Source organism: Streptomyces sp. NPDC033180, from assembly GCF_055577645.1.
The window spans coordinates 1-452,540 of sequence record NZ_JBVIPU010000004.1 but is presented as its reverse complement, the minus strand read 5'-3'; the positions used below and the strand labels follow the sequence as shown (position 1 = coordinate 452,540).

The following is a 452,540-nucleotide window of genomic DNA, read 5'->3' as shown; positions in this document are numbered from 1 at the left end:
TGGTCGAGCACGCGTGGCTCCTTCATCGCTGCCGGTCAGGGCGGCGGGACCGGCGGCAGCTCCCACGCATGGATGGGGACCGCCGAGCAGGCGGTCCCCGCCACACCACGTACAGCGGATGACTCTATGAGGCGCGCTTCACGTACGTAATGCAGCAACCTTGCGCAGCCCCGCATGATCGTTGCGTACTTCCCTTTCCTGCGGGTCTTTGTTGCGCGGTCCGTTTCGTCCGTTGCGTGCGGGGGCGCCGGGGTAGTGATTGACACTTCGTCAGATCTGCCTCATCGTGCATCCCGGTCGAGCCGGTCGTGCCCGCCGGTCGAGAGATCGCGCACCCCGGCCGAGAGGGAGGCAGCAGGCCATGGACCTCGATGTGCTGTACGAGATCGACGTACCGAAGCCCTGGAACGGACCCCATCCGCACGGCCAGCGCACGGCCGAGCAGCGCGCCTACCGCGAGGCGGTGGAACAGATCCGGCTCGCGGACCGCGTCGGCTTCCGCACGGTGTGGGCGGTGGAGCACCACTTCCGCGAGGGCCGCTCGCACTGTCCGGCGCCGGAGGTGCTCCTCGGGCATCTCGCGGCGCTGACCGAGCGGATACGCCTCGGCTTCGGCGTCACCCTCACCCCCTTCGGCTTCACACCCCCGCAGCGGATCGCGGAGAAGGTGGCGGCGGTGGACGTGCTCTCGGACGGGCGCGTGGAGTGGGGCACGGGACGCTCGACTCCCATGGAACAGACGGCGTTCGGCGTCGATCGCGAGCAGTCGCGGTCCGACTGGCGCGAGGCGATAGAGATCGTGACGGGCATGTGGCGCGAGGAGTACTTCGCGTATGAGTCCGAGCGCTTCTCCTTCCCCCGGCGGATGGTCACGCCGAAGCCCGTACAGGACCCGCATCCCCCGTGCTGGATGGCGGCGACGTCCCCCGGTTCGGCGGAGGTCGCGGGCGCCGCGGGCCTCGGCCTGCTCTCCTTCTCGATCATGCAGCCGCTGGAGGCGATGGCCCGTCAGGTCGCCGCCTACCGCGCGGCCGCGCGCACGCCGTCCCCCATCACGGACGTCACCACGGACCGCGTCAGCGCGTACACGCTGGTGCACGTGGCGGACCGGCCTTCGCGGCGGGTCTGGGACTCGGTGGCCTGGTGGTACCGCAACCTGGCCCAGTTCACGCTCGACTGGGAACTGCCGCACCTGACCCCCGAGGAGCGCGAGCGGACGTTCCCCTTCCTCACCCCGATCATCGAAGGGAACGTCCCCGTCGAGGAGTTCAACGACGGCGACATGATCCTCATCGGTGACGCGGAGACCATCGTCCGCAAGGCCAAGCGCTACGCCGACCTCGGCATCGACCAGCTCATCTGCTACGTCCAGTGGGGCTGTCTGGAGCACCGGGAGATCCTGCGCACGATCGAGATCCTGGGCAAGGAAGTCATCCCGGAACTGGCGTCGTACCGGCCCCGGCGGTCGGCGCCATGAGCGAGGAGCCCCTCGACACATCCCCCGTCCCCGACTACGCCGCCCTCCACCGCCTGGACGACCGCGCCTTCGTCCTGCTCGGCGCGGGCAACGGCATCGGCCGCCAGAGCGCGCACGCGCTCACGGCCGCGGGCGCCCGGGTCCTGTGCGTGGATCACGACAAAGGTCGCGCCGACGCGGTCGCGGCCGAGACCGGCGGAATCGCGTACGTCGCGAACGTGACGCGCCGCGAAGAGATGCGGGAACTCTTCGCCTACGCACGCCGGGCGTTGGGCAAGGTGGACGGGGTCATCGACATCGTGGGCATGGCCCGCTACACCCCTCTGGGCGAGCTGGACGACGCAACCTGGGACTGGCACTTCTCCCTCGTCCTGCGGCACGCCTGGCTGGCGGTCCAGTACGGCGGCGAGGCGCTCGCCGAGACGGGCGGCGGTCCTCTCGTCTTCGTCGCGTCGGTGTCGGGCCTGACGGCGGCGCCCCTGCACGCGGCGTACGGCGCCGCGAAGGCGGGCCTGATCTCCCTGGTCCGCTCGGCGGCGGTGGAGTACGGCCCGCGCGGGGTGCGGGTGAACGCGGTGGCGCCGGGCGTCGTCTGGACGCCGCGGGTGGCGGCCCTGCTCGGCGAGGAGGGGCGCGAACGCAACGCGCGCAACGCCCCGCTCGACCGGGTGGCCGAGACCTCGGACATCGCATCGACCCTGCTCTTCTTCGCCTCACCGCTCTCCTCGTACGTCACCGGCCAGACGCTCGTCGTGGACGGCGGGGTCGGAGTGAAGTTCCCGTATCCGACCATCGGGGGTGCGCGGTGAGGGAGTTCGTGCGGGGTGCGGCGTGGTGGGCCGAGGGCGGCCGGGTGGTGCGGGCGGACCCTGCCGACCGGGAGCGGCTGCCCGGCGACACCTGGGAGCGGGCGGGCCTCCCGGCCGGGGTACGCCTTGAGTTCACCGCGCGAGGCGTGAGCGCGGTGGAGGTCGCGTACACCGCGTCGCCGCCCTCGCGGACGGACTCGTACCGTGACACGCCCGCGGTGTTCACGCTGCTGGCGGGCGAGGAGGTCATCGATGTACCCGCCTCCCCGGGCAAGCACCGAGCGCAGATCCAACTCCCCCACCTGGAGGGCGAGTTCACCCTCCACCTACCGGAGGCACTCCGCCCCGCCCTGCACGACCTACGCCCGCTGACCGGGACCCTCACGCCCGCCGCGCCCCGCCCACGCTGGCTCGTCTACGGCGACTCGATCGCGGAGGGCTGGTCGGTGTCACGTCCGCATCTGGCGTGGCCCGCGCGCGCGGGACGCGCACTCGGCGTGGAGACGGTGAACCTCGGCTACGCGGGCGCGGCACGTGGAGAGCTGGCGAGCGCCGAGCAACTCGCATCCCTGCGGACCGACTTGATCACCGTGGCCTTCGGCACGAACTGCTGGTCGCGTACGCCGCATGCGGCGGGGCTGCTGTACGAGACGACGCGGGCCTTCCTGGGCCTGGTGCGCCGGGGCCACCCGGACATCCCCCTCCTGGTGGTCTCCCCCGTGATCCGCCCGGACGCCGAGACGGTGCCGAATGCGCTGGGCGCCACGCTCAGAGACCTGCGAGCCGCCGTGGAACGGGCGGCCCTGGACGCGGGCGCCGACCTGCTGCCGGGCGGCGAACTGCTGGACGCCGGACACTTGGTGGACGGCGTACACCCGGGCGACGAGGGCCACGCGGTCCTCGCGGAGGCAGTGGCGGCAGCTCAGGCCCCGTAAGGGGCGCGGGGAACTGCGCGCCCGGCCACGGCGTACCCGCAGCCGACAAGCACAGCTCCCCGCAGGGCGACTAGCTCCAGCTGGCGTGCAGCGGCTTGCCCTCCGCGTAGCCCGCGGCGCTCTGCACACCCACGGTGGCCCGCTCGGCGAACTCCGCCAGCGAGCCCGCGCCGGCGTACGTGCAGGAGGAGCGGACGCCCGCGATGATCGAGTCGATCAGGTCCTCGACGCCGGGACGCTCCGGGTCCAGGAACATCCGCGAGGTCGAGATGCCCTCCTCGAACAGCGCCTTGCGGGCACGGTCGTACGCCGACTCCTCGCTGGTGCGGTTCTTGACCGCCCGCGCCGACGCCATGCCGAACGACTCCTTGTAGAGGCGGCCGTTGGCGTCCTGCTGCAGGTCGCCCGGGGACTCGTACGTCCCGGCGAACCACGAGCCGATCATGACGTTCGACGCACCGGCGGCCAGCGCCATGGCGACGTCGCGGGGGTGGCGGACACCGCCGTCGGCCCACACGTGCTTGCCGAACTTCGCGGCCTCGGCGGCGCATTCGAGCACCGCGGAGAACTGCGGGCGGCCGACGCCGGTCATCATGCGCGTGGTGCACATGGCGCCGGGGCCCACACCGACCTTGATGATGTCGGCACCGGCCTCGATCAGGTCACGTACGCCCTCGGCGGCGACGATGTTGCCCGCGACGATCGGCACCTGCGGGTCGAGCGCGCGCACAGCCCTGACCGCGGCGATCATCGACTCCTGGTGGCCGTGCGCGGTGTCCACGACGAGCGTGTCGGCGCCCGCGTCGAGCAGCTGCTTGGCCTTGGCCGCGACGTCGCCGTTGATGCCGACGGCGGCGGCGATGCGCAGCTTGCCGTTGGCGTCGAGGGCGGGCGAGTAGAGCGTCGCGCGCAGGGCGCCCGTGCGGGTCAGGATGCCGGCGAGGCGGCCGTCCCTGCCCACGGCGGGGGCGTAGCGGCGGTTGGCGTGGTCCAGCTTGTTGAACGCTTCGATCGGGTCGATGTCCGCGTCGAGGAGCACGAGGTCCTTGGACATGACCTCGGAGAGCTGGGTGAAGCGGTCGACGCCGTTCAGGTCCGTGTCGGTGACGACGCCGACCGGCTTCTGGTCGGCGTCCACGACGACGCCGGCGTTGTGAGCGCGCTTGGACAGCAGGGCCAGCGCGTCGGCGACGGTCTGCGTGGGGGCCAGGACGATCGGGGTGTCCAGGACGTGGTGGCGCGTCTTGACCCAGGAGATGACCTCGGTGACGACCTCGATCGGAATGTCCTGCGGGATCACGACGAGGCCACCGCGGCGGGCGACGGTCTCAGCCATGCGGCGTCCGGCGATCGCGGTCATGTTCGCGACGACCAGCGGGATCGTGGTGCCGGTGCCGTCCGGCGACGAGAGGTCCACGCCCTGACGCGATCCGACGGCGGAGCGCCTCGGCACCATGAAGACGTCGTCGTACGTCAGGTCGTACGCAGGCTGGTTGTCATTGAGGAAGCGCACGTGCTGCTCATCCCAGTCGTTCAGAGGTGGCCCCCGGACAGTTAGGCCGAGGGAAAAGCACGTACTTCAGTGTCCCATGCCCGGGGTGGTGCGCCGCCTGGGATGATCACCCAGCCGGGTCGCGGCACCCCTGGTCGGATCCTCCAAGCGCGGGCCCGGACGCTCACCCTCCGCTCAGGCGCGGGTGCCGAGCGCGAGAACGATCTCCAGGCCGGTCCCGCGCTCCCGGGCGTACTCCACGGCATCCGTGAACACCTCTTGGGCGACGATCCACTCCTGGGGGGCGGCCTCGGCGTACTCCTGCCAGCCGGTGACGACGAGGAGCCGTCCGGGTGCGGCGGACGCGGCTCCCAGGTCGGTGAGGCAGTCGGCGAGCGCGTCCCAGTTGCGCCCGAACCAGTCGGGCAGTTCGAGCGCACGGGCGCAGCGCTCCATGAAGGCGGCCTTGTCGCTGGCGCCGCTCAGGTCGAGCGAGACGGTGCGCAGTCCCGCGGCGCGCACGGCGTCCAGGACGGGCCCCAGGGGTCCTGGTGCCTGCGGGTCGGGCGTCATCTCAGTACCGCCTTGAAGGACGCGTAGTGGTCGTCCGTGTAGTAGGTCTCGCCGCCGCTTCCGGTGACGATCCGCCGCGCGCCCCGGTCGCGTTCGCCGGGGGTGGGGACGGTGTACTCGCGGTAGTGGCCGCGCCGCTGCCTCGGCAGCTCGCCCTCGAAGTTGCCGAAGACTGAGCCGTCCTTGGCGTACGGGAAGGGCCCGCCGTCATCGATGAGCCGCAACGTCCGCCGCGCCTCGGCGGGCAGCCGGTCGGCCTGGACGGCGGGCATGCCGCGGGCCCAGGCGGGACTGGAGGCGGAGGCCTCCCCCGCCCCGCCGCTGCCCGAGGAACACCCGGTGACGAGAGCAGCGAGGCAGACCAGCAACGCACCCAACACGCGAGGTACAAACCGGAGCACCATGGGCCAGATGCTCCCATGGCCATCCCCGAACTGCAGCGCCCCAAGGGGGCGCGGCGAACTGCGCGCTCAGCCCCCACGACCCGCAGAAGATCAGCTACCGTCCGGATCCGCCCGGTCCAACGCAGGATGCGGAGTGTGCCCCATGACCATCAGCTGATCGGCAGCAGCCGTGTCCGTGACCAAGCTGGTGACAAGCCCCGACCGCAGCACCGCGTCAATCGCGGCAGCCTTGCGCTGCCCGCCCGCGATGGCGACCACTTCAGGAATCCGTCGGAGCCGGTCGGCTTCGACCGTGATGCACCGCTCCCCCAGGTCACGCCCGACCCTGCGCCCTTCGGCATCGAAGAGGTGCGCGGACATCTCGGCGGCGACGCCCAGCGAGGCGTAGTGCGCTCGCTCCTCGTCGCTGAGCATGTCGTGGACGGTGGAGATACCGGGCTCCCAGGAGCCGATGGACACCGCGGCCACGGTCACCTTGTCGAAGTACTCGAAAGCCCGGGCGATGCCCGTCTGGTTGCGCAGCGCGGCAGCCGTGGCCGGATCCGGCAGGAGCATCGGCGCGTAGATGGGGTGGGCCTCGCCGCCGGAGACCTGCGCGGCACGCCGCACGGCCTCGACCGAACCGCGTTCGGCGGTCCCCGCGTCGTACACACCCGTCAGCTGCACCACCGTGCACGGCGGGAGCTGGTCGAGGGCGGCGGCCATGTGGATGGTCGAGCGCCCCCACGCGAGGCCGAGGACATCGCCCTCGGTGACCAGCTCGCCGAGCAGATCGGCCGCGACCTCGCCGAGGTTCTCGGGGTCGGGCGACTCGTCGATCTCGTCGGCCGATGCCGGCGACTCGACGACGACCGCGTGCCGCAGGCCGTAGCGGGCACGCAGCGCGTCCGAGCGCTCCGCGTCCAGCTCGGCGGGCACACGGATCTCGATCCGTACGAGATCACGCTCAAGAGCCGTCTCCAGGACCCTGGCCACCTTGAAGCGGCTCACGCCGAACTCCTCGGCGATCTGGATCTTGGACTTGCCCTCGAGATAGAAGCGGCGGGCCATGGCCGCCGCCTGCACCAGCTCCGCGGGTCCCATCCGCATGGCTGACCGGCCGCCCGTCGACACGACGATCTCCTCACTGTCATTTCACGACTGTCATTTCAAGCATCTGTCGTTCACGCGTTCACGCGTTCACACACATCGGTGTGGGCTTCGCGCGCATGGCCACGGCTTCTCGCGCATTGCCGCAGCGCAACCAGGGTTCGCCGTTCATCCTTGCAGATCTGACGTACTTGATCAGCCCCGAAGGACTGCGTTCACGTATCCGTGGCTCAGTGGCCGCATGCCCATGCCGCCGTGGACGTCGCCCCGGCCGCCTGGGTGCGCAGTGCACGTACCGCCGCCGCCGGGTCGTTCGCGCCGTACACCGCGGAGCCCGCCACGAAGACGTCGGCGCCGGCCTCGGCGCAGCGCTCGATGGTCGCGGCCGAGACCCCGCCGTCGACCTGGAGCCAGAGTTCGAGGCCGTGCTTGCTGATCAACTCGCGGGTCCGGCGGATCTTCGGGAGCATGATGTCGAGGAACGCCTGGCCGCCGAACCCCGGCTCGACGGTCATGATCAGCAACATGTCGAGCTCGGCGAGCAGATCCTCGTACGGCTCGATGGGCGTCGCGGGCTTCAGCGCCATGGAGGCGCGGGCGCCCTGGGCGCGGATCTCACGGGCCAGGCGGACGGGTGCGGCGGCCGCCTCCACGTGGAAGGTGACCGATCCGGCGCCCGCTTCGACGTACTGCGGAGCCCAGCGATCGACGTCCTCGATCATCAGATGGCAGTCCAGCGGCGTGTCCGTCGCTCGGGCGAGAGACTCTACGACCGGCACCCCGAGGGTGAGGTTGGGGACGAAGTGGTTGTCCATGACGTCTACATGGAGCCAGTCGGCACCTTCGACCGCCGTTGCCTCCTCGGCAAGACGGGCGAAATCCGCGGACAGGATGCTGGGGTTGATCTGCACGGCCATGCCCCAAGACTGCCATGCCCCGCGCTCGTTGCCCTCCACGGTCCGTAGCGTGAGCCGACCGGCTCCTTTGACCATGGACCGCGTGCCATGCTGGGCGGCCCACCGGGACGACCTGGGGCAGCGGGGGTAGCCATGCCGGACGAACGGTCGGACGTGCGGTCGGACGGTCAGCGCCGGACGGGCCGAGGCGTGGCCCGGCTGGTGTGCGGGCGGCGCACCAAGTGGCTCGTGGTGCTGTTCTGGCTTGTGGTGATCGTGGCCGCGGCCCCGCTCGCCCAGAAGCTCACGGACGCCCAGGACAACCAGGCGTCGTCCTGGCTGCCGGGCTCCGCGGAATCCACCCAAGTCCTGGACATCTCAGAGGAGTTCAGGCCCGAACAGATTCCAGCGATCATCGTGTACGCCCATGACGGCGGTCTGACCGGCCAGGACCGGGCGCGGATCACCGAGGACGTGGGTGATCTCAAGGAGCTGCGCGCCCACGGTGTCCGCGGCGAGGAGACCCGCGGCCCCGTCTTCGACTCGAAGGATCCGGGCTCGGCCAAGGCGGCGCAGGTCTTCGTGCCCATCGCGATGGACGAGAAGGGCTGGGAGCGGATCGGTCCTGCCGTCGACTCGATCCGCGAGCGGGCGGGCGACGGCACGGGCGGGCTCGCGGTGCACGTCACCGGGCCCGGCGGCACGTCGGCGGACTTCTCCGAGGCGTTCGAGGGCATCGACTCGACACTGCTCCTCGCCGCGGGCGGCGTGGTCATCGTGATCCTCCTGATCACCTACCGCAGCCCGGTCCTCCTGTTCGTCCCGCTGCTCGCGGCGGTCGTCTCCCTGTTCACCGCGCAGGCGCTGATCTATCTCCTGGCGGAGCACGCGGGCCTGACGGTCAACGGCCAGAGCGCGGGCATCCTGACGGTCCTCGTCTTCGGTGCGGGGACGGACTATGCCCTGCTCCTGGTCGCTCGCTACCGCGAGGAGCTGCGCCGCCACGAGGACCGGCACGAGGCGATGCAGCTCGCCCTGCACCGGGCGGGCCCCGCGGTCATCGCGTCCGGCGCCACGGTCGTGGTCAGCATGCTCGTGCTGCTCACCGCCGACATGAACTCCACGCGAGGCCTTGGCCCCGTGGCCGCCATCGGGGTCGCGGTCGCCCTGCTCGCGATGCTGTCGCTGTTCCCCGCGCTCCTGGTGGTCTGCGGCCGGTGGCTCTTCTGGCCGCTGATCCCGCACAACGGTTCACCGGAGCCCACCGAGCGCGGCGTCTGGGCCCGCATGGGCCGCCGCATCGCCCACCGACCGCGCCTGACCTGGGGCATCACTGCGGTGGCGCTCGCGGCCCTGGCGCTCGGCCTGACACAACTGCGTGCCGAGGGGCTCAGCAACGCCGACTCGTTCACGGACAAGCCGGACTCGATCGTGGGCCAGGAAGTGCAGGGGAAGTACTTCCCCGCGGGCAGCGGCGACCCGCTGGTGATCGTGGCGAACGCGGACCGCGGCGACGAGGTCCGCGGTGCGCTCGCGCGGACGCGGGGCGTGGACCCGGCGAGCGTCGGCGTACCGCCGGGGACGAAGGCGGAGTCCGGTGGCCGGGTCCTGTTCGAGGCGACACCGACCGACCCCTCCGACAGCGAGGCGGCCAAGCAGACCGTGGAGCGGGTGCGCGACGCGGTGCACGCCGTCCCCGACGCGGACGCGAAGGTGGGCGGCGGCACGGCGGCCCTCCTGGACATGGACCGCGCGACGGCCCACGACAACAAGCTGGTGATCCCGCTCGTCCTCGTGGTCGTCCTGCTGATCCTGGCCGTGCTGCTGCGCGCCCTCATCGCGCCGCTGCTCCTGATCGCGACGGTGGTGCTCTCCTTCTCCGCCGCGCTCGGCATCAGCGCGCTCGCCTTCCGCCACCTCTTCGACTACGCGGGCGAGTCCACGGACTTCCCGCTCTTCGTCTTCGTTTTCCTGGTGGCGCTCGGCATCGACTACAACATCTTCCTGTCGACCCGCATCCGTGAGGAGGCGGGCCGGCAGGGCACTCGTGCGGGCGTGGTGACGGGCCTCGCCGCGACCGGCGCGGTGATCACCTCGGCGGGCCTGGTCCTCGCGGGCACGTTCGCCGCGCTCGGCACGCTCCCGATGGTGGCGTTCGCCGAGATCGGCTTCGCGGTCGCACTCGGCGTCCTGCTGGACACCTTCGTCGTACGGTCCGTCCTGGTCACCGCGTTGTTCCTGGACGCGGGCCCGAAGGTGTGGTGGCCGCACACTCTGAGCAAGGACCCGGCGGCCCCTCGCACACCGGCTCCCGCGAAGGCTGCCTCAGGCGGTCCGCCGGATAAGCGCTAGGTACATCGCGTCCGTGCCGTGCAGATGCGGCCACAGCTGGACGTCCGGTCCGTCACCGAGCGCCGGAACGCCCTGCATCAGCGGTCGCGCGTCGATCAGTTCGGCGCCCTGGTGCTGCTTGAGCACGTCATCGACGACGGCACGCGTCTCCGCGAGGTGCGGTGAACAGGTGGCGTAACCGACGACGCCCCCGACGCGCACGGACTCCAACGCGGTACGCAGCAGCCCCCGTTGGAGCGGCGCGAAGCCGTCCAGGTCCTCCGGGCGGCGGCGCCAGCGGGCCTCGGGGCGGCGGCGCAGAGCGCCGAGTCCCGTGCAGGGCACGTCCATCAGGACGCGGTCGAAGGTGCCCGGCTGCCACGGCGGCCGGGTGCCGTCGGCTGCGATGACCTCGTACGGACCCGGGTTGCCCCGCAGCGCCTGCGCGACGAGGCGGGCCCGGTGCGGCTGCTTCTCGGCTGCCAGGAGGGCGGCGCCCCGCTGGGACGCGAGGCCCGCGAGCATGGCGGCCTTGCCGCCGGGGCCCGCGCAGCCGTCGAGCCACTTCTCGTCGCGCCCCTCGACCGGAGCGTTCGCGAGTGCGATCGCGACGAGCTGGCTGCCCTCGTCCTGGACCCCGGCACGGCCGTCGCGCACGGCCTCGATCGACCCGGGCTCGCCGCCTTCGCTGAGCCGCACGGCGTACGGCGACCAGCGCCCCGGCAGGGCGGACTCCTCACCCACGGTGTCGAGGAGTTCATCGGCGGTGGAGCGGCCGGGGCGGGCCACGAGGGTCACCTCGGGCCGCTCGTTGTCGGCTTCGAGAAGGTCCTCGATGCCCGCACGGCCGCCGCCGAGTGCGTCCCAGAGCGCGGAGACGACCCAGCGGGGATGCGAGTGGACGACGGCGAGATGGTCCTCGGCGTCCTCGTCATAAGGAGGCGCGACCTTCTCCACCCAGCCGTCGAGATCGTCGGCGGCGACCTTGCGCAGCACCGCGTTCACGAACTTGGCCCGCCCGTCACCGAGCACCACGCGCGCCAGCTCCACGGAGGCGGAGACGGCGGCGTGCGTCGGGATGCGCGTCCCGAGCAGCTGGTGCACACCCATGTTCAGCACATCGAGGACCGGCGGGTCGACCTCGCGCAGCGGCCGGTCGATGCAGGCGGCCACGATCGCGTCGTACGTTCCCTGCCTGCGCAGCGTCCCGTAGACGAGCTCGGTGGCGAGCGCGGCGTCACGCGCGTCGAAGTCGCCCTTGTCACGGGCCTTGCGCAGCAGCGGCGGCAGGACGAGGTTCGCGTAGGCGTCGCGCTCGTCCACGGCCCGCAACGCCTCGAAGGCGAGGAACCGGACGGGATCCTTCTTGGGACGGCGATGAGGCTTACCCGGCTTACCGGGCTTGACGGCGGGCTTACCGGAGTTGCCCTGCTTCTGGGGACGCCGGTTGGGCTGGTCGTTCAAAGGTGCTCCGCTAATGGGTGGGGGCCGAACCTGTTCAGCCTACGTCGGTCGCACCGAGCAGCTCACCCGGGGCGATCCGCACCCCGCGCGCCCAGTCGGCACCGCGCATCGGCTTCTTGCCCTGCGGCTGGACCCAGAGCAGCTCCACGGCGTGCGAGCCGGTGCCGACGTACACGTTGTTCTTGGCGGCGGCGAGCTCGCCGGGCGCGAGGTCCGTGCGGTCCGCGACGAGCGCGGCCTGGATGATCTTCAGCCGTTCCCCGCGGAACACGGACCAGGCACCGGGCGCCGGGGTGCAGCCACGCACGACGCGGTCCACGCGGAGGGCCGGGGTCGCCCAGTCCACCTGGGCGTCCTCGACGGTGATCTTCGGGGCGAGGGTGACACCGTCGGCGGGCTGCGGTACGGCCTTCAGGGAGCCGTCCTCGATGCCGTCCATGGTGGCGGCGAGCAGGCCTGAGCCCGCGAAGGCGAGGCGGGTGAGCAGGTCGCCGCTGGTGTCGGTGGCCCGGACGACCTCGGTGACGGTCCCGTACACCGGCCCGGAGTCGAGCCCCTGCTCGATCAGGAAGGTGGAGGCCCCGGTGATTTCATCGCCCGCCATCACGGCGTGCTGGACGGGCGCGGCTCCACGCCAGGCGGGCAGCAGCGAGAAGTGCAGATTGACCCAGCCGCGGGCCGGGACGTCCAGGGCGACCTTGGGCAGCAGAGCCCCATAGGCGACGACCGGGCAGCAGTCGGGCCCGATCTCGCGCAGCCGCGCCAGGAACTCCTCGTCACGCGGCTTCGCGGGCTTGAGCACCTCGATACCGGCCTCCTCCGCGCGCTGGGCGACGGGGCTCGCGACGAGTCTGCGGCCGCGGCCCGCGGGGGCGTCGGGCCGGGTGACGACGGCGGCCACCTCGTGCCGGTCGGAGGCGATCAGGGCGTCCAGGGCGGGGACGGCGACCTCGGGGGTGCCTGCGAAGACGAGCTTCATCGTTGCCTTTCGGCCTCTCGGGACGGGAACGTACGGGAAGCGCACCAGTCTATGAGCCACGCCACCACCCCGCCCCCCGCGGGGCCACCGGCCTCGCGGCTGCCGCCCTGCCCGCCCCGGCGGCCCCCGCACCTGGGGGCGTACGCGCGGCCGCGCGCCCTGTGCATATACACACACGCCCCCGCACCGTGACCCCACACGAACTAGCGCGTTGGTCAAGAAAGAGTTGACCACAACGGGCCGCGCATGCGGCCCGATCCTTTTCAACGCCGGTTCGAGAGGCTTGTTCATGGCCGACCACGCAACCCACGACGCCCAGGCACGGGCCAGCCTGCACCTCCTGGTGCGGGACATCGAGCGGGTCCGCCGGCAGGTGGACGCACTGCGTACGCTCACCGCCCAGCTCGGCAACGTCTACCGCCCGCGCCGCTCCAGCCCCTCAGCGGGCTTCGTCGTGTACGGGCGTGCCCCCGCCCCGACCGTCCGCCTCGCCCAGGAACTGCGCGACAGCGTCGAGACGCTGGTGACCGCCGCGGTGGACTTCGACCGCTCGCTGGGATTTTCGTGGGACGCGGTGGGTTCGGCCCTCGGGGTCACCAAGCAGGCGGTGCACCGCCGTTACGGAGCCCGCCGGGCCACGACCCAGGCGGCGGCGGAAGCCGAGCGCGCCACGGAGACGATCCCCGCCCCCACGGCCGCCCGGCCCCCGGTTCCGGTCGGCGCCCCGCTCCCCTCGGTGCCCGCGGCCCGCGCGATGCCGACCCAGCCCACGGCAGGCAGCCCCGTCCTCCGTGAGGACCCCCGCCCCAGCGCTTTCCCGGGCCCGCGCAACGGCTGACCACGACAACTCGGCGGCTGCCCTACCGGGTTCCCGGTGCGGGCAGCCGCCGTCGTGGTGAGCAGGGGCTCCGCACGACCGGCCGCCGGAGCCCCGGCAGCGGAGCACAGCACGCCACCTCCCTAGCCGATATCCAGCGGGTCCACCCGAATCCGCACGGGTTCCGCCGCCCCCCGGGCCATCCGCGCGGCCTGCGCCACCTTCAGCGAAGCGGCGAGCGCGGCGCCGCTGCCCGGCGGCACCCTGATCAGCACCCGCTCCCACCGCTCCCCGGCCGGCGGCGCCCCGGCCCGCCGGGCTGGTCCAGGAGCCGCGTCCGGCACGGGAACGGGGCCCAACACCGCCGCGTCCCCCGGAAGTTCGGCCGCGGCGAGAAATCCGGAAAGCGCCTCCGCTGTCCCCGCCACGGAGGCCATCCGCGAGACGGGCGGAAACCCCAACTCGGCCCGCTCGGAAAGCTCCCGCACCGCATGCCCCACGGGATCCCACCGCACCAGGGCCTGCACGGGCCGCAGGGTCGGCTCGGCGACGACCACCACGGTCCCGCCCGCCCCTTGGGGCCGCACCAGCGAAGACGCCCCGATCCACCGCCGCAACGCCTCCTCCCCGGCCCGCAGATCGGGACGCCCCAACATGGCCCACCCGTCGAGCAACAGGGCGGCGGCATAACCGCCCTCGGCGACAGGCTCCGCCCCCGGCGTGCTCACCACCAACGCGGGCGCCGCCGTCACGGTGTCGAGGACCTGCTCACGCCCCGACGTCCGCACCGGCACCGCGGGAAACGCCCGCCCCAACTCCTCGGCCGTACGCCGCGCTCCCACGATCTGCGCCCGCAGCCGGAACCCCCCGCACTCCCCGCAGTGCCAGGCACCTTCCTCCACCCCGCACCAGCAGCACCACAGCCCGCCGCCGTCCCGCGCCTCCAACGGTCCCGCACAGTGCCGGCACCGCGCGGGCTCCCTGCACCTCTCGCACGCGAGGCGGGGCACGTACCCCCGCCGAGGCACCTGCACCAGGACAGGACCGTGCTTCAGCCCCTCCCGCGCGACGTTCCAGGCCAGCGTCGGAAGCCGCGCGGCCCGAGCCGCCTCGTCCCGGGCAAGGTCGCCGTCCCCCACGGTCCGTACGAGCGGCGCGGCCCCCCGCACCTGCTCGCGATCGGCCACGAGCGGCGCCGCCCACCCGCTCTCCACCAGCTGCGCGGCCTCGACGGTGCAGCTCCAACTCCCCAGCAGGAAGCCGCACTTGTCCCGCGAGGCCCGCAGCTCGAGCACCTCACGCACATGCGGGAAGGGAGCGTTGTCGTCGCTGTGGCTGGCATCGCCGTCGTCCCAGATCACGACAAGACCGAGGTTCCGCACGGGGGCAAACATCGCGGCCCGGGTGCCCACCACGGCCCGCACGGCACCGCGCCGTACGGAGAGCCACTCCCGATACCGCTTCTCCTGCCCCACGTCAGCGGTGAGCAGAGCATGCTGCCCCGCCCCCATCAACTGGGTCAGCGCAGCGTCGACCCGCCCCGCAGGCCGCCCCGCAGGCACGACCACCAGGGCGCCCCGCCCCGAAGCAAGAGTCGCCTGCACAGCCCGGGCGATCTCCTCGGCCCACTCCGGCCCGGGAAGGGCGGTCCACACGGCCCGAGGCGCACCCCCGGAGGCCAGCGCCCCCAGGAACTCGGCCCCGTGCCCGTACCGCCGCCAGGACCCTGCCTCAGGCGCGACCGGCGGCACCGGAGCCTCCCCCGTCTTGCGCGCCTCGGCCCGCGCATGCCGCGGCGGAACGGCCAGCTGCAGCACATCGGCGAGGCTCCCCGCGTACCGATCGGCCACCGCGCGCGCCAGCCCGAGCAACTCACCGCCCAGCACAGGCTCGGGCGAAACGACCTGCGCCAGCGCGGCCAGCGGCCCGGAGTAGTCGGTCTCGGCAACCCGCTCGACGAGAAAGCCGTCGATCAAACCCCCGCCCTCACGCCGCCCACTGCGCACATTGCGCGCCCCGGCCCCGAACCGCACCCGCACCCGCACCCCGGGCTGAGCCTGCTCGTCAAGCTCCTCGGGCACCGCGTAGTCGAAGTACCGGTCAAGATGCAGCACACCTTTGTCGACGAGGACCCGAGCCACCGGCAGACTCTTCGCCAACGCCGCCCCCCGCCACGTCCGTGGCTTGGCCCGCGGCACCTCGGCCTTGCGCACGGCATCCCGGATGAGCGCAAGCTGCTCCGGAGGCTCGACCCCGCCGGCCCCCTCGGATTCCTGGTTCTCGCTGCTCACAGCAGCATTCCTACCAGACCCCACTGACACGCCCACCCGCCCGATATCCCCTGCGGCACGACGAAGCCCGGCGCCCCCACCAGGGGCACCGGGCTTCCTCAGAACTCGCTGAGCGAGGCGGTATTACAGCCCCGCAGCCTTCCGCAACGCCTCCACCCGGTCCGTCCGCTCCCACGTGAAGTCGGGGATCGCCCGGCCGAAGTGGCCGTACGCGGCGGTCTGGGCGTAGATCGGACGCAGCAGGTCCAGGTCGCGGATGATCGCGGCCGGGCGCAGGTCGAAGACCTCGGAGATGGCGGCCTCGATCTTGTCGGTGTCGACCGTGGCCGTGCCGAACGTCTCCACGAACAGGCCCACCGGCTCGGCCTTGCCGATCGCGTACGCGACCTGGACCTCGCAGCGGGCGGCGAGGCCCGCGGCGACGACGTTCTTGGCGACCCAGCGCATCGCGTAGGCGGCGCTGCGGTCGACCTTGGACGGGTCCTTGCCGGAGAAGGCACCGCCGCCGTGGCGGGCCATGCCGCCGTACGTGTCGATGATGATCTTGCGGCCGGTCAGGCCGGCGTCGCCCATCGGGCCGCCGATCTCGAAGCGCCCGGTCGGGTTCACCAGGAGGCGGTAGCCGTCGGTGTCCAGCTTGATGCCGTCGTCGAGGAGCGCCTTCAGCTCGGCCTCGACCACGAACTCCCGGATGTCGGGAGCCAGGAGCGAGTCCAGGTCGATGTCCGAGGCGTGCTGCGAGGAGACCACGACGGTGTCGAGGCGGACGGCCTTGTCGCCGTCGTACTCGATGGTGACCTGGGTCTTGCCGTCGGGGCGCAGGTACGGGATGGTCCCGTTCTTGCGGACCTCGGACAGGCGGCGCGAGAGACGGTGCGCGAGGTGGATCGGGAGCGGCATCAGCTCCGGCGTCTCGTCGCAGGCGTAGCCGAACATCAGGCCCTGGTCGCCGGCGCCCTGCTTGTCGAGCTCGTCCTCATCGCCCTCGACGCGCTTCTCGTACGCCGTGTCGACGCCCTGCGCGATGTCGGGGGACTGCGAGCCGATGGACACCGAGACGCCACAGGAGGCGCCGTCGAAGCCCTTCTTCGAGGAGTCGTAACCGATCTCGAGGATCTTGTCGCGCACCAGCTGCGCGATCGGCGCGTACGCCTTGGTCGTCACCTCACCGGCCACGTGCACCAGGCCAGTGGTGATCAACGTCTCCACGGCGACCCGGGATTTCGGGTCCTCCCGCAAAAGCGCGTCGAGAATGGTGTCGCTGATCTGGTCAGCGATCTTGTCGGGGTGACCCTCGGTCACAGACTCCGAGGTGAAGAGACGGCGGGACACATCGCTCCCTGTGGTTGCAGCGGCTGCTGGCTGATCATTGGTGGACGGCCGGGAGCTGCGCCCGGCGTCGTCCGAGACCAGTTTATCGGTCGCACTCGGCCGCCGGACCACGTGTCTCGCCACTTGGGAGCGCTGTGACCTGCGGCACTGCATTGTGCGGTACGACGATCGGTCTCCACCAGAGGGCCTCGCGCCCGAATTTCCCGGGTTTGAGGCGCCCAGTGGTGCGATTGTGACATCCGCGCCCCGGTTTTCGCCCCTGTTCCGGTGGGGTTTCGGCTGGGATTCGTCCGGGGAGCGCCGCAATTTTTTCAGGAATTCTTCGGCATGCGTTCAGCCACGAGATCCCAGACCGTGTCCGCGAGCGCTTCCTTGGGTCCGTACGGCACGGGGGTCACGCTGCCGTCGGCGCCGAGCACGACCGCCTCGTTCTCCTCGGAGCCGAACGTCTTGCGCTCGCCCACCTCGTTGACGACGAGCAGGTCGCAGCCCTTGCGCTCCAGCTTGGCGCGGCCGTTGTCGAGCACGTCGTCCGTCTCGGCGGCGAAACCGACGACGATCTGGCCGGGGCGCGGCCGGTCGGCAGCGATCTCGGCGAGGATGTCGGGGTTGCGGACGAGGGCGATCGGGGGCTGCTCCTGGCCGTCCCTCTTCTTGATCTTCCCGGTCGCGTACGTCTCGGGGCGGAAATCGGCCACCGCCGCGGCCATCACCACGGCGTCGGCGTCCGCCGAAGCCTTCAGGACCGCCTCGCGGAGCTGGACGGCCGTGCCGACGGGCACGACGTCGACGCCCGCGGGTTCCGGCAGCGCCGGGTTCGCCGACACGAGCGTCACGCGGGCCCCGCGCGCCGCCGCGCTGCGAGCCAGCGCGTACCCCTGCTTGCCGGAGGAACGGTTGCCGAGGAAGCGCACCGGGTCGAGCGGCTCGCGCGTCCCGCCCGCGCTGACGACCACGTGCCGCCCCGCGAGGTCGCGGGCCAGATCGCCGCGCGCCAGGACACGGCGTACGACCTCGAAGAGCTCCACCGGGTCGGGGAAGCGGCCCTTGCCCGTGTCCACGCCCGTGAGACGGCCCACGGCGGGCTCGATGACGAGCGCGCCGCGCCGGCGCAGCGTGGCGACGTTCTCCTGCGTGGCCGGGTGCTCCCACATCTCCGTGTGCATGGCGGGCGCGAAGATCACCGGGCAGCGGGCGGTGAGGAGCGTGTTCGTCAGGAGGTCGTCGGCGAGACCATGGGCCGCCTTGGCCATCATGTCGGCCGTCGCGGGGGCGACGATCACGACGTCGGCGGACTGGCCGATCCGTACGTGCGGCACCTCGTGGACGGAGTCCCACACCTCGGTCGAGACCGGGTTCCCGGACAGCGCCGACCAGGTCGCCTCGCCCACGAAGTGCAGCGCCGACGCGGTCGGTACGACGCGTACGTCATGGCCCGACTCGGTCAGCCGCCGCAGCAGCTCACAGGCCTTGTACGCGGCGATTCCGCCGCTGACCCCCAGAACGACCTTGGGCTTGCCCACCGTGCCTCCCCGCACTTGTGATCCCCGCACCGGGGAACGTACGACTCCATGACACACCACAGGCCCGGCAGTCGCGCTGCCGGGCCTGTGGTGAAGAACTGAGAACTACAAGAAAGAACTGCGGCTACTTACTGAGCCGGGCCCTCGATGGCCTCGGACGTCAGGAGACCCGCGTTGATCTCGCGGAGCGCGATCGAGAGCGGCTTCTCGTGGACGTGCGTGTCCACCAGCGGGCCGACGTACTCCAGCAGGCCCTCACCGAGCTGCGAGTAGTACGCGTTGATCTGGCGCGCGCGCTTGGCGGCGTAGATCACGAGGCTGTACTTCGAGTCGGTCGCTTCGAGGAGCTCATCAATCGGCGGGTTGATGATGCCCTCGGGCGCAGTGATGGAAGAGGACACTCTCTGCCTTCCGATGGGGTTCGACCTTCGAATGGAAATTGAAGATCAAGCCGGGTTACTGAGGATGAAGAAGATCAAACAACTTTCATCAAGGCTAGCAGCTCACGCGCTACATCCTCGACGGAGGTATTGACCAGGGTCGTATCGAACTCGGCCTCGGCGGCGAGTTCGATCTTCGCCGCACCGAGCCTGCGCTCGATCACCTCGGGCGCCTCGGTCCCCCGGCCGGTGAGCCGGCGGACCAGCTCCTCCCAGCTCGGCGGGGCGAGGAAGACCAGCTGCGCCTCGGACATCGAGTCGCGGACCAGGCGCGCACCCTGCAGGTCGATCTCCAGAAGGACGGGCTCGCCCGCCTCCAGGCGCTCGAGGACGGCGCCCCGCGGCGTGCCGTAGCGGTTGCCCGCGAACTCGGCCCACTCCAGGAGCTCGCCGTTGGCGATCAGCTTGTCCATCTCTTCGTCGGAGACGAAGAAGTAGTGGACTCCGTCCTTCTCGCCGGGGCGCGGCTTCCGGGTCGTGGCCGAGACCGAGAGCCAGACCTCGGGGTGTTCTTTGCGCATATGAGCGACGACCGTGCTCTTGCCGACCCCGGAGGGGCCGGAGAGCACGGTCAGCCGCGGACGTACGTCCGGGGGCACGGGGGTCGTCCCCCGGGATGTTGCAGCCATGCAGCGATTATCCAGGTTCTCAGGAGTGCCTGAGAACGTCAGGCAGCGCCACCGCCGAACTCACGCTCCAAGGAGGCGATCTGGTTGGAGCCGAGACCGCGCACACGGCGGCTCTCGGAGATGCCAAGACGCTCCATGATCTGCTTGGCGCGGACCTTGCCCACGCCCGGCAGGGACTCCAGGAGGGCGGAGACCTTCATCTTGCCGATGACATCGTTCTCCTGACCCTGCTTGATGACCTCATGAAGCGAGGCGCCGGAGTGCTTGAGTCGATTCTTGACCTCGGCCCGCTCCCGGCGAGCCGCGGCGGCCTTTTCGAGCGCGGCTGCGCGCTGTTCAGGGGTAAGGGGCGGAAGAGCCACGCCTACGTCACCTCGGATGTCGAACTGTCGGATACGGACCGGTGAGGAACCTAGTCGCCCCACACCTGGTGAGCAACGTGCAACGCACTTGCCCGTTCGCTCTCGTCGGAGACTAGCGGGCATGGCCGCCGGAGTCAGCGAGAACAGACGAAAAGTCCTGGTCAGCCTCTGCCGAGGTGTACATTCCGGGCATTTCACCCCGGATTTGGTCCGGTGAGCCATCAACGAAACGTAAGGATGTGGCCTGACACGTCGTTCGAAGACGGAAAAACACCCTCAGGGACCCTCAGGGACCCCTCACGCCGAGGCGACGGCCTCACGGATCTCGTCCGCGAAGCGGCTCGCCGCGACGCGAAGGCCCACCACGTCGGGACCGTGACGCAGGACACCCCGGCTCACGCTCGGCACGACATTGCGCACGGCGTCCCCGAAGACCCCCGGCAGATCCGCCGGAGTGGCGCCCTGCGCCCCGATGCCGGGAGCGAGCAGCGGACCGTTGACGGCGAGGTCGTACGAGGACAGGTCGCCCAGCGTGGCCCCGACGACGGCCCCGAAGGACCCCAGGGGCTCCGCGCCCGCGTTCTCGGCCGCCAGGTGCCCGAGCATCGTCGCGCCGATCGTGCGGCCGTCCTCGCGCACCGCGTGCTGCACCTCGGCGCCCTCGGGGTTCGAGGTGAGGGCGAGCACGAAGAGCCCGGTGCCGTTCTCGCGCGCGAGGTCGACGGCCGGCTTCAGCGAGCCGTAACCGAGGTAGGGCGAGACCGTGAGGGCGTCGGAGAACAGCGGTGAGTCCTTGTGCAGGAAGGACTCGGCGTACGCGGCCATGGTCGAGCCGATGTCGCCGCGCTTGGCGTCCATGACCACCAGAGCCCCGGCCGCGCGCAGCTCCTGGACCGCCTTCTCCAGTACGGCGATACCGCGCGAGCCGAAGCGCTCGAAGAACGCGCTCTGCGGCTTGAACACCGCGACGGTTCCGGCGAGCGCCTCGACGACGGTCCGGGTGAACCGCTCCAGGCCGGCGATGTCGTCGTTCAAGCCCCAGGCCGACAGCAGGGAGGCGTGCGGGTCGATGCCGACGCAGAGCGGCCCGCGCTCGTCCATGGCGTGACGCAGACGCGTACCGAAGGGTTCGAGAGCGCTCATGCGGACTTCCTAACGTCGGCGCCGACGGCCTCGGCGAGAGTGGCGTACGAGCTCGTCCGAAGCCGGGCGGCGAGCCCCTTGTGGATGGCGCGGCCCCAGAAGGGCCCTTCGTAGATGAACGCGCTGTAGCCCTGCACCAGGGTGGCGCCCGCGAGGATCCGCTGCCAGGCGTCCTCGGCGTTCTCGATGCCACCGACGCCCACGAGCGTGATGCGACCGCCCACGCGCGCGTAGAGGCGGCGCAGGACCTCCAGGGAGCGCTCCTTGAGCGGAGCCCCGGACAGACCGCCGGTCTCTCCGTAGAGCGAAGGTTCGGATTGCAAACCGAGTCCATCGCGCGCGATGGTCGTGTTCGTGGCGATGATGCCGTCCAGGCCGAGCTCGACGGCCAGGTCGGCGACCGCGTCGACGTCCTCGTCCGCCAGGTCGGGGGCGATCTTCACGAGGAGCGGCACGCGCCGCCCGGTGACGCTGCGGTCGGCCGCCTCGCGCACGGCGGTCAGGAGCGGCCGCAGGGACTCCGTGGCCTGGAGGTTGCGCAGGCCGGGGGTGTTCGGGGACGACACGTTCACCACGAGGTAGTCGGCGTGGGCGGCGAGCCGCTCGGTTGATTTCACGTAGTCGGCGGCGGCCTCCTCCTCGGGGACGACCTTGGTCTTGCCGATGTTCACGCCCACGACCGTCTTGAAGACAGCCTTGCGGGCACCCAGACGCTCGGCCACGGCCGCCGAGCCCTCGTTGTTGAAACCCATGCGGTTGATCAGCGCGCGGTCCTGCACGAGGCGGAACAGCCGCTTCTTGGGGTTGCCGGGCTGCGGCTCCCCCGTGACCGTGCCGATCTCGATGTGGTCGAAGCCCAGCATCGACATGCCGTCGATCGCGACGGCGTTCTTGTCGAAGCCCGCGGCGAGACCGAAGGGGCCGTGCATCCGCAGCCCGAAGGCCTCGGTGCGCAGCTCCTTGTGGCGCGGCGCGAGCACGGCCGCGACGAACGTGCGAAGGACGGGGATACGGGCCGCGAGCCGGATCCAGCGGAAGGCCATGTAGTGGGCCTGCTCCGGGTCCATGCGCTTGAAGACGAGGTTGAAGAAGAACTTGTACATGTGGGTGTCCTCAGAGGTCCTCAGGTGTTCTCTCACCAGAAGGGGGACACCGGATCGGTGTCCCCCTCATGGGCTGCTAGTCGCGGGCCGCGGTCAGATGCTCCGCGTGTTCCTGGAGTGAACGGACGCCCACGTCCCCGTGGTTGAGCGCGTCGATGCCCTGGACGGCGGCGGCGAGCGCCTGGACCGTCGTCAGGCACGGCACGGAGCGGGAGACCGCCGCCGTACGGATGTCGTAGCCGTCGAGGCGGCCACCGGTGCCGTACGGGGTGTTGACGATGAGGTCGACCGCGCCGTCGTGGATCAGCTGGACGATCGTCTTCTCGCCGTTCGGGCCCTCGCCCTCGCTCTGCTTGCGCACGATCGTGGCGTTGATGCCGTTGCGCTTGAGCACCTCGGCGGTGCCGGACGTGGCGAGCAACTCGAAGCCGTGCGCGACCAGTTCGCGGGCCGGGAAGATCATCGAGCGCTTGTCGCGGTTGGCCACCGAGATGAAGGCACGGCCCTTGGTCGGCAGCGGGCCGTAGGCACCCGCCTGCGACTTGGCGTACGCGGTGCCGAACACCGAGTCGATGCCCATGACTTCACCGGTGGAGCGCATCTCCGGGCCGAGGACGGTGTCGACGCCACGGCCGTGGATGTCGCGGAAGCGCGACCACGGCATGACGGCCTCCTTCACCGAGATCGGCGCGTCCATCGGCAGCGTGCCGCCGTCGCCCGTCGCCGGGAGCATGCCCTCGGCGCGCAGCTCGGCGACGGTCGCGCCGAGCGAGATGCGCGCGGCGGCCTTGGCCAGCGGCACCGCGGTCGCCTTCGAGGTGAAGGGGACGGTGCGCGAGGCACGCGGGTTGGCTTCGAGGACGTAGAGGATGTCCCCGGCCATCGCGAACTGGATGTTGATGAGCCCGCGGACGCCGACGCCCTTGGCGATGCCCTCCGTGGAGGCGCGAAGGCGCTTGATGTCGTAGCCGCCGAGGGTGATCGGGGGCAGCGCGCACGCGGAGTCGCCGGAGTGGATGCCGGCTTCCTCGATGTGCTCCATGACGCCGCCGAGGTAGAGCTCGTGGCCGTCGTAGAGCGCGTCCACGTCGATCTCGATCGCGTCGTCGAGGAAGCGGTCGACGAGGACAGGACGCGAGGGGCTGATCTCCGTCGACTCCTCGATGTACGCGGAGAGGCGGGTCTCGTCGTACACGATCTCCATGCCACGACCGCCGAGCACGTACGACGGGCGTACGAGGACGGGGTAGCCGATCTCGTCGGCGATGGCCTTGGCCTCTCCGAAGGTCGTCGCCGTGCCGTGCTTGGGCGCCGGGAGACCGGCCTCCGCGAGCACGCGGCCGAAGGCGCCGCGGTCCTCGGCGGCGTGGATGGCCTCGGGCGAGGTACCCACGACCGGCACGCCGTTGTCCTTGAGCGCCTGCGCGAGGCCCAGCGGGGTCTGGCCGCCGAGCTGGACGATGACGCCCGCGATCGGCCCTGCCTGCGCCTCGGCGTTGACGATCTCAAGCACGTCTTCGAGCGTGAGCGGCTCGAAGTAGAGGCGGTCGGAGGTGTCGTAGTCCGTCGAGACCGTCTCGGGGTTGCAGTTGACCATCACGGTCTCGTAGCCCGCGTCGCTCAGCGCGAAGGAGGCGTGGACGCAGGAGTAGTCGAACTCGATGCCCTGGCCGATGCGGTTGGGACCCGAGCCCAGGATGATCACCGCGGGCTTCTCGCGCGTGGCGACCTCGCTCTCCTCGTCGTACGAGGAGTAGAAGTACGGCGTCTTCGCTGCGAACTCGGCGGCGCAGGTGTCGACCGTCTTGTAGACCGGACGCACTCCGAGGGCGTGGCGCACCTCGCGGACGACGTCCTCGCGCAGGCCGCGGATCTCGGCGATCTGGGCGTCGGAGAAGCCGTGCCGCTTGGCCTCGGCGAGCAGGTCGGCGTCCAGTCGCTCGGCGGCTGCCAGCTCGTCCGCGATCTCCTTGATCAGGAAGAGCTGGTCGACGAACCACGGGTCGATCTTCGTGGACTCGAAGACCTCCTCCGCGGTGGCGCCCGCGCGGATGGCCTGCATGACGGTGTTGATGCGTCCGTCGGTCGGCCGGACCGCCTCCGCCAGGAGCTGCGCCTTGTCGCCGGGCTCGCCGACGAAGGTGAACTGCGAGCCCTTCTTCTCCAGGGACCGCAGCGCCTTCTGCAGCGCCTCGGTGAAGTTGCGGCCGATCGCCATGGCCTCGCCGACCGACTTCATGGTGGTCGTCAGGGTCGAGTCCGCCGAGGGGAACTTCTCGAAGGCGAAACGCGGGGCCTTGACCACTACGTAGTCGAGGGTCGGCTCGAAGGATGCCGGGGTCTTCTCGGTGATGTCGTTCGGGATCTCGTCCAGCGTGTAGCCGACGGCAAGCTTCGCGGCGATCTTCGCGATCGGGAATCCGGTGGCCTTCGACGCGAGCGCGGAGGACCGCGAGACACGCGGGTTCATCTCGATGACGATGACCCGGCCGTCCGTCGGGTCGATGGCGAACTGGATGTTGCAGCCGCCGGTGTCGACGCCGACCTCGCGGATGATCGCGATGCCGACGTCACGCAGGGTCTGGTACTCGCGGTCGGTCAGCGTCATCGCGGGCGCGACGGTGATCGAGTCGCCGGTGTGCACGCCCATCGGGTCGAAGTTCTCGATGGAGCAGACGACCACGACGTTGTCGTTCTTGTCGCGCATCAGCTCCAGCTCGTACTCCTTCCAGCCGAGGATGGACTCCTCCAGGAGCACCTCGGTGGTCGGCGAGAGCGTGAGGCCCTGTCCTGCGATGCGGCGCAGCTCCTCCTCGTCGTGGGCGAAGCCGGAACCGGCGCCGCCCATGGTGAAGGAGGGGCGGACGACCACGGGGTAGCCGCCGAGCTCGTCGACGCCCTTGAGGACGTCGTCCATGGAGTGGCAGATGTACGAGCGGGCGGACTCGCCGTGGCCGATCTTCTTGTTGACCTCTTCGACGACGCCCTTGAAGAGGTCGCGGTCCTCGCCCTTGTTGATCGCCTCGACGTTGGCGCCGATGAGCTCGACGCCGTACTTCTCGAGGACGCCCTGCTCGTGCATGGAGATCGCGGTGTTGAGCGCGGTCTGGCCACCGAGGGTGGGCAGGAGCGCGTCGGGGCGCTCCTTGGCGATGATCTTCTCGACGAACTCGGGGGTGATCGGCTCGACGTAGGTCGCGTCGGCGATCTCCGGGTCGGTCATGATCGTCGCCGGGTTCGAGTTCACCAGGATGACGCGCAGGCCCTCGGCCTTGAGGACGCGGCAGGCCTGGGTGCCCGAGTAGTCGAACTCCGCTGCCTGGCCGATGACGATCGGACCGGAGCCGATGACCAGGACGGACTGGATATCGGTGCGCTTAGGCACGCTGGCCCTCCATGAGCGAGACGAAGCGGTCGAACAGGTACGCGGCGTCGTGCGGACCCGCGGCTGCCTCGGGGTGGTACTGGACACTGAACGCGGGCTGGTCGAGGAGCTGGAGTCCCTCCACCACCTGGTCGTTCAGGCACACGTGGGAGACCTCCGCGCGCCCGTAGGGCGTGTCGGAGACCTTGTCGAGCGGCGCGTCGACGGCGAAGCCGTGGTTGTGCGCGGTGACCTCGACCTTGCCGGTGGTGCGATCCTGCACGGGCTGGTTGATGCCGCGGTGGCCGTACTTCAGCTTGAACGTGCCGAAGCCGAGTGCGCGGCCGAGGATCTGGTTGCCGAAGCAGATGCCGAAGAGCGGGGTACTGCGCTCCAGGACGGCTCGCATGAGGGCGACCGGGCCGTCAGCGGTCGCCGGGTCGCCGGGACCGTTGGAGAAGAACACGCCGTCGGGCTGGACCGCGTAGATGTCCTCGACGGTCGCGGTCGCGGGCAGGACGTGCACCTCGATTCCGCGCTCGGCCATGCGGCGCGGGGTCATGCCCTTGATGCCGAGGTCGACGGCGGCCACGGTGAAACGCTTCTCGCCGATCGCGGGGACGACGTACGTCTCCTTGGTGGCGACCTCCGCGGCGAGGTTCGAGCCCTTCATCTCGGGCTGCTGGCGGACCTCGGCGAGCATGACGCCCTCGTCGGGCAGCGCGTTGCCGGAGAAGATCCCGACCCGCATCGCGCCGCGCTCGCGCAGGTGGCGGGTGAGCGCCCGGGTGTCGATGCCGCTGATGCCCACCACGCCCTGGTTGACGAGTTCCTCGTCGAGCGTGCGCTGGGAGCGCCAGTTGGAGGGCACGCGCGCGGGGTCGCGCACGACGTAACCGGCGACCCAGATCCGCTGCGACTCGGGGTCCTCGTCGTTCACGCCCGTGTTGCCGACGTGCGGGGCCGTCATGACGACGACCTGGCGGTGGTACGAGGGGTCGGTGAGAGTCTCCTGGTAGCCGGACATGCCGGTGGAGAACACCGCTTCGCCGAAGGTCTCCCCCACGGCCCCGTAGGCGCGGCCGCGGAAGATGCGGCCGTCCTCCAGGACGAGAACGGCGGGAGACGCCTTCTGCCTAACGGCGGATCCCCTTGTGGAGGTCGTCATCGTGCGGTGCCTTCCGTAGTGCTGGTCTTGATCATGTTGTTGATGGCCTCGACCCACTCGGCCTGCTCGGCCGCGTGGTCCGAGCGGAAGCCGGAGTCGAGTCGCTTCTCGCCGTGCTCCCAGGTGACGATCAGCAGACCGCCCTCCGCGAGGACCTTGCCGGCGATGCCCTTGTCGAGGCGGGCCTCGCGCAGCGAGGCGGCCGGGATGAAGAAGTCGGCCGCCCCGGGGCGTACGACGTCCAGGCCCGCGTCCGTGAGCGTCAGCTCCACGCGGCTGCGGGTACCGAGGCCGTGCGCCACGATGCGGTCGAGCCACTGCCCTGCCGTGGTCGAGCCGTGGTAGCGGCCGCTGAGCTCAAGTCTCGCCGGGCCCGGCTCGGTCGGCGCGCTGGGCAGCTCGGGCAGGTCGCCCTGGAGCGTGCCGCGCCACTTCCAGCCCTCGCGCATCAGCCAGTAGACGAGCGCGATGAAGAGCAGCAGGCCGACGACCCAGCCCGCGCGGGCGGCCCAGTCCGTCACGTCGGCCGACTGCTTCTCGGCGGCGATGGTGGCTGCACTTCCTGCGGCGGAGATCAGAGATGTCACGCGAGCTTCCCGTCGACGAGCGTGGCGCGGCCCCTCAGCCACGTGTGCGTCACGCGACCGGGCAGCTCACGGCCCTCGTAGGGGGTGTTGCCGCTGCGGGAGGCGAAGCCCGCGGGGTCCACGACACCACGGTAAGCGGGATCGAGAAGCGTGAGGTTCGCGGGCTCACCTGGCGAGACGGGGCGCCCGTGGCCCTTGGCCTGCCCGATCTCGGCGGGCTTGACGGACATCCGGTCGGCGACCGCGGCCCAGGTGAGCAGGCCCGTCTCGACCATCGTCTGCTGGACGACGGAGAGCGCGGTCTCCAGGCCCACCATGCCCATGGCCGCCGCGGCCCACTCGCAGTCCTTGTCCTCGTGCGGGTGCGGGGCGTGGTCGGTGGCGACGATGTCGATCGTGCCGTCGGCCAGGGCCTCGCGCAGCGCCATGACGTCGCGCTCGGTGCGCAGCGGCGGGTTGACCTTGTAGACGGGGTTGTACGAGCGGACCATCTCGTCGGTCAGGAGCAGGTGGTGCGGGGTGACCTCGGCGGTCACGTCGATGCCGCGCGACTTCGCCCAGCGCACGATCTCGACCGAACCGGCGGTCGACAGGTGGCAGATGTGCACCCGCGAGCCCACGTGCTCGGCGAGGAGCACGTCACGCGCGATGATCGACTCCTCGGCGACGGCGGGCCAGCCGCCGAGGCCCAGCTCGGCGGAGACGATGCCCTCGTTCATCTGGGCGCCCTCGGTCAGGCGCGGCTCCTGCGCGTGCTGGGCGACGACACCGCCGAAGGCCTTCACGTACTCCAGGGCGCGGCGCATGATCACGGCGTCGTCGACGCACTTGCCGTCGTCGGAGAAGACCGTGACGCCTGCGGCGGACTCGTGCATGGCGCCGAGCTCGGCGAGCTTCTTGCCCTCCAGGCCGACGGTGACAGCGCCGATCGGCTGGACGTCCGCGTACCCGCCCTCCTGGCCGAGGCGGTAGACCTGCTCGACGACACCGGCGGTGTCGGCGACGGGGAAGGTGTTGGCCATGGCGAACACGGCGGTGTAGCCGCCGGAGGCGGCGGCCCGCGTACCGGTCAGGACGGTCTCGGAGTCCTCGCGGCCGGGCTCGCGCAGGTGGGTGTGCAGGTCTACGAGGCCGGGCAGCAGGATCTTGCCCTCGGCCTCGACGACGGTCGCGTCGCCCGCGTCGATGCCGGTCCCCACCTCGAGGATCGTCCCGCCGTCGATCAGTACGTCCTGCGGCTCGCCGCCGAGCACCTTCGCACCACGGATCAGGGTCTTGCTCATGTCTTACTTCTCCTCGGAACCGGTGGGGCGGGTGTGGGTGACGGCGGGTTCGTTGCCGCCCAGAAGCAGGTAGAGGACGGCCATCCGGGTGTGGACGCCGTTGGCGACCTGCTCGATGACCGTGCAGCGGTCGGAGTCGGCGACCTCCGCGGTGATCTCCATGCCGCGGACCATCGGCCCGGGGTGCATGACGATGGCGTGCTCGGGCATCTTCGCCATGCGCTCGCCGTCCAGGCCGTAGCGACGCGAGTACTCGCGCTCGGTCGGGAAGAACGCGGCGTTCATGCGCTCGCGCTGCACGCGCAGCATCATCACGGCGTCGGACTTCGGGAGCACCCGGTCCAGGTCGTAACTCACGTCGCAGGGCCAGCTGTCGACGCCGACCGGCACGAGCGTGGGCGGGGCGACCAGGGTGACCTCGGCGCCCAGGGTGTGCAGGAGGTCGACGTTAGAGCGCGCGACCCGGCTGTGCAGGACGTCGCCGACGAGCGTGATGCTCTTGCCGCTCAGGTCCTTGCCGAGGCCCGCGTCACGCCCGACGAGGCGGCGCCGCATGGTGAAGGCGTCGAGCAGTGCCTGGGTGGGGTGCTGGTGGGTGCCGTCGCCCGCGTTGATCACCGGGGCGTCGATCCAGCCGGACGTGGCGAGCCGGTAGGGGGCGCCGGACGCGCCGTGCCGGATGACGACGGCGTCGACGCCCATCGCCTCCAGGGTCTGGGCGGTGTCCTTGAGCGACTCGCCCTTGGAGACGCTGGAGCCCTTGGCGGCGAAGTTGATGACATCGGCGGAGAGGCGCTTCTCGGCGGCCTCGAAGGAGATCCGGGTCCGCGTGGAGTCCTCGAAGAACAGATTGCAGATCGTGCGGCCGCGCAGTGCGGGAAGCTTCTTGATCGGCCGGTCGGCGACCCGGGCCATCTCCTCGGCGGTGTCGAGGATGAGAACGGCGTCGTCGCGGGTGAGGTCGGCGGCCGAGATGAGGTGTCGCATCATCTGGGTTTACTCCGTGATGTGGAGGTGTGCGGGCATGCGGGCGCGCAGGGGTGTGCCCCCGGGTTCCGCAGGAGAGCCGGTCCTACGCGGAAGCGTGCTTGGCACCGAGCAGCACGGCGTCGCGGCCGTCCTCCTCGGCGAGCTGGACCTTGACCGTCTCCCGCAGCGACGTGGGGAGGTTCTTGCCGACGTAATCGGCGCGGATCGGGAGTTCGCGGTGGCCGCGGTCGACGAGGACGGCGAGCTGCACCGCGCGCGGGCGCCCGATGTCGTTCAGTCCGTCGAGGGCGGCGCGGATGGTGCGACCGGAGAAGAGCACGTCGTCGACGAGGACGACGAGGCGGCCGTCGATGCCGTCACCGGGGATCTCGGTGCGGGCCAGTGCGCGCGGCGGATGCATGCGCAGATCGTCGCGGTACATCGTGATGTCGAGTGAGCCAACCGGGATCGTGCGTCCGGTGATTTCTTCGAGCTTCTCGGCGAGGCGCCGGGCGAGGAAGACGCCGCGGGTGGGAATGCCGAGCAGCACCACGTCGTCGGCGCCTTTGGCGCGCTCGACGATCTCGTGCGCGATACGGGTCAACACCCGTGCGATGTCCGGGCCTTCGAGCACAGGCCGGGCGACATCGGATTCGTTCGTGTCGTTCGAGTCCATATGAAACGGACCTCCTTCTCCGCCTCACGGGACGGACCTTAAAGGACGTCGGAATTGCGCCATCCACGGTACCAGCACGGGCAACGCCGCCGGTCACGACCCCCCTGAGAAGTGCCGGTACGGACCATTCGGCTTGACGCATCCAAGTAACGCTGCGTAACCTCACAGTGAGTTACCGTTCTTCGTCCGGGGAGCTATATGTCCAGCGAATACGCCAAACAGCTCGGGGCCAAGCTCCGCGCCATCCGTACCCAGCAGGGCCTTTCCCTCCACGGTGTCGAGGAGAAGTCCCAGGGCCGCTGGAAGGCGGTCGTGGTCGGTTCGTACGAACGCGGCGACCGCGCCGTGACCGTACAGCGCCTTGCCGAGCTGGCGGACTTCTATGGCGTCCCGGTCCAGGAGCTGCTGCCCGGCACCGCTCCCGGCGGTGCGGCCGAGCCGCCGCCGAAGCTCGTGCTCGACCTTGAGCGCCTCGCGCACGTCCCGCAGGAGAAGGCAGGCCCGCTGCAGCGGTATGCCGCCACGATCCAGTCGCAGCGCGGTGACTACAACGGCAAGGTGCTCTCGATCCGCCAGGACGACCTGCGCACCCTCGCCGTGATCTATGACCAGTCGCCCTCGGTCCTCACCGAGCAGCTGATCAGCTGGGGCGTCCTGGACGCGGACGCGCGCCGCGCCGTCGCCCACGACGACGTCTGATCCCTCAAGGGGCACTTGAGCAGAAACGTAACGCCGGGGTGGCCGGAACCGTTCGGGTTCCGGCCACCCCGGCGTTTTACGTACGCACGTGAGCCCTCAGGAGGCCACAGAGGCCCCAGGAGCACCATGGACGCCAGAGGGCCCGCAGCGAGTGCTGCGGGCCCTCTGAGCGGCGTAGGAGGCTTACGCCTCGTCGCGGCGCAGACTCGGCTTCAGATCCTTGAAGCGACCGAGCAGGCCGTTCACGAAGGACGGCGAATCGTCCGTGGAGAACTCCTTGGCGAGCTGGACGGACTCGTCGATCACCACGGCGTCCGGAGTCGCGTCGACCCAGATCAGCTCGTGGGCACCGAGCCGCAGGATGTTGCGGTCCACGACCGGCATCCTGTCGAGGGTCCACCCGACGGCGTACTGGGAGATCAGCTCATCGATGTGGCGCGCGTGCTCCGCGTACCCCTCGACCAGCTCCATCGTGAACTCGCTCACCGGCGGCTGCCGGGTATCGGCCCGCGAGTGGCGCACCCAGTCCGCGAGGACCGTCACTACATCTGCGCCACGCTGGTCGGCCTCGAAGAGAATCTGGAAGGCGCGTTTGCGGGCCGTATTACGAGCAGCCACGGTTAGCTGTTCACCCGGCCGAGGTAGCCGCTGTCACGGGTGTCGACCTTGATCTTCTCGCCGGTGGTGATGAAGAGCGGCACCTGGATCTGGTGGCCGGTCTCCAGCGTCGCGGGCTTGGTGCCGCCGGTGGAGCGGTCTCCCTGGACGCCGGGCTCGGTCTCCTGGATGACCAGCTCGACGGCGGCCGGCAGCTCGACGAAGAGGACTTCGCCCTCGTGCTGCGCGACGGAGGCCGTGAAGCCCTCGATCAGGAAGTTGGCGGCGTCACCGACGGACTTGCGGTCGACGTGCAGCTGGTCGTACGTCTCCATGTCCATGAAGACGAAGTAGTCGCCGTCCATGTAGGAGAACTGCATGTCGCGCTTGTCGATCGTCGCCGTGTCGACCTTGACGCCGGCGTTGAACGTCTTGTCGACGACCTTGCCGGACATCACGTTCTTGAGCTTGGTGCGCACAAAGGCAGGGCCCTTGCCGGGCTTGACGTGCTGGAACTCGACGACGGACCAGAGCTGGCCCCCGTCGAGCTTGAGCACCAGGCCGTTCTTGAGGTCGTTCGTGGAAGCCACGGTTGCGGAATCTCCTGGACTGACGTGGACGACCCCGGCGCACGCGCACAGCTCGAAAAGCTAGAGCGCGAGCAGCTCCTTGGTCGTGATGGTGAGTAGCTCGGGTCCGCCGTCCGCCTCGGGGCGCACGACGAGCGTGTCATCGATCCGGACACCACCCCGGCCCGGGATGTGAACCCCCGGTTCGACGGTGACCGGCACGCAAGCGTCCAGTTTACCCATGGCCGCGGGCGCCAACTGCGGGTCCTCGTCGATTTCGAGCCCCAGCCCATGTCCCATCAGCGGAGCGAGGCCATCCGCATACCCCGCGGAATCCAGTACGAGGCGTGCCGCGCGGTCGATGTCGCGGTAGGCCGCGCCCGGCGCGAGAGCCTCCCTGCCCGCCCGCTGAGCGGCGAAGACGAGGTCGTACAGCTCGATCTGCCAGTCCGCGGGAGACGTACCGATGACGAACGTACGCCCGATCTCACAACGGTAACCGCGGTATTCGGCCCCCAGGCACACCGAGAGGAAATCCCCTTCCTCCACCCGCCGGTCCGACGGCCGGTGGCCACTGCGGCCGGAGTTCGGTCCGGTGGCGACAGAGGTCGGGAAGGCGGGGCCGTCCGCGCCGTGATCGACGAGGCGGCGCTCGAGCTCAAGGGCGAGGTGGCGTTCCGTACGCCCGACAAGGATGGATTCGAGTAGTTCGCCGAGCGCCTGGTCGGCGATCTCCGAGCCGATCCTCAGGCAGGAGATCTCCTCCTCGTCCTTGACGAGCCGCAGTTGCTCGACCGCTCCCCCGAGATCCGTGAGCCGCAGCCGCGGCGCGACCGATCCCAGCGCGCGATGCCGGGCGACCGTGAGGTCGTGCTCCTCCACGGCGAGCGAATCGATGCCCTGCGCGGCCGCGAGGTCGGCCCCGGCGACGGCGGGGTCCCCACCGGCCGCGTCGAGCAGCTGCACCCGCACCCCCTCGTCGGGCCGCCCCTCTCCCTGCTCGTCCCCGGGCGGCCTTGAGCACAGCAACAGATCCTCGCCGCCGCCCAGCAGGAGCACGGCACCCTGCGGCGCCGCCCCCGCCAGATACCGCACGTTGGCGGGACGGGACACCAACGCCGACGCGCTGCCGCCCGCGGCACAACGCTCCCTCAACCGCTCACGGCGGGCCGCGTACACCTCAGACATGGAACGAGCCTATGAGCGGCGGCGCGGGACGGCCCGTTCAGCGCACCCGACCGAGCGGGACCGCGGCGTGGCCGGGGCATCAGGCGGCGCGGCGCCCTACCACTGCGGCGGGCTCGCGATGGAGCGGGCGAGGACGTCGTCCAGGACCCTGGCCGTGGCGGGCACGTCCAGCTGGGAGTTGTCGATGATGGGCAGGCCCGAGCCGTACCACCCGGCCATGCGGCCGTGGATGCGGGCCACTTCCTCGTCCGTGAGGCGGCGGTTGCCGCTGCGCTCGGCGTTGCGCTCCAGGACGATCTCCAGGCCGGGCAGCAGGACCACCGGCAAAAGGCCGGGGCCCACGTGGCGCTTCCAGCCGCCGAGGCCGACGACCGGGCGGTCGGGGAACACCGCGTCGTCGAGGACGCAGGAGATGCCGTTGGCCAGGAAGTTCCGTGCGGCGAAACCGCAGGTGCGGCGGGCCAGGCGGTACTGCGCCTCCGAGTGGTCGTTCCAGCCGGACTGGGGGTCCGCGAAGCCCGAGCGCACCCATTCCCGTACGTCGTCGAGGCTGATGTGGGCGGTCGGCACCCTGCGGTGCTCCGCCCAGAACTTGGCGACGCTCGTCTTGCCCGCGCCCGCGGGACCGATCAACAGGACGGCCAGCGTGGTGGCGCCGGTGTCCGCCTGGGCCGTGCCGGGCGGAGGACTCGGCACGGCGACGGGGCCGCCGGGCGGGAGCTGGATGTGGCCCGTCGTGTCCCGGCTCGGGGGCACAGGGGCGCCCGGGGCGTGGTTGTGCTGGGGGGCTCCCGGCGCCACATGCTGGGGCGCCGGCGCGTGCGGGGCCGGGCCCTGCGGATGGGGGGCCGTGCCCGGGGGGTGCGGTGCGCCGGCGAAACCCGGCGCGGGAGGCGGTGGGCCGCCCGGCGCTGCACCCGGCGGCGGACCGCTCGGGTGATGTGCGGCCGGGGACCAGCCGGTGGCCGGTCCGTGCCCCGGCTGATGGGGCGGCGGCAGCGGAGACCCCACTGCGTGCTGCATCCGGTGCCACTCCGTCTCGTGCGACTGACGCTGGTCGGGCGGCGGCCGGGGCCACCCGTTACCGAACGGTACCGCCCCCGGCCGACGTTGTGTGAACGGCCGGGGAGGCCGCTGGGTGCCCGTGGCTTGTTCCGGCGGGCCGATTCAGCGCTTCTACAGCGCTAGTTCGCCACTTCGCCGTACGCGGCCAGGAGCACCGCGGGGTCGGGTCCCTCCAGGACGGCCGGCTTGCCGAGGCCGTCAAGGACGATGAAGCGCAGCAGGTCACCGCGGGACTTCTTGTCGACCTTCATGGTCTCCAGGAGCTTGGGCCACTGGTCGTAGCGGTAGCTCAGGGGAAGCCCGACCGACTCCAGAACGGCGCGGTGCCGGTCGGCGGTCGCGTCGTCCAAGCGTCCGGCGAGGCGGCCGAGTTCGGCCGCGAAGGCCATGCCCACGGAGACTGCGGCGCCGTGGCGCCACTTGTACCGCTCGTTCTTCTCGATGGCGTGCGCGAGGGTGTGGCCGTAGTTGAGGATCTCGCGCAGGCCCGACTCCTTGAGGTCGCCGGAGACGACCTCGGCCTTGACCTTGATGGAGCGCTCGATCAGCTCGGCGGTGTGCGGTCCCTGCGGGCTGCGGGCCGCCTCGGGGTCCTCCTCGATGAGTTCGAGGATCACCGGATCGGCGATGAAACCGGCCTTGATGATCTCCGCGAGGCCCGACACGAAGTCGTTGACCGGCAGCGAGTCCAGCGCGGCCAGGTCGCACAGCACGCCCGTGGGCGGGTGGAAGGAACCGACGAGGTTCTTGCCCTCGGCGGTGTTGATGCCGGTCTTGCCGCCGACCGCGGCGTCCACCATGCCGAGCACGGTGGTCGGCACGGCGATCCAGCGGACCCCGCGCAGCCAGGTCGCGGCCACGAACCCGGCCAGGTCCGTGGTGGCTCCGCCACCGACACCGATGATGATGTCGCTGCGGGTGAAGCCGGACTGGCCAAGGGCCTTCCAGCAGTACGCGGCGACCTCAGCGGTCTTGGCCTCCTCGGCGTTCGGCACCTGGATGGCGACGACCTCGAAGCCCTGGCCCGCCAGGTCATCGCGCAGCGCGTCGCCCGTCTCGGCGAGCGCCTCGGGGTGGATGATCGCGACACGCTTGGTGCGCTCGCCGATCAGGCCGGGCAGCTCTCCGAGGAGCTGCCGTCCGACGAGCACCTCGTACGGATCGGTGCCCGCGGTGCCACCGACCTGGATACGGGTGGGCGTCTGCCCCGACGTCTCGGCCATCTCCGTCATGCTTCCTTCAACTCCAGTGCGTCGAGGACCGCTTGGGCTACCTCTTCGGGGGTGCGGTCGTCGGTGGCGACGACGGCGCGGGCGACTTCGGCGTAGAACTGGCGGCGGGCGTCCATCAGTTCGCGCCACTGCTTGCGCGGATTGACCGCGAGCAGCGGGCGCGCGACGTTCAGGCCGGTGCGCTTGACCGCCTCCTCGACGTCCATCGAGAGATAGACGACGGGGTGCGGAGCCAGGAGCGCGCGGGTCGACTCGTCGAGGATCGCGCCCCCGCCGAGCGCGAGGATGCCCTCGTGCTCGGCGAGCGCCGCACGCACGGCCTGTCGCTCCAGGTCGCGGAAGTGCGGCTCGCCCTCGTCCACGAAGATCTCCGCGATCTCCCGGCCCTGTGCGGCCACGATGTCGGCGTCGGTGTCCCGGAAGACGGTGCCGAGGCGCTCGGCGAGCAGCGAGCCCACCGTCGACTTGCCCACGCCCATCGGTCCGACCAGGACGATCTGCGGGCCGGTCACCGGATCTGGAGGTTGTCGAGGTACGACGCCACGTTCCGCCGGGTCTCGGGCACGCTGTCGCCACCGAACTTCTCGGCGACGGCGTCGGCCAGGGTCAGCGCGACCATCGCCTCGGCGACGATGCCCGCGGCCGGAACCGCGCACACGTCGGAGCGCTGGTGGTGCGCCTTGGTGGCCTCGCCGGTGGCGACGTCGACGGTGGCGAGCGCGCGCGGCACGGTCGCGATGGGCTTCATCGCGGCACGCACGCGCAGCAGTTCACCGGTGGTCAGGCCGCCCTCGGTGCCGCCGGAGCGTCCTGAGGTGCGCTTGATGCCGTCGTCGGTGGAGACGATCTCGTCGTGCGCCTTGGAACCCGGCACCCGCGCGAGGTCGAAGCCGTCGCCGACCTCGACGCCCTTGATGGCCTGGATGCCCATGAGCGCGGCGGCCAGGCGTGCGTCGAGCCGCCGGTCCCAGTGCACGTGCGAGCCGAGGCCGACGGGCACGCCGTACGCGAGGACCTCGACGACGCCGCCCAGGGTGTCGCCGTCCTTGTGGGCCTGGTCGATCTCGGCGACCATCGCCTTGCTCGCGTCCGCGTCGAGGCAGCGCACCGGGTCGGCGTCGAGCTTCTCGACGTCGGCGGGGGTCGGGTAGACGCCGTAGGGCGCCTTGGCCGCCGCCAGCTCCGTGACGTGGCTGACGATCTCGATGCCGGCCGTCTCCTTCAGGTACGAGCGGGCGACCGCGCCGAGCGCGACGCGTGCCGCTGTCTCGCGGGCGGAGGCACGCTCCAGGATCGGGCGGGCCTCGTCGAAGCCGTACTTCTGCATGCCCGCGAGGTCGGCGTGGCCGGGCCTGGGCCGGGTCAGCGGGGCGTTGCGGGCCAGGTCGGCGAGGATCTCCGGGTCGACCGGGTCGGCCGCCATGACCTGCTCCCACTTGGGCCACTCGGTGTTGCCCACCATGATCGCGATCGGCGAGCCCATGGTCAGGCCGTGCCGGACGCCGCCCAGGAAGGTGACCTCGTCGCGCTCGAACTTCATGCGCGCACCGCGCCCATAGCCGAGACGCCGCCGGGCCAGGTGGTCCGCCACCATCTCCGTGGTGATCGGCACGCCGGCGGGAAGACCCTCCAGCGTCGCGACAAGTGCGGGTCCGTGGGACTCTCCCGCGGTCAGCCAACGCAACCTGCTCAACGGTGCTCCTCATGCTCGCGCCTGGAACTGCGTGGCGCGACCGGGTGCGCGGCCCTGGCCCGCCACCCCCGATCCTCCCACGTCGGCGGGCTGGACCTGGCCTCCGGTCCAGAAAGCGGACTCCTTCGGAGAGACGGCACCGGAAAGCGAACGTCCTAGCGCGCGGCCAGCGCGTGCTCCCCCGCCTTGCGCATCGCGGCCAGCGGCGCGGGCGTACGCCCGGTCATCTGCTCGACCTGCAGCACCGCCTGGTGCACGAGAAGGTCGAGCCCGCTGACCACGGCCCCGCCGTACATCGACCAGCGGGCCGCCAGAGCGGTGGGCCACGGGTCGTACAGGACGTCGAAGAGGGTCGCGGGCCGCTCCGGCACAGCGGCCGACAACACATCGGTGGCACCGGCCGGAGTCGTGGCGATCACCAGCGGGGCGCTCAGCGCCCGCTCGGCGTCCGCCCAGTCCTCCGTCCGCACCTCCACCCCGAGCCGCTCGCCCCACTCCCGCATCTCGGCGGCACGCGCCTGACTGCGTACGTACGCGACGACCTCGCCCGTGCAGATCCGCGCGAGCGCGGCGAGGGCGGACGAAGCGGTGGCGCCCGCGCCGAGGATCGCGGCCGACTCGACCTGCTCGATGCCGCGCTCCCGCAGGGCGGCGACCATGCCGGGGATGTCGGTGTTGTCGCCGATGCGGCGGCCGTCGTCCGTGAAGACCACGGTGTTGACCGCCTCGACGGAGGCGGCGGTCTCGCTGATCTCGTCGAGCAGCGGGATCACCGCGCGCTTGAGTGGCATCGTCAGCGAGAGCCCGGCCCACTCGGGGCCGAGGCCCTTCAGGAACCCGGGCAGAGCCGCCTCGTCGACATCGAACAGGTCATACGTCCAGTCGACAAGACCCAGCTCCCCGTATGCGGCGCGGTGCAGCACCGGGGAGAGGGAATGGGCGATCGGGGAACCGAGTACCGCAGCTCGGCGCTTCTGGGCGCTCATTGACCGTTCTGTTCCTTCAGGTTCTCTTCGTACTTCTCGCGGTTCCGGTTCTGTTCTTCGTTCGTCTTCGCGAAGAGCGTCTTGTCCTCGCTGACGGAGACGAAGTAGTACCAGTCGCCCTTGGCCGGACTCAGCGCGGACTTCAGTGCCACATCGCCCGGGTTGCCGATCGGGCCGGGAGGCAGGCCCTTGATCTTGTAGGTGTTGTACGGGTCGTTGATCTTGCGGAGTTCATCGACCGAACCTGTCGCCAACTCCGACTTGCCGCGCAGGTAGTTGACCGTCGAGTCGAAGTCCAGGAGGCCGTACGTCTCCGTGTTGCCCGGCTTGAGACGGTTGTAGACGACCGTCGCGACCTTCTCGAAGTCGTGCTTGTACTTGCCCTCGGCCTGGACGAGGCTCGCGACCGTCAGAACCTGGAGCGGGTCCTTCAGATTCAGCGCGGCGGCCTTCGACTTGAGGTCGATCGCCTCGTACCGCTCATTGGCGTGGGCGACCATCTTCTTGAGGACGTCCTCGGGCTTCTGGCCCTTGGCCACGGGATATGCGGAGGGATAGAGGAATCCTTCCAGCGGGTCCTTGATGTCCTTGTTCGTATTCGCCCAGGAAGGAAGTCCGAGATCCTTCCATTTCTTCTCGGCGACGTCCTCGGTGGTCCCCTTCTTGAGGTCAAGACGGGAATCGATCTGCGCATAGACCCACGCGTTCCGCCTGCCCTCGGGAATGATGAGGTTGTTGCGGCTCTTCGGGCTCAGCATGAGGTCGACGGCGCTCTTGGCGGACATTTCCTTTTTGAGGGTGTAAACACCCGCCTGGATCGTGTCGCCCTTGTCGTTCTGCGCCTGCGCCGAGACGAAGGCGTCGACGCTCTTGACGACCCCGGCCTCCTTCAGCTTCTGGCCGATCACATAGCCGCCGGATCCCTTGGGAATGTCGACGATCGTGACGCCCGAGCCCTCGCCCGCGTAGTCCGGCGACGTACCGAAGCGGTCCTGATAGAACTGATAGCCGAAATAGCCGATTCCGCCGAGCCCGCCGGCGAAGACCACCGTCACGACCAGGCAGGCGCAGCCACTGCGACGCTTCTTCGGCTTCTTGCCGCCGCGGCCGCCACGGCGGTCCCCGCGGCGCCCCGGCGGAGTGTCGTCGTCCTCGTCATCGTCGTCGGCGCCCGAGAAGAAGGCGTGCTCGCCCTGGTCCGGGCCCGGATCCCAGTCCTGCTGCGGCTCGGGTTCGGGGCGGCGGCGGGACGGCGGCTCCGGCGGTGGGTACGCGTCGGGAGTGCCGTAGTAGTCCGGGCTCTCCGCGCCGTAGCCGCCCGTCTGGTGGCCGTAGGGGTCCGACGGGTCGGCGGTGTACGGCACCTGGCCCTGCTGCCCGGTGTCCCAGCCACCGTTGTACTGCTGCTCGGGGCCGCCGTTGTACTGCTGCTCGGGGCCACCGTTGTACTGCTGCTGGCCGACGGGCCCGCCGTACTGCTGCTGGCCGTAGGCCTGCTGCTGACCCGTGCTCCAGTCGTCGTACTGCGACTGCTGCTGAGGGTGCTGCGGCTGCTGAGGGTTGTACTGCCCCTGGCCGCCGTAGGTGGACTGGCCGCCCGAAGGCTGCTGTCCTCCCCATCCGCCGTCCCCGTACAACGGGTCCTCGGGATGCCACGGTTCGGAGCCTGGACCCCGGCCATACTCAGTCATCGATCCCCTACAAGCCGCGAGGCGGGGCCGCCGTCTGAGTGGGAGGGCAACCGTTCCGCCTCTTGATGCTGTGCGGCAGCTGTTCGAACACCGCCGCATCGCGCGGAACGTTACCGTATCGCGATCAGATGACCACTTCGACGCCCTCGCCCGGAGCTTTACCTGACGCCCGTTCGGACTCCAGTGCCTGCTGAAGGATGATGACGGCCGCCGCCTGATCGATGACAGACCTGCCCTTTTTGGACTTCACGCCCGAGGCACGCAGCCCCTGACTGGCCGTCACTGTGGTCATCCTCTCGTCCACGAGCCTCACCGAAATGGGGGCGACCAAGCGGGCGAGGTCCTGGACGAACGCGCGGATCTTGGCGGCCGCCGGGCCCTCGCCCCCGTTGAGGGAGCGAGGGAGACCGACGACGATCTCGATCGGTTCGTACTCGTCGACGAGCTGCTTCAACCGGCGCTGTGCTGCCGGAACATCGCGTCCCGGCACCGTCTCCACCGGAGTGGCGAGGATCCCGTCGGGGTCGCACGACGCGACCCCGATCCGGGCGTCACCGACGTCGATGGCCAGACGCCGACCCCTGCGCATGCCCACTGCAGAGTCGTCCATCAGGCCGTCTCTGCCACGAGGCGCTCGACGGCGGCCATGGCGTCACCGATGGCCGCGGCGTTCTGGCCGCCGCCCTGGGCGACGTCCGGCTTGCCGCCGCCACCGCCACCGAGGGTCTTGGCGGCCGTACGGACGAGGTCGCCGGCCTTGAGGCCGCGCTCGCGGGCGGCTTCGTTCGTGGCGATGACCGTCAGCGGGCGGCCATTGGCCGTGGTGAACAGGGCCACGACGGCCGGGCGGTCGCCCGGGATGCGGTGGCGTACGTCGAGGACCAGCTTGCGCAGGTCGTCGGCGCCCGTGCCGTCCGGCACCTGGCCGGTGGCCAGCGCGACACCTCGTACGTCCTTGGCGGACTCGACGAGACCGGCGGCGGCCGCGAGGACCTTCTCCGCGCGGAACTTCTCGATCTCCTTCTCGGCGTCCTTCAGCTTGCCGAGCATGGCGGAGACCTTCTCGGGCAGCTCCTCGGAGCGGCCCTTGACCAGCTCCTGGAGCTGGGCGACGACCGTGTGCTCCTTGGCGAGGAAGTTGTACGCGTCGACGCCGACGAGGGCTTCGATGCGGCGCACGCCCGAACCGATGGACGACTCGCCGAGCAGCTTGACCAGGCCGAGCTGGGCGGTGTTGTGGACGTGCGTGCCGCCGCACAGCTCCTTGGAGAAGTCGCCGATGGTGACGACGCGGACCCGCTCGCCGTACTTCTCACCGAACTCGGCGATCGCGCCCTGCTTCTTGGCGTCGTCGATCGACATGACCTCGGCCTGGACGTCGAGTTCGTGCGCGAGGACTTCGTTGATCTTCTGCTCGACGTCCGTCATGACGGCCGTGGGCACGGCGGACGGGGAGCCGAAGTCGAAGCGGAAGCGACCGGGCTGGTTCTCGGAACCGGCCTGGGCAGCCGTCGGGCCGAGCGCGTCGCGCAGCGCCTGGTGCGTGAGGTGCGTGGCGGAGTGGGCGCGGGCGATGGCACGGCGGCGGTGCACGTCGATCGAGGCCCAGACCTGGTCGCCGACGGTGATCTCGCCGACCTGGACGACACCCTTGTGGACGTGCACGCCGGGGACCGGCTTCTGCACGTCACGGATCTCGACGACCGCCCCGTTGTCGAGGCGGATCCGGCCGGAGTCGGCGATCTGGCCGCCGCCCTCGGCGTAGAAGGGGGTGCGGTCGAGGACGACCTCGACCTCGTCGCCCTCGCGGGCGGCGGGGGACGAGGCGCCGTTGACCAGGAGGCCGACGATCACGGCCTCGTTCTCGGTGAGGGTGTAGCCGGTGAAGTCCGTGGCGCCGGAGTTGTCGGCGATCTCGCGGTAGGCGTGCAGATCGGCGTGACCGGTCTTCTTGGCCTGGGCATCGGCCTTGGCCCGCTCCCGCTGCTCCTTCATCAGGCGCCGGAAGCCGTCCTCGTCCACGGTCAGGCCCTGTTCGGCGGCCATCTCCAGGGTGAGGTCGATCGGGAAGCCCCACGTGTCGTGCAGCAGGAACGCCTTGTCGCCGGCCAGGACCTTGCCGCCGGCGGCCTTGGTCTCGGTGACGGCGGTGTCGAGGATGTTCGTGCCGCCCTTGAGGGCCTTGAGGAAGGCGGCCTCTTCGGCGAGGGCGACGGTCTCGATGCGCTTGCGGTCGGTCTCGAGCTCGGGGTACTGCTCACCCATCGACTTGATGACCGTGTCGACGAGTTCCAGGGCGACCGGGCCGGTGGCACCCATCAGACGCATGTTGCGGATGGCGCGGCGCATGATGCGGCGCAGCACATAGCCCCGGCCTTCGTTGCCGGGCGTGACGCCGTCGCCGATGAGCATCACGGACGTGCGCATGTGGTCGGCGACCACGCGCAGGGAGACGTCCGAACCCTGCTCGGCGCCGTAGCGGACGCCGGTGAGCTCGGTGGCCTTGTCCATGACGACGCGCAGGGTGTCGGTCTCGTACATGTTCTGTACGCCCTGCAGGATCATGGCGAGGCGCTCGAGACCGAGGCCGGTGTCGATGTTCTTGCTGGGCAGCTCGCCGAGGATCTCGAAGTCCTCCTTCGAGGTGCCCTCGCCGCGCTCGTACTGCATGAAGACCAGGTTCCAGATCTCCACGTACCGCTCGTCGTTGACGGCCGGGCCGCCCTCGACGCCGAACTCGGGGCCGCGGTCGTAGTTGATCTCGGAGCAGGGGCCGCAGGGTCCGGGGACGCCCATGGACCAGTAGTTGTCCTTCTTGCCCAGGCGCTGGATGCGCTCGGCGGGGACGCCCACCTTCTCGCGCCAGATGGTCTCGGCCTCGTCGTCGTCGAGGTAGACCGTCACCCACAGGCGCTCGGGGTCGAGGCCGTAGCCCCCGTCCGCCACGGAGCTGGTGAGCAGCTCCCAGGCGTACTTGATGGCGCCTTCCTTGAAGTAGTCACCGAAGGAGAAGTTGCCGCACATCTGGAAGAACGTGCCGTGCCGCGTGGTCTTGCCGACCTCTTCGATGTCCGGCGTACGCACGCACTTCTGCACGCTCGTGGCGCGCGAGAACTGCGGCTTGACCTCACCCAGGAAGTAGGGCTTGAAGGGCACCATGCCCGCGGGGACGAGGAGCAGAGTCGGGTCGTCCGCGATGAGCGACGCCGAAGGGACGACGGTGTGCCCGCGCTCCTCGAAGAAGCTCAGCCAGCGGCGGCGAATCTCGGCCGACTCCATCAGTGGTCCTCATTCCGGTTGTACGAGTACTTCGTGTTCGAGAGGTACTTGCCCTGCTTGTTCTTGTCGGTCCTGCTTGACTTGCTGGTCTTGCTGTCCTCGATGGCCACGACCACGCGGCGCTGTCCGGGCAGTTCCGGGTCGACCGGGGCCTCCAGGCCCAGGGCCTCACCCAGTTCGGCCTCGCGCTGTGCCATGCCGTCGCGGACGTCGAGAGCGAAGTCCTTGAGTTTGTGACCTGCCTCGACCGCCTTGTTCGCGGCCTGCGCCGCGAGGCTCTCGGGGGTCAGCTGCTTGATCTTGCGGTTGACTTTGGTGGTGGCCCACACACCGGCAGCGGCGCCCGCGGTGAACCAGAACGTACGGCGGAACATCGCTGCGTCAGTCCTTCTTCCGCTTGCCCCGCCGCCGCGCTGAGGGGACGGTGCGCCCCACGATCACGGTACGTCGGGCGGTCGCCGGGGGCACATTGGTTGATTCGGGTCCTGCCTTGCGGCCCAGGGCCCTGCGCACCCCGTAACCGAACGCCGCGACCTTGACGAGGGGCCCGCCGAAGGTGGAGGCCACCGTCGTGGAGAGCGCCGACGCGTTCGACGTGACTTCCTGGACGTCCGACGCGATGGCGTCGACCCGCTCGATCTGCGTCTGCGCGGAGCGCACCGCGGTGGAGGCGTCCGCGAGGAGCGGGACGGCCTGCTCGGTCACTTCCGCGACGAGCTTGGTGGTCGCCCTGAGCGTCTGCGCCAACCTCACCAGCACCACGGCCAGGAAGGAGACCAGGATCGCCCAGAAGACGGCCACCAGGATCCCGGCCACCTCTCCACCGGACACTGTGCACCGCTCCCTGATCATCGGTCCCGAACATCGAAAAGTCGTCCCCCGACCCTATCGCGCCGGGGCGAAGGCTCCGCACCGCATTACCGTGCAGGGGCAGGGGAGTTACCTGAAGTGATTGTACGGACTGCTTACGGATGGGTACGCTCCGTATCTCATGCGACGCGATCAGGGCACCGGTAACCGTCGGGACGGCTCCCCAGCCCGCCCGCCGAGACCCGGCAACCTCCCTCTGGAGCTCAACGCCTTCGTCGGACGCACCGGCGAACTCGCCTCGCTCACCGCCGCGTTGAAGGCCGCACGCCTGGTCACGGTGACCGGGGTCGGCGGTGTCGGGAAGTCGCGCCTCGCCGTCCGGGCCGCCTGCCGTGCCGCGCCGCGGGGCGGGGCCTGGCTGGCGGAGCTCGCCGCGGTCAGGGACCCGGATCTGGTGGAGCACGCGGTCGCCGACGCGCTGCGTCTTACGGATCACACCCACCGCACGCCGCGCGATGTGCTGCTCGACCATCTCGCGGAGCGGGAAGTCCTCCTCGTCGTCGACGGGTTCGAGCACCTGGTGGAGGCGTGCGCGTCGCTGGTGGGGGATCTGCTGCACCACTCCCCCGGGCTCCGCGTGCTCGCGGTGGGGCGCCGGCCCCTCGACACCGGGGGCGAGCGGATCTTCCCGCTCGCACCGCTGCCCACCCCGGACGCGGCCGTCCTCTTCGCCGACCGTGCGGCGGCGGGGCTCCCCGGGTTCGCCCTGGACGAGGAGAACGAAGCCGATGTGGCGGAGCTCTGCCGCCGCCTCGACGGGATCCCGCTGGCCGTCGAGCTGGCGGCGGGGCGGCTGCGGGCGCTCTCGCCCGCTCAGCTCCTCGCCCGGCTCGACAACCGCTTCGCGCTGCTCACCGGGACGCGGCGCGACGCGCCGCCACGGCATCAGACCCTGCGGACCGCCATCGGCTGGAGCCACGAGCTGTGCACGGCGGGCGAGCGCCTGCTGTGGTCGCGGCTCTCGGTGTTCTGCGGTCCTTTCGACCTGGAGGCGGCGGAGTACATCTGCAGCGGCGACGGCCTGCACGCCGACGACGTCCTGGACGTGCTCGGCGAGCTGCTCGCGCAGTCCGTCGTGACCCGCGAGGAAGGGCCGACCGGCGTCCGCTACCGCATGCTCGACACGGTCCGGGCGTACGGCGCCGACTGGCTGGAGGCATCCGGCGACGCCGCGCGGATGCGGCGCAGGCACCGGGACTGGTACATGGGGCTCGCCACCTGGTGCGAGCTGGACTGGTTCTCGCCGCGCCAGGCGCGGGTAGCCGAGCTCGTCGACTGCGAACTGCCCAATCTGCGGGGCGCGTTGGAGCACTGCCTGACCGAGCCGGACGAGACGCATCTGGGCCAGTATCTGGCGGGCAGCCTGTGGTTCTACTGGGTGGGCTGCGGGCGGCTCGCTGAGGGGCGGCACTGGTTGGACCGCGCCCTGGAGCTGGACGGCGGCCACGACGAATCGCGCCTCAAGGCGCTGTGGGTGCTCGGTTACGTCGCGGTCCTGCAGGGCGACACCGTCGCCGCGCTCGCGGCTCTGCAGGAGTGCAAGGACGAGGCGGAACGTACCGGCAGCGCCATCGCGGCCGCGTACGCGGTGCACCGCATCGGCTGCCTCGCGCTCCTCAACGACGACATGGAGCGCGCGGAAACCTTGCTGCGCTCGGCCCTCGAGCAGTACCGCGAGATCGGCGAGCTCAACAGCAACGTCCTGATGGGCCAGGTCGAGCTGGCGATGGCGCTCGCCTTCCGCGGGGAGCTGGCCGACGCGGTGGAGCTCTGCGAGGACGTACGCCAGGTCTGCGAGGACCACGGCGAGCGCTGGACTCTCGCGTACGCACTGTATGTACTCGGCTTCGCGGCCTGGACGCGCGGCGAGGCCGCGACCGCACGTGATCTGGTCATGCGGTGCCTGGCCCTCGACCACGCCTTCAACGACCTGCTCGGTACGGTGCTCGCGATCGAGCTGCTCGCGCTGTTCACCGTGGTGGAGGGCGATGCGGCCGAGGCGGCGGTGCTGCAGGGCGCCGCGTCCCGCATCTGGCCTTCGGTGGGCCTTCCGCTGTTCGGCTCCGGGAACTTCGGCGGGCCGCACGCGCTGTGCGAGTCGCAGGCCCGAGAGCAGCTGGGCGACGCCCGCTACGAGGAGTGCGTGGCCGTCGGGGCCCGTCTCGCCCCGGACGCGGCGGTGACCCGCGCTCTGCGCACGGGCCCCAGCGATAACGCGAAAACCCGCCGCCTGCCCCACCACGAAGGGAGGGCGGGCGACGGGCTGAAGCAGGGAGAGCTACGTCCGGGTCAGCGGGCGTAGTACTCGACGACGAGCTGCTCGTCGCAGATCACGGGGATCTCCTTGCGGTTCGGGTCACGGTCCAGACGGAAGGCCAGGGCCTTCAGGTTCACCTGGAGGTAACGCGGGATCTCGCCGTCGGGGGCGAAGCCGCCCTCGCGGGAGACCTGGAACAGCGGCTTCTCGCGGCTGCGCTCGCGGACCATCACGACGTCGTCGGGACGGACACGGAACGACGGCTTGTCGACCTTGCCGCCGTTGACCTCGATGTGGCCGTGGCTGACCATCTGACGGGCCTGGTAGATCGTGCGGGCGATGCCCGAACGCAGGATCAGGGCGTCGAGACGGCGCTCGAGCTCGATGACCAGGGCCTCGCCGGTCTTGCCTTCGGCCTTCTTGGCGCGGTCGTAGGCACGGGCCATCTGCTTCTCGCTGATGTCGTACTGCGCGCGCAGACGCTGCTTCTCGAGCAGACGGACCTTGTAGTCCGAGTTCTGCTTGCGCCCACGGCCGTGCTCGCCCGGCGGGTAGGGGCGGGCCTCGAAGTACTTGACGGCCTTCGGGGTCAGCGCGATGCCGAGGGCACGCGACTTCTTGACCTTGGGGCGGGACTGGTTCGGCATGAACCAACCTCTCTGTTCATTGTGAAATCGGCTTCACCAGGGTTAGGGGAGGTCGCAATCCGCAGCCTGGGAAACCCATCGGATCCGGTGTTGCTGGATCCGGCGGGCAGCCGCTCCCTGGTCTGGGCACTATGTGCAGCACGCGAGTGGCCCACCGACCGCTTCCCGGAGTACGAGATGGTGGTGGGCTGCCCGCGACACCTTCGACGGTGCGCGACGCTCCTGGAGATCCCTGGACGGTGAGGTCCGGGGCTCCGGCTGGATGTCCCGTTCTGGTGGCGCCGGTACGAGACCGGACACGGGACGCAGCACTTCGGGCAAGTGTACCGGGTGGCGGGGGGTGCCTCAGCCGCAGGCCGCGATGGGCCGCGATGCGGTGCGCTACTCGCCCTTGAGGCGCTCCCGAACCCGCTCCACCACGTCGGCGTACCGCGCCTCGGCGCCGTAGCGCGTGGGTTGGTAGTAGCGCTTGGCTGCCACGGCGTCCGGTGCGTACTGCTGGGCCGCGATCGCGCCCGGCACGTCGTGCGGATACACATAGCCCTGGGCGTGGCCGAGCTTGGCCGCTCCCTTGTAGTGCCCGTCGCGCAGGTGGGGCGGGACGGGGCCCGCGAGGCCCGCGCGGACGTCCGCCTGGGCGGACTGGATGGCGATCGTCGCGGCGTTCGACTTCGGGGCAAGGGCGAGGGCGATCGTCGCGTGGCTGAGGGTGAGCGCTGCCTCCGGGAAGCCGATCATCGCGACGGCCTGGGCGGCGGCGACCGCGGTGGGCAGTGCCGTGGGGTCGGCGAGGCCGATGTCCTCGCTGGCGGAGATCATCAGGCGCCGTGCGATGAAGCGGGGGTCCTCGCCGGCCTCGATCATCCGGGCCAGATAGTGCAGGGCCGCGTCCACGTCCGATCCCCGGATGGACTTGATCAGGGCGCTCGCGACGTCGTAGTGCTGGTCGCCGTCACGGTCGTACTTCACGGCCGCGCGGTCGACCGACTCCTCCAGGGTCTGGAGGGTGATCTCCTTCTCCCCCTTGGCGAGGGCCGAGCCGGCGCCGGCCTCCAGGGCGGTGAGCGCGCGCCGGGCGTCGCCGCCGGAGATCCGCAGGAGATGCTCCTCGGTGTCCTGGGGCAGCTCCACCGCGCCGCCGAGGCCCCGCTCCTCGACGAGTGCCCGGCGCAGCAGACCGCGCAGGTCGTCGTCCGTGAGGGGTTCGAGCGTGAGGAGCAGGGAGCGGGACAGGAGCGGGGAGATGATCGAGAAGTACGGGTTCTCCGTCGTCGCCGCGATCAGCGTCACCCAGCGGTTCTCGACGGCGGGCAGCAGGGAGTCCTGCTGGGCCTTGCTGAAGCGATGGATCTCGTCCAGGAAGAGGACGGTCTCCTTGCCGTGGCCGCCCATCGCGCGCCGGGCGCCCTCGATGACCGCGCGGACTTCCTTCACACCGGCGGTGATCGCGGAGAGCTCCACGAAGCGCTTGTTCGTGGCCTTGGAGACCACGTAGGCGAGGGTCGTCTTGCCGATGCCCGGCGGCCCCCACAAGAACACCGACGACGGTCCCGCCGGTCCTCCGCCGCCCTCGCCGACCAGCCTCCGCAGGGGCGAGCCCTGCTTCAGCAGATGCTGCTGGCCGACGACTTCTTCCAGGGTGCGCGGGCGCATCCGGACGGCCAGGGGACTCGTCGAAGGGTCCTTCTCCTGGCGGTCCTCGGCGGCTGCGGTGAACAGGTCGGGCTCCACGGTTCGAACCCTACGTCAGCCCACTGACAATGCCCTCGGCGCTGTCAGCTGGTCCAGAAGTCCCACCAGCGCGTGAGGATCAGCATGCCGATGATGCCGACGTGCAGCACCGGAAGCACCCAGGTGAACTCGCCGAGGAACGTACGCAGCCAGGTGGGCGCGGGCAGGAAGCCGTTACGGACGTTGAACGAGGTCACGTACCAGAACATGGTGATCGTGGCGACCCAGGCCAGGCAGCACCACAGGCACAGCGAGTTGATCTCGTACAGCGACTGGTACTGCAGCCAGGTGCAGAAGCCGACCCCGAAGAGCGTGCCCGCGTTCAGCGTCAGCCAGTACCAGCGCGGGAAACGCGCACGGCCCAGCAGACTCATGCCGACACAGATCACGGCGGCGTACGCGGCAAGGCCCAGCATCGGGTTCGGGAAGCCGAACACCGACGCCTGCTCGCTCGTCATGATGTTGCCGCAGGAGACCACCGGATTGAGGCTGCAGCCCGGCGTGAAGTCCGGGTCCTCCAGGAGCTTGAACTTGTCCAGCGTGATGACCCACGCCGCGAGCAGCCCCGCCGCCCCCGTGATCACCAGAAGCAGCGCGAACGCACGACTCCCACCAGCACTGCGTGGCGCGTCCGCGTCCCTTCCCCCGTGATCGTGCTCGGAGGGGAGGCTGTCGCTTGCCGGGGTCGTCTTGCTCATCACGCCGTTCCGTCGCTAGGGGGCCTGGGGGCAGGGACATTGTGCCGCACGCACGCGGGCGTCCACCGTTCGATGAACATAAGGAGTTACGTGCGAAGGGCCCCGAGCGTTCGTTCGCCGGGACCCTCCGCCTGCGCGCGAGGCTAGGCCAGCTTCCCCTTGAGGACGGCCACGATGTCGTCCACCGCGACAGCACTCTGCTCGCCGGACTCCATGTCCTTCAGCTGTACGACGCCCTCGGCGAGATCCCGCTCGCCCGCGACGAGCGTGAAGCGCGCACCGCTGCGGTTGGCGTTCTTCATGGCTCCCTTGAGCCCCTTGCCGCCGTACGAGAAGTCCGCCGCGACGCCCGCCCTGCGCAGCTCCGTCACCTTGGAGAACAGGACCCGCCTGGCCTCCTCGCCGAGCGGTACGGCGAACACGCTGGTCGCCGAGGGCAGTTCGAGCTCCACGCCCTCCGCCTCCAGGGCCAGGACCGTGCGGTCCACGCCGAGTGCCCAGCCGACCGAGGGCAGCGAGGGGCCGCCGATCATCTCGGACAGGCCGTCGTAGCGACCGCCGCCGCCCACCGCGGACTGCGAGCCGAGGCCGTCGTGGACGAACTCGAAGGTGGTGCGGGTGTAGTAGTCAAGGCCGCGGACCAGCTTCGGGTCGTCCTCGTACGCGACGCCGTGCGAGGTCAGTAGCTCACGCACCTGCTCGTGGTACGTCTTGCACGCGTCGCACAGGTAGTCGCGCAGCATCGGGGCCCCGACCAGCTGCTTCTGGACGTCGTCGCGCTTGTCGTCGAGGACCCGCAGCGGGTTGATGTCGATACGTCGACGTGTCTCCTCGTCCAGGTCGAGCGCGCGCAGGAAGTCCTGCAGCGCGGCGCGGTAGACGGGGCGGCACTCCTTGTCGCCCAGCGAGTTCAGCAGGATGCGGAACTGCCGCAGACCGAGCGCGCGGTACGCCTGGTCCGCCAGGATGATCAACTCGGCGTCCAGGGCCGGGTCCTCCGCGCCGATCGCTTCCGCGCCGACCTGCGAGAAGTGGCGGTAGCGGCCCTTCTGCGGGCGCTCGTAGCGGTAGTACGAGCCGGAGTACCAGAGCTTGACCGGGAGGTTGCCCGCCTTGTGCAGGTTGGCCTCCAGGGCGGCGCGCAGCACGGATGCGGTGCCCTCGGGGCGCAGGGCGAGCTGGTCGCCGCCCTTGGTCTCGAAGGCGTACATCTCCTTGGAGACGATGTCGGTGGACTCGCCGACACCGCGCGAGAACAGCTCGACGTTCTCGAAGCCGGGCGTCTCCACGTATCCGTAACCGGAGTTCTTCAGCGGCGCGGAGATGGCCTCGCGCACCGCCAGGTACTTCGCCGAGTCCGGGGGCAGCAGGTCGTAAGTGCCCTTGGGGGCCTTGAAGGTGCTCACGGGTTTTCTCTCGTCACATTCCTCGTCGGGGAGCGTCGGCTCCCAGGCCGGCGGCCACCTGGCGCAGATACGGGTTGGTGGCGCGCTCACGGCCGATGGTCGTGTGCTCGTTGTGACCGGGCAGGACCACGGTCGAGTCGTCGAGCGGCAGGCACACCCGCGCCAGCGACTCGAACATGTCGCTCTGCGATCCGCCCGGCATGTCGGTGCGTCCGATGGAGCCGGCGAAGAGCAGGTCGCCCGAGAAGAACACCGAGGGGACCTCGGCGGACTCGGGGAGCTGGAACGTCACCGACCCCTTCGTATGCCCCGGCGCGTGCGCGACGGAGAAGTCGAGTCCCGCGAGCTTCAGCCGCGCTCCGTCGGCCAGCTCCTTGACGTCGGAGGGCTCCCCGACGGTCAGTTCGCCGAGCAGCTGCGCGCCGAGGGAACGGCCGATGGCCTTCTCCGGGTCGCTCATCATGTACCGGTCGTCGGGGTGGATCCACGCGGGCACGTCGTGCGCGCCGCAGACCGGGACGACCGAGGCGACATGGTCGATGTGGCCATGGGTGAGGACGACCGCGACGGGCTTGAGCCGATGCTTCTTGAGTGCTTCCTCGACTCCCTCGGCGGCCTGGTGGCCCGGGTCGATGATCACGCACTCCTCGCCTGCGGCGGGGGCGACCAAGTAGCAGTTGGTGCCCCAGGCCCCGGCGGGAAACCCGGCAATGAGCACGATCGTCCTTCGTTCGTCGTCCGGCGGAGGTGACCGCGCGGGATCGCGGCAGATCAGAGCCTACCGGCGCTCCCGATTCCACAGCTAACCCATATACGGTACGGGGCTAACAGAAGCGGTCATCCACGCAGAGGAGAGATCACCCGGTGGTCAGCAACGATCAGCGGCGGCGTCAGCTCGCCCGGGAGAAGTTCTTGCGGCAGCAGCAGCGCCGGGAGGCCGCGCGACGCAGGGCGCGGATGCGCAACGCGGTGATCGCCTCGGCGCTCGCGGTGGTGGTGGCCGGTGGCGCGGTGTCGTACGCGGCAGGCGCCTTCGACGACGACAGCAAGTCGGAGAACACGGCGAACGCGAACCCCACCACCAAGGCGGATCCCTGCGAGAAGCCCGCGGGCGGCAAGGTGAAGCCGCTCAGCTTCAAGAAGGAACCGAAGCTCACGATCGACAAGTCCGCCGACTACACGATGAAGCTCGCCACCACCTGCGGCGACATCGACCTGGACCTCTCGGCGGCCAAGGCTCCGCGCACGGTCAACTCCTTCAACTTCCTCCTGGACAAGGGCTATCTCGACCACACGAAGTGCCACCGGCTCGTCTCGGGCGGCATCTACGTCCTGCAGTGCGGCGACCCGAAGGGCACCGGCGAGGGCGGCCCCGGCTACTCGATCCCGGACGAGAACCTCAAGGACAAGAGCCTGAAGGGGAACGTGTATCCGGCGGGTACGGTCGCGATGGCCAACCAGTACAACGCCCAGGAGAAGAAGGGCCGTGACTCCGGTGGCAGTCAGTTCTTCCTGGTCTACCAGGACAGTCAGCTGCCGCCCGACTACACACCGTTCGGGACCATTTCCGATTCCGGGATGAAGGTGCTCAAGAAGATTGCCGACGCCGGTGAGAGCACCGGGCAGGGCGAGGGCGCCCCGAACGCGACGGTCGTCATCAACAAGGCGACCATGTCGAAATCCTGACCGCCCGCGGGCAAACTTCGGACGCGCGGGATGCGGACAGCCGCCCCGCCGGTCGCCTATCTTGGCGGTGACGAAACTGTGGACGATGCCGGGGGCCCGAGGCCCTGCGCAGGCATCATGTGGAGGAGGCGCTGTGAGCAGCGACCCGTGGGGCCGCGTCGACGAGACGGGGACCGTGTACGTGCGCAAGGCCGACGGCAGCGAGCGCGAGGTCGGTTCGTGGAAAGCGGGGTCTCCTGACGAGGCCCTCGCCTACTTCGAGCGCAAGTACGACGGTCTGGTCGTCGAGATCGGACTTCTCGAGCGCCGGGTGAAGACGACCGACCTGTCGGCCAAGGACGCCATGACCGCCATCGACCACCTGCGCCAGCAGGTGGACGAGGCACACGCGGTCGGCGATCTGGACGCCCTGAGCACGCGCCTGGACAAGCTCGTCGAGACCGTCGACGCACGCCGTGAAGAGCGCAAGGTCCAAAAGGCCAAGCAGTCGGACGAGGCGAGGCACGCCAAGGAGGCGCTGGTCGTCGAGGCCGAGGAGCTCGCCCAGAGCGAGCAGTGGCGGGCGGCCGGTGAGCGGCTTCGCGCCCTGGTGGACACCTGGAAGGGGCTGCCGCGCCTGGACCGCAAGTCGGACGACGAGCTGTGGCACCGCTTCTCGCACGCCCGCTCGGCCTTCTCCAAGCGGCGCAAGGCCCACTTCGCCTCGCTGGACGCCCAGCGCGAGGAGGCCCGCAAGACCAAGGAGAAGCTGGTCGGCGAGGCCGAGGCCCTCTCCGGGTCGACCGACTGGGGTCCGACGGCCGCGCGCTACCGCGACCTGATGACCGAGTGGAAGGCCGCGGGCCGCGCGCAGCGCGAGCACGAGGACGACCTGTGGAACCGCTTCCGCGGCGCACAGGACGTGTTCTTCGCGGCGCGCAGCTCGGTCTTCGCGGAGCGGGACGCCGAGCAGACGGAGAACCTGAAGCTGAAGGAGGAGCTGGCCGAGGAGGCCGAGAAGCTCGTCCCGGTGAAGGACCTCAAGTCGGCGCGCGCCGCCTTCCGTACGCTCAACGAGCGCTGGGAGGCCATCGGCCACGTCCCGCGTGACGCGCGGCCGAAGGTCGAGGGCCGGATGCACGCGGTGGAGCGTGCCCTGCAGGAGACCGAGGAGGCCGAGTGGCGCCGGACGAACCCTGAGGCGCGGGCTCGGGCCGCGGGCCTGACGGGGCAGCTGCAGGCGGCGGTCGACAAACTGGTCGACCAGATCGAGAAGGCGCGTGCGGCGGGCAACAACGCCAAGGCCGACAAGCTCCAGAGGGAGCTCGACGGTCGCCAGGCGCTGCTCGACCAGGCCCTCAAGGGTCTGCACGAGTTCGGCGGCTGAGTCGGCTGAGTTTTCGCTGACTACGTAGAGGGGCTCCCGTACGTGACGTACGGGAGCCCCTCTACGTAGTGGACCGGCTTACGGCCTGCGTGCCGACGTCACCCGGTACACGTCATAGACACCCTCGACTCCCCTGACCGCCTTGAGCACATGGCCCAGGTGCTTGGGGTCGCCCATCTCGAAGGTGAAGCGCGAGGTGGCGACCCGGTCGCGGGAGGTCTGGACGGCCGCGGACAGGATGTTCACGTGCTGGTCCGAGAGGATGCGCGTGACGTCCGAGAGCAGCCGCGACCGATCCAGCGCCTCGACCTGGATGGCGACCAGGAAGACCGAGGACTGGGTGGGCGCCCACTCGACCTCGAGGATGCGCTCGGGCTCGCGGGAGAGCGAGTCGACGTTCACGCAGTCGCTGCGGTGAACCGATACGCCGCTGCCGCGCGTGACGAAGCCGATGATCCCGTCGCCGGGAACCGGCGTACAGCAGCGGGCCAGCTTGACCCACACGTCCTCGACGCCCTTGACGACGACACCGGGGTCGGCGTTGGCCCGGCGCTTGCTGCGGCTGCGCGAGGGCGGCGTGCTCTCGGCGATGTCCTCGTTGGCTGCCTCCTCGCCGCCGAGCGCCTGGACGAGCTTCTGCACGACCGACTGCGCGGTGACATGGCCTTCGCCGATCGCCGCGTAGAGGGACGAGATGTCGGGGTAGCGCATCTCGTGCGCCAGCGTCACGAGCGAGTCGCCCGTCAGGATCCGCTGGATCGGCAGGTTCTGCTTGCGCATGGCGCGCGCGATGGCGTCCTTGCCCTGCTCGATGGCCTCGTCGCGGCGCTCCTTGGAGAACCAGCCGCGGATCTTGTTGCGCGCCCGCGGTGACTTGACGAAGCCGAGCCAGTCGCGGGACGGGCCCGCGCCGGCCGCCTTGGAGGTGAAGACCTCCACCAAGTCGCCGTTGTCCAGGGTCGATTCGAGCGGCACGAGCCGTCCGTTGACCCGGGCCCCTATGGTGCGGTGGCCGACCTCGGTGTGGACCGCGTACGAGAAGTCGACCGGGGTCGCGCCCGCCGGGAGCGCTATGACGTCGCCCTTCGGCGTGAAGACGAAGACTTCGTTGCGCGACAGGTCGAAGCGCAGCGACTCCAGGAACTCGCTCGGGTCCTCGGTCTCCTTCTGCCAGTCCAGGAGCTGGCGCAGCCACGCCATGTCGTTGAGGTGGTCGTCCTTGCCGCCGGCCTTCTTCGGCACGTCCGTGCGCACCTTGGAGGCGCCCGCGACGGCCTCCTGCTTGTACTTCCAGTGCGCGGCGATGCCGTACTCGGCGCGGCGGTGCATGTCGAACGTGCGGATCTGGAGCTCGACGGGCTTGCCGTTGGGGCCGATGACCGTCGTGTGCAGCGACTGGTACATGTTGAACTTCGGCATCGCGATGTAGTCCTTGAACCGGCCGGGGACCGGGTTCCATCGCGCGTGAACGGTGCCGAGTGCGGCGTAGCAGTCGCGGACCGTGTCGACGAGGACGCGGATGCCCACCAGGTCGTAGATCTCCGCGAAGTCACGGCCGCGGACGATCATCTTCTGGTAGACGCTGTAGTAGTGCTTCGGGCGCCCGGTGACCGTGGCCTTGATGCGGGCGGCGCGCAGGTCGGCCTGGACCTCGTCGGTCACTATGGCGAGGTACTCGTCGCGCTTGGGTGCGCGCTCGGCGACCAGGCGCACGATCTCGTCGTACATCTTGGGGTAGAGGATCGCGAAGGCGAGGTCCTCCAGCTCCCACTTGATGGTGTTCATGCCCAGGCGGTGGGCCAGGGGCGCGTAGATCTCCAGCGTCTCGCGGGCCTTCTTCTCCTGCTTCTCGCGCTTGAGATACCGCATCGTGCGCATGTTGTGCAGGCGGTCGGCGAGCTTGATGACCAGGACGCGGGGGTCCTTGGCCATGGCGACGACCATCTTGCGCACGGTCTCGGCCTGCGCCGCCTCGCCGAACTTGACCTTGTCGAGCTTGGTGACGCCGTCGACGAGGAGGGCGACCTGGTCGCCGAAGTCGCGCTTGAGGGTGTCGAGGCCGTACTCGGTGTCCTCGACCGTGTCGTGCAGGAGGCCCGCCATCAGGGTGGCCGGGTCCATGCCCAGCTCGGCAAGGATCGTCGTCACGGCGAGGGGGTGCGTGATGTACGGGTCGCCGCTCTTGCGCTTCTGGCCGCGGTGCCAGCGCTCGGCGACCTGGTACGCCTTCTCGATCTGCCGCAGCGTGGCCGTCTCGATCTTGGGGTCGTTGCTGCGCACTATCCGCAGCAGCGGCTCCAGGACCGGGTTGTACGGGTTGGAGCGCTGGACGCCGAGGCGGGCCAGACGGGCGCGTACGCGGTTGGAGGAGCCGGAGCGCTCGTTCCTGGCCGCGGTGGGGCGTGGCGTGGGCGTCGTGCTGCCTGCCCGGGCCTCGGTGGGGGGCTTGGGGCGGGCTTCGGCGGCCGGCTTGTCACGCTGGGCGCTGTCGCCAGGTGTACTCGGTGCGGACTTGCCGCCGGGGGCGCTGGGGGGCGTGCTCTCCTGCTGCCTCGCGGGTGTCGCGTTCTTCGCGGGCGTGGCAGCGTGCGCCGCCGCGCGCTTGGCCTCTTCGGCCTTGGCGGCGGTGGGTGCCTTGGAATCGTCTGGCAAGAGGCGCTCCCTGTGCGCGATCCGGGTCCCCCGGTCAGGCCCCGAAGAGCCCATGGTATCGATCCTCGACCTTTGGCTCTCCCTCAGCTCGTGAGACGCCCTTCTACGAGAGAAACGCCTGAGGCGGGCGCCGGATTCCTCCGGGCCCGCCTCAGGGCGTGCGTGGTGGCCGCTCAGCCGCCTCAGACGGTGAGGAGGGCCTCCAGCGGGGCGCCCTCCAAGGCCGTCTCCAGTTTGGCGCGGCCCCCGAGGAAACCGAGCTCCATCAGGACGGCCACACCGGCGACCTGAGCGCCCGCACGGCGGATGAGCCGCAGGGACGCCTCGGCGGTGCCGCCGGTCGCCAGGACGTCGTCGATGACCATGACGCGGTCGTCGGCGGCGAGGTCCTCGGCGTGCACCTCGATCTCGGCGCTGCCGTACTCCAGGTCGTAACGCTGGCTGAGCGTCGCTCCGGGGAGCTTGCCCGCCTTCCGTACGGGGATGAAGCCGAGCCCCGCGCGCAGGGCGACCGGGGCGCCCAGGATGAAGCCGCGGGCCTCCAGGCCGACGATCTTCGTGGCGCCGTGCCGCACCGCGAGGCCCGCGAGGGCCTCGGTCAGTGCGGCGAAGGCCTCCGGGTCCGCGAGAAGCGGCGTGATGTCCTTGAACATCACCCCGGGCTCGGGGTAATCGGGAACGTCCCGGATGCGGCTGAGCAGCAGCTCCGGCGTTCCGGCGAGCTCGGTCATCGGCGCTTCCCGGAGGGACGGCCGCGGCCTCGGCCACGCGAGGCAGGCTGCGTGCGCGGGCCGACGACGCCCGCGGGGGCGGCGTCCTCCGGCAGGTCGTCCTGCGGCTCGTCACCCTCGTCCCGAGCGGAGTTCTCCACCTCCACGGACTCGCCCTTGGCCGCCGCGGCGGCTCGCTTGGCGAGGATGCGCTTCTTGAGCGCCTTCATCTGCGGCTCGGTCTCCTTGAGATCGGCGACGAGCGGCGTGGCGATGAAGATCGAGGAGTACGCACCGGCCGCGAGGCCGACGAACAGCGACAGCGAGATGTCGTTCAGCATGCCCGCGCCGAGGAAGCCGCCGCCGATGAAGAGCAGTCCGGCGACCGGCAGGAGCGCGACGACCGTGGTGTTGATCGAGCGCACCAGGGTGCTGTTGATGCTGCGGTTGGCGACCTCGCTGTAGGTCCACCGGGTCTGCTTGGTGAGGTCCTTCGACTGCTCCTTCAAGCTGTCGAAGACCACCACCGTGTCGTACAGCGAATAGCCGAGGATCGTCAGCAGGCCGATGATCGTGCCCTGGGTGACCTCGAAGCCCACCAGGGCGTACACACCGACGGTGATCGTGATGTCGTGGATCAGGGCGATCAGCGCGGCGAGGGCCATGCGCCACTCGAAGGCGATCGCCAGGTAGATCACCACGAGGACCATGAAGATGATCAGGCCCGTCCAGGCCTTCTTGCTGATCTGCTCACCCCAACTGGGGCCCACGAGATCGGCGTTGATGGTGTCGGTCTTCAGGTCCATGTCCTTGGCCAGATCCGCCTTGATCTGGTCGGACTTGGCGGTGTCCACGCCGGCGACCTGGATGCGCAGACCGCCCGAGCCGAGCTCCTGGACGACGGCGTCGTGGCCGGAGGCCTCTTCCGCGTACCTTTCGGCCTGCGCGACCGAGACGCTGGTCTTCGGGGTGGTGAAGACGGCACCGCCCTCGAACTCGATGCCCATGTTCAGGCCGCGCACCGCGAGGCCGACGATGGCCGTGATGGTGATCAGGATCGAGAGGCCGTACCAGATCTTGCGCTTGCCGACGAAGTCGTAGCCGACCTCACCGCGGTAGAGCCTGGCGCCGAGATTGCCGAGCTTCGACATCTCACGCCTCCTTCGGGTCGACAGGGCCAGCGGAAGAACCAGTGGCGCGGCGGGTGCGGCGCAGCGGCGGCTTGGCGCCGAGGCGCTTCGGGTCGAGACCGGACCACTTGTGGCCGTTCGCGAAGAACGGCTTGCGCGCCATGAGGGTCATCAGCGGCTTGGTGAAGAAGAACACCACGACGACGTCGAGCAGCGTGGTCAGGCCGAGCGTGAACGCGAAGCCCTGGACCTTGCCGACCGTCACGATGAAGAGCACCGCGGCCGCGAGGAACGACACGAAGTCGGAGACCAGGATGGTGCGCCGGGCACGCGGCCAGGCACGCTCCACGGCGGGCCGCAGCGTGCGTCCCTCTCTGACCTCGTCCCTGACGCGTTCGAAGAACACGATGAACGAGTCCGCGGTGATACCGATCGCAACGATCGCACCACACACCGCGGGCAGGTTCAGGGTGAAGGAGATGGCCGGGCCGAGCAGCGTCATCAGGGTGTACGTCAGGGCTGCCGAGACCAGGAGGCTCGCGATGGCGATCAGCGAGAGGCCGCGGTAGTAGACCACCAGGTAGATGATGACGAGCGCGAGACCGATGGCGCCGGCGATCAGACCGGCGTGCAGCTGCTCGCCGCCGAGTGCCGGGCTCACCGTGGTGACGCTCTGCTCGTGGAAGGTCAGCGGCAGCGCGCCGTACGACAGGATGTTGGCGAGGTCCTGGGCCGACTCCTGGGTGAAGCTGCCGGAGATCTCCGCGTTCGAGTTCAGCGTCGTGTTGACGCTGGGGGCCGAGGCCACCTCGCCGTCGAGGACGATGGCGAACTGGTTCATCGGGGGCTGCTGCTGCGAGAGCTTGCTGGTGGTCTTGGAGAACTTCTTCGAGCCGCCGCCCGTGAACTCCATGTTGACGACCCAGGCGCCGCTCTGCTGGTTGATGGTGGCCTTGGCGTCGTCGACGTCCTTGCCGTTCAGCTCGGCCGGGCCGAGAACGTACTTCTCCCACTGCCCCGCGTTGTTCTTGCCACAGGCCACGGTCTGCTCGGACGCCTTGACGCCGTCGCCGACCTTGCCGCGCTGAGCCTTGTCCGTGCAGTCGAGCGCGGTGAACTTCTTCTGCAGCGCCGCGGTGGCCGGGTCGGCGGACGGGGTGGGGGTCGGCGCCCCCTTGTCCTTGCCGCTGCCCTTGTCCGAGTCCTTCGGGGTCGGCGTCGGGTCGGCCTTCAGGCCGTCGGTGACGGCGCGGCCCTGAGGGCTGGGCGAGCCGGTGGCGGTCGGCGTCGAGGACGCCTTGTCGTCGCCCTTGTCCGTCGCCTTGGGCGTGTCCTTGCCCTTGTCCTTGTCCTTGCCGGACGAGCTGGCGGACGGCTCGGGGGTGGGCTCACCGGCGGCCACCGTCAGGACGGGACGGAAGTAGAGCTGAGCGGTCGTACCGACCTGCTCGCGTGCCTGCTTCTCGTTCGTGCCCTTGGGGATGTTGACGATGATGTTGTCTTCGCCCTGGGTCTGCACCTCGGCCTCGGACACACCCAGACCATTGACGCGGTTGTTGATGATGCTGACCGCGGTGTTCATGTTGGTCGGGTTGATCGCGTTCTTCTGGCCGGGCTCGTTCTTCGCCTGGAGCGTGATGCTCGTACCGCCGGCGAGGTCGATGCCGAGGCGGGGCGTGGTGTTCCCGGAGAGGAACATTCCCCCGGTGAGCGCCACGAGGGCGATCAGGATGAAGACCAAAGAGCGTCCCGGCTTGCCCGGGGCGCTCTGCCTTCGGCCCTTCTTAGGTGCTGCCACCTTCTCGTTCTCCCTGTCCAACCGCCCCGGCGTCCGGTGATCTGCCCCGCACGGAGCGGGGAGTTCCCAGGTCGGGCGGCCATGAAATGGTGTCGAGACCCGTCACGAAACCCACGCACTGCGAGGGCCGTGGCAGCGCGAGCGGCGCGCTCCACGGGCCCCGGTGGTGGCTACTTCGCGTCGGACTCGCCGTCGGTCTTCTTCGGCTCGGCGTCGTCGGCCTTGGGGGCGCTGTCCGCGTCCTTCTTGCCGAGGTCGATGGGCGAGTCGTCGGAAGCGTCGGCGGCGGGCTCGTCGGTCTCGGTCAGGGAGGAGGCGTCGTCCGGAACGACGGGGTCGTCCGACTTCACGGCACTCGTGCCGTGGATGATGCGGTTGTACTCGTCATCCTCGAGGACGGCGCCCACGGAGTTCTTCGCGTAGAACGCGTGCACGCCAGGAGCCACCTCAAGGAGGACGGCGTCGTCGTGAACCTCCTTGACGGTGGCGTACATGCCGCCGATCGTGCGGATGCCGGTGCCGGGCTGCATCTCATTGCGCATCTGCGCGGCCGCCTGCTGCTTCTTCTTGGCGGAGCGCGTCATCAGGAACATGGCCCCGATGAGCACGATGAAGGGGAGGAGGGTCACGATATTCACGGGACGGAGTTTCCTTCGCATGACCGCGCAGGTAAGCGGCCTGATGGGCGGGGGTGGGCACGCCGCCCACAAGGGCGGCATCGGCGGAGTCTAAGCGAGTCCGCGCCTAACGAACAACGCTCAGCATGGCACCGCAGTTCCTGACCGTGCGAGTACGCGCGCCGTCACGCCCCGAACAGGTCCCCTTGTCCGATTCCGCCCGCCTGCCGCGGCGGAACAAGGCCGAGATGCGCCCATGCCGCGGGCGTCCCGACCCGGCCGCGAGGGGTGCGCGCGAGCAGTCCCTCCCGTACCAGGAAGGGCTCGGCGACCTCCTCGACCGTCTCGCGCTCCTCCCCCACGGCGACCGCGAGCGTCGACAGGCCGACGGGCCCGCCGCCGAAGAGCTTGAGCAGGGCCTCCAGGACGGCTCGGTCCAGGCGGTCGAGGCCCCGGTCGTCGACTTCATAGACCTTGAGGGCGGCGCCCGCGATGTCCCTGTTGATCACGCCGTCGGCCTTGACCTGCGCGTAGTCCCGCACGCGGCGCAGCAGACGGTTGGCGATACGGGGCGTGCCGCGCGAGCGTCCCGCGATCTCGGCGGCGCCCGCGGGGTCGATCTCCACGTCCAGGAGGTGCGCGGAGCGGTGGATCACGCGCTCCAGCTCGGACGGTTCGTAGAACTCCATGTGCGCGGTGAAGCCGAAGCGGTCGCGCAGCGGCGGCGGCAGCAGGCCCGCCCTGGTGGTGGCGCCGACCAGGGTGAACGGCGGCAGCTCCAGCGGGATGGCGGTGGCGCCGGGGCCCTTGCCGACGATGACGTCGACGCGGAAGTCCTCCATCGCCATGTAGAGCATTTCCTCGGCGGGCCGGGACATCCGGTGGATCTCGTCGAGGAAGAGCACCTCTCCCTCCTGGAGGGAGGAGAGGATCGCGGCCAGATCGCCCGCGTGCTGGATCGCGGGGCCGCTGGTGATGCGGATCGGGGCGCCCATCTCGGCCGCGATGATCATCGAGAGGGTGGTCTTGCCGAGGCCGGGGGCGCCGGAGAGCAGGACGTGGTCGGCGGTGGCGCCCCGCGCGCGGGCCGCGCGCAGGACGAGGTCGAGCTGCTCGCGGACCTTCTCCTGACCGATGAACTCACCCAGGTCCTTGGGGCGGAGGGCGGCCTCGACCGCCTGGTCCTCGCCGTCGGCGGACGCACCGACGAGCCGCTCGGCCGCGCCGGCGGGGGCGGTCGTGTCGTCGGTCGTCTCGTCCCAGTTCATGAGCTCGCCTCGCGATGTGGTTCTGGTGATCAGCGGTGTTTTCCGGTGGTCAGGAGCTAGCGGGTGCGCTTCGGCTAACGGGTGCGGTTCAGCGTCTGCAGCGCGGCCTTGAGGAGCTGGCCCACCTGCGGCTTCTCGGACGCCTCGGCCTGCGGGGTGACGGCGGCGACGGCTTCGTCGGCCTCCCGCGTCGCGTACCCGAGCCCGATGAGCGCCGCGTGCAGCTGATCGCTCCAGCCGGAGGTGACGGGGGTGCCGATCGCGGGGCCGCCCGTGCCGAGGGGCTCGCCGAGACGGTCCTTGTACTCCAGGAGCAACTTCTGGGCGCCCTTCTTGCCGATGCCAGGCACCGCGGTGAGCGCCTTCTCGTCGCCGGTGGCGACCGCGCGGCGCAGGGCGTCCGGGCTGTGCACGGCGAGCATGGCCTGCGCGAGGCGCGGTCCGACGCCGCTCGCGGTCTGCAGGAGCTCGAACGTCTGGCGCTCGTCGTCGTCCGCGAAGCCGTACAGGGTCAGGGAGTCCTCGCGGACGACAAGGGAGGTGGCGAGCTTGGTCTGCTGGCCGATCCGCAGGGTGGAGAGCGTGTTCGGCGTGCACTGGATGGCCATGCCGACACCGCCGACCTCGACCACCGCGGCATCGGGGGCGAGCGCGGCGACGGGGCCGCTGACGAAGGCGATCATGCGGTACGGCCTTTCTGTGCTGCCCGGGCTGTACGGGCTGTCGGGGTCTTGGATGCGTGCAGGGCGGCTGCCTGCTGGAGGCGGTTCTGGGCCACGGCCTGCTGGAGTCGGCTCTGGGCGGGGGCACGCCAGATGTGGCAGATGGCGAGGGCGAGAGCGTCCGCGGCGTCGGCGGGCTTGGGCGGTGCGTCGAGCCGCAGGAGCCGGGTGACCATCGTCCCGACCTGCGCCTTGTCCGCGCGGCCGTTGCCGGTGACGGCGGCCTTGACCTCGCTGGGCGTGTGCAGGGCGACGGGGATGCCGCGACGCGACGCGCAGAGCATGGCGACGGCGCTTGCCTGGGCGGTGCCCATCACCGTCCGTACGTTGTGCTGGCTGAACACCCGCTCCACGGCGAGGACTTCGGGGTCGTGTTCGTCGAGCCACTGCTCGATGCCCTGCTCGATGGCGACCAGGCGGTGGCCGAGCTCGGCGTCGGCGGGCGTGCGCACGACGCCGACTCCGCGCATGGTCAGCGGGCGTCCGGCCACTCCGTCGACGACCCCCACACCGCACCGGGTCAGGCCGGGGTCCACCCCCAGTACGCGCATGCGCGCCCCTCCCCTCGTCGCGGCGACGATCTTTGACTTCGAGCCAGGCTATCCGCTGCCACCGACAACAGCGGCGGGCCGGTGGACGTGTGTCCCATCCGGCCCGCCGAAACCGCTCAGCTCGCGGCAGCGCTACGCGTCGACCTTCTCCATGACCTCGTCGCTCACGTCGAAGTTGGCGAAGACGTTCTGGACGTCGTCGCTGTCCTCGAGCGCGTCGATCAGCTTGAAGATCTTCCGCGCGCCGTCCTCGTCCAGCTCGACCTGCATGGTCGGGACGAAGTTGGCGTCGGCCGAGTCGTACTCGATGCCGGCCTCCTGGAGCGCGCTGCGGACCGCAACCATGTCGGTGGCCTCGGAGAGGACCTCGAAGGACTCGCCCAGGTCGTTGACCTCTTCGGCGCCCGCGTCCAGGACGGCGCCCAGGACGTCGTCCTCGGCGAGCTCACCCTTGGGGACGATCACGACGCCCTTGCGGTTGAAGAGGTACGAGACGGAGCCCGGGTCGGCCATCGAGCCGCCGTTGCGGGTCATCGCGACGCGTACGTCCGATGCCGCGCGGTTGCGGTTGTCGGTGAGGCACTCGATGAGCACCGCGACGCCGTTCGGGCCGTAGCCCTCGTACATGATCGTCTCGTAGTCGGCGCCACCGGCTTCGAGACCGGCGCCGCGCTTGACCGCGGAGTCGATGTTCTTGTTCGGGACCGAGCTCTTCTTCGCCTTCTGGATGGCGTCGAAGAGGGTCGGGTTACCGGACACATCGGCGCCGCCCGTGCGGGCCGCGACCTCGATGTTCTTGATCATCTTCGCGAAGAGCTTGCCGCGCTTGGCGTCAATCACGGCCTTCTTGTGCTTCGTCGTAGCCCATTTAGAGTGGCCGGACATCTGCCTGTCTCCTTCGCGTTACCCAACTGTACGAACGCAGAGATCCTACTAGGATCCCGCCGCCGCGTGCCCCCGCACCATCCCGACGAACAGCTCGTGCACGCGATGGTCGCCCGTCAGCTCCGGATGGAACGACGTGGCGAGCGCGTTGCCCTGACGCACGGCGACGATGTGCCCCTCGTGCTCGGCGAGCACCTCGACGCGCGCGCCGACCGACTCGACCCAGGGGGCGCGGATGAAGACGCCCTCCACGGGGTCGCCGTCGATGCCGGCGATGTCGACGGCCGCCTCGAAGGACTCGTTCTGCCGACCGAAGGCGTTGCGGCGCACGATCATGTCGATGCCGCCGAAGGTCTCCTGCTCGGAGCGCGGATCGAGGATCTTGTCGGCGAGCATGATCATGCCCGCGCAGCTGCCGTAGACCGGCATGCCTTCACTCACGCGCGCGCGAAGGGGCTCCATCAGGCCGAAGAGGGCGGCCAGTTTGGAGATGGTGGTGGACTCACCGCCGGGGATGACCAGGCCGTCCACCTCGGCGAGCTCTTCGGGGCGCCTGACCGGCCTGGCCACGGCGTCCGCCGAGGCCAGGGCGATCAAGTGCTCCCGTACGTCGCCCTGGAGAGCCAGGACGCCGACTACAGGGGTGTCAGTCATCTACGTAGTGCCTTACCAGCCACGGTTCGCGTAGCGCTCGGCCTCGGGGAGGGTGTCGCAGTTGATGCCGACCATGGCCTCGCCGAGGTTGCGCGACGCGTCCGCGATGATCTTGGGGTCGTCGTAGAAGGTGGTGGCCTTCACGATGGCGGCGGCGCGCGCGGCCGGGTCGCCCGATTTGAAGATGCCGGAACCGACGAAGACGCCCTCGGCGCCGAGCTGACGCATCAGGGCGGCGTCGGCGGGGGTGGCGACGCCACCGGCCGAGAAGAGGACCACCGGCAGCTTGCCCAGCTCGGAGACCTCCTTGACCAGCTCGTACGGGGCGCGCAGGTCCTTGGCGGCGGCGTACAGCTCGTTGTTGTCGAAGCCGCGCAGCCTGGCGATCTCGTTCTTGATCTGGCGCAGGTGACGCACGGCCTCGACGACGTTGCCGGTGCCGGCCTCGCCCTTGGAGCGGATCATGGCCGCGCCCTCGGCGATGCGGCGCAGGGCCTCGCCCAGGTTGGTGGCGCCACAGACGAACGGGGTCGTGAAGGCGAACTTGTCGCTGTGGTTGACCTCGTCGGCCGGGGTCAGGACCTCGGACTCGTCGATGTAGTCGACGCCGAGGGACTGCAGGACCTGGGCCTCGACGAAGTGGCCGATGCGGGACTTGGCCATGACCGGGATGGAGACGGCCTCGATGATCTCTTCGATCATGTTCGGGTCGGACATCCGGGCGACGCCGCCGTCCTTGCGGATGTCGGCGGGGACCCGCTCCAGCGCCATGACGGCGACCGCGCCCGCGTCCTCGGCTATCTTCGCCTGCTCGGCGTTGACGACGTCCATGATGACGCCGCCCTTGAGCTGCTCGGCCATGCCGCGCTTGACGCGCGCGGTGCCGGTCTCGGGCGACTGGTTGCTGCTGGGGAGGGTGCTGGACACGGAGTTGACCTCGCTCGCTGAAGACGGGTTACTGCGTCTACGAGGAAACTCCCGGCCACCAGTCCACAGCAAGGGCCAATGGATGACCGGTGGCTCGTTTTTCCCGGACGCTCCTGGTCAGGGACGTGTCAGGGGTCTACGAAGTCGCGCGGTCGGCCAGCGCGACCGGCGGCTCGTCGTCCATCTCGAAGGCCATCGGGAACGGCGCGTACCCCGCGAGGCGGAACCAGCGGACCGTGCGGTGCCTGCGCAGGGCGCGAGCCGCGCGTACCGCGTCATTGTGGAAGCGCCGGGCCATCGGCACCCGGCGCACGGCCGCCGCGAGCTCGGTCGCCGCCTCGTCACCGCCGGGAGCCTCGCGCACCGCCTCCACCTGCTGTGCCTCGCCGAAGATCGCGCGCAGCGCCTGGCTGAGCTCGCTCTCGGCGACCTCCCGGTGCTCCTCCTCGGCCTGCCGGGCCGCGTGCGCCGCTTCGTAGAGCACGATGGAGGCCGCCGGGTCGAGCACCCCCGATGTGGCCAACTCCTGGGCGACCGAGGCGCGGCGGAGCAGCTGTGCGTCGAGGGCGGCGCGGGCCGCGTCGATGCGGGCGTGCAGCCGGTCGAGCCGGCCCGCGGTCCAGCTCAGGTAGAGGCCGATCGCGAGGAGGGCTACCGCGATCCAGATCAGTGTCGAGGTCACCGGTCCGAGGCTAGTCGAGCCGCCGCGCCCGCATGACCGCCGGGCTCCCGGGGCCTGCGGCGGTCAGTCCCTCAGCCCCGGTCAGTCCCGTGCGAGCCCGAACCGCGCCCGGAGACCTGAACGTTCATCGGCGGCCACGGCGGCCGCTCCGTCCGCCACCGTCTCGTACACCGAGAGGATGTCGGCGCCCACCGTCGACCAGTCGAAGCGGCGCACGTGCTTGCTGCCGCGCTCGCGCAGCTCGTCGCGGCGCTCGGGGTCGCCGAGGAGCCGCAGGGCGGCGGCGGCCAGCGAGTCCGCGTCCTCGTTGGTGAACAGGTCGCCCGCGGCGCCCTGGTCGAGGACCTGCGCGAAGGCGTCCAGATCGCTGGCGAGTACGGGTGCGCCCGCCGACAGCGCCTCGACGAGGATGATCCCGAAGCTCTCGCCCCCGGTGTTGGGAGCGACGTACACGTCGACGCTGGCCAGCAGCCGTGCCTTGTCCTCGTCGCTGACCATGCCGAGGAACTCCACGCGCTCGCGCATCTCGACGGGCAGCGAGGAGACGGCCTCGTGTTCGTCGCCGCGGCCCGCGACGAGCAGCCGGGTGTCGGGGCGCTCGGCGAGGATCTTCGGCAGCGCCTTCATCAGCACCGGAAGGCCCTTGCGCGGCTCGTCGATGCGGCCGATGAAACCGAGCGTCCCGCCCTGCCATTCCACCTTCGGCTCGACCTTGGCGAAGAAGTCGACGTCCACGCCGTTCGGGATGACGACCGCGTCGCCGCCCAGGTGCTCGACGAGCGTGCGGCGCGCGTACTCGCTCACCGCGATGCGCGCGCTGATCTTCTCCAGGGCGGGCTGCAGGATCGGATACGCCGCGATCATGGCCCGCGAGCGCGGGTTGGACGTGTGGAACGTCGCGACGATCGGGCCCTGTGCCGCCCAGCACGTGAGCAGTCCGAGTGAGGGCGATGTCGGCTCGTGGATGTGGATGACGTCGAACGTGCCGTCGTGCAGCCAGCGGCGCACCCGGGCGGCCGAGAGGAACCCGAAGTTGAGCCGGGCCACCGAGCCGTTGTACGGCACGGGAACGGCGCGGCCCGCCGACACGACGTACGGCGGAAGGGGGGTCTCGTCGTCCGCCGGGGCCAGGACGGACACCTCGTGCCCGAGGCGGATCAGGTGCTCCGCGAGGTCGCGGATGTGGAACTGGACGCCGCCCGGCACGTCCCACGAGTAGGGGCAGACGATGCCGATCCTCACGGGGCGGTCCCCTCGGCGAGGTGCCCGGAGCCGTCGGCGGGCCCCTTCGCGGGGTCGAGATCAGCGAGCCACAAGCGCTGCAGCATGTGCCAGTCCTCCGGATGGTCGGCGATACCCGTGGCGAAGGCGTCTGCCAGCGCCTGCGTCATGACAGACGTCTTCTCCGCGCGGGTACCTGTCTCGGGGACATCGACGGGGGCGTGAACACGCCCCTTCATGACGGGCGTCTCGTCAAACCAGAGGGTGACGGGCAGCAACAGCGCCCCCGTCTGCTGCGCGAGCATCGCGGGCCCCGCGGGCATCCGCGCGGTGTCCCCGAAGAACTTCACCTCGACGCCGGACGCGGAGAGGTCCCGGTCCGCGACGAGGCAGATCAGACCGCCCGCGCGCAGCCGCCGCGCCAGGGTGCCGAACGCGGAGCCGCCCTCGTGCGGCAGGACCTCCATGCCCAGGCCCTCGCGGTAGGCGACGAAACGGTCGTACAGCGTCTCGGGCTTGAGTCGCTCGGCGACCGTCGTGAACGGCGTGTCCAGCTTCGTGGTGACCCACGCGCCCGCCAGGTCCCAATTGCCCAGGTGGGGAAGGGCGATGATGACGCCCTTGCCGGAGGCGAGGCCGTCCGTCAGGTAGTGGAGGTCCTTGATCTCGACGCCTGCCTTGATGCGCTCCCGGCTCCACGACGGCAGCCGGAACGACTCCATCCAGTAACGCAGGTACGAGCGCATGCCCGCCTTGGACAGCTCGGCGAGGCGCTGCGGGCTCGCGTCGGGCACCACGCGCGCGTAGTTGGCCTCAAGACGCAGGACGCCCTTGCCGCGGCGCTTCCACACGGCGTCGGCGATGGTCCGGCCAAGGCGCACGGCCGCCGGCTCGGGGAGCTTCTTGACCGAGCTCCAGGCCGCTCCGTAGAGCGCGTCGGTCAGCCGGTCCTTCACGACGTGGCCTCACTGCCCTGCGCCGGAGCTGCCGGGGCCGCCGTGGCGGCGTCCGCCTCCGCGGACTCCCTGCGCACGGTCACGACGCGCTGCACGAGCGTGACGAGGCTGCCGACAGCGACGATCCACAGGGCGATGGGCAGCAGGATGTCGATGCCGGGCACCCCGAACTTGTGGAGTCCCGCGAGGCCCGCGGCGACCAGCGAGATCACCAGGCGCTCGGCGCGCTCCACCAGGCCGTTGACCGCGACGGGCAGGCCGATCGCCTCGCCGCGTGCCTTCGTGTACGAGACCACCTGGCCGCTGGCCAGGCAGAAGATGGAGACGGCGCACAGGACGTTGTTGTCGCCGGAGCCCGCGTACCAGAGCGCGAGGCCACCGAAGATCGCGCTGTCGGCGACCCGGTCGAGCGTGGAGTCCAGGAAGGCACCCCAGCGGCTGGAGCGTCCCAGCTGCCGCGCCATGTTCCCGTCGACGAGGTCGGAGAACACGAAGAGCGTGATGACGATCGTGCCCCAGAAGAACTCTCCGCGGGGGAAGAAGACCAGCGCGCCCGCCATCACACCGGCCGTGCCGATGAACGTGACCGCGTCGGGGCTCACGCCGCGACGGATGAGAAACGCGGCGAACGGTGTGAGAACACGCGTGAAGAATGCACGCGCGTACTTGTTCAGCATGGCCTTCCCGAGGGGTCGGTGAGCCGCGCGGCCCTGTTGGCCACCGGCTGGCCCATCGTAGTCACGCCCTTGACGGACCGGCTCGCCCCCTCACGATCGCGTACGACGTATGGACGCACAGTGACCCGAGTGGAAAGCTCGAAAGCACCGCGGGCGTCGCCGGACCGACCCGCACGCGGCCCCCGCGTGTCCGCGAGCAGCCAGCATCCCCGAGGGGGCTGTGCCTCCTCACCGTGCACGTGACCGGGAGGCCAAGGCATGGGCGACAAGGCGAACGCACACCCCGGAGCCGCCGGCAGGGCTACAGCGGCCGACCACCCCGCGTCCGTACGGAATGTGGTGCTGGTCGGCCACAGCGGATCGGGCAAGACGACTCTGGTGGAGGCCCTCGCGCTGACCGCGGGGGCTCTCAACCGGGCGGGCCGCGTGGAGGACGGCACCGCCGTCTCCGACTACGACGACATCGAACACCGGCAACAGCGCTCCGTACAGCTGTCCCTCGTCCCCGTCGAATGGGGCGGCTACAAGATCAATCTCCTGGACACCCCCGGGTACGCCGATTTCGTCGGGGAGCTGAGGGCCGGTCTGCGCGCGGCGGACGCGGCCCTTTTCGTCGTTTCGGCGGCCGAGGGCGTCGAAGGCATCACCGGTGCGACCCGGATGGTGTGGGAGGAGTGCGCGGCGGTCGGCATGCCGCGGGCCATCGTGGTCACGCACCTGGAGTCGGCCCGCGCGGACTTCGCCGCGATGACCCGCACCTGCGTCGAGGCGTTCGGCGCGGACGACCCCGACGCCGTACTGCCGCTGTATCTCCCGCTGCACGGCGCCGAGGGCCCGGACGGGCACGCACCGGTGACCGGCCTGATCGGGCTGCTCTCGCAGCGGATCTTCGACTACGCGTCCGGCGAACGGAAGGAGTCCGAACCGGGCGATGACCAGCTCCCGCTCATCGAGGACGCACGCGACAAACTGATCGAGGGGATCATCGCCGAGAGCGAGGACGAGTCCCTGATGGACCGCTATCTCAGCGGCGAGGAGCTCGACTTCAAGACCCTGGTGGAGGATCTGGAGCGGGCCGTGGCGCGCGGCATCTTCCACCCCGTGCTCGCTGCCGCCCCCGCGGCCGATGGCGCCCGCCAGGGCATCGGCACGGTGGAGCTCCTGGAGCTGATCACGGGCGGCTTCCCCACCCCCCTGGAGCACCCGGCGCCCGCCGTCACCACCCCCGGCGGCAAGGCGCGGCCGGCGCTCACCTGCGACCCGGCGGGACCGCTGGTAGCCGAGGTCGTGAAGACCGCGTCCGATCCCTACGTGGGTCGCGTCTCGCTCGTACGCGTCTTCTCCGGCACCCTGCGTCCCGACGAGACGGTGCATGTCTCGGGCCACGGCCTGGCCGACCGCGGCCACGAGGATCACGACGTCGACGAGCGTGTCGGCGCACTCTCCTCTCCCTTCGGCAAGCACCAGCGTCCGCTCAGCAGTTGCATCGCGGGCGATCTGGCCTGCGTCGCCAAGCTGAACCGCGCCGAGACGGGCGATACCCTCTCGGCCAAGGACGACCCGCTCCTGATGGAGCCCTGGGACATGCCCGACCCGCTCCTGCCGCTCGCCATCCAGGCGCACAGCAAGGCGGACGAGGACAAGCTCTCCCAGGGTCTTTCCCGTCTGGTCGCCGAGGACCCGACGATGCGCCTGGAACAGAACCAGGACACCCACCAGGTGGTGCTGTGGTGCCTGGGCGAGGCCCATGCCGGCGTCGCCCTGGAGCGGCTGCGCAGCCGCTACGGCGTCCAGGTCGACGTCGTGGCCCACAAGGTCTCCCTCCGGGAGACGTTCGCCGCCAAGGCGGCGGGCCGCGGCCGTCATGTGAAGCAGTCCGGCGGCCACGGCCAGTACGCGATCTGCGAGATCGAGGTCGAACCGCTGCCGGGAGGCAGCGGCATCGAGTTCGTCGACAAGGTCGTGGGCGGCGCCGTGCCCCGGCAGTTCATCCCGTCCGTCGAGAAGGGCGTGCGCGCGCAGGCTGCGAAGGGGGTGGCCGCCGGCTACCCCCTCATCGACATACGCATCACGCTGCTCGACGGCAAGGCGCACTCGGTGGACTCCTCGGACGCCGCGTTCCAGACGGCGGGCGCGCTCGCCCTGCGCGAGGCCGCGGCCGACGCCCGGATCCACCTCCTGGAGCCGGTGGCCGAGGTGCGGGTCCTGGTCGGCGACGACCATGTGGGCTCGGTGATGAGCGACTTCTCGGGGCGCCGCGGCCGGGTGGTCGGCACTGAGCAGGCGCCCGGCGGGCGCACGCTCGTGCGGGCCGAGGTGCCGGAGATCGAGATCGGGCGTTACGCCGTGGACCTGAGGTCCCTCTCGCAGGGCACCGCGCGCTTCAGCCGCAGCTACGCACGCCACGAACCCATGCCGCCCCAGCTCTCCGAGAGGATTCGTGAACAGGCCCAGGACGTCTCCTAGTTGAGGGTGTCCGGCAGGGCGCACGGATGCGCCCTGCCGGATGTCGGTGCGCACCGATACGCTGATGACCTGATCAACAGGTGTGCCAGGCACGGAAGTCGGGAAAAGCCGCAGCAGCGAAGATATTGCGGCGATGGGGGCGGCAGTGGCGGACGACGTATTCGACTTCAGGCCCGGGGCCCAGGTCCCGCTGTCCGGGGCCGCAGGACAGACGGCGGCGACGCACGCCCTCGCGTCGGCCGCGTACCGCGATGACAAGGCGACGAAGATCCTCGACGCCAACAACGAGTGGCACAAGTCCGAGGTGAAGGAAGGCCTGTTCTCGCTGTTCGCGCCGAATCTGGGCGAGGCGTTCGCGCGGGCCGTGCAGGTGCGGATGCTGGGCGGTGCCCGCAAGCCGCTCATCCAGTCCTTCGGCATGGAGCCGCAGTCGATCGTCGAGCACTGCCTCGCGGCGAACAACATCCGCAAGGACCGCGACCGCTGGCTCACCGTCGTGATGGTGCTGTGCGGGCTGCTTTTCCTGCCCGGACTGCTCGTCTGGCTGCTGCTGTTCTCGATCAAGCAGGCCGTCGTGAAGCGGGACAACAAGCGCGCGAGCGCGATCGCGACGGCCGTCCTGGTCGCCGTGGGTGTCCTCGCCGTGATCTTTCTCATCAAGCTGCCGATCGGCGGTCTCCTCGGCTGGTACATCCGCGCGGCGATCGTCGTCCCCGTGGCGGGCTGGTTCTGGGCCAAGCTGATCGCCGAGCGCACTGCCAGGGATCTGCGCGACCGCTGGGCGAGCCTGCTCGCCGGCGGCGGCATCGGCGCCAAGATCCCCGAGGCGGTGCCGGGCAGCCCGGGCGAGACGGCCGCCGAGCAGCTCCGACAGGGCCTTGCCCGCCTCTCGGCCGAGCAGCAGAGCAACTCGGTCTTCTACGCGGGGCCCAAGGGAATACTGGGCATGGGCACGCGCTGGGGCAGCTGGCAGCTCGCCGAGGAGCTGGTCTCCGCCAAGGAGGGCACGGAGATCCACCCGTTCCGCAGCTGGGACGTCATACGGTCCGTGCACGACCAGCTGCGCCTCCTCGAACGCGGCCCGCTGCACACCGGCGGCTTCCCCACCCCGTCGATAAAGCACTGGATCGTCTCCCCCATCGGAGAGAACGCGAAGGCGGTCTCCCGCCCCGGCGGCACAGAGGTCGAGGCCTTCCAGGTCCGGGGCCACGAGATACAGCGGATCTGCAACGAGCAGCAGTTCGGCGGCGGCGACCGGCACTACCTCGGATGCCAGTTCACGCTCTGGGACGGCCAGTTGGTCATCACGATGCTGATCACGGTGACCGTCCTGCACGAGACCCTGCGCATCGAGGTCACCGGCCACGCGCTCGGCCCGGTCCACTCGCTGTTCACCAGCAAGCCCGACCCCAAGGTCAAGAAGGTCGCCAAGCCGATCAAGTTCTGGGAGACCACGGAGCGCAAGCTGCCGCTGGTCGACGCCGACGAGGTCGTACGCCTCGCCCTGCGCGCCCCCTTCATCTGGTATCCGCCGATTTTGGACTACCTCGGCGGCAAGCTGGTCCTGCCCGAGCCCTTCGGCCTGCGGCACGCCTGGGCGGACAAGCCGTGGCGGCACCGCTTCATGGCCGACGACGCGCTGCGCGCGGCCACCCCGGTGCTCCGCGTGGTGCACTCGGCGGCCATCAAGGTCCTCCAGGAGAACGGCGTCGACACGGAGAAGTTCGGTACGCGCTCCGGCTTCCTCAGCGGCGCGGTCCAGGACCCGATGCCGAGGAAGGCGGACGTGTACGACGCGTGAGGCGCGTCAGAGGGCGGCGGGCCAGGCGTCGGCCAGCATCTCGCGGGTGTCCGCGAGCAGCTGGGGGAGGATCTTCGTGTGGCCGACGACCGGCATGAAGTTCGTGTCCCCGCCCCAGCGGGGCACGATGTGCTGGTGCAGATGCGCGGCGATGCCGGCGCCCGCGACCGTGCCCTGGTTCATGCCGATGTTGAAGCCGTGCGCGCCGGACGCGGTCCGCAGCGCCGTCATGGCCTGCTTGGTGAGCTCGCCGAGCTCGGCCGTCTCCGGGGCGGTCAGTTCCGTGTAGTCGGCGACGTGGCGGTAGGGCACGACCATCAAGTGCCCGCCGTTGTACGGGTAGAGGTTCAGCACCGCGTACACCTGCTCGCCGCGCGCGATGATCAGACCGTCCTCGTCGGATTTGGCCGGGATGGAGCAGAAGGGACAGCCGTCGTCGGCGCCCGGACCGCTCGGCTTGTTCTCGCCCTGGATGTACGCCATCCGGTGGGGCGTCCACAGGCGCTGGAACGCGTCCTGCGTCCCCACTCCGATCTGCTGCTCCGGCTCACTCGTCATGCAGTGCAGCATATGACTTGACCCCTTCGCGGCGTGTCGGCGGGGCGCCCGCCGACCGCGGCCCGGCGAAGCTTGGCCGATGACCGATGACAGCCGTCAGACACGCTGGGAGAACCGCACGGAGGCACCGCTCGCAGCGGCCTCACTGCTCTACCTGACCTCGTACGCGGTACTGGTCCTTGCCCCCGGGCCGCCGGGGGCATGGCGCGACGTCTGCCTGGCGCTCCTCTTCGCCGCCTGGGCCGCGTTCGCCGTGGACTACGCGGTGCGATGGCGGCTGAGCGGGCGGGGTTCGCGCTTCGTACGCACCCACTGGCTGGACACCCTCGTCCTCGTCCTGCCCCTGCTGCGGCCGCTGCGCGTCGTGCACGTCTACGAGGCCGTCCAGCGCAGGCACGGCCACCCGCGCCTGGCGCTGCACGCGCGCGTGGTCACGTACGCCGGCCTCTCGGCGCTGCTCATCGGCTTCACCGGGGCGCTGGCCGTCTACCAGCACGAGCACACGGCTCCGGGCGCGACGATCCGTACGTTCGGGGACGCGGTGTGGTGGACATCGGCCACGCTCGCGACGGTGGGCTACGGCGACGTGACGCCCGTGACGCCGCTGGGGCGCCTGATCGCGGTGGGCCTGATGCTCTGCGGTCTCGCGCTGCTCGGGGCAGTGACGGGGTCGTTCTCGTCGTGGCTGCTTCAGGTGTTCGCGCGGGAGGACGAGGAGAGGCCCCAGGGACGCTGAACGTCCCGGGGGCCTCCCACCACACGTCACACCTGTACGCGGCTCTCCACCACGTCGAGGAGCTTGGCGAGCGCCTGGTCGCGCGGAATGCCGTTCTCCTGCGAGCCGTCGCGGTAGCGGAAGGAGATCGTGCCCGCGTTCATGTCGTCGTCACCGACGATGATCATGAAGGGGACCTTCAGCTTCTGCTGCGTCCTGATCTTCTTCTGCATGCGGTCGGAGGAGGCGTCCACCTCGACCCGCAGGCCCTTCTTCTTGGCCTCGGCCGCGAACTCCTGGAGGTAGGGGATGTGCGCGTCCCCGACGGGGATGCCCACCGCCTGCACCGGGGCGAGCCACGGCGGCATCGCACCCGCGTAGTGCTCAAGGAGCACCGCGAAGAACCGCTCGATCGACCCGAAGAGCGCGCGGTGGATCATCACGGGACGCTGCTTGGAGCCGTCCGGCGAGGTGTACTCCAGGTTGAAGCGCTCCGGCAGGTTGAAGTCCAGCTGCACGGTCGACATCTGCCAGGTGCGGCCGATGGCGTCCTTGCACTGCACGGAGATCTTCGGGCCGTAGAAGGCGGCGCCGCCCGGGTCGGGGACCAGCGGGAGGCCCTGCTTCTCGGCGACCTGCTGCAGCGTCGCGGTGGCCTCTTCCCAGATCTCGTCCGAGCCGACGAACTTCTCCGGGTCCTTGGTGGACAGCTCCAGGTAGAAGTCGGTCAGGCCGTAGTCGCGCAGCAGGTTCAGGACGAAGGTGAGCGTCTTGTCGAGCTCGTCCGCCATCTGCTCCTTGGTGCAGTAGATGTGCGCGTCGTCCTGGGTGAAGCCGCGGGCACGGGTCAGACCGTGCACGACGCCGGACTTCTCGTACCGGTACACCGTGCCGAACTCGAAGAGACGCAGCGGCAGTTCACGGTAGGAACGCCCGCGCGCATCGAAGATCAGGTTGTGCATCGGGCAGTTCATGGGCTTGAGGTAGTAGTCCACGCCCTCGTCGAGCTGCATGGGCGGGTACATGCCGTCGGCGTACCAGTCCAGGTGGCCCGAGGTCTCGAAGAGCTTCCCCTTCGTGGCGTGCGGGGTGTATACGAACTCGTACCCCTCCTCCTCGTGCCTGCGGCGCGAGTAGTCCTCCATGACCCGGCGGATGATGCCGCCCTTGGGGTGGAAGACCGCGAGGCCCGAGCCGATCTGCTCCGGGATGGAGAAGAGGTCCAGCTCACTGCCGAGCTTGCGGTGGTCGCGCTTCTCGGCCTCGGCGAGGAACTCCAGGTGGGCCTTGAGCTCGTCCTTGGTGGGCCAGGCGGTGCCGTAGATGCGCTGGAGCATCGGGTTCTTCTCGCTGCCGCGCCAGTACGCAGCAGCGTTGCGCATCAGCTTGAACGCCGGGATGTTGCGGGTGGTGGGCAGGTGGGGACCGCGGCAGAGGTCCTTCCAGCACAGGTCGCCGGTCTTCGCGTCGATGTTGTCGTAGATGGTCAGCTCGCCGCCGCCCACCTCGACGTCCGCGCCGTCGTCGCTGGAGGCGGAACCCTTGATGCCGATGAGCTCCAGCTTGTACGGCTCGTCGGCGAGCTCCTCGCGGGCGGCCTCGTCGGTGACGACGCGGCGCGAGAAGCGCTGGCCGCGCTTCTGGATCTCCTGCATCTTCTTCTCGATGGCCTTGAGGTCCTCGGGTGTGAACGGCTTCTCGACGTCGAAGTCGTAGTAGAAGCCGTTCCGGACCGGCGGGCCGATGCCCAGCTTGGCCTCGGGGAAGAGCTCCTGCACGGCCTGCGCCATGACGTGCGCGGTGGAGTGGCGCAGGATGTTCAGGCCGTCCTCGGAGGAGATCTCGACCGGCTCGACCTCCTCGCCCTCCTGGACGGCGTACGCGAGGTCCTTCAGCTCGCCGGCCACGCGGGCGGCGACGATGGTGCGCTCCCCGGCGAAGAGTTCGGCGGCCGTAGTGCCCGTCGTCACCACGCGCTCTTCCCGCTCGGAATCGCGTTGGATGATCACACGGACGTCTGACACCGGTCTTCTCCTACCTGAAGGGGGTCGCGGCAGATCTGCTCCTGCGCGCGATACGAATCGTACCGAGCCCGGGGCGCCCATCGCGAAACGGTTATCCCCGAGGCCGCAGCCGCGCCCCGCCTCAGACACCCCTAGTCCCCGCTGCACGCCTCCTCGAAGAAGTCGAGATTCTCCTGCAACGACTTCATCAGGCGGTCCTTCTCCCCCTCGTCCACCTGCACCGGCGCCACCCCGGACGCCCCGGTGAGCCGCCGGAACCCGCCCCGGCTCTCCAGACGCCCGTGCACCCGGATCGGCAGCCCGACCAGGTGGGCATGGCCCGCGATGCGGTACGACTCCTCGTCGAGCGTCATGCGTACGTGGGGAACGTCCGCGCCCGCGAGCACCCGGACCCGCACCGTGCCCTCACCCCGCGGCCCCGACCGCCGCATCCGCACCACGGCCCCCGTGACCCGCACCGGCATCGCCGGCTCGTCCCGCAGATAGCGGGCACTCGCTTCCCTGAGCACCGTCAGATCACCGGGCGAGAACTCGACGGGCTCGGCGTCGACGGCGCACCCCTCGGGCACCCCGGCTGCCGGCGCCCACTCCACGGCGACCCGCGCCCCTTCCGTGCCCCGCACCAGGGCCACGACGGCCTCCGTCAGCTCATGGCTGACGCCCGCCTCGACGGCGCCGTCGAAGGCGTCCATGCCACCGGTGGCGCGCTGGTAGTCGACGGCCTCCCGGACCGCGTAGAGCGCCTGGTGCAACCGCACGGCGAGGACCCGCCCGGTCAGGACGGGCACGAACGCGGTGAGCTGCCGCCCGCCAGGAGCGGGCCCGACCAGGACGCTCTCCAGTGACGCGGCAGCGGGCCCACGGTGCCGCGCCCCGTAATACCCGGCACGGTCGCGCGCGGCCAGGGCGCCCGCGAGCAGCATCTGCCGTGCCGCCGCCCGCAGTTGTTCCTCCGCCGTCCAGGTCGCGGTGCCCGCGGGTCCTGGCGGGACATCGCGCCACCAGCGGATCTCGTCGCTGGGCACGGTGAGCCCGACGAGCACGTCGCGCGCGGACGGCGACGCGCTGCGCGACAGGGCGATGAGCGCCTCACCGAGCAGGTCCTCGCAGTCGGGGAAGGCCCTGTTCTCCGGGACGAGCAGACTCGTGCCGCCCCCGCCGGGCCCCGGCGGGGTCCAGCGTGCGTAGCGCCCCGCTGCTCCCCCGCGCCGGTGCCAGCCGTGCCGGTCGAGCAGCGCGCCGAGCACGGCGGGATCGACCTTCGAAGGCTCGGGGGCTCCCGGCGGGGCCAGCGAGTCGGCCCAACTGCCGGTGGATTCCACGGGGTGCGGACGAACGGGGCGTAGTGGCTCTTCGATCGGGCGGTGCATCAGGGTCTCCCTCCCGTCCCGACCCGCGTCATGATCTCGCAGAGGGCCCTGTCGTCGAAGATCCACGAGGTCGGGACGCGCACGGTGGTCCTGCGCCGGCCGGTCACCTGGTGTCCGGCGAGGTTGGTCCAGTAACAGCAGTGCCGCAGGTCGAGCCGGTCATGGCTCGCGCGCAGCCAGTCGTCCTGCGACCGGGGCACGAGCATCACGACCAGGATCTTGTGCACGGAGACCGGCGTGCGGGCGAGCTTCTCCAGGTGCGGGTTGTCGAGCGTGAAGGAGAAGGCGGGGCCCGGGGGGTTCGGCGGTATCTGGTACGTGCACTTGAGCTGCACCTTGATGGTGACCTCGTCGTCGACCGTGTGCCCGGGGGCGCTGTGGCTGACGTGCCAGTCGATGCCGTTGTCCGGAAAGGGCTGGGAGAGCGAGCACCCCGCCGCGGCGGCGACGGCGTGCAGATAGCCCACCTGAAGGGTCTCCATACAGGCGGTGGTGGCGAGTGTGCCGCGCGGCGGTGCGATCCGCTCGGGCAGCAGCCCACCCTGTTCGGGCTGCGCGAGCGCCATGTCCAACGTGCCTTCCGAACCAGTGAATCCCCGCTTCGGGCCGGTCAACTTCCAAGCCCTGTACCTCTGTTGTCTCCGGGCCGCGTACAGGGCAAACGGCCCGGGTATCACCGGTGTGGGCAGGGGAGGAAAGCCATCTGCCGGACATGATCGAGGAGTTGCGTCACTATGACGTGCTGGTACGAGGGGCCCTTGGCCGCATTCGACACGGAGACCACGGGCGTCGACGTCGAGACCGACCGCATTGTGTCGGCCGCCGTCGTCGTCCAGCAAGGTGCGGGCACCCGCCCGCGGATCACTCGCTGGCTGGTGAACCCGGGCGTTCCGGTGCCCGAGTCCGCCACCGCGGTGCACGGCCTGACGGAGGAACACCTGCAGCACAACGGTCGCTGGCCCGCGCCGGTGATGGAGGAGATAGCCAGGGAGCTGGCGGAACAGGGCGCGGCGGGCCGCCCCATCGTCGTCATGAACGCCCCCTTCGACCTGACCATCCTGGACCGGGAGTTGCGCAGGCACCGCGCCTCGTCGCTCGGCCGCTACATGGCGGGCTCGTCGCTGTGCGTCCTCGACCCGCGCGTCCTGGACAAGCAGCTCGACCGGTACCGCAAGGGACGCCGCACACTGACCGATCTGTGCGCGCACTACGCGGTGGAGCTCGACGAGGCGCACGACGCGGCGGCCGACGCGCAGGCCGCACTGGATGTCGTACGGGCCGTGGGGCAGCGTTTCGCCTCGCGGCTCGAACGGCTCTCGGCGGCCGAGCTGCACGCACTTCAGGCGGTGTGGCACGCGGCGCAGGCGCGCGGCCTGCAGGCCTGGTTCGCGCGCAGCGGTACGCCGGAAGCGGTGGATCCCGCGTGGCCGCTGCGTCCCGAACTGCCCGCGGCAGCCTGACATTCACGGGCCGGAACTGGCCCGAGGACATGAAGCTGTGTTGCATGAAAAAAGCCGGTCCGTCGATGACGGACCGGCATTCTCCGGGTGGGCGATACTGGGTTCGAACCAGTGACCTCTTCGGTGTGAACGAAGCGCTCTCCCACTGAGCTAATCGCCCGGGAACGGACTGAACAATACAGGTCTTCGCGGGTTTCCTTCAAACCGCTTCCGCGAAAGCCCTCACTCCCCTCCAAGGTGCGCCTTCAGGCCTCGCTCACCCGCGCGCATCATCAACGCGTGGTTGAGGAGGAAGACGGGTCTCCCGGGTACGGCGAGGCGTCGCATCAGCGGTTTGCGCACCACTACTTCCTGCTCGTAGAGCGCCCGCGTCCCGCCCGGCGCCGCCGTGACGGTCCAGCGCGCCCAGCCTTCCAGATCCCCGGTCATCGCGATCTCCAGGACCCCGGCCGCCGGGTCGTGGCACCGCTCCTCTCCGGTGATGAACAGGTCGTACGGCAGCAGGGAGCGGAAGCGCGCTGTGCCGCTGCGTTCGTCAAGGGGCGTCACCTCCCGCACCTGGGGCCACCACGCCGGATAGTCCTCGGCGCCCGCGAGGGCGGCGTACACGTCGGCGGGCGGCGCGGGCACGTTCCAGATACTGCGGAAACGGAAGTGGCTCCAGTCCATGGTCCGAGTCTGCCGGTAGGGAGGCGATCTGAGTACGCGCTGAGTACCCGCACCCATGCCCGCCGCTGTGTTCTGGACCACACTCCACGGACATGACGAACATTCCGCCTCCGGCCGAGGAGCTCCGCGTCCTCGACCTGGAGCTGCGCCGACTCGACGCGCGCAGGACGCAGTTGCTGCAACGCCGCGCCTGGCTTGTCGGTGTCCTTTGGGCGGCGGCCGCGCCGACGCCCACGCCTCCGCGGCCGGTCAGGGCCTCCGAGGCCACACCGCCGAACGTGCAGAACGCGCTGCTGACGCTCGGCGGCATCCTCCTGACCATCGCGGCGATCGCCTTCACGCTGGTGAGCTGGGGGCACCTGGGCATCGGCGGGCGCAGCACCGTCCTCGCGGCCGTGACGCTGGCGGCGCTCGCCCTGCCCGCCCTGCTGCTGCGCCGAAAGCTGCGTTCGACGGCGGAGACGGTGGCCGCGCTCGGCCTCGCCCTGACCGTCCTCGACGCGTACGCCCTCCATGCCGTCGCCCTGCCACACGCCGACGCCCTCGGCTACTCGGCGGCCGCGAGCGCCGTGCTCGCCGCGCTGTGGACGGCGTACGGTCTTTCGTTCCGCGAGCTGCGGCTGCCCTTGCCGCCGGCCGTCGCGATCGCTCAACTCCCCCTGTTCCTCTGGGCGCGCGCCGCGGACGCGGGCGACCAGGGGACGGCGGCTGCGCTCCTGGTGACGGCGGCGCTCGATGTCGCCGTCGCGCTGCGGGTGAGCGACCCGGGCGTCCGCGTCGTCGCGAGCGTCGGCGCCTGCGCCGCGGGCCTGTGGGGCGCGGTGGCCGCCGGCTACCTGTCCTGGTCGGCCACGGGTGTGCCGGACGCGGCACGGGCTGGGGGGCTGTTGATCCTTGCCGCGTCGATCGCGCTGGTGGCGGCGTGGCTGATCACGGAGCCCTCGCACGCGACGGGAGCGGCGTTCGCGGGCGGCCTGCTCGTGGCGGCCGCGGCCGGGGGCGTGCTGCGCGAGGCGCTGCCCTCCGCCTGGACGGTTCCCGGCTATCTGGCGTGTGCCGTCGCGCTGTTGGCGGTCGTGCGCACCGCGTTGCCTGGCCCGGTTCTGCGGGGGATCGCGGGCGCGGCACTCCTGGTGCACGCCCTGGCCGCGCTGTGGGCGGTGCCTGCCTTCGTCAGCGCCCTGCTGGGGCCGTCGAGCTGGGCCGGCAAGGCGTGGTCGGGTGCGCCGCAGCACATGGGGGACGCATACGCCGTGCCCGAACTGCCCGTGCAGCATCCCGTCATGGCCGCACTCGTACTCGCAGCCGTCGCCGGGGTCCTGTCCGCGGCATCCCGGCTTCAGCGCGCGGCCACCGAGCGACCGGAGACGCTGCCCCGCAGCCGGCCGACTACCGCCCCGTCCGCACCTCCTGCCTCGGCTCCGGGCGCGGCACCGCCGACGGCGACGGGACCGGAGCCGGACACGGACCCCACGGCAAGGGCCGCCGCAGGTCCCGCGGCGCATGCCGGCACGGGTCCTGCGGCGGAGCCCGGCACAGGTCCCGCCGCGGGCCCCGCACCGAAGCCCAGCACAGGCCCAGCGACTGAACACGGCTCGCGGCAGCGCGCCGAACCGCTCCTGTTCCCCGTCGCGGCGCCGTCCGGGGCACCTCACCTCGACGCCCCCGGCATCGCCCGTTCCGGCGCCCTCGCCCTCGCCTGGGCCGCCCTCGTCGTCCTGCCGTCGGCACTCCAACTCCCCTACGCAGCCGGGGTGTCAGCGCACATCGCCCTGACCGCCACCCTGCTCGCCGTCGCGTCTCGCGCCGGGTCGATGGCGATGGCCCTCACCTCGCTGTGCCTTGCGGTCGCCTCCTCGGTGGGCGTCGCGTTCGCGGCCCTTGCCGCCACCGAGGCGACACTCGGGACCCTCTGCGCGCTGACGGTGCTGTTCCTGGCGGCCACGGTGCTCGCCGCCCGGCACCGGGCGCCCGTCCCCGGGATCGCGTCCGCCGCCGTCTGCGCGGGCGTCACGTACGCCACCGCGCTCGCCTGCGCCTCTGGGGCCGCCGCGAACCTGCGCACGGACCACATCGGGCTGCTCGTGCTCGCCGTGCCGGCGTTCGGTGCCCTCGCCGCGGCCCGGCTCGGGCGCCACCCCCTGGCCCCGCCGGTAGAGATCGCCGGGGCGGTCGCCGGCGGGCTCGCGATCGTCCTCACCGCGGGGCACGCGGCGACCCTCGCCCTTTCCCTCGCGCTCGGCGGTGTCATCGCCGCGGGCACCGCGCTCCGCACGGACCGCCGCCCGGTCGGATACGCGGCCGGGGTGTTGCTCCTCCTGGCGAGCTGGGTACGTCTGGCCGCCTGGGACGTCGAGACCCCCGAGGCCTACACCCTGCCGGTCACCGTCCCGGCACTCCTGATCGGCGCCCTGCGGCGCCACCGCACCCCCGAGACGACCTCCTGGACGGCCTACGGCCCCGGCCTCGCGGCGACCCTCCTGCCCAGCCTCATCGCCGCCTGGGGCGACGCGAACTGGCAGCGCCCTCTGCTGCTCGGCATCGCCGCCCTGGTGATCACGCTGGCGGGCGCCCGGCACCGGCTGCAGGCACCTCTGGTACTCGGCGGCACGGTCCTCGCGCTGGACGCGCTGCACGAACTGGCGCCCTACATCGTCCAAGTGGCGGACGCCCTGCCGCGCTGGCTGCCGCCCGCGCTCGCCGGACTCCTGCTCCTCGCCATCGGCGCGACGTACGAACAGCGGCTGCGCGAGGCACGCCGGGTCCGTGACGTTCTCGGCAGAATGCACTGACTCCGCTTTTCCCCAAGGGCAGCCGACGGAGTATCAATTTCCTTGCACGGCACGGGAATTCGAGCGAATACGACTGCGGCCCGGAGGCTGAAAGCCTCCGGGCCGCAGTTCCGGGGTGGGCGATACTGGGTTCGAACCAGTGACCTCTTCGGTGTGAACGAAGCGCTCTCCCACTGAGCTAATCGCCCCGGGCGCACGGAGAACATTACCGCATGTCAGCGGGTGCCTCCGACCGCCGTCGAGTCACCCGGAGGTCACTCCTTGATCTTCCACGGCATCTCGAGGCCGAACTTCCAGACGTAGACCGCGACGAGCACGGCGATGATCACCAGGCCGACGGTCGTCAGGATGATGTTCCTGCGGCGCACCTTGGGGTCGAGCGCACGCTGCGCCGCCTCGGTGACCTTCCGCTTCGTCCAGCGAAGCACCAGCTGGGCCCAGACGAACTCGGTCGCCCAGATCGCCATTCCGCCGAAGATCACCAGCCAGCCCGGTCCGGGCAGCGGCAGCATGACGATGCCCGCGGCAACCACCGCGAGGCCGACGATGAACACGCCCACCTGCCAGCTGAGGTGCAGCGCCTTGCGGGCCTGGATGAAGTCCGGCGCGCGCGATCCGAGCGGCTGTTCGTCCTTCGTGCCGGTGATTGTTTCAGCAACCCCCGGCTCGTTACTCCCCGTATTCATACGGCCAAACCCTACCCGACGGAAACCCGTCACTGGAATGGCTGTACCCGTCGAACGAACAACCCGCCGTACGAGCTACCTAAAGACACCCAAAACCCTCAGAGGGGTTTACAACGGCACCGTAGGTGGCATGTCGATTTCGCCGACGTGCGAATCCCCGAGCGCACACTGAGCGAAAGGCCCTGGCGCTTATGAACACCACGGTCAGCTGCGAGCTGCACCTGCGCCTCGTTGTGTCGAGCGAGTCCTCACTGCCTGTACCCGCAGGACTGCGGTATGACACGGCCGATCCCTATGCCGTGCACGCCACCTTCCACACCGGAGCCGAGGAAACCGTCGAGTGGGTGTTCGCCCGCGACCTCCTCGCCGAGGGCCTGCACCGGCCCACCGGTACCGGCGACGTCCGAGTCTGGCCGTCCCGGAGCCACGGTCAGGGTGTTGTCTGCATCGCCCTGAGTTCCCCCGAGGGTGAGGCTCTGCTCGAGGCCCCGGCGCGGGCTCTGGAGTCGTTCCTGAAGCGAACCGACGCGGCCGTGCCGCCCGGCACGGAACACCGCCACTTCGATCTGGATACGGAGCTCTCGCACATCCTGGCCGAAAGTTAGCTTCAGGCTGCGCGAGAGCGCCCGGCGCCGTCCGACTCGGGGCGACGGCTCGGGCATGACAACCGCACAGAGCAGACACACCGGCGCCGTCGCCGCGGACTCCCGCGGGGACGGCGCCGGTGCGCCGTGTCGTGAAGCCGCTAGCATCGGCCAGCATCGGCGGGCACCTCTCCCCAAGCTCTCCATGAGCCGGGGGGACCCCACCACCCCCAGGCCAGGGAGCAAATCGTGCTGATCACCCACGACACCCGGTGCGCACTCGACGCCGTGGTCGATCTGGTGAACACCGCGCCGGACACCGAGAGCGCGGCGGGCACCGGGACGGAGGGGCTCCCGGACGTGGCAGCCCTGGGCGAGTTCGTACGAAGCCACGACATAAGTGACGTCGGAGTGCTCTCGGAGCGTGACCTGGCCGGCGTCCGGCACATCCGGGGCCGCTTCCAGGAAGTCTTCGCGGCGCCCGAACCGCAGGCCGCGGCGGCGGTGATCAACGAACTGATCGCGGCGGCGGGCACCACGCCCCGCCTCACCGACCACGACGGCTACGACTGGCACGTGCACTACTTCGCGCCCGGCGCCTCCATCGCCGACCACCTCGCGGCGGACTGCGGGATGGCGCTCGCGTTCTTCGTGGTCGCCGGTGAGCAGGAGCGGCTGCGGCGCTGCGAGGCCCCGGACTGCCGGCACGCCTTCGTCGATCTGTCCCGCAACCGATCGCGCCGCTACTGCGACAGCCGCACCTGCGGCAACCGGCTGCACGTCGCCGCCTACCGCGCCCGGCGCAAGGAAGCGGCGGGCTGAGCCCACGGCCGCGCTGGGCCCATGGCCGCGGCGCCCCTAGAGCCGCAGCAGATCGTGCAACGTCCCGATCAGGATCAGGACGCCGATCACCGCCAGGAAGATCATCAGGGGTGGCTGGGAGAGCGCGAACAGGCAGCCCTTGGGCTCTTCCGTCGCGGCTCGCTCATCGGTCGGCGGGGCGGCATCGCCCGGTGCGGTGTCCAGCATCTCGCGGCGATGATGACGCAGTCCCGGCGGTACCGATGACCAACACGCCCGGCAAGCGCGGGAGTTCGCCGCATTCCGTGACCTGCGAAAGTGCGGCGTCCGGCGTGCCCCGGCCACGGCTCACCAGCGACGCACCTCGTCGGACTCGACGGTAGCGCCGTCCACACGAACGAGGGATCCACTCATCCGGGTCGAGCGCAGACGGTTGTTGACGACCGGGCTCGGCAGGGGCCGGAAAGTCCTCAGATGCCGTGCTTCTTCAGGATGGCCTCGATGTCGCTGAAGTCCTCCTTGGGCGCGGCCGCCTTCGGCTGGGCCGTCGGCTGGGCGGCCGGGCGGGCGCTCTGCCCCAGGGAGGGGGCGGACGCGGCGGGAGCCACCGCCTCGCGCTGGGCCGCCTTCGCGGCCTTGCGTTCCTTGCGAGTGCCTCCGGAGCGGCGCTCCACGGCGCGAGTGATCATGAAAAGCAGCCAGGCGACTCCGAGGACCCCGAAGCCCGCCCACGCCTTCATGCTGAACGCGGTGTCCGCCAGCCATCCGACGACGCCGGTCATCACCAGGCCGACCGGGACCAGTGAATAGGCGGCGAGGCGCGTCGCCGCGAGGAAACGCTTGCGATAGGCCGTGATCGCGGCGATGCCGAGGCCGGCCGCGGATACGGCGGAACAGACGGTCTCGGCAATCATCCGGTCCTCCAGGCGTGCGGGCTAGACGGTGGCGGTGTCCGGCACTGTCCTCCCCTCCATCCTGCACCGAGTGGGCCCCCACAGGCCACGCCCCGAGCGGACTTCAGGGACATATCAGGGTCACGCCTCCTCCGCAGGTTCCGGTCGCCGCCCCGCCCCGGTGGGGAGGCGGACGCGGGGCTGGGAGACTGTGACCCATGAGCGACTCTGCCCCCGCGGCCCCCGCCGGCCCCCTCGTCATCGACATCTGGTGCGAGCTGCAGTGCCCGGACTGCCGGACCGCCCTCGACGACGTACGCGCGCTCCGCGCCCGTTACGGCGACCGCGTCGACCTGCGGCTGCGGCACTTCCCCCTCGAGAAGCACAAGCACGCCTTCGCCGCCGCCCAGGCCGCCGAGGAGGCCTTCGAGCAGGGGCGGGGCTGGCCGTACGTCGAGGCCGTGCTCGGCAAGGTCGAGGAGCTGGCCCGCGAGGGCGAACCCTTCCTGGTCGGGGCCGCGCGGGAACTGGGGCTCGACGCCGAGGAGTTCGACACCGCGCTCGTCGACGGCCGGCACATCCTGATCGTCGACGCCGACCAGGCCGAGGGCAAGGCGATCGGCGTCACCGGCACACCGACGTACGTCATCGGGGGCGAGCGCCTCGACGGCGGCAAGAGCCAGGAGGGGCTGCGCGAGCGCGTCGAGGAGATCACGGACCGCCTCCTCGCGCCCTGAGGGCAGGACGCCTAGAGCAGCTGCTTGTAGACGTAGTACATGACCGGTTCGTAGCCGAGCGACTCGTACAGGCGCAGGGCCGGGATGTTGCCCGCGAAGACGTTGAGGCCCAGGCGGCCGAGGCCCGCCTCGCGTGCCTGGGTCTCCGCAAGGAGCATCAGGGACCGGCCGTGGCCCCGGCCGCGGTGCTCCTCGTCGACCTCGACGTCGAAGACGAACGCGTCGCCGTCGCGCTGCGCCAGCCACAGAGTGCCGACCACCGTGCCCTCCTGCGTGAGCACGCTGAGACGGGTGCCGGGGGTCGCGACGCCCTGCGGCAGGTGGTCGGCGTGGTCGGCCTCGGACTTGGCACGCGCCTGCGCCTCGGGGACGCCACGCTCGATCCAGGTCTGCGCGTACTCCTCCTTCTCGCGGGCCAGCCAGACCTCGTACTCGTCCTCGGTCATCGGCCGCCCCTCGATGCCCGCCGGCAACGCGGGCGGCTCGGCGGTCAGGGGCTTGACCATGTGGCGGTTGCGCTCCACGTAGCCGAGGGAGACGGCTAGACGGTGGGCCGCCGCGGCCTCGGCGGGCACGGCCACCTCGATCCGCTCGCAGCCCCAGCCGCGCGCCACCTCCTCGGCGGCGAGCACGGCGACGGTGGCGCGGCCGCGCCTGCGGTCGGGCTCCTTGATGCTCAGATCCCGCATCTCGGCGACACCGGGCCCGAACACGGGGTGCGTGGCGAGTTCTATCCCGCCCACAGGACGGCTGTTCACACGCACTTCGTACATGCGTGACTTCGCGCCGTCAGCGCTCTGCTGAAGCGGCCCGGTCGGCCGCAGGGTCGTGGTCATCAGTGGTGTTCTACCCGCCCTGCGGCTCATGCGTCATCAGGATTGCGTGCACTTGGGGCGTCCTGCCCGACCGGTCACGGGTCGAGGTCGTCAGCCGCCCGCTCGTCGAAGATCCGCATCGCCTTGGCGGTCACCGCTCCCGGCGCCCCCGGCAGTTCGCGCCCGTCGATCCGGTGCACAACCTGGACGTCACGGAGCGTCGAGGTCAGGAACACCTCGTCGGCGCGGTCCAGGACATCGAGCGGCAGATCGGTCTCGCGCGCGCCCGTCCAGTCGACGGCCAACGCGCGCGTGATGCCCGCCAGGCACCCGGAGGCGACCGGCGGCGTGTGGATCTCGCCGTCGAGCACGACGAAGACGTTCGATCCCGTGCCTTCGCACAGCTGCCCCACCGTGTTGGCGAACAGCGCCTCCGAAGCGCCCTGTTCGTGGGCGCGCGCGAGGGCGACGACGTTCTCCGCGTACGAGGTGGTCTTCAGGCCGGTCAGGGCGCCACGTTCGTTGCGGGTCCACGGGACCGTGATCACGGCGGTCGTGTCGGGGCGCCTGGTCGCCTCCCCGAGGGCGACGACCAGCGTCTGCCCCTGGTCGCCACGGTCCGAGCCGAGCGGCGAGAGGCCCCCGGTGTACGTGATGCGCAGCCGCCCCAGCGGCATCGGGTTGGCGTCGATGACGGCGGCGCAGGCCGCGCGCACCTCGTCCAGGTCCGGCTCCGGCAGGCCGAGGCCGCGCGCCGAACGGGCGAGCCGGTCCAGGTGCCGGGTCAGCGCGAAGGGCCGCCCCTCGACCGTCTTCACCGTCTCGAAGATGCCGTCCCCCACCGTCAGTCCGTGGTCGAGCACGGAGACGCGGGCGGTATCGAGGTCCTGCAGGCCGCCATTGAGCCAGATCTTCACTGAGGGGTCCCTCCACTCACTTCGTACGCTCCTGACGCTACCGCCAGCAGCCGTTCCGCCTTCAGCTCGGTCTCCCGCCACTCCCCCTCGGGGTCCGAGCCCCAGGTGATCCCGGCGCCGGTGCCGAACCGCAGGGCGCCCTCCGCGCGGTCGATCCAGAAGGTGCGGATGCCGACGGCCAGTTCACCGGCGCCCCGGTCGGCGTCGACCCAGCCGATGCCGCCGCAGTACGGACCGCGGGGCGAGGTCTCCAGGGCGTCGATGATGCGCAGGGCGCTGGACTTGGGGGCGCCGGTGACGGAACCGGGCGGGAAAGCGGCGGCGAAGATCTCGGGCCAGCCTGCGTCGGGGCTCAGCTCGCCCCGGACGGTGGAGACGAGGTGGACGAGCCCCGGATGCTTCTCGACCACGCACAGGTCGGGGACGGTCACGGAGCCGGTCACGCATATCCGCCCGAGGTCGTTGCGGACGAGGTCCACGATCATGACGTTCTCGGCGTAGTCCTTCTCCAGGAGATCCGCCTCGGTCCGGCCCGTGCCCTTGATCGGCCCCGATTCGACGACGCGTCCATCGCGACGCAGGAACAGCTCGGGCGAGGCCGTCGCTATCTCGACGCCGTGTCCGGGCAGGCGGATCGTTCCGGCGTACGGAGCGGGGTTCCCGCGCGCGAGAAGCGCGGTCAGGGCGTCGATGTCTCCGCCGGCCCCACCGTCCCCGCCGTCCGCGAGCGGCGCGGACAGCACCCGGCAGAGGTTCGCCTGATAGACGTCCCCGGCCGCGATGTGTTCCCGCACGCGACGCACGCCGTCCACATACGCGGCGCGGTCGAGCGACGACGTCCAGTCACCGGCGGCGGGCCCCCGCCACGCCCCCGGCACCGGCGCGGGCACCGGCTTGGCGCGTACGTCGTCGAAGCGGGCACAGACCAGTTCGCCCTCGAAGTTCGCGCAGACCGCCCAGAAGCCGCGGGAGTCAAGGGCCGAGGGATCGCTGGTCACGTCCCTGAGACCGGTCGCGAGGAGGCCGCCGAAGCGCGCCATGGGCAGGGAAGCCCCGGAGGGCGGCCGGGAGGACATCTGAGGGGGGCTGTGCACGTCTGCGAGTCTATGACCGGCGTCCTGGTCGCGCCCGGGCCGGTGACAGCGCAGCACGCTGCGCAAACGCGTTTTTGTACTGGCCCAGGAATCCGCTAGAGTTCAACACGTCGCCGGGACGCGCAAGCGGACCGGGAAAGACAAGCGGACGTAGCTCAGTTGGTAGAGCGCAACCTTGCCAAGGTTGAGGTCGCCAGTTCGAACCTGGTCGTCCGCTCGCAGGAAACGGGGGATCTTCCCGACCCCCCGCACTCCTGGTGGAGTGGCCGAGAGGCGAGGCAACGGCCTGCAAAGCCGTCTACACGGGTTCAAATCCCGTCTCCACCTCCAAGCGCGATTAGCTCAGCGGGAGAGCGCTTCCCTGACACGGAAGAGGTCACTGGTTCAATCCCAGTATCGCGCACGCAGAACACACGCAGAACAACTGAAGGTCCGGTCCGCAAGGATCCCCGCGCGATTAGCTCAGCGGGAGAGCGCTTCCCTGACACGGAAGAGGTCACTGGTTCAATCCCAGTATCGCGCACGCAGTACGCAGCACACGCAGGTTGACCCGCGCGATTAGCTCAGCGGGAGAGCGCTTCCCTGACACGGAAGAGGTCACTGGTTCAATCCCAGTATCGCGCACGCAGTACGAAGCCCCCGGCCGTTCCCACGGCCGGGGGCTTCGTTGTTCCTCCGGTCAGGAGGAGAAGAGCATGTGCCCGAAGCTCTTGTGGCGCTTGTTGTGGCCGTAGTGCCCGCCGTGACCGCCGTGGTGGCCGCCGTGCTGGGGAGCGCCCCACTGCGGGGCGGGAGCGGCCGGGTACGCCTGGGGTGCGGGAGCCGCCGGGTACGCCTGCGGGGCGGGCGGCGGGGGCGGGGCCTGCTGACCGCCCCACTGGTTCTCGAGCCGGCTCAGGGATTCGAGCTCTCCATAGTCGAGGAATATCCCGCGGCAACCGCTGCACTGCTCGATCTGGACGCCATTGCGGTTGTACGTGTGCATCGGTGCATGGCACTTGGGACACTGCATGGTCGGCTCAACTCCTCGCCGGTCGTGACTGCTTCGCCGGATCTCTGCCCGGCTTCGGTGCGTTGCACCCTACTTCGTGGGGGTGGGAGCCAACTCCGGCGGGACGGCGGCCATTCGATCACAGGCGTCGACCACTGCCTGCTCGATCTCGTCCAGGGGTCGGTTCTCCTTGACGGACTTGGCCACGGCCAGGGCGCCGGTCTGCGCGGTGAGGGCGCGGGCCGCTACGTCGAGGGCGGGCCAGGGGTCCGCGCCCTCGGCCGGAACCGCCGGTCCGCGTGCCGCGCGGTAGGCCGTGAGGAAGCGGGTCCACTCGTCCGGGGCGAGGAGGCCGCACGCGTACCAGGCGGCGGGGCGGGCCAGGTCCCAGGCCGGGTCACCGAGGCCGAGGTCGTCGACGTCGATGAGCAGCCAGCGTCCTTCGGTCGTGCGGACCAGCTGGCCCAGGTGCAGGTCACCGTGGCACAGGAGCTTGGGGAGAGGCGCGGGAGCCTCGGCGCGGGCCCAGGCGGGGAGCGTGGCCCAGGCTCGCTCGACCGGGGCGGCGGCGGGGTGCGGTCCCGCGGCCCGCATCCGCGTCATCGCACGGGCGGCCTTCGTGGGGCCGCGCATGTCGGGGAGCGGGTGCGGGAGTTCGGCCGGGGGTGTGGCGTGCAGCCGGGCGAGGAGCGTGGCGGCGGCTTCCCAGGGGGCGGCGTCGGGGTCCTCGCGGTCCACCGGGGTGCCGGCCTCCCAGAAGGTGACGAGGCGGCCGTGGAGCGGGATCGCCGTCTCGCCGAGGGGAGGCAGGAGAGTGCCGCGGAGGGCGGCGGCGACCTTCAGGCGGGCCGTGAGCTCGCCGGGGTCCGTGCCGGGGGCGTGCGCCTTGGCGACGGTGTCCCCGTGCCGGACGACGGTGGCGTCGTCCCGCTCCGCGAGGACGGCTTCGGGGGCGCAGGCGCAGGTCCGCGGGGTGCGGTGGGCCGTGGCGCGGACCTTGGCGGTCAGCGCGGGCAGCAGGGCGGTCACGGGTCCCCCGGGGTGCGACGATCGGTGCTCCCCGTGAGCGTACGCGGGCTGGATATCGAGCCCGTCCGGCGTTTGAGGAAGAGCTCGGCGCAGCCGGTGATTGACGGCGCCCAGGAGATCCCCGCAGAGCCCCCCCCCCCCCGCGCAAAAGAAGTGCCCGCGCAGCTCCCCAGCTGCGCGGGCATTTCTCGTGCCGTCCGCCGCACCCCCGTCCCCACGGGGTTTCCTGGCCGGATGTCCCCGCCCGGACCGCTCATCCGGGCCTGGAACGCCGCTCAGCGCCCCAGCATCACGCCCACGGACGACGCCTGTGTGACCACTGCTTCCCAGCCGCCGAAGACGACCACCAGCAGGGCCGCCAGGGGGAGAACCATGGCCGTCGCCACCAGGGGGTGGCGCGTACCGGACGGGCGGACGCCGAACGTGGCGAAGGCCTTACGTCCCTGCGTGCGGATCATTGCCCGCGGTGCCGTGTCCGCCATGGTTCCTCTCCTGACCGAGTCTGTATGAACTTGAGAGCGGCGGGTGTCTGACCTCGGGGGACGAGTGCTGCACCCGCCGCTTGACCTCAAATCTAGGTGTGTCGGAGGCCTGGGTCGTCATGCCCTCGTACCGATTGCCGGGCCTCCCGGAGGATGACCGATCGTCGGTCATGTACTCCCATGGGTGGAGACGGGGTCCTAGGTCTCAGGGTCTTCCCGGAGGGGGCGGGCTGCCTGCTCCGATGTGTCCTCCCTGGGGGCGGGCCGCTCGACCAGAGCCAGGACGCGGGTCGCCTTGAACCGCCCGGTCCGCACGACGGACCCTCCCCCACTGCCTGAAGGGCGCGGAGGGGGCCCCAGGGTGACTTCGCTCACTTCGACCACCCCCCTGCGGACCGCTGTCTCCACCCGGCGGCCCGCCCGGCTCGCCACCACCTCGTACGTCCGTCTCGTGTCCCCGGCGTCCACGACCAGCTCCACGCGATCACCCTTCACGGGATCAATCCCCCTTCAGCGATGGATGGTTGGGGTCGAGCCCCCGCACAACGGCCGCCCGCCCCCGTACCCCTGACCACTCCTCAGGTTTCCCACCCGGCACTGACAATCGGTCGGGCCGCGAGGGCGCGGCCTCTGCACCTGCCCGGCCGCGGAAACGTAAGCTGTGGCACGACAACGGACCGGGCAGCGGGGATGGACATGGCGATGATGCGGCTCCGGCGCGAGGACCCGCGTGTCGTCGGCTCGTTCAGACTGCACAGGCGGCTGGGCGCCGGCGGCATGGGTGTCGTCTACCTGGGGTCGGACCGGCGGGGGCAGCGCGTAGCCCTGAAGGTGATCCGGCCCGATCTGGCGGAGGACGAGGAGTTCCGCTCGCGCTTCGCGCGCGAGGTCTCGGCGGCCCGGCGCATCCGCGGCGGCTGCACCGCGCGGCTCGTCGCGGCCGATCTGGACGCCGACCGGCCGTGGTTCGCCACGCAGTACGTTCCCGGGCCCTCCCTGCACGACAAGGTCGCCGCCGAGGGGCCGCTCTCCGCGGCCGATGTGGCGGTGGTCGGTTCGGCGCTCGCCGAAGGGCTCGTAGCCGTGCACGAAGCGGGTGTCGTGCACCGGGACCTGAAGCCGTCGAACATTCTGCTGTCCCCGAAGGGACCGCGGATCATCGACTTCGGTATCGCCTGGGCCACCGGCGCCTCGACACTGACCCACGTGGGCACCGCCGTCGGGTCACCCGGATTCCTCGCGCCCGAGCAGGTGCGCGGCGCCGCCGTCACACCCGCCACGGACGTGTTCGCCCTCGGCGCCACACTGGCGTACGCGGGGATGGCGGACTCGCCCTTCGGGCACGGCAGTTCAGAGGTCATGCTCTACCGCGTCGTCCACGAGGAGGCGCAGCTCGGCGGGGTCCCCGACGCGCTCGCCCCGCTCATCCGGGCCTGCCTCGCCAAGGACCCTGAGGAACGTCCCAGCACGCTCCAACTGTCGCTCAGGCTCAAGGAGATCGCGGCCCGTGAGGCACAGGGCCTGACCGAGCCGCGGCCGCCCGCGCCCCGGCAGGACCAGGACCGCCCGACGGGGCGGATGGCCGAGGAGTACGCGGATCAGCGCACCCAGCGGCGCCAGTCGCAGGGCACTCCCCCGCCGCGGACCGGATCGTCACGGCCGGGTTCCTCGCGGACCGGTTCCGCGCGCTCCGGGCCCTCACGCACGGGTTCCTCACGGCCTGATCCGTCGCGAGGCGGGTCCAGTTCCTCGCGGTCCGGCTCACGTCCCGCGCAGTCCCGGAACACGACGCGCTCCGGCGGCGCGCGGCGGCCCGCCAATCCACGGCTGCTGCGCCAGCGGCTGTTCGTGTTCGTGGTCGTGACGCTGCTCGTGGCTCTGGGGATCGCGGCGGCCCAGGGGTGCCAGGGGCCCGCACGCGGGCTCGGCGGCAGCGGCGTGCACGATGTGCGCGACGTACAGCAGAGCCAGCGGCAGGATCCGGGGCCGGGCTCTCAGAGCTGAGGGCGGCCCGTCGCCACGGCGTAGAACGCGACGGCGGCCGCCGCTCCCACGTTCAGGGAGTCGACGCCGTGGGCCATCGGGATGCGCACCCACTCGTCGGCTGCCATCAGCGCCTTCGTGGTGAGGCCCTCGCCCTCCGCCCCGAGCATCAGCGCTACCCGGTCCATACGGTGCGGGGCCGCCTCGTCCAGGGTCTTCGCCTTCTCGTCCGGGGTGAGCGCGAGGAGGTTGAAGCCCGCTTCCCGCACACCCTCAAGGCCCTTGGGCCAGGATTCGAGGCGGGCGTAGGGGACGGAGAAGACCGCGCCCATGGAGACCTTCACCGAGCGGCGGTAGAGCGGGTCGGCGCAGTCCGGTGAGAGCAGGACCGCGTCCATGCCGAGGGCCGCGGCGCTGCGGAAGATCGCCCCGATGTTGGTGTGGTCGTTCACCGACTCCATGACGACGACGCGGCGCGCCCTGGTCAGGAGTTCGTCCGACGTCGGCAGCGGCTTGCGCTGCATCGAGGCGAGGGCACCGCGGTGCACGTGGTAGCCGGTGACCTGCTCGGCCAGGTCGGGGTTGACCGCGTACACGGGGGCCGGGACCTCGTCGATGACGTCCCGCATGACGTCGACCCACTTGGCGGAGAGCAGCATCGACCGCATCTCGTAACCCGCCTGCTTGGCACGCCTGATCACCTTCTCGCCTTCGGCGATGAAGAGGCCCTCGGCGGGCTCGCGCTTGCGGCGCAGTTCGACGTCGGTCAGGCCCGTGTAGTCGCGCAGGCGCGGGTCGGCGGGGTCGTCAATGGAGATGAGATCAGCCACAGGGTGATACTGCCTTGTCCTGGGTGTGGTGCCAACGCCTCGGGGCGGGTTGGGTTACCGATGGTTACGCGGGGGTTCCGAGAGGTTACGCGGGGGTTCGAAGGGGTTACGCGTGGCGGTCGGGGCCCACGTTCACCACGTCGCCGATGACGATGACGGCCGGCGGCTTCACCTCGTGGGCGGCGACCTCGGCTGCGACGGTCGCCAGCGTGGCGTCCACGCGTCGCTGGGCCGCTGTGGTGCCCTCCTGGATCAGGGCGACGGGCGTCTCGGGCGACCGGCCGTGCGCGGTGAGCGTCTCGGCGATCCTGCCGATCTTGTCCACGCCCATCAGGACGACGAGCGTGCCGCGCAGCTTGGCCAGGGACGCCCAGTCGACCAGGGAGCGCTCGTCGTCCGGCGCCACGTGGCCGCTGACCACCGTGAACTCGTGGGCGACGCCGCGGTGCGTGACGGGGATGCCGGCGGCACCGGGCACCGAGATCGAGCTGGAGATGCCGGGCACCACGGTGCAGGAGATGCCCGCTTCGGCCAGCGCCTGGGCCTCTTCCATGCCGCGCCCGAAGACGAAGGGGTCACCGCCCTTGAGACGGACAACCGACTTGCCCTGCTTCGCGTGCTCGATGAGGGCGTTGTTGATGGCCTCCTGGGCCATGAAACGGCCGTACGGGATCTTCGCGGCGTCGATCACCTCGACGTGTGGCGGCAGTTCGTCGAGCAGGTCGCGGGGGCCGAGCCGGTCGGCGATGACCACGTCCGCCTCGGCGAGGAGGCGACGGCCGCGGACCGTGATGAGGTCCGGGTCGCCGGGGCCGCCGCCGACCAGGGCGACGCCGGGGGTGCGGGTGCGGTGGTGGGGCGCCACGAGCGTGCCGTCGCGCAGGCCTTCGACGACCGCGTCGCGGATGGCCGCGGTGCGGCGGGGATCGCGGCCGTGGATGTCGGTGGTGAGGACGGCGACCGTGACGCCTTCGGAGCGGCCGGTCGCGGGGGTCAGGGCGGTGGCCGCGTCGGCGTCGTCCGAGCGGACACACCAGACGCGGTGGGCCTCGGCTTCCGCGGAGGCCGCCGTGTTGGCCTCGGTGTCGCTGGTGGCGATGAGGGCGTACCAGGCGTCCTTGAGGTCGCCGGTCTCGTAGCGGCGGCGCTCCCAGGTGATCTCGCCCGCGTCCGCCATCGCCTCCACGGAGGGCGTCGCCGTCGGCGATACGAGGAGGATGTCGGCGCCCGCGGCGATCAGGGCGGGGAGGCGGCGCTGAGCCACCTGGCCGCCGCCGAGCACGACCGTGCGTCGGGCGGTGAGGCGGAGGCCTACGGGGTAGGCGGGGCTTTCTGCCATGGCGGGAGGCTCCTCGTGCGGGGCGCGGGGCTTTGCGGGTGCCGCTACGACGGTGGGGCGGCTGCGCTACTGCTTTGACGTGCGGGTTCAGTATGGCTGGGGCGGGGCGGGGTCTCTCCCCCAGCCCCGCCCCTTCCCTGCTGTATCAAGGTGCGGCTCCGCCTCGTGGGGGCTCGGCCCCCCGGAGCCTCGTCTGCGGCTACTTCTCCGTCACCCCGGCCGAGTCGAACGTGGCCACCTCGTGCATCGCGCGGGCCGCGCTCTGCACCACCGGGAGGGCGAGGAGGGCGCCTGTGCCCTCGCCGAGGCGCAGGTCGAGGTCGACCAACGGGCGCAGGCCCAGCTTGTTGAGCGCGGCCACGTGGCCCGGCTCCGCGCTGCGGTGGCCCGCGATGCAGGCCGCGAGGACCTCGGGGGCGATGGCGCGGGCGACCAGGGCCGCCGCACCGGCGCTCACTCCGTCCAGGATCACGGGCGTACGGAGAGAGGCGCCGCCGAGCAGCAGTCCCACCATCGCCGCGTGCTCCAGACCGCCGATCGCCGCGAGGACGCCGATCGGGTCGGCGGGGTCGGTCTTGTGCAGTTCGAGGGCGCGGCGCACGACATCGACCTTGCGGCTGTGCATCTCGTCGTTGATGCCGGTGCCACGGCCGGTCACCTCGCCCGGGTCCGTGTCCGTGTAGACGGAGATGAGGGCCGCGGACGCCGTGGTGTTCGCGATGCCCATCTCGCCGGTGAGCAGGGCCTTGTTGCCCGCCGCCACCAGGTCGCGGGCGGTCTCGATGCCCACCTCGACGGCCGCCTTGACCTCCTCGCGGCTCAGGGCAGGACCAGTCGTCATGTCGGCCGTGCCCGCGCGGATCTTGCGGGGCAACAGGCCGGGGGTGGCCGGGAGTTCACTCGCCACGCCCACGTCGATGACGCAGACCTCGGCGCCCACCTGGTTGGCGAAGGCGTTGCAGACCGCGCCGCCGCCGAGGAAGTTGGCGACCATCTGCGCGGTCACCTCCTGGGGCCAGGCGGTGACGCCCTGAGCGTGCACACCGTGGTCGCCCGCGAAGATCGCGACGGCCGCGGGCTCCGGGATCGGCGGCGGGCACTGCCGGGAAAGCCCGGACAGCTGCGCGGAGATGATCTCCAGCATGCCGAGCGCGCCCGGCGGCTTCGTCATGCGCTTCTGCCGCTCCCACGCCTCACCGAGCGCCTTCGCGTCCAGCGGGCGGATGTTGGAGACAGTCTCCGCGAGGAGGTCGCTCGGGTCCTCGCCGGGCAGGGCGCGGCGGCCGTACGTCTCCTCGTGGACCACCCAGGAGAGCGGGCGGCGCTTGGACCAGCCTGCCTGCATCAGCTCGGGCTCCTCAGGGAACTCGTCGACGTATCCGACACAGAGATAGGCCACCACTTCGAGGTGCTCGGGCAGGCCGAGGGTTCTGACCATCTCGCGTTCGTCGAAGAAGCTGACCCAGCCGACGCCGAGGCCCTCGGCGCGCGCCGCGAGCCAGAGGTTCTCGACGGCGAGGGCCGAGGAGTACGGAGCCATCTGCGGCTGTGTGTGACGGCCGAGGGTGTGGCGGCCGCCGCGGGTCGGGTCGGCGGTGACGACGATGTTCACCGGGGTGTCGAGGATCGCCTCGATCTTCAGTTCCTTGAACTGTTTCGCGCGGCCCTTGGGCAGCGACTTGGCGTACGCGTCCTTCTGGCGCATGGCCAGCTCGTGCATCGTGCGCCGGGTCTCCGCCGAGCGGATGACGACGAAGTCCCAGGGCTGGGAGTGGCCCACGGAAGGTGCCGTGTGGGCCGCTTCCAGGACGCGGAGCAGTACCTCGTGCGGGATGGCGTCGCTGCGGAAGCCGTTGCGGATGTCGCGGCGTTCGCGCATGACACGCAGCACGGCCTCGCGCTCGGCGTCGTCGTAGGCGGGGGCGGCGGGCGCCTCCGACTGCTGGGCCGGCTCCGGCTGCTTGACGGCCTCCGGCTGTTGGACCGGCTCAGAGGGCACGGCCTCGTCCGCTGCTCCCGCCGGGTCGGCGGCCTCGGCCACCCCGGTGGGCCCGGCTTCGACGACGGCCACGGGCTCGGGGGCCTCGGGCGCCGGCGCCGGCGCTGTCTCCGCTTCGGCGGGTGCGTCGGCCACTTCGAGAGGGGCGGCTTCGGCTGCCACCTCCGTCGGTTCCGGCGCCGCGGCCACGGGCTCCTCTGCCGTCCCCGGTGCCGTCCCCGGTGCTGTGTCCGGTGCCGGCTCCGGGACGGGAGTTGCCGCCGCGGGCTCTCCGCCGTCACGCGGCGCGGGCACGGTGACCGCGGGCTGCGGGGAAGCGGGCTCGGCGGCTTCGAGAAGGGTCGAGGGCTCCTGGGCCACCGGGGGCTCGGGGACCTCGGCGGCTTCCGGGGTGACCGGAGTCTGCGGGAGGTCGGCTGCCGGAGGGGCGGCCTCGGCCTCGGTGGGCTCCGGCTGCGCCTCGGGGGTCCCCGGCTGCGAGGCCTCGACGTACTCCGGAGGTACGGACATGACGTGCGGCGGCGTCGGTGCCAGGTGAGGCGTGGTCGGCACCGAGCCCTCCACCGGCACGAACTGGCCGAGGGGCGCGGGCGACTGGGGTGCCGCGAAGGGCTGGTGCGGGTCGCCCGGAGGCACCTCGCCCTGAGGCATCCGGGCCACGGGCGCCTCAACGTACTGCGGAGCCTGCGGGATGTGCGGGCCCTGGGCCGTGTGCCCCGTGCCCGCGAGCGGCGCGTCCGACCAGGGCTGCGCCCCGGCCATGGCGAACTGCGGCTGACCGGAGCTCTGCGCGGGCTCCTGGCTCGCTTCCGGTGCGGGCGCGGACGGGTCCACGGCAGACGGATCCACGGCAGACGGCTGCTCGGCGCCCTCGACGAACGCGGGCCGGCCTGCTTCGGCGACGGCGTGGGCGAACTGTTCGTCGGCCTCGGCGCCTTGCTCGATCGCGGCGTCGGCGGCATCCGCGGCCTGCGGGAAGGCGGCAGCGGGCGTCTCGGCGGCGGGCTGCGGAGCCTCGGGTACCACCGCGTGCTGCGAGTCGTGCGCCTCCTGCGCGTCGGATGCGCCCGACGTGTCCTCTGTGACAGAAGTGGCGGGAGCAACGGGAGTGTCGTCCGGGACGACCGTTTCTGCTGGTGCGGCGGACTGCGCGGACTGCGCGGTCTGCACGGCCTCCGCGGCATGCGGGGTCTGGGAGCTCTGCGACGGCTGGGAGTTCATCGACGGCTGCGACGGCTGGGAGTGCTGTGGCTGCGACGTCCACGGCGTCGCGCCCTGCGGCACGTTCTCACCGAGCTGCTGCCCCGGCAGCATCCCTTCCTCGTCACGCGGGATGTCGAGGTACTCGGGCCCCACCGTGGGCGGCCCCGCGTGTCGCGCGGGCGCGGCGTGCTGCGGCGCCCCGGCCGGGCCGCGGTCGGCGAGGGACCGTACGGGGCTCCCCGAGCCGTCGGGCACGGCGGGACCTGAAGGGCCCCGGTGGAGCGGGCGGCGTGCGGGGCCGGGGTGCGACGCGGGCGCCGGGGTGGACGCACCCGGCAGATGGACGCCGTTCAGGTCGACCGAGCCGCTGTCGCGGCCGCCCGTCTCGTGCGGGCCCGGCTGGTGCGTGGCCTGCGGCTGCCCGACCGACTGCGGGGCGACCGACTCCGGGGCGAACGACTGCGGGGCCGCGGCGTGCTGGCCGACCAGGGGCTGACCGCCCGCCTGACCGCCCACCGACTGATCATCCGGCGCCTGCCCTGCCGCGTGCTGACCGCCGACAGACTGGCCGGCGGACTGGCCACCGACGGGCTGATCGGCCAAGGGCTGGTCCACCACGGACTGTTCCGTCACGGACTGGTCCGCCATAGCGGGGGCGACCACAGGCTGACCGGCCACGGGCTGTCCGGCGGCGTACTGGATCGCCACAGACGGGTCCCCCACAGCCTGACCCAAGCCCTGCTGACCCAAGCCCTGCTGACCCAAGCCCTGCTGTCCGACACTCTGCTGACCGACACCCTGCGCCACACCCGCATGCTGAGCGGCCCCTGGCTGGACCCCCGGCTGCGGCTGGGCCGACTGCGGCTCGCTCCAGGCGCCCTGGGCACCCGGCATCAGCAACAGGTCGTCATCGTCTGCGGGGGCGACGCTCACGGCGGGATTCTCGGAGGGGTCGAGGTAGGTGTACGCACCCGGGGCGGGGACGCCCGGCTGCTCCACCATGCCTGCGTTCTCCGGCAGTCCCTCGCCCGGGACCTGGCCGGTGTCGGTCATGCGTAACCCCTCGCCCATCGGTTAGTGCTTCTTCGACCGCCCCTCAGCCTTCGGCCGGGGAAGCCCCATTGCCCGGAGCGGCGCACCAACCGCCCGTCATCCTCAACGAGCGTGCGCGCCGCGCGGCACGAACCGCGTACGGACAACAGGCATTGTCCCGGTCGGCCTGCCGCCACGGCGGCTTGATCCGCAACGGTCCGCTGTGGGCTGCGCCACGTTGCGCGCCCTCCGGTCGTGCCGTACCACACACCCCCCAAAACGGGCGAGCTTTCCGGACATTGACCAACTATTTGCCGGACACTCGGATGCGGTACAACAATCCGCCAGCCTACCCCGCACCGTGCGGCAGCAGGGTCACGGGGCGCGATCGGGCAACTGTCCGGAGAGCAGGAAGACCACGGTCCGCTCCCGCTCCGTCCACGCGCGCGTGTCGAGTTCGACGGATTGGAGCAGCGCGCATTCGACCGCGTATCCGTGCTCCGTCAGACCCCTGCCGATGAGTTCGGCCGCGTCACGGGTCGACGCGTGCGTCACGATGCGCGCCGGGCGCCGGTCGGCGACGGCGGAGACCACCTCGGCGCCCCCGCCCCCGATCCGTACGACGTCGGGCTCGGGAAGGTCTTCGAGGATGTGCGGCGCCGTGCCGTGCAGGATCTGCGGCTGGACGCCGAAATGGCGGGCCACGGCCGTGGTGCGGGCGCAGGCGTCGGGGTCGGCGTCGACGGCGATGACGGCGGCGCCGAAGCGTGCCGCCTCCGCGGTGAAGGCGCCGCTGCCGCAGCCGATGTCCCAGACCAGGTCACCCACGCGCGGGCCGGTGCGGGCGAGTTGGGCGGCCCGCAGGCGGTCGCTCTCGCCCTCGCCGAGCCCGGCCTCGCCGCCGTAGGCGGGGGCGGGCAGCGCCCAGCCGCGCGGGGTGCCCGGGTCGCGACCCGCGATCCAGCCGGTGTCGGACGCGGCGACCGGGCCGCCGATGACGATGACGACGTTCGGGTCGCGCCAGGTGTGGTCGGCGGCCTTGTCCGAGGTGAGGACGGTGACCTGTTCGCGCTCGGTGCCGAGCTCCTCGCAGATCACGAAGGTGCGGTGCACGTCCTGGAGGAGCAGGCCGAGCTCGGCCGGGCCCGCGCCGGGCGAGGTGAGGACGGCGACCTTGGGGTGCGCGCGGCAGACGTTCACAGCACGGCGCAGCGTGCGGGGGTGGGCGACCACGACCTGGGCGTCGTCCCAGGGCATCCCGGCGCGGGCGAAGGCCTGGGCGACGGACGAGACGGCGGGCACGACTTCGACCTCCAGGCCGAATTCGGGGGCGCGCAGCGTGCGGACGACGCCGAAGAAGCCGGGGTCGCCGTCGGCCAGGACCACGGCGGTGCCGCGGTGGGCGGCGATGCGGCGGGCGGCCAGGCTCACGCTGCCCAGGCGGATCCGTTCCGCGGTCGGTGGCACTTCGGCGAGCGTCAGGTGGTGGGCGGCGCCTGCGACGAGGGTGGCGGCGCCGAGCGCCGAGCGCGCGGCGGCGGTCAGCGGCGAACCGTCCCAGCCGATCACCGTGACGCGGTCGGCCATCTTCGTCTGTCTCCTGGGTCTCGCGGGTCGTATGAGGGGGCCGGGCGTCCTGTGCAGGGGGCAACCGCGTGCCGCCAGGGGCGAGCGTACCTGGTGAACCTCTGTGCCGCTCCGGCGGTCAGTTCCAGTCGGAGAAGGCGCTGAACCCGCTGTCCGCGAGCTGCTCGCCGACTCCTTCCAGATCCTCGGGGAGCAGGCTCCACACGATGAGGTCGGTCCGGACGTCGATCCAGCCGCCGAAGGGATCCCCGCCGTTCCTCGTACGCGCTATCCAGGCGCCCCGCAGGACTCCCTCGCTGATGCAGCCGATCTTCTGCGCGACCTGCTGGGCGGCTGTGTTGTCGGCGGCGGTGCGCAGCTCGATGCGTTCGAAGCGCTGGTCGTTGAAGAGCCACTGGGCGGTGGCGAGCGCCGCCTCCGACGCGTAGCCCTCACCGCGGGCCCAGGGGGCGACGACGTAGTTGAGTTCGCTGGAGCGCACGCGCCAGTCCGTGTCACGCAGTTGCACGATGCCGACCAGGCGCTGGGTGAGGAACTCCGTGACGGCCAGGGCGATTCCGCGGCCCTCGGTGCGCTCGGCGGGCGCGACGCGGGTGATCCAGTCGCGGGCGTCGTCCTCGGTGTAGGGCTGGGGCGCTGAGGTCCAGGCGGTGACCATCTCGTCGTTCATCATCTCCGCGTACGCGGAGACGTCGGCGTCCTCGAACGGGCGCAGCACCAACCGCTCCGTGCTGATGGAGATATCAGGGAAGGTGGTAGTCATGCGCTGCTCCGTAACCTGGAACCCTCGGCCTGCTGAAGAGCCCAGCATGCAGCATGTCGGCGCGCAAACGCACCACGGGGTCCGCTCCTTCGTCAGGAGAGGACCCCGTGGTGAGGGCGGAAACGGACTGTGCGTCAGCTCGTTTCGACGGGCAGGACGGAGCCCTTGTACTTGTCCTTGATGAACTGCTTCACCTCGGGTGAAGTCAGCAGTTCGGCCAGCTTCTTGACCCTCGGGTCGTCCTCGGCGCCCTTCTTGACGGCGAGCACGTTGTTGTACGGATTGCCCTTGGGCGACTCGAGAAGGATGGCGTCCTTCTTGGGGCTGAGTCCGGCGTCGAGCGCGTAGTTGTTGTTGATGACCGCGGCTTCGACGTCTTCCAGGGAGCGCGGCAGCTGGGCCGGTTCCAGCGGCTTGACGGTGAGCTTCTTCGGGTTGGACGTGATGTCCTCGGGGGTCGCGTTCGCGCCGGCCCCCTTCTTGAGCCCGATGACGCCCTTGGAGGCGAGGAGTTCGAGCGCCCTGCCTTCGTTGGTGGTGTCGTTCGGAACGGCGACGGTCGCACCGGCGGGCAGCTCGGTGACGTCCTTCGCCTTCTTCGCGTACACCCCCATCGGCGGCAGATAGACCTCGGTCACCGGCGTGAGCTCCGTCTTCTTGGACTTGTTGAAGTCCTCCAAGTACGGGGCGTGCTGGTAGAGGTTGGCGTCGAGGGACCCTTCCTGGAGCGCGGTGTTCGGCGTGACGTAGTCCGTGAACTCCGTGATCTGGAGGTCGAGTCCCTTCTTCTTCGCGAGGTTCTGCTTGATGTACGTGAGGACTTCACCGGCCGGGGTCGGGGTGGCGCCGACGGTGAGCGTGTCGCCGTCGCCTCCCGAACCGGATCCGGAGCCGCACGCGGTCAGGCCGAGCGTGAGAGCGAGTGCTCCCGCGGCCGCGATGACGGGCGTACGCATGATCAGAACGCCGCGACGACGGCGCCGTCGTACTTGTCGTCGATGAACTTCTTGACCTCGGGCGAGGTGAGGAGCTTGGCGAGCTTCTTCACGCGCGGGTCGTTCTCGTCGCCCTTCTTCACGGCGAGGAAGTTGCCGTAGGGGTTGCCCTTGGCGGGCTCGGCGACGATGGCGTCCTTGGCCGGGCTGAGCTTGGCCTCCAGGGCGTAGTTGCCGTTGATCACCGCGGCGTCGACGTCACCGAGGGAACGGGGCACCTGGGCGGCCTCGATCTCCTTGAACTTGAGGTTCTTCGGGTTCTTCGAGACGTCCTTGGGGGTCGCCTCGTAACCGACGCCCTTCTTGAGCTCGATCAGGCCGTTGTCGGCCAGGAGCTTGAGTGCGCGGGCCTCGTTCGTGGTGTCGTTCGGGAGCGCGACCGTGGCGCCCTTCTTGAGGTCGTCGAGCTTCTTGACGCTCTTGGAGTAGACGCCGAGCGGCTCCAGGTGCACCGTCGCCTTCGGGACCGGCACGATGTCCGTGCCGTTCTTCTTGTTGAAGTCGTCCAGGTACGGCTTGTGCTGGAAGTAGTTGGCGAAGACCTCGCCCTGCTCCACGGCGGTGTTCGGCGTGACGTAGTCGGTGAACTCTCGCACGTCGAGGTCGAGACCGGCCTTCTTCGCCAGGTTCTTCTTGACGTAGTCGAGGATCTCGCCCTGCGGCGTGGGAGTGGCGGCGACGATGAGCGGGCCGTCCTTGTCCCCCGCGGCGGAGCCCTTGTCGGAGCCGCAGGCGGAGAGACCGAGGGTGAGGGCTCCGGCGGCGAGGACAGCGGTGGTGATCTTGGCGGTGTTACGCACGAAAAGTGCCTTTCTCCATGGGTGGTACGCCCCGCGATGGGATGTGCGGGGTGAGTTTCGGGAAGCCTTCGGTGGTCAGGAAGCCTTCGACGGCGCGAGCTTGAGGAAGCGCAGGCGCGGTGCGGCGCCCGAGTGGCCGCCGCGCCGGTGCAGCCTGCGGGCCGCGTAGTCGCCCGCGAACTGGATGATCGAGATGACCACGGCGAGGACGCCGACGGTGATCCACATCAGTTCGGTCTCGAAGCGCTGGTAGCCGTAGCGGATGGCGATGTCGCCGAGGCCGCCCGCGCCGACGGCGCCGGTGATGGCCGAGTAGCCGAGGATCGTGACGATCGTCGTGGTCGTGCTGGAGATCAGCGACGGCAGCGACTCCGGCACGAGGACCTTGCGTACGACGGTCCAGGTGTTGCCGCCCATCGACTGCACGGCCTCGACGAGACCGCCGTCGACCTCGCGCACCGAGGTCTCCACGAGGCGCGCGAAGAACGGGATGGCACCGATCGCGAGCGGCACGATGGCGGCCTCGCGGCCGATCGTGGTGCCCGTGATCCAGCGCGTGAGGCCCATCAGCGCGACCATGAGGATGATGAAGGGCATCGAGCGCGCGATGTTCACGACCTGCCCGATGAGCTTGTTCAGGACCGTGTTCTGCAGCAGCCCGCCGCGGTCGGTGAGGACCAGCAGAATGCCGAGCGGCAGACCGGCGACGACGGCTATCAGCGTCGACCAGCCGACCATGTAGAGGGTGTCCCAACAGGCCTGCTCCAGCAGGGGCTGCATCTCCGACCAGGTCACTTGGCACCTTCCTTGACCAGCAGCGTGGCGTCCTTCGGCGTGGTCACGGGGTCCTGGCCCGCGATGTCGACCTGCAGCCCCTGCTCACGCAGGAAGCCGATCGGAACGACGTTCTCCTCGAAGCGTCCCGGCAGCTCGATGCGCATGCGGCCGACCTGCCTGCCCGCGACGGTGTCCATCGCGGCGCCGAGGATCGAGATGTCGATGTTGTACGTGCGCGAGAGCTGGGAGATGACCGGCTGGGTCGCGGCTTCGCCGTGGAAGGTCACGTCGACGACGGTGCGGTCGAGGCCCGATGCCTCGCCGCTGACCGGGAAGAGCGCGGCGGCCAGCTCGGAGCCGGGCGTCGCGAGCAGCTCGGTGACGGTGCCGGACTCGACGATCCGCCCGTTCTCCATGAGGGCCGCGGAGTCGCAGACGCTCTTGACGACGTCCATCTCGTGCGTGATCAGCAGGACGGTCAGGCCGAGCTGCTGGTTGAGGTCGCGCAGGAGCTTGAGGATGGAGCGGGTGGTCTCCGGGTCGAGGGCGCTGGTCGCCTCGTCGGAGAGCAGCACCTTCGGGTCGCCGGCGAGCGCGCGGGCGATGCCGACGCGCTGCTTCTGGCCGCCGGAGAGCTGCGCCGGGTAGGACTTCGCCTTGTCGGCGAGGCCGACCAGGTCGAGGAGTTCCAGGGCCTTGCGGGAGCGCTCGGCGCCGCTGAGGCCGAGGATCTCCAGGGGCAGCTCGATGTTGTCCTTGACGGTGCGCGACGACAGCAGGTTGAAGTGCTGGAAGACCATGCCGATGCGGCTGCGCGCCCGGCGCAGGTCCTTGCTCGCGCGGCTGCCGCGCCCGGCGATGGCGGTGAGGTCCTGGCCGGCGACGGACACGGTGCCGGAGGTGGGGCGCTCCAGGAGGTTCACGCAGCGGATCAGCGAGGATTTGCCGGCGCCGGACTGGCCGATGACGCCGTACACCTCGCCTTCGCGGACATGCAGATCGACGCCGTCGAGGGCAGTTACTTCACGACCGCGTGAGCGGTAGACCTTGGTCAGGCCGGAAGTGGTGATCACAGGGGTTTCCGTCACTGTCGAGTGCGCGGCGCGGTTCTCGCCGGGCACGGGGCATTCGTGGGGAACGCGGCACGGTTTCTCGCGGTGGCGAAAAGAACCGGAGGAGGTGTGCGCGGGGCAGGCTCGCGTCCTACGTCATGTCCGCCGGTAAGGCGTACGTGGCACAGGGGCGCGGCACAGCGGCTTCGCTTCGGGGCGCGATGCTCAGGAGTGGTGCGGGGGCCCTCAGAAGGCGCACATTCGACACATACAACGAGCACCGGGCGTCGTGATCGCCTCGGTCGCAGGGATGCGGCTGCTCGTCGTGGTCATGTGGACCAGTAAAACACGCGTGCGTCCGCGCCCCGCTCCGGTTGTCCGCTATACGGACAACCGGTGGACGGGCACGGACGCGGACGGGCGACGGCTCAGCCCTCGGTGGTGATCTCCACGCCACCCTCGGTGGCCTGCGCGGACACGGCCGAGAGGTCCTTCACGACGACGTCGGCGGACAGCTCGCCGGCGGTGTGTGTTGTGGCCAACGCCACGGTGGTCATGCCGGCCGCGCGTCCCGCGGTGAGACCGGCCGGCGCGTCCTCGAAGACGACGCAGCGCGCCGGGTCGACGCCCAGTTTCGCGGCCGCGAGCAGGAAGGGCTCCGGGTCGGGCTTGCCGCGCGTGATGTCGGCGGCGGCGATGAGCATCTTCGCGTCGATGCCGACCTCGGCGAGGCGTGCCTCGGCCAGGCGCCGCCCCGCGGAGGTGACGACGGCCCAGCGCTCGGGCGGCAGGGATTCGAGCAGCTCACGGGTGCCGGGAAGGAGTACGACGCCGCCGGCGACGTCCGAGACCTCGAGCTCCTCGATGCGGGCGACGGCCTCGGCCACGCGCTCGGTGGGCAGCATGTCGGCGATGATCTCGGCGGCGGGGCGGCCGTGCAGCTCGACCCGCGCGAACTCCTCGGCGGTGATCCCGTACTCCTGCGCCAAGCGCCTCCAGCAGCGGTACACCGACTCCATGGAGGAGATGAGGGTGCCGTCGTTGTCGAACAGGAGCGCTTCAGCGTGGATCTTCATGGTGTCCGAGCGTACGGGGCACCCCCGGGGTGCGCGCATCGGGCCTTAGGGGTGCGCGCATCGGGTCATAGGAGTGCGCGCATCGGGTCATAGGGGTGCGCGCATCGGGTCATAGGGCCCGTAATAAAGTCACCGCATGCTTGTTGCCCTGACGATCGCGACCGCCGTGGCCGCGCTCGCCCTCGCCGCGTGGTGCGGTTTCGCCGCCTACCGGGACCAGCCGACCAAGGACTGGCACTTCATCGGCATGGGCGTGGTGACGTTCCTGGCCACCGTCCAGCTGATCGTCGGCATCGTCCAGCTGGCGCGGGGCGAGAAGCCGGAGCAGGGCACGACGATCTTCGTTGCGTATCTGGTCGGCTCCTTCGCCTGCGTACCGGCCGCGGGCTTCATGTCCCTCGCGGAGCGCACCCGTTGGGGCTCCATCACGGTCGCCGCGGGTGGCGTGGTCCTTGCCGTGCTCCAGGTGCGGCTCTACGACATCTGGGGAGGCTGAGGTGACGGTGACCGAGGACGGCAAGAGCCAGGGCACCCGGCAGAGGCTGATCAGCGGCCCCGGCATCCTGCTGGTGTGGCTGTACGGGGTGATGGTGGTCGGCGCGGTGTCGCGCTCCGCCGTGCAGATCTCGACCGACTTCCACAAGGCGCCGCTCGCGTACACGCTGTCCGCGCTCGCGGGTCTCGTCTACGGCTTCATCACGTACTCGCTCGTGCGCGGCGGCGAGAAGGCCCGCAGGGCGGCGCTGGTGTGCTGCGCCGCCGAGCTGGTGGGCGTCCTGGCGGTGGGGACGTGGACGCTCGTCGAGCCGTCCGCCTTCCCCGACGCCACGGTGTGGTCGGACTTCGGGATGGGCTATCTGTTCATTCCGGTGATCCTGCCCGCCACGGCGATCTTCTGGCTGAACAAGGCGCGCAGGGCGGGGCGCTAGACCCTGGCCGCGTACGCCCCCGCGATCGCCTCCTTGGAGAGCGTGAGCAGCGTGAGCCGGTCGTTCACGTGCTGGGTCTTCACCGCCGTATAGCCATGCTTGCGGTACAGCTGGAGATTCTGTTCGCTGCGGTGGCCGGTGAAGAGCTGGAAGCACTTGGCGGTGCCGCCCGCGCCGAGGCGTCCCTCTATCGCGTCCAGGAGCCTGCCTCCCAGGCCGTGGCGCTGCATCCTGGGGTGGACGATGAGTTTGTTGATCCGCGCCGTGCCGTCGGGGTCGACCGTGCCGCGCACGGATGCGACCACCTCGTCCCCGAGGCGGGCCACCAGCACGCTGCCGGCGGTCAGTTCGGCCTTGATGGAGTCGAGGGACTGGGTGAGCGGCTCGATGGAGTAGTCGCCGTACAGCTCGGCCTCGCTCTGGTAGCACAGGTACTGCAGTTTGAGGATCTTCTCGGCGTCCTGTCCGCCCGCCTCCGAGATGGTCACGCTCATGCCCATGTGTGCATGCCTCCCGCTCACCTGCTCCGCCGGTTGTCTATCGCTCCTTTCCCCACGGTTCAGGAGCTGCAACCTCCGCCGCGAGCATTCTGCGCAGGCATCCCAGGCAACGGGAACGTTCCGGCCCCAGGCTGCCCTGTGACATTCCCAACTCACCTGCGATCTCCCGGTAGGTGAGGTCCTTGGGGGACAGCAGTGCCGCCATGAGGCCGGGGCAGCGCCCGGGCAGTCTGCGCACCGCCGCGTGCAGGGTGCGGTCGCGGTCGGCCCGCAGGGCGCGCTGCTCGGGCCCGCGCTCGGTGTCGTCGGCGGGCTCGGTCGCGTACGCCACTTCGCGCTCAGCCGTACGCCGGGTGCGGCGTGCCTCGGCGGCCACGGCGGCCCGCAGCCAGGTGGCCGGGTCGGCGGGCGGGTCGGCGGTCTCCATGCGTTCCAACAGGCGCAGCCAGACGGCCTGTTCGAGGTCGCCGGGGTCTGCGCCGGAGCCGTACGCCGCGGCGGAGGCCTCGGCGGCGAGGAGCGGACGCAGCGCGGGGATGAGCGAGTGGGTCATGCAGGGCGGGACGCGGCCGCTCCGGCAGGAGGTTGCCGGGGCGGCCGTCTGTCACCCCAACCGGGGCCGGACGATCAGCTGTTGACGAAGTCCTCGCGGGCGAGCAGCGCGGTGTCGCAGTTGTCGGAGAAGATCCCGTCGATGCCCGTCTCGAAGTAGGCCCTGAAGGCGCCGAATGCGTCGCCGTAGGCGTTCGGGTCGGTGCCCTTCCTGAAGTTCGCGGGCAGGAAGGTGTTCTCGTTGCGCATCGTGTACGGGTGCAGGATCAGGCCCTCCTTGTGCGCGTCCTTGACCAGGGTGGTCGGGGTGCCGAGGCTTCCGTCGGGCTTCTTGGGGATGATCAGGTCGAGCGTGGGGCCGATGCCCTGCGCGAACGACGCCATCCACCTCAGGCCCTCGGGCTTGATGAGGTCGGCGACGGTGCGCGGGTCGCCCGCCTCGACGAAGTCCCACGGGCGGGAGCTCGCGCCGGACAGGAGCACCACGAGCGGCGGGCCGACCAGCTTGTTCAGGCGCTGGATGCTGCTGGGCTCGAAGGACTGCAGGAAGTTGGGCGAGCTCTTCTTGTGCCGCCCGTACTTGCGCAGGAGCTTGGCGAGCGGCTCCTCCAGGCCGAGGCCCAGCTTGCGGAAGTACGTGGGGTGCTTGGTCTCGATGTGCAGCCAGACCCGCTTGCCGCGCTCCCGGCCCTGCCGGTCGGCCCACCGGAAGACCTCCTCCAGGGTGGGCACGTCCCAGCGGCCGTCGTAGAGGGTGTTGCGCTGGCGGGTGCCGGGGATGCGCTCCTTGGCGCGCAGCGTCTTCAGCTCGGCGAGCGTGAAGTCCTCGGTGAACCAGCCGGTGAGCGAGACCCCGTCCACGGACTTGGTGGTCCTGCGGGACGCGAACTCGGGGTGCGCGGCGACGTCCGTCGTCGCGGTGATGTCGTTCTCGTGACGGCATACGAGATGGCCGTCCTTGGTGGGCACGATGTCCTGCTCGATGACGTGCGCGCCCATGTCGAGGGCGAGCTGGTACGAGCCGAGCGTGTGCTCGGGCCGGTAGCCGCTCGCGCCGCGGTGCGCGACGACAGTGGGCACCGGCAGGTCGTGGTGACCGTGCCCGCGCCCGGCGTCGGCTCTCGCCACGCCGGGCAGTCCTGCGACGGCTGTGCCCGCCCCGAGGACCGCCGCTCCCAGTACCGCGCGCCGACCCGGCCGCCGCTCCCCCGACCCCGACCCCGACCGACCCGATTTCTGCGTAGCCATTGAGCGCTCCTCCCGTTGCACTGCCTTGCACCTGACAAAGCGGCTCGATCGTAGGTGGCCCCGTGTGACGGACGGGAGACCCTGGACCGAACGGAAGGGTGACGCCGGATGGCGACTGGTGTGCGGCAGGGGGTCCTTTCGGTGGGCACCGGTCCGGTGCGGACGGCCCGCGAACTCCGTGGCAGCGCGTGACCGCGGTGCGTGACAAGGGCCACTCGAACGCGCCACATGCCGCACACAGGGATAACGTCGTCACAGGGAGGGCGGCCCGAGGGCTGCACCACGCACCCGCGTGTCAACTCTGCGTGTCGAGGGCGTGAACCCGATGTGCGGTGAGCGGGGACCCGCGAGTATCGTCCTCACCTGCACATACTCGTCACTGACCCGTTGACACCGGAGGGCCCGTTGTCCCGTCTCGCGCTCATCAAGGCTGTGCTCGGACCGATCTTGCGTCTGATGTTCCGCCCCCGGGTGGAAGGCGCAGAGAACATTCCGGGCACCGGTCCGGTCATCATGGCCGGTAACCACCTCACGTTCATCGACTCGATGATCATGCCTCTCGTCTGCCCGCGTCCGGTGTTCTTCATCGGCAAGGACGAGTACGTCACGGGCAAGGGGCTCAAGGGCCGCCTGATGGCCTGGTTCTTCACGGGCTCCGGGATGATCCCCGTGGACCGCGACGGCGGCCACGGCGGTGTGGCTGCCCTGATGACCGGGCGGCGCGTCCTGGAGGAGGGCAAGCTCTTCGGCATCTACCCCGAAGGCACCCGCTCCCCCGACGGCCGGCTGTACCGCGGCCGTACGGGCATCGCCCGCCTGACCCTGATGACCGGCGCCCCCGTCGTCCCCTTCGCCATGATCGGCACCGACAAGCTCCAGCCGGGCGGCAAGGGCCTTCCGCGCCCGGGCCGCGTGACGGTGCGCTTCGGTGAGCCGATGGAGTTCTCGCGCTACGAGGGCATGGACCGCGACCGCTACGTGCTCCGCGCCGTGACGGACTCCGTGATGACGGAGGTCATGCAGCTGTCCGGCCAGGAGTACGTGGACATGTACGCGACCAAGGCGAAGGCGGCGTAGCCCGGGGCCCGGTCTTCGGCAGTGCGCCCGCCGCGGCGCCGGGGTCATCCCCCGGCACCGGGGCGGGCGTTCCGCTTTCCCCCTTCGTTCGTCGCCTGCGGGCCGCCAGGGGCTGGTCGCGCAGTTCCCCGCGCCCCTTCGGGACGCGTCAATGGCTCGCCCCGTGCGCTGAGGATCTCCCCCCCGGCACCGGGGCGGGCGTCCGCTTTCCCGTCGTTCGTCGCCTGCGGGCCGCCTGGGGCTGGTCGCGCAGTTCCCCGCGCCCCTTCGGGGCACGTCAATGGCTCGCCCCGTGCGCTGAGGATCTCCCCCCGGCACCGGGGCGGGCGTCCGCTTTCCCGTCGTTCGTCGGCTGCGGGCCGCCAGGGGCTGAGCGCGCAGTTCCCCGCGCCCCTTCGGGACGCGTCAATGGCTCGCCCCGGCACCGGGGATCTCACCCGGCACCGGGGCGGGCGTCCGCTTTCCCGTCGTTCGTCGCCTGCGGGCCGCCTGGGGCTGGTCGCGCAGTTCCCCACGCCCCTTCGGGGCGCGTCAGTGGCGGGCGTTCCGCTTTCCCGTCGTTCGTCGCCTGCGGGCCGTCCGTGGCTGAGCGCGCAGTTCCCCGCGCGGCGGAGCCGCATTACGGGGCGCTGTCCTCCAGCTTTGAGCCCTTCAGGAGGAACCACGCCGCCACGGCCGTGGCGATGAGGACTGCCGCGCCCACACCCGCCGCCAGGCGCAGGCCGTCGACGAAGGCGTCCTGGGCCGAGTGCAGCAGGGCCTGGGCCTCGTGGGCCGGGAGGGCCCCGGAGGATTCCACCGCGCCGCCCAGCGACTCGTGCGCGGCCGACGCCACCTCGGGCGGGGTGCTCGCCGGGGCGGTGAAGTCGCGGTAGACGCCGGTGACGATGGAGCCGAGCAGGGCGATGCCGAGTGCCGCACCCAGTTCGTACGCCGTCTCGGAGACCGCGGACGCGGCGCCCGCCTGTTCCTTGGGCACGCTGGAGAGGATGACGTCGGCGGTCACCGTGAACGAGAAGCCCGCGCCGATGCCGACGACCAGGAGCGAGGCTCCGAGCAGCGGATAGCCGGTGCTCTGCTCCAGCGTCGTGAGCGCCGCCAGCGCGAGCCCCACGGCCGCGAGCCCACCGGCGACCACCGCTCGCACGGAGAACCGCCGCGCGACCATGCCCGCGATCAGACCGGCAGCCACCGCGCCCACCGCGGCGGGCAGTTCGGCGAGGCCCGCCTCGAACGGCCGCCGCCCCTGCACCAGTTGCAGGAACTGGGAGAGGAAGAAGACCAGGCCGGAGAGCCCGAGCACCGTGAGGAGGTCGGCCAGGACCGCCCCGGAGAACCCCCGGTTGCGGAACAGACGCATGTCCAGGAGCGGCGCCGTCAGGGTGAGCTGGCGCCGTACGAACCAGGTGAGCGCCGCCACGCCGAGCACCGCCGCCACCGCGACGTCCCAGCGGAAGCCGTGCGCCGCCGCCTCCTTGATCGCGTACACGACGGCGATCATGCCGATGAGCGAGAGCACGACGCTGATCATGTCCCACGGACCCGGCGCCGGGTTCTTCGACTCGGGCAGGAACTTGATGCCGACGAGGACCAGGACCGCCATCACCGGCAGGTTGATCAGGAAGACCGAGCCCCACCAGAAGTGCTCGAGCAGGAAGCCGCCGACGACAGGTCCGACTGCCGCGCCCGCCGACGCCATCGCGCCCCAGATACCGACCGCGAGGCTGCGCTCGCGCGGGTCGTGGAAGATGTTGCGGATCAGCGCGAGCGTGGACGGCATCAGCGTCGCGCCCGCGACACCGAGCAGCGCCCGGGCCAGCATGAGGAGTTCGGGAGTGGTCGCGTACGCGTTGAGCACCGAGACCGCGCCGAAGGCGACGGCACCGATCAGCAGGAGCTTCTTGCGGCCGATGCGGTCACCGAGGCTGCCCATGGAGACGAGCAGACCGGCGATGACGAACGAGTACACGTCGCCGATCCACAGCAGCTGCGTGCCGGTCGGCTTGAGGTCCTCGCTGATGTAGGGCGTGGCCAGGCCGAGCACCGTAGCGTCCACCGCGACGAGCAGCACGGCCAGGACCAGCACGGCGAGCGCGAGCCAGCGGCCGGGGCTGCGCTCGACCTCCGCCGACGCGGTCCGCTGTTCGATGCTGGTCATGGTTCCACTCTCCGTTGTGCGCCGCCGATCAGCAGCTCGGCGATCATGTGTGTGAAGTCCTTGGCGGCCACGCGGCCGTCCAGTACGGCCCAGGCGCCGGCGCCGATGAGGCCGTACAGCGCCTCCGTGAGCCAGACGGGGCTCAGGTCGATGCGGAACTCTCCGCCCTCCTGGCCGCGCCGGAAGAGCGCGCCGATACTGTCGTCGAGCCGGGACCAGCCCTCGTGCTGCGCGTCGTCCTCGAAGAGCTGGTTCTCGGTGACGAGGAACGCGAGCAGGCCGGCGGCCGACTGGATCTCCTTCACCAGACGGCGCAGCGCCTCCTGGGCGCCGTCCTCGCCGAGCCTGGCCGCTTCGAGAGCGGCCTCGCACTCCTGGATGCCGAGCTCTTCCAGGGCGCGTACGAGGGCGTCGCGCCCGGCGAAGTGACGGTGCAGGGTGGCCCGGCTGATCCCCGCCGCCCGCGCCACCTCGTCCATCGTGGACGAGCCTTTGCGGGTGAGGAGCGCCGCCGCACTGCGCAGCACCTGGTCGCGATCGACTGACATGAGACAACCATAGACCACATGAGACATTTTTGTCTCACGAGATATGCGCGCCTCTCAGCGGAGAGGTGGCCGACGGGGTTTCTCAGTTCCAGGGCAGCTGCCCGCGCCGCTCCCAGTACGCGGCGGGCTCCTCCACCAGGCCCGCGAGCCGTTCCAACTGCTCGGCGTCGAGGTCGACGGCTGCCGCGTGCAGGTTCGACACGAGCTGGACCGAGGTGGCGGCACCGGAGAGCACCACACCCGCCCACGGCTGCCGGAGCACCAGGGCCAGGGCCACCGCGTCACAGCCGAGCCCGGTGGCCCCGGCGATCTCGCGCAGGGCCGCGGGCGCCTGCGCGTCGGCGAGGCGGCCGTTGGCCATGGCCTCCTTGACGAGCACGGTGAGCCCCGCGTCGTGGGCCTCGGCGAGCGCGGGGCCCGCCGACGTCTCCAGGGCGTTGTACGTGGCCTGCACGGTACGGAAGAGCGACTCGCCGTCGACGGTCACTTCGAGCGCGGCGCGGATCGCGGCCGCCTGCTCCGGGCCGCTGACGGAGAGCCCGACCGTCACACCAGCGGCTGCCAACTCGGCCAGTTTCGCGTGCAGTTCCTTGTCGGTGAGAGCGGGGCTCTGCGGCGTCACGGAGTGGATCTGGTAGAGGTCGAGCCGCTCGCCGAGCAGCTGGGCGCTCTCCTCGCGCTGCCTGACGTACGCGGCGACGCTGTGGTCCTTGACCTCGTGCGGGCCCGCGGCGTCGGCGTTCCAGGCGGCCGTGTACGTGTAGCCCCACTTGCTGCCGATCACGACGTCACGGATGTCGGGCCTTGCGTGCAGCCAGTCGGCGAGGAACTCCTCGGAGCGGCCGTAGGAGCGCGCCACGTCGATGTACCGCACGCCCAGCGCGTAGGCGGCGTCGAGGAGTTCGAGGGTGCGCTCGCGCAGGGCCTCGACACTGCGCGAGGGCGGCAGGTCGGCGTCGCGGCCGAGCGTGATGTAGCCGGGCCTGCCGACGGCGGCCAGGCCGAAGCCGATGTGTGCGGTGGGGGTGGTCGCTGCGGCCAGACGTGCGAAAGGCATCGCGGGCTCCGTTCGGTCGACTCCTTCGGCTCCTTGCGAAGACGACCAACGTAACCCGCGATGCCCACGTCAACGCGGCACGCACTGCCCCCGCGACACTTACGCGCCGCGACGCTGTTCCCGCGTCACTTGCGCGCCGCGGCCCACTCCTGCTGGACCGTCAGGTCGGCCTTGACCTCGGCGAGCTGGGCGGCGACGGCCGAAGGGGCGGTGCCGCCGCGGCCGTTGCGGGACGCCAGGGCGCCGGGGACGTTCAGGACGGTCCTGACCTCGGGCGTGAGGTGCTCGGAGATCTTGGCGAACTGCTCGTCCGTGAGCTGGTCGAGCTCGATGCCGTGCGCCTCGCACTCCTTGACGCATTCACCGGCGACCTCGTGCGCGACACGGAACGGCACACCCTGCTTGACCAGCCACTCGGCGATGTCCGTGGCGAGCGAGAAGCCGGCCGGGGCCAGCTCCTCCATGCGCTCGCGGTGCACGGTGAGCGTCGCCATCATGCCGGTGAAGGCGGGGAGCAGGACCTCCAGCTGGTCGCAGGAGTCGAAGACCGGCTCCTTGTCCTCCTGGAGGTCGCGGTTGTAAGCGAGCGGGAGCGCCTTGAGCGTCGCCATCAAGCCGGTCAGGTTGCCGATGAGGCGGCCCGACTTGCCGCGTGCCAGCTCGGCGATGTCCGGGTTCTTCTTCTGCGGCATGATCGACGAGCCGGTCGAGAAGGCGTCGTGGAGCGTGACGAAGGAGAACTCCTTCGTGTTCCAGAGGATGATCTCCTCGGCGATCCGGGAGAGGTTCACGCCGATCATCGCGGTGATGAAGGCGAACTCCGCCGCGAAGTCGCGGGCGGCCGTCCCGTCGATGGAGTTGGCCGCCGAGCCGTGCTCGAAGCCGAGGTCCGCGGCGACGGCCTCGGGGTCCAGGCCCAGAGAGGATCCCGCGAGCGCGCCCGAGCCGTACGGCGAAACGGCCGTCCGCTCGTCCCACTGCCGCAGGCGTTCCGCGTCCCGGGAGAGCGACTGGACGTGCGCGAGGACGTGGTGCGCGAAGAGCACGGGCTGGGCGTGCTGGAGGTGCGTACGGCCCGGCATGGCGACGTCCGGGTGCGCCTCGGCGAGGCCGACGAGCGCACCCTGGAGGTCGGCGATCAGGCCGCCGATGACGCGGGCGTGGTCCCGCAGGTACATCCGGAAGAGGGTTGCCACCTGGTCGTTGCGCGACCGGCCCGCGCGGAGCTTGCCGCCGAGGTCCGGGCCGAGCCGCTCCAGGAGCCCCCGCTCCAATGCGGTGTGGACGTCCTCGTCGGCGATGGTGCCGACGAAGGAGCCGTCGGCCACGTCGGCTTCGAGCTGGTCGAGGCCGCCCAGCATGCGGGTCAGCTCGTCCTCGGTGAGCAGCCCCGCCTTGTGGAGCACGCGCGCGTGGGCGCGGGAACCGGCGATGTCGTACGGCGCGAGGCGCCAGTCGAAGTGGACCGATGCCGACAGCTTGGCCAGGGCCTCTGCCGGGCCGTCCGCGAACCGGCCGCCCCAGAGCCGGACGTCACCGCCGTTGTTGCTGCTCACTTCACGTGCTCCTTAACCTGCATTCACCGTCATGCATGAGTATGCAGTGCATCGTATGTTTCGTCAATCCAGCCCCACGCGGCGCCATGCGACACCGCACCACACCGCGCGAAGTCATTAGACAGGCGAACTAACTTTGTGAATAATCCTTAGGCATGGGAAAGACTTACGAACGCATAGACGGCAGACTCCGCTCGTTCATCGAGGCTCAGCCTCTCTTCTTCACCGCGACCGCGCCCCTCTCCGGCGACGGCACGGTCAATCTCTCCCCCAAGGGCATCACGGGTTCCTTCGCCGTCATCGACGAACACACCGTGGCCTACCTGGACTTCGCCGGCAGCACCGCGGAGACCGTCGCGCACCTGCGCGAGAACGGCCGCGTCACGCTGATGTGGTGTGCCTTCCAGGGTCCGCCGAACATCGTTCGGGTGCACGGCCGCGGAGAACCCGTCTTCCGTGACGACCCGCGCTGGGCCGAGCTGCTCGGCCACTTTCCCGACGTCGACGCCACTCAGCACGGCCTGCGCGCGATCATCGTCGTGACGGCCGAAGTCGTCCGCGACTCCTGCGGATACGCGGTGCCCTTCATGTCGTACGACGAGGACCGCGACCTGCACGCCAGGCGGTTCGCACGGGAGGACGACGCCTCGCTGAGCGCGTACTTCGCCAAGAAAGAGCACATCGCGCAGAGCATGGACGGCCTGCCGGGGCTGCCACTGCCCTTGCCCCCTACTACGGTCTGAGCCATGCGCCCCCGTGCCGTCGCCCTCGCGTCCGCAGCAGCCGTCCTCCTGGCCGTCGTCGGCACGCTCGGAGCCGCGCCCGGCACGGATCCACCGCTGCCGGACCGCATGGCCGACACGGGCGGCGGCACCCAGCTCATCACCGCCGAGGCCGCGCGCACCGCTTCCACCACCGGCACCGTCGCATGGTGGGACCGGCGCGGCGGGCGGTGGGTGAAGTCCGGGTCCACGGCGGGGCGCTTCGGCGCGAACGGCCTGACGGAGGGCGGTTCCCGCAAGCAGGGGACGAACACGACGCCCACCGGGCTCTTCCGGCTCCCGTACGCCTTCGGGATCGAGCCCGCGCCGTCCGGCACGGATTACTCCTACCGCCGCGTCACCAAGGACTCCTGGTGGTGTCAGGACAACGACTCCCGCTCCTACAACCGCTGGACCCAGCCACGCCCGGCCGACTGCCGCGCCGCCGAGTCCGAGCACCTCATCACCTACGACCCGCAGTACACGCACGCCCTGGTGATCGGCTTCAACTACGACCGCCCGGTGCGCGGGCGCGGCGCCGGCATCTTCCTGCACGTCAACGGGCGGGGGGCAACGGCGGGTTGTGTGTCCGTGCCCGAGGACGCGATGCGGCGGATCCTCTCGTGGGCCGATGAAAAGCGGCGGCCGCACATGGCGATCGGGACGGCGTCGGGACCCACCGCCCTCACACGCTACTGAGCAGCCCCGGAACTGACGCCCCCCCGGACAGCTCGGTGTAGCGACCACATATCGAGACGGGGTTGCGTCCGCTCGGCGCGGCGGCGTTGCATCGCCGGGTGCAAACCGAACAGACGATCCCCAGTTCAACGGAGAGCGGCGACAAGGCGGCCCGCCTCGCCGTCACGGTCTTCCCCGTCCTCGTGCTCGCCGCGGGCGCGCTCGGCCTGATGGCGCCGGACGCCTTCAAGGGCTGGGGCAGAGACGTCCCGTACCTCCTGGGTCTCGTGATGTTCTGCATGGGGCTCACCATGACCCCGCTCGACTTCCAGGGCGTCGTCAAGCGGCCCTGGGCCGTCGCGCTCGGCCTGGTCGCGCACTACGTGATCATGCCGGGGCTCGGCTGGCTGATCGCCCACGCGCTCGGGCTCTCGCCCCAACTGGCGGCCGGCGTCATCCTCGTCGGCTGCGCGCCGAGCGGGACCGCGTCCAATGTCGTCACCTATCTGGCGCGCGGCGACGTGGCCCTCTCCGTCTCGGTGGCCACCGTGTCGACCGTGCTCGCGCCGCTCATCACGCCGCCGCTGACGCTGCTCCTCGCGGGCGAGTACCTGCCCGTGGACGCGGGATCGATGGTCACGGACATCCTCAAGACCGTGCTGCTCCCGGTCATCGCCGGTCTCGTCGTACGGCTGCTGTTCGGCCGCTGCATCGGGCGCGTGCTCAGCGCTCTTCCGTGGCTGTCCGCGCTGACCATCGCCGTCATCGTGGCGATCGTGGTCGCGGGCAGCGCGGCGGCCATCAAGTCGGCCGCCCTGCTCGTGTTCCTCGCCGTCGTCCTGCACAACGGCCTCGGCCTCGCGCTCGGCTACGGCGCGGGCAAGCTGGCCCGCCTTGGCCCGCCGGCCTCGCGTGCCATGGCCTTCGAGGTCGGCATGCAGAACTCGGGGCTCGCGGCGTCGCTCGCCACCGCCCACTTCAGTCCGCTCGCCGCGCTGCCCGCCGCCGTGTTCTCCGTGTGGCACAACGTCTCCGGGGCCCTGGTCGCCGCGTGGATGTCCTACCGGGCGCGGCGCACGGAAGAGCTGGGCGGGCCCGCCCAGCAGGCCTGACGGGCACGTACCCGCAAAGAATCTTCCGGCAGCCGTAGACGGGAGGGATCAGCTCCGCTTACCTTCTAGACATGCCTGGACAGGTTCATAAACATCATCGTGTCGCGCACGTGCTCGCCGACGAGATCCGCGCCGGAGTCCACGCCGACGGCAGCCGCCTCCCCGGCGAGCACGCCCTGCGGGAGCGGTTCGGCGTCAGCCGCACCACCGTGCGCCAGGCGCTCAGCGCACTCGGCGAGCAGGGGCTGATCGAGACGCACGCCGGGATCGGTTCGCTCGTCACGTTCGACGGCACCCCGCTCGACCAGCAGCTCGGCTGGACCCGGGCGCTCGCCGACCAGGGCACCGAGCTCTCCACCGACACCCTCCGCTTCGAGCGGATCGCCGACCCGGAGCTGGCCGCCGAACTCGGCCTGACGGACCCGCACTTCATCGCCCTCGACCGTGTCAGGCGACTGCCCGACGGCGCAGGTGTCTCCCTCGAGCGCAGCCGCGTCCCCGCCGTGCCCGCCCTCGCCGACCTGCCCGAGCGCGGTCTCGACGGCGGCTCCCTCAACCGGACCCTGCTGGCCGCGGGGCGCATCGCCGCGTCGAGCGATGCCCGCATAGCGGTGTCCGGCCTCGACGACCAGGACGCGGGTCTCCTGCACCGCGCCCTGGGCGAACCGTTCATCCGGCTCGCCCAGGTCTTTCGCGACGCGGACGGCGAGGTCGTGGAGCAGGTGACGAGCCTGCTCGACCCGTCCCGGTTCCAACTGCACGTACGCACCGGCCGAGGAGGCCACTGATGACCACCGCACCGCCCGACCTTCTCGACCGCGCGCTCGGCGCCTTCCACGGACTCGCTCTCGGCGACGCCCTGGGCATGCCGACCCAGATCATGTCCCGCGAGGAGGTCGTACGCGTCTACGGCACCGTCAGCGGATTCGAGGCCTCCAGGTCCGACAACCCCGTGAGCGCGGGCATGCCCGCCGGGTCCGTCACCGACGACACCGACCAGGCGGTCATCGTGGCGCGGCTGCTCGTCGAGGGCGGCGGACACGTCGATCCACTGCGGTTCGCCGGCGAACTCCTTTCCTGGGAACGGGAAATGAAGGCCAAGGGCTCCTTCGATCTGCTGGGCCCTTCCACCAAGGCAGCCCTGGACGCCGTCGCGGGCGGCACCGACCCCAAGGAGGCGGGCAGGTACGGCACCACCAACGGCGCCGCGATGCGCGTCACCCCGGTCGGCATCGCCTTCGCCGCCGATCCGCTTCCCGACTTCCTCGACCGGGTCGTGGAGTCCTGCCAGGTCACCCACGACACGAACATCGGCATCGCGGGCGCGGCGGCCGTCGCCGCGGCCGTGAGCACCGGCGTCGCGGGCGGCACCCTCGACGAGGCCTTCGACGCGGCGATCACCGCCGCGGAGGCCGGTGCCCGGCGCGGCAACTGGATCGCCGGCGCCGACATCTCCGCCCGCATCGCCTGGGCCCGCACACTGGTGGACGGCCTGGACGAGGCCACGGCCCTTGACCGCATCGTCGCCCTCATCGGCACCAGCGTCGCCAGCCAGGAGTCGGTGCCCGCCGCCTTCGCGGTGCTCGCGCTGACCGGCGGCGACCCCTGGCGCAGCACGCTCCTCGCCGCGAACCTCGGCGGCGACAGCGACACGATCGGCGCGATCGCGGGCGCGATCGCCGGATCGGTGCGCGGCCTCTCGGGCCTCCCCGCCGACGCCGTCCGCACCCTCCGTACGGTCAACAGCCTCGAACTCGAGCCGCTGACAGCCCAGTTGCTCACCCACCGCTGAGACCCCTCACCCGCCCCGTTCCCCCACGTATCGCGCAAGGAGGTTCCGTCATGGCCGCTTCGACGAAGAACGATCAGGTCGGCACCGTGGAGACCCGAGGGATCGAGCCGGTCCCCGACAGTGAGCGTCACGGCCACGCGGGCCAGATGTTCTGGACCTGGTTCGCCGCCAACATCTCGATCCTGGGGCTGCCGCTCGGCGCGACGCTCGTCGCCTTCCGCGGCCTCAACATCTGGCAGGCCGCGCTCGTCGCGATCCTCGGCTCGTTCGGATCGTTCGCGCTGGTGGGTGCGTTGAGCCTGGCCGGCAAGAAGGGCGGGGCGCCCGCTCTGACACTCTCCCGCGCGGTCTTCGGGCAGCGCGGCAACGCGGGCCCGACCCTGGTCAGCTGGCTGAGCCGGGTCGGCTGGGAGACGATCACGACGACCACGGCGGCGTACGCGCTGCTCGCTCTCCTCGGCGTGGCCTTCGACGTCCGCCGGAACTCCTTCCTGACCGTGCTCTGCCTGCTGGTCTTCATCGCCTGCACGCTCCTGATCAGCGGCCTCGGGCATGCCACGATCATGTGGATCAACAAGTGGGCGACGGTCCTGTTCGGCGTCCTGAACCTGATCGTGATGGGCTTCCTGGTCGCGACCGTCGACTGGTCGAAGGTCCTCGAAGCCCCGGCCGGGCCTACCAGTGGCGTCGTCGCGGGCATCGGCTTCATCGCCGCGGGCACGGGCATCGGCTGGGCCAACGCCGGCGCGGACTACGCCCGTTACCTCCCCCGTACGATTCCGGGGCGCCGCCTGGTCACCGCGTCTGCCTTCGGTGCGGGGATCCCGCTCGTGCTGCTCATCTCGCTGGGCTCCCTCCTGACGGCGGGCGACCCATCGCTCGCCACGTCCTCCGACCCGGTCTCCGCGATCAACGCGATGCTGCCGTCCTGGATGGCGATCCCGTATCTGATCGCGGCCTTCGGCGGCCTGCTGATGTCCAACCACCTGTCGACGTACTCCGCGGGGCTCACCATGATCACGCTGGGTCTGCGGGTGCCGCGGGCCTGGGCCGTGGTCATCGACATCGTGCTGATGTTCCTCGGCGGCATCTACTTCATGCTGATCGCCGACGACTTCTACGGGCCCTTCTCCACCTTCCTCACCCTCCTCGCCGTGCCGATCTCCGCCTGGATCGGAGTGATCGCGGTCGACATGGTGCGGGGCCGCGACTACGACCCCGACGGCCTGATGGACACCTCACGGACCAGCCGCTACTGGTACACCGGCGGCTTCCGGCTGCCCGCCGTGCTCGCCTGGGTGGCGGCGATCGTGTCGGGGCTCCTGTTCACCACCGCCGGTACCGGCGCGGCCGACGTGTGGTTCTCCGGGCCGCTGGCCGACACGTGGTTCGGGGTCAACGGCCTCGGCTGGGCGGTGTCCATCGTGATGGGCGCGGCGGTGTACGCGGCCTTCGGCGGACGCGGCCCCCTTTCCACAACGCCTGCCCCCTCCCCCGCAGTTGAGGAGCCCGTCCGATGAGCAGCACCACCGCAACTTCCCCGCGCCTCGTCCTTGCGGGGAACGTCATCGCCGACCTCGTCATCGAGGTCCCCGCACTGCCCGAACGGGGCGGCGACGTGATCGGCTCCCGTACGGAGCTGTACGCGGGCGGCGGCTTCAACGCCCTGACGGCGGCGCGGCGGCTGGGGGCAGACGCGGTGTACGCGGGGCTGCACGGGACCGGGCCCTACGGGGATCTCGTACGCCGCGCCCTCGCCGAGGAGGACATCGCGACCCTGCATCCGGTGCGTACGGACGGGGACACGGGGTTCTGTGTGGCGCTGGTGGACGCCGGGGGCGAGCGGACGTTCGTGACCAGTTTCGGAGTGGACGCGCGGATGACGGCCGCGGAGACGGGCGTTGCCGCGGGGGCGCTGCGGGCGGGCGACACCGTGCAGTTGTCCGGGTACAGCCTCGTGATGGAGGTCAATGGTCCGCTGTTGTCCGCGTTCGCGGCGGGGTTGCCGGGTGATGTGCGGGTCTGTTTCGATCCCGGTCCGTTGGTGGCCGACATTCCCGTGTCGGTGCTTGAGCCGGTCCTTGGGCGGACTGACTGGCTGAGCTGCAATGCGCGTGAGGCCCGCCTGATGAGCGGCCACTCCGAGCCGCGGGCCGCCGCTGCCGCCCTGCTCGGGCGGCTCGCGCCGGGGGCGGGGGTGTTGGTGCGGGCCGACAAGGACGGCTGCTGGGTGGCTGCGCCGGGCTCGGGCGGGGTGGTGCACGTGCCCGGGTTCCCCGTGGACGCCGTGGACAGCAATGGTGCCGGGGACGCCCATGTCGGGGCGTTCCTCGCCCTGTTGGGGCGTGGACTTGATCCCCTCACGGCTGCGCGTGGCGCGAACGCTGCGGCGGCTTGTGCGGTGACCCGGCGGGGGCCGGCTACTGCGCCGGGGCTTGCGGAGCTGGTGGCGTTTCTGGGGGATGATCCGCTGGGTGGGTTGCTGGGGTGAGGGCGGGCCCTGCGGGGCTTTCCCCCTGGCCCCCCGTACAAGATGTCCTCAAACGCCGGACGGGCTGAATGAATTCAGCCCGTCCGGCGTTTGAGGACGAACTCGGCGGTGCCGGTGATCAACGGCACCCGAGGCCCAGGGGCCAGCTAGTGCTCGTTCGATGCCAGCCGCAGCAAGTGATCCGCCAGCGCCTGGCCCCCCGTGGCCTCCCTGCTGATCAGCATCAAGGTGTCGTCCCCCGCGATCGTCCCCAAGATGTCGTGCAGCTCCGCCTGGTCGATCGCCGAGGCGAGGAACTGGGCGGCGCCCGGCGGCGTCCGCAGGACGACGAGGTTGGCCGAGGCCTCGGCGGAGATGAGCAGCTCCGCCGAGAGGCGGCGCATCCGCTCCTCCTTGGCGGACTCCCCCAGCGGCGCACGCGGCGTGCGGAAGCCGCCCTCGCTCGGCACCGCGTAGATGAGATCGCCCTCGGCGTTGCGGATCTTCACGGCGTTCAGCTCGTCCAGATCCCGCGAGAGCGTCGCCTGGGTGACCGTCAGGCCGTCGTCGGCGAGCAGCTTCGCCAGCTGGCTCTGGGAGCGCACAGGCTGCCGGTTGAGGATGTCCACGATCCGGCGGTGGCGTGCGGTGCGGGTCTGCGGCACGGCGGGCCCGGCGTGATCCGGGTGTTCCGCGTGCTCGTTGCCTTGCGCCTGGCTCATCGTCGTCTCATTCTCCGGATCGTCCGTCCCCGCCCGCCGCGGTGGCCTGGTCAAGCATGCCGGGCAGGGCCCGCAGAAGCGCGTCCACCTCGTCGTCGCGCACGTTCAGCGGCGGCATCAGCCGTACGACATCGGGGGCGGGCGCGTTCACGAGGAAGCCGGCGTCCTGAGCCGCCTGCTGCACCTGGGGCGCGAGCGGCTCGGTGAGCACGATACCCAGCAGGAGGCCCGCACCCCGGACATGGCCCACCAGGGGGTGTCCGAGCGACTCGATTCCGTCGCGCAGCTTCTCGCTCGCCCGCTTCACGTTGTCCAGGAGTCCGTCGGCCTCGATCGTGTCGAGTACCGCCAGGCCCGCGGCGCATGCCACCGGGTTTCCGCCGAACGTCGTTCCGTGCTGACCGGGCTTGAGGAGCTGGGCCGCCGCGCCGAACGCGACCGTCGCGCCGAGCGGCAGACCACCGCCGAGACCCTTCGCGAGCGTGACGACGTCGGGCTCCACGCCCTCGTGCGCGAGGTACTCGAACCAGTGGCCGGTGCGGCCGATTCCGGTCTGCACCTCGTCGAGTACGAGCAGGGTGCCGGTGGCCGTCGTGATGTCGCGGGCCGCCTTGAGGTAGCCCGCGGGCGGCACGACCACGCCGTTCTCGCCCTGGATGGGCTCGATGACGACGAGGGCCGTCTCTTCGGTTACCGCTGCCCGCAGGGCCTCCACATCGCCGTACGGGACGTGCGTGACGTCGCCGGGCAGCGGCAGGAACGGCTCCTGCTTTCCGGGCTGGCCGGTGAGCGCGAGCGCCCCCATGGTCCGGCCGTGGAAGCCGCCGTCCGTGGCGACCATGTGCGAACGCCCGGTCAGGCGGCCGATCTTGAAGGCGCCTTCGTTGGCCTCGGCGCCGGAATTGCAGAAGTACACCCGGCCCGGGCGCCCGAAGAGCTGGAGCAGCCGCTCCGCGAGTGCGACCGGCGGCTCGGCGACGAAGAGGTTCGAGACATGGCCGAGGGACGCGATCTGGGTGCTGACCGCCTCGACGACCGCCGGGTGGGCGTGGCCGAGCGCGTTGACCGCGATGCCGCCGACGAAGTCGACGTACTCCTTGCCGTCGGCGTCCCACAGCTTGCTGCCCGCGCCGCGGACGAGGGGCAGCCTGGGCGTGCCGTAGTTGTCCATCAGCGCGTCCTGCCAGCGCTGGGTCAGCTCCTCGTTGCCGGTCATGCCGCTTCCCCCTCTGTCGCGTTGCCGGGTACGTCGGGCGCGTCCGGCACGACCATCGTGCCGATGCCCTCGTCGGTGAAGATCTCGAGCAGGATCGAGTGCTGGACCCGTCCGTCGATCACACGGGCGGTCTCGACGCCGTTGCGCACGGCGTGCAGGCAGCCCTCCATCTTGGGGACCATGCCGCTGGCCAGCTCGGGAAGGAGTTTCTCCAGCTCCTTCGCGGTCAGGCGGCTGATCACCTCGTCGCTGTGGGGCCAGTCCTCGTAAAGGCCCTCGACGTCCGTGAGGACCATGAGGGTCTCCGCGTCCAGCGCAGCCGCAAGTGCCGCAGCCGCCGTATCAGCATTGACGTTGTAGACATGTCCGTCGTCCTGGGAGCGGGCGATCGAGGAGACCACCGGGATACGGCCGTCCGCGAGCAGGGCCTCGATGGCGCCGGTGTCGATCTCGGTGATCTCGCCGACCCGGCCGATGTCGACCAACTCGCCCTCGATGCGGGGCTGGTGCTTGGTGGCGGTGATGGTGTGCGCGTCCTCGCCGGTGAGGCCGACGGCGAGCGGCCCGTGCTGGTTGAGCAGGCCGACCAGCTCGCGCTGGACCTGTCCCGCGAGCACCATCCGTACGACGTCCATGGCGTCCTCGGTGGTGACGCGCAGGCCCGCCTTGAACTCGCTGACGATGCCGTGCCGGTCGAGGGCCTTGCTGATCTGCGGTCCGCCGCCGTGCACGACGACGGGCCTGAGGCCCGCGTGGTGCAGGAAGACGACGTCCTGCGCGAAGGCGGCCTTCAGCTCCTCGTCGATCATGGCGTTGCCACCGAACTTGATGACGACGGTCTTGCCGCGGTGCCTGGTCAGCCAGGGCAGCGCCTCGATGAGGATCTGCGCCTTGGGGAGCGCGGTGTGCTTCCGCGCGGTCGGGTTGCCGCTCGTGGCGCTGCTCGTACTGCCGCTCGTGTCGCCGCTCATGAGGAGTACGCGCTGTTCTCGTGGACGTAGTCGGCGGTGAGGTCGTTGGCCCAGATCACGACCGGCTCGGCGGTGCCTTCCGCCAGGTCCGCGGTGATCCTGACCTCGCGGTAGCGCATGTCGACGAGGTCGCGGTCCTCGCCCACGCTGCCGTTCTTGCAGACCCATACGCCGTTGATGGCGACGTTCAGCCGGTCGGGCTCGAAGGCGGCCTTCGTCGTGCCGATGGCGGAGAGCACCCGGCCCCAGTTGGGGTCCTCGCCGTGGATGGCGCACTTGAGGAGGTTGTTGCGGGCGATGGAGCGGCCCACCTCGACGGCGTCGTCCTCGGAGGCCGCGCCCACCACCTCGATCCGGATGTCCTTGCTGGCGCCCTCGGCGTCGCCGATGAGCTGGCGCGCGAGGTCGTCGCAGACGGTGCGGACGGCCTCGGCGAACGCGGTGTATTCCGGGGTGACCTGAGAAGCACCAGAGGCGAGAAGCAGCACCGTGTCGTTCGTCGACATGCAGCCGTCGGAGTCGACGCGGTCGAAGGTGACCTTCGTGGCGTCGCGCAGCGCCTTGTCCAGGACGTCGGCGTCGAGGTCGGCGTCCGTCGTGAGGACGACGAGCATCGTGGCGAGGCCGGGGGCGAGCATGCCCGCACCCTTGGCCATGCCGCCGACCGTCCAGCCGTCCTGGGTGGCCACGGCCGTCTTGTGCACGCTGTCGGTGGTCTTGATGGCGATGGCGGCCTTCTCGCCGCCATGCGCGGAGAGTTCGCCCGCCGCGCTCTCGACGCCCGGCAGGAGCTTGTCCATGGGGAGGGTGACGCCGATGAGCCCCGTCGAGGCGACGGCGACCTCGCCCGCGTTCAGGTCAAGGGTCTCGGCGACCTTCTCGGCGGTGGCGTGGGTGTCCTGGAAGCCCCGCGGGCCCGTACAGGCGTTGGCGCCACCGGAGTTGAGGACGACGGCCGAGACGAGACCGCCCTTGACGACCTGCTCCGACCAGAGGACGGGGGCGGCCTTGACGCGGTTGGAGGTGAAGACGCCCGCGGCGGCCAGGCGGGGCCCGGTGTTGACCACGAGGGCCAGGTCCGGGTTGCCGTTCTCCTTGATTCCGGCGGCGATGCCCGCCGCCGTGAATCCCTGCGCTGCCGTGACGCTCACGGTGCCACTCCGATCGTGGAAAGACCGAGCTCCTCAGGGAGCCCGAGTGCGATGTTCATGCTCTGCACCGCGCCACCCGCGGTGCCCTTGGTCAGGTTGTCGATGGCGCTGATCACGATGACGCGCCCCGCCGCCTCGTCGTACGCGACCTGGATCTGCACGGCGTTCGAGCCGTACACGGCGGCGGTCGCGGGCCACTGCCCCTCGGGGAGCAGGCGCACGAACGGCTCGTCCGCGTAGGCCTTCTCGTACGCGGTCCGCACGGACTCGGCGGTGACACCCTCCTTCGCCTTCGCGCTGCACGTGGCGAGGATGCCGCGGGGCATCGGGGCCAGGGTCGGCGTGAAGGAGACGGTGACGGGGGTGCCCGCGGCGGCGGAGAGGTTCTGGATCATCTCCGGGGTGTGCCGGTGGACGCCGCCCACGCCGTACGGCGACATGGAGCCCATCACCTCGGAGCCCAGCAGGTGCGGCTTGGCCGCCTTGCCCGCGCCCGAGGTCCCGGAAGCCGCGACGATCACCGCTTCGGTCTCGGCCAGCCCGGCGGCGTACGCGGGAAAGAGCGCGAGCGAGACGGCCGTGGGATAGCAGCCGGGCACCGCGATGCGCCGGGAGCCCTCCAGGGCCGCTCGGGCGCCCGGCAGTTCCGGCAGGCCGTAGGGCCAGGTCCCGGCGTGCTCGCTGCCGTAGAACTTCTCCCAGTCCCCCGCGTCCTTCAACCGGAAGTCGGCGCCCATGTCGACGACGAGGACGTCCGGGCCGAGCTGCTCGGCGACGGCGGCGGACTGGCCGTGGGGCAGGGCCAGGAAGACGACATCGTGACCGGCGAGGACCTCGGCGGTGGTCGGCTCCAGGACACGGTCGGCGAGCGGCATCAGGTGCGGCTGCAGAGCACCCAGGCGCTGACCCGCGTTCGAGTTGCCCGTCAGGGCGCCGATCTCCACCTCGGGGTGGACGATCAGCAGACGCAGCAATTCACCGCCCGCGTACCCACTCGCCCCTGCCACTGCTGCGCGTACCGCCATGGAACCCTCCTCCTAGATGGCATGACTATACGTCCAGCCGCAGTTTTATGCAACGAGAATCGGAGCGCCCACCTGCGATGAGTTCACGCAAGGGCGAGGGTCACTACAGACAGACAGACGCCCGCACCCACACGCCCGACGACAGGAGAGAGTCATGCCCCGCATCACGCCCACCCTCTGGTTCGACACACAGGGCGAGGACGCCGCCACGTTCTACGTCTCCGTCTTCCCGAACTCGAAGATCACGAACGTCTCCCACTACGGCGACGCGGGGCCGCGACCCGCCGGGACCGTGATGACCGTCGAGTTCGAGCTCGACGGCCAGCCGTACCTGGCACTCAACGGCGGCCCCGAGTTCACCTTCAACGAGGCGCTCTCCCTGACGATCGACTGCGCCGACCAGGAAGAGGTCGACCACTACTGGACGAAGCTCTCCGAAGGCGGCGAGGAAGGCCCCTGCGGCTGGCTCAAGGACAAGTTCGGTCTCTCCTGGCAGGTCGTCCCCGCCGCCCTGGACGAGCTCATCTCTGACCCCGACCAGGGACGGGCGCAGCGCGCCATGGCAGCCATGCTCGGCATGAGGAAGCTCGACGTGGCGGCGCTGTACGCGGCGGCGGATCAGAAGTGAACGCCTCAACGCCCGCCGAAATGGTTTGACTTGGAGTCGACTCCAGCTCCTAGGGTCGGAACCGTCCGCCCGCATCAGGGCACACTGCTCCACCTGGAGGTACCGGCATGACCAGCGTTCCCACCCGCCGTCTCGGCGCACTGACCGTCTCGGCGCAAGGGCTCGGCTGCATGGGGATGAGTCACGCGTACGGCGCCTCGGACGACACCCAGTCCATCGCGACGCTCCACCGCGCTCTCGACCTCGGCGTCACCCTGCTCGACACTTCCGACTTCTACGGCGCGGGACACAACGAAGAGCTGATCGGCCGCGCGCTGGCCGGCCGGCGCGAACAGGCCGTCCTCGCCACGAAGTTCGGCTTCGCCAACCGCCTCGACGAGCCGACAGAGATCAGGGGCGACGCGGCCTACGTACGGCAGGCGTGCGACGCGTCGCTGCGGCGGCTCGGGGTCGACCACATCGACCTGTACTACCTGCACCGCGTCGACCGGAACGTACCCATCGAGGAGACCGTCGGCGCGATGGCCGAGCTCGTCGAGGCCGGGAAGGTGCGGCACCTCGGGCTCTCCGAGGCGAGCGCGGGGACGATCCGCCGGGCGCACGCGGTGCATCCGATCGCCGCGCTGCAGAGCGAGTGGTCGCTGTGGACGCGGGACCTGGAGGCGGAGATCGCGCCGGTCTGCCGCGAGCTCGGTATCGGCATCGTGCCGTTCTCGCCGCTCGGGCGCGGCTTCCTGACCGGGCGCTACACCTCGGCCGCCGGCCTCCAGGAGGGCGACATGCGGCGTAGCCAGCCGCGGTTCGCCGACGGGAACCTGGAGCGGAACCTGCCCATCGTGACCGCCCTCAACGCGCTCGCCGAAGACAAGGGCGTCACCGCGGGGCAGCTCGCCCTGGCCTGGGTGCAGCACCGCGGCGACGACGTGGTGCCGATCCCTGGCACGCGCCGGGAGAAGTACCTCACCGAGAACCTGGGCGCGCTCGCCGTCGAGCTCTCCGCGGAGGAGCTCGCGGCGATCGACGCGGCGGCCCCGGCGGATGCGGTCGCCGGCACCCGGTACGACGAGAACAGTCTCGGGTTCGTCGACAAGTAGAGACATCCGGGGCGAACGCCAAGGCAGGGGGCCGCGTAGCCTGCGGGGCATGCCCTTTGCGGATGAAGCAGCCGAAGTGGGGTGCGCGATGAGCGAGGCCCCGCACCGCGTGCCGGACGTACTGGGCGTGCCGGACGTACTGGCGTACCTCGCCGGGACGTGGCAGGTGGAGCGGACGGCACGGGATGTGGCGGGCAACACGGAGGGGCACTTCTCGGGCACGACGGTGTTCACGCCGGGCGACGGCGGCGGCCTCCTGCACCACGAGTCCGGCACCTTCACGTGGCGCGGCACTCCCCGCCCCGCCGAACGCACCCTGCGCTTCATGCCGGGCGACGACCCGGCCACCGCACACGTCCTGTTCGCCGACGGCCGCCCCTTCCACGACCTGGACCTGCGCACCGGCAGGCACACCGCCGACCATCCGTGCGCCCTCGACCTCTACCGGGGCGAGTTCGAGGTGTACGACGAGCGGCGCTGGCGGACGCGGTGGCGGGTCGCGGGCCCCGCCAAGGACCTGATCCTCACGACGGCATACACCCGATGCGACCCCACAGCGCCGCGCACAGCCCCGCTACGTCCTCCGTCGCCGGAAAGTCCGGGCCGGTAGCGATCCGAACGGCTTCCGGGGCGATCGCCGCGTTGCCCCGCACGGTCGGGTGTTCGGCGCCGCGCAGCTGCACGATGCCGCGCAGGAACAGGACGTGGGCACACGTCTCCCAGGCGGAATCCCCCAGGGCCTCCGCCGACGACGACGGTTGCCCGGTGGCCAGCGCCCACGGGTCCCGCGCGACGTACCGCACCGTCCCGACCCCCGTGAAGTCGGCCGCCGCCGCGCACATCGCGCACGGCTCGTGGCTGCTCCACAGGACGTGACCACCCAGTTCCCGCTCCGTGTGCACGCCCGCCAGCGCGTTCATCTCCGCGTGCGCGAGGGGCGTCCCCTGGAGGACGTCGTCCCCGCCCGGAGGGTCGTACGCCCGGTTGCGCCCCTCGGTGACGATCACCCCCGCCCCGTCGGTGAGCACGGCGCCGACCGCGAGCCCGCCGCCACGCAGGGAGCGGTGGGCGAGTTCGAGGCAGCGCCGGGCCGCCGGGTCGAGCCGCTGCCAGGCAGCGCCGAACTCCTCGGGCACGGCCTCCTCCGGCGACGCCGGCCTCACGGCCGGCCCCCACCAGTCGTGCGGCCCTCGGCCGCCGAGACGCGAACAGACATGCGGTGATCGTGGAGGGCGCGGCTGCGCGGGTCAAGGCTTCACCGCGAGTACGTACGCGGTGCTGGCGCCCGGCGGGCGCCGCGGCAGGCGGTCTCAGCGGGAGGACCCCCACACCTCCTCGCACGCCCCGCGCAGCCTCCGTACCCCCTCGGCGATCTCCCCGACTCCCGCGACCGCCGCGAAGCTCATCCTCAGGTACGCCGCCGGGGGTTCGGCCGCGAAGTACGGGCGGCCGGGGGCCACCGCGACGCCCGCACGCTGCGCCGCGCTCGCCAGGGCCGTCTCGTCCGTGCCGTCGGGCAGGCGCAGCCACAGGAGGTAGCCGCCCGCGGGGATGTGCGGCAGGGCCAGTTCGGGCAGGTGCAGGCGCAGGGCCGCCGCCATCGCGTCCCTGCGGTCCTTCAACTGGCCCGCCACGTGCCGCAGATGGCGCGGCCAGGCCGGGGATCCGACCAGTTCGAGCGCCGCCTCCTGGAGCGGCCTCGGCACGAAGAAGTGGTCGACGACCTGGATCGCGCGCAGCCGCTCCAGTACGGGCCCGCGGGCGACCAGCGCGCTCACCCGGAAGCTCGGGGACGTGGCCTTGGTGAGCGAGCAGACGTGCACGACGACTCCGTCGGGGTCGTCGGACTGCAGGGGCCTGGGCAGCGGCCCCGCGTCCTCGTGGACGAGACGGCGCACGAAGTCGTCCTCGATGACGAAGGCCCCGGCCTCTCGCGCGATGCGCAGCACCTCCGGGCGCCGCTCGGCCGAGAGCACCGCCCCCGTCGGGTTCTGGAACAGCGGCTGGCAGACGAACACCCGCGCCCCCGTGGCCTTGAACGCCGCGGCGAGCAGCTCGGGGCGTACGCCGTCCACGTCCACCGGCACCGGGACCGGCCGCAGCCCCGCCGCGCGGGCGATGGCCAGCATGCCGGGATACGTCGGCGACTCGACCAGGACGGGCGCACCCGGCGGGGCCAACGCGCGCAGCGCCGTGGTGAGCCCACTCTGGCCGCCCGCGGTGATCAGGACCTCGGCGGCCGTGATCGCGCCGCCGACGCCCCGCGCGAACCACTCTCGCAGCTCGGGGAGCCCGTCGATCGGGGGCCTTCCCCACGCGCCGGGCCGCCGCCCGGCACGTGCGAGGGCCGCCGCCATCGCGCGCTCGGGCTGCAGCGAGGGATGCAGATAGCCGCCGTTGAACTCGATGACCCCGTGCGAGGGCGCCGCGAGCGTGACCAGGACCCCGGAGGCGTCCACCGCCCGCGGCACCAGCTCCGTCGCCGCGTCGGCGCTCAGTGACACCTCCTGCCACGAGGTGTCCCCCGCCGGTGAGGCGGCGGCCTGCGGCTCGGCTCGGAAGACACCGGCGCCGGGCCGCGTGACGACCAGGCCCTCGGCGGCCAGCTGCCCCAGGGCCCGCGACACGGTCACCGGGCTCACCCTGAACCGGTCGACCAGCGCCCGGCTCGACGGCAGCTTTCCACCTGGCGAGTAGCGGTCCACCTCGGCCCGCAACTGTTTTGCCAACTCAGCCACACTGCTACTCTCATGCATGACAGCACAGGATAGCGCTACTCGCCCGAGCCCGATAGCAGTCACCGCCACCGCGGAAGCCGTCACCCCGGAAGCCGTCACCGCGGAAGCCGTCACCCCGGGCACGCACAACTCCCGCCGCGCAGGCACCGTCATGGCCGCGCTCGGCGTCACTGCCTTCTCCCTCACCTTCCCGTCGACCGCCTGGGGCCTCGAAGGCATCGGCCCCTGGTCGTTCGTGGCCCTGCGCGTCGTGCTGAGCGCGTTCATCGCGGGAGGCGCCCTGCTCGCCCTGCGCGTTCCGCTGCCCGCCCGCCGCCACTGGGCCGGGCTCGCGGTCGTCGCCGCCGGAGTCGTCGTCGGCTTCCCGCTGCTGACCACGCTCGCCCTGCAGACCTCCACCACCGCCCACGCGGCCGTGGTCGTCGGTCTGCTCCCGCTGACGACCGCCGTGTTCTCGGCGCTGCGCACCGGGGCGCGGCCCTCGCGGACGTTCTGGGCCGCGGCCCTCGCGGGCGCCGCGGCGGTGATCGCGTTCACGGTCCAGCAGAGTGGCGGCGCCCTGTCGACCGCCGATCTCTACCTCTTCGCCTCGCTCCTCATCTGCGCCGCCGGCTACACCGAGGGCGGCCGTCTCGCCCGCGAGATGCCGGGCTGGCAGGTCATCGGCTGGGCGCTGGTCCTGTGCCTGCCGCTCGCCGTGGTGGGGGCGGCCTTCGCCCTCCAGCACGAGCCCTTCCAGCTCACCGGGCACAGCACCGCGGGACTGCTCTACGCGGCCATCGGCTCGCAGTTCCTCGGCCTGGTCGTCTGGTACCGCGGCATGGCCGTGATCGGCGTGCCCAAGGCGAGCCAGCTGCAGCTCGCGCAGCCGCTGCTCACGCTGGTCTGGTCGGTGTTCCTGCTCGGCGAGCACCTCACGATCGCCGCACCGCTGACCGCCGCCGCCGTCCTCGTGTGCATCGCGGTCACCCAACGGGCACGCGGCTAGCAGCCGACGGCCGGGCCCAAGGTCCGGCCACCGGACGTAGACTGACGGCCACGGAAAGCAACCGCAGGGTGGGACAAGGAGGTCGCTCCAGATGCGTGCAACCGTAGGCGACAAGCTGGTGGTCCACGGCAGGGTCGTCGGCCAGCACGACCGGATCGCGGAAGTCGTCGAGGTGCTCGGCACGGACGGCGGCCCGCCGTACCGCGTGCGCCTCGAGGACGGCCACGAGACGCTGATGTCACCGGGCCCCGACACCGTCGTACGGCATCAGGACCCGGCCTCGTAACTCCGGCCGCGAGTACCTGTCAGCGGGGCGGCTTGGCCGGCTTCCCGTAGTGGTCGGCGACCACGCGCGCCATCGCGCCGATCTTGTCCACGCCCACCTCCTTCGCCGAGAAGTACACATGCCCGCGCGACTGCGGGAACTTCTTGGCGTACGTGAGGTGGCGGGACAGCTCGGCGGGGTCCTGCCAGGGGGCGGCCTGCGCGGGGTCGCCCGCCTTGTAGAGGGCCTCCCCCACGTACAGGCGCACGCCCGTGTCCTTGACGACATCGGCCCACCAGGGCAGCAGCTTGCCGTAGTCCGCGGCGGCGAAGCCGATGTTCCAGTAGAGCTGCGGGCAGATGTAGTCGAGCCAGCCCTTCTTGACCCAGCCGCGGGTGTCGGCGTGCAGATCGTCGTAGGTCTGCACGCCGGCCCGGGTGTCCGAACCGAGCGGATCGGTCGAGGCGTTGCGCCAGACCCCGAACGGGCTGACCCCGAACTGCACGTGCTTGCGCGCCTTCTTGATCCGCGTCCCCATCTCGCGCACCAGACGGTCGATGTTGTCGCGCCGCCAGGCGGCGCGGTCCGGGAAGCCGCCGCCGTGGCGCGCGAAGGCCTCGTCGTCGTCGAAGACCTGCCCGGCGACCGGATACGGGTAGAAGTAGTCGTCCCAGTGCACCGCGTCGATGGCGTAATGGCGCACGGCGTCGAGCATCGCGTCCTGGACGAAGCGCCGTACCTCGGGCAGACCGGGGTTGTAGTAGAGCTTCCCGCCGTAGGGCACGACCCAGTCGGGGTGCAGCCGCGCCGGGTGCGTCGGGACGAGGCGCGAGGGATCCGTGTGGTTGGCGATGCGGAAGGGGTTGAACCACGCGTGGAGTTCGAGGCCCCTGCTGTGCGCCTCGGCCACGGCCGTGCCCAGCGGGTCCCAGCCGGGGTGCTTGCCCTGCACGCCGGTCAGGCACTCCGCCCACGGCTCGTACGGCGATGGCCACAACGCGTCGGCGGTGGGGCGCACTTGGAAGATCACGGCGTTCAGCCGCCGCCGTACGGCCGTGTCGAGATGGCCGATCAGTTCGGCGCGCTGCTCGGCCGCCGGCAGTCCGGGCTTCGAGGGCCAGTCGCGGTTGACGACGGTCGCCAGCCACATGCCCCGCAGCTCGCGGCGCGAGGGGGCCTTCCCGGGCACGGCCGCCGCGTCCCCCGCGGCTGTGAGACCCGCCACCATCGCGGCTGCCGCAATCGTGAAACCTCGGCGTGACATACGCCTCATCCGCTCGCCCCCTGGCCTGTATATCCGCCGGAACCGCTGCTTGTACGGGACAGCATGCCCGACCCGGCACGTCATGCACCTGAGGTTCGGCGGTAACGTTCACCGCTGGGGCAGACACCGCATCCGAACGGGGGACTGCCCGCCCGTTGATCAGCGAAAGGCACGAGGTGACCGACTCTATGCCCGACATCGCACGCGTCGGAGTAGTGGGCTGCGGCCAGATGGGCGCCGGGATCGCGGAGGTCTGCGCCCGCTCCGGACTCGATGTGAAGGTCGCGGAGACCACAGGCGAGGCCCTGGAGATCGGCCGCACCCGGCTCTACAACTCCCTCTCCAAGGCCGCCGAACGCGGCAAGATCTCGGAGGAGGAGCGGGACGAGACGCTCGCCCGCCTCAGCTTCACGACCGACCTCGGGGAGTTCTCCGACCGCGACCTCGTGATCGAGGCCGTCGTCGAGAACGAGGCGGTCAAGACCGAGATCTTCCAGGTACTCGACCAGGTGGTGACCCGGCAGGACGCGATCCTCGCCTCCAACACCTCGTCCATCCCGCTGGTGAAGCTGGCCGTCGCGACGTCCCGCCCCGACGCGGTCATCGGCATCCACTTCTTCAACCCGGCCCCGGTGCAGCAGCTCGTCGAGCTGATCCCCGCGCTCACGACGTCCGAGGGGACGATCAGCCGCGCGCAGTCCATGGTCGAGAAGGTGCTCGGCAAGCACGCGATCCGTGCCCAGGACCGCTCGGGCTTCGTGGTCAACGCGCTGCTCATCCCGTATCTGCTCTCCGCGATCCGGATGTTCGAGTCGGGCATCGCGAGCCGCGAGGACATCGACAACGGCATGGAGATGGGCTGCGCCCACCCGATGGGTCCGCTCAAGCTCGCCGACCTGATCGGCCTCGACACCGTCGCCTCAGTCGCGGACAGCATGTACGCCGAGTACAAGGAGCCGCTGTACGCCGCTCCCCCGCTGCTCCAACGGATGGTGGACGCAGGGAGGCTCGGCCGCAAGTCCGGCTCGGGCTTCTACCCGTACGGCTGACACGGCTCACACTGGCACCCGGAACTTCGCACCGCACGCGGGCCCGGCACTCGATCGAGTGCCGGGCCCGCGGCGTTCACACACCGTGTGCGCGGTGGGCTCGCATATGCCCTTCGCACACTCTCCCGCCCTGGCCACCAGGAGAGTTGACTTTCCGTGCGCATCAGGGGGATGGACAGCTACAGAGAGGAACGGACTTGTGACCGCCGACCCTGAACTTCGCGTGGTCCCCGAAGAACTCGCCGAGTTACGCCGCAGCTTGGACGTGGGTCTCGCCCGCGTCGACGGACAGCTCGCGTTGCTCACCCAACACGACGAACAGAGCGTCAAGAACCAGGACGAGTTGACCGTAAGGATCACCGCACTCGAGCACACTCGCTGGCCGCTGCCCGCACTTCTCGCCCTTGCGGCGGTCGGTGCGCTCGCCGTGGCAGTTTGGCAGGCCATCGGTCGTTAGTGCGCGTCCTGGCCAAGACGCAGGTGGTGCAGGAGAAGTAGCGCAGCCGCCATGTTGGCGGCCGGTACTTCTCCGCGGGCCACCATGTCAGGGACGAGTTTGAGTGGGACCCATTCACGGCGGTCGGACTCGAAGTCGTCTTCGGGATGACCGATGTAGGTGCACTCATCCGACCAGTAGATGTGGTGCTTTGCGTCGGTGAGCCCATTGGACGGCTCGACACTCATCAGGTGTCGTAACGGGCCCGGCCGCCAGCCGGTCTCTTCCTCCATTTCCCGGGCTGCCGCGTACGCGAGGTCCTCGCCGTCCTCGACGACGCCCGCGGCGAGTTCCCAGCCCCAGCTGTCGGTGATGAAGCGGTGCCGCCAGAGCAGCAGCACCTCGTTGGCCTCATTGACCGCGGTGGCCACGGCGACGGGCCGCAGCCGTATCAGGAAGTGGTCGAGGTGCCGGCCGTCGGGCAGCTCCACGTCTGCCAGATTGACCGTGAACCACCTGTTTCCATACACAGTTTGTTCGCTTTGTTTCGTCCACTGCACGGTTCTGCCACCTTCCGCCGAGTAGATGGCAATATCGCAGCAGGAGGGTGTTCAGAGCAGTGGTACGCGCCTCACCTCACAGGGGTACGCGCAGCGCCCCGGCGATGAGTTCGGCCGCCTCGGCCGTGCCCGCGCAGTCGCTGCGTACCAGATGTTCCCGCACGGCCCGCAGCCGGTCGCGCAGCCGTTGGGACTCCATCCCCCGTGCCTGCTCTGCCATTTCCACCGCCGTGGCCACCGCCTCGTCGGTGTTTCCCTGGCGCAGTTCGATCTGGCTGAGCATGGCGAGCCGATGGACCCGGCCCCGGTCGTGAGCCGGCGTGTCCACCGCCGCCGCCGCATGTTCGTATGCTCCCGCGAGGTCGCCGAGGCTGAGCAGGGCCTCCGCCACTTGTACGTTGACGAGTCCGGGCTGGACATAGCCGGTCTCGTCCGGCTCGCGCCCAGGCCGGATGCGGTCGGCAGCGCCTTCCGCACGCCGAATGCAGGACAGCGCGCTGCTGCCGTCGCCCAGGTGCGCGTACGACTTGGCCTGCATGGCATAGAGATCGGAGGCGAGGGCCGGGGTCAGCTCGCGCCCCGCGGCGCGCAGGGCGGCCTCCGCGAAGGCCACCGCCTGGCGGTACTCGCGCATGAACAGGGACTGGTTGACGAGCAGCGCGATGACATAGGCACCAAGTCCCCTGTCCCCGCTGGCCTTTGCCAGGCGCAGCGCCTGGTGGAAGTAGCGCTGGGCCAGGCCGTGCGCGTCCGAGTCATAGGCGCAGATGCCGGCGATGGCCACCAACCCGCCGGTGGATCTGTGCAGTTGGCGCCCCGTCTCGTCCGTGTAGCTGCCGCGCAGCAGGGGCGCGGCCTCGGCGTTGAGGAAGCCGACGATGCGGGTGCGGGTCGCGATGCCGCCCGTCTTGCGGTACATCTGCTCGTAGTGGGCGCGGGCCGCGCGCATCATGTCGATGTCGGCCGTGCTCACCTGGTGCCTGCCGCCGCGCGAGACGTCCACGTCCTCGGGCGGGTTCTCCCACTCCCACACAGGCATCACCGCGGGTGTTCCCGTGACCGCGGGTGCGCCGAGGAGGTGGGGCCGCTGCTGTTCGTCCGAACGCCACAGGGCCGTGGCTCTCTCCACGAAGCCGGACAGCGTCGAGGCCATGGAGTGGTGCCCGACGGCCGGCAGGCCCGGCACGCCGAGGCCGATGTCGTCGAGGGTGACGGTGCGCTGGAGCCGACCCGCGAGGACCTCGCAGATCAGGTCGGGCACCTGACCGCGCGGGCGCTGGCCCTTCAGCCACCGGGAGACGGCGGTGTGTTCGTACCGCAGGGCGAGGCCTCGCCTCTTCCCCGCCTGATTGACGTGGGCAGCCAGGCCCGCGTGGGAGATTCCCGCCTCGTCGAGGATCGCGTCGAGCAGGGTATTGGGCTGCATGGAGGCCCTCCGGTGGCTCGGTGTGGCCAGCGTAGTAGAGGTGACTTCACACGGGGTGTGAACGGAACGTCCGAATCCGGGGGGTGTGCGCTCTGCCGTCGCCACTCCTGTCACGCTTGACTGAGATTCCTCACAAGGAGGCCGGCCGGGCCGCCGGCTCCCCCTCGAAAAGCACGGCGGCCCTCACGGCGCCGCCCGATCCCCGTCGTCTGCCCGACACCTACAGGCGGGGTCGGGCGGCGCATGGCCGGCGGAGGTTGACGGTGCGTCACGTCATGGTGTTCTGCCGGCGCACCGTCTCCTCCTGTCGCACCGGCACCCTCCTGCGGTCGTTGCGCAGTACCAGCAGCGCGGCGTCGTCGGTGGGCAACCGGCCCGCGTGGCGCATGAGTTGGTCGTACACCGCGCGGATCACTGCCTGGGGCGCGACCGGCGGGATGCTCACCGCTTCGGTGAGCGCCACCTGGAGCGGGAAGAACCGTCCGGCCGCGTCCCGTGCGTCCTCCATGCCGTCCGTGTGCAGGACGAGCGCCTCCCCCGGAAGGAGCGATCCGCAGTGCAGCGGGGGCAGTTCGGTGGGCAGCGGGAAGGGGCCGAGCGGCGGCAGCGGGTCCCCTCCCGCAAGCGGCTCGGCATACCCGCTCAGGCGGTACGGCCAGGGGTGACCGCAGTTGAGCGCGGTCATCTCACCGTCCGGGCCGATCTCCATCAGGAGTACGGTGACGAACTCCTCGGCCGACGGACTGTCCGGTGCCGGAGCGCCGTTCGCCGGGTGCTCGGCCCGCGCACGCTCCCGCAGATGCCGCCCCAGAGCGCGCTCCAACTTCCTGAGCACCTGCGGCAGTTCGGGCTCCTCGTGCGCCGCCTCGCGGAAGCTGCCGAGCACCGCGGCGGCCGTGCTGATGGCGGTCAGGCCATGCCCGCGCACGTCGCCCATGACGACGCGGACGCCGTGGTCGGTGGCCACCACCTCGTACAGATCCCCGCCGACGGAGGCGCCGCGTGACGCGGAGAGCCGCCCGGCCGCGACCGTGAGGCCCTCGACACGGGGCGGCAGCGGGCGCAGCAGGACGTTCTGGGCGACGCCCGCGATCTCACGGAGCTGGCGCAACTCCCGCAGCAGCGAGGCGCGGACGTGCAATATCAGACCGGCGCCGACCGCGAAGAAGACCGCGCTGGTGACGATCCGTGCCTCGATGCCGTCCCGCTGGGCGAGCGGGCAGACGAGTTTGTACGTGATGGCGGCCGCGCCCCACACCGCGGGAAGGCCGAGCGTGAGAACGCGCCGGATCCGCGTCGGGTCCACACGGAACACCCTCGGCCCGGCCCTCGCCCGGAGCCCGGCGCGGCCCCTTGCCCGGCTCCTGGCCCTGTTCCTTGCCCGGAGCAGCACCCGTCGGGGAGCCCCAGCCCTGATACGGATCATGCCGATGCCCCCCCTCTAGGCCCTGATCAGCGTGCAGTCCGCGCAGTCCGTACAGATCACGCCCCTTGCGGCCGGACTGATTCTGTCGACCGCCTGAGCCGATCAGGCCAGAGAGGGCTCACTTGTCACTCAAACGAGTGAAGGGCGTACCCGGAGGCCCGGATACGCCCTTCTATGCGCCTCTTGTACGCCTGGCGGCGACTACTGGCGGTGACTACGCTCCGCGCAGCACCGCGCCGGTCCGCTCGGCCGCCAGCGCGACAGCGGCGTCACGGGCCGCGGAGGCCTCGTCGACGGTCAGCGTGCGGTCGGCCGCGCGGAAGCGCAGCGCGTACGCCAGGGACTTCTTGCCCGCGCCGATCTGCTCGCCGGTGAAGACATCGAACAGGCGGATGGACTCCAGGAGTTCACCCGCGCCCTCGCGCAGCACCTTCTCGACGTCGGAAGAGGGAACATCCCCGTCGACGACGAGCGCGACATCCTGCGTGGCGACGGGGAAGGTGGAGATCTTCGGGCCCTGCGGGACACCGGTTCCGGCGTCCTCCAGACGGTCCAGGTCGAGCTCCATCGCGCAGGTGCGCGCGGGCAGACCGAGCGTCTTGACGACGCGCGGGTGCAGCTCGCCCGCGTACCCGATGACCTGCTCCGCTCCGTCGATCACGACGGCGAGCTCGGCGCACCGGCCCGGGTGCCACGGGCCGTACTGGCCCTGGCGCACGAGCAGTTCGGTGCCCGACTCGGCGGCCAGGGCGCGTGCGGCCTGGACCGCGTCGGACCACTCGGACGGGCGGCCCTTGCCCCACCAGCCGGCCTGCTCGCGGGCGCCCGCGAGGACGACGGCGGCGTGCCGCGGCTGCACGGGGAGCGCCTCGGTCAGGGAGGCGATCTCCTCGTCCGTGGGACGACGGTCGACGGGCAGCCGCACCGCGACCCGGGCTTCCTCGCGCGGCTTGAAGACCAGACCGGTCTCGAAGAGCGCCAGGTCGTGGCTGCCGCGGCCTTCGTTGCGCCGCAGCGCGCCGAGCAGCCCCGGAAGCAGCGTCGTACGAAGAGCGGGTTCCTCGTCGGAGAGCGGGTTGACCAGCTTCACGACCCGGCGCTTGGGGTCGCCGGGCTCCAGGCCCAGCTGGTCGAAGACCTGCTCGCCGATGAAGGGGTAGTTCGGCGCCTCGACGAATCCGCTGCCGGCAAGGGCGCGGCCGATGCGGCGGTGCAGCCGCTGCCGGTCGGTCAGGCCGCGGCCCGCGGGGGGCTTGGGCAGCGTCGAGGGGAGGTTCTCGTACCCCTCGAGCCGGATGACCTCTTCGGCGAGGTCGTTCGGCTCGGCGAGGTCGGGACGCCAGGACGGCACGGTGACGGTCAGGGCGTCCTGGCCGTAGACGTCGCAGCCGACCTCCTGGAGACGGCGCACTACGGTCTCGCGGCCGTACTCCATGCCGGCGACCTTGTCCGGGTGATCGGCGGGCATGGCGATCGTGTGCGGCGCGGAAGGCGCGATGACCTCGGTGACGCCGGACTCGGCGGTGCCGCCCGCGAGCAGCACGAGGAGATCCACCGTGCGCTGCGCGGCGGCGGACGCGGCCTGCGGGTCGACGCCGCGCTCGAAGCGCTTGGCCGCTTCGGAGGGCAGCTTGTGGCGCCGGGCCGTGCGGGCGATGGAGATCGCGTCGAAGTGCGCGGCCTCGATGACGACGTCGGTCGTACCGGCGGCCTCTTCGTGGTCCGCGATCTCGGTGTTGGCGCCGCCCATGACGCCCGCGAGGCCGATCAGGCCGCGGTCGTCGGTGATGACCAGGTCCTCGGCGTCGAGGACGCGCTTGGCGCCGTCGAGCGTCGTGAACTTCTCGCCCTGCTCGGCACGGCGCACGCCGATCGTGCCCTCGATGCGGGAGCGGTCGTAGGCGTGCAGGGGCTGGCCGAGCTCCAGCATCACGTAGTTCGTGACGTCGACGGCGAGCGAGATCGGGCGCATGCCCGCCTTCTGGAGGCGGCGCTGCAGCCAGATCGGCGAGCGGGCCTCCGGCTTCAGGCCCGTGACCGTCCGCGCGGTGAAGCGGTCGCAGCCCATCGGGTCGGAGATCTTGACCGGGTAGCCGGAGGCGTTCGGCGCGGGCACGTCCAGGAGCGCCGGGTCGCGCAGCGGCAGGCCGTACGCGATGGCGGCCTCGCGGGCGACGCCGCGCATCGACAGGGCGTAGCCGCGGTCCGGCGTGACGGCGATGTCCAGGACCTCGTCGACCAGTTCGAGGAGCTTGATGGCGTCGATGCCGGCCTCGTGCTCGGGCGGAAGGACGATGATGCCGCCGCTTCCGTCGTCGCCCATGCCCAGCTCGTCGCCGGAGCAGATCATGCCGTGCGACGTCCTGCCGTACGTCTTGCGCGCGGCGATCTTGAAGTCGCCGGGCAGGACGGCGCCCGGAAGCACGACGACGACCTTGTCGCCGACGGCGAAGTTGCGCGCGCCGCAGACGATCTCCTGCGGCTCGCCCGTGCCGTTGGCGGAGCCGACATCGACCGTGCAGAAGCGGATGGGCTTCTTGAAGCCCTCCAGCTCCTCGATGGTGAGGACCTTGCCGACGACCAGGGGGCCGGTGAGACCGGCGCCGGTCTGCTCGACGGTCTCGACCTCGAGGCCGACCTCGATCAGCTTGGCCTGTACGTCACGGCCGGTCTCGGTGGCGGGGAGATCGACGTACTCCCGCAGCCAGGAAAGCGGGACCCGCATCAGATCTCCATCCCGAAGGGCCGGGTGAACCGGACGTCACCCTCGACCATGTCTCGCATGTCTTCGACGTTGTGGCGGAACATCAGCATCCGTTCGATGCCGAACCCGAAGGCGAACCCGCTGTACTTCTGGGGGTCGACGCCGCAGGCGGTGAGCACCTTCGGGTTGACCATGCCGCAGCCGCCCAGCTCGATCCAGCCCTCGCTGCCACAGGTGCGGCAGGGGCGGTCGGGGTTGCCCACGGACTCGCCACGGCAGACGTAGCAGACCATGTCCATCTCGGCGGACGGCTCGGTGAACGGGAAGTAGTTCGGGCGCAGGCGCGTCTTCATGTCCGCACCGAAGAGCGACTGGACCATGTGGTCCAGAGTGCCCTTGAGGTCGGCCATGGTCAGGCCCTCGTCCACGGCGAGCAGCTCGATCTGGTGGAAGACCGGGGTGTGCGTCGCGTCCAGCTCGTCCGTGCGGTACACACGGCCGGGGCAGACGATGTAGACGGGCGGCTCACGGCGTTCGAGGAGCGCGCGGGCCTGCACGGGCGAGGTGTGCGTGCGCAGCACGACACCGGACTCGTCGCCTGCTGTGTCCTTGGCGCCCTTCGGGCCCTGGACGAAGAACGTGTCCTGCATCTGCCGGGCCGGGTGGTCCGGGGTGAAGTTCAGGGCGTCGAAGTTGAACCACTCCGCCTCGACCTCGGGGCCCTCCGCGATCTCGTAGCCCATGGCGACGAAGACGTCCGCGACGCGCTCCATGAACGTGGTCAGCGGGTGCCTGGCACCGGCCGGGACGCGGTCGTACGGCAGCGTGACGTCCACTGCCTCCTCGACGAGCACCCGGGCGTCGCGCTCGGCCTCGAGCTCGCTCTGGCGGGCGGCGAGCGCCTTGCTGACCGCGCCGCGCGCCATGCCGACGCGCTTGCCGGCCTCGGCCTTGGCCTGCGGGGGCAGCGCGCCGATCTCGCGGTTGGCGAGGGACAGCGGCGACGTGCCGCCGGTGTGCGCGACCTTGGCCTCCTGGAGCTGTTCGAGGTCGCCGGCGGCGGCGAAGGCGGCGAGCGCCTCGTCCCGCATGCGCTCGATCTCTTCAGGTTTCAGTGCCTCGACCTCAACAGGGTCGTACGACTTGTTCGGTGCCGACATCTCTTCCCGTGCTTCCGGTTGGCTGGTGATGGTCCCCGTCTACGACTCGGAGACGAATCGTCCACATAGGGGGACGCAAACGTGCCAAGGATCGAGTCTAACGGGGGTGGCGCAGGTGAATGAGCCCGCGGGCCGTGCTCAGGCGGATCAGCAGTGACCAGTGGCGGCCCGAGAGGAGCGGACCGCAGAGAGTCACAGGAGATACGCCGGAGTGCCCACGGGCAACGTAAATCGGAACTGGGCGCCGCCACCGGGCGCGCGGCCGACGGTGATCGTCCCGCCGTGCGCTTCCACGATGCCCTTCACGATGTACAAGCCAAGTCCCGTCCCGCCGCGCTTGCTGCCCCGCCAGAAACGGGTGAAGACGCGGCCCATCGATTCCTCCGGAATGCCGGTCCCCTCGTCGCTCACGGTCACGGCCGTCTCGGCCCCGCCCCGCTCACGCGGGGACGACGAAGGTGCCACGTCGATGGTGACGGTTCCCTCTCCGTGCCGCACCGCATTTTCCAGGAGATTGCTGAGCACCTGGTCGATCTTGTCGGGGTCCGCCCAGAGATCGGGCATCGGCTGCGCCATCCGCACGAGGAAGCGGGCGGCGTCCTGGCCGGATGCGACATGGGCCTGGATGTGGCGGCCGACGGCGGCGCCGATGTCGACGGGCTGCCGGCGCAGTTCGAGCCGCCCGGAGTCGATGCGGGAGATGTCGAGGAGCTCGGCGATGAGCCGCGTGACGCGGTTGGCGTCGGCGTCCACCGTCTCCAGCATCAGCTTCTTCTGGTCGTCGGTGAACCGCTCCCACTTGGCGAGCAGCGTCGCCGTGAACCCCTTCACGGAGGTGAGGGGCGAGCGGAGCTCGTGGGCGACGGTGGCGATCAGCTCCGCGTGGCTGCGCTCGGTGCGGCGACGGGCCTCGGTGTCGCGGAGGGAGACGACGACGCGGCGGACGGGGCCGGTGGGCGCGGAGCGCACGTAACGCGCGGAGACGAGGACCTCACGTCCGCCGGGGAGCAGGAGATTGCGTTCGGGCTGGGCGAAGCGGGTGGCCAGGCCGCCGTACGGATCGGTCAGCTGCCACCAGCGGCGGCCTTCGAGGTCCTCCAACGGCAGGGCGCGCTCCAGCGGCGCTCCCAGGGCGTCGTCGGCGCGCACCGCGGTGATGCGTACGGCCGCGGCGTTGAAGCAGATGACGCGGCCCGACTCGTCCGCGACGACGAGGCCGTCCGGCAGGTCGTCCGGGTCGAGGCCGAGCCCGCCGAGGTCACCGAGGGCGCCATGGTCCGCGCGAGTGGACAGGATGTCCTGTACCCCCGGTGATCTGCTCGTGCCGATGCTCATTCCCCGTACCCCACCTCTCGGACCGGCGCAGGAGGCCTCCGAGCCCGTCACCCTACTAGCTGGGAGTGACGGAACGGCACCCTCCGGCCGCACGCTGTGCACGGGCGGACGCATAGAGGCACACGGCCGCCGCCGTCGCGAGATTGAGGCTTTCGGCTCTGCCGTGGATCGGAACGCGCACCACGGCGTCGGCGAGTGCGCGGGTCTCCTCCGGGAGCCCCCAGGCCTCGTTGCCGAAGACCCAGGCGGAGGGGGTGCCCATGGTGCCCTTGTCGAGCTCGTCGTCCAGGTCGTCCTGGCCCGCTCCGTCGGCGGCGAGGATGCGTACGCCCGCGTCCTTCAGCCCCTGGACGGCCCGCTCGACGGGTACGCCGACGGCGACGGGCAGGTGGAACAGCGAACCGACCGACGCGCGCACGCACTTGGGGTTGTAGAGGTCCACGGAGGCATCCGTGAGGACGACGGCGTCGGCACCCGCCGCGTCGGCACACCGCAGCACGGTGCCGGCATTGCCGGGGTCACGGACGTGCGCGAGGACGGCGACCAGCTTGGGGCGGGCGGCGAGGATGCTCTCGAAGGGGGTGTCGAGGAACCGGCAGACACCGACGAGCCCCTGGGGCGTCACGGTCGTGGAGATGTCGGCGATGACGTCCTCGTCGGCGAGGTGCACCCGGGCCCCCGCGGCACGGGCTTCCCCCACGATGTCGGCGTACCGCTCGGCGGCCTCGACGGTCACGAACAGCTCGACGAGCGTGTCCGCGTACGCGGCGCCCTCCCGCACGGCCTGCGGCCCCTCGGCCAGAAACAGCCGCTCCTTACCCCGAAAGTTCCGCTTCCCGAGCCGCCGGGCGGCGCTGACGCGGGGGGATTTGGGGGAGATCAACTCGGGGGCGGCGGTCATGAACTCACCTTCGGGTGGAGCCCCGTCAGGGGCGCGGGGAACTGCGCGACCGGCCAGAGACGACCCGCGGACGGCAGAGGGCAGAGGGGGGCAGAGATCCCGAACGCATTCGGACCCGCAGACCAGGAGGCCTGCGGGTCCGAGTGACGGTCACCAACGCGCAGCCTAGGCGGCAGCCTTGGGAGCGTTGACGTCCGAAGGCAGAGCCTTCTGCGCAACCTCGACGAGCGCCGCGAAGGCGTTCGCGTCGTTGACGGCGAGCTCCGCGAGGATCTTGCGGTCCACCTCGATGTTGGCGGCCTTCAGACCCTGGATGAGGCGGTTGTACGTCATGCCGTTCTGGCGGGCAGCGGCGTTGATGCGCTGGATCCACAGCTGACGGAAGTCGCCCTTGCGCTTCTTGCGGTCGTTGTAGTTGTAGACCAGGGAGTGGGTGACCTGCTCCTTGGCCTTGCGGTACAGGCGCGAGCGCTGGCCGCGGTAGCCGCTGGCCGCTTCGAGAATCGCCCGACGCTTCTTGTGGGCGTTGACTGCCCGCTTGACGCGTGCCACTTGTTAACTCCTTGTAGCGGGGCCGTGGTTGGACTCACACGACCCGGTATCGATTGGGTCCCGGTCGGAAGTTCAGGCGCGAGATGCGCCCGGACTCACTTGCCGAGAAGCTTCTTGATCTTCTTGGCGTCGCCCGGGGCCATCTCGGCGTTGCCGCTGAGGCGACGCGTCAGACGGGACGACTTGTGCTCGAGCAGGTGGCGCTTGCCGGCGCGCTCACGGAGCACCTTGCCGGAGCCGGTGATCTTGAAGCGCTTGCTGGCACCGCTGTGCGTCTTGTTCTTCGGCATAGCGCCGTTCTCTCCTCGTCAGTGGCACTCGGATGCCCGGTCGTGAAACCGGGCATCCGGGAACCGTATGTGTCAGTTGGCGATCCCCGGACTCACGTCCTGAGATCAGGCCTCGGCGCGGGCCTCGGCAGGAGCCTCGGCGGGTGCTTCGGCAGGAGCCTCCGCGGGTGCTTCGGCGGCAGCCTCGGCAGGAGCCTCGTCGGGCTCCTCCTCCAAGGCGGAGTTCTGCGATCGGCCCGGGTTGGCCTTCGCGTCCGCCTTGCGGACCGCCTGGGCCTCGCGGGCCTCGGCCATGGCTTCGGTCTTCTTCTTGTGCGGACCGAGGACCATGATCATGTTTCGGCCGTCCTGCTTCGGGTTCGACTCGATGAACCCAAGCTCTTCGACGTCGTTCGCGAGGCGCTGCAGCAGTCGGTAGCCGAGTTCCGGCCGGGACTGCTCGCGACCACGGAACATGATCGTGATCTTGACCTTGTCGCCCTGCTTGAGGAACCGGACGACGTGACCCTTCTTGGTGTCATAGTCGTGCGGGTCGATCTTCGGCCGGAGCTTCATCTCCTTGATGACCGTGTGCGCCTGGTTCTTGCGCGCCTCACGGGCCTTCATGGCCGACTCGTACTTGAACTTCCCGTAGTCCATGAGCTTGCACACGGGCGGACGGGCGGTCGCCGCCACCTCGACCAGGTCGAGGTCATACTCCTGTGCGAGCTCCAGGGCCTTGGCAAGCGGAACAATCCCGACCTGCTCGCCGCTGGGACCGACAAGTCGCACCTCGGGAACGCGAATCCGGTCGTTGATGCGGGGCTCGGCGCTGATGGATCCTCCTCGGTAGCACCACGCGGCGGTCTGGCGGACAGCCGCGTTACGTCTGTTATCTCGACCAACCGAGTGAGTACATAAAAAATGCCCCAACCGATCACAGGAAGGGGCTCCATTACTACCGGAGCACCTCCGCGGTGATCGCGGGGCGCATCTCGGGCCTGCCATAGTCTCGGGGACTGCGGCCGCCTGACCGGTGACCCGCTGCTCCGGGGAGCAGCCAGGTGGGAAGCGGAGCCTCCACTTGTGGGCCGGGTCTCTGCGTGGCACGCGAGTATCCGGCCGGTCGTTACACAAGGTTAGCAGGTCCGCGGGGGTCGGGCTAACCGACGGTGCCGAACGGTCCTCGCGGACTCCCGCGGCTCACTCCCGGTGGGGCTCCGCATATCGTATGGGACATGAGCGACGCGACCCCCACCCCCGAGTCCGCCAACGGTGACTCCCCCGACTTCGACACCCTGACCCGTGACATCGCGGACGTCCCCGCGGTCGAGGTGATCACCACGGTCGCCGTCCACCTGATGAGCGCCGCGGCCGTGAACCTCGGCCTCGCCGAGGGCGGCGAGGGCCACAAGGACCTCGACGAGGCCCGCAAGCTGATCCACTCGCTCGCCGGTCTGATGGACGCGAGCGCCACGGAGATCTCCTCGTTCCACGCGGCACCGCTGCGCGACGGCCTGAAGTCGCTGCAGCTGGCCTTCCGCGAGGCGTCCGAGGTTCCGGACGAGCCGGGCCAGGGTCCGGGCGAGAAGTACACGGGCCCGGTCTTCGGCTGAGGGTGCACGTCGGTACGTGATTCAGGGACGTACGTAGAAGGGCTCGCCCGGTGGCGTCGCCTCGGCAGGCAGCAGTGCCAGGTCGAGGCCGCTCACCAGGCGGGCCCTCAGTGTTTCGTCGGCCGCGATGTGCCGGGCGACGCGCTGGGCCGCCACGGCGGGGTCGGCCGAGGGGTCGATGACGAGCGCGAGGGTGCCGTCCGCGGTGCCCGCGCCGAGGTAGGCCCGCAGGACGGCGGGCTCGGCGGCGACGGACGTGCGCACGGCGGCCGTGACGGCGGGGTCGGCGAGCGGGTCCCTGCTGTGGCGGCCTTCGGAGAGGGCGATGAGGGCGGGGCGGTTGATCTCGTAGGGGACGGGCCCAGCGAGGTCGAGGACGATCGTGTCGGCCTGCTCGTGCGCCGCGGCCTGGAGCGCCTGGTGCAGAGGGACGGCGACGGGCCGGGCCTGCGGGTCCCACAGGGCGAGGGCCTGAGTCGAGGTGAAAGCGGGCAGCGCCTTGCGGTCGCCCGCCTTCAGGGTGGGGACGGCCATGTCGCTGGACTTCTCGCGGCGCAGTCCGTTCTCGTCCTCCTCGACCTCGCCGAGCACGGCGACCACGGGGACGAGCAGCCGGGCGCCGGTGAGCGCCTCCAGGACGGGGCCGTGGTCCGTGCGGTCCGTTGCCCACGCGGTCAGGGCCGCGGTGAGCCGGGGGTCGGCGGACCCGTCGTCGTCGGAGAAGCCGGGGTCCGGGATGTTCTTGTTCGCCACGGCACGACCCTACAGAGGTCTGTCCGTGGGCCTTTGCGGCGGGACGCGGCGGCCCCACCCGGCGTAGAGCGCCGCCGGCAGGAGGCGCCGCAGGAAGCGCCCGTCCCGGCCGAGACAGATGCCTGCCGCGAGGAGTGCCACCCCGATGCCGCCCGCGACCGGCCCCACCCAGCCGGCCGGACCGTCCTCGCCCCGCTCCGCGTCCGGACCCGGGCCGAAGTACTTCTCTCCGTACGCCGCCGACTTCAGCCCGTCCGGCTTCTTCTTGCCGCCCTCGGCGATCGCGGCCGCCGGGTCGATGAAGCCGAAGCCGTGCGAGTCGTCGCGGCCGCCGCTCGGCACGTCCCGGGCGGTGTCCTCCAGGAGCTGCTTGATCTGGGGCGGGGTCAGGCCGGGGTGGGCGGCGCGGATGAGGGCGACGGCGCCCGAGACGAACGCCGACGCGGCGCTGGTGCCCCAGCCCTCGTAGTACTCCCGGTCGGGATCGGCGATGACGATGTCCTTGCCGGGGGCGCTGACCGTGGCGTACCAGCGGCGGGTGGAGAAGGAGGCGCGGTCGCCGCTCTCGTCGACGGCGGTGGCGGCGATGACGCCGGGGTAGGCCGCGGGGTACGAGATGTGGTCGCCGCGTTCGCCGCCGTTGCCCGCCGACGCCACGACGACGGCACCCTTCTTCAGGGCGTACTGAACGGCGGCGTCCTCGGCGGGTTCCGGGTGGGCGGACTTGGAGTCGTCGCCGAGGGAGAGGTTGATGACGTCGGCGCCGTGGTCGGTGGCCCAGCGGATGCCGTCGGCCAGGGCGTTGCCCCGGGTGTTGCGGGCCTTCGAGCGGTCCGGGTCCCCGTCCTCCAGGATCACGCGGATCGGCAGGATCTTCGCCTCGGGCGCGACGCCCAGGACGCCGTCGCCGCGGCCCGCGCCATGACCGTGGCCCGCGATGATGCCCGCCATGGCGGTGCCGTGCCGGGCCCAGGGGCGGTCGCCCTGCTTCGCCCCGAAGCCGACCATGTCCTTTCCTTCGAGGACACTGCCGGCCAGGTCGGGGTGGCCGCCGTCTATGCCGGTGTCCAGGACCGCGACGGTGATGCCCTTGCCCTTGGTGGTCTGCCAGGCCTGGCTGGTGTGCATGGCGTCGAGGGCCCACTGCTGGGCGCGTATGCCGTCGTCGGCGTGAGCGGTGGCGGGCAGGAGTGCGAGCGACGCGGCGAGGGCGGCGACGCCCAGTCGGCGGATTCTCATGAGGGCTTCTCCGTGGCCGCGATGGTCTTGCGCAGACGCCGCTCGACGCGGTCGGCGATGCCCTTCGCCTCGTGTCCGAGGCCCGCCTGGGCGGGGGGGGAGGTGGTGGACGTCTCCATGGCCTCTTCGGCGGGCTCCGGTTCGGTGACCGTGCGGCCGTCGGCGAACCCGGAGACGGAGAAGGCGACGACGGGGGCGTCCGGGAGCACGGACACGGTCCAGGAGGCGCGCTGTGCGTCGCCGAAGTCCGCGGCCGGGGTGCCCTTTGCCGCGTACGGCCGTGGCATCAGGTCGGGGCGCCGGTCGAGGCCTTCCTCCGTGAAGCGGGTGCGCAGCGAACGCATGGCGTCGGCGTCGGCCTTGGTGAACAGCAGGCCCACGGTGGTGACATGACTGCGGGTCGCATCCGTGTACGTGGCGCGCAGCAGCCTCAGACAGCCCGCGGGGGCGAGTGCCTTGCGCAGGAGCGGGTCGAAGGCGCTCTTGCAGGGGGAGTCGGGGGCGACCGCCACCCGGGTCCAGGTGCGGTCGGCGCCGCCGGGGCCCGCGCCCTCTCCCTTGATGGTGGCGGGGAAGAGCTGGTCGACGGGCACGCTGTGCCAGAGCTCGCCCGCCACGGCGTACGCGTTCCGCGTGGTGCCCGTCCCTTCGGAGCCGCCGGTCAGCCAACTTCCGGTGGCCGCGCCCCCGATGAGCCCGAGGCCGAGCACGACGCAGGCAGCGGCGGCGGTCACGCGGGGCTGTACCCAGGTGCGGACGGGACGCAGCCGCGTGGTGCTGTCGTCGTACAGCGCGGGCCGTGCGAACGACACGAAGGGCCGCCCTGCTCCGGGGCCGGGCGTCAGATCGACGGCGCCAACCGGGCGGCGGGCGGCGGGCGTTCGGGGGGTGGGGGCGGGCGGGGGTGTGGATATGGGCCTGGGTGTGCGGGCGTGCGCGTGGGCGGGCGGGGCCTCGGGCGTGGAGAGCCTTCTCTCGCCACCGGGCAGGGAGGCAGTGGGCGGAGGAACGGCCGGTGCGGGCTCCGGCCGTGCGTCAGGCGCGTCCCACGCCTCAGCCGCCTCCGGGGGTGCAAGGGGTACGGAGTCGGGCGCGGGGGCGGGGGCGGGTTCCGCAGCGGGTCGTGCGGGCCTGAGGCGCGTGCCGGGCGCGTCCCAGGGCTCGGCCTCCCGCGACGGCGCGGCCGCGGGGCCGGGCTCCTGCCCGGCCGCGGTCCGGGGCGAAGGAGTGGTCGAGGAGTCGGGCACGGGTATGTCCGCCGTCGCCGGATTCGAGAGCGGCACAGGGCCGGACAGCGGCGCCGGGCCCGACGGCGGCACCGGAGGCATCGGGGGACGGAGGCGGTACTCCGCGGCGCGCTCTTCGTCCTCCGCGTCCGGAGCGCCCACCTGCGGCGGGGCAGGAGGCAGCGGCGGGGGCGGGCCGGGGGCCGGGGCGGGCTCGGTGCTGCGCGCGCGCGTCCGCGTCATCGCTGAGGGCGGCGTATCGGGGAAGCGTGCCGACGCGGGCGGCGGGGGCGCGGACTGCTGCGCCTGGGCTCCGGCGTCGTCTCGCGGCGTCGCGGGACCCGGCATCCGCAACCGGTCGAAGGGCGCGAGCAAGTCCCCGAGGACGGAGTCCTGATCGGCGTCGGAGTCGGCGAGCACGGGGTCGTCCGGCAGCGGATCGGCCGCAGGCGGACGCAGGTCCGGGAAGCGCGCGGACGGCGCGGGGGGCGGCGCGGAGGCCGGGGGGCCCGGCGGCGGAGGCGGGGTGGTGGGACGTGGCGGTACAGGGGCCCGTCGCGCTTCCGTGCTCATGCACCCCCCCCGTTTCCTCGCTCTTCTGCGCGTAACTCTAAGGGCAGATTCCGGTCGTGCGGGAACCGGTCCGCGGCCCCGGGCGATCTGCCCGGATCATCCCCCTACCCTCGGGTAATCGCGTCTGGCAGGCTTCGGCCATGACCTCCCGTGCAGCAGACCGGGCCCGTTACGACCGGGCCACCGCACACCTCGACGCCCCCGTCGCGATCGTCGATCTGGAGGCATTCGACGCCAATGCCGACGACCTCGTGCGCCGGGCCGGCGGTAAGCCGATCCGTGTCGCGAGCAAGTCCGTGCGCTGCCGGGCCCTGCTCGAACGCGTCCTGGCCCGCGACGGCTTCGCCGGGCTCATGTCCTACACGCTCGCCGAGTCCCTGTGGCTCGCCCGGTCCGGTTTCGACGACGTCCTGCTCGCCTATCCGTCGGCCGACCGCGCCGCCTTCGCGGAGCTGACCGCCGACCCGAAGCTCGCGTCCTCGGTGACCGTGATGGTCGACGACCCGGCGCAGCTGCGGCTCATCGACGAGGCCAGGGACGGCGGGCGCGAAGAGGTGCGGGTCTGCCTGGAGTTGGACACCTCCTTCAAGGTCCTCGGGGGGAAGGTGCGGATCGGGGCGCTGCGCTCGCCCCTGCACTCCCCCGTCCAAGTCGCCGCGCTCGCCCGCGCCGTGGCCCGTCGGCCGGGCTTCAGGCTCGTGGGCGTGATGGCGTACGAGGGGCATGTGGCGGGGGTCGGTGACGCGGTCGCGGGTCATCCGGCGCGCTCGCGGGCGATCCGGCTGATGCAGGCCGCCGCCCGCAAGGAGCTCGGGGCGCGGCGGGCCGAGACCATCCGCGCGGTGCGGGCGGTCGCGCCGGACCTGGAGTTCGTCAACGGCGGCGGCACCGGCAGTGTGCAGCACACCGCGGCCGAGCGGGCGGTGACCGAGATCGCCGCGGGGTCGGGCCTGTACGTACCGCGCCTCTTCGACAACTACACGTCGTTCAGCGGGCGTCCGGCCGCGCTCTACGCCCAGCCCGTGGTGCGCCGCCCGGGCGTGGGCTCCGTGACCGTGCTCGGCGGCGGCTACCCCGCGTCGGGTGCCGCGGGCCCCGACCGCTCCCCGGTGCCGTACCTCCCGGAAGGTCTGCGCTACGACCCGCAGGAGGGCGCGGGCGAGGTGCAGACCCCGCTGCTCGGGGCCCCCGCCGACGACCTGCTGATCGGCGACAAGGTGTGGTTCCGGCACGCCAAGGCCGGGGAGATGTGCGAGCGGTTCGACGCGCTGCACCTCGTCGAGGGAGACCGGGTGACGGCCACCGTCCCGACGTACCGGGGCGAAGGCCGCACGTTCCTCTGAGGGCGCCCGAGGCCGTCAGGGCGTCGCGCCCACGCTGTTGCCCACGCCGCCGCTGGTCTCGCCGCCGCCGACCGGGCGGATGCCCTTGGTGATCTCGTCCATGTCGGAGAGCGGCGGCGCCTCGCCTCCGGCGTCGATGGCGAAGCGGACGATGACCAGCGCCTCGGATCCGACGCTGGAGGGGAAGGCCAGCGACTGGACGTACCCGCCGGGGCCCTTCTCGGTGCGGACCCGCCATCGCACGAGGTATCCGGAGCGGCCCGCGACCGCGACGGTCCCCTCCTTGACCTTCTCGTGGCTCGCGATGCCGCCGAAGGGGCTCATGCCGACCTTGTCCTCCTCGTACGCCCCGTCCGCCGCGTCCTTGATGTCCCCGAGCGCCAGTGCCTTGGGCGAGCGCTCGTCGGTCGCCGTCGACGTGCGCGAGTAGACCGTGCCGTGCCGGCAGAGGCTGCCCTCGCCCGGGCAGTCGTAGACGTCCGGGGTGCGGACGGTCGGGTCGCCGCCGACCGTGCTGTCGGCCTTCTCCCAACCGTCGGGGACGGGGATCGTGATGCCGTTGAGCTGGTCGACGAGGGTGGAGGGATCGGGGTCCGGCGCCGAGGTGGTCGGTTCCGGCGAGGTCGGCGAAGGCGGGTCCACCGGCTCGGACGGGCCCGACAAGGGGCCCTCGACCTGCGGTTCGTCGTCCTCGCCCAGGAGCACCACGCCGGTGGCGATCGACGCGACCAGGACGAGCCCGGCGGTGGCGAGCGCCACCGCCTTGGCCCGGCCGCCTCCTGCGGAACCCACCGGCCGCACCGGCTGCGACGGGCCGAACACCGGCTGACCCTGGCCCATTGCCGTGTGGGGTGCTTCGGGCGCCCGCCGGTGCTCGGTCCACGCGGACCCGTCCCACCAGCGCTCGACGTGCTGTGCGGACGGGGGCGACGGATCCGTGTACCAGCCGGGAGGGGGCGACATGCTCATCCCGGCACTCTAGGACGTGCCGTGAAGATCAGAACAGTCAGAGCAGTCAGAACACCGCGTCCTCCTGATCGGGTACCACCGAGCCGTCATCACGCAGGACCGGGGTCTTGCTTCCGTCCGGTGCGTTGTACGCGGCCGTCGAGCACGGGTAGAGGTCCGGCTTCTGCTTCATGGGCTCGATGAACATGGGGTTCACGACCCAGCGGCCGTCGGCGTTGTCGTAGGCACGGCACATGAACTCGTTCTTCTCGCGGTTCAGAACGAGATGGGCGCCCGTGGCATCGCCGACGAACGTCACGTCCGTGTCCGCGTCGCCGCCGCCGAGCGCGATGCGGTGGGCCCGGTCCTGTTTGTCCCAGGCCGACTTGCCCTTGACGCCGAAGATCTCCTGGTTGATCCAGCAGCGCTTGCCGTCGATGTACGGGATGGCCTCGCCCTTGTTCACGGGGACGTTGCCGCAGCCCTGGTTCCAGGGGGTGATCCGGCCCTCGCGGTCGAGGACCGAGCGGATGGCGATGGTGTGCTCGCGGTCGATACCCACACTCTTCGACCACACCTCGGTCACCGGCTCCGAACCCGCCGAGACGATGTAGACGTCGAAACCGGCTTTCTTCAGCGTGCGGATGAGGTCGCGCTGCTGCTCGTAGTAGCGGGCGTATCCGGGGATGGTGTGCGTGCCGACGGTCTGCGTGGCGCCGACGGGAGCGGCGAGCGCCTGCTTGCGGGCCTTCGCGGCGTACGACTCCAGTTCGGGGACGGTGTGCCCGGCGAAGAGCTGGGGCACCCAGGCGTACTGCGGGACGGTGTGCCGGTGGTCCCACTCCCCCGCGAAGGCGGCGGCGCCGCTCATCGTCTTCCCGTCCTCGCGGACCTCGAAGATCTCGTCGGCGCAGTCGGTGTCGGTGGAGGTGGGCAGCGGCCTGCCGACCGGCACGTTCGTGCCGCAGGCCCGGGTGAGCGCCTTGTCGGCCTCGTCCGTCATCCACTTGCTGGTGGACTTCCAGCTCGCGGGACGCAGGATCTTGTCGTGGCGCAGGGACCAGGCGATCGTCGCGTCGGTGATGTCGTTCTTGACGACGGTGTTGTCCCAGTCGAAGGCGGCGACGGGACGCTTGTGGCCGTGCCCCTTGTGGGAGCCGCAGCGTCCGCGCTCGTCGATCATCTGCTGGAGCCGGGCACGGTTGTCGCCGAACCAGGTCAGCTGCTGGGAGAGCTGCGGGCAACGGGCCTTCGCAGCGGCGGAGTTCGGGGAGTTCGCGGGCGTGGCGGCGGCCGCGGGGAGCGTCGCCGGCACGGCTGCCAGAGTGGCGGCCGTGGCCAGCGTCAACGCCAAGGCATGTCTGTTGCGCATGCGCATGGACCGTACATCAATCTTCCGCGCCAGGTCAGGCCCCGTGCACCGTGTCCTTCTGGTCGGGGATGACGGACCCGTCGGCGCGGCGCACGGGGCCTTCTCCGCCGTCCCGTTCGGTGTATCCGGTGCTCGCGCACGGATACGGCTTCCCGAGCTTCCCCTTGGGCTCGATGAACATGGGGTTCACCAGCCAGCGGCCGTCGCCGTTGTCGTAGGCGCGGCACATCACCTCGTTCTTGTTGCGGTTCAGGACCAGGCGCAGGGCCGTGGCGTCGCGCAGGAAGGAGATGTCGGTGTCGGAGTCGCCGGCCGCGAACACCTGGCGCCTGGCCGCCGGTTGGACCTTCTCGGCGGCGGCGCCCCTGACCCCGTGGATCTCCTGATTGATCCAGCAGCGCTTGCCGTCGATGTACGTGATCATCGAGTCGTCCCCATCCTTGACGGTGCCGCACCCTTTCAGATGGGCCGTCAGTTTTCCGTGCGTGGCGACGTTGCGGATGCCGATGGTGTGCCGGGCGTCGACGCCGACGCTCCGCGCCCACACCTCGGCGACCGGCTCGGGCGACGCGGAGACCACGTACACGTCGAACCCGGCCTTCTTGAGGGTGCGGATCAGCTCGCGCTGCTGGTCGTAGTAGCGGACCCAGCCGGTGAACTTCCCGGTGCCGACGCGCTGTTCGGTACCGACGGGTGCGGCGAGGTTCTCCTTGCGGGCCGCGGCGGCGAAGCCCTTGACCTGGCGGGTGGACCAGCCGCGGGTGAGCTGGGCGAGCCAGGCGTACTGGGGCTCCATGCGGCGGTGGTCGAAGCCTGCGAAGGCCGCGTCCTCGCCGGTGGTGGTGCCCTCGCTGTAGACGGCGGCGATCTCGTCGGCGCAGTCCGTGTCGCGGCGCGTGGGGAGCGTGGCGCCGTCGGCGGGACAGGCCTTGGCGAGAGCGGTGGCCGCGGCGTCGGTGAGATAGCGGCTCGTGGTGTGCCAGTCGGCGTTCTTCGGCGTACGTATCCTGCTGTTGCGCAGGAGCCAGAACATGGTGGCGTCGCCGACGTCGTTCTTGATGACCGTGTTGTCCCAGTCGAAGGTGGCGACGGGCTTCGCGGTGCCCTTGTCCCTGCCGTCGCCGCAGCGGCCGTACGAGTCGATCAGCTTCTGGAGCCTGGCTCTGTTCTCGCCGTACCAGCCCTTGGAGACGGTGAGCGAGGGGCAGTCCTTCGGCTGGGACCGCACCGGCTGGGTGGCTTCCGCGGTGGCCTGGACGGTGAGGAGACCGGCTCCGGCGACGGCGGTCACTGCTGCTGCCGCGACGGCGCGGCGCTTGAAGTTCACAAACACACTCCCGTGTTTACGCAGGTCAGCCGGGCGTCGTGCGACGCCCGGCTGACGGGGTGGTTGCCGGAGGATGAACTACGTTGCCGGAGGATGTACTACACGGGCGTGACGTACGCGCCCGAGATGCCGCCGTCGACCAGGAAGTCGGTGGCGTTGACGAACGAGGAGTCGTCGCTCGCGAGGAACGCGACGGCGGCGGCGAGCTCGTCCGCCTCGGCGAAGCGGCCCACGGGGATGTGGACGAGGCGGCGCGCGGCCCGCTCGGGGTCCTTGGCGAAGAGCTCCTGGAGGAGCGGGGTGTTGACCGGCCCCGGGCACAGCGCGTTCACGCGGATGCCCTCGCGGGCGAACTGCACGCCCAGTTCACGGGACATGGCGAGGACCCCGCCCTTGGACGCGGTGTACGAGATCTGGGACGTCGCGGCTCCCATCCTTGCCACGAACGAAGCGGTGTTGATGATCGAGCCCTTGCCCTGGCGCCGCATGTAGGGGATGGCGGCCTTGCAGCACAGGTAGACGGAGGTGAGGTTGACCTCCTGGACGCGCTTCCAGGCTTCGAGGCCCGTGTCCAGGATGGAGTCGTCGTCGGGCGGTGAGATGCCCGCGTTGTTGAAGGCGATGTCGACCGAGCCATAGGTGTCGTACGCGGTCTTGAAGAGCGCCTCGACCTCCTCGGCGTCGGTGACGTCGACCTTGACGAAGGTCCCGCCGACCTCGTCGGCCGCGGCCTTGCCCGCGGTCTCGTCGATGTCGCCGCAGACGACGTGTGCGCCCTCGGAAGCCAGGCGGCGCGCGGTGGCGAGGCCGATGCCGCTGCCGGCGCCGGTGATGACGGCGGTGCGGCCGACGAGGCGGCGGCAGATGTTTTCGTCGGTCATGGTGCGTCAGGCCTCCGTGCTTTCCGTGCTGATGAAGACGTTCTTGGTTTCCGTGAAGGCGGCGAGCGCGTCCGGGCCGAGCTCACGGCCGAGTCCGGACTGCTTGTAACCCCCGAACGGGGTCCAATAGCGCACGCTGGAGTGCGAGTTGACGGACAGGTTCCCGGCCTGGACGGCTCCCGAGACCCGCAGGGCCCGGCCCACGTCCCGCGTCCAGATGGACCCGGACAGGCCGTACTCGGTCGCGTTGGCGAGGCGGATCGCGTCGGCCTCGTCGTCGAAGGGCAGGACGACGGCGACCGGGCCGAAGACCTCCTCGGTCGCCACCGGTGACGCGGCGTCGACGTCGGTGAGGAGCGTCGGCGGGAACCAGAAGCCGGGCCCATCGGGGGCCGTGCCGTGGATTCCGGTGCCGGAGGGGACGTACGAACGCACGCGCTCCAGTTGGGACCTGGAGATCAGCGGACCCATCTGGGTCTTCTCGTCGGACGGGTCGCCGACGACGACCGACTCGACCGCGGGCCGCACGATCTCCAGGAAGCGGTCGTACACCGATCGCTGGACGAGGATGCGGGTGCGGGCGCAGCAGTCCTGGCCGGAGTTGTCGAGGTACGACATCGGCGTGGCGAGGGCCGCGGCCTCCACGTCGGCGTCGGCGAAGACGATGTTCGGACTCTTGCCGCCGAGTTCGAGGGTCAAGCGCTTCACGCGGTCGGCGCACTTGGTCATGATCTGCTTGCCGACGCGGGTGGAGCCGGTGAACACGATCTTGGCGACGCCGGGGTGCTCGACCAGGGCGTTGCCCGCGACGTCACCTGCGCCGGGCAGGACCTGGAAGAGTCCTTCGGGGAGGCCTGCGTCCAGGGCGAGTTCGGCGAGCCGGAGCGCGGTCAGCGGGGTCGTCTCGGCAGGCTTCAGGATGACCGCGTTGCCGGCCGCGAGGGCCGGTGCGGTGCCCCAGGCGGCGATCGGCATCGGGAAGTTCCAGGGCGCGATGACGCCGACAACCCCGAGAGGTTCGAGGATCGTGACGTTCAGGCCGCCCGGTACGGGGATCTGACGGCCGCTCAGCCGCTCCACTCCCCCGGCCGCGAAGTCCAGGAGATCGCGGACGTTGCCCGCCTCCCAGCGCGCGTTGCCGATGACGTGACCGGCCTCGCGCACCTCCAACTGAGCCAGTTCTCCCAGGTGTTCATCCACGGCCACCGCGAAACGCCGCAGCAGGCGGGCGCGGTCGGCGGGGGCGGTGGCGGCCCACTTCGCCTGGGCCGAGGCCGCTCGCGCGACGGCGGCGTCGACGTCCTGCGGGGTGGCGGCGGGGACGGTCGCGATGACCTCTTCGGTCGCCGGATTCAGTACTTCGAGGTTCTGTGCGTCGAGCAAGGGTGCCTCACATGCGTTCGAAGGAGCGGCGGAGCTCCCAGTCGGTCACCGCGGAGTCGAAGGCGTCCAGCTCGACCCGGGCCATGTTGCTGTAGTGCGCGACCACCTCGTCGCCGAACGCGGCCTTGGCGATGGGGCTGTTCTCCCAGAGCTCGGCGGCCTCGCGCAGGGTGGTGGGGACGTGTGCGTAGTCGCCGATGTAGGCGTTGCCCGTGCACTCCTCGGGCAGTTCCAGCTTCTGCTCTATGCCGTGCAGACCGGCGGCCACGAGTCCGGCGACCGCGAGGTGCGGGTTCACGTCGCCGCCCGGCAGCCGGTTCTCGAAGCGCATCGAGCGGCCGTGGCCGACGACGCGCAGGGCACAGGTGCGGTTGTCGTAGCCCCAGGCGGCCGCGGTCGGCGCGAACGAGCCGGGGCGGAACCGCTTGTACGAGTTGATGTTGGGCGCGTAGAGCAGCGAGAACTCCCTGAGCGCCGCGAGCTGCCCGGCCAGGAAGTGCCGCATGACGGGCGACATGCCGCCGGGTCCGTCACCGGCCATGGCGTTGGTGCCGTCGGCGTCCACGAGCGAGAGGTGGATGTGACAGGAGTTGCCCTCGCGCTCGTTGTACTTGGCCATGAAGGTGAGCGAGACACCTTCCTGGGACGCGATCTCCTTGGCGCCGGTCTTGTAGATGGCGTGCTGGTCGCAGGTGACGAGGGCGTCGTCATAGCGGAAGACGATCTCGTGCTGGCCCGGATTGCACTCACCCTTGGCCGACTCGACGACGAGCCCGGCGGCCGCCATGTCGTTGCGGATGCGGCGCAGGAGCGGCTCGATGCGTCCCGTGCCGAGCACCGAGTAGTCGATGTTGTACTGGTTGGCCGGGGTCAGGGCCTTGTAGCCCGCGTCCCAGGCCTGCTCGTAGGTGTCCTTGAAGACGATGAACTCGAGCTCCGTGCCGACGCCCGCGGTGTAGCCGAGCTCGGCCAGCCGCTCCAGCTGGCGGCGCAGGATCTGGCGGGGCGCGGCCACGACGGGCGAGGAGTCGTTCCAGGCGAGGTCCGCGATGAGCATCGCGGTGCCTTCGTTCCAGGGGACGCGGCGCAGGGTGGTCAGGTCGGGGCGCATGGCGAAGTCGCCGTAGCCGCGGTCCCAGGAGGACATCGCGTAGCCCTCGACGGTGTTCATCTCCGCGTCGACGGCCAGGAGGTAGTTGCAGCCCTCCGTGCCGTGCTCCAGGACGTCGTCGAGGAAGAACTGGGCGGCGAACCGCTTGCCCTGGAGCCGCCCTTGCATATCGGGGAAGGCCAGGACGACAGTGTCGATCTCGCCGCTCGCGACGAGAGCACGCAGCTCCTCGATCCCGAGCGGGGGTGTGCGGTCTGCCACGGGAAAATCCTCCTTGGGTCAGCCGAGAGCCATAAGGTATTGCGGAGAACCATTGATTGGGAAGGGGGTACGGCCAGATGTCGCACACGGATGCCGACTCCGGCACCGGGACGGATGCCGACTCCGGCACCGGGACGGATGCCGCGACCGCCGACGACCGGCTCACACCGGTCCTTCGCCCCGTACGGGCGGGCAACGGCTTCGAGGAGGCCCTCGAACAGATCCTCCAGGTCGTACGCCTCGGCCTGGTGCCCGGCGGCGAACGGCTGCCGTCGGAGCGGGAGTTGGCCGAACGACTCGGCATCAGCAGGGTCACGCTGCGCGAGGTGCTCAAGGTGCTCCAGGACCAGGGCCTGGTCGAGTCGCGGCGGGGCAGGTACGGCGGCACGTTCGTCCGCCCGCGCCCCGAGGCGGCCGGCGAGGACGAGCTGCGGCGGCGCGTGGCGGACGTCGACGTCGAGGACGCGTTGCGCTTCCGCGAGGTCCTTGAGGTGGGGGCGGCCGGGCTCTGCGCGGCGCACGGCCTGACCGACGAGCAGCGCGACCGGCTGCGCGCTGCGCTCGCGCAGACCCACGAGGCGCCGCTCTCCGAGTACCGACGCCTGGACACCCTCCTGCACCTGACCCTGGCCGAGCTGTGCGGCTCCCCCTCGCTCACCGCGCAGTACGCGGCGGTCCGGGCGACCGTCAACGACCTCCTGGACTGCATCCCCCTCCTGGTACGGAACCTGGAGCATTCGCAGCGCCAGCACACCGCCCTTGTCGAGGCGGTGCTCGACGGGGACGCGGACGGGGCGCGGGAGATGATGCGCGAGCACTGCGCCGGCACGGCCGCCTTGCTGCGGGGCTTCCTGACATAAGGGGCGCAGTGAGAGGTGATTAACGGCGGTGTAACGCAGGGGGCTTGATTTCTCGCGGGTCGCACAGCAAAGGTATGGATCCGTTCCATTGAGTCGCCAACCCGCCTACCGCAGTGCCGCCGCCGCGCAGTCGCATAGGAGCCGTGCCATGACCGTGGAGTCCCCCAAGACGAGTACCGCCGAGCCGGCGGACGACTATCTGGAGCGCAGAACGCTGCGCCGGGGCAGCGCGGGCTGGCTGCTGCTCACCGGCCTCGGCGTGGCGTACGTGGTCTCCGGCGACTTCTCGGGCTGGAACTTCGGCCTGGCGGAGGGCGGATTCGGCGGCCTCGGGATCGCCATGGCGCTGATGGGCGTCATGTACGCGTGCATGGTGTTCTCGCTGGCGGAACTGTCGTCGGTCCTGCCGACGGCGGGCGGCGGCTACGGCTTCGCGCGCCGGGCGCTCGGCCCGTGGGGCGGCTTCCTCACCGGCACGGCGATCCTCATCGAGTACATCCTGGCCCCCGCCGCGATCTCCATCTTCATCGGCGACTACGTCGAGTCCCTCGGCCTCTTCGGCCTGACCTCCGGCTGGCCGGTCTATCTGGCCTGCTTCGTCGTCTTCATCGGCATCCACCTGTGGGGCGTCGGCGAGGCGCTGCGCTTCAGCTTCGTCGTCACGGGCATAGCGGTGGCGGCGCTGCTCGTCTTCGCGGTCGGGGCGTTCATGGACTTCGACGCGTCGAAGCTGAACGACATCGCGGTGGACACCGACGCCTTCGGCTCCAACTCCTGGCTGCCGATGGGCCTGTTGGGCATCTGGGCGGCGTTCCCGTTCGGCATGTGGTTCTTCCTGGGCGTGGAGGGGGTGCCGCTGGCGGCCGAGGAGACGAAGGACCCGGCACGCACGCTGCCGCGCGCGATCCGCTGGTCGATGGCCATCCTCATCGTCCTCGCGCTTCTCACGTTCTTCGCGTCGGCGGGGGCACGCGGCTCGGACGCGATCCAGGACGCGGGCAATCCGCTGGTGGAGGCGCTGCAGCCGGGCGGTGAGGCGACGGCGCTCAGCCGCATCGTCAACTACGCGGGCCTGGCGGGCCTGGTGGCATCGTTCTTCTCCCTCATCTACGCGGGCTCGCGCCAGCTCTTCGCCCTGTCCAGGGCGGGCTACCTGCCGAGGTTCCTGTCGCTGACGAGCAGCCGCAAGGCGCCCTATCTGGGCCTCCTGGTGCCCGGCGCGATCGGTTTCGGCCTGGCGGCGGCGACCGGGGACGGCGCGCGGATGCTGAACGTGGCGGTGTTCGGGGCGACCATCTCGTACGCGCTGATGTCGCTGTCGCACATCGTGCTGCGCCGCAGGGAGCCGGGCCTTGAGCGCCCGTACCGCACGCCGGGCGGCATGCTGACCTCGTCGGTGGCGTTGGCTCTCGCCTGCTCGGCGCTGGTCGCGACGTTCCTGGTGGACGTGACGGCAGCGTTGATCGCGCTCGCGGTATACGTGGTGGCGATCGCGTACTTCGGCTTCTACAGCAGGAAGCGGCTCGTGGCGCGAGCGCCCGAGGAGGAGTTCGCGGCGCTGGCCGCCGCGGAGGCGGAACTGGAACGCGACTGAGCATGAGGGACATGAAGGAGACGAGGGTGAGCGTGACCACGGGCCAGCCACTGATCGGCGTCAGCACGTACCTGGAGTCGAAGGCGAGCTGGGGCGTGTGGGAGCTGCCCGCGGCGCTGCTCCCCGCCGGCTACCCACGGCTGGTGCGGGCGGCGGGCGGCCTCACCGCGATGCTTCCGCCGGATGATCCTTCGTACGCCGATACTGTCGTCGCCAGGCTGGACGGTGTGGTCATCGCGGGTGGCCCCGATGTCGATCCTTCCCGTTACGGCTCGGAGCGTGAGGAACGTACAGGCCCTCCGGCGCGGGAGCGGGACGCGTGGGAACTGGCGCTGATCGAGGCGGCGTTGGCGTCGGGGACGCCGTTGCTCGGGATCTGCCGGGGCATGCAGCTGCTCAATGTGGCTCTGGGCGGGACGCTGGTGCAGCACCTGGAGGGGCATGTGGAGGCGGTGGGTGTCTTCGGGACGCATGAGGTGAAGCCGGTGCCGGGCACTCTCTACGGGTCCATCGTGCCGACTGCGTCCGCCGTGCCCACGTACCACCACCAGGCGGTGGACCGCCTGGGCCGGGGCCTGATCGTGTCGGCCCACGCGGAGGACGGGACGGTGGAGGCGGTGGAGCTGCCGTCCCCGCAGTGGGCCCTTGGCGTGCAGTGGCACCCGGAGATGGGTGAGGATCTCCGGGTCATGTCGGCGTTGGTCTCGGCGGCGGGGGCTTCGGGGGGAGCTGCCTGAACCCCCGGTGACTCGCGCCGCGGCGGTTCGCCCTCCGGCCGGGGGTGCCCGTCCCGTCGCCGCCTGTTCGCACCCCGGGGTATCCCCTCCGGCAGGGGGAATCCATCCCGCCACCGCCTCCTCGCACCCCGGGGTATGCCCTCCGGCAGGGGGAATCCATCCCGCCACCGCCTCCTCGCACCCCGGGGCATCCCCTCCGGCAGGGGGAATCCATCCCGCCACCGCCTCCTCGCACCCCGGGGCATCCCCTCCGGCAGGGGGAATCCATCCCGCCACCGCCTGTTCGCACCCCGGGGTACCCCCTCCGGCAGGACCTCTCCCACCCACCCGCCCGATCACCCGGCGGGCCACACCACCCCCGCCCCGACCCGCACGGCTACGGGGACCACCGGCGGGTGCACCTCAGCCCCGCCGAACCGGCAACGCCACGTGCGCCCTCGGCGGGGGGCCAACCGCCCCGGCCAAACCTGCACCGCCAAGCCCGCCTCCGGCAGGGCTTTCCCACCCACCCACCCGATTCCCCGGGGTAACGGGCGGGCGGGCGGGAAAACCCCGCCGGAGGCGGAAAGACCCCCGCGGCAGACGAAAACCGCCCGAGGCCCGGAGGCTCGAACACACGAGGGACGGTAATCGGGTGGGTGGCTGACTGGGTGGGAAAGCGTTCGCCGGAGGCGAGTCAGGCATTCACCCCCCGGGGGACGGGGACCCCGCCCGAGTGAGCGAAAGCAGGTCCCGCGCAGGCCCGGTGGGGCGGTGCCCCGTCGGCCACACAGCCCGCAGGGCCCTGCGCAACCGAACCCCCTCCAGAGGGATCGCCACCAACCGCCGAGCCGACAACTCCTCGCCCACGGCGAGTTCACTCAGCACCGCGGGCCCCGCCCCGCTCACGGCCGACGCCTTCACCGCCGTGGTGGACGACAGCTCGATCAGCGGGCGGGCAAGGCCGCCCAGAGCCGCGTCAAGCACCTGCCGCGTCCCCGAACCCTCCTCCCGGAGAATCAGCGGCGTGGTCGCCAACTCCCCTGCCCCCAGTGGCTTTCGGCGCCGCGCCCAGGCGTGACCCGGTGCCGTGACGACGACCAGGCTGTCGTGGGCGATGACCGCCGAGTCCAGGCCGGTCGGCACCGCGAGCCCCTCGACGAAGCCCAGGTCCGCCTCCCCCGCGAGCAGCCGCTCCGCGACCGCGGTGGAGTTGCCCGCCGTCAGCGACACAGCCGTGTCCGGCCGCTGCGTGCGCAGCGCGATCAGCCAGCCCGGCAGCAGATACTCGGCGATCGTCATGCTCGCCGCGACCCGCAGCCGCGAGTCCCGCCGGTCCCGCAACGCCTGCGCCCCCGCGTCGAACGCCTCCGCCGCCTCCACGATCCGCCGCGCCCAGTCCGTGACGAGCGCCCCCGCGTCCGTGAGCCGCGATCCGCGCGGCGACCGGTCGACCAGTGCGACCCCGAGCTGCCGCTCCATCGACCGGATGCGACTGCTCGCGGCGGGCTGGGTGATGCCGAGCTCCTTCGCGGCCCGGCCCAGACTGCCGAGCCGCGCCACGGCGAGCAGCAGCTCGAGCGCCCCGAGATCCGGCACCCGATGCGCGAGCGGCGTCGCACCCGCAGACGTATACGCATCGGACACACCGGACGCACCGGACGCACCGGACGCACCGGACGCACCGGCGGAGCCAGAAGACTTACCCATAAACCCAGCTTATGCCCTCATACGAAGGTGCCTCCTGGTGGGGGGCCCGCCCTGCGGCGACCGTGGACTCATGGTCACCGTCGCCCACCCGCAGGCACCCTCGCAGGCAGCCCCGCACACAGCCGCCGCCAACCGCCCCCGCATCACCCCGGCCACCCGCCACCTCGGCCCGAACTGGTACGCCTCCGTCATGGGCACGGCGATCATCGCCTCGGCGGGCGCGACCCTGCCGGTCCGCATCCCCGGCCTGCGGACCGCCTGCACGGCGGTCTGGGCGTTCTCCCTGCTCATGCTGGCCGTGCTCCTCGCCGCCCGGACCCTGCACTGGATCCACCACCGCGACCGGGCCCGCGCCCACCTCCTCGACCCGGCGGTAGCCCCCTTCTACTGCTGTCTCGCCATGGCTCTGCTCGCGGTCGGCGGCGGCGCGCTCCTCGTGGGCGAGGACTGGATCGGCACCGGCGCGGCGGTCGCGCTCGACGCCGTGCTCTTCACCGCCGGTACGGTCGTCGGTCTCGCGGCGGCCGTCGCGATCCCGTACCTGATGGTGGTGAAGCACCGCCTAGAGCCGGGTCAGGCGTCGCCCGTCTGGCTGCTGCCCGTGGTGGCGCCCATGGTCTCCGCCGCCCTCGGCCCGCTGCTCGTACCGCACCTTCCCGACGGACAGGCTCAGGAGACGCTCCTCTTCGCCTGCTTCGCGATGTTCGGCCTGAGCCTGCTCGCCACCCTGGTGATGCTGCCGATGATCTTCGCCAGGCTACTGACCGGCGGCCCGTTCCCCCTCGCGCTCACCCCCACGCTGTTCCTCGTGCTCGGCCCGCTGGGCCAGTCGACGACCGCCGTGAACAAGTTCGCCGACACCGCGGCCACAGGCGTCGTCCCGGCCCCGTACGACCAGGGCTTCGCCGTCTTCGCCGTGCTCTACGGCGTCCCGGTGATGGGCTTCGCCCTGCTGTGGCTGGCACTCGCGGGCGCGATGGTGATGCGGGCCCGGCGCCGGGGCATGGGCTTCGCGATGACCTGGTGGGCGTTCACCTTCCCCGTCGGCACCTGCGTCACGGGCGCCGAGGGCCTGGGCAGGCACACCGGGCTCGCGGTCTACGATTGGCTGGCGGTCGCCCTCTACGCCTTGCTGGTGAGCGCCTGGACCGTGGCTCTCGCGCAGACCCTGCGGGGCGTGGTCAACGGCAAGTTGCTGGCGGCACCCGAGAGTTGAGTTCACAGCTCCTCGGCGCCGCACAAGCGCATCACCGACGACCGGAACTGCCGGGCCGCGCCTCCCGCGTCCATGCGGCCGACCCGGATCCGGTGGTCGGCCGCGTGGCCGAGTGCGATCACCGCGGCGACCAGCCAGCCGGTCTCCAGGTCCGATGTGAACTCTCCGCTGTCGCGCCCACGGCGGATCAGCGCCTCCAGACGCTGCTCGACCGGCACGTGGCGCGTCGCGTCGGCCTCCGCGTCGCTGTCCGGCTGCCCGAGCGCCGACTGCTCGGCCAGCAGCGTTCCGGCCGCGGTGAGGAATCGGCCGAGGGCCTCGGTGGCCGTGCCCGCGTCGAGGTCAGCGGCGTCCAGCACGGCGAACGCCCGGCGGCTCAACTCGTCGCGCACCGACGCGAGGAGCGCCTCACGGGACCCGAAGTGCGCGTAGGCGGTCTGCCGTGTGACACCGGCGACGGAAGCGATCTCCGCCATGCTCGCCTCGGGGCGCTCGGAGAGCACCCGGACCGCTGCCGACACCAGGGCCGCACGGTTGCGCCCGACTTCCACCCGCTGCCGGCGACGCCTTATCTCTGACACGATTGACAACTATAGGGCACGCCTCAAAACTGACGTGCATGTCAGAGACAACCGCTTCGGCGGCACGCCGCCTCCTGGTCGACTACACCCGCGACATGGCCCTCTCCGACGAGGACCCGGCACGGATCATGGATCGCACCCTGACCGACGACGCGGTCTGGGTCACCGACGGCACGGAGCTCACCCGCGCCCAACTGCTCGCGCACGCGGCCCCCGTCCGCAAGAACGTGACGGCCGGCCACATGCGGATCGACGAACTCCTCGTCGACGGCCACCGGTTCGCGGCACGCTGTCGCCTCAGCGCTGAGCACCGCAAGCTCGGCCACGTGGTGAGCGAGTGGCTCGTGATCGGCGAGGTCGCCGACGACGGACGAGTACGCCGCATCCACCAGCTCGGCCGTACGCCCGGCGCCGCACCGGAGTCGGGAGAGCGGGAGGGAGCGTGAGCCGCCCGCGCGTGCGGCTCGTCCGAGGCATCGCCCTGATGTCCACCGGCGCCCTCGCCGGCGCGTTCGGCTACGGAGCGGCGAACCTCGTCCCCACCTTCAACGCCGTACCGCTCGACATGAGGCTGTCCTTCCACACCCAGTTGATGCAGACGAACGGCATCACCATGCAGGGCGCCATGGGCATCTCGGCGCTCAGCGCGCTCGCACTCGCCGTGCTGACGCGTGGCCTCTCACGCAGACTCGCCGCGGCTGCCGGGGCCCTCGTCCTCGCGTCCTTCTTGATCACCCGTTTCGGCAACGTCCCCATCCACGGCCGCATCGAACAGTGGCCGCCAGCTCGGCGCCCGCCGATCACGCCGAGATTCTGGCGCGCTGGGAAGCCTTCAACCACGCACGCACGGGCGCCGCGTTCGCTGCCTTCGGGCTGCTGATCCTTCTCTCCCCGTTCAGGGACGAGCCGCTCGCAGCGCCGCCCCGAGAACAGCCGGCGCCGTTGCGAGCGAGGGTCCGTACCAGGTGAGGTGGCGGCCGCTGACGAGCGCCGCCGGGGCGGTGAACTCCTCGGGGCCGTCCTCGCGGGTGAAGCGGTAGGGCTCGTCGGGCAGGATCACCACGTCCGCGCCCGCGGCCCGCAGCTCCTGGACCGGGACCCGCGGATAGCGCTCGGCGTGCGTCGCATACGCGTTGTCGACGCCGAGACGCCGCAGCAGATCCCCGGCGAACGTGTCGCGCCCCAGGACCATCCAGGGGCGCCGCCAGATGGGGATCACCGCCTTCAACCGGGCTTCGGGAGACGGCAGTTGCCCCCACGCCGACTCGGCCTCGGCCAGCCACCCGGGCCGCCCCGCCCCGCAGGCGGCAAGCACCCGGGTCAGCTCGCGGAAGGCGCCCGGCAGATCGCGTACCTCCGTCACGAGCACCTGGATGCCCGCCGCCCGCAGCGCCGCGAGGTCGGGCACGCGGTTCTCCTCTTCGTTGGCGATCACCAGGTCCGGTGCCAGGCCGATGATCCGGCGCACGTCAGGGTTCTTCGTGCCGCCGACGCGGACGACGTCCAGGTCCTCCGGATGGCTGCACCACTCCGTGGCCCCCACCAGCGCTCCCCGCACGCTCACCGCGACCGCCTCGGTCAGCGAGGGCACCAGCGAGACGACCCGTACTCCGGCCACCCGTACTCCGGCCACCGTGCGATCCCCTCAGCGCCGCGAGCCGTCCAGGGCTTCGATGTGGTCGGCCACGGCCACGACGAGCACCTGGCTGTCCGGCACGGTCGCCCGCCACCGGTGGCGCACCCCGCCGGTCAGATACAGGCTGTCGCCGCGCCCGAGGCGGTATGCCCTGCCCTCCGCCTCGACCTCGACGGAGCCGCCCACCACGTACATCAACTCGTCGTTCCGGTGCTGGAACTCGCGCCGCTCGTCGTGGTCGCCGGTGAACTCGATGGCGTGCAGCTGGTGGTGACCACGCACCAGGTTGCGTACGCGGGCGTCGTCGTCCGGTGCCGGCCCCTCGCCGTCGCCCTCCTCGGCGCGCACCAGATCGACCGTGCACGCGGGGTCCGCGGCGGCGAGCAGCTCGACATCGGTCGTCATGAGGGCGTCGGCGACCCGCTGCAGGGAGCGCCTGCTGGGCCGCGCCCGCTCGTTCTCGACCTGGCTCAGGAAGGGCACGGAGAGACCGCTGCGCTCGGCCACCACGGCGAGGGTGAGCTCCAGCTGCCGGCGGCGGCGCCGCACGGCCGAGCCCACCCGGAGGGTTTCCTTCTGCTCGTCCATCGCCTCGGCTCCCTTCTGCGCGTCGGTCCACTCTCAACCCTGTGGGGTTTTCTGCACCCTACGCATGTTCGCCAAACGGTTTTGCCCCGTTGCCAGGACCGCCACCTACAGCTTCTGCCAGTAGACGAGCTGCCCCGCCTCGCCCGGAGCCGCTCCCTGCGCCGGTATGAACAGGCTGACCAGCAGCGCGGGCCTGCCCTGTGGGTCCGTGAGGAGGGTCGCCGACGGATTGGCGAAGGCACGGCTTCTGCCGTGGGTGGAGATGGCGAGCCGGTCGGCCCGGCCGCTCGCGGGGTCGTACGCGTAGGTCCGCCAGCTCCCGAAGTCGCCCCGCCACCGCTGTCCCTCCACGAGAAGCATCCGCCGCCCGTCGAGTTCGAGGGGCGCCCGGTCCCCGAGGTTTCCGCCGTTGCCCCAGGTCTGCAGGGCGCGGTCGAGCCGACGGTCGGGCGTCGCGTGCCAGTCGCGGAACCCGGTGAGGGTGGCGCGCAGCTGGCGGTCGGTGTCGCAGTCGGCGCGGTAGTGCCCGGTCAGCTCGACGGTGTTCCCGCGTACGGCGGTGATGCTGGGCGTGCCCTCGGCGCACCGCGAGAGGGTGCGCGGCGCGTCGAAGGCCCGTGACGCGCGCCCGCCGAGCAGCGCGGCCCCGTCGGCGTAGGCGCGCACGGCGATGTGGTTCTTCGGGTCCTTCTCGTACGCGAGGACGTAGCCGCCGCGCCCGTCGTCGGCGAGCGACGCCTGATGAGTGCCGGGCCCGAAGTCGTGGCGGCGGTGCCAGTGCCGCAGATCGGTGGAGGTGGCGACGGCGGCATGGAAGCGGCCGTCGTCCAAAAGGGTGTGGTAGACGGCCAGATAGGTGCCGTCGGGGGTCTGCGCGATCTGCGCGGCGTCCATGGTGCGGCCGGTGTGGTCCCGGGCGTCGTAGCGGTGACCGTCGGCTGCGGTCACGTCGCCGGCGAGCGCGGCGAGACGCGCGGTGCCCGCGGAGGCCGGTGCGGAACTCGCGTTCGCCAGGTGCGCCAGAAGCAGGGCGGCGGCGAGGGCCAGGGCCACGGCGAGGCCGAGGACGGTACGGGAGACACGGGCGTTCACAGAGGGCACGGAGGGGCACTTACGTTCGAGCGGCGGGGAGGCTGCCCAGCCTAGGCAGCGGGCATGCCCCCGGGAACGCCCCGAGGGGTGGGCTTCGCCACAAGGACGAGGCCCACCCCTCGGGGGTGATGCGGTGCTGCGGTGATGCAGCGGTGCTGCGGTGCTGCGGTGCTGCGGAAGAACTAGGACTGCGGAGTCATCTTCTGCTCGAAGCCCGGGTTCTTCTTCAGCCAGGTGTCGACGGCCTCGGGCTCGTTGCCCTTGCCCGCCTTGTTGATCTCGTTCTCCAGGCTGGCCAGTTCCTTCTCGCTCATCTTGAAGTCCTTGAGCCACTTCGTGAGCTGCGGGTACTGCTTCGGGAACTCCTTGCTGGAGATCGTCCGAATCGTGTCGCCCTTGCCGAAGCCGAGCTTGGGGTCCTTCAGCTTGGTGAGCTTGTACTCGTTGTACGCCCAGTGCGGCGACCAGAGCAGGACCGCGACCGGCTCCTTCTTGGCGTACGCCGACTTCAGCTCGGAGAGCATCGCGGGCGTCGAACCGGAGACGATCTTGTACTCCTTGTCCAGGCCGTAGCCCGGCAGGACCTTGTCCTTGAGCGCCGTCATCACGCCCGTGCCGGGCTCGATGCCGATGATCTTGCCGTTGAACTTGTCGCCCTTGCCCTTGAGGTCCTCGAGCGACTTCACGCCCTTGACGTAGGACGGGACGGCGATCTCCAGGGACGTCGGGCTGTACCAGGAGCCCAGGTCCTTGAGGTTCGCCTTGTTCTTCTCCCAGTACTGCTTCTGGGCCGTGGGCAGCCACGCGTCCAGGTCCAGGTCGAGGTCGCCCTGTGCGAGGGCGGTGTAGACCGGGCCGACGTCGGACGGCGTCAGCTTCATCTTGTAGCCGCGCTTCTCCAGGACACGCTTCCAGAGATTGGTGACGGCGATGTTCTCGTCCCACGCGAAGTACGCGGCGTTCAGCGGACGCTTCGCCTCGGCAGGGGTGGTGTTCTTCGGCAGCGGGGCCAGCTTGTCGACCACACCCGGGTTCTTCTTCAGCCAGGCGCGGACGGCTTCCTGCTGCTTGCCCTTGCCCGCCTTGTTGATCTCGGCCTCAAGGCTCGTGAGCTGCTTCTCGCTCATCTTGAAGTCCTTGAGCCACTTGGCGACCTGCGGGTTCTCCTTCGAGAAGCCCTTGCGCGCGAGCGAGTGCACGCCGTCGCCCTTGCCCCAGGAACCCTTCGGGTCCTTGAGCTTCTTCAGGTCGAAGTCGCTGTAGGCCCAGTGCGGCGACCAGAGCGTGGTGACGATCGGTTCCTTCTTGGCGTACGCGCGCTTCAGCTCGGCCAGCATCGCCGGCGTGGAGCCGTCGACGACCTTGTACTCCTTGTCGAGGCCGTACTCCTTGAGGACCTTGTCCTTGAGCAGCCCCATCATTCCGGCGCTCGGCTCGATGCCGACGATCTTGCCCTTGAACGTGCCGCTCTTGCCCTTGAGGTCCTCGAGCGAGTCGACGCCCTTCACGTACGAGGGCACGGAGAGCTCGAGCGAGGTCGGGCCGAACCACGAGCCCATGTCCTCGAGCTTGTCGCCGTACTTCTTCCAGTACGAGGCGTGCGTCGTCGGCAGCCACGAGTCGGTCTGGAAGTCGATGCTGCCCTGCGAGAGCGAGGTGTAGAGCGGGCCGGCCTCGAGCTGCTTGGTCTGCGGCTTGAAGCCGCGCTGCTCCAGGATCTCCTTCCAGAGGAAGGTGGAGGCCACGCCCTCGTCCCAGGGGATGTAGCCGATGTTGATTTCCTTGCCCTGGCCGACGTTCTTCCCGTCGATCGCGACGTCATCGGACTTCGAGCCGCCGAAGGCGCCCATGCCGCCCGCGACGAGCGCGAGGACGACCACACCGACGACCGCGACGGCGGCCTGCGGACGGTAGTTCCAGATGTTCAGGCCCTGCGCGGCACGCACCTTCGCCATGGCGCGACGGCCCAGCGGGGAGACCTGGGTGCCAAGGGAGCTGGTCATCCGGTCCAGGTAGATCGCCAGGATGACGATCGCGACGCCCGCCTCGGAGCCGAGGCCGACGTTCAGCTGGCCGATGGCCTCGTTGACGTCGGCGCCCAGGCCCTCCGTGCCGACCATGCCCGCGATGGCGGCCATGGACAGGCCCAGCATGATGACCTGGTTGACACCGGCCATGATCGTGGGGAGTGCGAGGGGCAGCTGGACGCGCAGCAGGATGTTGCGCGGCGTGGTGCCGAACGCGTCAGCGGCCTCGACCAGTTCCTTGTCGACCTGGCGGATGCCCAGCTCCGTCATGCGGACGCCGGGGGCCAGGGCGAAGATCAGGGTGGCGACGATGCCCGCGGGTGCGCCCATCCCGAAGAAGAGGATGGCGGGGATGAGGTAGATCATCGCCGGCAGCGTCTGCATGAAGTCGAGCACCGGGCGGACGATGCCGCTGACCGTGCTCGACCGCGCCGCCCAGATGCCCACGGGCACGGAGATGACAAGCGCGATGATCGTCGACACGAGCACCAGGGCCAGCGTCATCATCGCGTGGTCCCACAGTTCGAGGGAGACGATGAACGCGAAGCCCGCGAAGGTGAGCACACCGGCGACCACGCCGCGCAGCCAGAAGGCGATGACGGCGAAGATGCCCGCGAGGAGCAGCGGCTCGGGCGCCTGGAGCACGTCGGCTATGCCGTCGTAGGCGCCCTGGAAGACGGTCTTGAAGAAGTCGAACAGCCAGGCCATGTGGCTGAGCAGCCAGTCGACGCTGTCGTTGACCCACTCGCCGAAGGGAATCCTAGGCACCGCTGACCACCTTGCCCACGGCCTGCTCGCCGTCGTCCTGCGTCTTCTGGAGCGGGACGGCAGCGTCCTGCGGCTCGTTCTCGGGGTTCATCGGCTCGCCGAGCACCGCGAGCAGCCGCGCCCGCGGCACGACGCCGATGAGCGCGCCCTCGTCGTCGGTCACGGCGACAGCCGCGCCACTGGTGGAGCACGGTGTGAACAGCTCGATGATCGGGGTGTCCGACCTGACCGTGGCGGGGGCCGCGGACAGCACGTCCTGTGCGGTCTTCAGCTCCTTGCCCTCGGGGGTCTTCGTGCCGAGGACGGTCTCGGGCTCGGCCATGATCGCGCCCGCCGTGAGGACACGGGAGCGGTCGACGTCCTGCGTGAACGCGGCGACGTAGTCGTTGGCCGGAGTGACGAGGATGTCCTCGGCGTTGCCGATCTGGACGATCTCGCCGTCGCGCATGACGGCGATCTGGTCGCCCAGGCGCATGGCCTCGTTCAGGTCGTGGGTGATGAAGACGATGGTCTTCTTCAGCCGCTTCTGGAGCTCCAGGAGCTGGTCCTGCATGTCGCGGCGGATCAGCGGGTCGAGCGCGCTGAACGACTCGTCCATGAGGAGCAGGTCCGCGTCGGTCGCCAGCGCGCGGGCCAGGCCCACGCGCTGCTGCATACCGCCGGAGAGCTCGTCGGGCCAGGACTTCTCCCAGCCCTTGAGGCCCGCCAGTTCGAGCGCCACCGTGGCGCGCTCCTCGCGCTCGGCGCGCGGCACGCCCTGCACCTCGAGGCCGTAACCGGCGTTCTCGAGGACGCTGCGGTGCGGGAAGAGCGCGAAGTGCTGGAAGACCATGCTGATCTTCTTGGAACGCACCTCGCGCAGCTCACGGGCGCTCAGACCGGTCAGATCCTGACCGTCGAAGAGCACCTGTCCGGCCGTCGGTTCCGACAGACCGTTGAGCATGCGCAGCAACGTGGACTTGCCGGATCCTGAGAGACCCATGACGACGAAGATCTGGCCCGGCTCGACCGTGAAGGAAGCATCGATCACCGCGGCAGTGGTGCCCTCGGCGCGCAGTTCCTCTCGGTCGGTTCCGTGGCGGAGTTTCTCCACCGCGTCAGCGGGTCGTCTGCCGAATACCTTGTACAGGTGTTCGGCTTGCAGCCTGGACACATACACCTCTCGGGTTGAACCAAGACGGCCCGCCTCCCCCGCCGGCGGGCCGTGGAGCGACGCGAGTTCTGCCCGCTACTTGCCCGGCGAAATAGTTGAATCCTCGACCGGAGGCGCTCCGGCTCGGCGCCTGCCCTCACTTACACAGATCAAACGCAAGAGTGTCCCAGTTCACATTCCATTCACTTCTGCCGGCTGGAATGCGCTGCGATCAAGCCCCTGCCCACCGGGGCGGAAACAACGCCTTGACGGGGCCGGAGCCGGTCCGCTGTCAGTGCCGTGCGGCATGATGCGAAGGTGACTCAGCGAACGCGACGGCTCATGCTGCTCGACACGGCGTCCCTGTACTACCGGGCTTATTTCGGGGTCCCCGATTCCATGAAGGCCCCGGACGGCACATCGGTGAACGCGGTGCGCGGCCTGCTCGACTTCATCGCCCGGCTCGTCCAGGACCACCGCCCCGACGACCTGGTCGCCTGCATGGACGCGGACTGGCGCCCGCACTGGCGGGTCGAGCTGATCCCTTCGTACAAAGCGCATCGCGTCGCCGAGGAGATCGAGCGGGGCCCGGACGTCGAGGAGACCCCGGACACCCTCTCCCCGCAGGTCCCGATCATCGAGGACGTCCTCGACGCGCTCGGCATCGCCCGCGTGGGCGTGCCGTCGTACGAGGCGGACGACGTGATCGGCACGTACGCCGGCCGCGCCCCGGGACCGGTGGACATCGTCACCGGCGACCGCGATCTCTACCAGCTGGTCGACGACGACCGGGGCATCCGCGTCCTCTACCCCCTCAAGGGCGTCGGCTCCCTCCAGGTCACCGACGAGGCCTGGCTCCGCGAGAAATACGGAGTGGACGGCCCCGGCTATGTCGACCTGGCCCTGCTGCGCGGCGACCCGAGCGACGGCCTGCCCGGCGTGCCCGGCATTGGCGAGAAGACAGCGGCCAAGCTCCTCGACGCGTACGGGGATCTGGCCGGAATCATGGCCGCGGTGGACGACCGGAAGAGCAAGCTGACGCCTTCCCAGCGCAAGCGGCTCGACGAATCTCGCCCGTATGTGGCCGTCGCGCCGACAGTGGTCCGCGTCGCGGGCGACGTACCGCTGCCGGACGTGGACCTCGCGCTGCCGAGCGAACCCCGCGATCCCGCGGCTCTGGACGAGCTGGCCACGCGGTGGAACCTAGGCGGAGCGCTGAAGCGGTTGCTCACGACTCTTCAGGGGTGAGGTGTTAGCTTAGGTAAGCCTAAGCAACATTTGATCAGGGGAGGCCGCCGCCATGGCAGAACGTCCGGCACGCAAGGCACCGAAGACCCACGTCGCCCACGTGGTGCGCACCGAGCGCCTCACTCCGCACATGCAGCGCGTGGTCCTGGGCGGCGAGGGCCTCGCCCAGTTCACGGCGGGCGACTCCACCGATCTCTACGTGAAGCTGCTCTTCGGCGCGGAGGGCGTGACCTATCCCGAGCCGTTCGACATCCAGCGGATCCGCGAGGAGTTCCCCCGCGACCAGTGGCCCGTGACGCGGACGTACACCGTGCGCTCCTGGGACCCGCAGAGCCTGGAGCTCACCGTCGACTTCGTCATCCACGGCGACGAGGGCCTGGCGGGCCCGTGGGCCCAGCGCGTCCAGCCGGGCGCCACGGTCCGCTTCCTCGGCCCGGGCGGAGGGTACGCCCCGGACGCCGAGGCCGACTGGCATCTGCTGGCCGGCGACGAGAGCGCGCTGCCCGCGATCGCCGCGGCCCTTGAGGCCCTGCCCGACGGCGCCAAGGCGTACGCCTTCGTGGAGGTCGCCGACGCGGACGAGGAGCAGAAGATCAGCTCCGTCGCGGAGATCACCTGGCTGCACCGCGGACAGCGCCCCGTGGGCCAGGCCCTCGTCGAGGCCGTACGCTCCCTGGACTTCCCGGCAGGCGACGTCCAGGCCTTCGTGCACGGCGAGGCCGGTTTCGTGAAGGAGCTGCGCCGCTACCTCCGCATGGAGCGCGAAGTGCCGCGCGAGCGCCTCTCGATCTCCGGTTACTGGCGCCTTGGCCACAACGAGGACGGCTGGCAGGCGTCCAAGCGGGACTGGAACGCGCAGGTGGAGGCGGAGCAGGAAGCGTTGCACTCGGCTTGAGCGGAACGGGGCGGCCCAGGGGGTGAGCCTGGACGCCCCCGGCGCGGGACCATTTTCGTCCGCCGGCCGGTGGGGGCCGGTCGCGCAGTTCCCCGCGCCCCTTACGGGGCCCGCCAGCGCGCCCGGATAAATCAATGCCCCTCAACGTCCGCCCCTGGCAGCATGCCCCCATGCCCTTCAAGATCTCGGACGTCGTCGCCGCGGGCGCTCTCGCCCACCAGGAGCAGCCCGTCATCCCCGTCCCGGGAGGGCTGATCCTGCGCCCTTGGTCGCCCGATGACGCGCCCGCCGTGTACGAGGCGTTCCAGGACCCGGTGCTCCAGCGCTGGCACCCGCGCGAGGCCGAAACCGTCGACGAGGCCCGGGGCTGGATCGACGGCTGGCGCAAGGCCTGGTCCGATGAGCGCGACGCGCACTGGGCCATCGCCGACGCCACGACGGACGCGGTGGTGGGCCGGATCTCCCTGCGTCTGATCGTGCTCGGCGACGGGCAGGCCGAAGTCGCCTACTGGACCATGCCGGCGGCCCGCGGCCGGGGCGTCGCCTCGCGCGCCCTGACGACGCTTTCCGACTGGGCCTTCGACGAAATAGGCCTGCACCGCCTCGAACTCACCCACGCCACCGCCAACGAAGCCTCCTGCCGCGTCGCGCTCAAGACCGGCTTCGCGGCAGAGGGCACCAAGCGCAGCGCGGTACTGCACGCGGACGGCTGGCACGACATGCATCTGCACGCCCGGATCCAAGACGACCGAACGGACCCGCCGACAAGCCCCTGACCTGGACCACACGACCAGGCGCCACCGCCACCGAAGCCTCCCGCCGCGTCGCGCTCAAGACCGGCTTCGCGACGGAAGGCAGCTAACGCAGCGCGGTACTACACGTCGCCCGCCGACAAGCCCCTGACCTGTGCCACACGGCAGGGCGCCACCGCCAGGCCCCGTACTCTTGCCGGTTGTGACCCGTAAGCCCCGCATCCCGCCCTCTCCCCTGCCCCAGCGGCAGGGCATCGACCCCATGCGGGTCAAGCTGCCCGCCGACGGAGCGTGGGCGACCGTACGGGATCACCTCGTCGAGCGGCTCAGGGCCGGGCCCGAAGTGATCGACGGGATGCTGCGGGAGGGGCTGATCGTCGGTGTGGACGGGCTCCCCGTGGCGCCGGACGCCCCTTATGTGCCGGGCACCTTCGTGTGGTTCCACCGGGATCTGCCGGACGAGGTTCCGGTCCCGTACAGCATCGACGTGGTGTACCGCGACGAGCACATCGTCGTCGCCGACAAGCCCCACTTCCTGGCGACCATGCCGCGCGGCAGCCATGTCACCGAGACCGCGCTCGCCCGGCTCCGCAGGGAACTCGACATCCCTTCGCTCGGCGCCGCGCACCGCCTCGACCGGCTCACCGCGGGGCTGATCCTCTTCACGGTGCGGCCGGAGGAACGCGGCGCGTACCAGACGCTGTTCGGCGCACGGCGGGTGCGCAAGGAGTACGAGGCCGTGGCCGCCCACGATCCCGGACTCGAACTCCCCCGCACCGTGCGCAGCCACATCGTCAAGGAGCGCGGCATCATCGCCGCGTACGAGGTCCCCGGCGCCGAGCCCAACAGCGAGAGCCGCGTCGAACTCGTGGAGCGCAAAGGTGGGTTGGCGCGCTACCGGCTCACCCCGCAGACCGGCCGCACCCACCAGCTGCGTGTGCACATGAACGCCCTGGGTCTGCCGATCCTCGGCGATCCGGTCTATCCGCTGGTGACGGGCCCGGTGCCGCCGGACGACTTCCGGCGACCCCTGCAACTCCTCTCCCGTGTCCTGGAGTTCACGGACCCCGTCACGGGGGCCGACCATCGCTTCGTCAGTACACGCGAGTTGGCGGCATGGACCTCGTACGCCGACTGGGATCAGTAGCCCCGCCACCACGTGACGAGCCTGCGCCACGCCCCCTGCCGCGGTACGGACGCCGCCGCCGGTACGGACTCCGGCGCGGGCGGCGGCTCAGCGGGCTGCGGCGCCGGGGTCCTGGGCGCCGCAGGGGCCGGGTACGCGGGCCGCGGCGCCGGGGACGACACATGCCAGTCGTTGCGCGCGCCCGGCACCCGCGCCATGGGCCGCGCCATCACGTCCTGCGGAGGCCGCGGCGCGAACTGCACCGGAAGCGCCACCAGGTGCCGGGAGAGGATCGACGAGTTCCACCTCAACTCGTGCTCCTCGACATCGAGTTCCACGTCCGGGAAGCGCATGAGCAGCGCGTCCACGCCCGTGTCGGCGATGGCACGGCCGAGGTCCTGCCCCGGGCACTCGTGCGGACCGCCGCTGAACGCCAGATGGGAGCGGTTGCCCTGCATGCTGGCGGCCAGATCGGGCCGTACGACGGGATCCACGTTGCCCGGCGCGATACCGAGGATCAGACCGTCGCCTGCCTTGATCTCCTGGCCGCCGAGCTGGGTGTCCTGCTTGGCGAAGTAGCCGATCATGGCGCTGAACGGCGGCTCGTCCCACAGGGACTGCTCGACCGCCTCCGGCACCGTCATCTGGCCGCCGCTGAGCTGGGCGCGGAAGCGCGGGTCGGTGAGGACCATGCGCAGGGCGTTGGCGATGAGGTTGGCGGTGGCCTCGTACGAGGCGATGAGCACGAGCCGCAGGTGCGCTGCGACCTCGTCGTCGGTGAGCTGCGCGGGCTGCGCGATGAGGTTGCTGGTGAAGTCCTCCTCGGCCTGCGCCCTGCGCCGCGCCACCAGGCGCATCAGGGCTTCCATGATGTACGCGTTGCTGGCGATGGCGGTCTCGGTGCCGCGGATCATGTCGCGGGCGGCCTGCACCATCCGCTCGTTGTACTCCTCGGGCATGCCGATGACATGGCACATCACCATCATCGGCAGATGCTCGGCGAATCCGCTCACGAGGTCGGCCCGGCCGTCCTGGCAGATGTCGTTCAGCAGGAGGTTGCTGTAGCGGTTGATGTAGCGGCGGATGCCCCGGTGGTCGAGGCCCGCCATGGCGCCGGTGACCGCGCCGCGCAGCCGCTGGTGCTCGTCGCCCTCCACGAAGCTGGCCATGGGCTGCCAGGTGACGACGGGGGCGAGCGGGTTGTCGGCGGCCATGGAGCCGTCCTGGACGGCCCGCCACTGGCGCGAGTCGCGGGTGTACTGCGAGGGGGTGCGGACCATGTGGAGGTTCTCGCTGTGTCCGAGGACCGCCCAGATGGGTACGTCGTTGTGCAGCAGGGCCGGGGCCACCGCGCCGTGTTCGGCGCGCAGCTTCTCGTACAGGCCCGCGAGGTCGGTCTCCGCCTCGGGCCCGTAGAGACGGCGCAGGCCGCCGGGGCCGAGCCCGTGCGCGGGGCAGCCGGGCGGCGGCATGGCCGGGTCGCCCGTGCCGGGGTGGGAGTGGGAAGGAGTCGTCACGTTCGTCGCTCCGGGGTCGCGGAAAGGGTTCCGGGGTTGCGGAAGAGGTTCCGGGGTTGCGGATGAGATGAGGTGTCAGACGGGGGACACGGTCAGGGTGTGCAGGTACCGCATGAGGGTCAGCAGGGTGTCCCGGCTGGAGGCACGCTGCCGGGCGTCGCACTTCAGCATCGGCACCTGCTCGTCCAGGTCGAGGGCGCGGCGCAGCGTCTCCATCGAGTGATGGGGCGCGTCGGGGAAGTCGTTGACGGCGACGACGAAGGGCACGCCGCGCTCCTCCAGGCGGCCGATCACGTCGAAGCTGACTTCGAGGCGCCGGGTGTCGAGGAGGACGACCGCGCCGAGCGCTCCTTCGAAGAGGCCGTTCCACAGGAACCAGAAGCGCTCCTGGCCGGGGGTGCCGAACAGATAGAGCACCAGCTCTTCGGAGATGCTGATCCGGCCGAAGTCCATGGCCACGGTGGTGGCCGTCTTGGTCTCGGAGCCGTAGTTGTCGTCGACACCGATGCCGGCCTGGGTCATGGTCTCTTCGGTGGTCAGCGGACGGATCTCGCTGACCGAGCCGACCATCGTCGTCTTGCCGACCCCGAACCCGCCCACGATCACGACCTTCACGGCGGCCGAGGCCGTGTGCGGCAGGACGTCTTCGCTGCTGGGCCCGGTGATCGTGTCAGAGCTTTTGAAGTCCATGCATCACCGCTTCGAGAAGGGAACGATCGGGGAGCGTGGAGCGGACGATCGGCGCCCGCGCCTGTACCAGGTCGGCCCCGAGCATCTTCGTCAGCAGCACGGTCACCACACTGAACGGCAGCGCGAGATAGGCGGAGAGCTCGGCGACCGACAGCGGCGTCCCGCACAGCCGCAGGACGGCGGAGTGCTCCGGCTCGGCCATCGGCGGTGCCTCGCCGTGCGCGACGATCAGCGTGACGAGGTCGAGCGGCGCCCGCTCGGTGTCCTCGCCGGTCAGGATGTAGAGCCGCTCGGGGTTCTCCGGACTGCGCCGTTCCCGTTGGGGAGGGTCGTCTCGGTGGGAGGGGTGCTCGCCTTGCGGAGGATTCATACGGCCTGCCCGTCTCGCCGGGGCGGGCTCGTCAGATGGGCGCCGATCCGGACGACCAGGTCCCGCATGCGGTTGCCGATGAGGCCCGCGTCGACGGTCTCGTCGGCGAGCACGGCGAGGTACGCCCCGGCTCCGGCGGCCATCAGATAGAAGTAGCCGCCGTCGACCTCGATGATGACCATGCGCATCCCGCCGTCGCTGTGCGGGATCTCGGTGGCCACCGCGGCGGCCAGGGACTGGAGTCCCGCGCAGGCGGCGGCGATCCGGTCGGCGGCGTCGGGGTCGCCGCCGTAGCGCGCGATGCGCAGGCCGTCGGCGGAGAGCACCACGATCTGCCGGGTCTGCGGCACGCCGTCGGCGAGCTCCTTGAGCATCCAGTCGAAATTGGCCCGTTGCTGGATCACTTCCAGCCCCCCTCGTCGGCGTTGTCGGCACTGTCGGCGGTGCCGTGGTCGTTCTCGCTGTGGCCCTTGGGGTACAACGGGTCATCGGCTGCGGACTCGTCGCCGTTGACGCCCTTCATGAAGGCCTCGATCCACAGGCCGGGCTCCTTCTCCTCCTTCTTCGCCTGTTCCGGTACGACCGGTGCGGCCGCCTGCGGGGAGTACTGGGCGCGCTGCGCCGCGTACCGCTCGTCCGCGGCTTCCTGGGCCAGACGCTCGTGCAGCGGGGTGCGGACCCTGCTGCGGCGCTGCGGCAGGCCGTTCGCCGTCCACTCGGTGACCTCGGGGATGTCGTCCTCCATGGCCGCGCCGAGCGACTTGGAGAGCGGGGGTCCTGCCGTCATCACGCGGGGCTTCTTGCGCCGGATGCCCACGGCCTCCTCGATGGGCACGCCGTCGGCGTTCACCCGGGGCACCGCGGAAGCGCCGATGCCGTGTGCGAGGCCGGGGGCGGGCCCGGTGGTGATCATCTCGCGCGGGACGATGAGCACCGCGCGGACGCCGCCGTAGGCGGACTGGCGCAGCGAGACCTGGAGGTTGTACATCTGCGAGAGCCGCCCCACGACGGCCATGCCGAGGCGCGGGCTCTCGCCGAGGTCGTTCAGGTCGAAGCCGGCCTGGGCCTGCGCGAGCATGCGCTCGGCCCGGGCCCGCGCCTCCTCGCTGAGGCTGACGCCGCCGTCCTCGATCTCGACGGCGATGCCGGTCTGCACCTCGACGGCGGTGACGTGCACGCGGGTCTGCGGCGGCGAGTAGCGCGTGGCGTTGTCGAGCAGCTCGGCGCAGGCGTGGATGAGTGGCTCCACGGACGTGCCGCGGATGGCGACCTTGGCGATCGAGTGCAGGTCGACGCGCTGGTACTCCAGGATCCGGGACATGGCGCCGCGCAGCACGCTGAACAGCGGTACGGGCTTGGGCCATTGGCGTCCCGGACGGGCGCCGCCGAGCACGGTGATCGAGTCGGCGAGGCGGCCGATCAGCGCGGTGCCGTGGTCGATGCGCAGCAGGTCGTCGAAGACCTCGGGGTTGCGGCCGTGGAACTCCTCCATCTCGCGCAGTTCCGCGGACTGCTGGTGGACGATGGCCTGGACGCGCCGGGCGATGTTGACGAAGGCGCGCTGCGAGGACTCGCGCATCGCCTCTCCGGCGTCCAGGGTCTCCAGGACGTGCCGGAGCATCTGCCGCTGGGACTGCGGGAGTTCGGAGAAGGACTCGTCGGCGTCGACGAGGTTGCGGATGACTTCCGACGGCGCTTCGCCCTGCCGGAGCCGGAAGACGGCATCGGGGATGATCTCCCTGCCCAGGCGGACGGTCTCGTCGTCATGGGACGCGATGCGCCGCTCAAGGAAAGCGAGCCGCTGCGCGTACTGGGTGTGCAACTCCCGGATGGACCGGCCACGGCGCACGGCTTCGACGCCGACCGCGACCACCACGAGGGTCGCGATCGCGCCGCACCAGCCCACCGCGATGCGGGCGGGTTCCGTTACCGCGGCGACGGCGGCTCCGGTGGCCGCGGCCATCAGCATGGCGGGCAGCAACAGCACGCGTGCGTAAGGGACTTCTCGGCCACCGGGAGGCGATTGAACACTCACCATGTATGCCCTCTGAACACTTGTCTTGGGGGAGGAATGGGGGGTGGTGCTGGGAAATGTGGGGAGATTACGGGGAGTTGGAAGCGGTAGACGTATGGGAACAATCGAAAGATCTGGGAACAAGCGCGCGAATCTATCGCAACTCGTTTCAACTCGCCGCGCTCCGGGCGAGCTTAGTCCGCCGGAATCATCGCCGAGTCATATTCAGCAACCCCCTGCAGCGCGCTCACCGACGGGCATACACTCGGCTCCATTTGCACGCGTGGCGATCAATCGAACACGCGGAGTGATGACGTCGAACAGGCGGACCTGGATACGAAAAGGGGCGGGCCCGGGGAGGAAATCCCCGGGCCCGCCCGGCCGAAGTCAGTCGGCGTCGGCCTGTGTCAGTCGGCCTCAGCCGACAGAGCTGTACGCCACCACACCCCGCAACAGCTGATCCACGGCCTTCCGGGCGTTCTTCGCCACGGTCGAACCCTCGCGGGGAGCGGCCGCTGAGATCTGCCCGAGGACGTCGATCACCTGCTTGCACCACCGCACGAAGTCCCCGGCAGGCATCTCGATCTCCCGGAGGACCTCGTCGAGCCCCTTGTCGGACGCCCACATGTACGCCGCCCAGGCGAACCCGAGGTCCGGCTCCCGCTGCCCGACCCCCTCCGCCTGGTTGATCTTGAACTCTTCCTCGATGGCATCGAGCCGCCCCCAGATCCGCACCATCTCGCCGAGACAGGCCTTCACCTTCCCGGAGGGCAGCTTGGGGGCGAGCGCGTCGTCCGCCATCCGGGCCTCGAACACCAACGCCGATACGCATGCTGCGAGTTCGGCCGGGCTGAGCCCCTCCCACACGCCTTCCCGCAGGCATTCGCTCGCCAGGAGATCCAGCTCTCCATAGAGCCGGGCGAGCCGCTTGCCGTGCTCGGTGACCTCGTCACCCCGGAGGTAGTCCATCTCGGTCAGCAGCGCCACGATCCGGTCGAAGGTCCGCGCGATCGTGTTCGTGCGTCCCTCGATGCGCCGCTCCAGCTGCACGGTGTCCCGCTGCAGGCGGTAGTAGCGCTCGGCCCACCGCGCATGGTCCTCACGCTCGTCGCAGCCATGGCAGGGGTGCGCCCGCAGTTCCGTACGGAGCCGGGCGATCTCGCGGTCGTCGGCGGCGGCAGCGCGCCCCTTGCGGTGCCGCTCCGGCACGATGTGCCCGGCCTTCGTGCGCAGGGCGGACGCCAGGTCCCGGCGCGACTGCGGCGAGCGCGCGTTGAACGACTTCGGGATGCGCATCCGCTCCAGGGCCTCGACCGGCACCGGGAAGTCCATCGCCGCGAGCCGCTTGACCTGCCGCTCGGCGGTGAGCACCAGGGGCCTGGGACCGTCCTGGTGCTCGAAGCCGCGGTGGCCGTTGACCCGCCCCGCCGGAATCCCCGGATCCAGGACGAGCGCCAGGCCCGCGTACTTCCCGGTCGGCACGTGGATGACGTCACCGGGCTTGAGCTTCTCCAGGGCGGCGGCTGCCGCCGCCCTGCGCTGGTTGGCGCCCTGCTTGGCGAGCTCGGTCTCCCGGTCCTTCAGCTCGCGGCGCAGGCGCGCGTACTCGTCGAAGTCGCCCAGGTGGCAGGTCATCGAGGCTTTGTAGCCTTCGAGGCCTTCCTCGTTCTTCTGGACCTGCCGCGAGATCCCGACGACCGACTTGTCGGCCTGGAACTGTGCGAACGACGTCTCCAGAAGCTCGCGCGAACGGTGCCGCCCGAACTGCTCGACCAGGTTCACCGCCATGTTGTACGACGGCTTGAAGCTGGACCGCAGCGGGTACGTGCGCGTACCGGCGAGACCCGCGAGGTGCTCCGGGCTCATGGCGCGCTGCCACAGGACCACCGCATGGCCCTCGACATCGATGCCACGCCGGCCTGCGCGGCCGGTCAACTGCGTGTACTCACCGGGGGTGATGTCGGCGTGCTGCTCGCCGTTCCACTTGACGAGCTTCTCCAACACCACACTGCGTGCGGGCATGTTGATGCCGAGGGCGAGGGTCTCGGTGGCGAAGACGGCGCGCACGAGCCCGCGGACGAAGAGCTCCTCGACGACTTCCTTGAAGGTCGGCAGCATGCCGGCGTGGTGCGCGGCGATGCCGCGCTCCAGGCCTTCCAGCCATTCGTAGTAGCCAAGGACGTGCAGGTCCTCGTCCGGGATGGAGGCCGTGCGCTCCTCGACGATCTCGCGGACCTGGGCCCGCGCGTCCTCGTTGTTCAGCCTCAGCCCCGCGTACAGACACTGCTGCACCGCGGCTTCGCAGGCCGCGCGGCTGAAGATGAAGGTGATCGCGGGCAGGAGACCTTCGGAGTCGAGCCGGTCGATGACCTCGGGCCTGCCCGGCGTCCAGATCCGCGAGCGCTGTCGGCGCTCGCGCTCGCGGTCGGCCTCGCGGACCATCTTGCCCTTGCGGCGGTCACGCGGATTGTACGAACGACTGGCCTCCATCCGCGCCATGCGCGTGAGGTCGGGGTTGACGGTCTTGCGACGGCCCTCGCCCTCCTCGAAGAGGTCGTACATCCGGCGCCCGGCGAGGACGTGCTGGAACAGCGGCACGGGCCGGTGCTCCGAGACGATCACCTGGGTGTCACCGCGCACGGTGTCCAGCCAGTCGCCGAACTCCTCGGCGTTCGAGACGGTCGCCGACAGGGAGACCAGCGTCACCGACTCCTGGAGGTGGATGATCACCTCCTCCCAGACGGCGCCACGGAAGCGGTCGGAGAGGTAGTGCACCTCGTCCATCACCACATAGCCGAGGTTCAGCAGCGACTGCGAGCCTGAATACAGCATGTTCCGCAGGACTTCGGTGGTCATCACGACCACCGGAGCATCGGAGTTGACGCTGTTGTCGCCGGTCAGCAGACCGACCTTGTCCGCGCCGTACCTCCTAGAGAGGTCGGCGTACTTCTGGTTGGAGAGCGCCTTGATGGGCGTGGTGTAGAAGCATTTCCTGCCCTGCAGCAGGGCCAGGTGCACGGCGAACTCGCCGACGATCGTCTTGCCCGATCCCGTGGGGGCGGCCACGAGCACGCCCTTGCCCGCCTCGAGCGCCCGACAGGCGTCGATCTGGAAGGGGTCGAGGCCGAATTCGTACATCTCGCGGAAGCCAGCGAGTGCGGTGGCCTGCTCGACAGCGCGCTCGCGCGCCGCCGCATACCGCTCGGCCGGTGAGAGGTCCTCTGTCATCGTGCTTTCGAGACTACCGGCCACCACTGACAACGGACGATCATTATCTGCCTTACGGTTCCTCCGGCCCCGCAGGGCCAAGCACCCGCACGGCCCCCGGCACGCACTCCGCCGTCAGCGGCAGCCCGCCGAGCTGCTCGCCGTCCGCGTACCCGGTGACTCCCGGGGCGGCGAGCTCCACCTTCGAGGCCCGGAACACGGTGACCTTGGGGTGGTCCAGGTGCGTGCCCTTGTAGACCCGCGGGAAGACCTTCAAGAGCGTCGTACGGCTGCAGTCGCCGACGACCGTGACATCGAAGAGGCCATCGCCCATGTCGGCCCGCGCGCAGATCCTCATGCCGCCGCCGTACGAGGAGCCGTTCCCGACGGCGACGAGCGTCGCGTCGATCTCGTGGACCTGTGCGTCGTCAAGGGTGAGCCGGAACGGGATGGGCCGGAAGGCCGCGAGCTCCACGGCCATCGCCAGGTCGTACTTGAAGCGTCCGGTGGGCCAGCGCATCCGGTTGCCCCGGTCGTTGACCCGCGAGTCGAAGCCGGAGGCGAGCACCGTGCCGAACCACGTCTTGCCCACCCGCCCGAGGTCGACATCGCGTGTGCGGCCCGCGTCGAGTGCTTCGGCGATCACCGCCCCCGCGGCGGCCGGATCACGCACCGGCAGTCCGAGGGCTCGCGCGAAGTCGTTGCCGGTGCCCACGGCGATCACCCCCAGGGGCGTCGAGGTCCGCGCGACGGCCTGCAGCGCGAGGCTCGCCATGCCGTCACCGCCGACGGCTATCAGCGCGCGCGTACCGGCATCGACGGCATCACGTGCCCGGCGCAGCGCGTCGGCGGAGTCCTCGCCGATGACCGTGCGCACGGAGTAGCCCGCGGCCCGCAACGCGGAAGCGGCCGGCTGCGCCGCGTGGGCGCCCCGGCCGCGGCCCGCGGTGGGATTGACGAAGAGCGTGATGTCGCTGGTCACTGGGGGTCCCCCCGGACGGAGTTTGGGGGAGGACTTTACAAGATCACGTCACGTCGTCGAAACCGTTTACCCGGTCTCGGTTCGCTCCGTCGCCGCTCGCCTGCTCGGGCAGCGCCCTGTTGGCGGACACGGGCTCGATCTCGCCGACGTCCTCGGGCGTGAGGTCCAGGTCGGACGCCTCGTCGTCATCGGGCTTCGCCGCTTCGATCCTGGCCTTGCGCCGGTCGTTCATGAGCGAGAACGCGGTGGCCGCGAAGTAGAGCACCCAGATCGGTCCGGCGAGGGCCATCATGGTCAGCGGGTCCGTGCTGGGCGTGGCCACGGCCGCGAAGACCGTGATGCCCATGATCATGCCGCGCCACCAGCCGAGCATGCGCTTGCCGGTGATGACTCCGGTGAGGTTGAGCATCACCAGGAGCAACGGCAGCTCGAAGGAGAGGCCGAAGACGACCACCATGCGGGTGACCAGGTCGATCAACTCGTCGAGCGGCAGCTGGTTGTCGACGCCGCCGGGTGAGAACTCCAGCAGCACGCGGGCCATCGTCGGCAGCGTCTTGTACGCGAAGAACGCGCCGCCCATGAACAGCGGGAAGCCCGCGCCCACGAACGCGTACGCGTACTTCTTCTCGCTCCTGTGCAGACCGGGCGCGATGAAGGCCCACAGCTGGTAGAGCCAGATCGGCGACGCGAGCACCACACCGGCCATCAGTGAGATCTTCAGGGCGAGCGTGAACGGCGTGATCAGACCGTTCAGCACGATGCGCGCGCAGGTCTCCTCGCCGCCCTTGTTCGCCAGCTCGGCGAAGCTCGACTCGCACCCTACGGAGCTCAGGATCGGGTTCGTGAAGAACTCGATGATGTCCTTGTAGAAGAAGGCAGCGACGATCGCGACGACGATGATGGCCAGCACGGCCTTCGCGAGCCGGTTGCGCAGCTCGCGCAGGTGCTCCGCAAGCGGCATCCGCCCCTCGGGATCCTGTTCCTTCTTGCGGGCAGACTTGAGCAACCCACGTCCTCATCTCGTGCGGCAGGCCGGCCGTCGCCGGCCTTGGATCAGCGCTGTGTGGTGCTGTCGGTGGGCTCGGTGACCGGGCGGGAGCTGGACACGTCGCCGGGCGCGGCCTGGATGGTGCGCGGCTGAGCGGCGGACGGGTCGCCGGGCGGGTCGGCCGGGGCGGCTTCGTCCTTCTTGCCGTCCGACTTCATCGCCTTGGCCTCGCTCTTGAGGATGCGCGCGGACTTGCCGAGCGATCGGGCCATGTCGGGAAGCTTCTTCGCGCCGAACAGCAGAATGACCACGACGAGAATGAGAATGATCTCGGGGGCGCCGATCTTTCCGGAAAACATACGTCTTTACCTTCTCACCGAGGCGGCAGGGGCGGGGCTGCCGGACAGGTCGGACTTGCTGTCCGGCCACCGTGCTGACAGCGATCGTAACGCTCAGGGGTGAACGCAGGGCAATCCCTGTGCGTACCCCCAGTTGCGGCCCGCGCCTCGCACTCCGGGCTACGTCAGCAGCGTACCTGCCGGACAAGGGAAGTTGACAGGCCGCGGTGTCGATGCGCGTCTCAGGGGCATCGACCGGACACACCGGATCTACCGGACATCCCGGCTCGCGTGGGCCACGCCCGTCGCCGCCGCCTCGAGATCCTCCGCCGCGCGGTTGATCCGCTGCGTGGTCCGCGTCACTTGAGCACTGAGGCGTTGCGCCTCGATGAAGACCCGAATCGCCAGTACGCCGAGCACGGCGAGGCCACAGAACCCCGCGGCAATCGCCAGCATCGCCCAGAACATGCGCCGAGCCTAGACGGTCGAGTGCAGACGCAGTGTCCGCACCCCGCCGCCGGTGAGCAGTTCGACGATGCGCTCGCCCGCGGGTTTGCGCACGGCGTTGCCGCACTCGGGGCAGGTGAACGAGTAGAAGGTGGTGCGGGCCGAGGCGCCGATGGCCAACCGCAGGGCACCGGCGGAGAGTTCGAAGCGGGCGCGGCAGTCGGGGCAGGCGGCTTTGAAGAGCACCGGGGCGATTCTCGACATTCCGGGAATCTCGGACATGAGGCTGGTGTTCAACGCCCTTGCTCCTGCCTGTCGTACGACCCGTCAGGGTGCGGGTCCGCCCCGTCCGGGTGCCGGTCGTAGGCCGCGAGGGCCTCGCGCGCCGCCTGCCGCGCACTGTCCGCGAGCTCCACCGGGGAGACGATGTGCCCGTCCCCGCCGAGCCGCAGCGCGAGCCTGCGCAGCGAGGTGGGTTCCGGGGTGCGCAGCGTGATCCGCAGGCCGCCGTCGGGCAGTTCCTCGGCGCTGTCGTGGGGGTAGTACTCGGCGACCCAGCGACCACCGGGACCGACCTCGATGACTACCTCGGGGTCCTCGGCGGCGGGCTGCACGAGCCCCTCGGAGAGATCACGCAGCTCGACCTCGGGCGGCGCGGACGGCTCGTCCAGGATTCTGATCTCGGCCACCCGGTCGAGGCGGAAGGTGCGGCGTGCCTCGGAGAGGTAGCACCACGCCTCCATGTAGGTGTGCCCGACGGCGAAGAGCCGGATCGGGTCGACCTCGCGCTCGGTGAGCTCGTCGCGCGCCGGTGAGTAGTAGCGCAGCCAGAGCCGGCGCCGCTCGGAGATGGCCCGGTCGACGTCGGCGAAGACACCGCCCTCGGACTCGAAGGTCACCGAGAGCCGCGCGCTGGCGCCCGCGTTCTCGCCGGCCGCCGTCTCCAGCTTCGCGGTGGCGCGCACCAGCGCCTGCCGGTCGCTCTCGCGCAGCCCCGGAAGCGTGGAGACCGCGCGGGCGGCCACCAGGAGCGCGGTGGCCTCGTCGGCGGCGAGCCGCAGGGGGGCCGCCACGTCATCCGGGTTGTGCCACCAGATGCGGTCGCCGTCGGTGTCGATGTCCAGGAGGTCGCCGCCGCGGAAACTGGTCCCGCACAGCGGCAGCACGTCCAGGTCGGAGATCAGCTCGTCCTCGGTGATCCCGAAGGCACGGGCGACGTCCTGTACGTGGGCGCCGGGGCGCTCGCGCAGATAGGTCACCAGGGAGAGCATCCGCCGGGTCTGGTCGATGGCGTTCGAGGCCATGGTCTGTACGTCCCCTCAGCCCTTGGCCACGGCGCGCAGCCGGTCCACTACGTCGGCCCGCAGCTCGGCGGGCCCAAGGACCACCACGTCGGGCCCGAACTCCACCAGCCAGGCATCGAGCCCGTGCCCGTACGGAATCTCCAACTCGTCCCACCCCTCGCCCAGTTCACGTATATGGGCGGCCTTGGCGCGCAGCGGATAGCCCGCGCCCGTACGCAGCCGGATCAGGGCGGAGCGGTCGGCGCTCTCCCCCGCCCAGCTCGCGACGGTCTCGCGCACCGTGACCACATCGGGGATGTCGGCGGTGAACTTGCCGGCGCGGGCACGGACCTTCCCGGTGATGCGGGAGAGCCTGAAGACGCGCTCGGCGCCGCGGTCACGGTCCCAGCCCGCGAGGTACCAGTGGCCGCGCCAGCATTCGAGCGCCCACGGCTCGACGTGGCGCTGCTCGGGGCGGGCCGCGGTGGCCTTGCGGTAGTCGAAGACGACGGGGCGGCGGTCGCGGCAGGCGAGCATCAGCGGCTCGAAGGACGCCTCGTGCACGGGGATGCGCGGTTCGAGCGCGCTGTGCGTCCCGTACGGGTCGACGTCCTCGGGGAGTCCGGCGGCGCGCAGCTTCTGCAGGGCGCCGCTGGCGGCTCCGGCGAGCCGTGCCTGCTGCCAGACCTTGGCCGCGAGGCCGAGTGCGGCGGCTTCCTCGGCGTCGATGGTGATGGGCGGCAGACGGTTGCTGTCGCGGCGCGCGAGATAGCCCACCTCGCCGTCGAGGTTCTCCACCGTCTCGATGACCAGGCCGAGTTCGCGCAGATCGTCCTTGTCGCGCTCGAACATCCGGTTGAAGGAGTCGTCGGACCCCGCCTCCAGATAGGCCTCGATGGACTCGCGCAGCTCGCGCTTGCTGAGCGGCCGCCGTGTCCCGAGCAGACACAGCGCAAGGTTCATCAGCCGCTCGGCCTTGGCAATGGCCATCGACGCCCTTTCTCAACAGTGCTTCCGACCGCCGACCGTACCGCCCCGGGGTGTCGTGGGAAAAGCCGAGGCCCATGCCGGAACCGGCATGGGCCTCGACGGACAGGTCTGATCAGACCTGTCCTCAGTCGTCGCTCGGTCGTCGCTCGGTCGTCTCTCAGACGGCGACGAGGTCGCAGACGAAGATCAGCGTCTCGCCGGGCGCGATGCGGCCGCCACCGGCGCCGCGCTCGCCGTACGCCAGGTGCGACGGGATGGTCAGCTTGCGGCGGCCGCCGACCTTCATGCCCTGGACGCCCTGGTCCCAGCCGGCGATGACCTGACCGGCACCCAGCTGGAACGCGAGCGGGTTGCCGCGGTTCCAGGAGGCGTCGAACTCCTCACCGCTGGAGAAGGAAACGCCCACGTAGTGGACCTGGACGGTGTCGCCGGCCTTGGCCTGAGGGCCGTCGCCCTCCCAGATGTCCACGATCTCGAGGTCGGTGGGGACCGGACCGTCGGGGAAGTCGATCTCGGGCTTCTCGATGCTCACGTTTAGTGCTCCTGCTTGATACGAATGCCGGCGGGGACAGTCTTACATCTTCGCGAGGATGTCCACGGAGAAGACGAGCGTGGAGTCCTTCTTGATGGTGCTGCCCTGCGGCGGCTGGTCACCGTACCCGAGCTTCGGGGGGATGACGATCAGGACGCGGCTGCCGACCTTCTTGCCGGTCAGGCCCTGCGCCCAGCCCTTGACGACCTGCGCAAGCTGGAACGAGGCGAGCTGGCCGCTCTTGTACGAGGAGTCGAACTCCTTGCCATCGGCCCACAGCACGCCCTTGTACTGGCACAGGAGGCTGTCGGTCTCCTTGACCTCCTCGCCGTCGCCCTCGAGGACGTAGGTCGCGACGAGCTTCTTCGGGGCGTCCTTCTTCGGGACGTCGATGGAGGGCGCCTTGCCGTCCGTGTTCGTGCCGACCTTGGGGAGGTCGATGTTGGACTGCGCGACCTCCTTGCCCTTGGCCGAGCTCTTGTTGCTGAAGGTGCCCACCAGGTCGACGACGAAGACCAGCGTGTCGTCGCCCTTGATGCCCGCCTGCTTGTTGCCCTCGGTGCCGTAACCCATCTTCGGCGGGATCGCGAGCTCCACACGGCTGTCGAGCTTCTTGCCGACCAGGGCCTGGTCCCAGCCGGGGATGACCTGACCGGTGCCGATCGGGAAGACCGTGGGGTTGCCCCGGTCGTACGAGTTGTCGAATACCTTGGCCGTGGCCCAGATCTGGCCGAGGTAGTTGGCCTGGAGGTAGTCGCCCTTCTTGACCTCGGCGCCCTTGCCCTGGATCAGGGTCTTGACCGCGAGGTCGGATGACGGCTTCCCGGAACCCTTGGCGACGGTCGGCTTCTGGCCGAACTTGTTCCCCTTCGTGATCTCGGGCACCGGCCCGTCCACGATCTTCGCCGTCGGCGCGGCCGAGGTCGAGTTGGAAGGCGACGGGCTGTCGCTGGGCTTGGCCTTGTCGGCCTTCTTGTCGTCACCACACCCGGCCAGTGTCAGCAGGCCGGCCGGAACAGCAAGGAGAAGTGAGCGTCGGCGCACGGTGGGGGCCTCGTATCGGTCGATCTTGTCGGTTGGCGTGCGCGCAACTCTACGCATGGAGAAGGGCGCCGTACGTGGAACGTACGGCGCCCCGCGTTGCGTTCCCGCAACGCACCTCCTGTATCAGGGATTACATACCGGCGATCAGTTTCTCCACCCGGTCGTCCACCGACCGGAAGGGGTCCTTGCACAACACGGTGCGCTGTGCCTGGTCGTTGAGCTTCAGGTGCACCCAGTCGACCGTGAAGTCGCGGCGCTGCTCCTGGGCCCTGCGGATGAAGTCGCCGCGCAGCCGCGCGCGGGTGGTCTGCGGCGGCACCGACTTGCCTTCGAAGATCTTCAAGTCGTTGCAGATACGGGCGGCTTGCCCCTTCTTCTCCAGGAGGTAGTACAGCCCGCGACGGCGGTGGATGTCGTGATACGCGAGGTCTATCTGCGCGACCCGCGGATGCGACATGGTCATGTTGTTCTTCGCTCGGTACCGCTCGATGAGCTTGTACTTCATGACCCAGTCGATCTCGGTGCCGATGCGGTCGAGGTCCTCGGCCTCGATCGCGTCGAGCGTGCGGCCCCACAGCTCGAGGACCTGCTCGACCGTGCCCGTGCGGATGCCGCGGCGCTCCACGAAGTCCACGGCCTTCTCGTAGTACTCGCGCTGCACTTCGAGGGCGGAGGCCTCGCGGCCGCTGGCCAGACGCACCTTGCGGCGGCCCGTGATGTCGTGGCTGACCTCGCGGATCGCCCGGATCGGGTTCTCCAGGGTCAGGTCCCGCATCACCGTGCCCGCTTCGATCATGCGCAGGACGAGGTCGGTGGCGCCGACCTTCAGGAGCATGGTCGTCTCGGACATGTTCGAGTCACCGACGATGACGTGCAGCCGGCGGTACCGCTCGGCGTCCGCGTGCGGTTCGTCGCGGGTGTTGATGATCGGCCGGGAGCGGGTGGTCGCGGAGGAGACCCCTTCCCAGATGTGCTCGGCACGCTGACTGACGCAGTACACGGCGCCGCGTGGAGTCTGCAGCACCTTGCCCGCGCCGCAGAGCAGCTGTCGCGTGACGAGGAAGGGAATGAGGATGTCCGCGAGCCGCGAGAACTCCCCGTGCCGGGCCACCAGATAGTTCTCGTGGCAGCCGTAGGAGTTTCCCGCCGAGTCGGTGTTGTTCTTGAAGAGATAGACGTCGCCCGCGATTCCCTCCTCGTGCAGGCGGCGTTCGGCGTCGACGAGCAGGCCTTCCAGAATGCGCTCGCCCGCCTTGTCGTGCGTGACCAGCTCGGTCACGTTGTCACATTCCGGTGTCGCATATTCCGGATGTGACCCGACGTCAAGATAGAGGCGGGCGCCGTTCCGCAGAAAGACGTTGCTGCTGCGGCCCCATGAGACAACACGGCGGAAGAGGTAGCGCGCCACCTCGTCAGGCGACAGACGGCGCTGTCCCCTAAACGTGCACGTGACGCCGTACTCATTCTCCAGCCCGAAAATGCGGCGGTCCATGACTGAACATTACGCCTGATGCCCTGCCCTGAAACCGGGTTCGACGGCACCGTTTCGATCATTTTCCGATGAACCCGCAACAACCGCCGAATCAGCGGGGAGTACGAGCACCCCAGCCGTGGCCAGCAGAACGAGCAGCGCGGCGATCCCCGCGCCCCCCGGGACGGCGAAGCCCCACACGGTCCCGCCCCACTCGACGACAGGACCCGCGGCGGCCGTACCGAGCGACGCGCCGACCGTGAACGTGGTCACGAGCCAGGAGAACGCCTCCGTGACGGTGCCCCGCGGCGCGTGCCGGTCCACGATGATGAACGCGCACGCGAGCGCCGGCGCGAGGAAGACCCCGGCGACCACCATGAGCGCCGTCATCGCGACAGCGCCGGGCACCAGCGTCAACGGCCAATAGCAGAGGGCCAGCAGGGCCACCAGGAGGGTCAGCCGCTTCTCCGGCACACCGGCCCACTGCCGCGCCCCGTACACGGAGCCGCCCACGAGGGCGCCGAGCCCGATCGCGGCCATCATCCAGCCGTACACCGCGTCGCCACCGTGCTCATCGGCGTACGACACACCGGCCACGGTGATGGAGCCGAGCGCCATGCCGATGAAGAGGAACGCACCGAGCAGCGCGATCAGCCCGGGTGAGCGCAGCGCGCCGAGCCAGTGCGCCTCACGGGGCGCCGAGCGCCACGCGCGCGAGGGCTTGGACATCACCACGGAGAGGGCGCCGAGCACGCCGATGAGGTTCACGACGAGCAGCGCGGCCTGCTCCGACCAGAGCGCCACACAGCCGGTGATCAGCAACGGCCCCACGGTGAACATGATTTCCTGGGCGATGGCGTCCATGGCGTACGCCGTGTGCACCTGCTCCTCCTTGCCGAGGACGCTCGGCCACAGCGCGCGCAGCCCGCCCTCCAGGGGCGGTGTGAACAGACCCGCCACGCCCACGGCGACGTACGCGAGGCCGAGCGAATCGGGCCCGGTGAAGGCGAACGCCCCCATGCCGAGCGCGGAGAGCACCGCCGAGGGGAGCTGGATCCGCGGCTGCCCGTAGAGGTCCACCAGGCGGCCGAGCAGCGGCTGCCCCACCGCGTTGGCCACGCCGTACACCGCGGCGAGACCACCGGCCAGGCTGTACGTCCCGCCCTCGGCACGGATGAACAGCACGATCGCGATCGCGGCGGTCGCGTTCGGCAACCGGCCCACCAGCGTGCCCGCGAGCAGCCGACCGGCGTGCTTCGTGCGCAGGATCTCCGCGTATCCGGCAGCCATGCTTTCCCGCCCCTCCGCCCGGCGCCGACGCGCCGAGGTTTTACGTATAACGTCGAGCGTCATACGTACCATGAGCGCTCACCGCGGGTCCATCCCGATCTCCCGCGGGACCGACCCGGGAGGTATCAGAAGTGGCCGGGCCACAGCAGGAGGCCGCAGGGCCGCGCCCCACGAGCCGCGACGTCGCACGCGCCGCCGGGGTGTCCCAGGCCACCGTCTCCCTCGTGTTCGGCGAGAAGTGGCGCGGACGCGTCGCCGAGCGGACCGCCGAGCGCGTCCGGGCCACCGCCCGCCAGCTCGGCTACCGCCCGAACCTCGCCGCCCGCAACCTCCGCCTCGGCCGCACCAGGACGGCGCTCCTGGTCGTCCCCGCCCTCACGAACGAGTTCTTCGCCCGCGTCTACACCGGAGCCGCCCGCGTCGCCACCGAGAACGGCTTCGGCGTCGTCCTCTACCCCTCCCCCGACGGCCTGGGCCCCGCCCGCGACCCCTTCGACTCCAGCCGCGCCGCCCTCGACGGCATCCTCGCCTCCTCCATCGCCTCCGACGCCCTCGCCACCATCCAGGGCGACGAGCTCCCCCTCGTCATGCTCGACAGCGACCCCGCGGGCAGCCTCGGCGCGGCCACCGTCAACCTCGACATCGGCGACGGCATGCGCCAGGCCACCGAGCATCTCCTCGCCCTGGGCCACCGCGACTTCCTGCACCTCGCCGCGGGCGTCGACTCCTGGACCTTCGACGTACGCTCCGATGCCCTCGCGGCGACGCTGAGGGGCACCGACGCGTCCGTACGCACCATCCGGGCACTCCTCACCGTCGAGGACGCCCGCACGGCCACCGAAGCCGCCCTCTCCGCGCCCGGCCCCCGCCCCACCGCACTCGTCTGCGACGACGACATCCTCGCCGCCGGCGCCTGCAAGGCGGCCCGCCGCCTCGGCCTGCGCCTGCCCGATGACCTCTCCGTGACCGGCTTCGACGACCTCACCCTGGCCACCGCCGTGGAACCCGAACTCACCACCGTGCGACTGCCGGCGGAGCAGTTCGGCGAACGCGGCATGACGTCCCTGCTAGCCGTCCTCGACGGCCGCACGCCCCGGGCCGACACCCTCCCCGTCGAGCTGGTGATCCGCGGCTCGACCGCCCCCGCGGCCCGCTAGCCCTCCCCCACACACACGCGGACGCCCCGCACCCCGGCCGCAGGGCCGGGACACGGGGCGTACGACGAGCCGAACTACTCCTCGGAGGACCCGGAGCCGGAGTCCGTCTCCTCCTCGTTGTCGGACTCGGCGTCCGTGGGCGCCGAAGCACCGCCCTCGAGCAGCCGCGCGAGCTGCCGCCCGACGATCCGCTTGAACTTCCGCTGCTGCGGGCGCGTACGGTCGAGCACCGCCACCTCGAGCCGTTCCGCGGGGATCTCCCGCTCACTGCCGTTGGTGTCGCGGGACAGCGACTGCACCGCCAGCTTCAGCGCCTCGGCGAGCGTCATCCCGTCACGATGGCGCTGATCGAGATACGCGCTGATCTGTTCGGCATTGCCGCCGACCGCGACCGAGCCGTGCTCGTCCACGATCGAACCGTCGTGCGGCAGCCGGTAGATCTGGTCGGCATCGGCCGTGGCGCCCACCTCGGCGACGACCAACTCCACCTCGTACGGCTTCTCCGCCTGGCTCGAGAAGATCGTGCCCAGCGTCTGGGCATAGACGTTCGCGAGCCCACGGGCCGTCACATCGTCACGGTCGTACGTGTACCCACGAAGGTCGGCGTACCGCACACCACCGATCCGCAGGTTCTCGTACTCGTTGTACTTGCCGGCGGCCGCGAAGCCGATCCGGTCATAGATCTCGCTGAACTTGTGCAGCGCACGGGACGGGTTCTCGCCGACGAACACGATGCCATCGGCGAACTGCAGCACAACAAGGCTGCGACCACGGGCGATGCCCTTGCGGGCGTATTCCGCCCGGTCGGCCATGGCCTGCTGGGGTGAGACATAGAACGGCGTCGACACCGGCTATCCGTCCCTTTCTGTCAGTGACTGAAACTGAAGTCAGTGGCGAATACGTATCGATCAGAGCAGCGAGGCCCGCGGGCCGTCGGGCTGCTCCAGACGCCGCTCCAGGATCGAGCGGGCGATCTCGGAGGACTCCTCATCTCCCAGCCGCCGGAAACCCTCTTCGGAGATCACAGTGACGATCGGATAGATCCGACGGGCGACGTCCGGGCCACCCGTCGCCGAGTCGTCGTCCGCCGCGTCGTACAACGCCTGCACGACGAGCGTCGTCGCCTCCTGCTCCGTCAGGTCCTTGCGGTAGAGCTTCTTCATCGCACCACGCGCGAAGACCGAACCGGAGCCGGTGGCCGCGAAGCCGTGCTCCTCGGAGCGGCCGCCCGTGACGTCGTAACTGAAGATGCGCCCCTTCTCACGGTCCACGTCATACCCCGCGAAGAGCGGGACAACGGCCAGGCCCTGCATGGCCATTCCCAGGTTCGACCGAATCATCGTCGACAGCCGATTCGCCTTGCCCTCCAGGGAGAGCGTGGCGCCCTCGACCTTCTCGAAGTGCTCGAGCTCCAACTGGAAGAGCTTGACCATCTCCACGGCGAGACCGGCGGTGCCGGCGATGCCGACCGCGGAGTACTCGTCGGCCGGGAAGACCTTCTCGATGTCGCGCTGCGCGATCACATTGCCCATGGTCGCCCGCCGGTCACCGGCGAGCACCACGCCGCCGGGGAACGTCGTCGCCACGATCGTCGTGCCGTGCGGCGCCTCGATCACACCCTGCGTGGGCGGCAACTGCCGGTTGCCCGGCAGGATGTCGGGCTGATGCTCGGACAGAAAGTCCATGAAGGACGAAGAACCAGGCGTCAGGAAGGCAGCCGGTAGACGCCCGGTGCTACGAGTGTTGGCTTCCACGCGTTTCCTTCCAGGTAAGTGACGGCCGGGCGCTGAGCGCCGGGAGCGTGTCCCAACTCGCCGGTGGCCGTATTGCAGTTGAAGCGCAGTACGTCTGAAGGGCAGTACGTCACGGACCCTACCCGCCTCGCGGCGGTGATCCACATGTGCGGTTTCAGGGCGTTGAGGTGCGTGGCCCGGTACCGCGCCACGCACTCCCCGCACCGTGTCCGGCGCGCGCCCTACTGTCCGCCCTTTTGTACGAACGAACGTACGAAGTCCTCGGCATTCTCCTCGAGTACGTCGTCGATCTCGTCCAGGACGGAGTCCACGTCGTCGCTCAGCTTCTCCTGGCGCTCCTTGAGGTCCTCCGAGCCCTGCGCTTCCTCTGTCTGCTCCTCGACCTCCTCGGTGGAACGCGTTGCCTTCTGCTGTCCGCCGCCGGTGTCCTTGGTCGCCATCTACCTCACCCCGCTCGTTAGGTGCGATGTACTTGATCAGACCCTATAAGCCAGGCCTGACATCGGCCCCGTAGTTACTGCAACGTCTGGGGACCACCTCGATGATTCCCACACGCCGGGTCTTTCAGCCTCCGGAGAGCACCCGTACCAGATCCTCTGCCGTGCGGCAGCGGTCAAGGAGCTCCTTGACGTGGTTCCGCGTGCCCCGCAGCGGCTCCAGTGTGGGCACACGCTGGAGGGAGTCGCGGCCCGGGAGGTCGAAGATGACCGAATCCCACGAGGCCGCGGCCACGTCGTCCGCGTACTGCTCCAGGCACCGGCCGCGGAAGTACGCGCGTGTGTCCTCCGGCGGCTTGGTCTGGGCACGCTCGACCTGTGGCTCCTGAAGGAGGCGCTTCATCTTGCCGCGGGCCGCCAGACGGTTGTACAGGCCCTTGTCGGGCCGTACGTCCGCGTACTGAAGGTCGACGAGGTGCAGTCGTGCCGCGTCCCAGTCGAGGCTGTCACGGCGGCGGTAGCCCTCCATGAGTTCTCGCTTGGCGACCCAGTCGAGCTCTCCGGAGAGGCTCATCGGATCGCTCTCCAGGCGGCCCAGGACGTCTTCCCAGCGGGCGAGGACGTCCTTGGTCTGCTCGTCGGCGTCGGAGCCGTACCGCTCCTCCACGTATTTGCGGGCCAGCTCGAAGTACTCCATCTGGAGCTGTACTGCGGTGAGTGTCCGCCCGCTACGGAGCGTGATCAGCCGCTTAAGTGTCGGGTCGTGGGAGACGTGGTGGAGGGTGCGCACGGGCTGGTCGACGGCGAGATCCACCGCGATGAAGCCGTCCTCGATCATGGCGAGGACCAGGGATGTCGTGCCCAGCTTGAGATACGTCGAGATCTCGGAGAGGTTCGCGTCGCCGATGATGACGTGCAGGCGGCGGTACTTCTCGGCGTCGGAGTGCGGCTCGTCCCTGGTGTTGATGATGGGCCGCTTGAGGGTCGTCTCCAGGCCCACCTCGACCTCGAAGTAGTCGGAGCGCTGGCTGAGCTGGAAGCCGTGCTCGTGGCCGTCCTGGCCGATGCCGACGCGTCCCGCGCCGGTGACGACCTGGCGGGAGACGAAGAACGGCGTCAGGTGGCGCACGATGTCCGAGAAGGGGGTTTCCCGCTTCATCAGGTAGTTCTCGTGCGTGCCGTAGGAGGCGCCCTTGTTGTCGGTGTTGTTCTTGTAGAGGTGGATCGGCTGGGCCCCGGGCAGCTGTGCGGCCCGCTCGGCCGCCTCCGCCATGATGCGCTCGCCGGCCTTGTCCCACAGGACGGCGTCCCAGGGGTTGGTGACTTCGGGTGAGCTGTACTCGGGGTGCGCGTGGTCCACGTAGAGGCGTGCCCCGTTGGTGAGGATCACGTTGGCGAGGCCGATGTCCTCGTCGGTGAGCTGACTGGAATCGGCGGTCTCACGGGCGAGGTCGAAGCCCCGCGCGTCCCGCAGGGGATTCTCCTCCTCGAAGTCCCAGCGGGCGCGTCGCGCCCGGTGCATCGCCGCGGCGTAGGCGTTGACGATCTGGGACGAGGTGAGCATGGCATTGGCGTTCGGGTGGCCGGGGACGGAGATGCCGTACTCCGTCTCGATGCCCATTACTCGCCGTACGGTCATGCGGCCCTCCTTGCCCGGCGGCGCTCCCCTTCGGGAACGGCGCTCAAGTACCGCTGGTTCTCCGGTGCGTGTGCGGTGCCCGTCCCCGCACTGCGCGCTCGGCGGTACCGAAGAGCCTAGAGCGCCTTTGCGCTGGTGGGGAGATCATTGCCTTCATTGAAAAACAGACAGCTGCGGGTACCCACGAAGGACACCCGCAGCCGCCCTGCCTTCTACAGGTACTGACCGGTGTTGGCCACCGTGTCGATGGAGCGTCCGGTGTCCGCGCCCTGCTTTCCGGTGACGAGCGTACGGATGTACACGATCCGTTCGCCCTTCTTGCCGGAGATGCGGGCCCAGTCGTCCGGGTTGGTGGTGTTGGGCAGGTCCTCGTTCTCCTTGAACTCGTCGATGCAAGCCTGGAGGAGGTGAGAGACCCTGATGCCCTTCTGGTCGGCGTCGAGGAAGGCCTTGATGGCCATCTTCTTGGCGCGTCCGACGATGTTCTCGATCATGGCGCCGGAGTTGAAGTCCTTGAAGTACAGGACTTCCTTGTCGCCGTTGGCGTACGTCACCTCGAGGAAGCGGTTCTCCTCGGACTCCGCGTACATCTGCTCCACGACGGACTGGATCATGCCGTCCACGGTGGTGCGCCGGTCGGCGCTGTGTTCGGCGAGGTCGTCCGCGTGCAGCGGGAGCCGCTCGGTGAGGTACTTGGCGAAGATGTCCTTCGCCGCCTGGGCGTCCGGGCGCTCGATCTTGATCTTCACGTCGAGTCGTCCCGGCCGCAGGATCGCGGGGTCGATCATGTCCTCACGGTTCGAGGCACCGATGACGATGACGTTCTCCAGGCCTTCCACGCCGTCGATCTCGGCGAGCAGCTGGGGGACGATGGTGTTCTCCACGTCCGAGCTGACTCCGGATCCGCGGGTGCGGAAGAGGGATTCCATCTCGTCGAAGAAGACGATGACGGGGGTGCCCTCGCTCGCCTTCTCCCTCGCACGCTGGAAGACCAGGCGGATGTGACGCTCGGTCTCGCCGACGTACTTGTTGAGGAGTTCGGGTCCCTTGATGTTGAGGAAGAAGCTCTTCCCCGCGGCCGCTCCGGTCACCTCGGCGACCTTCTTGGCAAGGGAGTTGGCGACGGCCTTCGCGATCAGCGTCTTGCCGCAGCCGGGGGGCCCGTACAGCAGGACGCCCTTGGGCGGCCGCAGTTCGTGCTCCCTGAAGAGGTCCGGGTAGAGGTAGGGCAGTTCGACCGCGTCGCGGATCAGCTCGATCTGGTTGCCCAGGCCGCCGATCTGCTCGTAGCCGATGTCCGGTACCTCTTCGAGGACGAGCTCTTCGACCTCGCTCTTGGGGACCACTTCGTAGACGTAGCCGGAGCGGGGTTCGAGCAGGAGTGCGTCTCCGGGGCGGATGGTGACGTCGAGGAGTGGTTCGGCGAGCCGGACCACCCGCTCCTCGTCGGTGTGCCCGACCACCAGGGCGCGCTCGCCGTCCTCGAGGATCTCCTTGAGGGTGACGATGTCTCCCACGCTCTCGTACTCCATGGCCTCGACCACGTTGAGCGCTTCGTTGAGCATGACTTCCTGGCCACGCCTGAGCTCTTCGAGCTCCACGCTGGGGCTGACGTTCACCCGGAGCTTGCGGCCCCCGGTGAAGATGTCAGCGGTGCCGTCCTCGTTCGCCACGAGGAAGACTCCGAAGCCGGCCGGCGGCTGCGCGAGCCGGTCGACTTCCTCCTTGAGGGCCACGATCTGGTCGCGGGCCTCACGGAGCGTGTTGGCGAGCCGCTCGTTCTGTGCGGATACGCCGGCCAGGTTGGTCTGCAGCTCGACGATCCGCTCTTCGAGAATCCTCGTATGCCGCGGAGAGTCGGCGAGCTTGCGTCGCAGGACGGCGATTTCCTGCTCGAGATAGGCAACCTGACCGGCGGGGTCCTCAGACCCTCGCCCCGGCCGGATGCCGCGGTTGATGTCGTCGTCGTGGGCTGCCACGGTCCTCACCTCCTCCAAGGGGAGCTGGACGCTTCCAGACCCTACCTGGGTGGGTGTCGATTGAAACCCCTAGATCACAAAGACGGTAGAGGTGTGTCCGATCTTCACCCTTGCGCTCTCCCTCACGTCAGGTCATTACCCACCCAACAACATCGGAAAGCGGGCGGTTGTATCGTCGAAGCGTTCAACACCCGTCAGGGCTGGCCCGACTTGCTGTCAAGCGGGCTCACTCGGCGTGACGATCGGCAGGAGAGATGACCGTGGGAGACGAGGCCGGTACCGGCTCCGAGAGCCGTGATCCGCTGGAGGTCTGGATCGACCAGGACCTCTGCACTGGCGACGGCATCTGCGCGCAGTACGCGCCTGAGGTCTTCGAGCTGGATATCGACGGCCTGGCCTATGTGAAGAGCGGCGAGGACGAGCTGTTGCAGGCTCCGGGCGCCACAACGCCCGTTCCGTTGCCGCTTCTGCGTGACGTGGTCGACTCGGCGAAGGAGTGTCCGGGCGACTGCATTCATGTGCGCCGCGTTTCGGACAGGGTCGAGGTCTACGGGCCCGACGCGGCCTGAGGCCGCGAACTGACGCATGCACAAGGGCCTGTGCCCGCCGCTGTACGGCGGGCACAGGCCCTTTTTCGTGCCTCTGCGGTCACACGCTGTGTGCCCCGGCCGGGGCGGAGCGCGCGAACGTGCCGTCTTTCCATTGCCACTTGGCCTCGTCCTGGAGGTCGGGGCAGCAGCTGGGCACGTTCGGCGACGAGTACCCGAGGAGCGTGGCGGTGATCACACCGTCACGTACGGCGAAGTCGCTGACGTTCTGGCGGTCCTTCGGGTCGACGAGGGTGGCGACGACGCGGGGCTTGCCCTCCGTGGGGCGCGTGACGACGTAGACGCCGTCGGGGGGCGTGCCCGATCCGGCGGCGCAGTGCACCACGGCGACGGTCTCCGGTCTGCCGTCCCCGTCGAGGTCCCCGGAAGCCTTCTTCTTGACCACGGGTTTCACGTTGCCGCAGGTGAGGGGGTAGGTGACGGTGGCCGGGTCCGGGGCGAGCGCGGGCGCGGGCGCGGCCGCGGCCTTGCCGGCGGGCTTGGAGCTCGGCTGGGCCGCGTTCGCGGGGTCCGGCTGCAGGAAGGACGAGCCGGCGATGACGGCTGCGAGCGCGGCCGCGGTGGCCAGCCAGTGGATGGGGCGGGTGGTGTTGTGTGCCAGTTCCGGGACGGCGGGGTGCTGCACTAGGAGTGTCTCCTGTGAGGGCTGTGCCGGTGGGGGAGGTGGCCAGCATCGTGCCATACCTCACAGTGGGGCGGAACACCGGGGTCGACGGCAGCCATGAACGGAAAGGCGCCGCCGCCGAGTTCCCCGGTCTTGGGGGGAACTCGGCGGCGGCGCCTGTGCGTTCAGCGGTTGTACGGGGTGCCGGCGGTGCCGGGGCGGTCAGCGCTCCGCGCGGGGTGTGCCGCCGTCGGCGTTCGGGCCGGTGTAGTCGTCGCCGTAGGCGCCCTTGGAGGGGCGGCGGCGGCGCATGGGCGGCTCGACGCCGTCCGCGAGGCGGCGGGCGGTGAGCAGGAAGCCGGTGTGGCCGATCATGCGGTGGTCGGGGCGGACGGCCAGGCCCTCGACGTGCCAGTTGCGGATCATCGATTCCCAGGCGGTCGGTTCGTTGAAACCGCCGATCTCGCGGATGGACTCGACGGTCCTCGCGAGCTGGGTGGTGGTCGCGACGTAGCAGCAGAGGATGCCGCCGGGGACGAGCGCCTTGGAGACGACGTCCAGGCACTCCCAGGGGGCGAGCATGTCCAGGATCACGCGGTCGACGTCGGTGTCGCTCAGGTTGTCCTGGAGGTCACCGACGGTGAGCTGCCAGGCCGGGTGCGGGGCGCCGAAGTAGCGCTCCACGTTCTGCTGGGCGATCTCGGCGAAGTCCTCGCGGCGCTCGTAGGAGTGCAGCATTCCGTCGTCGCCGATGGCGCGCAGGAGGAAGCTGCTGAGCGAGCCGGAGCCCACACCCGCCTCGACGACGCGCGCGCCGGGGAAGATGTCCGCGAAGGCCAGGATCTGCCCCGCGTCCTTGGGGTAGACCACGGCGGCGCCGCGGGGCATGGACAGGACGTAGTCGGGGAGCAGGGGGCGCAGCGCGAGGTAGGCGACGTTTCCCGTGGTGCGGACAACGCTGCCCTCGGGAGCACCGATCAGCTCGTCGTGGGGGAAGGAACCCTTGTGGGTGTGGAAGTTCTTCCCGGCCTCGAGCGTGAACGTGTAGTGGCGGCCCTTGGGGTCGGTCAGCTGAACCTGGTCCCCGACCTTGAAGGGCCCGCGTCGGCGGGCGGCACCGGTCGGTTCGGACATGTGAACAGCCTACCGGCCCGTTCGGAGGCCAAGGACCAGGGTGGCGGCGTCAGCTGGGGCGGGCCATCGCCTTGACGAAGGCACGCTCCACGTCGGCGGCGGACAGCACTCCGTAGATCTCGCCGGATGCCTCGACCACGAGGTACTCGGTGGCGGGCGTCGCCCGGAGGGTGTCGAGGAGTTCCTCACCGGCGAGCTCGGCGGAGATCCGCATGCCTTCGGTGATGTCCTGGGCGAGGCCGCTGACGGTCACCCAGGGGCGGCGGTGCTCGGGCACGCCGACGATGGCCGCTTCGCGGACCACCGACATCGGGTCACCGTCGGCGTCGACGACGACGAGGGCGCGGGCCCCGGCGTCGTTCGCGCGGCGCAGTGCTTCGGAGAGCGGGGTGCCTGACTCGACAGGCACGGCACGCCGGGTCAGGGCGCGGGCGCGGAGCTCGGGCAGGTGTTCGCGCAGGCGGGCCATGCGGAGGCTGTTTCCGGCGCCGGTCCAGATGATGGCGGCGAGGATCGCGGCAAGGAGGGCATCCATGACGGTGTCCATGCCGCCGATGTCCTGGGACTCGCCGCCGAGCGCGCCGGACTGGTTGAGGAGGGGCAGACCGATCAGGACGGAGATGGCGAGCGCGCGGCCGACCCAGGCGGCGGCGATGGTGCCGCTCATGGGCTTGCCGGTGATCTTCCAGACGACGGCGCGGAGCATGCGGCCGCCGTCCAGGGGCAGGCCCGGCAGGAGGTTGAAGGCGGCGACGATGAGGTTGGAGATCATCAGTCCCGCGAGCAGGACGCCGGGCACGGTGCCGGGCTCGACGAGGCGCATGGCCCCGTAGAAGACGCCGGAGAGGACCAGGGAGAGCAGCGGGCCCACGAAGGCGAGGACGAACTCGCGTCCGGGGGTCTCGGACTCCTTCTCGATCTCCGAGACACCGCCGAAGAACTGCAGCTGGATCCGGCGCACCGGCAGCTTGTAGCGCAGGGCGACGACGGTGTGCGCCAGTTCGTGGACGAGCACGGAGGCGTAGAAGGCGACGGCGAAGAAGAGCGAGACGAGGTAGCGGGCGGCGCCCAGTTCGGGCAGGACGCGGTCGAGCTGGCCGCCGAAGACCCAGGTGATGAGGGCGGCGACGAGGAACCAGCTGGGTGCCACGTATACGGGCACGCCGAAGGGGCGTCCCATCAGGAGACCTCCCCCGGGGCTCTTCTTGTCCTGGGGGGGCGTGGCCTTCGGGCCGGGGCCGTGGGTGGCGTGTGCGAAGTCGGGGTGGGTGTCGCGCGGGGCCTTCGGTGTCTTCCCGGGCGTGTCGTGCGGCGTCTTGGTGAAGCGGTCGGCGGGTCGCGGGGGTTCGGCCGCGGGGGGCGGTTCTTCCTCGGGGGCCTGCCGGGGTTCCTCTTCGCGTGCCTGGGGCCGGGCGGTGTCGTCAGTGCTCTGCGTGCCCTCGGAGCCTTCTTCGGCACCCGGTCGCCGACCGTCCGTGCCGTCGGATAGCGGCCTGCCGCTCCCGCCGCTCTCGTCCACGATGTCCCCTCGTTCGATCAGCGTCCCTCGCCCCTGTCCGGCGCGGTACACGCTCGATCATGCAGGGCGAGAGGGTCTGTCGTCGATGGTATGCGGCCGTTGTCAGTGGCGGGCCGTAGGGTCTGTCCTCATGGAAACCAGCACCGACGGTGTCGTGACGGCCGTGCGTCCGGCGTCCCTGTCGCCCTCGCGCGCCAGTGACTTCATGCAGTGTCCGCTGCTCTACCGGTTCCGGGTGATCGACAAGCTGCCGGAGAAGCCGAGTGAGGCGGCGACCCGCGGCACGCTGGTGCACGCCGTCCTGGAGCGGCTTTTCGACGCGCCCGCCGGTGAGAGGACGGCGACGAGCGCCAAGTCGCTGATCCCGGGGCAGTGGGACCGACTGCGCGAGGCCAAGCCCGAGCTGACGGAGCTGTTCGCCGGCGATGAGCGGGGTGAGCGGCTCGCGCGCTGGCTGGCGGACGCGGAGAAGCTCGTCGAGCGGTGGTTCACTCTTGAGGACCCCACTCGCCTGGAGCCGGCCGAGCGCGAGCTGTTCGTGCAGGCGGAGCTGGACTCGGGCCTGAAGCTGCGCGGCATCATCGACCGCGTGGACGTGGCGCCCACCGGCGAGGTCCGGATCGTCGACTACAAGACGGGCAAGGCCCCGCGTCCCGAGTATTCCGAGGGCGCGCTCTTCCAGATGAAGTTCTACGCCCTGGTGGTGTGGCGCCTGAAGGGTGTGGTTCCGCGCCGCCTCCAGCTCGTCTATCTGGGCAGCGGCGACGTCATCACGTACGACCCCAGGATCGAGGATCTGGAGCAGGTCGAGCGGAAGCTGCACGCGTTGTGGGAGGCGATCACGCTCGCCACCGAGTCGGGTGACTGGCGGCCGAGGCCGACGAAGCTCTGCGGCTGGTGCGACCACCAGGCCGTATGTCCGGAATTCGGCGGGACTCCCCCGCCCTACCCCCTTGCGGTGAGGGTGCCCGAGTCCGAAGAGGACGCGCAGGGCAGAATGGCCCCGGGCTAGCGAAGGAGAGTTACGTGGCGATCCGTGTCCTACTGGTCGACGACCAGCCGCTGCTGCGCACCGGGTTCCGGATGATTCTGGAGGCCGAGCAGGACGTCGCGGTCGTCGGCGAGGCCGGAGACGGCCTGCAGGCTCTCGACCAGGTGCGGGCGCTGCAGCCCGATGTGGTCCTGATGGACATCCGCATGCCGCGGATGGACGGTGTCGAGGCGACCCGGCAGATCACCGGTCCTGGCCGGGACGGACCGGCGAAGGTCCTGGTCCTGACCACCTTCGACCTGGATGAGTACGTGGTGGAGGCGCTGCGCGCGGGTGCCAGCGGCTTCCTGCTCAAGGACGCCCCGGCGAACGAGCTGGTGCAGGCGATCCGCGTGGTCGCGTCGGGCGAGGCGATGCTCGCGCCGAGCATCACCCGCAGGCTTCTGGACAAGTACGCCGGTCATCTCCCGTCGGGCGACGAGCCGGTGCCGGACACCTTGCACACGCTCACCGAGCGGGAGGTCGAGGTCCTCAAGCTGGTGGCGCGCGGCCTGTCGAACGCGGAGATCGCGGCGGACCTGTTCGTGAGCGAGACGACGGTCAAGACGCATGTGGGTCATGTGCTCACGAAGCTCGGGCTCCGCGACCGTGTGCAGGCCGCGGTGTACGCGTACGAGAGCGGTCTGGTGCGCCCCGGCGCCCAGTGACAGCGGCACTACCGGACGCATGAAGGCGGCCGCCCCCAGGAGGGGCGGCCGCCTTCATGCGTCCGTGGGATCAGGCCTTGCTGAGTTCCCAGAAGCGGAACACCGTGGACGCGTCGAGGCACGACTCGACGCCGTACACGTCGTCGGAGATGACGGCGTACTGCTTGGCCTGCCAGACCGGCAGGATCGGCAGCTCGTTCGCGACGGTGTCCTGGAGCTCGGAGTAGTCCTCGTCGGTCTTCGTGCGGTCCGTCTCGGCGGCGGTGCCGGGGATGATCTTCCCGGTGATGTCGCTGTTGCGGTAGTTGTTGTCCAGGACGTTGCCCTTGCCGAAGAACGGCTGCGTGAAGTTGTCCGGGTCCGGGTAGTCCGGCACCCAGCCCTTGACGTACACGCCGTACTTGCCGGACTTGATGTCCCGCTCGTACTGGCTGAATTCGATCGACTTCACGTCGGCGTCGAAGAGACCGCTCGCGTTGAGCTGCTTGGCGATCGCCTTGAGCTCCTGGTCGGTCGCGGGGCCGTAGCGCGAGGGCGTGGACCAGAGCGTGAGCTTGACCTTGCCGCTCAGGCCCTCCGCGCGCAGGGCGGCCGCGGCCTTGGAGCGCTGCGGGCGCGCGCCGTAGGTGTCGAAGAAGGCGGTGTTGTGGCCGCCGATCCCGGCCGGGACGATCGAGTACAGGGGCGTCGCCGTGTCCCGGTAGACGTCCTTGACCAGGGCGTCACGATCGAGCAGGTACGCCATGGCCTTGCGGACGCCCAGCTTGCCGGCGACCGGGTCCTTCATGTTGAAGACCAGGTGCTGCACCTCGGCGCTTGTGCCCTCGACGACGTCGATGTTCTGGCTCGCCTCGGAGGTGTCCGCCTCGATGTCCGCGATGTCGTTGGCGGCGAGGCCTCGGTACGCGATGTCGATCCTGTCGTCCAGGAGCGCCTTCTTCAGGCCCTTCTGGTCGTCGTGGAAGAACTTGAGCGTGACGCCCTTGTTCTTCACCTTGGCGGTGCCCTTGTAGTCGGGGTTGACCGAGAAGACCGCCTGCTCCTTGTCGAAGGAGTCGAGCTTGTACGGTCCCGACCCCGTGGCCTCGCCGCCACCGCGCAGGGCGTTCATCTCGTACGACGCGTGGTCGACGATGGAACCGGCGCCGGACGCGATCTTGCTGGGGAACGTCGCGTCGGCGTACTTGAGCTTGAAGACGACCTTCTTGGCGTTCGGCGTCTCGACGCGGTCGAGCATCGGGAACATGATCGCCGGACCGGCCTCGTCGTTGATCTTCATCATGCGGTCGAAGGAGTACTTGACGTCCTTCGAGGTCAGCGCGTTGCCGTTGCTGAACTTCAGGCCGTCCCGCAGCGTGCACTCAAAGACCTTGGTCTCCGTGTCCGTGAAGCCGCACTCCTTGGCGGCCTCGGGCTCCGGCTCGGTCCCCCCGTTCGGGAAGCTCATCAGGGACTGGAAGACGTTGTTGAACAGGAGCCATGAGCCCGGGTCGTAGCCCGATGCCGGGTCGGTGGCCAGGACGTCGTCCGACATCCCCATCACCACCGAGTCACCGTCCTCCCCCGCTCCGCCCGAGTCCGATCCGCAGCCGGTCAGCAGGGCGGCGGCCAGTCCTCCCGCGAGAGGGAGGGCCAGCCACTGGTTACGCAATTTCACGTACGTGCCTTGTCGTTGATGTCCATCGGTGGAGCGAAGCCCGGCGGTGTGTGCCGGTGTGGGCGGAGGTCAGCCGCTCACACCGCGGCCGAGCTCCCACAGCTGCAGGTTCGAGGAGGAGTTGAGGGCCCACTCGACGCCCGTGATGTCGTCGCGGGCGGCGATGTACTGCCGGCCCTGCCAGAGGGGAAGCACCGGCACGTCCTCGGCGACGATGTCCTGGATCCTCTGGATGCTCTTGGAGGCGGTGAGCCGGTCGGCCTCGCGGCGCGAGTGCGGGATCAGCTCCTCGTTGATGGTCCTGTTCACATACGGCGAGCCGAGGAAGTTGTCCTTGTCGAGGAACGGCGCGAGGAAGTTGTCGGCGTCGGGGAAGTCGGGGAACCAGCCCATCCCGTAGACGTCGTAGGCGCCCTTCTGCTCGGCGGGGCGGAAGGTGCTCCACGCCGTGCCCTTGATCGACACGTCGAAGAGGCCGCTGGCGTTGAGCTGCTTCTTCAGGAGCTCGAACTCCTTCCTGGTGCCCGGGCCGTAGTGGTCGGTCGTGTAGTTGAGGGTGAGCTTCACCGGGGTGCTGATGTCGGCCTTCTGCAGCAGGCTCCGCGCCTTGGCCGGGCTCGGGTCGCCGTACTTGTTGAAGAACGAGTTGGTGTGACCCGTGATCGTGGTCGGCACCAGGGAGTAGAGCGGCTCGGCCGCGTCGCCGTAGACGCCGCTCGCCAAGGCGCCGCGGTCGACGACCTGCGCCATGGCCTGGCGGACGGCCTTGGCCTTGACGGTGGTGGCGTCCGTGTTGAAGCCGAGGTAGCGGATCTCCAGGCCGGGCGTCTCGACGAACTCGATGTTCTTGCCCGGGTCCTCGCCGAGCTGCTTGATCTGCTCGGGCGACATGGTGCGGGTCATCATGTCGATGTCGCCGCCCTTGAGGGCCTCGCCCATGGCGTCGGTGGACGCGTAGTTGCGCAGCTCGATCTTGTCGCTCTTGGGCTTCATCGCGCCCTTGTAGTTCGGGTTCCTGGAGAACGTCGTCTTGACGAGCTCGTTGCCCTTGACCTCTTGCTCGGCCGTGTAGGGGCCTGAGCCGTCCACCGCGAAGCCGTCGCGCAGCTTGTTCTTGGTGTAGTGCTCCGAGCTGATGATGCCCGCGGTGGGCGTGGCCAGCTTGTACGGGAACGTCGCGTCGGGGCTCTTGAGGTGGAAGACGATGCCCCGCTCGCCCTGGGTCTCGATCGCGTCGACGTTGGCCACCAGGCCGTCGGAGCCGCTCGGGTCCTTGACCTTGATGTCCCGCACCCGCTCGATGGAGAACTTCACGTCGGTGGCGGTCAGCGGTTTGCCGTCGGCGAACTTCAGGCCCTTGCGCAGCGTGCACTCGTAGCGCTCGTTGCCGGTGTCGGTGAACCCGCACCGCTGAGCGGCCTCGGGCTCCGGGTCGCCGTCGCCGCGCGGCATGGCCATCAGCGTCTGGACCGTCTGGCGCAGGATGTTCCAGGAGCCGGCGTCGTAGGCGTACGCCGGGTCGAAGGGAGCGGGGACCTCGGGCGAGGTGGCGAACCGGTCCGTGGTGCCGACGGCGATCGCGTCGTCGCCCCCGCCGTCGCCCGCCCCGCCGCACGCCGCGAGCGCGGGGGCGAGCAGACCTACGACGGCCGGCAGCACCAAAGTCTTACGGTTCATGCTCGACGTTCTCCAGAGCTGTTGGTCCCGTCAGGACCGGCAACGAGGGGTGGGGTCAGTCGGTCCGTGGGGGCGTGGCGATGTTCTCGCGACGACATTAGTCCGCACCACCAGGAGGGCTGGAAGGGACCGGAGTTGACCCTCAATCACGCAGCGAAACCGGGCGTGGACGCACCGATAACCCGACACGGGAAGGTTTCGTGAGGTTCCCCTCAATCAGGACACAACGTCACGCCACAACTCGCCCAAATCGGAGGCCCGGCACAGCCGTGACCGGCTGTCGACCCCCCGATGAGTGGGAAAGGTCACATCTTCAACTGCTCAGTGCTTTCCGGCCATCAGTCCTTGCAGGAAAGGCAGATCGACGTGTTCGAGGGACGGGACGACGGTCCTGCCGAAGGCCGCTGCGATGGGTGCCACGGACGGTACGGCCACCACTCGGCAGCCGGCGGCCTCGGCCGCGGCGACGCCGGTCGCGGTGTCCTCGATGACGGCACATCTGGCCGGTTCCGCGCCAACCCCCGCCGCCGCGAGGAGGTACGGGTCCGGGTGCGGCTTGGTCCGTGTCACCTCGTCGCCCGCCACGGTCAGCGTGAAGTGGTGGGACCCGATCGAGTCGAGCACCCGGTCGATGATGCGCCGGTGCGACGCGGAGACCAGGGCCATCGGCACCTCGTGCGCGGCGAGCTCGGCCAGGAGTCTGGCGGCGCCCGGCATCAGCGGCAGGGCGCGGCCGATGCGGTTCTCGAAGCCGTCGTTGAGCAGCACGGTCAGCTCGGGAACCGTGATGTCGGCTCCGGTGGACGCGATGAGGAATCCGGCACTGCGCGTCATGGGGCCGCCGACGACCACGTCACGCCAGGCCTCGTCGAGCGTGTGTCCGAGTGCGGCGAAGACCTCGACCTCCGCGTCCCACCAGAACCCCTCGGTGTCGACGAGTGTTCCGTCCATGTCGAGGAGCACCGCCTGCAGGGCGGAGCCTTCGGCCGTTCGGGTACCGAGCGCGGGAACCGTACTGGTCATCCGGGCACACCTCCATGAGGGACGAGAAGGCCGGTCGCCCCCTTGTGACGGGTGGGCGACCGGCCTGCACTGGACCGATAAGTGTACGACTTGTCCGCTCAGCGCGCGTTGAAGTATTTCGCCTCGGGGTGGTGGATGACGATGGCGTCCGTGGACTGCTCCGGGTGGAGCTGGAACTCCTCGGAGAGCTGCACGCCGATCCGCTCCGGTTCCAGTAGCTCGGCGATCTTGGCGCGGTCCTCCAGGTCGGGACAGGCGCCGTAGCCGAGCGAGAAGCGCGCGCCGCGGTACTTCAGGTCGAACATGTCCTCGACGTTGGCGGGGTCCTCGCCGCCGAAGCCGAGCTCGGCGCGCACACGCGCGTGCCAGTACTCGGCGAGTGCCTCGGCCAACTGCACGGACAGGCCGTGCAGTTCGAGGTAGTCGCGGTAGGAGTCGGCGGCGAACAGCTCGGCGGTGGCCTCGCCGATCTTCGACCCGACGGTGACGACCTGGAGCCCGACCACGTCGGTCTCGCCGGACTCCTCCGGACGGAAGAAGTCCGCGAGGCACAGGCGCCGGCCGCGGCGCTGGCGCGGGAAGGAGAAGCGGGTGCGCTCGTTGCCCTGGTCGTCCAGGATGATCAGGTCGTCGCCCTTGGAGACACAGGGGAAGTAGCCGTAGACGACGGCCGCCTCCAGCATGTTCTTGGTGTGCAGCTCATCGAGCCAGCCGCGCAGGTGGGGCCGTCCCTCGGTCTCGACGAGCTCCTCGTAGGTGGGCCCGTCGCCCTTGCGGGCCTGCTTGAGGCCCCACTGGCCCTTGAAGAGGGCGCCCTCGTCCAGCCAGGAGGCGTACTCCTTGAGCTGGATGCCCTTGACGACGCGGGTGCCCCAGAACGGCGGTGTCGGGACGGGGTTGTCGGTGGAAGTGTCCGAGCGGGCGGGCCCCTCGTCCTCCGTGACCTCCAGGACGGGAGTGTCCCGCTTGGCGACGCGGCGCTGCTTCAGCTCGGGCAGGGTGGCGCCGGGGACGCCCCGCTTGACCGCGATGAGGGCGTCCATCAGGCGCAGCCCCTCGAAGGCGTCGCGGGCGTAGCGAACCTCGCCCTCGTAGATCTCGTGCAGGTCCTGCTCGACGTATGCCCGGGTGAGCGCCGCACCGCCGAGGATCACCGGGAAGTCGGCGGCCATCTTGCGCTGGTTGAGCTCCTCCAGGTTCTCCTTCATGATCACGGTCGACTTCACCAGGAGACCCGACATGCCGATCACGTCCGCGCGGTGCTCGGCCGCGGCGTCCAGGATCGCGGCCACCGGCTGCTTGATGCCGAGGTTGACCACGTTGTAGCCGTTGTTGGACAGGATGATGTCGACGAGGTTCTTGCCGATGTCGTGGACGTCGCCGCGGACGGTGGCCAGGACGATGGTGCCCTTGCCCTCGGAGTCCGACTTCTCCATGTGCGGCTCCAGGTGCGCGACCGCGGTCTTCATGACCTCCGCGGACTGCAGCACGAAGGGCAGCTGCATCTGGCCGGAGCCGAAGAGCTCGCCGACGACCTTCATGCCCTCCAGGAGGGTGTCGTTGACGATGTCGAGCGCCGGGCGGGTCTGCAGGGCCTCGTCGAGGTCGGCCTCCAGGCCCTTCTTCTCGCCGTCGATGATGCGGCGCTGGAGGCGCTCGTCCAGCGGGAGGGCGAGGAGCTCCTCGGCCTTGCCCTCCTTCATCGACTTCATGTTGACGCCCTCGAAAAGCTCCATGAGCTTCTGCAAGGGGTCGTAGCCCTCTTCGCGACGGTCGTAGATCAGGTCGTGGGCCGCCTTCACCTGCTCGTCGTCGAGGCGCGCGATCGGCAGGATCTTCGAGGCGTGCACGATCGCCGAGTCCAGGCCCGCCTTGACGCACTCGTCCAGGAAGACGGAGTTCAGGACGACGCGGGCGGCCGGGTTGAGGCCGAAGGAGATGTTCGACAGACCCAGGGTGGTCTGCACGTCCGGGTGGCGGCGCTTGAGCTCGCGGATCGCCTCGATGGTGGCGATGCCGTCCCCCCGGGACTCCTCCTGGCCCGTGCAGATGGTGAAGGTCAGGGTGTCGATGAGGATGTCCGACTCGTGGATGCCCCAGTTGCCGGTCAGGTCGTCGATGAGGCGCTCGGCGATGGCGACCTTGTGCTCGGGGGTGCGGGCCTGGCCCTCCTCGTCGATGGTCAGCGCGATCAGCGCGGCGCCGTGCTCCTTGGCGAGCGCGGTGACCTTCGCGAAGCGGGACTCGGGGCCGTCACCGTCCTCGTAGTTGACGGAGTTGATGACGGCGCGGCCGCCCAGTTTCTCCAACCCGGCCTGGATCACGGGCAGTTCGGTGGAGTCCAGGACGATGGGCAGGGTGGAGGCGGTGGCGAAGCGGCCGGCGAGCTCGGCCATGTCCGTGACGCCGTCGCGGCCCACGTAGTCGACGCAGAGGTCGAGCATGTGGGCGCCTTCGCGGATCTGGTCGCGGGCCATCTCCACGCAGTCGTCCCAGCGGCCCTCCAGCATGGCCTCGCGGAACTTCTTCGAACCGTTGGCGTTCGTGCGCTCACCGATCGCCATGTACGCGGTGTCCTGGCGGAAGGGCACGGTCTGGTAGAGGGAGGCGGCGCCCGGCTCGGGGCGCGGCTCGCGGCGGACCGTCTCCACGCCGCGGACGCGTTCGACGACCTGGCGCAGGTGCTCGGGGGTCGTGCCGCAGCAGCCACCGACCAGGGAGAGGCCGTACTCACGTACGAAGTTCTCCTGGGCGTCGGCGAGCTCCGGTGCCGTCAGGGGGTAGTGCGCGCCGTCCTTGCCCAGGACCGGCAGGCCCGCGTTGGGCATGCAGGAGATCGGGACGCGCGAGTGCCGGGCGAGATAGCGCAGGTGCTCGCTCATCTCGGCCGGGCCCGTGGCGCAGTTCAGGCCGATCATGTCGATGCCGAGCGGCTCCAGGGCGGTCAGCGCGGCGCCGATCTCCGAGCCGAGCAGCATCGTGCCGGTGGTCTCGACGGTGACCGAGCAGATCAGCGGGAGGTTCGCGCCGGTGGCCTCCAGGGCGCGGCGGGCGCCGAGGATCGCGGACTTGGTCTGGAGCAGGTCCTGGGTGGTCTCCACCAGGAGCGCGTCGGCGCCGCCCGCGATCATGCCTTCGGCGTTGGTCTGGTAGGCGTCGCGCAGCACGGTGTAGGGGGCGTGGCCAAGGGTCGGCAGCTTGGTGCCGGGGCCCATCGAGCCGAGGACCCAGCGCTGCTGCCCGGTGGACGCGGTGAACTCGTCGGCGACCTCGCGGGCGATGCGGGCGCCCGCCTCGGAGAGCTCGAAGTTCCGCTCGGGGATGTCGTACTCGCTCAGGGCCGCGAAGTTCGTGCCGAACGTGTTCGTCTCGACGCAGTCGACGCCGACCGCGAAGTACTCCTCGTGGACCGAGCGGACGATGTCCGGGCGGGTCACGTTCAGGATCTCGTTACAGCCCTCGAGCTGCTGGAAGTCCTCGAGGGTCGGGTCCTGCGCCTGGAGCATCGTGCCCATCGCGCCGTCGGCCACCACCACGCGGGTGGCGAGGGCTTCGCGGAGGGCATCGGCTCGCGTTCCGTTCGAGGAACCGGACGAGGGGGTCGGCAACGAGGCCATGAAAGAGCTCCCTGAGGTGCGACGGCTGTCGGCTTTGCGCTTCGGAGGAAGGCGCACTCGGTCAGGGTAACGGGACGAAGGTCCACAGCGTGCGAGTGTTCACGGGCCGGACGGCCCGCGCCGTCCGGCCCGTCCAGGACCGGACGGAAACACAGCCTGCCGCTCTGTCGCGGGAGGTCGACAACGACCGATAGTGTTCAGCATTGTCGAACGTTGGAGTCAGAGGGGACGGAGGAGGGGGCTGCGATGGCACGGAACATCCAGTCGCTCGAGCGGGCGGCCGCGATGCTGCGGCTGCTCGCGGGCGGAGAGCGGCGGCTCGGCCTCTCGGAGATCGCGTCCGCCCTTGGCCTTGCCAAGGGCACGGCCCACGGCATCCTGCGCACCCTGCAGGCGGAGGGCTTCGTCGAGCAGGAGTCCGCGTCGGGCCGCTATCAGCTCGGCGCCGAGCTCCTGCGCCTGGGCAACAGCTATCTGGACGTGCACGAGCTGCGGGCCCGCGCCCTGGTGTGGACCGACGACCTGGCCCGGTCCAGTGGCGAGAGCGTCTATCTCGGCGTCCTGCACCAGCAGGGCGTCCTGATCGTGCACCACGTCTTCCGGCCCGACGACAGCCGCCAGGTCCTGGAGGTCGGCGCGATGCAGCCGCTGCACTCCACGGCCCTGGGAAAGGTGCTCGCCGCCTACGACCCGGTGGCGCACAGCGAGGCCGCCGAGGCCGACTGGCCGGCCCTGACCGCACGCACCGTCGTGGACCCCGACGACTTCGAGGGCGTTCTCGACCTGACCCGCGCGCGCGGGTACGCCGCCGACGTCGAGGAGACGTGGGAGGGCATCGCCTCGGTGGCCGCCCCCATTCACGACCGGCGCCGCATGCCGGTCGGCGCGGTCGGCATCACCGGCGCGGTGGAACGGGTCCAGAGGGACGGGGAGCTGCGCCCCGACCTGATCGCGGCCGTACGGGACTGTGCGCGCGCCGTGTCGCGGGACCTGGGCGCCGGGCGTTTCTAGCTCCCCGACTCCCCCGCGCCCCGGGCCCCGGGCCCTGCCACCTCCTCCATCTGCCCCCTGCTCAACATGCAGGGGGCATCCTTCTGCGCGACCATCGGTGCACGTGTTTCACCCCGTGGCGACCCCCACCACGACCGATAACCCGTAACGATCAATAACGATCGTGTTTTCAATAACAGAACTCTTGACGGGCAAGTAACCCCGGGGTGAGACTCGCGTCCATCGGTCGGCATTGTCGAACACCTACCGGCATTACGCGCTAGAGTGTGACAAGGCCAAGGGCCGGCAACGACCTCACCTGAGGTCGCGGACCACCGGAGGGACCCGGGGTTCGCCTTCCCCTGGACGAAGGACAAAGGAGTCGCGGGTGTCCAGCTCCGACATCTTCATCGGCGAGACCATCGGTACCGCCATACTCATCCTGCTCGGCGGTGGCGTCTGCGCCGCCGTCACGCTCAAGGCCTCCAAGGCCAAGGACGCCGGCTGGCTCGCGATCACCTTCGGGTGGGGCTTCGCGGTGCTCACCGGCGCCTACCTGGCGGGTGGCGTGTCAGGCGCCCACCTCAACCCGGCGGTCACCGTCGGTCTCGCCATCGAGGGCGGCACCAAGTGGAGCGACGTTCCGCTCTACCTCGGCTCGCAGCTGCTCGGCGCGATCATCGGCGCGATCCTGGTCTGGCTCACGTACATGGGTCAGTTCAAGGCGCACCTCACCGACCCCGAGCTCCTTGCCACGCTGCCGCCGGATGAGGGCATGGTCGACCTGAAGACCGCGCCCAAGGCCGGTCCGGTGCTCGGCATCTTCTCCACCGGTCCCGAGATCCGGAACTACGCGCAGAACGTCCTCACCGAGGTCATCGCGACCACCGTGCTGGTCCTCGCGATCCTCACCCAGGGCCTGAACGACGACGGCAACGGCCTCGGCACGCTCGGCGCACTGATCACCGCGCTCGTCGTGGTGAGCATCGGTCTCTCGCTCGGTGGGCCCACCGGTTACGCGATCAACCCGGTCCGTGACCTGGGTCCGCGCATCGTGCACTCCCTGCTCCCGCTGCCCAACAAGGGCGGCTCGGACTGGACGTACGCATGGGTGCCGATCGTCGGCCCGCTGATCGGCGGCGCCATCGCGGGCGGTATCTACAACCTCGCGTTCAAGTAGGAACGCGACAGATACCGATGACCGCCTGAGACAGACCGCCGAGCAAGAAATCAGGAGCACACCGTGACCACCGACGCACACACCGCAGGCCCCTTCATCGCGGCGATCGACCAGGGCACCACCTCGAGCCGCTGCATCGTCTTCGACAAGGACGGCCGGATCGTCTCGGTCGACCAGAAGGAGCACGAGCAGATCTTCCCGAAGCCGGGCTGGGTCGAGCACGACGCGACCGAGATCTGGACCAACGTCCAGGAAGTCGTCGCGAGCGCCATCTCCAAGGCGGGCATCACCCACGAGGACATCAAGGCGATCGGCATCACCAACCAGCGTGAGACCACGCTGCTGTGGGACAAGAACACCGGCGAGCCGGTGCACAACGCCATCGTCTGGCAGGACACCCGCACCGACGCCCTGTGCAAGGAGCTCGGCCGCAACGTCGGCCAGGACCGCTTCCGCCGTCAGACGGGCCTGCCGCTCGCCAGCTACTTCGCAGGACCCAAGGCCCGCTGGCTGCTCGACAACGTCGAGGGCCTGCGCGAGCGCGCCGAGGCGGGCGACATCCTCTTCGGCACCATGGACTCCTGGGTCATCTGGAACCTGACGGGCGGCGTCAACGGCGGCAAGCACGTCACCGACGTCACCAACGCCTCGCGCACCATGCTGATGAACCTGCACACCATGCAGTGGGACGAGTCGATCGCCGAGTCCATCGGCGTGCCGGTGGCGATGCTCCCCGAGATCCGCTCCTCCGCCGAGGTCTACGGCGAGGTCACCGGCGGCAAGCTCGGCGACGTCCTGCCCGGCATCCCCGTCGCCTCCGCGCTCGGCGACCAGCAGGCGGCCCTCTTCGGGCAGACCTGTTTCGCCAAGGGCGAGGCCAAGTCCACGTACGGCACCGGCACCTTCATGCTGATGAACACCGGTGAGTCGGCCATCAACTCCTACTCGGGCCTGCTGACCACCGTCGGCTACCAGATCGGCGACCAGAAGCCGGTCTACGCCCTTGAGGGTTCCATCGCCGTCACCGGTTCGCTGGTGCAGTGGATGCGCGACCAGATGGGCCTGATCAACTCCGCCGCCGAGATCGAGACACTCGCGTCCTCGGTCGAGGACAACGGCGGCGCCTACTTCGTACCGGCCTTCTCCGGCCTCTTCGCCCCGTACTGGCGTTCCGACGCCCGCGGTGTGATCGCCGGTCTCACCCGGTACGTCACCAAGGCGCACATCGCGCGCGCCGTCCTGGAGGCCACGGCCTGGCAGACCCGTGAGATCACCGACGCCATGACGAAGGACTCCGGCGTCGAGCTCACGGCCCTCAAGGTCGACGGCGGCATGACCTCCAACAACCTGCTGATGCAGACGCTCTCGAACTTCCTCGACGCACCGGTGGTGCGCCCGATGGTGGCCGAGACGACCTGCCTCGGCGCCGCCTACGCCGCCGGTCTCGCCGTCGGCTTCTGGTCCGGCACCGACGAGCTGCGCGCCAACTGGCGCCGCGCGGCGGAGTGGACCCCCCGCATGGACGCGGACACCCGCGCCCGTGAGTACAAGAGCTGGCTCAAGGCCGTGGAACGTTCCATGGGCTGGCTCGACGAAAGTGGCGAGGAGTAATCACAATGACCACCCTGCAGAGCGTCCCTGCCCTCGGGACGCATCCGGCTGCCGGTTCCCACCCGAGCCGCGCCGAGACCCGGGAGCAGCTTTCCAAGGCGACGTACGACCTCCTGGTGATCGGCGGCGGGATCCTGGGCATCTCCACCGCCTGGCATGCCGCGCAATCCGGACTGCGGGTGGCCCTGGTGGACGCCGGTGACTTCGCCGGCGCCACCTCCTCCGCCTCCTCCAAGCTCCTCCACGGCGGTCTGCGCTACCTGCAGACCGGCGCGGTGAAGCTGGTCGCGGAGAACCACTTCGAGCGTCGCGCGGTGTCCCGCCAGGTGGCCCCCCACCTGGCGAACCCGCTCACCTTCTACCTGCCCGTCTACAAGGGCGGCCCGCACGGCGCCGCCAAGCTGGGCGCGGGCGTGTTCGCGTACAGCGCGCTGTCCGCCTTCGGCGACGGCGTCGGCCACCTGCTCTCGCCCTCGAAGGCCGCGCAGGACGTGCCGGAGCTGCGCACGGACAACCTCAAGGCCGTCGCCGTCTACGGCGACGACCAGATGAACGACTCCCGCATGGCTCTGATGACGGTCCGCGCGGCCGTCGAGGCCGGCGCCGCCGTCCTCAACCACGCCGAGGTCACGGGCCTGCGCTTCACCGGCGGCCGCGTCACGGGCGCGGAGCTCAAGGACCGCATGGACGGCGCCGAGTTCGGCGTCAACGCGCGGCTCGTGCTCAACGCGACCGGACCGTGGGTCGACCACCTGCGCAAGATGGAGAACCCCGACGCGGCCCCCTCCATCCGCCTCTCCAAGGGCGCGCACCTGGTCCTCAAGCGCACCGCACCCTGGAAGGCCGCGCTGGCCACGCCGATCGACAAGTACCGCATCACCTTCGCCCTGCCGTGGGAGGACATGCTGCTCCTCGGCACGACCGACGAGGAGTTCGAGGGCGACCCGGCCGACGTGAGCGTCACGGAGGCCGACACCGCGCAGATCCTGGACGAGGCCGCGTTCTCCATCCGAGACCAGCAGCTGTCCCGCGATCTGATCACGTACTCGTTCGCGGGTCTGCGCGTCCTGCCCGGCGGCCCCGGCGACACCTCCAAGGCCAAGCGCGAGACGGTCGTCACCGAGGGCGCTCGCGGCATGCTCTCCGTCGCGGGCGGCAAGTGGACGACCTTCCGCCACATCGGCCGTACGGTGATGAAGAAGCTGGAGTCGCTGCCCGGCCACCCGCTCGGCGACGACTACGAGCCGATCTCGCAGCTGCAGAAGCGCCTTCCGCTGCCCGGCATCGCCAACCCGCGCGCGGTCGCGCACCGCCTGCTGGTCGACGGTCCGGCCCCGGGCCCGCGCATGGCCGCCGACACCGCCAAGCACCTGGCGACGCACTACGGCTCGCTCTCCTTCGACATCGCACGCCTGGCGAACGAGAACCCGGAGCTCGCCGAGCGCGTGTCGCCCGACGCCCCGGAGATCTGGGCGCAGGTCGTCTACGCCCGTGACAACGAGTGGGCCGAGACGGCGGACGACGTCCTGCGCCGCCGTACGACGCTGACGATCCGCGGCCTGGCCACGGACGAGGTCCGCGCCAAGGTCCAGGACGTGCTCGACGGCAAGTAGTCGCCTCCGGCCGAGTCTGGTCAAGAGCTGTTGGACGAAGGGCGGTTCCCCGCGGGGGACCGCCCTTCGTCGTGCCCGCCGTCCACGCTGTGGGACGGCTCGTAAGCGCTGCTGACGTCTGCTGACCTGGGAGTTACGATCCCCCGTACCCACCTTGTCCCCTTCTGGAGCGAGCCATGACCCTCCTGACGACCTGGCCGGAGTCCGGCCCCGAGACCGTCGTACGCCGCACCGCGGACCCGGTCGAGATCGCCGCCGCGCTCGCCCCCGTCGGCGTGCGTTACGAGCAGTGGCCGGTGCGCGAGGGCGTGCCCGCCGACGCGGACAGCGACACCGTCTTCGCCGCGTACCGCGCGGAGATCGACCTGCTGAACGCCGAGGAGGGCTTCCAGACGGTCGACGTGGTCGCGCTGCACCCCAGCGACGATCCGCAGTGGCCCGGCAAGGCGAAGGCGGCCCGGCAGAAGTTCCTCGCCGAGCACACGCACGACGACGATGACGAGGTGCGGTTCTTCGTCGCGGGCTCCGGCATCTTCTATCTGCACGTGGGCGGTGAAGTGCACGCGGTCTACTGCGAGAAGGGCGATCTGCTCGGGGTGCCGCGCGGCACGACGCACTGGTTCGACATGGGTACGTCGCCCTCGTTCACGGCGATCCGCTTCTTCCACGAGGAGGACGGCTGGATCGGTACGTTCACGGGCTCCCCGATCGCGGACCGCTTCCCGGACTTCGACACGATCCACGCGGGGTACGCCGCGTGACGGTTCGGTTCGACGAGGGTTCCGTGGACGCCGTGGTGCTCGACATCGAGGGCACCACGAGCGCCACGGGGTTCGTGGTGGATGTGCTGTATCCCTACGCGCGCGAGCGCTTCGGGGCGCTGCTCGCCTCGCGGGGCGACGAGCCGGAGGTGGCCAGGGCCGTCGCGCAGGTGCGCGAACTGGCCGGTGAGCCGGGCGCGGACGCGGGGCGGGTGGAGAAGATCCTGGGCGAATGGGTCGACTCCGATCGCAAGGCGACTCCCCTCAAAACGCTCCAGGGCATCCTCTGGGCGGAGGGCTTCGCGCGGGGCGAGCTGGTCTCGCACTTCTACCCCGAGGTGATCGGTGTGCTGCGGGGCTGGGCGGCCGACGGTGGCGGCGAGGGGAGCGGGCTGCGGTTGTACGTGTACTCGTCCGGGTCCGTCGCCGCGCAGCGCGCGTGGTTCACGTACTCGCCCGAGGGGTCCCTGATGGACCTCGTGAGCGGCTTCTACGACACCGAGAACGCGGGCCCCAAGCAGGATCCGGACTCCTACCGCGCCATCTCGGCCGCGATCGGAGTCGCCGCCGACCGCGCCCTCTTCCTCTCCGACCGGCTCGGCGAGCTGGACGCGGCGCGGGACGCCGGGTGGCGGACTGTGGGGGTACGGCGGGCCGGGGAGCCCTACTTCGCCGTGGGGGTCGGCGGGCATCCGCAGGCCGCGGCCTTCGACGAGATCAGTCTGGTGTCAGGAAGCAGGAGCGTTTGATGAGTGCGACGAGTTCGACGAGTGCGACCACTGCCGTGCTCGACCTGGAGGAGGCGGGCGCCGTCCTCGCCGCCGAAGCCGCTCGCTTCGCGTCGTTCGGGTGGATGCGGGGTACCTCCGGGAACCTGTCCGTGGTCCTCTCGCGTACGCCGCTTCGGCTGGCCGTGACGGCGAGCGGGCGGGACAAGGGTGAACTCACCTCCGCGGACGTGGTGTTGACGGACGCGTCAGGTGCGGCGCTGGGCGCGGGACGTCCCTCCGCGGAGGCGGCGCTGCATGCTCGGGTGGCCGCGCTGACCGGTGCGGGGGCCGTGGTGCATGTGCACACCGTGGCGTCGGTGGCCATGGGCCATCGGAAGCCGGGGGGTGTGGCGTTCCAGGACCTGGAGATGCTGAAGGGGCTCGGGCATGCGACGCACGAGGTTTCTGTGACACTGCCGGTGATCGAGAACAGCCAGGACATGGGGGTGCTGGGGGATCGGCTCGAGGCGGCGCTGCAGCCCGGGATGCCGGCGGTGGTTGTCGCCGGGCACGGGCTTTATGTGTGGGGGGCGGATCCTCGGGAGGCTCGGCATCGTACTGAGGTGGTGGAGTGGTTGCTGGAGCTGGAGCTGACGCGGGGTTGACCCTGCGGGGCTCTCCCCAACCCACCCCTTCCCGAACTGGGGCTCCGCCCCAGACCTCGCTCCTCAAACGCCGGAGGGGCTGATTCTCAGCCCCTCTCTCAGCTCAGCCCAGACCCCGGCAACTCCCCCGCCCCCACCTCCAGCACACCCCGCTCCGTCACCAGCGCCGTCACGAGCGACCCCGGTGTCACGTCGAAGGCCGGGTTGTGGCCCCGTGAGGCCGCCGGAGCCGTGCGCACACCGCCCCACTCCAACACCTCTTCCTCGCCCCGCAGTTCGATGTGGATGCCGGAACCCGTCGCCGTGGCGAGGTCCACCGTCGTGGTGGGGGCGGCCACCATGAACGGGATGCCCGCGTACGCGCACGCAAGGGCGATTCCCACCGTGCCGACCTTGTTCGCCGTGTCGCCGTTCGCGGCGATCCGGTCCGCGCCGACGATCGCCGCGTCCACCTCGCCCCGCAGGATCGTGCCGGCGGCCGCCCCGTCCGCCTGGACGAAGTGCGCTATCCCCTCCTGCACCAGCTCCCACGCGGTGAGCCGCGCGCCCTGGAGCAGGGGGCGGGTCTCGTCGGCGTACACGGTCTCCAGGAGTCCACGGCCGTGGAGTTCACGGATGACGCCGAGCGCCGTGCCCCAGCCCGCTGTGGCGAGCGCGCCCGTGTTGCAGTGGGTGAGGATCCGCAGCGGACGGTCCGCGGACACCGGCAACCGCTTGAGGAGCCAGTCCGCTCCGAACGCGCCCATGGCGCGGTTCGCCGCCAGGTCCTCGCTCACGATCGCGTCCGCCTCCGCGAGCACCACCGAAAGACCCGCGTCGATGAGCGGGGCGACCCTGTCCACGCACACCATCAGGTTCACGGCCGTGGGACGTGCGGCGCGCACCCGTGCGACCTCCGCGTCCAGGCGCGCGCGGTCCCAGCCCTCGCGCTCGCCCTGCGCCATGGCGAGCGCGACGCCGTAGCCACCGGCGGCGCCGATCGCGGGAGCGCCGCGGACCACGAGCCGCACGATCGCGTCGATCAGCTGGTCGACGGTGGTGACGTCGAAGCGCTCAAGGGTGTGCGGGAGCGCCGTCTGGTCGATGAGGGAGAGGGACGGCGTGCCGCCCTCCGCGGCCTCCGTCCACGTGACAGCGCGCAGGTCCTGGCTGCTCATGTGCTCAACTCCGGGAGAATAGGGGCGTTTGCGGCCATGCGGGGAGGGGTGCCGTCACCGTACCCGACGTCCTCGAACCATATTTCGAGACGTTCGTGCGGCTGTCCGAAATCCGGTGTTACCCTCACCGCCACCCAGGACGGATCGACCCACGGTGCGAGGAGGACGGCCATGAAAGCCCAGCGGACCGCCGGCTCCATGCGCTGCCCCGCCGTGACCGACACCATGACCGACGCCGTGCCCGACGGCCGCCGAATGTGCCGCTGTCGCCGCGGTTGTCGCTGTTGTCGCTGAGCGACGCCGCTTCGCACGTCCGCCCCTCCCCGCCACCGCCTGGGCTCCCAGGCTCCTTCGAGAAGGCGCTCCCTATGTCCCCGCGTATGTCCCCACGCAGCTCCCTGCGTATGCCCCTTCGGCTGTCCTCGCTCGCTGTCGCCGCCGCCCTGCTCGCCACCGGCTGCAACGCCGCCGCGAAGAAGGGTGGTTCGGCAGGTGGCGGTGGCGCGGGAGCCAAGGCGTTCACGCTGGTCACGCCCGACCCTGTGGCGCAGAACGAGTTCCTCAGGCTGGCTGTCAGCGGCGTGAAGTCGGCGGCGAAGGCGCAGGGCGCCGGGGCGCCGAAGGTCTTCCAGAGCAGCGACACCTCATCGCAGCAGCAGAACGTGCAGTCGGCCGTGGACTCCGCGCCCGATGTCATCGCACTCGTCGGATTCGAGTTCGCCGACATCGCCGCCCAGCAGGCCGAGGCCCACCCGAAGCAGCAGTTCCTGCTCGTCGACGCGTGCACGAAGAAGACGTACGAGAACGTCACTTGTGCGGTCTTCCGCGAGCACGAGGCGGTGTACCTCGCGGGCGCCGAGGCCGGTCTGCTCACCAAGAGCAGGAAGGTGGGAGCCGTCGACGTCCTCGACACCCCGCAGTTCCGCCGCTACAGCGAGCCGTTCGCGGCCGGCGCGAAGAAGGTGGAGGCGGGGGTCAGGTCCCGCACGCTCTTCGTCGGTGGGCAGTCGCCCTTCAATGACTCGGCGCGCGCCAAGGACCAGGCGGCGACGCTCGGTTCGGGCGGGGTCGACCAGGTGATGGCGGCTGCCGCGGGCGGCAACACCGGTGTCTTCCAGGCCGCGAAGGCCAAGGGCTTCGCGGCGTACGGCGTCGACGCGAACCAGTGCGTCGGCAGCCCGGGGGTCGTCGTCGACAACGTACTGAAGAAGACCGATGTCGCCGTCGAGAAGGGCATCGCGCAGATCCTCAAGGGCAAGGGCGGCACCACGGTGTCGTACGGCCTCAAGGAGGGCGGCATGTCGCTGACCGGCCTTGAGCCCGGCGTCGCGGACTCCAAGTGCCTGATCGCCGACCACAAGGATGTGCTGAAGCGCGTCGAGTCGCTGCGGGACGAGATCGTCGCGGGGAAGCTGAAGGTCGATGACCCCGCGGCCTGAGCCCACTGTCGCCACCCCCGCCGTCGAACTCCGCGGCATCACCAAGGAGTACCCGGGCACCGTCGCCAACGACCGGGTGGACCTGACCGTCGCGCGCGGTGAGATCCACGCCCTGATGGGCGAGAACGGCGCGGGCAAGTCGACTCTGATGTCCGTGCTCTACGGACTGCAGCGGCCGGACGCCGGGCGGATCCTGCTCGACGGGCGCGAGGTGGCGTTCGCGAGCCCGAGCGAGGCGATCGCGGCGGGCCTCGGCATGGTGCACCAGAGCTTCAAGCTCTTCCCGTCCTTCACGGTCGCCGAGAACGTCGTGTACGCCGCCGAGCCGCGCCGTTTCGGTCTGACGGACCGGGCCGAGGCGCTGCGGAGGGTGGGCGCGCTCGCCGATGAGCACGGGCTCGCGGTGGATCCGGCGGCGAAGGTCGGGGACCTGCCGGTGGGGGTCCGCCAGCGCGTGGAGATCCTCAAGCTCCTTTACCGCGGCGCTCGTACGCTGATCCTCGACGAGCCGACGGCGGTCCTGACACCGGCGGAGGCCGACGGCCTGTTCGGTGTCCTGCGCTCCCTCGCGGACGACGGACGCACGGTCCTGCTCGTCACCCACAAGCTGCGTGAGGTGATGGAGGGCAGCGACGCGGTGACGGTTCTGCGGGACGGCCGGGTCGCGGCCCGGATGCGGACCGCGGACACCAGCCCGGACGCGATCGCCGCGGCGATGACCGGACGCGCGGTGGAGTTGGACCGCGTGCATCCGGCGGGTACGCCGGGCGGTGAGGTCCTCTCGGTCGAGTCCCTGTCGACGGACGCGGTGCGCGAGGTCTCGCTCTCCGTTCGTGCGGGCGAGATCGTGGGCATCGCGGGAGTGGCGGGCAACGGCCAGAGTGAACTGGTCGAGGCGATCGCCGGGTTGCGGCCGCTCACCTCCGGGCGGGTGGCGCTCCGCGGCCGGGACATCACGGACGCGTCGGCGGCGGGGCGCCGCGCGGCGGGTCTCGCGTACGTCCCCGAGGACCGCGTGGCCGTCGGCACGGCGCCGGCCGCGACGATCGCGGAGAACCTGGCGATGGGCCATCACCGGGGGCACGGCCTCCTGCGTCCGTCCTGGCTCCGCGAGCACGCGCGGCTCCTGATCGACCGCTTCGGCATCAAGGCCGCATCGTCCCGGCACACGGCGGGCTCACTGTCGGGCGGCAACCTTCAGAAGCTGGTGATCGGCCGCGAACTCGCCCACGCTTCACCGCTGTTGATCGTCGAGCAGCCCACGCGTGGCGTTGACATCGGCGCCATCCAGACGATCCACGACCAGCTGATCGCCCACCGCGACGCCGGCCACGCGATCCTCCTGGTCTCCGCTGAACTGAGCGAGATCCGCGGCCTTTCGGACCGAGTCCTGGTGATGTACGAGGGCCGAGTGGCCGCGGAGTACGCCCGCGAGGACGCGAACGAGCAGACCCTCGGCCTCGCCATGGCGGGCGGGGCCGGTGCGGGCGCGGCCGACGCGGTGGAGGCGGGTACGGGCGAGGCCAGTGCGGTGGAGGCGGGTGCGAGCAAGGCAGGTGCCGCGGACGAGCAGACCCTCGGCCTCGCCATGGCGGGCGAAGCCGGTGCGGGCGAGGCCGACGCGGTCGACGCGGGTACGGGCAAGGCCGACGCGGTGGAGGCGGGTGCGGGCGAGACCGGTGCAAGCGAGGCCGACATGGGCAACGCCGGTGCGGGCGAAGCCGGAGCGGGCAACGTCAGTGCGGGCGAAGCCGGAGCGAGCAACGTCAGTGCGGGCGAAGCCGGAGCCTGCAAGGCCGGAGCGGGCAACGCCAGTGCGGGCGGAGCCGGAGCGAGCAACGCCAGTGCGGGCGGAGCCGGAGCGGGCAACGTCAGTGCGGGCGAAGCCGGAGCGGGCCGCACTGCCTCCGGAACTCCGGTGGCGGGATCGCGCATCGCCCCGGGCGCTGCCTCCGCTGCCGAGTTGTCCGCCGCTTCTGCTGCCACCGGCTCACCGGTCGTCGTGCCCCGGGCCTCGCCCGGCCCTGCCCGCGGCCCCGAGCCCGCCTCTGACAAACCGTCAGCCCGCGGGAGCAAACGGCCCGCCCCGTCGAAGGAGGCTCCCTGATATGGGTGCCACGATCCGTTCCCTCGGCGGCCGGAGCCTTCGCGCGCCCGCCCTGCACTCCGTCGTCGCCGCGGTCATCGTCGGCGCGCTCTTCCTCGTCGGGACCGGGGCCGACCCCGTCGGGGCGTACGGCTCCGTGGTCAGCGGGTCCCTCGGGCCCGACGGCATCGGGTCCACGCTCACCACCGGGACGAGCATCATCGGGCTCGCCGTCGCGCTCGCGATCCCCATGCGCGCGGGGCTGCTCAACCTCGGCGGGGACGGGCAGTTGGTGCTCGGCGGGATCACCGCCGCCGCGACCGGGCTCTACTCGCCGCTGCCCGCGCCCCTCACGGTCGTCGCAGCCCTGCTCGCGGGGATGGCAGCCGGCGCCGCCTACGCCGCGCTCGCCGCCGTATGCCAGAACCGGTTCGGCGTGCCGCTCCTCGTCAGCAGTCTGCTGCTCGGGTATCCGGCGATGTCCTTCGCCTCCTACCTCGCACGCTTTCCGCTGAAGGAGGAAGGGTCGAGCCTTCCGCAGACGCGGCGCCTGCCCGACGGGGTGGAGCTGCCTGCCTTCGGGTCGTCGACCGTCACCGTCGGGCTGCTCCTCGTGGCCGTAGCGGCCGCCGTCCTCGTGTTCGCCGACGCCCGCACAGCCACCGGCTACGAGATCCGCATGACGGGGCTCAACCCGCGGTTCGCCGCGTACGCGGGGGTCGACAGGCCGCGGCTCACGCTGCGGCTCATGGCGCTCTCCGGCTCCGTCGCCGGCCTGGTCGGCGCGATTGGCGTACTGAGCTTCCCCTATCGCTTCATCGACGGATCGCTCACCGCCGCCGGGCACACCTGGACCGGCCTCACGGCCGCGCTGCTCGCCGCCGCCGCACCCATCGGGACGGCCCTCGCCGCCCTGTTCTTCGCGGCGCTCGAAGTGGGCGGGCTCGCCATGGAGCGGACCACCGAAGTGCCGCGCGAGCTGACGCAGGTGCTCCAGGCGGTCGTCATCGTCTTCCTCGCGGCCCGGCTCAACCTGACGTGGCGGCGGGCGAGGAAGAAGCCCACCGAAGAGATCGAAGCGAAGGAAGCGAAGGAAGTGAGCGTGCGATGAGCGTCGACTCCGCGCTGTTCCACTCGGCGCTCCTCGCCCTCACCCCGATCCTCCTCGCCGCACTCGGCGGCGCGATCTGCGAGCGCGCGGGCGTCTTCAACATCGGCCTCGAAGGCATGATGCTGATCGGCTGCTTCAGCGGCGTCGCGGGCAGCTGGTTCACCGGGAGCGCCTGGCTCGGCGTCGTCTTCGCCGCCCTCGCGTCGGCGGCGTACTCGATGATCCTGGCCGTCGGGACGGTCTCGCTGCGCGGGGACGCCGTCGTGCTCGGCGTCGCGCTCAACCTCCTCGCGGTCGGCCTGACCGGGTTCCTGCTGCGTACGGTCTTCGGCGTGCAGGGCACCTTCTCCGACCCGGAGTTGGCCGGTCTGGGCGGCATCGACATTCCGTTCGCGGGGGCAGTCCTGTCCGGGCACTCCGCGCTCGTGTACCTCTCATGGGCCGCCGTCGCCGTGGCCGCGGTGTTCCTGGCCCGCCACCCGTGGGGGCTGCGCCTTCGCGGCGTCGGTGAGGCTCCCGACGCGGCGGCGACGCTGGGCGTCAGCCCGGCGAAGTACCAGTACGCCGCCGTCCTCGCCTCCGGCGTCCTGTGCGGCCTCGCGGGAGCCCAACTCGCCCTCGGCAACGTCACGTTGTTCTCCGAGAACATGACCGCCGGGCGTGGTTGGATCGCCGTGGTGGCCGTGATGCTGGGCCGCGCCCTGCCGCTCGGCGTCCTGCTGGCCGGGCTGCTCTTCGGCATCGCGGAGGCCGTCGGTTTCCGTCTGCAGGGGCTCGGCATGCCGCAGCAGGCGACCGACGCGGCCCCGTACGTGGTGACCCTGGCCGCCCTCTTCCTGTCCACGGCGCGCAGGCGCCGCCGCAAGCAGCCCCTGGTAGGAGCACCCTCATGACGACCGACGCCCGTACGCTCAGCGAAGCCGTCACGCACACCGACGCGCTGCCCATCACCCGTGTGCCCCGCACCGGCCTGCCGGACCGGGCGATCGTGGTCGGCGACCCGGCGCGCGCCACCGCCGTCGCCGACCTCCTTGACGACGCGAAGGAGGTGTCGTACCACCGCGAGTACCGCACCTTCACCGGCAGTTGGCAGGGCACACCGGTCGTCGTCGCCTCGCACGGCGTCGGCGCCCCCGGCGCGATCCTCCTCTTCCAGGAGCTCGCGGAGGCGGGCGTGAGCACCCTCGTGCGGCTCGGCACGGCGGGCGCGATCCGCCCCGGCATCCGCGACGGTGACCTGGTCATCGCGGACGCGGCGGTACGCGACGACGGAGTGACGCAGCAGCTGATCCCCGCCGAGTACCCGGCGTTCGCGACCCCGGAGGCGGTCATCGCGCTCCAGCGGGCGGCGCGCGCGGCCGAGGCCCCGTACCACCGGGGCGTGGTGTGGACGCGGGCCGCGTTCCAGCCGGGGTTCCTGCCGCTGCCCGGCGAGGCGTACGCGGCCGCCGGGATCGCGGCCATCGAGATGGAGCTCTCCGCGCTGTACGTCTTCGCGTCCACGCACGGCCTGGTCGCGGGCGGCGCGCTCGTGGTCGACGGCGCCAACGCCGACGAACTCGTCGACGAGGAAGCCACCGGTGGCTACGACCCGCACCGCGATGTAGTGGCCGAGGGGGTCGCCCGGGGCGCCCGGATAGCCTTGGACGCGCTCCGTCTCCTTGCCGCCGCGGAGCACTGAGCAGCCGCCCGAACGACCTTGTGGAGAACGGAACCGATGCACCCCACTGACCTGCCGACCCAGGACCGGGGCGGCTCCATGGATCTCCTGGTCCACGGTGGCGACGTCCTCACCGTCGACGCGTCGGGCACCGTCGTGAAGGACGGCGCCGTCGCGGTGCGCGAGGGCCGGATCGTCGAGGTCGGCCCGGCCGAGCGGCTGCGCACCGCCTACGAGGCCACCGACGAGCTCGACGCCCGCGGCTGTCTCGTCCTGCCCGGTCTGATCAACACGCACACGCACCTGGCGATGACCCTGTTCCGCGGCATCGCCGACGACCTGACGCTGCAGGGCTTCCTGGCCCGCGTGATCCCGGCCGAGGCCGACCTGCTCTCCCCCGGGACGGTGACGGCGGGCATCCAGGGGGCGATCGCCGAGTCCGTACGCGGCGGGGTCACCGCCGCGCTCGACATGTACTGGTTCCACGAGGCGGCCGAGGCCGTGGCCCGCGACGCCGGGTGGCGCCTGCTGACCGGCCCCACGTTCATGGACGTGCCGGGCCCGCCGGACGGCCGCCCCTACGCCGACCGGCTCGGCTGGGCCGCGGCGGACCTGGCCGCCCGGACCCCGGCGCCGGGCACCCGCCCGGTGGTCTTCGCGCACTCCGCGTACACCCTGGTGCCCGAGCAGCTCAGGGCCATCAGCGCGCTCGCCCGCGAGCACGGAGCCCTGCTGCACATCCACGCCGCCGAGAACGCGGGCGAGGTGGAGATGGTCACCGAGCAGCACGGCATGCGTCCCGTGGAGCTGCTCGACTCGCTCGGCGTGCTCGGCCCGGACACGCTGCTCGCGCACGCCGTCGACCTCACGGACGCGGAGATCGGGACCATCGCCCGCACCGGCACGTCCGTCGCGCACTGCCCGGTGTCGAACCTGAAGCTGGGCTGCGGCATCGCGCGCGTGCCCGACCTGCTCGACGCGGGCGTCACTGTGGGCCTCGGCACGGACGGCGCGGTGAGTTCCAACACCCTGGACCTGCTTGGCGCGGTGAAGGTCGCGGCGCTCGTGCACAAGGCGGGCGGCGACCCGACGGCGGTCGGCGCCGAGCAGGCGGTGCGGATGGCGACGATCGAGTCGGCGCGGGCCCTTGGGCTCGGCGATCAGCTGGGCTCCCTGGAGCCCGGCAAGCGAGCCGACCTGATCGTCCTCGACCTCGCCCGGCCGCATCTCACGCCGCGGCACGACCCCTGGTCGATGCTGGCCTACGCCGCCGTGTCCAGTGACGTACGGGACACGGTGGTCGACGGCCGGGTCCTGATGCGGGACCGTACGCTGGTCACAGTGGACGAGCAGCGTGCGCTGCGCGCCCTGCGGGACGCGGCGGCCTCCGCGGCGCCCGGCCCCACGAGCACGACTGGCACGACAAGCACGACCGGCACCTCCGAAGTGGCAAGCACCGTATGACCGTCGAACCCACCCGCGGCTTCACCGGCCGCGCCCGCGCCGCCGACCGCGACCCGCGGCTCCCTCCCGGGCAGTACGACGCGGCCGATGGCTGGCCCGTCCTGTCCGCCGAGGTGACGCCCCAGCTCGCACCCGAGGACTGGACGTTCCGCGTGGACGGCCTCGTCTCCTCCCCGCGCACCTGGACGTGGGACGAGGCGCACGCGCTGCCCGCGTCCGAGTACCGCGGCGACATCCACTGCGTGACCAGCTGGTCCAAGTTCGGGGTGCGCTTCGGCGGGGTGAGCCTGGATGCGTTCCTGGCCGCCACCGGGCCGCGCCCGGAGGCCACGCACGTCGTCGCCTACTCCCACACCGGGTACACCACGAACCTCCCCCTCTCCGACGTGACGGGCGGGAAGGCGTGGATCGTCTGGGAGTACGGGGACGGCCCGCTGCCTCCCGAGCACGGCGGCCCGGCGCGGCTGATCGTCCCCCACCTGTACTTCTGGAAGAGCGCGAAGTGGGTCGCGGGGCTGCGGCTCCTCGACCACGACGAACCGGGCTTCTGGGAGCAGAACGGCTATCACCACCGGGGGAATCCCTGGCGGGAGGAGCGTTACTCCGGTGACTGAGACTGCGCCTGAGACTCTGCCTGGGACGGTGGCTGGGCCTTTCGTGCCGCCGACGCGGTTCGCCGTGCCGGGGCGGATCGCGGTGAGCAACCGTGCGGCGTCCGAGTGGCAGCGGGCGACCGTGGTGGATGTCCGCGGGGACAACGCCGCCAAGACCGTATCGACCTTCCGTCTGAAGGTGTCCGACTGGCAGGGACATCTGCCGGGCCAGCATCTGATGCTGCGGCTGACCGCGCCGGACGGGTATGTCGCGCAGCGCCACTACTCGATCGCTTCCGCCCCGGAGGATGCCGTCGAGGACGGTGAGATCGAGCTGACCCTGGACCACGTTCCGGGCGGCGAGGTGTCCGGGCATCTGCACACGGTCGCCCGCGTCGGCGATGTGGTGGAGGTGCGGGGTCCCCTGTCCGGCTTCTTCGCCTGGCCCGGCGACCGTCCCGCCCTCCTGCTGGGGGCCGGCTCCGGTGTGGTCCCGCTGATGTCGATGCTGCGGCACTGGCGGCGGGCCGGGCGCCCGGTGCCGCTGCGGCTTCTGGTCTCGGCGCGGACGCGTGAGGATCTGATCTACGCGGATGAGTACGGCGACGAGACCACGGTGGTGTTGACGCGGGCGGAGGGGCGGCTTCGCGCCGAGCACCTGGCACCGTTCCTCGGCGCCGGCCGGCCCGAGGGGGGCTGGGAGGCGTACGTCTGCGGGTCCAACGGCTTCGCCGAGCATGCGTCGCGGCTGCTGGTGGCCGGGGGCCAGCCGGTGGACCGGATCCGCATCGAGCGGTTCGGGTAGGAGCGGACCCTGCGGGGCCTTCCCCGATCCCGCCCCTACCCCAATCCCGCCCCTACCCGAAACTGGGGCTCCGCCCCAGACCCGTACAAGATGGCCTCAAACGCCGGCGGGGCTGCATCCTTCAGCCCAGGCGCCCCCTACGGCGAGACCTCCTCCAAGCGCCGCCCGGCAGTCTCCTCCGCCCCAACGGCAGCCACCACACACCCGACCACGGCAACCGCCCCCAGCATCACGAACACCGTCGACACATTCCCGCCCGCGTACACGATCCCCACCACGATCGGGCCGAGAATGACCCCGAGCCTGTTCATCGCCCCGCCCACGCTGCTGCCCAGCGCCCGCATCCGCGTCGGGAAGAGCTCCGGCGTGTACAGGTACAGGCAGATGTTGGAGCCGAAGAAGAAGACCGCCGCGAGCGAGGTCCACACCAGGACCTGCACCGGCGTGTCCGCACCGACGGCCGCGAGCGTCACCAGCATCAGCGCCGCCCCGCCCAGACAGCCGGTGATGACCTTCCTGCGCCCCACGCGGTCGACCGTGAGCGCGGCGACGAGGCAGCCGATGAGACCCGCACATGACGTGACCGTCGAGTACAGGAGCGCGTCCGAGAGGGACAGGTCATAGCGGTTCTGGTAGATCGTCGGGAGCCAGGACGTGATGCCGTAGTTGACGAAGTAGCCGGTGAACCACAGCACGCCGATGATCAGCGTCCGGCGTCGGTAGCGGCCGGTGAACAGGCCGCGAAGCCCGGAGGCCGCCTTCCCGGGAGCCGCGACGGGAAGCGCCTCGGGAACGGGCGGCAGGGGTTTCCTCGTGATCCGCTCGACGTCCGCCTCGATGCCGGACATCACCGCGTCCGCCTCGTCCAGCCTGCCGTGGTCCGCGAGCCAGCGCGGCGACTCGGGGACCTTCCGCTGCACGAGGATGCAGAGCAGGCCGGGCAGCGCGGCGACGGCGTACATCCAGCGCCAGCCGAGCATCGGTACCACCCAGGCCGCGACCAGCGCGCCGACCGTCAGGCCCGCCGGGAACACCAGCTCGTAGAGAAGGACGAAGCGGCCGCGCTGATGGCTGCGGGTGATCTCGGCGATGAAGGTCGCCGCCACCGGCACCTCGCCCCCGATGGCAAGCCCCTGGACGAACCGCAGGGCCATGAAAGCGTCGGGCGAGGTCGAGACGGAGAGGGCCAGGTTGGCGACGCTGGACAGTGCGATGCACAGCGCGATGACCTTCACGCGGCCGATGCGGTCCGCGAGACGCCCGGAGAGCAGCGCCCCGATCAACATGCCGATCGAGCCGACGGTGAGCAGCAGCGTCGCGGCGGACGTGCTGAGGTCCCACTCGTGGCGCAGTTCCGGCAGGGCGTAGGCGATCAGGAGCTGGTCGAAGGCCTCGAAGAAGGTGACCGCGCCCACGATGAGCCGGACGGTGACGTGCCAGCGGCACAGGGGTAGCCGTTCGAAGCGGGCGGCTATGGCGGCCCGGACCGCTGGGTCCGGGGAGGCGTCGATCGTCATGCGGGCACTCCGCTGCTGAGGGGGCGGGGACGAGGGGAGGAACGCGACGGCCACGGAGTCTGGGGAAACTCAAGCCAAGAAGCGAGTAAGCGCAAAGTTTCTAAGCGCTTAAGTTGTACCGTCCCGGCACCGGAGCGCGTCAAGAGTCTCCGCAGGGGAAATCCACGAAGTCCATCGACGGACAGGTCTTGCGCTCCAGATATTTAAGCCCTTAGATTTCTAGCGCTTACCGAAGAGCATCCGGAACTCGCTTGGAACACCCGGTGGTTCGGCCCGGACACAGCACGCAAGGAGGCCCCATGCCCCGCATCCCTGCCGACGAGGCGCTCATCGCGGGCGAGTGGCGTCGCGGCGCGGGCGCCCCGGCCGACACCGTCGACCCCGCCACAGGCCGCGTCCTCGCCACGGTCCACGCCGTCTCCCTCGACGAGGTCGCCGAAGCGGCTCGGGGAGCGGCGGCGGCCGCCGCCGACCCGCGCTGGCAGGGCCTCCTGCCCCACCGGCGTGCCCTGCTCCTGCACCGCGTCGCCGAGCTGATCGAGGCGTCAGCGGACGACCTCGCGGCCCTGCAGACAGCCGACACCGGCAAGGCGCTCACCGAGACCCGCGCCCTGGTGGGCAGCGCGGCGGCCACCTTCCGCTACACCGCCGCCGCCCTGGAGACCGCCGAGGAGACGCTCACTCCCTCGCGCGGCGACTACGTGACGATGAGCGTGTACGAGCCGATCGGCGTGGTCGGCGCGATCAACCCCTGGAACTCCCCCGTCGCCAGCGACGCCCAGAAGCTCGCACCGGCGCTCGCGGGCGGCAACGCGGTCCTGCTCAAGCCCGCCGAGTGGACCCCGCTCGTCTCGCTCGCGCTCGGCCGCCTGATCAGCGGCGCCTTGGCGGAATTCGGTCTCCCGGCCGGTCTACTCTCTGTCCTCACCGGCCGCGGCAGCGTCGTCGGGGACGCGATCGTCCGCGATCCGCGCGTCGGCAAGGTCACCTTCACGGGCGGCACGCGTACCGGCCGGACGCTCGCCCACGCCGCGGCCGAGAAGCTGATGCCGGTCTCACTCGAACTGGGCGGCAAGTCGCCGACGGTCGTCCTCGCCGACGCCGACGTCGAACAGGCCCTGGCCGGGGTGATGTTCGGGATCTTCTCCTCCAGCGGTCAGTCCTGCGTCGCCGGGTCACGGCTCTTCGTCGCACGCGAGCTGTACGAGGAGTTCGTCGGCGAACTCGTGGAGCGCGTGCGGAAGTTGCGGGTCGGGCCCGGCACCTGTGCCGACACCCAGGTCGCCCCCCTCGTCCACCACGAGCACCGGGACTCCGTCGCCTCGTACGTCGATCTCGCGCGCGAGGAAGGTGCTCGGGTGCTGTGCGGTGGCGGCGTGCCGGACGGTGCGGAGTACCGCGGCGGGGCGTACTACCTGCCCACCGTCCTGGACGGGCTCCCCAACTCCTCGCGCACCTGCCAGGAGGAGATCTTCGGGCCCGTCCTGGTCGCGCTGCCCTTCGACGGCGAGGACGATCTCGTGCGGCAGGCCAACTCCAGTGTCCACGGCCTCGCCTGTGGCATCTGGACCCGTGACCACCGGGCCGCCTGGCGGATCGCGCGCCGCGTCGACGCGGGCACGGTCTGGATCAACACCTACAAGCAGTTCAGCATCGCCACGCCCTTCGGCGGCATGAAGGAGAGCGGTCTCGGCCGCGAGAAGGGCCGCGAAGGCATCCGCGCCTACCAGCGCCAGAAGTCCCTGTACTGGGGCCTCTCCGACGCGCCTCTCCCCTGGGCCAACTGAACCCCGTACCTCCGGACCTCTGGAGCAGGTCATGCCCCGACCCCAAACCCCCCGTCCCCCGATCGCCCGGCTCCGCGCCCTGCGCTCCGTCGAGCTCCTCACCCCCTCCTTCACCGAGGCGGCCGACTTCTACCAGGAGGTCTGGGGCCTGGAGACCGTCGAGTCCGAGCGCGGCACGGCCGCCTGGCTGCGCGGCACCGGCGCCGAACACCACGCCCTCCAGCTGACCCGCGCCGACCGCACGGGCCTCGGCAGACTCTCCTTCGCGGTGGGCACACCCGCCGAGGTCGACGAGGCCGCCCGCAGGCTGCTCGCACGCGGCATCACACCGGTCGCCGGGCCCGGCCCCCTCGACCAGGTCGGCGGCGGCTACGGCCTCCGCTTCACCGACCCCGAACACCGCGTGATCGAGATCAGCGCCGAAGTCCACGCGGTCGCGCCGCGCGGCCCGGACGGCGCCGTGCCGGTCGGCGTCACGCACGCGGTGCTCAACACGGCGGACATCGACGCCTCCGTCGCCTTCTACCGCGACGTCCTCGGTCTTCGCGTCTCCGACTGGTCCGAGCACCAGATGGCCTTCCTGCGCTGCAACGCCGACCACCACTGCATCGCCTTCAACCAGGCTCAGTGGGCCTCGCTCAATCACGTCGCGTACGAGATGAGTTCGGTCGACCACTTCATGCGGGGCCTCGGTCGGCTCAGGCACCACGGCATCGACCCGCAGTGGGGGCCCGGACGGCACGGCCCGGGCAACAACACCTTCTCCTACTTCACCGACCCCTCCGGACTCGTCTGCGAGTACACCTCCGAGGTCGCGCAGATCGTCGAGGACACGTGGATCGCCAGGGTCTGGCGGCGGGTGCCCGAGCTGTCCGACCTGTGGGGGACGGCCGGGCCGCCGTCGAAGGAGATCCGCTGCCGCATGGCGGGGACGCCCGACCCCGGCCCCCTCTCCCCCCGACACCACCCGGAGGTTCAGGTATGACGCGCGTACGCAAGGTAGGCATCGTCGGCTGGGGCGCGATCGGGCGGGTCGTGGGCACCGCGCTGGCCGAACAGCGCGTCACCGGCGCCGAGTTGACGTGCCTGGTCGACAACCGTCCGCTGGGCGAGAGCGCACCCGCCCCGCAGGTCTCCTTCGACGAGGCCATGGAGCGCTGCGATCTCATCGTCGAGGCGGCGGGCCAAGGGGTCGTACGGGAATGGGGCGAGCGTGTTCTCGCCTCCGGGACCGATCTGCTGATCGCCTCGACCGGCGCGCTGACCGACGAGGAGCTCTCCAAGCGGCTCCTGGCCGCGGGACCCGGCCGGGTGTACTTCACGGGGGGCGCGGTCGGCGGGCTCGATCTGCTTCAGGCGGTGCGTTCGCTCGGGCCGCTCGACGAGGTGCGGCTCACGACCACGAAGCTGCCTTCCACGCTCGAACAGCCGTGGATGGGCCCGGAGTTGCTGTCCCGGATGCGGGCGGCCACCGGTCCGGTCGAGGTCATGTCCGGGACCGCGCGCGACGTCCCGGTGAAGTTCCCCAAGTCGACGAACGTCGCGGCGTCGGTCGCTCTCGCCGTCGGCGACCTGGACGCTGTGCGGGTCCGGGTCGTCGCCGACCCCGGCGCCCACCGCACCCGGCACGTCATCGAGGCGTCCGGCGCGCACGGTACGTACCGCTTCGAGGTCGCGCATCTGCCGGACCCGGGCAACCCGGCGACCAGCCAGGTCGTGCCGTACGCGGTCCTGCGCAGCCTGGCGGCGCTTGCGGGGCGGACGGGGCAGATCCTGTGACGGCCGATGCCATCCACGTCGAGGAGGCGGGCTCCGCCGGGCCGCTGCTGCTCTGCCTGCACGGCATCGGCTCCTCCTCCGCCGCCTTCGCACCGCAGCTCGCCGAGCTGTCCGCGTACGTGAGGGTCGCGGCCTGGGACGCTCCCGGGTACGCCAAGTCCGCTGACCCGAAGGGGCTGTTGGATCTGGACGGCTTCGCCGACGCGGCGGCCGGCCTCATCCGGGAGCGCGGCGCGCGCGCCCATGTCCTCGGCGTCTCGTGGGGCGGCGTGATCGCGCTGCGCCTCGCGGCCCGGCATCCCGAGCTCGTCGATTCACTGATCGTCGCGGACTCCAGCGCCGGTTCCGGCACCGATCCCGCGAAGGCCGACGCCATGCGGCAGCGGGCCGCCGAGCTCGCGGAGCTCGGGCCGCGGGAGTTCGCCGGGCGGCGCGGGCCCCGGCTCGTGTCGTCTGACGCACCCCCTCAGCTCGTCCGGCGCGTCGTCGACACCATGGCAGCGTCGGTGCGCCTGCCCGGATACGCGTACGCCGCCGAGTCCATGGCCTGCGCCGATCTGCGCCCCGAGATCCCTTCCATCACCGCTCCCGCCCTCGTCCTCTGCGGCGACCAGGACCGGGTCACCGGCGTCGAGGCCTCGCAGGCCATCGCCGGGGCCCTGCACAAGGCCGCCTACGTGGTCGTCAAGGACGCCGGCCACCTGGCCAACCAGGAGCGGCCCGAGGCCTTCAACGCCTGGGTCCTCTCCCACCTCCGCATCACCGCCCGCATCCCCGAACACCTCTGAGAAGGAGCCCCCTCATGCCTCTGACCACCACCGAGTACGACAACGGCGGCGACCTCGGCAAGTACACCGACTCACTGATCGCCACCAAGGAGTCCCGTGTCGCGGACTTCAGCACGCTGTCCTTCCAGGAGAAGGCGGGTCCGCAGTACCGCCGCGGCCAGATCCGTTACGTCGGCTCCGGCGCCACCGGCAACCACGAGAACGACAGCCGCATCCTGCCGTCGGGCGGCTTCACCTTCTCCAACATGCTGCTGCCGCCCGGCGCCGAGGGTCCCGAGCACACCCACCACGACGTCGAAGAAGCCTTCTTCGTCCTGGAGGGGCAGGTCAAGGTGGGCATCCACCGGGGCGCCGACGAGGTCGAGTACCGCACGCTCGGCTACCGCGACATGATCGTCGTCCCGGCGGGCGTGGCACGGTCCCTCAAGAACGAGGGCGACACCGACGCGCTCTTCTGCGTCGTCATCGGCACGCGGAAGCCGCAGGTGCCGACCTACCCCGAGCACTCGCCCATGCACGGCGTCACCCGTGACTGACGACCGCGTGACCGACGACCGCACCGTCGTCGTCACCGGCGCGGGCCGTGGCCTTGGCCTCGCCATGGCCCGCCGGGTGGGCGAGGACGGCTTCCGGGTCGTCGTCGCCGAGGTGGACGCTGTGCGGGGCGGTGCGGCCGCCGCCGGTCTCCGTGCGGAGGGACTGGACGCACATTTCGTACGGTGCGATGTGGCGGACCCGGCGTCGGTCGACGAACTGGCCTCATTCGTAGGCGACTTGGGCCCGGTGTACGGCCTGGTCAACAATGCCGCGCTCGCCAACGGGGTCGGCGGCAAGGAGTTCCAGGACATCGACATCGAGGTGTGGGACCGCCTGATGGCGGTCAACGCCCGCAGCCCGTGGCTGGTCGCCAAGGCCCTGCACCCGCTCTTCCGCTCCCCCGGGCGGATCGTCAACGTCGCTTCGGACGCCGCCCTTTACGGATCGCCGCGGCTGGCCCACTACATCGCCTCCAAGGGCGCGGTCATCGCGCTGACCCGGGCGATGGCGCGTGAGCTCGGCGACAAGGGGATCACCGTCAACGCGGTGGCTCCGGGCCTCACCGAGGTCGAGGCCACCGAGACGGTGCCGGTCGAGCGGCACGCGCTCTACCGGGGCAATCGGGCGATCTCACGCCCGCAGCAGCCGGACGACCTCGTCGGTCTCGTCTCCTTCCTCCTCTCCGAGGAGTCCCGCTATCTCACCGGACAGGTGATCGCCGTCAACGGCGGCTTCACCATGAACTGACGTATCGGAGCTTCTAGTTATGGATCTGGGCCTCTCCGACCGGACCGTCCTGGTCACCGGCGGCAGCTCGGGCGTCGGCCTGGCCACGGTCCGCGCCCTGCTCGACGAGGGCGCGCGCGTCGCGACCTGCGGGCGTGACGCCGACCGGCTGGCCGAGGCGGCGGCCGGGCTCGGCGGTGGCGACCGCCTCCTCACGGGCGTGTGCGACGTGCGCGACGCGGACGCCGTAACGGAGTTCACCGAGCGCGCGGCCGACACCTTCGGCTCGCTCGACGGGCTAGTCAACAACGCGGGTCAGTCCCGCATGAAGGGCCTGGACGACTCGACCGCCGAGGACTGGCGCGACGAGCTCGAGCTGAAGTTCGCCGGTGTGCTCAACCCCCTGCGCGCGGCCCGCCCGCACCTGGCGGCGTCGGACGCGGCGAGCGTCGTGAACGTCAACGCGGTCCTCGCCAAGCAGCCCGAGCCCCGGCTCATCACCACCAGCGCGGCACGCGCGGGCATCCTCAACCTGTCCAAGTCCCTTGCCACGGAGCTCGCCCCGGAGGGCATCCGCGTCAACTCGGTCTGCCTGGGCCTGATCGACACCGGTCAGTGGACCCGCCGCCACGCGGCCGCCGATTCGGGTCTGTCGTACGAGGACTGGCAGGCGGAGCTTGCGGCGGACCGCGGCATCGCTCTAGGCCGGCTCGGCCGCGCGGAGGAGGTCGCGTACGCGATCGTCGCGCTGCTCTCGCCCCGCGCCTCGTACACCACCGGCACCAGCATCGACGTCTGCGGCGGCGTCGGCCGCGGAATCCTCTGAGGAGCTCACCCATGCCATCCACGCCACCCACGCATTACGCCACCGGCGGTGATCTCCTCGTCGCCGTCCTGCGGGAACTCGGTATCGACACGGTCTTCGGCATCGTCAGCGTGCACAACCTGCCGCTGGTCGAGGCGGTCGACCGGGAGCTGCGCTTCGTTCCGGTACGCCACGAGGCGACCGCCGTGAACGCGGCCGACGCCTACGGCCGGGCGCGCGGCTCGCTCGGCTGTGCGCTCACCTCTACGGGGACGGGCGCGGGCAACGCCGCCGGGAGCCTGGTCGAGGCGCTGAGCGCGGGCACCTCCGTCCTGCACGTCACCGGCCAGGTGGAGAGCGCATTCCTGGGCAGCGGCCGCGGCTTCATCCACGAGACCAAGGACCAGCTGGGCATGCTCAGGGCGGTCTCCAGGTACGCGGCTACCGTTCCGTCGACGGACACCGCGGGCCTGATCCTGCGCGAGGCGGCACGGTCCGCGCTGACGGACCCGTGCGGCCCGGCGAGCGTGGAGTGGCCGGTGGATCTGCAGTACGCGGCCCAGACGGACGCGGCGCCGACGATCGCGGGGGCAGCGCTTCCGACTCCCGGCACACAGCACGCCTCGCCGACTCCGGCGGAAGCCGAGCGGCACACGACCGCTCCGCCCCGAAAACCGGCACCAGCACCAGCACCAGCACCGGCACCAGCACCAGCACCGGCACCAGCACCAGCACCAGCACCAGCACCGGAGAATGAGCCGCCCGGCCAGCCGTCCGGCAGGACACAGCACGCCTCCGCCTCTGACGATGTTCCGTCCGGCGCCCCGCAGGCCGCCGTGCGGACCGAGAGCCGGTGGGCCCCCGGCCTCCCCGGGATCGCGGCACAGGCCCACCCCACACCCGCCACGTCCGAACTCACCGCCGCTCGGGCCATGTTGGCGTCCGCCGAACGTCCCCTCATCTGGGCCGGCGGCGGCGCCACCCGTGCACGTGCCGAGCTGGCCGCGCTGCTGCACGCCACCGGCGCGGGACTGCTCACCTCCAACTCCGGCCGGGGCGCGGTGCCCGAGGACCACCCGCAGGTCATCGGGAACTTCGCCACCACCCCGGCAGTCCGCGCCCTCTTGGCCGAGGCGGACCTGCTCCTGACCATCGGCACGCACTTCCGGTCCAACGAGACCGCCGACTACGGACTCGCGCTCCCCCCAGCGCACATCCAGGTCGACATCGACGCCGACGCGCTCGGCCGCGTGTACCCGGTGCGGCACGCCCTGCACGGTCACGCTCCCGACGTGCTCGCGGCCCTGCTGCCCGGCGCGCGGCGGGCCGACGAGAGCTGGACCCGGCAGGTGGCCGCCGTCCGCGAGGAGGTCCGCGCCACGCTGCACGACAACATCGGCCCGCAGGCCGCGATCTGCGACGCCATCCGTGCCGCGCTGCCCCGCGAGGCGGTCGTCGCCCGCGACGTGACCATCCCGTCCAGCAGCTGGGGCAACCGGCTCCTGGAGATGTACGACCCCCGCGACAACGTCTTCCCGCGGGGCGGCGGCATCGGACAGGGGCTCGGCATGGGTATCGGCGCGGCACTCGCACGGCCCGACGCGCCCACCGTCGTCCTCGCGGGGGACGGCGGCCTCGCCGTCCATCTGGGCGAACTGCTCACGCTCGCTCAGGAGCGCCCCCGGCTGACCCTCATCGTCTTCAACGACGGCGGCTACGGCGTGCTGCGCAACATGCAGGACCGCTACAGCGAGCGCCGGTCGGGTGTCGATCTCGCCACGCCCGACTTCGAACTGCTCGCCCGGGCCTGCGGGCTGGCCTACGCCAGGATCGCCGCCGAGGAGCACGCGCAGCCCGTGATCAGCCACGCCGTCGCCTCCGACGGGCCGACCCTCGTCGAGGTCGACCTGGCCCTCCTCGGACCGATGAAGAACCCGTTCACCCCGCCCGTCAAGATCCCCGGCCAGTGAGGAGGGTCCACCATGACTGAGAGCGAACTCACGCTGCTGGTACGCCGTATGACGTGGGAGGCGGACGGAGTCCTCTCCGTCGAGCTCGCCCATCCGGACGGCAAGCCGCTGCCCGCCTGGACCCCGGGCGCGCACCTCGACCTCCACACCGGCGGCCACGTACGCCAGTACAGCCTGTGCGGCGACCCGCGGAACACCTCCGCGTACCGCATCGGCGTTCTCAACGAGACCTCCTCGCGCGGCGGTTCGCGGCACGTGCACACCGGGCTGCGGCCCGGCCAGACGGTCACCGCCTCCGAGCCGCGCAATCACTTCGCGCTCGAAGACGCGCCCGGCTATCTGTTCATCGCGGGCGGCATAGGCGTCACCCCGATCCTCGCCATGGCCCGTGAGGCCGCGCGGCGCGGGGCCGGCTGGCGCATGGTCTACGGCGGACGCAACCGGGGGTCGATGGCATTCACCGATGAACTGGCTTCACTCGACGGCGATGTGACCGTCGTGCCGCAGGACGAGCACGGGCACATCGACCTCGCGGCAGCCCTCGACGGACTGCCCGACGGCGCGCTCGTGTACTGCTGCGGCCCCGAGCCGCTGCTCGCGGCCGTCGAGGCCCTCTGCCCGGCGGACCGGCTGCGCGTGGAGCGGTTCTCCGCACCTGTCGTGGAGCGGACCGGGGACGACTCCACGTTCGAGGTGGAGTGCCGCGCCTCGGGACGCACCCTCACCGTGGGCGCCGACACATCCATCCTTCAGGCCGCCGAGGCCGCGGGCCTGAACGTCAACAGCTCCTGCCAGGAAGGCATCTGCGGCAGCTGCGAGACCCGTGTGCTCGACGGCACGCCCGACCACCGCGACTTCCTGCTCAACGAGGCCGAGCACGCGGCGAACGCATCGATGATGATCTGCGTCTCGCGCTGCGCGTCCGGCCGCCTCGTCCTCGACCTGTGATTCCCCATCGGAGGCAACAGTGACCACCACCTGGCCGTACCTGGACATCCACCAGTCCCGGACACACGAGCCGACCCCCTACGAGCACAAGCTCGCCGCCACCCTCGAAGAGGTGTTCACCAAGGACGGTCATGAACTCGTCGATGTCATACGTGGCTTGAACGCCCGTCAGGTTCACGCGCCCGACGGCGCCCAGTGGACCGAAGAGTCCTTCCGCGCCGAGATGAACCGACTGGGAGCGTGACCTCGATGACCACCCTGACCCCCCGCGTCGGCCTCACCGCTTCCGCCGACCACATCTACGCCACCGGCCTGCGCAACCAGTGGCACCCCGTCGTCCCCTCGGACTTCGTCGCCCCCGGCGCCATGCGCAAGGTCACCGCCCTCGGCGAGCAGTGGCTGCTCTTCCGGCGCTCCGACGGCGCCCTGTCGATGCTCGCCGATCGCTGCCCGCACCGCGGGGCACCCCTCTCCCTGGGAAAACACCTCGGTGACCGGGTGGCCTGCTGGTACCACGGCGTGGAGATCGAGACCGACGGCACCGTCTCCTCCGTACCGGGCCTGCCCGGCTGCAACCTGGAGGGCAAGAAGCTCGTCACGTCGCTGCCCGTGCGGGAGATCGGCGGCGCGATCCTCGCGTACTTCGGTGACGAGCGGCATCCGGAGCCGACCGAACTGACGCTGCCCGAGCCGCTCACCGACCCCGATGTCGACGCGATCCTCTGTTACGCGGAGTGGAACGGCCCCTGGCGGTTCGCGGTGGAGAACCTCCTCGACCCGATGCACGGCGCCTTCCTGCACCACGAGTCGCACACGATGTACGACGGCGACACCACCGCCAAGTTCCGCATCCGGGAGACGGACCGCGGCTACTTCTTCGAGAAGACCGATCAGCGGGGCGTGAACTTCGACTGGGTGGAGCTGTGCCGCACCGGCGTGGACTGGGTGGACCTGACCATTCCGTACCCGCCGTCGGCCGGGCCCGGCGGCCCGTTCGGGATCGTCGGCATGGTCTGCCCGGTCGACGAGAACCGCACCGGTGTCTTCTTCTGGCGCTACCGCCGCGTCCAGGGCTGGCAGCGCGACACCTGGCGCTTCCTCTACAAGACCCTCATCGAGGAGCGCCACTGGCAGGTCCTCGAACAGGACCGGGTGATGCTGGAGGCGATGCCCGCCGACGCCGACCAGCGCGAGAACCTCTACCAGCACGACCTGGGCGTGGTCCGGCTGCGCCGGATGTACCGCGCGGAAGCGGAGGCTCAGGCGTCTGGTTCGTGAGGCTCAGGCATCCGGCTCGTGACGCTCAGGCATCTGCTTCCTGAGGTTCGTCGGATTCGGTGATGGAGCGCTCCAGCTTGGACATCAGGCGTGCAAGCTGGCGGCACTCGGCCGGGGAGAGTCCGTCGAGCATCCGGCGTTCGTTGTCGAGATGCTCGGCGAACACCTCGTCGATCTTGGCGAGGCCCGTATCGGTGAGCCGTGAGTAGACGACGCGGCGGTCCTCCGCGTCGCGCTCGCGCACGATCAGGCCGTCCTTCTCCAGCCGGTCGATACGCAGTGTCACCCCGGCGGACGAGACGAGACCGGAGTCGGCGAGCTGGCCCGCCGTGAGGCGGTAGGGCGCCCCGGCCCTGCGCAGCGCGGTCAGCACGTCGAATCCGGCGACCGCGAGGCCGTGCCGCTCGATCGCCGTGGTGAGCCTGGTGTTGTAGCGCAGGAAGGTCCGGTGCAGCCGCGCGAGCACCTCAAGGGGCGAGGTGTCCAGCTCCGGCCGTTCCCTCGCCCAGTCCTCGATGATCGATGCGACCGCGTCCCGCTGGGCCCCCGCCGACTTCTTCCCGGCCATGTGCCGTAGCCTCCCTCTCGCCCGTCCCGCGGTCAGTACGGAAATCTTAGCCCTGAGAGAAGTACGTATTCGGCGGACCTACATGTACGGCAGCCCAGGAACGGGCCATAATCATCCGATACATCGGATGTCTTCCGTTCTTGCGAGGCGAGGTCCCCATGGCTGTCACCGACGAAGCCATCGAAAAGATCAAGGGCATGATCGTCTCCGGTGCGCTGCGCCCCGGCGACCGGTTGCCCAAAGAAAGTGAACTCGCCGCCGACCTGGGACTTTCCCGCAACTCGCTGCGCGAGGCGGTGCGCGCCCTCTCGCTGATCCGCATCCTCGACGTACGACAGGGCGACGGCACTTACGTCACCAGCCTGGACCCGCAGCTCCTGCTCGAAGCCCTCAGCTTCGTCGTCGACTTCCACCGCGACGACACGGTCCTGGAGTTCCTCGCGGTGCGCCGCATCCTGGAACCGGCGGCCACCGCGATGGCCAGCGTCCACATCACCGAGGCCGAACTCGACGTCCTGACGGCTCAGTTGGACGCCCTCGGGGCGGCCCCGTCGGTGGAGGAACTGGTCGCCTGCGACCTGGAGTTCCACCGCGGCATCGTGCAGTCGTCCGGCAACTCGGTGCTCTGCTCGCTCCTCGACGGCCTCTCGGGACCCACCACCCGGGCCCGCGTCTGGCGCGGCCTCACGCAGGAGGACGCCGTCAGCCGCACCCTGCACGAGCACCGCGCGATCCTCACCGCGCTGCGCGACCGCGACGCGGAGGCGGCCAGGTCCTGGGCGACGGTGCACATCGCGAGCGTGGAGCAGTGGCTGCGCTCGACGCTGTGAAGCGCGGGCGCCGAAGGAGTGCGCGGACCTCCCGCGGGGCAGTGATCCGGTCATCGAAGCCCGTGCAAGGGGGCTGCGGAGGGCCCCGCCGGACGCCGTAAGGTTGGGGCGTACGTAAAGGACGTCGGAAGGAGGCCTGGGTGATCGAGCTCGAGGGGGTACCCGAGCTGGTCGACCCGGTCATGGTGGCCGCGTTCGAGGGCTGGAACGACGCCGGCGACGCCGCCTCCGCCGCGGTCGCGCACCTCGACAAGGAGTGGAAGGGCGAGGTCTTCGCGGCCCTTGACGCCGAGGACTACTACGACTTCCAGGTCAACCGCCCCACGGTCTTCCTGGAAGGCGGCGTCCGCAAGATCACCTGGCCGACGACCCGGCTCTCGGTCGTCCGCGTGGGCGGTGACAAGCCGCGCGACCTCGTGCTGGTGCGCGGGATCGAGCCGTCGATGCGCTGGCGGTCGTTCTGCAACGAGATCCTGGGCTTCGCCCACGAGCTGGGCGTGGAGCTCGTGGTGATCCTGGGCGCACTGCTCGGGGACACCCCGCACACCCGCCCCGTCCCGGTCAGCGGCGTCACCTCCGACCCGGACCTGGCTCGCACGATGGACCTGGAGGAGACGAAGTACGAAGGGCCGACGGGCATCGTCGGCATCCTGCAGGAGGCCTGCACACACGCGGGTGTCCCCGCGGTGAGCCTGTGGGCGGCCGTCCCGCACTACGTCTCGCAGCCGCCGAACCCGAAGGCGACGCTGGCGCTCCTGAACCGTCTCGAAGACCTCATCGGCCTGCGGATTCCGCTGGGCGATCTCGCCGAGGACGCACGCGCCTGGCAGGTGGGCGTCGACCAGCTGGCGGCCGAGGACAGCGAGGTCGCCGAGTACGTCCAGTCGCTCGAGGAGGCCCGGGACACGGCCGAGCTGCCGGAGGCGACCGGCGAGGCGATCGCCCGCGAGTTCGAGCGCTATCTGCGGCGGCGCGACGGCGGCGGTCCGCCGCAGCCCGGCGGCCACGCCACGGAGGGCGGCGACGCGGCCCCGTACCTGCGCGACACCCCCGGCGGCGATCGCACACGGCCCCCGAAGCCGCAGACGCGCCCGGACACGGAACCGGGAGCCGGGTCGGGTACGGGAGCGGGCCCCGGGACGGGTGCGGGAACAGGACCGGACGAAGAGAGCAGCGGCGAATCCGGACCCGCTGATTCCTCCGAGGACTGACCAGAGCGAATGCGGCAGGGGCGGCATCCGCGAGGAAGCCGCCCCTGCCGACAACCGGTTCACGCGCAGCTGAACTTCGCCGCTGCCCAGTCCCCGTGGTCCCCGCTCTTGGAGCCGTTGGTGTCGGTCACCTTCAGTTCCACGTGCCGGGCCCCGCTCACGTCGACATCGACCGGCACGGTCGCCGAAGCGCCCGTCACCTCGGGCGAGGTCCACAGCACCCTGCCGTCGGCCTCGACCGAGAAGGCGACCTCTCCATAGCCGTTGATCTCGTCGTCGATGCCCACGTCGGCGGTGAACCTCGTGCACTGCCCGCCTGTGTAGACCTCGATGGCGGAGTCGGCGTGCGTGCCGAGCCCCTTCTCGTACGTCTTCCCGGCGAGGGTCAGCGTGTGGCCGTCGTCGGCCCCCGACTCGCCGTTGCTGCGGTCGCGTTCGGCGGGCCCGTAGCCGTTGGCCGACCTGAGCCACACCATGTCGCTCGCCCAGGCGTCGGCCGTCGGCGCCGGAGGCATGACGGCGACCGCGATCCGCTGGGTGGCGGTGCGGTCCTGGCCTGCCGCGCGGTATCGGGCCGTCGCGGTCAGCGGCTGTTCGCCGGGTTCGGCGTCCTTGGGCGGGGTGACGGCGACCTCGACGCGGCGGGTGGTGCCCGCCGCGACGCGGTCGGCGTGGACGGTGCCCGCGGTCCAGCCCTTCGGCACGTCCAGCGTGACGTCGACGCCGGTGGCGTCCCGCGTCCCCGCGGTGACGTCGACGGCGACCTTGCCCGCTGATCCCGCGCCGAGCTCCTGTCCGGCGGTGGCGCTCAGCGTGGCGCTCGCGCCTGGCACCGCGCCGCCGACCGCGCTGGTGTCGTCGAGCTCGATCTCGAAGGCCCGGTCCGTACGGAGCGCGGGTGTCTTCACCTTGACGACGCCGCCCCGGTCGTCCCGGTCGTAGAACCAGCCCTGGGACGCCTTTTCGTACGCCGTCTTCGTGGTCAGCCTCGGCAGCCTGTCACCGCTCAGTTCCACCCGGCTCGGCGCGTCCCCGGTGTGCAGCGTGAACGCGTACGGCCGCTCGGCCTGCTTGCCGCTGAACTCCCCCTTGCTCGCGCCGATCCGCACCCGCACGTCGCCGGCGCCGGAGCGGGGCGCTTCGACGTCCGCGCGCTGGGTGGCGTACTTGCCGGCGCGGTGCTGGCGGGTCTCGCCGTCGTCCTCGTACAGCTCGAAGGAGGACCTGCCCTGCGGGTGGATGTCCCAGGCGAGGGGCGAGTGGGCGGTGCGGTCCTTGTAGGACCTGATGCCGCCGGGCCACATCGGCACCGTGGCACCGCCCTTGACGAAGAGCGGCAGGGTGTCGAGGGGTGCGCTGTAGCCGTCGACGGTGGTCGGCCCCTGGTACGTACGGCCGCTCCAGTAGTCGGTCCACGTCCCCTTGGGGAGGTAGATGTCGTCCCGGACAGTGGTGTCCTTGTAGACGGGCGCGACGAGGAAGTCCTCGCCCGCCAGGAACTCGTACTTGGCGGTGTCGGTGGCGGCCTTCGGGTCGTCGGGGTATTCGAGGGCCAGCGGGCGCACGGCGCCGACGCCCGTCTTCGTCGCCTCGTGGCCGTAGGAGTAGAAGTAGGGCAGCAGCGACTCGTGCAGCTTCAGGTACTTGCGGTTGATGGAGGTGTACGGCTCCCCGTGCCGGAAGGGCTGCTTGTCGGTGGCCGCCCAGCCGTCCATCGTCATCGTGACGGGCAGGAACGACTTCCACTGCAGATCGCGTACGTACGTCTTGGCGCTGCCGCCGAAGATGCCGTCCACGTCACCGGTCGTGTAGGCGAGGCCGGACATGGTCGCGCCCGCGTACGTCGGTATCTGCCAGCGGATGTACTCCCAGCTGCCGCTCTGGTCGCCGGACCACTGCACTCCGCAGCGCTGGGCGCCCGACCAGCTCTCGGGGGCCCAGGTGAAGCCGCGGGCGTCGCTGTTGTCCTCGATGCCCTTGTAGGCGTCCTTGCAGCCGTCGAGCGCCTTCTTGTAGCCGTCGCCGACCCAGGCGACATCGAGTTTGGCGACGCGCTGTCCTGCCCTGACCTGTTCGGCGATCTTGTCGAGGCCGTCCTCGGTCCACAGGCCGAGCTGCATGTCGCGGTCCTGGAGGCCCTTGGCGGTCTCGGCGAGGTCTTCGTAGCCGCAGCCGTAGCCGTCGTTGACGAGCATCCAGCCGTTCGGCATGTCGTGCTTCAGATACTCGTCGGCGACCTTCAGGGAGTCCAGGGTGTGCCGTTCGCCCTGGTTGGCGTTGTGGAGATAGCAGTCGGCGTCACCGATCTCCAACCCGTAGATGGGTGGCAGGAAGGGCTTCCCGGTGAGTTTCGTGTACTGCCCGATGACGTCCTTGGCGGCGTCGCTGCCGCGCCCCGCGAAGTAGTAGGCGTCGAAGCGCTGTTCCTTGGCGGTGGCCGTCACCGGCTCGGCGAAGTCGTAGGTGTTGGGGGCGTAGGTGTTCCGGAAAACGCCGTAGCCCTCCGAAGACAAGTAGAAGGGCACGGAGTTGGGGTGGCCCCCGTCGTCCCAGTTGTAGTCGACGCTCACCTCGACCTTCTTGCCGCGGTGCGAGGTGTTGCCGCGCCCGTTCTGCATTCCGGCGCCGTAGTACTGCTCGTCGGCGCCGCGGGCCAGGCTCTGTGTGGTGGCGTCCTTCGTCCAGCTCAGGCCCTTGGACTCGGCCCACACCTGGGTGCCGTCGGCGCGGTACAGGGCGAAGCGCAGCGGTGACTTGTAGGCGCGCAGGGTCACTTCGGAGGTGCTGAGTTCGTAGCGGTCGCCCTTGTCGGCCCACTTGGTGCGGGGCGGCTCCCCCTGCGGCAGGACGATGTCCTTGCCGGTGGGGTCGGTGAAGTCGCCTTCAGGGGCCAGTTCGAGCCGGAAGGTCTCCTTCGACACGAAGCTGACGCGAGCCTCGGCCTTGCCCGCGGCGAGGCGGTAGACGGAGCCGTCGGCGGCGAAGTCCGTGACGTCCCCGACCGTGGTCGCGGGATCGTCGGCGGCCTGCGCGGCGCCGCCGCCGGGACCGGCGAACACCGCGAGAAGGCCGAGCAGGGCGGCGGCGACGGCCGCCCGTCTGAAGCGGGTGGGTGATCTCATGGCCGGTGGTCTAGCGCGTCAACGGGTGTCATGGCCATGGACTTTGATGGGCCGCTCCCTGGATTTCCGGGAGCGGCCCATTCGGTGAAGCGGTGACTACTGCGAGCCGGTGGCTACAGGGCGACGCCGAGCAGTGCGTCCACGGCACGCGATACGACACCGGGGGCGCCCTCGTCCGTGCCTCCCTCGGCGTCCTGGCGGGCGGCCCAGCGGTCCACGGCGGCGAGCGCCGCCGGAGCGTCCAGGTCGTTCGCGAGGGCCTCGCGGATCTCCTCGACGAGGGCGTCGGCGGAGGGTCCGTCGGGGCGCGAGACTGCGGCACGCCACCGGCCGAGGCGCTCCACGGCCTCGGTCATGACGGAGTCGGTCCACTCCCAGTCGGCGCGGTAGTGGTGGGCCAGCAGCGCGAGGCGGATGGCGGCCGGGTCGGTCCCGTCCCGCCGCAGCTTCGACACGAAGACGAGGTTGCCCTTGGACTTGGACATCTTCGCGCCGTTCAGGGCGACCATCCCGGCGTGCACGTACGCCTTGGCGAAGGGGTGCTCACCGGTGAGCGCCTGGGCGTGCGAGGCGCCCATCTCGTGGTGCGGGAAGGCGAGATCGGAGCCGCCGCCCTGCACGTCGAAGCCCATGCCCAGGTGATCGAGGGCGATGGCCACGCACTCGATGTGCCAGCCGGGGCGGCCACGGCCGAGCGAGGCACCGTCCCAGCTCGGCTCGCCCTCACGGGCGGCCATCCAGAGCATCGGGTCGAGCGGGTCCTTCTTGCCCGGACGGTCCGGGTCACCACCGCGCTCGGCGGAGAGCAGCTTCATCGCGGCGGCGTCGAGTCCGGACACCTCACCGAAGTGGGGGTCGGAGTCGACCGAGAAGTAGACGTCGCCCTCCAGCTCGTAGGCGGCACCCATGTCACGGAGCCGTTCGACGAGCGGCACGATGCCGGGTATGGCCTCGACGGCTCCGATGTAGTGCTGCGGCGGGAGCAGTCGCAGGGCGGTCATGTCCTCGCGGAACAGGGCGGTCTCGCCCTCGGCGAGTTCCACCCAGTCCTTGCCGTCGCGGATGGCACGTTCGAGGAGCGGGTCGTCCACGTCGGTCACGTTCTGGACGTAATGAACCTGCCGCTTGGTGTCGAGCCACACGCGCTGCACGAGGTCGAACGCGTTGTAGGTCGCCGCGTGACCCATGTGGGTGGCGTCGTACGGAGTGATGCCGCAGACGTAGATACGGGCGACGGGACCGGGGTCAAGGGTGACAAGACCACCGGTCGCGGTGTCGTGGATCCGGAGGTCGCGGCCCTTGCCAGGCAGGGCGGGGACCTCAGAAGCGGGCCAGGCATGCATTCCATGAGCCTAACCGGACGGAGCGTCCGCATACGAGTGGGGGGCCTGGCGGGGTCGCCTTGTGCGGCGCGATCAAGCCGCCGCTCCGCGGCGGATCTTTCCCACCCACCCACCCGATTGCCCCGCAGCAGGAAGCCGCCTTCGTTGTGGGCAGGCGTTCCGCAAGGCGGAACGGGTGGGCACAACGCCGAAGCCTCGGGGCAGCGACTAGACCGGGGGCCAAGGAATCGGTGGCCATTCCCCGCCGGGCACAGGATGCCGACCGGACATCAGCAGCGCAGCGACCCTCGCGCGGAGCGCGTCAACCTCGGCCCCAGTGATCAGCTTCCCCAGCCGCAGGGCCAGCGGCGCCCCCGTGCCGAGCCCGTCCCGCAGGGACTCGAGCACCCCCACCGCCTCGGCGGAAAGCTGCTCCCCCGCCCACCCCCACAACAGCGTCCGCAGCTTGTCCTCGGCGTTGAACGTGACCCCGTGGTCGATGCCGAAAAGGCGCTCCCCGGCGGTCAGCAGGTGCCCGCCCTTGCGGTCAGCGTTGTTGATCACCGCGTCGAGCACCGCGAGCCGCCGCAGCCGCTCGTCGTCCGCGTGCACGAGAAGCGCCGTGCGCCCCTCCCCCACGTCGGCGAAGCCGATCGCCTTCCAGCCCTCGGACGGCTCATCGCCCTCGACGAGGGCGAGAAGCTCGGGCCCCTCCTCCTGCGAGTCCTCGATCCACAGCTGGCACATGCCCTCACCGTGCGGCCCGTCCCGCAGGACGGTGGGCGGCACCAGGCCCCACCCGGTCGCCTCGGAGACCTCGTACGCGGCCATCTCCCGCTGCGCGAGCGTCCCGTCGGGGAAATCCCACAGGGGACGCTCCCCGGCGACCGGCTTGTAGACGCAGGCGGCTTCCTGGCCCTCGTACGCGACGGAGCAGTAGAGAACCGCGTTCGATGCCTCACGGATCCGTCCCCGGACGGTCAGCTCGCCCCGGGCGAGCAGTGCCGTGGCGTCGGCGCCGGAGGCCGGACTCACGCGCCCCGCCGGTATCCGTTCTGCCGCGGGCATACGTGTCCTTCCGGGTCGAGCGGGAGGCTGCACAGCGGGCACGGCGGGCGCCCCGCGTTCACGACGTCGAGGGCACGCTTGGCGAACGCGCGCGCCTGCGCCCCGGTGAGCCGCACCCGCAGCATCGGCGGCCCGTTCTCCTCGTCCTGCAGAAGCCTTTCCTCGGCTTCCGCGAGATCCTCGTCGGACTCGGCGTCCAGCTCGACCAGAGCCTGCGCCTCGACGATCATCCGCTCCTCGTCGCCGTCCCAGGCCAGCGCCATCGTGCCGACGCGGAACTCCTCCTCGACGGGTGATTCCAGGGGCGCGCTGTCACCGACCTCGGTGGGCGCGACAGCGGGCACGGGGGCGTTGCCGCCGCTGCGCCGCACGACCTCGTCGAGCAGCTCTTCCATGCGTTCGGCGAGCGCGGCCACCTGGGTCTTCTCCAGGGCGACGCTGGTCACCCGGACCCCTGCGGAGGCCTGGAGGAAGAAGGTACGCCGTCCGGGGAGCCCGACCGTTCCGGCCACGAAGCGTTCCGGCGGGTCGTAGAGGAACACCTGACGCGACACGTCCTGTCTCCATTGGGATCGACTGCGGTTGATCATTTGCGCCTGTTCGGCGCGACGACTGCACCCTACTGCGGGTGACGATCACGGTGCTCCCGCATCGCCACCCACCGCCGCGTCGCCGCCGGACGGCTCCGTGCGGGGCGCGAGCGACCCGAAGTCGCCGGTGTCCCCCAGGCGTACGAGGAAGGGGCGCAGGCGCGTGAAGCGGATGGCGGTGACGGAGCAGGGCTCGACCGAGATGCGCTGGAAGAGGTCCAGGTGGAGTCCGATGGCGTCCGCGACAAGGGACTTGATGATGTCGCCGTGCGAACACATCAGGTAGACGGCGTCGGGACCGTGGTCGCGCTCCACGCGCGCGTTCCACTCGCGTACCGCCTCGGCGGCCCGTGTCTGCATGGCGCGCATGGACTCGCCGCCGGGGAAGGCGGCGGCCGACGGATGCTGCTGTACGACCTCCATCAGCGGCTCGTCGGACAGCTCGGCGAGCTTGCGGCCGGACCAGTCGCCGTAGTGGCACTCCCCGATGCGGTCGTCGGTGTGCGCCCGAAGGTCCTGCCGTGCGGCGAGCAGCGGTGCGAGGGTCTCCTGGCAGCGCTGCAGCGGGCTCGTGACGACTTCGGCGAGCGGCAGGTCCGCGAGGCGTCCGGGGAGCGCGGCGGCCTGTGCGGCGCCGCGCTCGTCCAAGGCCACGCCGGGGGTCCACCCGGCGAGCAGACCCGCGGTGTTGGCGGTGGATCGTCCGTGCCGGACGAGGATCAGCGTGGGCATGCGGGCCACCCTAAGCCGCTGAGGGGGTGCGCCCCGAGCAGAGGTTCGGAAGAATGCGCTCCGTGATCGTGGACTGCGCGATGTACCGGGACGGACGCCGCACCGAGTGCGATGCGGACTTCTCCGATGCCCTCGGCAACGCACGTGCCGCGGGGGACGCTTTCGTCTGGGTGGGCCTGCACGAACCGACGGAGGCGGAGTTCGACGAGGTCAGCAGGGAGTTCGGGCTGCATCCGCTGGCGGTGGAGGACGCCTTGAAGGCGCATCAGCGGCCCAAGCTCGAGGTGTTCGACGACTCGCTGTTCGTGGTCCTGAAGCCGGTCGTGTACGAGCCGGACAGCGACATCGTCTCGTCGGGCGAGGTCATGGTCTTCATCGGCGACTCCTTCGTGGTGACGGTCCGGCACGGCGAGGGCTCGCCGCTCGGTGCCGTACGCCATCGCATGGAGGCGGAGCCCGAGATGCTCAGGCACGGCCCCACGTCCGTCCTGTACGCGGTCGCCGACGCCACGGTCGACCACTATCTGGACGTCGCGGGCGAGCTGCAGACCGACCTGGAGGAGCTGGAGGCTGAGGTCTTCTCGCCGGACAGTGGGGGCAGCCGCAACACGGCGTCGCGGATCTACCGGTTCAAGCGGCAGATCGTCGAGTTCCGCCGGGCCACGGGACCGTTGGCGATGCCCATGATGCGGCTCTCCGGAACGGGTCCATTCGCGCCCGACGTGCCCTTCGTGAAGGACACGGCCCAGCCGTTCTTCCGGGACGTCAGCGACCATCTGACGCGCGTGAACGACTGGGTGGACAGCCTCGACCGCCTGGTGTCCGACATCCTCTCCGCGCATCTGGCGCAGATGAGCGTGCGGCAGAACGACGACATGCGGAAGATCTCGGCGTGGGCCGCCATGGCCGCGGTCCCGACGATGATCGCGGGGGTCTACGGCATGAACTTCGACCACATGCCCGAGCTGCGCTGGCTGTGGTCCTACCCGGCGGTGATCCTGCTGATGGTCGCGATCGAGTTCTTCCTCTACCGGCTGTTCAAGCGCCGCGGTTGGCTCTAGGGGCTGTCGGGCGGCGGGGTCACGCGAATTCGGCCGCCGACGTGGCCGTCCCGCCGAGGGCGTCGCGCCGCTGGGGCATCTTCAGGGACACCATCCGCCGCCAGCCGCCGAGCCGTTCGAACGCGTAGAGGGCGTTGACGCCCGAGGCGAGCGCCGCGGCCTTGGGCTTCGGCCAGTTCAGGATGCGTCCCATGTGGCCCATCACGGCGACGCTCACGTCCCGGTACACGCGCGTCTCCGCTCGGGCGCAATCGTGCAGGGTGTCCAGGATCGTCCGCCCGTGTCCCGCCGCCGCCAGGCGCAGCAGCTCCTCGTGGCAGTACGCGAGGTGGTTCTCCTCGTCGTGGCAGATCATCCTGATGGCCTTGCCGACCTCGGGGTGGTCTCCGAAGTACGTGACCAGCATGTCCATCTGGTCGGCGGCGCGCTGTTCGGTGACGCGGCTGTGCGAGAGGTAGACGACGACATCCCGCTCGGTCAGCGGCTCCTCACGACGGAGCTTGTCGTGCGCCAGGCCGATGCCCTGCCGCTCCAGGAGCATGGTGTAGTCCGTCTCGGGCGGGACCGGGACGGGTTCGAGGCCGCGCTTCTTCAGCAGGGCGTTGAAGATCCGCCCGTGCTTGTCCTCGTCGGCGCCGTGCCGGGTGACTTTGGCGGTGAGGGCGCGCTGGCCCTCGGGGAGCAGCGCCGCGATGCGCCCGTTCTCCCAGCCGCCCTGCGTCTCACCGCTGGCGGCGATGGAACAGAAGAGTTGGAACGACTCGTCGTTGTCGAGGATCTCCTCGAAGACACTCCTGGCCGAAAGCATCAGTGGCACCTCCATGCCCTCCGCGCGAACCTCCGCAAAGAGCAAGTCAAATGCGGTGGCGCGGGCATGGCAACAGCTGCTGCGGACAGCTCCGCCAAACGAAGGACAGTTGGCCCCGGACGGAGCCGTAACCGAGGGGCGCCATGACGCGTTGTGCCCCGTGACGGCCGTGGCGGGGAAGACCCCCGAGCCCCCACCACGGCCGCAGAACTTCTCCTCCGGTTACGCCAGCCCGGCGCGCTCCAGGGCCTGCGTACCCGCGCGCAGGGCCGCGATCCGCTCATCCAGCGTGAAGCCGGCCGGCGCCAGCGTCAAAGTGGTGGCCCCGGCGGCCGCGTAGGCCTGCATCCGTTCGGCGATGCGGTCCACGGAGCCGAGCAGCGTGGTCGAGTCGATCAGCTCGCGCGGCACGGCGGCCGCCGCGCCCTCCTTGTCGCCGGACAGGTACTTGTCCTGGATCTCGGCCGCTTCCTTCTCGTAGCCCATGCGCTGGGCGAGCTGGTTGTAGAAGTTCTGCTTGCGGCTGCCCATGCCGCCCACGTAGAGGGCGGTGTACGGGCGGAACATGTCCGCGAGGCCGCTGACGTCGTCGCCCACCGCGAGCGGCACCGTCGGGACGACGTCGAAGCCGTCCATCGTCTTGCCCGCCTTCTCGCGGCCCGCGCGCAGGTGACGGATCGCGGTCTCCTCAAGGTGCTCGGCCGAGGGGAAGATCAGCAGGGCGCCGTCGGCGATCTCGCCGGTCTGCTCCAGGTTCTTGGGGCCGATCGCGGCGATGTAGAGCGGGATGTGCTCGCGCTGCGGGTGGACGGTGAGCTTGATGGGCTTGCCCGGGCCGTCCGGGAGCGGGAGCGTCCAGTGCTCGCCCTCGTAGCTGAGGCGCTCGCGCGTCATCGCCTTGCGGACGATCTCGACGTACTCGCGGGTGCGGGCGAGCGGCTTGTCGAACTTGACGCCGTACCAGCCCTCGGAGACCTGCGGCCCCGAGACGCCGAGGCCCAGGCGGAAGCGGCCGCCGGAGAGCGAGTCGAGCGTGGCGGCCGTCATGGCGGTCATCGCGGGCTGCCGGGCCGGGATCTGGAAGATCGCGGATCCGATGTCGATGCGTTCGGTCTGCGCGGCCACCCAGGACAGCACCGTCGCGGCGTCCGAGCCGTAGGCCTCGGCGGCCCAGCAGACCGCGTAGCCGAGCTTGTCGGCCTCCTTGGCGACGGCGAGGTTGTCCGCGTCCATCCCCGCGCCCCAGTAGCCGAGGTTGATCCCGAGCTGCATGGCCGAATCCCCTTACTGAGCAGTAACGTCCCTGTGCCGGGGACTGTAGCGCGTGGGCGCGTGCGCCGTCAGCGGCGGGCGGGCGGGTGCCGAGGTTGTCCACAAGCACAGGGTTGTCCACAGCACCTCACGCCGCTGGAGCACGGCCAGTAATCTCAGCGCCCATGGAGCAGAGGCATCTCGGCCGTACCGGCCTTCGCGTGTCCCGGATCGGACTCGGCACCCTCACCTGGGGGCACACCCAGGAGAGCGACGCCGCCGAGCTGTTGAAGGTGTTCTGGGAAGCCGGCGGCAGCCTCATCGACACAGCTGATGTGTACGGCGACGGGGAGGCCGAGTATCTGCTCGGCCGCCTCATAGAACGGCTCGTGCCGCGGCGCGACCTGGTCATCGCGACCAAGGCGGGCAGCGTGCCCGACCCCGACCGCCGCTTCGACGGATCGCGGGGCCACCTCCTGTCCGCGCTCGACGCGTCCCTGGCCCGCCTCGGCACGGAGTACGTGGACCTGTGGCAGCTGCACGCCTTCGACCCCCGCACGCCCCTGGACGAGACGCTCCAGGCCCTGGACATCGCCGTCAGCAGCGGCCGGGCACGCTACGCGGGCATCTCGAACTTCTCCGGCTGGCAGCTCGCCAAGGCGGCGACGTGGCAGCTCGCGGCCCCGGGCACGCGGACCCGCCTGGCCAGTACGCAGATGGAGTACTCCCTGCTGCAACGCGGCGTCGAGCGGGAGCTGCTGCCCGCCGCGATGGACCTCGGCATGGGCCTGCTGCCCTCCTCGCCGCTCGGCCGCGGCGTACTCACCGGCAAGTACCGCCACTCCACCCCGGCCGACTCGCGCGGCGGCTCCGAGCACCTCGCGCCGTTCGTCGCGCCCTATCTCGACGACGCCGCGAGCCGCGTCGTCGACGCCGTCGCCACGGCGGCGGACGGCCTCGCGGCCACGCCTCTCCAAGTCGCCCTCGCCTGGGTGCGCGACCGCCCGGGAGTGACCGCGCCGATCGTCGGCGCGCGCAACGCGCAGCAGCTCACGGCCGCATTGTCAGTGGAGACCCTTAGTCTTCCTGACGAGATCTGCCAGGCGCTCGACGACGTGTCGGCGCCCGTGCACCGCTACCCCGATCACGACTGGAGCACGCTGTGAGTACGGAGCCGGAAACCGCTGCCGCGGAGGAAGCGGAGGGGGCCGCTGCCGCGGAGGAGGCCGGGGCGGGGGCGCCGGAGCCCGAGGGCGCGACCGACGCCGACACCGCCGACACCACAGGCTCCGCCGGGCCCGAGGGTGCCGCCGAAGGTGAAGCCGCCGCGGAGGGCAGGGAACTCTCCGAGACCGAGGCGGAGATCGCCGCCCAGCGGGAGCTCCAGGAGCGGATCGCCGAGCGCAAGGCCGCCAAGGAGGGGCCGGTCGACGCCGGGGCCAAGCTCAGCGGCAAGGCCGCGGATCTGCTGGCCGCCGTGCGCGCGGTGGAGAGCGGTGAGAAGCCGGTCGCCAGCGCCTTCAGCGAGCCCGGGCCCGCGCCCCGCAGGGCGGCGCCCGAGCCCGAGCGGCGACCTCGGCCCGTCGTGGCGGCCGCCTCGGGCCCCGGCGACGAAGCCGTGGAAGCGGTCCGTGCCGTGCTCGCCGACGGAGGGGCGCCCGCCGCCCTCGCCGCACGGACGGCGGCAGTGCTCGGCGAGGGTGCCGATGACCAACTGCGCGAGGACCCCTGGCAGTTGCTGCGGGTTGCCGGCGTGCGCACGGAGCAGGCCGACGGGTTCGCGCGGGCACTGCTCGGCGCGGAGTGCGGGCCCGACGACGAGCGCAGGGGTCGCGCGATCACCGCCTGGCTCCTGGAACAGGCGGCCGTCGCGGGGCACACGGCCCTGGACGCGGCAGCCCTCACCGCGGCGCTCGGAAAGCGGGCGGTGCCCGATCCGGACGCGGCGGTGCAGAGCGCCATCGCGGAGGGCGACATCCTGGTCTTCCAGGACGCCATCGAGACACCGGGGGCGCCGGCCCCCGTACAGGAAGAGGGCGACGGCGAGGGCGAGGAGACCGAGCAGCCGGTCCGCGTCCTGGTCGGCCTCGAGCAGTACGCCCTCGCGGAGGAGAGCCTCGCCGACGGACTCGCCCGCGTGATCAACTCCCTTCCCAAGGAAGAGGGTTCGGGCCCGCAGGCCACCGACTGGGCCTCCGCGGCGGGCCAGGCGTCGGGTTCGACCGCCGAGCTGATCCGCGCGGTGGCCGACCATGGGCTCGTCCTGCACACCGGCGGCGAGGCGGCACGCGCCGAGCCCGCCGCGCTGGTGACGGCCGCCGCGGGTCTCGGCCTGCGGGCATGGGCGGCCACGCACAGCTCCGCGGGACGGCGACGCGTCGCCGGGCTCACGGCGGCCGATGAAACGGGCACGGACGAAGGGGGCGCGGACGAGACGGGTGCCGCGACCGTGGCGGGGCTGCTCTCCGGGGCCGAAGGCCCGGGGCGGGACAGGGACGGGGCACTCGCCCTCGACCTCCTGGTGGTCCTTGACGCGCCGCAGCTGGACGTCGAGACCGCCGCGATGCTGGTGGAGTCCCTGCCCGACGGCGCCCGCCTGGTGCTGAGCGGCGATCCGGGAATGCTGTGGTCGGCGGGCCCGGGCCGGGTCTTCGCGGACCTCCTGGCGGCGCGCTGCTGCCCCCAGGTCGTCTCGCGCGTTCCGGACCCCGGGCCCATCGGGGAGCTGGTCTCCGGGATCGGCATCGGCGAGCTGAACCAGGTCGAGGCGCCGGGCAAGGAAGTCGTGATCGTCCCCGTGCGCGACGCGGGCGAGGCGGTCCACCGCACGGTGCAGCTCGTGGCGGATTCGGTGCCGCGGGCGATCGGGGTGCCCACGGAGGACACCCAGGTGATCACTCCCGGGCACGGCGGCGCGGCGGGCACGCGCGCGTTGAACACCGCGCTCAAGGAGCGGCTGAACCCCGGGCCCGGCCGGTTCGGCGGCTTCGACCCCGGCGACCGCGTCGCCCACGTCCCGGCGCCCGGGCGCACGACGCTGGGCCGCGTCCTGCGGGCCGACGCGCAGGGGCTGCACCTGGAGTGTGACGGCGCCCCCGTCGTCGTACCGAAGGAGCAGGTGGAGCAGACAGTGCGGCACGCCTGGGCACTCACCGCGCACCAGGCCGTCGGTCTGAGCTGGCCCGCGGCGGTCGTGGTGCTGCCCGGCGACGCGACCGCGGCGTTGAGCAGGCCCTGGGTCTACACCGCGTTCAGCCGCGGTGAGCGGCACCTCTCGGTGGTCCAGGGTGCCGAGCAGGCGCTGCCGCGCGCGGTGGCGGAGATCCCCGCGAAGGCTCGTACGACGCGCCTCCAGACCCTCCTGCGACCCCAGGTCCCCGCCACGGCCTGAGCCCGTGCGGCGTCCCGTTCCCGCGCCTCCGGGTGACCGCCGTGTCCGGCGGCACCCGGAAAAGCGCCCCGGAGATCAGCGGTCCGCGTCCAGCGGGCTCCGGTCGTCATCGATGTCGAGCACGTCCGCCTCATCCACCTCGTCGGCGTCGTCGGCGTCGTCGAGTTCCTCCAGGACCGCCACGGCGTCCCGGTCGACGCGGACACGGACTCCGGAGTCGATCCCGTCGTCGTCCGGCTCGTCGTCGAAGACCGCACTGACGTCGAACCGGCACACGACCCGCTGCGGGTCCGCCTGGTCGAAGGGGGTGTCGAGCCACTCCCCCGGCTCGGCGGGCTCGTCCGCCGCGGTGACCCAGAGCGTGGAGTCCCCCTCCTCCAGGCCGAACTCCTTGTGCCGAGAGGCGATTTCGTCCGGTTCGAACTCGCCGAACAGGACGCCGAGCGCGGTGTGCACACTGCTGCCTGCCGCCGCGGCCGCGGGGCTCTCGCCCGCCGTGCCCGCGTCGAGGTCCGCGACCCGCTGGGCCTGCGCGAGGAGCCGCTGCGGCTCCGCGACGGCGTAGTCCCTGCGGATCAGCACGCTCAGCGCGTTCGCCTCCTCCGGGCCCTGGTACGGCGGCAGCACACCGCTGTCCGAGCCGGGAATCTCGAAGGGGGTGACCTCGTCATAGCGGTCGTAGAGAAGCTCGTCGTACTCCTCGGCCGCGGCGGCGAGCTCGTTGAACGCTTCGTAGACGGCCGGGTCGTCCTCGCCCGACCTGCGTTCGACCGCGGCCAGGTGACGGTCGAGCGCGGTCTTGACCGCCTCGGCGGCGGCGCGTACCTCGGCAGCGGTGGGCTGCGCAGCATCAGACATAGTGCAGACGCTATCCGTACCGGGCCTGTACTTGCACAATAGATGCGATGCCGGAATACGAATTTGTCGACGTGTATGTGCCGCGCGGGGTCACCCGCAAGGAAGCAACGCGCCTGCTGACAGACCACGCGGAGTACGGGCACTGGGAGTTGGACCGCCTGAGCCTGCACTCGGACGGCAGCCGCAGAGTGCGGCTGAAGCGGCGGATCATCCGCCAGCTCCGGGCCACTTGGTGAGGTGAGAGAACGCGCCGGGAGGGTGCCCCGACCAGGCGGGACACCCTCCGTTCTCCGTACGGGATCAGGCAGCGACGCGCACCCTGATCAGGCGGCCGACCGCGTCCTGCGGTACAGCACCGTGCCCGCGAGCAGCATGCCCGCGCCCACCGGCAGCACCACGCCGACCGGCAGCTCACTGCCCGTCGACGCGAGCGTCTCCGAGCCCTTGGGCTGCGCGATGGACTGCGCCCCCGGCTGGTTCGGCATCGCCCGGTCGTCCACCGGCTTCTCGCCCGGCGTACCGGGCTTGTCCGGAGTCGTGGGCTCCGCCGGCTGTCCGGGCGTCTCCGGCTTCTCCTCCTGACCGCCCGGCGGCCGCTCGGGCTTCGTGGGCGGCTTCTCGCTGCCCGGAGGGGTTCCCCCGCCCGAGTCGTTGGCGCAGTCGTTGCCGCCGGTCGCGTTGCCGAGACCGCCGATGGTGACGCTGTTGCCGCAGACGTTCACCGGAACGTCGACCGGCAGCTGCACGTTGTTACCCGAGCCCACTCCGGGCGAGTCACTGGTGTGCCCATCCGCCGATGAACCGCCACCCGAGGGCTTGCCCGGGCCGCTGCCGCCGTCGGCGGAGGTGTTGGCGCAGTTGTTGCCCGCCGCGGGGTTCAGCACCCCGACGACGTTGACGCTGTTGCCGCAGACATTCACCGGAACGTCGACCGGGAGCTGGATCGAGTTACCGGACGCCACGCCCGGAGAGTCCGATGCTCCCCCGCGGGCGCCCGAGTCGGCTTGCGCGTATCCACCGCTCATGGCGAGTACGCCCGTCGCGGCCGCCACCGTGATCAGGCCTTTTCGAGTGACCTGTCGCATAGGTTTTCCCTGCCTTAGGACCTTCAGGAATGCGTACGCGCCTCGGGGCGCGCACACGGAATGCCCGAAGGCCCCGGAGCGCATGGCGTGCACTCCGGGGCCCAGGGACTCAGACCCTCATGGGGTGAGGCACTGCAACGTCACTTGTTGACGCAGGTGTTGCCGAAGGCGGGGTTCAGCAGCCCGATCACGGAGACCGTGTTGCCACAGGCGTTCACCGGCACGTGCACCGGCACCTGGACGACGTTGCCCGAGAGCACACCGGGGGACTTCACGGCGGCACCCTGAGCACCGGCGTCGGCAGCAGCGATGCCCGCACCCGCGAGCACGAGACCACCAGTTGCAGCCGCAGCAGCGACGATCTTCTTGATCATTATTCCTCCTTGTTGGCAATGCGATCCCAGCCGCGGACCGCACCACCTGTAACGAGGAGGAGGTAACGGGGCTACGAGCGTATGGTCCCTTTCACTCTTTTCAGTCAAGTACGCACGCGCTGACGATTATTGGAGTTTCGTTTCAGCACGCATTTGTGTCACGCGGGGGCGTACGGACCGGCGTTCAGGACGCGTCGATGAACCGGTCGAGCACGCGCACACCGAACTTCAGGCCGTCCACCGGCACCCGCTCGTCCACACCGTGGAACATGCCCGCGAAGTCCAGCTCCGGCGGCAGCTTCAGCGGCGCGAACCCGAAGCCGCGGATGCCGAGGTCGTCGAAGGACTTGGCGTCGGTGCCCGCGGAGAGCATGTACGGCACGGCACGGGCGATCGGGTCCTCGGCCTGGAGCGCCGTCTGCATGGCGTCGACGAGCGCGCCGTCGAAGGTGGTCTCCAGGGCCTTGTCCGCGTGCACGTCCGTGCGCTTGACGTGCGGGCCGAGGAGCCGGTCCAGGTCGGCGAGGAACTCCTCCTCGTATCCGGGCAGGAAGCGCCCGTCGACCTGCGCCGTCGCCTGGCCCGGGATGACGTTGACCTTGTAGCCCGCGCCCAGCTGGGTCGGGTTGGCGGTGTTCTGCAGCGATGCGCCGATGAGCTTGGCGATGCCGCCGAGCTTGGCGAGCGTCTCGTCCATGTTCTCGGGGTCCAGCTCGGTGCCGAGCGCGTCGCCGAGCTCGTCCAGGAAGTGCCGCAGCGTCTTGGTCACCCGTACCGGGAACTTGTGCCGCCCCAACCGACCGACGGCCTCGGACAGTTCGGTGATGGCGTTGTCCTTGTGGATCATCGAACCGTGGCCCGCGGTGCCGTCGACGGTCAGCTTCATCCAGTGCATGCCCTTCTGGGCCGTCTCGATGAGGTAGAGCCGCAGGTCCTCGTTGACCTGGAAGGAGAAGCCGCCGACCTCGCTGATGGCCTCCGTGACGCCCTCGAAGAGCTCGGGGTGGTTGTCGACGAGGTAGCGCGCGCCGTACGTGCCGCCGGCCTCCTCGTCGGCCATGAAGGACAACACGATGTCGCGCGGGGGCTTGCGGCCGGTGCGCATGCGCTCCCGGACGACCGCGAGGGTCATCGCGTCCATGTCCTTCATGTCGACGGCGCCACGCCCCCACACGCAGCCGTCCGCGATCTCCCCGGAGAAGGGGTGGTGCCTCCAGTCCTGGGCGTTCGCCGGTACGACGTCGGTGTGGCCGTGGATGAGCAGCGCGGGCCGGGAGCGGTCCTCGCCCTCGATGCGGGCCACCGTGGAGGCGCGGCCGGGGTGCGACTCGAAGATCTGCGGTTCGAGCCCCACCTCGGCGAGCTTCTCCGCGACGTACTCGGCGGCCTTGCGCTCCCCCGGGCCCGAGTGATCGCCGTAGTTGCTCGTGTCGATGCGGATCAGGTCGCGGCAGAGATCGACGACCTCGTCCTCACCGGTGACGGCCCGCGACCGGTCCGCGTCGCCCGCCCTGACGGCCCTGCTCGACTCGCTCACGATGGTTCCTCCCGCTATCGCTGCTGGTGGTCCTCTTCATCCTCCCGCGTCCACCCTCCGACGCCCAAGGCCGGGCACCCGTCGTCATGCGCCGTTCACGCACCTGACCTGTGTGATCAGAGGCCCCCGAATGTTTGCTATGGTTTTCCACGTCGCCGCGGGAAACCGCGACAGACCACCGGTCCGGGTGGCGGAATGGCAGACGCGCTAGCTTGAGGTGCTAGTGCCCTTTATCGGGCGTGGGGGTTCAAGTCCCCCCTCGGACACCAGCTAAGACCCCACTTCACGTGGGGTTTTTTGCTTTCCCAGGCTGTGGCGTGACCAACCACGTGACCAACGGCCCAGAGATTTCCCTGGTCAGACCAGGGATGACAGGCCGAGCCTGTTGGCTCCGGAGGCGGCGAGCTTCCGGGCTCCGTTCTTCCTGCTGTGCCCGTAGCGGGCCATGGTGTAGCCCGGCGAGTGGTGCCGGACATTCGCGGAGACCTCGACGGGGTTCTCCCCGGCCTCCAGATCGTTCGTGACCTTGCTGTGCCGCCAGTCGTGAATCCGGAAGTCCTCCGGGAGCTTCAACCGGGTGCGCAGCGTCCGCCAGCGAGCCGACACCTTCTCAGGGTCCTGCGGCCCTCCTGCCTCGCCCCGGTACAGCTTGAAGCCGTCCCGGGCGAACACGAGATCGTGATCCACCCAGGCCGCACCGAGGCGCTTGCGCTCCGCCTGCTGACGTTCCCACTGCCACTTCAGGACGTTCATGACGGACTGGTCCACGTAGATCACGGCGTTCGCGTCGCCGTCCTTCGTGAGCTTCCGCAGCCGGTACGTGTTGCCCTCCTCGACCACGACCCAGCCCAGCTCGATGGACCCCTCATCCCAGTTGATCAGGGACCACTTCATGCCCAGCGCCTCACTGCGCCGGACACCGGTAGCGGCGTAGACGGTCCACTGCGGAGCGTCCCGAAGGCAGTGGTGCGTCAGGCCGCCGTCACAGACCTTGTTGCCGCACGGCTCCCACACCGAACGCAGGAAGCGGCCCGTCTGGTCGTCGTCCACGGTCGGGAAGTCGCGCTCCTGAGCGCGGATCTCCCGGCCTGTCGGAGGGTTCGCGGTCGCTGCCGGGTTCGCCGGTATCAGCTTCGGGACGGCTGAGCCCAGGGCCCCGGAGAGGATGTTGTGGACGTGCCGCACGGACTTGGCTCCGAGCGGCTTGCCCTTGTTGGTCGGGCACGGGGCGGTTTCCAGCATCCGGTACAGGTCGTCAAGGGTGTCGTCCGTGACCTCGCACAGCTTCACGCCGCCGATGTGCGGCTTGATGTGCAAACGGATCTTCGTCTCGTACCCGGCCACGGTCGTTCCCTCCTTCCGTAGGTTGCTATGCCACTTGTCGAGCCAGTCACCCAGCTTCATGTCCGAACGGGATGCGACCTTCCCCGCGTCGTGGTCGGCGTGCCAGGCGCGGAGCGCCCTTTCCGCTTCGGTCTTGGTCTTGTAGTCCCGGCCTATCCAGTAGCGGTCCTGCTTCCCTGTCGCCTTGTTGAAGTGCAGGGGCGTACGCACGCCCCAGGTGTTCGGCCGTCCCGTCCGCTTGATCTCCACGGGGGTACCGCCGAGCCCGTTTCCTCGCTTGGCCAACGCTCTAGTTCTCTTCCTGTTCACTGCCGCCCTCGCCTGCCATGTCGGCGAGTGACTTCATTTGCTGAGCGCCCGGAACGATCTCCATGAGGATCGCGGACGCCTTGGGGGTGAGTGCGCCGCCCGCGCGGCCAGCCGATCCGCTGAGCAGTTCCCGCTTCCGGGCCTGCCACAGATGACCTTTGATGGTGGACTCGCTCTTGCCGACCTGTTCGCCCAGGTGGGCCAGGGGGCCCGTGCCGCCGTCGTTGACGTAGGAGACGTAGGCACTGGCGAGGAGTGCCAGGTATTCGTCCGTCACGCCCTTGCCTGCCGCTTCCCTAAGCCGCCGGGTGCGGTCCTGCTGGTACTCCGCCCGCGCCTGGGCACGCACTCCCGAGACTTCAGCCTGTCGCCGCAGTGTCTCCGCTGCCTCCTTGAAGTCGATCTGCCGCAGGACGGTCGAACTGATCCCGCCCGGCGGATAGTTGGCTGATCCTTTAGGGCGCACTACCAGCACGCCCGGCCCTCCCTGGCTTACGCCTTCGGGCCACTCCATCTCGACGACCCAAGGCCCGAGGTCTTGGACGACGATCCGGCCGCTGCTTGCGTGTTCTTCGCTCACACGCTGAAACTACCACGCCCAACCTGTTTGCCGAACCGGTTTGCCTCTGGTGTTGTGCGTGCTGTAGATCTGGAGTCACACCGAACAGAGGCGGGCGGAACGGCCGCCACCGGACGACAGGTAGCGACATGAAGCCCAATATCCACCAGCTCAACGAGGAATTTCCAAGGGATGTCACATGCGCCTTCAATGAGGGCATCTCGACAGCACGGGAAGCGGATGAGATTTCCTCGAAGGGTGTTCAGCTCATCCATGACGTCGTTGATGCACACATCGCAGCAATGGAGCGGCGAGCGGAAGCCGCATCGCTTTAAAGCGCAGCACACCGATACCCTTTTTCAAAATTCATCAGCCCCCGAGGCGACTCGGGGGTTTTCTCTTTCCCTGGAGACCGCGTGTCCAATCTGATGACCGTTGATGACGTTGCCCGGTACCTGACCAAGCCCCGGTCTTGGGTCTACAGCAACTGGAAGAAGGAGCAGATCCCGTTCCGGAAAGTAGGCCAGTCTCTCCGGTGTCGCCCTAACGACCTTGAGAATTGGCTGGATCGGCAGAACTGAACGGGAGGGTTGATTAGTGAGTCTTTTGACTGCCAGTCCCCGGGAATGGGCGAGGCTTGAATCTCAGGCGGACAAACTCCTTGATGATGCTGAACCGGAGATGCGTGATGAGTGGCCTGCGCCCTGGCAGGCACCGGAGGAAACCGAGCACGACCGAATAGCAGCAGCCTTTACCGGCCTACTCCCTCTGGAGGCGTGCAGCCTGTACGCCACCCTCCCCGATCACGACCCAGAAGCAGGCAGGAGGGAACTCAACGCCCTGATGCAGGAACGCCCCGGGGGAGGGCGAATTGATGAGGACTCAGAGGCTGCCCTCAAGGACGCAGGAGGGTTCCATGAGGACAAGAATGTCCCTCAGCGGGAGGTCTGGGAGGGGTGCCGTTGGCTCGGCTGCTCGGAGGCCCTGTACTGCTCTAAGGCGGCACGAAACAGGGGTAGGCCACGGAAGTACTGCCAGGACCACCAAAAGGCCGCTAAAGCCCGCACGCGGCGTCTCAGGTATGCAGGGATCAGCCTGGGAAATAACAGGAATCTTGTCTACGACTTCCGGGGAAATGAGGGGCAGGACCTACAGGGGTACCGAGACCTGTGGGGCAGGATCAACACCACAGGTACCTGAACCGGGAGGGGCTGCTTACGGGCGGCCCCTCTTGCTGTGTCGCCTTTATTCCCTACTAGTGGAGGACCTTTCCTCTGGGGCCATGCACACTCGGCGGTGTGCCTCTGGCACAGCCTGTGGGCTGGGCAGTTCCTAAGTCGTTATGAGGCTCTGCGGATACCTCCCTGTGAGTTGACTCGTAGAGAAGCACGCTCCCCTTGCCTTCTGCTGTGCGTTCTCCAGTGGGGGGTAAGGGGGGCAGTGTCTTCTCTTACGTTGTCCTCTTGTGAGTCATAGGGGCCGCCTTGAGAGCGGCCCTTACTACTTCTTGGTTACTTAGATACTTAGGAGGTGTCGCCGTGAGCGACCCCCAGACTGATTCCCATTCTCCGGCCCTGACGCCGGCCGACGGTTTCGATTCCGTTCGGGCTGAGGTGCAGCGCGAGTACGCGGCCAAACTCGCCCATGCCGAACTCAGGGTCCATGCGGCCCAGGCCGGTATCAAGCTGGGCGACGGCTTCACCGATTACCTGGACACTTCCAAGCTGCTCGGCGAGGACGGCAACCCTTCGGCCGAGGCCATTGGTAAGGCCTTGGCTCCGCTCGCTGCGGCGCAGGAGCCGGAGTTTCCGCAGATTGCCGGTACGGGCCACTCCCGCAGTTATGAAGGGTTCACCCGCCGAATTTCCCTCGACATCCGCAAGCGCTAACCAGGAGTACCCATATGACCTTTGCCTACCAGAACCCTGCCACCCATACCTTCGTCCCGGAAATCTGGGATGCCGAACTCCTGGTTGCTTTTGACCCGTTGCTGGTGTGGGCCTCCCCGATCGTCGCCAACAACAAGTACGAGGGCGACATCCGGAAGCAGGGCGACGTTGTCCACATCAACTCGCTTCTGCGGCCGACCGTGGGCAACTACACCATCTCGGAAGGGATGACGGCCCAGCGGCCGGAGACGGTTGACCAGAAGTTGCCAATCACTGAGGCCAAGTACCTTCAGGTCCTCATTGAGGACGCGGAGCGTGTCCAGCTCGCTGGCGGTCTCAGCTCCCCGATCAATCAGCAGATGATCCGTTCCCTTGCCCGTGAGGCCGATACGTTCATGGGTCGTGTGATCGCGAACAGCGCCACGGCCCTTCCGACAGTCAAGGCGACGGCGGAGCGTGCCCCGCAGGCGCTCTACAGCGCGATCCTGGACATGATGCTGGCCCTGGACGACAACGACATCCCGGCAGGCCGTTACGTGGTCGTCTCGCCCCGTGTGAAGCGGTACCTGATTGAGCATCCGGCCGTTGCCAACGCCGCCGCGTACGGCGAAGGCGGCGTGACCGCGAACGGTGTGGTGGCGCGTCTCGCTGGCTTTACCATCCTCACCACCACGGCCATGCCCAAGGGCGTGGACATCGTGGCCGGACACAAGGAGTTCGCCACCTACGCAAGCCAGTTCACCGGCTTCCGTGAGGGCCAGTCGGAGAAGTACCGGGCCGACTACATCGACACCCTCCACCTGTACGGCGGCAAGATCGTGCGGTACCCGGAGCTGGACACCAAGAAGGCGGACAACACCTTTGAAGAGTCCAGGCCGACTAAGGGAATTGTGAAGGCCGCCGTGGAATGGGTCACCGCAGCCTGACCTCTGGACTAGTTCGGGCCCCTGCCAACAGGCGGGGGCCCGTTCCCGTTTACTCACCGCAGCGCCGGCCCTCGACACCCCGTAATCAGAACCGGAGGAACCCCTTGCCTAAATCGCGTAACCCGAACTCCCCGTACTCCCGTTTCAGGGGTTTGATAGAGCTACCGTGGGATCACGGTCTACCGATACCCGATCTACCTGCATTCCGCGAGTGGTCTGATTCCGAGCGTGACCAGTGGCGGCAATGGTGGGCATCCCCACAGGCCGCAATGTGGGACGAGTCCTTCATTCCCACCGTGGCCGTGATGCTGACGTACTTCGGGAAGATCCTGGACGGCTCAGCGAACGCCAATCATCAAATGGAGTTCCGCCACCTTGCCACGTCCCTGGGGCTCACGGCAGACGGGATGAAACGGCTGGGCTGGACGTTTCAGAACGGGGGTGGTGACCAGTGAGCGCACGCCGAGCAGCGAAGGCCGGGGCCGCCGTCACGCACGACGGGACACATCGCCCCGGCATCGAATGTCCCTGGTCAGAGCCACAGTCGTGCTCGGACTGTGTCGCAGAGTTCGCCGTCCACATCGGGTGGCAGGTAACGGGCCTCGAACACCCCTGGGGCGACTCCCTGAAGCATGAGCCGAAACGCTGCTACACCTGCCGAGAAATGACCTGAGAATGGGAAGTTGAACGGTTTCCCATTCCGTCATATTTTGATTGGCAAACGTGATGGAAGGAAGGCACCCCCGGTGGGTCCTATTCTTTATGTAATTACCATTACCCCCATATTGAGTAATGGTTCAGTTATGTGTTAGTTATCATTCCGTGATAGGGGTGAGGAAGAATGGTGGTTAAGCGGGGAGGTCGTAGAGCGACGCTCCGGCCACCTGCTGACACTTCCTCCCTAACAAAGGAATGCGGCGCTATGCGTAAGACGGTTCTCGTGCCCGTGGAAAAGGTTCTGTGCGACGCTCACATAGCGCGTGACGGAAGCGAGGAAGAGGCAGCGGAAACACTGGCCCTGGGTGCCCGTTCCTGGGATCTGTGCAGTGAGCATTCCTCCACCTTCACCCAGTACCTGACTGACGCTCTGGGAGTCCCTGAGGCTCCCTCTGTTCAGGCCGCTGAGGTCGAGCCTGCCCCTGCCGTCCCTGAGGCAATGGTGGTCACTGCTGAGCATGTGGCCATTCCTGAGCAGTCCCCTGCCGTGGCGGAGGGTGTGAGCGAGGAAGCGCCCAACCCTGAGCCGGTGCCGTCCGTGATGCTGTCGGGCGAAGTGCCAGGCTACGACTGGAAGTCGGCCCGTGATGCGGTCCGCAATGCTGGCTTCGAAGTGGTGGGGCGTGCGGATGAGAGCACCGTTCTGCTGATCCTGGGTGAGGGTGGCGAGCGGAACGGGACCAAACTGCGGGACGCCTCCGAACGTGGCATCCCGTGCATGGACGTGCGGGAGCCCGGACGCTTCAAGTCCGCTGTATTGAATGGTGAGTTCACCGGGGGTGACCCGCTTCCTGAGCCTGCCAAGGTGGACCACTCGGGCATGAGTACCCGCGAGCGCAACAAGGTGATCCGTGCCTGGGCCCGTGCCAACGGCTGGCCGAACCTCCCCGCTCAGGGGCGTGTCCCGATGGGGGTGCGCCACGCCTACCAGAGTGCCCACGGGGAGCCCGCTCAGGGAAAAGCGGCAGCGGCCTGAGTGCCGCGCCCACAGTGACGGCCGCTGGGTGCGGCCGTCACCCCCGGCCCACTGACACAGCAGTGTGGAGGGGAGCCAAGGGTTACGGACAGGGCAGCAAACCCACCAAACGCGCCTACGGCCCAGGTTCCTGGGTGACGTGGATGACTCCCCGGGGCGTGGACCGTACCGGGGTGGTCAGTGATGACCCCGTTGCCCTCAAAGAGACCAGACGACAGGTCCCCTCCGCGAAGGTCTCCCGCTGTGCCGCCGTGATCATTCCGGCGGACGGGGGCGACGTGCTCCCCCTGCTGAAGGCGACGAACAAGGAGCCGGACGCCCAGACGAAAGACGGGGGCCGGTGGCGCACCGTGACCCCTCTTGTGCAGACCCATTCTCAGGAAGCGAAGGCAGCAGCATGAGCACTCCCGTTCTGTACGGCCCCATTGGTCGGGCCGTCCGCAAGATCTCCCCGTTCCTGGAAACGGATGCACTGGGTGTGTACGTGGCCGCCCTCTCGATGTGGTCGGCAGCCATCGGAGGAACGGTCACCGTCTCTTCCCGTGGCAACGCCCGCCCTGTTCTGCTCTGGTCGGCTCTGGTGGCCGGAACGGGCAGGGGCAAGGGAACGGCACTGCGGGCAGCGCTTCACCTTCTGGACCCATCCCTGGGGCGGTTCCTGGCGACGCACACCACATCGGGAATCACGTCCGGGGCAAGCCTCGTGCACCACCTGTGGGAACAGCAGGAAGCCACGGAAGAGACCGAACAGGGCAGGGATGTGCGGGCGTTGGTGGTGGAAGAGGAGTGGACTGAGGTCCTGAAGAGGGTCAAGCGGGACCCCTCCTTCACCACCAAACTGCGGGGGGCCTGGGACGGCTCCACCCTCCGCAACACAACTAAGGAAGAGGCTCAGGAGGTCCGGAACCCTGCCCTGGTACTGCACTCCCACATCACCCCCTCCGACTGGGCCACATACGTGGGGCAGTCGGATGCGGCCGGAGGCTCGTACAACCGCATCCTCCCCTTCCTGCTCGGGTCGGTGCCCATGCTCGATGACGACAGGGTGAGCCTGCCCAAGGTGGACGGATGGACCCTGTCGGACGCTTACGCCTGGGCCACGGCACGGCCCAGAACGATCACCCTGGGAGAGGACGCCCGGCCCCTGTGGCGCATCGTGCGCCGTTACGCCCGCATCCTCGGGGAGTCGCTCCCCGAAGCACAGGCCGTGTTCATTGAGAGAACGGCTGAGCAGACCCTCAGAGTCGCTGCGTGCCTGGCAGCCTCCGAATGCTCCGAGACCATCACGGAAGAGATCCTGTTCGCGGCCTTCACACTGGTACGCCGTTCCGTCCAGGACGCCGTACGGATCACTAAGGGGGCCGACTCACCGAAGGTGAAGCGGCAGTCCCTCAGCCTGGCAGACAAGGTCAGAGCCCGCATCGAACTCCACGGCGGGCGGGCCACCTCCACCCAGGTACTTCCCTACGTCGGAGCCTCCGCACGGGAGGTCAAGGCACTGCCCGAAATCGTCGTCACCGTAGAACGGTCGGGCAAGACCGGCCGCCCCAGTACGGTCTTCACCCTCCGCCCCGACACTCCCGTTCACGCACCGCAGCCTGACTGTTCCCGTCACGCTGAGGTGCAGCCGGCCAGCGCGGAGCGTAATGGGAACCGTGGAACGGTCGTGCAGATGGACGCCTACCGTCCCGCCCCCGTTCCGGTGAAGCGGACGCCCGCCCCGGCCCCAGTTCCCGAACCTGCTCCCGTTCTCGATTCCAACCCGTTCCGGGCCCTGCTCTGAACCGTCGAATCAACCAAACCCAGAACGCTCCCACCGTGATCGGTAGGGGCGTTCCTTTGCTTGGGCCAGTCCGGGTCTGGCACCCTCAAGGGGCCCGAACTCCTTTTCACATGGAATGCAGCCGTCCACGGTCTCGCCATGGCCGTAGTGAATATGGAAGATCATTCGGTCCAGCATCTCCCGCGTCGCATCCCAGACCCTCCAACTGTGAGGAGACGGGTGCTCCCCGAAGAGAGTGCACCCCGACCCCATGAGGTCATCATCATTGTCAGCGCCACAGGGGGCCGTAATGCGGAACTCCACCGGTTGCCCATCGAACCACTCACCCACAAGGTCCCGATCTTCATGAGTGGTGACCCTTGCCCCATGCCTCACCGTGTCGTCATGTCGCCCCAACTGGCAGCACAACGGCTCAGGCTCACGGTAGGCATCCTGCCGGTGCCCGATGAGCTTGCCCAGCCATTCCAGGGCCTCCATGACGGGTAACGCCGAAACGGCCGTGCACTGTTCTGCCCGATCCATTCTCTCTCCAGAGTCGAGAGGAGCCCCACCAAACGAATCCTGGTGGGGCTCCCGTTCCCTCACCCCTCCCGAAGGAGAGGCACCCCAGTCAAGGGGCGGACCGGGGCGGGGGCCTGAGCACGTCAGCTCAAATGGAGACACGTCCTGTCTCCTGCCCGAGGCTTGTCCGGTCGGGGGTCTTGGGGCCCCGCCACCCTCCGAGAAGAGGGAGAGAGCAGCGGGGTTGTACCGGTGGCACTGTCATACCTCGGTGCCGTCCAGCACCACCGGGGTCTCTATTCCTCCCGGATCACTGCCGCGAAGGACGTGCAGATCCGACGGAATCCGCGGTGATTGCTGCGGCCGGTGTGCTGCATGCACTCAAGATTCACGGCCGCCTGATCCTCGGACGGTGTGGCCTTCCACTTGCACCCCAGGCATTCCGCCTCAAACGTCACGTCCGTATTCGGGTGCTGCACGATCTTGTGGGCCACGTACCGCATCACGGTCCGTGGCATCAGCGTGCCAGCGTCTTGTGTGGGTGGTTCCGAATCTCCACATCAGCATCCGTAGCGGCCGAGTAATCGCCCCGATCCCGCGCTTCCAGCCGCTGCTTCACCAACGACTCGCACACCCCACACCCCTTCGCCGGGGCGGGAGGCTTGTTCGGCAGCGGCAGATCCAACGGCGCTTCCATGACAGTTCTCGGTGTGCTCACGATGTCCCTCACTCCGATGCGTGGCGATAAGACCATTGTGGTTCGCTTACGAAGTGATCAGGGATCTCAGTCACGTTGTCGCATAAAGCCGTCTGACGCCTCGCGGAGGAATGCGGTTGCGTCCGTGCCGGTGAGCGCGTGCGCGAGGAATAGATCGAACAGCCCGAGGTGGTGAGAGATGTCCCGAGGGTCACGCAACACGACTTCACCGGAGAACAGTTCCACCGTCACCAGGCGGTCGTCATAGATCACGAACACATTCAACGGTGAGCCCGGTACCTGGGCGGTCTGCGGAATGATCGCGATCTCAACGTTCGGTTTCAGGGACACGTCTGCCATGTGGGCGCACTGCGCGGCCATGGCCGCCGGGGTGGCCCGACGCCACCTCACGGCCTGCTCAGTCAGCAGGAACGTGAACGATCGGGAACGGTCGTCCAAGACCGCCTGCCGGTCCATGCGGGCCTGTACGGCCCTCTGCACATCCCGCGCGGGGTCACTGGACACCGTCTTGGAAAGGGTCTGCTCCGCGTACTCACGGACGTGCAGGAGCCCCGTAGGAATGGCGGGGAGAAAATGCCTCATGACCCGCGACGACGCTTCGAGCGCCTTCAACTCTGCTTGCTTCTGGTACAGGCCGACACGGGCGTACGTACGCCATGACGCGTAATCGACGTTCGCTCGACGTGTCATCCTGAGCAGTTCCCCGGCAACCTCTTCGGGAACTTCCAGGGCAGCCAAAATTCGCTCTACGTCGATCACGGACGGTAGGGCGCGGCCGGTCTCAATCCGGCTCACCTTCGTTTGGCTCATGTTACAGCGAACGGCCAGCCGTTCACCGCTCAGACCGGAGGACTTGCGGAGTTCCCGAAGGGCCTCCGCCAAGTCCTTCCGCTCTCTGGCTTGATGTTCAGGTTCGATACTCACTGAATGGAACGGCACTTCCCAAGGCGGTGTCCCGCCAACCGATGTACTTACTAATGTCCGGAGATTCGATCAGTTCCCGATTGACCTGCGTACCGTCGGGCCGGTAGTTCAGGTGGACCACGGTGGTCTCGTCGAACATCCAGAAGTCTTGGTGCGGCAGGCCCAAGTCCCCGTCCGTGACGTCGAGGACGCGAATGTCCTCCCCAGCCTGGATGTTGCCGGGGATGCCCCAGGCGAACTGATACCGCTGGTAGTCCGTGAGGGGCCGCCGTACGACGCGCACCCTGCCGAAGGACTTGCCCGCCTCCACAGCGTCCCGAACGGTCACGTGCCACGCCGCGTTGTGGGTCTCCGGCTTCGGCTCCCCACGGAGGAAGCGCGCCACACTCTCCGTCTCTGCGGGCATGGTGTAGGTCGGCTGCACCTCGAACCGCCACGCCGACCGCTTGAAGTCCCGGAAGTACGCCTGCCACTGGTCACCATCCAAGAGCACGGAAAGCCTCCCTCAGTACGCTCTCAGGGATGGTCACGAGCGCTTCCCCGTCCGGGGTGGGGTGGTTGGTCAAGTAGCCCTGAACGGCGATCGTGTTCGGCTGGTCGGTGGTGAAGATGTTGGCGCAGTCGCCGGAGTCGCACTCTGGGTCTTCCCCGGCAATCTTGGTCAGCTTCATGTCGTCCACGTGATCCCCTCCCGTAGCGGTCGTCTGCAAGCTACGGAGGGACGTGCCCCAGGGCAAGAGTGATCAGTCTTCTAGTCACGTTCTCGCATAGACCCGTAGGCACTGGTCGCCGGGTTGGACACGTGACCAACGCATGACCAACAGCGGTCCGAAACGGCCCGAAACAGGGGGTACGCATGACCAACCCTGATGGTCAAGAAGGGCGCCTCTGGGGTGCGTTTCCCCAGGTCAGAGACGAAAAGGGCTGGTGCCCGAGTGGAGAGTTCAAGTCCCCCCTCGGACACCAAGAATTCACCAGAACGCGCTGGTCGAGAGAGATCTCGACCAGCGTTTCTGCGTGGAGAGCACAGCGGCCCTGACGCAGAGGCCGCCAGGCAGGATGCCGCATCACGGGTTCGTTCGGGTCCGCCCACGTCAGACAGCCCCTCTCCAGCCCCGGCACCTGACGGTCGGTGACCAACGGCCCCGCGCCGTCGATGATGCCGTCGGCGGTCTGCTCCAGCAGATCAGCGATCGACGCACAGCTGACGCCGCTTATCTGCGGGCCCGCCATCGCGTCCCAACGGCCCACAGGACTCGGGGCAGTTGCGACGTCGACGTACCGGCCATGGACGCCTCCCTCCCCATGCTCGCCCAGGAACGGCACCCACTGGATCCCCGGGATGAACCCATGCGGGTTCAGGTCAACTCTGTCCGCGTTCATCCGATCAGACATGCCGGCCACATCAGCCACCCGGGGAACCCGCCCTTGGGGAGGTCCCCGTCAGTCTGTGCTGCAACCGCTGCTCGTGGGTGAGGCGCCCCACCAGTGCCCCGCCGTACACGACGAAGCCCACCCCCACCAGCCAGGACTGCAGGATCAGCACGGTCCCGAAGGGGCCGTATGTCACCGCGTTCGACGCGATCAGCGGAGAGAAGACGAACTGCGAGAAGATCCGCAGCCCCAGCAGCCCGAAGACGGTCGCGGCGGCCCCGGGGGCCAGGGCCCGCCAGCGGATCCGGCCGCACAGGAGCAGCCGCTGCGACCACCAGAAGAAGAGGAACACGCCGACGGTGTCGCCCACGGTGACGAGGAGGGTCTCGGCGGTGGACGACTCCTCCGGCGTGGGCGTGGTGACGAAGAGCAGCAGGACGAAGACCAGCATCGCCAGCCAGACGACGTGCCGCCACATGGTGTGCCAGCGCGCCGACGGCAGGTCCCACACACGTTCGTAGCCGGTCTGCACGGCGGATCCGAAGGTCACGCCGAACGCGGCCAGCGCGGCGAGGCCCAGTGCCGTGGTCCCCTGCAACGCCTTCCCCGGTGCACCAAACAGGCGTTCGATCTCGGCTTCCGGTACCTCGGAAACCCCGAGGCCCTGCACCAGCCATCGGGCGAAGCCCTCTCCCCTCGTGAGGTCGGCCGCGGCGACGACGACCAGCAGCGGCACGAGAGTGAGGAAGCTGAGCGCCGCGAAACCCATGGCGCGGTGCATCAGCTCCATCTCACGCCCGCGGTTCCAGGCGAGTCCGGCAAACGAGGTCAGCAGGCGCCGGTGGAAACCCGAGGGCCGACGTCCGTGTCGCGCGGGGCCGCCGTGGTCCGGCGGCTTACCAGGTGCTGAGGGCATGTTGGATCGAATACCCGCATTCGCGGCGGAGCCAGTCCGCCGTACCGCCGAACGGGCTCCCGCCGCGGAAGATCAAGTCCGTCCGTCGCCCACGCCCCGTCGGCGGAGGGAGCAAGTCCGGCCTCTGCCCCACAGACACACCGCGAGGTTCACCCCTGGCCGTCCCACAGGCTCCCGTGATTGCGGTGTGCCGGTGTGAGGCCCTGGGTGAAGTACTTGTCGTAGTACTCGTTCTCCACGTGGTGGGCCTGCAGCCAGACTCCGGGGACGTGGATCGCGTCCGTGTGCGCGGGGAAGCGGCGGTGCGTCCGGAGGATGTACGTGCAGATGTCGCGGGCGCACTCGATCACCCGCTCCTCGTACTCGCTCGCCTCGGCGAGGTAGCGCCGGCCGTAGTCCTCCCGGTAGATGCGGGTGAAGACGTCCTTGTCGCCGTAGACGCCGCCGGGGCCGAACTTCTCGCGGATGACCGCGTCCACCGCGTCGGACATCGAGGCGAAGGCGGGCGGGCATGTCGCGGAGATCAGCTGCTCGCCACCGGGTGCCTTCAGTCCTACCGGGTGCGAGCGCACGGATCCGTACTTGGGGAGCGGGATGTGCCAGCGCCACACGTCGGCCGGGCGCCAGCGCGGGGTGACGAAGGTGAAGCCGAGCATCCTGCCATAGGCGCGGGAGAACTTCGGGTCGCCCAGGGCGATTTGGGGGTTGATGGAGGCGTGGATCCAGGCACCGAGGCCCATGGCGTCCGCCACCAGCATCAGGTTCTGGAGCAGCAGGTCCGCCTCGATCTGGGTGCGCAGCGGACCGAGGGCCCCGAGCGGCAGCTTCAGCTTCTCGTTCAGGAAACCGTTCCTGATCCACTTCTTCACGCCGGCGGGGCGGTAGAAGTTCCGGTCATCCACCAGCGTGGGTCGCGCCCCGTCCGGCTGCGTGAGCAGGTACATCAGGGCGTTGATGTACTGGTGGGACAGGTCCACCACCGGGAACAGGATCGTCGTGCCCGGCAGGTTGGAAAGGAAGCGGTTCGAGTCCAGGTAGGCCGGGAAGTCGCGCAGGCCCTCCGCCACGTCCAGACGGTGGTCGAGGACCTTGACCTTGGCCTCGCGGGCGCGGGCGGTCAGCGTCACGTCGTCGAAGGGTTCCTCCGGCGCCGGTGGCAGTTTCCGCAGGTAGTACGTGCCGGTGTCGTTGATCAGGAAGAAGTGCGTGCCCTGCGCGTTGTCGGGGCTGCCCGCCGTGCGCCCCGCCATGGTCAGGTTCGGTTTCGCCATGATCGGTTTGCCGTTTCGCGGGTCCTCGAAGGGGCGGTCGGGCATCGTCAGTCCCGTACAGCCGGTGAGGGCGATCAGGACCGCCTCCTCAAGCTCGGTCAGTGGCTGCGGGGCGTCCTTGGAGACGTAGCTCATCGATCCCGCGGGGACGGTGGCGCCGCGGCTCACCCGGTGGGTGCGGCGGCGCCAGACCGTCTCCAGGAGCGGGCGTACGAAGAGGTCGGCGAGCCCGGGGTGGTGGCCGTTCGCCCGGCCGTCGGGCCCGGCCTCAGTCGATGGCATCGCTGCCTCCGTCCCGGGCAGGCCTGACCTGCCGCCACGGCGCGAACGCGCTCCCGTCACGCGGCAGCAGTCCCGCGAGGTCCGGGGCGTGCCGCTGGATCACGGCCTTCATGCCGCTCTTCTCGACCCATTCGATGCCGAGCGGCGTGTAGATCTCGGGGCGGTAGTCGACAGTCAGGAAGCGGTCGCTCTGCAGGCGCCGCGTGGCCATCAGGATGAAGATGCGGAAGGCCGTGTCGCTGAAGCCGAAGCCGGTCGGCGGGTTCTCGGCGAACAGGCCGACCACGGTGTCGATCTCGTCGACCGAGCCGTAGACGTCCTTGAGGCGCGCGACGGTCTCGGGGTCCTGGCTGAGGTCCTCGAAGCGGCGGATGCGCGGCTTGTGCAGGCCCGCGCGGAAGTCGTTGTAGCGCGGCACGCCCCGCCTGCGGGTGCGGACCAGGTCGACGACCGACAGGTCGATGATCTCGCCGTCGCGCTCGAAGCGCTGCAGCGCGCGCGGGAAGTTGTTCAGGGTGATCGCGCCGGGGTGGGCGATGCCCAGCGAGTACAGGGTGTCGGCCAGGCCCGTCTTGCGGATGGCGGCCTCCGCCGCGCCGCCCTGGATGTCCTGGAAGGTCAGGCTCTCCAGACGCTGCCCGAAGTGGTGCTCGCGCATCACGTAGTCGTCGGGGATCAGCGGGTGCATGCGGTAGACGGTGACGAAGTCCTCGGTGAGGGAGTAAGGCGCCGCGTGGTGGTCCGGAAGGGTCTTGGGGATGCCGGTCAGCGAGTGGGATTCCAGGAGCCACAGGCCGAGCTTGTTGAGCCAATTGCTCGGCGGACCTTCCCAGTTGGTGTGCAGGCCGAGCTTGATGGCCTCGGTGGCGAGGATCGCCGGGGTCCACTCCACCGTGTGGATCTTGGCGATCAGGGCGGAGACGACCAGACGGGCCGCGTGGTAGATGCTGTCCTCGCTCATCGCCGGGTACTCGCGGCGCATGGCCGCGCAGACCGCGTTGTGTTCGCGGGCGAAGAGCGTGTGCATGGCGCTGAGGCCGAGCCACCAGCTCTCGTTGAAGCCGGTGAGCGGAATGCCGTTCTGGCCGACCGGCAGGTGCCCTTCCTCCAGGCGCAGGTTGGCGCTTCCGTCGGGCTCGCGCAGGAACTTCGCGGTCTGCTCGTCGGCGCCGTACACCTCGGAGCCGTCCCACCAGTGGGATGCCGTGTTGGCGAAGAGGATGGGCGGCTGGTTGCCGGGGAGGTGGATGCCCTCGTTCTCGGCGAAGCGCATCACGTTCTCGGGCGGCCCGCCGGGGGTGTTGTGCCAGGTGCTGCCGGGCGGCAGCGGGACCTCGACGGCCTTGCCGCCGACGGGGTGGCGGCGGTGGTTGACCCAGTCGTGGACCTGGAACTGGATCCAGGCGGCGGCCAGGATGTTGAGCGAGGTCGCCGGCACGAAGGTGTCGCGCCGCAGGAGCATGCGGCTGACGGTGACCGGGTTCGGGGTGTCGAAGAGGTCGGGTCGGTAGTCCGGCTTCAGGTTGCGCCCGAAGGCCGCGCCCACGGCTCCCATGGAGGGCGCGGAGAGGTCGTTGTACGTTCCGTCGTACGACCGGGCGGTGCGCAGCCGCTCGTCGGCCGGCGCCGGCACGCGGGCGGCCTTCGGCGGGGCCTCGTGGACGTCGGTGTCGATGAGGTTGAGGCGCCTGAGCGCCCTGCGCAGGAAGACCAGGTTGAGCAGGCTCGCCTCCAGCGGCAGCCTGTGCCAGGGCAGATAGCGGTTGAGCGCGGCGAAGAACCGGCCGACGGGGATGCCGAGCACCGTGTTGCGCAGCGGCTCCGCGGTGCTGAAGCGCAGGCCCTGGCGGTGGGCGGCGCTCGCCTCGTACGCGGCTTTGCGGGCGCGGTTGAGGTTGCCGAGCGGGCGGAACGCGTCGGTCGTGTACCAGGGGTTGAAGGCGAGCTCCTCGACCCGCCCCGCCGCCGCCTGCGCCTCGGCGGTGGACAGATCCTGGCGTGGCACGGTGAGGCGTGCGACAGGCACCGCGGGCGTGACGGCGTCCTTCCACTCCACGGAGCCGTCCTCGATGGGCGTGCGCTCCTCGTCCACGTACCGCTGCACGCACAGGTCGAAGACGACGTCCGACGTGACGAGGCGGTGCGCCAGCTCGCGGTGCAGGAAGCCGGGGTCGCGGCGCTCGGGCTTCGGCTCGGGGGCGCTGCCGACGACGGGGCGCAGGAGGTAGCGGACGGGGCCCGCGTCGCCCCAGAGGATGGCGCCGCGGCTGAAGTACGTCTCCCTGAAGAGGCTGTCGACCTTGTGCCGGGTGGCGGCCTGGATGTTGCGCCGCATCCGGGTCGCGGTGGAGAGACCGACGGCCAACGGGAGCTTCACGAGCAGTCCGAAGGCCTTCTGCAGCGGGTTGTCGGCGCCCGCCATGGCCTTGGCGAAGGCGACGAACTCACGGGCGTCGCGGGCGTGCGACACCGGGAAGTTGGTGGCGAGCAGATCGTGGCTCTCCTCGGCCGACACCGTCACACGCACGGCGACGCCGCGCAGATCGGCGACGGCGTCGGGCTGCCGGGTGCCGCTGGCGTTGGAGAGCCGCACGGTCGCCGCGTACTCCGCGCCGGGCTGAGCGAATCCGCTGCGCAGGGCCTCGGGGAGGTCCTCGTGGAAGGAGAGGCGGGCGTTCTCCACGCCGAGCGCGGGTTTCGCGTGCTGGGTGCGCGCGAGAGAACCGGCGCCGCTGGTGCGCCGGTTCTTCGCCTGGACCTTCATGATCTCGTGGGCCAGGCGCTCGAAGAGACGGCGCTCCGCCTCGGGGCTGCCGCCCACGTACCGCTCGTAGGTCTGCTCGTACTGTCCGGTGTCTGCCATCAGGCGCTTCCTTCGCACGCAGGCGTACGGGACGGGTGGGCTCGGCCCTGTATCACGGCAGGACCTCGGGCCCTGTCTGACGACAGGGCCTAGGACGCTACTGGCGGCGTCGGACGGCCACAGCGCGGGTTCCCGCCTATGTGCGGGGCACCTCCTACGCCTCGAACATGCAGGCGGGCGGCGGTATTTGGGCCCGTCGGACGCCCTGGGGCGAGCCCGGGGCGCGGCGCGGGTGATCGTCCGGGTGTCCCTCTGGAGTCTTCTCTCACAGCAACCCCAGGGGGCGGAGCGCGCCCATGGCCGGTCCGTGACGGGTGGGCAGGGCCCGGGCGCCGTTGAGTTGACTGCGGTGCGGGCCGGTGGTGTGCTCGCAACTCCGTTGCCGTCAGCGCCCGTTCCGGGGGAACCATGCGGGACCACCACGCCAGGGCTCCGTCCTTCACCGACGCGCGCGGCCCGTACAAGGCCGTCGCGGACACCGGCCCGGGGCCCGGCTTCCCCGTCTATCCGGCCCTGGTGGAGCGGCTGTGCTCGATCCGGCGCCGCGCTACCCGCAGACGGACAGCCTCGCGGGGCTCGCGGTGGTGGCGCCGCTCGCGTTCTTCGCGGCCCGGCTCGCGCTGACGCGGAACGTCCTGTTCACGTACTTCTTCGAGGACCACGGCCCAGGGCACTACGTGAACGCGCTCGCGCCACCGGGAGTCATGAGCGAGTACGGCGACGTCCGGTGACGGGCCGGCCCGCGGCTAGTCGATGAAGGCCCCGTCGACGTACACCCAGACCCCGTCGAGCCGCTCGAACCGGCTGCGCTCGTGGAGGGCCTCCTGGCGGCCACCGTCGGTGTAGCGGGCCCGGAACTCGACGGTGCCGGTGGTGTGGAACGCGGTGCCGTCCACCGAGTCCAGGATCTCCAGGCCGGTCCAGCGAAGACCCGGGTCGAACTCGACACGCGGCGGCCTGGTGCGCGGGTGCCAGGTGCGCAGGAGGTACGCCTCGTCCTTGACGGCGAAGGCGCAGTAGCGGGAGCGCATCAGCTCCTCGGGCACGGCGGCCGCGGCCTCACCCCGGTGCAGCCGCCCGCAGCACTTCTCGTACGGCTCAGGGTGGCCGCAGGGGCAGGACTTGGCAGCGGGGGCACGTCGTGACATGCGGGCCATTGTCCTCGACGGAAGCGGTCAATCAGCTACGGGGCCAGGATGTCCAGCTCGTGCAGCGCCCCCACCGCGATCTCCCGTGTCAGCTCCTCCGCCCGCGCCGCGTCACCCTCGCGCACCGCCTCCGCGAGCCTGACGTGCAGGGTGACGGCCGCCGGGTCCGGGTCCTCGAACATGACCTGGTGGTGGGTGCGGCCCGCGAGGACCTCCGCGACGACGTCCCCGAGGCGGGCGAACATCTCGTTGCCCGACGCGTTCAGGACGATGCGGTGGAAGTTGATGTCGTTGAAGAGATAGCCCTCCAGCTGCTGTCCCCGCGAGGTGGCGACCATGCCGAGGGCGCATTCGGTGAGGGCCGCGCACTGCTCGGGGGTGGCGTGCCGGGCGGCGAGCCCGGCGGCGGCCGGTTCGATCGCCGAGCGCAGGACCGTGAGGGAGCGCAGCTGGCGCGGCCGGTCGGCGCCGGCAAGACGCCACCGGATGACCTGGGGGTCGTAGACGTTCCACTCCTCGGTGGGCCGCACCGTCACACCGACCCGGCGCCGGGACTCGACGAGGTGCATCGACTCCAGGACCCGCACCGCTTCTCGTACGACGGAGCGTGACACCTCGAAGCGCTGGGCCAGCTCGTCCGTGCGCAACACGCTGCCCGGCGGGTACTCGCCGCCGGTGATGGCGGGCCCGAGGCTTTCCAGAACGCGAGCGTGCAGCCCACGGGCCTGATCGGTCATGTCGTCAGGGTATGTGGGGACCCTCGGGAACAAAAAGTCAGACTTTTGTGTCACAGACCCTTGAATTCATCAGACCTAATGGGTTTCAGTGACGTGAACGAGCCACGGGTTCTCCCCCGTCCCGTGGCTCGTTCCGGACCGATGGCTCGTTTCGGACCGATGTCGAAGAAGACAGCGAGGCAGGACAGCGATGAGCACCCCCCACGTCGTCGTGGTCATGGGCGTGGCAGGGACCGGCAAGACAACGATCGGCCCCCTGCTCGCAGCGCAGCTCGGCGTTCCCTACGCCGAGGGCGACGACTTCCACCCCCCGGCGAACATCGCCAAGATGTCGGCCGGGACCCCGCTGACCGACGACGACCGCTGGCCGTGGCTCGATGCCATCGGTGCCTGGGCCCACGGCAGGGCCGGGCTCGGCGGTGTGGTCAGCAGCTCTGCGCTGAAGCGCGGCTATCGCGACCGGCTGCGGGCCGCGGCCCCCGGCATCGTCTTCGTCCACCTCACCGGTGACCGGGCCCTCATCGAGGACCGGATGTCCCACCGGCAGGGCCACTTCATGCCGACGGCCCTGCTCGACTCGCAGTTCGCCACGCTGCAGCCGCTCGGCGCGGACGAGGCGGGCGTCGCCGTCGATGTCACCGGCACTCCCGAAGAGATCAGCGAGCGGGCCTTCCAGGCGCTCGGCCGGCTCGACCAGTAGTCCCCTGTCCCCCGCACCCCCCACCCCTGACGTACAAGGAAGCCACCGTGACCAGTCTCAGCGTTGAGATGCTGGCAGCGGACGCCGCCGAGCCGATCACCTCCGCTGGCCATGCCCAGCTGGGTATCGCCGTCCTCGCGGGCATCGCCGTCATCGTCCTGCTCATCACGAAGTTCAAGCTGCACGCGTTCCTGGCCCTGACCATCGGTTCGCTCGCCCTCGGCGCCTTCGCGGGCGCACCGCTCGACAAGGCGATCGCCAGTTTCACCGAGGGTCTCGGTTCGACGGTCGCGGGCGTGGGTGTGCTGATCGCGCTCGGCGCGATCCTCGGCAAGCTGCTCGCCGACTCGGGCGGCGCGGACCAGATCGTCGACACGATCCTCGCCAAGGCGGGCGGGCGCTCGATGCCGTGGGCGATGGTCCTGATCGCCTCGGTGATCGGGCTTCCGCTCTTCTTCGAGGTCGGCATCGTGCTGCTGATCCCGGTCGTCCTGATGGTCGCCAAGCGCGGCAACTACTCGCTGATGCGGATCGGTATCCCGGCGCTGGCCGGTCTGTCCGTGATGCACGGCCTTATCCCGCCGCACCCCGGCCCGCTGGTCGCCATCGACGCGGTGGACGCGAACCTGGGCGTCACTCTGGCGCTGGGCGTCCTCGTCGCCATCCCCACGGTGATCATCGCCGGCCCCGTCTTCTCGAAGTACGCGGCGAAGTGGGTGGACGTCCAGGCTCCCGAGAAGATGATGCCGCAGCGGCCTTCGGAGGACCTGGAGAAGCGCCCCGGGTTCGGCGTGACGGTCGCGACGGTGCTCCTGCCCGTCGTGATGATGCTGGCCAAGGCGCTGGTCGACATCATCGTCGACAACCCCGAGCACACGGTGCAACGCGTCTTCGACGTCATCGGTTCACCGCTGATCGCGCTGCTCGCCGCGGTGCTCGTGGGCATGTTCACGCTGGGCCGTGCGGCCGGCTTCACCAAGGACCGGCTCTCGACCACTGTCGAGAAGTCGCTCGCGCCGATCGCCGGTGTGCTGATGATCGTGGGTGCGGGTGGCGGCTTCAAGCAGACCCTCATCGCGTCGGGTGTCGGTGAGATGGTTCTGGACATCTCCAAGGACTGGGCGATTCCGGCGCTGCTGCTGGCGTGGCTGATCGCGGTGGTGATACGCCTCGCCACGGGTTCCGCGACGGTGGCCACCATCTCGGCGGCGGGGCTTGTCGCTCCGCTGGCCGCGGACATGTCCACCGCGCACACGGCGCTGCTGGTGCTGGCCATCGGTGCGGGTTCGCTGTTCTTCTCGCATGTGAACGATGCGGGGTTCTGGCTGGTGAAGGAGTACTTCGGGCTTGACGTCGGGCAGACGATCAAGACGTGGTCCGTGATGGAGACGATCATCTCTGTTGTCGCGGGCGGGTTTGTTCTTCTGCTGTCGCTTGTGATTTAGCCGGGTCAGGGCGGGGTTCTTTTCCCCAACCCCGCCCCTTCCCGAAAACCCGCTCGGCGCGGGGGCCTTGGTGGCCGTCATCACCGGCTCCGCCGAGTTCGTCCTCAAACGCCGGACGGGCTGGAGACCACAGCGGATGCTCCCTCTTTGCCCACCCCGGGTCCACCGACCCGGTCCGCATCCCCCGCCTCGCCTCCGGGTCCGCCCATGCCATCGCCACGTGGCCTGCGATCACCACGCCGAGTGCCAGGGCCAGCCAGTCGTGGACGAACGTGCTTCCCGTGCGCCAGGCCAGCGGGGCGAGATGCGTGAACCACATCAGCAGGCCCGTGCCCAGCATCACCAGGACCGCACCGGCGAGCCAGCCGGCGAACAGCTTCTGGCCCGCGTTGAACTTCCCCGCCCGGCGGCAGGGGTTCCGGCGCCGCAGCCACGCCCTGTCGTGCGGGCCGAAGCGGTTCAGGAGGCGCAGGTCGCCGCGGAAGGCGCGGGACGCGAGGCCCGCCAAAAAGGGCGCGGGGAGCAGCAGGCCCGACCATTCGTGGACGTTCACCACCAGCGCGCGGCGCCCCACGAGCTCGGCCAGTTGAGGAAGGTACAGGCACGCCGCGGTCGCGACGCACACCCCCATGAGCAGGGCAGTCACCCGGTGCACCCACCGCTGTGCCGGGCTGAACCTCCCTACCCGCGAGGCCACTTCAGGCTGTGGGCTCGTCGTCCCTGCCATTCGAATCACCCACCCACGCGTCGACGTCGTACCCGCGCTTCTCCCAGTAGCCCGGCTCCACCTCGTCCGTGAGCGTGATCCCGGAGAGCCACTTCGCCGACTTGTAGAAGTACATAGGGGCGACGTAGAGGCGGGCCGGGCCGCCGTGGCTGTGGCCCAGGTCCTTGTCCTGCATGCGCAGCGCCACCAGCACGTCAGCCCGCCGCGCCTGCTTCAGCGTCAGGCTCTCGCTGTACGTCCCGTCGAAGCACGTGAAGCGGACGGCTCGGGCAGTGGGTCGCGCCCCTGCCGCGTCCAGGATGCGGGAGAGGCGTACGCCTTCGAACGGCGTGCTCGGCACCCGCCAGCCCGTCACGCACTGGACGTCCCGCACCAGGCGGGTCCGCGGCAGGGCGCGCAGCTCCGCCAGTGTGTACGTCGTGGGGCGGTCCACCAGGCCGTCGATCTTCAGGCGGTACGTTGCCGCGCTCTTGTGCGGGACCGAGGACGCCACCGAGTAGTAGCGGAATCCGCCGCCATTGGGGAGCAGGTCCGTCAGGCCCGTGGGGTCCTTGTCGGAGGCGGCGCCCAGGAAGGATTCCAGGCCCCGCTGGAGCTGGGGCGCGGCGGCCACGCCCGCGACACCCAGGCCGAGCATGCCGAGGACCAGACGGCGGCCGACCGGTGTCCCGGCGCCGCCGTCCTCTTCGGGCGGGTGCGGAAGGGGAGTTGTCACCCTTTGATTCGAGCACCCGCGGCCCCCGGGGTACAGGGGCCGCGGGTGTCCGTCAGTGTTTCGTCACACCTGGCGGACGGGTTCCTCGGCGGCCTTCTCCAGCTGGAACGCCTCGTTGCCCAGGCCGATCCGCGCGTGCGCTTCCGGCCTGGTCGAGCGCAGGAAGAGGCCGTAGACCACGCCGATGAGGGCGGCGATCAGGATGATGCCGGGCAGCACCCAGCTGAGCGCCGAGTCGGGGCCGGCCCCGACCAGGACGTCGAAGTCCTTGACGGTGTAGCCCGCGATGACGAGCAGGCCGGCCGCGGCGAGCGCGGAGGCGGTGATGCGCCAGGCCTGGGCGCGCGCGGCGCCGCGTCGTACGAAGAAGACGATGACCGCGACGGACGCCGTGGCCATCAGGAGGATGACGCCGAGAGCGCCGATGTTGCCGCCCCAGGTGAACAGGTGCAGGACCGGCGCGGTCGGGTCGCCGAACGTGCCGTCGTCGGTGACCGCGAAGGCCACCACGATGACGACGGAGATGACCGTCTGCAGCAGGGAGCCGGTGCCGGGGGCGCCGGTGGAGGTGTTGGTCTTTCCGAACGCCGCGGGCAGCAGGCCCTCGCGGCCCATGGCGAAGGCGTAGCGCGCGACCACGTTGTGGAAGGAGAGGATCGCCGCGAACATGCCGGTCACGAACAGGACGTGGAGTACGTCGGTGAAGGTGCCGCCGAGCCGGGACTCGGTGAGCCCGAAGAGCAGCCCCGCGCTCTGTTCCTGCGCGGCAGGGACGATGCCGGAGGGTCCCGCCGCGACGGTGAGCGCCCAGGAGCTGATCGCGAAGAAGATCGCGACGAACCCGACGGCGAAGAACATCACGCGGGCGACGACGACCTGCGGGCGACTGGTCTCCTCCGCGTACACGGGAGCCTGCTCGAAGCCGGTGAAGGCGGCGATGCAGAAGCAGAGCGAGGTGGCGACGCCCGCGCCCGTGAGGGTGCCCGGGTCGAAGGCCTCCAGGGACAGGCCTTCCTTGGCCGGGTCCGCGATGGCCGCGATGTCGAAGATGACGACGAGCGCCACCTCGATGAGCAGCAGCACGCCGAGCACGCGCGCGTTCAGGTCGATCTTCAGCCAGGCGAGCACGCCGACGACGGCGACGGTGACAAGTGCCGGTATCCACCAGGCGACTTCGACGTCGAAGTAGGTGTTGAGCAGCCCGGAGACCTCGAAGCCCAGGAGACCGTAGAGGCCCGCCTGAAGGACGCTGTAGGCGACGAGCGCGACCAGCGACGCACCAGCGCCCGCGGTTCCGCCGAGGCCCCTCGATATGTACGCGTAGAAGGCGCCCGCGTTGTGGACGTGCCGGCTCATCTCGGCGTAACCGAAGCTGAACAGGCCGAGGACCACGCCGAGGATGAGGAAGAGCAGCGGCTGTCCGACGACACCCATCACGCCGTACGTGGTGGGCATGACGCCCGCGACGACCATGAGCGGTCCGGTTGCCGCGAGCACGGACAGGAGGAGGCCCGCCGTGCCGAGCCGGCCGGCGCGCAGGGCCGTCTCCTGACCCTTGTACGTGCTGATCCCGCTGCCGTCGGCGGCGCCCTTGGCGCTCGCGGGTCTCGTGTCGCTCGTGCTGCTCGAACTGCCCGTCGCCATGGCGCGGTTGTCCTTTCGAGTGGGCCGGTTGGATGCGGTGGGTCAGGCGGAGCCGAGCGCGGCGTCGCGCGCGGCGGTGAACGCCTTGTACGGGTCCCGGTCCGGGTACGACCAGGGGGCTCGGGTCGCGTGCCGCCCGATGCGGTGGAAGAGGGCGACCGCCTCGGCCGCCCGGCCCTCGCAGAACTTGGCGTGGGCGAGGAAGTTGAGGTCGACGCGGCAGCGCGGGTGGGCCCTGCTCTCGGGCATCTCCCACTCCAGCCACCAGTCGAAGGCGGCCTTCATCACCTGCCGGGCCCGGCGTCCCGTCCAGTGCTCGGATGCCGTCGGGTCCACGGGCTCGCTGCCCACGGTGGCGAGAACGCGGTAGCGCTCGGCGTGCGCGATGACGGGCAGGACCGCCAACGGCGAGTCGTCGGGCGCCTGTTCGGCCGCCCACGCGGCGAAGTCGTACACCTCGTGCAGCGGGTCCTGGCCCGCGGCGGGGCGCCGCTCGGCGAGCCTGGCCACCATCAGATGGTGGGCGTGGTGGTGCTCGGGGTGCCGGTGGCGGACCTCGTCGAAGAGCCGGACGACGTCCTCCTCGCGGCCCAGCGAACGCTCCAGGGTGAGCAGCGCGAGCCACGGCGTGGGATCGGCGGGCAGCAGCGCGGCCACTTCGCGGCAGGCATCGCGCGCCTTCTCCGAGCGGCCCTTGCCGCGCAGCGCGTGGTGCACGGAGGCATAGGCGAGCAGCACGACGGCATCGGTGCTCTCCGGCTCGGCGAGCCGCCAGTCACGGGCCCAGGCGGTGGTGGTGGGCTCCTGTGCGAGTACGTCGAACCGGTGGCCCCTGCGGTCCCAGTCGTCACCGGTGGCGGCGAGCAGGGCGCGGACCTCGGTCCAGCGGCCCTGGGCCAGCGCGGTGCGGGCGCCGGCGAGTTCGGTGTCGTCGAGTGCGGAGTCGAAAACGTAGGCCGCTCGCTTGCGGGAACGGCCCAAGGGGGGTGGGGGTGGTGACACCGCGGGACTTCCTCCCCGGCGCGGCTCGCGTTCGGATGATCACGCACAGCAAAGCGGTAGGCAGCCTTCCAGTCAAGGTCTGCCCACTCCGGGGTCCTTCACCAACTCGTTTCAGAATCCGCAGACTTCATCCCCCACCTGCGGAGTTACCCGCAAGGACACGATTCGGACAAGCGGCGACGATCACCAGGTGATCCCGGCGAACGCCCCTTCCAACTCACCGACTTGGTGGGTCAGCCCACCGATTTGGCCGCCGCGCGACCCGCCGTGCGCCCCGAGAAGAGGCAGCCACCGAGGAAGGTGCCTTCGAGTGAGCGGTAGCCGTGCACTCCCCCGCCGCCGAACCCGGCGGCCTCGCCCGCCGCGTACACGCCGGGGAGTGGTTCGCCGCCCTGGGCCATGACGCGCGAGGAGAGGTCGGTCTCCAGGCCGCCGAGGGTCTTGCGGGTGAGGATGTTGAGCCGCACGGCGACCAGCGGGCCCGCCCCGGGGTCGAGGATGCGGTGCGGGGCGACCGCCCGGATGAGCCGGTCGCCGAGGAACTTGCGGGCGCCGCGGATGGCGGTGACCTGGAGGTCCTTGGTGAAGGGGTTGCGGATCTCCCGGTCGCGCGCCGCGATGGTGCGGTGCAGCGCGGCCTCGTCGATGAGGGGCTCCTTGGTGAGCGCGTTCATGCCGCGCACCAGCGAGGGGAGGTCCTTCTCCACGACGAAGTCGGCGCCGTTGTCCATGAACGCCTTCACCGGGGCGGGCACGTCCGCCCGCGCCCGGTCGATGACGCCGCGCACGGACTTGCCGGTGAGGTCGGGGTTCTGCTCCGAGCCGCTGAGCGTGAACTCCTTGCCGATGATGCGCTGGTTGAGCACGAACCACGTGTACTCGTAACCCGACTTCATGATGTGTTCGAGCGTGCCGAGGGTGTCGAAGCCGGGGAAGAGCGGCACGGGAAGGCGGTCGCCGCGCGCGTCGAGCCAGAGCGAGGAGGGGCCAGGCAGGATGCGGATGCCGTGGTTGTCCCAGATGGGGTTCCAGTTCTGGACGCCCTCGGTGTAGTGCCACATGCGGTCGCGGTTGATGAGCCGGGCGCCCGCGTTCTCGGTGATGCCGAGCATCCGTCCGTCGACGTGCGCGGGCACGCCGGCGACCATCCGCTCCGGCGGGGTGCCGAGCCGCTCGGGCCAGTTGGCGCGCACGAGGTCGTGGTTGCCGCCGATGCCGCCGGAGGTGACGATCACCGCCTGGGCCCTGAACTCGAAGGACCCGGTGACCTCGCGGCTGCTGGCCGTGCCGCGCTCGGCGTCGGAGGGTTCGAGGATCTCGCCGGTGACGGTGTCCACGCTGCCCGCGCTGCGGGAGAGGCCGGAGACCCGGTGGCGGAACTTGAGCTGGACGAGGCCGCGGGCGACGCCTTCGCGGACGCGGCGCTCGAAGGGGGCGACGAGGCCGGGGCCCGTGCCCCAGGTGATGTGGAAACGCGGCACGGAGTTGCCGTGCCCCTGCGCGTCGTAACCCCCGCGCTCGGCCCAGCCCACCACGGGGAAGAACCGCACACCCTGCCCGTGCAGCCAGGCCCGCTTCTCGCCCGCGGCGAAGTCGACGTAGGCCTCGGCCCATTTGCGGGGCCAGTGGTCCTCGGGGCGGTCGAAGGCGGCCGTGCCCATCCAGTCCTGGAGGGCGAGCGCGTGCGAGTCCTTGATGCGGAGCCTGCGCTGCTCCGGGGAGTCGACGAAGAAGAGCCCCCCGAAGGACCAGTGCGCCTGACCGCCGAGCGACTGCTCGGGCTCCTGGTCCACGAGGATGACCCGGCGGCCCGCGTCGACGAGTTCCGCGGTGGCCGCGAGGCCGGCGAGGCCCGCGCCGATCACGATGACGTCTGCGTCGTAGGCCATCCGGGGGTTCCTCCTAAGCAGGGGCTTACTGGTGAGTCAGATCCTGGGCAGCGAAGGGACCTGCGTCAACCGTTCGGCCCGGGTGACTCGTGGAGCGGGCGGGGTCGGGGCGGGCGGGGTCGTGGGCCATCTCGCTTTTAATAATGGCCAGCATTACAGTGACCCCATGGCCAGGACCTCAGGACCCGACACCCGCGGCAAACTGCTCCGCGCGGGCGAGGAGGTGTTCGCGGCGCAGGGCGTTCACGGGGCCCAGTTGCGGGACATCGTCCGGCTCGCGGGACAGAGCAACCCTTCCGCCGTGCAGTACCACTTCGGCAGCCGGGCCGGTCTCCTCGACGCCGTCATGGCCGAGCGCCAGACCCGTACGGAGCAGGTGCTCGCCGCCGAGCTGCAGCAGGCGCCGGACGGGCTCCGCGGGCTGCTCAGCGCCCTCGTGGCCGCCGAGGCCACCGAGCTCCGCACCGAGCGGGGCCGCCGCTGCCTGCGCATCTCCACCCAGCTCAGCCACGAGAGCGGCGTCCGCACCCGCACCCCGCACCCGACCCTCGACGGCACCGCCTACTGGGATCTGATCAGCCGCGTCGAGGAGTGCCTCGCCCCGCAGCTCCCGGAGCCGGTCCGCCTGGAGCGCCTCGACCTCGCCCTCACCCTCGTCGGCGCCGCCATGGCCGACCGCGCGGGCCAGTACCTGGCCGGCACCACCCCCCTGACCGACGAGGGCCTCTTCCTCGCCGACCTCGTAGAGACCACCACGGCCCTGCTGCGGGCCCCCGTCCCACGGAGAGAACCATGAGCCAGGCGCACGACCTCACCGGCAGGACCGTCGTCATCACCGGAGCCGCCCGCGGCCTCGGCGCCGAGGCCGCGCGCCAGGCGGTCGCCGCCGGGGCGAACGTCGTCCTCACCGACGTGCTCGACGCGGAGGGCAGGGCGAGTGCCGCCGAGCTCGGCGAGCGCGCCCGCTTCGCGCACCACGACGTGACGTCCGAGGAGGACTGGCAGCGCGTCGTGGACATCGCGGTCACCGAGTTCGGCGGGATCCACGGCCTGGTCAACAACGCCGGTATATCCACGGGCCAGTTCCTGGAGTCGGAGTCGGTCGAGCACTTCCGCAAGGTCGTCGACATCAACCTCACCGGCGTCTTCATCGGCATGAAGAGCGTCATCCCGGCCATGAAGGAGGCCGGCGGCGGATCCATCGTCAACATCTCCTCCGCGGCCGGGCTCATGGGCCTGGCGCTCACCGCCGGTTACGGCGCATCCAAGTGGGGCGTCCGCGGCCTCACCAAGATCGGCGCCGTGGAGCTCGGCACCGCCCGCATCCGCGTCAACTCCGTCCACCCGGGCATGACGTACACCCCGATGACCGCGCAGGTGGGCATCGAGAAGGGCGAGGGCAAGTACCCCAACACCCCGATGGGGCGAGTCGGCGAGCCGCACGAGATCGCGGGCGCCATGGTCTTCCTGCTCTCGGACGCCGCGTCGTACGTGAGTGGCGCCGAGCTCGCCGTCGACGGCGGCTGGACCGCGGGCCCCACCGTGAAGTACGTCATGGGGCAGTGAGGTCGGCCGACCGGCGCGGTGAGGTTGGATGGTGGGCATGACGACGAACAGCGCACCCGTGCCCGACCCCCGTGAAGAGGTCCTGGCCATCGTCGACGAGAACGACGAGGTCGTCGGCGAGGCCCCGCGCGGTGAGGCGTACGCACGGGGCCTGCGCCACCGTTGCGTGTTCATCCAGGCACGGGACGCCGAAGGCCGCGTCTTCGTGCACCGGCGCACCCCGATCAAACTGGTCTTCCCCTCGATGTACGACATGTTCGTCGGCGGTGTCGTCGGAGCCGGTGAGTCCTACGACGACGCGGCCCTGCGCGAGGCGGAGGAGGAGCTCGGGGTGCAGGGCCTTCCGCGCCCCGCACCGCTGTTCAAGTTCCTGTACGACGACGGCGCGGGGCACTCCTGGTGGTCGTACCTCTACGAGGTGCGCTGCGACCTGCCCGTGAACCCGCAGGTCGAGGAGGTCGCCTGGCACGCCTTCGTCACCGAGGAGGAGCTGACGGAGCGGCTCGGCGAGTGGGACTGGGTCCCGGACGGGCTAGCGGCGTACGAACGGCTGCGGGAGTTCCGTGCGGGTTAGGGCGGGTTAGGGTGCGGCGAGTGAGCAACTTCGTACAGAGCCTGCGCCTGTGGTTCGCGCCCGAGCGGATCCGCGACGAGGGCGACACCCCCGACTACCGCTTCTCGCTCGCCAACGAGCGCACCTTCCTCGCCTGGCTGCGCACCGCGCTCGCCCTCATCGGCGGCGGGTTCGCGGTGGACCAGTTCCTGCCGGACCTGCGCTGGGGGTGGCGCATCGGGCTCGCCCTCGCCCTGCTCGCCGCGGGTGTGCTCAGCTCGCTGCGCGCGGTCAACCACTGGGTGCGCTGCGAGCGGGCGATGCGGCGCGGTGATGATCTGCCCGTCTCGCGCTTCCCGACCGCCCTGAGCCTGGCCGTCGCGGTCGTGGCGCTCGCCATGGTCGTCGTCGTGCTCTTCGGGTGGGAAGGGTGACCGACCAGGGCGAGGTGGCCGTCCCCGAGCGTGATCCGGGGCTGCAGCCGGAGCGCACGCGGCTCGCGTGGCGGCGTACGACCCTGTCCTGCACCGTCGCGGCGGTCCTCGCGGCGCGAGCCGCCCTGCAGGAGGGGACCACCGCGGTGGCTGTGATCGCCTGCGCCCTCTGCCTGCTCCTGTGGCTCGGCTTCCTGGGCGTCGCGCACCGCAGGATGACCGAGCTGGCGGCAAGCAGCAGGCCGGTCCGGCTCCCGGCGCGGGCCGCGGCGACGGCCGCGCTGTGCACGATGGCGCTCGCGGCGTGCGCGACGGCCATGGTCTTCTGAACCGCAGGCAGACGCCACCCCGTCAGTGGCGGGAGGCCCCGTCGTCGGCCGTCCAGTCCACGGTGACGACGATCTTGCCCCGGGTGCCGCCCTCCGCGTTCAGGCGGTAGGCGTCCGCCGCCCTCTCCAGCGGGAACGTCTCGGAGACATGGACCGTGACGACGTCCTGCTCCACGAGCTGCGTCAGGCGCTGGAGATCGTCGGCGTCCGGACGTACGAAGCAGTAGTGGCCGCCGAGGCCGATGACCGCGCGGTCCGCGATCGACGCCAGACGGCCGCCGGGCGCGAGGACTTCGGCGGACACCTTGAGGGTCTCGCCGCCGACCGTGTCGAACGCGGCGTCCACCCCCTCCGGCGCCAGGGCTCGTACGCGCTCGGCCAGACCGTCGCCGTAGGTGACCGGTTCCGCGCCGAGTTCGCGCAGGAAGTCGTGGTTGCGCTCGCTCGCGGTGCCGATGACGCGGGCGCCCGCGTGCCGGGCCAGCTGGACGGCGATCGAGCCGACACCACCGGCGGCCGCGTGCACGAGGACGACGGCGCCCTCCGTCACCTCAAGGGTCTTCACGATCACCTGATAGGCGGTGAGTCCGGCGAGCGGCAGGCCGGAGGCCTCCTCGAAGGTGAGGTTCCGCGGCTTGCGGGCCAGGGTGCGCACGGGCGCCGCGACGTACTCGGCGAAGGTGCCGCGGGAGAGGAAGTCCTCGCGTACGTAGCCGATGACCTCGTCCCCCACCACGTACTCCGGAGTGGAGGCGCCCGGCTGCACCACGACACCCGCGACGTCCCAGCCCGGGATCACCGGGAAGACGGGGTCGAGGATGCCGTCGAGGTGGCCTGCCATGCACTTCCAGTCGACGGGGTTCACCGACGCGGCACGGACCTTCACGAGGACGGAGTCGGGTCCGACCTTGGGGTCGCGCACATCGCCGTACTCGAGGACTTCGGGGCCGCCGTACCGGCGGTAGCTGATCGCCTTCATGGGGTCGGCTTCATGGGAGTGCCTTCGTGGGATCGCCCTTGTGGGGCGCTGGTGCGGTGGCGGTCCGGTGGTTCCGGTGGTGGAAACATCAACAAGGCTTCCATATCCCCACCAATGGGGCATTGAGTACTAGCCTGAGAGGGTCACCCCCCTCCCACAGAAGGTGCGCACGCCATGACCACGCTCCACCACGAACACCCCGTCCACGAGCACGTCCACGGCCCGGCCTGCGGGCACCCCGAGGTGCCGCACGGCGACCACGTGGACTACGCCCACGACGGCCACATGCACCGCCTGCACTCCGGCCACTGGGACGAGTGCGAGCCCGACGAGCACGCGGTGCACGAGGGGCACGACCACCGGCACGGTGAGGGCTGCGGGCACAGCTCGGTGCTGCACGGGGACCACGTCGACTACGTCCATGACGGTCACCGGCACGCCGCGCACGACGGCCACTGGGACGACCACTGAGCCCACCGGGCCCACACCGAGAGCCGCGACCTCGGCCGACTTCCCCCGCACGGGCGCCAACTGGCAGTCTGTGGCGGGGGATCGGCTTGTACGGACGCCTTCGCGCCGCCGCGATCCTGATCACGTTCCCCCTGCGCTCTGGACTACATACCGACTGGTCGGCATCATGAACGTCAGCGCGACGCCGCGCGTCAGCGGCGCGGCACTCAGACGACGACCGTCCGACCAGGAGCGAAGATGAGCTCAGACCATCCACCAGGCCTCGATCTCGACCAGTTGCGCGGCCACCTGGACCGCGAGCGGCCGGGCCTCGTGGGCGGACCGCTCACCGCCCGGCTGATCGAGGGCGGCCGGTCGAACCTCACGTACGCCGTGACGGACGGCCGCGCGCGCTGGGTCGTACGGCGGCCACCGCTCGGACACGTGCTCGCGACCGCGCACGACATGAAGCGCGAGCACCGGGTGATCAGCGCCCTGCACCGAGGGACCGAGGTCCCGGTGCCGGCGCCGGTGCTGCTCTGCGAGGACGTCGACGTGCTCGGTGCGCCCTTCTACGTCATGGACTTCGTGGACGGCACGCCGTACCGCACCGCCGAGGAGCTGGCGCCGCTGGGCGCCGAGCGCACCCGCGCGGCGGTCATCGGCCTCGTGGACACCCTCGTCGACCTGCACTCCGTGGACGCCGAAGCGGTCGGCCTCGGTGACTTCGGGCGGCCCGACGGCTTCCTCGACCGGCAGCTGCGCCGCTGGGGCAAGCAGCTCGACGCCTCGCGGGGCCGCGACCTGGCGGGGATCGACGAGCTGCACGCCGCCCTCGGGCGGCAGCTGCCCGTCTCCCCCGCGCCCACCGTCGTGCACGGCGACTACCGTCTCGACAACGTCCTGATCGGCGATGACGACCAGATCAAGGCGATCCTCGACTGGGAGATGTCCACCCTCGGCGATCCGCTCACCGACATCGGGCTGCTCGTCATGTACAGCACCCGGCTCGAACTGCCGGGCTCCCCCATCAGCACCACCGCGGGCGCGGCCGGCCACCCGGCGGCCGCCGAGCTGATCGAGCGGTACGCCGCGCGCTCGGGGCGCGACGTCTCCGCGGTCTCCTGGTACACGGCGTTCGCGTGGTTCAAGCTCGCCGTGATCCTGGAGGGCATCCACTACCGGTACACGCTCGGCCAGACGGTCGGCGCGGGCTTCGACCGCATCGGGGAGCTGGTCCCCGTCTTCATCGAGCACGGCCTCACCACCCTCCAAGGACGACAGGAAGGCTGAGACAGCCATGGACTTCGCATTCGACGCCCGCACCGAGGAGCTGCGCGCCAGGCTCCTCACCTTCATGGACGAGCACGTCTACCCGGCGGAGAAGACCGCCGACGAGCAGCGCGCCCGGCTCGCGTCGCCCTGGGACACCCCGGCGATCGTCGGCGAACTGAAGGCCGAGGCCCGCAGGCAGGGGCTGTGGAATCTTTTCTTTGTAGACCAACACAGCCTTCCGGACGCCGAGCACGGCGCGGGGCTCACCAACCTCCAGTACGCGCCGCTCGCCGAAATCACCGGCCGCTCCCCGCACTTGGCGCCCACCGCGCTGAACTGCGCGGCCCCGGACACCGGCAACATGGAGGTGCTCGCCCAGTTCGGCAACGACGAGCAGAAGAAGCAGTGGCTTGAGCCGCTGCTCGCCGGTGAGATCCGCTCGGCGTTCGCGATGACCGAGCCGGAGGTGGCCTCGTCCGACGCCACGAACATCACGACCCTGATCGAGCGTGACGGCGACGAGTACGTGATCACCGGGCGCAAGTGGTACATCTCCGGGGCCATGAACCCGCACTGCCAGATCTTCATCCTGATGGGCAAGACGGACCCCGACGGCGCCGACCCGCGCCGCCAGCAGTCCATGGTGCTCGTGCCGCGCGACACCCCCGGTGTCGAAGTACGGCGCGCGATGCAGGTGTACGGCTACGAGGACCACTCCCACGGCGGCCACGCCGAGGTCGTCTTCGACCGGGTCCGGGTCCCCGTCAGCAACCTGATCGGCGAGGAGGGCGGCGGCTTCGCCATCGCCCAGGCACGCCTGGGTCCTGGCCGTATCCATCACTGCATGCGGCTGATCGGCATGGCCGAGCGTGCGATCGAGCTGATGTGTCAGCGTGCGGTGGCGCGTACGGCCTTCGGCAAGCCCCTCGCACAGCAGGGCGTGGTCCAGGAGTGGATCGCGGACGCCCGGGTCGCGGTGGAGCAGCTGCGGCTGCTCGTCCTGAAGACCGCGTGGCTGATGGACACCGTGGGCAACAAGGGCGCGCACACGGAGATCCAGTCCATCAAGATCGCGACGCCGCGGACGGTCGTCGACATCCTCGACCAGGCCGTCCAGCTGCACGGCGCGGGTGGCGTCAGTCAGGACTTCCCGCTGGCCGAACTGTGGGCGGCGGCGCGGACGCTGCGACTGGCCGATGGGCCTGACGAGGTGCACCAGCGGTCGCTGGCCCGGCGGGAGCTCAAGAAGTACCTGTAACTACGGGCGCAGCGCCCTCAGCAGCAGGTCCGCCAAGTGGTCGGCGACCTGCTGCGGGGTGAGCGGGCCGTTCGGGCGGTACCAGGTGGACAGGTGGTGGACCGAGCCGAAGTGGTAGTCCACCACCAGGTCCGCCGGGGTCGCCTTGGAGAAGACGCCGGCCTCCTGGCCCTCTTCGATCAGCGCGCGGAACCGCTCGTGGTAGCGGCGGCGCTCGGACCGCACCTGCTTGTTCTTCTCCGGGCTCAGGTGGTGCATGGAGCGGAAGAAGATCGAGGCGTCGTCGAGGTTGTCGATCGTCGTGACGACCACGTCCGCCGCCGCGTCCCGTACCCGCTGCTCGATCGGGGCATCGGCGTCCGCGTAGGCGTCCAGACGCTCCTGCTGTACGCGCAGGACACGTGCGTACACCTCGTGCAGGAGATCGTCCTTGGAGCCGAAGTAGTGGTAGAGCGCACCCTTGGTGACGCCTGCCGACTCCACGATCTCCTGCACCGATGTGCGGTCGTAGCCGCGGTCGGCGAAGAGCCGCGTGGCGGCGGCGAGCAGCCGCTGAGGGACGGGCGTGCCGTCACCGTCCGTCGTCCTGGCCACTGCCGCCACCTGCCTTTCGAGTTTGGCTAGCTCTCGTCTCGCCGAGAGCCCGAGTCGTTCCGGGAACGCAGTTCCCGCCGGAGGATCTTCCCACTTGTCGTCTTCGGCAGCTCCGGCAGGATCTCGACCGCGCGGGGGTACTTGTATGCCGCGAGCCGTTCCTTGCAGTACGCCGCGAGGTCGTCCGGCGCCACGTCGGCCTGCGGGCGCAGACTGACGAAGGCCTTGACCGTCTCGCCGCGGTAGCTGTCCGGGACACCGATCACCGCCGCCTCACGGACGGCTGCGTGACTGTAGAGGACATCCTCCACTTCGCGCGGCCAGACCTTGAAACCGGACGCGTTGATCATGTCCTTCTTGCGGTCGACCACGTAGAGCCAGCCCTGGGCGTCCATGAAGCCGATGTCGCCGGTGCGCAGCTCGCCGTCGGGGAAGGCCTCGTCCGTGGCGTCGGGGCGCTTCCAGTAGCCGGGCACGACCTGCGGGCCCCGCACGGTGATCTCGCCCTGCTCCCCGAAGGGGACGTCCGCGCCGTGGTCGTCGACGATCCTGACGACCGTCTCGGGGCCGGGGACACCGACGGCCAGCGTGCCGGACACCGGGTCGACCGGCGCTTCCTGGCCCGGCGGCACGGAGGCGCAGGGCGCGGTGCATTCGGTGAGCCCGTAGCCGTTGTGGATGTACGGGCCGAAGCCCGCGCGGAACTTCTCCACCAGGGCGGGCGGCAGGGGGGCGCCGCCCGAGGAGATCATCGCGAAGGAGTCGAAGTGCTCCCGCGTGACGGAGGGGTGGGCGGCGAGCGCCATGAAGGCCGTGGAGGGGCCCACGGTGTACGCGGGGCGGTGCTCGGCGAAGGCGTCCAGGACGACTCCGGCCTCGAAGCGGTACGCGAGCGCGAGGGTGCCCGCGTTGGTCAGACAGGCGGCGACCTGGGCGACCATGCCCGTGATGTGGAAGAGCGGAGCCATCGCGAAGTAGCAGGCACCCTCCGGGATGCCGGAGCCCGTGCGCTGCCGCTCGGCGTTGTAGGTGATGTTGCCGTGGGTGTTCATGGCGCCCTTGGGCTGACCGCTCGTACCCGACGTGTAGCTGATCAACGCGACGTCGGAAGGGCCGAGTTGACGGTCCCCCGGGGCCGGGAGCCCCTGCCGGGCGACCGTCACCAGATCGTCGGCGTCGGCGGCCTGCGGGAGGCGTTCGAAGTCCAGGACGCGCACGTCGTCGCGGGTCTGCAGGTCGAGCTGGCACGCGGTGAGCACGATGCGTACGGGAGAGGGCGCGGCCGTCTCGCGCAGATACGTCTCCCATGCGCGGTCCGAGCAGATCAGCGCGGTCACGTCGGCGTCCGCGAGGACGTGCCCGACCTCCGCCGACTTGTACATGGGGTTCACCGGCACGACCGTGGCGCCCGCCTTCCACGCGCCGAGCAGCGCGATCACGAAGTGCGGGGTGTTCTGCAGGAGGATCGCGACCCGGTCGCCCCGGGCGAGCCCGCGCGCGGCCAGATGTCCGGCGACGGAGTCGGTGAGGGCGTCCACCTCGCGGTAGCTCAAGCGCCCGTCGAAGTAGGCGAGGGCCGTGTGATCGGGGGCTCTGAGCACCGAGGCGCGGAAGGCGTGCACGACGGAAGCGGCGGGTTCGACCGGACCGCGCTGGGCCTCGGTGAGGCGGGCGAGCCAGGGCTTGGCAGCGTATATGGAGGCGTCGGGGGCCAGCGGGGAGCCGTCGGCCGCGGGGAGTTCGCTCACCGCTCCGTCGCCTCCCACTTCTGCTGGATGTGGTTCATGCCGGTGAGCCATTTGTCCGGCTCGGCGGCGCGGATGCGGTAGTACTCGGCGACCTCGGGGTGCGGCAGGATCAGGAAGCGGTTCTCCGCCATCCCGGCGAAGAGCGCGTCCGCGACGTCGTCCGGCTCGATCGCGGTGGGTGTGAGGACGAGGTCGCCCGCGGTACCGGTGGCGGCGAGCATGTCGGTGCGCACGCCCTGGGGGCAGATCGCGTGGACGTCGATCCCGCGGTGGCGGTAGGTCAGCGAGAGCCACTCGGCGAAGGCGTACGCGCCGTGCTTGGTGACGCTGTAGGGCGCGGCGCCGATCATGGTGAGCAGTCCTGCCGCCGAGACGGTGGAGACGAAGCGGCCGCTGCCGCGCTCCAGCCACTCGGGGAGCAGCGCGTGGGCCGCGCGGACGTGGGCCATGACGTTCACGTCCCAGGCCGTGGCCCAGACCTCCTCGGGCGCTGCCTCCGAGCCGCCGGAGCCGAGGCCCGCGTTGGCGCAGTACACGTCGATGGTGCCGCTCAGGGCCTCTCTGGCCTCCGGCACGATCGTGGACGCGTCCCCCGGCACGGCTATGGCGCCGATCTCGCCGGCCACCGCCTCGGCCTTGGCCGCGTCCAGGTCGTTGACCACGACGCGCGCCCCGGCGGCGGCGAACCGGCGGGCCAGCGCGGCCCCGATCCCGCCTCCGGCGCCGGTGACGACAACTCCCTTGTCCTGCAGGGTCTCCACGATCAGTCTCCTTCGACTGCGGCTCCGCTGTGATCGCAGACTAACCAGTCGGTATGTTCGGATGGAAGAGGGTCGGGCAGCCGGGTTCGTTCCCCGGCCGGGGTCCGCGCGCTAGCGTGCGTGGCCATGACAGCCACCGCGCACTCGGAGGTCTCTGCATGAACCTGTCCCGACGCAGTCTGTCCAGACGAGGCCTGCTGGCCGCCACCACGGCCACGGCCCTCACATCGGCGGCCCCGGCGACCGCGGCCGGAGGCGGGGGCGGACCGGGCGGCGGCGGACCGGGCGCCGGCCGGCGGCTGCGCACCGGCTTCGAGCGCCTGGTCGCCGACGGGTACGCCCTCCTGGACGGTGAGCGGGTCGGTGTGGTCACGAACCCGACCGGCGTCACCCGGGACGTACGCCACATCGTCGACGTCATGCACGCCGACGAGCGCGTGGACCTGGTCGCGGTGTTCGGCCCCGAGCACGGCTTCCGGGGAACGGCCCAGGCGGGCGGCTCCGAAGGGCGCTACGACGACCCGGCGACCGGGCTTCCCGTCTACGACACGTACCAGAAGAGCGGCAAGGCCCTGGCCGACATCTTCACGGCCGCCCGCGTCGACACGATCGTCTTCGACATCCAGGACGTGGGGGCGCGCTTCTACACGTACATCTGGACGCTCTTCGACTGCATGGAGTCGGCCGAGCTCGCGGGCAAGCGGATCGTGGTCCTCGACCGGCCGAACCCGGTGACGGGGCGCGGCGCGTACGGGCCCGTCCTGCACAAGGAGTTCGCCACGTTCGTCGGACGGCAGCCGATAGCGCAGGCGCACGGGATGACCGTGACGGAGCTCGCGCTGCTGTTCAACGGGGAGTTCCTGGAGCGTCCGGCCGACCTGGAGACCGTACGGATGACCGGGTGGAAGCGCTCGGACTTCTACGAGGCGTCCGCGCTGCCGTGGGTGCCGCCGAGCCCGAACATGCCCACGCCCGAGACCGCCCTGGTCTACAGCGGCACCTGCCTCTTCGAGGGCACGAACCTCTCCGAGGGGCGCGGCACGACCCGCCCGTTCGAGCTGCTCGGCGCGGAGGGCATCGACCGGAAGTGGGCAGAGTCGGTCGATGAACTGGGCCTGCGCGGCGTGCACTTCAGGGAGGCCTACTTCGCACCGGCGTTCTCCAAGTTCCAGGGCAGGACGATCGGCGGCGTCCAGCTGCACGTGCACGACCGCGAGTCGTTCGACCCGGTGCGCACCGGCATCGCGCTCCTGGTGACCGCCAAGAAGACGTGGAGCGGTTTCGCCTGGCGCCCCGACAACTGGATCGACAAGCTGACGGGCACCACGCGGGTCCGCACCATGATCGACGCGGGCGCGGACGCGGACGAGGTGGTGGACGCCTGGCAGGACGATCTCGCGCGCTTCCGTGCGGTGCGGAAGCGGTATCTGCACTACCGGTAGGGGGGTGGGGAAGGCCCTACCCGGCAGGGGGGTGCCTGCTGGCTGGTGCACCCCCGGGCGGTCCGGGATCGTGATCTTCAGCTCCGTACGCCCGAGTTGAGGAGATCCCGTATGGCACGGACAGTACGCCGCACGGTTCCGCTGGCACTGGCCGGGACGCTCGGCCTGGGGGTGCTCGTCGCCCCTCAGGCCGGCGCGTCGCCCACGTCCACGGACCCGGTACCGGCGATCGAAAGCGCCGCCCACCCCCTGCGCTCGACCGATCCCGGCGGCTCCACGAAGGACCTGCGGCCGATGGGCCGGATGGTGGGTGACGCTTCGGTGGTGGGCCTGGGCGAGGCCACACACGGTTCACACGAGTTCTTCACCATGAAGGACCGGGTGTTCCGCTACCTCGTGGAGGAGAAGGGGTTCACCACCTTCGCGCAGGAGGTCAGCTGGACGACGGGACTGCGCTTCGACGCGTACGTGCGCGGGGGCGAGGGGGATGTGCGCGAGCTCGTCCACAAGGAGCTCGCGAAGACGCCCTGGGACACCGAGGAGTATGTCGAACTCCTGACGTGGATGCGCACGTACAACGACGAGCACCCGCACCGCCAGGTGCGCTTCATGGGAAACGACCTCAACTACCCCGAGATCGGGGCCGAGTTGTTCGACGGCGTGGCGGACTACGTCCGCGCCCACGAGCCCGGCCTGCTGCCCAGGATCACCGAGCTGTACGCGCCGATCCGCCGCCTCGCGGACGGGGACACGTACATGGGCAGGCCACTGGAGGAGCGGCAGGAGCTGGCCGGGAAGGCGCGTGAGGCGCACGACCTGCTGAAGAAGCTGCAACCCGCATCCGCCGATCGCGAGTTCACCCTGGCCCTGCAGCACGCCCGTTCCGTCTCCCAGACCTCCACGATCTACGCCTTCCCCTTCGAGACCCCCGAGGGGATCAAGGACGGCATGCTGTACCGCGATCGCCTCATGGCGCGGAACACCGCCTGGTGGCAGCGGCACACCGGCGACAAGGTGCTTCTGTCGGCACACAACGCGCATGTGGGGTACGAGAGTTACGACCCGCGCTACCCGAAGATGCAGGGGGCCTTCCTGCGGGACCGGCTCGGCAAGCGGTACGTGAGCATCGGGTTCACCTTCGACCGGGGATCGCTGATGGCGCAGAGCGCGGAGTCCGAGGTGTGGAAGCCGCGTTCGGTGGGCGCGGCCACGCACGGCATGAACGAGTACACGCTCGACAAGGTGCGCCACGACGACTACTTCCTCGACATGAGGAGCGCTCCCGCGACCCCCCGGAAGTGGCTGGGCAAGGGACGGATGACCAAGAGCATCGGCACGGCGTTCCCGGACGGGCCCCACAAGATCCGGCTCGGCCCCACGCACGACATCCTGATCCATCTGCACCGCGTCACCGCAGCTCACCGCCAGTCTCAATGACCGAGACGAGGCGTCCCGGGTATTGACTGGCTCATACATCCAACGCGACAGTGCCGGTCGTGCGGAGTGAAACGACAGCAGCAGAGAAAACGACAGCAGCAGAGAGACAGCGGGCCGACGACGCGGGCGCCAGTCCCGAGAGCATGCGCCGCGTGGCCGTGGCGTCGTTCATCGGGACGGCCATCGAGTTCTACGACTTCTACATCTACGGCACGGCGGCCGCCCTCGTCCTGAACGATGCGTTCTTCCCGACCCTGGACCCGGTCAACGCCACCCTCGCCTCCTTCTCCACCTACGCGGTGGCGTTCGCGGCGCGGCCCATCGGGTCGGTGGTCTTCGGGCACTTCGGCGACCGGGTCGGCCGCAAGTCGGTGCTCGTCGCCTCGCTGCTGCTCATGGGTCTGTCGACGGCACTCGTCGGACTTCTGCCCGGATATGACACGTTGGGCATCTGGGCGCCGGCCTTGCTGATCCTGCTGCGCTTCCTTCAGGGCATCGGTCTCGGCGGCGAGTGGGGCGGGGCCGCGCTGCTCGCGGTGGAGCACGCGCCGAGGAAGAAGCGCGGCATGTACGCCGCCTTCCCCCAACTCGGCCCCTCCGTGGGCTTTTTCGCGGCGACCGGCGTCTTCTGGCTGCTCTCCGCTGTCCTCTCCGACGACGCGTTCCGCTCCTGGGGGTGGCGCGTGCCGTTCCTGCTCTCCTTCCTCCTGGTCGGCGTCGGACTCTTCGTACGGCTGCGCATCAGCGAGACGCCGGTCTTCGCGAAGGTCATGGACGCACAGGAGGCCAGCAAGGTCCCCACGCTCGATGTGCTGCGGCGCTATCCGCGCGAACTGCTGCTCGGCGCGGGCGGGATGATCGTCGCGTACGGCCTCTTCTACACGGCGACGACGTACTGCCTCGCCTACTCCACCGGCACGTTGGGGGTCTCGCGCAACACGATGCTGGGCCTGTCCCTGTTCGCCTGCCTCTTCCTCGCGGCCGGTACGTGGCTCGCCGCGACACGCTCCGACGGCGTCGGCCGCCGCAAGCTGGTCCTCGCGGGCGCCGGGCTCGCGGTGGTGTGGGGCCTGGTGCTCTTCCCCCTCCTGGACACCGAGCAGCCCGTCCTCATGGCGCTGGCGCTCGGCGGCGCGCTGTTCTGCATGGGCGTGGTGTACGGGCCGATGGGCGCGTACCTGCCGGAGCTGTTCGGTACGAACGTGCGTTACTCGGGCGCCTCGCTCGCCTACAACCTGGGCGGCGTGCTCGGCGGCGCGGTCTCCCCTCTGGTGGCGACGCGGCTGCAGTCCGCGTTCGGTTCCTCGTCGGTGGGCTGGTACGTGAGCGCGATGGCGATCGTGTCCCTGGTGTGTGTTCTCGCGCTGCCGGAAACCCGCGAGCGGGAGCTGGCATGAAACTGACACCCGAGCGAAGGAGTTCGAAGCCGTAGTGCGGCCTCTGTCTCGGCGGCGACGGACAGCTGCCCACGGTAGCCCGGGCCGTACCAGGAAGTCAGGCGGCGCCACTCGATGACCTCGTACGGATCGAGCTCCGCCTCCCCGCCCTCGATGACCACGACCGCGTTGGGGCAGGTGCCGCCGGGGGTGGGCGCCTGTCCCAACGTGTTGTGCGGGACATCTGGTCAGTACACCGGGGCCGCAGGACGATGGGCCGTGTGGAGCCCTACTGGGAACTGACCTTCGACGCCGACGGGGATGTCAACACCACGCAACGCGACCATCTCCTCGCCGAGGTGGCCGCCGAGCACGTCACCGATCTCCTCGTCCTCGCGCACGGCTGGAACAACGACCAAGACATGGCGACCGACCTCTACCGACGGTTCTTCGCACCGTGCCGGGACCTCGCGGGCCCGCGCGTGCGCCTGGGATACCTGGGCGTGCTCTGGCCCGCCATCCGCTTCCCCGACGAACCGATCCCGGATTTCGAACCCTCGCTCACGGCCACCGGGCCGGGTCCGGCACCGGGCGCGGGACCCCTGCTCGACGAGCCGACCCGGATCCTGCTTGCGCGCACGTTCCCCGACCACGACGACGAACTGGAGCGGATCGGCGCACTGTTGGCGGAGAGTTCCGAGGTGCCTTCGCGCCTCTACGAGTACGGACGCCTCGTGCGCAATCTGGTCGCCGTGCATCAGAACAGCGCCGCCTGGCGCTTCGCCAACGACACCTGGACGGGCCTGCCCGCCATGCTGACCGACGACGCGGTCGAGGTGTGCCAGATCTTCGCAGCCGCGATGGAGGGCACCGGGCAGCAGGAACTCTTCGGCAGCCTGCGCAAACGGCTGTGGAACGGGGCGCACGAACTCCTGCGCCAGGCGAGCTACTACGCGATGAAACGCCGGGCTGGTTCCGTGGGCCAGCTGGGGCTCGGCCCCGCGATCGGACTGCTCGCCCGCGAGGCCCCGGACGTGCGGGTGCACCTCATCGGGCACAGTTTCGGCGCGCGCCTCGTGTCGTACGCGCTGCGCGGCATGCCGGCGCCGGTGCGCAGCGTGAAGTCCACGACGCTGCTCCAAGGAGCCTTCTCGCACTACGCGTTCTCCAAGCGCCTGCCGCACGCGCCCTCGCGCAGCGGCGCGCTCAACGGCGTGCAGCGGCGGATCGACGGTCCGCTCGTGTCCTGCTACTCGCGTCACGACGACGCCCTGGGCAAGATCTACCCCCTGGCGTCGAAGATCGCCGGAGACTCCTCGACCTTCCTCGGCCTCTGGGAGCGCTGGGGCGCCATCGGGTACGACGGCATCCGGGCGGTGGACGGCGCCAGACGCGTCAAGCTGGGCCGGGCGATCCCCGCCAAGGGGTGCGTGAGCGTGGACGCGTCGTCGGTGGTGCGGCGCGGCGGTCCGCCCTCCGGCGCGCACAGCGACATCTGCCACGAGGAGCTGGCGCGTGTCGTGTTCGCCGCAGGGCGGATCGCTCTGGCGTAACTCCCTGTGCTCTAGCGGTGCTTGGGGAACTCGACGACCTGCTGGTACGTGGGCCGGTTCTGCCACTGGATCGGCCCGTGCGTGATGCCGCCGAGCGCCCGGTGGATGATCGAGTCCGCGCACCACTGGTTGCCCGCCGCGCAGCTCGCGTCGCCGGGATAGACCTCGGTCGCGGGCTTGGCGACGGCCTGTGTCAGGGTGGCCAGGAGCGCGTCACGGCAGGCGTCCAGCTTGCCGTCGCCGCAGTACGCCTCGCCCAGCCTGCCCTCGACGGGCTGTCCGAGCACGGCCCGCAGATCCTTGTCCGCGTAGCCCCACCAGCCGTACTGGAAGGCCGACCCGGCGTGCGCCCCGGTCGGGCCGTGCCCGGCGGAGGGTGACTCGTCGGTGCCGAGCTGCGCCGTCAGAGCGTCGTACAGCTCCTTGCCCATGCCCGGCTTGAACTCGGCCTCGATCAGCAGGGGCCACCAGGCGTCCATGATGCGTACGGCGTCGGGGTGGGCGTACGTCTTGGAGCCCGCCGCCGTCTGGTTGCGCTGCGAGCCCGCCTTCTGCCAGGCCTCCAACTGCTGGACGGCCTTCGCCTGCTGGGGGTCGGTCACGGGCTTGCTCCGGACCACCTTGAGCAGCTCGGGGAGCACCTGTTCGCCGCGCAGGTCGGTGACCGCCGCCTCTGACATGGCCTGGGTCAGTGAGGCCCGTGTGACGCCGCCTTCCTCGGTGAGCTTCCTCACCCGGCCGTCGAGCAGGTCACCTCGGTGCACGGCGCTCAGGCCGAAGCCCGCCGCGCTGAAGTCCTTGGCCTGCTTGTTGTTCCAGGAGATGTAGTAGTCCTGGTTGACGGACTGCGGGTGCTCGGCCGCCGGGGTCCGGGCCGATGTGTTGTCCTCCGGGTCGAAGTTCCGCCATTCGTAGGCCTGTTCAGCCTTGACGGGCAGGGCGGGGTCGATGTCCTTGGCGCGCTCCGGGTTGGCGCCGCTGTTGTAGTACGCGGTGTCGCGCGAGTCGGCGTAGAACCAGTTGAAGGCGTAGCTGATGTTCTGGGCCGCCTTCATGAAGGTCGAGGCGTCCTTCACGTAGGTCGGGTCGTTCAGCATCTGGAAGCCGATGATCGAGTCGGCCTCGTGGCGGTAGGTGGAGCGCAGCGAGACGTACGCGACGGGCCTGCCCTCGACGCTCGCGCGGTGCGTCACGACGCCGTACTTCGTGCGGAACACCTGCATGCGGTAGGAGCCCGCGGCCGTGGAGTCGGCGAGGGTCGGCTTCCAGGCGTTCTTGCGCTCCAGCTTCTCCATGGGGGTGCAGGTGCCGCGGTGCCGATAGTGCGTGGACTGCTTCGTGGGAGCACCGCCGCCCGGTTCGCAGAGCTCGACGGCGTACGTGTCCGTGATGTCCTGCCCGGCGGATGTGGCCGACCAGGCGTAGTCCTGGCCGCGTCCCAGCTGGACGTACATGCCGACGCCCGCGAAGGAGACGCCGCGCGCGCTGATGCCGGGGCCCTGGAGCTCCTGCTGCATCAGGAGCTGAGGGGCGAAGTAGCCGGTCTGCGGGCCGAAGACGGCGACCGGGTTGCCGCTGGCCGTGTGCTTCCCGGAGACCAGGAGAGCGTTGGACATGCCCTTCTTGTGGCCGTCCTTCTTGAACAGGTCGGCGGGCAGCACCCCGTCGTCGTACATCCCCTGGAGCGGTTCGAGCTTCCTGGGCGCCTTGACCGGGTCCTTGGGGGCCTTGGAGGCGGACTCGGCGCCGCCCTCCCGGTCGTACACGAGCTGTTCGCGCTCGACCGAGCCCGGGTCGGGCATCGCGGTGCCGCGCGCGTTCTCCGGCTTGCCCGCGTAGGGGAAGCTCGTGCCGTCGTGGATTGTCCGGACGGCCTCGGGGTCGTTGCGGGCGCGGAAGGACTCCCAGACCTTCGTGCCCTTCTCGACGCCGTACTTCTCCTGGGACTTGAGGAGGGAGAGCGCCGCGTCGACCTCTCCCCCGCCGCCGTTGCCGAAGAGACCGCCGACGACGGAGGCGAGCGCGATCATGTCGGTGACCTTGAAGGGCTCGATCTCGCCGATGTTGGTGATCGCGTCGATCTTGCCGGTGAGGACGTACTCACCGGGGAAGTAGCGGCCGTTCTTCGACTTCACGCGGTAGGCGTTGAGCCCGTCGATGTAGGCCTGGGCGTCCTCCATGGCCTGCTTGCCGCGTTCGCCCTGGGTCGACCTGATGTACTCGACCTGCTTTTCCAGGTCCTGCTCCGTGTACGGGGCCTGGGGCCAGAACTGCTGCTCCAGGCCCTGGTTGGCGAGCGCGCCGCCCGCGAACGACGTCAGTTCGCCGCGGCCGATGTGCCGGAACAGGTCGATGAGCCAGAGCCGGTCCTGCCCGGCCGCGAAGCCCGCGCCGAACTCGGTGCCGTAGCGCGTGGAGCCCTTGATGTGCGGGATGCCGTACTTCTTGTCCCGGGTGATCGTCACGTCGTCGCGCGGCTTGGTGACGGACTCGGCCTGGCCGTCCGGGACGCCGAAGGACGCGTCGTTGAAGAACTCCGTCAGCTTGTCGTCGGTGAGGGCCGGATAGCCGGAGGAGAGCGCGTCGTAGGGCCCCAGTTGGTCGTTCGCGTGCTTGGGCTGCGTGCCGAGGACGCGGTGGGCGAGTATCTCGGCGAGCGTGGCGTTGCCGTTCGCGCCGGGGGGCAGCACGTCCGCGCACTGCCCCTCGCAGTAGTCGGCGGCGGCGGCGGCGGGTGGGGGCTCGTCGGCCGCCGTCCCCGGCTGCGGCGCGAGGAGGGACGCGGCGAGGGCGAGCGCCGCGGTGGCAGTGAGGGTTCTGAGCCGGACGATGCGTTGACGCATGTGTGCTCCTCTGGGCTCCGCTTGTGCTCCTGTGGGAGGGAGTTGGGGCGGAGGTTACTGGCGGGTTGCCGAACCCGGAAGATGAGCATGCGTCGCCTTTTCAATAACCGCACATAGCTCCAGCTCACGGCCGCCTTATGTCAGTCGTCGAAAATCGGATGGAAGTCGAGGGAGCCGAATCGCGTGTCGATACGTCTACTCGGCAACGTCCGAGAACGTGCGACGGAGGTGCAGGGCGATGGCCGGATTCCGGAGTCTCGCGAGACAGGTGCGCGATCCGCTGAGCGATTTGGCACTGCGGCGGTACTCACTGCGCAAGTGCCTGGAGAGGTTCGCCCCTTACGGCCACCGGGCGACCTGGGGCCATCTGTGCTCCCGGGCGGGCTTCGGGCCCGAGGACCGCTCACCCGACCCGGCGCGGCTGGTGGCCGCGCTCGATGAGCTGGAAGCGGCGCGTGCGGTCTGGCTCGCCTACGAGGAGGGCTTCGCGGAGCGCCGCCGCAAGGAGAAGCACGACGGGCTCCGAAGGCCCGGCAGCGTGGACGACTGGCACCGGTGCACCTGGGGAGGGTTCGGGGTCGCCTGGTGCGACAACCCCGGCGTCCACCCCTGCGGACCACTCGCCGAGGTACTGCGCCGGCTGATAGCGGCGCTCGAGCGTGAACCGGGCACGGACTGCCCGGTGTGCGATCGGTCCGACCTCGTGTGGACCCACGGCCTGGCGCACGAGCCCTCTTCGGGCGCCGTCTGCACGGGCTGCGGAATCGTCGTGCCGGCCCCGGTGCTCACGCCCGCCGCGATGGCGAGGGCGCGAGCACGGCGGACACGGCCGCTGGTCTCGGCATGAGGCCCGGCCGGGTCGTCCGCGGACCTAGGGCGTCGCCACCTCGGACTGTATGGCCAGCTTGAACTCGGCGAACATGAGCGGCGCGGCGATCTTCACGTCGCCGGGGCCGCGTGCCGATATCTTCAGGCCGACCGGTGTCTGCGGGTGGACGAACATCTGCCATGTGTGCGTCCGGTACTGCCCGCCCCTGGTGGGAACCCAGTCGGTGGTGGCCGTCGAGTCGTAGCCGGTGGAGAGGCCGAGCGGGTCGCGCACAAAGCGCACGCGGTACTCGGTGGGCCGGCCGTCCGGCTCCCAGAAGATCATCGCCGACAGGGTGCCCCAGCCGTCGTGGCTCGGCCAGATGAGCCCGGAACGGGCGTCCGGGAACTTCGACGGGCTCGTGCCCCCCTTGCCGGGGTCGTGCATGTGCCACGGGTCGTACGACTCCTCGGCCTCCGCGTACGGGAACCGCACGAGGTGGTAGCCGTCACTGTCGTACGTGATCTTCTGGCGCCCCGAGTGCGCGGCACTCCACAGCAACGAGCAGATGGCGATGCCCATCGGCCTTTCCCCCTGTGTGTTGTCGTCTGTACTGTCCTTGGGTGATGCAGGTTTGCGTGAACGGCGCCCGCGGCGCGAGCGATGGCGCGTTGATCCCGTTGTCGCCCGGGGCGATGGCCGAGTCCGTGGCACAAGCTGTCGCCGCCGGTGCTCGGGATGTCCATGTACACCCCAAGTCCCCTTGTGGGCAAGACACGTTGGCGCCACGTGCGGTTGCGGCCGCGCTGGAAGCGGTGCGCTCCAAGGCCTCGGTCCCGGTCGGCGTGACCACCGGTGCCTGGGCCGAGGCGGACCCCGAACAGCGCGTGGCGCACATCCGCGCGTGGACGGCGCTGCCCGACCACGCGTCGGTGAACTGGCACGAGCCGGGCGCGGAAGCGGTGGCCGAGGCGCTCCTGGACCGGGGCGTGGGCGTGGAGGCGGGCATCTGGTCCGGCACGGAAGCGGCGGAGCGCTTCGCGGCGTCCCCGCTCGGCCCGCGCGTCCTGCGGGTCCTCGCGGAGGTGACGGACCCCGACCCGGCCACGGCCCGCGACTCGGCCCGCGCCCTGCTCACCATGATCGGCCGCGCGCACGGCCGCACCGTCCTGCTGCACGGCGAGGAGGGCGGCACCTGGCCGGTGCTGCGCCTCGCCGGGCGTCTGGGCCTCGCGACCCGCATCGGCCTGGAGGACACGCTGGCCCTGCCGGACGGTGAACCGGCCGCTTCGAACGCCCAGTTGGTGTCGGTGGCGCTCTCCGTACTGAGCACGCAGTCCCGGTAGGGGCCGTTCGCCGAAGGCCTGACCGCCCACGAGCATCCAGACGCCGACGCGGTCACGACCTGGGTCGGCGCTCCACCAGCAGACGGGAGCCGGTGAGGCGTTCACCGAAGACGTCGTCGGGGTTGGAGAGCACGCACGTCTCCAGGGAGAGACAGCCACAGCCGATGCAGTCCGTGAGGTGATCGCGCAGCCGGCCCAACTGGTTGATGCGCTCGTCCAGCTCCGAGCGCCAGGTCTCCGAGAGGCGTGCCCAGTCCTCGCGGGTGGGGGTGCGCTCCTCGGGGAGCGAGTCGAGCGCCTCGCGGATCGTGGCGAGCGGGATGCCGACGCGCTGGGCGGCACGGACGAAGGCGACGCGGCGCAGCGCGTCACGGTGGTAGCGGCGCTGGTTGCCCGAGGTGCGGCGGCTGGTGATCAGACCCTTGGACTCGTAGAAGTGCAGGGCGGAGACGGCCGCGCCACTGCGGGCCGAGAGCTGGCCGACCGTGAGCTCGTGGATCTTCTCTGGGATCTGGGGCACCCACCCAACCCTAATGGCTGGCCACTCGGCATTGATGACCGCTCCGTTGACACACGTCGGCACACACAGCATGCTGAGCAAGCGCTTAGTTCGAATACTTTGAGGAGGCCAGGGACATGGCAGAGCCGAGGATCTTCGCGTCGGCCGACGACCTGCGTGCCGGAGTCGGCGAGCAGCTCGGGCACAGCGAATGGCTGGAGGTCGACCAGAAGCGGATCGACCTGTTCGCCGACGCCACGGGCGACCACCAGTGGATCCACGTGGACGCGGAGAAGGCGGCACAGGGCCCCTTCAAGACGACCATCGCGCACGGCTATCTGACGCTGTCGCTGCTGCCGAGCCTGGTGCCGCAGGTCATGCGGGTCGAGGGCATGAAGATGGGCGTCAACTACGGCACCAACAAGGTCCGCTTCCCCTCGCCGGTACCCTCGGGCTCCCGGGTGCGGGCCACCGCCGTGCTGACGGAGGTCGAGGAGACCAAGGACGGCGGCGTACAGATCACGGCCAAGGTCACCGTGGAGCGCGAGGGCGGCGACAAGCCCGCCTGCGTCGCGGAGTCGGTGTCCCGCTACTACTTCTGAGAGTGCCCCGGAGCTTCGGAGCTCAGGAGACCCGCTCCTGAGCTCCCACCATGCGCAGCACGAGGTCGGCGTAGAGTGCGCCGACCTCGTCCGGCGTCCGGGTGCCCGCGACGTTGAACCAGCGGGCCACGTCGATGCAGAGCGAGAGCACGGCCAGCGTGGTGCCCGGCACGTCGGGGACGTCGAACTCCCCGTCCCGCACCCCGTCGTTGATCATGTCCCGCACCGCGGCGTCCGACTGGCGGCGCAGCGCGACGATCTCCGTGCGGTGCTCTTCGCCGAGCGCGTCCAGCTCGTACTGGACCACGCGGGCGGTGGTGTGATGGTCCGCGTGCCAGCGGACGAAGGAGCGTACGGCGTCGGCGAGCCGCTCCGCCGCGCCGCCCGGACCGTCGGCCGCGGTGCGCAGGACCCGCAGGGCCTTGTCGTGGCCGATCCGGCTGATGCGGTGGAGCAGCTCTTCCTTGGTCTTGTAGTGGATGTAGAGCGCCGCCGGGCTCATGCCGGCGCGGCCCGCGATGTCCCGGGTCGTCGTCGCGTGGTACCCACGCTCGGCGAAGGCCTCGACGGCGGCGATCAGCAGCCGCCGTGCCGCATCGGGCGTGACCTCGCCCCAAGGCAGGTCCTCGCCCTCGGTCTTCTCCGCCGTGCTCATCGCCACTCCTTCCGCCGGTCGGGAGGGACACCATACCCCTGACGGTGAGCAAGCGCTTAGGACGCCGGTCAGGCCACCGGCTTGAACGGGTCGTGTTCGGCGAGGATCTTCTCCAGTCGGGCCTGGTCGACGCGGCTGACGAGCTGGTCCGCCTCCTGCCGGTCCCTGATCACCTTGGCGAGGGTGAAGGCGGATGTCGTCAGGTAGAGGACGGAGATGGCGAGGAAGGCGCGGATCCAGCCGCTGACGTCGAGGCTGTAGATGCCGATCGCCACCGCGCCGAGCGCCACGGCGAACGACGCGACCGCCTGACCGTAGTAGGCAGTGGTGCTCTGCTGCTTGACCGGTGTCTCACTCATGATCAGAGCCTCGCCCGGGAGCGGCGGCGCCACATCCGCTCCCGTACTCAGCTCGTGTACTCAGATCGCGTACTCAACTCGCCTGCGCGTGACCCGCGTTCAGAACGCCGAGACCCCGGTCAGCGCGCGCCCGATGACCAGCTTCTGGATCTGGCTCGTGCCTTCGTAGAGCGTCATCACGCGCGCGTCGCGCAGCAGCTTGCCCGCGGGGTACTCGTCGATGTAGCCGTAGCCGCCGAAGACCTGGAGCGCGTTGTTGGCGGCCCGCACCGCGGCCTCGGAGGCGAACAGCTTGGCCTTGGAGGACTCCGTGGTGAAGGGCTGCCCTCGATCGATCAGGTCGGCGACCCGCCAGGTCAGCAGGCGTGCGGCGTCCACGTCCACCGCGATGTCGCTGATCAGCTCCTGCACCAGCTGGTGGCCCGCGATGGCCTTGCCGAACTGCTCGCGCTCACTCGCGTAGGTCACGGCGGCGTCGAGGGCGGCCTGGGCGATGCCCACACACCCCGCGGCCACCGACATCCGCCCCTTGGCGAGCGCCGACATGGCGACCGAGAAGCCCTTGCCCTCGGGCGCGATCATGGCCGACGCCGGGACGCGGACGTCCTCGAGGGCCAGCTCGGCGGTGGCCTGGCCGCGCAGCCCGAGCTTGCCGTGGATCGTGCGGCGGCTCAGGCCCGGAGTGTCGGTCGGCACGAGGAAAGCGGAGACGCCCTTGTGCCCGGGGGCGTCGCCCGTCCGCGCGAAGAGCAGCACGACGTCGGCCCAGGTGCCGTTCGTGATGAACATCTTGGAGCCGTTGATGACGAAGTCGTCGCCTTCGCGCACGGCCTTCGTCGAGAGGTTCCCCGCGTCGGACCCGGTGCCCGGCTCGGTGAGCCCGAAGCAGCCGACGTACTCACCGGAGGTGAGCCCCGGCAGCCACTGCCGCTTCTGCTCCTCGCTGCCCCAGTACGCGATCGACTTGGCCACCAGGCCCAGCGAAACCGACACGATGCCGCGCACGGAGGAGTCGCCGCGCCCCAGCTCCTCGGTCACCAGGCAGTAGGCGAGGTGGTCGCCGCCCGAGCCGCCGTACTCCTCGTCGATGGTGAGCCCGAGGAAGCCGACATCGCCGAGCTTCTTCACGATGGACCGCTCCACGCTCTCGGCCCGGTCCCACTCGATGACGTGGGGCGCGATCTCGCGGGCCACGAAGTCCCTGGCCAGCTGCCGGACGGCGGACTGCTCCTCGCTGAGCTCCAGATTCATCGCGTGGCACCTCTTCGGGTCGGCTCTTCGGGTCGGCTCTTCGGATCGGTCTGTGGATCGGTCTGTGGATCGGTCTGTGGATCGGTCTGTGGATCGGTCTGTGGATCGGTCTGTGGATCGGTCTGTGGATCGGTCTGTGGATCAGATTTAAATTAGCACTGCTAGTTTCTTACGGCAGCCCTACTATGTGCCGCATGGCCCGACCGCGCAAGCCCCTCCTCAGCAGAGAACGCATCGTCGAGACGGCGCGCGCGCTCGTGGACGCCGAGGGCCTCGCGGCCGTCTCCACGCGCCGCCTCGCCGCCGAGCTCGGGGTGAGCGGACCTTCGCTCTACAACCACTTCCGCACGAAGGACGAGATCCTGGAGGCGGTCGCGGACTCGGTGAGCGCGCAGGTCGACCTGTCGATGTTCGAGGCCGCCGACGAGCGCGACTGGCGGACGGCGCTGCACGACTGGGCCGTGTCGTACCGCGCGGCGCTCACCCTGCACCCCAACATCGTTCCGGTACTCGCGAGCGGCCCCGGCCGCCGCCCGGCGGGACTGCGGCTCGCGGACGCGGTGTTCGGGGCGATGGTCGACGCGGGCTGGCCCGCCGCGCAGGCCACGTCGATCGGCGCGCTGATGCGGTACTTCATCATGGGTTCGGCGCTCGGCTCCTTCGCCGGCGGCTTCGTGGACGACGCGACCGCGTACGATCCGGCCGACTATCCGCACCTCGGCCAGGCCCACCTCCTGGCCGAGCGCCAGCAGGAGATCGACGAGCGCGCCTTCGAGACGGGTCTGCGCGCACTGCTCGACGGACTCGCGCTCCAGTACACGCGGGCGGCGGCGCCCACAGGGTGAGAGGCGCGCGCCTCGGTATCGCGGCGCCCGGACAGGTGGATGTAAAGTGCATCCGTCGTGTCGGGGGAAACATGGACGTAACACGGGAGCGAGCCGTGGGGCACTCAACGGATGCCAGGGGTCTGCCACTTGGGGCACTGTCCTTCGCCGCTCACATCCTGCGCGGCCAGGCGCAGGTCACCTTTCTGCCCAGCGCGGCGGCGGGCGCCTTCTTCTGTGCGGCGCTGTTCGCTGCGGGCTGGGAGTACGGGCTCTACGGACTGACGGGAGCAGCCGTCGGCACGGCTACGGCTCGGCTGCTCGGGGCGGCGCGGGAACGCGTGACAACCGGGCTCGAAGGCTTCAACGCCTGCCTCACGGCGCTGTGTTTCGCGGTGTTCCTCGGCGCCGGGCACCTGTCCACGGCCGTGCTCGCTCTCGCGGGCTGCGTGGTGGTCACGGTCGTGACCGCGGCCGCCGGCAACCTCCTCGCCGTCTGGCACCTGCCCTCGCTCACGCTCCCGTACTGCCTGCTCGCGAGCGTGACGACCATGGCGGCACCAGGCTTCGAGCGGGTCTGGCACCACAGGGTCGACCCGGCGGCGCTGACGCAGGCGGCGAGCGGCCCGACAGCCCTGAACCCCACCGACCTCGCGCGCGCGTTCTTCGCGGGATTCGCCCAGATCTTCTTCATGCCGCAGTGGTACGTCGGCGCGCTGGTGCTCCTGGGCCTCTTCGTCGCGAGCCGTCGCGCGGGGGCGGTGGCCTGCCTCGGCAGCCTGACCGGCATCGGCACGGCGGTCGCGCTCGGGGCGCCGGCCGCGCGGATCGCGGACGGCACGATGGGATACAACGCGGTGCTCGTGGCGCTCGCGCTGTGCGGCGTCTTCCTGCCCGTCCGGGGCATGACGCTCGCGTACGCGCTCGTCGGTGCCGCAACGGCGACCATCGTTGGTTCGGCCTTGACGGCGCTTCTCACGCCGTCCGGCGGGCACGCGTTCACCTGGCCGTTCGTGCTGACGACGCTCGCGTTCCTGGCGGCGGCGAAGTCCTTCTCGCGCCTGGGCGATCCGGCCGCGGCGCCGTCGGTGGAGACGGCGCCGCAGCCGGCCGGGACCGCTTCCGTCAGCGGGAACTCGCCCGTCCCGCAAGCACCTTGATGGAGATCAGGGCGATCACCGCGAGGCCGATGATGTACGCGGAGACGGCCATCGAGGTACCCGTCGCCTCCAGGAGCAGCACCATCACGAACGGCGCGAGCCCGCCGCCGAACACGGCCGCGATCTGGTAGCCGAGCGAGGCTCCCGTGTAGCGCATCTCGGCCGTGAACAACTCGGCGAACAGCGCCGCCTGCGGCCCGTACATGATGCTGAGGAAACAGCTGGTGACGAAGGTGCCGACGGCCAGCCACAGCAGCGAACCGGTGTCGATGAGCAGGAACATCGGCACGGCCCAGACCGCGAGTCCCGCGGCGCCCAGGGCATAGATCCTCAGCCGTCCGATGCGGTCGGAGAGCGCGGCGGACGCCGGGATCAGGGCGAGTTGGGTGAGGCTGACGCAGAGCGAGACGGTGAGCACCGCGCTGCGCTTCATGTCGAGTTCGCGGGTGGTGTAGTCGAGGACGCCGGTGATGATGATGTAGAAGGTCGCGGTGTTCACCGCGAAGGAGCCGCCCGCCAGGAAGACGGTGCCGAGGTGGTGGCGCAGGATGGTGCGCAGGGGCGAGTTGCCGCCCTCGCCGCCGGCGCCCTGCTGGGCCTTCTCCTTCTCCGCGAGCGCCTTCTCGGCCTCGCGGAACTCCGGGGTCTCCTCCACGCGCGTGTGGATGTACCAGGCGAGGACGAGCACGAGGAGCCCGACCATGAAGGGCACCCTCCACCCCCATGCCTCGAAGGTGCTCTCGCTGGTGACGGCCCCGGCGACCAGGAAGACCGTGTTGGCGGTCACCACGCCGATGGGGACGCCCAGTTGGACCAGGCTGCCGTAGAGGCCGCGCTTGCCCTCGGGGGCGTACTCGGTGGCCATCAGCATCGCGCCGCCCCACTGGGCGCCGACCGCGATGCCCTGGAACACGCGGAGGGTGACGAGCAGGATCGGCGCGGCGATGCCGACCGTCTCGTAGGTGGGGAGCAGGCCGATGCCCGTGGTGGACAGGCCCATCAGGGTCAGCGCGAGGACCAGCATGGGCTTGCGGCCCCGCTTGTCGCCGAGGTGTCCGGCGATGATGCCGCCGATGGGGCGGGCCAGGAACCCGACGGCGAACGTGGCGAACGCGGCGAGCACTCCGGCGGACGAGCTGCCTGAGGGGAAGTACAGGTCGCCCAGGACGAGGGCCGCCGCGATGCCGAAGACGAAGTAGTCGTACCACTCGACGGCGGAGGCAAGGGCGGCCGCGGTGGCCACCTTGCGGCGGTGGGGGTCCGCCGGGTTCTGCTTCTGGGACTGAGCGGAGTCGGGGTGGGGGGCCGCTGCGGGAGCGGACGGTGCGGGGTCCATGCGGGTGCACACTCCGGTGGGTCCGGGGACGGGACGGGGGGTGAGCGTGTGATTGCAGGGACCGTACCGACCGGTGGGTATGTGGTCAACGGTTCATACACGAGTTCCTTTCCCCCACCCCGCCCCTTCCCGAAAACCCGGCTCCGCCGGGACCGATGCTTACCGTCGATCACCGGCTTCGCCGAGTTCGTCCTCAAACGCCGGACGGGCTGAAAACGCCTAGAACACCACCAACGCCCGGCCCCCCTTCCCCGCAACCATGTTCTCGAAGGCCGCAGGGATGCCGTCCAGGGCGATCCGGTCCGTCACCAGGACACCCAGGTCAAAGCGCCCAGCCCGGATGTGGTCCGCCAGGACCGGCAGGTCCGCCGCCGGATCGGAGTTCCCGTACACGCACCCGGACAGCGTCCGCCCCCAGTGGAAGATCTCCAGAGCGTTGAAGGTGACCTGCTGGTCCTTGCCGCCGATGCCGACCACCGTCGTACGCCCGCCGCGCCGCGTGGACTCCCAGGCCGTACGGATCGTCACCGCACGCCCGACGCACTCCACCGCCACGTCCACGCCTTGGCCGCCCGTCAGCTTGCGGATGTCCTTCGCCGTGGTCTCGGAGGCGACCACGTACTCCGTCGCTCCCGCCGACCGCGCCAACTGCTCCTTCTCCGGGGACACATCGACCGCGATGATCTTTGAGGCGCCGGCGATCCGTGCCGCCTGGAGCGTCGCGAGGCCCACTCCCCCGACCCCGAAGACCGCCACCGTCTCGCCCTCGCGGACCTGCGCGGAGTGGTGCACGGCGCCGTACCCGGTGAGCACGGCGCAGCCGAGGAGCGCCGCGTCCGTCAGCGGGACTCCGGACGGGGCCGGCAGCACGCAGTTGCCCGCCACCACCGTCTCCTCGGCGAACGCCGCGACGTTCAGTCCGGGGTGGAGGTCGGCGCCGTCCGACGCGCGGCGCGCGTACACATCGGCCGCACCGGCGAGCGCGTTCACGCACAGCCACACCTCCCCGAGGGAGCATGCGTGACAACTGCCGCAAGAGGGAGCCCAGTTGAGCACGACCCCGTCGCCCGGCGCGACATGCGCGACCCCCTCACCCACGGACATGACCGTCCCCGCGCCCTCGTGCCCGAGCACGGCGGGCACGGGCACCCGCATCGTGCCGTTGGTCAGGGACAGGTCGGAGTGGCAGACCCCGGCGGCGGCGAGGCGCACCCGCACCTGGCCGGGGCCCGGCTCGGGCAGGTCGATCTCGGTGATCTCCAGGGGAGAACCGACGGCGGGCAGAACAGCGGCGCGGACCACGGTGCGTACTCCTCAGAAAGCACGGAAAAGCGCGGAAAAGCGGAAGCGGAAGCGGAAAGAGGAACTCAGAACTGGAGGGACTTCGTCTGGAGATACTCCGTGAGCCCGTGCGGGCCCAGCTCGCGCCCCACCCCCGACTGCTTGTAACCGCCGAACGGGGCAAGGGGGTTGAAGCTGCCGCCGTTGATGTCCACCTGCCCGGTGTCCATGCGGCGGGCGAACGCGATCGCCTCCGCGTCGTCGGCCGCCCAGACGGCGCCCGCGAGGCCGTACACGGTCCCGTTCGCGATCCGCAGGGCGTCCTCCTCGTCCTCGTACCTGATGATCGAGACGACCGGGCCGAAGATCTCCTCCTGGGCGATCGTCATCTGGGGGGTGACGTCGGCGAAGACGGTCGGCTGGACGAAGTAGCCCTGCTCGCGCGGCACTTCGGAGCCGCCGGCCACCACGCGCGCGCCTTCCTCGACGCCCTTGTCGATGTAACCCCGCACGCGCGCCTGCTGCTTGGCGTTGACGACGGGGCCGATGCGGGAGCCGTACTTGGCGGCGGCCGCCGCGGCGAGCTGCACCGCCTCGTCGTAGCGCGCGGAGTCCACCAGCATGCGGGTCCACGCGCTGCACGTCTGGCCCGAGTTGGACATGACGTTGGCGACGCCGACGTTGACCGCCTTGGTCAGGTCGGCGCTGGGCAGGATGACGTTGGCGGACTTGCCGCCGAGCTCGAGGGCGACGCGCTTGACCGCGGCGCCGGCGGTGGCGCCGATCTGCTTGCCGACCGCCGTCGAGCCGGTGAAGGAGACCAGGTCGACGTCCTCGTGCTCGGCGAGCGCCTGTCCTGCGACCGGGCCGAGCCCCGTGACGAGGTTGAAGACACCGGCGGGGATGCCCGCCTCGTGTGCGGCCTCGGCGAAGAGCTGGGCGGTGAGCGGGGTGTCCTCGGCGGGCTTCAGGACCACGGTGCAGCCCGCGGCGAGCGCGGGGGCCACCTTGTTGACGATCTGGTGGAGGGGGTAGTTCCAGGGCGTGATCGCCCCGACCACGCCGACCGGCTCCATGTAGACCGTGGAGTTGCCGATCTTCTCCTCGAAGGCGTACGTCGCCGCGAGCTCGGCATACGAACCGGAGACCAGGATCGGCACGCCCGCGTGCACCATCTGCGAGAACGGGAGCGGGGAGCCGAGCTCCGCCGTCACCGTCTCGGCGATCTCGTCCTTGCGCGCGACCAGTTGGTCGCGGAGCGCCCCGATGAGCGCGCCGCGCTCGGCGGGCGGGGTCGCCGCCCAGGCGGGGAAGGCCTCGCGGGCGGCGCGCACCGCCGCGTCGATGTCCTGCGCCGTGCCCGCGGGGACCTGACCGACCGGCTGCTCGTCGGCCGGGTTCAGGACCGTGATCGTCTCCGTACCGACGGCGGGCCGCCAGGCGCCGCCGATGTACATGCCGTCGTGGGCCTTCATCGCACTCCTCAGGTAAGCGTCCGCATGTCGTCCGCACCCCAAACTAGCGCTGATAGTTTTTCGCCGCCAGGGGCGTCAGGAGCGGGGACAGCCCTTCCTGCGTTCGAGGAGCGGGGTCCGGGGCGGCGACCCAGCTTCGGGAAGGGGTGGGGTGGGGGAAGGCCCCGCAGGGTCACGCCTCAGCCCCAACCCGGCAGCCACCAGCAACAGCCCGCCCAACATCACGAACGGCGCCGCGACCCCCGCGACCCCGGCGATCAGGCCCGCCCCCGCAGGCGCGGCAACCTGCCCAAGGCGATTGCCCGTGAGCCGCAGCGCGAGCGCGGTGGACCGCGCCCCCTCCGGCGCGGCCTGCACGACAGTCGTCATCGACAGCGGCTGCCCGACCCCGAGGCAGAACCCCAGCAGAACGAGCATCACCGCGAGCCCCCACACAGGCACCGGCAGCGCGACTCCGGCGCACAGCACGGCGGCCAGCAGACACGTCACGACGATCAGCAGCGTACGGCCGAGCAGATTGATCAGCGGCGTCATCACGAGCCGGCAGGCGATCGTCGCGGCGGCCCGTAGCGACAGGAGCACGCCGACCGTCGCGGGCGCGATGCCCCGGTGCTCGCCCACCACCGGCAGATAGGCCGTGAGGATGTCCGTGGCGGAGAGCACCGCGAGGCTGATGAAGATCCCCGCGGGTACGCCACGGGTGCGCAGGATGCCGAGCACCGGCACCTTCGCCGCAGCCCCTGCCCCGCCCCCGGCCCGAGGCGCCACCGACGGCACATGCTCGATGCGCCACAGCGAGGTGAAGGAGACCGCCGCGACGCCCGCCGAGACGAGCAGGGCGAGGGCACTCGTGCGGCCCATGTCCCCGCCGATGAGGGAGCCCGCGGCGATCGGCCCGATCAACTGCCCGAGCGAGGCGCCGATCGTGAAGTGCCCGAAGTTGCGGTCCTGTTCGTCGGGGGCGGACTGCCGGGCGACGATCGACTGGGCGCCGATCACGAAGCAGAGATGGCCAAGCCCCATCACTCCGCTCCAGGCGGCGAGCGCGCCGAGCGACCCCGCGGTACCGCTGAGCGCGCATCCCCCGGAGATCAGCACGACGCCGATCGGCAGGAGCGGCGCGCACCGCCCGGTGTCCGTCCTGCGTCCGAGCGGCACGGCCGCGAAGAGCGGCAGCAGGGCGTAGACACCCGCGATGACACCGATGGCACGCTCGTCGGCGCCCAGCGACAGAGCCCGGTAGGAGACGGCAGGACGCGCCATCGACACCGCCCCCTGCGCGAAGCTGAAGGCGATGACGAGGCGCAGCAACCAGGCACGGCCCGGTGTCGATGGCATCAGATGATGCCGAAGAGGATTCCGGAGCCGAGCACCACGAGCGAGGTGAGCACGGCCCATTTGACGGTGAACTTGGTGTGGTCGCCGAACTCGACCTTGGCCATGCCGACGAGGACGTACACGGCGGGCACCAGCGGGCTCGACATGTGCAGGGCCTGACCGGCGATCGAGGCGCGGGCGATCTCCAGGGTGCTGACGCCGTGCGCCTGGCCCGCCTCGGCGAGGACCGGAAGGACGCCGAAGTAGAAGCCGTCGTTCGACATGAAGTAGGTGAGCGGCAGCGAGAGGAGACCCGTGACCAGGCCCATCTGCGGGCCCATGCCCTCCGGGATCGCGTCGACGAGCCACGTGGCCATGCTGTCGACCATGCCGGTGCCCTGGAGGACGCCGGTGAAGACGGCGGCAGCGAAGACCATGCCGGTGACGTTGAGGACGTTCTCCGCGTGGGCGGCGATGCGGGCCTTCTGGTCGGGCATGTGCGGGAAGTTGACGGTCAGGGCGAGCGCGGCGCCGAGCAGGAAGAGGACCGGGATCGGCAGCCACTCCATGATCATGGCGGTGAGCAGGACCACGGTGAGACCGGCGTTGAACCAGTAGAGCTTGGGGCGCAGGGTGGAGCGGTTCGGGTCGAGTCCCTGGAAGCCGTCGTCCTCGTCGGCATCGCCCTCGGAGACCTCGGGGCCCTCGGGGGCGTCCGTTCCCGAGCCCGCTCCCCCGGTGGTCTTCTTCGTGAGCGACATACGCCCGCCGGTGGTGGTGCCACCGGCACCCACCAGGACCGTCTCGTTCGCCGTCTCCTTCTCCAGGACCTCGTCGAGGGAGAGCATGCCGAGCCGCTTGCGCTCCCGCAGACCGAGTGCGTAGGAGAGCAGGAAGACGGCCACGAGGCCCATGGCGAGCGCCGGGATCATCGGCACGAAGATGTCGGCGGCGTCGACCTTGAGGGCGGTCGCGGCACGGGCCGTCGGGCCGCCCCAGGGCAGGGTGTTCATGACGCCGTTGGCGGTGGCCGCGACACCCGTCATGACGACGAGGCTCATCTTGAGGCGTTTGTAGAGCGGATACATCGCCGAGACCGTGATCATGAAGGTCGTCGAGCCGTCGCCGTCGAGCGAGACGATCGCGGCGAGCAGCGCGGTGCCGACCACGATGCGCACCGGGTCCGCCTTGCAGAAGCGCAGGATGCCCCGGACGATCGGGTCGAAGAGGCCGACGTCGATCATGACGCCGAAGTACACGATGGCGAACATGAGCATGGCCGCCGTGGGCGCCAGATTCCCGACGCCTTCGAGGACGTAGTCCCCGAGATGGGCTCCCTTTCCTACGAACACGCAGAAGAGCGCGGGGATCAGCACCAGTGCCGCGATCGGCGACATCTTCTTCATCATGATCAGCACCAGGAAGGTGGCGATCATGACGAATCCGAGGATTGTCAGCATGGGGGCTACCTAACGTTCACCATCGAACTCCCACCAGGTCTGGCGGTCCGGTTGACGTTAGGACCCGTTCTCAAGCGTTAACAAGATGTTGACGTGTGAGCAATAAGCGCAAAACTCCAGGTCAACGACTTGCTGCAGGCACAAGGGGCTGCAACGACACCGGGAAGCCGTTGAGCACGGACGTCCCGGAGAGCGGGTCGAGGAGCGAGCCGTCCAGGAGCTGGTTCACATTGACGCCCGGGTTCTCGGCCGCGACGGCCAGGCGGGTGCCGGGCCGGTCGTGGCCCCAGCCGTGCGGCAGGCTGACCACTCCGGGGCGCACGGCGTCCGTCACCTCCACCGGGACGGTGAGCGAGCCGCCGGCGGCCTCCACGCGCGCGTGGCCGCCGTTCTCCAGGCCGATGCGGGCCGCGTCCTCGGGGTGGACGTGCAGGGTGCAGCGGTTGGTGCCGCCGGTGAGGGTGCGGACGTTGTGCATCCAGCTGTTGTTGGAGCGCAGATGGCGGCGGCCAACGAGGACGAGCTCGTCCGGGGCGGCGCGCAACGCGTTGGTGAGGCGCGGCAGATCGTCCGCGATCGGCCCCGGGAGGAGTTCCACGCGTCCGCTGCGCGTCTTGAGGACCTGCGGGAGGCGGGGCTCCAGCGGCCCGAGGTCGATGCCGTGGGGGTGGGCGAGCAGCCGGTCGAGGGTGAGCCCGTCCTCGCGTGCGCCGAATCCGTCACCGTAGGGGCCGAGCCGCAGCATCAGGTCGAGCCTGCGCTCGGGGCCGCTCTCGCCGGTGAGGAGAGCGGCCAGTTCCTCGGGGTCGCGGCCGTACGCGGCGGAGTGCGGCTCGGTGACGGCCTTGCCGATGGCCTTGTCGACGACCATCGCGTCGACGGCCGCCGGATCGGCGCCGTGCATGCCCCCGGCCGCCAGGACGAGCCGGGCCAGGATCTCCGTCTCCGCCATCCTGCCGTCCGTCAGGGGCAGTGCGGCGCGGGTGTAGCGGACCTGGTTGCGTACGGCGAATCCGTTGAAGGCGAAGTCGAAGTGCCCGCTCTGGGAGGGCGGGGGCGGCGGCAGGACCACGTGGGCGTGGCGGGAGGTCTCGTTCAGGTACGGGTCGACGCTGACCATGAAGTCGAGGGAGGCCAGGGCCTTGTCGAGGCGGTCGCCGTCGGGCGCCGAGAGGACCGGGTTGGCCGCGATGGCGACGACCGCGTGGATCGCGCCGTCGCCGGGGGTGTCGATCTCCTCGGCAAGCGCGGCGATCGGCAGTTCTGCCTTGGCCTCGGGGTGCCCGCTGACGCGGCTGTGCCAGCGGCCGAGCGCGAATCCCTTGCCGGGGCCCGCCGGGCGGGGTGCGCGGTCGGTGGCCGAGAGCGGGAAGAGGGCGCCGCCGGGCCGGTCGAGGTTGCCGGTCAGGACGTTCAGGACGTCGACCAGCCAGTTGGTGAGGGTGCCGTAGGCGACGGTGCTCGCTCCGACGCGGGCATAGACGGCGGCGGTGGGCGCCGCGGCCAGCTCGCGGGCGAGGGCCCGGATGGTGTCGGCGGGCACGTCGCAGGCCGCGGAGACGGCCTCGGGCGCGAAGTGGCGTACGGCCTCCCGCACGTCCTCGACGCCCTCCACGTGTTCCTGGAGCGTGCCGAGGGCGGTGAGCTTCTCATCGAAGAGGACCTGGACCATGGCCGCGAGCAGCAGCGCGTCCGTGCCGGGCCGGATCGCGAGGTGCCGGTCGGCGAGCTTCGCGGTGCGGGTGCGGCGCGGGTCGACGACGGTGAGGGTGCCGCCCCGGGCGCGCAGCGCCTTCAGCTTGCCCGGGAAGTCGGGGGCGGTGCACAGGCTTCCGTTGGAGTCCAGGGGGTTGGCGCCGAGCAGGAGCAGATGGTCGGTGCGGTCCAGGTCGGGCACCGGGATGGCGAACGCGTCACCGAAGAGGAGCCCGCTGGAGACGTGCTTGGGCATCTGGTCGACGGTGCTCGCGGTGAAGATGTTGCGGGTGCCGAGCGAGCTCAGCAGGACGGGCGGGTAGAGGCCGCCCGCCATGGTGTGCACGTTCGGGTTGCCGAGCACCACACCGACCGCCTGCGGCCCGTACCGCTCGATCAAGGGGCGAAGCCCCGCGGCGACGGCGTCGAACGCCTCGTCCCAGCTTGCCTCTTGGAGTACACCGTCCTTGCGTACGAGGGGGCCTTCCAGGCGGTCGGGGTCGGAGTCGGCCTCTCCGAAGGAGGCGCCTTTGGGGCAGATGAAGCCATGGCTGAACACATCGTCCCGGTCTCCGCGCGCACCGGTCACCCGTCCACCGGTCACGCGCGTGCCGTCAAAGGTCCCTTCGATGGTGAGCGTGAGCCCGCAGGTGGCTTCGCAGAGGGGGCAGATACGCAGGGCGGTGCTGGGCATGAGCCCTCCCCGGGGCGTGGGCGTACGAACACGTCGGGCGTGCGGACACATTGAGCATACCGACCGGTACGCATGCTGGGGAGGTCTTGAGAGGCCTCAGTCGAAGAGGACGAGTCCGTTGCGGGTGCCCACGGCAAGCTCCCCGTCCGGGCCGACGGCCAACGCGGTGCAGAACGAGGGGAGTTCGAGGCAGTAGCGGACCGCGCCGTCGCGCACACCCGCGACCACGAGGTCGCTGCCCGAGGCCACCGCGTACTCCGCGGCACCCGGGAGCAGGACCACGAATTTGGCTCCGAACAGGCGAGCCTCGTGCTCGTGGGACACGGAGGCGGGCGGCGTCAGGGCCTTGGCCCGCTGCTTGCCCTCCAGACGGGTCCTCCAGTCGACCGGCCGCGCGAGAACGGCGAGGACCTCCTCCATGCGCAGAATCCTGGTCCACTCCGACCACGAGCAGTTCGGGCCGCCCGTCCGTGCTCAGCGCGAACGCCCCGCGCGCGCCCAGGTACGGCCGCGGTAGACGGAGCCGCCGTCCTCGACGCTCTCCACGACGTACGACCCCGCGGCCTGGCGCAGCCACACGATGTGTTCGTCGCGGTAGTCGCGTCCGGTGATCGCTGCGGCGAGCCGCGGCCAGACGCCCGCCCAGGGCAGACCCGCGCCCTGGGCGTAGGCCAGCGGCAGGAGCAGGTCTCTGGCCTGTCCCGCCTTGGGGCCGAGGCGCTGCCCCAGGTCGCGTTCCATCGCCTCGCCCGGCAGGCGCGGGAGTTCGTCGCGCCACTGCCGGTCGTAGGGGTCGGGCGGGTGCGGTTCCCGGGCGAGGGTGCGGGCGGTGATGCGGGCGACGAGAAAGGAGCGTCCCGCCGCCTCGGCGACGGCTTCCGCGACGGCGTCGACGAGGCGCGGCTCGGCGGCGGCCAAGGCCGAGCCAGGGATGGTGAGCAGCTTGCGGGTGTAGGCGCGGACGGCTTCGGGGTCGGCGTAGCGCTCGTCGTCGAGGTCGACGCGCTGCGCGGTGGCGGGCAGACGCCGCGCGATGTGCGGGCGCGCGCCGATCAACAGGCGCAGCGGCAGCTGGCGTTCGGGGTCGGCGAGCGGGGTCAGGAGTTCGTCGACGGCCTCGCTCGGGGCGAGCGCCTCGTCCACGGAGTCGACGAGGACCACCAAGGGCCGCTGCCTTGCCTGGAGTTCGGCGGCGAGCGCGCCGAGCGATTCGGCGGCGCAGGCCACGGCGGCGGCGAGCGCGTCCAGGAGCTGCCGGGTCGACTTGTGGCTCGCGTTGACGGCGACGTCGACGGCGCCCGGCGCGGGCACGGCGGCGGCGGGCAGCTCGCCGCGCTCCACGGCGCCCCTGCGGTCCGGGTCCGAGAGCACCGCGACCATGCCGAGCAGCGAGGACTTGCCCGATCCCGGGTCGCCGGTGACCACGCAGAGCCGGTCGGCGGCGCGCTGCGGCGCGAGCCAGGCGGTGAGATCGCGCAGCGCGGTGTGCCACCCGGTGAAGTTCCACACCTCGTCGTGGGTCACGTCGGTGCCGCGGGCAAGGGCGGGTCGAGCAGGGAGAGGGTGCGTCCCGGCGGCCGGAACAGGTCGCCGTAGAAGACGCACGTCACGTCGTCGGGGGTGAGCGCGGGGGCCTCGGCGCGGGTCAGTCCGTCGGCCAGGGCGGGGAACCAGGATCCGTGCAACTCCCTCTCACCGCTGTGCTGTTGACCTATGCCGTGCACACAGACCACGCGAGCCATCGGTCGCCCCCAACCACCCTTGTCCGGCGAGATCACTTTAGCAACGCGGCCCGACGCGGGGAGCCTCCTCGGAGCCTCGCGGGTCCGCTACCGCGGCTCGCCGAGCCGACGCGTCAGATACGCGCGCGCCAGCTCCCGCGCCTCCACGATCAACGGGCCGTCCCCCGACGGGTGGGTGCGAAAGGCGAGCTGGAGGACGGCGTCGACCGCTTCGACGGCGACCACGACCGCGCGCCGCAGGGACGCGTCGAGGGGCCGGCCAAGATGCGCCGCGAGGAGCTCCCCCACGCGGTCGGCTACGTCGAGGTTGGCGTCGGGCATCGCGCCGGGGGCCGAGGGGATGCCGAAGTCGACCAGGCCGAAGCCGGGGACACTGCGTTTCATGGCGAGGTACTCGTCGAAGGCCGCATCGACGGCACCCCGCCAGTCGCCGCGCTCCACCCCGGCCATGCGCGCGGCTACGCGCTCGCCGTACGCGTCGAGGTTGCGGTGGGCCAGGGCGTCGGCCATGGCCCGCTTGTTGCCGAAGAAGCGGTAGACCGAGCCGATCGGGACACCCGCGCGGGCGGCGACGGCCCGGGTGCTCAGGTCTTCGTAGCCGACCTCGTCCAGGAGGTCGGCGCAGGCGTCGAGGATGCGGGTCAGACGCTCGGTGCTGCGCTCCTGCACGGGCACGCGGCGCAGGGTTTTCGGGGGCGGCGGGGGCTTCGGCTGATCACGGTGGGGCATCCCCGGGAGAGTAGAGCATTGTTCACATCCATGGACCCCCTTGCGGAAGGAAAACGTGAATCCTACGGTGTCCCATAGGAATCGTTGACGAGGGAGCGATGATGAGCCGGGAACACACCAGCGACGCCGGACGTGCGGACGCGAACGATCCGCGCAAGACGGCCGAGGCACTGACGTACCTCTCCGGCTTCGGCAACGAACACAGCTCCGAGGCGGTGCCCGGCGCCCTGCCGCACGGCCGCAACTCGCCCCAGCGCGCCCCCCTCGGCCTGTACGCGGAGCAGCTGAGCGGCACCGCCTTCACCGAGCCCCGCGCGCACAACCGCCGCTCGTGGCTCTACCGCATCCGCCCCTCGGCCGCGCACCCGGCGTTCACCCGCATCGACAACGGCGCCGTGCGGACGGCGCCCTTCGCCGAGACGCCCGACCCCAACCGGCTGCGCTGGAACCCGCTCCCCGACCCCGCACCCGGCACGGACTTCCTCGCGGGCCTGTGGACACTGGGCGGCAACGGGGACGCCACCCAGCGCACCGGCATGGCCGTGCACCTCTACCACGCCAACTCCTCCATGACGGAGCGGGTGTTCAGCGACGCGGACGGTGAACTCCTCGTCGTGCCCGAGCAGGGCGGCCTGCTCCTGCGCACCGAGTTCGGCCTGCTGCGCGCGGAGCCGGGTGAGGTGGCGCTGATCCCGCGCGGGGTGCGCTTCCGGGTGGAACTGCTCGACGAGACCGCCCGCGGGTACGTGTGCGAGAACTACGGGGCGGCGTTCCAGCTCCCCGACCTGGGCCCGATCGGCGCGAACGGCCTTGCCAACGCACGGGACTTCAGGGCTCCGGTCGCCGCCTACGAGGACGTCGACCGCCCGGTGGAGGTCGTGAACAAGTTCTGCGGCAACCTGTGGCGGGCGACCTACGACCACTCGCCGCTCGACGTCGTCGCCTGGCACGGCAACCACGTGCCGTACGTGTACGACCTGCGTCGCTTCAACGTCATCGGCACCATCAGCTACGACCACCCGGACCCGTCGATCTTCACGGTCCTCACCTCGCCGTCCGATACGCCGGGCCTCGCGGGCGTCGACTTCGTGGTCTTCGCGCCGCGCTGGCTGGTCGGCGAGGAGACCTTCCGGCCGCCGTACTTCCACCGGAACGTGATGAGCGAGTACATGGGCCTGATCGAGGGCGCGTACGACGCGAAGGCGGAGGGCTTCGTACCCGGCGGCGGCTCGCTGCACAACATGATGTCGGCGCACGGCCCCGACCGCGACACCTTCGAGAAGGCGTCGGCCGCCGAGCTGAAGCCGCAGAAGATCGACGACGGGCTTGCCTTCATGTTCGAGACACGCTGGCCGGTGACGGCGACCGAACAAGCAGCTCAGGCCGCCCATCTGCAGCGCGGATACGACGATGTGTGGGAAGGTCTGGAGCGCCATTTTCGAAACTGATCCCGTTTCGAAGCCGAAGCGACAGACTCGGACTGATTCGGAGAGACCGTGACCGCTTTCGCCCCGGACTCGATCGTCCTGAATCGCAAACTGCCGCTCTGGTATCAGGTGTCGCAGTCCCTGCGCGCCTCGATACTCGGCCGCACACCCGACGCCCCGCTCCGGCTGCCCACCGAGGAGCAGCTGGCGGGGCACTACGGCGTGAGTGTCCTGACCATGCGCCAGGCGCTCAAGGAGCTCGAGGACGAGGGTCTGATCACCCGGCACCGGCGGCGCGGCACGTTCATCGAGCCCAGTGTTCAGCGCGGCTCACCGGTCCGGCTGCTCGGCTCGGTCGACGCGATCGTGGCCCAGCAGTCGGGCATGAGCACCCGACTGCTCGCGCACGGCACGGCTCCGGTCTCCGGCGACCTCGCAGAGTACTTCCCGGATCTGGCCGATGTGGCGACGTACCACCGGCTGCGCAGCGACGAGAAGACGGGCGAACCGACCAATCACGCCCATAACTTCATCCGACCCGAGCTCGCCGAACGGGTCGACCTCGACGACCTCACGCGCTGGCCCATGACGAAGGTCCTGCGTGATGTGGTGGGCGTCCGCATCAGCCGCATAACGGACACCGTCGAGGCCACGCTCGCCGACCCGGAGACGGCCCGCCTCCTCGAAGTGCCGCTGCTCAGCCCGATCCTGTACTACACGGGCATCACGTACGACGAGAGCGGACGAGCCCTGGACGTGGCGCGCATCCACTACCGCGGCGACCGGTTCTCCTTCACGGTCACCCTCGACGCGACGTAAGGGTCTCGACGTACGATGCCGGGCGTGACGCACGACGAAGCGCCGCTGCTCGCGGATCTGATGCCGTGGTCCGTCGCACCGCTCCGGCCGGGCCGCGGGTGGCCGATGGGCCCTGATGCCGCATCCCTCAGAGCCCGTTGGGCCGCGTTCGTGCGGGCGGACACGGCAGGGCGCGATGAGCTGCTCTCCCCGTCCCGCTCGCGCACCCTGCACACCGCTGTCGCCCAACTCCCGGGCCACCAGGGTGCGACCGGCCCGCTGGCCGCCGAGTCGGGCCCCTGCCCCGACCCGGTGCGTGTCCTGCACGGCCCCTTCGACGAGCAGTGGCTGATCCCGGACCACCGGCTCATCGACGCCGCACGCCCGGAGCTGTGGCGGGTCGCGGGCGGGGGGCAGCTTTTCCTCGTGGAGCAGGGTTACGTCACCGGCTCCACCGGGCCCGCGGTGCTCGCCTCCGCCGTGCTGCCGGACGGCCGCTCCCCCGCCGGGCGGCCGGGGCGTATCCGGCCGCTGTTCCGCCGCCCCGGCGGACTCGAACCCAACACGGCTCCCGGGCTGCTCGCCCACCTCTCCGACTCGCTCGGCCAGGACGTCGGCGCCGGGGACCTGCTGGCCTGGACGCTCGCCGTCGCGGAGGCGTCCCGGGCCGGGTGCCGGGTGCCGCTGACGTCCGACGCCGACGTCTGGGCGCGGGGTACGGAACTGGGACGCCGCGTCCTCGCCCTTGAGGCGCGCGCCGACGGGGCGCGGCCGAAGCTCCCCGGCGGGCGGCGGCCCTACGTACGGGCGCCGCTCCCCGCCCGCCCCGCGGAGGTCTCGTACGACGCCGACGAGGAGGCCCTGTGTGTGGACGCGGGCCGCATCTCGCCGGTGCCGCGGGAGGCGTGGGACTTCGAGGTGAGCGGGGTGCGGGTCCTTGAGCTGTGGTTCGAGCGGCGCATGGCGGCGGGCGAGGCCGGCTCCCTGGAGGCGATCCGCCCCGTGGAGTGGCCGCAGGCCTGGACGTCCGAGCTCCTCGAGCTGATCACAGTGCTCGCGCTGCTCGCGGAACTCCGGCCACCGCAGGAGGAGTTGGTTGCCGGTCTCGGCCCTCGCGTCACGGCGGAAGAGCTGCGCCGTGCGGGCGTGCTTCCCGTGCCGGACGCCGCGCGGCGTCCCGCGTCGGTACTCGACCACCACGAGGAGGGGCCCGGCGGCCAGTTCGCCCTCCTGTGACCGGCGCCGCCTTCCCCGGCCGGGGAGTCACCTGGGCGTGGCATCGCGCGGTGAGCTGGCCCGGCTGGACTTCCGCGACCAGGAAGATGAGGTAGCGCCCAGGAAGGCCTGGAAGACCAGGAGCTAGGCGAACGAGTCCAGGAGACGGTTCAGCATCCGGTCGAAGAGCTCGTCGGCGTCCCCGGGTGACGGGCCCTGCGTGAGCGCCGCCGCGAGCCGCGGATAGGCCCCGCCCGCGACCTGCCCGGCGAGATAGGCGAACCGCACCTGCTGCTCCTGCTCCTTGGACCAGGGCAGGGCCCGCGCACGCTCCGCCATGGCCAACTCGTTGACGACGTACGTCATGACCGAGCCGTTGATCATCCCGATGAGTTCCACCTTGGTGCCGTAGGGCGCGTCGAGCCCTTCCAGGGCGCCGAGGCAGTGCTCCAGATACCGCAGGGCGTTCGGGCTGAAGCCGTAGAGCGCCGACATGATCCGCGGCAGCCACGGATGCCGTTGCATGATCCCGCGCGTCTGGCGGCCGAGTGCCAGCATCTCGGCTCGCCAGTCGCCGAGTGGAACCCGATCAGCGCGGTGGCCACGGCGGTGCGTGACCTGTTCGGCAACGCGCCCGTACCGGCGGACGCCGCCTGGCCGGTGGCGCACCCCGTGGCCGGGTCGGTCCTCTGGTCGCTCGTGCTGCTCGCCGTGTGAGTGCCGCTCGCCGTCCGCCGGTACACGCACGGGGGACGGTGAGCGGTCGGCGCCGCGCTCTCCAGCGATGCGGACTACTTCTGGGGGTCGAGCTCCGGTCCCAGCGTGGAGAACTTCTCCTGGGACACCACCCGCTTCGGCGGCCACGTGATGTTCGACGGCGGCCACTTCTGGCCCGTCTTCTTCAGGAACCACGCCGGGGGTTCGTACATCGGCGGCTCGTAGCCGTCCGGCAGGGCGGTCTGCCAACTGACGCCCTTCGTACGCTCCTTGAACTCGTCCTTGACCGCCTTCAGGCGCTCGGGCTGCGTGATGAGGTCGACCGCCGTCGCCGCCAGGTACTTCGCCGCGGCGATCACCGCGGCCCGGCCGGGATCGGCCGCCGCGCAGGCGGCGGTGGACCAGGTGTGCATCTTGGTGCCGATGGGGGCGAGGGCGGCGCCCATCGAGACGGTGGGGACGTTCCAGCTGATGTCGGCGACATCCGTCGAGCCGCCGCCCATGAACACCGGGTTGGGCGGGGTCAGTTCACCGATCTCGTCGTGCATGCCCTGCTGCGGCAGACCGAGGGACTCCTGGAGCTCCTTGGCCAGGTCGTGGGCCTTGTCGGTGAATCGGGGCGGGCCTATCTCCCGCATGTTCGCGTGCAGGAGTTCGGCGAAGGCCTTGGCCGGGAGCTGGTTCCAGCAGGCCGAGGTGACGCGGTGGCGGACGGTCGTCTGTGATGCCTTCGCGGCGGCCTCGGCGACCGCGATCACCTTGCCCAGGAGGACCTGGACGCGGGCGGGGCTCCCTTCGCGTACGTAGTACGAGATCTCGGCGATCTCCGGAGTGACGTTCGGGATGTCACCGCCGTTGTTGATCACCCAGTGCAGGCGGCCGCTCGGGGCGAGGTTCTCCTCGCGCAGGAACTCCGACATCGTCGCCATCATCACGGCGGCGTCCAGGGCCGACTTGTTGCCGAGCGGGGTGCCGCCGTGTCCTGCCACGCCGAGGAAGGTGAAGGTGACGGCGGTCATCGCGGTGGTGGTGCCCCAGCCGGTCGCGTTGGCCGTCGAGGGGTGCCAGTCGAGGAACGCGTCGAGCCCGTCGTACACGCCCTTGCTGACGGCGTACGTCTTGCCGATCAGCGCTTCCTCGGCCGTGGAGCCGAAGAACTTCACGGTGACGGGGAGCCGGTGCTTCTTCGCGGCCTGCGCGACGGCCGCCGCGGCGGCGGCTGCCGCGGTGCCGAGCGCGCTGTGGCCGCAGCCATGGCCGGGGCCGTAGCCGGGGGCGAAGGGGTCGTGGATGTACTCGCGCGGGTCATGGTGGCCGACGCCCTTGTGCTGCGAGAGGCCGGGCAGCGCGTCGTACTCGCCGCTGAACCCGAGGACCGGTCCGCCCTTGCCCTGCGTGTACGTCGCGGTGAAGGCCGTCGGGAAGCCCGCGGTCCCGAACTTCACGTCGAAACCAGCCTGTTCGAGGAAGTCGGCCTCGGCGATGGAGGACTTCCACTCGCGCAGGGACAGCTCGGCGTGGTCCCAGATCTCGGCGTTCAGGCCGGTGATCCGGTCGTCGTGGGAGGTGATCCAGTCGAGCGCCGCGCGCTTGGCGGGGGTGTCGGCCGCGAGACCTTCGGGAGCTTCGTAGGCAGCGGGACTGTCGTCGGCGCCGGCGGCCATCGCCGGGTCCGCGTCGGCGGTCACGACACCGGCGGTCACACCGGCCGCGCCGAGGAGCTGCATGATGTGGCGGCGGCTCAACGACGGGCCGCTCGCGAGGAGCGTTTCATGCTCATGCTGATCGTGCAGGTCACACACGCGCACCTCCGGGGGTGAGGTTGGTGTATCGGCCAATCAACCAGCCACATTGGGGCCGGGAAGTTGCGGCGTCAACAGGTGCGCATGACAAGGGTGTTACGCGGGGTGCTTGATGAGTGAGGTGTACGGAGAGGGTTGGGGCGGGTGGGTGGGAGCAATCCGCCGCTGAGCGGCGGCCGAACCCCCGACCACCCGTGGTCAGCGACCCCCAAAGAGCGACCGACGCAGCCTGCGCAAGGGAGCGAAGAGGGAAACCCTCCGCACACGTGCACCGCGGCCGCTGTGGTCATGCGCGCCCCGTGAGGTCAGCTCACGCATCAGCAACGTCGCTTCCGCCGTCTCGCGCTGCGGAACGGCGGGGCCGCCCAGCACTGAGAGATGGCGGTCGAGACGCGAGCTGGTCGCGCTGCTCCCGCAGGTGATCGCAGGGACACGCGCCCTGCTGCGCACCGTTATCTGTTCCATGTCACTCCCCACCCGTACGAGGGCACCCGGCCCAGGGCAGGTTAACCCTATCGCCCCGTCCCGACACTCGTGTATCCCGGTCACAGGATTCACCTACCCCGTAAGGAGGTTGACGATTACTCTCCGAATCCAACTGATTCCAGGGCGAGTTGGACAAGAGGGGCGGAAGTGGGCCTCTCTGAGTCGCCACCGGGCCCGATGGTCACGGGCAGTGACGCGGCGGACGCGCTCAGGCCCGTGGTGATCACGGGCGTTTCGCCGTCGCGCGTGATGCCTCACTCCCACACACCCCTCTTCCCGCCGGCGCGAGCGCCCGGAGCGACCAGGACGTGGGCTATCTCACGCGCTTCGGCCCGCTGACGGCCGAGCCGACCGTCGGAACGGACCAGTTGGAGCCACCCCGCCGCCCGGGGGCTGACGTCCTCCCGGGCTGCCCGCGGGCGGTCCCAACGTGACGCGGACCTACGACCTGGAGCTGATCAAGCTCCAGGACCAGAAGGTCACCTCGACCACGAAGGTCGCGGCTCCGCCTTCGTCGTGCTCGCCCTGGGGTGCGGATTGGTGTTCAAGGGGGCGGCAACCGCGCTCGGTTGAGGTAGTTTTGTGGAGAATCGCACGGCTGCGGATGGGGGACCCCCGTGAGCGTGAACGAGCGTGTGATCGCGGGGCGCTACCGCCTGCTCGCCCCGCTGGGCGAGGGCGGCATGGGCACGGTCTGGCGGGCCCGCGACGAAATCCTCGGCCGCGAGGTCGCCGTCAAGGAAGTGCGCGCGCCCGCGGGGCTCCCGGCCAGTGAGGTCGACCGGCTGTACGCCCGCCTGGAGCGCGAGGCGTGGGCCGCCGCCCGTATCCCGCACCGCAATGTGGTGACGGTCTATGACGTGGCGAGCGAGGACGGGCGTCCGTGGATCGTCATGGAGATCGTGCGGGGTCTTTCGCTGTCCGATGTCCTGGACGCGGAGGGACCGATGGCCCCGCAGCGGGCCGCTCGCGTCGGCGCCGAGGTGCTCGCGGCCCTCCGCGCCGCCCACGACGCCGGAGTCCTGCACCGTGACGTCAAGCCCGGCAACGTACTCGTCGCGAACGACGGGCGGGTCGTCCTCACCGATTTCGGGATCGCCATGGTGGAGGGGAGTTCGGCTCTCACCATGACGGGCGAGGTGGTGGGATCGCCCGAATTCCTCGCGCCGGAGCGGGCGTTGGGGCAGCGTCCTGGACCCGAGTCCGACCTCTGGTCGCTGGGCGTGCTGCTCTACGCGGCCGTCGAGGGCCACTCGCCGTTCCGGCAGGACACCCCCCTCAGTACGTTGCGCGCGGTCGTCGACGAGGAGCTGCCGCCGCCCCGGAACGCGGGGCCGCTGGTCCCCGTCATCGAGGGGCTGCTGCGCAAGGACCCCGCCGCCCGGGTCTCCGCCGCCGAGGCGGAGAACCAGTTGCGGCTCGTCGCGGCGGGCGGCACCCCGCGGATGGCGACGCCCCTTCCGTACATGCCGACCGTCACGTCACAGCAGCCGCATCAGCAACACCAACAGCAAGTACCCTCGCCGCTCCCGCCACCGCCGGACCGGCGGGAGCCCTACGTCACCACGACCACCACCGCCCCTCCGACGCGCTCGCGCCGCACGGCCCTCGTCTTCACCGCGGGCCTGGTCGCCCTGGCGCTCGCCCTGGCCGGCCTCGTCTACGCCCTGGTCAACCGCGACGACGGAGGCGGGGGCGGCGGCAGCAGCGGGTCTTCCGAAGGGGGAGGAAGCGACGGTGGCGGGAACGGGAGCGGTGGTTCCGACGGCGGCAAGAACGGCGGGAGCAGTACGTCGGGCAGCAGTGACGGCGGAGGGTCGGGCAACAGCGACGGCGGCTCCGCCGACGGCGGGTCCACGGACGGTGGCGGCGGAGGCGGCAACAACGGCGGTGGCGGCAACGGCGGCGGCTCGACCACGCACCCGGCGCAGTCCGTCAAGGTGTCGGTCACCGGCGCGAACACGCAGTACAGCGGCGTCTGTCCGCCGGCCGCCGGGCAGGCCCCCTCGTTCACGGCGACGTTCACCGTCGGGCGGGTCCCGGTCACCGTCGACTATCGCTGGGTGACCAAGTCCGGCGAACGGAGCGACCCCGGCTGGAAGACGCTCAGCTTCGCCTCCGGCGGCCCAAGGACCAAGCAGGCGCATCACACGGAGCCGGTCGGCGGAGAGCCGGGCTCGACACGTCAGAACGAGATCAGCGTGGAGGTGCGCAGCCCGGTGAAGGCCGACTCGAACTCAGTTGCGTACTCCGTGACATGCGAGGAGGAGACCCCGACGGGCGGGGCCTCCTCCTATGCGCCGAACGAGTAGGGCCGTACGCAGTGGATCAGGACGGGGTGGATCAGGACGGGGTGGGTCAGGACGCCGCGGCGCTGAACACGGGGAGGTAGCCGCCGGACTGGCCCGCGGCCTTGGGGTGGTAGGACTCGCCGATGTTGGTCCAGTTCACGCTGTGCAGCCACGGGTTGCCGGAGCAGATCTCGTGCCCGGCGAAGGTGGAGGACACATCGCCGAAGGTGAAGCCGTGGTCGGCGGCGCGCTTGGCGGTCGTGGAGTTGAGGAAGTCGGCGGCGCTGTTGATGGCGCCGCGCTCCTTCTCGGAGAGGCCCGCGATGCAACCGCCGCCGAGCTTGTAGAAGCGGGGGTAGCCGAGCACGACGACCTCGGCGGAAGGCGCCTTGGCGCTGATCGCCGAGTAGACCTTGTCGAGGTTGCCGGGCAGCGTCGTCTCGACGTAGCCGCGCGCCTGAGCGATGCGCGCGAGGCAGTTGCTCTCGGACTGGAGCACGCAGGTCGTCATGACGTCGGCGAAGCCGGCGTCGTTGCCGCCCACGGAGAGGCTGACGAGGCCCGTTCCGGAGCCGAGCGGGCCGAGTTGATTGGCCAACACGTCACCCGTACGGGCGCCCGAGCAAGCCGTGAAGTTGAAGCTGGAGGGTGAGTTGGCGGCCGCCCAGAGCGCGGGGTACGCGCGGGGGGTGCGCTTGCAGTTGCCGCTGCCGCTGTCGTATCCGCCGGCTCCGACGCCGGACGAGTAGGAGTCGCCGAGCGCCACATAGCCGGTGGCCGCGGCCTGTTGGTCGGATTGCTGGTCCGCTTGAGCCGCTGTGGCCCCGGTGAGGGCGAAGGCGGTGGCGAGGAGGAGTGAGGAAGCGTATGCCGTGATTCGGGACAATCTCATGGAACCTCCCTTAGCAGGATTTCTGCCACGACTGTGGTACCACTCCCCCCAGGGCGTCGATAGTGTTCATGTCAATGAGTTCTTCTGCAATTCCCTTGCCCGCACGGGGAGTTCCGTCGCGGTTCAAGGGCCCTGCGGCGAACATCTCCACACTCCCTCCGCATCTTGACGCGCCGCCGTGGACTGCGCGACATTGAAGCCCGGCATCCGGCGCGTCGGGGGGCAAAGTCGCCAATGCAGACGATCAGGATCAAGGCACCGTCATCAGACACCGGGCGAGAGCCCGACGACCGGCCGGTCCGAGGCGAGGACGCGCTCTCGCTGCTCGCGGGCACGGCCGTGGCGGTGGGCGCCGTCGGCGCGATGCTCGCACTCACGGACATCGATTCACCGCTGCGCGGCCCCCTCACCCTGTTCTTTCTCCTTGCGGCGCCCGGCTCGGCGATAGCGGCCGCTCTCAGGGGGCTTGACCCATGGGGCCGGATCATTGCTTCCGTTTCCGGGGCCGTCGCGGTCAACCTGTTGGTGGCCCAGGCGATGCTCGCCCTCCACATGTGGTCGGTGCGCGGCGGGGTCGCCGCCATCACCGTGATCGGCTCGCTCATCTATCTGCTGGTACTCGCACGGCGACTGCGACGCCGTGCCCCGACGAGGCGGACCTCCTGACGTGGACATCACCGTGCACCGCCCCGGAGAACTCACCGCCGCGGACCGGGTGGCCTGGACGGCGCTGCAGTCCAAGGCCCATCTCAACGGCTCGCCGGAGCTGGCCAATCCGTTCCTCTCCCCCGAGTTCACCCTCGCGGTGGGCCACTGGCGGCGCGGGGTGCGGATCGCGGTCGTACGCGAGGGCGGCGAGCCGGCGGCCTTCTTCCCGTTCCAGAGATCCATCACCGGCGTCGGCCGGGCCATCGGCCTCGGCGTCTCCGACTGCCAGGGCCTGGTGCACCGGCCCGGCTTCACCTGGGACGCGCGAGAGCTGCTGCGGGCCTGCGGGCTCGCGATGTACGAGTTCGACCATCTGGCAGGCGGGCAGGGGCCGTTCGAGGCGGGCGCCTCCGGCTCCTTCGCCTCCCCCGTCATGGACATCGACCAGGGGTACGAGGCATACCTGCACCGGCTCAAGGAGAAGTCACCGAAGTTCGCCCGCACGACCCTCGCCAAGGAGCGCAGGCTCGGCCGCGACCACGGCACCGTGCGCTACGTGCACGACGAGCGCGATCCCGCGGCCCTTCGCACCCTGATGGGGTGGAAGTCGGCCCAGTACCGCAGGACCGGCCGCAGCGACCGCTTCGCACAGGCCTGGATCAATCAGCTCGTGCGGCAGCTCCTCCACACCAGATCCGAGCAGTTCGCCGGCCTGCTCTCCGTGCTGTACGTCGACGAGGTGCCCGTCGCCGCACACTTCGGGATGCGCTCCGAGCGGGTCATCGCCCAGTGGTTCCCGGCCTACGACCCGGCGTTCGCCAAGTACTCGCCCGGTCTGATCATGCATCTGCGCATGGCCGAGGCGGCCGCCGCCGACGGCATCGCGTATCTCGATCTGGGGCGGGGCCAGAAGCAGTACAAGGACTCACTGAAGACACGCGAACTCACCGTGTCCGAGGGGTGGGTGGCTCTGCGCCATCCGGCAGCGATCGGTCACCGGGCGCGGCGCGCTCCGGTCAGGGCGCTGCGCAACACCGTCCTGTCACGGCCGGAACTCTTTGAACCGGCCGACAAGCTGCTGAAACGCATGGGCCAAATCCGATCAAGAAAGAAGGAATAAGAGGGAGCGAGAAGGAACAGAGCGCTCCATATGTGACCACCAAGATTGGCCAAATCATCAAAAGGGTGAGGCCTCGTTCCAGGTCTTGCCATACGGTCTCAATCATCAATACCGTCGTACATCCACCCGCATCGGTCCATCACGCATTGCGATCTAGGGGAGGGCTCAAGATCGCGGTGGAACCGGCGCGGGGCGCGGTAGGGGGGTGCCGTGCTCGGCGACTGAATCCGCGCCGAGTCACGTCCCGCGCGATGCCAGCTCACTCGGCATGCACGGAGATCTGTTTCGTCATGCGCAAGTGAGAACCCCCCTTTCGAACCGGATACATATCCGGACTGCCCGGGGGTGGGCGGTCCACCGGACGAGAGGGATCAGACTCATGAGTTCTGTCGTACACCCGGCGGTCGAGCCGGGCGAGAATCCGTTAAACCAGCCGAAGCTGTCCGGGAACTACCGTCCGATTACGACGCACTTGGCGATCACACCGCCGGTGAGTGTCGTGATTCCCGCCATGAACGAAGCGGAGAATCTTCCCTACGTTTTCAAGACACTGCCCGACTGGATTCACGAGGTCGTACTGGTGGACGGCAATTCCACCGATGACACGGTGGCCGTCGCACGGGAGCTGTGGCCGGGCGTGAAGGTCGTCCGCCAGCTCGGCAAGGGCAAGGGCGACGCCCTGATCACCGGATTCGAGGCGTGCACCGGCGACATCATCGTGATGGTCGACGCGGACGGCTCGGCCGACGGGCACGAGATCGTCAGCTATGTCTCCGCCCTCGTCTCGGGCGCTGACTTCGCCAAGGGCTCCCGGTTCGCCAACGGCGGCGCCACGGACGACATGACGCCGATCCGCAAGCTCGGCAACCACGTCCTGTGCTCCGTCGTGAACGCCAAGTTCGGCGCCCGCTACACCGACCTTTGCTACGGCTACAACGCCTTCTGGCGGCACTGCCTCGACAAGATCGAGCTCGACTGCACGGGCTTCGAGGTGGAGACCCTGATGAACATCCGGGTGGTCAAGGCCGGGCTCAAGGTGCAGGAGATCCCCAGCCACGAGTACCTGCGCATCCACGGCGTCAGCAACCTCAGCGCCGTACGCGACGGGCTGCGCGTCCTGAAGGTGATCCTCACGGAGCGCTCCAACCGCCGCGGGCGGGGCCGCCGCGCCCGTGGTGTTCCGTTCCGCACGCGCCAGGGAGAGGTGTCTTGAGCGGTTTCGGACACCACGGGGGAAGCACGGTCGCGGGCATCTCCGTCGTCATCTGCGTCTACACCGAGGACCGCTGGGAGGACATCCTCGCGGCGGTCTCCTCGGTGCGGGCGCAGTCACTGACGGCGCTGGAGACGCTGCTCGTGGTGGACCACAACGCCTCGCTCCTCGACCGCCTCGCCAAGGAGTACAAGGAGACCGAAGGGGTGCGGGTGCTCGCGAACGCGGGCCCCCGCGGCCTCTCCGCGGGCCGCAACACCGGGATCGCCGCCTCCAGCGGCGAGATCATCGCGTTCCTCGACGACGACGCCGTCGCCGAACGGGACTGGCTGCGCCACTTCGCCGAGGGGTACGCCGACCCGAAGGTCTTCGCGGTGGGCGGGCGCACCATGCCCGTCTGGGAGTCACGGCGCAGGCCCGCCTGGTTCCCCGAGGAGTTCGACTGGGTCGTCGGCTGTACGTACAAGGGCCTGCCCGAGGGGCGCGTGCGGGTGCGCAACGTCCTGGGCGGCAACGCCTCCTTCCGGCGCACCGCGTTCGAGGCGGCGGGCGGCTTCGCGACCGGCATCGGGCGCGACGGCGACAAGCGTCCGCTGGGCTGCGAGGAGACGGAGCTGTGCATCCGCCTCACCCGGGCACGGCCGGACGCGATCCTGCTCATCGACGACCGCGCGGTGATCCACCACCGGGTCCCCGCGCCGCGGGAGCGCTTCCAGTACTTCCGCACGCGGACGTACGCGGAGGGCCTCTCCAAGGCCCTCGTGGCCCGGAGCGTCGGCGCGCAGAAGGGCCTTGAGTCCGAGCGGCGGTATGCCACGCGCGTCCTGCCGGCCGGGGTCGGGCGCGGTCTGCGTGACGCGCTGCTCGCACGTCCGGGCGGTGCGGGCCGCGCGGGCGCCATTGTGGCGGGCGTGGTCACGGCGGCAGGGGGGTACGTCCTCGGCAGTGTCCGCGCGCGCAGGGGAGGCGCCACGTTCTCGGTCGTGGAGATCGGGACGGATGCGGACGGTGAGGGGGCTGCGGCATGAGCAGGGCACCGATCGGCAGAGGGGGGCCGCCATGAACGCTCCTGTGCCGATACTCATGTACCACTCGATCGCGCATGAACCGACCCTGGAGACACGGCAGTTGTCCGTGTCTCCAGGGGCGTTCGCCGAGCAGCTCGAGCTGCTCGGCGAGCGGGGTTTCACGCCGCTGAGCACGGCCGGGCTCGCCGCGATCTGGCGTACTCCCGGCCGCGCCCTGCCGCCAAGGCCCGTCCTGATCACCTTCGACGACGGCTACGAGGGCGTACACCGCCACGCGCTGCCCGTGCTCGCCAAGCACGGCTTCGCCTCGACCCTCTTCGTCTCCACGGGCTGGCTGCGCGGAGCGCACGACACCGGGGGCGGCCTCGACCTGATGCTCGACTGGGACCAGGTGCGCGAACTGGCCGCGTCGGGCACGGAGATCGGTGGGCACAGCCATACGCACCCACAGCTCGACCAGCTGGACGACGACGACCTCTGGTTCGAACTCCTTCGCTGCAGGGAGATCGTCACCGAGGAACTCGGCACCCGGCCGACCTCCTTCGCCTACCCGTACGGCTATTCGAGCCGCCGAGTGCGCCACGCGGTGCGCGGTGCCGGATTCGCCCAGTCGCTCGCGGTCGGCAACGGCCTCGCGCGGCGTACGCAGGGGCCGTACGCGATGCAGCGGGTGACCGTGCGCCGCTCCACCGGCATCGAGGAGTTCGAACGGCTCGTCGAGGGCCGTGCCATCGCCCGCAACTTCGCCAGGGACCGTGCCCACACCAAGGGGTACGCCGTGGTCCGCAGAGCCCGCCAGGCCCGCCGGAAGGCAACCCGTACCCGTGTCTGACACGTCGACCGCCCAGGCAGACGTCTCTGGGACTCCGAGCACCGAACAGCGTCCGCCGTCCGGCAAGTCGGGCAGGCCGCGCAGACTGCGCCTGCCCGGAAGGGGCGGCGGCGGTGGCGGGAGTCCGTTGTTCCGCAACGCCTACGCGCTGATGCTGAACACCGGCATCTCCGGCGTGCTCGGCGTCGGCTTCTGGCTGGCCGCCGCTCGGTACTACTCCGAGTCGGCGGTCGGCCAGGGCTCGGCGGCGATCGCCGCCATGAAGCTCCTCGCGGGGCTCACCGCCCTCACCCTGACGGGGGCCCTCGCCCGCTTCATCCCCGTCGCGGGACGCGCCACGGGCAAGCTCATCTTCCGTACGTACGCGACCAGTTCGCTCGTCGTCGCGTTCGCCGCACTGATCTTCCTGTTCACGCTCGACCTGTGGGGGCCCTCGTACAGGTTCCTGCACGGCCCACTGAACGGACTCGGTTTCATCGCCGCGGTCGTCGCCTGGTCACTGCTCACCCTCCAGGACGGGGTGCTCACGGGGCTGCGCAGCGCGCTGTGGGTGCCGGTCGGCAACACGATCTTCTCGGTCGTCAAGCTGGGGCTGCTCATCGCGGTGGCCGCGGCGATCCCGACGGCGGGCGTGTTCGTCTCGTGGGTGGCCGCGATCGCCCTGTCGGTCATCCCGCTGGGCTGGCTGGTGTTCCGGCGGCTCGTGCCACGGCACGTGAAGGCGACCCAGGACAAGACGCGGCCGCCGAGTCTGCGCGAGATGGGCCGCTTCCTGGCCGGCGACTACACGGGCTCGCTCTTCTCGCTCGCCGTGGTCTATCTCGTACCGGTGATCGTCGCCTCGCAGGTCAGCTCGGTCGACAACGCGTACTTCTACATCACCACCACGATCGGCGGCACGGTCAACCTGCTCGCCATCAACATGGGCGCCTCGCTGACCGTCGAGGGCGCGCACGACCCGGCACGGCTCGCGGCGAACACCCGGGCAGCGCTGCGCCGCATGGCGCGCATCATGCTGCCGGTGTGCGGTGCCCTCTTCGTCGGGGCGCCGTTCATCCTGCGGGTCTTCGGCCAGGGGTACGCGGACGCGGCGACTCCGCTGCTGCGCTGGTTCGCGGTGGGCGCGGCACTGCGGGTGGTCATGGAGACGTACTTCGCGGTGCAGCGCGCCCAGAGCCGTACGTCGGGGATCGCCTGGATGCAGGGCCTGTTGTGCGCCCTCGTGCTCGGTCTGACGCTGCTTCTGCTGCCGCGGATGGGTCTGACGGGGGCGGGTGTCGCCGAGATCTGCAGCCTCGCGGTGATCGTGGCGATCGCGGCACCGAAGCTGTACCGGGTGGTGCGGGGGGCCGGACCGCCCACGTCGGACGGCGGCGGGGCGCCGGACGGCGATCTCGCGGATCTGGGGACCCCCGTGACGCCGCCCACGGCCGCCGCGGACGAGGCGGGCCGGCGCAAGGAGCGGCCGCGCGGGCCCGCCTGGGCGCTGCGCGAGTCGCTCGACTCGGACACGCTGCAACTGGCGGTGCAGCCCGACTTCGAGCATCCGGAGCGCAGGCCCGACGTGCGTCCGGGGCCGGGCACGCCCGCGTCCGGGACTCCGGCTTTCGGGAAGGCCGCGTCGGGCAGGTCCGCGTCCAGGAAGCCCGCTTCCGGGAAGGTGGCGGGCACGGGGGGCGAGGGGGAGGACGTGCAGGACACGGAGGACATGGAGCACCGGCCGACCTGGGCGCTGAGAACACCGGTCAAGCCACGCGAACCGGCTTCGTCGGCGCCGCTGCCGCCTTCGGTGTCGTCGGCCGTCACCGCGCCCGCCGAGGAGCCGGGCACCGCACCAAGTGCGGCGGAGACCCCATCGGAGCCCGTGGTCGCGCCCGCGCCGCTCACCCGCCGCCGCGCCCTCTTCATGGCGCTGTTCCTCGCCTTCGCGCTCGCCCTGTACTGGCTGCCCACCGTGGGCATGACCGAAGCCGATCTGGACGCGATGGGCGGGCTCGGGCTCATCTCGATCCTGCCCGCGCCGACCCTGGTCGGGGCCGCCCTGCTCGTGGTCGTCTTCGCCTCGCTGCTCTGGACGGAACGGCCGCACAAGGCCCTGCTCCTGGTGACGCTGATCGCCACGGTGGTGTGTCTGCACGCGCTGCCGGCCGTCCTCGAGGACGAGCCGAGGTTCGCGACGGCCTGGCAGCACCTGGGCTTCATGGAGTACGTCGACAGGACCGGCTCCGCGGTGCCCGACCTGGACGCGCGCTGGAGCTGGCCCGGGTTCTTCGCCACGGCCACGTTCGTGGCGAAGGCGTGCGGTGTCTCGGACATGACCGAGGTGATCCGCTGGTGGCCGCTGGCCATGCAACTGCTCTACCTGGCCCCGATGTTCCTGCTGGTGCGCTCCATGCGGGCGTCCTGGCGTGCCAGGTGGGCCGGTCTGTGGATCTTCGCGCTGAGCGGCTGGGTCGGCCAGGACTACTTCTCCCCGCAGGGCTTCACGTATCTGCTCTATCTGGTGTTCGTCGCGGTGCTCCTCGTGTGGTTCCGCGCGCCGCACGTGCTGTGGGCCAAGCGGCGCCCCGGCGAACTGGAGGTCGAACCCGCCGACCGGCGCCAGCGCGCGGTCCTGCTCGTCGTCCTGATCGCCCTGTTCGCGGCGACGGTCCCCGCGCACCAGCTCACGCCGTTCGTGATGCTCGGTGTCCTGGCCGGGCTCGTCCTGGTGGGCCGTTCGGAGCTGCGCGGCCTGCCGATCCTCTTCGCGGTCTTCGTCGCCGTCTGGGTGGGCTTCCTCGCGGAGCCGTACTGGTCGGGGCACTTCGACGAGCTGTTCGGCGGGATCGGCGGCGTCGGCGGCAATGTGACCTCGTCGGTGTCCGGCCGGATCGAGGGCGGCAGTTCGACCCATCAACTCGTCCTGTACGCACGCGTGGCACTGGCCGGCGGCGTCATGGCGTTCGCCTGCTGGGGCTGGTGGCGGCGGCGCGATCACAAGTACACGGAACGCTCGCTGCTCGTCCTGACCTTCATCCCGTTCCTGGGCTTCGGCATGCAGTCGTACGGCGGCGAGATGGCCCTGCGGGTCTTCATGTTCGCGCTGCCCGGCGCCGCGCTCCTCGCCGGGCTCGCGTTCTTCCCGCGGGCGGGCATCACCGCGAAGGAGCGGGACCGCGACAAGGTGAGTCTGGCGCCCCTGGCCGCACTGATGGCGGGGCTCGTCCTGATGGGCGGCTTCCTGGTGGCGCGCTGGGGCAACGAACCCTTCGAGCGCACCCGGGCCGGCGAGGTCGCCGCGATGGAGTACGTGTACGAGCACGATGATCCGACGGTGCGGCTCCTGTGGATGAGCGACGACACGCTCAACAACGTGACGCCCGCGATGCCGTGGGGCACACGCGACATGGAGAAGGTGCAGTACGTCCCGACCCTCGCCCCGGCCGACCCGGTCCTGGTCTCCAGCCTGGTGAAGGCGCTCAAGGACGCCGGCCCCAACTCGTATCTGATGATCAACAAGAGTCAGACGGTCTATCTCCAGATGGACGTGGGCTACTCCAGGACCTGGGACACCCGGCTGATCAGGAATCTCGACAACCGCCAGGAGCTGAAGAAGGTCCTCACGAACGACGACGCGACCCTCTACACCCTGCGCAAGCAGCCGAACGGCAAGGTCGAGAAGGCCGAGCCCGGCCCGATCGGCCCGCAGGTGACATGGACCCCCTGGTCGGTGATCGGCGCGCTCGCGGCGATCGCCCTGGTCCTGCTGCTCGTCACCCGTGAGGTCGTGCGGGTGGCGTGGGAGCCGAGCGTGCGACAGCTGCGCTGGCTGCAGAGCAGTTTCTGGTTCTCACTGCCGCTGCTCGCGGTGCTGCTCGCCTCGCTGATCCAGCGGTTCCTGACGATGGCTTGATACGGGGGGCGGAGAGGGCTGAAGCGGATCACCGCTTCAGCCACTTCACCTCGTACCCCTTCATCCCGAACCGCTTGCCGTCGATCTTCGCGTCGATCGGGCGGTCGAGGGTGTTCACGACGAGCACGGTCTCCTTGTCGGCGAGGACGCGGACGTTCGGTGCGTCGTCGGCGGCGACGGAGACGTTGTCGTACTCCGTGCCGGGCGGGAACGCGTCGTTGAACCGGGAGAGCATCTTCAGCATGGGCAACTCCGTGCCCCCGTCGTCGAGTTGAGTGGAGCGCCACAGGCAGCCCGCGCAGGTCTCGCCCCTTTTCTGCGGGTTCCAGTAGAAGCCGCTGCTCGCGCCGCCGCGGGCCATCGCCATCAGTCCCGTGGCGTGGACGGCGACGCGGTGCGGCTCGGACCAGTCGTCGCGGTTGTCGTCGCTGTCGCCCGGTTCCACGTAGTACTCGGCCCACCACAGCGGCAGGTCTCCGGTGCGCTCCCGCACCCACTTGCCGACCGCCGTGAGCTTGTCGGTGGCCTTGAACTCGTCGGGGAGCAGCTCGTCGTCGACGGTGTAGCTGGAGCCGTCCACGACGACGAAGTCCGCGCCCGCCTTGTTCTTGTTCCAGTAGTCGAAGGCGTCGAGGACCCGCTGGTCCATGCGGCCCCAAGGTCCCTCGACCTCCGTCGAGGCGCCCTCGGTCTGGCGCGGGTCGACGCTGTCCATGACGAGGTAGGGGCCGCCGACCATGATGTCCTTGTTGACCTTCTTGAGCTCCTTGTAGACCAGGTTGTAGAGCTCGGTGTATCCCTCGTAGTCCCAGCGGGCCTCTTCGTTGTTCCAGAAGCCCTTGAACTCGTTCCAGACGATGAAGTGCCGTACGTCCGGATAGCGTTTGGCCACGGTCGCCGCGAGCTTGGCGTAGTCCTTGTAGTGGGCGCGTTCCGGGGCGGTCTCCAGGGACTGCTGGCTCCAGTCGGTGTTGTCCGCGCCGGGCTTGCCGCCCTTCATCCAGTCCGGGGCGCAGCACAGGGTGATGACCGGCGTGCCGTCGGTGGCGCGGATGAAGTCCATCCGCTGGTCCATCGCCGAGAAGTCGTAACGCCCCTTGACCGGCTCGGGGTTGCCCGCGCCCCAGCCCATGATGTGCTGGATCTGCGGCAGCGGGCGCGGTTGGCCGGCGAGCAGCTCCTCGGCGCGTCGCCTGGCCGCGTCGCCGCCCTCGTCCGCGCTGTACTGGGTGTGGGTGAAGCCCCAGCCGACGGCCGGCTTCGCCTCGCCGGGCGGGACGGCGGGGGTGCCGTGCACCTTGTCGCCGTCGCGCGTGGTGCCTTCGGTGCCCGAGTCGCCACCGGGAAGCGTGGTGGTGACGGTCAGGATCAGGGCCAGTGCGGCCAGAGCAACGCCGAGCAGCGCGGCGATTCGCCACCGCTGTGCCCCCGAATTCCACCCATGACGTGCCATCAAGGACAACAGTAACGGCGACAGTTGGCGGTAGCACAGGTTCCGTACCACAGGTTCGCAACCGGACGAAGTACGAGGGAGTGCGGCGGGAGTGCGGCGGGAGTACGGCGGAGTGCGTAAACCGGGATGCACGCGGGCACTTGTGTGCCGGATCATGGCGGCATGTCTGCGAACCCTCAGGACACCCTGCCGATCCGGCTCAACGTCGACGACAGCGACTCTCCGTCAGATGTCGTGGACGCCCTCTTCCTCGGCCGCTTCGCCACCGGCGAGCAGCCCTTCTCGCACAGTTCCAACATCGACCGCGTCAAGTCCGGTTCCACGCTGCTGCCGCCGGGGGCGACGGTGCTGCGCGCGGCCCGCGACGACGACCGCAGCGCGACGCTGGCCGAGGGTGCCGGCTGGACGCTCCTGATCTCGCGCTGGAACCGCGGCGCGGACGTCACGGTGACGGCGACGAGCGCCGACCTCGCGGAGAAGGTCCTGAAGCAGGCGACGGACGGCTCGCAGGACGAGCCGGAGCCCCAGCCGGACAACGTGACCATGGGGTTCTGGTACGTCTCCCCCAGGCGCGGCCCGCACCGCACCACGCGGCAGATCGCCGCCGGTACGTGGGAGGAGGTGCGGGAGAACTACACCGCGCCGGTGGCCGAGGCCATGGACTCCCTGATGAAGACGGGCCCCGAGGACATCTCGGGCCGCCTCCTGCTGCTGCACGGCCCGCCCGGCACGGGCAAGACGTCGGCGCTGCGCACGCTCGCGCGGTCCTGGCGCGACTGGTGCCAGGTGGACTGTGTCCTGGACCCGGAGCGGCTGTTCAGTGACGTCGGCTACTTGATGGACATCGCGATCGGCGAGGACGACGGCACGGCGAAGGGCCGCTGGCGGCTGCTGCTCCTGGAGGACTGCGACGAGCTGATCCGGGGGGAGGCGAAGCACACCGCGGGGCAGGCGTTGTCGCGGTTGCTGAACCTGACGGACGGGCTGCTCGGACAGGGTCGCAACGTCCTGGTCGGCGTCACGACGAACGAGGACCTGGAGCGGCTCCACCCGGCGGTGGTCCGCCCCGGCCGGTGTCTCGCCCGCATCGAGGTGGGTGGCCTGACCCGGGCCGAGTCGATCGACTGGCTCGGCACGGAGGAGGGGGTCTCTCGCGAGGGCGCGACGCTGGCGGAGCTGTACGCGTTGCGCCGCGGCACGTCCCCTACGTCGGTCCCGGATCCCCGGGGCGGGGCGGACGCGGGGCTCTACCTGTAGCCCGGCAGGCCGCCGCTTCGCGGCGATTTCCTCCCGCCGACCCATCCGTTCGCCCCGCAGTGCAAGCTCACCCCGAGTCCCCGTATGCCGCACGCAGCGCATCTCGCGCAGCGGCCAACGCCCCCTCCTCGGAGAGGCCCAGCCGCCGAACCCGCTCGGCAAAGGCCTGGGCGGCGGCCGACGCCTCCCGGGCGGCCGCGTCCCCGGCCGCGGCGACGAACGTCCCATGACGCCCCCGCGTCTCGATCACCCCGTCCGCCTCAAGGGCCCGATACGCCTTGGCCACCGTGTTGGCGGCGAGCCCCAGCTCCTGGGCGAGCCCCCGCACGGTCGGCAACTTGTACCCCACCGGCAGCGTCCCGCCCCGTGCCTGCTCGGCGATCTGGGCCCGCACCTGCTCGTAGGGCGGCACGCCACCCGCACCGGCGCCGCCCCCGGCGCTGCCGTCACTCTCGATCTCGATCTTCAAAGTCACGCGGCGATTGTCCCGCACCTCCGGAAAATAGAAGGCACCCCGACGTGCCCCGCGCGTAGCGTGCGGCCCCATGACCGTCCTAGTCCGCGCCCTGCGCCCCGGAAACAGACCCGACGCCGAGGCCTTCGCCGCCGTCCGTCGCGCCTGCGTGCCCGCCATGCTCGCCACCGCCGATTCGGTCAGGTTCGACCTGGCGCACGCCCATCCCGGCTCCCGGTACCTCCAGTTGGCCGCCGAGGCCGACGGGGAGATCATCGGCACGGCGCAGGTCGGCATCGCCTACGACAGCCCCGAACCGGGCCAGGGCTTCGCCAACGTCTACGTACTCCCGGAGCGGCGTTGTCTTGGCGCGGGTTCACTGATCCTGCGGACGGCGGAGGAGTACCTGGCGGACGAGGGGGCGACCACGGTCTTCGCCTGGGTCCTCGACGAGCCCGCGAACCGCGCCTTCGCCACCGGACGCGGCTACCGCGCGAGCCGCTCGGCCCACTTCCTGCGCCTCGACCTGGCCGGCGGCCCGCTGCCGCCGCGCCAAGAGCCGCCCGCCGGGGTGGAGTTGCGTACGGGAGCGGAGTTCGGGGACGACCCGCGCGCCCTCTTCGATCTGGACGCGGAGACCGTGGCGGACGAACCGAGCGATGTGGCCGCGGAGTTCACGGACTACGAGCACTGGCTCGCGGAGACCTGGAACCACCCTTTGGTGAACCGCGAACTGACCACGGTGGCAGTCGTGGACGGCCGCCCGTCCGCCTTCACCCTGGCCCGCACGGATGACGCGTCGCGCTACGCGAGCGGCATGACCGGCACCGGACGCGCGTTCCGCGGACGCGGACTCGCCAAGCTCGCCAAGAACGACTCCCTGCACCGGGCGCGGGCCGCCGGATACACGGAGGCGTTCACCGGAAACGACGCCGGCAACGAGCCGATGCTGGCGATCAACAAGTGGTTCGGCTACGAGATCTGCGCGACGGAGGTACGCCATGTCCGAGACCTCGGCTGACCAGCTGGACATCATCCTGATGAAGGCGGGCCGCACGAAGATCCGCTACCCGGCGGAGGTCGTCGCGGACGACGGCACCGTGGTGACGGTCCGCGCGCCCTGGGCCGGCGCCGGGGTACGGGACTTCGGCTTCGTACGCTTCGAGCCGGGCGACGTCTTCACGGAGCACTACTGGCGCGACCGCTGGTACGCCGTGAAGGAGGTCCGCACATCCGCGGGCGTCCTGAAGGGCTGGTACTGCGACGTGACGCGTCCCGCGGTACGGGACGGCGCCACCCTCACGGTGGAGGACCTGGACCTCGACCTGTGGTGCTCGGCGGACGGCACGACGATCCTCCGCCTGGACGAGGACGAGTTCGCCGAAAGCGGTCTGACGAGCCGCGACCCCGAGGCAGCGTCCAGGGCCTTGTCCGCCTTGGACGAGTTGGAGCAGCTGGCCCGCGATGGCGCCCCGCTGACACCGCCCCCGCCCCCGCCCGCTACCGGGCCCACCGCCCCCGGCGACCGCTGACCGAGTGGTCGGGGGCGGGCGAACGTCAGCCACCGACCACGAGCTCCACCTCGAAACCCGCCCCGTCCTCCAGATACGCCGCACAGTGCTCCGCCCCTCCCGCGTACGGATGCCGCTCCGGAAAGAGCAAGGACCAACCGTGCTCCGGAGCCTCCGCCACCAGGCGGTCGAGCTCCGCCGGGCCCGGCACGTGGAAAGCCAGGTGGTTCAGGCCGGGCCTCAGCCGGTCGTGTCCCCCGTCCCGCATGTCCGGCGACTGCTCAAGGACCACATACGTCGTGCCCCGCCGCCAACTGCCGCCGCCCTCCCACCACTGCTCACGGACATGCCCCAACTCCCCCAGCAGCCAGCCCCACGAGCCCTCTGCGGCAGCGAAGTCCGGCACCCACAACTCCACATGGTGCGCGCCCCGGGCGGGGGCGAGGGCTGCCGACCTGTCCGCCCCGCCCCTCTCGAACCTCACCGCGTCCCCCTCCTCCTGCCAGTGCAGTGCGAACCGCTCTCCCGCCCGCCACGCCTCGAGTGCCGCCCTGCAGTACGCCACCATGTCGTCCGGCAGTGTGGCCACCTTGTGCCAGGTGAGCTCGCCGCACTTGTCCGGCTCCGCGTTGCGGGGTTCGCCGCCCGCGCCGTACCGCGCCTCGAAGAACCATCCGATGCGGGCCGCCTCGCCCGGGCCACGGTGCTGGAGGACCAACTCGGCGCTCACGTCCTCGGGGGTGAGGTCAAGGCCGATCTCCTCCCGTGCCTCGCGGATCACCGCCGTACGGACGTCCTCGCCGGGCTCCACGTGGCCGGAGGGGAGGTTGAACAAGCCGTCTCCGTAACCGGTGTTGGCGCGGCGGGCGAGGAGCACCTCGTCGCCTCGGCGAAGGATGAGGTGGACGTCCACCACCTCCTGGTGACGGCTGGGTGCCGCGGGGAGGACCGCCACTACCGCGTAACGCTCGTCCTCCACCCTCTTGCCCCACAACCGCTCGTCGCCCGACAGGCGTTCGGAGTGGAGACGGGCCGCCGTCGGCGTCAGGGCCGCGATCAGACGGCTCGCGGGGATACCGGACGGGTTCGCCGTGCCCCACACGCCCTCGATGAGGACCAGGCGGCCCCCCGGCCGCAGCAGCCCGCACCAGTGCCGCAGCGTCGCCTCCGGGTCCGGCAGCATCCACAGCACATGCCGGGCCAGGACCACGTCGAAGCGGCGACCCTCAACCGGGGGCGCGTCCGCATCGCCGATCAGTACCTCAGCCGCGTGCCCCGACAGCTTCTCGCGGGCCCGTTCCACCATGGTCGGGGACAGGTCCACCGCCGTGACGCGATGCCCGCGCTCGGCGGCCAGCAAGGAGAGGCTTCCGGTGCCGCAGCCCAGGTCGAGGACGTCTCCGGGGGCCGTCGGCAACCAGTCCCGCAGGCGCCGCGCCCACGCGGCGCGCACCGCCCCGTCCCGCAGTCCGTGGTCCGGCTCGTCGTCGAAGGTGGCCGCCTCTGCGTCCCAGTCGATCGTCATCCGGCGATGGTGACACTCGCCACTGACAATCCAACTCGGATGAGAAACCCTCCCCGCAGAGGTCTACAGACGTCCCACCTTGGACATCGGTAGTACAGGGAGGCAGCCATGCGCCGTGTGACCGTGCACAAGACCGTCGGTAAGCCCACCAATCGGCAGATCCGGGAGAAATACGAGTCCGAGGAGCGGCCCCGCGAGCGCTCCGAGGTCCGCAAGGACATCCAGCGGACCTGGTGGCCGGACGGGTGAGATCCCGGGGGGTCCCGGGGCGGGCCCGGGTTCTAGTGGTCGTCGCAAGATCCCGGGGCGGGAAGAGCTAGAGCCTCTTCCGGTAGTGGTAGCGGTCGTACGGGCCGTCCACCCTGCGCTCCACCATCTCGTAGCCGTACCGCGGGTAGATCTTCCGGTTCTCCCACATCATCGCGTTCGTGTAGAGCCGGACCTCCGGCAGTCCCAGCGACCGCGCCCGCTCGTCCACGAAGGCGAGCAGGCGGCGGCCCACCCCTTGGCCCGCGGCCTCGGGGTGGACCGCGATGCTGTCCAGGAACAGGTGGTCCTTTTGCGGGACGAGGACCAGGACACCCACGACCGGGTCACCGGTGACATACACCCGCCCCGCCGCCACCTCCGCCGCGTGGTCCGCCTCCATGGGGACGGGCACGACACCGATGCGCTCGATGTAGGGGTGGTACGCCGCGTCCGTCACCGCCTTCACGGCGGGGACGTCGGCGGCGGTCGCGGGGCGGATGTCGTCGTTCGTGCCTCGGGTCATGCCTTTACGTCTACGTCACTCCTCCTGCCCCGCACCAGCAGTTTCTTCAGGAGAGGCCAGAGCACGATCAGCGCGATGATCACGTACACCGTGATGGAGAAGGGCGTGTCGACCAGGCCGCTGACACTGCCGTCGCTGATCTGCAGGGCGCGGCGCAGCTGCTGCTCGGCGTTCGGGCCGAGGATGACGCCGATGACCGCGGGCAGGACGGGCAGGCCGTAGCGCCGCATGCCGAAACCGATCAGGCCGATGATGAGCAGGATCACCAGGTCCAGGGCCTCACCGCCGACCGCGTACGCGCCCACCGCGGCGAAGAAGAGGATGCCCGCATAGAGGTAGGGCCTCGGGATGCGGAGCAGCTTCGCCCAGACCGGGGCCAGCGGCAGGTTCAGGGCCAGGAGCAGGACCATGCCCACGAAGAGGGACGCGATCAGGCCCCACACCAGGTCCGGCTCGCGTTCGAAGAGGAGCGGGCCCGGCTGGATGCCGTACTGCTGGAAGGCGGCGAGCATCACTGCCGCCACGGCCGTCGTGGGCAGACCGAGCGTCAGCATGGAGACGAGGGTGCCCGCCGCCGACGCGGATGACGCCGACTCGGGGCCCGCCACTCCCTCGATCGCGCCCTTGCCCCACTCGTCCTTGTGCTTGGAAAGGCGCTTCTCGGTGACGTACGAGAGGAAGGTCGGGATCTCCGCGCCGCCCGCGGGAATCGCGCCGAACGGGAACCCGATGAGCGGGCCGCGCAGCCACGACTTCCAGGTGCGCTTCACGTCCGCCTTGCCCAGCCAGGGGCGGCCGACCGGGATCGCCTCGCCGCTGGTGCGCCGCAGATGGGCCGCGACCCACAGGGCCTCGCCGATCGCGAAGAGACCGACGGCGACGATCACCACGTCGATGCCGTCGGCGAGTTGGAGCGAACCGAAGGTCAGACGCTGCTGCCCGGTCATCTGGTCGAGCCCGACCAGGCCGAGGGTGAGGCCGATGAGGAGGGATGCCAGTCCTCGTACGCGCGACGAGCCGAGCACGGACGTCACCGCGATGAACGCGAGCACCATGATGGCGAAGTAGTCGGGCGCCCCGATGTCGACCGCGAGGTCCGCCACGGTCGGCGCGAGCGCCACCAGGAGGATCGTGCCGATGATGCCGCCCGCGAAGTGCCCGATGGCGGCAGCCGCGAGCGCCTGTGCGCCCCGGCCGGACTTGGCCATCGGGTTGCCTTCCATGGCGGCCACCACCGCCGCGCTCTCACCCGGTGTGTTCAGCAGGATGGAGGTCGTGGAGCCGCCGAACATCGCTCCGTAGTAGATGCCCGCGAACATGATGAACGCGCCGGTCGGCTCCAGGCCGTACGTGACGGGCAGCAGCAGGGCCACCGCCATCGCGGGGCCGATGCCGGGCAGGACGCCGATCGCTGTGCCGAGCAGCACGCCGACGGCGGCCCAGAGCAGGTTGATGGGGGTGAGGGCCGTGCCGAAGCCGTCCATCAGGGAGTTGAAGGCGTTCATGTCACAGCACTCCCATCAGCGGCCCGCCGGGCAGCGGCACCCCGAGCAGGTTGTTGAAGACGACGTACGTGATGAGGGAGAGCCCGGCCGCGATGAGCGGATCGCGGTCCAGGTGGCGGCTGCCGAGGGCGTATGCCGCGCCCCAGAAGAGCAGGGCGCCCGCGATGGGGAAGCCGAGGGGTTCGATGAGGACGGCGGCGCCGAGGAAGACTCCGGCCAGGAGCAGGACGGTGCGCCAGTCGGCGGGTTCGGACAGGTCGATGTCCTCGCCGCCCTCGGCCTCGCCGCGGCCGCCGCGCAGGACGTCGATCGCCAGGAGCACGGCGACGACCAGGAGCCCGATGCCCACGGCGATCGGGACCGTCTTGGGGCCGATGGGGCCGCGCTGGGCGATCTCGACGTCCATGGTGAGCGCGTCGGTGAGCACGAGGACGCCGAGGGCGAGGAGCATGAGGCTCACGCCGAGTTCGGAGTGCTCCCGCAGCCAGGCGCGGCGGCCGCCGCCACTCCCGCTCCCGCTCGCGCTCTCGCCGGGCGGCGGGGTCGACGGAGATTCGGTCGTCGTCACAGTCCCAGCTCCTTCAGCACGGACACCACGCTCTTGTCCTGTTCGGCCAGGAAGTCGCCGAACTTGTCGCCGGTGAGGAAGGCGTCGTCCCAGCCGTTGGTCTTGAGGGACTTGCGCCACTGGGGGGAGTCGTGGAGCTTCCTGACCAGGCCGGTGAGCTTCTTGCGTTCGGTGTCGGAGAGGCCGGGCGGGGCGACGATGCCGCGCCAGTTGGTGAAGTCCACGTCGTAGCCGGACTCCTTGAGGGTCGGGCCGTCCAGGCCTTTGGCCCGCTTGGGCCCGGTGGTCGCGAGGAGGCGCAGCTCGCCCGACTTGATCTGGTCCAGGTACTCACCGACACCCGAGACGCCGAAGGCGACCTTCTTGCCGAGGATCGAGGCGAGGAGTTCGCCGCCGCCGTCGAAGGGGACGTAGTTGACCTTCTTCGGCGAGATCCCCGCGGCGCGTGCCATCAGCATCGGGGCGAGGTGGTCGGGGCCTCCGGGGGAAGAGCCGCCGCCGACGGGGAGTTTGCCCGGGTTCTTCTTCCAGGCGGTGACCAGCTGCTTGATGTCCTTGTACGGCGAGTCCTTGGCGACCACGACGACGTCCGGCTCTTCGGTGAGGCGGGCGATGGGGGTGGTGTCGGCGAGGGTCCTGGGCGAGTCGTTGGAGCGTGCGGCGCCGACGACTCCGAGGCCCATGGACATCGCGAGCTTGCCGTTGCCGTGCTCGCCGACGAGGCGGCTGAGACCGACGGTGCCGCCGGCGCCGGGCAGGTTGAACACCTCGATGTTGTGGGTGAGTCCGGCGTCCTCGGCGTTCTTCGCCGCGGTGCGGGCGGTGATGTCGTAGCCGCCGCCCGGGGTGTTGGGGACCATGAAGCGCAGGCCGGGGATCTGTGTGCCGGTCTCGGAGCCGCCGCCCGTCGAGAGCAGCGGCGGCCCTGCGAGCACGAGCAGCGCGGCCCCGAGCAGGGCAAGGGGTGTGCGCAGGCGCACGTGTGCCACCACCTGTCGGTACGTAGTCGGTACGTAGTTCCGTACGTCGTTCGGTACGGAGGAGTTGATGCGGCCGGGCTCCCCGTGGGGGCGGGAACCCGGCCGCTGTCCGCGGGGACGGGGAACCTGTGAGGTGGCCCACATGTTGCCTGGGCGTTAAGAAGCTGTCTCTCTTCCGGAATCAACGGACGTTGTGGTCGTTGTGGTCGCGCCCATAGCCTGCGGCGATGACAAGGGTGCTGGTCGTGGACGACGACTTCATGGTCGCCAAACTGCACAGCCGTTATGTGTCCGCGGTGGACGGATTCTCGGTGGTGGGAGTGGCGCACAGCGGTGCACAGGCGCTGGCCGCGGTGGAGCAGCTGCGTCCCGATCTGGTCCTCCTCGATATCTATCTGCCCGATATGGACGGCATCGCGGTGCTGCGCGAGTTGCGGGCGATCGAGGAGCGCGACCGGGACCGGCAGCCGCTGGACGCGCTGTTCATCACGGCCGCGCGGGACGCCGAGATCGTGCGGGCGGCGCTGCGGGCCGGGGCCCTGCACTACCTGATCAAGCCGTTCAACCAGGCGGCGCTGCGCGAGCAGTTGCTGCACGTGGCGGCGCTGCGGGCCCGCCTCGACGGCCTGGACGAGGCACGCCAGGAGGACGTCGACCAGATCTTCGGCCCCCGCCCGCCCGGCTCCCGCGAGCTCCCGAAGGGCCTGGCGGCCCACACCGCGGACCTGGTCGAGCAGACACTGCGGGCGCACCCGGCGGGCCTCTCCGCCTCGGAGTGCGCCCAGGAGGGCGCCCTCTCCCGGGTCAGCGCACGCCGCTACCTGGAGTTCTTCGCGGACACGGGCCGCGCCGAGGTGACGCTTCGGTACGGGGGGACGGGGCGGCCGGAGCGGCGGTATCGGTGGGTGCGCTAGCGGCAGGCCCGCAGGGCTTCCCCGGGGCAATTCGGGCACGACCTGAGCGGAGCCTGAGGGCCCCCTTAACCCCACCATAAAGATCGCCATCACCCCCTCCCAGCAGGCGAATTCGGGGATTTCAGCGGCTAGCTTTCTCGTCGCCGGGTCGGTTACGAACCGTCGGCGCCGCACGTGATCGGGGGGCGGCACCGGCCGTTCGCAACCGTCTCGTGTCCCCCACCCCCCAGAACCGCCGCTGAGGAGAACCACTCATGACCTTCCCCAAGCTCTCAAACCCCTTCGAGCAGGGGATGCCCCAGCGTCGCAAGCTCGCCGCGATCGCCGCCGTCGGGATCGCCCCGCTCGCCCTGACCGCCCTCTCCGCGGCTCCTGCCGCCGCACACGGTTCGATGACGGACCCGGTGAGCCGTGTGTCCGCGTGCTTCCAGGAGGGCCCGGAGTCCCCGAAGTCGGCTGCCTGCAAGGCGGCTGTCGCGGCCAGTGGCGCGCAGGCCTTCTACGACTGGAACGGCGTGAACATCGCCAACGCCGCGGGCAAGTCGAAGGAGATCATCCCCGACGGCAAGCTGTGCAGCGCGGGCAACGACAAGTACAAGGGTCTCGACCTGCCGCGCGCCGACTGGCCGTCCAGCAAGATGTCCGGCGGCAACCACACCTTCCACTACAAGGGCACCGCCCCGCACAAGGGCTCCTTCGAGCTGTACATCACGAAGGACTCGTACGACCCGAGCAAGCCCCTGAAGTGGTCGGACCTGGAGGAGAAGCCGTTCGTCGACGTCACCGACCCGAAGATGGAGAACGGTGACTACGTCTTCGACGGCAAGGTCCCGGCCAAGTCGGGCCGCCACCTGATCTACTCGGTCTGGCAGCGCTCGGACTCCCCCGAGGCCTTCTACACCTGCTCCGACGTCGTCTTCGGCAAGGACAGCGGCGGCGCCGGGGCCGCCGCTCCGGCCCCGGCCGCCTCCGCGCCCTCCGAGGAGGACATCGCCGCGGGCGCGGACAAGTCCACCGTCGAGCACCACGGCCACGGCGACAGCGACGCCAAGACCGGCGCCGAGGCCTCCGGGGCGGCCCCGGCCGCGGGTGACGACGCGGCCGCGGGTGACGACACCGCCGCGAACCAGCCCGAGGTGAACGGCGGCGCCGAGAAGCCCGTCGCGGCCGCCAACGAGAACCTCGCCGAGACCGGCGGCGACAGCACCACCCCGTACATCGCGATCGGTGGCGCCGCCGCCCTCGCGATCGGTGCCGCGGCCATGTTCGGCACGGCCCGTCGCCGCACGGCCCGCCACGGCCGCTGAATCCCCTGAGAACGAGAACGCGCTGAGCCGCCGCTGAGACCCCTCAGCGGCGGCTCTCTGCCAGGGGAAGGTTCTTGGCTCAGGAGAAGCTTCTTGGTTCAGGAGAAGCAGCTGCTCGGCGTCGCGTGCGCCGGGTCCAGTGCGTTCGCGACCTCGTGGTGCGCGACGCGGTCGAGGATCCCGATCGCCAAGTGCTCCGAAACGTCGACGGGGCACAGGTCCTGGATGGTCACGTTGCGCACTCCGGGGCCGTTCAGGAACTGCGTGCGGTACGGAGTGACCACCTCGTCGTACTTGGTGGCGATGACGGTGTAGCGCACACCGGGGACGGTGTCGCCGCCTTCGTTGAGCTTGGTCAGGAACGGCGATCCGGCCACCTGGTCGGCGAGGCCGGGAGTCTTGGTGGTGAGCAGGTCCTCGATGCCCGGGAAGTAGGGCAGCAGTCTGGTCAGGCCGAGCAGGGTGGTGCCGTGGTTGTCCGGTGCGAGGCCGACCAGGGCGTTCACCTTCTCCGCGCCGCCGAGGAACCTCAGGTAGTAGCGGGGCATCATGCCGCCCTGCGAATGGCCCACGAGATCGGCATCGGCGGCGCCCGTCGAAGCGAGCACCTTGTCGACGAAGCCGTCGAGCTGCTCGGCCGACTTGTCGATCGGGCCGAGCCCGTTGAAGAACGGCACTCCGGGCAGCTGGCCGTAGTCGAGGGAGTAGACGCAGTAGCCGCGCTTCACCAAGTAGGGCGCCAGGACGAGCCAGTTGTCGATGGAGTTGCCGAAGGTGCCGTGGACGAGGACCACGGGCCGGGGGTGTGCGGCGGACGGCTTGCAGTCGTAGTCGTTCCAGCCACTCGACGAAGAGGCAGCGGCGGTGGGGGCGGCGGACGCCGTGGTGGCGGCGGGGGTGAGGGTGAGCAGGCCCGTCACGAGAAGTGTCATGAGGAGGGCGGCGGTGAACGCTCTGAGCGTGCGTCTCCAGGGCAGCATCGTGTGATCTCCTTGCGGCTCAAGGGAGTTGCGATGAGTGAGCCCTGTGATCCGGATCACGAGGATGTCGTGCACGCGACAAATTACGGGCGAGTAGTAAAAGTGTGAAGTTGCGCGTCGGCAAAACTTCCAGCAGTCACTGGCACAGTCGCCCCGAGAACGCCTACCGCGGAGGCGACACCAGCCCCACCTCGTACGCGATGATGACCAGTTGGACCCGGTCACGGGAGTCCAGCTTGGTGAAGAGCCGCGCCACATGCGCCTTCACGGTCGCCACGGTGATGACCAGCTCGGCCGCGATCTCCGCGTTGGACAGGCCGCGGCCGACCAGCGTGAGCACCTCGCACTCGCGGTCGGTGATGCCGTCGACCGTCCGCCGGGCCGCCCGCTGCGCCGGATCGGGCCGCGCGGCGAACTCCGCGATCAGGCGCCGGGTGACGCTCGGCGCGATCAGGCCCTCACCGGCGGCCACCACATGGATCGCCCCGAGGATGTCTTCGAGCGCCATGTCCTTGACGAGGAATCCGCTCGCGCCGGCGCGGAGCGCGCCGTACACGTAGTCGTCGTCATCGAAGGTGGTGAGGACGAGTACGCGCGTCTCCTCCAGCTCCGCCGTGATCAGACGTGTCGCCTCGATGCCGTCCATGCCGGGCATGCGGATGTCCATCACGACGACGTCGGGGCGTACGTCACGGGCCATTCGGACCGCCTCGGCGCCCGTCCCCGCCTCCCCCACGACCTCGATGTCCGGGGTGTCGGCCATCAGGACGCGCAGCCCCGCGCGGACGAGGGGCTGGTCGTCGGCGAGCAGCACCCGGACCGCGGGGGCGGCGGGGCGTGCGGGGCCGGTCATCGGGTCTCCACCGCCGGCAGCGGCAGCAGCGCCGTCACCCGGAAGCCGCCCTCGGGCCGCGGCCCCGCGGTGAACCGGCCGTGCAGCAGGGCGACTCGCTCACGCATGCCGACGAGGCCGTACCCGGTGCCCGCGGGCAGGCCACCGCGGCCGTCATCCTCGATCGCGAGGGACAGTTCGCCCTCCCTCTGCTCGACGGTCACCCGGCAGGTCTCCGTCCCCGCGTGCCGTACGACATTGGTGAGGGCCTCCTGCAGGATGCGGAACGCGGCCAGGTCGATGTCGGCCGGCAGCGGCACGCGCTCCCCCACTCTGCGGATCTCCGCGCGGACCCCGGCGTCCCGCGCCGCCGCGGCGAGGCGGTCGACGTCGGCCAGCCCAGGGGCGGGTTCGCGGGGCGGCGCGGCGGTGTCACCGGCGGCGGGGGCGGCCTCCGGTCCGGTGGCGACGGCTCCCGGATCCGACTCCGACTCCGGCCTGCGCAACGCGACCAGCGTCCGGCGCAGCCCCGCGAGGGTCTCCCTGCTGGTGGCCTCGATGGTGCTGAGGGCGTTGCGGGCCTCCGCGGGCTGGGTGTCGATGACCCGGCTGCCCACGCCCGCCTGGATGGCTATGACGCCGATACTGTGCGCGATCATGTCGTGCAACTCCCTTGCGATACGCAGCCGTTCGGCGGTGACGGCACGAGCCGTGGCCTCGGACCGCAGCGCTTCGGCGTGCGTTCGGCGCTCGCGGACCGAACTGCCCGCCATCCAGGCGGCGATGAGGAGGACGGCGACGAGCACGGCGGCCTGACCTCTGTCGTCGGCCCACTCGGATGTCGTGCAGTGACTCGTCTCGTACTGGTGGGGAAAGCAGCCGGGGTCGACCGGGAAGCCGAAGAGACTGCCCATCTGCGCCGTGAACGCCAGGAGGGCGGCGACGACCGACGTGCGGCGCGGACGAGTGGCCGCGAGATAGGCGACGGCGCAGACCCCGGCCAGGGCCTGGAGATAGCTGACCTCCGTCGTGCGCATCTCCATCGTGGCCGTCACCCCGCCCAGGAGCAGCAGGGCCAGGGCGGGCAGCGGTCTGCGTCGCAGCAGCGAGGCGACCACGGCGACGAGCAGGATCGACGCGAGGACCATGAGGAGGTCGAAGCCCTGCTGCCCGCCGGAGAACGTGACGTAGGTGACGGCCGGGAAGAGGACGGCCCCGGTCCAGGCAAGGCCCGTGCGCACCGGCGGCCACAGGCGACCGGGCGCGCGTCGGCTCCGCCCCTCCTCGGCTACGGGCTGACCTGGGTCGATGTCCATGCGCCGATCGTATGTGCCCTTTCCTCGCAGGGGTATTGGCCCGTAGTCGTACGCCCGTGGGCTGCCGGAGCCCGCGGCGGGTGTGGCCTTCGGCCCGATGCCGCGCCGCCCCGGTCGCGACACCGTGGTCCACATGATCGAAGTCAACGAACTGACGAAGCGTTACGGCGACAAGAGCGCCGTCCAGAGCCTGAGTTTCACGGTGCGCCCGGGTCAGGTCACCGGGTTCCTCGGCCCGAACGGCGCGGGCAAGACGACCACCCTGCGGATGCTGCTCGGCCTGGTGGCCCCCAGCGGCGGCACCGCCACCATCGAGGGCCGCGCCTTCGCATCACGGCCGCGCGGCCTGCGCCATGTCGGCGCGCTGCTCGACGCGGGCGACGTGCACGGTGGCCGCACGGCCCGCGCCCATCTGCGTGCGCTGGCCCACGGCAACGGCATCCCCCGGAGCCGGGTGGCCGAGGTGCTGCGCGAGGTCGGCCTCACCGAGGTGGCCCGGCGGCGCGTGGGCGGGTTCTCTCTCGGCATGCGCCAGCGTCTCGGGATCGCCACCGCGCTGCTCGGCGACCCGCCGGTGCTCCTCTTCGACGAACCCCTCAACGGCCTCGACCCGGAAGGCGTGTTGTGGGTACGCGGGCTCTTCCGCCGCCTGGCCGCCGAGGGCCGAACCGTGTTCGTCTCCAGCCACCTCATGTCCGAGATGGAGAACACCGCCGACCAGCTCGTCGTCATCGGCCGGGGCGAGTTGATCGCGGCGGAGAGCGTCACGGACTTCGCCGCACGGGGCACGAGGCTGAGCGTGACGGTGCGTACTCCGGACGTGCTGAGCCTGACGGACGCGCTGAGCACCGAAGGCGCGTCGGTGGAGACCGTCGGCGACACGCTCGCGGTCACCGGCCTGCCCGCGGCCCGCATCGGCGACCTCGCCTTCCGGCACGGGATACGGCTCCACGAACTCGCCACCCGCGCCGCGTCCCTGGAAGAGGCGTTCATGGAACTCACCGCCGACAGCGTCGAATACCTCGCGGGGGATGCCCGATGACGACCCTCACCCTCTCCGCCCCCATCGCGGAGCCCCGCGCCCGCTTCCGCCACCTCCTCGCCGCCGAGTGGATCAAGCTGTGGTCGCTGCGCTCGACCTACTGGGTCCTCGCGGTCGGCGCGCTGGCGGTCACCGGGATCAACGTGAACTCGGCGCTGACCAATCTCGACTGGCTCGCACAGCAGGACCCGCCCGCGCGGATGGACCCGAGGATGCGGTTCGACGCGCTGTCCAGCGCGTTCGTCGACCCCGCCTGGCAGATCCTCATGGTCGTCGCGGGCAGCGTGGGCGCTCTCGCGGTCTTCGGCGAGTACACCAGCGGTCTGATCCGTACGACGTTCACGGCCGTCCCCGACCGGCGTGCGGTGATGCTGGCCAAGGCGGGCGTCATGACGGCGGTGATGGCCGTGCTCGGCGCGTTCGTCTCCGTGGCCTCGTTCGGCGTGACGCAGGCGATCCTGCGGGAGCACGGGGGTCTGTCCATCGGCGACCCGGGCGCGCTGCGTGCCGTCGCGGCGTCCGCGCTGCTCGTACCGCTGAGCGCGCTCGTGGGCATGGCCGTCGGGGCACTCGTGCGGCACGCCACGGGCAGCATCGTCACGACCCTCGTGACGCTGATCCTGGCGCCCGCCTTCCTCCAGGGCGACACGTACCGGTGGGTGAAGGAGCTCGGCAACACGATGCCGATCACGGCATGGAACGCCCTGATCGAGAACCCTGCGATGGACCACCCGCCGGCCAAGTACGCGGAGACGATCACGGAGGCGTGGATCGTGTTCGCGGCGTGGCCGGTGGCCGCGGTGATCGTCATGGTGCTTGCCGTGCGCCGCCGGGATCTGTGAGGTGTGTCCGGTGCTACGCCGGGATCTGTGAGGTGTGTCCGGTGCTACGCCGCCAGCGTTCCCGGCACGATCGCGCCAGGGCCGAACTTCGCCCGCGCCCGGTCGGCCACCGCCTCGATCCTGCGTGCCCTGTCGTCCACCGGGTCGAACATCAGCTGGTGGGCGGCGTGTTCGGCGGGGCCGAGCCCTTCGGCGCGCAGCGAGATGCCGCGTACCCGGGCCCGCTGGAGGCCGAGTGCCTCGTACATCCGGTACGCGGACGCGGTCAGCGCGCAGGAGTGCGCGGTCGGCTCGGGCAGCGCACGCGTGCGGGTCGTGGTGGAGCGGTCGGCGTACCGCACGGTGAGGGTCAGGGAGCGGCACACCTGCTCCTCGTCCCGCATCCGCGCGCCGAGTTCCTCGGTGAGGGAGAGCAGCGCTCTGCGGTGCCGCGTGGGGTCCAACTCGTCGCGGGGGAAGGGTCGTTCCGCGGCGAGGGAGCGGGTGGCGGCGTTCGGCACGACGCGTGCGCGGTCAACGCCTTGCGCCTTCTCGTGCAGCTCGCGGCCGGTGCGGGCGCCGACCAGGCGCTGCAGCGTGGACAGTGGGGCGGTGGCCACCTTGCCGACGGAGTCGAGTCCGTACGAGCACAGGGTGAGGGCGGTGGCGCGGCCGACTCCCGGCAGTTCGGCGACCGGCTTCGGCCCGAGGAACTCCGCGACGGCGTCCGGATCCGCACCCACGGCCCGGGTCACCCCGGGCGCGGCCTCCCGGGCGGCCATCCGCGCGAGCATCGGCCCCGGCCCCGCGCCGATCACGCAGTCCACGCCGTGGTGGGCGAGCGCCCGCACCCGTATCACCGAGGCGAGCTCGACGGCGTCCCGCCCGAAGTAGCGCATCGCTCCCCGTACGTCGACGAGCGCGGCGTCGGGCGGCAGGGCCTCGACGACCGGGCTGAACTCACCGAGCAGCGTGAGCAGTCGGGGCATGGCGGCCTCGTACACGGGCGGCAGGAGGAACCGTACGCAAAGAGTGCTCATCCCGCGCTCCCCGGGCTCTGGTGCCACAACTTCCGTCCCGTCGCCGCCCGTTCGCCGGGAGGCTGCAGGTCGGCCCAGGGGTGCATCTCGTACCCCGTGGACATCCGGATGCGGCGGCCGTCGTCCGCCGGGGCCCCGTCGGGCTCCCCATCGGGCCCCGGCTCGGCGAGACGTGCTCCCACCGCTTCGAGCCCGCCCTCCTGCCGCAGCTCCACCAGTTCCGCCAGGTTCCATGCGGCGGCGCCGACCACGCTGAGGCTGCGCGGCCCGCGCCGTTGCACCACTCCGCGGACCAGGAGCAGCCAGGAGTGGAAGACGGTGTGCGCGCACCGTTCGTGGGCGTCGTCGAAGAAGGCCAGGTCGACCAGGCCCGTGCCGTCGTCCAGGGTGGTGAAGATGACCCGTTTCCCGGAGCGGATCGGCGGGGTCTGGGTGGCCGCCTTGGCGCCCGCGACCAGGACGGTCGCCCCGTGTTCGGCCTCCCTCAGGCGGCGGGCGCTAAGCACGCCGAGCTCCCGGAGGAACTCCGTGTGGTCGCCCATGAGATGGCGGGAGGAGTCCATGCCGAGGACGCCGAGCTCGGCGCTGAGCCGTTCCGCGTCGTCCAGGTCGGGCAGTCCGGCGGACGCCGTCTCCCGCCCGCCGGACAAGGGGAGTTGGGCCCCGGAGGAGCTCCGCGCGCCTCGCCGGAGCTCCGTCAGGTGCAGTTGCAGATCGCGGCGGTTGGCTCCGAACGCATCGAGCGCGCCGACCTGCGCGAGCCGCTGCGCGAGCGGTTTGCCGGGCCTGGCCCGCTCCCAGAAGTCGAGGAGCGAGGCGTAGGGCTGCCCGTCCGCGATCCGCGCGGCCTCGGCCTCGCTGATGCCGTGGACGTCGGCCAGCGCGAGGCGCAGACCCCAAGCCTCCCTGGGATCGGACACCAGTTCGATACGGTGGGCGACCGCGGACCGGTTCACGTCCAGCGGAAGGATCGGCACCCCTCGCCGCCGCGCGTCCGCGAGCAGCAGCCGCTTCGGGTACATGCCGGGGTCGTGCGTGAGCAACCCCGCGTAGAAGGCGGCCGGATGATGGGCCTTCAGCCACGCCGACTGGTACGTCGGCACGGCGAAGGCCACCGCGTGCGCCTTGCAGAAGCCGTACGAGCCGAAGGCCTCGATGATCTCCCACGTCCGGCCGATCGTCTCGGCGTCGTAGCCCTTGGCCGCCGCCTGCTGCGCGAACCAGAACCGGATCCGCCCCTGCGACTCGGGATCGGAGAGCCCGCGCCGCACCCGGTCCGCCTCGTCGCGCCCGCAGCCGGTCATGATGTCCACGATCTGGATGATCTGCTCGTGGAAGACGACGACGCCGTACGTCTCCTTGAGCGGCCCCGCCAGATCCGGGTGCGGATAGCGGATGGGCGCGCGGCCGTGCCGGGCCTCGATGAAGGGCCGCACCATGTCGGCGGCGACCGGACCCGGCCTGAAGAGCGAGATGTCGACGACCAGGTCGTGGAAGGTCGCGGGCTGCAACCGTCCGACCAGGTCCCGCTGGCCCGGCGACTCGATCTGGAAACAGCCCAACGTCTCGGCGGACTTGATGAGGTGGTACGTCGCTGGGTCCCCCGGCGGCGCCGCGTCCACGTCCACCCGCTCACCCGTGGCCCGCTCGACCTCCTGCACCGCGTGCGCCATCGCCGACTGCATCCGCACGCCGAGCACATCGAGCTTGAGCAGCCCGAGGTCCTCCACGTCGTCCTTGTCGAACTGGGACATGGGCAGACCCTCGCCGCTGGTGGGCATGACGGGCGTACGCGCGAGCAGCGAGGCATCGGAGAGCAGCACTCCGCACGGGTGCATGGCGACCCCGCGCGGCAGCGCGTCCAGGGCCTCGACCAGCTCCCACAGACGGCCGTGCCGCTCCTTCTCCCCCGCCACCTCCCGCAGTTCGGGCAGTTCCTCCATCGCCGAGCGGGCGTCCCGCGCGCGGATGTGCGGGAAGGCCTTGGCGATCTTGTCGATCTCGGCCGGGTCCATGGAGAGCGCGGCGCCCACATCGCGGATGGCGTGGCGGACCCGGTAGGTCTCGGGCATGGCGACGGTCGCGACCCGCTCGGTGCCGAAGCGGTCGATGATCGCGCGGTAGACCTCGATGCGGCGGGCCGACTCCACGTCGATGTCGATGTCCGGCAGGACGGCCCGGCGCGTGGACAGGAACCGCTCCATGAGCAGGCCGTGCTCGACGGGGTCGGCGTGCGCGATGCCGATGAGGTGGTTGACCAGGGACCCGGCACCGGAGCCGCGCGCCGCGACCCGGATGCCCAAGTCCCGTACGTCGTCGACCACTTGGGCCACGGTGAGGAAGTAGGAGGCGAAGCCGTGGTACGCGATGATGTCCAGCTCGTGGTGCATCCGCTCCCAGTAGCCGCGGGCCTGGGGGGCGCGGTCGTATCCCCGCTGGACCATTCCCGCCGCCGCCCGCGAGGCGAGCACGCGCTGGGCGGTGCGGCGTCCGGCGCCGACGAGGTGTGGCTCGGGGAAGCGCACGGAGCCGATGCCGATGTCGTCCTCGGGGTCGACGAGGCACTCGGCGGCGGCCGTCCGCGTCTGTTCGACGAGGCGGCGGGCGGTGTCACGGCGGAAGCCGGCCGCCTCCACGATCCGCTCGGCGTTGCCCAGCATGGCGTCGGCGCCCTTCAACCACCGCTCGCCGCTGTCGAGTTCCTTGGTCGGGTCGACGGGGACGAGACGGCGCGCGGCATCGAGCACGTCGGCGACCGGACCCATGCCGGCGTCGGCGTAGCGGACGGCGTTGCTCAGGACGGGGCGGACACCCTGCTCGGCGGCGAAGCCGACGGTGCGGGCGGCGAGGCGGAGCGAACCGGGCCCGGTTCCTTCGCGGCCGTGCCACACGGACTCCAGGCGCAGCGCGTCCCCGTAGCGCTCGCGCCAGGGGACGATGAGGCGGGCGGCCCGGTCGGGGCGCCCGGCGGCGAGCGCGCGCCCCACGTCGGAAGCAGGGCCGAGCAGCACGGTCATGCCGTCGCCGTGGTTCTCCTCCCACGGAAGCACGGGCTGCCCCTCGCCGCTTCGGTGCGCGGCGGTGATCAGGCGGCACAGCGCGGCCCAGCCCGTGGCGCCGTCGCGGGCGAGGAAGGTCACGCGCGGGGTCGACTCATCGATGAAGGCACCTCCGCGCACGGGGGTCCGCCGCCGCGCACCGCGCGGCGGTGCCGGCTCCCCCACCGCGAGCTCGGCCCCGAACAGCGGCCGCACCCCCGCATTCGCACAGGCCTTGGCGAACCGGACGGTCCCCGCGAGGGTGTCCCGGTCGGTGAGCGCGAGGGCGTCCATGCCCCGCTCGGCGGCACGCTCGGCGAGCCGCTCCGGGTGCGAGGCCCCGTACCGCGGGGAGAACCCGGAGACGGTGTGCAGATGCGTGAACCCTGGCACACGCACCTCCTGAAACCCTGAACCGATCCGACCTCACATCCCCCGCCTCCACCATAGACCAACTTTCGAACGCGTGTACGACAGCCGAGTCGAACCGCACTCCTCTTCGCCCATTCGGCCCCGCCCACCTGCGGAAACGACGGGGGCCACGGAGCGTGGGGGCATGAGTTTCACCGATGAGTTGAAGAGCGCCGTCACCCCGCGAGCAGCCCTGCTGGTCATCGGTGTACTGGCCCTGCAGCTGCTGTTCATCGCCTCCTACGTAGGGGCCCTGCACGACCCGAAGCCGAGAGACGTGCCCTTCGGAGTCGTCGCTCCGGGTCCCGCGGCCAAGGAGACGTCGGACAAGCTCGGGAAACTCCCCGACGAACCGCTCGATCCGCGCGTGGTCAAGGACGAGGCCACTGCCCGGCACCAGATCATGAACCGCGACATCGACGGCGCCCTGATCGTCGACCCCCGGGGCACCACCGACACCCTCCTGGTCGGCTCGGGCGGCGGCACCGCCCTCTCCAGGACCCTGACCGAGCTCACCACCAAGGTCGATGCGGACGAGAAGCGCACGGTGAAGACCATCGACGTGGCCCCCGCCTCGAACCAGGACTTCAACGGACTCTCGTCCTTCTACCTGGTCGTCGGCTGGTGTGTCGGCGGTTATCTGTGCGCATCGATCCTGGCGATCAGCGCGGGCTCCCGGGCCGCCAACGTGCCGCGCGCGGTGATCAGGCTCGGCACCATGGCGCTCTACTCGATCATCGGCGGACTCGGCGGCGCGATCATCATCGGGCCGATTCTCGGCGCCCTGCCCGGCAGCATCATGGGCCTGTGGGGCCTCGGCGCCCTGGTGATCTTCGGGGTCGGCGCGATCACGCTCGCCCTGCAGTCGCTCACCGGCATCGTGGGCATCGGCCTCGCCGTCCTGCTCGTCGTGATCGCCGGCAACCCGAGCGCGGGCGGCGCCTTCCCGCTGCCGATGCTCCCGCCGTTCTGGAAGGAGATCGGCCCCTGGCTGCCGCCGGGCGCGGGCACCTGGGTGGCGCGCTCCATCGCGTACTTCAAGGGCAACGCGATCACCGGACCGATGCTGGTGCTCGCCGCCTGGGCGGTCCTCGGCACCGTCATCACCCTGGCCATGTCCGCGCTGCGCGGGGACCGCCAGCCGGGGCAGCGGCCCGCGATGGAGGAACCGGAAACGGACACCGGCGCCCACCGCCGGTGAGCCGAGCGGCCCGCCCCGAAGCCCGCTCCCGCGGCCGTTGTCAGACCCGGGTGCGAGGCTTGAGCGATGATCACCACCCTGGCAGTCGAGAACTACCGCTCCCTGCGCAAACTGATCGTCCCCCTGGACCGGCTGAACGTCGTGACGGGCGCGAACGGCACCGGGAAGTCGAGCCTGTACCGCGCGCTGCGGCTGCTCGCCGACTCCGCGCGGGGCGGTGCGGTGGCCGCCCTCGCCCGCGAGGGCGGGCTGCCCTCGGCACTGTGGGCGGGCCCCGCGAAGGCGGAGGCGACCAGCCTGCGCCTCGGCTTCGCGGGCGACGAGTTCGGGTACGGGGTCGACTTCGGCCACCCGATCCCCACCTCGGGATCCGGCGCGGCGCCCTCGATGTTCAACCTCGACCCGGAGATCAAGCGCGAGTGCACCTGGGCCGGACCCGTCCTGCGCCCCGCCGCGCTGCTCTGCGACCGCGCCGGCCCCGCCGTGCGCACCCGCACCGCCGACGGCGGCTGGCACCGCGCCCAGGGCATCAGGCCGTACGACAGCATGCTGAGCGAACTGGCCGATCCGCAGCTGGCCCCCGATCTGCTCAGGCTGCGCGAACTGATCCGCTCCTGGCGGTTCTACGACCACGTGCGCACCGACGCCGAAGCCCCCGCCCGCGCCGCCCGCATCGGCACCCGCACCCCCGTCCTCGGCCATGACGGCGCGGACCTGGCGGCGGCCCTGCAGACCATCCGCGAGATCGGCGATCCGGCGGCGCTCGACGCGGCGGTGGACGACGCCTTCCCCGGCAGCCGGGTGGGGGTCGTCGACAGCGGGGGCCGTTTCGAACTCCAGCTGCACCAGCGCGGATTGAACCGTCCCCTCGGAGCGGCCGAGCTGTCCGACGGAACGCTGCGCTATCTGCTGTGGACCGCGGCACTGCTCACTCCCCGGCCACCTTCGCTCCTCGTCCTGAACGAACCGGAGACGAGCCTGCATCCGGATCTCCTGCGGCCGCTCGCGGACCTGATCCTGACCGCGACGAAGGACACGCAGGTCGTCCTGGTGACCCACGCCCAGCCTCTCGCCGAAGCAGTCGCCAAGGGAGCGGCCCGCCACCGCGTCGACGTGAACTCCATAGAACTGCTCAAGGAGTCCGGGCAGACGACGGTGGCGGGCCGGGAAAGCCTCCTGGACGAGCCGCTGTGGTACTGGCCCAAGCGCTAGGCCCCGTAAGGGGCGCGGGGAGCTGCGCGACCAGCCACATGCGGCCCGCAGACGGCGAACCGGATCAGGCGCCCTCCCCGTTGCCGTAATACGCCTGCCGCATAAGCTCCTCCATCTCGGAGAGCATCGGCATCCGGGGGTTGGCAGGCGCGCACTGATCCGCATACGCGTTCATCGCCTGCTCCGGCAGCGCTTCGATGAAGGCCGCTTCGTCGACGCCCTCCTCCCGGAAGGAGCCGGGAAGGCCACACTTCCCGCGCAGCTCCTCGACGGCACGGGCGTAGGACTCCACCCCCTGCTCAGGGGAAGCCGCCGGAAGCCCCAGCATCCGGGCGATCTCCTGGAACCGCTCCGGCGCCCGGTAGACCTCGGCCTTCGGCCACGGCGTCGCCTTGGCCGACACCGTGCCGTTGTGCCGGATGACGTGCGGCAGGAGCAGCGCGTTGGTGCGGCCGTGCGAGACGTGGAAGGTGTTGCCGAGGGTGTGTGCCATCGCGTGCACCAGGCCCAGGAAGGCGTTGGCGAAGGCCATGCCCGCCACGGTCGAGGCGTTGTGCATCTTCTCGCGTGCCTCGGGGTCGGCGGCCCCGTTCACGACGCACCGCTCCAGGTTCTCGAAGATGAGCTTGATCGCCTGGAGGCAGAGCCCGTCGGTGTAGTCGTTCGCGTACACCGAGACGTACGCCTCGGTGGCGTGGGTCAGCGCGTCGAAGCCGGAGTCGGCGGTGACCGTCGCGGGGAGCTTCATCGGAAGCACCGGGTCGACGATCGCGACGTTCGGGGTGAGCGCGTAGTCCGCGAGGGGGTACTTCTGCGCGGCCTCCGGATCGGAGATGACGGCGAAGGGGGTGACTTCGCTGCCCGTGCCCGAGGTGGTCGGGACGGCCACCATCTGCGCCTTCTCGCCGAGGCCCGGGAACTTGAAGGCCCGCTTGCGGATGTCGAAGAACTTCTCCTTGGTGTCGGCGAACTCGATCTCCGGGTGCTCGTACATCAGCCACATGATCTTGGCGGCGTCCATCGGCGAGCCGCCGCCGAGCCCGATGATCGTGTCCGGCTCGAAGTCCCGCATGCGCGCGGCTCCGGCCCGGACGGTCGCGAGCTCAGGGTTGGGCTCGACGTCGTCGATGACCTGGACGGTGACGGCCTCGGGGCGCGCGGCGAGGATGTCGGTCACACGCCGCACGAAGCCGAGCGTCGACATCGTCTTGTCCGTCACGATCGAGACCCGCCTGATGCCGTCCATCTCCCCCAGGTAGCGCAGGGAGTTGCGCTCGAAGTAGATCTTCGGCGGAACCTTGAACCACTGCATGTTGGTGTTGCGCCGTCCGATCCGCTTGACGTTGATCAGGTTGACCGCGGAGACGTTGTCGGACACCGAGTTGTGTCCGTAGGAGCCGCAGCCGAGGGTGAGCGAGGGCAGGAAGGCGTTGTAGACGTCGCCGATGCCGCCGAAGGTCGAGGGAGCGTTGACGATGACGCGCACCGCCTTGACCCGCCTGCCGAACTCCTCGGCGAGCTCGTCGTCCTCGGTGTGGATCGCGGCGCTGTGCCCCAGGCCGTTGAACTCGACCATCCGGGCGGACAGTTCGAGGCCCTGCTCGGTGGTCTCGGCCTTCAGGGCGGCAAGGACCGGGGAGAGCTTCTCGCGGGTGAGCGGCTCGCCGTCGCCGACCTCCGCGCACTCGGCGACGATGACCGACGTGCCCTGGGGGACCTCGAATCCGGCCTGTTCGGCGATCCACCGCGGGGACCTGCCGACGACGGCCGCGTTCAGCTTCGCGCTCGCGCAGTCGGCGCCGAAGGCCGTCGTCCCGAAGACGAACTCCTCCAGCTTGGTCTTCTCGGCCGCCGTGACGACGTACGCGCCGAGCCGCTCGAACTCCGCGATCCCCTCGTCGTAGACCTCCTTGTCGAGGATCACGGCCTGCTCCGATGCGCAGATCATGCCGTGGTCGAAGGCCTTGGAGAGCACGATGTCGTGCACCGCGCGACGCAGCTTGCCGCTGCGTGCGACATACGCGGGTACGTTGCCCGCGCCGACGCCGAGCGCGGGCTTGCCGCAGGAGTAGGCGGACTTGACCATGGCGTTGCCGCCGGTGGCGAGGATGGTGGAGACGCCGGTGTGGTTCATGAGCAGCCCGGTGGCCTCCATCGAGGGCTCCTCGATCCACTGCACGCAGTTGGCGGGGGCGCCGGCCTCGATCGCGGCGTCGCGCACGACGCGGGCGGCCTCGGCGGAGCAGCGCTGGGCGCTGGGGTGGAAGGCGAAGATGATCGGGTTGCGGGTCTTCAGGGCGATGAGGGCCTTGAAGAGGGTCGTCGACGTCGGGTTGGTCACCGGGGTCATGGCGCAGACGACGCCGACCGGTTCGGCGATCTCGGTGATGCCGTTCAGCTCGTCACGGGAGATGACGCCCGCGGTCTTCAGGCCGCGCATCGAGTTGACGACGTGCTCGCAGGCGAAGAGGTTCTTGACGGCCTTGTCCTCGAAGAGCCCGCGGCCCGTCTCCTCCACGGCCAGCCTCGCAAGATCCCCGTGCCGGCCCAGCGCGGCGAGGGAGGCCTTCTTCACGATGTGGTCGACCTGCTCCTGGTCGTACGACGCGAACCGGCCGAGCGCGGTCAGCGCTCCCTTGACCAGTCCGTCCACCATCTCGTTGGCCTCCATGGCGGGGCTCCTTCGGTGAGACCTTTTCGCTGATACCTCAATTCGACACCCGTCCGCCGGCCTTCGGGCGCCGCAGAAGACCCCTCTGAGCAGGCCAAAGGTCCTTGTGAATGTTTTCACAAGCGCACATGAAAAAGAGACCGGTCCGCCCATGGCGGCGGACCGGCCCCTGTCCCGCTGCCCCCTGCCGGGGGCGCTCCTGGCTAGCCGATCTCCGCACCGAAGGCGGACAGCGCCTCCGGAACCGGCTGGAAGAACGTCTCCCCGCCGGCGCTGCAGTCACCGCTGCCGCCCGAGGTGAGACCGAGCGCGGTGTCGCCCGCGAAGAGCGCGCCGCCGCTGTCGCCGGGCTCGGCGCAGACGTCGGTCTGGATGAGTCCGTTGACGATGTCGCCGTTGCCGTAGTTCACGGTGGCGTCGAGACCCGTGACCGAGCCGTCGTGCAGCTGCGTGGTCGAGCCGCTGCGCTGCACCTTCTGACCGACGGTCGCGTCGCCCGCCTTGGTGATGGCCTGCGTCGAGCCGTTGTAGAGGTTCACCTCGCTCGGGTGCGCGGTGTCGCCGCTGTACTTGACGATGCCGTAGTCGTTGTCGGGGAAGCTGGAGCCCGCGTTCTCACCGATGGCCGGGCCGCCCTGCTCCTCGGACCAGCTGGTCACCGCTTCGGTGCAGTGGCCCGCGGTCAGGAAGTGCGGAGCGCCGTCCTTGACCACGTTGAAGCCGAGCGAGCAGCGGCTGCCGCCACCCCAGATGGCGTCGCCACCTGCGATGAAGGGCTTGAACTCCCCCTTGCTGTGCTGGAGTTCGACCTTGGAGCCGAGGCCCTTCACGACCGCGCCGAGCTTGTCGAGCTGGGCCCCCTTGACCGTGCGGTCCGCCGTCACGACGACCTTGTTGGTGGCCGGGTCGACCGCCCACGAGGTGCCGGGGATGGACGCCTTGTCGCTGAGCGTCGTACGGGCGCTCTTCAGCTCGGCGAGTGAGTTCTCGACGATTCTCGCCTTGGCGCCGGCCGACTCGACGGCGTCGGCAGCGCTCTTGTCGAGGACGTTCACGACGAGGTTCTTGGCCTTGGCGTCGTAGTACGTACCGGCCGCGTCCAGGCCGAGGTCCTTGCCGAGGGACGAGGCGAGCTTTCCGGCCTTCGCGACCGAGAGGGTGTCCGGCGTGGGGGTCGGGGCACTCTCACTCGCGTTCGCAGTCTGGAAGGTGATTCCGGCGGCGATCAGTGCGGTGATGCCCGCACCTGCCACGGCTGCACGTCGCTTGGATATGCGTCGGTGCTTCAAGTCACGTCCTCCTGTGGGGGGTCGGCCCGTTCGGTGTGGGGACCTGGGGACCGGAAGGCGTACCGGCAAGGAGTCGCTCACGCTGCGAAAGCCGCGTCCATGCCAAGGGGTGCGCCCACTATCCCGATACCGTCCGGTAGCACACAAGGTCTACTTCAGGACGCGCACGCGACAGTCACCGCGCGCCCCCCGCGCCTTCACCGACGCCGGTCCCACCACGTCGGTCCCCGCTGCAAACACCGCGTGCGAGCGGGTGATCGGCAGCGGGTAAGGACTAGTCCTGTCCGGTTCTCGACGTTCCTGGCGCGTCCCGCTCACCGGCTTCCGAATCCGGAGCACCGAAATCCGGCAGCGTGACGGCGGGAGATTCGGTCACGGCGGCGGGAGGCTCGGACCCTGCGGATACGGGACCGGGCGCACCCGCGGGCGGCTGCTGCCCCTGCGTGGACCGCTCCAGGAAGCGCAGGAGCTCCACGGGGAAGGGCAGGACGAGGGTCGAGTTCTTCTCGGCGGCGACCGCCACCACGGTCTGGAGCAGCCGCAGTTGGAGCGCCGCGGGCTCGTCCGCCATCTCATGCGCCGCCTGGGCCAGCTTCTTGGAGGCCTGCAGCTCGGCGTCCGCGTTGATCACGCGGGCCCGGCGCTCACGGTCGGCCTCGGCCTGCCTGGCCATGGACCGTTTCATGGTCTCCGGGAGCGACACGTCCTTGATCTCGACCCGGTCGATCTGCACGCCCCAGCCGACGGCCGGGGAGTCGATCATCAGCTCCAGGCCCTGGTTGAGCTGCTCGCGGTTGGAGAGCAGATCGTCGAGATCGCTCTTGCCGATGATCGAGCGCAACGACGTCTGCGCCATCTGCGAGACAGCGAAGCGGTAGTCCTCCACCTGCACGACGGCCTCGGCGGCATCGATCACCTTGAAGTAGATGACCGCGTCCACGCGCACCGTGACGTTGTCCCGGGTGATGCCGTCCTGCGCGGGGACCGGCATCGTCACGATCTGCATGTTGACCTTGCGGAGCCGGTCCACGAACGGCACGACCATGGTGAACCCGGGCCCGCGCACCGAACGCTGCAGCTTCCCGAGCCGGAGCACCACGCCCCGTTCGTACTGTTTGACGACACGCGCCGCAGCCATCACATAGACCGCTCCGACAGACCCGACGGCTACTCCCGCCACCACCAGCTCCTCGACCATGCCGGCCCCCAGGGTCCGAATTGGGCGTGTTGGGCGTGCACTTCGAAGGTAACGCCGCAGGGCGCACAAAGGGAGACGGGAGACAGGAGAGAGCCCCCGCCCGGTCTTCCGGACGGGGGCTCCCCTGCTGCTGGCTGCAGACTGGCCGTGCGTGGGTCAGCCGCGCGTGGATCAGGTCGTACATCAATCAGTCATACGCGGATCAGTCGTACCTGGATCAGTCGTACCTGGATCAGTAGACGCTCACGCCGTACGCGCTCAGCGCCTCGGTGACCGGCTGGAAGAACGTCGTGCCGCCCGATGAGCAGTTGCCGCTGCCGCCCGAGGTGAGGCCGAGTGCCTTGGACCCCGCGTAGAGCGGGCCGCCGCTGTCGCCGGGCTCGGCGCAGACGGTGGTCTTGATCATGCCGTAGACGATGTCGCCGCCGCCGTAGTTGACGGTGGCGTTCAGGCCGGTGACCCGGCCGCTGTGAGTGCCGGTGGTCGAGCCGCGCCGGGTGACGGCCTGGTTCATGGTGGCGTTGCCCGCGCTGGTGATGTCCTGGCTGCCGACCGTGCCCGACTTGGTGATCGACGAGTTCGTGTACCTGACGATGCCGTAGTCGTTGGTCGGGAAGCTGGAGCCATGCGTGGTGCCAAGGACCGTGGTCTTCGCGGAGTTGGCCCACCAGGTGCCCGCGCCGTCGGTGCAGTGACCGGCGGTGAGGAAGTAGTAGGTGCTGCCGCTGCGGACGTTGAAGCCGAGCGAGCAGCGCCAGCTTGACGCGTAGATCGCGTCGCCGCCGGAGATCAGCTTGCTGAACTTGCCGGGAGTGCGCTCGACCTTGAGGGCGCCCGCGTTGCTGCCCGCCGCCTCCTTGATCTTGGCGATCTCGGCCTTGGAGACGGTGCTGTCGGCGGTGACGACCAGGCGGTTCGTCGCCTTGTCGACACTCCATGCGGTGCCTGCGACATCCGCGTCGAGCACCGCGTCGCTCGCCTTGGTGAGCTGCGCCGAGCTGAAGGTGGTGACGTCGTTGGCGTTCGCAGCGGGGACGGCGAGCGCGCCGACGGCCACAAGTCCGGTGGCCACGGCCAGCAGACGTGTGTGTCTCGCTATGCCGCTGCGGGGGGTGGTGCGCTTGTTCCTCACTTGTTGTTCCTCCCGAGGGGAAGTCAGTGGGTCCGTGTGGGTTGCGGACCCGTGAGGCGCAGCCAATGAGCAAAGGGCAAGCCGGATTCCGGATACGCCGTGCTCCTGACAAGCGCTGCTCGGGAGTATTCGGGCCACGGACACCGCGCACAAGGGCGCCTTTCGGCCGTAAGCCGGATACACGGCAACCGGCCCCGACGGCTGTCGTACCTGTCGTACGCCGTCGGGGCTTGGGTCATCGGCTCTTCTTCTGACGTGTCAGCGGCCGATGAGGTTCCGCTCTCCTGCGGCGATCTCGGCGTCAAGGGTGTTGCCCGGCGGCGGGAACGGGCAGATGAAGTGGTCGGCGAAGGCGCACGGGGGAAGAAGCGCGCGGTTGAGGTCCACCGTCGTGCGCCCCTCGGCGTCCGGCGCGGCGGGCCGCAGGAACCGGAACCGGTAGCTGGACACTCCGCTGCTCGCGTCGGCGAACACCGCCCACAAGGAGCCGTCGCCCTCCACCGACGCCTGGAGCGTGTGCTCCTTTCCGGCCAGGGTGAAGGCCAGCTCACCGCCCAGTCCGAGCCCCCGCTCCACCCCGTCAGCGTTGCCGACCCGGACGGTGCGCACCCCGTCGGTGGTGCTCTCGGCGGCGTACGGCGTAAATCGCCCCGGTACCGCCCAGCGCGCGTCGTACCCCGTGGCCTCGATGCCCCGGAAGGCGCGGCGCGCGGCGGACTCCGGGTCGAAGTCGCGTACCGCCCAGAGCCCTTCGCGACGCAGCACGACCAGGCGGCGGTCGCCGTGCCCGACGCGGGCCGCGCCGACAGGACCGGGATCGGCGGCGAGGCGGGCCTCGCCGCTGAACAGCTGCCCGTCGAGGGTGAGCCCGTCGTCGGCGCCGGCGGTCAGGACGATCTCGTCGCCCGCCTCGGTCCAGCGCCCGGGGATGTCCGGAAGCGAACCATCCGGGTAGTCAGCGAGCCAGTGGGTGCCGGTGAGCGTGAGCGGGCCGTAGGGCGCGGACACCATCTCCGTCCGCTGCTCGTGCCAGTGCTTCCAGTCCCGTGAAGCGTCCGTCGTCATGTGATCAACCCTAGAGCCCGCAGTCGCAGCAGGAGCAGCACTCACAACAGGAGCAACATCCGCTGTCGCCGCAGTTGTTGCAGCACCCCTCGCGCCTCTTGCGGGACCAGGGGCCCTCGTACGAATCGGCGCAGCACAGCTTGCAGGTGCAGCAGAGGCCGATGGCGACCGCGCACCCCGCCCAGAAGCCCCGCTTGCCCGGCTTCGGCGGCTGCTGCTCGGGCCCGTGCCCACCCCCGAACCCGCCGGGGCCACCGGGACCCCCCGGCACCCCGCCTCCGTACGGGTTGCTGTTCCCGTACGGTCCGCCCTGCTGCCCGTACGGCCCACCCTGCCCCGGGGATGGCGGCGGCGGCCCGAAGGAACCACCCTGATGGGCCGTCACCTCATGGGTGTGCCCGCACGCGTCGGTCCCGAAGGCCCGGTCCACCGAGCGCCCCAGCTCATGCGCGAGCAGCACATGCGCCAGCTTGCCGTCCGTGAATTCGGCGTCGCGCAGCGCGAGCCGTATGCCGTGCAGGGCGTCGTCGGCGAGGCGCCGGGCCTCGACGAGACCGGTGCCCGTGGCCGTCAGCGGGTTCCACGCATCCGACGCGGCGTCAGCTTCCTTGTCCTCCACGGCATCCAGGAGATGCGCGAGCCTGCCGAAGAGCCGCCCGGCCTCGGCGAGTGGCTCGGCGTTGCCCGGCCTGCCCGCGATGACGGCGGTGTGCGCGAAGGCGGCTGCGGTCGCGGTCTCGGTCGGCTCGGTGACCGTGAGCAGCGAGGTGCCGGGGCCCGCCAAGCTCTCGATGCCGACCTGCCGTTCGACGGCGTCGAGCAGGACCGCCGTGTCGAAGCCCACATCGGCGCCGGTGCGGGCGCCCGCCCGGTCCCAGCTCCGTGCGACCTTCCGGGCGGCGGCGGCCACCGGCCTGCGCGCCAAGAGGCCGTCCCCGTCGGCGACGTGGTCGCGCACCTTCGCCGACGCGAGCACCAGCGAGACCGCGGCGGCGAGCCGTGCGCCCTCGCCCTGCGCGACGGAAGCGGTGCGCATTCCACGGAGGGGGCAGGGCCCCGCGGTGCGCCTCCAGCCGGTCGACCTGGCGGCCTGAGCCTCCGTCAGAACCGAGATGATCAGGCCGTCGTAGTTGGTCACGACGCGGGCGAACTGGCCGTGATCACCCCGCAGGGCGAGACAGAGCCCGCACAGATGCGCCATCCATTGCGTCTTGAGGCCTTCTCCCAGACGATGGCTGCAGGGCCTGACGATTCCGAACATACGACTCCCCCGTGAGCCCGTTGACGATCAACTCGGGCATCGTATCGAGGGGTCCGTTCACCCGGACGCACCGGTCGTCACCCATACGCCGCGAACAATCATATTTCACTCACTGTCAGCAGCCGTACACAGCAGGACCCTTGGGGAATCACGCGTTTACGGCGTGTTGACTCTGCACCAGTACCGTCACGAAAACCCCGCGCGGCGACTATCCACTTGGCGCACTATCCGCATCATGGACGAACATGGGGATGCGGAACGCAGAAAGCCCGCTGTGAGAGGAGGCGTCCATGGGATCGGTGCGCAAGGCGAGTGCCTGGCTTGGCCTCGTCGACGACAACAACAATGACGAGCGTTACTACGACGGCTACGACGACGACGGGGCCGAGGGGCCCGGCGAAGCCTGGGTGACCGACCCGCGGGTGCGGGTGGTCGCCGAGGCCGCCGAAGAGGAAGGGCGCCGGATCGGGACCGTGACCCCGGACAGTTTCCGGGACGCGCGCGGCATCGGCGAACTCTTCCGGGACGGTGTCCCGGTCATCATCAACCTCACGTCGATGGAGCCCGGCGACGCCAAGCGCGTCGTGGACTTCGCGGCGGGCCTGACGTTCGGACTGCGCGGCTCCATCGAGCGCGTGGCGACGCGGGTCTTCCTGCTCAGCCCCGCCGACACGAACATCGTCAACGGGGAGGCCCGGAGCCGTCCGGCGGACGGTTTCTTCAACCAGAGCTAGCGGGCGAGGCCGCTCACCGGAAGGCGTCAAGGCCGGTGAGCGCCTTGCCCAACACGAGTTGATGCATCTCGACGGTGCCCTCATAGGTGAGCACCGACTCGAGATTCGTCGCATGCCGCATCACGGGATACTCCAGCGAGATCCCGTTCGCGCCCAGGATCGTCCGGGACGTGCGGCAGATCTCGATCGCTTCTCGTACGTTGTTGAGCTTGCCGAAGCTGACCTGTTCGGGACGGAGCCTGCCCGCGTCCAGACGCCGGCCGAGGTGATGCGCGAGCAGGATGCCCTTGTGCAGCTCGACCGCCATGTCGGCGAGCTTGGCCTGGGTGAGCTGGAAGCCGCCGATGGGCCTGCCGAACTGCTCGCGGGTCTTGGAGTACTCGACGGCTGCCTCGAAGGAGGAGCGGGCGGCGCCCATGGCTCCCCAGACGATGCCGTAGCGCGCGTGGGAGAGACAGCTCAGGGGGCCCTTGAGGCCGGTGACCTCGGGAAGCACCGCGTCGGCGGGCAGCCGTACCTCGTCCATCACCAGCTCGCTGGTGACGCTCGCGCGCAGCGACCACTTGTGCTTGATCTCGGGCGCCGAGAAGCCGGGGGTCTCGGTGGGGACGACGAAGCCCCTGATCCCGTCGTCGGTGTGCGCCCAGACCACGGCGACCCCGGCCACGGAGCCGTTGGTGATCCACATCTTGCGCCCGGTGAGCACCCAGTCGGTGCCGTCCTTCTTGGCGAAGGTGCGCATGGACGCCGGGTCGGACCCGTGATCGGGCTCGGTCAGGCCGAAGCAGCCGATGATCTCGCCCGCGGCCATGCCGGGCAGCCAGCGCTGTTTCTGCTCCTCGGAGCCGAAGCGGTGGATGGCGTACATGGCGAGGGATCCCTGAACGGAGACCAGCGAGCGGATGCCGGAGTCGGCGGCCTCCAGCTCCAGGCAGGCGAGCCCGTACTGGACGGAGCTCGCCCCTGCGCAGCCGTAGCCCTCCAGGGACATGCCGAGGGCGCCGATCGAGCCGAGCTCACGAGCGAGATCGCGGATGCCGGGCAGCTCGCCCTTCTCGTACCAGTCGGCGACATGCGGCAGGACGCGGTCGGCCGCCCAGGTGCGGACGGTCTCGCGGATCGCGAGGTCCTCCGGCTCCAGGAGATCGTCGATGCCGAGGGGGTCGGCGGGGTCGAAGGGCGGCAGGGGGGTGCGGCTGCGTGCGGACATCTCGGGCCTCCGGCGGCGCAAAAACTAGCAGTGGTAGTTACTTACGACTCGCGTTGACGTTACCAAGGACCAAGGGCGGGTGGGTGGGGGAACTCCCCGGCCGAAGGCCGGGGAAGCACGTCAGCGGAGGGACTCCGCAGGAACGCCCGCCTCGCTCCGGGGCGCCGGGACCCCCTGCTCGGACGGCGCCGCAGGCGCCCCGCACTCCATGGTCCGCGGCAGCTTCAGCGCCATCAGCGCGCCGAGCAGCAGCAGCCCCGCGCTGACCAGCAGGGTCACGTGCAGCCCGTGCACGAAGGACTCGCGCGCGGCGGTGCGCAGCGCCTCGCCCGCCCCGCCACCGAGCCCCGAAGCGACCTCGTACGCCTCGCCGAGCGAGTGGCTCGCCGCGGAGCTCTCCTTGGCGGGCACGCCCTGGACGGACGAGAGGCCCGGCGCGTACGCCGCGTTCATGACGCTGCCGAGCAGCGCGATGCCGATGCCGGCGCCCAGTTGGTACGAGGTCTCGCCGATCGCGGCGGCGCCGCCCGCCTGCGACTGGGGCGCCTCGCTGAGCATCGACTCGTAGGAGCCGAAGAGCGTGGTCTGCAGACCGAGGCCGAGCAGGACGAAGCTGAAGAGCAGGAGCGGGTCGTTGACCTCGTCGCCCAGACCGGTGAGCACCAGCACGGCCACCGCGGTCAGGGTGAAACCGGAAGCGACCATCGAGCGCGGGCCGAAGCGGTGCAGGAGCTTGGATCCGGCGAGACCCGCGGCCATCGCGGCGACGGTGAGCGGCACGAGCCGCATACCGGTCTCCAGCGGGGAGAGGCCGAGCACCAGCTGCAGATACTGCGCGGCGACCAGTTCGAGGCCCACCAGGGCGAGCATCGCGAGCACGATGCAGCCGAGCGAGGTGCTGAACGCGGGCCGCGCGAACATCGACAGATCGATGAGCGGGTGCTTGCGCCGCCGCTGCCTGCGGACGAAGCCGACCAGGAGGGCAGCGCCCAGGAAGAACGACAGGAGGGTCGTCATGCCGAACGGCGACTCTCCGCCGCCCGCCCGCTTCACCGCGAACACGAGGCCGAAGAGACCGCCCGCGGCCATCAGCGCGCCGACCACGTCCCACGGCCCGTCGCGGTCGCCCGTCGACTCCGGAAGCAGCCAGCGCCCGATGGGCAGGCTGACCAGCATCAGCGGGATGTTTATCAGGAAGACCGAGCCCCACCAGAAGTGCTCGAGCAGGAAGCCGCCGAGCAGCGGCCCGCCCGCCGCGCCGATTCCGGCCACCGCGCTCCACACACCGATGGCGACGGCGCGCTCGCGCCGGTCGGGAAAGACCTGGCGGAGGATCGAGAGCGTCGCGGGCATGATCATCGCGCCGCCGACGCCGAGCAGGGCGCGGGCCGCGATCAGGATCTGGGCGTTGTCCGCCATGGCGGCCACGGCCGATGCCACGCCGAAGAGGGCGTAACCGAGGAGGAGCACCCGTCTGCGGCCCACCCGGTCGCCGAGGGTGCCGAAGAGGATGAGCAGCGAGGCGCAGACCAGTGGATAGACGTCCACGATCCACAGCAGCTCGATGCCACCGGGCTTCAGGTCCTCGGTGACTGCGGGCACCGCCACGTGCAGAACGGTGGCGTCGACGGCGACGAGCAACAGGCTTACGCAGAGAACGACGAGCACCAGCCAACGGTTGGCGCCGCCCTGCGACCCGGGTACCCGACGGCCGGAAGGAGCGGTGGCCGTGGTTGAACCCGACATGTGCGATACCTCCCAGTGATCCCTCGCATCGGCGGCCCCGCGGGACGTGATCTCCCAGCTGGCGGCAACGAAAGGCGAGTGAGCCGCCAGAGTACGCGAGTTCACGACTGTGGCGCGTGGCGGACCTCTCACGGTTGCACGGAGACGGTGTGGCATACGCCACGCTGCCCAGCCGGACCGCGCGAACCAGTCCATTCGCCATGAACCTGCGCGAACACTCCTCCGAACCTCAGAAGAACCTCAGAATCCGTTAGAGGGCGCCGCAATCAGGTGGCGGATTTCATAGGCTCGATCACTGATCGCAACCGGGGAGTCACAGACGATTCATCATTGCTTAGGACATCGAATGGTCGCGCATGCAACTAGTTCGGAAGCCCGGAACCCGCACCGCTCGACGCGTGACTTCCGCCTTCGCTCGCAGGCTCCGACCCCTCCCCGGCCCCGCTGATCGACAGCCACATCAAACACCCCGCGGACCAGAGGCCAAGACCAGGCCGCAATTCAGGTTCATCGGGGATCAAGCCACACAAAGAACACCAATACGGGGAATCATGATTCGCATAACTCTGACTCCATCGATTCTGGCGGCTACGCGCTTTACGATATCTCCGCTCATCCAAACTTGCCTGGTTTTGCATCCATACCACACCGGTAATGATTCTGAAATGGAGTCGATCTCGATCGAGGAGACCCTGGTATCCCATAGGCTCCACCTCCTGCAGACGCTACGTCACATTTGCAGCGACGTGACAGACTATCCTCCTTTCACCCCCATGACCTCGGACCCGCACGTGAACTACGAACTGGAACGAGTAGCGGGAGCCCCATCCTATTTGGCCGAAATACAGGCCAGAAAGGTAGCGGAAAACGCCCCGTGGGGGATGGATCTCCTCACGCGGATCAGAACCAGCGGAGAAACCTACGCCACCCGCCTGGCGTTGGAGATGAGAGAATTCTGGGAGCACTCCCTGGCCTCACACTGGCCGACATTGGCAGCCAAGGCGACGGCCGACGTCGTCCACAGGTCGAACCTGATGAGCGCGGAGGGACTGGGCGGGACTCTCGATTCGCTGCACCCGTCGATCACTTACTACAAGAACGAACTAATTATCGACAGCCAGTACGAGGTCGAAACGTCGCGGGTGGAAAGAATAACCCTGTGTCCATCCATTGCCACATCGCGCCCCTTGGTGACCATTGACCCGTGGGACAATCGAGAAATGATCGTGACCTACCCAGCCAATCCACACAGGAAATCACATGATGGGGAATGCAGGCCTACAGAGTCGCTGGAAACCGTGATCGGGTCTTCCAGATCTACGTTGCTACTGGACCTAGAGACCCCACGCACCACCACTGAACTCGCCAAACGGCAACACCTGAGCCTGTCCACCGTCTCCTATCACCTGAAGATGCTCTACCAGGCGGGCTGGGTAGAACGAATACGTGTCGGAAAATTCGTCTACTACCACCGAACCGCAAGGGCCCACATATGAGAGAATCTGCGGCAATTCGCGACGCAAGAGAGCATTGAACTACACCACTGAGGGCCACGCCTTCCTCGGCGCCCGGCACCTCTCATGACGCCGGGGCAGTCGAGATTGCCGTCAGTATCCCCTTACGTCCCATAGTCGCCCGCCCTAGGCTGGTGGGCATGGCCCCAGCACCCGCAGAGCCCCAGGACGCCCCGAACAGTTACGTCGGTCTCGCCGTCGAGCACGCTGAACATCAAGCTCGCGAGCGCGGCTGGTCCACTGTCAGATCACTCGCGCCAGGCGCAATCATCACCATGGAATACCTTTCAGGACGGCTCAACTTCGAGGTTGAACACGACACGGTGACCCGCTGTTGGAAGGGTTGACATCGTGCCGTGCAAGACCAGACGGCGGTGCGTCGAACCGGCGAAGGGCCTCAGTTCCGGCGGAACTGAGGCCCTTCGCCGTGTGGGGACGCGGGGTGTGTGCGTACCGTCGTCCCACTGTCTCCAGAGAGCGGCCGCCCGCTACCGGACGACCGACTTCGCACTTCGCGGGACGACGCGATCGGGGTGCGATGGGCAGCGGTTCCCCCCAGGGGCAGCCTGACTCCGCTCAGCGCGCACGCCGTGCGTACCCGGGGTGACGTAAGCGGGAGCCGGGGAGGAGCACCTGGCCCCGACCGGCTCGAGGGCAGAGCCACCGTCATCCGTACGGATCCTCTGCGGGAACAGGGCGGGGACGCCCGCCGGCGGAGCCGGGTGGTGCTTGGCGCTGCCGGCTCGGCGGGCACGCCAAACCTCGCGGTAGGCGAAGATCCAGCCTTCTGCCCGCGCCATCAGCGGCTCGACCCAGGGCAACGCGAGCAGAATGAGCAGACCTGCGGCCCAGCCGAGGAGCACATCGCTCAGCCAGTGGGTGCCGAGATACACGGTCGTGAGACCCACACTCAGGGAGACAACGGCGGAGACCGCGGACAGCCAGCGCCGGGTGACCGGCGTGGAGGCCATGTAGGCGAGGATTCCCCAGGTCACAACGGCGTTGGCGGTGTGGCCCGACGGAAATATGTCCCCTCCCCTCAGCATCTCGTTCGAGCCGATCAGCGTCGCGTAGTGCGGGCCGAGGCGGCCCATGCCCAGCTTGGCAGCGCCCACTGTCACATTGAGCAGCAGCAGAGCGGCACCGAACATCAGCAGTGGGCGCAGCGTGTGCTGCCGCCAGGAGCGCCAGCCGAGCCAGGCCGAGACCATGACGGCCGTCGGGCCACGCTGGCCCAGCACGACCCAGTAGTCGAGGAAAGCATGGACCTCGGGCCACTGCTGGTACGGGCGGAAGAACATGACCTGCCAGTCGAAGCGGACAAGCCAGGTCGTGATCACGATGGCGACGATGATGGCGAGATAGAAGGCGAGGGTCGCGCTGAAGAGCACGATCCGATGCCGGGTCATCGCTGGCACGTCGAGATGGCTTGACCGTTCGGGCTCCCGGTCTAGGCGGGCCCAGACCCGGTCTAGACGGGTGGGGTTTCGTTCGGTACGCACTCAATCGAGATTACAGCGGGTGAGTGCAGTCCCAGACCCGCGGGCGCATCTTCGTAACAACGATGTGATGTGGGATTTATCTCCAATGCGGGCCCCACATTCCAGGCCGTGCACACAGTTCTCTCATTCTGTTCATTGCCGGCTTGCGCACAGTTCACCCCAGGGGAACATTGACGATGTCTCTCCCAGGGGGTCTTTCCCCTTACCGGCAGCAAGAATCTATCACCTCTCCAGAACTCTGCGCGCCGCCGCCAAGTGCCTCTTATTCGCAGTTTTCATCTTGTCGAACTGAACAGCATGGCCACGGATGGTCTTCCTTTGCAGCTCGGTATCGACCTCTCGCCAAACGTCGACCACATCGGCGCTCCCCTTGCATCGGACGTCCGCTTTCGCCACCGCAAGCTCCTCGCGCGACGGCCTGTTCGTCTTCGACCACTTGCGATCCTCCGTCACACTCAACGGATCGCCGTAAGAGAATCCACTCACCTTCATGCATTTCCGCCAGGCGCGAAATGCACGTTCTACCTCCGGGTGACGCAACGTCGCACTGAACTCCTTCGACCTGAGATCATTCAGTGTCGGATTTCCAACGTCCGGCACGTCCCGTAGCAACTGCTCGTGCGCCTTCCCCCAGCAACCGCTGTTCCCGTCCTTCCCGAAGGAAGCCAACTGCTCGCGTACCGGAAGCCTCTCGCGCTCCTTCCAGGCGTTCTGCCTACGTGTCAAATCGGAACTGTCCGGTGGTACGTGGTAGCCAAAACGGCTCGCAATCTTCGGTTCCATCACTCCGTATCGTCGACGATTATCCGGATCGAGCGAATCCGAGGATGGAATCGGCAGCAACTCCCACTCCATCTTCTTCTTGCGCATGCAATCGCGAACTAGGATGTCTTCTGCGGACTCGACGATGTATATCTCACTGCTGGAGAGTTCATAGGCGTCAAAAGGGAGCACCAATCCCTTGACTTGCTCGGTCGCGGGAGGGACAGCCGGCGTTTCAGCCCGCCGGGGCTCTGTCGGACTGGGACTGCTCGAGCATCCAGCAACAAGAGCCAGCAGGATCAGCGAACCCAGGACCTTACGCGGCGTCATTTGTCTCCTCGCTGAGTAATACATAGGTGTGGCGCCGCACCGGAAACGGTGGGCGCCACACGAGCTAGCTTGCTCTCCAACGGCTACGAGAACTTGACGCAGCTCGCCTTGTTGTCGAAGCGGTTGTTGGTCAGGTCCTTGTCTTCGCCACGGGGCTTCATCTTGTGCTTGTCACCCGAGCAGCTGCTGGGGCGGTCCCACATCGTCACGTAGTGAGAAGTCAGGTTCTGAACGGAGCTGGTGCCGTTGTGAACGGTGCCGCCGGCCCACGTGTTGTTCCGGAGGTTCTTGTCCGTACCACCGACGGAGGCGTGAGCCCCCTGGAAGTTGTCGTGCTTGAAGAAGTGGAACCTGGCAGCCTGGATCCCCACATCACTGGAGCCGGACCCCTGCGGTGCAGCAGTGGCTCCAGCAGTAGCCGCCGAGCCGAACAGACCTGCCGCGCTCAGAGTGATGGCGCCGAGCGTCACAGCGAGCTTGCGCTTCATTAGTTCCATCCCTGTCTTCGATGTCGACTGAATGCAACCGGGCCCGAGGCCATGCGCATATCGCCATGGGCTTCAAGACCTGTGCATCCGTGTGGCCGGGACGTTCCCCTGCCGCGAGAGAGATCTAAACGCCTGGGGGGCTCCGCGAGAGCTCCATTCGACGAGCCTCGAAACGAAGCTCTCGGACATCGAGGTGCGCCGCTCTGTTGGAGTCAGGCATGACGCGAGCATGATGGTCCTGCTGTGGGTCACGGGTTGGCTCCGGTGAGCGCACAGGGCAGGACCGGGCGGCGCGACGGTGAAGGGGCGAGTGATGGGGACCGAGACCGCAACCGAGGCGGCACCGCCGGCCTTGCAGAAGAGTCCGGGCCGGGTCCTCGTGGACTGGCTGACCACCACCGACCACAAGAAGATCGGTCACCTGTACCTGATCACGTCGTTCGTGTTCTTCCTGATCGCGGGCCTGATGGCCCTGATGATGCGGGCCGAACTCGCCCGTCCCGGGCTGCAGCTCATGACCAACGAGGAGTTCAACCAGGCGTTCACCATGCACGGCACGATCATGCTGCTGCTCTTCGCGACGCCGACCTTCGCGGGCTTCGCCAACGAGATCATGCCGCTGCAGATCGGCGCACCCGACGTGGCCTTCCCACGGCTCAACATGCTCTCGTACTGGCTGTTCCTCTTCGGCGGCCTGATGGTGCTCGGCTCGCTCCTGGTGCCCAGCGGCCCCGCCGACTTCGGCTGGTTCGCCTACGCGCCGCTCAACAGCATGGAGCGGTCACCGGGGGTCGGCGCCGACCTGTGGATCATGGGGCTCGCGCTGTCCGGGTTCGGCACGATCCTCGGCTCGGTGAACTTCCTGACGACCATCATCGGGATGCGGGCGCCGGGCATGACGATGTTCCGGATGCCTGTCTTCACCTGGAATGTGCTGTTCACTTCGATCCTGGTGCTGCTCGCGTTCCCCGTGCTCGCCGCCGCGCTGCTCGTCCTGGAGGCGGACCGGCGCTTCGGCTCCATGGTCTTCGCCCCGGAGAACGGAGGAGCGCTCCTGTGGCAGCACCTCTTCTGGTTCTTCGGGCACCCCGAGGTGTACATCATCGCGCTGCCGTTCTTCGGGATCATCTCCGAGATCATCCCGGTGTTCAGCAGGAAGCCGATCTTCGGCTATCTGCCCCTGATCGGCGCGACGATGGCCATCACCGGGCTCTCCGTCGTCGTGTGGGCGCACCACATGTTCGCGACGGGCGCGGTGCTTCTGCCCTTCTTCTCCTTCATGTCCTTCCTCATCGCGGTCCCCACCGGCGTGAAGTTCTTCAACTGGACGGGGACGATGCTCAAGGGGTCGCTGTCGTTCGAGACGCCGATGCTGTGGTCGGTCGGCTTCCTGGTGAGCTTCCTCTTCGGCGGGCTCACCGGCGTCATCCTGGCCTCGCCACCCCTCGACTTCCACGTCACGGACTCGTACTTCGTCGTGGCGCACTTCCACTACGTCGTCTTCGGCACCGTCGTCTTCGCGACCTTCGGCGGCTTCTACTTCTGGTGGCCGAAGTTCACCGGGAAGATGCTCGACGAGACGCTCGGCAAGATCCACTTCTGGACGCTCTTCGTCGGCTTCCACGTGACGTTCCTCGTCCAGCACTGGCTGGGCGCGGAGGGCATGCCACGGCGGTACGCGGACTATCTGGCGGCGGACGGCTTCACCGCGCTCAACACCATCTCGTCCATCGGGGCGTTCCTGCTCGGCATGTCCACGCTGCCGTTCCTCTACAACGTCTGGAAGACCGCCAAGTACGGCAAGAAGGTCGACGTCGACGACCCCTGGGGCTTCGGCCGCTCCCTGGAGTGGGCCACCCCGTGCCCGGTGCCGCGCCACAACTTCGTCACGCTGCCCCGGATCCGCTCGGAGTCCCCGGCGTTCGACCTGCACCATCCGGAGTTCGCCGCGTTCCATCCGCCCCAGGCGCAGTACCCGGACCCGCAGACCGAACACCCCGGTCCAGGGCCCGGCTCAGGAGGTCCCTCGCCGAGCTGATCCGATCGGTGAGGTCCACGGGCTCGACGACCTCGAACTCGAAGCCCATCAGGAGCACATGGATCACCATGACGTCCAGGCTCATGGCTCCCGTGCGCAACAGGCAACTGCGCTCGGTCTCGGCCTCCAGCGTGCCGTCCGACGGTGTGGCCCGCTGGGCCGCCTCCTCCAGGGGCACCAGGAGCCGCAACACCGCCTGTGCGGCGTACGCACGCGTGGAGACACCCTTGGAGACGTACGCGGCGAGGTCGTCGGCGGGCGGGGTGCGCGGCGCGAAGCGCGGTCCGTGCGGCGGCCGGGGCTCGATGCGGTCCGCGCGGAACGTACGCCAGTCCTCGCGGTCGACGTCCCAGGCGACCAGGTACCAGCGGCGCTCCGTGCAGACGAGGCGGTGCGGTTCGACGGTACGCCGGGTCGAACTGCCGCCGTGGTCACGGTAGTCGAAGCGCAGGCGCTCGGAGTCCCGGCAGGCGTGGGCCAGTTCGGTCAGGACCGAGGGGTCGACGGCCTGCTGCCGCGGGCTCCGAAGCATCGGCACGGTGAACGCCGTCAGCGCGCCCACCCGGCGCCGCAGCCTGCTCGGCAGGACCTGCTCCAGCTTGGTCAGGGCGCGTACGGAGGTCTCGCCGATGCCCTCGATGCCCTGTCCGGCGGCGGTGCGCAGGCCGACGGCCACGGCGACCGCCTCGTCGTCGTCAAGGAGCAGCGGCGGCAGCTCCGCGCCCGCGCCGAGCCGGTAGCCGCCGCCCGTGCCGGGGCTCGCGTTCACGGGGTAGCCGAGCTCGCGGAGCCGGTCCACGTCACGCCGCACGGTGCGCGGGGTGACGCCGAGCCGGTCGGCCAGGTCCGCGCCCGGCCAGTCGCGATGGGCCTGAAGCAGCGAGAGCAGGCGGAGCAGTCGTGCGGAGGTCTCCAACATGGGCCGATTGTGCCCGGCGTCGCGGACAGCCACGGTCCGCGACGGCGTCACCCCCGCCGGCTTTGCGACATCAGCCCTCGACTGTGTTCGCCTCGCGGATCCGGACCGAGAGGTCGTTGTCGTTCGTGTAGTACGGCCCCGCCTCGAGCGGGCCGTGCGCCGCCGTGTCGAGCCGGACCACGGGGTAGGTGAAGATCTGCTTCTTGTCCGGGATGTCGTCCAGGAGCCGCGCGAGCCGGATCCGCGGCCCGCTCCCCCCCGCCGGGCGCAGCCAGAGGTCCCAGAGGCCGAGGCCGCTGTCGGCGAGCACGTCGCAGTGCAGGGTGAAGCCGAACTCCACGCCGTCGGCGGTCAGTTCGTAACGCTCGATCCGGTCGGGCTCGGCGCGGCAGGACGCCTCAGCGTAGGCGGCGCCGGTCAGCGCGGTGCCGTAGACGCGGCCCTGCGCGGTCACCGAAGCGTCGGCGATCCGCAGCTCGCCGATCTCCGCGTGCGGGGCGCGCAGCCAGCTGCGTACGGAGAGGTTGCCCTGCTTGGTGGCGTACGGGATGCGGACGGCGATGTGGCCGCGGGCGCCGCTGGGGGCGCGGTCGACCAGCGAGCGCAGGTCGTTGACGCCCGGCGCGAGGCGGCGCGGGGCGGCGCCCCCGACCTCGGCGTAGGCGTTCCAGCGTCCCTCGGCCAGCTCGACGCTGCTGGGCAGCGCGGCCCGCAGCCTGCCGTCGGCCGCCGGTGACAGCGGCAGGCGCACGTCCTCGTCGGTGGACGCGGCGTCGCGGTGGCGCAGCAGCAGATAGGCCGCGCCCTTGCCGCCGGGGTCGGTGACGTCGAAGGTGAGGCCTCCCGCGGAGTCGGCTATGCAGTCCGCGCGTGGTGCCGCCGCGACGTCCTGATCGCCACCGGCGTCGCAGGGCGATGAGGCGTCCGAGGTGGCCAAGGCCGTCATGCGGTGGATCCCTTCGTCTGTATGCCGCTGGTCGGTACCCCATGTCCGATGTCCCGCACCGCGTACGCGCCGTTCAGGAGCGCGCCGCGGGTGCGGTGCAGTGAGCCGCGCATCCGGCCGCCGAAGGAGCTGCCGCGGGCCAGCATCCCGGTGAACATCTCGTCGTAGCGTTCGGCGATGTGGGCCGGGTCGAAGCGCTCGGAGTCCTCGAGCGCGGCGCCCGCCATCCGCCGGCGGAGCGTGTCGTTGTTGATCAGTTCGAGCAGTCCGCCCGCGATCGCGTCCGGGTTGCCGACCTCGACGAGGCGCCCGTCGACACCGTTGTCGATGATCTCGCCCGGTCCGTGCGGGCAGTCGGTGGCGACGACGGGCAGGCCGCAGCGCATCGCCTCGACGATGGTCATGCCGAAGGACTCCAGGCTGGAGGTGACGGCCGCTATGGAGCCCTTGGCCCACTCGGGCTCGATGGGGTGGGCGGGCCCCATCAGGAAGACGTGGTTGTAGAGGCCGAGTTCGTCGATCAGGGCACGCAGCTTGTCCTTCTGCTTGCCGCCGCCGTATATCCGAAGGCGCCAGTCGGGGCGCTCCGCGCGCACCTGGTCGAAGGCCCGGATCAGCAGGTCGTACCGCTTGACGGGGGCGAGCCGCCCGGCGGCGACGACCCATTTCTGGTTGCCGTCGGCGGGCTCGATGCCGGGCGCGGGCACCGGGTTGGGCACGGCCTGGACGTGGACGCCGGGCAGGCGCATCATGCGGCGGTAGGCACGGGCGTCGGCCTCGGTCGTCGTGGTCAGGACGTCGAGGCGGGGGTAGACGCTGCGCAGCTGACGGCGCAGTTCCTTGGAGTGGCTGTCGAGCGTGAGGTGCTCCTGGCCGACCCGCAGCGGGCCGCGCGCGGTCTCGCGGGCCAGATGCACGTTCAGGCCGGGACGCGTACCGACCACCACATCGGCGCTGACCGAGGAGAGATGCTCGGCGATGCGCCGGTCGGTGAGGGCGCTGTACTGGTCGTAGCGGCCTTCCGCGCTGGGGAACGTCCGGGCGGGCCGCAGAGCCTCGGCGGTCTCCCCTTCGTACCCGGGGCTTTCCTTGCGCATGTCGACCAGGTGACTGAGCCGGACGCGGGAGTCGGGCGAGAACACGGGGTCGTCGCGGTGCCGGAAGACGGAGACGATCTCGACGTCGTGCTGCTCGGCGAGTGTGTTCGCCAGGTTGTACGTCGTCCGGATCGTCCCACCGATTCCGTACGCGTTGTGAATCAGGAAAGAGATATGCATGCGTCCCCGTATCCCACGCTTCCCCGCGGACAGTCCTTCTCGTCCGCCTACCGCAGGGTTAGACGGGGATTAAGGGCAGAGGGTTGGGCTTCATCATCGTCTTGTTCTTGAACAGTTGTGCCATCGGTATCCGGTTTCGGGAACTTTCCTGCTAGGTACACGCATCATGGCTGGTAGGAGAGCTGCGGCACGTCGAAACAGTTGTCGTTCATGTCCCCCTGTGTGACCCAGCCCTCACTGTCCTTCCAACGGGCCACCGACACACAGGTCCGCCGCGTCCGGGGCGGCTCGGCCCGCTCCTCGTACGTCACCGGCAGCAGCAGCCCACGCGCCGTGTACGGCTCGCCGCGGTTCATGAAGCCGTCGACACACGCGCGCGTGACGTCACCCCGGCACGACTTCGCCGCGTCCGTGAACCACATGGCGGCGGCCCACCCCTCCAACTGCCACTGGGAGAGCTCCTTGTGGTCCTTCATGGCGTCGCGGAACTCGCGTACGGCCGGCTGGTCCGTGTCCTCGTGGTTGCGGCTCGCGCCGGTGGCCCACAGGGCGTTGCGGCAGCGCGGCGCGTCCTTGTAGTCGTCGGCCACCGAGGAGGTCCAGTTCTGGACGTTGGTGACCTTGGCGGTGACGTCGGCGCCCACGTCGTCCATCGCCTCGCACAGCTGGGCGTTGCCGTGGCTGTCCATCGCGTCGAAGACGAGGTCGGCGCCCTGCTCCTTCAGGTCGGCCGCCGCCGCGCGGAAGTTGGGCAGCGCGAAGTCGACCTGCTCGGTGACCACCTTGTAGCCCTCGGCCTTCAGGCCCCGGGTGACGAGACGGGCGTACGCAGCGGAAGCGGCCTGGTTGTAGGAGACGACGGCGGCGGTGCGTGCGCCCTGCTCCCGCTTGAAGTAGCGGTAGACCTCGGTCCCGCCGACCAGCTTGCCGCCCCAGCCGGGCTTCCCGTCCCGCGGGGCGAGGCTGCCGTAGATGCCGTACAGATGCGGGTAGGTGTCGTACGCGGACCCGATCGGCTGGCCTCCGACATCGGGCACGCGTGCGCGGGAGACCCGGGAGGCGCCCGCGTAGTCGAGGGAGCTGGTCGCGACGAGCGCGACGACGCGCTCCTCGTCGAGGAGCTTGTGCACGCACTCGTTGTTGCCGACGCCGCTGCCGCCGTCGTCACACGTACGCACCTCGACCTTGCGACCGTCGATCCCGCCGCGCGCGTTCAGCCGTTCGAAGTACGCCTTGGCCCCGTCCCGGGGCCCGGTGAACGCGGAGCCGCCCACCGGGCTCGTCGCGCTGGTGATGATGCCGACCCGGACCGGCGCCCCCGACGGGGCGGGCGCCGTGCTCCTGGCCTCGAAGTCGCTCTCGGGGAGCCGGCTGCCGCACCCGGCCACCGCCACGAGCAGCGCGGCTGCGGCACAGGCCTCAGCAGCCCGGACCGGGCGACTCATTGCCGCTCAGCTTCACCAGTGCGCAGAGAGTCTTGACGGACACCTTCCAGGTGTCGTCCTGGTTGACGGAGGTGCCCGAGGCGTCGGGCAGCGCGGTGGCACCCTTCAGAGTCAGGGCGTACGTCACGTCCGCCTCGGTCGCCGAGGTGAACTCGACCTTGTTGACGTCGGCGCTGACCTGCTTGCCGCGCTCGTCGCCGCTGAAGCTCTTCAGGACGGACCGCATCTTCGGCCCGTTCTCGAGGACTGCCTCCTTGTCCTTCATGGAGACAGCCGGATCGAAGAACTTCTCGAAGTTCTCCTTCACCTGCTTCTCGGCAGCCGCCGGATCCGCGGGCGCGTCCTTTGAAGGCGCGTCCTTCGAAGGCGCTTCCGAAGAGGCGTCCTGAGTCGACTTCTCGGCGGACGGCTTGGGCGGATCGCTGTCGCCGCCCCCGCCGCTGTCGTCACCGCATGCCACGGCGGCCGGAGCGACAAGCAGGACCGCGGCAGCCGCAAGGGCCGCGCTCCGTACCCTTCCCCGCCTGAGATCGCTCCCCCGCTTGGGGCTGGTCCAGAGAACCATCTGGTTCACCACCGGGTGTCGGTCCGGGCCATCAGGGCCCGGTGCTTTCAGGGTCAGCTTGCAGAAGGCATAGTGCAAGCCATCGGCTGACATGGACAGCCCACCGACGCTACGAACGTGTCCCAGGGGGCGCAGATGCGGGCGGACCAACCGGATCAGACAGCTCGTTCGGCCCGGCTCCGTGCTGTGCGCCCCGTCCTGTGGGTGGCCTTCGCCGCCCTCGCCGCCGGAGCGGTGCTCTGCGTGGTCGGCTGGTACGGCATGTCGGGCGAACGCTTCGCCGAGCGGCAACTCCCGTATCTGGCGTCGTGCACGGTGCCGGGCGCTGCGCTGATCATCGCCGGGGCGGTGCTCTTCGCCCACGGCAGGAGCGCCCTGTCCACGGCCCGCGTGGAAGAGCTGTACGAGCTCCTGGTGACGGCGGGCACGCCGCCCGCCACGACGGAGCAGCCGGCCCCGGAGGCCACCAGCGGCGACGTGCTGATGATCCCCGGCGGCACGCTCTGGCACCGGGCGGACTGTCCCCTGGTGGCGGGAAAACCGGAGGCGGTCCCCGCGGACGCCCGCATCCTCGCGACCGGCGACCTGAGCCCGTGCCCCATCTGCGAACCGCAGCCGACCCCCCTCACCCCGTCACCGGAGCGATGACCCGGTGGCCTCCCTGAGCTACGACCTGACGCTGGCCGGGCTCGCGGTCGGCAGCGCGGCTGCCCTCACCGGCATCGGCCTGATCGTCACCTACCGCGCGACCGGAGTCCTCAACTTCGCGCACGGCGCCATCGCGATGGTCTGCGCGTACGTCCTGCGCCAGCTGACGGTGGAGTGGAACTGGCCGCTGCCGCTGGCCACCGCCCTCACGGTCCTCCTGATCGCCCCGGCCATCGGCCTGCTCCTGGAGAAGGCGGTCTTCCGCCCCTTGGCGGTCCTGGGCAGCGACCCGGCCCGGACCCTGGTGGCGTCCATCGGTGTCTTCATCCTCATGGTCGGCGGCGCCGCACTGATCTGGGGCCCGGGAGCGAAGGCGGACGCCCCCGAGCTCGTACCGGCGGAACCCTGGGCGCAGTTGGCGGTGACGATCGCCCTCGCCACGTCGATCTGGGCAGTCACCCGCTGGACCCGCTTCGGCAGCGAACTGCGGGCCGTGGTCGACAACCGCCCCCTCGCGGTCCTCAGCGGCATCGACGCGGACCGGGTCGCGTCGGCGGGCTGGGCGTTCGGCGCCTTCACGGCGGGGCTCACCGGCGTGCTGCTCGCCCCCTTCGTTCGCCTGGACCCCTACGGCATGCCGCTCCTCGTGATGGAAGTGGTGGCGGTGGCCGTGGCGGCCCGCATGCGCAGCCTGTTCATCGCGGTGGCAGTGGCCCTCGGAATCGGCGTGGCCCAGAGCCAGCTGACCCGCCTGCACCCGTCAGGCTGGGCGGAACCCCTCCTCCAGGCCGTGGGAGCGAACCTCTTCGTAGTGGCCCTCCTCATCGCGGCCCTCGTTCTCCCGGGCATCGGCTCGCAGAACACACTCCCCCGCATGGCGACGGCACGCGTCCCGACGCCGACGGGCGCGTGGATAGTGGCGGCGGTCCTCTTCCTCATCCCCTTGGGCTTCGCGGGCTCGGACCTCACCACGTCCGTCCAGGTCCCGGCCCTGGCGGTGATCCTCCTCTCCCTGGTGATCGTCACCGGCAGGGGCGGCCAGATCTCCTTGGGCCAGGCGGCGTACGCGGGTCTTGGCGCGCTCTTCACCGCACTCCTGACGGCGGGCCGCTTCCCCGGCCTGCCCGAACTCCCCCACCTCCCCGCCCTGGCCGTGGCCGTCCTCCTGGTCGCCCCGCTCGGCCTCCTCACCGGCTGGCCCGCGATCAGCCGCCGCGGCCTCGCGCTCGCCCTGGCGACGTTCGCGGTCGGCGTCGGCGTCAGCCGCTTCGTCTTCGCCCAGCCGTACGCGACGTCGGGGCTCAGCCTGGACCGTCCGGCGGGCTTCGACAGCGACCGCGCGTACTACGTTCTCGAACTGGTCCTGCTCGCCGGGGCGTTGCTCTTCGCCTCCAGCATGCGCCGGGGCCGCGTGGGGCGCGCGCTGGCCGCGATGCGGGACCACGAGGCGGGGGCGGCGGCCGCGGGCGTGCCGGTACGCTCCCTCAAGCTCACGGCCTTCGTGGCCGGCGCGGCGCTTGCCGCCCTGGGGGGCGGGATGCTGGGCATGGGTCTACGGGCCTTCGACCCCGCCGCGTACGACCCTGTGCGCGGGCTCCTCTGGTTCGCTGCGGTGGTGGTCCTCGGCGCGGACAGCCTGCTGGGGGCCCTGCTGGCTGCGGCGCTTCTGGTGGGTCTTGACGCGGGGACGCGGGGTGGCGTGGCGGCGGCCCTGATCGGTGTCCTCGCGGTGCTCGTCGGCCGCGTGCCGGCTGCCGCCGGGGGCCCACGCCGTCCTTCCCTGACGCCGCTGGGGCGGCGGGCCCGCAGCGCCTTGACCCCCACTCCCCACCCACCCACCCGTTCACCCCGCAGCCCCACCACAACGAACAAGCTCTCCCACCCACCCGCCCGTTCACCCCGCATCCACCCCTGGACGAACAAGCTCTCCCACCCACCCGCCCGATTGCCCCGCGGTGGGCGGGTGGGCCCCGATCGGTCGCCCGACAGCGGGCGGGTGGGCCCCGACCACTTGCCCCGCAGCGGGCGGGTGGGCCCCACCTGGCTGCTTCGTTGGCGAGCGGGGCCCGATCGCCCGCCACACAGCCGACGAGCAGGCCTCACCCGGCTACTTCGTTGGCGACCGGACCCCGATCGCCCGCCACACAGCCGACGAGCAAGGCTCACCCGGCTGCTGCGTTGGCGGGCGCGGTCCGATCGCCTGCCCCGTGGCGAAATTGGTGACGAGTCGCAGACGCCGTCGTCACCGGAGGGGACGTGCCGGTATGTCTGCCCGGAGCACGGTTCGCGGCGCTCCGGTGCCGAAGCAGCCCCGCGGCCACCGGACGATAGCGAGGACGGACATACCGGCGCGGCCCCGCCCCCAACAGCCGGACCACGGCGCCTCACCACGCACCCGCAGCCGCACACGCACCCGCACACGCACCCGCACCCGCACCCGCAGCCGCAAGCGGTCCCGCCCCCTGACGCACCCCGCCACGAACCCCCGCGCCCCCTGACGGCCCACCACATCACCGCCGCCTACGACGGCTTCACCGCCCTGGACGACGTGGATCTCGCCGTACCCCCGGGCACCATCACCGCCGTAGTAGGCCCCAACGGCGCAGGCAAGAGCACCCTCTTCCACTGCCTGGCCGGCACCCTCAGGCCCGACAAGGGCCGCATCACCTACGACGGCCAGGACATCACCCGCACCCCCGCCCACGCCCGGACCCGCCTGGGCGTGGCCCGCACCTTTCAGCAACTGGCGGTGTTCCCGTCGCTGACCATCACAGAGAACGTCCAAGTGGGCGCGGAACAAGCACGCCTGAAGCACGCCCAGGACACGACCGCCCAAGCCCTCCGCCTCCTCGCCCTGCACCACACCGCAACCCGCCGCCACCTCGCCGCGGACCTCCCCACCGGCACCCTCAGACGCGTGGAACTGGCCCGAGCCCTCGCAGGCCGGCCCCACACCCTCCTCCTGGACGAACCGGCAGCAGGCCTGGACACCGCCGAAGTGGCCGCCCTGGCCCGCGTCCTGCGCGCCCTGGCCGCCGACGGCATGGCGCTCCTGGTGGTCGAGCACGACATCGACCTGGTGGCGGACCTCGCCGACACCGTGCACGTCATGGCGGCGGGCCGCATCGTCACATCGGGCCCGCCGGCCGAAGTCCTCCACAGGGCGGCCCCATGAGAACCGGCATCGAACTCCACGAGGCCCGAGTCCGCTACGGCCCCCTCGAAGCCCTGCACGGCGTGACCCTCGCCGCTCCGTCCCCGGGGCTCACCGTCCTCCTGGGCCGCAACGGCTCGGGCCGCACCACCGCACTGCGCGCCCTGGCCGGCACGGCCCTCCTCACCACCGGCACCGTCACCTGGGACGGCACGGACGTCACCCGGCTCACCGCTCACGAGCGCGCACGGCGGGGCCTGTGCTTCGTCCCGGACGGCCAGGCGGTGTTCGGCCACCTCACGGTCGCCGAGAACCTCCGCCTCTGCGCCCCCACGCCCAACCCCGACCCCACCCCGGCCCTGGACGCGTACCCCGAACTGCGCCCTCTGCTCCCCCGCCCCGCAGGCACCCTCTCCGGCGGCGAACAACGCATGCTCGCCCTCTCCCGCGCCCTCCTGACGGCCGGCACCGGCCCCCACACCCAGGTGATCCTGATCGACGAACCCACCCAGGGGATGTCCCCCGCGGTCGCGACCCGGACATACGGCCTCCTCATCGCCCTGAGCACACGAAGCCGACCCACCTGCGTCATGACCGCGGAACAGCAACTACCGCCCGGCCTGCGCGAACACGCGGGCCGGACGGCAGTGGTGGTGCACGAACTGCGCCGTGGCGCGGTCGTGTTCAGCGGTGAGGCGAGCGAACTCAGCCGACCGGAGCCGCAGGCTTAGCCGACTCGGCAGGTTCGGCAGACTCCACAGGCTCGGCAGGCTCAGCCGAGTCCCCGGCCTCCGCGGTCTCAACCGGCTCGGCAGGCACCCCCGACTCTCCAGGCTCAGCCGACTCAGCGGGCTCAGCGGGCTCAGCAGGCTTCCCCGACGCCCCAGGCTTCGCAGGCTGACCCGGCTTCTCGGTCGCACCGGGCTTCGCGGAAGCGCTCGGCTTCGCAGACTCCGGCGGCTTCGACGGCTTCGACGGCTTCGGCGACTTCGACGGCTTCTCCGCCCCCGCCCCCTCGGACGTCTTGACCGCCTTCTTCGGGATGACCAGCTCCGTGCCGATGGCCAGCCTGTCGGGACTGCCCCCGACCTCCTTGCGATTGGCTTGATACAGGGCTTTCCATCCGCCCTTCACGTCGTGGCGGCGGGCGATGGAACTCAGCGTCTCCCCCGCCTTGACGACGTGCACGATCCCCCAGCCCTCGCGAATCTCCTTGGGGATCTTCTTGGAGCACACGGGCCAGGCCTTCCAGCCCTGGACCCGCAGCACCTTCTCGGCAACCTTGATCTGCTCCGCCTTGGTGGCCAGGTCGGCGCGCGGCGCGTACTTGCGCCCGCCGAACTCCTCCCAGGTGGACTGCTTGAACTGCAGCCCTCCGTAGAAGCCGTTCCCCGTGTTCGCGTTCCACCGGCTCGTGCTCTCGCACTCGGCGAGGCAGCTCCAAGCCCCCTCGGTCCGGGAGCAGTCGTACGCCCCGGCCGCGGACCCCGATCCCGGCAGGGATCGCGGCTGGGTCGGAGCCGCGTGCGCGGAGACGGGCAGCAGCAGCGAGGAGACAGCGGCGACGACCAGACCAGCGGGCCACAGCGACCGAAGACTCTTGATCGGCATCGGATACATCCGGCCACGCTAGGCAGCCCGGTCGCGGCACGGAGCCGTGCCGCGCCGCGACGGACGCGGCCCCACCCGGTCGGACGACCGAGCGGGACCGCGCTCCTGATGCCGCGACGCTCAGAGATCGAGCCGCTGCCCGGGCAGGATCACGTTCGGATCCGCGCCGATCACCGCCTTGTTGGCGGAGTACACCTTCTGCCAGCTGACGCCGTGCGCGGCCGCGATCCGGCTGAGGGTGTCCCCCTGCCGAACGGTGTAGTCACCGCGCCCGGAGCCCCGGTCGGCATGGCTCGGCGTCCGCTTCTGCGGCTTGGCGGGCTGCTGTTCCGCCGCCTTGGGCGCCTTGGGTGCCGTCTGGGCGGCCTTCGGGGCCGCCGGAGCGGCTGCCGCCGCCCCCGGCGCGCTGCCGGACGCACCCGCCCGCGCCGAGCATGAGGGCCAAGCGCCCCACCCCTGGGCGCTCTGGACCTTCGTGGCGACAGCGATCTGCTGCGCCTTGGACGCCTTGTCGGCGGTCGCCGCGTAGGCGCCTCCGCCGTACGCGCTCCAGGTGGACGCGGAGAACTGGAGTCCTCCGTAGTAGCCGTTCCCGGTGTTGATGTGCCAGTTTCCGCCGCTCTCGCACTGAGCGATGCGATCCCACACTCCGCTGTCCGCCGCTCCGGCCTGGCCGGTGGCGGTGAGCAGTCCCAGCGGGGCGAGCAACGCCGCTCCGCCGATCACTGCTGTCCTGCGAACGCACTTGGGACGTGCGGACATGAATTTCCCTCTCGAAGGACCCGGGGTCCCCCAGGTGACCCGGACCTCCTCGCGCATCTGACGCCGGAGGCCCGCTCACCCCGTCCGCCGGAGTTCGGCACGTTCGTGCCGTGGTGCTTGAGCTGGCTGCCTGGTGCGGCCGGCGGACGTACCCGAGCGGTGCTCGCTGCACACGGCGGTGGAATCTAGGCGCCCGCTCGCCCCGGTAACAACCAACTCCTTGTCATTCCAGGCCAGTTGGGCGTTACCCGGAGTATCGGCGAAATCAGGCCAGCCACTTAATTCACTGATTTCATGATTTATCGACCTGTCGCCACAGCGATCTGTGACCCACCTCACCGACCCAACTTCCCTGTGCACGGTAGACGTTGGCGCGGAGTGACGGATTTCGCCGGGCAACTCACCCTCCGCTGCGGATGGTTCGATTCCGTTCGCCTTCGCGCGTGACTTGCGCCACTGATCGCCCGTTGTCTCCTTATGAGCCGGGCACCCCCGGTCCGCACGCACACGATTCCGAGGAGCCCCCCGTGCCGCGCATGCTCGACGTCGGCGACGACGTACGCGCCGAGATCGGCGACGAAGAAGCCGACCGGCTGCTCGCCGGAGACAACGCCCCGGGCAGTTACGACTGCACGTCCTGCCGTACCCCGGGCGACACGGAGCAGGAACGCACCAGCACGGTCCTGTTCATCGGCGACGAGACCGCCGTACTCGCCTTCGCCCACGCCTCCTGCCTGCCCTCCCAGATCGTCCAGGTCTCCGAGGAGCAGCTCCAGGGTGCCGTCCGCTCGATCACCGGTGAGGACGGCACCGGCCTCGCCGGTGTCGCGGGACCCGGCGAAGGAGTGCCCGACCAGGCGGTCCTCGGCGTGACCAGCGGTCTCGTCCTCATCGAGGGCGAGCTGCGGCCCGCCCTCGTCGTCGAGCCGACCGGCGCCATCGCACGCCCGGGTTCCGCTCCCGGCGGCGGCGACGACTTCCTGCAGCTCCTGGTCGAGCAGGGCTTCACGCCGGTGGCCTCGCTCGACGGCGTACCCCCCGTGCTGCACGGCTGGTCGGTGCTGCTCGCCGCGGGCCAGCTGCACGCCGTGCTCCAGCCCGGCGCCGGCGGCGGCGCCCCCGTCGCCTGGTGGCAGGCGCACCAGGCGCTCCAGGTCACCGAGGCCTGGCGGACGGCGGCGAACAAGCTCCAGTCGGTGCTCCTGTTCGCCGCGCCGGTCGGCTCCATCGGCCGCCAGCCCCGCGAGGACCTGCTGCGCGACGCCCTGGACAAGGCGGCGACGCACGGCCGCCTGGTCGCGGCAACGATGCCGCTCGCGGGCACCTGAGCCCGTGCGGGCCGCGTCGCCGCCCCACCCCGAGGCACGACTGCGCCGGTCACGCTCCCGGCGCCCCGTGAAAGCGGCGCGGTCCCCGCATCCGTACGAGCACGGGGTCGTTGGCACATACGTGCACACATACGACCCCTCCCGCCCCCGGCCGGCGTACCAGACCCCCATCCCCTCCATGCGCTCGCCGCAGGACATGGGGGGCGACCACTCGGCCACACCGATCTACGACGCGCTCTACTCGGAGTACCGCAGGTCGTTCAAGGCCCTTCCGGGAGACCGGACCGGTGAGGAGGATCTGGGGTTCACGTCGTTCGGCAGTGCGCCGTACGGCACGCACCGCGTCGGCGACCGGCACGACCCCCGGCACAACACCTTCAGCCAGCTGCACGTCACCCGCTACTGCCACGAGCAGCACGGCACGGTGCACCAGCAGTTCCCGGCGGCGCTGCCGCCCGGTCCGCGCAGGGGGATCTGAGGCAGCACCATCACCAAGGGGCCGGGCCCCGCCTTCTTGATGAAGGCGGGGCCCGGCCCCTTGGTCCATCCGTGGCTACTTCTTGCGGCCGCGCTTCTCGCGCACCCGCACCGAGATGTGGATCGGCGTGCCCTCGAAGCCGAACTCCTCACGGAGCCTGCGCTCCACGAAGCGGCGGTAGCCGTGCTCGATGAAGCCGGAGGAGAAGAGCACGAACCGCGGCGGCTTCGTGCCGGCCTGCGTGCCGAAGAGGATGCGGGGCTGCTTGCCGCCGCGGATCGGGTGCGGGTGGGAGGCCACGAGCTCGCCGAGGAAGGCGTTGAGCCGACCCGTCGGGACGCGCGTCTCCCAGCCCGCGAGGGCGGTCTCGATCGCCGGGACGAGCTTTTCCATGTGGCGGCCGGTCTCGGCGGAGACGTTGACCCGGGGGGCCCACGCGACCTGGAGGAGCTCGGTCTCGATCTCCCGCTCCAGGTAGTAGCGGCGCTCCTCGTCGAGGGTGTCCCACTTGTTGTACGCGACGACGATGGCGCGGCCCGCCTCGACGGCCATCGTGACGATGCGCTGGTCCTGGATGCTGATCGACTCGCTCGCGTCGATCAGGATGACCGCGACCTCCGCCTTCTCGACGGCGGCCGCCGTGCGCAGCGAGGCGTAGTAGTCGGCTCCCTGCTGCAGGTGGACGCGCTTGCGGATGCCCGCGGTGTCCACGAACTTCCAGACGACGCCGCCGAGTTCGATGAGTTCGTCGACCGGGTCACGGGTGGTGCCCGCGATCTCGTTGACGACCACGCGGTTCTCGTTCGCCACCTTGTTGAGCAGCGAGGACTTGCCGACGTTCGGGCGGCCGATGAGCGCGATGCGGCGCGGGCCGCCGATGGCGGTGCCGAAGGACTGCTCGGGCGCCTCGGGCAGCGCGTCCAGGACGGCGTCCAGCATGTCGCCGGTGCCGCGGCCGTGCAGTGCGGAGACGGGGTACGGCTCGCCGAGGCCGAGGGCCCACAGGGCGGTGGCGTCGGCCTCGCCGGAGGGGCCGTCGACCTTGTTGGCGCACAGGACGACGGGCTTGCCCGACTTGCGGAGCAGCCGTACTACGGCTTCGTCCGTGTCGGTGGCGCCGGTCGTGGCGTCCACGACGAAGACGACCGCGTCGGCCGCCTCGATCGCGTACTCGGCCTGGGCGGCCACGGACGCGTCGATGCCGAGGACGTCCTGCTCCCAGCCGCCGGTGTCGACGAGCTTGAAGCGGCGGCCCGCCCACTCGGCCTCGTACGTCACGCGGTCGCGGGTCACGCCGGGGCGGTCCTCGACGACGGCCTCGCGGCGGCCGATGATGCGGTTGACGAGGGTCGACTTGCCGACGTTCGGGCGGCCGACCACCGCGAGGGCGGGCAGCGGGCCGTGGCCCGCGTCGCCGATCGCGCCTTCGACATCCTCGGGATCGAAGCCTTCCTCCGCGGCGAGCTCCATGAACTCCGCGTACTCGGCGTCGCCAAGCGCCCCGTGCTCGTGTTCAGCCGAGCCTTCGGGCTGGATCTGGTCGTTCATGAAGTCCGTACCTCTGTCGTATTCGTGATCGGTGGCCCGCCTCGCGACGATCCACTACTGAAAGTCTCGCTCAGCGCCCGGTCAGGCGCCTGGCGTCCGCCAGGTGCGCGGTGAGCCGCTCCTGGATGCGCACGGTCGCCTCGTCCAGCGCCTTGCGCGTACGCCGACCGCTGTCGTCGCCCGCCTCGAAGGGGTCGCCGAAGACGACGTCGACCCTGCTGCGCAGCGGGGGCAGCCCCTTCAACAACCGTCCGCGCTTCTCCGTGCTTCCCAGAACCGCGACCGGAACGATGGGCGCACCGCTCCGTACGGCGAAGTACGCGAGGCCGGCGCGCAGCGAGGCGAAGTCGCCCTCGCCCCGGGTGCCCTCGGGGAAGATCCCGAGGACGCCGCCGTGGTCGAGCACGCCGAGCGCCCGGGTGATCGCCGTGCGGTCGGCGATCTCACGGTCCACCTTCACCTGCCCGATGCCGAGCAGGAAGCGGTCCAGGGGGCCGATGAACGCTTCCTTCTTGATGAGGAAGTGCGTCGGCCTGGGTGCCGTCCCCATCACCATCGGACCGTCGACGTTGTGGGAGTGGTTCACGGCCAGGATCACCGGGCCGGCCGCCGGGACTTTCCAGGCGCCGAGGACGCGGGGCTTCCACAGGCCGTACATGAGGCCGACGCCGATGCGGCGGCCGACCTCCGCACCCCGTTCCGACGGCGCCGCGGTCACTTCGCCGCCCGCTTCTCCTCGACGAGGGTGACGATGCACTCGATGACCTGCTGCAGCGTGAGCTCGGTGGTGTCCACCTCGACGGCGTCGCCGGCCTTGGCCAGCGGCGACGTCTTGCGGCTGGAGTCGGCCGTGTCCCGCTTGATGAGCGCCTCGCGCGTGGCGGCGACGTCGGAGCCCTTGAGCTCGCCGCTGCGGCGGGCGGCCCGGGCCTCGGGCGAAGCCGTGAGGAAGATCTTCAGGTCGGCGTCGGGCAGGACCGTCGTACCGATGTCACGCCCCTCGACGACGATGCCCTTCTCGGCGGACGCGGCGATGGTGCGCTGCAGCTCCGTGATGCGGGCGCGCACCTCGGGGACGGCGCTGACGGCGCTGACCTTGGAGGTGACGTCGGTCGTACGGATCGGCCCCGCGACGTCCGTGCCGTCGACCGTGATGGTCGGGGCGAGCGGCTCGGTGCCGGAGATGATCTCGGGCTTGCCCGCGACCGCGGCGATGGCGGTCGGGTCCGTCAGCTCGATGCCGTGGTGCACCATCCACCAGGTGATCGCGCGGTACTGGGCGCCGGTGTCCAGGTAGCTGAGGCCGAGCTGGGCGGCGACGGCCTTCGAGGTGCTCGACTTGCCCGTGCCGGAGGGCCCGTCGATGGCGACGATCACTGCTGCGGGCGCCGAACCGGCGGTTTCCACGGTTTCCACGGGGTGCGAAACCTCTCTCAGGACGCGGGGACGGGGTAGCGGGACGCGGACACGCCCCGCACAAGGTTACTGGCTCCCGCGCGCACCTCTTACTGCCGGATGCCCCGGGCCTTTACTGCCGGATCGCCCAGCCCCGCTCCCGCAGCGCCGCGCTGAGCACCGGGACCGCCTTCGGCTCCACGACGAGCTGCACGAGTCCCGCCTGCTGGCCCGTCGCGTGCTCGATGCGGACGTCCTCGATGTTCACTCCGGCCCGGTCCGCGTCGGCGAAGATCCTGGCCAGCTGTCCCGGCTGGTCGTTGATGAGCACCGCGACGACCTCGTACGCCGTCGGGGCGGCCCCGTGCTTGCCGGGTACCCGGACCTGTCCGGCGTTACCGCGCCGCAGCACGTTCTCGACGCCGGCGGCACCCTCGCGCCGCTTGACGTCGTCCGCCGACTGCAGCGCCCGGAGTGCCGTCACCGTCTCGTCGAGATCGGTGGCGACGGCGGAGAGCAGGTCGGCGACGGGACCTGGGTTGGCCGACAGGATGTCGATCCACATCCGCGGATCGGAGGCGGCGATGCGCGTGACGTCACGGATGCCCTGCCCGCACAGCCGGACCGCCGTCTCCTCGGCGTTCTCCAGGCGGGCCGCGACCATGCTGGAGACCAGGTGCGGCATGTGCGAGACGAGCGCGACCGCGCGGTCGTGCGCGTCGGCGTCCATGACGACCGGCACCGCGCGGCAGAGGGCGACGAGTTCCAGGGCGAGGTTGAGGACCTCGGTGTCGGTGTCGCGGGTGGGCGTCAGGACCCAGGGCCGTCCCTCGAAGAGGTCGGCGGTGGCGGCGAGCGGGCCGCTGCGCTCGCGCCCGGACATGGGGTGCGTGCCGATGTACGGGGTGAGGTCGATGCCGAGCGCCTCCAGCTCCCGGCGCGGGCCCCCCTTGACGCTCGCCACGTCGAGGTAGCCGCGGGCCGCCTCGCGCCGCATGACGTCGGCCAGCGTGGCCGCGACGTGCGCGGGCGGCACGGCGACGACGCAGAGGTCGACCCTTCCCTCGGGGGCTTCGTCGGTGCCGGCGCCGAGCGCGGCAGCCGTGCGGGCCTGCCCGGGGTCGTGGTCGGCGAGGTGCACGGTCACGCCGCGCGACGCGAGGGCCAGGGCGGCGGAGGTGCCGATCAGGCCGGTGCCGATGACGAGGGCGGTTCTCACTGGGCGATGTCCTTGCGCAGGGTGGCCGCGGCGCCGAGGTAGACGTGGGTGATCTCGGAGCGGGGCTTGGGGGACTCTGTGTGGGCGAGGACGCGGACGACCCGCGGCATGGCTCCCTCGATCTCCAGCTCCTGCGCGCAGATCAGCGGGACGTCCACGATGCCGAGCCTGCGCGCGGCCGCCGCGGGGAAGTCGCTGTGCAGATCGGGCGTCGCGGTGAACCAGATGCTGATCAGGTCCTCCTGGGTCAGCGCGTTCCGCTCGAGGATGGCGGTGAGCAGCTCGCCGACCTGCTCGTCCATGTGGTCGGCCGCGTCCCGCTCCAGTTGGACGGCGCCCCGGACCGCTCGTACCGCCACAGTGCTGCTCCTCGCTCGCGTTTCGTACGACTGCTGTGCGGACCAAGGGTAGTCAGCGCCCCGGGGACGAGTGCGCGGCGCCCGCCTGCCGAGACGGACGCCGCGTGCCCACCGGGGTGGGGTCGGAGCTTCTGCTCCGTCAGAGCTTTCGCCTGATCAGAGCTTCTGCTCCTTGATGATGTCCTCCAGGGAGCCCGTCGGTACCTGCCCCTGGGGGGTCAGCTTGTCAACCGCCTGGGGCAGCTGCTGGGCGATCTGGTCGGCGGCCTCGTCACGGCTGACACCCGCGTCGTTGGCCACCTTGTCCAGGGTCTCGTCAGGGACTGCCTGCTTGACCTGGTCCGGGCTCAACGGGTGGTTGTCGCCCTTGCCGACCCAGGAGTCCAGCTGTTCCTGGCTGACCAGGCCCGAGTTCTTGATCATGTCGAGGATGCCGCCCAGCGGGTTGCCTCCCGCGGAACCGCCCTGCCCGCCGCCACTGCCGCCGGCGCCGCCGCCCAGCAGGCCGCCGAGCAGCGAGCCGAGGATGTTGCCGCCTCCGGAGCCGCCTGCCGCGCCGCCTTGACCGGCTTGGCCGCCGCCGAGGAGACCGCCGAGAAGGCTTCCCAGATCGTTACCCGCCATGGTCGCGCCTTTCGAGTGAGTGGCCGGGCCGGCGCCTCAAAGGGGCGCGGACCTCAGACCATGACAATGTCGCCCGAATCGCCCCCTGTCGCCACTTGGCCCGATTGGTGGACGTTCAACTATGGACGCCGGGGGCGCGGGTCCGCTTGCATGGAGGGGCCGGCAAGGCCACGCCTCGGGGGAGGCCCGCATGAAGCGCTCCGGACCGCTCTACACGCTTCTCGGGGGACTGCTGCTCGCCCTGTTCATGCTGTCGCTCAACGCGACGACAGGGACGGGCGATTCGTCGTACGGAGGGGACTCTCCCGACGCCGCGTCGTCGGCGCCCACGTCCGCGAAGCCCACCGAGGCCGCTCCGTCTCCCACGCCCACCGAGAGCCCCTCCAAGAGCCCGCCGAGAAGGCCTCCCGGCAAGTCCGAGTACGCGGGCCGCACGGCCGACGACGCCGCCGCGGTCTCTGTCTCGATCCGCGACGACAAGGCCATCGCGTACTACTGCGACGGCCGCGACACGGAGTCCTGGCTGAAGGGCGACGTCGAGGACGACGGATCCATGCGCCTGACCGGCAAGCACGGCGCGAAGCTGGACGGCACCCTCGCCGGCAACGCGGTCACCGGCAAGGTCGAGGTCGGCGAACGGCCGCGGGACTTCACCGCCGCCAGGGCGAAGAAGCCCTCCGGCCTGTACCGCGCGACCACCGAGGTGCGCGGCGCCGAGATAGACGGCGGCTGGATCGTCCTGCCCGACGGGCGGCAGGTCGGGATCCTCAAGGAGGACGGCAGGCCGCGAAAGGCACCGCGCCTCGACCCGGAGACCGGCGCCGTCCCGTTCGACGGCGGCGACCTCACCGCCCGCCCCGTCGTGCCCTGACCCCGCTCCGCCCCGACCAGGGAGCCGCCATGAGCGTCGATCCGAACGCCGCGACCCAGGGCGGCTTCGGCCCGCCCCCCGCCATGGGCGACCACCGCCGTCCGAGCGCCGCACGCTATCTCGTCCCCGCCCTGGTCGCCGCGGCGGTCGCGGTCGGTCTCGGGGTGTACGGCAGGACGCACGACCCCGAGGGCACGGCCTTCAACCTCGCCGGGTTCAGCAGCACCGGCGCGGTCAAGGCCTGGCTGGGCACGACGGCGTTCGCCTTCGCGCTGGTCCAGGTCGTCTCGGCGCTCATGGTGTACGGGCGCCTGCCGGGGCCGTCGTGGTCGTCGGCGCTGCACCGCTGGTCGGGCCGGATCGCGTTCCTGGTGTCGGTCCCCGTGGCGGTCCACTGTCTCTACGCCCTCGGGTACCAGACGTACTCGACCCGGGTGATGTGGCACTCGCTGCTCGCCTGCTCCTTCTTCGGCGCGTTCAGCGCCAAGATGCTGCTGCTCCGCGCACAGAAGCTGCCCGGCTGGCTGCTTCCGGTGGTCGGCGGCCTGGTCTTCGTGGTCCTCACAGCGGTCTGGTGGACGTCGGCGCTGTGGTTCTTCCGTACGTTCGGGGTGACGACATGAGCGGCGCGCAACCCTCGCGGCGCACGGTCCTGGCCGCGGGCGGTGCGGTCGCGCTGACCGCCGGTTGCAGCAAGTACGGCGACGAGGGCGCGGAGCCAGAACCGCCGAAGTCGGAGGCCACTTCCGCCGAGCCCTCGAAACCGGGCGGGAAGGACGAACCTCCTCCCGAGGCCGAGGAGTTGGCCAGGACCTCCGACATCCCGGTGGGCGGCGGCAAGGTCCTCAAGGACGAGAAGATCGTCGTGACCCAGCCCGAAGAGGGCGACTTCAAGGCCTTCTCCGCGGTCTGCACCCACTCGGGCTGCACGGTCAGCGAGGTCGCGGACGGCACGATCAACTGCGCCTGCCACGGCAGCAGGTACCGCGTGGCGGACGCCTCGGTCGCGGACGGCCCGGCACCGCGCCCGCTCCCCCCGCAGAACATCAAGGTCACCGGAAACTCGATCACGCGCGGCTAGCCGGTGGCCGTACGCTCCCGGCATGCACCGCCCCACGGACACCGCCCTGGACCTGGTCCGCAACCACACCGTCTACGCCTGTGTGATGGGCTCGCGCGCCTTCGGCCTGGCCACGGACGGCAGCGACACCGACCGCAGGGGTGTCTTCCTGGCCCCCACCCCGCTGTTCTGGCACTTCGAGAAGCCGCCCACGCACGTGGACGGCCCGGACGACGAGCAGTTCAGCTGGGAGTTGGAACGCTTCTGCGAGCTGGCCCTGCGCGCCAACCCGAACATCCTGGAGTGCCTGCACTCCCCCGTGGTGGAACACGTGACGGACACCGGCCGCGAACTCCTGACCCTGCGCGACGCGTTCCTGTCCCGCCAGGTCCACACCACCTTCGTGGGCTACGCGCTCGGCCAGCACAAGAAGCTGGAGGCGGACGTACGCCGGCACGGCGCACCCCGCTGGAAGCACGCCATGCACCTCCTGCGCCTCCTGACGAGCTGCCGCGACCTGCTCCGCTCCGGCGAACTGACCCTCGACGTCGGCGCCCAGCGTGAATCCCTGCTGGCGGTCAAGCGCGGCGAGGTGTCCTGGCGGGAGGTCGAGTCCCGGATGAACCGCCTGGCCGAGGAGGCGGACGCGTCGGCCACGCGCACCCCGCTCCCCGCCGAACCGGACCGGGACCGCGTGGCGGACTTCCTGTTCCGCGTGCGGCGGGCGTCAGCTCTGGAGCCGTACGCGGACGACGAGATCGTGCAGGGCGTCGAACGCGGAGTGAACCCCAGGAAGCCCTGAGTCCGCCTGCGCCTGGTCCAGAACTCCGTGCAGCCGCTCCACGTCGGCGGCCACGCGGGCACGGTCCACGTCGGCGCCGCCGTGTTCGGCCTCGGTCTTGGCGGCGACGAGGTCGGGCAGGTAGACGGGCGCCACCCAGTCGCCCGCCTCCCCCACGAGCGTGGGCAGATGGGCGACCAGGGAAGCGCTGCGCATCAGGTGTATCCCGGTCAGCAGGGCGCGGAAGGTGTAGAGCAGCGGCTTGAGCTCGCCGTTCCTCTCGAAGAGCCGCCACTGGGTCTTGGCGAATCCCCGGTAGTGGTGGGCGTGATGACTGGTGAGGACGGTGGGCGCGAGCGCGACGAGCTCCGCGTGGACGTCGGTCGTGTGCGCCACCAGCGGCGAGAGCAGCTGTTCCAGGACGTAGCCGTTGTGCCGCAGCATCAGTCGCACGAACTTGCGCAGGTCGTGCGTCACGAGGTCCATTTCCACGCCCTCGTGGTCCCACATCTTCGAGCGGGTCTCCTCTGGCTCCCGCAGCCCCACCAGTTCGGCCACGGGCAGCAGGTGCACCCCGCGCAGATCGACGTCGGAGTCGCGGGACGGGAAGCCGTACAGATGCGCCCCGGAGACCGTCGCGAACAGCAGCGGGTCCGTCTGCTCCGCCGCGACGGAGGCGAGATCGGCGTAGAGGTCCGGGCCCAGGTCCACAGTCATGGCTCAAGAATCCCAGAGCGCCCCCAGCCCGAGCAGCTCCCCCCGGTACTCGATGCGCTCCGCCCACGCGGCGGGCCAGGCGTCCGCGCCCAGGTGGGCTCCCGCGAAGGCGCCGGTCAGGCACGCGATCGAGTCGGAGTCGCCCGAGGTGCACGCGGCCCTGCGCAGAGCGGTCACGGGCTCGTTCACGAACTGCAGGAAGCACAGCAGCCCCGTGGCGAGCGCCTCTTCGGCGACCCACCCCTCACCCGTGGCCAGGCAGGGGTCCGTCTCCGGGTTGGCGTGCCTCAGCGCGGACTCGAGGCGTTCGAGGACACCCAGGCACTCGTCCCAGCCACGGGCGATGAACATCCCCGGCATCGGATCGTCGCCCCGCGCCCACAGCTCGCCGAGCCAACGCCCGTGGTACGTCTCCCGGTTCTCGTAGGCGTACGAGCGCAGCAGCCCGACGAGACCCGTCGGCTCGGCGCCCTCCGCGAGCAGCCGCACGGCGTGCGCCGTGAGGTCCGACGCGGCGAGCGCCGTGGGGTGGCCGTGGGTGAGCGCGGACTGCAGCTGCGCCGCGCCCGCCCGCTGCTCGTCGCTCAGGCCGGGGACGAGTCCGATCGGCGCGACGCGCATGTTGGCGCCGCAGCCCTTGGAGTGCACCTGGCTCGCCTCCTCCCATGGCTTACCGGTCTTCAGGAGGTAGCAGGCCTTGAGGCACGTGTTGCCGGGCGCGCGGTTGTTCTCCGGCGACTGGTACCACTCCACGAACTCCTCGCGCACCGGCCGCTCCATCCGCTTCGGCCCGAGCAGTCCCCGCTCCATGGCCGTCCGCAGGCCGCGGCCCAGCGCGAGCGTCATCTGCGTGTCGTCCGTGACGATCGCGGGCCGTGGCAGCTCCATCTCCCGCCAGGGCCCGCACTTGGCGAGGATCGACGGCACGTCGTTGAACTCGGTCGGGAAGCCGAGCGCGTCCCCCAGGGCGAGGCCTGTCAGGGATCCGGTGGCGGCACGCTTCATGAGGGCTTTCCTTCCGGGGGAACGATCGAAGGGCGGAGCAGCGGCGGGTGCAGGGAGGTCGCCGGGCCCGCCCGGTAGAGAGCCGCCGGTTTGCCCCGGCCGCCCGTCAGGCGCGCGGCCCCGGGGATCGCCTCGACGAAGCCGGCCGTGCCGAGCGCCTTGCGTCGGAAGTTGGCCGGGTCCAGTTCGGCGCCCCACACCGTCTCGTAGACCTGCCGCAGCTCGCCGAGCGTGAACTCGGGCGGGCAGAAGGCGGTGGCGAGGCCGGTGTACTCGAACTTGGCGCAGACGCGGTCGTGGGCGTCGGCGAGGATCCGGTCGTGGTCGAAGGCGAGCGGCCCCCGGCTGCCGTACGGCAGCCACTCCGCGCGGGCCGCGTCGCTGCCGCCGCGCACCGCGGGAGGGTCGGGGACGAGCGCCGCGAAGGCCACCGACACGACCCGCATCCGCGGGTCGCGGTCCGGTTCGCTGTAGGTGCGCAGCTGCTCCAGGTGGAGCCCGGCGCTGTCCGTGAGGCCGGTCTCCTCGGCGAGCTCACGCTCCGCCGCGGTCTCGGCGGACTCCTTGGGCAGCACGAATCCGCCGGGCAGCGCCCAGCATCCCGCGTACGGCTCTTGGCCGCGCTCGACGAGCAGCACGTGCAGACGGCCTGCTCGGACGGTGAGGACGGCGAGGTCGACGGTGACGGCGAACGGCTCGAAGGCGTACTTGTCGTAGCCCTGCATGGCCCACCACCTCCCCTTTATAGTCGCTCTGACTATAAAGGGGAGGTGGTGCACCCCGCAAGCAACACGCAAAAAGGCGGCCGGCCCCTGCGCGTGCAGGGACCGGCCGCCTCAGTCGGCCTCGGGCTCGCCTAGAGGTCGACCTCCTGCATCAGCATGCCGACCTCGGTGTTGGACAGCCTGCGCAGCCACCCCGACTTCTGGTCGCCGAGCGTGATCGGCCCGAAGGACGTCCGCACCAGCTTGTCGACCGGGAAACCGGCCTCCGCGAGCATGCGGCGCACGATGTGCTTGCGACCCTCGTGCAGGGTCACCTCGACCAGGTAGTTCTTGCCGGTCTGCTCGACGACACGGAAGTGGTCGGCGCGGGCGTACCCGTCCTCCAGCTCGATCCCGTCCTTGAGCCGCTTGCCCAGGTCACGAGGGATCGGACCGACGATGTGCGCGAGGTAGACCTTCTTCACGCCGTACTTCGGGTGCGTGAGGCGGTGGGCCAGCTCACCGTGGTTGGTGAGCAGGATGACACCCTCGGTCTCGGTGTCCAGGCGACCCACGTGGAACAGCCGCGTCTCGCGGTTGGTCACGTAGTCGCCCAGGCACTGGCGCCCCTCGGTGTCCTCCATGGTGGAGACGACGCCGGCGGGCTTGTTCAGCGAGAAGAACTGGTACGACTGGGTCGCGACCGTCAGGCCGTCGACCTTGATCTCGTCACGCTCCGGCTGGACCCGCAGGCCCTGCTCCATCACGATCTCGCCGTTGACCTCGACGCGGGCCTGCTCGACCAGTTCCTCGCAGGCACGCCGTGAGCCGTAGCCCGCGCGCGCGAGGATCTTCTGCAGCCGCTCGCCCTCCTGCTCGGCGCCGGGGAAGGTCTTGGGCGGGCTGACCTTGGGCTTGCCCGCGTAACGCTCGCGGTTGCGCTCTTCCTGCCGCGCGTCGTACTCACGGGAGGTCGCGGGAGCTCCCGCGCCGCGCCGGGTACCCCTGTCGGAGCCCTGAGGCGCCCTGGGGCCGCCCTTGGCGCCACCGCGGGCTGCCGCGCCACGGCCCTTCTTGGAGGCATCGCCGCCTACGTCGTAGCGGCGCTCCTCGGGACGAGGCTTGCTCTCGCGCTTGGGTGCCTGGTCGTCGCGCGCGCCACCGGCGCCGCGACCCTGCCGGTCGGGGCTGTTACCGGAACCCCGGTAGTCACGCCCGCCACCGCTGCCGCGTCCGGCGCCGCCGCCGCTTCCGCGACCGCCGCCGCTTCCGCGCCCACCGCTGCTGCCACGGCTGCCGCTGTTGCCACCACGGCTCCCGCCGTTGTTTCCGCTGCTGTTCCTGCCGTTGCTGCTTCGCATCAAATTTCCGTTAGTCGACTGTGCCCTCGGTGTACTCGTAACCCGGCGCATCGGGTGCGTCCGGATCGAACGACGGAACGCCTTCCAGCGTCTCGGCCTCGATCGCCTCCGCCTCGGGGAGGAAAGGCGCGAGCTCCGGGAGCTCGTCCAGGCCGCGCAGGCCCATCCGCTCCAGAAAGTAGTTCGTCGTCCTGTACAGGATCGCACCTGTTTCGGGTTCCGCGCCCGCCTCCTCCACCAGCCCCCTCTGGAGAAGCGTCCGCATCACGCCGTCACAGTTCACTCCGCGCACCGCGGAGACCCTGGAACGGCTGACCGGCTGACGGTACGCGACGACCGCGAGGGTCTCCAGGGCCGCCTGGGTGAGCCGTGCCTGCTGCCCGTCGAGCACGAAGCGCTCGACGGCCGCGGCGTACTCGGGCCGGGTGTAGAACCGCCAGCCGCCCGCCACGAGCCGCAGCTCGAAGCCCCGCTTCTGCACCGTGTACTCGTCGGCCAGCTCCCGCACCGCGTCGGCGACCTGCCGCCGTGGCCGGTCGAGGATCTTGGCGAGGTGTTCCTCGGTGGCCGGTTCGTCGACGACCATGAGGACGGCCTCCAGGGCGGGCCGCAGCTCCAGATCGGCGACGGCGCCCACCAGGTCGCCCGCGGGGCTCGCGGGACTCACAGGGTTCTCCACGCTCATGTGGCCGTCTCCTCACTCGTCTCACCCGTCACCTCGGGCGCGCGGTCGAACTCGTCGGTCACCGTCGGCTGCCCATCGCCGTCCCCGCCGGTCCACCGCACCATCAGCTCGCCCAGAGCGGTCTCCTGGTCCAGCTCCACGGCCTTCTCGCGGTACAGCTCCAGGAGCGCCAGGAAACGGGCGACTACGGTGAGGGTGTCCCCCGCGTCCTCGACGAGCACCTGGAAGCTGACCTCGCCCCGCTCCCGGAGCAGGGCCACGACAAGGCCCGCCTGCTCCTGCACGGAGACCAGCGGCGCGTGGATGTGGTCGACGTACACCTGGGGCTTCGCCCGGGGCTGCATCGCCTTCACGGCGAGAGCGGCGAACCCCTCGGCGCCGATGCTGATGACGACCTCGGGCAGCAGCTCAGCGTGGTGGGCCTCCAGGCCGACGGTCCGCGGATAGCGCCGCGCCTCCTCGTCGAGCCGCCCGCTGAAGATGTCGGCGATCCGCTTGTACGCGCGATACTGCAGCAGCCGCGCGAAGAGCAGGTCCCGCGCTTCGAGCAGCGCGAGATCCGCCTCGTCCTCGACCTCGGCGGTCGGCAGGAGACGGGCCGCCTTGAGGTCGAGCAGGGTGGCGGCGACCACGAGGAACTCGGTGGTCTGATCCAGATCCCAGTCGGGCCCCATGGCGCGGATGTACGCCATGAACTCGTCGGTCACCGTGGACAGCGCGACTTCGGTGACGTCCATCTTGTGCTTCGAGATGAGCTGAAGCAGCAGATCGAAGGGACCCTCGAAGTTGGCGAGCCGGACCTTGAACCGCCCGTCGTCCGGCTCGGGAGGCGCCGGCGGTTCCGGCTCGGGGGCCGACCGAGGCTCCGGTTCGGGCTCCGCGGGAGCCACCCCGGGGCCCCGCCCCAGGGCACGGCGAGGGGCAGGTGGTGCGGAGTCGTCGGTCGTTGCCATCAGGCGGGAACGCTACCGCTACCGCCCGCGAAGCCGTCGTACGAGAATGCTCGCGTCCCCGCGGGACTCGAGATCCGCGAGAACGACAGCCACCGCCTCGCGGACGATCCGCCCGCGGTCGACGGCGAGCCCGTGCTCGCCTCGCAGCACCAGACGCGCGTGCTCCAGGTCCATCAGCTCCTCGGCGGACACGTACACGGTGATCTTCTCGTCGTGCCGCTCGCGCCCGCTCGGCCGCCGGTTGGCAGCCCGCGCGCGCCGCCGCGCCTGTGCCGTGGAGGAGGAGTTGGCGGCCCGGCCGCCGCCGCTCTGCGCGGCGTCTTCCTGGCCCTGGGCGGAACGGCGCCCGTCCTGCTCGGCATCGGCGGCGGCCGACCGGCTGCGGGATTCGCCCGACTCCGCGTCGGCGGCGCCGTGTTCGGCGGCACCGCCGCCATCTCCCGCCGCGGCACCGCCGCGTGCGTCACCGGCGGCGGTCTCGTCGCTCTCGCCCGCGGGCGACGGCACCCGCGCCTCGCCGTTCGCCTGGCGACGCGGGGACGACGACGTCAGCGCCATCCCCCCGGTCGTACGGAACAGTTCGTCGGCCCCCGGCAGACTCACTCGGCGTGACACCGGGCGAGCACCTCCCTGGCGAGCTGGCGATAAGCGGCCGCGCCGACCGAGTTCGATGCGTACGTCGTGATCGGCTCACCGGCGACCGTGGTCTCCGGGAAGCGGACCGTGCGTCCGATCACCGTGTGGTACACGTGATCGTCGAAGGCCTCGACCACCCGCGCGAGCACCTCACGGCTGTGCACCGTGCGGGAGTCGTACATGGTGGCCAGGATGCCGTCGAGCTCCAGGTCGGGGTTGAGCCGCTCCTGGACCTTCTCGATGGTCTCCGTCAGCAGGGCCACACCGCGCAGCGCGAAGAACTCGCACTCGAGCGGCACGATCACCTTGTGAGCCGCCGTCAGGGCGTTCACGGTGAGCAGGCCGAGCGAGGGCTGGCAGTCGATCACGATGTAGTCGTAGTCCTGCATCAGCGGCTTCAACGCCCGCTGCAGCGTGGACTCGCGCGCGACCTCGCTCACCAACTGCACTTCGGCGGCGGACAGGTCGATGTTGCTGGGCAGCAGGTCCATGTTCGGGACCGCCGTCTTCAGCAGCACCTCGTCCGCCGACATGCCCCGCTCCATGAGCAGGTTGTAGACCGTCAGGTCCAGCTCCATCGGGTTCACCCCGAGGCCCACCGAGAGGGCGCCCTGCGGGTCGAAGTCGACGAGCAGGACCCGGCGTCCGTACTCCGCGAGCGCGGCACCCAGGTTGATGGTCGACGTCGTCTTGCCCACGCCGCCCTTCTGGTTGCACATCGCGATGATCTTCGCGGGACCGTGGTCGGTCAGCGGACCCGGAATCGGGAAGTACGGCAGCGGGCGTCCGGTGGGACCGATGCGCTCACGGCGCTGACGGGCCGCGTCCGGGGCCAGCGTGGCCGCGTACTCGGGATCGGGCTCGTACTCGGCGTCAGGGTCGTAGAAGTGCCCCTGGGGCAGTTCCTCGTAGTCGGCGAGTTGGGTGTGGGTGGTGTTCTCGCCACTCCGGTCGCCGGCCATGGCGTTCACGTGATGGCCATCCATGCTCTGGGGTGCAGACGATGTCGACTGGGTCGCCCCAGTCGGCTGTGCCTGCTGGGGGTTCTGGCGGGCTGCGAAGGTGCGGACAGCGACGGAGCCGACAGCCTCGAGCCCCACGGGTCCTTGGCCCCGCTCAGAGGTTCCTGGTTGACCACCCCCGGGAGCAAATGTCGACTCATTCACAAGTCGTCTTACCTCCTTGGTGACCAGGAAATTTCTCGATAGGTCAGCGTGGCACCATGCCGACGGTTGGCGACTCTATGGCGTGTCACCGGTCCGCAGCAACACAATCCGCCGGACCCGGCCCGATGTGTCGGCAATCGAACGCCCCCATGTCAAGGGCGCGCGGGGTGCCGTTGGCACATTTCCGGGGTGTGCGAATCGGTTAAAGGGTTACGTTCAAGGCGAGTTGACCATGTCCACGGACATACGCATACGGCCGGACCCCTCTCAAGGTCCGGCCGTGGGCGTGAGATTGACGACTTTCGTTGACGAAAGCGGTCAGGTTCAGCCGAGGAGCGTCTCGAGCTCGACGTGCTCGAGGCCGTGCGACTCGGCGACCTCCTTGTAAACGACCTTGCCGTCATGGGTGTTGAGGCCCAGGGCGAGCGCGTGGTCACGGCGCAGCGCCTCGACCCAGCCGCGGTTCGCCAGCTCGACGATGTACGGCATCGTCGCGTTGGTCAGCGCGTACGTCGAGGTGTTGGGCACCGCGCCGGGCATGTTGGCGACGCAGTAGAACACCGAGTTGTGGATCGGGAAGGTCGGCTCGGCGTGCGTCGTCGGGTGCGAGTCCTCGAAGCAGCCGCCCTGGTCGATCGCGATGTCGACAAGGACACTTCCCGGCTTCATCCGCGACACGAGCTCGTTGGTGACGAGCTTCGGCGCCTTGGCACCCGGGATGAGAACGGCGCCGATGACGAGGTCGGCGTCGAGGCAGGCCTTCTCGAGCTCGAAGGCGTTGGAGACGACGGTCTGGATCTTCGTACCGAAGATCTTGTCCGCCTCCTTGAGCTTGTTGATGTCCTTGTCGAGCAGGGTCACGTGGAAGCCCATGCCGATGGCGATCTGCGCGGCGTTCCAGCCGGAGACGCCACCGCCGATGACGACGGCCTTGCCGGCCGCGACACCCGGGACACCGCCGGGCAGGACACCGCGGCCGCCCTGGGCGGCCATCAGGTGGTAGGCGCCGACCTGCGGGGCCAGGCGGCCCGCGACCTCGGACATCGGGGCGAGCAGCGGGAGCGCGCGGTTGGCGGTCTCGACCGTCTCGTACGCGATGGCGGTGGTGCCGGACTCCAGGAGCGCGTCCGTGCACTCCTTGGACGCGGCCAGGTGCAGGTAGGTGAAGAGGGTCTGGTCCTTGCGGAGGCGGTGGTACTCCTCCGCGACCGGCTCCTTGACCTTCAGGAGGAGGTCGGCGGTGGCCCAGACCTCGTCGGCGGTGTCCAGGATGACGGCGCCCGCGGAGACGTACTCCGCGTCCGTGATCGAGGAGCCGACACCGGCGTTCCGCTCGATGACGACCTGGTGGCCGTGGCGCACCAGCTCGTGCACGCCGGCGGGGGTGATGGCCACCCGGAACTCGTTGTTCTTGACCTCGCGGGGGATGCCGACCTTCACGTCGATCACGGTCCTCTTGGCTCAGGGTTTCTTCGGGCAATGCACTACATACCGATACACAAGAGGGCGCATCGGAGACACCACGGAAGTACGCGGCGGAGCCAGTCTAATGAAGGACTTCTCGCTGTCTAGCCTTTCAATGCATCAATCTTCTGCGGAAGCGCTACGGATTTCGTAGGCGGAAGCCCCGGGTCCATCCTTCGAATCCTTCGATGCAAGGCCCCTGACCTCCTCGAGCTCCATTCCCAGGATGCGCTCGGCGGCAGCGCGGTGCAGCCGGGCGGCCGCCGGGTCGCCGAGCCGGTCGAGGGTGTCGGCCAGCCTGAGCTGCAGCGCCGCCTGGAGACGAACGTCACCGGCCTGCCGCGCCCACTCGACGGCTTCCTGGCAGGTGCGCAGCGACTCCTCGGGCCGCCCCGCGTACTCCTGCACCCGCGCCAGCTCGCTCAACGCCCGCGCCTGGCCCGCCACATCACCGGTCTTGCGGTGTCCGGTGACGGCCGAGCTCCAGTTGCGCAGCGCCTCGCCGTAGCGGCCCGCGTAGGTGTGCGCCGTTCCGATGCGGCCGTAGAGCCGTGCGGCGTCGGTGCGCTCGCCCCGCGCCAGCCGATGGGCGAGGGCACGCCCGAACCAGTCCGATGCCCGCGACCAGTCCCCGAGCTCCTGGTAGGCGCCGCCTACGGATTCCATCGCGCGGCCGGTCGCGTACGGGTCATTCGCTTCCCGTCCGGCGTCAAGAGCGAGCCGGTAGCGCACCAGCGCCTCCTGCGTACGTCCCGTCCTCGCGTCCAGATCCGCGAGATTCAGGAGGGCCGCCGCCTTCTCGCGGGGCAGATTCCGGCGCTCGGCGACATCGAGGACGAGGCGGTGGATGCCGTACAGCTCGGGGGCCGCCTCCTCCGTACCCCGGTGGGCGACCAGGGCCCGCGTCAGGGCCGCCATCAGGCGTCGCGCGAGGGTGTCGAGCTCCCCGTCGGCGACCGCGAGGCGGGCCGCGGCAAGCAGGGCGGGCCGCCGGACGCACAGCCACTCGGCGGCGGCGCCGGGGTGGGGGAAGCGCAGGGCCCGCGGCAGTCCTGCGAGCTTCTTGCGGGCCCCGGAGCTGTCCGGCTCCGTGATCGCCCGGCAGGACTGGAGCAGGCGTACGGTCCGCTCCAGCATCCTGGCCCGCGCGAGCTGCACCTCGGCGGCGCGGTCCTGGCTCTCGGTGCGTGCGCGCAGCAGCGGCACCAGGCAGGCCGGCAGGTCGTACTGCGGAAGTGACGAATCCACGGCCCTGACCAGGCCGAGCTTCACGAAGTCGTCCAGGGTCGTGCGGGCGGCGGAGACCGAGCAGCCCGCGAGCGCGGACGCGGTGTGCGGGTCGACGTAGCCGGCCGGGGCGAGGGAGAGGTAGCGCAGTATCCGCGCCGCCGCCCCCGGCAACGAGGTGTACGAGAGCTGGAACATGCGGGCGAGGGCGCCGGGCGCGGTGTCGTCCTCGGGCCGGTCGTGCACCTGCTTGGCCAGATCGGCGACGGCCGCCTTGGGCCGCCCGGAGAGCCAGCCGCCGGCCAGGACGAGGGCGGCGGGGTGCGCGGCGCACGCCTCGACCAGGCTCTCCGCCGACCGCGGGTCGACGGTGATGCGCACCGGGCCCGCCGCACGGGAGAGCAGTTCGACCCCCGCGGCGGTGTCCAGGCCGCCCAGGGTGCACGGCCGCACGTCCGGGATCCCGGTGAGCGGGCCCTCCGACACGGCGACGACCAGGCACTCGGGTGCGTCCGGGAGCAGCGGGTCGACCTGCTCGGCGTCCGCGGCGTCGTCGAGGAGCAGCAGGGCCCTGCGGCCCGCGAGGGCCTCGCGGAGCACTTCGGCGAGCTCGTCCTCATCGGCCCCGGGGGGTGCGGGGACCTCGAGCGCGTCCAGGAGTTCGCGGGCGGTGCGTTCCGTGGGCACGCGCGCGCCGTCGGGTTCGGTGAGCTGGGCGCGGAGCACGCCGTCGGGGTAGTCGTCGGCGACCTGCCGCGCGAGTTCCTCGGCGAGCGCGGTGCGCCCCGAGCCGGGGCGGCCCGCGATGAGGAGCACGCGCGCCCTGGGCGCCTTGCGGCCCGAGATGGTGTCGAGCCCCGCGCGGTCGATGTCGGCCCGGAGCTCTTTCAACTCCCTGCGACGGCCGACGAATTGACCGTCCTCGGAGGTCTGGGCCGGAGCGGGCCGCGGCACCGCGCCGCCCGCTGCCGAACCGTCCGTGTCGACCGCCTGATCCGTCACGGGCCATGCTCCGTCCGCCTGCGCGCGAACCCGCCGGGAATCCGGTCGGGACGCTTCCAGAGCCTAGTTCAGGCCCTGCCCCCTCCCCCGGCGAGCGGCGCGCACAGGTCCCCCGATCGGATCAGCAGATCGTCACACTGCGAGCTCCAATGGCGCAGAGCGCGGCCTCTCAGGCCTCGAAGGGGCGCGCGGGCCAGGGAGCGTCCGCGGGGCGCAGCGCGTCGACGCCGTCACCGCTGAGCGCGGCGGTCAGCGAAAGGGCACCCACGACGAGGCAGTTGTTGTGCAGCTCACCGGCGAGCACGCCCCGTACGAGCTCTTCGAGCGGTACGCGCGCCAGCTCCATGTCGGCCTCCTCCTCGGAGACTTCGAAGCGCTCGCCCTCGGCCTCGGAGAGGTCGCGCGCGAGGAAGATGCGCACGGCCTCGTCGCAGCCGCCGGGGGTGGTGTAGACGTCGGTCAGGACACGCCAGTCCTCGGCCTTGACGTGCGCCTCTTCGTAGAGCTCGCGCTGGGCGGCGTGCAGGGGGTTCTCGCCGGGGATGTCGAGCAGCCCGGCCGGGATCTCCCAGAGCTTGTGGCGTACGGGGTGGCGGTACTGGCGCAGCACCAGGACGCGGCCCGCGTCGTCCAGGGCGAGCACGGCGACCGAGCCGGGGTGCACCTGGTAGTCGCGGTGGACGACGGTCCCGTCGGGCATCACCACGTCGTCGGTGCGGACGGAGGTCTTGTTCCCCACGAAGGGCGTTTCCGTCGCCGTGACCTGCCACTCCTCGGCGGTGTCCTTGATCGTCATGTCGCCCTGTCCTCCCACACGTGCAAACAGAAACCGGGGCACGCGCCTCATAAGGCCCGTACCCCGGCAACCGTATCGCTCTTGTGTTACTTACCCGTCTGGCGTGCTTCTTCCTGCCTCGCGACTGCCGCCTTCACCAGGCCCGCGAAGAGCGGGTGCGGGCGGGTCGGGCGCGAGCGGAGCTCCGGGTGCGCCTGGGTGGCGACCAGGTAGGGGTGGACCTCGCGGGGGTACTCGACGTACTCGACGAGCTTGCCGTCCGGGGACAGGCCGGAGAAGAGGATGCCGGCCTTCTTCTCGAGCTCGGCGCGGTAGGAGTTGTTCACCTCGTAGCGGTGACGGTGGCGCTCCTCGACGTACTCCTTGCCGTCGTACACCTCACGGGCGATGGAGCCCTCGGCGAGCTTCGCCGGGTACATGCCCAGGCGCATCGTGCCGCCCATGTCGCCCTCACCGGCGACGATGTCCAGCTGCTCCGCCATGGTCGAGATGACCGGGTGGGCGGTCGCGGAGTCGAACTCCGTGGAGTTGGCGTCGGGGATGTCCGCGAGGTTGCGGGCGGCCTCGATCACGATGCACTGCAGGCCGAGGCAGAGACCGAGCAGCGGGATCTTGTTCTCGCGGGCGAAGGTGATGGCGCCGACCTTGCCGGTCACGCCGCGGTCGCCGAACCCGCCGGGGATGCAGACCGCGTCGACGTCGCCGAGCTGCTTGGCGGCGCCCGACGGGGTCTTGCAGTCGTCGGAGGTGACCCACTTGACCTTGACGCGGGCGCGGTTGGCGAAGCCGCCCGCACGCAGCGCCTCGGTCACCGAAAGGTAGGCGTCGGGCAGGTCGATGTACTTGCCGACCAGCGCGATGGTGACCTCGTGGTCCGGGTTGTGCACCCGGTCCAGGAGGTCCTCCCACTGGGTCCAGTTCACGTCGCGGAACGGCAGGTCGAGCTTGCGCACCACATAGGCGTCGAGGCCCTCGGTGTGCAGGACCTTCGGGATGTCGTAGATCGACTTGGCGTCGATGGCGGCGACCACCGCGTCCTCGTCGACGTCGCACATCAGCGAGATCTTGCGCTTGATGGCGGTCGGCACGTCGCGGTCGGCGCGCAGCACGATGGCGTCCGGCTGGATACCGATGTTGCGCAGCGCCGCGACGGAGTGCTGGGTCGGCTTGGTCTTGAGCTCACCGGACGGGCCGATGTAGGGAAGCAGCGAGATGTGCACGACGAAGACGTTGTCGCGGCCGACCTCGTGGCGGACCTGACGGACGGTCTCCAGGAACGGCAGGGACTCGATGTCGCCGACCGTGCCGCCGACCTCCGTGATGACGACGTCGACGTCATCGGTGGCCATACGGCGGATGCGGTGCTTGATCTCGTTCGTGATGTGCGGGATGACCTGCACCGTGTCGCCGAGGTACTCGCCGCGCCGCTCCTTGGCGATGACCTGCGAGTAGACCTGGCCGGTGGTGACGTTCGCCGAGCCGTCGAGGTCGACGTCGAGGAAGCGCTCGTAGTGGCCGATGTCCAGGTCGGTCTCGGCGCCGTCGTTCGTGACGAACACCTCACCGTGCTGGAAGGGGTTCATCGTGCCGGGGTCGACGTTCAGGTACGGGTCGAGCTTCTGCATGGTGACGCGCAGGCCGCGCGCCTTGAGGAGCGCACCCAGGCTCGAGGCAGTCAGACCTTTGCCGAGGGAAGAGGCGACACCCCCGGTGACGAAGATGTGCTTGGTCGTCGTGGACTTGGGCTGCATGGCCAAGAGGGGGCTCCCGTGGTCGCGGTCTGAAGGGTGCGTACCGGCACCCTCACCGGGGATTCTGGGGAGGTGCCGTCGCTGCGGTTCGGGGGTTCAATGACCACCGGCTCACGGGCTACCAGGGTATCAGCGACGGGACGGGGCTGCTTCCGGCGACGCTCGGGCACCCACGTCACACCTCCCTCACCTGGCGCTCACCCGTTCGGCGCAGGCTGGTTGCCATGAGCGGCGCGCAGATCACCTAGGTGCGTCGTATCCTGCTCGGACACTCGCTGCCGAGCCGGTCCGATCAACGGCAATCACCCCCCGCCCGTTCCCCGGAACAAGAGGCTCGCGCAGTTCGTTTTACAGCGAAGCCTTGACCGTAGAGCGAGCGCCCCCGAGAGGGCGACGTGGCCGTTTGACTGGAGATGCACGTGGCCGGGCGCATCGAGGATTACGCACTCATCGGAGACATGCAGACCGCTGCCCTGGTCTGCCGGGACGGCACAGTCGACTGGCTGTGCCTGCCCCGCTTCGACTCTCACGCCATCTTCGCCGGATTGCTCGGCACGGAGGAGCACGGATTCTGGCGCCTCGGGCCCGCTCACAGCCCCGACGCACCACCGCCGACCGCCGCGCGGCGCACGTACCGCGGCGACTCGCTGATCCTGGAATCCGAGTGGGACACCCCGCGCGGCACGGTCCGTGTGACCGATTTCATGCCGCCGCGCGACACGGACGCGCCGCAGCTGGTCCGGATCGTCGAGGGCGTCAGCGGCCGGGTGCCGATGCGCTCCGCCCTGCGGATGCGTTTCAGCTACGGCCGCATCGTGCCCTGGGTGCACAAGGTCGACGAGCGCACGGTGGCCGTCGCCGGACCCGACTCCGTATGGCTCGACACGTCGGCCGAGACCTACGGCAAGGACCTCACGACGTACGCGGACTTCACGGTCTCGCCCGGTGAGCGGGTCGCGTTCACCATCTCGTGGCAGCCCTCGCACAAGGAGCCGCCGCCGCCCGCCGAGCCCGAGAACGCCCTCACGGCCACCCAGGACTTCTGGCGGGAGTGGGTCGACCACTGCACGTACCACGGCCCGTACCGCGAGGCCGTGGTCCGCTCGCTGATCACCCTGAAGGCCCTGACGTACGCCCCCACGGGCGGCATCGTCGCCGCGCCCACGACGTCGCTGCCGGAGGACGTCGGGGGCTCCCGGAACTGGGACTACCGCTACACGTGGCTGCGCGACGCCGCCATCACGCTCTCCTCGCTCCTGCGCACCGGGTACCGCGAGGAGGCCCGCGCCTGGCGCGAGTGGCTCCTGCGCGCGGTGGCGGGCGACCCCGAGAACCTCCAGATCATGTACGGCATCGCGGGCGAGCGCGAGCTCGGCGAGGCCGAGCTCGACTGGCTTCCCGGGTACGAGGGCTCCACACCGGTCCGGGCCGGCAACGGCGCCGCGCACCAGCTCCAGCTCGATGTGTACGGCGAGGTCACCGAAGCCCTGCACCTGGCGCACATGACGGGCCTGGCCCGCAGTGACTACGCCTCACTGCTCCAGCTCAAGCTGATCCGCTATCTGGAGACGCACTGGGACGAGCCGGACGAGGGGATCTGGGAGGTGCGCGGCCCGCGCCGCCACTTCGTGCACTCCAAGGTGATGGTCTGGGTCGCCGTCGACCGCACGATCAAGCTCATCGAGTCCGGAGACGCGGACGGCCCCCTGGAGAGGTGGCGCGACCTGCGCGACGACATCCACCGGGACGTCTGCGAGAAGGGCTACGACCCGGAGCGGAACACGTTCACGCAGTCGTACGGCTCGAAGGAGCTGGACGCCTCGCTGCTGCTCATCCCGCAGATGGGCTTCCTGCCGCCCGACGACAAGCGGGTGATCGGCACGATCGAGGCGATCCAGCGGGAGCTCTCGACGTCGGACGGCTTCATCCTGCGTTACCCGACCACCGGCGACGCCGCGGGCGTGGACGGGCTCGAGGGTGACGAAGGCGCCTTCCTGGCGTGTTCGTTCTGGATGGCGGACGACCTGGCGATGATCGGCCGGGTGGACGAGGCCCGCAAGCTCTTCGAGAAGCTGCTCGCGCTCCGCAACGACCTGGGGCTGCTCGCCGAGGAGTGGGATCCGCGCCTGCAGCGCCAGGTCGGCAACTTCCCGCAGGCGTTCAGCCACGTGCCGCTGATCGACACGGCACTGCGGCTGACGGCCAGCGGGGCGTACGGCGGTTAGCGGCTGACGGTTGGCGAGGCCCTTCAGGTCCGGACGGCGACGGGTTCCCCGTCGCCGTCCGTGCGTTCGGCCGCGTCCTCCAGGACGATCCGGCCGATGATCTCGTAGCGGGCGGGGTGCCGTGCCTTCAGATACAGGCCGAGGCCCAGGCCCCCGAAGAAGACGAGGCCGACGGTCCAGGGGATGGCCTTGAAGAACAGGGAGTCCGCCGCCGTCCCCGCCGCGGTGTCCATGTTGATCACGAGCAGGACGACGACGGCGATCATGCCGATGCCGCCGAGCAGCGGGGCGACCAGGGTCGTGAACCAGTGCCGGTCCTCGGGGTGGTTCCGGCGGAAGTAGCCGATGACGGCGAACGAGCAGAGGGTCTGCACGATGAGGATCGCCATCGTGCCGAGGATCGCGAGCAGCGTGTACAGGTGGATGTACGGGTCCTGACCGGTGAGCCAGAAGGCGGCGACCAACGCGACGGCGATCGCGGACTGGACGTAGGAGGCGATGTACGGGGAGCCGTGCGTGGGGTGCGTGCGGCCGAGGCCGCGGTGCAGGAACCCCTCGCGCCCGATCGCGTACAGATAGCGCGACGCGCACTGGTGGAAGGCCATGCCGCAGGCGAACGAGCCGGTGATCAGGAGCCATTGGAAGGTGTCGACCGCCCAGGCCCCGATGAAGGTGTGGGCCGGGTCGAAGAACAGGTCGAGCGGGCTCGTGGACTGCGAGACCTTCACGGCACCGCTCAGGCCGTTGCCCGCGATCGTCATCCAGGAGACGTAGATGTAGAAGAGTCCGACGCCGACGACCGAGACGAGGGTGGCGCGCGGGATGACCTTCTTGGGGTTGCGGGACTCCTCGCCGTACATGGCGGTGGACTCGAAGCCGACCCAGGACCAGAAGGCGAAGAAGAGGCCGAGCCCTGCCGAGGTGCCGGTGAAGGCGTTCTTCGGGTTGACCGGCTCGACGGGGATGCCGTCGGGGCCGCCGCCGTGGATCAGTACGGCGGTGGCGACGGCGAAGAGGACCGCGATCTCGGCGATCAGCATCACGCCGAGCGCCTTCGCGGTGAGGTTGATGTCGAAGTACGACAGGACGACGGTGACGGCGAGCATCGCGGCCGCGTAGAGGGTCCACGGCAGGTCGGCGCCGAGCTGGTCATGGACGGTGGTCTTGGCGAAGTAGGCGAAGACACCGACGATCGACGCCTCGAAGACGACGTACGCGAGGACGGCGAGCATCCCGGACGCCATGCCCGCTATGCGGCCGAGGCCGTGCGAGATGTAGCCGTAGAAGGCTCCGGCGGCGGTGATCCGCTTGGCCATGGCGACGTATCCGACCGAGAACACGGTCAGGACGAGCGTGGCGAAGAGATAGCCCGCCGGCGCTCCGGTGCCGTTGCCCGCGCCGACGGCGATGGGGAGGTTGCCGGTCATCGCCGTGATCGGCGCGGCGGTGGCGACCGCCATGAAGACGACGCCGACGAGGCCGACGGAGTTCGCCTTGAGGCGGTGGACCTCGGGTGGGGTGGGTCGCTCTGGCATGTGCTCTGACGTGCGCTCTGGCATGTGCTCTGGCATGTGCTCTGACATGGCGGGCACCCTGCCGTGGCGTGACGTACGCCACAACCGACAGGAGGTCGCGCAATTGACCTTCCGGGGCGACGAGTTGTCGGGGTATGAGCGGATCAGATCATTCCCGTAACGGGTCGGAGATGTTCCCGGAACGTATGCGCAGGTACCGTCCGCCCCATGGAAAGTCAGGGCACGCAGGGCACTCAGGGCGGCATCACCGTGCAGCGGGCCCTGGAACTTCCCGGTCTTCGCGGCGGGCTCCCCGAGGTGGTCGCGGGTGCCGAGCGGCTGCAGCGCACCGTGCGGTGGGTGCACGCGGGCGAGGTGCCGAACATCGCCTCGCTCCTCAAGGGCGGCGAGCTGCTCCTGACCACGGGCCTCGGCCTCGGCGCACGCCCCGCCGAGCAGCGTGTCTTCGTGCGCAAGCTCGCCGAGCGCGGCATCGCGGCGCTCGTCGTCGAGCTGGGCCCGCGCTTCACACGGCTCCCCGCGGCCATAGTGGAGACGGCGCGCGCCGCGGGTCTTCCGCTGGTGCAGCTGCACCGCGAAGTGCCCTTCGTGACGGTCACCGAAGAGGTCCACACCGAGATCGTCAACGGCCACTACGCGCTGCTCCAGCAGGCCGAGGAGGTCCACCGGCGTTGCACGGAGGCGCTGCTCGGCGGGGGCGGCGTGCCCCAGGTCCTGAATGTCCTCGCCGACTTCAGCGGTAACCCGGTGTTCCTGGAGACAGCGGACGGACAGCTTCTCTACGCCGCGGGGGCGGGCACGGAGTGTGCCGATCCGCTCCAGGTGTGGGAGGGCCTGCGGGGCCACCACAAGGACGGGCCGCCCGCGGGCGCGCTGCTCGTGGATGTGCCTGGCGGCGGCCCCGGCTCGGGCTCGGTGCGCGCCAGGCTCGTGCTGCTCGCCGTGGAGTCCGCGCTGCTTCCGGTGCACCGGATCGCGGCGGAGCGGGCCGCGGGCTCGCTCGCGGTGGTCCTGATGCAGGCCCGGCAGGAGGAGGAGCTCGCCGCGCGGGGCCGGGGCGACTTCCTGACCGATCTGGCGGAGGGGCGGATCCAGGCCGAGGACGCGCCCGCCCAGGCGAGGGTGCTCGGCTTCAAGCCCGGCGAGAGCCCGCTGCTCCCGGTGGTGATGCGGCTCGCGGACGGGCTGCCGCCTGGCGGCGGCTGGGCCGTGCTCGCGCGGGCGGTGGCGGAGGAGCTCGCGGCGGTGGGCGTACCGGTGCTGCTCGGCGTACGGCCGGTCGAGGGGCGCGTCCCGCTCCTCCTTGGGCTCCGTACGGAATCCGAACGCACCGCGGTGGCCGACCGGGTCGCCGCCGCGCTGCGGGCCGGCGTGGAGCGGGCGGGGATGCAGCGAGCCGGGGCGCTGCCGCCGGTCGTGGTGGTCGGGGTCGCGGGCGGCTGGGCGGCGGCGTCGGCGGGGCTCCGGCACGCGGCGGAGACGGCGACGGCCGCGCAGGGTCTTGTCGACCGCCCCTGGTACGACGCGCGGCGCCTGGACATCGACCTGCTGCTGTGGCGCCTGCACAACTACGACGACTCGGCGCTCGCGGCGTTCGTGGACCGCGCGATCGGCCCGCTGAGGACGCATGACCAGCGCTCGAAGCCACCACTGCTTCCGACCCTGCAGACGTATCTGGCCCATGCGGGACGCAAGGCGGAGACGGCGCGCGAACTGCACCTGAACCGTCAGACGCTCTACAACCGCCTCGCCCGGATCAGTGAACTCCTCGGCACGGACCTGGACGACCCGCAGACGGTGCTCGCGCTGAGCCTGGCGCTGCGGGCGCGGAGGCATGTGGCGTAGGGGCTGCGGGACCTCCCGGGGGCGCTACGTGGCCAGTCGCTGCGTCAACTCGTCGTAGACGCTGAGGACTTGGGCGACGGTCTCGTCCTCGGTCGGCCACGTCGCCGCCTGGGCCGTGCCCTTGTCCTTGAGCCGCTCCCTGAGCGCGGGGTCGGCGAGGAGGCGTGCCACGGCGGTGGCCAGGGCCTCGGCGTCGCCGTACGGGACGAGCGCGGCGGCGTCGCCGACCAGTTCGGGGATGCCGCCGACGGCGGTCGCGACGAGCGGCACGCGCGCGTGCAGGGCTTCCTGGGCGAGCACGGAGCGGGACTCCCAACTGGTGGGCAGCACCACGAGATCGGCCGCCGCGAGCATCTCGGGCACGTCGTCGCGCCGCCCGACGAGCCGGACCGGAAGGCCCTCGCCTTCGATACGGCGCTGCAGGGCGCCGCGCTCGGGCCCTTCGCCCGCGATGACGAGGAGCGGCAGGGGGTCGAGGTGGCGCCACGCGCGCGCGGCCTCCAGGAGCACGTCATAGCCCCGCTGCCGTTCGAGCGTGCCGACCGTGACGATCAATGGCCGCCCGACGGCGCCGAGTTCGGCGAGGGCCTTGTGTCGTAGCCCTTCGGCATCCTCGACAGCCCCTGCCGCGGGACGCGGCGCGGGGAACGTGACGGGGGCGAGGCGGGCGTCCCGCGCGCCCCTGCTGCGGGCGCGGTCGACGAGGTCGGACGAGGTGCCGAGGACGACGGCGGCGGCCTTGGCGGCGCGTCGCTCCAGGAGGCGCAGTACGCGGGCGCGCGCGCCTTCCGCGTGTGCGCGTGTGTGCCAGGTGACGACGAGAGGGATGCGACGGCCGGTGAGCGCCAGGGCGGCCCGGAGTGCGGCATGCAGTCCGTGCGCGTGCACGAGGTCGGCGTCGGCGCAGGCCAGGCGGAGGGAGGCGACGGACGCGGGGTCGCTGCTGCGCGGTACGTGGACGTGCCGGGCGCTGGTGCCCGTGAGGTCGTAGGCGCCGGCGGCATCGCTGGGGGCGCACACCGTGACCCGCACGCCCCGCGCCGCGAGTCCCGCCGCGAGCGACCTGACGTGGGCGCTGCTGCCCGCGCTGCCACCGCCCAGTACCTGCACGGTGTGCAGTGAGGTCTGACCGTGCGGTGAGTGGCTGCTCACGTGGCTCACGTAGCCGGGGCTCCTGGGTCGGCGTCGGGGGGCTGCGCCAAGGATGCCAGCCCGCACGGACGTTCCGGCACCGCCGAAAGGCCTCTTCCGTGTCACACCGGGCAACTCCCTGACCCGGATCACCCACACGGGTGAGGACAACGGGGATTCAACACCGCAAACGACCTACGGCCCTCGCATCTTCGCAGCGCCGACACCGTAACGAAAGCCTTCCGAGACCCCGGGCGCGGCAGCCCTCAACGAGGAGACGCACCCGCGCGGCACGACTCAACCGCGGGCGGCACCTTGAACGGTGGGACTCAACCACAAGGCCGCACCCCCACCGAGCCCAAGCCCCACGCCGACCCCACCCGCCCTCAGCGCTTCACGCTCCCCCACGCCTTCGGGCAGCACCGCCCCCGCAGCCGCCACGCCAAGGCGCACGCTCTCAGCTCAGCAAGGCCACGGCTCAGCCCTGCCGCGCCCCTGGAGCCAGCCTCCCGCTCCCCCCGCAACGGCGCTGACCTTCTCGCCGTACGCGGCCGCCGCCACAACGCCCGCCGCATGGACGGCGAGTCCCGCGCGGCCGTTGCCCGCGGCGACGGCGAGACCGAGTGCCGCGCCCAAGGCGTGTGCTCCCGCGTCGCCGATCATGGCGCGCTCCCCGATGTCCTCCGGCAGCACGGCCGCCGCGGCTCCGACGGCGGCGGCGGAGAGTACCCCGGCGGCGCCTTGGCGCAGCAGCCCCGGCATCCCCAGCGCGACCACCGCTCCGGCTGCCCTGCCCGGGCGTACGTCCACGAGGTTGACGAAATGAGCGGCGCCCGCGATCACGACACCGGCAAGAAGCCTGTCCACCGGCCGCTGCTTGAGCAGCGCACCGGCGGCAAAACCCGCCGCGGAGACCCCGAACAACTTCACGGCCCCGCTGGTGACTTCACCCGCCCGCAGCGCGCCCAGGTGCGCACGGAAGCCCCGGCGCGGATCACCCTCCCCCGCCCCATCGTCGTACGCCCCGCACGCCCCCGCGGAGAGCACGGCGAGCGCGGCGGCGGCGCGGGCCCTGGCGGGCAGCACCACAGCTCCCGCCGCCGCACCGAGGGCGGCGGCGGGCCCGGCGTACAACTCCACTGTCCGCCCGGCATAGTTCTTCCGCTGCCAGCGGCCGGCTCCGCCTGGAGCGCGCGAACGCAAAGCGGTGGTGGCGGCGCGGGTGACGGCGGCTGCGGCGAGAAGGGCGGTGCTGCGCTGGGCGATCATGCGTTTCAGCGTACGCCGAGCAGGTCACAGCCCGTCCGGCGGCTGAGGACGAACTCGGCGGAGCCAGCGATCGCGGTACTCAAAGCCCACCCGCCGAAGGCGACCCGCCAGTCACCCGTCCCCCCGAGCCGAGCGGGTCACAGCTCCGTCCGGCCTCCGAGGACCAACTCGACGGAGCCGGTGATCGCCGGTACGCGAAGCCCACCCGCTGAAGGCGACCCGCCAGTCACCCGTCCCCCCGAGCCGTCGCCAACAGCTCCTCCGCATGCGCCCGCGCAGTCTCCGAGTCCTCCTGGCCCGCCAGCATCCGGGACAACTCCCGCACCCGGTCCTCCCCTTCGAGCACCAGGACCCCGGACCGCGTCACGGACCCGTCGTTCGTCTTCTCGACAAGCAGCTGCCGGTCGGCGAACGCCGCCACCTGCGGCAGATGCGTCACCACCACGACCTGCGCGGACTTGGCGAGGCGGGCGAGTCTGCGGCCGATCTCGACCGCGGCCTTGCCGCCGACACCCGCGTCGACCTCGTCGAAGAGGTACGTCGGGACGGGATCCGTGCCCGCGAAGACGACCTCGACGGCGAGCATCACGCGTGACAGCTCACCGCCGGACGCGCCCTTGGCGATCGGCCGCGGCGGGGCGCCGGGGTGAGGGGCGAGGAGGAGTTCCACCTCGTCCACGCCCGTGGGGCCGTACGCGACGAGGCGTCCGTCGACCGGCACTCCGTCCGCGCCCTCGGGCACCTCCGTGGCGGTGATGTCGATCGTCACGCGCGCGTGCGGCATCGCAAGCGAGGCCAGCTCTTCGGTGACGGCCGCCGCGAACCGCGACGCCGCCTCCTGACGCGCGTCGGTCAACGCCTGTGCCAGCCCCGCCAGTTCACCACGGAGCGCGTCCCGCTCTGCGGTCAGTTCCTCAAGGCGGTCGTCGTCGCCCTCGAGTTCGGTGAGCCGCGCGGCCCCCTGCTCGGCCCAGGCGAGCACGGTATCGATGTCGGAGCCGTACTTCCGGGTCAGCTGCGTGAGTGCGGCCCGCCGTTCCTCCACCGCCGCGAGACGCAGAGGGTCGGCGTCGAGGTCGTCGGCGTACCCCGCGAGCTCCCCCGACACGTCGCCCAGCAGAATCCCGATCTCGCCGATCCGCTCGGCGAGCGCTGCCAGGGCGGGGTCGTGGGAACGCACCGCCTCAAGGGCCCGGTGGGCGCCCGCCACCAGCGTCGTGGCGTCGACACCCTCCGGGTCCTCGGGGACACCGGCGAGTGCGGCGTGCGCGGCCGTGGCGGCGGAGGCGAGGGCCTCCGCGTGGCCGAGCCGCTCGGCCTCGGCGGCCAGTTCGGTGTCCTCGCCCTCGCGCGGCTCCACGCCGGCGACCTCGTCGAGGCCGAAGCGCAGCAGATCGGCCTCCTGGGCCCGTTCACGCGCGCGCGTGGTGATCTCGTCGACCTCGGTCGTCACGGCCCGCAGCCTGCGGTACGCCGCCGTGTACTTGGCCAGCGGCACGGTGACCGCGTCGCCCGCGTACCGGTCGAGGGCACCGCGCTGCCGGGCCGGCTTGAGCAGGCCCTGCTGGTCCGTCTGACCGTGCACCGCGACGAGGTCGTCGGCGAGCTCGGACAGCAGTCCCACCGGGACCGACCGCCCGCCGAGGTGCGCACGCGAGCGCCCCTCCGCCGAGACCGTACGGCTGATCAGCAGCGCCCCGTCGTCGAGTTCGGCCCCCGCTTCCTCCGCGCGCACGGCAGCCGTGGCATCCGCGGGCACAGTGATCCGCCCCTCCACCACCGCCGCCTTGGCGCCGATCCGCACCAAAGCGGGATCCGCGCGTCCGCCGAGCAGCAGGCCAAGGCTGGTGACCACCATCGTCTTGCCCGCACCGGTCTCGCCGGTCACGGCGGTGAACCCCGGCGACAGCTCGACCACCGCGTCGTCGATGACTCCGAGCGACCGTATCCGCATCTCCTCCAACACGGACACGACCTTACGAGGTCATGGGCCAGGTGTGCGACGGCCCCTGGCCTCCTTCCACCTTCCTTGCACGAAGACGCAGGTGGCAAAGGCGGACCGAACGGACGCTGTCACTCGCAGGGGGTGGGACTCTCGGGGGGGGCTACCAGGGGGGGTGGGGATTACCCCACCATGATCTTCCTGGCAGCCTCCTGGTGCACGAGTGACCCGGCACCCCACCATGATCAACATGGGAACAGGACTGGCACAGGCGGCGCTGCGCGCGCACCGCCCGGCATTCATGGGCACGGCGGTGGCCGCGCTCTTCGCGGCGACCGTGGTCAGCGCGTCGACGATGATGCTCGGCACGACGGGCACCGACGGGCTCTCCCCGCGAGCCCGCAGGCAGATCACCGAGAACGGCGTGGGCGACATGGCCGTCGTCCTGCTCATCGGGTCGATCTACATGTCGATATTCGTGGTCGCGTCGACGATGGGCACGGCCGTCACGCAGCAGCACCGCGAGCTGGCCATGGTGCGCTCCATCGGCGCCAAGCCCCACCAGGTCCGCCGTGCGGTGGCCGTCCAGGCCCTCGCCGCCTCGATCCCGGCGGCGCTCGCCGGCTTCGTGGTCGGCGGCCTCGTCGCGCGCTGGTGGCACGCGGGCATGGTGTCGCACGGGCTGCTCCCCGCCGAGGTGGACTTCCGGTTCGGCTGGGTCGCCCTGCCGGTGTGCATCGGCGTGGCCGTGGTGACGACGACGCTCGCCGCGCTCCTCTCGGCACTGCGGTTCTCGCTGCTGCGCCCGGCCCGAGCCCTGAGCGAGGCGGCGACGGGGCAGCGGGGGCTCGGCATGCTCCGGGCGCCGCTCGGCCTGATCGCGGTCGCGGGGGCCTGCGCCGTCTCCGTACTGCTTTCGAAGCAGCCCGCGGACGAGGCGAGCGAGGGCGCCTTCCTCGTCCTGATCCTCTTCTGCGTCGGCGCGGGGCTGCTCGGCCCGCGGATCATCGGGCCCGCGGCCTGGCTGGTCTCCGCGCTGGTGGGCCGGTTCGGCAGCAGCGCGCGCCTGGCGATGCTGAACGTCCGCTCGCAGCCCCGCCGTTTCTCCGCCGCGGTCGTGCCGCTCGTCCTGGTCGTGGGCTTCGGCCTGACCAAGATCGGCATGCACACGACGGCGCAGCACCACACGGGTTCGGCGGGCAGCACGGGCGAGGTCTGGCTCGACTATGTGGGCACAGGGCTCTACGCGGGCTTCGCCGCGATCGCCGCGGCGAACACGCTCGCCATGATCTCCTTCGAGCGTCGCCGCGATGTCGCCCTGCTGCGGGTGGTGGGCAGTCAGCGCGTCCAGGTGCGGGCGATGGCGGCCTGGGAGGCCGTGGTCATCGCGGGGACGGCGCTGCTGCTCGGCACCGCGATCGCGCTCGGCACGCTGGCCCCCATCCTCAGCACGGCCTTCGGCTCGTCACTCCCCCACCTGCCGTGGGCCGTGCCGACAGGGATCGCGACGGGCACCCTCCTCCTCACCCTGCTGGCCACAGGGCTCCCGGTAGGTGCGGCCATGCGGAGGAGGGCCATCTCCGTGGTCAGCTCAACGTAACCGGCAAGGAGCCAACCGGGCGGCTCCACGCCCCGTAAGGGGCGCGGGGAACTGCGCGACCAGCCCCCACCGGCCCGCAGGTCATCACCGCCCCTCCAGCCGAAGGCTAATGCGGCGCCCCGCGCCACCCCGAAACCGGCAGCGCGAACTTGGCCACGAGGCGGTCGGTGAACGACGCGTGGTGCAGCCGCGCGAGCCGCACCGGCACCTCTCCCCTGCGCACCTCGACCCGCGCGCCCGGCGGCAGTTCCACGGTCCGCCGGCCGTCGCACCACAGCACCCCGTGCGACGTGTGCTGCTGGACCTCGACGGCGAGCACCGAGTCCGGGGAGGTCACCAGGGGCTTGGCGAACAGGGCGTGGGCGCTGATCGGCACCATCAGGAGCGCCTCCACCTCCGGCCACACGACGGGCCCGCCCGCGGAGAAGGCGTACGCCGTGGAGCCGGTCGGCGTCGCGCACACGATGCCGTCGCAGCCGAAGCCGGTGACCGGACGCCCGTCGATCTCCAGGACGACCTCGAGCATCAGCTCGGCCGACATCTTCTGCACGGCGGCTTCGTTGAGCGCCCAGTCGCGGTGCACGACACCGCCGTTGCTGCGCACGACGACGTCGATGGTCATCCGCTCCTCGACCTCGTACGCCCTCGTCACCACCCGGTCGACGACCTTGTCGAGGTCGTCGCGCTCGGCCTCGGCGAGGAAGCCGACACGTCCCAGGTTCACGCCGAGCATCGGCACCCCGGAGGCGCGGGCGAACTCGGCGCCACGCAGCAACGTGCCGTCGCCGCCGAGCACGACGAGCAGTTCACAGCCGTCGAGGCACTGGGGAGTGGCCTCCTTCACCGTGCCCACCTCGGGCGGCAGCGGCAGATCGGCCGCCTCCGCCTCCAGGACCCGTACGCCGATGCCGCTGCGCAGCAGCCCCTGGACGACGAGTTCGGCACTGCGGATGGCGGCAGGCCGTCCGGTGTGCGCGAGCAGGAAAACTGTACGAGCTCGGGTCTGGGTCACTCGGGTCTGAGTCAACGGGGCCCCTCCGCCACGGCACGGTCAACGTCCGCCGGGTCGAGTTCGGGCGCCCCGGCACGCAGCCACAGAAAGTACTCGACATTTCCGGAAGGTCCGGGCAGCGGGCTCGCGGTCACGCCACGCACACCGAGCCCGAGCCCCCACGCCTGGCGCGCGACGCCGCGGACGGCATCGGCCCGCAGCTGCGCGCTGCGCACCACACCGCCGCTGCCCAGACGCTCCTTGCCGACCTCGAACTGCGGCTTGACCATCAGGACCAGGTCGGCGTCCGGGGCCGCGCACCGCACGAGGGCGGGCAGCACCAGGCCGAGCGGGATGAACGAGAGATCGCCGACGACCAGGTCGACAGGGGTGCCGTCGATGATCTCCAGCGTCAACTCACGTACGTTCGTACGGTCCTTGACGGTGACCCGGTCGTCGCTCTGCAGCGACCAGGCGAGCTGGCCGTAACCGACGTCCACCGCGACGACGCCCGATGCGCCCGCGCGCAGCAGCACATCGGTGAAACCGCCGGTGGACGCGCCCGCGTCGAGCGCGCGCCGCCCCTCGACGAGAAGCCCCTGCGGCACGAACGCGGCGAACGCGCCCGCCAGCTTGTGGCCGCCGCGCGAGACGTAGCCGGGATCGCTGTCATCGGCCGCGACCACGATGGCCGCGGCGGTCTCCACCTGCGTCGCGGGCTTCGTCGCGGTGTTCTTGTCGACGGTCACCCGCCCGGCGGCGATCAGCTGGCTGGCGTGCTCGCGCGAGCGCGCGAGCTCGCGACGGACCAGTTCGGCGTCGAGGCGGCGACGTGCCACTCCTGCCACGTTCTGTTCAGCTCCTGTTGTACGAGGTCGAGTGCTGGGGCTTGGACGGGGATGAGCGCTGGGACGAAGCCGCGGGCGTCCCCATGGACGGGGGCGCCGGCGGTCCGGGGCGTGCGTCGAGCGCCGTCAGCGCGTCACGCAGTCCCCGGTGTACATCCTCGTACACCTCGATGTGGCCGTCCGTGGCGAGGTGGTCCGCGTCGCCGAGACGCCGGAGCAGACCGTCCACCTCGGCGTCACCGGTCGGGACTCGCTCCACCCCGAGGGGCGCGGGCCCGACGGGGTCGTACGTCTGCGGTTCGGGGTCGTACGCCTGCGCCCGCTCTTCGGCGGCCTCGGGCTCCACCGGCTCAGGCTCGGGGCCCGGCGTCGAGTCGTTCATGCCACGACGCTACCGCGAAGCGCTGCGGTACCGTCGATCACGATGGCGACGATGGAAGAGTGCCGCGCGGCACTGGGCAAGCTCTCGGACAACCTGGCGGACGCCGAAGGCGGCGTGCGCGGCGCCGCCGCGCTCGACCGCTCGCTGAGCTGCCGCATCACCGATCTCGACGTGACCTTCACGGGGCGTCTCGAGAACGGCCGGATCACGGTGCTCGACACGCATCCCGGCGCCCCGCGCGAGAAGGCCGAGATCCGCCTCGCCATGACCGGCGACGATCTCGTGGCGCTGGTCGACGGCGAGCTGAACTTCGCCAAGGCCTGGGCCTCCGGCCGGGTCAAGCTGGAGGCGGGCCTGCGCGACTTGCTCCGCCTCAGGTCGCTGCTTTAGCTCCAGCGCCGACCGCGTCCGCGGGCTTCCTGCGCCCCCGCCGCGCCGCGGGCACCACGAGCGGCGTCCCTGTCTCCGGGTCGTCGATGATCTGGCAGTCCATCCCGAAGGTGTCCCGCACCAGCTCCGTCGTGACGACGTCGGACGGCGCTCCCTCGGCGACGACCGCGCCGTCGCGCAGGGCGATGAGATGGGTGGCGTACCGGGCCGCGTGGTTGAGGTCGTGCAGGACGGCGACGAGGGTGCGGCCCTGTTCCTCGTGGAGGTCGGCGCACAGGTCGAGCACGTCGATCTGGTGCTGGATGTCGAGGAACGTCGTCGGCTCGTCCAGGAGAAGGAGCGGGGTCTGCTGGGCGAGCGCCATCGCGATCCAGACGCGCTGGCGCTGTCCGCCCGAGAGCTCGTCGACATAGCGGTCGGCCAGTTCGGCGACGCCGGTCGAGGCCATCGACTCGCCCACGATCCGCTCGTCGTCCGCCGACCACTGCCGAAGAAGCCCCTGGTGGGGGTAGCGGCCGCGCGCCACGAGGTCGCCCACGGTGATCCCGTCGGGCGCGATGGACGACTGCGGGAGCAGGCCGAGCGTGCGCGCGACCTTCTTCGCGGGCATCGACTGGATGACGTTGCCGTCGAGCAGGACACGGCCCGCCGAGGGCTTGAGCATCCTCGACAGGGCGCGCAGCAGGGTGGACTTGCCGCAGGCGTTCGGGCCGACGATCACCGTGAAGGAGTTGTCGGGGATCTCGACGGACAACTTCTCCGCGATGACGCGCTGGTCGTAGCCAAGGGTCACGTCGTCCGCGATGAGCCGGTTCACTGCGGCACGCTCCTGCCTGTCGGTGCTCTCAGAGGTGTTCGTATCGATGGCGATGCGCGTCTTCGTGCCCGCACCGCTCATATCCGCCCCGCTCATATCCGCCCCGCCTTGCGCTCGATGACGAGGAGCCACAGCAGGTAGATGCCGCCGAGCACTCCCGTGACCACGCCGACGGGCAGCTGGTCGGCGCCGAACGCCCGCTGCGACGCCCAGTCAGCGACGATCAGCAGGGTCGCGCCCATGAACATCGCGGGCAGCAGGTTCGGCCCCGGCGAGCGGGTGAGCCGCCTTGCCAGCTGCGGCGCGGTGAGCGCGACGAAGCTGACGGGGCCCGCCGCGGCGGTGGCGGCGGCGGTGAGCAGCACGGCCGAGGCCATGAGGACGATGCGGGTGCGCTCGACGGGCACGCCGAGCGCGTAACCGACGTCGTCGCCCATCTCCAGCATCCGCAGCGGACGGGCGTACGTCATGACGAGCGGTACGAGGATGGCGCACAGGACGAGCAGCGGCCAGACCTGGTCCCAGTCCCGGCCGTTGAGCGAGCCGGTCATCCAGACGACGGCGCGGGCGGCGTCGACGATGTCCGCCTTGGTGAGCAGATAGCCGTTGATGGCGGTGACGAAGGCGGAGACGCCGATGCCGACCAGGACGAACCGGAAGCCGTGGACACCCCGCTTCCAGGCCAGCACATAGATCGCGAAGCCGGTCACCAGACCGCCCACGAGCGCGCCCCCCGCGACCTGCACCGCGCTGCCCTGGAAGAGGACGATCATGATGAGCGCGCCCGCGGTGGACCCCTGCCCCAGGCCGAGGATGTCCGGACTGCCCAGCGGATTGCGGGAGATGGACTGGAAGATCGCGCCGCCGAGCCCGAGCGCGGCCCCCACGAGGAGGCCGACGAGGACCCGTGGCAGGCGCAGGTCGTTGATGATGAACTCCTGCCCGGCGTCTCCGTTGCCGAGCAGGGTGCGGATGACGTCGGCGGCGGGGATGGGGAAGTCGCCGGTGCCGATCAGGACGACGCTCGCCACGAGCGCGGCCAGGATGAGCACGGCGACGACCACGGCCGTGCGGACGTCGAGGCGGAAGCTGAGCCCGCCCCGGGTGCGTATCGCCTTCACAGCTGAGCCAGCCTCCGCCGTCGTACGAGAAAGATGAAGACCGGGGCGCCGATCAACGCGGTGATGATGCCGACCTGCAGCTCCGCGGGCCGCGCGACGATACGCCCGATGACGTCGGCGCCGAGCAGGAGCACCGGCGAGAGGATCGCCGCGTAGGGCAGGATCCAGCGCATGTCGGGCCCGGTGAAGGAGCGCACGACGTGCGGCACCATCAGGCCGACGAACATGATGGGCCCGCAGGCCGCGGTCGCCGCCCCGCAGAGCAGGGTCGCGGCGGCCATGGACAGGGCGCGGGTGCGGTTCAGATGGGCGCCGAGCGCGCGGGCGGTGTCGTCGCCCATGGCCATGGCGTTGAGCGGCCGGGCGAGGCCGAGTGCGAGCACGATGCCGATGACGAGGAAGGGCAGGACCTGAAGGATGGTCTCGTTCTTGGCGGAGGCCAGGGAGCCGACCGTCCAGAAGCGCATCTTGTTGAGCGCGGCGTTGTCCGTGATCATCACGGCCTGCAGATAGCCGTAGAGCGCGGCGCTCAGCGCGGTACCGGCGAGCGCGAGCCGTACGGGCGTCGCGTTGCGGGTCCCGCCGAGGGCGTAGACGGCGGCTCCGACAACGGCCGCTCCAGCGAAGGCGAACCACACGTAGCCGCTCAGCGAGGTGACACCGAAGAAGCTGATGGCGGTGACGACGGCGGCCGACGCTCCGAGGTTGATGCCGAGCAGTCCGGGGTCGGCCAGCGGGTTGCGCGTCAGCGCCTGGAGGACGGCGCCCGCGAGGCCGAGGGCCACGCCGACGAGCACGCCGAGCAGTGTCCGCGAGAGCCGCTCTCCGACGACGACATCGCCGTACGTCCCGGTGTCCTGGAAGAGGCCGTGCCAGACCTGGTCCATGGACAGCTGTTTGGCACCGACCGCGATGCTCGCCACGACGACGAGCAGCAGCACACAGACCGAGACGAGGAGCCCGGCGCTGCGTATCGCGCGGCGGTTGGGTGGCGCGGGGGCGGTCTCCGCGCTTGCTTCGGGGGGACTGTCGACCAACACCAGGTTAGGTTAGCCTACCCTCGCACTGGACTTCGACGAGAGAAGCACCACCTATGCGCGCCCGCCGCCCGACAACTCCCACTCCGCCCCGCCGTGACTCACTCGTCGCCCCAGGCATGTCCCGCCGCGGCCTGCTCGCCTCCGGCGGAGCCCTCGGCATCGGCGCCCTGCTCAGCGCCTGCGGAAGCGAGGAGAAGTCCGGGAAGAGCGCGGGCTCCACAGCCTGGACCTTCAAGGACGACCGCGGCAAGACCGCCAAGGTCAACCACACCCCGAAGAATATCGTCGCCTACATCAGCACGGCGGCGGCCCTGCACGACTACGGCGTCACCTGCACCGGGGTCTTCGGTCCGTCCAAGCCGGTGGACGGCAAGCCCAACCCCCAGGCAGGCGACCTCGACGTCAGCAAACTGACGAGCCTCGGTGAGTCCTTCAACCAGTTCAACATCGAGAAGTACGCGGGTCTCGACCCCGACCTCCTGATCAGCAACATGTTCCCGCCGCCGGCCCTCTGGTTCGTGCCCGCGGACAGCACCAAGAAGATCGAGGCGCTCGCGCCCACGGTCGGCATCAAGGGAGCCCGCGTCTCGCTGCTCGAACCGCTCAAGCGCTACACGGAGCTCGCCGAGGCGCTCGGCGGGGACCTCGGGACGGAGAAGGTGCGCGCCGCCAAGGCCCGCTTCGACAAGGCCGAGCGCCGACTGCGCAAGGCGGCGAAGGCCAACCGCGGCCTGAAGGTCCTCGCGATGACCGGCGACGCCGACCAGTTCTACGTCGCCGTGCCGGACTCCTACTGCGACCTGAACTACTTCAAGGACCTCGGCGTCGAGTTCGTCGAGGGCAAGAAGAGCGACGAATGGGGCTTCTGGGAGTTCCTCAGCTGGGAGAACGCCGACAAATACCACGCGGATCTCATCATGATGGACAACCGGTCGACCGCGCTGCCGCCCAAGGAGCTCGCGAAGAAACCCACCTGGGAGCTGCTCCCCGCCGTGAAGGCCGACCAGACCGTGCCCTGGTCCATGGAGGAGCGCTACAGCTACGCCGGTTTCGCCCCGGTCCTCGAACAACTCGCCGCCGCCATCGAGAAGTCGAAGAGGCTCACCTGATGACTGACTCGCCGTACCACTTCTTCGACTGCCACGTGCTGCGCGCAGAGCACGTCACCCCCTCCATGATCCGTGTGGCCCTCGGCGGTGACGGCCTGGCCCGGATGGCCTCGGCCGGCCGTGACCAGCGCATCAAGATCTTCCTCCCGCACCCGGGCCAGGACGCCCCCGTCATGCCGGACACGACCGAAGGCGACGCGTCCAGCTGGTACGCGGACTGGTGCGCCCTCGACCCCGATGTCCGGGGCATCATGCGCACCTACACCACGCGTGAACTGCGCCGCGACCCCGACGAGTTGATCGTCGACTTCGCGGTGCACGGCGCGGCTCCCTCGCCCAACGACGGCCCGGCCACCAGCTGGGCGCGGTCCGCGGGCCCCGGCGCGCGGATCGGCGTACTCGCCCCGATCGAGGAGGAGAACGGCGCCTACGACTTCAGGCCGCCGCAGGACACCGACTGGGTCCTCCTGACCGCCGACGAGTCGGCGCTCCCCGCGGTGGCGGCCATCCTGGAGACGCTCCCGCCGGCGACACCGACCCGCGTGTGGATCGAGGTCCACGACCCGGCGGACAAGCAGGAGCTGCCCACGAAGGCCGACGCCGAGATCACCTGGCTCACGGAGGAGGGCACGACGCCATCGGCGATCCGTGCCGCGGAGCTGCCCTCGGGCACTCCGTACGCCTGGGTCACGGGCGAGTCCGCCACGGTCAAGACGGTCCGCCGCCACTTGGTCGGCGACCGCGACTTCGACCGCAAGCGGATCTCGTTCTCGGGCTACTGGCGCAGGGGCACGACCACGGACGAACTGATAGACCGCAACGAAACGGCCTGACCCCAACCCACGCCGGCCCAGAACTACAGCCCCAACCGCGTCAACGCCTTCTCCCCGTCCAGCGCGCACTTCCCGTCCCCCGCCTCTGTCCACGCCGCCGCGCACAGCGCCCGCAGCCCGTCCATGGCGTCGCCCTCGCCGTCGAGCACCAGCTCGTGCCCCCGCGCCGCCGCCGTCCAGCCGCCGCAGCCGAAGCCGCCCTCCGCCGAGGTCACTTCGGGCTGGCCGGTCAGCATGGAGCGCAGGTCCGCGTCCACGTACGTGGGCCGGTGCTCGGGCGGGGCCGCGAGCAGCTGGGCGCCGTCCGTGACCCCGGTCAGGACGAGGAGCGAGTCCACCTGGCCGTTGAACGCGCCTTCGATGTCCGTGTCGAGCCGGTCCCCCACGACCAACGGCCGCTCGGCGCCCGTCCGCAGAATCGTCTCGCGGTGCATCGGAGGCAGCGGCTTGCCCGCCACCTGCGGCTCCGCGCCCGTCGCGATGCGTACGACCTCGACCGCCGCGCCATTGCCGGGAGCGATGCCCCGCGCACTGGGAATCGTCAGGTCCGTGTTGGACGCGAACCACGGCACTCCCCGCGCGATCGCGTAACAGGCCTCGGCGAACCGGCCCCACGCCATGTCGGGCCCGCCATACCCCTGCACGACCGCCACAGGACTGTCGTCCGCCGACTCCACCGGCTCGAGCCCACGCTCCCGCAGCGCGACCCGCAGCCCTTCCCCGCCGACCACCAGCACCCGCGCCCCCGCAGGCACTTGCTCGCTCACAAGTCGCGCCGCCGCCTGCGCCGACGTGATGACATCCGCGGCCCCGGTCGGAATGCCGAGCTCCGTCAGATGCCGGGCCACCGCGTCCGGCGTACGCAGCGCGTTGTTCGTCACGTACGCGAGATGCATGCCGCCGGACCCGGCCGTGCCGAGCGACTCGACGGCGTGGGCGATCGCGTGGCCGCCCGCGTACACCACCCCGTCCAGGTCGAGCAGCGCCGTGTCATACGCCTCACTCAGCACATTCTGGCTGCCTTCGGGCCGCGTCCTGACGGTCTGGCTCATTACGCATCGCTCCTCGATCGATCCCACTCCCCCGATCATCGCTCATGCCACTGACACACATACGATGCAGCAATGAACACAGCGGGTCATACCGACGACCAAGGCCTCGACCTGATCCCGTTCCGAGGCGTTCGCTACGTCCCCGAACGGGTCGGCAGCCTCGCCGCCGTGACGTCCCCGCCGTACGACGTGGTCGTACGGCCGGACGGCTTGCTCCACCTGGAGTCCGCCGACCCGCACAACATCGTCCGGCTGATCCTGCCGCAGGCCACCACACCGGCGGCCCGCAACCAACAGGCGGCCGAGACCCTGCACGCCTGGCTCTCCCAGGGCATCCTCGCGCCCGACCCGGAGCCCAGTCTCTACGTCTACGAGCAGCAGGACGCAGGCATCCTCCAGCGCGGCATCATCGGCGCACTGCGCCTGTCCGAGGCGAAGGACGGCATCGTCCTGCCCCACGAGGGCGTCATGTCCCACGTAGTGGAGGACCGCGCGGCCCTGATGCGCGCGACGAGCGCCAACCTCGAGCCGCTGCTCCTGACCTACCGGTCGCACGGCGACGACAAGGGCGCGACAGCCGTCATCGAGCGCACCGTGACAAGCAAGCCCCTCTTGTCGACGACCACAGAGGACGGCTTCAGCCACCGCCTGTGGGCCGTCACCGACCCCGTCGACCTCGCCGAGATCCAGTCAGATCTCTCCCACCACCAGGCCCTGATCGCGGACGGGCACCACCGCTGGGCGACCAATCTCCGGCTGCGCTCCGAACAGCCGTCGTCCAGCCCATGGGACTACGGCCTGGTCCTCCTGGTGGACACCGCGCGCTATCCCCTCCGGGTCCGCTCCATCCACCGCTACCTGCACCGGCTCCCGGTCTCCGACGCCCTGGCCGCCCTCGCGGGCTCCTTCCGCGTACGCACCGTCGAGGGCCCCCTGCCGGGCGCACTCGAGGCCCTGGCCGAGGCGGCGGCCGAGAGCAACGCCTTCCTCCTCGCGGGCGACGGCGCCTTCCACCTCATAGACCGCCCCTCCCCCGACCTCCTGGCCCGCACGATCCCGGCCGAGCCCCCCGAGGCCTGGCGCACCCTGGACGCGACGGTCCTGCACGCCACGCTCCTCGATCACATCTGGCAGATCCCGGACGCCCCGGAGCACATCGCGTACATCCACGACACCGAGGCGACCGTGGAGAAGGCGGAACGCGACGGCGGCACGGCCGTCCTGATGCACCCGGTCCGCGAAGAGGTCGTACGCGACCTGGCCCGCCAGGGGGTCACGATGCCCCGCAAGTCCACGTCCTTCGGCCCCAAGCCGGCATCGGGCCTGGTCCTGCGCAGCCTCGACTTCTGAGTCTTCCCGCATACGACAACGGGCGGGACCCCTGATGGGATCCCGCCCGTTGTCGTACTACCAGGTCAGTGCTCAGGCCTTGCGGTCCTCGTCACCGTCGTCGTCCAGCTCGAAGTCGTCCTCGTCATAGAACTCTTCCACGCCCTCGTCCTCGTCCTCGTCCTGGCCTTCCTCGACCGGGGCGACGAAGACGACCTCGGGCTCCGAGACCGGCGCCGCCTCTGCGACCGGCGCCTGGGCGTCGTCCTGCAGCACGTCGAGGAACTCGACACCGTCCAGCTCGGCGAGGCGGTCCGACGCGTCGGTGCTGCCGTCCTTGTCGGACTCGATGACCTTCGCGAACCACTCGCGCGACTCGTCCTCACGCCCCGCCGCCAGCAGTGCGTCGGCGTAGGCGTACCGCAGCCGCGCGGTCCACGGCTGAACGGAGTTCGACGCCAGCTCGGGGCCCTGGAGAGTGACGATGGCGGCATCGATCTGCCCCAGGTCACGCCGCGCACCGGCGGCGACGAGACGCATCTCGACCTGCCCGGGCTTGTCCAGCTTCTGCACCTCGGGCGCACCGGCCATGTCCAGCGCCTTCTCGGGCCGGCCCATACCGCGCTCGCAGTCCGCCATGACGGGCCAGAGCTCGACGCCGCCGGTCATCCGCTTGGCTGCCCTGAACTCCCCGAGCGCCTCGCTGTACTTCTGGGTCGCGTACGCGGCGAAGCCCGCCGCCTCGCGTACGGCGGCGACGCGCGAGGCGAGGCGCAGCGCGATCCGCGAGTACTCGTAGGCCTGCTCGGGGTCTTCGTCGAGGAGGTTGGCGACCATCACCAGGTTCCTGGCGACGTCCTCGGCGAGCCCCTTGGGAAGGCTCTGCAGCTCCTGCTGCACATCCTTGTCGATCTCGTGGCCCGTTACGTCATCGGGGATCGGCAGCCGCTTGATGGGCTCGCGGTCACGGTCCCGGTCGTCGCGCCCGCGGAAACCACCGCGGTCACCGTCACGCCGGTCGTCACGCCCACGGAAGCCGCCGGGCCGCCCACCACGGTCGTCACGTCGGGGCCCACGGTCGTCACGCCCGCGGAAACCACCACGGTCGCCCCCGCCACCACGGTTGTCATCGCGACGGAAGCCACCACGATCGCCACCACCACGGTTGTCGTCACGACGGAACCCACCGCGATCGCCGCCACCACGGTTGTCGTCACGACGGAACCCACCGCGATCGCCGCCGCCACGATTGTCGTCACGGCGGTCATCGCGCTGGAAGGCGGGACGGTCACCACCACGGGGGCGGTCATCGCGCCGGTCATCACGACGGTCGTCACGACGGAACCCGCCACGGTCCCCACCGCGGTCATCGCGGCGGTCATCGCGACGGAACCCGCCACGGTCGCCGCCACCACGGTTGTCATCTCGGCGGTTGTCGTCACGACGGAATCCGCCGCGGTCGCCACCACCGCGGTTGTCGTCACGACGGAAGCCACCACGGTCACCGCCACGGTCGTCACGCCGGTCGTCCCGGCGGTCGTCGCGTCGGAACGGGGGACGGTCGCCACCACGGTCGTCGCGGCGCGGAGCACCGGAGGTCGAGCGGTCGTCACGACGGAACGGAGGACGGTCGCCACCACGGTCGTCGCGGCGCGGACCACCAGAGGTCGAACGGTCGTCACGGCGGAACGCGGGACGGTCGCCACCACGGTCGTCGCGGCGCGGACCACCGGAGGTCGAGCGGTCGTCACGACGGAACGGAGGACGCCCACCGCTCTCACGGTCATCGCGGCCGCGGTAGCCCCCACCGCCGCCACGGTTGTCATCGCGGCGGAAGCCACCACGGTCACCGCCACGGTCGTCACGCCGGTCGTCACGACGGAACGGGAGTCGGTCGCCACCGCCACCACGGTTGTCGTCACGGCGCGGGCCGCCGGAGGTCGAACGATCGTCACGGCGGAAACCACCACGCTCGCCACCGCCGCCGCGGTTGTCGTCACGGCGGAAACCGCCGCGCTCACCGCCACGGTCGTCACGACGCGGTGCGCCCCGGTCTCGATCATCGCGGCGCGGCCCACCCGAAGTGGAGCGGTCGTCACGGCGGAACGGGGGGCGCCCACCGCCGCTGCGGTCGTTGTCACGACGCGGTGCGCCGCCACGGTACCCGCCCCGGTCGCCACCGTCCCGGCTGCGCTGCTCGCGCTCCGGTCGCTCGTCGGGAGAGTTGGTGGACATCGGTGACTCCTAGTCTTCGGTACCGCAGTCATTCTTGCGCAGCCGGGTAGCCGGCGCGCTTCGACAAAACAAAAAAGGACCCCTGGTCCCAGCGTGGACGCTGGGACCAGGGGTCCTCCAAAGATTGTTCGGCGGCGTCCTACTCTCCCACAGGGTCCCCCCTGCAGTACCATCGGCGCTTTGAGGCTTAGCTTCCGGGTTCGGAATGTAACCGGGCGTTTCCCTCACGCTATGACCACCGAAACCCTATGAAATATCCCGCCGCAAAAGCGGGATCTCAAACAGGGCAGCGAACAAGCACACTCTTCAATTAAGTGGTGTAGCCGTTCAGCCGACACAACTGTTCGTTGTTTCAGAACTAACACAGTGGACGCGAGCAACTGAGGACAAGCCCTCGGCCTATTAGTACCAGTCACCTCCACCCGTTACCGGGCTTCCAGATCT

The 452,540-nt window shown here is 70.4% G+C and carries 411 protein-coding genes, 8 tRNA genes, 1 rRNA gene and 6 pseudogenes (1 of these 426 running past the window's edge); 158 read left to right on the top strand and 268 right to left on the bottom strand.

Going from position 1 to position 452,540, the window contains the following annotated elements; all coding sequences use genetic code 11:
* A protein-coding gene (locus tag ACZ5WE_RS16060) for an amino acid permease (RefSeq protein ID WP_467686413.1) crosses the window boundary here: on the bottom strand, positions 1–11 show its start. It extends 1,459 nt beyond the left edge of the window; the window shows 11 of its 1,470 coding nt (coding positions 1–11); it begins with the start codon at positions 9–11; the stop codon falls past the left edge of the window.
* Positions 12–361: 350 nt separating this feature from the next.
* Here ACZ5WE_RS16060 and ACZ5WE_RS16055 point away from each other — a divergent pair, with 350 nt between their 5' ends.
* The 3 genes from ACZ5WE_RS16055 to ACZ5WE_RS16045 are packed head-to-tail and all read left to right on the top strand — an operon-like array spanning position 362 to position 3,221.
* Positions 362–1,477: an LLM class flavin-dependent oxidoreductase gene (locus ACZ5WE_RS16055; protein WP_467686415.1), complete on the top strand. Its 1,116-nt coding sequence runs from the start codon at positions 362–364 to the stop codon at positions 1,475–1,477.
* Complete coding sequence (locus ACZ5WE_RS16050) at positions 1,474–2,286, top strand: SDR family NAD(P)-dependent oxidoreductase (protein ID WP_467686417.1); 813 nt, start codon at positions 1,474–1,476, stop codon at positions 2,284–2,286. Before ACZ5WE_RS16055 ends, ACZ5WE_RS16050 begins: the two co-directional genes overlap by 4 nt.
* Positions 2,283–3,221 (top strand): GDSL-type esterase/lipase family protein, encoded by a 939-nt coding sequence (locus ACZ5WE_RS16045; RefSeq protein ID WP_467686419.1) that lies wholly within the window; start codon positions 2,283–2,285, stop codon positions 3,219–3,221. Before ACZ5WE_RS16050 ends, ACZ5WE_RS16045 begins: the two co-directional genes overlap by 4 nt.
* A gap of 70 nt (positions 3,222–3,291) precedes the next feature.
* Here the strand turns inward: ACZ5WE_RS16045 and ACZ5WE_RS16040 are convergent, their stop codons facing one another.
* From ACZ5WE_RS16040 to rpe, 5 genes are all read right to left on the bottom strand, one after another.
* Entirely contained in the window at positions 3,292–4,734 is a 1,443-nt protein-coding gene (locus tag ACZ5WE_RS16040; protein WP_467686421.1) for a GuaB1 family IMP dehydrogenase-related protein, read from the bottom strand.
* A gap of 174 nt (positions 4,735–4,908) precedes the next feature.
* Complete coding sequence (locus tag ACZ5WE_RS16035) at positions 4,909–5,286, bottom strand: barstar family protein (protein ID WP_467686423.1); 378 nt, start codon at positions 5,284–5,286, stop codon at positions 4,909–4,911.
* A complete protein-coding gene (locus ACZ5WE_RS16030; protein WP_467686425.1) occupies positions 5,283–5,690 on the bottom strand; it encodes a guanyl-specific ribonuclease in 408 nt (135 codons plus the stop codon). The genes ACZ5WE_RS16035 and ACZ5WE_RS16030 overlap by 4 nt, the downstream gene beginning before the upstream one ends.
* Before the next feature lie 90 nt (positions 5,691–5,780).
* Positions 5,781–6,779, bottom strand: a complete 999-nt coding sequence (locus ACZ5WE_RS16025; protein ID WP_467687095.1) for a sugar-binding transcriptional regulator — start codon at positions 6,777–6,779, stop codon at positions 5,781–5,783.
* Between the two features lie 230 nt (positions 6,780–7,009).
* Complete coding sequence (rpe, locus tag ACZ5WE_RS16020; protein ID WP_467686427.1) at positions 7,010–7,696, bottom strand: ribulose-phosphate 3-epimerase; 687 nt, start codon at positions 7,694–7,696, stop codon at positions 7,010–7,012.
* Positions 7,697–7,828: 132 nt separating this feature from the next.
* On the opposite strand from rpe, the gene ACZ5WE_RS16015 reads away from it, so the two are divergent.
* On the top strand, positions 7,829–10,027 hold the full coding sequence (locus ACZ5WE_RS16015) for an MMPL family transporter (RefSeq protein WP_467686429.1): 2,199 nt from the start codon (positions 7,829–7,831) through the stop codon (positions 10,025–10,027).
* On the opposite strand, the gene ACZ5WE_RS16010 is transcribed toward ACZ5WE_RS16015, so the two are convergent.
* Together ACZ5WE_RS16010 and fmt are read right to left on the bottom strand one after the other, a co-directional pair.
* On the bottom strand, positions 10,001–11,470 hold the full coding sequence (locus tag ACZ5WE_RS16010) for an RsmB/NOP family class I SAM-dependent RNA methyltransferase (RefSeq protein ID WP_467686431.1): 1,470 nt from the start codon (positions 11,468–11,470) through the stop codon (positions 10,001–10,003). The two genes, ACZ5WE_RS16015 and ACZ5WE_RS16010, sit on opposite strands and share 27 nt — an antisense overlap.
* Before the next feature lie 34 nt (positions 11,471–11,504).
* Entirely contained in the window at positions 11,505–12,449 is a 945-nt protein-coding gene (gene fmt / locus ACZ5WE_RS16005) for a methionyl-tRNA formyltransferase (protein WP_467686433.1), read from the bottom strand.
* 289 nt (positions 12,450–12,738) lie between these two features.
* Between fmt and ACZ5WE_RS16000 the strand changes: the two genes are divergently transcribed.
* Positions 12,739–13,287, top strand: coding sequence for a hypothetical protein (locus ACZ5WE_RS16000; protein ID WP_467686434.1), 549 nt, complete (start codon positions 12,739–12,741; stop codon positions 13,285–13,287).
* A 122-nt stretch (positions 13,288–13,409) separates the two neighbouring features.
* On the opposite strand, the gene ACZ5WE_RS15995 is transcribed toward ACZ5WE_RS16000, so the two are convergent.
* The 14 genes from ACZ5WE_RS15995 to pyrR all read right to left on the bottom strand — a co-directional run bounded on the left by ACZ5WE_RS15995 (position 13,410) and on the right by pyrR (position 30,136).
* The gene (locus ACZ5WE_RS15995; protein ID WP_467686435.1) at positions 13,410–15,557 is read right to left on the bottom strand and encodes a primosomal protein N'; all 2,148 of its coding nucleotides are present in this window, start codon (positions 15,555–15,557) and stop codon (positions 13,410–13,412) included.
* Between the two features lie 123 nt (positions 15,558–15,680).
* A complete protein-coding gene (gene metK / locus ACZ5WE_RS15990) occupies positions 15,681–16,889 on the bottom strand; it encodes a methionine adenosyltransferase (RefSeq protein WP_467686436.1) in 1,209 nt (402 codons plus the stop codon).
* Positions 16,890–17,200: 311 nt separating this feature from the next.
* A complete protein-coding gene (coaBC, locus tag ACZ5WE_RS15985) occupies positions 17,201–18,412 on the bottom strand; it encodes a bifunctional phosphopantothenoylcysteine decarboxylase/phosphopantothenate--cysteine ligase CoaBC (RefSeq protein ID WP_467686437.1) in 1,212 nt (403 codons plus the stop codon).
* A 128-nt stretch (positions 18,413–18,540) separates the two neighbouring features.
* Positions 18,541–18,813 carry a DNA-directed RNA polymerase subunit omega gene (gene rpoZ, locus ACZ5WE_RS15980; protein ID WP_005319902.1) on the bottom strand — a complete coding sequence of 91 codons (273 nt, stop codon included), beginning with the start codon at positions 18,811–18,813 and terminating at the stop codon, positions 18,541–18,543.
* A 74-nt stretch (positions 18,814–18,887) separates the two neighbouring features.
* On the bottom strand, positions 18,888–19,481 hold the full coding sequence (gene gmk, locus ACZ5WE_RS15975; protein ID WP_467686438.1) for a guanylate kinase: 594 nt from the start codon (positions 19,479–19,481) through the stop codon (positions 18,888–18,890).
* Between the two features lie 38 nt (positions 19,482–19,519).
* Complete coding sequence (locus tag ACZ5WE_RS15970) at positions 19,520–19,843, bottom strand: integration host factor (RefSeq protein ID WP_005319887.1); 324 nt, start codon at positions 19,841–19,843, stop codon at positions 19,520–19,522.
* Between the two features lie 297 nt (positions 19,844–20,140).
* Positions 20,141–20,986, bottom strand: coding sequence for an orotidine-5'-phosphate decarboxylase (gene pyrF, locus ACZ5WE_RS15965; RefSeq protein ID WP_467686439.1), 846 nt, complete (start codon positions 20,984–20,986; stop codon positions 20,141–20,143).
* Entirely contained in the window at positions 20,983–22,089 is a 1,107-nt protein-coding gene (locus ACZ5WE_RS15960) for a quinone-dependent dihydroorotate dehydrogenase (protein ID WP_467686441.1), read from the bottom strand. The genes pyrF and ACZ5WE_RS15960 overlap by 4 nt, the downstream gene beginning before the upstream one ends.
* 76 nt (positions 22,090–22,165) lie before the next feature.
* Entirely contained in the window at positions 22,166–25,474 is a 3,309-nt protein-coding gene (gene carB / locus ACZ5WE_RS15955) for a carbamoyl-phosphate synthase large subunit (protein WP_467686443.1), read from the bottom strand.
* Positions 25,467–26,621, bottom strand: a complete 1,155-nt coding sequence (carA, locus tag ACZ5WE_RS15950) for a glutamine-hydrolyzing carbamoyl-phosphate synthase small subunit (RefSeq protein WP_467686445.1) — start codon at positions 26,619–26,621, stop codon at positions 25,467–25,469. The genes carB and carA overlap by 8 nt, the downstream gene beginning before the upstream one ends.
* Positions 26,618–27,199: a PH-like domain-containing protein gene (locus ACZ5WE_RS15945; RefSeq protein WP_467687097.1), complete on the bottom strand. Its 582-nt coding sequence runs from the start codon at positions 27,197–27,199 to the stop codon at positions 26,618–26,620. The genes carA and ACZ5WE_RS15945 overlap by 4 nt, the downstream gene beginning before the upstream one ends.
* Before the next feature lie 5 nt (positions 27,200–27,204).
* On the bottom strand, positions 27,205–28,491 hold the full coding sequence (locus tag ACZ5WE_RS15940; RefSeq protein WP_467686447.1) for a dihydroorotase: 1,287 nt from the start codon (positions 28,489–28,491) through the stop codon (positions 27,205–27,207).
* A 3-nt stretch (positions 28,492–28,494) separates the two neighbouring features.
* Positions 28,495–29,481 carry an aspartate carbamoyltransferase catalytic subunit gene (locus ACZ5WE_RS15935; protein WP_467686449.1) on the bottom strand — a complete coding sequence of 329 codons (987 nt, stop codon included), beginning with the start codon at positions 29,479–29,481 and terminating at the stop codon, positions 28,495–28,497.
* Positions 29,482–29,563: 82 nt separating this feature from the next.
* On the bottom strand, positions 29,564–30,136 hold the full coding sequence (gene pyrR / locus ACZ5WE_RS15930) for a bifunctional pyr operon transcriptional regulator/uracil phosphoribosyltransferase PyrR (RefSeq protein ID WP_467686450.1): 573 nt from the start codon (positions 30,134–30,136) through the stop codon (positions 29,564–29,566).
* A 198-nt stretch (positions 30,137–30,334) separates the two neighbouring features.
* Here pyrR and bldD point away from each other — a divergent pair, with 198 nt between their 5' ends.
* A complete protein-coding gene (gene bldD / locus ACZ5WE_RS15925; protein ID WP_249591133.1) occupies positions 30,335–30,835 on the top strand; it encodes a transcriptional regulator BldD in 501 nt (166 codons plus the stop codon).
* Between the two features lie 183 nt (positions 30,836–31,018).
* On the opposite strand, the gene nusB is transcribed toward bldD, so the two are convergent.
* The 13 genes from nusB to ACZ5WE_RS15860 all read right to left on the bottom strand — a co-directional run bounded on the left by nusB (position 31,019) and on the right by ACZ5WE_RS15860 (position 43,987).
* Positions 31,019–31,453 (bottom strand): transcription antitermination factor NusB, encoded by a 435-nt coding sequence (gene nusB, locus ACZ5WE_RS15920; protein WP_467686451.1) that lies wholly within the window; start codon positions 31,451–31,453, stop codon positions 31,019–31,021.
* 2 nt (positions 31,454–31,455) lie between these two features.
* Entirely contained in the window at positions 31,456–32,022 is a 567-nt protein-coding gene (gene efp, locus ACZ5WE_RS15915) for an elongation factor P (RefSeq protein WP_344521662.1), read from the bottom strand.
* Positions 32,023–32,082: 60 nt separating this feature from the next.
* Positions 32,083–33,189, bottom strand: a complete 1,107-nt coding sequence (locus ACZ5WE_RS15910; RefSeq protein ID WP_467686453.1) for a M24 family metallopeptidase — start codon at positions 33,187–33,189, stop codon at positions 32,083–32,085.
* Positions 33,190–33,285: 96 nt separating this feature from the next.
* Complete coding sequence (locus ACZ5WE_RS15905) at positions 33,286–34,212, bottom strand: Pro-rich N-terminal domain-containing protein (protein WP_467686455.1); 927 nt, start codon at positions 34,210–34,212, stop codon at positions 33,286–33,288.
* A 161-nt stretch (positions 34,213–34,373) separates the two neighbouring features.
* Positions 34,374–35,486 carry a 3-dehydroquinate synthase gene (aroB, locus tag ACZ5WE_RS15900; protein ID WP_467686456.1) on the bottom strand — a complete coding sequence of 371 codons (1,113 nt, stop codon included), beginning with the start codon at positions 35,484–35,486 and terminating at the stop codon, positions 34,374–34,376.
* Positions 35,483–35,998 (bottom strand): shikimate kinase, encoded by a 516-nt coding sequence (locus ACZ5WE_RS15895; RefSeq protein WP_467686458.1) that lies wholly within the window; start codon positions 35,996–35,998, stop codon positions 35,483–35,485. Before ACZ5WE_RS15895 ends, aroB begins: the two co-directional genes overlap by 4 nt.
* Positions 35,995–37,179 (bottom strand): chorismate synthase, encoded by a 1,185-nt coding sequence (gene aroC / locus ACZ5WE_RS15890; protein WP_467686459.1) that lies wholly within the window; start codon positions 37,177–37,179, stop codon positions 35,995–35,997. The genes ACZ5WE_RS15895 and aroC overlap by 4 nt, the downstream gene beginning before the upstream one ends.
* A 155-nt stretch (positions 37,180–37,334) precedes the next feature.
* Positions 37,335–38,165 carry a shikimate dehydrogenase gene (locus ACZ5WE_RS15885; RefSeq protein ID WP_467686461.1) on the bottom strand — a complete coding sequence of 277 codons (831 nt, stop codon included), beginning with the start codon at positions 38,163–38,165 and terminating at the stop codon, positions 37,335–37,337.
* Entirely contained in the window at positions 38,162–39,856 is a 1,695-nt protein-coding gene (mltG, locus tag ACZ5WE_RS15880; RefSeq protein WP_467686462.1) for an endolytic transglycosylase MltG, read from the bottom strand. Before mltG ends, ACZ5WE_RS15885 begins: the two co-directional genes overlap by 4 nt.
* A gap of 124 nt (positions 39,857–39,980) precedes the next feature.
* Entirely contained in the window at positions 39,981–40,445 is a 465-nt protein-coding gene (ruvX, locus tag ACZ5WE_RS15875; protein WP_453739086.1) for a Holliday junction resolvase RuvX, read from the bottom strand.
* Positions 40,446–40,465: 20 nt separating this feature from the next.
* Positions 40,466–43,135 (bottom strand): alanine--tRNA ligase, encoded by a 2,670-nt coding sequence (gene alaS, locus ACZ5WE_RS15870; RefSeq protein WP_467686464.1) that lies wholly within the window; start codon positions 43,133–43,135, stop codon positions 40,466–40,468.
* On the bottom strand, positions 43,135–43,509 hold the full coding sequence (locus ACZ5WE_RS15865) for a DUF6167 family protein (protein WP_467686466.1): 375 nt from the start codon (positions 43,507–43,509) through the stop codon (positions 43,135–43,137). Before ACZ5WE_RS15865 ends, alaS begins: the two co-directional genes overlap by 1 nt.
* A gap of 7 nt (positions 43,510–43,516) precedes the next feature.
* Positions 43,517–43,987, bottom strand: coding sequence for a DUF948 domain-containing protein (locus ACZ5WE_RS15860; protein WP_467686468.1), 471 nt, complete (start codon positions 43,985–43,987; stop codon positions 43,517–43,519).
* A 139-nt stretch (positions 43,988–44,126) separates the two neighbouring features.
* Between ACZ5WE_RS15860 and ACZ5WE_RS15855 the strand changes: the two genes are divergently transcribed.
* Entirely contained in the window at positions 44,127–46,307 is a 2,181-nt protein-coding gene (locus ACZ5WE_RS15855; protein WP_467686470.1) for an ATP-binding protein, read from the top strand.
* On the opposite strand, the gene rpsD is transcribed toward ACZ5WE_RS15855, so the two are convergent.
* The 5 genes from rpsD to ACZ5WE_RS15830 form a co-directional block, all read right to left on the bottom strand.
* Positions 46,295–46,909: a 30S ribosomal protein S4 gene (gene rpsD, locus ACZ5WE_RS15850; RefSeq protein WP_160503779.1), complete on the bottom strand. Its 615-nt coding sequence runs from the start codon at positions 46,907–46,909 to the stop codon at positions 46,295–46,297. The two genes, ACZ5WE_RS15855 and rpsD, sit on opposite strands and share 13 nt — an antisense overlap.
* 381 nt (positions 46,910–47,290) lie before the next feature.
* The gene (locus ACZ5WE_RS15845; protein WP_467686473.1) at positions 47,291–48,640 is read right to left on the bottom strand and encodes a replication-associated recombination protein A; all 1,350 of its coding nucleotides are present in this window, start codon (positions 48,638–48,640) and stop codon (positions 47,291–47,293) included.
* Positions 48,641–48,684: 44 nt separating this feature from the next.
* Positions 48,685–49,338 (bottom strand): vitamin K epoxide reductase family protein, encoded by a 654-nt coding sequence (locus ACZ5WE_RS15840; protein ID WP_467686474.1) that lies wholly within the window; start codon positions 49,336–49,338, stop codon positions 48,685–48,687.
* A 143-nt stretch (positions 49,339–49,481) separates the two neighbouring features.
* Positions 49,482–50,744, bottom strand: a complete 1,263-nt coding sequence (gene hisS, locus ACZ5WE_RS15835) for a histidine--tRNA ligase (RefSeq protein ID WP_467686476.1) — start codon at positions 50,742–50,744, stop codon at positions 49,482–49,484.
* Positions 50,745–50,757: 13 nt separating this feature from the next.
* Positions 50,758–51,462: an MBL fold metallo-hydrolase gene (locus ACZ5WE_RS15830; protein ID WP_467686478.1), complete on the bottom strand. Its 705-nt coding sequence runs from the start codon at positions 51,460–51,462 to the stop codon at positions 50,758–50,760.
* Between the two features lie 146 nt (positions 51,463–51,608).
* Between ACZ5WE_RS15830 and ACZ5WE_RS15825 the strand changes: the two genes are divergently transcribed.
* Both ACZ5WE_RS15825 and ACZ5WE_RS15820 read left to right on the top strand, forming a co-directional pair.
* Entirely contained in the window at positions 51,609–52,430 is an 822-nt protein-coding gene (locus ACZ5WE_RS15825) for a peptidylprolyl isomerase (RefSeq protein WP_467686480.1), read from the top strand.
* Between the two features lie 133 nt (positions 52,431–52,563).
* Positions 52,564–53,796, top strand: coding sequence for a DUF349 domain-containing protein (locus ACZ5WE_RS15820; RefSeq protein ID WP_467686481.1), 1,233 nt, complete (start codon positions 52,564–52,566; stop codon positions 53,794–53,796).
* A 78-nt stretch (positions 53,797–53,874) separates the two neighbouring features.
* Here ACZ5WE_RS15820 and ACZ5WE_RS15815 read toward each other — a convergent pair whose 3' ends face one another.
* The 15 genes from ACZ5WE_RS15815 to pgsA all read right to left on the bottom strand — a co-directional run bounded on the left by ACZ5WE_RS15815 (position 53,875) and on the right by pgsA (position 69,246).
* Complete coding sequence (locus ACZ5WE_RS15815) at positions 53,875–56,448, bottom strand: RelA/SpoT family protein (RefSeq protein WP_467686483.1); 2,574 nt, start codon at positions 56,446–56,448, stop codon at positions 53,875–53,877.
* A 182-nt stretch (positions 56,449–56,630) separates the two neighbouring features.
* The gene (locus tag ACZ5WE_RS15810; RefSeq protein WP_467686485.1) at positions 56,631–57,179 is read right to left on the bottom strand and encodes an adenine phosphoribosyltransferase; all 549 of its coding nucleotides are present in this window, start codon (positions 57,177–57,179) and stop codon (positions 56,631–56,633) included.
* Positions 57,176–58,309, bottom strand: a complete 1,134-nt coding sequence (gene secF, locus ACZ5WE_RS15805; RefSeq protein WP_467686487.1) for a protein translocase subunit SecF — start codon at positions 58,307–58,309, stop codon at positions 57,176–57,178. The genes ACZ5WE_RS15810 and secF overlap by 4 nt, the downstream gene beginning before the upstream one ends.
* Before the next feature lies 1 nt (position 58,310).
* The gene (gene secD / locus ACZ5WE_RS15800; protein WP_467686489.1) at positions 58,311–60,086 is read right to left on the bottom strand and encodes a protein translocase subunit SecD; all 1,776 of its coding nucleotides are present in this window, start codon (positions 60,084–60,086) and stop codon (positions 58,311–58,313) included.
* A 170-nt stretch (positions 60,087–60,256) separates the two neighbouring features.
* Positions 60,257–60,724: a preprotein translocase subunit YajC gene (gene yajC, locus ACZ5WE_RS15795; protein ID WP_467686491.1), complete on the bottom strand. Its 468-nt coding sequence runs from the start codon at positions 60,722–60,724 to the stop codon at positions 60,257–60,259.
* A 164-nt stretch (positions 60,725–60,888) separates the two neighbouring features.
* Positions 60,889–61,971, bottom strand: a complete 1,083-nt coding sequence (gene ruvB, locus ACZ5WE_RS15790) for a Holliday junction branch migration DNA helicase RuvB (protein ID WP_467686493.1) — start codon at positions 61,969–61,971, stop codon at positions 60,889–60,891.
* A gap of 74 nt (positions 61,972–62,045) precedes the next feature.
* Positions 62,046–62,654, bottom strand: a complete 609-nt coding sequence (gene ruvA / locus ACZ5WE_RS15785) for a Holliday junction branch migration protein RuvA (RefSeq protein ID WP_453700239.1) — start codon at positions 62,652–62,654, stop codon at positions 62,046–62,048.
* On the bottom strand, positions 62,651–63,244 hold the full coding sequence (ruvC, locus tag ACZ5WE_RS15780; RefSeq protein ID WP_467686495.1) for a crossover junction endodeoxyribonuclease RuvC: 594 nt from the start codon (positions 63,242–63,244) through the stop codon (positions 62,651–62,653). Before ruvC ends, ruvA begins: the two co-directional genes overlap by 4 nt.
* 132 nt (positions 63,245–63,376) lie before the next feature.
* Positions 63,377–64,129 carry a YebC/PmpR family DNA-binding transcriptional regulator gene (locus ACZ5WE_RS15775; RefSeq protein WP_467686497.1) on the bottom strand — a complete coding sequence of 251 codons (753 nt, stop codon included), beginning with the start codon at positions 64,127–64,129 and terminating at the stop codon, positions 63,377–63,379.
* 48 nt (positions 64,130–64,177) lie between these two features.
* Positions 64,178–64,783 (bottom strand): pyridoxal 5'-phosphate synthase glutaminase subunit PdxT, encoded by a 606-nt coding sequence (pdxT, locus tag ACZ5WE_RS15770; RefSeq protein ID WP_467686499.1) that lies wholly within the window; start codon positions 64,781–64,783, stop codon positions 64,178–64,180.
* Between the two features lie 12 nt (positions 64,784–64,795).
* A complete protein-coding gene (pdxS, locus tag ACZ5WE_RS15765; protein ID WP_363210987.1) occupies positions 64,796–65,710 on the bottom strand; it encodes a pyridoxal 5'-phosphate synthase lyase subunit PdxS in 915 nt (304 codons plus the stop codon).
* Between the two features lie 136 nt (positions 65,711–65,846).
* Positions 65,847–66,392, bottom strand: a complete 546-nt coding sequence (locus tag ACZ5WE_RS15760) for a LemA family protein (protein WP_467686501.1) — start codon at positions 66,390–66,392, stop codon at positions 65,847–65,849.
* 81 nt (positions 66,393–66,473) lie between these two features.
* Complete coding sequence (locus tag ACZ5WE_RS15755; RefSeq protein ID WP_467686503.1) at positions 66,474–67,634, bottom strand: glycosyltransferase family 4 protein; 1,161 nt, start codon at positions 67,632–67,634, stop codon at positions 66,474–66,476.
* Positions 67,631–68,569, bottom strand: coding sequence for a phosphatidylinositol mannoside acyltransferase (locus tag ACZ5WE_RS15750; RefSeq protein WP_467686504.1), 939 nt, complete (start codon positions 68,567–68,569; stop codon positions 67,631–67,633). Before ACZ5WE_RS15750 ends, ACZ5WE_RS15755 begins: the two co-directional genes overlap by 4 nt.
* Positions 68,566–69,246: a phosphatidylinositol phosphate synthase gene (gene pgsA / locus ACZ5WE_RS15745; protein WP_467686505.1), complete on the bottom strand. Its 681-nt coding sequence runs from the start codon at positions 69,244–69,246 to the stop codon at positions 68,566–68,568. The genes ACZ5WE_RS15750 and pgsA overlap by 4 nt, the downstream gene beginning before the upstream one ends.
* Positions 69,247–69,504: 258 nt before the next feature.
* On the opposite strand from pgsA, the gene ACZ5WE_RS15740 reads away from it, so the two are divergent.
* Positions 69,505–71,712 (top strand): elongation factor G-like protein EF-G2, encoded by a 2,208-nt coding sequence (locus ACZ5WE_RS15740; RefSeq protein WP_467686507.1) that lies wholly within the window; start codon positions 69,505–69,507, stop codon positions 71,710–71,712.
* A gap of 133 nt (positions 71,713–71,845) precedes the next feature.
* Entirely contained in the window at positions 71,846–73,513 is a 1,668-nt protein-coding gene (locus ACZ5WE_RS15735) for a hypothetical protein (RefSeq protein ID WP_467686509.1), read from the top strand.
* Between the two features lie 6 nt (positions 73,514–73,519).
* Here the strand turns inward: ACZ5WE_RS15735 and ACZ5WE_RS15730 are convergent, their stop codons facing one another.
* The gene (locus ACZ5WE_RS15730; protein WP_467686511.1) at positions 73,520–74,083 is read right to left on the bottom strand and encodes an HIT family protein; all 564 of its coding nucleotides are present in this window, start codon (positions 74,081–74,083) and stop codon (positions 73,520–73,522) included.
* 67 nt (positions 74,084–74,150) lie between these two features.
* Between ACZ5WE_RS15730 and ACZ5WE_RS15725 the strand changes: the two genes are divergently transcribed.
* A complete protein-coding gene (locus ACZ5WE_RS15725) occupies positions 74,151–74,807 on the top strand; it encodes a potassium channel family protein (RefSeq protein WP_467686513.1) in 657 nt (218 codons plus the stop codon).
* A 26-nt stretch (positions 74,808–74,833) separates the two neighbouring features.
* On the opposite strand, the gene thrS is transcribed toward ACZ5WE_RS15725, so the two are convergent.
* The 3 genes from thrS to ACZ5WE_RS15710 form a co-directional block, all read right to left on the bottom strand.
* The gene (thrS, locus tag ACZ5WE_RS15720; RefSeq protein ID WP_467686515.1) at positions 74,834–76,810 is read right to left on the bottom strand and encodes a threonine--tRNA ligase; all 1,977 of its coding nucleotides are present in this window, start codon (positions 76,808–76,810) and stop codon (positions 74,834–74,836) included.
* A 131-nt stretch (positions 76,811–76,941) separates the two neighbouring features.
* Positions 76,942–78,183, bottom strand: coding sequence for a hypothetical protein (locus ACZ5WE_RS15715; protein ID WP_467687099.1), 1,242 nt, complete (start codon positions 78,181–78,183; stop codon positions 76,942–76,944).
* Complete coding sequence (locus ACZ5WE_RS15710) at positions 78,180–78,746, bottom strand: DUF4365 domain-containing protein (RefSeq protein WP_467686516.1); 567 nt, start codon at positions 78,744–78,746, stop codon at positions 78,180–78,182. Before ACZ5WE_RS15710 ends, ACZ5WE_RS15715 begins: the two co-directional genes overlap by 4 nt.
* A 168-nt stretch (positions 78,747–78,914) precedes the next feature.
* Here ACZ5WE_RS15710 and ACZ5WE_RS15705 point away from each other — a divergent pair, with 168 nt between their 5' ends.
* Positions 78,915–79,640 carry a 3'-5' exonuclease gene (locus ACZ5WE_RS15705; protein ID WP_399391794.1) on the top strand — a complete coding sequence of 242 codons (726 nt, stop codon included), beginning with the start codon at positions 78,915–78,917 and terminating at the stop codon, positions 79,638–79,640.
* A gap of 88 nt (positions 79,641–79,728) precedes the next feature.
* On the opposite strand, the gene ACZ5WE_RS15700 is transcribed toward ACZ5WE_RS15705, so the two are convergent.
* Positions 79,729–79,800 (bottom strand) — tRNA-Val (locus ACZ5WE_RS15700).
* A 62-nt stretch (positions 79,801–79,862) separates the two neighbouring features.
* On the bottom strand, positions 79,863–80,309 hold the full coding sequence (locus ACZ5WE_RS15695) for an SRPBCC family protein (RefSeq protein ID WP_467686518.1): 447 nt from the start codon (positions 80,307–80,309) through the stop codon (positions 79,863–79,865).
* Positions 80,310–80,401: 92 nt separating this feature from the next.
* Between ACZ5WE_RS15695 and ACZ5WE_RS15690 the strand changes: the two genes are divergently transcribed.
* A complete protein-coding gene (locus ACZ5WE_RS15690) occupies positions 80,402–83,101 on the top strand; it encodes an SCO7613 C-terminal domain-containing membrane protein (RefSeq protein WP_467686520.1) in 2,700 nt (899 codons plus the stop codon).
* A 116-nt stretch (positions 83,102–83,217) separates the two neighbouring features.
* Here ACZ5WE_RS15690 and ACZ5WE_RS15685 read toward each other — a convergent pair.
* Both ACZ5WE_RS15685 and ACZ5WE_RS15680 read right to left on the bottom strand, forming a co-directional pair.
* Positions 83,218–83,289 (bottom strand) — tRNA-Val (locus ACZ5WE_RS15685).
* 66 nt (positions 83,290–83,355) lie between these two features.
* On the bottom strand, positions 83,356–83,787 hold the full coding sequence (locus ACZ5WE_RS15680) for a TIGR02611 family protein (RefSeq protein ID WP_467686522.1): 432 nt from the start codon (positions 83,785–83,787) through the stop codon (positions 83,356–83,358).
* A 191-nt stretch (positions 83,788–83,978) separates the two neighbouring features.
* Between ACZ5WE_RS15680 and ACZ5WE_RS15675 the strand changes: the two genes are divergently transcribed.
* Positions 83,979–84,392: an SsgA family sporulation/cell division regulator gene (locus ACZ5WE_RS15675; RefSeq protein WP_003959770.1), complete on the top strand. Its 414-nt coding sequence runs from the start codon at positions 83,979–83,981 to the stop codon at positions 84,390–84,392.
* Positions 84,393–84,620: 228 nt separating this feature from the next.
* Positions 84,621–85,193, top strand: coding sequence for a CGNR zinc finger domain-containing protein (locus tag ACZ5WE_RS15670; RefSeq protein ID WP_467686524.1), 573 nt, complete (start codon positions 84,621–84,623; stop codon positions 85,191–85,193).
* A gap of 36 nt (positions 85,194–85,229) precedes the next feature.
* On the opposite strand, the gene ACZ5WE_RS15665 is transcribed toward ACZ5WE_RS15670, so the two are convergent.
* Together ACZ5WE_RS15665 and ACZ5WE_RS15660 are read right to left on the bottom strand one after the other, a co-directional pair.
* Entirely contained in the window at positions 85,230–85,400 is a 171-nt protein-coding gene (locus tag ACZ5WE_RS15665) for a hypothetical protein (RefSeq protein ID WP_467686526.1), read from the bottom strand.
* Between the two features lie 242 nt (positions 85,401–85,642).
* Positions 85,643–86,086 (bottom strand): hypothetical protein, encoded by a 444-nt coding sequence (locus ACZ5WE_RS15660; RefSeq protein WP_467686528.1) that lies wholly within the window; start codon positions 86,084–86,086, stop codon positions 85,643–85,645.
* Between the two features lie 197 nt (positions 86,087–86,283).
* Here ACZ5WE_RS15660 and ACZ5WE_RS15655 point away from each other — a divergent pair, with 197 nt between their 5' ends.
* A complete protein-coding gene (locus tag ACZ5WE_RS15655) occupies positions 86,284–86,802 on the top strand; it encodes a DsbA family protein (protein WP_467686530.1) in 519 nt (172 codons plus the stop codon).
* Between the two features lie 11 nt (positions 86,803–86,813).
* Here the strand turns inward: ACZ5WE_RS15655 and ACZ5WE_RS15650 are convergent, their stop codons facing one another.
* The 3 genes from ACZ5WE_RS15650 to ACZ5WE_RS15640 all read right to left on the bottom strand — a co-directional run bounded on the left by ACZ5WE_RS15650 (position 86,814) and on the right by ACZ5WE_RS15640 (position 89,610).
* Positions 86,814–87,638, bottom strand: a complete 825-nt coding sequence (locus ACZ5WE_RS15650; protein ID WP_467686532.1) for a GNAT family N-acetyltransferase — start codon at positions 87,636–87,638, stop codon at positions 86,814–86,816.
* A gap of 74 nt (positions 87,639–87,712) precedes the next feature.
* Positions 87,713–88,534, bottom strand: a complete 822-nt coding sequence (locus tag ACZ5WE_RS15645) for an aminotransferase class IV (protein WP_467686534.1) — start codon at positions 88,532–88,534, stop codon at positions 87,713–87,715.
* Complete coding sequence (locus ACZ5WE_RS15640) at positions 88,531–89,610, bottom strand: chorismate-binding protein (protein WP_467687101.1); 1,080 nt, start codon at positions 89,608–89,610, stop codon at positions 88,531–88,533. Before ACZ5WE_RS15640 ends, ACZ5WE_RS15645 begins: the two co-directional genes overlap by 4 nt.
* Before the next feature lie 162 nt (positions 89,611–89,772).
* On the opposite strand from ACZ5WE_RS15640, the gene ACZ5WE_RS15635 reads away from it, so the two are divergent.
* The 5 genes from ACZ5WE_RS15635 (at position 89,773) to ACZ5WE_RS15615 (ending at position 90,252) form a co-directional block, all read left to right on the top strand.
* Positions 89,773–89,845, top strand: a tRNA-Gly gene (locus ACZ5WE_RS15635).
* Between the two features lie 39 nt (positions 89,846–89,884).
* Positions 89,885–89,958, top strand: a tRNA-Cys gene (locus ACZ5WE_RS15630).
* Position 89,959: 1 nt separating this feature from the next.
* Positions 89,960–90,031: transfer RNA gene (locus ACZ5WE_RS15625), tRNA-Val, on the top strand.
* Between the two features lie 48 nt (positions 90,032–90,079).
* Positions 90,080–90,151 (top strand) — tRNA-Val (locus tag ACZ5WE_RS15620).
* A 29-nt stretch (positions 90,152–90,180) separates the two neighbouring features.
* A tRNA-Val gene (locus ACZ5WE_RS15615) sits at positions 90,181–90,252 on the top strand.
* Positions 90,253–90,307: 55 nt separating this feature from the next.
* Here the strand turns inward: ACZ5WE_RS15615 and ACZ5WE_RS15610 are convergent.
* The 4 genes from ACZ5WE_RS15610 to ACZ5WE_RS15595 all read right to left on the bottom strand — a co-directional run bounded on the left by ACZ5WE_RS15610 (position 90,308) and on the right by ACZ5WE_RS15595 (position 92,625).
* Positions 90,308–90,640: a TFIIB-type zinc ribbon-containing protein gene (locus tag ACZ5WE_RS15610; RefSeq protein WP_467686536.1), complete on the bottom strand. Its 333-nt coding sequence runs from the start codon at positions 90,638–90,640 to the stop codon at positions 90,308–90,310.
* Positions 90,641–90,709: 69 nt separating this feature from the next.
* Positions 90,710–91,648, bottom strand: coding sequence for an aminoglycoside phosphotransferase family protein (locus ACZ5WE_RS15605; RefSeq protein WP_467686538.1), 939 nt, complete (start codon positions 91,646–91,648; stop codon positions 90,710–90,712).
* 275 nt (positions 91,649–91,923) lie between these two features.
* The gene (locus tag ACZ5WE_RS15600; RefSeq protein WP_160503827.1) at positions 91,924–92,130 is read right to left on the bottom strand and encodes a hypothetical protein; all 207 of its coding nucleotides are present in this window, start codon (positions 92,128–92,130) and stop codon (positions 91,924–91,926) included.
* 198 nt (positions 92,131–92,328) lie between these two features.
* Entirely contained in the window at positions 92,329–92,625 is a 297-nt protein-coding gene (locus ACZ5WE_RS15595) for a hypothetical protein (RefSeq protein WP_467686540.1), read from the bottom strand.
* Between the two features lie 195 nt (positions 92,626–92,820).
* On the opposite strand from ACZ5WE_RS15595, the gene ACZ5WE_RS15590 reads away from it, so the two are divergent.
* Positions 92,821–94,134 (top strand): serine/threonine-protein kinase, encoded by a 1,314-nt coding sequence (locus ACZ5WE_RS15590; RefSeq protein WP_467686542.1) that lies wholly within the window; start codon positions 92,821–92,823, stop codon positions 94,132–94,134.
* Here ACZ5WE_RS15590 and ACZ5WE_RS15585 read toward each other — a convergent pair.
* From ACZ5WE_RS15585 to ACZ5WE_RS15540, 10 genes are all read right to left on the bottom strand, one after another.
* Positions 94,125–94,943 carry a TrmH family RNA methyltransferase gene (locus ACZ5WE_RS15585; RefSeq protein WP_399391820.1) on the bottom strand — a complete coding sequence of 273 codons (819 nt, stop codon included), beginning with the start codon at positions 94,941–94,943 and terminating at the stop codon, positions 94,125–94,127. The two genes, ACZ5WE_RS15590 and ACZ5WE_RS15585, sit on opposite strands and share 10 nt — an antisense overlap.
* 106 nt (positions 94,944–95,049) lie before the next feature.
* Positions 95,050–96,282, bottom strand: coding sequence for a uroporphyrinogen-III C-methyltransferase (cobA, locus tag ACZ5WE_RS15580; RefSeq protein ID WP_467686544.1), 1,233 nt, complete (start codon positions 96,280–96,282; stop codon positions 95,050–95,052).
* 199 nt (positions 96,283–96,481) lie between these two features.
* Entirely contained in the window at positions 96,482–100,537 is a 4,056-nt protein-coding gene (gene cobT / locus ACZ5WE_RS15575; protein ID WP_467686546.1) for a nicotinate-nucleotide--dimethylbenzimidazole phosphoribosyltransferase, read from the bottom strand.
* Between the two features lie 354 nt (positions 100,538–100,891).
* Complete coding sequence (gene cbiE, locus ACZ5WE_RS15570; RefSeq protein ID WP_467686548.1) at positions 100,892–102,103, bottom strand: precorrin-6y C5,15-methyltransferase (decarboxylating) subunit CbiE; 1,212 nt, start codon at positions 102,101–102,103, stop codon at positions 100,892–100,894.
* Positions 102,104–102,221: 118 nt separating this feature from the next.
* Entirely contained in the window at positions 102,222–102,866 is a 645-nt protein-coding gene (locus tag ACZ5WE_RS15565; protein WP_399391828.1) for a GNAT family N-acetyltransferase, read from the bottom strand.
* Between the two features lie 134 nt (positions 102,867–103,000).
* On the bottom strand, positions 103,001–103,822 hold the full coding sequence (locus ACZ5WE_RS15560) for a MetQ/NlpA family ABC transporter substrate-binding protein (protein ID WP_467686550.1): 822 nt from the start codon (positions 103,820–103,822) through the stop codon (positions 103,001–103,003).
* A gap of 2 nt (positions 103,823–103,824) precedes the next feature.
* Complete coding sequence (locus ACZ5WE_RS15555; RefSeq protein WP_467686552.1) at positions 103,825–104,661, bottom strand: MetQ/NlpA family ABC transporter substrate-binding protein; 837 nt, start codon at positions 104,659–104,661, stop codon at positions 103,825–103,827.
* Positions 104,662–104,736: 75 nt separating this feature from the next.
* Complete coding sequence (locus ACZ5WE_RS15550) at positions 104,737–105,456, bottom strand: methionine ABC transporter permease (protein WP_467686554.1); 720 nt, start codon at positions 105,454–105,456, stop codon at positions 104,737–104,739.
* Positions 105,453–106,511: a methionine ABC transporter ATP-binding protein gene (locus ACZ5WE_RS15545; protein ID WP_467686556.1), complete on the bottom strand. Its 1,059-nt coding sequence runs from the start codon at positions 106,509–106,511 to the stop codon at positions 105,453–105,455. Before ACZ5WE_RS15545 ends, ACZ5WE_RS15550 begins: the two co-directional genes overlap by 4 nt.
* Positions 106,512–106,918: 407 nt before the next feature.
* Positions 106,919–107,566 (bottom strand): HAD family hydrolase, encoded by a 648-nt coding sequence (locus tag ACZ5WE_RS15540; RefSeq protein ID WP_467686558.1) that lies wholly within the window; start codon positions 107,564–107,566, stop codon positions 106,919–106,921.
* Positions 107,567–107,702: 136 nt separating this feature from the next.
* Here ACZ5WE_RS15540 and ACZ5WE_RS15535 point away from each other — a divergent pair, with 136 nt between their 5' ends.
* Positions 107,703–108,062, top strand: a complete 360-nt coding sequence (locus tag ACZ5WE_RS15535) for a hypothetical protein (protein ID WP_467686560.1) — start codon at positions 107,703–107,705, stop codon at positions 108,060–108,062.
* A gap of 1 nt (position 108,063) precedes the next feature.
* The gene (locus ACZ5WE_RS15530; protein WP_467686562.1) at positions 108,064–108,495 is read left to right on the top strand and encodes a hypothetical protein; all 432 of its coding nucleotides are present in this window, start codon (positions 108,064–108,066) and stop codon (positions 108,493–108,495) included.
* Here the strand turns inward: ACZ5WE_RS15530 and ACZ5WE_RS15525 are convergent.
* The 3 genes from ACZ5WE_RS15525 to ACZ5WE_RS15515 form a co-directional block, all read right to left on the bottom strand.
* Positions 108,492–108,995: a GNAT family N-acetyltransferase gene (locus ACZ5WE_RS15525; protein ID WP_467686564.1), complete on the bottom strand. Its 504-nt coding sequence runs from the start codon at positions 108,993–108,995 to the stop codon at positions 108,492–108,494. The two genes, ACZ5WE_RS15530 and ACZ5WE_RS15525, sit on opposite strands and share 4 nt — an antisense overlap.
* A 37-nt stretch (positions 108,996–109,032) precedes the next feature.
* The gene (locus ACZ5WE_RS15520; protein WP_467686566.1) at positions 109,033–109,548 is read right to left on the bottom strand and encodes a sigma-70 family RNA polymerase sigma factor; all 516 of its coding nucleotides are present in this window, start codon (positions 109,546–109,548) and stop codon (positions 109,033–109,035) included.
* A gap of 74 nt (positions 109,549–109,622) precedes the next feature.
* Positions 109,623–110,795, bottom strand: coding sequence for a glycerophosphodiester phosphodiesterase (locus ACZ5WE_RS15515; protein WP_467686568.1), 1,173 nt, complete (start codon positions 110,793–110,795; stop codon positions 109,623–109,625).
* 456 nt (positions 110,796–111,251) lie between these two features.
* Here ACZ5WE_RS15515 and ACZ5WE_RS15510 point away from each other — a divergent pair, with 456 nt between their 5' ends.
* A complete protein-coding gene (locus tag ACZ5WE_RS15510; protein ID WP_237330157.1) occupies positions 111,252–111,872 on the top strand; it encodes a lysophospholipid acyltransferase family protein in 621 nt (206 codons plus the stop codon).
* 619 nt (positions 111,873–112,491) lie between these two features.
* Here the strand turns inward: ACZ5WE_RS15510 and ACZ5WE_RS15505 are convergent.
* From ACZ5WE_RS15505 to argH, 4 genes are all read right to left on the bottom strand, one after another.
* Entirely contained in the window at positions 112,492–114,030 is a 1,539-nt protein-coding gene (locus ACZ5WE_RS15505) for an MFS transporter (RefSeq protein ID WP_467686572.1), read from the bottom strand.
* Complete coding sequence (locus tag ACZ5WE_RS15500) at positions 114,027–114,578, bottom strand: TetR/AcrR family transcriptional regulator (protein WP_467686574.1); 552 nt, start codon at positions 114,576–114,578, stop codon at positions 114,027–114,029. The genes ACZ5WE_RS15505 and ACZ5WE_RS15500 overlap by 4 nt, the downstream gene beginning before the upstream one ends.
* A gap of 82 nt (positions 114,579–114,660) precedes the next feature.
* The gene (locus tag ACZ5WE_RS15495) at positions 114,661–115,635 is read right to left on the bottom strand and encodes an aldo/keto reductase (protein WP_467686576.1); all 975 of its coding nucleotides are present in this window, start codon (positions 115,633–115,635) and stop codon (positions 114,661–114,663) included.
* 125 nt (positions 115,636–115,760) lie between these two features.
* Complete coding sequence (argH, locus tag ACZ5WE_RS15490) at positions 115,761–117,191, bottom strand: argininosuccinate lyase (protein ID WP_467686578.1); 1,431 nt, start codon at positions 117,189–117,191, stop codon at positions 115,761–115,763.
* 155 nt (positions 117,192–117,346) lie between these two features.
* Between argH and ACZ5WE_RS15485 the strand changes: the two genes are divergently transcribed.
* From ACZ5WE_RS15485 to ACZ5WE_RS15455, 7 genes are all read left to right on the top strand, one after another.
* Positions 117,347–117,934, top strand: a complete 588-nt coding sequence (locus tag ACZ5WE_RS15485; RefSeq protein WP_467686580.1) for a pyridoxamine 5'-phosphate oxidase family protein — start codon at positions 117,347–117,349, stop codon at positions 117,932–117,934.
* A gap of 3 nt (positions 117,935–117,937) precedes the next feature.
* Positions 117,938–118,651 (top strand): L,D-transpeptidase family protein, encoded by a 714-nt coding sequence (locus ACZ5WE_RS15480; RefSeq protein WP_467686582.1) that lies wholly within the window; start codon positions 117,938–117,940, stop codon positions 118,649–118,651.
* A 98-nt stretch (positions 118,652–118,749) separates the two neighbouring features.
* The gene (locus tag ACZ5WE_RS15475) at positions 118,750–119,742 is read left to right on the top strand and encodes a bile acid:sodium symporter family protein (protein ID WP_467686584.1); all 993 of its coding nucleotides are present in this window, start codon (positions 118,750–118,752) and stop codon (positions 119,740–119,742) included.
* 71 nt (positions 119,743–119,813) lie between these two features.
* Positions 119,814–120,530, top strand: a complete 717-nt coding sequence (locus ACZ5WE_RS15470) for a GntR family transcriptional regulator (RefSeq protein WP_467686586.1) — start codon at positions 119,814–119,816, stop codon at positions 120,528–120,530.
* Positions 120,530–121,534: an ADP-ribosylglycohydrolase family protein gene (locus ACZ5WE_RS15465; protein WP_467686588.1), complete on the top strand. Its 1,005-nt coding sequence runs from the start codon at positions 120,530–120,532 to the stop codon at positions 121,532–121,534. Before ACZ5WE_RS15470 ends, ACZ5WE_RS15465 begins: the two co-directional genes overlap by 1 nt.
* 50 nt (positions 121,535–121,584) lie before the next feature.
* Positions 121,585–123,054, top strand: coding sequence for a purine-cytosine permease family protein (locus tag ACZ5WE_RS15460; protein ID WP_467686590.1), 1,470 nt, complete (start codon positions 121,585–121,587; stop codon positions 123,052–123,054).
* A complete protein-coding gene (locus ACZ5WE_RS15455) occupies positions 123,051–124,025 on the top strand; it encodes a PfkB family carbohydrate kinase (protein ID WP_467686592.1) in 975 nt (324 codons plus the stop codon). Before ACZ5WE_RS15460 ends, ACZ5WE_RS15455 begins: the two co-directional genes overlap by 4 nt.
* Positions 124,026–124,171: 146 nt before the next feature.
* Here ACZ5WE_RS15455 and ACZ5WE_RS15450 read toward each other — a convergent pair whose 3' ends face one another.
* The 5 genes from ACZ5WE_RS15450 to argC are packed head-to-tail and all read right to left on the bottom strand — an operon-like array spanning position 124,172 to position 129,089.
* Entirely contained in the window at positions 124,172–124,726 is a 555-nt protein-coding gene (locus ACZ5WE_RS15450; RefSeq protein ID WP_160503870.1) for an arginine repressor, read from the bottom strand.
* A 7-nt stretch (positions 124,727–124,733) separates the two neighbouring features.
* Complete coding sequence (locus ACZ5WE_RS15445; RefSeq protein ID WP_467686594.1) at positions 124,734–125,942, bottom strand: acetylornithine transaminase; 1,209 nt, start codon at positions 125,940–125,942, stop codon at positions 124,734–124,736.
* On the bottom strand, positions 125,939–126,913 hold the full coding sequence (gene argB / locus ACZ5WE_RS15440) for an acetylglutamate kinase (protein ID WP_467686596.1): 975 nt from the start codon (positions 126,911–126,913) through the stop codon (positions 125,939–125,941). The genes ACZ5WE_RS15445 and argB overlap by 4 nt, the downstream gene beginning before the upstream one ends.
* Positions 126,910–128,064, bottom strand: a complete 1,155-nt coding sequence (gene argJ, locus ACZ5WE_RS15435; protein WP_467686598.1) for a bifunctional glutamate N-acetyltransferase/amino-acid acetyltransferase ArgJ — start codon at positions 128,062–128,064, stop codon at positions 126,910–126,912. The genes argB and argJ overlap by 4 nt, the downstream gene beginning before the upstream one ends.
* Positions 128,061–129,089 (bottom strand): N-acetyl-gamma-glutamyl-phosphate reductase, encoded by a 1,029-nt coding sequence (gene argC, locus ACZ5WE_RS15430; protein ID WP_467686600.1) that lies wholly within the window; start codon positions 129,087–129,089, stop codon positions 128,061–128,063. The genes argJ and argC overlap by 4 nt, the downstream gene beginning before the upstream one ends.
* Positions 129,090–129,243: 154 nt before the next feature.
* Here argC and ACZ5WE_RS15425 point away from each other — a divergent pair, with 154 nt between their 5' ends.
* The 3 genes from ACZ5WE_RS15425 (at position 129,244) to ACZ5WE_RS15415 (ending at position 131,421) form a co-directional block, all read left to right on the top strand.
* Positions 129,244–129,717, top strand: coding sequence for a VOC family protein (locus ACZ5WE_RS15425; RefSeq protein ID WP_467686602.1), 474 nt, complete (start codon positions 129,244–129,246; stop codon positions 129,715–129,717).
* A 107-nt stretch (positions 129,718–129,824) separates the two neighbouring features.
* Positions 129,825–130,811, top strand: coding sequence for an aldo/keto reductase (locus tag ACZ5WE_RS15420; RefSeq protein ID WP_467686604.1), 987 nt, complete (start codon positions 129,825–129,827; stop codon positions 130,809–130,811).
* Between the two features lie 88 nt (positions 130,812–130,899).
* Positions 130,900–131,421: a DUF6314 family protein gene (locus ACZ5WE_RS15415; protein ID WP_467687103.1), complete on the top strand. Its 522-nt coding sequence runs from the start codon at positions 130,900–130,902 to the stop codon at positions 131,419–131,421.
* On the opposite strand, the gene ACZ5WE_RS15410 is transcribed toward ACZ5WE_RS15415, so the two are convergent.
* A complete protein-coding gene (locus ACZ5WE_RS15410; protein WP_467686606.1) occupies positions 131,336–131,974 on the bottom strand; it encodes a nucleoside deaminase in 639 nt (212 codons plus the stop codon). The genes ACZ5WE_RS15415 and ACZ5WE_RS15410 overlap by 86 nt on opposite strands.
* A gap of 147 nt (positions 131,975–132,121) precedes the next feature.
* Complete coding sequence (locus ACZ5WE_RS15405) at positions 132,122–133,567, bottom strand: aminotransferase-like domain-containing protein (protein WP_467686608.1); 1,446 nt, start codon at positions 133,565–133,567, stop codon at positions 132,122–132,124.
* Here ACZ5WE_RS15405 and ACZ5WE_RS15400 point away from each other — a divergent pair.
* Both ACZ5WE_RS15400 and ACZ5WE_RS15395 read left to right on the top strand, forming a co-directional pair.
* Positions 133,566–134,537: a DMT family transporter gene (locus ACZ5WE_RS15400; RefSeq protein ID WP_467686610.1), complete on the top strand. Its 972-nt coding sequence runs from the start codon at positions 133,566–133,568 to the stop codon at positions 134,535–134,537. The two genes, ACZ5WE_RS15405 and ACZ5WE_RS15400, sit on opposite strands and share 2 nt — an antisense overlap.
* Before the next feature lie 91 nt (positions 134,538–134,628).
* A complete protein-coding gene (locus ACZ5WE_RS15395) occupies positions 134,629–134,823 on the top strand; it encodes a DUF1918 domain-containing protein (protein ID WP_467686612.1) in 195 nt (64 codons plus the stop codon).
* 19 nt (positions 134,824–134,842) lie between these two features.
* On the opposite strand, the gene ACZ5WE_RS15390 is transcribed toward ACZ5WE_RS15395, so the two are convergent.
* Positions 134,843–136,075, bottom strand: a complete 1,233-nt coding sequence (locus ACZ5WE_RS15390; RefSeq protein WP_467686614.1) for a glycoside hydrolase family 10-like protein — start codon at positions 136,073–136,075, stop codon at positions 134,843–134,845.
* Positions 136,076–136,254: 179 nt separating this feature from the next.
* On the opposite strand from ACZ5WE_RS15390, the gene ACZ5WE_RS15385 reads away from it, so the two are divergent.
* Together ACZ5WE_RS15385 and ACZ5WE_RS15380 are read left to right on the top strand one after the other, a co-directional pair.
* Positions 136,255–137,115 carry a 3-hydroxybutyryl-CoA dehydrogenase gene (locus ACZ5WE_RS15385; protein WP_467686616.1) on the top strand — a complete coding sequence of 287 codons (861 nt, stop codon included), beginning with the start codon at positions 136,255–136,257 and terminating at the stop codon, positions 137,113–137,115.
* 199 nt (positions 137,116–137,314) lie between these two features.
* Positions 137,315–137,572: a hypothetical protein gene (locus ACZ5WE_RS15380; protein WP_467686618.1), complete on the top strand. Its 258-nt coding sequence runs from the start codon at positions 137,315–137,317 to the stop codon at positions 137,570–137,572.
* On the opposite strand, the gene ACZ5WE_RS15375 is transcribed toward ACZ5WE_RS15380, so the two are convergent.
* The 10 genes from ACZ5WE_RS15375 to infC form a co-directional block, all read right to left on the bottom strand.
* Positions 137,569–138,111, bottom strand: coding sequence for an NUDIX hydrolase (locus ACZ5WE_RS15375; protein WP_467686620.1), 543 nt, complete (start codon positions 138,109–138,111; stop codon positions 137,569–137,571). The two genes, ACZ5WE_RS15380 and ACZ5WE_RS15375, sit on opposite strands and share 4 nt — an antisense overlap.
* 76 nt (positions 138,112–138,187) lie before the next feature.
* Positions 138,188–139,537: a transcriptional regulator gene (locus ACZ5WE_RS15370; RefSeq protein ID WP_467686622.1), complete on the bottom strand. Its 1,350-nt coding sequence runs from the start codon at positions 139,535–139,537 to the stop codon at positions 138,188–138,190.
* Between the two features lie 268 nt (positions 139,538–139,805).
* The gene (locus ACZ5WE_RS15365) at positions 139,806–140,852 is read right to left on the bottom strand and encodes a PP2C family protein-serine/threonine phosphatase (RefSeq protein WP_467686624.1); all 1,047 of its coding nucleotides are present in this window, start codon (positions 140,850–140,852) and stop codon (positions 139,806–139,808) included.
* Positions 140,853–141,177: 325 nt separating this feature from the next.
* Positions 141,178–143,688, bottom strand: a complete 2,511-nt coding sequence (gene pheT, locus ACZ5WE_RS15360; protein ID WP_467686626.1) for a phenylalanine--tRNA ligase subunit beta — start codon at positions 143,686–143,688, stop codon at positions 141,178–141,180.
* Positions 143,688–144,827, bottom strand: a complete 1,140-nt coding sequence (pheS, locus tag ACZ5WE_RS15355; protein ID WP_467686628.1) for a phenylalanine--tRNA ligase subunit alpha — start codon at positions 144,825–144,827, stop codon at positions 143,688–143,690. The genes pheT and pheS overlap by 1 nt, the downstream gene beginning before the upstream one ends.
* Before the next feature lie 192 nt (positions 144,828–145,019).
* Positions 145,020–146,162, bottom strand: a complete 1,143-nt coding sequence (locus ACZ5WE_RS15350) for a sensor histidine kinase (protein WP_467686630.1) — start codon at positions 146,160–146,162, stop codon at positions 145,020–145,022.
* 55 nt (positions 146,163–146,217) lie between these two features.
* Positions 146,218–147,063: a TrmH family RNA methyltransferase gene (locus tag ACZ5WE_RS15345; protein ID WP_467686632.1), complete on the bottom strand. Its 846-nt coding sequence runs from the start codon at positions 147,061–147,063 to the stop codon at positions 146,218–146,220.
* A gap of 165 nt (positions 147,064–147,228) precedes the next feature.
* Positions 147,229–147,615, bottom strand: coding sequence for a 50S ribosomal protein L20 (gene rplT / locus ACZ5WE_RS15340; RefSeq protein ID WP_114037952.1), 387 nt, complete (start codon positions 147,613–147,615; stop codon positions 147,229–147,231).
* A 95-nt stretch (positions 147,616–147,710) separates the two neighbouring features.
* Positions 147,711–147,905 carry a 50S ribosomal protein L35 gene (gene rpmI / locus ACZ5WE_RS15335; protein ID WP_135330421.1) on the bottom strand — a complete coding sequence of 65 codons (195 nt, stop codon included), beginning with the start codon at positions 147,903–147,905 and terminating at the stop codon, positions 147,711–147,713.
* A gap of 105 nt (positions 147,906–148,010) precedes the next feature.
* Positions 148,011–148,721 carry a translation initiation factor IF-3 gene (gene infC / locus ACZ5WE_RS15330; protein ID WP_467687105.1) on the bottom strand — a complete coding sequence of 237 codons (711 nt, stop codon included), beginning with the start codon at positions 148,719–148,721 and terminating at the stop codon, positions 148,011–148,013.
* A gap of 401 nt (positions 148,722–149,122) precedes the next feature.
* On the opposite strand from infC, the gene ACZ5WE_RS15325 reads away from it, so the two are divergent.
* Entirely contained in the window at positions 149,123–149,500 is a 378-nt protein-coding gene (locus tag ACZ5WE_RS15325) for a DUF1844 domain-containing protein (RefSeq protein WP_467686634.1), read from the top strand.
* Positions 149,501–149,521: 21 nt separating this feature from the next.
* Here ACZ5WE_RS15325 and ACZ5WE_RS15320 read toward each other — a convergent pair whose 3' ends face one another.
* The 3 genes from ACZ5WE_RS15320 to ACZ5WE_RS15310 are packed head-to-tail and all read right to left on the bottom strand — an operon-like array spanning position 149,522 to position 152,304.
* Entirely contained in the window at positions 149,522–150,253 is a 732-nt protein-coding gene (locus tag ACZ5WE_RS15320) for an SseB family protein (RefSeq protein WP_467686636.1), read from the bottom strand.
* 9 nt (positions 150,254–150,262) lie between these two features.
* Positions 150,263–151,492 carry a type VII secretion-associated serine protease mycosin gene (gene mycP / locus ACZ5WE_RS15315; RefSeq protein ID WP_467686638.1) on the bottom strand — a complete coding sequence of 410 codons (1,230 nt, stop codon included), beginning with the start codon at positions 151,490–151,492 and terminating at the stop codon, positions 150,263–150,265.
* The gene (locus ACZ5WE_RS15310) at positions 151,489–152,304 is read right to left on the bottom strand and encodes a hypothetical protein (protein WP_467686640.1); all 816 of its coding nucleotides are present in this window, start codon (positions 152,302–152,304) and stop codon (positions 151,489–151,491) included. Before ACZ5WE_RS15310 ends, mycP begins: the two co-directional genes overlap by 4 nt.
* Before the next feature lie 328 nt (positions 152,305–152,632).
* Here ACZ5WE_RS15310 and ACZ5WE_RS15305 point away from each other — a divergent pair, with 328 nt between their 5' ends.
* Both ACZ5WE_RS15305 and ACZ5WE_RS15300 read left to right on the top strand, forming a co-directional pair.
* The gene (locus ACZ5WE_RS15305; protein ID WP_467686642.1) at positions 152,633–153,115 is read left to right on the top strand and encodes a hypothetical protein; all 483 of its coding nucleotides are present in this window, start codon (positions 152,633–152,635) and stop codon (positions 153,113–153,115) included.
* A gap of 316 nt (positions 153,116–153,431) precedes the next feature.
* Entirely contained in the window at positions 153,432–154,634 is a 1,203-nt protein-coding gene (locus ACZ5WE_RS15300) for an amino acid deaminase/aldolase (RefSeq protein WP_467686644.1), read from the top strand.
* Between the two features lie 15 nt (positions 154,635–154,649).
* Here the strand turns inward: ACZ5WE_RS15300 and ACZ5WE_RS15295 are convergent, their stop codons facing one another.
* The 6 genes from ACZ5WE_RS15295 to ACZ5WE_RS15270 form a co-directional block, all read right to left on the bottom strand.
* Positions 154,650–155,603: a DUF2510 domain-containing protein gene (locus ACZ5WE_RS15295; protein ID WP_467686646.1), complete on the bottom strand. Its 954-nt coding sequence runs from the start codon at positions 155,601–155,603 to the stop codon at positions 154,650–154,652.
* A gap of 46 nt (positions 155,604–155,649) precedes the next feature.
* The gene (locus ACZ5WE_RS15290; protein WP_467686648.1) at positions 155,650–156,954 is read right to left on the bottom strand and encodes an HAD family hydrolase; all 1,305 of its coding nucleotides are present in this window, start codon (positions 156,952–156,954) and stop codon (positions 155,650–155,652) included.
* Between the two features lie 34 nt (positions 156,955–156,988).
* On the bottom strand, positions 156,989–158,281 hold the full coding sequence (locus ACZ5WE_RS15285) for a haloacid dehalogenase-like hydrolase (RefSeq protein WP_467686650.1): 1,293 nt from the start codon (positions 158,279–158,281) through the stop codon (positions 156,989–156,991).
* A gap of 98 nt (positions 158,282–158,379) precedes the next feature.
* Entirely contained in the window at positions 158,380–159,162 is a 783-nt protein-coding gene (locus tag ACZ5WE_RS15280) for a 3-oxoacyl-ACP reductase (protein WP_467686652.1), read from the bottom strand.
* A 6-nt stretch (positions 159,163–159,168) separates the two neighbouring features.
* Positions 159,169–160,545, bottom strand: coding sequence for an aldehyde dehydrogenase family protein (locus ACZ5WE_RS15275; RefSeq protein ID WP_467686653.1), 1,377 nt, complete (start codon positions 160,543–160,545; stop codon positions 159,169–159,171).
* 7 nt (positions 160,546–160,552) lie between these two features.
* Positions 160,553–161,917, bottom strand: a complete 1,365-nt coding sequence (locus ACZ5WE_RS15270; RefSeq protein ID WP_467686654.1) for a glutamine synthetase family protein — start codon at positions 161,915–161,917, stop codon at positions 160,553–160,555.
* 77 nt (positions 161,918–161,994) lie between these two features.
* Here ACZ5WE_RS15270 and ACZ5WE_RS15265 point away from each other — a divergent pair, with 77 nt between their 5' ends.
* From ACZ5WE_RS15265 to ACZ5WE_RS15255, 3 genes are all read left to right on the top strand, one after another.
* Complete coding sequence (locus tag ACZ5WE_RS15265; RefSeq protein ID WP_467686656.1) at positions 161,995–162,777, top strand: FadR/GntR family transcriptional regulator; 783 nt, start codon at positions 161,995–161,997, stop codon at positions 162,775–162,777.
* Between the two features lie 148 nt (positions 162,778–162,925).
* Positions 162,926–164,371 (top strand): ethanolamine permease, encoded by a 1,446-nt coding sequence (gene eat, locus ACZ5WE_RS15260; protein WP_467686658.1) that lies wholly within the window; start codon positions 162,926–162,928, stop codon positions 164,369–164,371.
* Between the two features lie 11 nt (positions 164,372–164,382).
* A complete protein-coding gene (locus ACZ5WE_RS15255; protein WP_467686660.1) occupies positions 164,383–165,108 on the top strand; it encodes a gamma-glutamyl-gamma-aminobutyrate hydrolase family protein in 726 nt (241 codons plus the stop codon).
* A 684-nt stretch (positions 165,109–165,792) separates the two neighbouring features.
* On the opposite strand, the gene ACZ5WE_RS15250 is transcribed toward ACZ5WE_RS15255, so the two are convergent.
* Positions 165,793–166,797 carry a LysR family transcriptional regulator gene (locus tag ACZ5WE_RS15250; RefSeq protein WP_467686662.1) on the bottom strand — a complete coding sequence of 335 codons (1,005 nt, stop codon included), beginning with the start codon at positions 166,795–166,797 and terminating at the stop codon, positions 165,793–165,795.
* A gap of 70 nt (positions 166,798–166,867) precedes the next feature.
* On the opposite strand from ACZ5WE_RS15250, the gene ACZ5WE_RS15245 reads away from it, so the two are divergent.
* On the top strand, positions 166,868–168,013 hold the full coding sequence (locus ACZ5WE_RS15245; RefSeq protein WP_467686664.1) for a TDT family transporter: 1,146 nt from the start codon (positions 166,868–166,870) through the stop codon (positions 168,011–168,013).
* A gap of 2 nt (positions 168,014–168,015) precedes the next feature.
* Here the strand turns inward: ACZ5WE_RS15245 and ACZ5WE_RS15240 are convergent, their stop codons facing one another.
* Positions 168,016–168,594 carry a TetR/AcrR family transcriptional regulator gene (locus ACZ5WE_RS15240; protein ID WP_467686666.1) on the bottom strand — a complete coding sequence of 193 codons (579 nt, stop codon included), beginning with the start codon at positions 168,592–168,594 and terminating at the stop codon, positions 168,016–168,018.
* 38 nt (positions 168,595–168,632) lie between these two features.
* On the opposite strand from ACZ5WE_RS15240, the gene ACZ5WE_RS15235 reads away from it, so the two are divergent.
* Both ACZ5WE_RS15235 and ACZ5WE_RS15230 read left to right on the top strand, forming a co-directional pair.
* On the top strand, positions 168,633–169,040 hold the full coding sequence (locus ACZ5WE_RS15235) for a nuclear transport factor 2-like protein (protein ID WP_467686668.1): 408 nt from the start codon (positions 168,633–168,635) through the stop codon (positions 169,038–169,040).
* Positions 169,037–169,474 (top strand): anthrone oxygenase family protein, encoded by a 438-nt coding sequence (locus tag ACZ5WE_RS15230; protein WP_467686670.1) that lies wholly within the window; start codon positions 169,037–169,039, stop codon positions 169,472–169,474. The genes ACZ5WE_RS15235 and ACZ5WE_RS15230 overlap by 4 nt, the downstream gene beginning before the upstream one ends.
* Positions 169,475–169,489: 15 nt before the next feature.
* Here ACZ5WE_RS15230 and ACZ5WE_RS15225 read toward each other — a convergent pair whose 3' ends face one another.
* The 5 genes from ACZ5WE_RS15225 to ACZ5WE_RS15205 form a co-directional block, all read right to left on the bottom strand.
* A complete protein-coding gene (locus ACZ5WE_RS15225; RefSeq protein ID WP_467687107.1) occupies positions 169,490–170,212 on the bottom strand; it encodes a helical backbone metal receptor in 723 nt (240 codons plus the stop codon).
* 27 nt (positions 170,213–170,239) lie between these two features.
* Positions 170,240–170,818 carry a helix-turn-helix domain-containing protein gene (locus ACZ5WE_RS15220; protein WP_467686672.1) on the bottom strand — a complete coding sequence of 193 codons (579 nt, stop codon included), beginning with the start codon at positions 170,816–170,818 and terminating at the stop codon, positions 170,240–170,242.
* A gap of 105 nt (positions 170,819–170,923) precedes the next feature.
* On the bottom strand, positions 170,924–171,919 hold the full coding sequence (locus tag ACZ5WE_RS15215) for a hypothetical protein (RefSeq protein WP_467686674.1): 996 nt from the start codon (positions 171,917–171,919) through the stop codon (positions 170,924–170,926).
* Positions 171,920–172,092: 173 nt separating this feature from the next.
* The gene (locus tag ACZ5WE_RS15210; protein ID WP_467686675.1) at positions 172,093–174,705 is read right to left on the bottom strand and encodes an ABC transporter permease/substrate binding protein; all 2,613 of its coding nucleotides are present in this window, start codon (positions 174,703–174,705) and stop codon (positions 172,093–172,095) included.
* A complete protein-coding gene (locus ACZ5WE_RS15205; protein ID WP_467686677.1) occupies positions 174,698–175,858 on the bottom strand; it encodes a quaternary amine ABC transporter ATP-binding protein in 1,161 nt (386 codons plus the stop codon). Before ACZ5WE_RS15205 ends, ACZ5WE_RS15210 begins: the two co-directional genes overlap by 8 nt.
* 321 nt (positions 175,859–176,179) lie before the next feature.
* Here ACZ5WE_RS15205 and ACZ5WE_RS15200 point away from each other — a divergent pair, with 321 nt between their 5' ends.
* From ACZ5WE_RS15200 to ACZ5WE_RS15185, 4 genes are all read left to right on the top strand, one after another.
* The gene (locus ACZ5WE_RS15200; RefSeq protein WP_467687108.1) at positions 176,180–177,085 is read left to right on the top strand and encodes a 5'-3' exonuclease; all 906 of its coding nucleotides are present in this window, start codon (positions 176,180–176,182) and stop codon (positions 177,083–177,085) included.
* 52 nt (positions 177,086–177,137) lie between these two features.
* Positions 177,138–177,980 (top strand): siderophore-interacting protein, encoded by an 843-nt coding sequence (locus tag ACZ5WE_RS15195; RefSeq protein ID WP_467686679.1) that lies wholly within the window; start codon positions 177,138–177,140, stop codon positions 177,978–177,980.
* Between the two features lie 170 nt (positions 177,981–178,150).
* A complete protein-coding gene (locus tag ACZ5WE_RS15190; protein WP_467686681.1) occupies positions 178,151–178,756 on the top strand; it encodes a GNAT family N-acetyltransferase in 606 nt (201 codons plus the stop codon).
* 238 nt (positions 178,757–178,994) lie between these two features.
* Entirely contained in the window at positions 178,995–179,879 is an 885-nt protein-coding gene (locus ACZ5WE_RS15185; RefSeq protein WP_467687110.1) for an RluA family pseudouridine synthase, read from the top strand.
* On the opposite strand, the gene ACZ5WE_RS15180 is transcribed toward ACZ5WE_RS15185, so the two are convergent.
* The 17 genes from ACZ5WE_RS15180 to ACZ5WE_RS15100 all read right to left on the bottom strand — a co-directional run bounded on the left by ACZ5WE_RS15180 (position 179,873) and on the right by ACZ5WE_RS15100 (position 197,021).
* Complete coding sequence (locus ACZ5WE_RS15180) at positions 179,873–181,375, bottom strand: cytochrome P450 (RefSeq protein WP_467686682.1); 1,503 nt, start codon at positions 181,373–181,375, stop codon at positions 179,873–179,875. The two genes, ACZ5WE_RS15185 and ACZ5WE_RS15180, sit on opposite strands and share 7 nt — an antisense overlap.
* 75 nt (positions 181,376–181,450) lie before the next feature.
* Positions 181,451–182,065, bottom strand: a complete 615-nt coding sequence (locus tag ACZ5WE_RS15175) for a GTP-binding protein (RefSeq protein ID WP_467686684.1) — start codon at positions 182,063–182,065, stop codon at positions 181,451–181,453.
* Complete coding sequence (locus tag ACZ5WE_RS15170; protein ID WP_467686686.1) at positions 182,046–182,435, bottom strand: DUF742 domain-containing protein; 390 nt, start codon at positions 182,433–182,435, stop codon at positions 182,046–182,048. Before ACZ5WE_RS15170 ends, ACZ5WE_RS15175 begins: the two co-directional genes overlap by 20 nt.
* Positions 182,432–182,839: a roadblock/LC7 domain-containing protein gene (locus tag ACZ5WE_RS15165; RefSeq protein ID WP_249591002.1), complete on the bottom strand. Its 408-nt coding sequence runs from the start codon at positions 182,837–182,839 to the stop codon at positions 182,432–182,434. The genes ACZ5WE_RS15170 and ACZ5WE_RS15165 overlap by 4 nt, the downstream gene beginning before the upstream one ends.
* The gene (locus tag ACZ5WE_RS15160; RefSeq protein WP_467686688.1) at positions 182,836–184,473 is read right to left on the bottom strand and encodes an ATP-binding protein; all 1,638 of its coding nucleotides are present in this window, start codon (positions 184,471–184,473) and stop codon (positions 182,836–182,838) included. Before ACZ5WE_RS15160 ends, ACZ5WE_RS15165 begins: the two co-directional genes overlap by 4 nt.
* Positions 184,474–184,866: 393 nt before the next feature.
* Complete coding sequence (locus ACZ5WE_RS15155) at positions 184,867–187,677, bottom strand: DEAD/DEAH box helicase (RefSeq protein ID WP_467686689.1); 2,811 nt, start codon at positions 187,675–187,677, stop codon at positions 184,867–184,869.
* Positions 187,678–187,729: 52 nt separating this feature from the next.
* Positions 187,730–188,638, bottom strand: a complete 909-nt coding sequence (locus tag ACZ5WE_RS15150) for a diacylglycerol kinase (RefSeq protein ID WP_467686691.1) — start codon at positions 188,636–188,638, stop codon at positions 187,730–187,732.
* Positions 188,639–188,681: 43 nt separating this feature from the next.
* Positions 188,682–189,644 carry a twin-arginine translocase subunit TatC gene (tatC, locus tag ACZ5WE_RS15145; protein WP_467686693.1) on the bottom strand — a complete coding sequence of 321 codons (963 nt, stop codon included), beginning with the start codon at positions 189,642–189,644 and terminating at the stop codon, positions 188,682–188,684.
* A 47-nt stretch (positions 189,645–189,691) separates the two neighbouring features.
* Positions 189,692–189,985: a Sec-independent protein translocase subunit TatA gene (gene tatA / locus ACZ5WE_RS15140; RefSeq protein ID WP_160503964.1), complete on the bottom strand. Its 294-nt coding sequence runs from the start codon at positions 189,983–189,985 to the stop codon at positions 189,692–189,694.
* A 249-nt stretch (positions 189,986–190,234) separates the two neighbouring features.
* Entirely contained in the window at positions 190,235–190,432 is a 198-nt protein-coding gene (locus tag ACZ5WE_RS15135; protein ID WP_467686695.1) for a hypothetical protein, read from the bottom strand.
* Positions 190,433–190,441: 9 nt separating this feature from the next.
* Positions 190,442–190,693 carry a hypothetical protein gene (locus ACZ5WE_RS15130; protein WP_160510146.1) on the bottom strand — a complete coding sequence of 84 codons (252 nt, stop codon included), beginning with the start codon at positions 190,691–190,693 and terminating at the stop codon, positions 190,442–190,444.
* An 11-nt stretch (positions 190,694–190,704) separates the two neighbouring features.
* Positions 190,705–191,715 (bottom strand): helix-turn-helix transcriptional regulator, encoded by a 1,011-nt coding sequence (locus ACZ5WE_RS15125; RefSeq protein ID WP_467686697.1) that lies wholly within the window; start codon positions 191,713–191,715, stop codon positions 190,705–190,707.
* A gap of 15 nt (positions 191,716–191,730) precedes the next feature.
* On the bottom strand, positions 191,731–192,684 hold the full coding sequence (locus ACZ5WE_RS15120; RefSeq protein WP_467686699.1) for a helix-turn-helix transcriptional regulator: 954 nt from the start codon (positions 192,682–192,684) through the stop codon (positions 191,731–191,733).
* Positions 192,685–192,841: 157 nt separating this feature from the next.
* On the bottom strand, positions 192,842–193,216 hold the full coding sequence (locus ACZ5WE_RS15115) for an FKBP-type peptidyl-prolyl cis-trans isomerase (RefSeq protein WP_467686701.1): 375 nt from the start codon (positions 193,214–193,216) through the stop codon (positions 192,842–192,844).
* Between the two features lie 42 nt (positions 193,217–193,258).
* Positions 193,259–194,260 carry an FKBP-type peptidyl-prolyl cis-trans isomerase gene (locus ACZ5WE_RS15110; protein WP_467687112.1) on the bottom strand — a complete coding sequence of 334 codons (1,002 nt, stop codon included), beginning with the start codon at positions 194,258–194,260 and terminating at the stop codon, positions 193,259–193,261.
* Positions 194,261–194,390: 130 nt separating this feature from the next.
* Complete coding sequence (gene pafA / locus ACZ5WE_RS15105) at positions 194,391–195,752, bottom strand: Pup--protein ligase (protein ID WP_363312689.1); 1,362 nt, start codon at positions 195,750–195,752, stop codon at positions 194,391–194,393.
* Positions 195,753–195,761: 9 nt separating this feature from the next.
* The gene (locus ACZ5WE_RS15100; RefSeq protein ID WP_467686703.1) at positions 195,762–197,021 is read right to left on the bottom strand and encodes an MFS transporter; all 1,260 of its coding nucleotides are present in this window, start codon (positions 197,019–197,021) and stop codon (positions 195,762–195,764) included.
* Between the two features lie 131 nt (positions 197,022–197,152).
* Between ACZ5WE_RS15100 and ACZ5WE_RS15095 the strand changes: the two genes are divergently transcribed.
* A complete protein-coding gene (locus ACZ5WE_RS15095; protein WP_467686705.1) occupies positions 197,153–198,178 on the top strand; it encodes a LacI family DNA-binding transcriptional regulator in 1,026 nt (341 codons plus the stop codon).
* Positions 198,179–198,252: 74 nt separating this feature from the next.
* Here the strand turns inward: ACZ5WE_RS15095 and prcA are convergent, their stop codons facing one another.
* The 5 genes from prcA to arc form a co-directional block, all read right to left on the bottom strand.
* Complete coding sequence (gene prcA, locus ACZ5WE_RS15090) at positions 198,253–199,026, bottom strand: proteasome subunit alpha (protein WP_467686707.1); 774 nt, start codon at positions 199,024–199,026, stop codon at positions 198,253–198,255.
* A 60-nt stretch (positions 199,027–199,086) separates the two neighbouring features.
* Positions 199,087–199,932, bottom strand: a complete 846-nt coding sequence (gene prcB / locus ACZ5WE_RS15085; RefSeq protein ID WP_467686709.1) for a proteasome subunit beta — start codon at positions 199,930–199,932, stop codon at positions 199,087–199,089.
* Between the two features lie 221 nt (positions 199,933–200,153).
* The gene (locus ACZ5WE_RS15080) at positions 200,154–200,372 is read right to left on the bottom strand and encodes a ubiquitin-like protein Pup (RefSeq protein ID WP_249590985.1); all 219 of its coding nucleotides are present in this window, start codon (positions 200,370–200,372) and stop codon (positions 200,154–200,156) included.
* A 124-nt stretch (positions 200,373–200,496) separates the two neighbouring features.
* Positions 200,497–202,008: a depupylase/deamidase Dop gene (gene dop / locus ACZ5WE_RS15075; protein WP_467686711.1), complete on the bottom strand. Its 1,512-nt coding sequence runs from the start codon at positions 202,006–202,008 to the stop codon at positions 200,497–200,499.
* Positions 202,009–202,220: 212 nt separating this feature from the next.
* A complete protein-coding gene (arc, locus tag ACZ5WE_RS15070) occupies positions 202,221–203,987 on the bottom strand; it encodes a proteasome ATPase (protein WP_367040202.1) in 1,767 nt (588 codons plus the stop codon).
* 254 nt (positions 203,988–204,241) lie between these two features.
* On the opposite strand from arc, the gene ACZ5WE_RS15065 reads away from it, so the two are divergent.
* Positions 204,242–204,556 (top strand): ferredoxin, encoded by a 315-nt coding sequence (locus ACZ5WE_RS15065; protein ID WP_467686713.1) that lies wholly within the window; start codon positions 204,242–204,244, stop codon positions 204,554–204,556.
* 79 nt (positions 204,557–204,635) lie between these two features.
* Here the strand turns inward: ACZ5WE_RS15065 and ACZ5WE_RS15060 are convergent, their stop codons facing one another.
* From ACZ5WE_RS15060 to ACZ5WE_RS15050, 3 genes are all read right to left on the bottom strand, one after another.
* Positions 204,636–205,220 (bottom strand): hypothetical protein, encoded by a 585-nt coding sequence (locus ACZ5WE_RS15060; RefSeq protein ID WP_467686715.1) that lies wholly within the window; start codon positions 205,218–205,220, stop codon positions 204,636–204,638.
* 201 nt (positions 205,221–205,421) lie between these two features.
* The gene (locus tag ACZ5WE_RS15055) at positions 205,422–206,333 is read right to left on the bottom strand and encodes a tRNA (adenine-N1)-methyltransferase (RefSeq protein ID WP_467686717.1); all 912 of its coding nucleotides are present in this window, start codon (positions 206,331–206,333) and stop codon (positions 205,422–205,424) included.
* Positions 206,334–206,382: 49 nt separating this feature from the next.
* On the bottom strand, positions 206,383–207,852 hold the full coding sequence (locus tag ACZ5WE_RS15050) for a site-2 protease family protein (protein WP_467686719.1): 1,470 nt from the start codon (positions 207,850–207,852) through the stop codon (positions 206,383–206,385).
* A 130-nt stretch (positions 207,853–207,982) separates the two neighbouring features.
* Here ACZ5WE_RS15050 and ACZ5WE_RS15045 point away from each other — a divergent pair, with 130 nt between their 5' ends.
* Both ACZ5WE_RS15045 and ACZ5WE_RS15040 read left to right on the top strand, forming a co-directional pair.
* Positions 207,983–208,864, top strand: coding sequence for a RecB family exonuclease (locus ACZ5WE_RS15045; protein ID WP_467686721.1), 882 nt, complete (start codon positions 207,983–207,985; stop codon positions 208,862–208,864).
* A gap of 14 nt (positions 208,865–208,878) precedes the next feature.
* Positions 208,879–209,550, top strand: a complete 672-nt coding sequence (locus tag ACZ5WE_RS15040; protein WP_135332738.1) for a response regulator — start codon at positions 208,879–208,881, stop codon at positions 209,548–209,550.
* Positions 209,551–209,620: 70 nt separating this feature from the next.
* Here the strand turns inward: ACZ5WE_RS15040 and ACZ5WE_RS15035 are convergent, their stop codons facing one another.
* From ACZ5WE_RS15035 to metH, 4 genes are all read right to left on the bottom strand, one after another.
* Complete coding sequence (locus ACZ5WE_RS15035; protein WP_467686723.1) at positions 209,621–211,207, bottom strand: ABC transporter substrate-binding protein; 1,587 nt, start codon at positions 211,205–211,207, stop codon at positions 209,621–209,623.
* 69 nt (positions 211,208–211,276) lie between these two features.
* Positions 211,277–212,884, bottom strand: a complete 1,608-nt coding sequence (locus tag ACZ5WE_RS15030; RefSeq protein WP_467686725.1) for an ABC transporter substrate-binding protein — start codon at positions 212,882–212,884, stop codon at positions 211,277–211,279.
* A gap of 321 nt (positions 212,885–213,205) precedes the next feature.
* Positions 213,206–213,907, bottom strand: a complete 702-nt coding sequence (locus ACZ5WE_RS15025; protein WP_467686727.1) for an HAD family hydrolase — start codon at positions 213,905–213,907, stop codon at positions 213,206–213,208.
* A gap of 98 nt (positions 213,908–214,005) precedes the next feature.
* Complete coding sequence (metH, locus tag ACZ5WE_RS15020; RefSeq protein ID WP_467686729.1) at positions 214,006–217,524, bottom strand: methionine synthase; 3,519 nt, start codon at positions 217,522–217,524, stop codon at positions 214,006–214,008.
* 246 nt (positions 217,525–217,770) lie between these two features.
* Between metH and ACZ5WE_RS15015 the strand changes: the two genes are divergently transcribed.
* The 7 genes from ACZ5WE_RS15015 (at position 217,771) to mtnB (ending at position 225,054) form a co-directional block, all read left to right on the top strand.
* A complete protein-coding gene (locus tag ACZ5WE_RS15015) occupies positions 217,771–218,535 on the top strand; it encodes an IclR family transcriptional regulator (protein ID WP_467686731.1) in 765 nt (254 codons plus the stop codon).
* Between the two features lie 367 nt (positions 218,536–218,902).
* Complete coding sequence (locus ACZ5WE_RS15010; RefSeq protein WP_467686733.1) at positions 218,903–219,694, top strand: MIP/aquaporin family protein; 792 nt, start codon at positions 218,903–218,905, stop codon at positions 219,692–219,694.
* Between the two features lie 63 nt (positions 219,695–219,757).
* Positions 219,758–221,305, top strand: a complete 1,548-nt coding sequence (glpK, locus tag ACZ5WE_RS15005; protein WP_467686735.1) for a glycerol kinase GlpK — start codon at positions 219,758–219,760, stop codon at positions 221,303–221,305.
* A gap of 5 nt (positions 221,306–221,310) precedes the next feature.
* Complete coding sequence (locus ACZ5WE_RS15000) at positions 221,311–222,918, top strand: glycerol-3-phosphate dehydrogenase/oxidase (RefSeq protein ID WP_467686737.1); 1,608 nt, start codon at positions 221,311–221,313, stop codon at positions 222,916–222,918.
* 176 nt (positions 222,919–223,094) lie between these two features.
* Positions 223,095–223,679: a 1,2-dihydroxy-3-keto-5-methylthiopentene dioxygenase gene (locus ACZ5WE_RS14995; RefSeq protein ID WP_467686739.1), complete on the top strand. Its 585-nt coding sequence runs from the start codon at positions 223,095–223,097 to the stop codon at positions 223,677–223,679.
* Positions 223,676–224,428: an acireductone synthase gene (gene mtnC / locus ACZ5WE_RS14990; RefSeq protein ID WP_467686741.1), complete on the top strand. Its 753-nt coding sequence runs from the start codon at positions 223,676–223,678 to the stop codon at positions 224,426–224,428. Before ACZ5WE_RS14995 ends, mtnC begins: the two co-directional genes overlap by 4 nt.
* On the top strand, positions 224,428–225,054 hold the full coding sequence (gene mtnB / locus ACZ5WE_RS14985) for a methylthioribulose 1-phosphate dehydratase (protein WP_467686743.1): 627 nt from the start codon (positions 224,428–224,430) through the stop codon (positions 225,052–225,054). Before mtnC ends, mtnB begins: the two co-directional genes overlap by 1 nt.
* Before the next feature lie 98 nt (positions 225,055–225,152).
* Here the strand turns inward: mtnB and mtnA are convergent, their stop codons facing one another.
* Complete coding sequence (mtnA, locus tag ACZ5WE_RS14980) at positions 225,153–226,211, bottom strand: S-methyl-5-thioribose-1-phosphate isomerase (protein ID WP_467686745.1); 1,059 nt, start codon at positions 226,209–226,211, stop codon at positions 225,153–225,155.
* A 380-nt stretch (positions 226,212–226,591) separates the two neighbouring features.
* Here mtnA and ACZ5WE_RS14975 point away from each other — a divergent pair, with 380 nt between their 5' ends.
* The 8 genes and pseudogenes from ACZ5WE_RS14975 to ACZ5WE_RS14940 all read left to right on the top strand — a co-directional run bounded on the left by ACZ5WE_RS14975 (position 226,592) and on the right by ACZ5WE_RS14940 (position 235,369).
* Entirely contained in the window at positions 226,592–227,650 is a 1,059-nt protein-coding gene (locus ACZ5WE_RS14975; protein WP_467686747.1) for a BMP family ABC transporter substrate-binding protein, read from the top strand.
* A pseudogene (locus ACZ5WE_RS14970) lies at positions 227,634–229,130 on the top strand (ABC transporter ATP-binding protein); the annotation flags it as partial. The gene ACZ5WE_RS14975 and the pseudogene ACZ5WE_RS14970, both read left to right, overlap by 17 nt.
* Before the next feature lie 628 nt (positions 229,131–229,758).
* Positions 229,759–230,847: an ABC transporter permease gene (locus ACZ5WE_RS14965; RefSeq protein WP_467686749.1), complete on the top strand. Its 1,089-nt coding sequence runs from the start codon at positions 229,759–229,761 to the stop codon at positions 230,845–230,847.
* Positions 230,844–231,740: an ABC transporter permease gene (locus ACZ5WE_RS14960; protein WP_467686751.1), complete on the top strand. Its 897-nt coding sequence runs from the start codon at positions 230,844–230,846 to the stop codon at positions 231,738–231,740. The genes ACZ5WE_RS14965 and ACZ5WE_RS14960 overlap by 4 nt, the downstream gene beginning before the upstream one ends.
* Positions 231,737–232,528 carry a phosphorylase family protein gene (locus ACZ5WE_RS14955; protein WP_467686753.1) on the top strand — a complete coding sequence of 264 codons (792 nt, stop codon included), beginning with the start codon at positions 231,737–231,739 and terminating at the stop codon, positions 232,526–232,528. Before ACZ5WE_RS14960 ends, ACZ5WE_RS14955 begins: the two co-directional genes overlap by 4 nt.
* A 36-nt stretch (positions 232,529–232,564) precedes the next feature.
* Entirely contained in the window at positions 232,565–233,971 is a 1,407-nt protein-coding gene (locus tag ACZ5WE_RS14950) for an amidohydrolase (RefSeq protein ID WP_467686755.1), read from the top strand.
* On the top strand, positions 233,968–234,585 hold the full coding sequence (locus ACZ5WE_RS14945) for a sulfite oxidase-like oxidoreductase (protein WP_467686757.1): 618 nt from the start codon (positions 233,968–233,970) through the stop codon (positions 234,583–234,585). The genes ACZ5WE_RS14950 and ACZ5WE_RS14945 overlap by 4 nt, the downstream gene beginning before the upstream one ends.
* Entirely contained in the window at positions 234,578–235,369 is a 792-nt protein-coding gene (locus ACZ5WE_RS14940) for an FAD-binding oxidoreductase (RefSeq protein ID WP_467686759.1), read from the top strand. Before ACZ5WE_RS14945 ends, ACZ5WE_RS14940 begins: the two co-directional genes overlap by 8 nt.
* A 137-nt stretch (positions 235,370–235,506) precedes the next feature.
* On the opposite strand, the gene ACZ5WE_RS14935 is transcribed toward ACZ5WE_RS14940, so the two are convergent.
* Positions 235,507–236,886 carry an MFS transporter gene (locus ACZ5WE_RS14935; protein ID WP_467686761.1) on the bottom strand — a complete coding sequence of 460 codons (1,380 nt, stop codon included), beginning with the start codon at positions 236,884–236,886 and terminating at the stop codon, positions 235,507–235,509.
* A gap of 299 nt (positions 236,887–237,185) precedes the next feature.
* On the opposite strand from ACZ5WE_RS14935, the gene ACZ5WE_RS14930 reads away from it, so the two are divergent.
* From ACZ5WE_RS14930 to ACZ5WE_RS14880, 11 genes are read left to right on the top strand one after another with little or no spacing between them, the layout of a single operon-like run.
* Positions 237,186–238,673, top strand: coding sequence for an aldehyde dehydrogenase (locus ACZ5WE_RS14930; protein ID WP_467686763.1), 1,488 nt, complete (start codon positions 237,186–237,188; stop codon positions 238,671–238,673).
* Positions 238,674–238,704: 31 nt separating this feature from the next.
* A complete protein-coding gene (locus ACZ5WE_RS14925) occupies positions 238,705–239,658 on the top strand; it encodes a VOC family protein (RefSeq protein ID WP_467686765.1) in 954 nt (317 codons plus the stop codon).
* Complete coding sequence (locus tag ACZ5WE_RS14920) at positions 239,655–240,452, top strand: aspartate dehydrogenase domain-containing protein (protein WP_467686767.1); 798 nt, start codon at positions 239,655–239,657, stop codon at positions 240,450–240,452. The genes ACZ5WE_RS14925 and ACZ5WE_RS14920 overlap by 4 nt, the downstream gene beginning before the upstream one ends.
* Complete coding sequence (locus ACZ5WE_RS14915; protein ID WP_467686769.1) at positions 240,449–241,240, top strand: alpha/beta fold hydrolase; 792 nt, start codon at positions 240,449–240,451, stop codon at positions 241,238–241,240. The genes ACZ5WE_RS14920 and ACZ5WE_RS14915 overlap by 4 nt, the downstream gene beginning before the upstream one ends.
* A gap of 14 nt (positions 241,241–241,254) precedes the next feature.
* Positions 241,255–241,776 (top strand): cupin domain-containing protein, encoded by a 522-nt coding sequence (locus ACZ5WE_RS14910; protein ID WP_135332684.1) that lies wholly within the window; start codon positions 241,255–241,257, stop codon positions 241,774–241,776.
* The gene (locus ACZ5WE_RS14905; protein WP_467686771.1) at positions 241,769–242,524 is read left to right on the top strand and encodes an SDR family oxidoreductase; all 756 of its coding nucleotides are present in this window, start codon (positions 241,769–241,771) and stop codon (positions 242,522–242,524) included. Before ACZ5WE_RS14910 ends, ACZ5WE_RS14905 begins: the two co-directional genes overlap by 8 nt.
* Before the next feature lie 19 nt (positions 242,525–242,543).
* Positions 242,544–243,329 (top strand): SDR family oxidoreductase, encoded by a 786-nt coding sequence (locus ACZ5WE_RS14900; protein WP_467686773.1) that lies wholly within the window; start codon positions 242,544–242,546, stop codon positions 243,327–243,329.
* Positions 243,330–243,340: 11 nt separating this feature from the next.
* Positions 243,341–245,278 carry a thiamine pyrophosphate-binding protein gene (locus ACZ5WE_RS14895; protein WP_467686775.1) on the top strand — a complete coding sequence of 646 codons (1,938 nt, stop codon included), beginning with the start codon at positions 243,341–243,343 and terminating at the stop codon, positions 245,276–245,278.
* Between the two features lie 12 nt (positions 245,279–245,290).
* Positions 245,291–246,226, top strand: coding sequence for a PDR/VanB family oxidoreductase (locus tag ACZ5WE_RS14890; protein WP_467686777.1), 936 nt, complete (start codon positions 245,291–245,293; stop codon positions 246,224–246,226).
* 19 nt (positions 246,227–246,245) lie between these two features.
* Positions 246,246–246,470 carry a recombinase-like helix-turn-helix domain-containing protein gene (locus tag ACZ5WE_RS14885; protein WP_467686779.1) on the top strand — a complete coding sequence of 75 codons (225 nt, stop codon included), beginning with the start codon at positions 246,246–246,248 and terminating at the stop codon, positions 246,468–246,470.
* A 5-nt stretch (positions 246,471–246,475) separates the two neighbouring features.
* Positions 246,476–247,504 carry a Rieske 2Fe-2S domain-containing protein gene (locus tag ACZ5WE_RS14880; RefSeq protein WP_467686781.1) on the top strand — a complete coding sequence of 343 codons (1,029 nt, stop codon included), beginning with the start codon at positions 246,476–246,478 and terminating at the stop codon, positions 247,502–247,504.
* A gap of 25 nt (positions 247,505–247,529) precedes the next feature.
* Here the strand turns inward: ACZ5WE_RS14880 and ACZ5WE_RS14875 are convergent, their stop codons facing one another.
* Entirely contained in the window at positions 247,530–248,072 is a 543-nt protein-coding gene (locus ACZ5WE_RS14875; RefSeq protein WP_467686783.1) for a MarR family winged helix-turn-helix transcriptional regulator, read from the bottom strand.
* Positions 248,073–248,230: 158 nt separating this feature from the next.
* On the opposite strand from ACZ5WE_RS14875, the gene ACZ5WE_RS14870 reads away from it, so the two are divergent.
* Both ACZ5WE_RS14870 and ACZ5WE_RS14865 read left to right on the top strand, forming a co-directional pair.
* A complete protein-coding gene (locus ACZ5WE_RS14870; RefSeq protein ID WP_135332691.1) occupies positions 248,231–248,902 on the top strand; it encodes a FadR/GntR family transcriptional regulator in 672 nt (223 codons plus the stop codon).
* 140 nt (positions 248,903–249,042) lie between these two features.
* Positions 249,043–250,113: a PAC2 family protein gene (locus ACZ5WE_RS14865; RefSeq protein WP_467686785.1), complete on the top strand. Its 1,071-nt coding sequence runs from the start codon at positions 249,043–249,045 to the stop codon at positions 250,111–250,113.
* Positions 250,114–250,172: 59 nt separating this feature from the next.
* Here ACZ5WE_RS14865 and ACZ5WE_RS14860 read toward each other — a convergent pair whose 3' ends face one another.
* From ACZ5WE_RS14860 to ACZ5WE_RS14840, 5 genes are all read right to left on the bottom strand, one after another.
* Positions 250,173–253,235 carry an NPCBM/NEW2 domain-containing protein gene (locus ACZ5WE_RS14860; RefSeq protein WP_467686787.1) on the bottom strand — a complete coding sequence of 1,021 codons (3,063 nt, stop codon included), beginning with the start codon at positions 253,233–253,235 and terminating at the stop codon, positions 250,173–250,175.
* A 113-nt stretch (positions 253,236–253,348) separates the two neighbouring features.
* The gene (gene mshC / locus ACZ5WE_RS14855; RefSeq protein WP_467686789.1) at positions 253,349–254,578 is read right to left on the bottom strand and encodes a cysteine--1-D-myo-inosityl 2-amino-2-deoxy-alpha-D-glucopyranoside ligase; all 1,230 of its coding nucleotides are present in this window, start codon (positions 254,576–254,578) and stop codon (positions 253,349–253,351) included.
* 207 nt (positions 254,579–254,785) lie between these two features.
* Positions 254,786–255,625: an SCO1664 family protein gene (locus tag ACZ5WE_RS14850; protein WP_467686791.1), complete on the bottom strand. Its 840-nt coding sequence runs from the start codon at positions 255,623–255,625 to the stop codon at positions 254,786–254,788.
* On the bottom strand, positions 255,589–256,179 hold the full coding sequence (locus ACZ5WE_RS14845) for a DUF3090 domain-containing protein (RefSeq protein WP_467686793.1): 591 nt from the start codon (positions 256,177–256,179) through the stop codon (positions 255,589–255,591). Before ACZ5WE_RS14845 ends, ACZ5WE_RS14850 begins: the two co-directional genes overlap by 37 nt.
* An 81-nt stretch (positions 256,180–256,260) precedes the next feature.
* Positions 256,261–256,947, bottom strand: coding sequence for a histidine phosphatase family protein (locus ACZ5WE_RS14840; RefSeq protein WP_467686795.1), 687 nt, complete (start codon positions 256,945–256,947; stop codon positions 256,261–256,263).
* 62 nt (positions 256,948–257,009) lie between these two features.
* Between ACZ5WE_RS14840 and corA the strand changes: the two genes are divergently transcribed.
* The gene (gene corA, locus ACZ5WE_RS14835; RefSeq protein ID WP_467687114.1) at positions 257,010–258,008 is read left to right on the top strand and encodes a magnesium/cobalt transporter CorA; all 999 of its coding nucleotides are present in this window, start codon (positions 257,010–257,012) and stop codon (positions 258,006–258,008) included.
* Between the two features lie 19 nt (positions 258,009–258,027).
* On the opposite strand, the gene ACZ5WE_RS14830 is transcribed toward corA, so the two are convergent.
* The gene (locus ACZ5WE_RS14830; RefSeq protein ID WP_467686797.1) at positions 258,028–258,816 is read right to left on the bottom strand and encodes a ferritin-like domain-containing protein; all 789 of its coding nucleotides are present in this window, start codon (positions 258,814–258,816) and stop codon (positions 258,028–258,030) included.
* A 222-nt stretch (positions 258,817–259,038) separates the two neighbouring features.
* A complete protein-coding gene (locus ACZ5WE_RS14825; protein WP_467686799.1) occupies positions 259,039–260,088 on the bottom strand; it encodes an LLM class F420-dependent oxidoreductase in 1,050 nt (349 codons plus the stop codon).
* Between the two features lie 164 nt (positions 260,089–260,252).
* On the opposite strand from ACZ5WE_RS14825, the gene ACZ5WE_RS14820 reads away from it, so the two are divergent.
* On the top strand, positions 260,253–261,233 hold the full coding sequence (locus ACZ5WE_RS14820; protein WP_467686801.1) for an aldo/keto reductase: 981 nt from the start codon (positions 260,253–260,255) through the stop codon (positions 261,231–261,233).
* Complete coding sequence (locus ACZ5WE_RS14815; protein ID WP_467686803.1) at positions 261,230–263,458, top strand: helix-hairpin-helix domain-containing protein; 2,229 nt, start codon at positions 261,230–261,232, stop codon at positions 263,456–263,458. The genes ACZ5WE_RS14820 and ACZ5WE_RS14815 overlap by 4 nt, the downstream gene beginning before the upstream one ends.
* A 75-nt stretch (positions 263,459–263,533) precedes the next feature.
* Here ACZ5WE_RS14815 and ACZ5WE_RS14810 read toward each other — a convergent pair whose 3' ends face one another.
* A complete protein-coding gene (locus tag ACZ5WE_RS14810) occupies positions 263,534–264,316 on the bottom strand; it encodes a hypothetical protein (protein ID WP_467686805.1) in 783 nt (260 codons plus the stop codon).
* A 47-nt stretch (positions 264,317–264,363) separates the two neighbouring features.
* On the opposite strand from ACZ5WE_RS14810, the gene ACZ5WE_RS14805 reads away from it, so the two are divergent.
* Complete coding sequence (locus tag ACZ5WE_RS14805; RefSeq protein ID WP_055544534.1) at positions 264,364–264,552, top strand: DUF5703 family protein; 189 nt, start codon at positions 264,364–264,366, stop codon at positions 264,550–264,552.
* Positions 264,553–264,639: 87 nt separating this feature from the next.
* Here ACZ5WE_RS14805 and ACZ5WE_RS14800 read toward each other — a convergent pair whose 3' ends face one another.
* The 3 genes from ACZ5WE_RS14800 to ACZ5WE_RS14790 all read right to left on the bottom strand — a co-directional run bounded on the left by ACZ5WE_RS14800 (position 264,640) and on the right by ACZ5WE_RS14790 (position 267,312).
* Positions 264,640–265,401: a chaplin gene (locus tag ACZ5WE_RS14800; RefSeq protein WP_467686807.1), complete on the bottom strand. Its 762-nt coding sequence runs from the start codon at positions 265,399–265,401 to the stop codon at positions 264,640–264,642.
* 140 nt (positions 265,402–265,541) lie between these two features.
* On the bottom strand, positions 265,542–265,775 hold the full coding sequence (chpH, locus tag ACZ5WE_RS14795) for a chaplin ChpH (protein WP_367040265.1): 234 nt from the start codon (positions 265,773–265,775) through the stop codon (positions 265,542–265,544).
* A gap of 184 nt (positions 265,776–265,959) precedes the next feature.
* A complete protein-coding gene (locus ACZ5WE_RS14790; RefSeq protein ID WP_467686809.1) occupies positions 265,960–267,312 on the bottom strand; it encodes a M20/M25/M40 family metallo-hydrolase in 1,353 nt (450 codons plus the stop codon).
* 181 nt (positions 267,313–267,493) lie between these two features.
* Here ACZ5WE_RS14790 and ACZ5WE_RS14785 point away from each other — a divergent pair.
* Positions 267,494–267,581: transfer RNA gene (locus tag ACZ5WE_RS14785), tRNA-Leu, on the top strand.
* Positions 267,582–267,669: 88 nt separating this feature from the next.
* On the opposite strand, the gene ACZ5WE_RS14780 is transcribed toward ACZ5WE_RS14785, so the two are convergent.
* Positions 267,670–268,941 carry a tyrosine-type recombinase/integrase gene (locus ACZ5WE_RS14780; RefSeq protein ID WP_467686811.1) on the bottom strand — a complete coding sequence of 424 codons (1,272 nt, stop codon included), beginning with the start codon at positions 268,939–268,941 and terminating at the stop codon, positions 267,670–267,672.
* A 4-nt stretch (positions 268,942–268,945) separates the two neighbouring features.
* Entirely contained in the window at positions 268,946–269,545 is a 600-nt protein-coding gene (locus ACZ5WE_RS14775; RefSeq protein ID WP_467686813.1) for a hypothetical protein, read from the bottom strand.
* Between the two features lie 407 nt (positions 269,546–269,952).
* Here ACZ5WE_RS14775 and ACZ5WE_RS14770 point away from each other — a divergent pair, with 407 nt between their 5' ends.
* The 7 genes from ACZ5WE_RS14770 (at position 269,953) to ACZ5WE_RS14740 (ending at position 275,815) form a co-directional block, all read left to right on the top strand.
* A complete protein-coding gene (locus ACZ5WE_RS14770) occupies positions 269,953–270,105 on the top strand; it encodes a helix-turn-helix domain-containing protein (protein ID WP_467687115.1) in 153 nt (50 codons plus the stop codon).
* Positions 270,106–270,121: 16 nt separating this feature from the next.
* Positions 270,122–270,724 (top strand): hypothetical protein, encoded by a 603-nt coding sequence (locus ACZ5WE_RS14765; protein WP_467686815.1) that lies wholly within the window; start codon positions 270,122–270,124, stop codon positions 270,722–270,724.
* Between the two features lie 338 nt (positions 270,725–271,062).
* Positions 271,063–271,413, top strand: coding sequence for a hypothetical protein (locus tag ACZ5WE_RS14760; protein ID WP_467686817.1), 351 nt, complete (start codon positions 271,063–271,065; stop codon positions 271,411–271,413).
* Positions 271,414–271,427: 14 nt separating this feature from the next.
* The gene (locus tag ACZ5WE_RS14755) at positions 271,428–272,339 is read left to right on the top strand and encodes a hypothetical protein (RefSeq protein WP_467686819.1); all 912 of its coding nucleotides are present in this window, start codon (positions 271,428–271,430) and stop codon (positions 272,337–272,339) included.
* A gap of 296 nt (positions 272,340–272,635) precedes the next feature.
* Positions 272,636–272,794 (top strand): hypothetical protein, encoded by a 159-nt coding sequence (locus ACZ5WE_RS14750; protein ID WP_467686821.1) that lies wholly within the window; start codon positions 272,636–272,638, stop codon positions 272,792–272,794.
* A gap of 467 nt (positions 272,795–273,261) precedes the next feature.
* Complete coding sequence (locus ACZ5WE_RS14745; RefSeq protein ID WP_467686823.1) at positions 273,262–274,032, top strand: Lsr2 family DNA-binding protein; 771 nt, start codon at positions 273,262–273,264, stop codon at positions 274,030–274,032.
* Positions 274,033–274,429: 397 nt separating this feature from the next.
* Positions 274,430–275,815 (top strand): DUF3987 domain-containing protein, encoded by a 1,386-nt coding sequence (locus ACZ5WE_RS14740; RefSeq protein ID WP_467686825.1) that lies wholly within the window; start codon positions 274,430–274,432, stop codon positions 275,813–275,815.
* 797 nt (positions 275,816–276,612) lie between these two features.
* On the opposite strand, the gene ACZ5WE_RS14735 is transcribed toward ACZ5WE_RS14740, so the two are convergent.
* From ACZ5WE_RS14735 to ACZ5WE_RS14705, 7 genes are all read right to left on the bottom strand, one after another.
* A complete protein-coding gene (locus ACZ5WE_RS14735) occupies positions 276,613–276,819 on the bottom strand; it encodes a DUF7848 domain-containing protein (RefSeq protein ID WP_469157294.1) in 207 nt (68 codons plus the stop codon).
* Between the two features lie 281 nt (positions 276,820–277,100).
* Complete coding sequence (locus ACZ5WE_RS14730; RefSeq protein WP_469157293.1) at positions 277,101–277,958, bottom strand: helix-turn-helix domain-containing protein; 858 nt, start codon at positions 277,956–277,958, stop codon at positions 277,101–277,103.
* Positions 277,942–278,451 carry a DUF6879 family protein gene (locus ACZ5WE_RS14725; protein ID WP_467686830.1) on the bottom strand — a complete coding sequence of 170 codons (510 nt, stop codon included), beginning with the start codon at positions 278,449–278,451 and terminating at the stop codon, positions 277,942–277,944. The genes ACZ5WE_RS14730 and ACZ5WE_RS14725 overlap by 17 nt, the downstream gene beginning before the upstream one ends.
* Entirely contained in the window at positions 278,435–278,629 is a 195-nt protein-coding gene (locus ACZ5WE_RS14720) for a hypothetical protein (RefSeq protein WP_467687117.1), read from the bottom strand. The genes ACZ5WE_RS14725 and ACZ5WE_RS14720 overlap by 17 nt, the downstream gene beginning before the upstream one ends.
* Positions 278,630–279,363: 734 nt before the next feature.
* Positions 279,364–280,248 (bottom strand): YhjD/YihY/BrkB family envelope integrity protein, encoded by an 885-nt coding sequence (locus tag ACZ5WE_RS14715; RefSeq protein ID WP_467686832.1) that lies wholly within the window; start codon positions 280,246–280,248, stop codon positions 279,364–279,366.
* Between the two features lie 149 nt (positions 280,249–280,397).
* On the bottom strand, positions 280,398–281,801 hold the full coding sequence (locus tag ACZ5WE_RS14710; RefSeq protein WP_467686834.1) for a hypothetical protein: 1,404 nt from the start codon (positions 281,799–281,801) through the stop codon (positions 280,398–280,400).
* Positions 281,788–284,664, bottom strand: coding sequence for a peroxidase family protein (locus ACZ5WE_RS14705; RefSeq protein WP_467686836.1), 2,877 nt, complete (start codon positions 284,662–284,664; stop codon positions 281,788–281,790). The genes ACZ5WE_RS14710 and ACZ5WE_RS14705 overlap by 14 nt, the downstream gene beginning before the upstream one ends.
* Positions 284,665–285,191: 527 nt before the next feature.
* Here ACZ5WE_RS14705 and ACZ5WE_RS14700 point away from each other — a divergent pair.
* The gene (locus ACZ5WE_RS14700; RefSeq protein WP_467686837.1) at positions 285,192–285,395 is read left to right on the top strand and encodes a hypothetical protein; all 204 of its coding nucleotides are present in this window, start codon (positions 285,192–285,194) and stop codon (positions 285,393–285,395) included.
* Positions 285,396–285,410: 15 nt separating this feature from the next.
* Here ACZ5WE_RS14700 and ACZ5WE_RS14695 read toward each other — a convergent pair whose 3' ends face one another.
* Entirely contained in the window at positions 285,411–285,812 is a 402-nt protein-coding gene (locus ACZ5WE_RS14695; RefSeq protein WP_467686839.1) for a YchJ family protein, read from the bottom strand.
* 35 nt (positions 285,813–285,847) lie between these two features.
* Positions 285,848–286,549 carry a FadR/GntR family transcriptional regulator gene (locus tag ACZ5WE_RS14690; protein ID WP_467686841.1) on the bottom strand — a complete coding sequence of 234 codons (702 nt, stop codon included), beginning with the start codon at positions 286,547–286,549 and terminating at the stop codon, positions 285,848–285,850.
* 190 nt (positions 286,550–286,739) lie between these two features.
* Between ACZ5WE_RS14690 and ACZ5WE_RS14685 the strand changes: the two genes are divergently transcribed.
* Complete coding sequence (locus tag ACZ5WE_RS14685) at positions 286,740–287,249, top strand: gluconokinase (protein WP_467686843.1); 510 nt, start codon at positions 286,740–286,742, stop codon at positions 287,247–287,249.
* A 47-nt stretch (positions 287,250–287,296) separates the two neighbouring features.
* Positions 287,297–288,694: a GntT/GntP/DsdX family permease gene (locus ACZ5WE_RS14680; protein WP_467686845.1), complete on the top strand. Its 1,398-nt coding sequence runs from the start codon at positions 287,297–287,299 to the stop codon at positions 288,692–288,694.
* 121 nt (positions 288,695–288,815) lie between these two features.
* Here the strand turns inward: ACZ5WE_RS14680 and ACZ5WE_RS14675 are convergent.
* The 5 genes and pseudogenes from ACZ5WE_RS14675 to ACZ5WE_RS14655 all read right to left on the bottom strand — a co-directional run.
* Positions 288,816–289,421 (bottom strand): annotated as a pseudogene (locus tag ACZ5WE_RS14675) (cytochrome b/b6 domain-containing protein); the annotation flags it as partial.
* On the bottom strand, positions 289,393–290,058 hold the full coding sequence (locus ACZ5WE_RS14670; protein WP_467687118.1) for a molybdopterin-dependent oxidoreductase: 666 nt from the start codon (positions 290,056–290,058) through the stop codon (positions 289,393–289,395). The gene ACZ5WE_RS14670 and the pseudogene ACZ5WE_RS14675, both read right to left, overlap by 29 nt.
* Positions 290,059–290,199: 141 nt before the next feature.
* Positions 290,200–291,780 (bottom strand): APC family permease, encoded by a 1,581-nt coding sequence (locus tag ACZ5WE_RS14665; RefSeq protein ID WP_467686847.1) that lies wholly within the window; start codon positions 291,778–291,780, stop codon positions 290,200–290,202.
* 42 nt (positions 291,781–291,822) lie between these two features.
* Positions 291,823–292,782 carry a hypothetical protein gene (locus ACZ5WE_RS14660; protein ID WP_467686849.1) on the bottom strand — a complete coding sequence of 320 codons (960 nt, stop codon included), beginning with the start codon at positions 292,780–292,782 and terminating at the stop codon, positions 291,823–291,825.
* A 233-nt stretch (positions 292,783–293,015) separates the two neighbouring features.
* Positions 293,016–294,671: an FAD-binding dehydrogenase gene (locus ACZ5WE_RS14655; protein WP_467686851.1), complete on the bottom strand. Its 1,656-nt coding sequence runs from the start codon at positions 294,669–294,671 to the stop codon at positions 293,016–293,018.
* A gap of 166 nt (positions 294,672–294,837) precedes the next feature.
* On the opposite strand from ACZ5WE_RS14655, the gene ACZ5WE_RS14650 reads away from it, so the two are divergent.
* Genes ACZ5WE_RS14650 through ACZ5WE_RS14630 form a run of 5 tightly spaced genes read left to right on the top strand, consistent with a single transcriptional unit; the run spans position 294,838 to position 297,553 of the window.
* Complete coding sequence (locus tag ACZ5WE_RS14650) at positions 294,838–295,467, top strand: TetR/AcrR family transcriptional regulator (RefSeq protein ID WP_467686853.1); 630 nt, start codon at positions 294,838–294,840, stop codon at positions 295,465–295,467.
* Entirely contained in the window at positions 295,464–296,237 is a 774-nt protein-coding gene (locus ACZ5WE_RS14645; RefSeq protein ID WP_467686855.1) for a glucose 1-dehydrogenase, read from the top strand. Before ACZ5WE_RS14650 ends, ACZ5WE_RS14645 begins: the two co-directional genes overlap by 4 nt.
* A gap of 37 nt (positions 296,238–296,274) precedes the next feature.
* On the top strand, positions 296,275–296,811 hold the full coding sequence (locus tag ACZ5WE_RS14640) for an NUDIX hydrolase (RefSeq protein ID WP_467686857.1): 537 nt from the start codon (positions 296,275–296,277) through the stop codon (positions 296,809–296,811).
* 20 nt (positions 296,812–296,831) lie between these two features.
* Positions 296,832–297,224: a YidH family protein gene (locus tag ACZ5WE_RS14635; protein ID WP_467686859.1), complete on the top strand. Its 393-nt coding sequence runs from the start codon at positions 296,832–296,834 to the stop codon at positions 297,222–297,224.
* The gene (locus tag ACZ5WE_RS14630; RefSeq protein WP_467686860.1) at positions 297,221–297,553 is read left to right on the top strand and encodes a DUF202 domain-containing protein; all 333 of its coding nucleotides are present in this window, start codon (positions 297,221–297,223) and stop codon (positions 297,551–297,553) included. The genes ACZ5WE_RS14635 and ACZ5WE_RS14630 overlap by 4 nt, the downstream gene beginning before the upstream one ends.
* Before the next feature lie 22 nt (positions 297,554–297,575).
* Here the strand turns inward: ACZ5WE_RS14630 and ACZ5WE_RS14625 are convergent, their stop codons facing one another.
* A complete protein-coding gene (locus ACZ5WE_RS14625) occupies positions 297,576–298,532 on the bottom strand; it encodes an NADP-dependent oxidoreductase (protein ID WP_467686862.1) in 957 nt (318 codons plus the stop codon).
* Between the two features lie 174 nt (positions 298,533–298,706).
* On the opposite strand from ACZ5WE_RS14625, the gene ACZ5WE_RS14620 reads away from it, so the two are divergent.
* From ACZ5WE_RS14620 to ACZ5WE_RS14610, 3 genes are all read left to right on the top strand, one after another.
* Complete coding sequence (locus ACZ5WE_RS14620; protein ID WP_367040291.1) at positions 298,707–299,003, top strand: hypothetical protein; 297 nt, start codon at positions 298,707–298,709, stop codon at positions 299,001–299,003.
* 237 nt (positions 299,004–299,240) lie between these two features.
* Complete coding sequence (locus ACZ5WE_RS14615; RefSeq protein ID WP_467686864.1) at positions 299,241–300,275, top strand: phosphotransferase family protein; 1,035 nt, start codon at positions 299,241–299,243, stop codon at positions 300,273–300,275.
* Positions 300,276–300,282: 7 nt separating this feature from the next.
* The gene (locus ACZ5WE_RS14610) at positions 300,283–301,515 is read left to right on the top strand and encodes an acyl-CoA dehydrogenase family protein (protein ID WP_467686866.1); all 1,233 of its coding nucleotides are present in this window, start codon (positions 300,283–300,285) and stop codon (positions 301,513–301,515) included.
* Here ACZ5WE_RS14610 and ACZ5WE_RS14605 read toward each other — a convergent pair whose 3' ends face one another.
* Genes ACZ5WE_RS14605 through ACZ5WE_RS14595 form a run of 3 tightly spaced genes read right to left on the bottom strand, consistent with a single transcriptional unit; the run spans position 301,516 to position 304,621 of the window.
* A complete protein-coding gene (locus ACZ5WE_RS14605; RefSeq protein ID WP_453445059.1) occupies positions 301,516–302,109 on the bottom strand; it encodes a TetR/AcrR family transcriptional regulator in 594 nt (197 codons plus the stop codon).
* Positions 302,110–302,135: 26 nt separating this feature from the next.
* Entirely contained in the window at positions 302,136–303,908 is a 1,773-nt protein-coding gene (locus tag ACZ5WE_RS14600) for a class I adenylate-forming enzyme family protein (protein ID WP_467686868.1), read from the bottom strand.
* Positions 303,854–304,621, bottom strand: a complete 768-nt coding sequence (locus ACZ5WE_RS14595; protein ID WP_467687120.1) for an SDR family oxidoreductase — start codon at positions 304,619–304,621, stop codon at positions 303,854–303,856. Before ACZ5WE_RS14595 ends, ACZ5WE_RS14600 begins: the two co-directional genes overlap by 55 nt.
* A 155-nt stretch (positions 304,622–304,776) precedes the next feature.
* On the opposite strand from ACZ5WE_RS14595, the gene ACZ5WE_RS14590 reads away from it, so the two are divergent.
* From ACZ5WE_RS14590 to ACZ5WE_RS14575, 4 genes are all read left to right on the top strand, one after another.
* Positions 304,777–306,060 carry an exo-beta-N-acetylmuramidase NamZ family protein gene (locus tag ACZ5WE_RS14590; protein WP_467686870.1) on the top strand — a complete coding sequence of 428 codons (1,284 nt, stop codon included), beginning with the start codon at positions 304,777–304,779 and terminating at the stop codon, positions 306,058–306,060.
* 111 nt (positions 306,061–306,171) lie between these two features.
* Positions 306,172–307,497, top strand: a complete 1,326-nt coding sequence (locus ACZ5WE_RS14585; protein ID WP_467686872.1) for an erythromycin esterase family protein — start codon at positions 306,172–306,174, stop codon at positions 307,495–307,497.
* A gap of 143 nt (positions 307,498–307,640) precedes the next feature.
* Positions 307,641–308,894 carry an MFS transporter gene (locus ACZ5WE_RS14580; protein WP_467686874.1) on the top strand — a complete coding sequence of 418 codons (1,254 nt, stop codon included), beginning with the start codon at positions 307,641–307,643 and terminating at the stop codon, positions 308,892–308,894.
* Positions 308,895–309,154: 260 nt separating this feature from the next.
* On the top strand, positions 309,155–310,426 hold the full coding sequence (locus ACZ5WE_RS14575; protein WP_467686876.1) for a serine-threonine protein kinase: 1,272 nt from the start codon (positions 309,155–309,157) through the stop codon (positions 310,424–310,426).
* An 11-nt stretch (positions 310,427–310,437) separates the two neighbouring features.
* On the opposite strand, the gene ACZ5WE_RS14570 is transcribed toward ACZ5WE_RS14575, so the two are convergent.
* A complete protein-coding gene (locus tag ACZ5WE_RS14570; RefSeq protein WP_467686878.1) occupies positions 310,438–313,269 on the bottom strand; it encodes a penicillin acylase family protein in 2,832 nt (943 codons plus the stop codon).
* Between the two features lie 238 nt (positions 313,270–313,507).
* Between ACZ5WE_RS14570 and ACZ5WE_RS14565 the strand changes: the two genes are divergently transcribed.
* A complete protein-coding gene (locus tag ACZ5WE_RS14565; protein ID WP_467686879.1) occupies positions 313,508–314,116 on the top strand; it encodes a hypothetical protein in 609 nt (202 codons plus the stop codon).
* 24 nt (positions 314,117–314,140) lie between these two features.
* Here the strand turns inward: ACZ5WE_RS14565 and ACZ5WE_RS14560 are convergent, their stop codons facing one another.
* Positions 314,141–314,659, bottom strand: a complete 519-nt coding sequence (locus ACZ5WE_RS14560) for a hypothetical protein (RefSeq protein WP_467686881.1) — start codon at positions 314,657–314,659, stop codon at positions 314,141–314,143.
* Positions 314,660–314,700: 41 nt separating this feature from the next.
* Between ACZ5WE_RS14560 and ACZ5WE_RS14555 the strand changes: the two genes are divergently transcribed.
* Positions 314,701–315,423 carry a 3-keto-5-aminohexanoate cleavage protein gene (locus tag ACZ5WE_RS14555; RefSeq protein WP_467686883.1) on the top strand — a complete coding sequence of 241 codons (723 nt, stop codon included), beginning with the start codon at positions 314,701–314,703 and terminating at the stop codon, positions 315,421–315,423.
* 52 nt (positions 315,424–315,475) lie between these two features.
* Here ACZ5WE_RS14555 and soxR read toward each other — a convergent pair whose 3' ends face one another.
* Entirely contained in the window at positions 315,476–315,943 is a 468-nt protein-coding gene (soxR, locus tag ACZ5WE_RS14550; RefSeq protein ID WP_467686884.1) for a redox-sensitive transcriptional activator SoxR, read from the bottom strand.
* Positions 315,944–316,059: 116 nt separating this feature from the next.
* Between soxR and ACZ5WE_RS14545 the strand changes: the two genes are divergently transcribed.
* On the top strand, positions 316,060–316,524 hold the full coding sequence (locus tag ACZ5WE_RS14545) for a MaoC family dehydratase (protein ID WP_467686886.1): 465 nt from the start codon (positions 316,060–316,062) through the stop codon (positions 316,522–316,524).
* A 22-nt stretch (positions 316,525–316,546) separates the two neighbouring features.
* On the opposite strand, the gene ACZ5WE_RS14540 is transcribed toward ACZ5WE_RS14545, so the two are convergent.
* The 3 genes from ACZ5WE_RS14540 to ACZ5WE_RS14530 all read right to left on the bottom strand — a co-directional run bounded on the left by ACZ5WE_RS14540 (position 316,547) and on the right by ACZ5WE_RS14530 (position 318,789).
* Positions 316,547–317,179 carry a TetR/AcrR family transcriptional regulator gene (locus ACZ5WE_RS14540; RefSeq protein ID WP_467686888.1) on the bottom strand — a complete coding sequence of 211 codons (633 nt, stop codon included), beginning with the start codon at positions 317,177–317,179 and terminating at the stop codon, positions 316,547–316,549.
* A 68-nt stretch (positions 317,180–317,247) separates the two neighbouring features.
* A complete protein-coding gene (locus ACZ5WE_RS14535; RefSeq protein WP_467686890.1) occupies positions 317,248–317,538 on the bottom strand; it encodes a YiaA/YiaB family inner membrane protein in 291 nt (96 codons plus the stop codon).
* 99 nt (positions 317,539–317,637) lie between these two features.
* Positions 317,638–318,789 carry an acyl-CoA dehydrogenase family protein gene (locus ACZ5WE_RS14530; RefSeq protein ID WP_467686892.1) on the bottom strand — a complete coding sequence of 384 codons (1,152 nt, stop codon included), beginning with the start codon at positions 318,787–318,789 and terminating at the stop codon, positions 317,638–317,640.
* 185 nt (positions 318,790–318,974) lie between these two features.
* Here ACZ5WE_RS14530 and ACZ5WE_RS14525 point away from each other — a divergent pair, with 185 nt between their 5' ends.
* Positions 318,975–319,634: a TetR/AcrR family transcriptional regulator gene (locus tag ACZ5WE_RS14525; protein WP_467686893.1), complete on the top strand. Its 660-nt coding sequence runs from the start codon at positions 318,975–318,977 to the stop codon at positions 319,632–319,634.
* A 95-nt stretch (positions 319,635–319,729) separates the two neighbouring features.
* On the top strand, positions 319,730–320,773 hold the full coding sequence (locus tag ACZ5WE_RS14520) for an urea transporter (RefSeq protein ID WP_467686895.1): 1,044 nt from the start codon (positions 319,730–319,732) through the stop codon (positions 320,771–320,773).
* Here the strand turns inward: ACZ5WE_RS14520 and ACZ5WE_RS14515 are convergent.
* From ACZ5WE_RS14515 to ACZ5WE_RS14470, 10 genes are all read right to left on the bottom strand, one after another.
* Entirely contained in the window at positions 320,739–322,109 is a 1,371-nt protein-coding gene (locus tag ACZ5WE_RS14515; RefSeq protein ID WP_467686897.1) for an MFS transporter, read from the bottom strand. The genes ACZ5WE_RS14520 and ACZ5WE_RS14515 overlap by 35 nt on opposite strands.
* A gap of 219 nt (positions 322,110–322,328) precedes the next feature.
* Positions 322,329–323,411, bottom strand: coding sequence for a zinc-binding dehydrogenase (locus tag ACZ5WE_RS14510; protein ID WP_467686899.1), 1,083 nt, complete (start codon positions 323,409–323,411; stop codon positions 322,329–322,331).
* A gap of 65 nt (positions 323,412–323,476) precedes the next feature.
* Entirely contained in the window at positions 323,477–324,865 is a 1,389-nt protein-coding gene (locus ACZ5WE_RS14505; protein ID WP_467686900.1) for an aldehyde dehydrogenase family protein, read from the bottom strand.
* Between the two features lie 75 nt (positions 324,866–324,940).
* Entirely contained in the window at positions 324,941–326,203 is a 1,263-nt protein-coding gene (locus tag ACZ5WE_RS14500; protein WP_467686902.1) for an MFS transporter, read from the bottom strand.
* Positions 326,203–327,642, bottom strand: coding sequence for a CitMHS family transporter (locus tag ACZ5WE_RS14495; RefSeq protein ID WP_467686904.1), 1,440 nt, complete (start codon positions 327,640–327,642; stop codon positions 326,203–326,205). Before ACZ5WE_RS14495 ends, ACZ5WE_RS14500 begins: the two co-directional genes overlap by 1 nt.
* A gap of 121 nt (positions 327,643–327,763) precedes the next feature.
* Complete coding sequence (locus tag ACZ5WE_RS14490; protein ID WP_467686906.1) at positions 327,764–330,031, bottom strand: molybdopterin-dependent oxidoreductase; 2,268 nt, start codon at positions 330,029–330,031, stop codon at positions 327,764–327,766.
* Positions 330,032–330,127: 96 nt separating this feature from the next.
* Positions 330,128–330,451 carry a hypothetical protein gene (locus ACZ5WE_RS14485; protein WP_467686907.1) on the bottom strand — a complete coding sequence of 108 codons (324 nt, stop codon included), beginning with the start codon at positions 330,449–330,451 and terminating at the stop codon, positions 330,128–330,130.
* Positions 330,452–330,505: 54 nt separating this feature from the next.
* A complete protein-coding gene (locus ACZ5WE_RS14480) occupies positions 330,506–331,555 on the bottom strand; it encodes an nSTAND1 domain-containing NTPase (protein ID WP_467686909.1) in 1,050 nt (349 codons plus the stop codon).
* Positions 331,552–331,773 (bottom strand): hypothetical protein, encoded by a 222-nt coding sequence (locus ACZ5WE_RS14475; protein WP_467686911.1) that lies wholly within the window; start codon positions 331,771–331,773, stop codon positions 331,552–331,554. The genes ACZ5WE_RS14480 and ACZ5WE_RS14475 overlap by 4 nt, the downstream gene beginning before the upstream one ends.
* Positions 331,774–331,860: 87 nt before the next feature.
* The gene (locus tag ACZ5WE_RS14470) at positions 331,861–332,502 is read right to left on the bottom strand and encodes a TetR/AcrR family transcriptional regulator (protein ID WP_467686913.1); all 642 of its coding nucleotides are present in this window, start codon (positions 332,500–332,502) and stop codon (positions 331,861–331,863) included.
* Positions 332,503–332,603: 101 nt separating this feature from the next.
* Between ACZ5WE_RS14470 and hmgA the strand changes: the two genes are divergently transcribed.
* Genes hmgA through ACZ5WE_RS14455 form a run of 3 tightly spaced genes read left to right on the top strand, consistent with a single transcriptional unit; the run spans position 332,604 to position 335,963 of the window.
* The gene (gene hmgA / locus ACZ5WE_RS14465; RefSeq protein WP_467687122.1) at positions 332,604–333,950 is read left to right on the top strand and encodes a homogentisate 1,2-dioxygenase; all 1,347 of its coding nucleotides are present in this window, start codon (positions 332,604–332,606) and stop codon (positions 333,948–333,950) included.
* 48 nt (positions 333,951–333,998) lie between these two features.
* Complete coding sequence (locus ACZ5WE_RS14460) at positions 333,999–334,748, top strand: GntR family transcriptional regulator (RefSeq protein WP_467686915.1); 750 nt, start codon at positions 333,999–334,001, stop codon at positions 334,746–334,748.
* A gap of 15 nt (positions 334,749–334,763) precedes the next feature.
* Positions 334,764–335,963: a type ISP restriction/modification enzyme gene (locus ACZ5WE_RS14455; RefSeq protein WP_467686917.1), complete on the top strand. Its 1,200-nt coding sequence runs from the start codon at positions 334,764–334,766 to the stop codon at positions 335,961–335,963.
* A gap of 123 nt (positions 335,964–336,086) precedes the next feature.
* Here the strand turns inward: ACZ5WE_RS14455 and ACZ5WE_RS14450 are convergent.
* Positions 336,087–336,524, bottom strand: a pseudogene (locus ACZ5WE_RS14450) (TetR/AcrR family transcriptional regulator C-terminal domain-containing protein); the annotation flags it as partial.
* Here ACZ5WE_RS14450 and ACZ5WE_RS14445 point away from each other — a divergent pair.
* Positions 336,513–336,659 (top strand): annotated as a pseudogene (locus ACZ5WE_RS14445) (ABC transporter permease); the annotation flags it as partial. The pseudogenes ACZ5WE_RS14450 and ACZ5WE_RS14445 overlap by 12 nt on opposite strands.
* A gap of 74 nt (positions 336,660–336,733) precedes the next feature.
* On the opposite strand, the gene ACZ5WE_RS14440 reads toward ACZ5WE_RS14445, so the two are convergent.
* Both ACZ5WE_RS14440 and ACZ5WE_RS14435 read right to left on the bottom strand, forming a co-directional pair.
* Positions 336,734–338,461, bottom strand: coding sequence for an amidohydrolase (locus tag ACZ5WE_RS14440; protein WP_467686919.1), 1,728 nt, complete (start codon positions 338,459–338,461; stop codon positions 336,734–336,736).
* Positions 338,462–338,659: 198 nt separating this feature from the next.
* Positions 338,660–338,926 (bottom strand): hypothetical protein, encoded by a 267-nt coding sequence (locus ACZ5WE_RS14435; protein WP_351165136.1) that lies wholly within the window; start codon positions 338,924–338,926, stop codon positions 338,660–338,662.
* A 704-nt stretch (positions 338,927–339,630) separates the two neighbouring features.
* Between ACZ5WE_RS14435 and ACZ5WE_RS14430 the strand changes: the two genes are divergently transcribed.
* Positions 339,631–341,259, top strand: coding sequence for a serine/threonine-protein kinase (locus tag ACZ5WE_RS14430; RefSeq protein ID WP_467687124.1), 1,629 nt, complete (start codon positions 339,631–339,633; stop codon positions 341,257–341,259).
* A 46-nt stretch (positions 341,260–341,305) separates the two neighbouring features.
* On the opposite strand, the gene ACZ5WE_RS14425 is transcribed toward ACZ5WE_RS14430, so the two are convergent.
* A complete protein-coding gene (locus ACZ5WE_RS14425) occupies positions 341,306–342,130 on the bottom strand; it encodes an SGNH/GDSL hydrolase family protein (protein WP_467686921.1) in 825 nt (274 codons plus the stop codon).
* 234 nt (positions 342,131–342,364) lie between these two features.
* On the opposite strand from ACZ5WE_RS14425, the gene ACZ5WE_RS14420 reads away from it, so the two are divergent.
* From ACZ5WE_RS14420 to ACZ5WE_RS14395, 6 genes are all read left to right on the top strand, one after another.
* The gene (locus ACZ5WE_RS14420) at positions 342,365–342,796 is read left to right on the top strand and encodes a hypothetical protein (RefSeq protein ID WP_467686923.1); all 432 of its coding nucleotides are present in this window, start codon (positions 342,365–342,367) and stop codon (positions 342,794–342,796) included.
* Position 342,797: 1 nt separating this feature from the next.
* Positions 342,798–343,898, top strand: a complete 1,101-nt coding sequence (locus ACZ5WE_RS14415; protein ID WP_467686925.1) for a GNAT family N-acetyltransferase — start codon at positions 342,798–342,800, stop codon at positions 343,896–343,898.
* Between the two features lie 379 nt (positions 343,899–344,277).
* Complete coding sequence (locus tag ACZ5WE_RS14410) at positions 344,278–345,111, top strand: glycosyltransferase family 2 protein (protein ID WP_467686927.1); 834 nt, start codon at positions 344,278–344,280, stop codon at positions 345,109–345,111.
* Entirely contained in the window at positions 345,108–346,139 is a 1,032-nt protein-coding gene (locus tag ACZ5WE_RS14405) for a glycosyltransferase family 2 protein (RefSeq protein WP_467686929.1), read from the top strand. The genes ACZ5WE_RS14410 and ACZ5WE_RS14405 overlap by 4 nt, the downstream gene beginning before the upstream one ends.
* Positions 346,140–346,170: 31 nt before the next feature.
* A complete protein-coding gene (locus ACZ5WE_RS14400) occupies positions 346,171–346,971 on the top strand; it encodes a polysaccharide deacetylase family protein (RefSeq protein WP_467686931.1) in 801 nt (266 codons plus the stop codon).
* Positions 346,964–350,866, top strand: coding sequence for a lipopolysaccharide biosynthesis protein (locus tag ACZ5WE_RS14395; RefSeq protein WP_467686933.1), 3,903 nt, complete (start codon positions 346,964–346,966; stop codon positions 350,864–350,866). Before ACZ5WE_RS14400 ends, ACZ5WE_RS14395 begins: the two co-directional genes overlap by 8 nt.
* 28 nt (positions 350,867–350,894) lie before the next feature.
* Here the strand turns inward: ACZ5WE_RS14395 and ACZ5WE_RS14390 are convergent, their stop codons facing one another.
* Positions 350,895–352,319 carry a GH39 family glycosyl hydrolase gene (locus ACZ5WE_RS14390; protein WP_467686935.1) on the bottom strand — a complete coding sequence of 475 codons (1,425 nt, stop codon included), beginning with the start codon at positions 352,317–352,319 and terminating at the stop codon, positions 350,895–350,897.
* 162 nt (positions 352,320–352,481) lie between these two features.
* On the opposite strand from ACZ5WE_RS14390, the gene ACZ5WE_RS14385 reads away from it, so the two are divergent.
* Positions 352,482–353,576: a DUF5925 domain-containing protein gene (locus ACZ5WE_RS14385; RefSeq protein WP_467686937.1), complete on the top strand. Its 1,095-nt coding sequence runs from the start codon at positions 352,482–352,484 to the stop codon at positions 353,574–353,576.
* Between the two features lie 67 nt (positions 353,577–353,643).
* Here ACZ5WE_RS14385 and ACZ5WE_RS14380 read toward each other — a convergent pair whose 3' ends face one another.
* Positions 353,644–354,051, bottom strand: coding sequence for a GntR family transcriptional regulator (locus ACZ5WE_RS14380; protein ID WP_467686939.1), 408 nt, complete (start codon positions 354,049–354,051; stop codon positions 353,644–353,646).
* A 70-nt stretch (positions 354,052–354,121) separates the two neighbouring features.
* Between ACZ5WE_RS14380 and ACZ5WE_RS14375 the strand changes: the two genes are divergently transcribed.
* Both ACZ5WE_RS14375 and ACZ5WE_RS14370 read left to right on the top strand, forming a co-directional pair.
* The gene (locus tag ACZ5WE_RS14375) at positions 354,122–355,051 is read left to right on the top strand and encodes a GNAT family N-acetyltransferase (RefSeq protein WP_467686941.1); all 930 of its coding nucleotides are present in this window, start codon (positions 354,122–354,124) and stop codon (positions 355,049–355,051) included.
* On the top strand, positions 355,032–355,562 hold the full coding sequence (locus tag ACZ5WE_RS14370; RefSeq protein ID WP_467686943.1) for a ribonuclease FAU-1 family protein: 531 nt from the start codon (positions 355,032–355,034) through the stop codon (positions 355,560–355,562). Before ACZ5WE_RS14375 ends, ACZ5WE_RS14370 begins: the two co-directional genes overlap by 20 nt.
* A gap of 25 nt (positions 355,563–355,587) precedes the next feature.
* Here the strand turns inward: ACZ5WE_RS14370 and ACZ5WE_RS14365 are convergent, their stop codons facing one another.
* The gene (locus ACZ5WE_RS14365) at positions 355,588–357,066 is read right to left on the bottom strand and encodes a methyltransferase domain-containing protein (RefSeq protein WP_467686944.1); all 1,479 of its coding nucleotides are present in this window, start codon (positions 357,064–357,066) and stop codon (positions 355,588–355,590) included.
* Between the two features lie 108 nt (positions 357,067–357,174).
* Between ACZ5WE_RS14365 and ACZ5WE_RS14360 the strand changes: the two genes are divergently transcribed.
* Positions 357,175–357,315 carry a hypothetical protein gene (locus ACZ5WE_RS14360; RefSeq protein WP_467686946.1) on the top strand — a complete coding sequence of 47 codons (141 nt, stop codon included), beginning with the start codon at positions 357,175–357,177 and terminating at the stop codon, positions 357,313–357,315.
* Between the two features lie 67 nt (positions 357,316–357,382).
* On the opposite strand, the gene ACZ5WE_RS14355 is transcribed toward ACZ5WE_RS14360, so the two are convergent.
* The 4 genes from ACZ5WE_RS14355 to ACZ5WE_RS14340 are packed head-to-tail and all read right to left on the bottom strand — an operon-like array spanning position 357,383 to position 360,891.
* A complete protein-coding gene (locus ACZ5WE_RS14355) occupies positions 357,383–357,838 on the bottom strand; it encodes a GNAT family N-acetyltransferase (protein WP_467686948.1) in 456 nt (151 codons plus the stop codon).
* Positions 357,835–359,343: a tripartite tricarboxylate transporter permease gene (locus ACZ5WE_RS14350; protein ID WP_467686950.1), complete on the bottom strand. Its 1,509-nt coding sequence runs from the start codon at positions 359,341–359,343 to the stop codon at positions 357,835–357,837. Before ACZ5WE_RS14350 ends, ACZ5WE_RS14355 begins: the two co-directional genes overlap by 4 nt.
* 1 nt (position 359,344) lies before the next feature.
* A complete protein-coding gene (locus ACZ5WE_RS14345) occupies positions 359,345–359,911 on the bottom strand; it encodes a tripartite tricarboxylate transporter TctB family protein (RefSeq protein ID WP_467686952.1) in 567 nt (188 codons plus the stop codon).
* The gene (locus ACZ5WE_RS14340; RefSeq protein WP_467687126.1) at positions 359,908–360,891 is read right to left on the bottom strand and encodes a Bug family tripartite tricarboxylate transporter substrate binding protein; all 984 of its coding nucleotides are present in this window, start codon (positions 360,889–360,891) and stop codon (positions 359,908–359,910) included. Before ACZ5WE_RS14340 ends, ACZ5WE_RS14345 begins: the two co-directional genes overlap by 4 nt.
* Before the next feature lie 227 nt (positions 360,892–361,118).
* Here ACZ5WE_RS14340 and ACZ5WE_RS14335 point away from each other — a divergent pair, with 227 nt between their 5' ends.
* Together ACZ5WE_RS14335 and ACZ5WE_RS14330 are read left to right on the top strand one after the other, a co-directional pair.
* Positions 361,119–361,805, top strand: a complete 687-nt coding sequence (locus ACZ5WE_RS14335) for a response regulator (RefSeq protein WP_467686954.1) — start codon at positions 361,119–361,121, stop codon at positions 361,803–361,805.
* A 293-nt stretch (positions 361,806–362,098) separates the two neighbouring features.
* Positions 362,099–363,112, top strand: a complete 1,014-nt coding sequence (locus ACZ5WE_RS14330; RefSeq protein WP_467687128.1) for a lytic polysaccharide monooxygenase auxiliary activity family 9 protein — start codon at positions 362,099–362,101, stop codon at positions 363,110–363,112.
* Positions 363,113–363,210: 98 nt separating this feature from the next.
* Here ACZ5WE_RS14330 and ACZ5WE_RS14325 read toward each other — a convergent pair whose 3' ends face one another.
* The 3 genes from ACZ5WE_RS14325 to ACZ5WE_RS14315 form a co-directional block, all read right to left on the bottom strand.
* A complete protein-coding gene (locus ACZ5WE_RS14325; RefSeq protein ID WP_467686956.1) occupies positions 363,211–364,092 on the bottom strand; it encodes an esterase/lipase family protein in 882 nt (293 codons plus the stop codon).
* A gap of 163 nt (positions 364,093–364,255) precedes the next feature.
* Positions 364,256–364,945, bottom strand: coding sequence for a response regulator (locus tag ACZ5WE_RS14320; protein WP_467686958.1), 690 nt, complete (start codon positions 364,943–364,945; stop codon positions 364,256–364,258).
* Positions 364,942–366,240, bottom strand: a complete 1,299-nt coding sequence (locus tag ACZ5WE_RS14315; RefSeq protein WP_467686960.1) for a sensor histidine kinase — start codon at positions 366,238–366,240, stop codon at positions 364,942–364,944. Before ACZ5WE_RS14315 ends, ACZ5WE_RS14320 begins: the two co-directional genes overlap by 4 nt.
* A gap of 133 nt (positions 366,241–366,373) precedes the next feature.
* On the opposite strand from ACZ5WE_RS14315, the gene ACZ5WE_RS14310 reads away from it, so the two are divergent.
* Both ACZ5WE_RS14310 and ACZ5WE_RS14305 read left to right on the top strand, forming a co-directional pair.
* Complete coding sequence (locus tag ACZ5WE_RS14310) at positions 366,374–367,282, top strand: ABC transporter ATP-binding protein (RefSeq protein ID WP_467686962.1); 909 nt, start codon at positions 366,374–366,376, stop codon at positions 367,280–367,282.
* Positions 367,279–368,124: an ABC transporter permease gene (locus tag ACZ5WE_RS14305; RefSeq protein ID WP_467686963.1), complete on the top strand. Its 846-nt coding sequence runs from the start codon at positions 367,279–367,281 to the stop codon at positions 368,122–368,124. The genes ACZ5WE_RS14310 and ACZ5WE_RS14305 overlap by 4 nt, the downstream gene beginning before the upstream one ends.
* Positions 368,125–368,168: 44 nt before the next feature.
* Here ACZ5WE_RS14305 and ACZ5WE_RS14300 read toward each other — a convergent pair whose 3' ends face one another.
* Both ACZ5WE_RS14300 and ACZ5WE_RS14295 read right to left on the bottom strand, forming a co-directional pair.
* Positions 368,169–369,143 (bottom strand): DNA polymerase Y family protein, encoded by a 975-nt coding sequence (locus ACZ5WE_RS14300; RefSeq protein WP_467686965.1) that lies wholly within the window; start codon positions 369,141–369,143, stop codon positions 368,169–368,171.
* Complete coding sequence (locus ACZ5WE_RS14295; RefSeq protein ID WP_467686967.1) at positions 369,140–372,574, bottom strand: DNA polymerase III subunit alpha; 3,435 nt, start codon at positions 372,572–372,574, stop codon at positions 369,140–369,142. The genes ACZ5WE_RS14300 and ACZ5WE_RS14295 overlap by 4 nt, the downstream gene beginning before the upstream one ends.
* Positions 372,575–372,737: 163 nt before the next feature.
* Between ACZ5WE_RS14295 and ACZ5WE_RS14290 the strand changes: the two genes are divergently transcribed.
* Together ACZ5WE_RS14290 and ACZ5WE_RS14285 are read left to right on the top strand one after the other, a co-directional pair.
* Positions 372,738–373,793, top strand: coding sequence for a DUF3533 domain-containing protein (locus ACZ5WE_RS14290; protein WP_467686969.1), 1,056 nt, complete (start codon positions 372,738–372,740; stop codon positions 373,791–373,793).
* Between the two features lie 66 nt (positions 373,794–373,859).
* Entirely contained in the window at positions 373,860–375,005 is a 1,146-nt protein-coding gene (locus tag ACZ5WE_RS14285; protein WP_467686971.1) for an AAA family ATPase, read from the top strand.
* Between the two features lie 64 nt (positions 375,006–375,069).
* Here ACZ5WE_RS14285 and adhE read toward each other — a convergent pair whose 3' ends face one another.
* The 6 genes from adhE to ACZ5WE_RS14255 form a co-directional block, all read right to left on the bottom strand.
* On the bottom strand, positions 375,070–377,676 hold the full coding sequence (adhE, locus tag ACZ5WE_RS14280) for a bifunctional acetaldehyde-CoA/alcohol dehydrogenase (RefSeq protein ID WP_467686973.1): 2,607 nt from the start codon (positions 377,674–377,676) through the stop codon (positions 375,070–375,072).
* A gap of 203 nt (positions 377,677–377,879) precedes the next feature.
* Positions 377,880–378,965 (bottom strand): S1 family peptidase, encoded by a 1,086-nt coding sequence (locus ACZ5WE_RS14275; protein ID WP_467686975.1) that lies wholly within the window; start codon positions 378,963–378,965, stop codon positions 377,880–377,882.
* 274 nt (positions 378,966–379,239) lie between these two features.
* On the bottom strand, positions 379,240–380,163 hold the full coding sequence (locus ACZ5WE_RS14270; RefSeq protein ID WP_467686977.1) for a slipin family protein: 924 nt from the start codon (positions 380,161–380,163) through the stop codon (positions 379,240–379,242).
* Positions 380,164–380,395: 232 nt separating this feature from the next.
* Positions 380,396–381,295, bottom strand: coding sequence for a S1 family peptidase (locus tag ACZ5WE_RS14265; RefSeq protein ID WP_467686979.1), 900 nt, complete (start codon positions 381,293–381,295; stop codon positions 380,396–380,398).
* Between the two features lie 258 nt (positions 381,296–381,553).
* The gene (locus tag ACZ5WE_RS14260; protein ID WP_467686981.1) at positions 381,554–382,360 is read right to left on the bottom strand and encodes a DUF1684 domain-containing protein; all 807 of its coding nucleotides are present in this window, start codon (positions 382,358–382,360) and stop codon (positions 381,554–381,556) included.
* Between the two features lie 10 nt (positions 382,361–382,370).
* On the bottom strand, positions 382,371–383,621 hold the full coding sequence (locus ACZ5WE_RS14255; RefSeq protein WP_467686983.1) for a DUF5685 family protein: 1,251 nt from the start codon (positions 383,619–383,621) through the stop codon (positions 382,371–382,373).
* A gap of 290 nt (positions 383,622–383,911) precedes the next feature.
* Between ACZ5WE_RS14255 and ACZ5WE_RS14250 the strand changes: the two genes are divergently transcribed.
* Positions 383,912–384,355 (top strand): cell division protein SepF, encoded by a 444-nt coding sequence (locus tag ACZ5WE_RS14250; RefSeq protein ID WP_467686985.1) that lies wholly within the window; start codon positions 383,912–383,914, stop codon positions 384,353–384,355.
* A 13-nt stretch (positions 384,356–384,368) separates the two neighbouring features.
* Here the strand turns inward: ACZ5WE_RS14250 and ACZ5WE_RS14245 are convergent, their stop codons facing one another.
* Positions 384,369–385,565, bottom strand: coding sequence for an acyl-CoA dehydrogenase family protein (locus tag ACZ5WE_RS14245; protein WP_467686987.1), 1,197 nt, complete (start codon positions 385,563–385,565; stop codon positions 384,369–384,371).
* A gap of 120 nt (positions 385,566–385,685) precedes the next feature.
* The gene (locus ACZ5WE_RS14240) at positions 385,686–387,311 is read right to left on the bottom strand and encodes an MFS transporter (protein WP_467686989.1); all 1,626 of its coding nucleotides are present in this window, start codon (positions 387,309–387,311) and stop codon (positions 385,686–385,688) included.
* A gap of 665 nt (positions 387,312–387,976) precedes the next feature.
* On the opposite strand from ACZ5WE_RS14240, the gene ACZ5WE_RS14235 reads away from it, so the two are divergent.
* Positions 387,977–388,807, top strand: a complete 831-nt coding sequence (locus tag ACZ5WE_RS14235) for an ArsR/SmtB family transcription factor (protein WP_467686991.1) — start codon at positions 387,977–387,979, stop codon at positions 388,805–388,807.
* Positions 388,808–388,965: 158 nt separating this feature from the next.
* Positions 388,966–389,172 carry an I78 family peptidase inhibitor gene (locus ACZ5WE_RS14230; RefSeq protein ID WP_467686993.1) on the top strand — a complete coding sequence of 69 codons (207 nt, stop codon included), beginning with the start codon at positions 388,966–388,968 and terminating at the stop codon, positions 389,170–389,172.
* A gap of 141 nt (positions 389,173–389,313) precedes the next feature.
* Here ACZ5WE_RS14230 and ACZ5WE_RS14225 read toward each other — a convergent pair whose 3' ends face one another.
* The 3 genes from ACZ5WE_RS14225 to ACZ5WE_RS14215 form a co-directional block, all read right to left on the bottom strand.
* Positions 389,314–390,327: a phosphatase PAP2 family protein gene (locus ACZ5WE_RS14225; protein ID WP_467686995.1), complete on the bottom strand. Its 1,014-nt coding sequence runs from the start codon at positions 390,325–390,327 to the stop codon at positions 389,314–389,316.
* Positions 390,328–390,549: 222 nt separating this feature from the next.
* Positions 390,550–391,419, bottom strand: a complete 870-nt coding sequence (locus ACZ5WE_RS14220; RefSeq protein WP_467686997.1) for a hypothetical protein — start codon at positions 391,417–391,419, stop codon at positions 390,550–390,552.
* An 83-nt stretch (positions 391,420–391,502) separates the two neighbouring features.
* Complete coding sequence (locus ACZ5WE_RS14215) at positions 391,503–391,907, bottom strand: peptidase inhibitor family I36 protein (protein ID WP_467686999.1); 405 nt, start codon at positions 391,905–391,907, stop codon at positions 391,503–391,505.
* A 313-nt stretch (positions 391,908–392,220) separates the two neighbouring features.
* On the opposite strand from ACZ5WE_RS14215, the pseudogene ctaD reads away from it, so the two are divergent.
* A pseudogene (gene ctaD / locus ACZ5WE_RS14210) lies at positions 392,221–393,792 on the top strand (aa3-type cytochrome oxidase subunit I); the annotation flags it as partial.
* 1 nt (position 393,793) lies between these two features.
* Here the strand turns inward: ctaD and ACZ5WE_RS14205 are convergent.
* The 5 genes from ACZ5WE_RS14205 to ACZ5WE_RS14185 form a co-directional block, all read right to left on the bottom strand.
* Entirely contained in the window at positions 393,794–394,864 is a 1,071-nt protein-coding gene (locus tag ACZ5WE_RS14205) for a helix-turn-helix transcriptional regulator (protein WP_467687001.1), read from the bottom strand.
* A gap of 70 nt (positions 394,865–394,934) precedes the next feature.
* Positions 394,935–395,810 (bottom strand): hypothetical protein, encoded by an 876-nt coding sequence (locus tag ACZ5WE_RS14200; protein ID WP_467687003.1) that lies wholly within the window; start codon positions 395,808–395,810, stop codon positions 394,935–394,937.
* Positions 395,807–397,087, bottom strand: a complete 1,281-nt coding sequence (locus ACZ5WE_RS14195) for a glycosyltransferase family 4 protein (protein ID WP_467687005.1) — start codon at positions 397,085–397,087, stop codon at positions 395,807–395,809. The genes ACZ5WE_RS14200 and ACZ5WE_RS14195 overlap by 4 nt, the downstream gene beginning before the upstream one ends.
* Before the next feature lie 164 nt (positions 397,088–397,251).
* Positions 397,252–398,532 carry an ABC transporter substrate-binding protein gene (locus ACZ5WE_RS14190; RefSeq protein ID WP_467687007.1) on the bottom strand — a complete coding sequence of 427 codons (1,281 nt, stop codon included), beginning with the start codon at positions 398,530–398,532 and terminating at the stop codon, positions 397,252–397,254.
* The gene (locus tag ACZ5WE_RS14185; protein ID WP_467687009.1) at positions 398,507–399,097 is read right to left on the bottom strand and encodes an MTB12 C-terminal domain-containing protein; all 591 of its coding nucleotides are present in this window, start codon (positions 399,095–399,097) and stop codon (positions 398,507–398,509) included. Before ACZ5WE_RS14185 ends, ACZ5WE_RS14190 begins: the two co-directional genes overlap by 26 nt.
* 135 nt (positions 399,098–399,232) lie before the next feature.
* Between ACZ5WE_RS14185 and ACZ5WE_RS14180 the strand changes: the two genes are divergently transcribed.
* Genes ACZ5WE_RS14180 through ACZ5WE_RS14170 form a run of 3 tightly spaced genes read left to right on the top strand, consistent with a single transcriptional unit; the run spans position 399,233 to position 403,630 of the window.
* Positions 399,233–399,745, top strand: a complete 513-nt coding sequence (locus ACZ5WE_RS14180; RefSeq protein ID WP_467687129.1) for a hypothetical protein — start codon at positions 399,233–399,235, stop codon at positions 399,743–399,745.
* Positions 399,746–399,749: 4 nt separating this feature from the next.
* Positions 399,750–402,920: an ABC transporter permease subunit gene (locus ACZ5WE_RS14175; RefSeq protein WP_467687011.1), complete on the top strand. Its 3,171-nt coding sequence runs from the start codon at positions 399,750–399,752 to the stop codon at positions 402,918–402,920.
* Complete coding sequence (locus ACZ5WE_RS14170; protein WP_467687013.1) at positions 402,917–403,630, top strand: ATP-binding cassette domain-containing protein; 714 nt, start codon at positions 402,917–402,919, stop codon at positions 403,628–403,630. The genes ACZ5WE_RS14175 and ACZ5WE_RS14170 overlap by 4 nt, the downstream gene beginning before the upstream one ends.
* Here ACZ5WE_RS14170 and ACZ5WE_RS14165 read toward each other — a convergent pair.
* Positions 403,605–404,519: a LysM peptidoglycan-binding domain-containing protein gene (locus tag ACZ5WE_RS14165; protein ID WP_467687015.1), complete on the bottom strand. Its 915-nt coding sequence runs from the start codon at positions 404,517–404,519 to the stop codon at positions 403,605–403,607. The two genes, ACZ5WE_RS14170 and ACZ5WE_RS14165, sit on opposite strands and share 26 nt — an antisense overlap.
* 111 nt (positions 404,520–404,630) lie before the next feature.
* Positions 404,631–405,272 carry a LysM peptidoglycan-binding domain-containing protein gene (locus ACZ5WE_RS14160; protein ID WP_467687017.1) on the bottom strand — a complete coding sequence of 214 codons (642 nt, stop codon included), beginning with the start codon at positions 405,270–405,272 and terminating at the stop codon, positions 404,631–404,633.
* Positions 405,273–405,799: 527 nt separating this feature from the next.
* Here ACZ5WE_RS14160 and ACZ5WE_RS14155 point away from each other — a divergent pair.
* Positions 405,800–406,600: a hypothetical protein gene (locus tag ACZ5WE_RS14155; protein ID WP_467687019.1), complete on the top strand. Its 801-nt coding sequence runs from the start codon at positions 405,800–405,802 to the stop codon at positions 406,598–406,600.
* A 178-nt stretch (positions 406,601–406,778) separates the two neighbouring features.
* Positions 406,779–407,078 carry a hypothetical protein gene (locus ACZ5WE_RS14150; protein WP_467687021.1) on the top strand — a complete coding sequence of 100 codons (300 nt, stop codon included), beginning with the start codon at positions 406,779–406,781 and terminating at the stop codon, positions 407,076–407,078.
* Positions 407,079–407,153: 75 nt separating this feature from the next.
* Here the strand turns inward: ACZ5WE_RS14150 and der are convergent, their stop codons facing one another.
* The 6 genes from der to ACZ5WE_RS14120 form a co-directional block, all read right to left on the bottom strand.
* Positions 407,154–408,626: a ribosome biogenesis GTPase Der gene (gene der / locus ACZ5WE_RS14145; protein ID WP_467687023.1), complete on the bottom strand. Its 1,473-nt coding sequence runs from the start codon at positions 408,624–408,626 to the stop codon at positions 407,154–407,156.
* A 70-nt stretch (positions 408,627–408,696) separates the two neighbouring features.
* On the bottom strand, positions 408,697–409,383 hold the full coding sequence (locus ACZ5WE_RS14140; RefSeq protein WP_467687025.1) for a lysophospholipid acyltransferase family protein: 687 nt from the start codon (positions 409,381–409,383) through the stop codon (positions 408,697–408,699).
* Positions 409,341–410,042 carry a (d)CMP kinase gene (cmk, locus tag ACZ5WE_RS14135; RefSeq protein WP_467687027.1) on the bottom strand — a complete coding sequence of 234 codons (702 nt, stop codon included), beginning with the start codon at positions 410,040–410,042 and terminating at the stop codon, positions 409,341–409,343. The genes ACZ5WE_RS14140 and cmk overlap by 43 nt, the downstream gene beginning before the upstream one ends.
* A gap of 112 nt (positions 410,043–410,154) precedes the next feature.
* Entirely contained in the window at positions 410,155–411,240 is a 1,086-nt protein-coding gene (locus ACZ5WE_RS14130) for a prephenate dehydrogenase (RefSeq protein ID WP_467687029.1), read from the bottom strand.
* Complete coding sequence (aroH, locus tag ACZ5WE_RS14125) at positions 411,237–411,599, bottom strand: chorismate mutase (protein WP_467687031.1); 363 nt, start codon at positions 411,597–411,599, stop codon at positions 411,237–411,239. Before aroH ends, ACZ5WE_RS14130 begins: the two co-directional genes overlap by 4 nt.
* A 156-nt stretch (positions 411,600–411,755) precedes the next feature.
* Entirely contained in the window at positions 411,756–412,223 is a 468-nt protein-coding gene (locus ACZ5WE_RS14120) for a YidB family protein (protein ID WP_467687033.1), read from the bottom strand.
* 190 nt (positions 412,224–412,413) lie between these two features.
* Here ACZ5WE_RS14120 and ACZ5WE_RS14115 point away from each other — a divergent pair, with 190 nt between their 5' ends.
* From ACZ5WE_RS14115 to ACZ5WE_RS14100, 4 genes are read left to right on the top strand one after another with little or no spacing between them, the layout of a single operon-like run.
* Positions 412,414–413,094 (top strand): hypothetical protein, encoded by a 681-nt coding sequence (locus tag ACZ5WE_RS14115; RefSeq protein WP_467687035.1) that lies wholly within the window; start codon positions 412,414–412,416, stop codon positions 413,092–413,094.
* Positions 413,095–413,123: 29 nt separating this feature from the next.
* A complete protein-coding gene (locus ACZ5WE_RS14110) occupies positions 413,124–413,717 on the top strand; it encodes a DUF6529 family protein (RefSeq protein ID WP_467687037.1) in 594 nt (197 codons plus the stop codon).
* Positions 413,714–414,175 carry a Rieske (2Fe-2S) protein gene (locus ACZ5WE_RS14105; RefSeq protein WP_467687039.1) on the top strand — a complete coding sequence of 154 codons (462 nt, stop codon included), beginning with the start codon at positions 413,714–413,716 and terminating at the stop codon, positions 414,173–414,175. Before ACZ5WE_RS14110 ends, ACZ5WE_RS14105 begins: the two co-directional genes overlap by 4 nt.
* A gap of 22 nt (positions 414,176–414,197) precedes the next feature.
* Positions 414,198–414,956 (top strand): nucleotidyltransferase domain-containing protein, encoded by a 759-nt coding sequence (locus ACZ5WE_RS14100; RefSeq protein ID WP_467687041.1) that lies wholly within the window; start codon positions 414,198–414,200, stop codon positions 414,954–414,956.
* On the opposite strand, the gene ACZ5WE_RS14095 is transcribed toward ACZ5WE_RS14100, so the two are convergent.
* From ACZ5WE_RS14095 to ACZ5WE_RS14040, 12 genes are all read right to left on the bottom strand, one after another.
* On the bottom strand, positions 414,882–415,652 hold the full coding sequence (locus ACZ5WE_RS14095; RefSeq protein ID WP_467687043.1) for a nucleotidyltransferase domain-containing protein: 771 nt from the start codon (positions 415,650–415,652) through the stop codon (positions 414,882–414,884). The two genes, ACZ5WE_RS14100 and ACZ5WE_RS14095, sit on opposite strands and share 75 nt — an antisense overlap.
* Positions 415,653–415,655: 3 nt before the next feature.
* Positions 415,656–416,657 (bottom strand): ADP-ribosylglycohydrolase family protein, encoded by a 1,002-nt coding sequence (locus ACZ5WE_RS14090; RefSeq protein WP_467687044.1) that lies wholly within the window; start codon positions 416,655–416,657, stop codon positions 415,656–415,658.
* Complete coding sequence (locus tag ACZ5WE_RS14085) at positions 416,654–417,382, bottom strand: NUDIX hydrolase (protein ID WP_467687046.1); 729 nt, start codon at positions 417,380–417,382, stop codon at positions 416,654–416,656. Before ACZ5WE_RS14085 ends, ACZ5WE_RS14090 begins: the two co-directional genes overlap by 4 nt.
* Positions 417,383–417,513: 131 nt before the next feature.
* Entirely contained in the window at positions 417,514–418,722 is a 1,209-nt protein-coding gene (locus tag ACZ5WE_RS14080) for a pseudouridine synthase (RefSeq protein WP_467687048.1), read from the bottom strand.
* A gap of 10 nt (positions 418,723–418,732) precedes the next feature.
* Positions 418,733–419,407: an SMC-Scp complex subunit ScpB gene (gene scpB, locus ACZ5WE_RS14075; protein WP_467687050.1), complete on the bottom strand. Its 675-nt coding sequence runs from the start codon at positions 419,405–419,407 to the stop codon at positions 418,733–418,735.
* On the bottom strand, positions 419,404–420,360 hold the full coding sequence (locus tag ACZ5WE_RS14070; RefSeq protein ID WP_467687052.1) for a segregation and condensation protein A: 957 nt from the start codon (positions 420,358–420,360) through the stop codon (positions 419,404–419,406). Before ACZ5WE_RS14070 ends, scpB begins: the two co-directional genes overlap by 4 nt.
* An 18-nt stretch (positions 420,361–420,378) precedes the next feature.
* The gene (locus ACZ5WE_RS14065) at positions 420,379–420,975 is read right to left on the bottom strand and encodes a hypothetical protein (RefSeq protein ID WP_467687054.1); all 597 of its coding nucleotides are present in this window, start codon (positions 420,973–420,975) and stop codon (positions 420,379–420,381) included.
* Positions 420,960–422,162 carry a ParA family protein gene (locus tag ACZ5WE_RS14060; RefSeq protein ID WP_351171210.1) on the bottom strand — a complete coding sequence of 401 codons (1,203 nt, stop codon included), beginning with the start codon at positions 422,160–422,162 and terminating at the stop codon, positions 420,960–420,962. The genes ACZ5WE_RS14065 and ACZ5WE_RS14060 overlap by 16 nt, the downstream gene beginning before the upstream one ends.
* Before the next feature lie 324 nt (positions 422,163–422,486).
* Positions 422,487–423,602 carry an alanine dehydrogenase gene (gene ald / locus ACZ5WE_RS14055; RefSeq protein WP_467687131.1) on the bottom strand — a complete coding sequence of 372 codons (1,116 nt, stop codon included), beginning with the start codon at positions 423,600–423,602 and terminating at the stop codon, positions 422,487–422,489.
* Between the two features lie 144 nt (positions 423,603–423,746).
* Entirely contained in the window at positions 423,747–425,855 is a 2,109-nt protein-coding gene (locus tag ACZ5WE_RS14050) for a tetratricopeptide repeat protein (protein WP_467687055.1), read from the bottom strand.
* Positions 425,856–426,024: 169 nt separating this feature from the next.
* A complete protein-coding gene (locus ACZ5WE_RS14045; protein ID WP_467687056.1) occupies positions 426,025–426,651 on the bottom strand; it encodes an NUDIX domain-containing protein in 627 nt (208 codons plus the stop codon).
* Between the two features lie 86 nt (positions 426,652–426,737).
* The gene (locus ACZ5WE_RS14040) at positions 426,738–428,402 is read right to left on the bottom strand and encodes a CTP synthase (protein ID WP_467687133.1); all 1,665 of its coding nucleotides are present in this window, start codon (positions 428,400–428,402) and stop codon (positions 426,738–426,740) included.
* A 419-nt stretch (positions 428,403–428,821) separates the two neighbouring features.
* Between ACZ5WE_RS14040 and ACZ5WE_RS14035 the strand changes: the two genes are divergently transcribed.
* Positions 428,822–430,627 (top strand): glycoside hydrolase family 15 protein, encoded by a 1,806-nt coding sequence (locus tag ACZ5WE_RS14035; RefSeq protein WP_467687058.1) that lies wholly within the window; start codon positions 428,822–428,824, stop codon positions 430,625–430,627.
* A 23-nt stretch (positions 430,628–430,650) separates the two neighbouring features.
* On the opposite strand, the gene ACZ5WE_RS14030 is transcribed toward ACZ5WE_RS14035, so the two are convergent.
* Positions 430,651–432,162: an APC family permease gene (locus tag ACZ5WE_RS14030; RefSeq protein WP_467687060.1), complete on the bottom strand. Its 1,512-nt coding sequence runs from the start codon at positions 432,160–432,162 to the stop codon at positions 430,651–430,653.
* Positions 432,163–432,369: 207 nt separating this feature from the next.
* Here ACZ5WE_RS14030 and ACZ5WE_RS14025 point away from each other — a divergent pair, with 207 nt between their 5' ends.
* Positions 432,370–434,007, top strand: coding sequence for a PucR family transcriptional regulator (locus ACZ5WE_RS14025; RefSeq protein WP_467687062.1), 1,638 nt, complete (start codon positions 432,370–432,372; stop codon positions 434,005–434,007).
* A 24-nt stretch (positions 434,008–434,031) separates the two neighbouring features.
* Here ACZ5WE_RS14025 and ACZ5WE_RS14020 read toward each other — a convergent pair whose 3' ends face one another.
* From ACZ5WE_RS14020 to recN, 3 genes are all read right to left on the bottom strand, one after another.
* Entirely contained in the window at positions 434,032–435,168 is a 1,137-nt protein-coding gene (locus tag ACZ5WE_RS14020; RefSeq protein WP_467687064.1) for a glycosyltransferase family 4 protein, read from the bottom strand.
* 432 nt (positions 435,169–435,600) lie between these two features.
* Positions 435,601–436,407 carry a hypothetical protein gene (locus tag ACZ5WE_RS14015; RefSeq protein WP_467687066.1) on the bottom strand — a complete coding sequence of 269 codons (807 nt, stop codon included), beginning with the start codon at positions 436,405–436,407 and terminating at the stop codon, positions 435,601–435,603.
* A gap of 226 nt (positions 436,408–436,633) precedes the next feature.
* Entirely contained in the window at positions 436,634–438,361 is a 1,728-nt protein-coding gene (gene recN, locus ACZ5WE_RS14010) for a DNA repair protein RecN (protein WP_467687134.1), read from the bottom strand.
* 238 nt (positions 438,362–438,599) lie between these two features.
* On the opposite strand from recN, the gene ACZ5WE_RS14005 reads away from it, so the two are divergent.
* Positions 438,600–439,949, top strand: a complete 1,350-nt coding sequence (locus ACZ5WE_RS14005; RefSeq protein WP_467687068.1) for an FtsX-like permease family protein — start codon at positions 438,600–438,602, stop codon at positions 439,947–439,949.
* Positions 439,950–440,055: 106 nt separating this feature from the next.
* Here the strand turns inward: ACZ5WE_RS14005 and ACZ5WE_RS14000 are convergent, their stop codons facing one another.
* From ACZ5WE_RS14000 to ACZ5WE_RS13990, 3 genes are read right to left on the bottom strand one after another with little or no spacing between them, the layout of a single operon-like run.
* Positions 440,056–440,961, bottom strand: coding sequence for an NAD kinase (locus tag ACZ5WE_RS14000; protein WP_467687070.1), 906 nt, complete (start codon positions 440,959–440,961; stop codon positions 440,056–440,058).
* 11 nt (positions 440,962–440,972) lie between these two features.
* Entirely contained in the window at positions 440,973–441,788 is an 816-nt protein-coding gene (locus ACZ5WE_RS13995) for a TlyA family RNA methyltransferase (RefSeq protein WP_467687072.1), read from the bottom strand.
* 7 nt (positions 441,789–441,795) lie between these two features.
* Positions 441,796–442,170 carry a hypothetical protein gene (locus ACZ5WE_RS13990; protein WP_467687074.1) on the bottom strand — a complete coding sequence of 125 codons (375 nt, stop codon included), beginning with the start codon at positions 442,168–442,170 and terminating at the stop codon, positions 441,796–441,798.
* A gap of 42 nt (positions 442,171–442,212) precedes the next feature.
* Here ACZ5WE_RS13990 and ACZ5WE_RS13985 point away from each other — a divergent pair, with 42 nt between their 5' ends.
* Complete coding sequence (locus ACZ5WE_RS13985) at positions 442,213–442,560, top strand: alkyl sulfatase C-terminal domain-containing protein (RefSeq protein ID WP_467687076.1); 348 nt, start codon at positions 442,213–442,215, stop codon at positions 442,558–442,560.
* Here the strand turns inward: ACZ5WE_RS13985 and ACZ5WE_RS13980 are convergent.
* Genes ACZ5WE_RS13980 through ACZ5WE_RS13970 form a run of 3 tightly spaced genes read right to left on the bottom strand, consistent with a single transcriptional unit; the run spans position 442,544 to position 445,538 of the window.
* Positions 442,544–443,473 carry an ABC transporter ATP-binding protein gene (locus tag ACZ5WE_RS13980; protein WP_467687078.1) on the bottom strand — a complete coding sequence of 310 codons (930 nt, stop codon included), beginning with the start codon at positions 443,471–443,473 and terminating at the stop codon, positions 442,544–442,546. The two genes, ACZ5WE_RS13985 and ACZ5WE_RS13980, sit on opposite strands and share 17 nt — an antisense overlap.
* A complete protein-coding gene (locus ACZ5WE_RS13975) occupies positions 443,470–444,498 on the bottom strand; it encodes a FecCD family ABC transporter permease (RefSeq protein WP_467687080.1) in 1,029 nt (342 codons plus the stop codon). The genes ACZ5WE_RS13980 and ACZ5WE_RS13975 overlap by 4 nt, the downstream gene beginning before the upstream one ends.
* Entirely contained in the window at positions 444,495–445,538 is a 1,044-nt protein-coding gene (locus ACZ5WE_RS13970; RefSeq protein WP_367040447.1) for a FecCD family ABC transporter permease, read from the bottom strand. Before ACZ5WE_RS13970 ends, ACZ5WE_RS13975 begins: the two co-directional genes overlap by 4 nt.
* Before the next feature lie 116 nt (positions 445,539–445,654).
* Between ACZ5WE_RS13970 and ACZ5WE_RS13965 the strand changes: the two genes are divergently transcribed.
* Positions 445,655–446,647, top strand: coding sequence for an ABC transporter substrate-binding protein (locus ACZ5WE_RS13965; protein ID WP_467687136.1), 993 nt, complete (start codon positions 445,655–445,657; stop codon positions 446,645–446,647).
* The gene (locus tag ACZ5WE_RS13960) at positions 446,647–447,480 is read left to right on the top strand and encodes a siderophore-interacting protein (protein ID WP_467687082.1); all 834 of its coding nucleotides are present in this window, start codon (positions 446,647–446,649) and stop codon (positions 447,478–447,480) included. The genes ACZ5WE_RS13965 and ACZ5WE_RS13960 overlap by 1 nt, the downstream gene beginning before the upstream one ends.
* A 23-nt stretch (positions 447,481–447,503) precedes the next feature.
* On the opposite strand, the gene ACZ5WE_RS13955 is transcribed toward ACZ5WE_RS13960, so the two are convergent.
* A complete protein-coding gene (locus ACZ5WE_RS13955; RefSeq protein ID WP_467687084.1) occupies positions 447,504–448,532 on the bottom strand; it encodes an HAD hydrolase-like protein in 1,029 nt (342 codons plus the stop codon).
* Positions 448,533–448,604: 72 nt separating this feature from the next.
* Here ACZ5WE_RS13955 and ACZ5WE_RS13950 point away from each other — a divergent pair, with 72 nt between their 5' ends.
* On the top strand, positions 448,605–449,882 hold the full coding sequence (locus tag ACZ5WE_RS13950; protein WP_467687086.1) for a DUF1015 domain-containing protein: 1,278 nt from the start codon (positions 448,605–448,607) through the stop codon (positions 449,880–449,882).
* A 72-nt stretch (positions 449,883–449,954) separates the two neighbouring features.
* On the opposite strand, the gene ACZ5WE_RS13945 is transcribed toward ACZ5WE_RS13950, so the two are convergent.
* The 3 genes and pseudogenes from ACZ5WE_RS13945 to rrf all read right to left on the bottom strand — a co-directional run bounded on the left by ACZ5WE_RS13945 (position 449,955) and on the right by rrf (position 452,339).
* Entirely contained in the window at positions 449,955–450,806 is an 852-nt protein-coding gene (locus ACZ5WE_RS13945) for a tetratricopeptide repeat protein (RefSeq protein WP_467687138.1), read from the bottom strand.
* A gap of 339 nt (positions 450,807–451,145) precedes the next feature.
* Positions 451,146–451,895 (bottom strand): annotated as a pseudogene (locus tag ACZ5WE_RS13940) (tetratricopeptide repeat protein); the annotation flags it as partial.
* Between the two features lie 327 nt (positions 451,896–452,222).
* A 5S ribosomal RNA gene (gene rrf / locus ACZ5WE_RS13935) occupies positions 452,223–452,339 on the bottom strand.
* Positions 452,340–452,540 lie beyond the last annotated feature (201 nt).

Bases quoted from the DNA above. Each gene is read 5' to 3' on its own strand.
- carA (WP_467686445.1), bottom strand. From the start codon at position 26,621: ATGACGACCTCCACAAGGGGATCCGCCGTTAGGCAGAAGGCGTCTCCC.
- ACZ5WE_RS15295 (WP_467686646.1), bottom strand. From the start codon at position 155,603: ATGAGCATGTCGCCCCCTCCCGGCTGGTACACGGATCCGTCGCCCCCG.
- ACZ5WE_RS14215 (WP_467686999.1), bottom strand. From the start codon at position 391,907: ATGAAGCGCAAGCTCGCTGTGACGCTCGGCGCCATCACTCTGAGCGCG.
- ACZ5WE_RS15120 (WP_467686699.1), bottom strand. From the start codon at position 192,684: ATGGCCATTGCCAAGGCCGAGCGGCTGATGAACCTTGCGCTGTGTCTG.
- ACZ5WE_RS14655 (WP_467686851.1), bottom strand. From the start codon at position 294,671: ATGGCCTACGACGCAGACGTCATCGTGATCGGCGCGGGCCTCGCCGGC.
- ACZ5WE_RS15480 (WP_467686582.1), top strand. From the start codon at position 117,938: ATGCGCCCCCGTGCCGTCGCCCTCGCGTCCGCAGCAGCCGTCCTCCTG.
- ACZ5WE_RS15640 (WP_467687101.1), bottom strand. From the start codon at position 89,610: ATGTCCTCCCGGCCGCCCTCCGGGGCTTCCCTGCCCATGGCGCGCTTC.
- ACZ5WE_RS13950 (WP_467687086.1), top strand. From the start codon at position 448,605: ATGAACACAGCGGGTCATACCGACGACCAAGGCCTCGACCTGATCCCG.
- ACZ5WE_RS15600 (WP_160503827.1), bottom strand. From the start codon at position 92,130: ATGGCGGACACGGCACCGCGGGCAATGATCCGCACGCAGGGACGTAAG.
- ACZ5WE_RS13985 (WP_467687076.1), top strand. From the start codon at position 442,213: ATGGCGACGATGGAAGAGTGCCGCGCGGCACTGGGCAAGCTCTCGGAC.
- ACZ5WE_RS14375 (WP_467686941.1), top strand. From the start codon at position 354,122: ATGACCGTCCTAGTCCGCGCCCTGCGCCCCGGAAACAGACCCGACGCC.
- ACZ5WE_RS14290 (WP_467686969.1), top strand. From the start codon at position 372,738: ATGAGTTTCACCGATGAGTTGAAGAGCGCCGTCACCCCGCGAGCAGCC.
- pgsA (WP_467686505.1), bottom strand. From the start codon at position 69,246: ATGCTGAACAAGTACGCGCGTGCATTCTTCACGCGTGTTCTCACACCG.
- ACZ5WE_RS14260 (WP_467686981.1), bottom strand. From the start codon at position 382,360: ATGACGACGGACGCTTCACGGGACTGGAAGCACTGGCACGAGCAGCGG.
- ACZ5WE_RS14890 (WP_467686777.1), top strand. From the start codon at position 245,291: ATGACTGAGAGCGAACTCACGCTGCTGGTACGCCGTATGACGTGGGAG.
- ACZ5WE_RS14030 (WP_467687060.1), bottom strand. From the start codon at position 432,162: ATGCCAGAGCGACCCACCCCACCCGAGGTCCACCGCCTCAAGGCGAAC.
- ACZ5WE_RS14545 (WP_467686886.1), top strand. From the start codon at position 316,060: ATGGCAGAGCCGAGGATCTTCGCGTCGGCCGACGACCTGCGTGCCGGA.
- ACZ5WE_RS14820 (WP_467686801.1), top strand. From the start codon at position 260,253: ATGGAGCAGAGGCATCTCGGCCGTACCGGCCTTCGCGTGTCCCGGATC.
- ACZ5WE_RS14600 (WP_467686868.1), bottom strand. From the start codon at position 303,908: ATGGCTCACCGGCATGAACCACATCCAGCAGAAGTGGGAGGCGACGGA.
- ACZ5WE_RS14975 (WP_467686747.1), top strand. From the start codon at position 226,592: ATGTCCCCACGCAGCTCCCTGCGTATGCCCCTTCGGCTGTCCTCGCTC.
- ACZ5WE_RS14850 (WP_467686791.1), bottom strand. From the start codon at position 255,625: ATGCCCGCGGCAGAACGGATACCGGCGGGGCGCGTGAGTCCGGCCTCC.
- ACZ5WE_RS15520 (WP_467686566.1), bottom strand. From the start codon at position 109,548: ATGACCCACTCGCTCATCCCCGCGCTGCGTCCGCTCCTCGCCGCCGAG.
- rpmI (WP_135330421.1), bottom strand. From the start codon at position 147,905: ATGCCGAAGAACAAGACGCACAGCGGTGCCAGCAAGCGCTTCAAGATC.
- ACZ5WE_RS15125 (WP_467686697.1), bottom strand. From the start codon at position 191,715: ATGGCCTCGAACGCCATCGACCAGACCCGGCGGATGCTCTCCCTGGTG.
- ACZ5WE_RS14305 (WP_467686963.1), top strand. From the start codon at position 367,279: ATGACGACCCTCACCCTCTCCGCCCCCATCGCGGAGCCCCGCGCCCGC.
- ACZ5WE_RS15325 (WP_467686634.1), top strand. From the start codon at position 149,123: ATGAGCGACGCGACCCCCACCCCCGAGTCCGCCAACGGTGACTCCCCC.
- ACZ5WE_RS14070 (WP_467687052.1), bottom strand. From the start codon at position 420,360: ATGGCAACGACCGACGACTCCGCACCACCTGCCCCTCGCCGTGCCCTG.
- ACZ5WE_RS14285 (WP_467686971.1), top strand. From the start codon at position 373,860: ATGATCACCACCCTGGCAGTCGAGAACTACCGCTCCCTGCGCAAACTG.
- ACZ5WE_RS14325 (WP_467686956.1), bottom strand. From the start codon at position 364,092: ATGCTGCCCTGGAGACGCACGCTCAGAGCGTTCACCGCCGCCCTCCTC.
- ACZ5WE_RS14540 (WP_467686888.1), bottom strand. From the start codon at position 317,179: ATGAGCACGGCGGAGAAGACCGAGGGCGAGGACCTGCCTTGGGGCGAG.
- ACZ5WE_RS14390 (WP_467686935.1), bottom strand. From the start codon at position 352,319: ATGGCACGTCATGGGTGGAATTCGGGGGCACAGCGGTGGCGAATCGCC.
- pheS (WP_467686628.1), bottom strand. From the start codon at position 144,827: ATGTCGGCACCGAACAAGTCGTACGACCCTGTTGAGGTCGAGGCACTG.
- ACZ5WE_RS15220 (WP_467686672.1), bottom strand. From the start codon at position 170,818: ATGGACGAGCAGAAGGAAACCCTCCGGGTGGGCTCGGCCGTGCGGCGC.
- ACZ5WE_RS14495 (WP_467686904.1), bottom strand. From the start codon at position 327,642: ATGCTGACAATCCTCGGATTCGTCATGATCGCCACCTTCCTGGTGCTG.
- ACZ5WE_RS14040 (WP_467687133.1), bottom strand. From the start codon at position 428,402: ATGCAGCCCAAGTCCACGACGACCAAGCACATCTTCGTCACCGGGGGT.
- ACZ5WE_RS14485 (WP_467686907.1), bottom strand. From the start codon at position 330,451: ATGGAGGAGGTCCTCGCCGTTCTCGCGCGGCCGGTCGACTGGAGGACC.
- ACZ5WE_RS15280 (WP_467686652.1), bottom strand. From the start codon at position 159,162: ATGACCGACGAAAACATCTGCCGCCGCCTCGTCGGCCGCACCGCCGTC.
- ACZ5WE_RS15710 (WP_467686516.1), bottom strand. From the start codon at position 78,746: ATGGCGCTCGCGCAGCCCGAACAGGGTGGGCTGCTGCCCGAGCGGATC.
- ACZ5WE_RS15300 (WP_467686644.1), top strand. From the start codon at position 153,432: ATGACCTCCCGTGCAGCAGACCGGGCCCGTTACGACCGGGCCACCGCA.
- ACZ5WE_RS14455 (WP_467686917.1), top strand. From the start codon at position 334,764: ATGCCGGGCGTGACGCACGACGAAGCGCCGCTGCTCGCGGATCTGATG.
- ACZ5WE_RS14640 (WP_467686857.1), top strand. From the start codon at position 296,275: ATGACGACGAACAGCGCACCCGTGCCCGACCCCCGTGAAGAGGTCCTG.
- ACZ5WE_RS14515 (WP_467686897.1), bottom strand. From the start codon at position 322,109: ATGGACCCCGCACCGTCCGCTCCCGCAGCGGCCCCCCACCCCGACTCC.
- ACZ5WE_RS14695 (WP_467686839.1), bottom strand. From the start codon at position 285,812: ATGTCACGACGTGCCCCCGCTGCCAAGTCCTGCCCCTGCGGCCACCCT.
- ACZ5WE_RS14475 (WP_467686911.1), bottom strand. From the start codon at position 331,773: ATGGCTCGCGTGGTCTGTGTGCACGGCATAGGTCAACAGCACAGCGGT.
- ACZ5WE_RS15185 (WP_467687110.1), top strand. From the start codon at position 178,995: ATGCGGGTCAAGCTGCCCGCCGACGGAGCGTGGGCGACCGTACGGGAT.
- ACZ5WE_RS14875 (WP_467686783.1), bottom strand. From the start codon at position 248,072: ATGGCCGGGAAGAAGTCGGCGGGGGCCCAGCGGGACGCGGTCGCATCG.
- ACZ5WE_RS15235 (WP_467686668.1), top strand. From the start codon at position 168,633: ATGTCAGAGACAACCGCTTCGGCGGCACGCCGCCTCCTGGTCGACTAC.
- ACZ5WE_RS15810 (WP_467686485.1), bottom strand. From the start codon at position 57,179: ATGACCGAGCTCGCCGGAACGCCGGAGCTGCTGCTCAGCCGCATCCGG.
- ACZ5WE_RS14525 (WP_467686893.1), top strand. From the start codon at position 318,975: ATGTGCCGCATGGCCCGACCGCGCAAGCCCCTCCTCAGCAGAGAACGC.
- ACZ5WE_RS14180 (WP_467687129.1), top strand. From the start codon at position 399,233: ATGCGGGCGGACCAACCGGATCAGACAGCTCGTTCGGCCCGGCTCCGT.
- mycP (WP_467686638.1), bottom strand. From the start codon at position 151,492: ATGAGAATCCGCCGACTGGGCGTCGCCGCCCTCGCCGCGTCGCTCGCA.
- fmt (WP_467686433.1), bottom strand. From the start codon at position 12,449: ATGAAGCTCGTCTTCGCAGGCACCCCCGAGGTCGCCGTCCCCGCCCTG.
- ACZ5WE_RS15025 (WP_467686727.1), bottom strand. From the start codon at position 213,907: ATGACCAGTACGGTTCCCGCGCTCGGTACCCGAACGGCCGAAGGCTCC.
- pdxT (WP_467686499.1), bottom strand. From the start codon at position 64,783: ATGACTGACACCCCTGTAGTCGGCGTCCTGGCTCTCCAGGGCGACGTA.
- ACZ5WE_RS15560 (WP_467686550.1), bottom strand. From the start codon at position 103,822: ATGCGTACGCCCGTCATCGCGGCCGCGGGAGCACTCGCTCTCACGCTC.
- ACZ5WE_RS14935 (WP_467686761.1), bottom strand. From the start codon at position 236,886: ATGACGATCGACGCCTCCCCGGACCCAGCGGTCCGGGCCGCCATAGCC.
- ACZ5WE_RS16050 (WP_467686417.1), top strand. From the start codon at position 1,474: ATGAGCGAGGAGCCCCTCGACACATCCCCCGTCCCCGACTACGCCGCC.
- ACZ5WE_RS14705 (WP_467686836.1), bottom strand. From the start codon at position 284,664: ATGGCAGACACCGGACAGTACGAGCAGACCTACGAGCGGTACGTGGGC.
- ACZ5WE_RS14385 (WP_467686937.1), top strand. From the start codon at position 352,482: ATGTCTGCGAACCCTCAGGACACCCTGCCGATCCGGCTCAACGTCGAC.
- ruvC (WP_467686495.1), bottom strand. From the start codon at position 63,244: ATGCGCGTACTGGGGGTGGACCCCGGCCTGACCCGGTGCGGTGTGGGG.
- pyrF (WP_467686439.1), bottom strand. From the start codon at position 20,986: ATGAGCGCTCTCGAACCCTTCGGTACGCGTCTGCGTCACGCCATGGAC.
- ACZ5WE_RS14150 (WP_467687021.1), top strand. From the start codon at position 406,779: ATGCGCTCGCCGCAGGACATGGGGGGCGACCACTCGGCCACACCGATC.
- ACZ5WE_RS14770 (WP_467687115.1), top strand. From the start codon at position 269,953: ATGACCGTTGATGACGTTGCCCGGTACCTGACCAAGCCCCGGTCTTGG.
- ACZ5WE_RS14120 (WP_467687033.1), bottom strand. From the start codon at position 412,223: ATGGCGGGTAACGATCTGGGAAGCCTTCTCGGCGGTCTCCTCGGCGGC.
- ACZ5WE_RS14805 (WP_055544534.1), top strand. From the start codon at position 264,364: ATGCCGGAATACGAATTTGTCGACGTGTATGTGCCGCGCGGGGTCACC.
- ACZ5WE_RS15370 (WP_467686622.1), bottom strand. From the start codon at position 139,537: ATGCAGCCCAATACCCTGCTCGACGCGATCCTCGACGAGGCGGGAATC.
- ACZ5WE_RS13960 (WP_467687082.1), top strand. From the start codon at position 446,647: ATGACTGACTCGCCGTACCACTTCTTCGACTGCCACGTGCTGCGCGCA.
- ACZ5WE_RS14755 (WP_467686819.1), top strand. From the start codon at position 271,428: ATGACCTTTGCCTACCAGAACCCTGCCACCCATACCTTCGTCCCGGAA.
- ruvX (WP_453739086.1), bottom strand. From the start codon at position 40,445: ATGCGCAGGGGTCGGCGTCTGGCCATCGACGTCGGTGACGCCCGGATC.
- ACZ5WE_RS14950 (WP_467686755.1), top strand. From the start codon at position 232,565: ATGCACCCCACTGACCTGCCGACCCAGGACCGGGGCGGCTCCATGGAT.
- ACZ5WE_RS15400 (WP_467686610.1), top strand. From the start codon at position 133,566: ATGACAGCACAGGATAGCGCTACTCGCCCGAGCCCGATAGCAGTCACC.
- ACZ5WE_RS14355 (WP_467686948.1), bottom strand. From the start codon at position 357,838: ATGACCCGAGGCACGAACGACGACATCCGCCCCGCGACCGCCGCCGAC.
- ACZ5WE_RS14585 (WP_467686872.1), top strand. From the start codon at position 306,172: ATGGCACGGACAGTACGCCGCACGGTTCCGCTGGCACTGGCCGGGACG.
- ACZ5WE_RS14470 (WP_467686913.1), bottom strand. From the start codon at position 332,502: ATGCCCCACCGTGATCAGCCGAAGCCCCCGCCGCCCCCGAAAACCCTG.
- ACZ5WE_RS14045 (WP_467687056.1), bottom strand. From the start codon at position 426,651: ATGACGATCAAGGACACCGCCGAGGAGTGGCAGGTCACGGCGACGGAA.
- ACZ5WE_RS15655 (WP_467686530.1), top strand. From the start codon at position 86,284: ATGAGCGACTCTGCCCCCGCGGCCCCCGCCGGCCCCCTCGTCATCGAC.
- ACZ5WE_RS15775 (WP_467686497.1), bottom strand. From the start codon at position 64,129: ATGTCCGGCCACTCTAAATGGGCTACGACGAAGCACAAGAAGGCCGTG.
- ACZ5WE_RS15485 (WP_467686580.1), top strand. From the start codon at position 117,347: ATGGGAAAGACTTACGAACGCATAGACGGCAGACTCCGCTCGTTCATC.
- ACZ5WE_RS14740 (WP_467686825.1), top strand. From the start codon at position 274,430: ATGAGCACTCCCGTTCTGTACGGCCCCATTGGTCGGGCCGTCCGCAAG.
- ACZ5WE_RS14620 (WP_367040291.1), top strand. From the start codon at position 298,707: ATGACCACGCTCCACCACGAACACCCCGTCCACGAGCACGTCCACGGC.
- ACZ5WE_RS16025 (WP_467687095.1), bottom strand. From the start codon at position 6,779: ATGCGGATGGGACCCGCGGAGCTGGTGCAGGCGGCGGCCATGGCCCGC.
- eat (WP_467686658.1), top strand. From the start codon at position 162,926: ATGACCGTGGAGTCCCCCAAGACGAGTACCGCCGAGCCGGCGGACGAC.
- ACZ5WE_RS14310 (WP_467686962.1), top strand. From the start codon at position 366,374: ATGATCGAAGTCAACGAACTGACGAAGCGTTACGGCGACAAGAGCGCC.
- ACZ5WE_RS14240 (WP_467686989.1), bottom strand. From the start codon at position 387,311: ATGTCGGGTTCAACCACGGCCACCGCTCCTTCCGGCCGTCGGGTACCC.
- cbiE (WP_467686548.1), bottom strand. From the start codon at position 102,103: ATGGCCGACCGCGTCACGGTGATCGGCTGGGACGGTTCGCCGCTGACC.
- ACZ5WE_RS14995 (WP_467686739.1), top strand. From the start codon at position 223,095: ATGACCCTCCTGACGACCTGGCCGGAGTCCGGCCCCGAGACCGTCGTA.
- ACZ5WE_RS14365 (WP_467686944.1), bottom strand. From the start codon at position 357,066: ATGACGATCGACTGGGACGCAGAGGCGGCCACCTTCGACGACGAGCCG.
- ACZ5WE_RS15030 (WP_467686725.1), bottom strand. From the start codon at position 212,884: ATGAACCGTAAGACTTTGGTGCTGCCGGCCGTCGTAGGTCTGCTCGCC.
- der (WP_467687023.1), bottom strand. From the start codon at position 408,626: ATGAACGACCAGATCCAGCCCGAAGGCTCGGCTGAACACGAGCACGGG.
- ACZ5WE_RS14170 (WP_467687013.1), top strand. From the start codon at position 402,917: ATGAGAACCGGCATCGAACTCCACGAGGCCCGAGTCCGCTACGGCCCC.
- ACZ5WE_RS14715 (WP_467686832.1), bottom strand. From the start codon at position 280,248: ATGCCCTCAGCACCTGGTAAGCCGCCGGACCACGGCGGCCCCGCGCGA.
- ACZ5WE_RS14530 (WP_467686892.1), bottom strand. From the start codon at position 318,789: ATGAATCTGGAGCTCAGCGAGGAGCAGTCCGCCGTCCGGCAGCTGGCC.
- ACZ5WE_RS14870 (WP_135332691.1), top strand. From the start codon at position 248,231: ATGGCTGTCACCGACGAAGCCATCGAAAAGATCAAGGGCATGATCGTC.
- ACZ5WE_RS15045 (WP_467686721.1), top strand. From the start codon at position 207,983: ATGGAAACCAGCACCGACGGTGTCGTGACGGCCGTGCGTCCGGCGTCC.
- ACZ5WE_RS14800 (WP_467686807.1), bottom strand. From the start codon at position 265,401: ATGCGACAGGTCACTCGAAAAGGCCTGATCACGGTGGCGGCCGCGACG.
- ACZ5WE_RS14825 (WP_467686799.1), bottom strand. From the start codon at position 260,088: ATGCAGCTCGGGATCAACCTCGGCTACTGGGGCGCGGGGATGGACGCG.
- ACZ5WE_RS15590 (WP_467686542.1), top strand. From the start codon at position 92,821: ATGGACATGGCGATGATGCGGCTCCGGCGCGAGGACCCGCGTGTCGTC.
- ACZ5WE_RS15675 (WP_003959770.1), top strand. From the start codon at position 83,979: ATGAACACCACGGTCAGCTGCGAGCTGCACCTGCGCCTCGTTGTGTCG.
- ACZ5WE_RS15510 (WP_237330157.1), top strand. From the start codon at position 111,252: ATGTTCCGCCCCCGGGTGGAAGGCGCAGAGAACATTCCGGGCACCGGT.
- ACZ5WE_RS13990 (WP_467687074.1), bottom strand. From the start codon at position 442,170: ATGAACGACTCGACGCCGGGCCCCGAGCCTGAGCCGGTGGAGCCCGAG.
- ACZ5WE_RS15255 (WP_467686660.1), top strand. From the start codon at position 164,383: ATGAAGGAGACGAGGGTGAGCGTGACCACGGGCCAGCCACTGATCGGC.
- ACZ5WE_RS16055 (WP_467686415.1), top strand. From the start codon at position 362: ATGGACCTCGATGTGCTGTACGAGATCGACGTACCGAAGCCCTGGAAC.
- ACZ5WE_RS14650 (WP_467686853.1), top strand. From the start codon at position 294,838: ATGGCCAGGACCTCAGGACCCGACACCCGCGGCAAACTGCTCCGCGCG.
- ACZ5WE_RS15000 (WP_467686737.1), top strand. From the start codon at position 221,311: ATGACCACCCTGCAGAGCGTCCCTGCCCTCGGGACGCATCCGGCTGCC.
- ACZ5WE_RS14565 (WP_467686879.1), top strand. From the start codon at position 313,508: ATGGCCGGATTCCGGAGTCTCGCGAGACAGGTGCGCGATCCGCTGAGC.
- ACZ5WE_RS15345 (WP_467686632.1), bottom strand. From the start codon at position 147,063: ATGACCGCCGCCCCCGAGTTGATCTCCCCCAAATCCCCCCGCGTCAGC.
- ACZ5WE_RS15250 (WP_467686662.1), bottom strand. From the start codon at position 166,797: ATGGGTAAGTCTTCTGGCTCCGCCGGTGCGTCCGGTGCGTCCGGTGCG.
- ACZ5WE_RS15540 (WP_467686558.1), bottom strand. From the start codon at position 107,566: ATGAAGATCCACGCTGAAGCGCTCCTGTTCGACAACGACGGCACCCTC.
- ACZ5WE_RS14110 (WP_467687037.1), top strand. From the start codon at position 413,124: ATGAGCGTCGATCCGAACGCCGCGACCCAGGGCGGCTTCGGCCCGCCC.
- ACZ5WE_RS15565 (WP_399391828.1), bottom strand. From the start codon at position 102,866: ATGACTACCACCTTCCCTGATATCTCCATCAGCACGGAGCGGTTGGTG.
- ACZ5WE_RS14685 (WP_467686843.1), top strand. From the start codon at position 286,740: ATGAGCACCCCCCACGTCGTCGTGGTCATGGGCGTGGCAGGGACCGGC.
- ACZ5WE_RS13965 (WP_467687136.1), top strand. From the start codon at position 445,655: ATGTCCCGCCGCGGCCTGCTCGCCTCCGGCGGAGCCCTCGGCATCGGC.
- ACZ5WE_RS15470 (WP_467686586.1), top strand. From the start codon at position 119,814: ATGCCTGGACAGGTTCATAAACATCATCGTGTCGCGCACGTGCTCGCC.
- ACZ5WE_RS15135 (WP_467686695.1), bottom strand. From the start codon at position 190,432: ATGTTCTGGGCGATGCTGGCGATTGCCGCGGGGTTCTGTGGCCTCGCC.
- ACZ5WE_RS15500 (WP_467686574.1), bottom strand. From the start codon at position 114,578: ATGTCAGTCGATCGCGACCAGGTGCTGCGCAGTGCGGCGGCGCTCCTC.
- ACZ5WE_RS14095 (WP_467687043.1), bottom strand. From the start codon at position 415,652: ATGACTGTGGACCTGGGCCCGGACCTCTACGCCGATCTCGCCTCCGTC.
- metH (WP_467686729.1), bottom strand. From the start codon at position 217,524: ATGGCCTCGTTGCCGACCCCCTCGTCCGGTTCCTCGAACGGAACGCGA.
- ACZ5WE_RS14910 (WP_135332684.1), top strand. From the start codon at position 241,255: ATGCCTCTGACCACCACCGAGTACGACAACGGCGGCGACCTCGGCAAG.
- ACZ5WE_RS14430 (WP_467687124.1), top strand. From the start codon at position 339,631: ATGGGCACGGTCTGGCGGGCCCGCGACGAAATCCTCGGCCGCGAGGTC.
- mltG (WP_467686462.1), bottom strand. From the start codon at position 39,856: ATGACTGAGTATGGCCGGGGTCCAGGCTCCGAACCGTGGCATCCCGAG.
- ACZ5WE_RS14930 (WP_467686763.1), top strand. From the start codon at position 237,186: ATGCCCCGCATCCCTGCCGACGAGGCGCTCATCGCGGGCGAGTGGCGT.
- ACZ5WE_RS14925 (WP_467686765.1), top strand. From the start codon at position 238,705: ATGCCCCGACCCCAAACCCCCCGTCCCCCGATCGCCCGGCTCCGCGCC.
- ACZ5WE_RS14645 (WP_467686855.1), top strand. From the start codon at position 295,464: ATGAGCCAGGCGCACGACCTCACCGGCAGGACCGTCGTCATCACCGGA.
- ACZ5WE_RS14900 (WP_467686773.1), top strand. From the start codon at position 242,544: ATGGATCTGGGCCTCTCCGACCGGACCGTCCTGGTCACCGGCGGCAGC.
- ACZ5WE_RS14810 (WP_467686805.1), bottom strand. From the start codon at position 264,316: ATGTCTGATGCTGCGCAGCCCACCGCTGCCGAGGTACGCGCCGCCGCC.
- ACZ5WE_RS15515 (WP_467686568.1), bottom strand. From the start codon at position 110,795: ATGGCTACGCAGAAATCGGGTCGGTCGGGGTCGGGGTCGGGGGAGCGG.
- ruvA (WP_453700239.1), bottom strand. From the start codon at position 62,654: ATGATCGCCTTCGTCAGCGGCCCCGTCGCCGCGCTCGCCCCCGATGCC.
- cobA (WP_467686544.1), bottom strand. From the start codon at position 96,282: ATGGCAGAAAGCCCCGCCTACCCCGTAGGCCTCCGCCTCACCGCCCGA.
- ACZ5WE_RS14235 (WP_467686991.1), top strand. From the start codon at position 387,977: ATGGAGTCGATCTCGATCGAGGAGACCCTGGTATCCCATAGGCTCCAC.
- ACZ5WE_RS14005 (WP_467687068.1), top strand. From the start codon at position 438,600: ATGGGAACAGGACTGGCACAGGCGGCGCTGCGCGCGCACCGCCCGGCA.
- ACZ5WE_RS14200 (WP_467687003.1), bottom strand. From the start codon at position 395,810: ATGACGGCCTTGGCCACCTCGGACGCCTCATCGCCCTGCGACGCCGGT.
- ACZ5WE_RS14965 (WP_467686749.1), top strand. From the start codon at position 229,759: ATGGGTGCCACGATCCGTTCCCTCGGCGGCCGGAGCCTTCGCGCGCCC.
- ACZ5WE_RS13955 (WP_467687084.1), bottom strand. From the start codon at position 448,532: ATGAGCCAGACCGTCAGGACGCGGCCCGAAGGCAGCCAGAATGTGCTG.
- ACZ5WE_RS14315 (WP_467686960.1), bottom strand. From the start codon at position 366,240: ATGGACATCGACCCAGGTCAGCCCGTAGCCGAGGAGGGGCGGAGCCGA.
- ACZ5WE_RS15460 (WP_467686590.1), top strand. From the start codon at position 121,585: ATGGCCGCTTCGACGAAGAACGATCAGGTCGGCACCGTGGAGACCCGA.
- ACZ5WE_RS15265 (WP_467686656.1), top strand. From the start codon at position 161,995: ATGTCGCACACGGATGCCGACTCCGGCACCGGGACGGATGCCGACTCC.
- ACZ5WE_RS14300 (WP_467686965.1), bottom strand. From the start codon at position 369,143: ATGAGCACTCTTTGCGTACGGTTCCTCCTGCCGCCCGTGTACGAGGCC.
- ACZ5WE_RS14165 (WP_467687015.1), bottom strand. From the start codon at position 404,519: ATGTATCCGATGCCGATCAAGAGTCTTCGGTCGCTGTGGCCCGCTGGT.
- ACZ5WE_RS14400 (WP_467686931.1), top strand. From the start codon at position 346,171: ATGAACGCTCCTGTGCCGATACTCATGTACCACTCGATCGCGCATGAA.
- ACZ5WE_RS14500 (WP_467686902.1), bottom strand. From the start codon at position 326,203: ATGCCATCGACACCGGGCCGTGCCTGGTTGCTGCGCCTCGTCATCGCC.
- ACZ5WE_RS15160 (WP_467686688.1), bottom strand. From the start codon at position 184,473: ATGGTGAGTGTTCAATCGCCTCCCGGTGGCCGAGAAGTCCCTTACGCA.
- ACZ5WE_RS14350 (WP_467686950.1), bottom strand. From the start codon at position 359,343: ATGAACGCCTTCAACTCCCTGATGGACGGCTTCGGCACGGCCCTCACC.
- ACZ5WE_RS15395 (WP_467686612.1), top strand. From the start codon at position 134,629: ATGCGTGCAACCGTAGGCGACAAGCTGGTGGTCCACGGCAGGGTCGTC.
- ACZ5WE_RS15665 (WP_467686526.1), bottom strand. From the start codon at position 85,400: ATGCTGGACACCGCACCGGGCGATGCCGCCCCGCCGACCGATGAGCGA.
- ACZ5WE_RS15860 (WP_467686468.1), bottom strand. From the start codon at position 43,987: ATGATCAGGGAGCGGTGCACAGTGTCCGGTGGAGAGGTGGCCGGGATC.
- ACZ5WE_RS15080 (WP_249590985.1), bottom strand. From the start codon at position 200,372: ATGGCGACCAAGGACACCGGCGGCGGACAGCAGAAGGCAACGCGTTCC.
- ACZ5WE_RS15465 (WP_467686588.1), top strand. From the start codon at position 120,530: ATGACCACCGCACCGCCCGACCTTCTCGACCGCGCGCTCGGCGCCTTC.
- ACZ5WE_RS14160 (WP_467687017.1), bottom strand. From the start codon at position 405,272: ATGTCCGCACGTCCCAAGTGCGTTCGCAGGACAGCAGTGATCGGCGGA.
- ACZ5WE_RS14115 (WP_467687035.1), top strand. From the start codon at position 412,414: ATGAAGCGCTCCGGACCGCTCTACACGCTTCTCGGGGGACTGCTGCTC.
- ACZ5WE_RS15960 (WP_467686441.1), bottom strand. From the start codon at position 22,089: ATGTACAAGTTCTTCTTCAACCTCGTCTTCAAGCGCATGGACCCGGAG.
- argC (WP_467686600.1), bottom strand. From the start codon at position 129,089: ATGGCGGTACGCGCAGCAGTGGCAGGGGCGAGTGGGTACGCGGGCGGT.
- ACZ5WE_RS15170 (WP_467686686.1), bottom strand. From the start codon at position 182,435: ATGAATCCTCCGCAAGGCGAGCACCCCTCCCACCGAGACGACCCTCCC.
- ACZ5WE_RS14320 (WP_467686958.1), bottom strand. From the start codon at position 364,945: ATGACCGGCCCCGCACGCCCCGCCGCCCCCGCGGTCCGGGTGCTGCTC.
- ACZ5WE_RS14360 (WP_467686946.1), top strand. From the start codon at position 357,175: ATGCGCCGTGTGACCGTGCACAAGACCGTCGGTAAGCCCACCAATCGG.
- bldD (WP_249591133.1), top strand. From the start codon at position 30,335: ATGTCCAGCGAATACGCCAAACAGCTCGGGGCCAAGCTCCGCGCCATC.
- rpsD (WP_160503779.1), bottom strand. From the start codon at position 46,909: ATGCCGAACCAGTCCCGCCCCAAGGTCAAGAAGTCGCGTGCCCTCGGC.
- ACZ5WE_RS15130 (WP_160510146.1), bottom strand. From the start codon at position 190,693: ATGTCCGAGATTCCCGGAATGTCGAGAATCGCCCCGGTGCTCTTCAAA.
- ACZ5WE_RS15200 (WP_467687108.1), top strand. From the start codon at position 176,180: ATGCTGCTCGACACGGCGTCCCTGTACTACCGGGCTTATTTCGGGGTC.
- ACZ5WE_RS14085 (WP_467687046.1), bottom strand. From the start codon at position 417,382: ATGCAGGGCTACGACAAGTACGCCTTCGAGCCGTTCGCCGTCACCGTC.
- adhE (WP_467686973.1), bottom strand. From the start codon at position 377,676: ATGGAGGCCAACGAGATGGTGGACGGACTGGTCAAGGGAGCGCTGACC.
- secF (WP_467686487.1), bottom strand. From the start codon at position 58,309: ATGTCGAAGCTCGGCAATCTCGGCGCCAGGCTCTACCGCGGTGAGGTC.
- ACZ5WE_RS15055 (WP_467686717.1), bottom strand. From the start codon at position 206,333: ATGTCCGAACCGACCGGTGCCGCCCGCCGACGCGGGCCCTTCAAGGTC.
- ACZ5WE_RS15155 (WP_467686689.1), bottom strand. From the start codon at position 187,677: ATGACAGAGGACCTCTCACCGGCCGAGCGGTATGCGGCGGCGCGCGAG.
- ACZ5WE_RS15740 (WP_467686507.1), top strand. From the start codon at position 69,505: ATGGGCGACAAGGCGAACGCACACCCCGGAGCCGCCGGCAGGGCTACA.
- ACZ5WE_RS14250 (WP_467686985.1), top strand. From the start codon at position 383,912: ATGGGATCGGTGCGCAAGGCGAGTGCCTGGCTTGGCCTCGTCGACGAC.
- ACZ5WE_RS14745 (WP_467686823.1), top strand. From the start codon at position 273,262: ATGCGTAAGACGGTTCTCGTGCCCGTGGAAAAGGTTCTGTGCGACGCT.
- ACZ5WE_RS15405 (WP_467686608.1), bottom strand. From the start codon at position 133,567: ATGCATGAGAGTAGCAGTGTGGCTGAGTTGGCAAAACAGTTGCGGGCC.
- ACZ5WE_RS14015 (WP_467687066.1), bottom strand. From the start codon at position 436,407: ATGATCGCCCAGCGCAGCACCGCCCTTCTCGCCGCAGCCGCCGTCACC.
- ACZ5WE_RS15015 (WP_467686731.1), top strand. From the start codon at position 217,771: ATGGCACGGAACATCCAGTCGCTCGAGCGGGCGGCCGCGATGCTGCGG.
- ACZ5WE_RS15735 (WP_467686509.1), top strand. From the start codon at position 71,846: ATGGGGGCGGCAGTGGCGGACGACGTATTCGACTTCAGGCCCGGGGCC.
- cobT (WP_467686546.1), bottom strand. From the start codon at position 100,537: ATGACCGACACCGGCCAGGTCCCGGGCGAGGGACTGCCGGAGAACGCA.
- ACZ5WE_RS15725 (WP_467686513.1), top strand. From the start codon at position 74,151: ATGACCGATGACAGCCGTCAGACACGCTGGGAGAACCGCACGGAGGCA.
- mtnA (WP_467686745.1), bottom strand. From the start codon at position 226,211: ATGAGCAGCCAGGACCTGCGCGCTGTCACGTGGACGGAGGCCGCGGAG.
- ACZ5WE_RS14255 (WP_467686983.1), bottom strand. From the start codon at position 383,621: ATGTTCGGAATCGTCAGGCCCTGCAGCCATCGTCTGGGAGAAGGCCTC.
- ACZ5WE_RS14840 (WP_467686795.1), bottom strand. From the start codon at position 256,947: ATGCCCACGCTGATCCTCGTCCGGCACGGACGATCCACCGCCAACACC.
- ACZ5WE_RS14185 (WP_467687009.1), bottom strand. From the start codon at position 399,097: ATGGTTCTCTGGACCAGCCCCAAGCGGGGGAGCGATCTCAGGCGGGGA.
- ACZ5WE_RS15940 (WP_467686447.1), bottom strand. From the start codon at position 28,491: ATGAGCAAGACCCTGATCCGTGGTGCGAAGGTGCTCGGCGGCGAGCCG.
- ACZ5WE_RS14425 (WP_467686921.1), bottom strand. From the start codon at position 342,130: ATGAGATTGTCCCGAATCACGGCATACGCTTCCTCACTCCTCCTCGCC.
- ACZ5WE_RS15730 (WP_467686511.1), bottom strand. From the start codon at position 74,083: ATGCTGCACTGCATGACGAGTGAGCCGGAGCAGCAGATCGGAGTGGGG.
- ACZ5WE_RS15450 (WP_160503870.1), bottom strand. From the start codon at position 124,726: ATGAGCCAGGCGCAAGGCAACGAGCACGCGGAACACCCGGATCACGCC.
- ACZ5WE_RS15100 (WP_467686703.1), bottom strand. From the start codon at position 197,021: ATGGCTGCCGGATACGCGGAGATCCTGCGCACGAAGCACGCCGGTCGG.
- ACZ5WE_RS14025 (WP_467687062.1), top strand. From the start codon at position 432,370: ATGGAAAGTCAGGGCACGCAGGGCACTCAGGGCGGCATCACCGTGCAG.
- ACZ5WE_RS14830 (WP_467686797.1), bottom strand. From the start codon at position 258,816: ATGCTTTCGGCCAGGAGTGTCTTCGAGGAGATCCTCGACAACGACGAG.
- ACZ5WE_RS14490 (WP_467686906.1), bottom strand. From the start codon at position 330,031: ATGCCCAGCACCGCCCTGCGTATCTGCCCCCTCTGCGAAGCCACCTGC.
- ACZ5WE_RS14570 (WP_467686878.1), bottom strand. From the start codon at position 313,269: ATGCGTCAACGCATCGTCCGGCTCAGAACCCTCACTGCCACCGCGGCG.
- mtnB (WP_467686743.1), top strand. From the start codon at position 224,428: ATGAGTGCGACGAGTTCGACGAGTGCGACCACTGCCGTGCTCGACCTG.
- ACZ5WE_RS14580 (WP_467686874.1), top strand. From the start codon at position 307,641: ATGCGCCGCGTGGCCGTGGCGTCGTTCATCGGGACGGCCATCGAGTTC.
- ACZ5WE_RS15885 (WP_467686461.1), bottom strand. From the start codon at position 38,165: ATGAGCGCCCAGAAGCGCCGAGCTGCGGTACTCGGTTCCCCGATCGCC.
- chpH (WP_367040265.1), bottom strand. From the start codon at position 265,775: ATGATCAAGAAGATCGTCGCTGCTGCGGCTGCAACTGGTGGTCTCGTG.
- ACZ5WE_RS13980 (WP_467687078.1), bottom strand. From the start codon at position 443,473: ATGAGCGGGGCGGATATGAGCGGTGCGGGCACGAAGACGCGCATCGCC.
- ACZ5WE_RS14220 (WP_467686997.1), bottom strand. From the start codon at position 391,419: ATGACGCCGCGTAAGGTCCTGGGTTCGCTGATCCTGCTGGCTCTTGTT.
- ACZ5WE_RS16030 (WP_467686425.1), bottom strand. From the start codon at position 5,690: ATGGTGCTCCGGTTTGTACCTCGCGTGTTGGGTGCGTTGCTGGTCTGC.
- ACZ5WE_RS14205 (WP_467687001.1), bottom strand. From the start codon at position 394,864: ATGTTGGAGACCTCCGCACGACTGCTCCGCCTGCTCTCGCTGCTTCAG.
- ACZ5WE_RS14335 (WP_467686954.1), top strand. From the start codon at position 361,119: ATGACAAGGGTGCTGGTCGTGGACGACGACTTCATGGTCGCCAAACTG.
- ACZ5WE_RS15245 (WP_467686664.1), top strand. From the start codon at position 166,868: ATGGTCACCGTCGCCCACCCGCAGGCACCCTCGCAGGCAGCCCCGCAC.
- ACZ5WE_RS15695 (WP_467686518.1), bottom strand. From the start codon at position 80,309: ATGGACTGGAGCCACTTCCGTTTCCGCAGTATCTGGAACGTGCCCGCG.
- ACZ5WE_RS16035 (WP_467686423.1), bottom strand. From the start codon at position 5,286: ATGACGCCCGACCCGCAGGCACCAGGACCCCTGGGGCCCGTCCTGGAC.
- ruvB (WP_467686493.1), bottom strand. From the start codon at position 61,971: ATGAACTGGGACGAGACGACCGACGACACGACCGCCCCCGCCGGCGCG.
- ACZ5WE_RS14435 (WP_351165136.1), bottom strand. From the start codon at position 338,926: ATGGAACAGATAACGGTGCGCAGCAGGGCGCGTGTCCCTGCGATCACC.
- ACZ5WE_RS16000 (WP_467686434.1), top strand. From the start codon at position 12,739: ATGGCCGACCACGCAACCCACGACGCCCAGGCACGGGCCAGCCTGCAC.
- ACZ5WE_RS14370 (WP_467686943.1), top strand. From the start codon at position 355,032: ATGTCCGAGACCTCGGCTGACCAGCTGGACATCATCCTGATGAAGGCG.
- mshC (WP_467686789.1), bottom strand. From the start codon at position 254,578: ATGCATGCCTGGCCCGCTTCTGAGGTCCCCGCCCTGCCTGGCAAGGGC.
- ACZ5WE_RS15425 (WP_467686602.1), top strand. From the start codon at position 129,244: ATGCCCCGCATCACGCCCACCCTCTGGTTCGACACACAGGGCGAGGAC.
- ACZ5WE_RS14920 (WP_467686767.1), top strand. From the start codon at position 239,655: ATGACGCGCGTACGCAAGGTAGGCATCGTCGGCTGGGGCGCGATCGGG.
- ACZ5WE_RS15290 (WP_467686648.1), bottom strand. From the start codon at position 156,954: ATGCGCAACAGACATGCCTTGGCGTTGACGCTGGCCACGGCCGCCACT.
- ACZ5WE_RS14590 (WP_467686870.1), top strand. From the start codon at position 304,777: ATGAACCTGTCCCGACGCAGTCTGTCCAGACGAGGCCTGCTGGCCGCC.
- ACZ5WE_RS14665 (WP_467686847.1), bottom strand. From the start codon at position 291,780: ATGGCGACGGGCAGTTCGAGCAGCACGAGCGACACGAGACCCGCGAGC.
- ACZ5WE_RS14560 (WP_467686881.1), bottom strand. From the start codon at position 314,659: ATGGGCATCGCCATCTGCTCGTTGCTGTGGAGTGCCGCGCACTCGGGG.
- ACZ5WE_RS15855 (WP_467686470.1), top strand. From the start codon at position 44,127: ATGCGACGCGATCAGGGCACCGGTAACCGTCGGGACGGCTCCCCAGCC.
- ACZ5WE_RS15910 (WP_467686453.1), bottom strand. From the start codon at position 33,189: ATGTCTGAGGTGTACGCGGCCCGCCGTGAGCGGTTGAGGGAGCGTTGT.
- pafA (WP_363312689.1), bottom strand. From the start codon at position 195,752: ATGGACCGCCGCATTTTCGGGCTGGAGAATGAGTACGGCGTCACGTGC.
- ACZ5WE_RS15705 (WP_399391794.1), top strand. From the start codon at position 78,915: ATGACGTGCTGGTACGAGGGGCCCTTGGCCGCATTCGACACGGAGACC.
- ACZ5WE_RS14105 (WP_467687039.1), top strand. From the start codon at position 413,714: ATGAGCGGCGCGCAACCCTCGCGGCGCACGGTCCTGGCCGCGGGCGGT.
- alaS (WP_467686464.1), bottom strand. From the start codon at position 43,135: ATGGAGTCGGCCGAGATTCGCCGCCGCTGGCTGAGCTTCTTCGAGGAG.
- ACZ5WE_RS15660 (WP_467686528.1), bottom strand. From the start codon at position 86,086: ATGATTGCCGAGACCGTCTGTTCCGCCGTATCCGCGGCCGGCCTCGGC.
- argB (WP_467686596.1), bottom strand. From the start codon at position 126,913: ATGAGCGGCGACACGAGCGGCAGTACGAGCAGCGCCACGAGCGGCAAC.
- ACZ5WE_RS14505 (WP_467686900.1), bottom strand. From the start codon at position 324,865: ATGAAGGCCCACGACGGCATGTACATCGGCGGCGCCTGGCGGCCCGCC.
- ACZ5WE_RS15495 (WP_467686576.1), bottom strand. From the start codon at position 115,635: ATGCCTTTCGCACGTCTGGCCGCAGCGACCACCCCCACCGCACACATC.
- ACZ5WE_RS14960 (WP_467686751.1), top strand. From the start codon at position 230,844: ATGAGCGTCGACTCCGCGCTGTTCCACTCGGCGCTCCTCGCCCTCACC.
- ACZ5WE_RS15525 (WP_467686564.1), bottom strand. From the start codon at position 108,995: ATGGGCATGAGCGTGACCATCTCGGAGGCGGGCGGACAGGACGCCGAG.
- ACZ5WE_RS14615 (WP_467686864.1), top strand. From the start codon at position 299,241: ATGAGCTCAGACCATCCACCAGGCCTCGATCTCGACCAGTTGCGCGGC.
- ACZ5WE_RS15350 (WP_467686630.1), bottom strand. From the start codon at position 146,162: ATGAGCATCGGCACGAGCAGATCACCGGGGGTACAGGACATCCTGTCC.
- ACZ5WE_RS14610 (WP_467686866.1), top strand. From the start codon at position 300,283: ATGGACTTCGCATTCGACGCCCGCACCGAGGAGCTGCGCGCCAGGCTC.
- ACZ5WE_RS14690 (WP_467686841.1), bottom strand. From the start codon at position 286,549: ATGACCGATCAGGCCCGTGGGCTGCACGCTCGCGTTCTGGAAAGCCTC.
- ACZ5WE_RS15505 (WP_467686572.1), bottom strand. From the start codon at position 114,030: ATGACCAGCATCGAACAGCGGACCGCGTCGGCGGAGGTCGAGCGCAGC.
- ACZ5WE_RS15610 (WP_467686536.1), bottom strand. From the start codon at position 90,640: ATGCAGTGTCCCAAGTGCCATGCACCGATGCACACGTACAACCGCAAT.
- ACZ5WE_RS14955 (WP_467686753.1), top strand. From the start codon at position 231,737: ATGACGACCGACGCCCGTACGCTCAGCGAAGCCGTCACGCACACCGAC.
- ACZ5WE_RS15535 (WP_467686560.1), top strand. From the start codon at position 107,703: ATGCTTGTTGCCCTGACGATCGCGACCGCCGTGGCCGCGCTCGCCCTC.
- pheT (WP_467686626.1), bottom strand. From the start codon at position 143,688: ATGCGGGTCCCGCTTTCCTGGCTGCGGGAGTACGTCGATCTCCCCGCC.
- ACZ5WE_RS15190 (WP_467686681.1), top strand. From the start codon at position 178,151: ATGCCCTTCAAGATCTCGGACGTCGTCGCCGCGGGCGCTCTCGCCCAC.
- ACZ5WE_RS14880 (WP_467686781.1), top strand. From the start codon at position 246,476: ATGACCACCCTGACCCCCCGCGTCGGCCTCACCGCTTCCGCCGACCAC.
- ACZ5WE_RS15680 (WP_467686522.1), bottom strand. From the start codon at position 83,787: ATGAATACGGGGAGTAACGAGCCGGGGGTTGCTGAAACAATCACCGGC.
- ACZ5WE_RS14190 (WP_467687007.1), bottom strand. From the start codon at position 398,532: ATGAGTCGCCCGGTCCGGGCTGCTGAGGCCTGTGCCGCAGCCGCGCTG.
- rpe (WP_467686427.1), bottom strand. From the start codon at position 7,696: ATGGCCGTGCAGATCAACCCCAGCATCCTGTCCGCGGATTTCGCCCGT.
- tatA (WP_160503964.1), bottom strand. From the start codon at position 189,985: ATGTTTTCCGGAAAGATCGGCGCCCCCGAGATCATTCTCATTCTCGTC.
- recN (WP_467687134.1), bottom strand. From the start codon at position 438,361: ATGCGGATACGGTCGCTCGGAGTCATCGACGACGCGGTGGTCGAGCTG.
- ACZ5WE_RS15650 (WP_467686532.1), bottom strand. From the start codon at position 87,638: ATGACCACGACCCTGCGGCCGACCGGGCCGCTTCAGCAGAGCGCTGAC.
- ACZ5WE_RS14710 (WP_467686834.1), bottom strand. From the start codon at position 281,801: ATGCCATCGACTGAGGCCGGGCCCGACGGCCGGGCGAACGGCCACCAC.
- ACZ5WE_RS14625 (WP_467686862.1), bottom strand. From the start codon at position 298,532: ATGAAGGCGATCAGCTACCGCCGGTACGGCGGCCCCGAAGTCCTCGAG.
- ACZ5WE_RS15690 (WP_467686520.1), top strand. From the start codon at position 80,402: ATGACGAACATTCCGCCTCCGGCCGAGGAGCTCCGCGTCCTCGACCTG.
- ACZ5WE_RS14195 (WP_467687005.1), bottom strand. From the start codon at position 397,087: ATGCATATCTCTTTCCTGATTCACAACGCGTACGGAATCGGTGGGACG.
- ACZ5WE_RS15065 (WP_467686713.1), top strand. From the start codon at position 204,242: ATGACCGTGGGAGACGAGGCCGGTACCGGCTCCGAGAGCCGTGATCCG.
- ACZ5WE_RS14670 (WP_467687118.1), bottom strand. From the start codon at position 290,058: ATGCTCGGCCTGGGTGTCGCGGGCGTGGCCGCCGCGCCCCAGCTCCAG.
- ACZ5WE_RS15385 (WP_467686616.1), top strand. From the start codon at position 136,255: ATGCCCGACATCGCACGCGTCGGAGTAGTGGGCTGCGGCCAGATGGGC.
- hmgA (WP_467687122.1), top strand. From the start codon at position 332,604: ATGAGCCGGGAACACACCAGCGACGCCGGACGTGCGGACGCGAACGAT.
- ACZ5WE_RS14230 (WP_467686993.1), top strand. From the start codon at position 388,966: ATGGCCCCAGCACCCGCAGAGCCCCAGGACGCCCCGAACAGTTACGTC.
- ACZ5WE_RS15455 (WP_467686592.1), top strand. From the start codon at position 123,051: ATGAGCAGCACCACCGCAACTTCCCCGCGCCTCGTCCTTGCGGGGAAC.
- ACZ5WE_RS15865 (WP_467686466.1), bottom strand. From the start codon at position 43,509: ATGTTCCGCCGTACGTTCTGGTTCACCGCGGGCGCCGCTGCCGGTGTG.
- ACZ5WE_RS15175 (WP_467686684.1), bottom strand. From the start codon at position 182,065: ATGGACTTCAAAAGCTCTGACACGATCACCGGGCCCAGCAGCGAAGAC.
- ACZ5WE_RS14895 (WP_467686775.1), top strand. From the start codon at position 243,341: ATGCCATCCACGCCACCCACGCATTACGCCACCGGCGGTGATCTCCTC.
- ACZ5WE_RS14100 (WP_467687041.1), top strand. From the start codon at position 414,198: ATGCACCGCCCCACGGACACCGCCCTGGACCTGGTCCGCAACCACACC.
- ACZ5WE_RS14080 (WP_467687048.1), bottom strand. From the start codon at position 418,722: ATGCGAAGCAGCAACGGCAGGAACAGCAGCGGAAACAACGGCGGGAGC.
- dop (WP_467686711.1), bottom strand. From the start codon at position 202,008: ATGACCGTACGGCGAGTAATGGGCATCGAGACGGAGTACGGCATCTCC.
- ACZ5WE_RS15905 (WP_467686455.1), bottom strand. From the start codon at position 34,212: ATGCAGCACGCAGTGGGGTCTCCGCTGCCGCCGCCCCATCAGCCGGGG.
- ACZ5WE_RS15415 (WP_467687103.1), top strand. From the start codon at position 130,900: ATGAGCGAGGCCCCGCACCGCGTGCCGGACGTACTGGGCGTGCCGGAC.
- ACZ5WE_RS14090 (WP_467687044.1), bottom strand. From the start codon at position 416,657: ATGAAGCGTGCCGCCACCGGATCCCTGACAGGCCTCGCCCTGGGGGAC.
- ACZ5WE_RS15195 (WP_467686679.1), top strand. From the start codon at position 177,138: ATGGCAGAACGTCCGGCACGCAAGGCACCGAAGACCCACGTCGCCCAC.
- ACZ5WE_RS14720 (WP_467687117.1), bottom strand. From the start codon at position 278,629: ATGAAGCTGACCAAGATTGCCGGGGAAGACCCAGAGTGCGACTCCGGC.
- ACZ5WE_RS15420 (WP_467686604.1), top strand. From the start codon at position 129,825: ATGACCAGCGTTCCCACCCGCCGTCTCGGCGCACTGACCGTCTCGGCG.
- ACZ5WE_RS15390 (WP_467686614.1), bottom strand. From the start codon at position 136,075: ATGAGGCGTATGTCACGCCGAGGTTTCACGATTGCGGCAGCCGCGATG.
- ACZ5WE_RS14945 (WP_467686757.1), top strand. From the start codon at position 233,968: ATGACCGTCGAACCCACCCGCGGCTTCACCGGCCGCGCCCGCGCCGCC.
- aroB (WP_467686456.1), bottom strand. From the start codon at position 35,486: ATGACGGAGATGGCCGAGACGTCGGGGCAGACGCCCACCCGTATCCAG.
- ACZ5WE_RS14410 (WP_467686927.1), top strand. From the start codon at position 344,278: ATGAGTTCTGTCGTACACCCGGCGGTCGAGCCGGGCGAGAATCCGTTA.
- ACZ5WE_RS14245 (WP_467686987.1), bottom strand. From the start codon at position 385,565: ATGTCCGCACGCAGCCGCACCCCCCTGCCGCCCTTCGACCCCGCCGAC.
- ACZ5WE_RS14420 (WP_467686923.1), top strand. From the start codon at position 342,365: ATGCAGACGATCAGGATCAAGGCACCGTCATCAGACACCGGGCGAGAG.
- gmk (WP_467686438.1), bottom strand. From the start codon at position 19,481: ATGGCTGCAACATCCCGGGGGACGACCCCCGTGCCCCCGGACGTACGT.
- scpB (WP_467687050.1), bottom strand. From the start codon at position 419,407: ATGAGCGTGGAGAACCCTGTGAGTCCCGCGAGCCCCGCGGGCGACCTG.
- ACZ5WE_RS14860 (WP_467686787.1), bottom strand. From the start codon at position 253,235: ATGAGATCACCCACCCGCTTCAGACGGGCGGCCGTCGCCGCCGCCCTG.
- ACZ5WE_RS15840 (WP_467686474.1), bottom strand. From the start codon at position 49,338: ATGAGCAAGACGACCCCGGCAAGCGACAGCCTCCCCTCCGAGCACGAT.
- ACZ5WE_RS14735 (WP_469157294.1), bottom strand. From the start codon at position 276,819: ATGCGGTACGTGGCCCACAAGATCGTGCAGCACCCGAATACGGACGTG.
- ACZ5WE_RS14270 (WP_467686977.1), bottom strand. From the start codon at position 380,163: ATGGTCGAGGAGCTGGTGGTGGCGGGAGTAGCCGTCGGGTCTGTCGGA.
- ACZ5WE_RS15935 (WP_467686449.1), bottom strand. From the start codon at position 29,481: ATGATGCGACACCTCATCTCGGCCGCCGACCTCACCCGCGACGACGCC.
- ACZ5WE_RS16015 (WP_467686429.1), top strand. From the start codon at position 7,829: ATGCCGGACGAACGGTCGGACGTGCGGTCGGACGGTCAGCGCCGGACG.
- ACZ5WE_RS14330 (WP_467687128.1), top strand. From the start codon at position 362,099: ATGCCCCAGCGTCGCAAGCTCGCCGCGATCGCCGCCGTCGGGATCGCC.
- ACZ5WE_RS14535 (WP_467686890.1), bottom strand. From the start codon at position 317,538: ATGAGTGAGACACCGGTCAAGCAGCAGAGCACCACTGCCTACTACGGT.
- ACZ5WE_RS15445 (WP_467686594.1), bottom strand. From the start codon at position 125,942: ATGACCGGCAACGAGGAGCTGACCCAGCGCTGGCAGGACGCGCTGATG.
- pyrR (WP_467686450.1), bottom strand. From the start codon at position 30,136: ATGGACTCGAACGACACGAACGAATCCGATGTCGCCCGGCCTGTGCTC.